General features: G+C 72.5%; 282 protein-coding genes, 1 tRNA gene, 1 other RNA gene, 6 pseudogenes and 1 riboswitch (1 of these 291 running past the window's edge). Of the genes and pseudogenes, 154 read left to right on the forward strand and 136 right to left on the reverse strand.

The window, feature by feature from the left end:
- From ACIG0D_RS03670 to ACIG0D_RS03680, 3 genes are all read right to left on the reverse strand, one after another.
- Window positions 1-716: the 5' portion of a pyroglutamyl peptidase gene (locus ACIG0D_RS03670; protein WP_399796028.1), read on the reverse strand. 544 nt of this gene lie to the left of the window's left edge; only the first 716 of its 1,260 coding nucleotides appear in the window; it begins with the start codon at window positions 714-716; the stop codon falls past the left edge of the window.
- Window positions 717-991: 275 nt separating this feature from the next.
- Window positions 992-1,969, reverse strand: a complete 978-nt coding sequence (locus tag ACIG0D_RS03675) for an aldose epimerase family protein (RefSeq protein ID WP_399796029.1) — start codon at window positions 1,967-1,969, stop codon at window positions 992-994.
- Between the two features lie 34 nt (window positions 1,970-2,003).
- Complete coding sequence (locus ACIG0D_RS03680; protein WP_399796030.1) at window positions 2,004-2,915, reverse strand: SGNH/GDSL hydrolase family protein; 912 nt, start codon at window positions 2,913-2,915, stop codon at window positions 2,004-2,006.
- A 266-nt stretch (window positions 2,916-3,181) separates the two neighbouring features.
- On the opposite strand from ACIG0D_RS03680, the gene ACIG0D_RS03685 reads away from it, so the two are divergent.
- Complete coding sequence (locus ACIG0D_RS03685; protein WP_086168131.1) at window positions 3,182-3,676, forward strand: DUF3145 domain-containing protein; 495 nt, start codon at window positions 3,182-3,184, stop codon at window positions 3,674-3,676.
- A gap of 76 nt (window positions 3,677-3,752) precedes the next feature.
- On the opposite strand, the gene fabF is transcribed toward ACIG0D_RS03685, so the two are convergent.
- The 5 genes from fabF to fasR form a co-directional block, all read right to left on the reverse strand.
- Entirely contained in the window at window positions 3,753-5,024 is a 1,272-nt protein-coding gene (fabF, locus tag ACIG0D_RS03690) for a beta-ketoacyl-ACP synthase II (RefSeq protein WP_399796031.1), read from the reverse strand.
- Between the two features lie 73 nt (window positions 5,025-5,097).
- The gene (locus tag ACIG0D_RS03695) at window positions 5,098-5,346 is read right to left on the reverse strand and encodes an acyl carrier protein (protein ID WP_043500565.1); all 249 of its coding nucleotides are present in this window, start codon (window positions 5,344-5,346) and stop codon (window positions 5,098-5,100) included.
- Between the two features lie 78 nt (window positions 5,347-5,424).
- Window positions 5,425-6,426 carry a ketoacyl-ACP synthase III gene (locus ACIG0D_RS03700; RefSeq protein ID WP_399796032.1) on the reverse strand — a complete coding sequence of 334 codons (1,002 nt, stop codon included), beginning with the start codon at window positions 6,424-6,426 and terminating at the stop codon, window positions 5,425-5,427.
- Window positions 6,427-6,448: 22 nt separating this feature from the next.
- Window positions 6,449-7,387, reverse strand: a complete 939-nt coding sequence (locus ACIG0D_RS03705) for an ACP S-malonyltransferase (protein ID WP_399796033.1) — start codon at window positions 7,385-7,387, stop codon at window positions 6,449-6,451.
- Window positions 7,388-7,476: 89 nt separating this feature from the next.
- Window positions 7,477-8,679 carry a fatty acid biosynthesis transcriptional regulator FasR gene (fasR, locus tag ACIG0D_RS03710; RefSeq protein WP_399796034.1) on the reverse strand — a complete coding sequence of 401 codons (1,203 nt, stop codon included), beginning with the start codon at window positions 8,677-8,679 and terminating at the stop codon, window positions 7,477-7,479.
- 73 nt (window positions 8,680-8,752) lie between these two features.
- On the opposite strand from fasR, the gene ACIG0D_RS03715 reads away from it, so the two are divergent.
- Window positions 8,753-9,397, forward strand: a complete 645-nt coding sequence (locus ACIG0D_RS03715) for a pirin family protein (protein ID WP_399796352.1) — start codon at window positions 8,753-8,755, stop codon at window positions 9,395-9,397.
- A gap of 11 nt (window positions 9,398-9,408) precedes the next feature.
- On the opposite strand, the gene ACIG0D_RS03720 is transcribed toward ACIG0D_RS03715, so the two are convergent.
- Window positions 9,409-10,242, reverse strand: coding sequence for a serine hydrolase domain-containing protein (locus ACIG0D_RS03720; protein ID WP_399796035.1), 834 nt, complete (start codon window positions 10,240-10,242; stop codon window positions 9,409-9,411).
- Window positions 10,243-10,338: 96 nt separating this feature from the next.
- Here ACIG0D_RS03720 and ACIG0D_RS03725 point away from each other — a divergent pair, with 96 nt between their 5' ends.
- Window positions 10,339-10,800, forward strand: coding sequence for a MerR family transcriptional regulator (locus ACIG0D_RS03725; protein WP_399796036.1), 462 nt, complete (start codon window positions 10,339-10,341; stop codon window positions 10,798-10,800).
- Window positions 10,797-11,810 carry an aldo/keto reductase gene (locus ACIG0D_RS03730; protein WP_399796037.1) on the forward strand — a complete coding sequence of 338 codons (1,014 nt, stop codon included), beginning with the start codon at window positions 10,797-10,799 and terminating at the stop codon, window positions 11,808-11,810. Before ACIG0D_RS03725 ends, ACIG0D_RS03730 begins: the two co-directional genes overlap by 4 nt.
- An 80-nt stretch (window positions 11,811-11,890) precedes the next feature.
- On the opposite strand, the gene ACIG0D_RS03735 is transcribed toward ACIG0D_RS03730, so the two are convergent.
- The 3 genes from ACIG0D_RS03735 to ACIG0D_RS03745 form a co-directional block, all read right to left on the reverse strand.
- Window positions 11,891-12,754, reverse strand: coding sequence for a DUF4429 domain-containing protein (locus tag ACIG0D_RS03735; RefSeq protein WP_399796039.1), 864 nt, complete (start codon window positions 12,752-12,754; stop codon window positions 11,891-11,893).
- Window positions 12,755-12,812: 58 nt separating this feature from the next.
- Window positions 12,813-14,030: an alpha/beta hydrolase gene (locus tag ACIG0D_RS03740; protein WP_399796040.1), complete on the reverse strand. Its 1,218-nt coding sequence runs from the start codon at window positions 14,028-14,030 to the stop codon at window positions 12,813-12,815.
- Window positions 14,031-14,168: 138 nt separating this feature from the next.
- Window positions 14,169-14,831 (reverse strand): TetR family transcriptional regulator, encoded by a 663-nt coding sequence (locus ACIG0D_RS03745; RefSeq protein WP_399796041.1) that lies wholly within the window; start codon window positions 14,829-14,831, stop codon window positions 14,169-14,171.
- Between the two features lie 114 nt (window positions 14,832-14,945).
- On the opposite strand from ACIG0D_RS03745, the gene ACIG0D_RS03750 reads away from it, so the two are divergent.
- Window positions 14,946-16,568, forward strand: a complete 1,623-nt coding sequence (locus tag ACIG0D_RS03750; protein ID WP_399796042.1) for an MFS transporter — start codon at window positions 14,946-14,948, stop codon at window positions 16,566-16,568.
- 476 nt (window positions 16,569-17,044) lie between these two features.
- Here ACIG0D_RS03750 and ACIG0D_RS03755 read toward each other — a convergent pair whose 3' ends face one another.
- Both ACIG0D_RS03755 and aceE (ACIG0D_RS03760) read right to left on the reverse strand, forming a co-directional pair.
- Window positions 17,045-17,773, reverse strand: a complete 729-nt coding sequence (locus ACIG0D_RS03755; RefSeq protein WP_399796043.1) for a potassium channel family protein — start codon at window positions 17,771-17,773, stop codon at window positions 17,045-17,047.
- A gap of 71 nt (window positions 17,774-17,844) precedes the next feature.
- The gene (gene aceE, locus ACIG0D_RS03760; RefSeq protein ID WP_399796044.1) at window positions 17,845-20,592 is read right to left on the reverse strand and encodes a pyruvate dehydrogenase (acetyl-transferring), homodimeric type; all 2,748 of its coding nucleotides are present in this window, start codon (window positions 20,590-20,592) and stop codon (window positions 17,845-17,847) included.
- A gap of 370 nt (window positions 20,593-20,962) precedes the next feature.
- Here aceE (ACIG0D_RS03760) and ACIG0D_RS03765 point away from each other — a divergent pair, with 370 nt between their 5' ends.
- The 6 genes from ACIG0D_RS03765 (at window position 20,963) to ACIG0D_RS03790 (ending at window position 25,408) form a co-directional block, all read left to right on the forward strand.
- Complete coding sequence (locus ACIG0D_RS03765) at window positions 20,963-21,400, forward strand: DUF3052 domain-containing protein (protein ID WP_206313039.1); 438 nt, start codon at window positions 20,963-20,965, stop codon at window positions 21,398-21,400.
- Between the two features lie 129 nt (window positions 21,401-21,529).
- A complete protein-coding gene (locus ACIG0D_RS03770; protein WP_399796045.1) occupies window positions 21,530-21,988 on the forward strand; it encodes a peroxiredoxin in 459 nt (152 codons plus the stop codon).
- 114 nt (window positions 21,989-22,102) lie between these two features.
- Window positions 22,103-22,678 (forward strand): TerD family protein, encoded by a 576-nt coding sequence (locus ACIG0D_RS03775; protein WP_365760270.1) that lies wholly within the window; start codon window positions 22,103-22,105, stop codon window positions 22,676-22,678.
- Between the two features lie 110 nt (window positions 22,679-22,788).
- Window positions 22,789-23,364 carry a TerD family protein gene (locus ACIG0D_RS03780; protein WP_399796046.1) on the forward strand — a complete coding sequence of 192 codons (576 nt, stop codon included), beginning with the start codon at window positions 22,789-22,791 and terminating at the stop codon, window positions 23,362-23,364.
- A gap of 49 nt (window positions 23,365-23,413) precedes the next feature.
- Window positions 23,414-24,556 carry a DUF475 domain-containing protein gene (locus tag ACIG0D_RS03785; RefSeq protein ID WP_399796047.1) on the forward strand — a complete coding sequence of 381 codons (1,143 nt, stop codon included), beginning with the start codon at window positions 23,414-23,416 and terminating at the stop codon, window positions 24,554-24,556.
- A 114-nt stretch (window positions 24,557-24,670) separates the two neighbouring features.
- Entirely contained in the window at window positions 24,671-25,408 is a 738-nt protein-coding gene (locus tag ACIG0D_RS03790) for a Tellurium resistance (RefSeq protein ID WP_399796048.1), read from the forward strand.
- 37 nt (window positions 25,409-25,445) lie between these two features.
- Here ACIG0D_RS03790 and ACIG0D_RS03795 read toward each other — a convergent pair whose 3' ends face one another.
- Window positions 25,446-26,228 (reverse strand): TerD family protein, encoded by a 783-nt coding sequence (locus tag ACIG0D_RS03795; protein ID WP_365760278.1) that lies wholly within the window; start codon window positions 26,226-26,228, stop codon window positions 25,446-25,448.
- Between the two features lie 199 nt (window positions 26,229-26,427).
- Between ACIG0D_RS03795 and ACIG0D_RS03800 the strand changes: the two genes are divergently transcribed.
- The 3 genes from ACIG0D_RS03800 to ACIG0D_RS03810 are packed head-to-tail and all read left to right on the forward strand — an operon-like array spanning window position 26,428 to window position 30,937.
- Entirely contained in the window at window positions 26,428-27,597 is a 1,170-nt protein-coding gene (locus ACIG0D_RS03800; protein ID WP_399796049.1) for an HpcH/HpaI aldolase/citrate lyase family protein, read from the forward strand.
- A 35-nt stretch (window positions 27,598-27,632) separates the two neighbouring features.
- Window positions 27,633-30,122 carry a phosphoribosyltransferase gene (locus ACIG0D_RS03805; protein WP_399796050.1) on the forward strand — a complete coding sequence of 830 codons (2,490 nt, stop codon included), beginning with the start codon at window positions 27,633-27,635 and terminating at the stop codon, window positions 30,120-30,122.
- Window positions 30,122-30,937, forward strand: coding sequence for an HAD family hydrolase (locus tag ACIG0D_RS03810; RefSeq protein WP_399796051.1), 816 nt, complete (start codon window positions 30,122-30,124; stop codon window positions 30,935-30,937). The genes ACIG0D_RS03805 and ACIG0D_RS03810 overlap by 1 nt, the downstream gene beginning before the upstream one ends.
- A gap of 67 nt (window positions 30,938-31,004) precedes the next feature.
- Here the strand turns inward: ACIG0D_RS03810 and ACIG0D_RS03815 are convergent, their stop codons facing one another.
- The 4 genes from ACIG0D_RS03815 to ACIG0D_RS03830 all read right to left on the reverse strand — a co-directional run bounded on the left by ACIG0D_RS03815 (window position 31,005) and on the right by ACIG0D_RS03830 (window position 34,326).
- On the reverse strand, window positions 31,005-31,226 hold the full coding sequence (locus ACIG0D_RS03815) for a zinc ribbon domain-containing protein (protein ID WP_365760285.1): 222 nt from the start codon (window positions 31,224-31,226) through the stop codon (window positions 31,005-31,007).
- 9 nt (window positions 31,227-31,235) lie between these two features.
- Window positions 31,236-31,817 carry a DUF4383 domain-containing protein gene (locus ACIG0D_RS03820; protein ID WP_399796052.1) on the reverse strand — a complete coding sequence of 194 codons (582 nt, stop codon included), beginning with the start codon at window positions 31,815-31,817 and terminating at the stop codon, window positions 31,236-31,238.
- Window positions 31,818-31,972: 155 nt separating this feature from the next.
- A complete protein-coding gene (locus ACIG0D_RS03825; RefSeq protein WP_399796053.1) occupies window positions 31,973-33,427 on the reverse strand; it encodes a hypothetical protein in 1,455 nt (484 codons plus the stop codon).
- 74 nt (window positions 33,428-33,501) lie between these two features.
- The gene (locus ACIG0D_RS03830) at window positions 33,502-34,326 is read right to left on the reverse strand and encodes a DUF4097 family beta strand repeat-containing protein (RefSeq protein ID WP_399796054.1); all 825 of its coding nucleotides are present in this window, start codon (window positions 34,324-34,326) and stop codon (window positions 33,502-33,504) included.
- A gap of 225 nt (window positions 34,327-34,551) precedes the next feature.
- Here ACIG0D_RS03830 and ACIG0D_RS03835 point away from each other — a divergent pair.
- Window positions 34,552-34,623, forward strand: a tRNA-Val gene (locus tag ACIG0D_RS03835).
- Window positions 34,624-34,711: 88 nt separating this feature from the next.
- Here the strand turns inward: ACIG0D_RS03835 and ACIG0D_RS03840 are convergent.
- Window positions 34,712-35,413 (reverse strand): DUF4352 domain-containing protein, encoded by a 702-nt coding sequence (locus ACIG0D_RS03840; RefSeq protein WP_399796055.1) that lies wholly within the window; start codon window positions 35,411-35,413, stop codon window positions 34,712-34,714.
- 140 nt (window positions 35,414-35,553) lie between these two features.
- Window positions 35,554-35,901: a hypothetical protein gene (locus ACIG0D_RS03845; RefSeq protein ID WP_399796056.1), complete on the reverse strand. Its 348-nt coding sequence runs from the start codon at window positions 35,899-35,901 to the stop codon at window positions 35,554-35,556.
- A gap of 6 nt (window positions 35,902-35,907) precedes the next feature.
- On the opposite strand from ACIG0D_RS03845, the gene ACIG0D_RS03850 reads away from it, so the two are divergent.
- Window positions 35,908-36,402, forward strand: coding sequence for a chaplin (locus tag ACIG0D_RS03850; RefSeq protein ID WP_399796057.1), 495 nt, complete (start codon window positions 35,908-35,910; stop codon window positions 36,400-36,402).
- Window positions 36,392-36,901, forward strand: a complete 510-nt coding sequence (locus ACIG0D_RS03855; protein ID WP_399796058.1) for a GNAT family N-acetyltransferase — start codon at window positions 36,392-36,394, stop codon at window positions 36,899-36,901. The genes ACIG0D_RS03850 and ACIG0D_RS03855 overlap by 11 nt, the downstream gene beginning before the upstream one ends.
- A gap of 30 nt (window positions 36,902-36,931) precedes the next feature.
- Here ACIG0D_RS03855 and ACIG0D_RS03860 read toward each other — a convergent pair whose 3' ends face one another.
- Window positions 36,932-37,831 carry a ketopantoate reductase family protein gene (locus ACIG0D_RS03860; RefSeq protein ID WP_399796059.1) on the reverse strand — a complete coding sequence of 300 codons (900 nt, stop codon included), beginning with the start codon at window positions 37,829-37,831 and terminating at the stop codon, window positions 36,932-36,934.
- Between the two features lie 136 nt (window positions 37,832-37,967).
- On the opposite strand from ACIG0D_RS03860, the gene ACIG0D_RS03865 reads away from it, so the two are divergent.
- Window positions 37,968-38,198 (forward strand): DUF2277 domain-containing protein, encoded by a 231-nt coding sequence (locus ACIG0D_RS03865; RefSeq protein WP_399796060.1) that lies wholly within the window; start codon window positions 37,968-37,970, stop codon window positions 38,196-38,198.
- A 12-nt stretch (window positions 38,199-38,210) separates the two neighbouring features.
- Here the strand turns inward: ACIG0D_RS03865 and ACIG0D_RS03870 are convergent, their stop codons facing one another.
- The 5 genes from ACIG0D_RS03870 to ACIG0D_RS03890 all read right to left on the reverse strand — a co-directional run bounded on the left by ACIG0D_RS03870 (window position 38,211) and on the right by ACIG0D_RS03890 (window position 44,356).
- Window positions 38,211-38,816, reverse strand: coding sequence for a DedA family protein (locus ACIG0D_RS03870; RefSeq protein ID WP_399796062.1), 606 nt, complete (start codon window positions 38,814-38,816; stop codon window positions 38,211-38,213).
- 159 nt (window positions 38,817-38,975) lie between these two features.
- Window positions 38,976-39,440, reverse strand: a complete 465-nt coding sequence (locus tag ACIG0D_RS03875) for a DoxX family protein (protein ID WP_399796063.1) — start codon at window positions 39,438-39,440, stop codon at window positions 38,976-38,978.
- 80 nt (window positions 39,441-39,520) lie between these two features.
- Entirely contained in the window at window positions 39,521-41,551 is a 2,031-nt protein-coding gene (locus tag ACIG0D_RS03880; protein WP_399796064.1) for an FAD/NAD(P)-binding protein, read from the reverse strand.
- Between the two features lie 294 nt (window positions 41,552-41,845).
- Entirely contained in the window at window positions 41,846-43,504 is a 1,659-nt protein-coding gene (locus ACIG0D_RS03885) for an alkaline phosphatase D family protein (RefSeq protein WP_399796065.1), read from the reverse strand.
- A 207-nt stretch (window positions 43,505-43,711) separates the two neighbouring features.
- Window positions 43,712-44,356, reverse strand: a complete 645-nt coding sequence (locus ACIG0D_RS03890; RefSeq protein WP_399796066.1) for an HNH endonuclease family protein — start codon at window positions 44,354-44,356, stop codon at window positions 43,712-43,714.
- A 431-nt stretch (window positions 44,357-44,787) separates the two neighbouring features.
- On the opposite strand from ACIG0D_RS03890, the gene ACIG0D_RS03895 reads away from it, so the two are divergent.
- Window positions 44,788-45,369, forward strand: coding sequence for a TMEM165/GDT1 family protein (locus ACIG0D_RS03895; RefSeq protein ID WP_399796067.1), 582 nt, complete (start codon window positions 44,788-44,790; stop codon window positions 45,367-45,369).
- A 159-nt stretch (window positions 45,370-45,528) separates the two neighbouring features.
- Window positions 45,529-46,200: an HAD-IA family hydrolase gene (locus ACIG0D_RS03900; protein ID WP_399796068.1), complete on the forward strand. Its 672-nt coding sequence runs from the start codon at window positions 45,529-45,531 to the stop codon at window positions 46,198-46,200.
- Window positions 46,201-46,460: 260 nt separating this feature from the next.
- Here the strand turns inward: ACIG0D_RS03900 and ACIG0D_RS03905 are convergent, their stop codons facing one another.
- The gene (locus ACIG0D_RS03905) at window positions 46,461-47,552 is read right to left on the reverse strand and encodes a peptidoglycan-binding protein (protein ID WP_399796069.1); all 1,092 of its coding nucleotides are present in this window, start codon (window positions 47,550-47,552) and stop codon (window positions 46,461-46,463) included.
- A gap of 278 nt (window positions 47,553-47,830) precedes the next feature.
- Here ACIG0D_RS03905 and ACIG0D_RS03910 point away from each other — a divergent pair, with 278 nt between their 5' ends.
- Window positions 47,831-49,897: an MDR family MFS transporter gene (locus ACIG0D_RS03910; RefSeq protein WP_399796070.1), complete on the forward strand. Its 2,067-nt coding sequence runs from the start codon at window positions 47,831-47,833 to the stop codon at window positions 49,895-49,897.
- Window positions 49,898-49,916: 19 nt separating this feature from the next.
- Here the strand turns inward: ACIG0D_RS03910 and ACIG0D_RS03915 are convergent, their stop codons facing one another.
- Window positions 49,917-50,423, reverse strand: a complete 507-nt coding sequence (locus ACIG0D_RS03915) for a GNAT family N-acetyltransferase (RefSeq protein WP_399796071.1) — start codon at window positions 50,421-50,423, stop codon at window positions 49,917-49,919.
- Between the two features lie 241 nt (window positions 50,424-50,664).
- On the opposite strand from ACIG0D_RS03915, the gene ACIG0D_RS03920 reads away from it, so the two are divergent.
- Both ACIG0D_RS03920 and ACIG0D_RS03925 read left to right on the forward strand, forming a co-directional pair.
- Window positions 50,665-51,339 (forward strand): hypothetical protein, encoded by a 675-nt coding sequence (locus tag ACIG0D_RS03920; RefSeq protein ID WP_399796072.1) that lies wholly within the window; start codon window positions 50,665-50,667, stop codon window positions 51,337-51,339.
- Between the two features lie 5 nt (window positions 51,340-51,344).
- Window positions 51,345-52,085, forward strand: coding sequence for a hypothetical protein (locus ACIG0D_RS03925; RefSeq protein ID WP_399796073.1), 741 nt, complete (start codon window positions 51,345-51,347; stop codon window positions 52,083-52,085).
- Window positions 52,086-52,233: 148 nt separating this feature from the next.
- Here the strand turns inward: ACIG0D_RS03925 and ACIG0D_RS03930 are convergent, their stop codons facing one another.
- Window positions 52,234-52,650 carry a DUF1992 domain-containing protein gene (locus ACIG0D_RS03930; protein ID WP_399796074.1) on the reverse strand — a complete coding sequence of 139 codons (417 nt, stop codon included), beginning with the start codon at window positions 52,648-52,650 and terminating at the stop codon, window positions 52,234-52,236.
- 92 nt (window positions 52,651-52,742) lie between these two features.
- Here ACIG0D_RS03930 and ACIG0D_RS03935 point away from each other — a divergent pair, with 92 nt between their 5' ends.
- Window positions 52,743-53,135, forward strand: coding sequence for a hypothetical protein (locus ACIG0D_RS03935; protein ID WP_365764966.1), 393 nt, complete (start codon window positions 52,743-52,745; stop codon window positions 53,133-53,135).
- 286 nt (window positions 53,136-53,421) lie between these two features.
- On the opposite strand, the gene ACIG0D_RS03940 is transcribed toward ACIG0D_RS03935, so the two are convergent.
- On the reverse strand, window positions 53,422-54,093 hold the full coding sequence (locus ACIG0D_RS03940; protein WP_399796075.1) for an O-methyltransferase: 672 nt from the start codon (window positions 54,091-54,093) through the stop codon (window positions 53,422-53,424).
- Window positions 54,094-54,348: 255 nt separating this feature from the next.
- On the opposite strand from ACIG0D_RS03940, the pseudogene ACIG0D_RS03945 reads away from it, so the two are divergent.
- Window positions 54,349-56,411, forward strand: a pseudogene (locus ACIG0D_RS03945) (bifunctional glycosyltransferase 87/phosphatase PAP2 family protein).
- Between the two features lie 106 nt (window positions 56,412-56,517).
- On the opposite strand, the gene ACIG0D_RS03950 reads toward ACIG0D_RS03945, so the two are convergent.
- From ACIG0D_RS03950 to ACIG0D_RS04000, 11 genes are all read right to left on the reverse strand, one after another.
- Window positions 56,518-56,937: a transglycosylase SLT domain-containing protein gene (locus ACIG0D_RS03950; protein WP_399796076.1), complete on the reverse strand. Its 420-nt coding sequence runs from the start codon at window positions 56,935-56,937 to the stop codon at window positions 56,518-56,520.
- A 263-nt stretch (window positions 56,938-57,200) separates the two neighbouring features.
- Window positions 57,201-58,151 (reverse strand): ECF transporter S component, encoded by a 951-nt coding sequence (locus ACIG0D_RS03955; RefSeq protein ID WP_399796077.1) that lies wholly within the window; start codon window positions 58,149-58,151, stop codon window positions 57,201-57,203.
- The gene (locus ACIG0D_RS03960; protein WP_399796078.1) at window positions 58,148-59,839 is read right to left on the reverse strand and encodes an ABC transporter ATP-binding protein; all 1,692 of its coding nucleotides are present in this window, start codon (window positions 59,837-59,839) and stop codon (window positions 58,148-58,150) included. The genes ACIG0D_RS03955 and ACIG0D_RS03960 overlap by 4 nt, the downstream gene beginning before the upstream one ends.
- Window positions 59,836-60,915 (reverse strand): energy-coupling factor transporter transmembrane component T, encoded by a 1,080-nt coding sequence (locus ACIG0D_RS03965; protein WP_399796080.1) that lies wholly within the window; start codon window positions 60,913-60,915, stop codon window positions 59,836-59,838. Before ACIG0D_RS03965 ends, ACIG0D_RS03960 begins: the two co-directional genes overlap by 4 nt.
- The gene (locus tag ACIG0D_RS03970) at window positions 60,908-61,591 is read right to left on the reverse strand and encodes an SCO2322 family protein (protein ID WP_399796081.1); all 684 of its coding nucleotides are present in this window, start codon (window positions 61,589-61,591) and stop codon (window positions 60,908-60,910) included. Before ACIG0D_RS03970 ends, ACIG0D_RS03965 begins: the two co-directional genes overlap by 8 nt.
- On the reverse strand, window positions 61,591-62,811 hold the full coding sequence (locus ACIG0D_RS03975; RefSeq protein ID WP_399796082.1) for a prenyltransferase/squalene oxidase repeat-containing protein: 1,221 nt from the start codon (window positions 62,809-62,811) through the stop codon (window positions 61,591-61,593). Before ACIG0D_RS03975 ends, ACIG0D_RS03970 begins: the two co-directional genes overlap by 1 nt.
- A gap of 110 nt (window positions 62,812-62,921) precedes the next feature.
- Window positions 62,922-62,989, reverse strand: a riboswitch (cobalamin riboswitch).
- 72 nt (window positions 62,990-63,061) lie between these two features.
- A complete protein-coding gene (locus ACIG0D_RS03980; RefSeq protein ID WP_399796083.1) occupies window positions 63,062-63,595 on the reverse strand; it encodes a hypothetical protein in 534 nt (177 codons plus the stop codon).
- A 7-nt stretch (window positions 63,596-63,602) separates the two neighbouring features.
- Entirely contained in the window at window positions 63,603-64,121 is a 519-nt protein-coding gene (locus ACIG0D_RS03985) for a hypothetical protein (RefSeq protein ID WP_399796084.1), read from the reverse strand.
- Window positions 64,122-64,131: 10 nt separating this feature from the next.
- Window positions 64,132-64,440, reverse strand: coding sequence for a hypothetical protein (locus ACIG0D_RS03990; protein ID WP_399796085.1), 309 nt, complete (start codon window positions 64,438-64,440; stop codon window positions 64,132-64,134).
- Entirely contained in the window at window positions 64,400-65,242 is an 843-nt protein-coding gene (locus ACIG0D_RS03995; RefSeq protein WP_399796086.1) for a hypothetical protein, read from the reverse strand. The genes ACIG0D_RS03990 and ACIG0D_RS03995 overlap by 41 nt, the downstream gene beginning before the upstream one ends.
- Before the next feature lie 484 nt (window positions 65,243-65,726).
- On the reverse strand, window positions 65,727-66,371 hold the full coding sequence (locus ACIG0D_RS04000; protein WP_399796087.1) for a TetR family transcriptional regulator: 645 nt from the start codon (window positions 66,369-66,371) through the stop codon (window positions 65,727-65,729).
- Between the two features lie 219 nt (window positions 66,372-66,590).
- Between ACIG0D_RS04000 and ACIG0D_RS04005 the strand changes: the two genes are divergently transcribed.
- From ACIG0D_RS04005 to ACIG0D_RS04015, 3 genes are read left to right on the forward strand one after another with little or no spacing between them, the layout of a single operon-like run.
- Window positions 66,591-68,093, forward strand: a complete 1,503-nt coding sequence (locus tag ACIG0D_RS04005; RefSeq protein WP_399796088.1) for a glycosyltransferase — start codon at window positions 66,591-66,593, stop codon at window positions 68,091-68,093.
- Window positions 68,087-68,896: a class I SAM-dependent methyltransferase gene (locus tag ACIG0D_RS04010; RefSeq protein ID WP_399796089.1), complete on the forward strand. Its 810-nt coding sequence runs from the start codon at window positions 68,087-68,089 to the stop codon at window positions 68,894-68,896. The genes ACIG0D_RS04005 and ACIG0D_RS04010 overlap by 7 nt, the downstream gene beginning before the upstream one ends.
- The gene (locus tag ACIG0D_RS04015) at window positions 68,893-69,969 is read left to right on the forward strand and encodes a prenyltransferase/squalene oxidase repeat-containing protein (protein ID WP_399796090.1); all 1,077 of its coding nucleotides are present in this window, start codon (window positions 68,893-68,895) and stop codon (window positions 69,967-69,969) included. Before ACIG0D_RS04010 ends, ACIG0D_RS04015 begins: the two co-directional genes overlap by 4 nt.
- 17 nt (window positions 69,970-69,986) lie before the next feature.
- Here ACIG0D_RS04015 and ACIG0D_RS04020 read toward each other — a convergent pair whose 3' ends face one another.
- On the reverse strand, window positions 69,987-70,274 hold the full coding sequence (locus tag ACIG0D_RS04020) for a hypothetical protein (protein ID WP_365764998.1): 288 nt from the start codon (window positions 70,272-70,274) through the stop codon (window positions 69,987-69,989).
- Between the two features lie 139 nt (window positions 70,275-70,413).
- On the opposite strand from ACIG0D_RS04020, the gene ACIG0D_RS04025 reads away from it, so the two are divergent.
- Genes ACIG0D_RS04025 through ACIG0D_RS04035 form a run of 3 tightly spaced genes read left to right on the forward strand, consistent with a single transcriptional unit; the run spans window position 70,414 to window position 74,169 of the window.
- Window positions 70,414-71,748: a hypothetical protein gene (locus tag ACIG0D_RS04025; RefSeq protein ID WP_399796091.1), complete on the forward strand. Its 1,335-nt coding sequence runs from the start codon at window positions 70,414-70,416 to the stop codon at window positions 71,746-71,748.
- Window positions 71,745-73,409, forward strand: coding sequence for a substrate-binding domain-containing protein (locus ACIG0D_RS04030; RefSeq protein ID WP_399796092.1), 1,665 nt, complete (start codon window positions 71,745-71,747; stop codon window positions 73,407-73,409). Before ACIG0D_RS04025 ends, ACIG0D_RS04030 begins: the two co-directional genes overlap by 4 nt.
- A complete protein-coding gene (locus tag ACIG0D_RS04035; RefSeq protein ID WP_399796093.1) occupies window positions 73,390-74,169 on the forward strand; it encodes a hypothetical protein in 780 nt (259 codons plus the stop codon). Before ACIG0D_RS04030 ends, ACIG0D_RS04035 begins: the two co-directional genes overlap by 20 nt.
- 18 nt (window positions 74,170-74,187) lie before the next feature.
- Here the strand turns inward: ACIG0D_RS04035 and ACIG0D_RS04040 are convergent, their stop codons facing one another.
- The 5 genes from ACIG0D_RS04040 to ACIG0D_RS04060 all read right to left on the reverse strand — a co-directional run bounded on the left by ACIG0D_RS04040 (window position 74,188) and on the right by ACIG0D_RS04060 (window position 80,260).
- Entirely contained in the window at window positions 74,188-75,198 is a 1,011-nt protein-coding gene (locus tag ACIG0D_RS04040; RefSeq protein WP_399796094.1) for an LLM class F420-dependent oxidoreductase, read from the reverse strand.
- A 107-nt stretch (window positions 75,199-75,305) separates the two neighbouring features.
- On the reverse strand, window positions 75,306-76,124 hold the full coding sequence (locus ACIG0D_RS04045) for a hypothetical protein (RefSeq protein WP_399796095.1): 819 nt from the start codon (window positions 76,122-76,124) through the stop codon (window positions 75,306-75,308).
- Window positions 76,125-76,280: 156 nt separating this feature from the next.
- Window positions 76,281-77,246, reverse strand: a complete 966-nt coding sequence (locus tag ACIG0D_RS04050; protein ID WP_399796096.1) for an N-acetylmuramoyl-L-alanine amidase — start codon at window positions 77,244-77,246, stop codon at window positions 76,281-76,283.
- A 30-nt stretch (window positions 77,247-77,276) separates the two neighbouring features.
- Window positions 77,277-78,782, reverse strand: a complete 1,506-nt coding sequence (locus tag ACIG0D_RS04055; protein ID WP_399796097.1) for an MFS transporter — start codon at window positions 78,780-78,782, stop codon at window positions 77,277-77,279.
- Window positions 78,783-78,901: 119 nt separating this feature from the next.
- Window positions 78,902-80,260, reverse strand: coding sequence for an endo-1,4-beta-xylanase (locus ACIG0D_RS04060; RefSeq protein WP_399796098.1), 1,359 nt, complete (start codon window positions 80,258-80,260; stop codon window positions 78,902-78,904).
- A 243-nt stretch (window positions 80,261-80,503) separates the two neighbouring features.
- On the opposite strand from ACIG0D_RS04060, the gene ACIG0D_RS04065 reads away from it, so the two are divergent.
- From ACIG0D_RS04065 to ACIG0D_RS04085, 5 genes are all read left to right on the forward strand, one after another.
- On the forward strand, window positions 80,504-82,351 hold the full coding sequence (locus tag ACIG0D_RS04065; RefSeq protein ID WP_399796099.1) for an MFS transporter: 1,848 nt from the start codon (window positions 80,504-80,506) through the stop codon (window positions 82,349-82,351).
- Window positions 82,352-82,487: 136 nt separating this feature from the next.
- Window positions 82,488-83,138: a class I SAM-dependent methyltransferase gene (locus ACIG0D_RS04070; RefSeq protein ID WP_399796100.1), complete on the forward strand. Its 651-nt coding sequence runs from the start codon at window positions 82,488-82,490 to the stop codon at window positions 83,136-83,138.
- A gap of 250 nt (window positions 83,139-83,388) precedes the next feature.
- Window positions 83,389-83,667 carry a Scr1 family TA system antitoxin-like transcriptional regulator gene (locus ACIG0D_RS04075; RefSeq protein WP_399796101.1) on the forward strand — a complete coding sequence of 93 codons (279 nt, stop codon included), beginning with the start codon at window positions 83,389-83,391 and terminating at the stop codon, window positions 83,665-83,667.
- Window positions 83,668-83,759: 92 nt separating this feature from the next.
- Window positions 83,760-84,299, forward strand: a complete 540-nt coding sequence (locus ACIG0D_RS04080) for a SigE family RNA polymerase sigma factor (protein ID WP_165997881.1) — start codon at window positions 83,760-83,762, stop codon at window positions 84,297-84,299.
- Window positions 84,300-84,328: 29 nt separating this feature from the next.
- Window positions 84,329-85,126 carry a hypothetical protein gene (locus ACIG0D_RS04085; RefSeq protein WP_399796102.1) on the forward strand — a complete coding sequence of 266 codons (798 nt, stop codon included), beginning with the start codon at window positions 84,329-84,331 and terminating at the stop codon, window positions 85,124-85,126.
- A gap of 43 nt (window positions 85,127-85,169) precedes the next feature.
- Here ACIG0D_RS04085 and ACIG0D_RS04090 read toward each other — a convergent pair whose 3' ends face one another.
- Window positions 85,170-85,787: a GNAT family N-acetyltransferase gene (locus ACIG0D_RS04090; protein WP_399796103.1), complete on the reverse strand. Its 618-nt coding sequence runs from the start codon at window positions 85,785-85,787 to the stop codon at window positions 85,170-85,172.
- 81 nt (window positions 85,788-85,868) lie between these two features.
- Here ACIG0D_RS04090 and ACIG0D_RS04095 point away from each other — a divergent pair, with 81 nt between their 5' ends.
- Window positions 85,869-86,726 carry a MaoC/PaaZ C-terminal domain-containing protein gene (locus tag ACIG0D_RS04095; protein WP_399796104.1) on the forward strand — a complete coding sequence of 286 codons (858 nt, stop codon included), beginning with the start codon at window positions 85,869-85,871 and terminating at the stop codon, window positions 86,724-86,726.
- Between the two features lie 99 nt (window positions 86,727-86,825).
- Here the strand turns inward: ACIG0D_RS04095 and ACIG0D_RS04100 are convergent, their stop codons facing one another.
- Together ACIG0D_RS04100 and ACIG0D_RS04105 are read right to left on the reverse strand one after the other, a co-directional pair.
- Complete coding sequence (locus ACIG0D_RS04100) at window positions 86,826-86,984, reverse strand: hypothetical protein (RefSeq protein ID WP_399796105.1); 159 nt, start codon at window positions 86,982-86,984, stop codon at window positions 86,826-86,828.
- A gap of 129 nt (window positions 86,985-87,113) precedes the next feature.
- Entirely contained in the window at window positions 87,114-88,808 is a 1,695-nt protein-coding gene (locus tag ACIG0D_RS04105) for a hypothetical protein (RefSeq protein ID WP_399796106.1), read from the reverse strand.
- 197 nt (window positions 88,809-89,005) lie between these two features.
- On the opposite strand from ACIG0D_RS04105, the gene ACIG0D_RS04110 reads away from it, so the two are divergent.
- From ACIG0D_RS04110 to ACIG0D_RS04120, 3 genes are read left to right on the forward strand one after another with little or no spacing between them, the layout of a single operon-like run.
- Complete coding sequence (locus tag ACIG0D_RS04110; RefSeq protein WP_399796107.1) at window positions 89,006-89,857, forward strand: Nif3-like dinuclear metal center hexameric protein; 852 nt, start codon at window positions 89,006-89,008, stop codon at window positions 89,855-89,857.
- Entirely contained in the window at window positions 89,854-90,597 is a 744-nt protein-coding gene (locus ACIG0D_RS04115) for a C4-type zinc ribbon domain-containing protein (RefSeq protein ID WP_365759137.1), read from the forward strand. The genes ACIG0D_RS04110 and ACIG0D_RS04115 overlap by 4 nt, the downstream gene beginning before the upstream one ends.
- Before the next feature lie 11 nt (window positions 90,598-90,608).
- Window positions 90,609-91,772, forward strand: coding sequence for a bifunctional RNase H/acid phosphatase (locus ACIG0D_RS04120; protein WP_399796108.1), 1,164 nt, complete (start codon window positions 90,609-90,611; stop codon window positions 91,770-91,772).
- 139 nt (window positions 91,773-91,911) lie between these two features.
- Here ACIG0D_RS04120 and eda read toward each other — a convergent pair whose 3' ends face one another.
- On the reverse strand, window positions 91,912-92,562 hold the full coding sequence (eda, locus tag ACIG0D_RS04125; RefSeq protein ID WP_399796109.1) for a bifunctional 4-hydroxy-2-oxoglutarate aldolase/2-dehydro-3-deoxy-phosphogluconate aldolase: 651 nt from the start codon (window positions 92,560-92,562) through the stop codon (window positions 91,912-91,914).
- A gap of 86 nt (window positions 92,563-92,648) precedes the next feature.
- Window positions 92,649-93,431, reverse strand: coding sequence for a peroxide stress protein YaaA (gene yaaA, locus ACIG0D_RS04130; protein WP_399796110.1), 783 nt, complete (start codon window positions 93,429-93,431; stop codon window positions 92,649-92,651).
- A 73-nt stretch (window positions 93,432-93,504) separates the two neighbouring features.
- On the opposite strand from yaaA, the gene ACIG0D_RS04135 reads away from it, so the two are divergent.
- The 6 genes and pseudogenes from ACIG0D_RS04135 to ACIG0D_RS04160 form a co-directional block, all read left to right on the forward strand.
- Window positions 93,505-94,941 carry an RNB domain-containing ribonuclease gene (locus tag ACIG0D_RS04135; protein ID WP_399796112.1) on the forward strand — a complete coding sequence of 479 codons (1,437 nt, stop codon included), beginning with the start codon at window positions 93,505-93,507 and terminating at the stop codon, window positions 94,939-94,941.
- 26 nt (window positions 94,942-94,967) lie between these two features.
- Window positions 94,968-95,346 (forward strand): annotated as a pseudogene (locus tag ACIG0D_RS04140) (Uma2 family endonuclease); the annotation flags it as partial.
- Window positions 95,347-95,381: 35 nt separating this feature from the next.
- Window positions 95,382-96,206 carry an AraC family ligand binding domain-containing protein gene (locus ACIG0D_RS04145; protein ID WP_399796353.1) on the forward strand — a complete coding sequence of 275 codons (825 nt, stop codon included), beginning with the start codon at window positions 95,382-95,384 and terminating at the stop codon, window positions 96,204-96,206.
- A gap of 86 nt (window positions 96,207-96,292) precedes the next feature.
- Window positions 96,293-97,009: pseudogene (locus ACIG0D_RS04150) on the forward strand (DMT family transporter); the annotation flags it as partial.
- Window positions 97,010-97,124: 115 nt separating this feature from the next.
- Window positions 97,125-97,529: RNase P RNA component class A (gene rnpB, locus ACIG0D_RS04155), an RNA gene on the forward strand.
- Window positions 97,530-97,737: 208 nt separating this feature from the next.
- Window positions 97,738-98,123 (forward strand): annotated as a pseudogene (locus tag ACIG0D_RS04160) (DNA/RNA helicase domain-containing protein); the annotation flags it as partial.
- Here the strand turns inward: ACIG0D_RS04160 and ACIG0D_RS04165 are convergent.
- Both ACIG0D_RS04165 and ACIG0D_RS04170 read right to left on the reverse strand, forming a co-directional pair.
- On the reverse strand, window positions 98,015-98,380 hold the full coding sequence (locus ACIG0D_RS04165) for a hypothetical protein (protein ID WP_399796354.1): 366 nt from the start codon (window positions 98,378-98,380) through the stop codon (window positions 98,015-98,017). The pseudogene ACIG0D_RS04160 and the gene ACIG0D_RS04165 overlap by 109 nt on opposite strands.
- Before the next feature lie 112 nt (window positions 98,381-98,492).
- Complete coding sequence (locus ACIG0D_RS04170) at window positions 98,493-99,938, reverse strand: hypothetical protein (protein ID WP_399796114.1); 1,446 nt, start codon at window positions 99,936-99,938, stop codon at window positions 98,493-98,495.
- Between the two features lie 368 nt (window positions 99,939-100,306).
- On the opposite strand from ACIG0D_RS04170, the gene pglW reads away from it, so the two are divergent.
- Entirely contained in the window at window positions 100,307-105,004 is a 4,698-nt protein-coding gene (pglW, locus tag ACIG0D_RS04175) for a BREX system serine/threonine kinase PglW (RefSeq protein ID WP_399796115.1), read from the forward strand.
- The gene (gene pglX / locus ACIG0D_RS04180) at window positions 105,001-108,615 is read left to right on the forward strand and encodes a BREX-2 system adenine-specific DNA-methyltransferase PglX (RefSeq protein ID WP_399796116.1); all 3,615 of its coding nucleotides are present in this window, start codon (window positions 105,001-105,003) and stop codon (window positions 108,613-108,615) included. The genes pglW and pglX overlap by 4 nt, the downstream gene beginning before the upstream one ends.
- On the opposite strand, the gene ACIG0D_RS04185 is transcribed toward pglX, so the two are convergent.
- Window positions 108,542-109,075 carry an ATP-binding protein gene (locus ACIG0D_RS04185; protein WP_399796355.1) on the reverse strand — a complete coding sequence of 178 codons (534 nt, stop codon included), beginning with the start codon at window positions 109,073-109,075 and terminating at the stop codon, window positions 108,542-108,544. The two genes, pglX and ACIG0D_RS04185, sit on opposite strands and share 74 nt — an antisense overlap.
- Window positions 109,076-109,279: 204 nt before the next feature.
- Between ACIG0D_RS04185 and ACIG0D_RS04190 the strand changes: the two are divergent.
- Both ACIG0D_RS04190 and ACIG0D_RS04195 read left to right on the forward strand, forming a co-directional pair.
- Window positions 109,280-110,109 (forward strand): annotated as a pseudogene (locus ACIG0D_RS04190) (helix-turn-helix domain-containing protein).
- Window positions 110,106-110,309 carry a DUF397 domain-containing protein gene (locus ACIG0D_RS04195; protein WP_399796118.1) on the forward strand — a complete coding sequence of 68 codons (204 nt, stop codon included), beginning with the start codon at window positions 110,106-110,108 and terminating at the stop codon, window positions 110,307-110,309. Before ACIG0D_RS04190 ends, ACIG0D_RS04195 begins: the two are co-directional and overlap by 4 nt.
- A 210-nt stretch (window positions 110,310-110,519) precedes the next feature.
- On the opposite strand, the gene ACIG0D_RS04200 is transcribed toward ACIG0D_RS04195, so the two are convergent.
- The 3 genes from ACIG0D_RS04200 to ACIG0D_RS04210 all read right to left on the reverse strand — a co-directional run bounded on the left by ACIG0D_RS04200 (window position 110,520) and on the right by ACIG0D_RS04210 (window position 111,984).
- The gene (locus tag ACIG0D_RS04200) at window positions 110,520-111,248 is read right to left on the reverse strand and encodes a hypothetical protein (RefSeq protein WP_399796120.1); all 729 of its coding nucleotides are present in this window, start codon (window positions 111,246-111,248) and stop codon (window positions 110,520-110,522) included.
- A gap of 209 nt (window positions 111,249-111,457) precedes the next feature.
- Entirely contained in the window at window positions 111,458-111,715 is a 258-nt protein-coding gene (locus tag ACIG0D_RS04205; protein ID WP_055511941.1) for a Txe/YoeB family addiction module toxin, read from the reverse strand.
- The gene (locus tag ACIG0D_RS04210) at window positions 111,712-111,984 is read right to left on the reverse strand and encodes a type II toxin-antitoxin system Phd/YefM family antitoxin (RefSeq protein WP_399796122.1); all 273 of its coding nucleotides are present in this window, start codon (window positions 111,982-111,984) and stop codon (window positions 111,712-111,714) included. The genes ACIG0D_RS04205 and ACIG0D_RS04210 overlap by 4 nt, the downstream gene beginning before the upstream one ends.
- A gap of 343 nt (window positions 111,985-112,327) precedes the next feature.
- On the opposite strand from ACIG0D_RS04210, the gene ACIG0D_RS04215 reads away from it, so the two are divergent.
- Together ACIG0D_RS04215 and pglZ are read left to right on the forward strand one after the other, a co-directional pair.
- Window positions 112,328-116,218 carry a phage resistance protein gene (locus ACIG0D_RS04215; protein ID WP_399796124.1) on the forward strand — a complete coding sequence of 1,297 codons (3,891 nt, stop codon included), beginning with the start codon at window positions 112,328-112,330 and terminating at the stop codon, window positions 116,216-116,218.
- Window positions 116,215-119,133 (forward strand): BREX-2 system phosphatase PglZ, encoded by a 2,919-nt coding sequence (pglZ, locus tag ACIG0D_RS04220; RefSeq protein WP_399796126.1) that lies wholly within the window; start codon window positions 116,215-116,217, stop codon window positions 119,131-119,133. The genes ACIG0D_RS04215 and pglZ overlap by 4 nt, the downstream gene beginning before the upstream one ends.
- Window positions 119,134-119,177: 44 nt before the next feature.
- Here the strand turns inward: pglZ and ACIG0D_RS04225 are convergent, their stop codons facing one another.
- The 3 genes from ACIG0D_RS04225 to ACIG0D_RS04235 all read right to left on the reverse strand — a co-directional run bounded on the left by ACIG0D_RS04225 (window position 119,178) and on the right by ACIG0D_RS04235 (window position 122,543).
- The gene (locus ACIG0D_RS04225; protein ID WP_399796128.1) at window positions 119,178-119,393 is read right to left on the reverse strand and encodes a hypothetical protein; all 216 of its coding nucleotides are present in this window, start codon (window positions 119,391-119,393) and stop codon (window positions 119,178-119,180) included.
- 283 nt (window positions 119,394-119,676) lie between these two features.
- The gene (locus tag ACIG0D_RS04230) at window positions 119,677-120,729 is read right to left on the reverse strand and encodes a CBS domain-containing protein (RefSeq protein WP_399796130.1); all 1,053 of its coding nucleotides are present in this window, start codon (window positions 120,727-120,729) and stop codon (window positions 119,677-119,679) included.
- The gene (locus ACIG0D_RS04235; RefSeq protein ID WP_399796132.1) at window positions 120,726-122,543 is read right to left on the reverse strand and encodes a DUF262 domain-containing protein; all 1,818 of its coding nucleotides are present in this window, start codon (window positions 122,541-122,543) and stop codon (window positions 120,726-120,728) included. The genes ACIG0D_RS04230 and ACIG0D_RS04235 overlap by 4 nt, the downstream gene beginning before the upstream one ends.
- 179 nt (window positions 122,544-122,722) lie before the next feature.
- On the opposite strand from ACIG0D_RS04235, the gene brxD reads away from it, so the two are divergent.
- A complete protein-coding gene (gene brxD, locus ACIG0D_RS04240; protein ID WP_399796133.1) occupies window positions 122,723-124,072 on the forward strand; it encodes a BREX system ATP-binding protein BrxD in 1,350 nt (449 codons plus the stop codon).
- Complete coding sequence (locus ACIG0D_RS04245; protein WP_399796135.1) at window positions 124,072-126,276, forward strand: DEAD/DEAH box helicase; 2,205 nt, start codon at window positions 124,072-124,074, stop codon at window positions 126,274-126,276. The genes brxD and ACIG0D_RS04245 overlap by 1 nt, the downstream gene beginning before the upstream one ends.
- Window positions 126,277-126,559: 283 nt before the next feature.
- Here ACIG0D_RS04245 and ACIG0D_RS04250 read toward each other — a convergent pair whose 3' ends face one another.
- Together ACIG0D_RS04250 and ACIG0D_RS04255 are read right to left on the reverse strand one after the other, a co-directional pair.
- The gene (locus tag ACIG0D_RS04250; RefSeq protein ID WP_399796137.1) at window positions 126,560-128,155 is read right to left on the reverse strand and encodes an acyl-CoA carboxylase subunit beta; all 1,596 of its coding nucleotides are present in this window, start codon (window positions 128,153-128,155) and stop codon (window positions 126,560-126,562) included.
- A 135-nt stretch (window positions 128,156-128,290) separates the two neighbouring features.
- Entirely contained in the window at window positions 128,291-129,085 is a 795-nt protein-coding gene (locus tag ACIG0D_RS04255; RefSeq protein WP_399796138.1) for a BTAD domain-containing putative transcriptional regulator, read from the reverse strand.
- A 359-nt stretch (window positions 129,086-129,444) separates the two neighbouring features.
- Here ACIG0D_RS04255 and ACIG0D_RS04260 point away from each other — a divergent pair, with 359 nt between their 5' ends.
- The 4 genes from ACIG0D_RS04260 (at window position 129,445) to ACIG0D_RS04275 (ending at window position 133,984) form a co-directional block, all read left to right on the forward strand.
- Complete coding sequence (locus tag ACIG0D_RS04260) at window positions 129,445-129,669, forward strand: hypothetical protein (protein ID WP_399796140.1); 225 nt, start codon at window positions 129,445-129,447, stop codon at window positions 129,667-129,669.
- Window positions 129,666-131,909: a TOMM precursor leader peptide-binding protein gene (locus ACIG0D_RS04265; RefSeq protein ID WP_399796142.1), complete on the forward strand. Its 2,244-nt coding sequence runs from the start codon at window positions 129,666-129,668 to the stop codon at window positions 131,907-131,909. The genes ACIG0D_RS04260 and ACIG0D_RS04265 overlap by 4 nt, the downstream gene beginning before the upstream one ends.
- 95 nt (window positions 131,910-132,004) lie before the next feature.
- Entirely contained in the window at window positions 132,005-133,342 is a 1,338-nt protein-coding gene (locus ACIG0D_RS04270) for a histidine kinase (protein ID WP_399796143.1), read from the forward strand.
- A 33-nt stretch (window positions 133,343-133,375) separates the two neighbouring features.
- Window positions 133,376-133,984: a DNA-binding response regulator gene (locus ACIG0D_RS04275; protein WP_399796356.1), complete on the forward strand. Its 609-nt coding sequence runs from the start codon at window positions 133,376-133,378 to the stop codon at window positions 133,982-133,984.
- Between the two features lie 32 nt (window positions 133,985-134,016).
- Here ACIG0D_RS04275 and ACIG0D_RS04280 read toward each other — a convergent pair whose 3' ends face one another.
- The 4 genes from ACIG0D_RS04280 to ACIG0D_RS04295 form a co-directional block, all read right to left on the reverse strand.
- Window positions 134,017-135,252 (reverse strand): acyltransferase domain-containing protein, encoded by a 1,236-nt coding sequence (locus ACIG0D_RS04280; protein ID WP_399796145.1) that lies wholly within the window; start codon window positions 135,250-135,252, stop codon window positions 134,017-134,019.
- A gap of 67 nt (window positions 135,253-135,319) precedes the next feature.
- Window positions 135,320-137,068 carry a fatty acyl-AMP ligase gene (locus ACIG0D_RS04285; RefSeq protein ID WP_399796146.1) on the reverse strand — a complete coding sequence of 583 codons (1,749 nt, stop codon included), beginning with the start codon at window positions 137,066-137,068 and terminating at the stop codon, window positions 135,320-135,322.
- Between the two features lie 133 nt (window positions 137,069-137,201).
- The gene (locus ACIG0D_RS04290) at window positions 137,202-137,408 is read right to left on the reverse strand and encodes an acyl-CoA carboxylase subunit epsilon (RefSeq protein WP_399796147.1); all 207 of its coding nucleotides are present in this window, start codon (window positions 137,406-137,408) and stop codon (window positions 137,202-137,204) included.
- A 700-nt stretch (window positions 137,409-138,108) separates the two neighbouring features.
- Window positions 138,109-138,729 (reverse strand): hypothetical protein, encoded by a 621-nt coding sequence (locus ACIG0D_RS04295; protein WP_399796148.1) that lies wholly within the window; start codon window positions 138,727-138,729, stop codon window positions 138,109-138,111.
- Window positions 138,730-138,901: 172 nt separating this feature from the next.
- Between ACIG0D_RS04295 and ACIG0D_RS04300 the strand changes: the two genes are divergently transcribed.
- From ACIG0D_RS04300 to ACIG0D_RS04340, 9 genes are all read left to right on the forward strand, one after another.
- The gene (locus tag ACIG0D_RS04300; RefSeq protein WP_399796149.1) at window positions 138,902-139,141 is read left to right on the forward strand and encodes a hypothetical protein; all 240 of its coding nucleotides are present in this window, start codon (window positions 138,902-138,904) and stop codon (window positions 139,139-139,141) included.
- Window positions 139,142-139,196: 55 nt separating this feature from the next.
- Window positions 139,197-140,927, forward strand: coding sequence for an acyl-CoA dehydrogenase family protein (locus ACIG0D_RS04305; RefSeq protein WP_399796150.1), 1,731 nt, complete (start codon window positions 139,197-139,199; stop codon window positions 140,925-140,927).
- A gap of 99 nt (window positions 140,928-141,026) precedes the next feature.
- Window positions 141,027-141,839 carry a 4'-phosphopantetheinyl transferase family protein gene (locus tag ACIG0D_RS04310; protein ID WP_399796151.1) on the forward strand — a complete coding sequence of 271 codons (813 nt, stop codon included), beginning with the start codon at window positions 141,027-141,029 and terminating at the stop codon, window positions 141,837-141,839.
- A gap of 65 nt (window positions 141,840-141,904) precedes the next feature.
- Window positions 141,905-142,720 carry a thioesterase II family protein gene (locus ACIG0D_RS04315; protein WP_399796152.1) on the forward strand — a complete coding sequence of 272 codons (816 nt, stop codon included), beginning with the start codon at window positions 141,905-141,907 and terminating at the stop codon, window positions 142,718-142,720.
- Window positions 142,721-142,738: 18 nt separating this feature from the next.
- The gene (locus ACIG0D_RS04320) at window positions 142,739-143,581 is read left to right on the forward strand and encodes a BTAD domain-containing putative transcriptional regulator (protein ID WP_399796153.1); all 843 of its coding nucleotides are present in this window, start codon (window positions 142,739-142,741) and stop codon (window positions 143,579-143,581) included.
- A 37-nt stretch (window positions 143,582-143,618) separates the two neighbouring features.
- Window positions 143,619-143,879 (forward strand): acyl carrier protein, encoded by a 261-nt coding sequence (locus ACIG0D_RS04325; protein ID WP_399796357.1) that lies wholly within the window; start codon window positions 143,619-143,621, stop codon window positions 143,877-143,879.
- Entirely contained in the window at window positions 143,876-144,655 is a 780-nt protein-coding gene (locus ACIG0D_RS04330; RefSeq protein WP_399796155.1) for an SDR family NAD(P)-dependent oxidoreductase, read from the forward strand. The genes ACIG0D_RS04325 and ACIG0D_RS04330 overlap by 4 nt, the downstream gene beginning before the upstream one ends.
- Window positions 144,655-145,044: a SchA/CurD-like domain-containing protein gene (locus ACIG0D_RS04335; RefSeq protein WP_399796156.1), complete on the forward strand. Its 390-nt coding sequence runs from the start codon at window positions 144,655-144,657 to the stop codon at window positions 145,042-145,044. Before ACIG0D_RS04330 ends, ACIG0D_RS04335 begins: the two co-directional genes overlap by 1 nt.
- Complete coding sequence (locus ACIG0D_RS04340; protein ID WP_399796157.1) at window positions 145,041-145,493, forward strand: DUF1772 domain-containing protein; 453 nt, start codon at window positions 145,041-145,043, stop codon at window positions 145,491-145,493. Before ACIG0D_RS04335 ends, ACIG0D_RS04340 begins: the two co-directional genes overlap by 4 nt.
- Before the next feature lie 175 nt (window positions 145,494-145,668).
- Here the strand turns inward: ACIG0D_RS04340 and ACIG0D_RS04345 are convergent, their stop codons facing one another.
- The gene (locus ACIG0D_RS04345; RefSeq protein WP_399796159.1) at window positions 145,669-146,049 is read right to left on the reverse strand and encodes a SchA/CurD-like domain-containing protein; all 381 of its coding nucleotides are present in this window, start codon (window positions 146,047-146,049) and stop codon (window positions 145,669-145,671) included.
- 165 nt (window positions 146,050-146,214) lie between these two features.
- Between ACIG0D_RS04345 and ACIG0D_RS04350 the strand changes: the two genes are divergently transcribed.
- From ACIG0D_RS04350 to ACIG0D_RS04405, 12 genes are all read left to right on the forward strand, one after another.
- Window positions 146,215-146,550 carry a TcmI family type II polyketide cyclase gene (locus tag ACIG0D_RS04350; protein ID WP_399796160.1) on the forward strand — a complete coding sequence of 112 codons (336 nt, stop codon included), beginning with the start codon at window positions 146,215-146,217 and terminating at the stop codon, window positions 146,548-146,550.
- A complete protein-coding gene (locus ACIG0D_RS04355; RefSeq protein ID WP_399796161.1) occupies window positions 146,547-146,984 on the forward strand; it encodes a cupin domain-containing protein in 438 nt (145 codons plus the stop codon). Before ACIG0D_RS04350 ends, ACIG0D_RS04355 begins: the two co-directional genes overlap by 4 nt.
- Entirely contained in the window at window positions 146,981-148,267 is a 1,287-nt protein-coding gene (locus ACIG0D_RS04360) for a beta-ketoacyl-[acyl-carrier-protein] synthase family protein (RefSeq protein ID WP_399796162.1), read from the forward strand. The genes ACIG0D_RS04355 and ACIG0D_RS04360 overlap by 4 nt, the downstream gene beginning before the upstream one ends.
- 1 nt (window position 148,268) lies before the next feature.
- Entirely contained in the window at window positions 148,269-149,489 is a 1,221-nt protein-coding gene (locus ACIG0D_RS04365) for a ketosynthase chain-length factor (protein ID WP_399796163.1), read from the forward strand.
- Between the two features lie 93 nt (window positions 149,490-149,582).
- Window positions 149,583-150,047, forward strand: a complete 465-nt coding sequence (locus ACIG0D_RS04370) for an SRPBCC family protein (RefSeq protein WP_399796164.1) — start codon at window positions 149,583-149,585, stop codon at window positions 150,045-150,047.
- An 11-nt stretch (window positions 150,048-150,058) separates the two neighbouring features.
- Window positions 150,059-150,514, forward strand: coding sequence for a DUF1772 domain-containing protein (locus tag ACIG0D_RS04375; RefSeq protein ID WP_399796165.1), 456 nt, complete (start codon window positions 150,059-150,061; stop codon window positions 150,512-150,514).
- A gap of 28 nt (window positions 150,515-150,542) precedes the next feature.
- Window positions 150,543-151,298: an SDR family NAD(P)-dependent oxidoreductase gene (locus ACIG0D_RS04380; protein WP_399796166.1), complete on the forward strand. Its 756-nt coding sequence runs from the start codon at window positions 150,543-150,545 to the stop codon at window positions 151,296-151,298.
- On the forward strand, window positions 151,298-151,621 hold the full coding sequence (locus ACIG0D_RS04385; RefSeq protein WP_399796167.1) for an antibiotic biosynthesis monooxygenase family protein: 324 nt from the start codon (window positions 151,298-151,300) through the stop codon (window positions 151,619-151,621). Before ACIG0D_RS04380 ends, ACIG0D_RS04385 begins: the two co-directional genes overlap by 1 nt.
- The gene (locus ACIG0D_RS04390) at window positions 151,611-151,967 is read left to right on the forward strand and encodes an antibiotic biosynthesis monooxygenase family protein (protein ID WP_399796168.1); all 357 of its coding nucleotides are present in this window, start codon (window positions 151,611-151,613) and stop codon (window positions 151,965-151,967) included. The genes ACIG0D_RS04385 and ACIG0D_RS04390 overlap by 11 nt, the downstream gene beginning before the upstream one ends.
- A 183-nt stretch (window positions 151,968-152,150) precedes the next feature.
- Entirely contained in the window at window positions 152,151-153,026 is an 876-nt protein-coding gene (locus ACIG0D_RS04395) for an NAD(P)-dependent oxidoreductase (protein ID WP_399796169.1), read from the forward strand.
- A gap of 4 nt (window positions 153,027-153,030) precedes the next feature.
- Window positions 153,031-154,725 (forward strand): FAD-dependent oxidoreductase, encoded by a 1,695-nt coding sequence (locus tag ACIG0D_RS04400; RefSeq protein ID WP_399796170.1) that lies wholly within the window; start codon window positions 153,031-153,033, stop codon window positions 154,723-154,725.
- Window positions 154,722-155,024: an antibiotic biosynthesis monooxygenase family protein gene (locus ACIG0D_RS04405; RefSeq protein ID WP_399796171.1), complete on the forward strand. Its 303-nt coding sequence runs from the start codon at window positions 154,722-154,724 to the stop codon at window positions 155,022-155,024. Before ACIG0D_RS04400 ends, ACIG0D_RS04405 begins: the two co-directional genes overlap by 4 nt.
- Window positions 155,025-155,336: 312 nt before the next feature.
- On the opposite strand, the gene ACIG0D_RS04410 is transcribed toward ACIG0D_RS04405, so the two are convergent.
- Window positions 155,337-156,830, reverse strand: a complete 1,494-nt coding sequence (locus ACIG0D_RS04410) for an MFS transporter (protein WP_399796172.1) — start codon at window positions 156,828-156,830, stop codon at window positions 155,337-155,339.
- A 171-nt stretch (window positions 156,831-157,001) separates the two neighbouring features.
- Here ACIG0D_RS04410 and ACIG0D_RS04415 point away from each other — a divergent pair, with 171 nt between their 5' ends.
- From ACIG0D_RS04415 to ACIG0D_RS04425, 3 genes are read left to right on the forward strand one after another with little or no spacing between them, the layout of a single operon-like run.
- A complete protein-coding gene (locus ACIG0D_RS04415) occupies window positions 157,002-158,837 on the forward strand; it encodes an asparagine synthetase B family protein (RefSeq protein ID WP_399796173.1) in 1,836 nt (611 codons plus the stop codon).
- Window positions 158,834-160,039: a M24 family metallopeptidase gene (locus ACIG0D_RS04420; protein WP_399796174.1), complete on the forward strand. Its 1,206-nt coding sequence runs from the start codon at window positions 158,834-158,836 to the stop codon at window positions 160,037-160,039. The genes ACIG0D_RS04415 and ACIG0D_RS04420 overlap by 4 nt, the downstream gene beginning before the upstream one ends.
- 8 nt (window positions 160,040-160,047) lie before the next feature.
- Complete coding sequence (locus ACIG0D_RS04425; RefSeq protein WP_399796175.1) at window positions 160,048-161,613, forward strand: multicopper oxidase family protein; 1,566 nt, start codon at window positions 160,048-160,050, stop codon at window positions 161,611-161,613.
- A gap of 66 nt (window positions 161,614-161,679) precedes the next feature.
- Here the strand turns inward: ACIG0D_RS04425 and ACIG0D_RS04430 are convergent, their stop codons facing one another.
- On the reverse strand, window positions 161,680-163,320 hold the full coding sequence (locus ACIG0D_RS04430; RefSeq protein ID WP_399796176.1) for an FAD-dependent oxidoreductase: 1,641 nt from the start codon (window positions 163,318-163,320) through the stop codon (window positions 161,680-161,682).
- Between the two features lie 152 nt (window positions 163,321-163,472).
- On the opposite strand from ACIG0D_RS04430, the gene asnB reads away from it, so the two are divergent.
- The 8 genes from asnB to ACIG0D_RS04470 all read left to right on the forward strand — a co-directional run bounded on the left by asnB (window position 163,473) and on the right by ACIG0D_RS04470 (window position 175,385).
- Complete coding sequence (gene asnB / locus ACIG0D_RS04435; RefSeq protein WP_399796178.1) at window positions 163,473-165,326, forward strand: asparagine synthase (glutamine-hydrolyzing); 1,854 nt, start codon at window positions 163,473-163,475, stop codon at window positions 165,324-165,326.
- A 488-nt stretch (window positions 165,327-165,814) separates the two neighbouring features.
- Window positions 165,815-166,654: a DUF6410 domain-containing protein gene (locus ACIG0D_RS04440; protein ID WP_399796179.1), complete on the forward strand. Its 840-nt coding sequence runs from the start codon at window positions 165,815-165,817 to the stop codon at window positions 166,652-166,654.
- A gap of 23 nt (window positions 166,655-166,677) precedes the next feature.
- On the forward strand, window positions 166,678-167,439 hold the full coding sequence (locus tag ACIG0D_RS04445) for a GNAT family N-acetyltransferase (RefSeq protein ID WP_399796180.1): 762 nt from the start codon (window positions 166,678-166,680) through the stop codon (window positions 167,437-167,439).
- Window positions 167,436-168,404 carry a 2,3-diaminopropionate biosynthesis protein SbnA gene (gene sbnA / locus ACIG0D_RS04450; RefSeq protein WP_399796182.1) on the forward strand — a complete coding sequence of 323 codons (969 nt, stop codon included), beginning with the start codon at window positions 167,436-167,438 and terminating at the stop codon, window positions 168,402-168,404. Before ACIG0D_RS04445 ends, sbnA begins: the two co-directional genes overlap by 4 nt.
- A 230-nt stretch (window positions 168,405-168,634) precedes the next feature.
- Window positions 168,635-169,966, forward strand: coding sequence for a cytochrome ubiquinol oxidase subunit I (locus ACIG0D_RS04455; protein ID WP_399796183.1), 1,332 nt, complete (start codon window positions 168,635-168,637; stop codon window positions 169,964-169,966).
- 35 nt (window positions 169,967-170,001) lie between these two features.
- Complete coding sequence (locus tag ACIG0D_RS04460) at window positions 170,002-171,012, forward strand: cytochrome d ubiquinol oxidase subunit II (RefSeq protein WP_399796184.1); 1,011 nt, start codon at window positions 170,002-170,004, stop codon at window positions 171,010-171,012.
- Window positions 171,013-171,696: 684 nt separating this feature from the next.
- Entirely contained in the window at window positions 171,697-173,319 is a 1,623-nt protein-coding gene (gene cydD, locus ACIG0D_RS04465) for a thiol reductant ABC exporter subunit CydD (RefSeq protein WP_399796185.1), read from the forward strand.
- Window positions 173,316-175,385, forward strand: coding sequence for an amino acid ABC transporter ATP-binding/permease protein (locus tag ACIG0D_RS04470; RefSeq protein WP_399796186.1), 2,070 nt, complete (start codon window positions 173,316-173,318; stop codon window positions 175,383-175,385). The genes cydD and ACIG0D_RS04470 overlap by 4 nt, the downstream gene beginning before the upstream one ends.
- A 121-nt stretch (window positions 175,386-175,506) precedes the next feature.
- Here ACIG0D_RS04470 and ACIG0D_RS04475 read toward each other — a convergent pair whose 3' ends face one another.
- Window positions 175,507-177,426 (reverse strand): ABC1 kinase family protein, encoded by a 1,920-nt coding sequence (locus ACIG0D_RS04475; protein ID WP_399796187.1) that lies wholly within the window; start codon window positions 177,424-177,426, stop codon window positions 175,507-175,509.
- A 199-nt stretch (window positions 177,427-177,625) separates the two neighbouring features.
- Here ACIG0D_RS04475 and ACIG0D_RS04480 point away from each other — a divergent pair, with 199 nt between their 5' ends.
- The 7 genes from ACIG0D_RS04480 to ACIG0D_RS04510 all read left to right on the forward strand — a co-directional run bounded on the left by ACIG0D_RS04480 (window position 177,626) and on the right by ACIG0D_RS04510 (window position 190,456).
- Window positions 177,626-179,797 carry an MMPL family transporter gene (locus ACIG0D_RS04480; RefSeq protein WP_399796358.1) on the forward strand — a complete coding sequence of 724 codons (2,172 nt, stop codon included), beginning with the start codon at window positions 177,626-177,628 and terminating at the stop codon, window positions 179,795-179,797.
- 884 nt (window positions 179,798-180,681) lie between these two features.
- On the forward strand, window positions 180,682-182,205 hold the full coding sequence (locus ACIG0D_RS04485) for a peptide MFS transporter (RefSeq protein WP_399796188.1): 1,524 nt from the start codon (window positions 180,682-180,684) through the stop codon (window positions 182,203-182,205).
- A 326-nt stretch (window positions 182,206-182,531) separates the two neighbouring features.
- Window positions 182,532-184,226 (forward strand): trypsin-like serine peptidase, encoded by a 1,695-nt coding sequence (locus ACIG0D_RS04490; RefSeq protein ID WP_399796189.1) that lies wholly within the window; start codon window positions 182,532-182,534, stop codon window positions 184,224-184,226.
- Window positions 184,223-186,733, forward strand: a complete 2,511-nt coding sequence (locus ACIG0D_RS04495; protein ID WP_399796190.1) for a tetratricopeptide repeat protein — start codon at window positions 184,223-184,225, stop codon at window positions 186,731-186,733. The genes ACIG0D_RS04490 and ACIG0D_RS04495 overlap by 4 nt, the downstream gene beginning before the upstream one ends.
- Before the next feature lie 95 nt (window positions 186,734-186,828).
- Complete coding sequence (locus ACIG0D_RS04500; protein WP_399796191.1) at window positions 186,829-188,307, forward strand: VWA domain-containing protein; 1,479 nt, start codon at window positions 186,829-186,831, stop codon at window positions 188,305-188,307.
- Window positions 188,304-189,245, forward strand: a complete 942-nt coding sequence (locus tag ACIG0D_RS04505; protein ID WP_399796192.1) for a hypothetical protein — start codon at window positions 188,304-188,306, stop codon at window positions 189,243-189,245. Before ACIG0D_RS04500 ends, ACIG0D_RS04505 begins: the two co-directional genes overlap by 4 nt.
- Window positions 189,242-190,456: an extracellular solute-binding protein gene (locus tag ACIG0D_RS04510; protein ID WP_399796193.1), complete on the forward strand. Its 1,215-nt coding sequence runs from the start codon at window positions 189,242-189,244 to the stop codon at window positions 190,454-190,456. Before ACIG0D_RS04505 ends, ACIG0D_RS04510 begins: the two co-directional genes overlap by 4 nt.
- Before the next feature lie 28 nt (window positions 190,457-190,484).
- Here the strand turns inward: ACIG0D_RS04510 and ACIG0D_RS04515 are convergent, their stop codons facing one another.
- Entirely contained in the window at window positions 190,485-191,051 is a 567-nt protein-coding gene (locus ACIG0D_RS04515; protein WP_399796194.1) for a DoxX family protein, read from the reverse strand.
- A 178-nt stretch (window positions 191,052-191,229) separates the two neighbouring features.
- Between ACIG0D_RS04515 and ACIG0D_RS04520 the strand changes: the two genes are divergently transcribed.
- The gene (locus ACIG0D_RS04520) at window positions 191,230-191,556 is read left to right on the forward strand and encodes a nuclear transport factor 2 family protein (protein WP_399796195.1); all 327 of its coding nucleotides are present in this window, start codon (window positions 191,230-191,232) and stop codon (window positions 191,554-191,556) included.
- A 98-nt stretch (window positions 191,557-191,654) separates the two neighbouring features.
- Window positions 191,655-192,656 (forward strand): aldo/keto reductase, encoded by a 1,002-nt coding sequence (locus tag ACIG0D_RS04525; RefSeq protein ID WP_399796196.1) that lies wholly within the window; start codon window positions 191,655-191,657, stop codon window positions 192,654-192,656.
- Between the two features lie 225 nt (window positions 192,657-192,881).
- Here ACIG0D_RS04525 and ACIG0D_RS04530 read toward each other — a convergent pair whose 3' ends face one another.
- Window positions 192,882-193,676: an SDR family oxidoreductase gene (locus ACIG0D_RS04530; RefSeq protein ID WP_399796197.1), complete on the reverse strand. Its 795-nt coding sequence runs from the start codon at window positions 193,674-193,676 to the stop codon at window positions 192,882-192,884.
- Between the two features lie 134 nt (window positions 193,677-193,810).
- On the opposite strand from ACIG0D_RS04530, the gene ACIG0D_RS04535 reads away from it, so the two are divergent.
- Entirely contained in the window at window positions 193,811-195,451 is a 1,641-nt protein-coding gene (locus ACIG0D_RS04535) for an alkaline phosphatase D family protein (protein ID WP_399796198.1), read from the forward strand.
- On the opposite strand, the gene ACIG0D_RS04540 is transcribed toward ACIG0D_RS04535, so the two are convergent.
- Window positions 195,438-196,535, reverse strand: coding sequence for a Gfo/Idh/MocA family protein (locus tag ACIG0D_RS04540; protein ID WP_399796199.1), 1,098 nt, complete (start codon window positions 196,533-196,535; stop codon window positions 195,438-195,440). The genes ACIG0D_RS04535 and ACIG0D_RS04540 overlap by 14 nt on opposite strands.
- 88 nt (window positions 196,536-196,623) lie before the next feature.
- Between ACIG0D_RS04540 and ACIG0D_RS04545 the strand changes: the two genes are divergently transcribed.
- Both ACIG0D_RS04545 and ACIG0D_RS04550 read left to right on the forward strand, forming a co-directional pair.
- Window positions 196,624-197,964 (forward strand): multidrug effflux MFS transporter, encoded by a 1,341-nt coding sequence (locus ACIG0D_RS04545; protein ID WP_399796200.1) that lies wholly within the window; start codon window positions 196,624-196,626, stop codon window positions 197,962-197,964.
- An 11-nt stretch (window positions 197,965-197,975) separates the two neighbouring features.
- Window positions 197,976-199,091 carry a serine hydrolase domain-containing protein gene (locus ACIG0D_RS04550; RefSeq protein WP_399796359.1) on the forward strand — a complete coding sequence of 372 codons (1,116 nt, stop codon included), beginning with the start codon at window positions 197,976-197,978 and terminating at the stop codon, window positions 199,089-199,091.
- Window positions 199,092-199,281: 190 nt separating this feature from the next.
- On the opposite strand, the gene ACIG0D_RS04555 is transcribed toward ACIG0D_RS04550, so the two are convergent.
- Complete coding sequence (locus ACIG0D_RS04555) at window positions 199,282-199,473, reverse strand: hypothetical protein (protein WP_399796202.1); 192 nt, start codon at window positions 199,471-199,473, stop codon at window positions 199,282-199,284.
- Window positions 199,474-199,656: 183 nt separating this feature from the next.
- On the opposite strand from ACIG0D_RS04555, the gene ACIG0D_RS04560 reads away from it, so the two are divergent.
- The 3 genes from ACIG0D_RS04560 (at window position 199,657) to ACIG0D_RS04570 (ending at window position 201,912) form a co-directional block, all read left to right on the forward strand.
- On the forward strand, window positions 199,657-200,262 hold the full coding sequence (locus ACIG0D_RS04560) for a hypothetical protein (RefSeq protein ID WP_399796203.1): 606 nt from the start codon (window positions 199,657-199,659) through the stop codon (window positions 200,260-200,262).
- Window positions 200,263-200,265: 3 nt separating this feature from the next.
- Window positions 200,266-200,808 carry an N-acetyltransferase gene (locus ACIG0D_RS04565; RefSeq protein WP_399796204.1) on the forward strand — a complete coding sequence of 181 codons (543 nt, stop codon included), beginning with the start codon at window positions 200,266-200,268 and terminating at the stop codon, window positions 200,806-200,808.
- Window positions 200,809-200,892: 84 nt separating this feature from the next.
- Complete coding sequence (locus ACIG0D_RS04570) at window positions 200,893-201,912, forward strand: small ribosomal subunit Rsm22 family protein (RefSeq protein ID WP_399796206.1); 1,020 nt, start codon at window positions 200,893-200,895, stop codon at window positions 201,910-201,912.
- 3 nt (window positions 201,913-201,915) lie between these two features.
- On the opposite strand, the gene ACIG0D_RS04575 is transcribed toward ACIG0D_RS04570, so the two are convergent.
- Window positions 201,916-202,083 (reverse strand): DUF6243 family protein, encoded by a 168-nt coding sequence (locus ACIG0D_RS04575; protein WP_399796207.1) that lies wholly within the window; start codon window positions 202,081-202,083, stop codon window positions 201,916-201,918.
- Between the two features lie 122 nt (window positions 202,084-202,205).
- Here ACIG0D_RS04575 and ACIG0D_RS04580 point away from each other — a divergent pair, with 122 nt between their 5' ends.
- Both ACIG0D_RS04580 and ACIG0D_RS04585 read left to right on the forward strand, forming a co-directional pair.
- On the forward strand, window positions 202,206-202,835 hold the full coding sequence (locus ACIG0D_RS04580; RefSeq protein WP_365760034.1) for a TetR/AcrR family transcriptional regulator: 630 nt from the start codon (window positions 202,206-202,208) through the stop codon (window positions 202,833-202,835).
- Between the two features lie 457 nt (window positions 202,836-203,292).
- Window positions 203,293-204,027, forward strand: a complete 735-nt coding sequence (locus tag ACIG0D_RS04585) for a bifunctional DNA primase/polymerase (protein ID WP_399796209.1) — start codon at window positions 203,293-203,295, stop codon at window positions 204,025-204,027.
- Window positions 204,028-204,079: 52 nt separating this feature from the next.
- On the opposite strand, the gene ACIG0D_RS04590 is transcribed toward ACIG0D_RS04585, so the two are convergent.
- A complete protein-coding gene (locus ACIG0D_RS04590) occupies window positions 204,080-205,003 on the reverse strand; it encodes a hypothetical protein (protein ID WP_399796211.1) in 924 nt (307 codons plus the stop codon).
- A gap of 517 nt (window positions 205,004-205,520) precedes the next feature.
- On the opposite strand from ACIG0D_RS04590, the gene ACIG0D_RS04595 reads away from it, so the two are divergent.
- From ACIG0D_RS04595 to ACIG0D_RS04605, 3 genes are read left to right on the forward strand one after another with little or no spacing between them, the layout of a single operon-like run.
- On the forward strand, window positions 205,521-207,026 hold the full coding sequence (locus ACIG0D_RS04595; RefSeq protein ID WP_399796213.1) for an HtaA domain-containing protein: 1,506 nt from the start codon (window positions 205,521-205,523) through the stop codon (window positions 207,024-207,026).
- Between the two features lie 41 nt (window positions 207,027-207,067).
- The gene (locus tag ACIG0D_RS04600; RefSeq protein WP_399796214.1) at window positions 207,068-207,895 is read left to right on the forward strand and encodes a hypothetical protein; all 828 of its coding nucleotides are present in this window, start codon (window positions 207,068-207,070) and stop codon (window positions 207,893-207,895) included.
- Window positions 207,892-208,536 carry a PhzF family phenazine biosynthesis protein gene (locus ACIG0D_RS04605; RefSeq protein WP_399796216.1) on the forward strand — a complete coding sequence of 215 codons (645 nt, stop codon included), beginning with the start codon at window positions 207,892-207,894 and terminating at the stop codon, window positions 208,534-208,536. Before ACIG0D_RS04600 ends, ACIG0D_RS04605 begins: the two co-directional genes overlap by 4 nt.
- 58 nt (window positions 208,537-208,594) lie before the next feature.
- Here the strand turns inward: ACIG0D_RS04605 and ACIG0D_RS04610 are convergent, their stop codons facing one another.
- Together ACIG0D_RS04610 and map are read right to left on the reverse strand one after the other, a co-directional pair.
- Complete coding sequence (locus ACIG0D_RS04610) at window positions 208,595-209,242, reverse strand: heme oxygenase (biliverdin-producing) (RefSeq protein ID WP_399796217.1); 648 nt, start codon at window positions 209,240-209,242, stop codon at window positions 208,595-208,597.
- Window positions 209,243-209,400: 158 nt separating this feature from the next.
- On the reverse strand, window positions 209,401-210,258 hold the full coding sequence (map, locus tag ACIG0D_RS04615) for a type I methionyl aminopeptidase (RefSeq protein WP_365760020.1): 858 nt from the start codon (window positions 210,256-210,258) through the stop codon (window positions 209,401-209,403).
- A 59-nt stretch (window positions 210,259-210,317) separates the two neighbouring features.
- On the opposite strand from map, the gene ACIG0D_RS04620 reads away from it, so the two are divergent.
- Complete coding sequence (locus ACIG0D_RS04620; protein WP_399796218.1) at window positions 210,318-210,551, forward strand: hypothetical protein; 234 nt, start codon at window positions 210,318-210,320, stop codon at window positions 210,549-210,551.
- A 110-nt stretch (window positions 210,552-210,661) separates the two neighbouring features.
- Here the strand turns inward: ACIG0D_RS04620 and ACIG0D_RS04625 are convergent, their stop codons facing one another.
- A complete protein-coding gene (locus ACIG0D_RS04625) occupies window positions 210,662-211,267 on the reverse strand; it encodes a hypothetical protein (RefSeq protein ID WP_399796219.1) in 606 nt (201 codons plus the stop codon).
- A gap of 150 nt (window positions 211,268-211,417) precedes the next feature.
- On the opposite strand from ACIG0D_RS04625, the gene npdG reads away from it, so the two are divergent.
- Together npdG and ACIG0D_RS04635 are read left to right on the forward strand one after the other, a co-directional pair.
- Window positions 211,418-212,131, forward strand: a complete 714-nt coding sequence (gene npdG, locus ACIG0D_RS04630; RefSeq protein ID WP_399796220.1) for an NADPH-dependent F420 reductase — start codon at window positions 211,418-211,420, stop codon at window positions 212,129-212,131.
- Window positions 212,132-212,192: 61 nt separating this feature from the next.
- Complete coding sequence (locus ACIG0D_RS04635; RefSeq protein WP_399796221.1) at window positions 212,193-212,387, forward strand: hypothetical protein; 195 nt, start codon at window positions 212,193-212,195, stop codon at window positions 212,385-212,387.
- Window positions 212,388-212,403: 16 nt separating this feature from the next.
- Here ACIG0D_RS04635 and ACIG0D_RS04640 read toward each other — a convergent pair whose 3' ends face one another.
- Window positions 212,404-213,204: a site-2 protease family protein gene (locus tag ACIG0D_RS04640; protein WP_399796222.1), complete on the reverse strand. Its 801-nt coding sequence runs from the start codon at window positions 213,202-213,204 to the stop codon at window positions 212,404-212,406.
- Between the two features lie 96 nt (window positions 213,205-213,300).
- Here ACIG0D_RS04640 and ACIG0D_RS04645 point away from each other — a divergent pair, with 96 nt between their 5' ends.
- Window positions 213,301-213,822: a DUF6578 domain-containing protein gene (locus ACIG0D_RS04645; RefSeq protein ID WP_399796223.1), complete on the forward strand. Its 522-nt coding sequence runs from the start codon at window positions 213,301-213,303 to the stop codon at window positions 213,820-213,822.
- 42 nt (window positions 213,823-213,864) lie between these two features.
- Entirely contained in the window at window positions 213,865-217,131 is a 3,267-nt protein-coding gene (locus tag ACIG0D_RS04650) for a BTAD domain-containing putative transcriptional regulator (protein ID WP_399796224.1), read from the forward strand.
- A 17-nt stretch (window positions 217,132-217,148) separates the two neighbouring features.
- Here ACIG0D_RS04650 and ACIG0D_RS04655 read toward each other — a convergent pair whose 3' ends face one another.
- The 3 genes from ACIG0D_RS04655 to panB form a co-directional block, all read right to left on the reverse strand.
- Window positions 217,149-217,973: an ABC transporter permease gene (locus ACIG0D_RS04655; RefSeq protein ID WP_399796225.1), complete on the reverse strand. Its 825-nt coding sequence runs from the start codon at window positions 217,971-217,973 to the stop codon at window positions 217,149-217,151.
- Window positions 217,970-218,989, reverse strand: a complete 1,020-nt coding sequence (locus ACIG0D_RS04660; protein WP_399796226.1) for an ATP-binding cassette domain-containing protein — start codon at window positions 218,987-218,989, stop codon at window positions 217,970-217,972. The genes ACIG0D_RS04655 and ACIG0D_RS04660 overlap by 4 nt, the downstream gene beginning before the upstream one ends.
- A gap of 143 nt (window positions 218,990-219,132) precedes the next feature.
- Complete coding sequence (panB, locus tag ACIG0D_RS04665) at window positions 219,133-220,017, reverse strand: 3-methyl-2-oxobutanoate hydroxymethyltransferase (RefSeq protein ID WP_399796227.1); 885 nt, start codon at window positions 220,015-220,017, stop codon at window positions 219,133-219,135.
- A gap of 222 nt (window positions 220,018-220,239) precedes the next feature.
- On the opposite strand from panB, the gene ACIG0D_RS04670 reads away from it, so the two are divergent.
- The 4 genes from ACIG0D_RS04670 to ACIG0D_RS04685 all read left to right on the forward strand — a co-directional run bounded on the left by ACIG0D_RS04670 (window position 220,240) and on the right by ACIG0D_RS04685 (window position 225,210).
- Window positions 220,240-221,832, forward strand: coding sequence for an MFS transporter (locus ACIG0D_RS04670; protein ID WP_399796228.1), 1,593 nt, complete (start codon window positions 220,240-220,242; stop codon window positions 221,830-221,832).
- Between the two features lie 38 nt (window positions 221,833-221,870).
- A complete protein-coding gene (locus ACIG0D_RS04675; RefSeq protein WP_399796229.1) occupies window positions 221,871-222,659 on the forward strand; it encodes a TetR/AcrR family transcriptional regulator in 789 nt (262 codons plus the stop codon).
- A gap of 185 nt (window positions 222,660-222,844) precedes the next feature.
- Complete coding sequence (locus tag ACIG0D_RS04680) at window positions 222,845-223,894, forward strand: endonuclease/exonuclease/phosphatase family protein (RefSeq protein WP_399796231.1); 1,050 nt, start codon at window positions 222,845-222,847, stop codon at window positions 223,892-223,894.
- Between the two features lie 98 nt (window positions 223,895-223,992).
- Window positions 223,993-225,210 (forward strand): MFS transporter, encoded by a 1,218-nt coding sequence (locus ACIG0D_RS04685; RefSeq protein ID WP_399796232.1) that lies wholly within the window; start codon window positions 223,993-223,995, stop codon window positions 225,208-225,210.
- A gap of 34 nt (window positions 225,211-225,244) precedes the next feature.
- Here the strand turns inward: ACIG0D_RS04685 and ACIG0D_RS04690 are convergent, their stop codons facing one another.
- Window positions 225,245-225,709: a MarR family winged helix-turn-helix transcriptional regulator gene (locus tag ACIG0D_RS04690; protein WP_399796233.1), complete on the reverse strand. Its 465-nt coding sequence runs from the start codon at window positions 225,707-225,709 to the stop codon at window positions 225,245-225,247.
- 61 nt (window positions 225,710-225,770) lie between these two features.
- On the opposite strand from ACIG0D_RS04690, the gene ACIG0D_RS04695 reads away from it, so the two are divergent.
- Window positions 225,771-226,280 carry an SgcJ/EcaC family oxidoreductase gene (locus tag ACIG0D_RS04695; protein ID WP_399796235.1) on the forward strand — a complete coding sequence of 170 codons (510 nt, stop codon included), beginning with the start codon at window positions 225,771-225,773 and terminating at the stop codon, window positions 226,278-226,280.
- Window positions 226,281-226,353: 73 nt separating this feature from the next.
- On the opposite strand, the gene ACIG0D_RS04700 is transcribed toward ACIG0D_RS04695, so the two are convergent.
- The 3 genes from ACIG0D_RS04700 to ACIG0D_RS04710 all read right to left on the reverse strand — a co-directional run bounded on the left by ACIG0D_RS04700 (window position 226,354) and on the right by ACIG0D_RS04710 (window position 229,488).
- Complete coding sequence (locus ACIG0D_RS04700) at window positions 226,354-228,108, reverse strand: NAD+ synthase (RefSeq protein ID WP_399796237.1); 1,755 nt, start codon at window positions 228,106-228,108, stop codon at window positions 226,354-226,356.
- Window positions 228,109-228,202: 94 nt separating this feature from the next.
- On the reverse strand, window positions 228,203-228,826 hold the full coding sequence (locus ACIG0D_RS04705; protein WP_399796238.1) for a DUF305 domain-containing protein: 624 nt from the start codon (window positions 228,824-228,826) through the stop codon (window positions 228,203-228,205).
- Entirely contained in the window at window positions 228,823-229,488 is a 666-nt protein-coding gene (locus tag ACIG0D_RS04710) for a DUF3105 domain-containing protein (RefSeq protein ID WP_399796239.1), read from the reverse strand. The genes ACIG0D_RS04705 and ACIG0D_RS04710 overlap by 4 nt, the downstream gene beginning before the upstream one ends.
- Before the next feature lie 356 nt (window positions 229,489-229,844).
- On the opposite strand from ACIG0D_RS04710, the gene glnA (ACIG0D_RS04715) reads away from it, so the two are divergent.
- Together glnA (ACIG0D_RS04715) and ACIG0D_RS04720 are read left to right on the forward strand one after the other, a co-directional pair.
- On the forward strand, window positions 229,845-231,206 hold the full coding sequence (glnA, locus tag ACIG0D_RS04715) for a type I glutamate--ammonia ligase (RefSeq protein ID WP_165997807.1): 1,362 nt from the start codon (window positions 229,845-229,847) through the stop codon (window positions 231,204-231,206).
- A 95-nt stretch (window positions 231,207-231,301) separates the two neighbouring features.
- A pseudogene (locus tag ACIG0D_RS04720) lies at window positions 231,302-231,490 on the forward strand (N-acetyltransferase); the annotation flags it as partial.
- Between the two features lie 48 nt (window positions 231,491-231,538).
- Here the strand turns inward: ACIG0D_RS04720 and ACIG0D_RS04725 are convergent.
- Window positions 231,539-231,988 carry a VOC family protein gene (locus ACIG0D_RS04725; protein ID WP_399796360.1) on the reverse strand — a complete coding sequence of 150 codons (450 nt, stop codon included), beginning with the start codon at window positions 231,986-231,988 and terminating at the stop codon, window positions 231,539-231,541.
- A gap of 43 nt (window positions 231,989-232,031) precedes the next feature.
- On the reverse strand, window positions 232,032-232,550 hold the full coding sequence (locus tag ACIG0D_RS04730) for a pyridoxamine 5'-phosphate oxidase family protein (RefSeq protein ID WP_399796240.1): 519 nt from the start codon (window positions 232,548-232,550) through the stop codon (window positions 232,032-232,034).
- Window positions 232,551-232,741: 191 nt separating this feature from the next.
- Here ACIG0D_RS04730 and ACIG0D_RS04735 point away from each other — a divergent pair, with 191 nt between their 5' ends.
- On the forward strand, window positions 232,742-235,741 hold the full coding sequence (locus ACIG0D_RS04735) for a bifunctional [glutamine synthetase] adenylyltransferase/[glutamine synthetase]-adenylyl-L-tyrosine phosphorylase (RefSeq protein ID WP_399796241.1): 3,000 nt from the start codon (window positions 232,742-232,744) through the stop codon (window positions 235,739-235,741).
- Window positions 235,742-235,859: 118 nt separating this feature from the next.
- Here ACIG0D_RS04735 and ACIG0D_RS04740 read toward each other — a convergent pair whose 3' ends face one another.
- Window positions 235,860-236,936, reverse strand: a complete 1,077-nt coding sequence (locus ACIG0D_RS04740) for a DMT family transporter (protein ID WP_399796242.1) — start codon at window positions 236,934-236,936, stop codon at window positions 235,860-235,862.
- A 92-nt stretch (window positions 236,937-237,028) separates the two neighbouring features.
- Between ACIG0D_RS04740 and ACIG0D_RS04745 the strand changes: the two genes are divergently transcribed.
- A complete protein-coding gene (locus ACIG0D_RS04745; protein WP_399796361.1) occupies window positions 237,029-237,913 on the forward strand; it encodes a LysR family transcriptional regulator in 885 nt (294 codons plus the stop codon).
- 56 nt (window positions 237,914-237,969) lie between these two features.
- Here the strand turns inward: ACIG0D_RS04745 and ACIG0D_RS04750 are convergent, their stop codons facing one another.
- Window positions 237,970-238,860: a phosphatase PAP2 family protein gene (locus ACIG0D_RS04750; protein WP_399796243.1), complete on the reverse strand. Its 891-nt coding sequence runs from the start codon at window positions 238,858-238,860 to the stop codon at window positions 237,970-237,972.
- A gap of 164 nt (window positions 238,861-239,024) precedes the next feature.
- The gene (locus ACIG0D_RS04755) at window positions 239,025-240,059 is read right to left on the reverse strand and encodes a LacI family DNA-binding transcriptional regulator (protein WP_365759978.1); all 1,035 of its coding nucleotides are present in this window, start codon (window positions 240,057-240,059) and stop codon (window positions 239,025-239,027) included.
- A 400-nt stretch (window positions 240,060-240,459) separates the two neighbouring features.
- Between ACIG0D_RS04755 and ACIG0D_RS04760 the strand changes: the two genes are divergently transcribed.
- The 7 genes from ACIG0D_RS04760 to ACIG0D_RS04790 all read left to right on the forward strand — a co-directional run bounded on the left by ACIG0D_RS04760 (window position 240,460) and on the right by ACIG0D_RS04790 (window position 253,051).
- A complete protein-coding gene (locus tag ACIG0D_RS04760) occupies window positions 240,460-241,728 on the forward strand; it encodes an extracellular solute-binding protein (protein ID WP_399796244.1) in 1,269 nt (422 codons plus the stop codon).
- A gap of 96 nt (window positions 241,729-241,824) precedes the next feature.
- Window positions 241,825-242,826, forward strand: coding sequence for a carbohydrate ABC transporter permease (locus tag ACIG0D_RS04765; RefSeq protein WP_399796245.1), 1,002 nt, complete (start codon window positions 241,825-241,827; stop codon window positions 242,824-242,826).
- 13 nt (window positions 242,827-242,839) lie between these two features.
- Window positions 242,840-243,751, forward strand: coding sequence for a sugar ABC transporter permease (locus ACIG0D_RS04770; RefSeq protein ID WP_399796246.1), 912 nt, complete (start codon window positions 242,840-242,842; stop codon window positions 243,749-243,751).
- Between the two features lie 164 nt (window positions 243,752-243,915).
- The gene (locus ACIG0D_RS04775; RefSeq protein ID WP_399796247.1) at window positions 243,916-245,598 is read left to right on the forward strand and encodes a glycoside hydrolase family 13 protein; all 1,683 of its coding nucleotides are present in this window, start codon (window positions 243,916-243,918) and stop codon (window positions 245,596-245,598) included.
- A 118-nt stretch (window positions 245,599-245,716) separates the two neighbouring features.
- A complete protein-coding gene (locus tag ACIG0D_RS04780) occupies window positions 245,717-247,096 on the forward strand; it encodes an alpha-amylase family protein (RefSeq protein ID WP_399796248.1) in 1,380 nt (459 codons plus the stop codon).
- Between the two features lie 130 nt (window positions 247,097-247,226).
- On the forward strand, window positions 247,227-252,635 hold the full coding sequence (gene pulA, locus ACIG0D_RS04785) for a pullulanase-type alpha-1,6-glucosidase (RefSeq protein WP_399796249.1): 5,409 nt from the start codon (window positions 247,227-247,229) through the stop codon (window positions 252,633-252,635).
- A gap of 50 nt (window positions 252,636-252,685) precedes the next feature.
- Entirely contained in the window at window positions 252,686-253,051 is a 366-nt protein-coding gene (locus tag ACIG0D_RS04790) for a 5-carboxymethyl-2-hydroxymuconate Delta-isomerase (RefSeq protein ID WP_399796251.1), read from the forward strand.
- Here the strand turns inward: ACIG0D_RS04790 and ACIG0D_RS04795 are convergent.
- From ACIG0D_RS04795 to ACIG0D_RS04815, 5 genes are all read right to left on the reverse strand, one after another.
- Window positions 253,048-253,737 carry a TetR/AcrR family transcriptional regulator gene (locus ACIG0D_RS04795; protein WP_399796252.1) on the reverse strand — a complete coding sequence of 230 codons (690 nt, stop codon included), beginning with the start codon at window positions 253,735-253,737 and terminating at the stop codon, window positions 253,048-253,050. The genes ACIG0D_RS04790 and ACIG0D_RS04795 overlap by 4 nt on opposite strands.
- Window positions 253,738-253,793: 56 nt before the next feature.
- The gene (locus ACIG0D_RS04800) at window positions 253,794-254,846 is read right to left on the reverse strand and encodes a PDR/VanB family oxidoreductase (protein WP_399796253.1); all 1,053 of its coding nucleotides are present in this window, start codon (window positions 254,844-254,846) and stop codon (window positions 253,794-253,796) included.
- Window positions 254,846-255,769, reverse strand: a complete 924-nt coding sequence (locus ACIG0D_RS04805; RefSeq protein WP_399796255.1) for a metal-dependent hydrolase — start codon at window positions 255,767-255,769, stop codon at window positions 254,846-254,848. Before ACIG0D_RS04805 ends, ACIG0D_RS04800 begins: the two co-directional genes overlap by 1 nt.
- An 80-nt stretch (window positions 255,770-255,849) precedes the next feature.
- On the reverse strand, window positions 255,850-257,772 hold the full coding sequence (locus ACIG0D_RS04810) for a hypothetical protein (protein ID WP_399796256.1): 1,923 nt from the start codon (window positions 257,770-257,772) through the stop codon (window positions 255,850-255,852).
- Between the two features lie 49 nt (window positions 257,773-257,821).
- Window positions 257,822-258,322 (reverse strand): tetratricopeptide repeat protein, encoded by a 501-nt coding sequence (locus ACIG0D_RS04815; RefSeq protein ID WP_399796257.1) that lies wholly within the window; start codon window positions 258,320-258,322, stop codon window positions 257,822-257,824.
- 112 nt (window positions 258,323-258,434) lie between these two features.
- On the opposite strand from ACIG0D_RS04815, the gene ACIG0D_RS04820 reads away from it, so the two are divergent.
- Entirely contained in the window at window positions 258,435-258,857 is a 423-nt protein-coding gene (locus ACIG0D_RS04820) for a hypothetical protein (RefSeq protein ID WP_399796258.1), read from the forward strand.
- An 80-nt stretch (window positions 258,858-258,937) separates the two neighbouring features.
- On the opposite strand, the gene ACIG0D_RS04825 is transcribed toward ACIG0D_RS04820, so the two are convergent.
- The 8 genes from ACIG0D_RS04825 to ACIG0D_RS04860 all read right to left on the reverse strand — a co-directional run bounded on the left by ACIG0D_RS04825 (window position 258,938) and on the right by ACIG0D_RS04860 (window position 266,944).
- Window positions 258,938-260,524 (reverse strand): DUF1996 domain-containing protein, encoded by a 1,587-nt coding sequence (locus ACIG0D_RS04825; protein WP_399796259.1) that lies wholly within the window; start codon window positions 260,522-260,524, stop codon window positions 258,938-258,940.
- A 118-nt stretch (window positions 260,525-260,642) separates the two neighbouring features.
- On the reverse strand, window positions 260,643-261,656 hold the full coding sequence (locus tag ACIG0D_RS04830; RefSeq protein WP_399796261.1) for an SDR family oxidoreductase: 1,014 nt from the start codon (window positions 261,654-261,656) through the stop codon (window positions 260,643-260,645).
- A gap of 90 nt (window positions 261,657-261,746) precedes the next feature.
- Complete coding sequence (locus ACIG0D_RS04835; protein WP_399796263.1) at window positions 261,747-262,319, reverse strand: winged helix-turn-helix domain-containing protein; 573 nt, start codon at window positions 262,317-262,319, stop codon at window positions 261,747-261,749.
- 366 nt (window positions 262,320-262,685) lie between these two features.
- The gene (locus tag ACIG0D_RS04840) at window positions 262,686-262,991 is read right to left on the reverse strand and encodes a hypothetical protein (protein WP_399796265.1); all 306 of its coding nucleotides are present in this window, start codon (window positions 262,989-262,991) and stop codon (window positions 262,686-262,688) included.
- A gap of 352 nt (window positions 262,992-263,343) precedes the next feature.
- Entirely contained in the window at window positions 263,344-264,375 is a 1,032-nt protein-coding gene (gene glnII / locus ACIG0D_RS04845) for a glutamine synthetase (RefSeq protein ID WP_399796267.1), read from the reverse strand.
- A 473-nt stretch (window positions 264,376-264,848) separates the two neighbouring features.
- Entirely contained in the window at window positions 264,849-265,580 is a 732-nt protein-coding gene (locus tag ACIG0D_RS04850; protein WP_399796269.1) for a hypothetical protein, read from the reverse strand.
- Window positions 265,581-265,720: 140 nt separating this feature from the next.
- The gene (locus ACIG0D_RS04855; protein ID WP_399796271.1) at window positions 265,721-266,518 is read right to left on the reverse strand and encodes a hypothetical protein; all 798 of its coding nucleotides are present in this window, start codon (window positions 266,516-266,518) and stop codon (window positions 265,721-265,723) included.
- A gap of 66 nt (window positions 266,519-266,584) precedes the next feature.
- Window positions 266,585-266,944, reverse strand: coding sequence for an arsenate reductase family protein (locus ACIG0D_RS04860; protein ID WP_365763144.1), 360 nt, complete (start codon window positions 266,942-266,944; stop codon window positions 266,585-266,587).
- Window positions 266,945-267,190: 246 nt separating this feature from the next.
- On the opposite strand from ACIG0D_RS04860, the gene ACIG0D_RS04865 reads away from it, so the two are divergent.
- The gene (locus ACIG0D_RS04865; RefSeq protein ID WP_365763146.1) at window positions 267,191-267,505 is read left to right on the forward strand and encodes a hypothetical protein; all 315 of its coding nucleotides are present in this window, start codon (window positions 267,191-267,193) and stop codon (window positions 267,503-267,505) included.
- Between the two features lie 69 nt (window positions 267,506-267,574).
- Here the strand turns inward: ACIG0D_RS04865 and ACIG0D_RS04870 are convergent, their stop codons facing one another.
- Complete coding sequence (locus ACIG0D_RS04870) at window positions 267,575-268,774, reverse strand: winged helix DNA-binding domain-containing protein (RefSeq protein ID WP_399796272.1); 1,200 nt, start codon at window positions 268,772-268,774, stop codon at window positions 267,575-267,577.
- A 428-nt stretch (window positions 268,775-269,202) separates the two neighbouring features.
- Here ACIG0D_RS04870 and ACIG0D_RS04875 point away from each other — a divergent pair, with 428 nt between their 5' ends.
- Both ACIG0D_RS04875 and ACIG0D_RS04880 read left to right on the forward strand, forming a co-directional pair.
- The gene (locus ACIG0D_RS04875) at window positions 269,203-270,588 is read left to right on the forward strand and encodes a DUF2252 domain-containing protein (RefSeq protein ID WP_399796273.1); all 1,386 of its coding nucleotides are present in this window, start codon (window positions 269,203-269,205) and stop codon (window positions 270,586-270,588) included.
- Between the two features lie 132 nt (window positions 270,589-270,720).
- The gene (locus tag ACIG0D_RS04880) at window positions 270,721-270,990 is read left to right on the forward strand and encodes a hypothetical protein (protein WP_399796274.1); all 270 of its coding nucleotides are present in this window, start codon (window positions 270,721-270,723) and stop codon (window positions 270,988-270,990) included.
- Between the two features lie 54 nt (window positions 270,991-271,044).
- Here ACIG0D_RS04880 and ACIG0D_RS04885 read toward each other — a convergent pair whose 3' ends face one another.
- Both ACIG0D_RS04885 and glnA (ACIG0D_RS04890) read right to left on the reverse strand, forming a co-directional pair.
- Entirely contained in the window at window positions 271,045-271,305 is a 261-nt protein-coding gene (locus ACIG0D_RS04885) for a hypothetical protein (protein ID WP_365763154.1), read from the reverse strand.
- A gap of 163 nt (window positions 271,306-271,468) precedes the next feature.
- On the reverse strand, window positions 271,469-272,878 hold the full coding sequence (gene glnA / locus ACIG0D_RS04890; RefSeq protein ID WP_165997722.1) for a type I glutamate--ammonia ligase: 1,410 nt from the start codon (window positions 272,876-272,878) through the stop codon (window positions 271,469-271,471).
- Between the two features lie 220 nt (window positions 272,879-273,098).
- Here glnA (ACIG0D_RS04890) and ACIG0D_RS04895 point away from each other — a divergent pair, with 220 nt between their 5' ends.
- A complete protein-coding gene (locus tag ACIG0D_RS04895; RefSeq protein ID WP_365920319.1) occupies window positions 273,099-273,566 on the forward strand; it encodes an RDD family protein in 468 nt (155 codons plus the stop codon).
- A gap of 65 nt (window positions 273,567-273,631) precedes the next feature.
- On the opposite strand, the gene ACIG0D_RS04900 is transcribed toward ACIG0D_RS04895, so the two are convergent.
- From ACIG0D_RS04900 to lipB, 4 genes are all read right to left on the reverse strand, one after another.
- Window positions 273,632-274,333: a DUF4191 domain-containing protein gene (locus ACIG0D_RS04900; RefSeq protein ID WP_165997718.1), complete on the reverse strand. Its 702-nt coding sequence runs from the start codon at window positions 274,331-274,333 to the stop codon at window positions 273,632-273,634.
- 69 nt (window positions 274,334-274,402) lie between these two features.
- The gene (locus ACIG0D_RS04905) at window positions 274,403-274,630 is read right to left on the reverse strand and encodes a hypothetical protein (RefSeq protein WP_365763158.1); all 228 of its coding nucleotides are present in this window, start codon (window positions 274,628-274,630) and stop codon (window positions 274,403-274,405) included.
- Window positions 274,631-274,870: 240 nt separating this feature from the next.
- Window positions 274,871-275,836 (reverse strand): lipoyl synthase, encoded by a 966-nt coding sequence (gene lipA, locus ACIG0D_RS04910; protein WP_399796275.1) that lies wholly within the window; start codon window positions 275,834-275,836, stop codon window positions 274,871-274,873.
- Window positions 275,837-275,937: 101 nt separating this feature from the next.
- Complete coding sequence (gene lipB / locus ACIG0D_RS04915) at window positions 275,938-276,744, reverse strand: lipoyl(octanoyl) transferase LipB (protein ID WP_399796276.1); 807 nt, start codon at window positions 276,742-276,744, stop codon at window positions 275,938-275,940.
- A 232-nt stretch (window positions 276,745-276,976) separates the two neighbouring features.
- Between lipB and ACIG0D_RS04920 the strand changes: the two genes are divergently transcribed.
- Window positions 276,977-278,410, forward strand: a complete 1,434-nt coding sequence (locus ACIG0D_RS04920) for a regulator (RefSeq protein ID WP_399796277.1) — start codon at window positions 276,977-276,979, stop codon at window positions 278,408-278,410.
- 134 nt (window positions 278,411-278,544) lie between these two features.
- Here ACIG0D_RS04920 and ACIG0D_RS04925 read toward each other — a convergent pair whose 3' ends face one another.
- Together ACIG0D_RS04925 and ACIG0D_RS04930 are read right to left on the reverse strand one after the other, a co-directional pair.
- Entirely contained in the window at window positions 278,545-279,924 is a 1,380-nt protein-coding gene (locus ACIG0D_RS04925) for an NAD(P)/FAD-dependent oxidoreductase (RefSeq protein WP_399796279.1), read from the reverse strand.
- 294 nt (window positions 279,925-280,218) lie between these two features.
- Window positions 280,219-281,115 carry a TIGR01777 family oxidoreductase gene (locus tag ACIG0D_RS04930; RefSeq protein ID WP_399796280.1) on the reverse strand — a complete coding sequence of 299 codons (897 nt, stop codon included), beginning with the start codon at window positions 281,113-281,115 and terminating at the stop codon, window positions 280,219-280,221.
- A 70-nt stretch (window positions 281,116-281,185) separates the two neighbouring features.
- Here ACIG0D_RS04930 and ACIG0D_RS04935 point away from each other — a divergent pair, with 70 nt between their 5' ends.
- Window positions 281,186-281,674, forward strand: coding sequence for a GNAT family N-acetyltransferase (locus ACIG0D_RS04935; protein ID WP_399796281.1), 489 nt, complete (start codon window positions 281,186-281,188; stop codon window positions 281,672-281,674).
- 92 nt (window positions 281,675-281,766) lie between these two features.
- On the opposite strand, the gene ACIG0D_RS04940 is transcribed toward ACIG0D_RS04935, so the two are convergent.
- Entirely contained in the window at window positions 281,767-282,951 is a 1,185-nt protein-coding gene (locus ACIG0D_RS04940) for a MarP family serine protease (RefSeq protein ID WP_399796282.1), read from the reverse strand.
- 262 nt (window positions 282,952-283,213) lie between these two features.
- Between ACIG0D_RS04940 and ACIG0D_RS04945 the strand changes: the two genes are divergently transcribed.
- Window positions 283,214-284,080 (forward strand): peptidoglycan recognition protein, encoded by an 867-nt coding sequence (locus tag ACIG0D_RS04945; protein ID WP_399796362.1) that lies wholly within the window; start codon window positions 283,214-283,216, stop codon window positions 284,078-284,080.
- Here the strand turns inward: ACIG0D_RS04945 and ACIG0D_RS04950 are convergent.
- The 8 genes from ACIG0D_RS04950 to ACIG0D_RS04985 form a co-directional block, all read right to left on the reverse strand.
- Window positions 284,070-284,588 carry a DUF4240 domain-containing protein gene (locus ACIG0D_RS04950; RefSeq protein ID WP_399796283.1) on the reverse strand — a complete coding sequence of 173 codons (519 nt, stop codon included), beginning with the start codon at window positions 284,586-284,588 and terminating at the stop codon, window positions 284,070-284,072. The two genes, ACIG0D_RS04945 and ACIG0D_RS04950, sit on opposite strands and share 11 nt — an antisense overlap.
- A 55-nt stretch (window positions 284,589-284,643) precedes the next feature.
- On the reverse strand, window positions 284,644-285,627 hold the full coding sequence (locus ACIG0D_RS04955) for a helix-turn-helix transcriptional regulator (protein WP_399796285.1): 984 nt from the start codon (window positions 285,625-285,627) through the stop codon (window positions 284,644-284,646).
- A 75-nt stretch (window positions 285,628-285,702) separates the two neighbouring features.
- Complete coding sequence (gene aceE / locus ACIG0D_RS04960; RefSeq protein WP_399796286.1) at window positions 285,703-288,414, reverse strand: pyruvate dehydrogenase (acetyl-transferring), homodimeric type; 2,712 nt, start codon at window positions 288,412-288,414, stop codon at window positions 285,703-285,705.
- A gap of 268 nt (window positions 288,415-288,682) precedes the next feature.
- Window positions 288,683-289,723, reverse strand: a complete 1,041-nt coding sequence (locus ACIG0D_RS04965) for an ABC transporter permease (protein WP_399796288.1) — start codon at window positions 289,721-289,723, stop codon at window positions 288,683-288,685.
- A 68-nt stretch (window positions 289,724-289,791) separates the two neighbouring features.
- Window positions 289,792-290,415 carry a GntR family transcriptional regulator gene (locus ACIG0D_RS04970; RefSeq protein ID WP_399796290.1) on the reverse strand — a complete coding sequence of 208 codons (624 nt, stop codon included), beginning with the start codon at window positions 290,413-290,415 and terminating at the stop codon, window positions 289,792-289,794.
- 255 nt (window positions 290,416-290,670) lie between these two features.
- A complete protein-coding gene (gene sucB, locus ACIG0D_RS04975) occupies window positions 290,671-292,497 on the reverse strand; it encodes a 2-oxoglutarate dehydrogenase, E2 component, dihydrolipoamide succinyltransferase (protein ID WP_399796292.1) in 1,827 nt (608 codons plus the stop codon).
- A 63-nt stretch (window positions 292,498-292,560) separates the two neighbouring features.
- Entirely contained in the window at window positions 292,561-293,949 is a 1,389-nt protein-coding gene (lpdA, locus tag ACIG0D_RS04980) for a dihydrolipoyl dehydrogenase (RefSeq protein WP_399796294.1), read from the reverse strand.
- A gap of 287 nt (window positions 293,950-294,236) precedes the next feature.
- Window positions 294,237-295,784: a leucyl aminopeptidase gene (locus ACIG0D_RS04985; protein ID WP_399796296.1), complete on the reverse strand. Its 1,548-nt coding sequence runs from the start codon at window positions 295,782-295,784 to the stop codon at window positions 294,237-294,239.
- A gap of 376 nt (window positions 295,785-296,160) precedes the next feature.
- On the opposite strand from ACIG0D_RS04985, the gene ACIG0D_RS04990 reads away from it, so the two are divergent.
- The 5 genes from ACIG0D_RS04990 (at window position 296,161) to ACIG0D_RS05010 (ending at window position 302,831) form a co-directional block, all read left to right on the forward strand.
- Window positions 296,161-298,194 carry a hypothetical protein gene (locus ACIG0D_RS04990; RefSeq protein WP_399796297.1) on the forward strand — a complete coding sequence of 678 codons (2,034 nt, stop codon included), beginning with the start codon at window positions 296,161-296,163 and terminating at the stop codon, window positions 298,192-298,194.
- Between the two features lie 143 nt (window positions 298,195-298,337).
- Entirely contained in the window at window positions 298,338-299,858 is a 1,521-nt protein-coding gene (gene pelF, locus ACIG0D_RS04995; protein WP_399796299.1) for a GT4 family glycosyltransferase PelF, read from the forward strand.
- A complete protein-coding gene (locus ACIG0D_RS05000; RefSeq protein WP_399796301.1) occupies window positions 299,855-301,402 on the forward strand; it encodes a hypothetical protein in 1,548 nt (515 codons plus the stop codon). The genes pelF and ACIG0D_RS05000 overlap by 4 nt, the downstream gene beginning before the upstream one ends.
- Complete coding sequence (locus tag ACIG0D_RS05005; RefSeq protein ID WP_399796303.1) at window positions 301,399-302,046, forward strand: spherulation-specific family 4 protein; 648 nt, start codon at window positions 301,399-301,401, stop codon at window positions 302,044-302,046. Before ACIG0D_RS05000 ends, ACIG0D_RS05005 begins: the two co-directional genes overlap by 4 nt.
- Entirely contained in the window at window positions 302,043-302,831 is a 789-nt protein-coding gene (locus tag ACIG0D_RS05010) for an endo alpha-1,4 polygalactosaminidase (protein ID WP_399796305.1), read from the forward strand. The genes ACIG0D_RS05005 and ACIG0D_RS05010 overlap by 4 nt, the downstream gene beginning before the upstream one ends.
- 9 nt (window positions 302,832-302,840) lie before the next feature.
- On the opposite strand, the gene ACIG0D_RS05015 is transcribed toward ACIG0D_RS05010, so the two are convergent.
- Window positions 302,841-303,641 carry an adenosylcobinamide-GDP ribazoletransferase gene (locus ACIG0D_RS05015; RefSeq protein WP_399796307.1) on the reverse strand — a complete coding sequence of 267 codons (801 nt, stop codon included), beginning with the start codon at window positions 303,639-303,641 and terminating at the stop codon, window positions 302,841-302,843.
- Window positions 303,642-303,775: 134 nt separating this feature from the next.
- On the opposite strand from ACIG0D_RS05015, the gene ACIG0D_RS05020 reads away from it, so the two are divergent.
- Window positions 303,776-304,540, forward strand: coding sequence for a hypothetical protein (locus tag ACIG0D_RS05020; protein ID WP_399796308.1), 765 nt, complete (start codon window positions 303,776-303,778; stop codon window positions 304,538-304,540).
- A 365-nt stretch (window positions 304,541-304,905) separates the two neighbouring features.
- Here ACIG0D_RS05020 and ACIG0D_RS05025 read toward each other — a convergent pair whose 3' ends face one another.
- Both ACIG0D_RS05025 and cobT read right to left on the reverse strand, forming a co-directional pair.
- Window positions 304,906-305,715: a hypothetical protein gene (locus ACIG0D_RS05025; protein WP_399796309.1), complete on the reverse strand. Its 810-nt coding sequence runs from the start codon at window positions 305,713-305,715 to the stop codon at window positions 304,906-304,908.
- A 61-nt stretch (window positions 305,716-305,776) separates the two neighbouring features.
- The gene (cobT, locus tag ACIG0D_RS05030; RefSeq protein WP_399796310.1) at window positions 305,777-306,928 is read right to left on the reverse strand and encodes a nicotinate-nucleotide--dimethylbenzimidazole phosphoribosyltransferase; all 1,152 of its coding nucleotides are present in this window, start codon (window positions 306,926-306,928) and stop codon (window positions 305,777-305,779) included.
- 160 nt (window positions 306,929-307,088) lie between these two features.
- Here cobT and ACIG0D_RS05035 point away from each other — a divergent pair, with 160 nt between their 5' ends.
- Window positions 307,089-308,174 (forward strand): class I SAM-dependent methyltransferase, encoded by a 1,086-nt coding sequence (locus tag ACIG0D_RS05035; protein ID WP_399796311.1) that lies wholly within the window; start codon window positions 307,089-307,091, stop codon window positions 308,172-308,174.
- A gap of 182 nt (window positions 308,175-308,356) precedes the next feature.
- On the opposite strand, the gene ACIG0D_RS05040 is transcribed toward ACIG0D_RS05035, so the two are convergent.
- Window positions 308,357-309,565: a bifunctional adenosylcobinamide kinase/adenosylcobinamide-phosphate guanylyltransferase gene (locus ACIG0D_RS05040; protein WP_399796312.1), complete on the reverse strand. Its 1,209-nt coding sequence runs from the start codon at window positions 309,563-309,565 to the stop codon at window positions 308,357-308,359.
- A gap of 116 nt (window positions 309,566-309,681) precedes the next feature.
- On the opposite strand from ACIG0D_RS05040, the gene ACIG0D_RS05045 reads away from it, so the two are divergent.
- The gene (locus ACIG0D_RS05045; RefSeq protein WP_399796313.1) at window positions 309,682-309,906 is read left to right on the forward strand and encodes a hypothetical protein; all 225 of its coding nucleotides are present in this window, start codon (window positions 309,682-309,684) and stop codon (window positions 309,904-309,906) included.
- 61 nt (window positions 309,907-309,967) lie between these two features.
- Here ACIG0D_RS05045 and ACIG0D_RS05050 read toward each other — a convergent pair whose 3' ends face one another.
- The 3 genes from ACIG0D_RS05050 to ACIG0D_RS05060 form a co-directional block, all read right to left on the reverse strand.
- Window positions 309,968-311,062 carry a S1C family serine protease gene (locus ACIG0D_RS05050; RefSeq protein ID WP_399796314.1) on the reverse strand — a complete coding sequence of 365 codons (1,095 nt, stop codon included), beginning with the start codon at window positions 311,060-311,062 and terminating at the stop codon, window positions 309,968-309,970.
- A 58-nt stretch (window positions 311,063-311,120) separates the two neighbouring features.
- Entirely contained in the window at window positions 311,121-311,822 is a 702-nt protein-coding gene (locus tag ACIG0D_RS05055; protein WP_399796363.1) for a class I SAM-dependent methyltransferase, read from the reverse strand.
- Between the two features lie 83 nt (window positions 311,823-311,905).
- Complete coding sequence (locus ACIG0D_RS05060) at window positions 311,906-312,550, reverse strand: DUF3043 domain-containing protein (RefSeq protein ID WP_399796315.1); 645 nt, start codon at window positions 312,548-312,550, stop codon at window positions 311,906-311,908.
- Window positions 312,551-312,805: 255 nt separating this feature from the next.
- On the opposite strand from ACIG0D_RS05060, the gene ACIG0D_RS05065 reads away from it, so the two are divergent.
- The 5 genes from ACIG0D_RS05065 (at window position 312,806) to ACIG0D_RS05085 (ending at window position 319,369) form a co-directional block, all read left to right on the forward strand.
- Entirely contained in the window at window positions 312,806-313,603 is a 798-nt protein-coding gene (locus tag ACIG0D_RS05065; protein WP_365760822.1) for a PspA/IM30 family protein, read from the forward strand.
- 23 nt (window positions 313,604-313,626) lie between these two features.
- Window positions 313,627-313,905, forward strand: a complete 279-nt coding sequence (locus ACIG0D_RS05070) for a hypothetical protein (RefSeq protein ID WP_365760824.1) — start codon at window positions 313,627-313,629, stop codon at window positions 313,903-313,905.
- A gap of 253 nt (window positions 313,906-314,158) precedes the next feature.
- Window positions 314,159-315,376, forward strand: a complete 1,218-nt coding sequence (locus ACIG0D_RS05075) for a sensor histidine kinase (protein ID WP_399796316.1) — start codon at window positions 314,159-314,161, stop codon at window positions 315,374-315,376.
- A gap of 43 nt (window positions 315,377-315,419) precedes the next feature.
- Complete coding sequence (locus ACIG0D_RS05080) at window positions 315,420-316,106, forward strand: response regulator (protein WP_399796317.1); 687 nt, start codon at window positions 315,420-315,422, stop codon at window positions 316,104-316,106.
- Window positions 316,107-316,261: 155 nt separating this feature from the next.
- Window positions 316,262-319,369: an efflux RND transporter permease subunit gene (locus tag ACIG0D_RS05085; RefSeq protein ID WP_399796318.1), complete on the forward strand. Its 3,108-nt coding sequence runs from the start codon at window positions 316,262-316,264 to the stop codon at window positions 319,367-319,369.
- Between the two features lie 71 nt (window positions 319,370-319,440).
- Here the strand turns inward: ACIG0D_RS05085 and ACIG0D_RS05090 are convergent, their stop codons facing one another.
- Both ACIG0D_RS05090 and ACIG0D_RS05095 read right to left on the reverse strand, forming a co-directional pair.
- The gene (locus tag ACIG0D_RS05090) at window positions 319,441-324,522 is read right to left on the reverse strand and encodes a tetratricopeptide repeat protein (protein WP_399796319.1); all 5,082 of its coding nucleotides are present in this window, start codon (window positions 324,520-324,522) and stop codon (window positions 319,441-319,443) included.
- Window positions 324,522-325,967, reverse strand: a complete 1,446-nt coding sequence (locus ACIG0D_RS05095) for a hypothetical protein (RefSeq protein ID WP_399796320.1) — start codon at window positions 325,965-325,967, stop codon at window positions 324,522-324,524. Before ACIG0D_RS05095 ends, ACIG0D_RS05090 begins: the two co-directional genes overlap by 1 nt.
- Before the next feature lie 104 nt (window positions 325,968-326,071).
- Here ACIG0D_RS05095 and ACIG0D_RS05100 point away from each other — a divergent pair, with 104 nt between their 5' ends.
- Entirely contained in the window at window positions 326,072-328,279 is a 2,208-nt protein-coding gene (locus ACIG0D_RS05100) for a PQQ-binding-like beta-propeller repeat protein (RefSeq protein WP_399796321.1), read from the forward strand.
- Window positions 328,280-328,297: 18 nt separating this feature from the next.
- Here the strand turns inward: ACIG0D_RS05100 and nadA are convergent, their stop codons facing one another.
- A complete protein-coding gene (gene nadA / locus ACIG0D_RS05105; RefSeq protein ID WP_399796322.1) occupies window positions 328,298-329,482 on the reverse strand; it encodes a quinolinate synthase NadA in 1,185 nt (394 codons plus the stop codon).
- 352 nt (window positions 329,483-329,834) lie between these two features.
- On the opposite strand from nadA, the gene ACIG0D_RS05110 reads away from it, so the two are divergent.
- Window positions 329,835-330,191: an iron-sulfur cluster assembly accessory protein gene (locus ACIG0D_RS05110; RefSeq protein WP_006135694.1), complete on the forward strand. Its 357-nt coding sequence runs from the start codon at window positions 329,835-329,837 to the stop codon at window positions 330,189-330,191.
- A gap of 268 nt (window positions 330,192-330,459) precedes the next feature.
- Here ACIG0D_RS05110 and ACIG0D_RS05115 read toward each other — a convergent pair.
- Window positions 330,460-330,816, reverse strand: a 357-nt coding sequence (locus ACIG0D_RS05115) for an integrase core domain-containing protein (protein WP_399796323.1), incomplete at its 5' end; no start/stop codon positions are given.

The raw sequence follows: 330,816 nt of genomic DNA on the forward strand, positions 1-330,816 counted from the left end.
ACCCCGGCCAGATACGGCCGCAGCGCCCGCTCCACCGTCCCCTCCGTGAAGTCCCGCCAGCGCACCGGGAACACCATGGTCTCCACCCGCGCCGGCCCGTCCGCCGTCTCGATCACCGTGCCGTCGAGCGCCAGCGCGCTCGCCCCGGACGGGTTGGAGATACGGATGTCCCGGTCCAGGGTGAACGGATCGAACCCGGTGACCAGGACGCGCTTGGACCCCTTGACGCCGCGGACGTCGCCCTGCCCGCGCGAGGCGCGCTCCAACGCGTCCAGCAGCGCCGCCCGCTGCCGCTCGGACAGCCCGAACCCCGGCTGCCAGGACCGCACTTCCCGGGTCATCCCCAGCCGCGCCCAGTACAGCGGCCGGTCGTCGTCCCGGCTCAGATCCCCGCCCGCCGGACCCCGCCCCTGCGCCCGGTCGACCGCCCGCCGCCACAGCGCCGACCCCTCGCGCACGACGATGGCGCGCGCCTGGGCGTAGGAGCGCGCCCCACCCAGCGCGTCGGCGAACTCCGGGGTCACGTCGGCGAATCCGGAGCGCCGCAGGATCTCCTGAGGCACGGCGCGGTCGAGGCGCTGCTCCTCGACGGTGGCGGCCGGTGCGGTGGTGGCGGCCGGTGCGGTGGTGGCGGTGCCGGCGGTGGCCGGGGCGGTGAGGCCGGTCACGAGCGCCAGGCAGAGCAGTGCGCCGATCCGAACACGTAGGGATATCAAGGCGGTTCAGGTCCTTCCGTCGCCGTGTACCGGGTGGTGCGGGACGGCGGAAGTCTCCCCGCGTCACACGAGGTCTACGCGGCCCCTCCCCACCCGGCGGTCACGGGCAACGGAGACCAACTCGTGGTCGTTTGTGAAGGGTTCGTACGAAATCCAGGCGAGGGACCCGATCGCCGGTCGCGGGATCACCGTGCCCGGTTAACGTCGGAACCGGGACGACTCGTCCTGCCGAGCAGCCCCGGTCCGGCACCTGACACCGGGCCGGGGCTCGTCCCTCAGCCGCGCACCGAGAAGCCGTACACGGTTTCGGAGCGGAACACCTCACCCGGCCGCAGCACCGTGCTCGGGAACTCCGGCCGGTTCGGCGAGTCCGGGAAGTGCTGGGTCTCCAGCGCGATCCCGGCGCCGGGGGAGAAGGGCCCGCCGAGATGGTCCGCCGTGTAGAGCTGGAGACCGGGCTCGGTGGTCGCCACCGTCAGCAACCGCCCGGACCCGGGGTCGTACAGCTCGGCGGCCTCCTCCGCCGCCCGCGTGACCCCCTTGTCCAGCACGAAGTTGTGGTCGTACCCGGTCCCCGTCTCCCGCGCCTTGCGGAAGTCGAACCGCGTCCCGGCGACCTCCGCGACCCCCGTCGGGATCAGGTCCTCGTCCACCGGCGTGTACCGCGAGGCGGCGATCCGCAGCTCGTGCCCGCTCGCGGGACCGGACCCGCCGCCCGACAGGTCGAAGTAGCTGTGGTTCGTCAGGTTCACCACGGTCGGCGCGTCCGTGACCGCCTCGTACGCGATCCGCAGCGCCCCGTCGGCGTCCAGCGTGTACGTCGCCGACACCGCCAGCCGCCCGGGGAACCCCTCCTCGCCGTGCGGGCTGACCCGGTGCAGCCGCAGCCCGTGCTCGACCGGCGTCACCTCCCACACCCGCCGGTCGAAACCGCCGTCGCCGCCGTGCAGCGTGTTCGGCCCGTCGTTCGGGGCGAGGGCGTAGGTGAACCCGTCCAGCGTGAACCGGGCGCCGGCGATCCGGTTGGCGTACCGGCCGACGAGGGCGCCGAGATACCCGCCCCGGTGCTCCAGATAGCCGTCCAGTCCGTCGAACCCCAGGACGACGTTCGCCGTCCGCCCGTCCCGGCCGGGCACCTCCAGCGACTGCACGATCCCGCCGTACGAGAGCACCCGCACCCGCACGCCGGCCCGCTCCAGGGTCCAGCGGTGCACCGGGGTGCCGTCGGGAAGTGTGCCGAAGTGATCGTTCATGAGCGGAACCCTAGGTCACACTCCGGTGATGTCCCTAGGAGGACGCTGTGCGGGCCGTCACCGTGCGATACGCGATCTCCGCGAGCCGCGCCTGGCCGTCCACGCTCGGATGGAACCAGTCCCACTGGCTCAACTGCGCCACCCCGAACCGGTACTCGAACACCGCGCCGCCGTCGAAGCGGCAGTACCGGTCCTTCGCGCAGACCTCGCGCAGCACCCGGTTGTACGCCTCCACCCGCTGGTGCACCGTCGACCGCCGCAGCCGCGCCGCCGCGTCCAGGGCCTCGGCGTCACCCAGCATCGACGGGCAGATCCCCAGCTTCCACACCTGCCTGCCGAGCGGGCTGGTCCGCCCCTGCGACCACAGCCGCATCAGGTTCGGCACGCTCGCCACGTACACCTGCGCCTTGGGCGCGCTCCGGCGCAGGGTGCGCAGGGCGTCCGTGAAGTCCGCGCGGAAGTCGGCCACCGGCGTCATCGCGTCCGCCGAGGCCCGGCAGGCGTCGTTCGCGCCCGCCATCACCGTCACCAGCTCCGGCCGGCGCGCCGCCGCCCGCGCCATCTGCCCGGGCAGATCCGCCATCCGCGCCCCGGTCACCGCGTAGTTCCAGCTGTGCGAGGCCGCGCGGGACCGCCCCAGCAGCCGTACGGCCAGACTGTCGACCTCCGGGCTGCTGCCGGTCGCCCACGACACCTCGGGGCAGTCCGACAGGACCGTACAGGCGTCGAAGCCGCGGGTGATGGAGTCGCCGACCGCGGCGATCGACCGCGGGGTGGTGTCCCAGTCCGGCGTCGGCGTGGGCGACGCGCGGCGCTCGCCGCTGCCCGACGGGCTCGGCGCGTCGCCGCCCACGGCGTCACAGCCGGTGACCCCCAGCACGGCGGCGGCGGTCAGGCCCGCGAGGACGGCCCGCGAACGGCGGCGACGGTTGCGCGGCTTCCGCATGCCCTGGTCCATCCCTTGTCACCCGTGATGTCGTGTCATGTTCCCCAACCCATGACAGCGTTCCAGGGTTCCCGGCGCACCCCATGCAACGGGTCACACCCGCACAGGCGTCCTGCCGGGTGAATGGCGGGAGTTTCCCGGTGCCGGGACCGACGGTACGTCACACTCCTTGCGCCGCCGCACGGTAGCCTCGCCATCAACGTGGCCTGCCAGGGCCACCGCCGCCCGCCCGTCCGCACCCAGTCCCGCTCAGCCCGGAGGTCCCGGTGACGACACGTGGAGTTCTGTACGTGCACTCCGCTCCGCGCGCGCTGTGCCCGCACGTCGAGTGGGCCGTCGCCGGGGTGCTCGGCACGCGCGTCAACCTCGACTGGATCCGCCAGCCCGCCGCCCCCGGTACCTGGCGCTCGGAGTTCTCCTGGCAGGGCGAGGCGGGCACCGCGTCCAAGCTGGCCTCCGCCCTGCGCGGCTGGCACCTGCTCCGCTTCGAGGTCACCGCCGAACCCTGCCCCACCGCCGAGGGCGAGCGCTACAGCTGCACCCCCGACCTCGGCATCTTCCACGCCGTCACCGGCATCCACGGCGACATCCTCATCCCCGAGGACCGCCTCCGCGCCGCCCTCCTGCGCTCCCAGCGCGGCGAAACCGACCTCGAAGCGGAGATCGCCAAGCTCCTCGGCAAGCCCTGGGACGACGAACTTGAGCCCTTCAGATACGCGGGCGAGGGCGCCCCGGTCCGCTGGCTCCACCAGGTGGTGTGAGTTTCCCGTACACGCCGAAGGGCCCCCACCGCGTGGTGGGGGCCCTTCAGCTTCGTACCGACGTGTCCTGCGGCGCTCAGACCGTACGGAACGCCAGCACCACGTTGTGCCCGCCGAACCCGAACGAGTCGTTCAGAGCCGCGATCCGCCCGTCCACGGGCAGCTTCCGCGCCTCCCCGCGGACGATGTCCGCGTGCGCCTCCGCCTCCGGGTCGAGGTTCTCGATGTTGATGGTGGGCGGTGCCACCCGGTGGTACAGCGCGAGAATCGTGGCGACGGACTCGACACCACCCGCACCACCCAGCAGATGCCCGGTCATCGACTTCGTCGCGGACACCGCGAAGTGGTCGGCCTCGTCACCGAACACCTTCCGCAGCGCCTTCAGCTCGGCCACGTCACCGGCCGGCGTCGACGTCGCGTGCGCGTTCACGTGCACGATCTCCGCCGGGTCCAGGTCGGTCCGCTCCAGCAGGTTCTGCAGCGCGTGGGCGATACCGCGGCCCTCCGGCTCCGGCTGCACGATGTCGTGGCTGTCGGCGGAGACACCCTGCCCGACCGCCTCGGCGTACACCCGGGCCCCGCGCTTGGCGGCGTGCTCGGCGGACTCCAGGACGATCACACCGGCGCCCTCGCCGAGGACGAAGCCGTCACGGGCCACGTCGTACGGCCGGGACGCGCCCTGCGGGTCGTCGTTGTTCTTGGACATCGCCATCATGTTGCCGAACGCGGCGATCGGCAGCGGGTGGATGGCCGCCTCCGTACCGCCGGCGACGACCACGTCCGCGCGGCCGGTGCGGATCATCTCGATGGCGTAGCCGATGGCCTCGGCGCCGGACGCGCACGCGGAGACCGGCGTGTGCACACCCGCGCGGGCGTTCACGGCCAGACCCACGTTCGCCGACGGGCTGTTCGGCATGAGCATGGGAACGGTGTGCGGGGAGACGCGGCGGACGCCCTTCTCCTTCAGCACGTCGTACTGGTCCAGCAGGGTCGTCACACCACCGATGCCGGAGGCGATGACGGCGCCCAGCCGGTCCGGGTCGACCGAGCCGTCCTCACCGGCCTTGCCGGTGAAACCCGCGTCGGCCCACGCCTCCTGGGCGGCGACCAGCGCGAACTGCGCGGACCGGTCCAGCCGGCGGGCCTGCGGCCGCGGGATGACCTCGGTGGGCTCCACGGCCACGGGCGCGGCGATACGGACCGCCTGCTCGGCGGCCCAGTCCTGTTCGAGGGGCTTGACGCCGGAGCGCCCGGCGACCAGGCCCTCCCAGGTGGAGGCTGCGTCGCCACCCAGCGGTGTGGTTGCGCCGATACCGGTGACGACCACGGTGCGATTGGTCGGGCTCACGGGAATTCTTTCTCCAGATCGGTGGATTCAGCGGCGCCACCGCCGGGTGGCGGGGCAGGCAGCAGCCTGAGGATCAGGCCTGGTGCTTGAGGATGTACTCGGTCGCGTCGCCGACGGTCTTGAGGTTCTTGACGTCCTCGTCGGGGATCTTGACGTCGAAGCGCTCCTCGGCGGCGACGACGACCTCGACCATGGACAGCGAGTCGACGTCCAGGTCGTCGGTGAAGGACTTGTCCAGCTGGACGTCCTCAACCGGGATGCCGGCGATCTCGTTCACGATGTCGGCGAGACCGGCGACGATCTCTTCCTGAGTGGCGGCCATGTTGGCGCTCCTTCGTTGTTTTCCAGAGGGTGTGGCGGTGGCATCCGCAGCGGACCGGAACGATCCGGCACGGAGTGCCTAGGGGAGGGTAACGACCGACGCGGCGTAGACGAGACCCGCCCCGAATCCGATGACGAGCGCGGTGTCGCCGCTCTTCGCCTCGCCGGTCGCCAGAAGCCGCTCCATCGCGAGCGGGATCGAGGCGGCCGAGGTGTTGCCGGTGGTGCGCACGTCACGGGCGACCGTGACGGACTCCGGCAGCTTCAGGGTCTTCACCATCGAGTCGATGATCCGCTCGTTGGCCTGGTGCGGAATGAAGACGTCCAGGTCGTCGGCGGATACCCCGGCCGCGTCCAGCGCCTGCTGGGCGACCTTCGCCATCTCGAAGACGGCCCAGCGGAACACCGCCTGGCCCTCCTGCGTGATCGCGGGGAACCGCTCGACATCGCCCGTGCGGTAGTCCGTCCACGGCACGGTCTGCTTGATGGTCTCGGACTTGTCGCCCTCGGAGCCCCAGATGGTGGGGCCGATCGCGGGCTCGTCCGAGGGGCCGACGACGACCGCGCCGGCGCCGTCACCGAACAGGAAGGCCGTCGCCCGGTCCTCCAGGTCGGTGAGGTCGCTCAGCCGCTCCACGCCGATGACCAGCACGTACTCGGCGGAACCCTCGACGATCATGCCCTTGGCGAGGGTGAGGCCGTAGCCGAAGCCGGCGCAGCCCGCCGAGATGTCGAAGGCGGCGGCCTTGTTCGTGCCGAGCTTGTCGGCGATCTCGGTGGCGACGGCCGGAGTCTGCTTGAAGTGCGTGACGGTGGAGACGATCACCGCGCCGATCTGCTCGGCGGTGATCCCGGCGTCCGCGATGGCCTTGCCGGACGCCTCCAGCGACATCGCGGCGACGGTCTCCTCGTCGTTCGCCCAGTGCCGCGTCTGGATGCCGGACCGCGAACGGATCCACTCGTCCGAGGAGTCGATCGTCTCGAGGATCACCTCGTTGGGCACCACACGGGTGGGCCGGTAGCCGCCCACGCCCAGGATGCGGGCGTACGGGGCGCCCTTCGCGGGCTTGATCTTCGACATGTGTCGGTCGGCTCCTTCAGGATCAGGCGCCCGCCGCGTCAGCGGCAGATTCCGTTGCGGCCGCGATGAGTTCGCGGGCCGCGTCGAGGTCGTCGGGGGTCTTCAGGGCCAGCGTCTTCACACCGGGCAGCGCGCGCTTGGCGAGACCGGTGAGGGTGCCGCCGGGGCAGACCTCCAGCAGGGCGGTGACGCCCATGGCCTTGAAGGTCTCCATGCACAGGTCCCAGCGGACCGGGTTGGCGACCTGGCCGACCAGCCGGGAGACGACCTCGTCGCCGGTGGCGACGGTCTGTCCGTCCTTGTTGGACACGTAGGGCACCGCCGGGTCGGCGGGCGTGAGCTCGCGGGCGGCCTCGGCCAGCTTGTCGACCGCGGGCGCCATGTGGTGCGTGTGGAACGCGCCGGCCACCTTCAGCGGAACGATCTTCCGGACGCCCTCGGGCTTGTCCTCGTTCAGCGCGGCCAGCTGCTCCAGCGTGCCGGCGGCGACGATCTGACCGGCGCCGTTGACGTTCGCCGGGGTCAGGCCCAGCTTCTCCAGGTGCGCGACGCTCACCTCGGGGTCGCCGCCGAGCAGCGCCGACATGCCGGTCGCGGTGATCGCGGCGGCCTCCGCCATGGCGAGCCCGCGCTTGCGGACGAGGGTCAGCGCGGCGGTGTCGTCGAGGACACCGGAGAGGGCGGCGGCGGTGATCTCACCGACGCTGTGGCCCGCGACCGCACCCGGCCGGATGTCACCGAGTGCCGTGGCCGACAGGATGCCGGCGGCGACCAGCAGCGGCTGGGCGACGGCGGTGTCGCGGATCTCCTCCGCGTCGGCCTTCGTGCCGTAGTGGGCGAGGTCCAGTCCGATGGCGTCCGACCAGGCGGCGACGCGTTCGGCGGCGCCGGGCAGGTCGAGCCAGGGGGTCAGGAAGCCGGGCGTCTGAGCGCCCTGGCCGGGAGCGACGAGTACGAGCACTCTCACACTCTCTCTTGGGGACGGGCACGGCCGCCCGTGGGGACAAGGACGAAGAACAGCAGGGGGTTTTGTGGACCCCGCACAAAAGCCTAGAGCTGGAGATCCCCGTCGACCAGACGCCCCAGGATCAGCGCGATCCGCAGTGTGAAGGCGGAGCGTACATCGGAAGGGGACCAACCGGTGACGTCAGTCACACGTCGGAGCCGGTAGCGGACGGTGTTCGGGTGAACGAAGAGCATCCGGGCGGCCCCCTCCAGGCTGCTCGCCTGCTCCAGATACACGCTCAGCGTCTCCAGGAGCGCCGACCCGGCCTCCTCCAGCGGTCTGTAGATCTCCTCCACCAACTGCTCGCGGGCGCTCGGGTCTCCGGCGATCGCGCGCTCCGGCAGCAGATCGTCCGCCAGCACCGGCCGCGGGGCGTCCTGCCAGGCGGAACACGCCTTCAGCCCGGCCGCGGCTGCCTGCGCGGACCGGGTCGCGGCCAGCAGGTCCGGCACGATCGGCCCGGCCACGACGGGCCCGGCGGCGAACGGCCCGATCAGCGACTTCGCCACGGCCAGCGGGTTGTCGCTGCCGCCGGCGATGACGACCAGCCGGTCCCCGAGCACCCCGGTCAGCACCTGGAGCTTGGCGTGCCGGGCCGCCCGCCGGATCGCCTCCACGGTCAGCTCGGAGTCGCCGTCGGGTGCCGTGCCCAGCACCACGCACACATGCTCCGGCGAGTTCCAGCCGAGCGCCGCGGCCCGCGACACGGCGCCCTCGTCGGCCTCCCCGCTGAGCACCGCGTTGACGACCAGCGACTCCAGGCGGGCGTCCCAGGCACCGCGTGCCTCGGCGGCCTGGGCGTAGACCTGGGCGGTGGCGAAGGCGATCTCCCGCGCGTACACCAGCAGCGCCTCGCGCAGCACGGACTCGTCCCCGGGCGCCGCGACCTCGTCGATCGCGCTCTCCATGACCTCGATGGTGGTGCGCACCATCTCCACGGTCTGCCGCAGCGTGATCGCCCGGGTCAGCTCGCGCGGCGCGGTCCCGAAGACATCGGTGGAGATCGCCTGCGGGGCGTCCGGGTGCCGGAACCACTCCGTGAACGCCGCGATACCGGCCTGGGCGACCAGCCCGATCCAGGAACGGTTCTCCGGTGGCATGGCCCGGTACCACGGCAGGGTCTCGTCCATGCGCGCGATGGCCTGCGCGGCGAGGGATCCGGAGGACTTCTCCAGCCGCTTCAGGGTCGCGGTGTGCGGATGGGCGCGGTGTGCGGCTTCGGGACTGCTGGCTTCGGGTTCGGGCACGGGACAAGACTGCCTTATCGGGACGGGAGCATGCGCCGCCGGGTCGTCACTGACGTCTACGGTGGGATGCGTGATGGACATACGGCGCGCCGGCGAGCGCTATCCCGGAGGGGACCCGGAGGCGGGGATCGTATCCCGGCACGCCTTCTCCTTCGGCTCGCACTACGACCCCGACAACCTGCGCTTCGGCGCGCTGATCGCCTGCAACGAGGAGCACCTCGCCCCGGGCGCCGGGTTCGGCGAGCACCCGCACAGCCACACCGAGATCGTCACCTGGGTCGTCGAGGGCGAGCTGACCCACCGCGACTCCACGGGCCACGAGAGCGTCGTACGCCCCGGCGACGTCCAGCACCTCAGCGCCGCGGCCGGAGTCCGCCACGTCGAGCGCAACGACGCCGACACCCCGCTCACCTTCATCCAGATGTGGCTGGCCCCCCGGACCCCCGGCGGCACCCCCTCCTACGGGATCACCCGAGCCCTCACCACCCCGTACGAACTCCCCGCCGCGGGCGCCACCCTCCATGTGCGCAGACTCACACCGGGCGAACGCACCACTCTCCCGCCCGCGCCCCACCTCTACCTCCACGTCGTCCGAGGCGACCTCCACCTGAACACGGAGACGTTGCACCCCGGCGACGCGGCGAGGATCACGGAGGCAGAGCCCCTGGAGGCAGAGGCACTGACGGCGACGGAAGTCCTGCTCTGGGCAATGACCTGACGAGACACCCCCTAGCCCTGGCGGTGGCCCCGCGACTCCGCCAGCACCGCGTCCGTAAAGCTCGGCCACGCCTCGACCGCCCACGGCCCGAACGCGCGATCGGTCAGCGCCACGCACGCCACCCCCGCCTCCGGATCGATCCACAGAAACGTCCCGGACTGCCCGAAGTGCCCGAACGTCCGAGGCGACGACGAAGCCCCCGTCCAGTGCGGCGACTTCCCGTCCCGGATCTCGAACCCGAGGCCCCAGTCGTTCGGGTTCTGATGCCCGTACCCCGGCAGCACACCCTTCGTCCCCGGATACTGCACACTCATCGCCTCGGCCACCGTCCGCGGATCCAGCAGCCGCGGCGCCTGCACCTCCGCCGCGAACCGCAGCAGATCCGCCACGCTCGACACGCCGTCCTTCGCCGGGGAGCCCTCGAGGCTCGTCGACGTCATCCCCAGCGGCTCCAGCACCCCCTGCCGCAGATACTCCGCGAAGGGAATGTCCGTGGCCTTCGCCACATGATCACCCAGCACCTCGAACCCGGCGTTCGAGTAGAGCCGCCGCTCCCCGGGCGCCCCCATCGAGCGGTGCTCGTCGAAGGCCAGCCCCGAGGTGTGCGCCAGCAGATGACGCACCGTCGAGCCCTCCGGCCCCGCCGGTTCGTCCAGCTCGATCGCGCCCTCCTCATAGGCGACCAGCACGGCGTACGCGGCCAATGGCTTGGTGACCGAGGCCAGCGGGAAGCGCCGGTCCACCGGCCCATGGGTCCCGAGGACCGTCCCGTCGGCCCGTACGACACCCGCTGCGGCGGCGGGAACCGGCCAGTTCTCGATCAACGCGAGGCTGTTCAGCGACATGCGTCGAGCCTAAGCGCTCACCGCGACGGGTCCGTCGACGGGTCCGGCCGGATTTCCCTTGCTTCGAGTGCACTCCAAGGTCATAGCGTGGAGGTCATGACGGTGATGCAGACCATGCCCGCGGCCACCGAGGACAAGCCCAGCAGGACCGACATCTGCTCCGCCGCGCCACGCCGGCACCCACGCCCGGACGGCCAGGACCGCTACACGATCAGCGAGGTCGCCGCCTTCACCGGCCTCAGCGCGCACACCCTGCGCTGGTACGAGCGGATCGGCCTGATGTCCCACATCGACCGCTCGCACACCGGCCAGCGCCGCTACACCAACCGCGACCTGGACTGGCTCGACCTGGTCGGCAAGCTGCGGCTGACCGGCATGCCGGTCGCCGACATGGTCCGGTACGCCGAGCTGGTGCGCCAGGGCGACCACACCTACGGCGAACGGCGCGAGCTGCTGGAGGCGACCCGCCGGGACGTCCTCGCGAGGATCACCGAGCTCCAGGACACGCTCGCCGTACTCGACCGCAAGATCGGCTTCTATTCGGAGAGGACCCGATGACCGACAGCACCATCCCCACCGTCCAGCTCGGCGCGCACGGCCCGGAGGTGGGAGTGCAGGGCCTCGGCTGCATGGGCATGAGCTTCGCCTACGGCCCGGCCGACGCCGAGGAGTCCCGGGCCACTCTGGAACGGGCGCTGGAACGCGGCGTCACCCTGTTCGACACGGCGGACGCCTACGGCGACGGCGACAACGAGCGCTTCCTCGCGCCCTTCGTGCGGGCCCACCGCGACGAGCTGGTCATCGCCACCAAGTTCGCCCTGTCGATCCCGCCGGAGGACCCCACCCGCCGGATCATCCGCAACGACCCGCCGTACATCCGCCAGGCCGTCGAGGCCAGCCTCAAGCGCCTCGACGTCGACGTCATCGACCTCTACTACATGCACCGCCGCGACCCGCGGGTCCCCATCGAGGAGACCGTCGGCGTCATGGCCGAGCTGGTCCGCGAGGGCAAGGTCAAGCACCTGGGCCTCAGCGAGGTCACGGCCGACGAACTGCGCGCCGCGCACGCGGTCCACCCGATCGCCGCCCTGCAGTCCGAGTGGTCGCTGTTCAGCCGGGACATCGAGCGCAACGTCGTCCCGGCGGCGGCCGAACTCGGCGTCGCCCTGGTCGCCTATTCCCCGCTCGGGCGTGGCTTCCTCACCGGCTCCTTCGCCCGCGCCGAGGACCTCACCCCCGACGACTTCCGCCGCCAGCAGCCCCGCTTCACCGGCGACAACGCGGCGGCCAACGCGGCCCTCCTGGACCGTATCCGCGAGGTCGCCGCCCGCCACGACGCCACCCTCGGCCAGATCGCCCTGGCCTGGGTCCACCACCGGCAGCCGGCCCACGACCTCCCGGTCATCCCCATCCCCGGCACCCGCAAGCCGGCCCGGGTGGACGAGAACACGGCGGCGGCCCACATCACCCTGACGGAAGAGGACCTGACCGTCCTGGAACCGATCGCCTCCCAGGTGGCGGGAGACCGCTACGCGGACATGACGTTCACATCTGCGGGACGCGAGTAGGGAAAGGCAGGGGCGCGGGGACCTGCGCGACCAGCCCCATACGGTCCGCACCCGGAAGAAGGCACCGACCCGGCAGACGCTCAAAGCTCTGCCAGCAACTCCGCCTTCTTCACGGAGAACTCCTCATCGGTGACCAGCCCGGCCTGATGCAGTTCCCCGAGATGCCGGATCCGTTCGGCGATGTCCGCGGGGTCGCGGCGCCGGTGCGCCGCGGCCACCGCGGCCATCGGCCCCTGCGCCCGCACCGCGGCCAGCACCGCCGCCGCGAACGGCAACGACTCGTGCACGGGCCCGTATCCCAGCCCGAACACCACGGCCGCCGGGTCCTGGTCGGCCTGCACGGGCTGGTCCTGACCGGACCCGTCGCGCCGCAGCAGCCGCAGATACCCCTCGAACAGCTCGGGCGAGCGCCACTCGACGCCCCCCAGTTCCGTGACGGGGAAACTCTGGTCCCCGGCCTTCCACTTCGCCGACGACGCCCCGGTCCAGAACCACCGGAACCGCACGGTCGTCCCGTCGAAGGACGCCTTCCCGTCGTACGCCTTGAAGGACAGCGGAGCACCGGGCGCGGTCACGAGGAACCGGTCCGCCGGTCCCGACTCGGTCAGCCGCGCCCGCAGTTCGTCGGCGTAGTACTCGGCGAGCACTTCCTTCTCGGCGGGCAGCACCAGCCGATACGGATCGCCGTTCTCCTTGAGCTGTCCGTCCGCCGCCTCCAGCAGCGGATCGGCCCCCGGCCGCACCTCCGCGCGCAGTACGACGGTCCCGCGCTTCCCGGGGGTCAGCGTGACCCCCTGCAACGCCGCCAGCGGCACCCGGCGCTCACCGAGCGCCTGGAACAGCTTGGGTGTCCGAATCCCCCGTTCGTAACGGATGAGCACGGAGTCGGACTCGAACTCCCAGGCGGCATGAAATCCGGCCAGTACGTCACCCATGCGGCTCATCGTATGCGGCACACGCTCTTTCGTCCCCTCCCTGCGCATACCGCAGTTCTTCCGTCCTCTACGCGCGTCCGGCCGGGAAGGCACCGGACAAACCCGCCCGGCACATGCCCCGATCGTCGGCGCAGTCCACCGCGCGGTACGCGCCAACCCCGATCTCGGCGAGGTTCGCCAGGCTCTCCGTGCCGGGTTCGAAGTACCCGGCGTGCCCCTTGGCGCCGCGCGCCGACAGCAGCCGGGCGCCGAAGGCCGCGGACATCGGGTCCGCGCCGTGCCCGAGGCCGCCGAGGTCCAGATATGGCACGTCCTGGATCCAGTCGTCGGCGTCCCGCATCGCCCACACATGCGCGGAGGTGCCGAGGTGCGCCGCCTTCGCGACCCGCATACCGGGGCTGCCGGCCACCGCTATGTCGGTGACCCGCCGCGGCAGCGCGGGCGCGGCGACCCCGCAGACCACGGAGCCGTAGCTGTGGCAGAACAGGGAGACCGGCGCGTCACCGGGCAGCGCGCGCACCAGCGCGTTCAGCCGGACGGCGCCGTCCGCGGCGCGGCGCGCGGTGGCCGCGTCCACGCCGATGCCGCTGGGGGCGGTGTAGTCGGCCCAGGCGATCACCGCGGTCCGGGTGCCGGGGCCGGCCGCGCGTTCGGCGGCGTACAGCGACTTCGCCATGCCGACCGGGGCGGAGTACGCGCGGTGGGTGCGCTGGAAGGTGAGCAGGTCGGTGTCGACGCCGGGGACGACGACGGAGACCCGCTCGGCCCGGGTGAGGTCGCCGAAGACCTCGGCGATCCGGCCCGATCCCTCGGGGTCGAAGGCGAGGATGTGCCGCCCCTCGCGCATCAGCGCCTCGAAGCGGTGCATCCGGCGCCCGGCCTCGTGCTGTCCGGCCGGGGTGAGCCGGCTGTCGTGCATGCGCCGGCGCTCGACCGCGCGGGCCTGGGCGAGCGCGACGCGGTTGGCGCGGTAGCGCAGCTCCACGGGGGCGCCGTTCATGTTGCCGACCGCGAGCGGATAGCGGTGGGCGAGCCGGACGCGCTGGGTCTCGGTGAGGGAGGTGAAGAAGCGGGCCAGCCGGGCGGGGCCGGAGTCCGGGTCAGGCAGCCGGTGCCCGTCGATCCGCCCCCGCTCCCAGGCGTCGAGCGAGGCCTGCATCGGGGTGGTCTCCCGCTGGCCCTTCATCGCGGTCCAGCCGGTGGTCGCCAGCATGACGAAGACCACCGCCAGCGCGAGCAGAGCGCGCCAGAGGTTGAGTTGCCGGGAGGTATCGAAGGAAGTCACTGGGAGGACACACTAGGAGAACGAGAGGGTCTCGCGTGACGCGTGTGACAGGCATCACGTTTTGAGCGATCAGCTGTGGATCGGACGTGACGAAACCCGGATCCACGGTGGTGGGAGGGCGTGGATCCGCCGTGGTGATCAGGCGTCGGCGCCGGTCGGGGGCGTGCTCCGCCAGTCCGCCGCGAGCGCCGGTCCCACCTGATCGAGGTAGGCCGTCGTCAACGCGCGCAGCGCCTCCACGCTGAAGTCGTCCCCCGCGCTCCACAGCCGTTCGGTGACCCTTATCACCCCGCCGAAGACGGCCACCGCCACCCGGGGACGCGGATCGGCGTCCACGTCCAGCCCCTCCCGCTCCGCGATCAGCCGCGCGATCCGCTCCTCGGCCTCCGCGGAGCCGCGCAGATAGGCGGCGAGCAGCACCGGCGTCGACTCGATCACCCGGTACATCCGCAGATACAGCCCGATCGGTACGACGGCCTCGACGACCTCGTGCAGGGTGTCCCAGCCCTCCGCCAGTGCCCGGCGCAGCGCCTCCAGCGGCGGCTCCTGGGCGGGGCGGGCGCGCAGGGCCTCGACGAAGTGCTCCATGGCCAGCTGCTGGGCGGCGAGGGCGGCGTCCTCCTTGCCCGCGAAGTAGCGGAAGAAGGTGCGCTGGGAGACGTCGACGGCGGCGGCGATCTCGTCGACGGTGGTCTGCTCGTAGCCCCGGGTGGTGAACAGTTCGAGGGCGGCCCGGATCAGCGCGTCCCGGGTGCGCTGTTTCTTGCGCTCGCGCAGGCCGGGCCGTGTCGCCGAATTCATGGCACCTCTTCTCTGAACTGTTCTGCCAGTTCAGACCGTACATAGGTGACGTGTCAGTTACCGAAACCTGAAAAGGTTTGTCACTTGTCAGCGGCTGTCACTAGCCTCGAACACATGACTAGTCAGACCACCATCGACAAGACGGGGCCGGGGGACGGCGCATCAGCCCCGTCCGATCCGGCTCCGGCCAAGGGGCTGCGCGGGCACCCGTGGTTCACCCTCATAACCGTCGCCGTGGGGGTCATGATGGTGGCCCTCGACGGCACCATCGTGGCCATCGCCAACCCCGCGATCAAGGACGACCTGAAGGCGAGCTTCGCCGACGTCCAGTGGATCACCAACGGCTACTTCCTCGCCCTCGCCGTCTCCCTGATCACCGCGGGCAAGCTCGGTGACCGCTTCGGCCACCGGCAGACCTTCCTCATCGGCGTCGTCGGCTTCGCCGTCGCCTCCGGACTCATCGGCATGTCCGGCAGCATCGCGCTGGTGGTCGCCTTCCGGGTGCTCCAGGGCCTGTTCGGCGCGCTGCTCATGCCGGCCGCGCTCGGTCTGCTGCGGGCCACCTTCCCGGCCGAGAAGCTGAACATGGCCATCGGCATCTGGGGCATGGTCATCGGTGCCTCCACCGCGGGCGGCCCGATCCTCGGCGGTGTGCTCGTCGAGCACGTCAGCTGGCAGTCGGTGTTCTTCATCAACGTGCCGGTCGGCGTCCTCGCCGTCGTCCTCGGCGCGGTGATCCTGCTCGACCACCGCGCCGAGAACGCGCCGCGCTCCTTCGACCTGCCGGGCATCGCGCTGCTGTCCGGCGCGATGTTCTGCCTGGTCTGGGGCATCATCAAGGCCCCGCCGTCCGAGTGGGGCTGGGGCGACGGCAGGACGTGGGCCTTCCTCGGCGCCTCCGTGGTCGGCTTCGCGCTGTTCACCTTCTGGGAGACGAAGGTGAAGGAGCCGCTGATCCCCCTCGGGCTGTTCCGCTCGGTCTCGCTGTCCGCGGGTGTCGTGCTGATGGTCCTGATGGCCATCGCCTTCATGGGCGGCCTGTTCTTCGTGACGTTCTACCTCCAGAACGTGCACGGCATGGGCCCGGTCGACGCCGGCCTGCACCTGCTGCCCCTCACCGGCATGATGATCGTCGGCTCCCCGCTCGCCGGCGCGATGATCACCAAGCTGGGCCCGCGGATCCCGCTGGCCGGCGGTATGGCCGTCACCGCGCTCGCCATGTGGGGCATGTCCACGCTGAAGGAGGACACCGGCAGCGGTGTGATGTCCCTGTGGTTCGCCCTGCTCGGCCTCGGTCTCGCCCCGGTCATGGTCGGCGCCACCGAGGTCATCGTCGGCAACGCGCCCATGGAGCTGTCGGGCGTCGCGGGCGGCCTCCAGCAGGCCGCGATGCAGATCGGCGGCAGCCTCGGCACGGCCGTCCTGGGCGCCGTGATGGTCTCCAAGGTCGACAGCGACCTCCCCGGCAACTGGGCCGACGCGGGCCTTCCGCCGCTGAACCCCGAGCAGCAGGCGCAGGCCTCCGAGGCCATCCAGGCCGGTGTGGCCCCGGTCCCGCCCGGCACCCCGCCGGAGGTCGCCGCGAAGATCACCGACGTCGCGCACGACACCTTCATCTCCGGCATGTCCCTGGCGTCGCTGGTCGCCGCGGGCGTCGCCGTCGTGGCGGTGCTCGTCGCGTTCCTCACCAAGCGGGGCGAGAACGCCCAGGCGGGAGCGGGTGCGGCGCACATCTGAGGCCTCATCCGCCCCAGGCGTCGTTTCCCCTATCAGGGTGACAACGCTAAAGATTCCTCCCACCGCGGGCGCGCCGCAGGCCACAGTGGGTCCAGCCCTCCGTACGGCATGTTCCCTTGGCAAGTTCGTACGGCCGACAGGGCGACCTGGGCTGCGGCGCGCCGCTGGAGGGGGGTGGCGCGCCGGCAGGCAGGATTGGGAAACGTGAGGGAGGTTACCCGCCTCTCATCGGCCCGAACGAACCGAGCGGTTCAGGGACTTGACGATGGCGGGCTCCGGCCACGGAACGCACGGGCACCCCCGCTCACGCGACCGAAAGAGGCCACGGACCGGGCAGGACCGCGCGAAGGCCCGCCATCGCCGAAGCATCTACTGACGTAGCTGCGGGCAGGGCCGGGTGCGCAGCCCGGCGCGATGCCCTTGAGGCACTGGGGGAGGCACGACTGCCCGCAGCTACGCCGAATGCAGGCGACCGTTCACTTGGCCTCCCGCAACGCCGCCACCTCCGCCCGCAACGCCCGCACCTCCTCCGTCAGCGCAGCGATCGCCTCCGTCTGCCGCCGCTCTTCCGCGTCATCACTCTCGAACCGCGAGATGAACCACGCGGCGATGTTCGCGGTCACCAGACCCAGCAGCGCGATCCCCGACAGCATCAGCCCGACCGCCAGCAGCCGCCCCACCCCGGTCGTCGGCGCGTGATCCCCGTACCCCACGGTCGTCATCGTGGTGAACGACCACCACACCGCGTCACCCAGCGTCCGGATGTTCCCGTCCGGCGCCTCGCGCTCCACGGACAGCACGGCCAGCGACCCGAACATCAGCAGCCCCACCACCGCCCCGGCGACATACGTCGTCAGCCGGATCTGCGAGGCCATCCGCGCCCGCTGCCCCACCAGCAGCAGCGTCGACACCAGCCGCAGCAGCCGCAGCGGCTGGATCATCGGCAGCACCACCGCGCACAGGTCGAGCCAGTGCCGGCGTATGAACTCCACGCGCCGCTCGGCGAGTCCCAGCCGCACCAGGTAGTCGGCGGCGAACGCGCCCCACACCGTCCACTCGACGACCGCGCACGCGAACGTCACCGACGCGCTCGCCGAGCCGTGCACGATCGGCACGGCGTAGGCGACGGCGAAGGCCACGGCCAGTGCCATCAGCGGTTTCTGTGTGCGCTGTTCCCACCGGATCCGCGCGGAGACTTCCTTCATGCCGGGCATCGTAGGAAACGCGAAGGGGGCGGCGGACCCGCAGGTCCACCGCCCCCGCCGCCACCTCCGTGCTACGCGTCGCCGCCCGCGACCCCCGGGTCCGCCGCCGCCACGTCGAGCAGCCGGTACCGGTCCACGGCCTGCTTCAGCACCGACCGGTCCACCTTCCCCTCCTTCGCCAGCTCGGCGAGGACGGCCACCACGATCGACTGGGCGTCGATGTGGAAGAACCGCCGTGCCGCGCCCCGGGTGTCGGCGAAGCCGAACCCGTCCGCGCCGAGCGACTGGTAGGTGCCCGGCACCCAGCGAGCGATCTGGTCCGGAACCGACCGCATCCAGTCGGAGACGGCCACGAACGGTCCCTCCGCGCCGGACAGCTTCCGCGTCACATACGGCACCCGCTGCTCCTCCTCCGGGTGCAGCAGGTTGTGCTCCTCGCACGCGACCGCGTCCCGCCGCAGCTCGTTCCAGGAGGTCGCGGACCACACGTCGGCCCGTACGTTCCACTCCTCGGCGAGGATCTTCTGCGCCTCGACCGCCCACGGGACGGCCACGCCGGACGCCATGATCTGCGCCGGGATCTGGCCGGCCGTGCCCTCGCTGAACCGGTAGACGCCCCTGAGGATGCCCTCGACGTCCACGTTCTCCGGTTCGGCCGGGTGCTGGATCGGCTCGTTGTAGACGGTCAGGTAGTAGAAGACGTCCTCGCCGTGCGGGTGCTCCTCGCTGCCGCCGTACATCCGGCGCAGCCCGTCCTTCACGATGTGCGCGATCTCGTACCCGAAGGCGGGGTCGTACGCCACACAGCCCGGGTTGGTCGAGGCCAGCAACTGGGAGTGGCCGTCCGCGTGCTGCAACCCCTCACCCGTCAGGGTCGTACGCCCGGCGGTCGCACCCAGGACGAAACCGCGCGCAAGCTGGTCGGCCATCTGCCAGAACTGGTCGCCGGTGCGCTGGAAACCGAACATCGAGTAGAAGACGTACACCGGGATCAGCGGCTCGCCGTGGGTGGCGTACGACGACCCCGCCGCGATCAGCGACGCCGTGCAGCCGGCCTCCGAGATGCCGTCGTGCAGCATCTGGCCGGTCGGCGACTCCTTGTACGCGAGCAGCAGATCGCGGTCGACCGCCTCGTACTGCTGGCCGAGCGGGTTGTAGATCTTCGCGCTCGGGAAGAACGAGTCCATGCCGAAGGTGCGGTACTCGTCCGGCGCGATCAGCACGAACCGCTTGCCGATCTCCTTGTCCCGCATGAGGTCCTTCAGCAGCCGGACGAACGCCATGGTCGTCGCGATGGACTGCTGACCGGAGCCCTTCTTCACGGTCGCGTACGCCTGGTCGCCCGGCAGGGGGAGCGGCTTCGACCGGACGACCCGGGTCGGGACGTACCCGCCGAGCGACTTGCGCCGGTCGTGCATGTACTGGATCTCCTCGGAGTCCCGCCCGGGGTGGTAGTACGGCGGGAGCCCGCTCTCCAGCTCCTTGTCGGGGATCGGCAGGTGCAGCCGGTCCCGGAAGCGCTTGAGGTCGTCGACCGTCAGCTTCTTCATCTGGTGGGTGGCGTTGCGGCCCTCGAAGTTCGGGCCCAGCGTCCAGCCCTTGATCGTCTTGGCCAGGATCACCGTCGGCTGGCCCTTGTGGGCGCGGGCCGCCGCGTACGCCGCGAAGATCTTCCGGTGGTCGTGACCGCCGCGCCCCAGATGCAGTATCTGGTCGTCGGTCATGTTCGCGACCATCGCGCGCAGCCGGTGGTCGCCGCCGAAGAAGTGCTCGCGGATGTAGGCGCCGGACTCCGTGGCGTACGTCTGGAACTGGCCGTCCGGAGTCGTGTTCATCTTGTTGACCAGCACGCCGTCGCGGTCCTGGGCGAGCAGCGGATCCCAGCTGCGGTCCCAGACCAGCTTGATCACGTTCCAGCCGGCGCCCCGGAAGACCGACTCCAGCTCCTGGATGATCTTGCCGTTGCCGCGCACCGGCCCGTCGAGGCGCTGGAGGTTGCAGTTGACCACGAACGTCAGGTTGTCCAGGCCCTCGCGGGCGGCGATGGTGAGCTGGCCCAGCGACTCCGGCTCGTCCATCTCGCCGTCGCCGAGGAACGCCCACACATGGGACTTCGAGGTGTCCGCGATGCCCCGCGCGTGCAGGTACCGGTTCATCCGGGCCTGGTAGATCGCGCCGATCGGGCCGAGGCCCATGGAGACGGTCGGGAACTCCCAGAAGTCCGGCATCAGCCGCGGGTGCGGGTACGAGGACAGCCCGTACGGCGCCTTCGACTTCTCCTGGCGGAAGCCGTCGAGGTGCTGCTCGGTCAGCCGGTCCAGCAGGTACGCGCGCGCGTAGATGCCCGGCGAGGCGTGGCCCTGGAAGAAGACCTGGTCGCCGCCGTCGCCCTCGTCCTTGCCCCGGAAGAAGTGGTTGAAGCCCACGTCGTACAGCGACGCGGAGGAGGCGAAGGTGGCGATGTGGCCGCCGACGCCGATGCCGGGGCGCTGGGCGCGCGAGACCATCACGGCGGCGTTCCAGCGGGTGGCGTTGAGGATCTTGCGCTCGATCTCCTCGTTGCCCGGGAAGAACGGCTCGTCCTTGGTGGCGATGGTGTTGACGTAGTCCGTGCTGCGCATCTCGGGCACGGCCACGCGCTTCTCGCGGGCCCGCTCGATCAGCCGCAGCATCAGATAGCGGGCACGCTCACGGCCCCGCTCGTCGATGGCGGCGTCGAGGGAGTCGAGCCACTCCCGCGTCTCCTCGGGGTCGAAGTCAGGAACCTGACTCGGAAGGCCGCCAATGATGATCGGATTGCGATCGGATCCGGAAGCCACGCTGGTCCTTACCTGTCGGAGGGCTGGGTGAGGGCTGGTTGAAGCCTTTTTCCGCATGCTTGCGCCGCTCCCCATCGTGTACCGCACGGCGGCAAACGTCACCTCTACCGAGAGGTAACCGCCATACGTTCGAATGTCGTACCCGTGGATGGTTCCCAAACGCACAAACAGGGCAGATAGGTGTGGTGTGTGTCACCTTGGTCTTGGCGCGCGTGCCTGGAGTTGCGGCGACACGGCCTGGATCGTCACCGTTTCGGCGGTCTGAACCGCCGGGTACTTGCGCGATCCGCCCCGCCCGTGTGGACTACGGCCAATGCTTCGCGCACGCGCGTGGCTGAGATATTCCCAAGACATGATCAGGAGGCAACCCGTGAGCGCGACCGCGGACCACGCGGAGGAGCGGACGAACCCTGCCGCCAGGCTGGGGTTCCAGCCCGGGCAGGTGGTCCAGGAGATCGGCTACGACGACGACGTCGACCAGGACCTTCGCGAGGCCATCGAGGAAGCCATCGAGGGCGACCTGATGGACGAGGAATACGACGACGTGGCCGACGCCGTTGTGCTCTGGTTCCGTGACGACGACGGCGACCTGACGGATGCGCTGGTGGATGCCACCACGTACATCGAGGAAGGCGGCGCGATCCTGCTCCTCACGCCGAAGACCGGCCGTGCGGGGTACGTGGAGCCGAGCGACATCTCGGAAGCCGCGACGACCGCCGGTCTGACGGCGTCCAAGAGCGTCAGCGTGGGCAAGGACTGGAGCGGAAGCCGCCTGGCCACGCCGAAGGCCGCCAAGTCGAAGCGGTGACCTTTCCGGTCGTCCGCTGAAACAGCCGAGCACGGACGGGCTGAGTTCGCTCAGCCCGTCCGTCGGCTTGTGCGGGCCGCTGCGTAAGGTGTCATCGTCCGAACGGCCCACCGAAGGGATGACACGACGATGGCGATCCAGGTCGGCGACAAGGCGCCCGACTTCGAGCTGAAGGACAACCACGGCCGCACCGTGAAGCTGTCGGACTTCCGCGGCGAGAAGAACGTGGTGCTGCTCTTCTACCCGTTCGCCTTCACCGGCGTGTGCACCGGCGAGCTGTGCGAGGTGCGCGACAACCTGCCGAAGTTCTCCGACCGCGACACCCAGGTGCTCGCCGTCTCCAACGACTCCATCCACACCCTGCGCGTCTTCGCCGAGCAGGAGTCCCTGGAGTACCCGCTGCTGAGCGACTTCTGGCCGCACGGCGAGGTCTCCCGCGCCTACGGCGTCTTCGACGAGGACAAGGGCTGCGCGGTGCGCGGCACCTTCGTCATCGACAAGGAGGGCGTGGTCCGCTGGACGGTCGTCAACGGCCTGCCGGACGCCCGTGACCTGAACGAGTACGTCAAGGCCCTCGACACCCTCTGATTCTTCGTCCACAGGGCCTGCGGGGCACGGGAACCCGTCACTAGGATCGACTCGTTTGATCCGTTACCAACGCACGACGGGGCTCCCCGCCCCAGGACACCAATGGAGGGACTCGTGGGAGTCAGCCTCAGCAAGGGCGGCAACGTATCGCTGACCAAGGAGGCCCCGGGCCTGACCGCGGTCATCGTCGGTCTGGGGTGGGACGTGCGCACCACGACCGGCACGGACTTCGACCTCGACGCCAGCGCGCTGCTGCTGAACAACGCCGGCAAGGTCATCAGCGACGGCCACTTCGTCTTCTTCAACAACCTCAAGAGCCCCGACGGCTCGGTGGAGCACACCGGTGACAACCTCACCGGTGAGGGCGAGGGCGACGACGAGCAGATCAAGGTCAACCTCGCCGGTGTCCCCGCCGAGGTCGACAAGATCGTCTTCCCGGTGTCGATCTACGACGCCGAGAACCGCCAGCAGTCATTCGGCCAGGTCCGCAACGCCTTCATCCGCGTGGTGAACCAGGCCGGCGGCGCCGAGATCGCCCGGTACGACCTCAGCGAGGACGCCTCCACCGAGACCGCCATGGTCTTCGGCGAGCTGTACCGGCACGGCGCCGAGTGGAAGTTCCGCGCCATCGGCCAGGGCTACGCCTCGGGCCTGCGCGGCATCGCGCAGGACTTCGGCGTGAACGTCTGAGCCACGGCCGAGCCGTTTCGAAGGTCACCGTCCGGCGTCGCACGGTTTACGTGCGGCGCCGGACGCGCAGGACAGCCAGAGAAGCATCGCCTCGGGGAGGGACCAGCATCATGGGCGTCACGCTCGCCAAGGGAGGCAACGTCTCCCTGTCCAAGGCCGCGCCGAACCTCACGCAGGTGATGATCGGACTCGGCTGGGACGCGCGCTCCACCACCGGAGCCCCCTTCGACCTCGACGCCAGCGCCCTGGTGTGCAGCGGCGGCCGGGTCATGGGCGACGAGTGGTTCGTCTTCTACAACCAGCTCAAGAGCCCCGACGGCTCGGTGGAGCACACCGGCGACAACCTCACCGGCGAGGGTGACGGCGACGACGAGTCGATCCTGGTCGACCTGTCGAAGGTGCCCGCCCAGTGCGACAAGATCGTCTTCCCTGTCTCCATCCACCTGGCCGACGAGCGCGGCCAGACCTTCGGCCAGGTCAGCAACGCCTTCATCCGCGTGGTCAACCAGGCCGACGGCGTCGAGCTGGCCCGCTACGACCTCAGCGAGGACGCCTCCACCGAGACCGCCATGATCTTTGGCGAGGTCTACCGCCACCAGGGAGAATGGAAGTTCCGGGCGGTGGGTCAGGGGTACGCGTCCGGCCTGCGGGGCATCGCCCTAGACTTCGGAGTCAACGTTTCGTAAAGCCGAGTGCGGCGCGGGGGAGACCCGTAATACAGGAGTTGGGTAGCCAGTGGTTCTGAAAACGTTCGGCTGGTCGTTCGCGGTCACCGCGCTCGGCCTCGTCGCGGCGGTCTTCTACGGGGGGTGGACCGCCTTCGGTGTCGTGGCGATCCTCTCCGTCCTCGAGATCTCCCTGTCCTTCGACAACGCGGTGGTCAACGCCGGAATCCTCAAGAAGATGAGCCCGTTCTGGCAGAAGATCTTCTTGACGATCGGCATTCTGATCGCCGTCTTCGGCATGCGGCTGGTCTTCCCGGTGGTCATCGTGGCCGTCAGTGCCCAGCTGGGACCGATCGAGGCCGTCGACCTCGCGCTCACCGACAAGGAGCGCTACCAGGAGCTGGTCACCGACGCCCACCCGGCGATCGCGGCCTTCGGCGGCATGTTCCTGCTGATGATCTTCCTGGACTTCATCTTCGAGGACCGGGACATCAAGTGGCTCGGCTGGCTGGAGCGCCCGCTGGCCAAGCTCGGCAAGGTCGACATGCTGTCGGTCTGCATCGCCCTGATCATCCTGATGATCACGTCGATGACCTTCGCCACCCACGCGCACCTGCACGCGGGCCCCGCGGACAAGTCGGCGACGGTGCTGCTGTCCGGCGTCGCCGGCCTCATCACCTACATGATCGTCGGCGGTCTCTCCGGCTACTTCGAGGACAAGCTCGAGGAAGAGGAGGAGCGCGAGCACGAGGCGGAGGAGGAGGCCGTGCGGGCCGGCAAGCCCCGCTCGGCGGTGGTCCTGGTCGGCAAGGCCGCCTTCTTCATGTTCCTCTACCTCGAGGTCCTGGACGCGTCGTTCTCCTTCGACGGTGTCATCGGCGCCTTCGCCATCACCAACGACATCGTGATGATGGCCCTCGGCCTCGGCATCGGCGCGATGTACGTCCGGTCCCTCACCGTGTACCTGGTCCGCCAGGGCACCCTCGACGAGTACGTCTACCTGGAGCACGGCGCGCACTACGCGATCGGCGCCCTGGCGATCATCCTGCTGGTCACCATCCAGTACGAGATCCACGAGCTCATCACCGGTTCCATCGGTGTCCTCCTGATCGCCGCCTCCTTCTGGTCCTCCGTCCGCCGCAACAGGGCGCTGGCGGCGGCCGAGGGAAAAGCTGACTCCTCGGGCAAGAACGAGGTGTCGTCCGGGGTGTGACGCCCGCGCGGCTGAGGAACGCTCTGAGCGGGGCGGCCGTCGAGGACTGACGTCCTCACGGCCGCCCCGCCGTCGTGTACGACCGGTGATTTCCAGGGTTTTCAGGGGGCGGGAATGGGCTTGCTGGACGGGTTCCGGCGCGGGCGGACGGCCGAGTTCGACTCGGGCAACGCCGCCACCAACGCGATCGAGCTGACCAAGCGCAACGGCCAGGTGTCACTGACCAAGCAGGGCGCGGCCACCGGGCACCTGCGGATCAACCTGGCCTGGCGGATGCGCAGCTCCGACTTCGGCGGACCGCAGCGGGAGAGCCTGCTGCGGCATCCGCTCAAGGCACTGAGGCCGCCGGAGGTGATGGGGCACACCCAGAGCATGGTCAACGTCGACCTCGACCTGGGGTGCCTGTACGAGCTGCAGGACGGGACGAAGGGCGTGGTGCAGCCGCTGGGCGGCTACTTCGGCGACGTCAACGCGCCGCCGTACGTCAAGCTCACCGGCGACGACCGGTTCGGATCCGGGTCCGGGGAGACGCTGTACGTCAACCTCGACCACCGCGAGGCGATCAAGCGGCTGCTGGTGTTCGTCTACATCTACGACCAGACGCCCGCGTTCGACCGGACCCAGGCCGTGGTGACGCTCTACCCGACCAGCGGTCCGCGGGTGGAGATCCAGCTGGACGAGCGGCATCCGCAGGCGCGGTCCTGCGCGGTGGTGATGATCGAGAACGTGAAGGGCGAGATGATCGTCCGGCGCGAAGTGAAGTTCGTGTACGGGTTCCAGGCCGAGCTGGACCGGCTGTACGGGTGGGGGCTGCAGTGGGGGCGGGGGCACAAGACCAAGGCCCAGCGGTGAGCGCCCGGAGGCTCGGGGGGCCCTGAGGTGGGTCCCCCTACCGCCCGATGAACTGCGGGCCCTGCGGCGGCATGCGGAATTCCGCCGTGGGCTGGGGAGTGCCGTAGGACGGCGGGCTCGTCGGCTGGGGATAGCCGTAGGCCGGGGGAGTGGCCGGGGGCTGCTGGGGATAGCCGTAGGCGGGCTGCGGGGGGATCGCCTGGGTGGGCTGCTCCGGCGGGAGGGGCTGGGAGACCTCCGCCGGCGGCTGCGTCGGGGCCGGCTCCTCCGCGGCCTCCGACTCGTCCACCGAGATGCCGAAGTCCGTGGCCAGGCCCTTCAGGCCGTTGGAGTAGCCCTCGCCGAGCGCGCGGAACTTCCAGGTGTCGCCGCGCCGGTACAGCTCGCCGCAGATCAGCGCGGTCTCCTCGCCGGTCTCCGGCTTGACGTCGAAGTACGCCAGCGGCTCCCCGTCCGGGGCGGCGGCGTCGTACAGCAGAATGCGCAGATCCCGTACGCGGTCGAAGGCGACGCCGTCCGCCGAAGCGACGAGGAGAATCTGTCCGACGGCGGGCTCGACACCGGCCAGATCCGTCTGGATCGTATCGGTCAGGCCTTCGGCGATCCGCTTCTTGCCGAGCCGCCAGACCTTGCCGGAGGGGTGCCGGGGCTGGTTGTAGAAGACGAAGTCCTCGTCGGAGCGCACACGACCGTCGGGGCCGAGGAGCAGCGCGGAGGCGTCGACATCCGGGACCCCCTGCCCGGGCGTCCAGCGCAGCACGGCGCGCACCGTCGTGGCTTCGAGCGGGACGTTCGACCCCTTCAGCATGGCGTGCGTCATGCGGTCATCCTGCCTTCTCCGTCCTGGTCACGACAACGCGGGGTGGGGTGTCGCCGGGCGCGCGATGTGGAGACCCCGTTACGTGAAATTCATGCCCGGTGGGAACCCGGGACATGGAGATCTACGTACTATTACCGGCCACCTAACGGCACTTTTTCTCGACACACCACCGGCCGATCCGTCGCCACGGGGGAGCTTTATGCGTCATTTCGGGCACCTCGCCCCTGAGGTGCGGCAGCGCCTCTTCCACCGGGAGCCGTGCGAGTTCACCGCCGACTCCCCGGCCCGGCTGCTCGCCGCCGCCCTCGGCGCCACGCTCTACAGCCCGGCCACCCGGCCCCGGCTCGCCGACGACATCCTGAAGCAGGCCGGACGAGGCGTGGTCTCGATGGTGCTGTGCCTGGAGGACTCGATCGACGACGCGGACGTCGGCGCGGGCGAGGAGAACCTGGTCCGCCAGTTCACCGACCTCGCCGGCCGCCCCGGCGGCGCCGAGCCGCCGCTGCTGTTCATCCGCGTCCGCACCCCCGAGCAGATCCCCGACCTGGTGCGCCGGCTCGGCCCCGCCGTGCGGCTGCTGTCCGGCTTCGTGCTGCCCAAGTTCACCGAGGAGCGCGGCATCCCGTTCCTGGAGGCCCTGTCGACCGCCGAGGCGGCCGGCGGGCGGCGGCTGTTCGCCATGCCGGTGCTGGAGTCGCCGGAGCTGCTGTACCGCGAGTCCCGCGTGGAGACCCTGGAGGGCATCTCCCGGGCCGTCGACAAGTACCGCGATCGGGTGCTGGCGCTGCGCCTCGGAGTGACCGACTTCTGCTCGTCGTACGGCCTGCGCCGGGCCCCCGACATGACGGCGTACGACGTCCAGATCGTCGCCTCCGTGATCGCCGACGTGGTGAACATGCTCGCCCGCGCCGACGGCACCGGGTTCACCGTGACCGGACCCGTGTGGGAGTACTTCCGCGTCCAGGAGCGCATGTTCAAGCCACAGCTGCGCCGCAGCCCCTTCCTGGAGGGGCAGGCGGAGGAATTGCGCGAGAGACTGATCGAGCACGCCATGGACGGGCTGCTGCGGGAGATCTCGCTCGACCAGGCCAACGGGCTGCTCGGCAAGACCTGCATCCATCCCTCCCATGTGCTGCCCGTGCACGCACTGTCCGTGGTCAGTCACGAGGAGTTCAGCGACGCCCAGGACATCCTGCGGCCGGAGCGCTGCGGCGGGGGTGTACTGAGGTCGGCGTACACGAACAAGATGAACGAGGTGAAGCCGCACCGCGCCTGGGCCGAGCGGACCCTGCTGCGCGCCGAGGTCTTCGGCGTGGCGCACGAGGACGTCGGCTTCGTGGAACTGCTGGCCGCGGGCATACCGACCTGAACGGCCACTCCTGGCCGCCTCTACTCAAGGGACGCATGAACAAGGCAGTGAACAACGGGGTCTGGTCCGGCAGCTGGGTCGCCCAGCGGCTGGGCGTCGAACTCATGGGCGACGACCGGCTGACCGACCTCCTGGGGCTGGCGCTGCGCCGCAACCCCAAGCGGGCCCATCTGCTGGTGTCGAACGTGCTCGGCAAGCACGTACCGCAGTCACCGTCCGTGGTCTACGGCCATGGCCTCGCCCTCGGCCGCCGGGTGCGCGCGCTGCTCGGCGACGACGCGGCCCGCGAGGCGGTCGTCCTCGGCTACGCGGAGACCGCGACCGGCCTCGGCCACTCCGTCGCCGACGGCCTGGCCCTCGCCCCCTACCTGCACTCCACCCGCCGCCCCGTGCCCGGGGTCGCCCCGGCGGGCGGCTTCGAGGAGTCCCACTCGCACGCCACCTCCCACCTCCTGCTCCCCGAGGACCCGGCCCTGCTCGCGGGCTCCGGCCCGCTCGTCCTGGTCGACGACGAGTTCTCCACCGGCAACACGGTCCTCAACACCATCAGGGACCTGCACGCCCGCTACCCGCGCGAGCGGTACGTCGTGGTGGCCCTGGTCGACATGCGCTCGGCGGCGGACGCGGGGCGTCTGGACGATTTCGCTGCCGGGATCGGCGCCCGGATAGACCTGGTGACGGCGGCCTCGGGCACCGTGAAGCTCCCGGACGGGGTGCTGGAGAAGGGGCAAGCTCTGGTCGCCGAGTACGACACCCAGTCAGGGGCGCGGGGAACGGCGCGACCAACCCCAACCCCCACCGGCCCGCAGACGCCGGACGGCCATGTCACCCGAGTCGATCTGCGCTGGCCCCCGGGCCTCCCCGACGGTGGCCGCCACGGCTTCACCCCCCAGCACCACATGCGCCTGGAGCGCGCCCTCCCCCCGATGGCGGCGCGACTCGCCGACGCGCTGCCCGCAGGGGCCCGCCGGGTGCTGGTGCTCGGCTTCGAGGAGCTGATGTACACCCCGCTACGGCTCGCCCACGAGCTGGAGCGGCTGCGCCCCGACGTGGAGATACGCTTCTCCACCACCACCCGCTCACCCGTCCTCGCCGTCGACGACCCCGGATACGCGATCCGCACCCGCCTGGTCTTCCCCGCCCACGACGACCCGGCCGACGGCCCCGGCGACCGCTACGCCTACAACGTCGCGGGCGCCGGCTTCGACGCCGTCGTCGCCGTCGTCGACTCCGCCGCCGACACCCCCGCGTTGCACGCCCCCGACGGCCTGCTCGCCCGGCTCGCCGAGCACACCCCGCACGTCCTGCTGACGGTCGTCCCGTCGTACGTCCCCGGGGCCGCGAAGGCCCCCGAAAGGCCCGCCACCATGCTGTCCGAGCCCCTCCGCGGCCCCGCCTTCTCCTCGTACGCGCCCGACGAGGTCGGCTGGCTGCTCCAGGACCTGTCGGACGTCACGCTGGAGGCGCCGACCGAGGAGCGCGAGGAGGCCATCCAGCGCGGCGGCGCCCACTACGCCGAGTCGCTGCCCGTGGAGTACCAGCCCAGCGAGCAGTACCAGCGGCTCTTCCACGCCGCGCTGGACACCTCCGCGGCACGCCTGGCCACCGCCGTCGGCGCGGTCACCGAGACGGTGCTCGCCGAACGGTCCCCGCGCCCGGTCCTCGTCTCGCTGGCCCGCGCGGGCACCCCCGTCGGCATCCTCATGCGCCGCTGGGCACAGCACCGCCACGGCCTCGACCTGCCGCACTACGCGGTCTCCATCGTGCGCGGCCGAGGCATCGACGCCAACGCGCTGCGCTGGCTGGCCGCCCACCACGACCCGGCCGACGTCGTGTTCGTCGACGGCTGGACCGGCAAGGGCGCCATCACCCGGGAGCTCGCGGCGGCCCTCGAGGAGTTCGAGAAGGCCGAGGGCGTCACCGGCTTCGACCCGGAGGTCGCGGTGCTCGCCGACCCGGGCTCGTGCGTGCGGACGTACGGCACCCGCGAGGACTTCCTGATCCCCTCCGCCTGCCTCAACTCCACGGTCTCCGGGCTGATATCCCGCACCGTGCTCCGCGCCGACCTGGTCGGCCCGGACGACTACCACGGCGCCAAGTTCTACCGCGAACTCGCCGGCGCCGACGTCTCGGTCGCCTTCCTCGACGCGGTCTCCGCCCGCTTCACCGAGGTCGGCGACGCGGTGGACGCGCAGGTCAAGGAGTTGCTGGCCGCCGACCGCACCCCCACCTGGGAGGGCTGGGCCGCGGTGGAGCGGATCAGCGAGGAGTACGGCATCCACGACGTCAACCTGGTCAAGCCGGGCGTCGGCGAGACCACGCGCGTGCTGCTGCGCCGCGTACCGTGGAAGATCCTCGCGCGAGCGGGAGCCGGCGCGGACCTGGACCACGTGCGGCTCCTGGCCGAGCAGCGCGGGGTGCCGGTCGAGGAGGTCGCCGAGCTGCCCTACACCTGCGTGGGGCTGATCCATCCCCAGTACACACGCGGCGCGACGGGCGCCGACGGAAAGGCGGTGGCCGTCTGATGCCGGTGCTCGTGGCGAGCGACCTGGACCGAACGTTGATCTACTCGGCGGCGGCGCTGTCGCTGACCATGCCCGACGCGCGGGCTCCGCGGCTGCTGTGCGTCGAGGTGCACGAGAGCAAGCCGCTGTCGTACATGACCGAGACCGCGGCGGCGCTGCTCGCCGACCTCGGGGACGCGGCGGTGTTCGTCCCGACCACGACCCGGACCCGCAAGCAGTACCAGCGCATCAACCTGCCGGGCCCGCCGCCCACCTACGCCATCTGCGCCAACGGCGGGCATCTGCTGGTGGACGGCGTCTCCGACCCCGCCTGGCACGCCCGGGTGACCGCGCGGCTCGCGGACGAGTGCGCCTCGCTGGACGAGGTGCGGGCGCATCTGCTGGCCTCGGCCGATCCGGCGTGGGTGCGCAAGCACCGGGTCGCCGAGGACCTGTTCGCCTACCTGGTCGTCGAGCGGGAGCTGCTGCCCGAGGAGTGGGTGAAGGAGCTGGCGGTCTGGGCGGAGAACCGCGGCTGGACCGTCTCTCTCCAGGGCCGCAAGCTCTACGCCGTGCCGAAGCCGCTCACCAAGAGCGCGGCCATGCACGAGGTAGCCCGCCGCGCCGGCGCCGAGCTGACGCTGGCCGCGGGCGACTCGCTCCTCGACGCCGACCTCCTCCTCGCAGCGGACCGCGGCTGGCGCCCCGGCCACGGCGAACTGGCGGACACCGACTGGACGGCCCCCACGGTCACGGCACTGCCGGAGCGGGGCGTACTGGCGGGCGAGCGCACACTGAGGGAACTGCTGAAGGCGACGCGCACCGACACCCTCTAGGGGCGCGGGGAACCGCGCGACCAGCCGCAAGGCACCCGCAGACGGCGACGCACCCGCGGACGCCGTCCTATCCGCAGCAGCCGCCCCCGCAGCAACCGCCGCCGCCCCCGCCCCCGCGGGGCGCGGCGGCCGGGGCGGAGGCCGTCCCGCCCACCGCCACCGTGGACAACAGCTTCACCGTGTCGTCATGCCCCGCAGGGCACGCCGCGGGGTCGGCGGACTCGGCCATCGGACGGCTCAGTTCGAAGGTGTCACCGCAGGTCCGGCACCGGTACTCGTAGCGTGGCATGCGCCCAGGTTAACGGTCGGCCTCCGGCGGACGCAGCGCCTTCGGGCGCAGCTCGGCGCGCTGGACCCGGTCCTCGTCGACGTCCTGGGCCAGCTCCGGATGGCGGGCGCGGAAGTACGGGTTGTCCTCGGGCAGCGCCGAGCCGACCCGTCCGTACATCCCGAACGTCATGAGCACCACGCCGTAGACGAAGCTGAACAGCACGTTCTGGATGCGGAACGCGAGGAAGTTGTACTCGGTGTCCAGCAGGCCCAGGTTCAGGAAGCCGCTGAGGATGAAGGCCGCTCCGACGACCATGTTGAGCGTCGAGGCGAAGTTGCCGCCGATCACCATGCCGACGAAGAGCAGCAGCCCCACGCAGATCGACAGCACGCTCAGCGCGCCGTTGGTGTTCAGTCCGACGACCTGGTCCCCGCGGGTGTCGAAGAAGCCCACCTTGTCGATCAGGCCGAGGATGCCGAACGCGATCAGCACCAGGCCCATCAGACCCGCGCCGATCCGGTAGACCCTGTTCAGGCGGTGGTCGACGGGCAGGTGGTCGTTGAAGCTGATGCGGCCCCGCGATCCCCTGTGCACTGCGTGTGTGGCCATATCCGCCTCCCTCGGGTGTCAGCGGGCGGCTCTTTCGTCCCTTTCGTTCACCAATATCCGCCTGCCCGCGACGCCGCGCCACCAAAACAGGTCGGCACCGGTACGCGACGGGCCGGGGCCGACGTGTCAGCGGCGACGTGTCAGTGGCCGACGTGTCAGTGGCCGGTGCCCGCCGCGCGTTCCTCGCGGATCAGGGCGACCACCCGCGCCACCGTCCGCCGTACCGCCTCCGTCTCCGTGAGGAAGTGCCAGTAGTCGGGGTGGCGCCCGTCGAGGGTGGCGACGGCGCGCTCCAGGCGGGCCACGGAGTCGTCCAGCGGGCGGGCGTGCCGCGGGTCGGGGGTGTGGCGGCCGGCCATGGCGAGCCGCTGGGCGTCCCGGATGGCGAACCGGGTCCGCTCGATCTCCTGCTGCGGGTCCTTCTGCACGGCGTTCAGCCGGCGCAGCCGGTCCCCGGCGGCGGAGACGGCCTCGTCGGTGGAGTTCAGCAGCGCCCGTGCCGTCGAGAGCAGCGCGGTGGCGTCCGGCCAGCGCTGGGCGTCGCGCGCGGCCTGGGCCTCGCGGAGCTTGGCCTCGGCCTGCCGGACGGTCTCCGCGGCCTGCTCGGGCACCCGCTGGAGGTCCTGCCAGCAGGCCAGCGTGAAGCGCCGGCGCAACTCGCTGAGGACCGGTTCCACCTGCTCGGCGCGGGTGGTCAGGGCCTCGGCGCGGGTCCGCAGGGACACCAGCCGGTGGTCGATCTCGGCGGCCCGCTCCGGCAGCCGCTCGGCTTCCGCGCGGATCGTCTCCGCCTCGCGGGCGACCCGCTCGGCGCGCTCCAGGGTCTGCGGGACGCCGTGCTGCCCGGCGCCCTGGTTGAGCTTGGTCAGCTCGGGTGCGAGGGCGGCGAGCCGGGCGGCGAGGTCGTCGGCCCTGAGGCCCGCGCCCCGGACGGTGTCCAGCGCGTTGGAGGCGGCGAGCAGCGCCTGGCGGGCGCGCTCGACGGCCGGGGCGAGCCGGGCCAGCTGGGTCTCGGCCTTGCCGAGCAGCGGGCCGAGGCCCTCCGTGAAGCGGTCCAGGTCCTTCTTGACCCGGCCCAGCTCGTCCTCGGCGGCGGTCAGCTCGGTGCGGGCCCGGGCGGCGGCCGAGGCCTCCAGGTCGTCGCGGTCCAGGTCGTGGGCGTCGACCGCCTGGATGTACCGGTGGCTGGCCTCGTCGATGCGCCGGCCCAGTTCCGCGAAGTCGGCGGCGGCCCGGCGGGCGGCGGGGGAGTCGTCGACGGCGGCGATGGTCTCGATGGAGATCCGCAGATCCCGCTGGGCGGTGTCCAGCTCGTAGAACGCCGCCGCGGCGGCGTCCTTCGCGGCCTGCGCCTCCGCCCGCTGGCTCTCCGCCCGTCCGCCGAACCAGCGCCGGGTGCCGCCGCCGGCGAAGGCGCCGGGCAGCGCGAGCGCGGCGACGAGCGGCAGGCCGATCAGGGTGAGGACGTCGCGGAGGGCGGCGCCCGTGACCGCGGGCCGGGACTTTCGGGCGTCCGTGGCCTCGGTGGCGCCGGGGGCTCTCCGGGGGCCGGCACGGTGGCGCCCGCGCGGCATCGACGGCGAGTACGGCTGCTGCGGTGTCGCCGTCACATCCCTCTCCCGTGCTGTCATCCGCCCTGCCCGGTGTCATTCTCCCACCGGTTAAGGACGAACACACGGGCCCGTCAGTTCGCCGTACGGACCGTGACTTTGCCGTCGCCGGTGCGGGCGGAGACCACATGGTCGCTGGACTCGTCGCGCGGGACGGACACGTCCACCGCGCCGTCGCCGGTCTCGGTGGCCACCCGGTAGGCCGCCCGGGGCAGGTCGATGGTGACGGAACCGTCGCCGCTGCGGGACTCCACCAGGTCCGGTACGGAGCCCAGTTCCAGCCGCACCGAGCCGTCGCCGGTGCGGGCGCGGACCTCGCGGGAGTCGACGTCCGCGTGGATGGAGCCGTCCTCGGTGTGCAGGCGCAGCGGCCCGGTGGCGTCCTCGACGCGGACCGAGCCGTCGCCGGTGCGCAGGTCGAGCGGGCCGGTGGTGCCGGTGACGTTCACCGACCCGTCGGCCGTACGGATGCTCAGCGCGTCCCGGAACCCGTCTGCGCGGACGCTGCCGTCGCCGTTCACCACCTTCACGTCGACGCCGCGCGGCACCTCGACGCGGTGCTTGGAGGAGCAGTCGGCGATGAACCCGGAGCAGTCCTCCCGCAGCACCAGCCGGTCGCCGTCCGCCATCTCCCAGGTCACCTTCGGGTCGCCGCCCGCCACGACCGAGCCGTCGAACCAGCGGGTCACCTCGACGCTGCCCTCGGTGTGCTCGTCGGAGGCGACGATCTCCAGCGCCGAGTCCTCCGCGTCCACGGTCAGCGTGGTGCCCTTCAGCGCGAAGGACCGCGTCTCGGGCTCCTCGTCGTCGCCGGCCGAACTACAGGCGCCGAGCCCCGCGACGAGCAGGGCGACGGCACCGGCGACGAGAGCCGCGCGAGCGGGAACGGAACGGGCCATGACGGTCTCCCCCTGGGTCGGGCCGCGGCGGGTCGCCACCGCGGCTGCGATGTGCTTCGACCGTACGGATCCGCCGCCCGCCCGGGCATCCGGGACGCTCCCGGATCCGGGGTGGGGATAACCCCCGCAGATCCCGGACCCCCACCCCCGAGACCACGACCGGTCTCCCCGGCACCGGGTTTGCAGGACACTGCCCCGGGCAAGGTAGGCTGTCGACTCGTTCTCGGGTGCGTAGCTCAGGGGTAGAGCGCCTGCCTTACAAGCAGGATGTCGGCGGTTCGAAACCGTCCGCGCCCACTGACCATCGGTCCAGGTCGAACGACATACGGCGGCCCCTCGGAAGACTCTCCGGGGGGCCGTTGTCGCATCTGAGGGCCGTGGCCGGTCAGGACACGTCGCCGCGGACCGGGTCGCCGAGAAGTCCGTCCGTGTAGGTCACGTACTCGGGCGTGAACGTGCCCTTGCCGGTGATCGTGCCGGAGATGTTCTCGCCGGGAGCGAGGTCCACCGTGTCGATCTGGTTCTCGTCGACGGCGAGTTCGGCGGTGTGCTTCGAGCCCTTGGTGTCGGTGACGGTGAAGTACAGCGGGTTCACGTCGATCGGCTCGTCACCGTCGTTGGAGATCGTGACGAGGACGCTCGTGTAGTCGCTTCCCTCGGCGAGGACGCTCTTGGCGAAGGCCGTTTTTTTCGCTGTGACCTTGACGGGACCGTCCGAGGCCGCCTGATCCTCGGCCGGGGCTTCCTGCTCGGGTTCCTCTTCGGCCGGTTCCTCGGCTGCCGGGGCGTTGCCGGCCTCCTTCCGGTCATCGGCCGCGCTCACCGAGTCGGCCTTCCTGTCGCCGCCCGAGCCGCTGTCGGCTGCCGCGCCGATGAAGCCGATGAGCAGGATGAGGCCGACCAGACCGAGGGCGGTGAAGCCGATGACCTTGCCGACGGACGACTTCCTCGGCGGCTGGGGCGGGGGAGCGCCCTGCCACCCCGGAGGCGGTGCACCCCAACCCTGCTGCTGGGGCTGCTGCGGTGTGCCCTGCCATTGCGGTTGCTGCTGTCCCCAGTCGGGCTGCTGTGGGTACTGCTGGCTCATGTCGCCCCCCTTGGCGTGTGCGGGAGGGTGAATCTAGCCGGTGTGAACGCAATGTGAAGGTAGAGCGTTGAATTTGTGACGGTCTCCGGTATGCCAAGACCCCGGTCCTGGCGGCCGGGGTCTTCGTCGTTTGTGCCGGTTCAGCTCTGTTCCGGCTCCTCCGTGGTCTCGTGGGCGTGCTTCAGCTGGGAGCGGGCGGCGACGCGGTCGGGGCCGGAGAGTTCCGACCAGTAGCGGTGGGTGCTGACGAAGACCGCGAGTTCGTGCTCGCGGCGGCGCAGCTTCTCCACCTCGGCCTGTTCGTCGGCCGTCCAGCCGGGGGAGGCGGGGCGCTCCACCTTGCGCCAGCCGCCGTCGTCGCTGAAGCCGTCCAGGGGCACGACCGACCAGGGGAGCCGCTTCAGCAGGGCCGACAGTTCGGCCCGGACCTGATGCAGCTCCTCCTGACCGGCGCGGAGGTCGCTGGGGAAGTCATAGGTCGTAGCCACGGGCCAATGCTACGCCTGTTCGATTTTGGGTCGCGAGAGAGTTCGCCCGTTCGGGGTAGTGGCGACGGCGGTGCGCGTCTGCGGCTGCACAGAATCAGGGCACATCTCTCGTTTCCGACAGAGGAGAGAGATTGTGCGCGTTGTTCCCGGGATCGCCGTGACCGTTGTCGCCGGCGCCGCCCTGGCCCTGGCCGGGGTCACCCGCCGCCGACACCACGGGCGACGGCAGGGGCGACACGGGCGTCTGCGGCACCAGCGGTGCCTGCGCCTACGGCGTCGCCGTCGGCTCCCGGCGCTCTGTCCGGCAACGTCGTCCGGATTCCGGTGGACCTGGACCTGAACGTCTGCGGCAACTCCATCAGCGTCATCGGGCCGGCCAACCCCGCCACGGGCAACTACTGCTCCAACGGCTGGGCCCGCCTGTCAAGGTTCCCGGCTCGGAGCGGGACGAGCCGGGTCCTTGTCAGTGCCGGCCTCTACCGTGGTCGGCATGGACGGTGAGGTGCGGCTGGTGCCGTGGGGGGAAGACGACTTCTGGCTGTTGCGCAGGGCCAACAGCCCCGAGATGACCGAGCACCTGGGCGGGCCGGAGAGCGAGGAGAAGCTCGCCGACCGGCACCGGCGGTATGTCGAGCTCAGAGTCGGGCGGATGTACCGGGTGGTGCTCGCGGAGGGGGAGGAGACCGCCGGCTCGATCGGCTTCTGGGAGCGCGAGTGGCGGGGCGGGACGGTGTGGGAGACCGGCTGGGCGGTGCTCCCCGAGTTCCAGGGGCGAGGACTGGCCGCGCGTGCGGCCCGCGCCATCGTCGAGGAGGCACGGGCCGCCGGGCGGCACAGATGGCTGCACGCCTTTCCGAAGATGACGCACTCCGCGTCCGGCAAGGTGTGCGAGCGGGCCGGGTTCACCCTGCTCGGACCGGTCGACTTCGAATACCCGAAGGGGCACTGGATCACGTGCCACGACTGGCGGATCGAGCTGAGCGGTGACGTGAAGGGCTGAACGGCCGGGGGCCGCGAGGCGCCGGGCGCGTCAGTGGCCGGCGTCGCGCAGGTCCCGGATCACCTTCTCCGCGACCGGTACGGGGACGCCGTGCCGCTGCGCCGCGCGCAGCAACGCCCCGCCGATCGCGTCCAGTTCGAGCGGGCGGCCCGCTTCCGCGTCGCGCTGCATGGACGACTTGGTGGCGGGCGGGAAGGCGTCGTAGCGGGCCAGCGCCTCGGCCGGGTCGCCCGGGCCGCCGCAGGCGCGGCTCACCGCGGCGGCCTCCTCCACCAGCGCGGTCAGCTCCTCGCGGTGCCGGGTGCGGACCTCGCCGAGCGGCACCGCGTACCGGGTGGTGAGTAGGGCGAAGGGCGCCAGGAACGACATCTTCGCCCAGAGCGTCGCCGCCTCGTCGTCCAGGACCCGCGTGGTCGGGCCGGCCGCCGCGAGCACCGCCGCGAGGGCGTCGAGGCGGGCGCGCGGGACCGGATCGCCGGTCAGGTCGATCTCGGCGAACGGGCTGCCGTGCTCGATCTCGCCGGGCGCGACCCGGGTCGCCTCCACGCGGATCGCGGCCGGGGCGACCCGGTCGGGGCGGTGGCGGTCACGGAGCAGGGAGGGGTGTTCGACACCGTTGAGGAACGGGACCAGCAGGGTGTCGCCGAGGGCGTCCGGGTCTGCCGGGAGGCGGGTCAGGGCGGCGTCCAGGGCCGTGTGCTTCACGGTGATCAGGCAGGCGTCGACCGGCTCGCGCAGCGCGGTGTCGGCCTCGACGGGGGCGGTGAAGTCGCCGAAGCGGGCGCTGCGCACACGGATGCCGCCGGTGCGCAGGGCGCGGGCGGTGTCCTCGCCGGACAGACAGATCACGCGGTGGCCGGCGCGGGACAGCAGGGCGGCGAGCAGGCCGCCCACACCGCCCGGGCCGAGCACGGCGAAGGCGTGTGCCACGAATGGCTCCTCTCATCGGTCGGCCCCGGGAATCGGTGGCCGCCTCGGCGTTGATCATGACAGGGGGACGGGGGTGCGGGCCAGCCCGGTTTTGAAAGGCGGGACGGGTGCGCCGGGAGAGGAGGACACTGGAGCCATGTGCCGGAGTATCAAGACGCTTCGTCCGCCCGCGTTGCCCGAGGAGGCGACGGAGGAGGACATTCGGGCCGCCGCTCTGCAGTACGTGCGGAAGGTGTCCGGCTTCCGGGCGCCGGCCGCCCACAACCGCGAGGTCTTCGACCACGCCGTCGAGGCCATCGCCGAGGCCACGGCCGAGTTGCTGTCCGGACTGGAGGTGAGGGGGCGGCCCGTCCGCAGCGCGGGCTAGCCCCGGTCGGCGCTACGCCCGCCGCATCAGATACGTCGCCGCCGCTCCCGCCCCGAACAGCGCCAGGACGGACACCCCCGTCGCCAGCCAGGTGGTGCCCAGCCAGTGGGCGCCGAAGTAGCCGAGGGCGACGCTGTAGGTGGCCCAGGACAGGCCCGCGAGGGCGGACCAGGGCACGAAGTCGCGGGCGCGGCGGTGGGCGGCGCCGGCGCCGAGGGAGACCACGGAGCGGCCGGCGGGCGCGAAGCGGGCGAGGACGACGAGGGCGCCGCCCCCGCGGGCCAGCGCCGCGCCGAGACGTTCCTGCGCGAGGCTGAGGCGGGGCGAGCGGGCGATCGCGCGGTCCAGCCGGTGGCCGCCGCGCCAGGCGAGGCGGTAGGCGACTAGGTCGCCGAGCACCGACGCGGTCGTGGCGCACAGGGTCAGCACGAGGATGTCGGGGACGTCGGGCGGGACCTTGCCGGTCGCCGCGCCGGTGCCCGCGGCGGCGGCCGTCGCCGCCATGATGACCAGCACCCCGCTCGGCAGTACCGGCAGGAACACATCAAAAAGAATCGACACGGCCACCACCGCGTAGATCCATGGGCTGCCGGTCAGCGACCCCACAGTCTCCAGCACCGTTACTCCCCGTTGTCCCCCGTAAGCCCTACGAGGGTACGGGAGTGGCCCCGGAGCATGGTCTCCGGGGCCGACGAGGTACGGGGCGCTCGGCTGCAAGTCCGGGCAGCGGCAGTCCGGCAGTCCGGCAGCCCGGCAGTCCGGCAGCCCGTCAGTCCGTCACGCCGTCACCGGCGTCTTGCGTGCCTCCGCCTCCGCCTCCGGCTCCGCGTCCGCGGACCGCCTGGCGAACAGCCGGTCCAGGCCGAACGCGCCGGAGCCGGTGAAGACCAGCAGGAAGAAGGCCCAGCAGAACATCGCGGAGGCCTCGCCGCCGTTCTCCAGCGGCCACAGGGCCATGGGCTGGTGGACGTCGAAGTAGGCGTACGCCATCGAGCCGGAGGCGAGGAACGCCGCCGCGCGGGTGCCGAGGCCGAGCATCACCAGCCCGCCGGCGACGAGCTGGATGACGGCCGCGTACCAGCCGGGCCAGGTGCCGGCGGGGACGGTGCCGCCGTCGCCGCCCGCGGCACCGCCGAGGACGCCGAACAGGGAGGCGGCGCCGTGGCAGGCGAAGAGCAGGCCGACGACGATCCGGAACAGGCCGATGACGTACGGCTGCGCGCTGTCGAGACGTGCGGTCATGTGGGGGGCTCCTTCGGTCGGGCGGGTCCGGCGGACCCGTCGGGGACAGAACCGAGTGGGAGCCCTCACGTTAGGTGGCCCTAATCAATGCTTGCAAGTTCAACATTTAGCCATTGCTTACCTTCCGCTTGCGGTTCCGCATACGCACCGCCCGCGGCCCCGGTCGCGGCTCCCGCCGCGCTCGCCTCCTCCGCCGCCCTCCGCAGCACCGCCCGCGCCACCGCGTCCGCGTCCGCCAGCGTCACGGAGTCCACCCCTGGCCGGGCGCCCGCCGCGGTCACCCAGTGCACCCCTTCCGTGGGCACGCCGAACGCCAGCCGCCGCCCAAGCGCGCGACCCTGACCATCGATCAGGAAGTACGGCCGCGGCGTCACGTCCAGGCCTCCGGTTTCGTATCCGTCGACCGTGTGCGGGCGGGCCTGCCCGGCGTCCAGCAGGCCGGCGAGCAGGGGGTCGGCCGTGCGTCGCAGATCCGGTTCCGGCAGCCGGGCCTCGACGAGCGTCGTCACCCGCACCTCCGACCCGGGCACCAGCGGCGACCGCGCCAGCCACGCCCCGTCCGCGCACCGCACCTCCAGCCGCGGACCCAGCACCTCGACCACGCCCGCGGCGATCAGCGCGGCCAGTTCCTCGATCCGCCGACGGGGCGGGCCGATGGAGAGGAAGGCGTTGAGCGGGGTGTACCAGCGGTCGAGGTGGTCGCGGCGGGACGCGCCGGTCAGTCCCGCGTGGTCGACGATCAGGCGTATCTCGTTGCGCAGATCGCGCAGCACGTCGAGCGCCGCCTTCAGCGGACCGCGGACGTTCCCCAGCGCGGCCTGCGCGGCGTCCGCCCGCAGATACCCCAGCAACCACGCCCGCCACTGCCCCGGGCCGGCGAACTCCTGTTCCCCGTACGGACGGGACAGACGCTCCCAGGACCAGCGTTCGCCTTCCGGCACCCCGAACTCGTCGAGCAGCCGCGCCTCCTCCGGATCCCCGTGCGGCACGGCCAGAAAGCGGTCGGTGAACTCCGGATCGCCGAGGTTCGGATCGCCGAGGTTCGGCTCGCTGAAGTCGGTATCGCCGAAGTCCGGGTCGCCGAAGTCCCGGCGCCGCAGCAGCGCCGCGTAATAGACGGTCTCCACCTCCTTCGCCACCAGCGGCCATATCTCCGCGAGGAAGTCCGGCGCGTCGCCCGAGTCCGCGCGTTTGCGGAAGCCGGAGACGACCTCCGGGGTGAGCACCAGCGGGGTGTGCCGGCCGTACGGCCCCTTGGCGTTGTCGCCGCGCGCCTGGTACGGGACACCGCGCCGCGACCCGGCGTACAGCCGCGGCTCGCGGCCTGACGGGACGTAGCGCACCTCGCGCCCGTCCCGCCCCTCCCGCACGAAGCGACCGCCGCGACCGGTCGTCAACAGGGCCATGTGGTCGAAGAAGTTGAGGCCGAGACCGCGCAGCAGAACCGGTTCGCCGGGGGATACGGCGGTCAGGTCCACGTCCGCCGGGTTGGCGGGCGGCACATGGCGCAGGCCGTGTGCGGCGGCGTACGATGCCAGGCGGCGCTGCTCCGGGTCGGCGGCGGCCGGGAGATGGCCCTGGGCGAGGACGACGGCGGTGAGGCCGGTCAGGACGCGGCCGTCGTCCAGGGTGAGGGTCTGGCGGCCGTCGGGGGCGTCGGTGAGCCGTACCGCGCGGGCGGTGTGGGTCTCGACGCGCACCCCAGGCGGGGCCTCGCGCACCACCTCGGCGAACACCCACTCCAGATAGCGGCCGTAGTGGGCGCGGGTGGGGTAGTCGTCGGGGCCGAGGTCGCCGCCGGCCCACTCGTACAGGCTCGGCCCCGGGCGGATGGGGCCGGAGCAGTCCACGCTGTCGTCGGTGAACAGGGTCACCTGCGAGGCGACCGTGTTCATCAGCAGCTCCGGGGACTGGTCGGTGCGCCAGACCCGGCCGGGGCCGGGCGGTGCCGGGTCGACGACGTGCACCGTGAGCCGGGCACCGGGCGGCAGGAGGGAGGGGGCGGAGGCGCAGAGGCGTTCGAGGACGCTGGTGCCGCGCGGGCCGGCACCGACCAGGGCGACGGAGAGCCGAGCGGTGGGGGCGCCGTTCTCCGTGTTCGCTGTAGACAAAGGGGGGACTCCCGGGCGAGTGGGGGGCGCGTTGGAGCGAAAGGACCGCCCAACTGGGCAGACCGGTGACCGGCGGCCCGCCCGGGTGGGCAGACCGCCGAAGCGGACGGTCCGCCTCATCATGCCTTCGGCCGCCACTCAAGCCAACGCGCGCCCCGACAGATCCCAGAGATCCCAGAGATCCCAGAGATCCCAGAGATCCCAGAGATCCCATAGATCCCAGAGATTCCGGATGTTCCGGGTGCCCCGAACGCCCCGGCTGCCCCGGATATCCCGATGTCCCGCGAACAGGCCTCATGGGCCGGTCAGCACCGACTCCTCCACCGTCGTCAGCCGGGCCCCGCCGCGCCGCTTCCCGCCGCGCCGCTTCGCCACCGCCCGTTCCAGCCGCAGCCGCGCCGAACGCCCGTGCAGGGTCAGCGTCATGAGCTGGTTGCCGAACCACGGCCCGCCCGTGCGGCGCCAGTCGACCGGCGGACGCGGGATGCGCCCGTGGCCGGCGAGCCGGCGCCCGAGGAACCGCGCGGGACCGCTCCAGCCGAGCAGGAACGCCAGACGCAGCGGGAGCGGGATGCGGTTGTGGACGGGGGAGCAGGTCAGTTGCAGCACCCGGGAGTCCGGGCCGTGACCGGCGGGCCAGGAGGGCTCGGCCAGGTACGCGTGGTGCACGTCACCGGAGAGCACGCACACCGTCGCGGGCGCGCCCGCCCCCGAGCCCGCCTCGGCGATCAGACCGGCCAGCGCGGCGAAGGACTCCGGGAACGCGGCCCAGTGCTCCAGGTCGGCGGCCCGGCGCACCTTCTCCCCGAGCCTGGCCCAGCGCGGGCCCTTGTCGCCCCGGCACAGCGCCGCGCTCCACGCCTCCGCGTCGTGCATCAGCTGCGGCAGCAGCCACGGCAGCGAGGTCCCGATGAGCAGGTGGTCGCAGGAACCGGGGTCGGCCAGGGCCTGCTCGCGCAGCCAGGCGGCCTCGCCGGGGTCGAGCATCGCGCGGGCGCCCTCCTCCAGGACGCGGGCCGCGCGGGTGTCCACCATCAGCAGCCGGACCCGGCCGAAGTCGCGCCGGTGGCTCCAGCGCACGGAGGCGGGTTCGGCGTCGGCCTTGGCGGCGAAGGCGCGCAGTACGTCCGTGGCGTCGGGGGCGGCGCGCACGGCGGCGTACAGCGGGTCCTCGGCCAGCTCCTTCGGGGACAGGTTTCCCAGGTGCTGGTGCACCCAGTACGACATCAGCCCGCTCAGGATGCGCTCGCGCCACCAGGGGGTGGCCCGCATGTCGGCGACCCAGGCGGCGGAGGTGTTCCAGTCGTCGGCGATGTCGTGGTCGTCGAAGATCATGCAGCTGGGGACCGTGGAGAGCAGCCAGCGCACCTCGGGGTCGAGCCACGATTCGTAGTAGAGCCGGGTGTACTCCTCGTAGTCCGCGACCTGGTCGCCCGGGGGTTCGCTCAGATCGCGGCGGGCGGCCAGCAGGCGTCGGGTGGCCGGGGAGGTCTCGTCGGCGTAGATCTGGTCGCCGAGCAGCACCAGTACGTCGGGCCGCTCGCGGTCCGGCGCGGCGGCGAGGCGCGCGGCGAGGGTGTCGAGGGCGTCGGGTCCGACCGGGTCCCGCTTGCCCGTGGGCGGCGCGGCCCAGCGGCAGGAGCCGAAGGAGAGGCGCACCGGGTCGTCCGGAAGGCCGCTGCGGATCACCGAGGGCGGGAACGGGGAGTCCGGCAGCGGCCACACGCGCGTGCCGTCCAGGAGCACCTCGTACGGCGTCGAGGTGCCCGGGGTGAGTCCGGTGACCGGCACCAGCGCGTAGTGGTGGCCCGCCACCTGGAAGGTGCGGGCGGTGCCGCCGGACCCGTCGGCGCAGCGCACCTCGGCGGTGCAGGGGCGGCTCGCCTCGACCCAGACGGTCGCGGACGTGCCGTCGGCGTATCTCAGCAGCGGCCCGAGGTGCAGTGCGGCCATGGCGATCCCCTCTCCGTCGCCCCGTACGGTACGGAACGACGGAGGCGGGCGGGAACGTTCCGCGCGAGCGGGTCGGCGGGTCGGCGGGTCGGCGGGTTGGCGGGTCGCCGGGCGCCGGAGCCGGTCAGGCGGGCGCCGGAGCCGGTCCGGCGGTGCCGACGCCGGTCAGCGGGTGTCGGAGCGGAGCCGGCGGGTGTCCGTGCGGAGTCAGCAGGCCGCGAGGTGGTTCTGCAGCGCGCTCTTCTCCGCGGAGTCCACGGACAGGCCGTAGTAGTACTTCACCTGCACCCACGCGCGGACGTAGGTGCAGCGGTAGGTGGTGCGGGAGGGCATCCACTCGGCCGGGTCCTTGTCGCCCTTCGCCTGGTTGACGTCGTCGGTGACGGCGAGCAGCTGCGGGCGGGTCAGATCGTTGGCGAAGGCCTGGCGGCGGGAGGTGGTCCAGCTGTCGGCGCCGGAGTCCCAGGCCTCGGCGAGCGGCACGAGGTGGTCGATGTCGACGTCGGAGGCGGCGGTCCAGGTGGCGCCGTCGTAGGGGGAGTACCAGCTGCCGCTGGTGGCGTAGCAGGAGGAGTCGGTGACGACGTTGGAGCCGTCGCGCTTGAGGACGGTCTCGCGGGTGTTGCAGGTGCCGCTGATTGTGATCCAGTGCGGGAAGAGGTCGCGGTTGTAGCCGGTGCGGTCCTCGGCGGCGACGGGGAGGGAGGCGAGGTAGGTGCGGGCGGTGGTCGCGCTGACGGGGGTGGGGAGGGCGGCGGAGGCGGAGGGTGCCTGGAACAGCGCGGCGGAGGCGATCAGGGCGCTGAAGGCCGCGACTATGCCGAGCCGTCGACGCGCGTAGAATCTGGCCATGCGAACTCCCTTGCGGTGTGGGGGTGTTGGCGTGCGAGCGAGGGAATGCTCGCGGTGGGGCGTTGCGTACGGGTGTGCGTTCGGTAAGAAGCTAGTGACGTGCGCATGACACGACAAGGTTGTGGTGCGAAAAGGTTCGCTCCGAAACGATCACGTACGATGGAGGGCGCAGAAGGGGAGTAGCTCTTCGCCGGACCGTCGACATACTGCTCAGCCCAGCTGGGCCGGCGCCCGGAGCCGGTTCTCACGTGGATCCCCGCGGATCCCCGGAATCCCCGTGGATTCCTCGTGGACCGGCCAGCGAGACCTTCGGCAAGCAGTGCACGCCCGTGCCGCACGGCATGGGCGCCGAGTGCGCTGCCCTTGCCGAGGTGTCCTGACGAAGGGGCTCAGCACTCTCGGTGGGGGCAGTCCCGACCGATTGAGGAACCTTGATCAGCTTCACCGTCACGGCGCTCGTCTTCGGCGTCGTCTTCCTCGCCGAGCTGCCCGACAAGACCGCGCTGGCCGGTCTGGTGCTGGGCACCCGCTACCGGGCGTCCTACGTCTTCGCCGGGGTCGCCGCCGCGTTCGCCCTGCACGTCGCGCTCGCCGTCGCGGCCGGCAGCGTGCTGACCCTGCTGCCGCAGCAGATCACCCACGCGCTGACCGGTGTGCTCTTCCTGGGCGGCGCGGCGGTGCTGCTGATGAAGAAGGACGAGGGCGAGGAGGAGATCCGCAAGCCGGAGAACCAGTCCTTCTGGAAGGTCGCCGGCTCGGGGTTCATGCTCATCCTCGTCGCCGAGTTCGGCGATCTCACCCAGATCATGACCGCGAACCTGGCGGCCCGCTACGACGACCCGCTGTCCGTCGGTCTGGGCGCGGTGCTGGCGCTGTGGGCGGTGGCCGGACTGGGGATCGTGGGCGGTAAGGCGCTGATGAAGCGGGTACCGCTGCGGCTCATCACCAAGATCGCGGCGATGGTCATGCTCGTGCTGGGTGTGTGGAGCCTGTGGGAGGCGGTGGCGGGCTGAGCCGGGGCGCCGAGTTGAACGGCAGGTGAAGGTTTCGCCGGGGCGCTGGCGGGATGCCGGAATTGTTTTGTACCGTAGAGGAACAAAGTGGCTCCCGCCCGTTTTCCCTGACCGGCGGGCGGGGCCGCTCTGTTCCCCCAAGTTCTGGAGCTGCTGCCGATGACGGCCACCACCGTGCTCACCGCCCGCGCCCTCCTGCTCGACATGGACGGCACCCTCGTCAACTCCGACGCCGTGGTCGAGCGCGTCTGGCGGCGCTGGGCCGAGCGGCACGGGCTCGACGGCGACGAGGTGATGAAGGTGGTGCACGGCCGCCAGGGGTACGCCTCGATGGCCGTGCTGCTGCCGCACCGGCCCATGGAGCAGAACCACGCGGACAACGCGCGCATGCTCGCCGAGGAGACCGCCGACATGGACGGCGTCGTCCCGGTCCCCGGCGCCCCCGCCTTCCTCGCCGCCCTGCGCGGCCTCCCGCACGCCCTCGTGACCTCCGCCGACGTACCCCTCTCCACAGCCCGGATGGCCGCCGCGGGCCTCCCGCTGCCCGACATCCGGATCACCGCCGAGTCCGTCGGCGCCAGCAAGCCCGACCCCGAGGGCTTCCTCAAGGGCGCCGCCGAGCTGGGCGTCGCCCCCGCCGACTGCGTCGTCTTCGAGGACTCCGGCGCGGGCATCGCCGCCGGCCGCGCGGCGGGTATGCGCGTGGTCGGTGTCGGCCCGCGCGCCGCCGTACACCGGCCGGACGTGCTGGTGCGGGATCTGACCGAGGTGCGGGTGGAGGACGCGGGGGACGGCAGGATCCGGCTCCGGATCGGCGGGGCCGGGCGGTAGGGCCGGGCGGGCGCGGGTCGGTTCGGCTGGAAGCGGCGCGGACCGGACCGGGCAGGCGCGGGTCGGTTGGGCTGGAGGGGCGCGGACCGGGTCGGGCGGGAAGGCCTCGGCCGGTTGGGCCGGAAGAGGCGCGGGCCGGGTAGCGCAGGAACGGGCGCGGGCCGGTAGCTTCGGGCAGGCGCGGGCCAGGTAGGGGCGGGGAGCCGCCGGCCGGTAGCTTCGGAGCAGGCGCGGGCCGGATAGGCCGGAGCGGTGCCGGCTCAGGGCTCCCGCGTTTCCGCTTCCAGCATGCGGCGGGTCTTCGGGCCGTACACGCTCAGTTCGTCCTGGAGACCCCGGGACCACTGGTAGTTGCGGAGGGCCTGTTCGACGGGCTCGTCGAAGTGGCCGTCGGGCTCGTCGTTGTAGAGGTACAGCTGGCGCAGGCGGAGCTGGAGTTCCGTCACCTCGGGGCCCCGGTCGCCGCGCCGCAGCACGGGGGCGGACTCCGCCGGGACTTCGGGCGAGGCGGTCGCGCGGGCCGATGTGGCGGACGGGGTCGGCGTGGACGTCGGGGTCGGCGTCGGCGAGGCGCTGGACGGGGACGGGCTCGGCGAGGGGGACGCGCTCGCACTCACCGACGCGGACGGGGAGGCGGATGTCGGCGACGCCGACGCGGTGCTCGGGCTCGGGGTGCGGGACGGCTCGGTCGTCCGGGCGTCCGGGACGGCCTCCCGCACGTCCGTGGGCAGCGCCGTGTTCCGCGACGGGGTGTCGTACGAGAAGAGACCACTGGCCACGGCCACCACCACGAGGACCGCGACCCCCGCACCCGCCACCAGGAGGGCGACCGTACGGCGGACGTTGCCCGGGGGCTCCTCCCCGGCGGGCGGCTCCTCCCCGGCGGGCGGCTCCTCCCCGGCGGGCGGCTCCTCCCCGGCGGGCGGCTCCTCCCGCGTCGGCTCCTCGAACAGGTCAAGGTCGCTCGCGCTGGGCGCGTCGGGCGACGGGGCCAGCGGCGTGGGCAGCACGGTCGCGGGGAGCTCGATCGTGGCCGGCTCGGGCTCCGCGGGGCGCAGCGGCATGGTCGGCTCCGCGTCCCCGGGGGGCGGGGCCACCGCCGGATCACCGGCAGCCGGGACGCCGGCCGCCGAGTCGCCGGCCGCCGGAGTGCCCGCGCCGTCCAGTTCGACGTACGGCCGTATCCGCAGCGGATCGAAGTCCTCCGCCGCCGCCTGCTCCGCCGTACGGGCATCCCGCAGCGCCTCGGACGCCCGCGGGCCGCAGCCGCACGACGGCGTGTTGTCGGCTCCCCGGGCCGCACCGCACTCCGGGCAGGCATGCCCATGCGTCTGCCCATTCGGCTCCGCCACGCGTCCGTCCCCTCCCGTGCGAATGTCCCTGCGCATTTGAATCTGCGCCATTCGAACCTGCCCATTCGAACCTGTGCGTTCGAACCTGCGCATACGAACTGGCGTCCGCCTCCCCTGCGGACTCCAGTGATTATGCAGATTCCGTGCAGGCCGCGGTCGCGAGCCTTGTCAATTCACAGGACTCAACAGGCCATAACTGGACACACCGATCACGATGGAAGGTGCCGCCTCAGGACGGCGCTCACGACGCAGCGGTCGATCGAGCCTCGGGAGGTCCCATGGCCGAGGATGCGCGCAGCACAGCGGCACAGCCGCGCGGCCCGCAGCGCGGGGTGAGTACCCGGGAACATGTCCCCGGCGACGTTCTCGTCTCGATCGGCGCGCTGCTCCTCGGCATGCTGCTGGCCGCGCTCGACCAGACGATCGTCTCCACCGCGCTGCCCACGATCGTCAGCGAGCTGGGCGGCATGGACCACCTGTCGTGGGTGGTCACCGCCTATCTGCTGGCGTCGACCGCCGCCACCCCGCTGTGGGGGAAGCTGGGCGACCAGTACGGGCGCAAACGGCTCTACCAGACCGCCATCGTGATCTTCCTCATCGGTTCCGCGCTGTGCGGCATGGCGCAGAACATGGCCGAGCTGATCGCGTTCCGCGCGCTCCAGGGCCTGGGCGGCGGCGGGCTGATGGTGCTGTCGATGGCGATCGTCGGCGATCTCGTGCCGCCCCGCGACCGGGGCCGCTACCAGGGCCTCTTCGGCGCCGTCTTCGGCGCGACCAGCGTGCTCGGCCCGCTGCTCGGCGGCGTGTTCACCGAGCACCTGAGCTGGCGGTGGGTCTTCTACGTCAACCTCCCGGTCGGCGTGGTCGCGCTCGCCGTGATCGCCGCCGTACTGCACATCCCGCGCAAGGGCACGCGGCACGTCATCGACTACCTCGGCACCTTCCTCATCGCCTCCGTGGCCACCTGCCTGGTCCTCGTCGCCTCCCTCGGCGGCACCACCTGGAGCTGGGGATCGCCGCAGATCGTCGGCCTGGCGGTGCTCGGCGTACTGCTCGCGGTCGCGTTCGTCGCGGTGGAGCGGCGGGCGGCGGAACCGGTGCTCCCGCTGAAGCTGTTCCGGATCCGCACCTTCACCCTGTCCGCCGTGATCAGCCTGGTGGTCGGCTTCGCCATGTTCGGCGCGATGACCTACCTGCCGACGTTCCTCCAGGTCGTCCAGGGCGTCTCGCCGACCATGTCCGGCGTCCACATGCTGCCCATGGTGCTCGGCCTGCTGCTGGCCTCCACCGTGTCCGGCCAGATCGTCAGCCGCACCGGCCGCTGGAAGGTGTTCCCGATCGCCGGCACCGGCATCACCACACTCGGCCTGCTGCTCCTCCAGGAACTCGACGAACACAGCTCGGACGCGCAGATCAGCACCTTCTTCTTCGTCTTCGGCCTCGGTCTCGGCCTCGTCATGCAGGTGCTCGTGCTGATCGTGCAGAACGCCGTCTCGTACGAGGACCTGGGCGTCGCCACCTCCGGCGCGACCTTCTTCCGGTCGATCGGGGCCGCGTTCGGCGTGGCCGTCTTCGGCTCGATCTTCGCCGGGCGCCTCGGCGACAAGCTCACCGCCGCCTTCCGCGGCGCCGAACTCCCGCCCGGCGTCTCGGTCGACGCCCTGGAGGCGGACCCGCGCGGCCTGGCCCAGCTGCCGCCGGAGCTGCGCCCCGCCGCCCTGCACGCGTACGCGACGGCCATCACGGACGTCTTCCTCTACGCCGCGCCGGTCGCCCTCGTCGGCTTCGTACTGGCCTGGTTCCTGAAAGAGGACCGGCTGCGCGGCTCGGTCACCGCGCCCGACGTGACCGAGACCCTGGCCAGCAACCCGGTCGAACGGTCCTCGCACGACGAGGTGTGCCGCGCGCTGTCCGTGCTGGGCAGTCGGGAGGGCCGCCGCGAGGTCTACCGGAAGATCACCGCGCGGGCGGGCTACGACCTGGTGCCCGCCGCGAGCTGGCTGCTGCTGCGGATGAAACGGTACGGCTGGGCGGAGCCCGGCGTCCTCGCCGAGCGCAGCACCGTGCCCCTCGGCGTCATCCTCGAGGGCGCCCGCCAGGTCGAGGAACGGCGGCTGGCCGTCCGCGACGGAATCGATCTCATCCTCACCGAGCAGGGCCGCGAGGTCGCCGAGCGGCTGGCCCGCGCCCGCGAGGAGTCCCTGGCGGAGCTGCTGGGCGACTGGTGGGGGCCGGACCGGCCGACCGACCTGTCGGAGCTGGTGCGGGAGCTGAACGACGAGCTGTGCGGCTCGGAACGGGAGGAACCGCACGACGGGCGCCCGGCGGCTTCGAGGTTCGGCTGAGGGTCACGAGACCTGGGATTCAGAGATCCTTGGCGAACCAGTGCTCGGCGTACGGCTCGTCGTTGTGCGGGGCGGTCTCCGCGTAGCCGAGCCGCGCGTACAGCGCCCGCGCCTCACGCAGGTCGCCGCGCGTGTCCAGGACCAGCCGGGTCGCGCCCAGCGCCCGGGCGGCGTCCTCGGCGGCGGCCACCAGCAGCGGGGCGCCGCCCCGGCCGCGCAGCTCCGGCAGCACGAAGACCCGCTTCAGCTCGGCGACGGCCGGGTCCGCGGCGAGCCGTACGCCCGCGGTGCCGGCGGGCGCGCCGCCGTACCGCGCGACCAGGAGCCGCCCGCCGGGCGGGGTGAGCCCGTCCTCGGCCCCGGCGGCGATCTCCCGCTCCAGCTCGTCCGGGTCGGTGCGGCGGCCCTCGTGCAGCAGGTACCAGCGGTCGCTGACCTCCGTGTAGTACGCCCGCCACAGGGCGACGGAGTCGGGGGAGCCGACGGGTTCGGGGGCGACGGTCCAGGCCGTCGTCTGCGTGGTCATGGCGGTCATTCTCGGGAGGGCGCACGGGGTGGCCGCAACCGGATTCCCGGCGGGGACGGCGCTCGGGCGCGCCGTTCGCTCGGGCCAGCCGTTCGCTCGGTTCCGCCGTTCGCTCGCGCCCGCCGTTCGCCCGGGCCCGTCATCGCCGTTGTCGCGGTCGTCGCGGGCGCTTCCGTTTGGGCGGGGGCCCTGGGGCAACCCGGTCAGCGTTCCGAGGTCCGAAAGCCCGGAGGCAACCTATATGTCCACTGGTTTGATCGTTGCGTTGATCGTGATCGGGGCGGTCGTCGTCATCGGCGCGGCCGTCCTGCTGACCCTGCGGCGGCGCCGCGGCGTCGGCGGACGGGACCTGAAGCGGCGCTTCGGGCCCGAGTACGAGCGGACCGTCGCCCGGTACGACGGCGACACCAGGGCCGCGGAGCGGGAACTCGCCGGGCGGCTGGAACGCCACGGCGACCTGCGCGAACGGCCGCTCGAGGCGGAGCGGCGCCGGGAGTACGAGGCGCGCTGGCAGGCCGCGCAGGAGCGGTTCGTCGACTCGCCGCGCGACGCGGTGACCGAGGCGGACCGGCTGCTCGCCGAAGTGGCCGGAGCCCGCGGCTTCCCCGACGGCGGCCACTACGAGGAGCAGCTCGCCGCGCTGTCCGTGCACCACGCCGACCACGTCCACGGCTACCGGCGCGTCCACCGCATAGCCCGCGCGGGCGGCGGCGCCGACGGGCAGCCCGGACAGGCCGCCACGGAGGAGATGCGCGAGGCGATGGTCGAGGCCCGCGCCCTCTTCGAGGACCTGGTCGCCCCCGCCCGCCACGACGGCGGCGGCCCCGGCGACCGACGGCCCCCGGCCCACGCCCGCCGCGACCGCACCCATCACCTGCCGTGGGGCTTCACCAGGCATCACGCGAAGGGGAGTTGAGCCCGATGACCGAGACGCCACGGCCCGACGGGGACGACCTCAGGAGCAGCCCGAGCCCGGAGCAGGCCGCCGCGATGCGCGCCGCGCGGGGCGAGGAAGCGATGCGCTCCGCGCGGGGCGACGCGAGCACGGGCTCCGCGCGAGGCGGCGAGGGCATGCCCTCCGCGCCGGGTGACGAGGCGATGCGGCCCGCGCCGGGAGGCCGGGTGCCGGGGGCGGCCGGTGAGATGCCGCCGGGCACGCGCGAGGTGCCGGGGATGGCCGGCGAGGTGCCGGGCAGGACCGGTGACGCACCGGCAGCCACCGGCGGGCCGGCCTGGTCGGGTACGGCCGCCGACGGGGCCCCGTCCGCGGTAGGCGCCCCCGGCGGAACGGGAGCCCCCGGCGGAACCGGAGCCCCCGGCGCCCCCGGCCACTCCGGAGTCGAGGCGGGCGCGCCCCGCGCGCAGCAGGCCTCCCACCTCGCGCCGCTGCTGCCGCACGACGAGGCCGACAAGCTCGCGCAGCGGCTCCAGCACGCGGTGGCCGGGTTCGTCGACGGGCCCCGCGCGGCCGTGGAGGAGGCCGACCACGTCCTGGAGGACATCGCGAACCGCTTCACGGAAGCGGTGACCCAGCGGCGCCGCACCCTGCGCCGCTCCTGGGAGTCGACCGACGAGTCCACCGCGCCGGCGACCGACACCGAACAACTGCGGCTGGCGCTGCGCGACTACCGCGAACTCGCCGACCGCCTCCTGCACCACTGACCCCGCCGGGGGGACCGGCCCGGGTGCCGACGCGGCGAGCCGTCCGCGCCGGCACCCGGGCCGCCGCATGCCGCGCCCCGGCAGCGGGGAGCCCGGCAGCGGGTAGCCCGGCGGTGAGTGCCCAGTGGTGAGTGCCCGCGCCCCGCGCTCAGTTCCCCGCGTGCCCCTCCCGCCCCTCCCGCCAGCGCCGTACGACATCCTCGACGTCGTACGGCTTCAGGCCCAGCGGCGGGCCGGGCGGGGGCTTGTACATCATGTCGCGGATCTTGACGTTGACCGACTCGATGATCTTGCGGACCATTCGCTCCGACGGTGCGGCGAGTGCCGCGACCAGCGCGTCCTCCGCCTCCTTGCGCAGGGCCAGCGTCGGCGGCAGTACCGAGACGCCCTCGCGGGCGAGTTTCCGCCGGATCCACCAGCGCTCGTCGTAGTCGGCCTCGACATCGCTCGGCAGCGGTTTCCCCGCTCCGGGCAGCTTCTCGAACTCGCCGCGGGCCAGCGCGTCACGGATCTGTTTGTCGGTCCAGGACTCGAAGCTCACGCCGGGTGGCTTTCGCTCGGTCATGCGGCCATTGTGCCGGACGCCGCGGCACCGGGCGATCTATCATTCAGCGGCGCCGACGGACGCCGGCGCGACTGGACACGAAGGAGCGGCACGTGCTCGAACTGACCATGGCCTCCGTCTCCGGCGCGGACGCGGGCGCCACGGCCGGCATGCTCATGGCCGACGCGCCCAGCGAGCCGGGAGCCGTGCTGCGGGTGGGCCGGGACACGTCGATGTGCCGGCTGGCCACGCCGGAGGACTGGCTGTTCGTCTCCCGCGTGCACCTGGAGTTCCTGTGCGGCCAGGACGGCGCCTGGCACGTCACCTGGCTGCGCGGCTCCCAGGCCGAGCCGTCCTCCGAGGTCCGCCTGACGGTCGGCGACCACGCGCAGCCCCTCGCCTACGGCGGCACGATGCCCCTCCCGCGCGGCGGCAACGGCGAGGTCGTCATCCAGGACCGCACCGCCCCGCGCAGCGTCAACGTGGGCTTCTACCACGACATCTGACGGTCATACGGCGGGAGCCGGCGCGGCCGGGTCCACGAACCGCCGGACGAACGCGGGCGCCGTCTCGGCGACCTCCCGCCGGCCGTGGTCGACGGTGAGGGCGTGGCCGCGGCCGGGCATCTCGGCGGGATCACCCCGCGCGAGTGGCGACGGCACCGTATTGCACGGCCCGGCGAGCGACCGCCGCGGCATGGCGGGAGGAGGCGGCACCGCAGACGCACGAGACCCGCGCGTCCCACCGGACCGGCCGTGGGCGAATGAGGGGGCCGCGCAACCCGCCGGACCCTCAGCCCACGACCCTGGCCAGCGCGAACCCGTCGTACCCCTTCGCCCCCACCGTCTGGATCGCCGTCCCGCTCAGCCTCGGGTGGGAGGCGATCAGGTCGATGGCCGCGCGGGTGCCGCGGACGTCCGGCGCGTCGGTGTCCGCGTCGGTCACCCGCCCGCCCCGCACCACGTTGTCGACGACGATCACGCTGCCCGCGCGGGTGAGCCGCAGCGCCCATTCCACGTAGTTCGCGTTGTTGGCCTTGTCCGCGTCGATGAAGACCAGGTCGAAGGGCGGCGGGTTCTCGTCGGCCAGCTGCGGCAGCGACTCCAGCGCGGGCCCCACCCGCACCTCGACGACCTTCTCCAGGCCCGCGCGGGCGAGGTTGCGGGTGGCGACCTCGGCGTGCTTGGGGTCGTACTCCAGCGAGATCAGCCTGCCGTCGGCGGGCAGCGCGCGGGCCAGCCAGATGGTGCTGTAGCCGCCGAGCGTGCCGATCTCCAGGATGTGCCGCGCGCCCTGGATCTCGGCGAGGAGCTGGAGCAGCTTGCCCTGGGGCGCGGTGACGCCGATCTCCGGCAGGCCGGCGGCCCGGCTGTCGCGGAGCGCCGCCCGCAGCACCTCGTCGTCGGGGGAGAGACGGGCGGAGACGTACTCGTCGACGGTGTCCCAGATCTGCGACTCGCTCATGCGCTCAGCCTCTCCCATCCGGCGCGCGCCGACACCTGAACGGCGCGCCGGAACCGTCGTACGACGTACGCCCACCGTCCCCTGCACTCCTCGGCGCTTATATCGCTTTTCGGACAAATGGAGAACGGACGCCAGGTGAAGCGGCGGCGGCCCACGTCTTCCCGCGGGGGCGCCGAGAGCCTCATAAGGTTCACAACGCACACCCAACCCACGTAAGGGACACGCGGGACGGACGGGGCGGGAGGCCGACGAAGCGTGGCGAATGCGGAGCAGACGGGGCGATCGGCGGGGACCCCGGGAGCGACGGCGGGCGGCGCGCCACCGCGGCGCGGCTGCGCGCCGCCCGCCTGGGCCTGTGGCTGATCGCCGCGCTCCTCGCCGCACGGCAGCTCGCCGTGGTCCTCGGCACCCCCCAGGGGGAACGGCTGACCGACCTGGAGACCTGGGTCGGCCCGGACGGCGTGCTGCACGTCGAGGGCTCGCTCTACGACTCGACGCGCTTCACCGGCACCCCTTTCGGGGGACTCGTCCTCAAACCCCTCACCCGTTCGGCGGAACAGGCCCTCGGCTGGGGCTGGACCTTCGGCACGCTCCTGCTCGTCGTCGCCCTCGGCCTGGTCGCCGCCCGCGCCCTCCCGCAACCCGTCAGCCGCCGTACGGCCCTGTTCGCGGCCCCCGTCGCGATCAGCCTGCTGATGCTGTCCCTTCCGGTCCGCAACGCGTTCTGGCTCGGCCAGACCGGCATCCTCCCGGTCCTGCTCGTCCTGCTCGGCTGCTTCGCCGTGCGCGGCGAACGGGCCGGCGGCGCACTCGTCGGCCTCGCCGCCGCCCTCCAGCCCACCGTGCTGCTCTTCGCGCCGCTGCTGTGGTTCATCGGCCGCCGCCACGCCGCCGTCTCGCTCGGCACCGCCTTCGCCGCCTGTACGGCGCTGGCCTGGGCGGCGATGCCGCACGACACGTACACCTACTGGGTCCACCACCTGGCCGGGACCGGCCTCGGCGGGCCCGCCGACGACCTCGCCAACCAGTCCCTGCACGGCGCCCTGCTCCGCCTCGGCTTCTCCGGCCCCCCGGAGATCGGCCTCTTCCTCACCCTCGGCGCGGGGGTCGCCGTCCTCGGCGTGCGCCGCGCGGTGCGCTACGCGCGCGACGGCCAGCTGCTGCTCGCCGTCGCCGTCACCGGCTGCGCGGCCATCGTGATCTCGCCGACGACCTGGCAGCACCAGCTGCTGTGGGTGCTCCTCGCGGTCGTCGGCCGGGTCGGCGAGCGGGCGTCCGACCGCCCGGTCTGGCCGGTCGCCGTCATCCTCGTCATGACGCTCCCGGCGAAGTGGCTGCTGCCGGACATGGGCTTCCTGCACCCGCTGCGGGACAACACGGTGGTACTCGCGGCCCTGCTCGCCGCCGTGGCCGTCCCCTTCCTCCCCCGGACCTCGCCGTACTACCGCTCGCCCGTGCCCGCGCAGTACGCCGACCCTGCCCGGGCCCGCTTACGGTACGTCCCCCTGCTGCCGTTCCTGCGCCGGGTGACGGCCCGCCCCAACCTGCTCCTGGAGCTGCTGCTCCTCCGCGTCACCTACGCCGCGTACTCCCAGGTCCGGCTCGCCGCGACCGGGGGCACCATCTCCGGCGGGCGGGAGCGGGCCGAGCGGCACGGCGAGCAGATCCTGTCGGTCGAACGCGTGCTCCGCATCGACGTCGAACACGCGGTCAACCACGCCGTCGTCGAGGTCGACTGGCTGCGCGGGTTCTTCGACTTCTACTACACGTCGTTCCACTTCGCCGTCCCGCTGACGGTCCTCGGCGTCCTGTACCGGCGCCGCCCCGCGGACTACCGCTGGGCCCGCTCGACGCTGGGTCTGACGACATTGCTGGCGCTCGTCGGCTTCTGGGCCTATCCGCTCGCGCCCCCACGCCTGATGCCGGACCTCGGCATCATCGACACCGTCCACGGTGTCCAGGACTTCTCCCGGCCCGACTACGGCACGCTGACCTCCCTGGCCAACCAGTACGCGGCGATGCCCTCGCTGCACTTCGGCTGGTCCCTGTGGTGCGGGCTGGTGATCGCGGTCGTGGCGCGCCTGTGGTGGGTGAGGGTCCTCGGTCTGCTGCATCCGCTGTTCACCGCCATGGCCATCGTCGCCACCGGCAACCACTGGGTGCTCGACGCGGTCGGCGGCGCGGCGGCCGTCCTCGCCGGCTTCGGCCTCGCCTACGCCCTCCAGGGCCCGAGGGCCACGGCCGCGCCGCACCCGGACGGGGCCGCCGCGCACCACCGGGCCGGGACCGCCGCGCGGCCTTACCTGAAGGAGCCGTAAGAGTCCGGGGCATGGGAAACGCCCGAAGGCGACGGCCCAGGGGATCGGGGGCCGCCGCCTTCGGGCGCGCTTTTGGGGGTGCGGGTTCGGCGGTGAGCCTGCCGGCTCAGTACCAGCCGTTCGCCTGCCAGAAGTTCCAGGCGCCGACCGGGCTGCCGTAGCGGGACTTCATGTAGTCCAGACCCCACTCGATCTGGGTCTTGGCGTTGGTCTTCCAGTCCGAGCCCGCGGCGGCCATCTTGGAGCCCGGCAGGGCCTGGACCAGGCCGTAGGCGCCGGAGGACGGGTTGGTGGCGTCGACGTCCCAGCCGCTCTCGTGCTCGACGATCTTGCTGAAGGCGTTGAACTGGGTGGCGTTCGGGATCATCTGCTTCGCGATCGCCTTCGCCTCGGCGGGCGAAGCGGCCGTCGCGGCGTGCGCCGGAGCGGTGGTCAGCGCCATGCCGGTGGCGGCGGCGGCCACGGCGGCGGTGGTGAGGGCCTTCTTCGGGGACGCGATGCGGCGGGCGATGCGGGAGACAGACACGGAGAACCTTTTTCTTCGGGGACTGGGGTGTCGCGGCCGTCCGGAACCACGCGGTGCGGGGCGGGGACATGCCGCGGCGCCGAGGCCCGTGGGGCTCGTCGGCGCCGTGCGACGTCAACCAGAGAAGCAGCCCGGAAGGGGGTCCGCAATGACCCCCTTTACTAGTGGTGGTCGCATTCGAGGCGAAGGTCGTTTGTGTGACGTGGCTCTCAATGCCCAGGTCAGACGCGCAATTGGCGTGTGCATGGCGTCCGATTTGTCTACTATTTCCCGTCGTATGTGATCTGCGCCCTGTGGGCCGGTTCACGCCCCGGGCCCCCTTCCGGGGCCTCGAATGTGACCGCGGTCTCGAAGGCCGCCCGCCGAGTCGCCCGCCGCAGCGCCTTCAGCACCGCCGGACCGACGGTGAACGTGAGGACGACCGTCACGAGCGCCCGGCCCAGGTCCCAGCCGAGGGAAGTGGCGAGACAGTAGGCGACGAAGCGGGCGAGGTTCGCCGCCGTACCCGCGGCAGGGTCCGGGGCGATGCTCGAACCGTCCCGCGGCAGGAAGGGCCAGCCCTGCGCGTTCATCACCAGGCCGTACGCGAACGCGGCCGCGAAGCCGTAGCCGGCGAGCAGCAGCAGCTCCCCGCGCCCGCGCAGCCGGTGCGGGCCCGGCAGCAGCCCGGCGCCCATCGCGAACCAGCCCATCGACAGCATCTGGAACGGCATCCACGGCCCGACACCCCCGGTGAGCAGCGCGGACGCGAACATGCTCAGCGAGCCGAGAGCGAAGCCGAAACCCGGACCGAGGACCCGGCCGCTCAGCACCATCAGGAAGAACATCGGCTCGATACCCGCCGTGCCCGCGCCGATCGGCCGCAGCGCCGCCCCCGCCGCCGCGAGCACCCCGAGCATCGCGACCGCCTTCGCGCCCAGCCCGGACTCCGCGATCGCGGCGCCCACCACGGCGACCAGCAGCACCAGCAGGCCCGCGAAGAGCCACGGCGCGTCCTGGCTGTGCCCCGCCACCGCCGCGGCGGGCGGCGAGAAGAACGGCCACAGCAGCGCCGCCGCACCGACCGCGCTGGTCAGCGCGAGCGCGGCGACCGAGCGGGGGCCGAGACGGATCGGGCGGGATTGGCGGGGTTCGGGGCGTTCGGTGGACTGGCGGGGCTCGGGGCGTTGGCGGGACTGGCGGGGCCCAGGGTGTCGGCGGGACTGGCGGGTCATGCCAGCGCCTCCTTGACCTGCGCGACCGTGAGCCACCGCTGCGGCGCGAGAATCTTCGTCACCTGGGGCGCGAACGACGGGGACGACACCACGACCTCCGCCGTCGGACCGTCCGCGATCACCTCGCCCTCCGCGAGCAGCACCACCCGGTGGGCGATCTCGGCGGCCAGCTCCACGTCATGCGTGGCCAGGACGATCGCGTGCCCCTCCGCCGCCAGCTCCCTCAGCTGCGTGACCAGGCGCGCCTTCGCCGCGTAGTCCAGACCCCGGGTCGGCTCGTCCAGCAGGAGCAGCGGCGGACGGGCGGCCAGGACCACCGCCAGGGCGAGGGTCAGACGCTGGCCCTCGGACAGATCGCGCGGGTGCGTGTCGTCGGCGATGCCGGGCAGCAGCTCGGAGACCAGGGCCCGGCAGGTGCCCGGCGCGGCGCCCGCGTCCTCGTCCGCCGCCGCGCACTCGGCGGCGACCGTGTCGGCGTACAGCAGGTCCCGGGGTTCCTGCGGGACGAGCCCCACCCGGCGGACCAGGTCACGGGGCGGGGTGCGGTGCGGGACGGCACCGCCGACGAGGGCGGATCCGGAGGCCGGTTCCACCAGCCCGACCAGGGAGGAGAGCAGGGTGGACTTCCCGGCGCCGTTGCGGCCCATGAGCGCGACGGTCTCTCCCGGGGAGACGGTGAGGTCGACGTGGCGCAGCGCCCGGACCCGGCCGCGGCGGACGGCGAGGGCGCGGACCTCGGCGGCGTACGGGGAGGAGGGCGCGGCGGGGGCGGGCTTCCGCGTGCGGAACCAGCGGCGGGGGTGGGGGACGGGCGGGGCGGCGGGGACGGCCTCCGTCTCCCCGGCCGACCCGGGAGCGGTGGGTGTGTCCTTCCCCTGGAGGCGTTCGCGCAGGTCCGTCGCCCGGCGGCGGGCGTCGCGCACCGTCAGCGGGAGCGGGGACCAGCCCGCCAGGCGGCCCAGGTCGACCACGGGCGGGTACACCGGCGACACGGCCATGGTCTCGGCGGGGCCGCCGAGGACGGGCGGGGTGCCGGGGGAGGGCAGGAGGAGCACCTGGTCGGCGTACTGGACGACCCGTTCCAGCCGGTGCTCGGCCATCAGCACCGTCATACCCAGGTCGTGGACGAGCCGCTGGAGGACGGCCAGGACCTCCTCGGCGGCGGCCGGGTCGAGGGCCGAGGTCGGCTCGTCGAGGACCAGCACGCTCGGGTGCGGGGTGAGCACCGAGCCGATGGCGACCCGCTGCTGCTGCCCGCCGGACAGGGTGGCGATCGGGCGGTCCCGCAGGGGCGCCAGCCCCAGCAGGTCCAGCGTCTCCTCCACCCGGCGGCGCATCACCTCCGGGGGCAGGCCCAGCGACTCCATGCCGTACGCCAGCTCGTCCTCCACCGTGTCGGTGACGAAATGGGACAGCGGGTCCTGGCCGACCGTGCCGACCACGTCCGCCAGCTCGCGTGGCTTGTGCGTACGGGTGTCGCGGCCGGCGACCGTGACCCGGCCGCGCAGGGTGCCCCCGGTGAAGTGGGGGACGAGCCCGCTCACGGCGTTCAGGATCGTCGACTTGCCGACCCCGGACGGGCCGACGAGCAGCACCAGTTCGCCCTCGGGGACCTCGAAGTCCACGCCGCGGACGGTCGGTTCGGCGGCACCGTCGTACGTCACGGAGACGTCCTCGAAGCGGATCACGACGGCTCCTTCGGGTTCTCGGGAGACGGGGTCACGAAGGCCGGGAGCAGGCCCAGCAGTACGGCCGCCGCCGGCCACAGGGGAAGGCCCGGGGCGGTCAGCGGGACGACCCCCGGATGCAGGGCCGCCGGGTCGGCGGACGCGGCCAGGAAGAGGGACGCGGCGACCACGGCACCGGAGCCCGCGACCAGCCAGGCCCGCGCACCCCACGGGTCGGGGCGGTACCGGGTGCGCGGCGAGCGACGGCCGCCCAGCCACAGCCCGGCGAGCGCGGCACCCACCCCCGCGAGCAGCATCGGCAGCCCGTACGTGCCGCCCTCCGCGGTGAGCAGCCCGTACGTCCCCGCGCACACCCCGAGCAGCCCGCCGAGGGTGAGCGCGGCCGTCGTACGGCGCACGGCGGACGGGACCTCGGCCGTACGGCCGTAACCGCGCGAGTCCATCGCGGCGGCGAGCGCCACCGAACGCTCCAGCGCGCCCTCCAGGACCGGCAGGCCCACCTGGAGCAGGCCCCGGAACCCCTTGTCCGGCCGCCCGCGCAGCCGACGGGCGGCGCGCAGCCGCCGCACGTCCGCGATCAGACTCGGCGCGAAGGTGAGGGCGACGACGACGGCGACACCCATCTCGTACAGCGCCCCCGGCAGTGACTTCAGCAGCCGGGACGGGCTCGCCAGGGCGTTCGCCGCACCCACGCAGATCAGCAGCGCGGCCAGCTTCAGACCGTCGTACGACGCCCTGACCAGTACCTCCGCGGTCACCTCGCCGCCCAGGCGGATGCCCTGCGCCCAGTCGGGCAGCGGGACCTCGGGGAGGGTGACGAGGGTGTGCGTGCCGGGGATCGGGGCGCCGAACACCACCGCGAACACCAGCCGGATCAGCAGCACCGCGAGACCCAGCTTGAGGAAGGCGCCGTAGGACCGGGCCCACGGGGCGTCCGGGCGGCGCACCGCGACGACGTACGCCGAGACCGCGATGAGGAGTCCGAGGAGGAGCGGATTGGTGGTGCGGGTGGCCGCGATCCCCAGCGAGAGGGACCACAGCCACCAGGCGCCCGGGTGGAGAGATGTGTCAGCCATGCCTGCGACGTCGGGTCTGCCAGATCGCCGCCGCGCCGAGGACGGCCACGGCCGCGCCGCCCGCGAGAAGGCCGAGGGAGGGGCCGCCGTCGTCCTGGCCGCCGGCCGTTTCCCCGGAGGCGTCCTTCTTGTCCCCGGAGACGTCCTTCTTGTCCTTGGAGGCGTTCTTCTCGCCGTCCCCGCTCACCTGCTCACCGCAGCCCTTCTCCGGGTAGCCGGAGATGGCGCACAGCAGGGCGTTGGTGTCGTAGCGGAGGGGTTCGGCGACGGCGGCCAGCGCCTCCGCGGTGGTCGCGTCGGGGTCCACACTCGCGCAGACGGCCCGGCGGGCGGGCGGCGTCTCACCGGACGGGGCGTCGGCCGCCGTACCGAAGTCGATGACGAGCGCGACGCGCTTCCTGCCGTCCTGCGCGGGCGTCCGGGCGCAGATCACGTCGAAGTCCGCCGCGCCGCGCGGCTGGGCGGCGTCCTTCGAGTTCGCGCTGACCGCGAACCGGAAGCCCTGCACGTCGCCGTCGGAGGGCCGGGCGGTGGCCGGGCCCTCGGTGGCGTACGTCCAGCGGTCGCCGTCGCGGTCCCAGAACGACCAGTAGCGGTAGCCGGCGGCCTGCGCCGGGCCGGTGCTCAGCGACAGGAACAGCACGGCCGGCAGCAGGGCCGCGGCACGGCGGAGCATCACGCCTGCGGACCCTTCTTCTTCCGGCCGCTGAGCAGGAAGCCGATGCCGATACCGCCGACGAAGAGGGCGCCGACGACCCACCACATGCTGTTGTCGTCGCTCTCTTCGGCCGTGTCGTCCTGCTTGCTCTCGTCCTTGCCGGCGGCCTGCGGAGCCGGGCCGGAAGCGTTCAGCCGCTCGACGAGGTCATTGCCGCCGAAGTCGCGGGGGTCGCTGCCGGTGGCGAGCGCGGCGAAGATCAGCTGGGCGTAGGCGGCGGGGCCGCTCTGCTTCGCCCAGTCCGCGGAGTTCTCCTGAAGCCACTTCAGGGGCTTCTCGGCCCGCTCGGCACCGCCCTGCGCGGCGAGCGCGACGACCGCGTCGGCGGTGTTGCCGTAGTCGGGCTGGTCCTCGGCGCCGGGGAGGGCGGAGACGAGGTGGCCGTCCTTGGCGACGGCGTCCGCGAGGTAGGCGGCACCGTTGGCGGCGGTCTGCTCGGCGGACTCGGCGTCGGCGCACCGGGGAGCGCCGGCCTGCTTGCCCGCGTTCGCGTGAAGTCCCTTGCCGAGGGCGCCCAGCACACCGGCGGCCGTGGCGTCCGCGTTGGCGGCGAGCTTGCCCTTCTTGTCGGGCTGATAGGCGAAGGCGCCGCCGCCGTCCTCGTCACAGGGGAGGGAGAGAGCGAGGAGGGCGTCGTAAGGCGAGTTGCCCTTCTTTGCCACCTCGGCGGGCTTCTCCCCGACGGCGGCGAGGGCGCCGATGACGACGGAGGTGGAGTTGGCGTCGGTCGGCGACCCGGCGCCGAAGCCCCAGCCGCCGTCCTCGTTCTGCACCGACTTCAGCCAGCCGACGGCCTTGCCGGTCTCCGCGTCATGCCCGCCGAGCGCGGCGAGCGCCTGCACGGCGGCGGCGGTGGCGTTGGTGTCCAGCATGGTCTTGGCGTCACAGGCCTTGCCGGTGTCCGCGCGGAAGGAGGCGAACGCGCCGTTCCCGCACTGCTGCCCGGTCAGCCAGTCCACGGCCTTCTCCGCGGGCCGTACCCCCACCGCGTCCTGGGCGAGCAGCGCGAGCGACTGCCGCCACACGCCGTCGTACGTCGGGTCGCCGGAACCGTACAGCCCCGAGGGCACGGCGACGGACGGCGACGCGGACGGATCGGCGGCCTGGGCGACCGGAGCCGCGACGGCGCCGATCACTGCGGCGGCGGCCAGGGCCGCGGCGCTGCGGCGTACGTTCATGATCGGCGGATGCCCTCTCCTGCGGGGAGCCGGGCAGCACCGGAGGACCCGGGCGGCTCGGCTCCGTAAACCTCGACGGTGCTGAGCCGTTCCACGTCCGCACAGGGCGATCCGGCTCGCCGCTCCCTGGCTCCGGGACCGGCTCACGGTTGCGGGTCAGCGTCGGATTTGCACCGGCTTTCCCCCGTACGGGTGTGATACGACGCGGCCACTTTACCGGGCGGTCAGGAGGGTCGATCCGAGTGGTTCGTCACGTGGGGCCGGGACGAGGAGCGGCAGTTCCGCGACCAGTTCCAGAAGCTGCCGCACCCCGTCCCCCTCCCCCCTCGACAGCACGACGGGTTGATCCCTTGAGATGGACCCGCACACCGTCATCCGAGAACTCGGCGAAATCCTCAACCGTGAGCACCACGGCATCCCCGCTGACGTCGGCGCCACAGAAATACCGCGGGCCAGGTGATGCCGCGTACAGGAGATCGATGTCGGCCAGAACCTCATCCGTCCTTCCGATGAGCGCTTCCTGGGCGGGGGCGTAAGCAACCATGAGGAAGCCGTGACGCTTCAAGGGAGTGCTTGAGAAGTGCTCAACCCAGCTGAGCTGAGGGTCGCCGTCGCCGAATGCGACAGACGTGTTCGGGACGTTTTCCCATTCAAGTCGGCTGGTTCCCCAGGGAAAAGTGTCGAGATAGCTGAACAGCTCCTGCGCCAGTTGCGGGTCCGCGACTTTGTGCTGATGGCTGTCTCGCCATGCCCGTACAAAAGGTTGATCGATACTCGACAGCAAGATGGGTTCACCCCTTGAGGAGGCAGACGATATCCGCTCGCGAGAGTTCGAGAAGTGCTTCCTCGGAACAGGCGTCGATGTCATCGACGTAGGGCGGAAGGTCAGGGCGGCTGGTGCAGAAGGTGACGTTCGCCGTCAGGGTGTTGCCGGACAGGCCGCCTTCCGAAAGGGAAACGTAGCCCAGGATGGGATGAGGGCTGTCATTCGGAGCGCTGTGCAGGGCCAGGCAGGCGTAAGCGAGAGAGCGCCGCAGCAGGAGACGCTGCCGGTCAGGACCTGAGGCGGGGAGGTCGTAGTCCATCATGCCGCGTCCGTTGACTGTGGCTTCGAAATGGACCACGTCCTCGAAAGCGTCGGAGTCCTCCCCGGTATGACCCGCTTTCAACGCTGAAAGCAAGCACGCGCCACCCTCATCGACGAACCAGCCCTGTTCCGCGATCGCCCGGTACACCGTGGGCACGTCGTCGACCCGAGGAACGGGAAGATGCCCTCCCGTGAGACGGGACATTCTGTCGTTCATCCTCATCGCCAAGCCCTCATTCCGCGACGCAGCCTTCGAGCAGATCGGTGAGGTAGGCGATGAGGTGTGGCGGGAGCTTCCCCATGTCGATCCGCCGTAGCTGTGCGACGTGGTCGACTGTGACGTGGCCGGTCGATGCCAGTTGGAGGATGGCGTGGAGCTCGGCTTCCAGGGCCGAGTGATCCGTCTCGACGGCCGCTGTGGTGGCCAGCAGGGTCGCCAGCGCGGAAGCCTGAGCGGCTGAATACGCGCTCAACCGGTCGGCGACTTCATCGGCGGCACGTTCACGCGTTGCCGCTTCGGCGTGCAGCAGGTTGCGTGTCATGTCGAGGAATTGCGTCGGTGTGACGGTACGCATGCCAGGTCTCACTCACCACAGTCAGAAGTTCCGCGTCGGAGAGGTCGCCGGGTTCGCTGAGGTCGGGATCGACGGAGTAGTCCTCCAGGATCGCGAAAATCCGGTCGAAGAGGTCTGCGAGCGGCCCTTGGATCCGTTCGCCGTTCGCCTGGGACGCGCGTCGCGCGGCCCACCAGGCGTGCGCGAAGTCGGGCGCGCTTCGGGTGCCGCCCGTCAACTCGTCCAGCAGCGCTAGCCGGCGTGCTGCCGCGCTGCCCGATTCCACATCGTCGGGGTGGGACCAGGCACGGTGTGCGGGCGGGTACGCGGCGGCGACCTCCGCAAGTGTCCGGTGTCGTGCCGAGAGTGTGCGTGCGTAACGCGCGAAGCGCGCGCGTGCCGTGTCTACGCCCTCGCCGACGGCTGAGCCCATGAAGGGCGCGGTGCCCGCGACAAGTGCGTAACCCGCTTCCGGGAACAGGACCGCGCCCTGCCGGTCTGGCGTCCAGAGCAGCGCGGGCGGGTTGATTCCTGTGGTTCCCGTGTCGGACGGAATGCGCGACGCACTGGTGGGCCCGTCGATGCCCCCGGTGAGATCCGCGCACAGCAGGTCCGCCACCCCGACGGCGCGGCAACCGGCCGCGATGCGACGCGTCAGCGGTGCATCGATGTGTGAACCCGCGGGAACGGGAGCCACCGTCTTGCCGTGCAGCCAGGAGGGGGCGAAGCCCGTCCCGTCCGCGTCGACAATGAGAGTGAGGTCTGCCTCCTCGTGTCCTGACCGCGTCATCACAGAAACCCTTTACAGACGATCCCCTGAAACTGTTTGTCGCCCGGTTTCCAGGCCGACCAAAACGTACCGTCGGCGTGCAGCGTCCCCAATCCTCTGGGATGCCGGATCGACGAACCCGACAGTTCGCCCCCTGGTTTCTGTAATCGAGGCGGTTGCTGCGTTGGTTCGATCACAGAAGGTCGGCCAACGTGGTGCGAAAGCTGTCCACTCGCTCTGGATGTACGGCGACAAGTCGGTCAGTATCCCGATGGTCTCATTCAAGTGGCGAACCCAAGTGGGCGAGTTCCTCCATACCGGTTCCTTTCTGGTGACAACAGCCGACAGAAGGTCGTCGTCGAACCAGCCAGTGACGGCTTCATCCGGAGCTGTCTCCCTCAAGTGGTCCACTCTCACGCTTCCGCACCAGACATCACAGCGCGGCGTGAGTCGCCACAGCAGGCGGCGAGTTGCCCCGCCCTCCCCATCGCGCGCCGCCCGTCGCTCAGCCGCTGAGCCCTCCCGGCCTGTCCCGCTCCGGCTCCCCGCCCGTCAGGTCGATCAACCTGCACACCGTCTCGATGTCCACCTTCACCTGCGCGATCGACGCCCGCCCCGACAGCCAGGTGATGAGCGCCGAGTGCCAGGTGTGTTCGATGACGCGGACGGCGGAGAGCTGGGCGGGGGTGGGGTCGTCCTGGCCCATCGCGTCGAGGATGATCGCCGTCGTCTGGCGGGAGACCTGGTCGACCTCGGGGCTGACGCTGCGGTCGGCGAAGGTGAGGGCGCGGACCATGGCGTCGGCGAGGTGGGGCTCGCGCTGGAGGGCGCGGAAGGCGCGCATCAGGGTTTCCGCGACGCGCTCGGCGGGTGTGTCGCCCGTCGGGGGCTTCTTGCGGAGCGTGGCGTGCAGGTGTTCGAGCTGGTCCTGCATCGTCGCGACCAGCAGGTGGATCTTGGAGGGGAAGTAGCGGTAGAGGGTGCCCAGGGCCACCTGGGAGGACTCGGCCACCTCCCGCATCTGCACCGCGTCGAACCCGCCCCGGCCGGCGAGCTGCGCGCTCGCGCGCAGGATGCGGCGCCGGCGCGCCTCCTGCCGCGCGGTGAGGGGTGAGGCGGGGCGTGCGGTGGCGGCTTCCACCTTCTCCATGGGTCCCGTTCCGTGACAGTCCGTGAGGGTGTGGGATCACACAGCATGGCAGGGTTCCCGACCGCTGCGGGCCGTGGCGTGAATCACCTGATCCACTTCTCACAGCGGCGCTACCTGCCGGTAGATTCAGAGCCTCTTGAACGATCAAGTCTGAAACTTGTTCTAGGTTAGCGTCCCGGCATAATCTCGCGGGACAGTGCAGGGAGAAGGGGGCCCAGAGTGACCGCTGAGGCCAGGGAGGCCAGGTCCCCGGAGGACCCGGCCGCCGACGGCTTGCGACCGCTCCGTATCGCACTCCTCACCTACAAGGGGAACCCGTTCTGCGGCGGCCAGGGCGTCTACGTCCGCCACCTGTCCCGCGAACTGGCCCGCCTCGGTCACCACGTCGAGGTCATCGGCGCCCAGCCGTACCCGATCCTCGACGAGGGATACGACCGCCTGCGCCTCACCGAGCTGCCCAGCCTCGACCTCTACCGGCAGCCCGACCCCTTCCGCACCCCGAAGCGCGACGAGTACCGGGACTGGATCGACGCCCTCGAAGTGGCGACGATGTGGACCGGCGGCTTCCCCGAGCCGCTCACCTTCTCCCTCCGCGCCCGCCGCCATCTGCGCGCCCGCCGTGGCGACTTCGACGTCGTGCACGACAACCAGACCCTCGGATACGGGCTGTTGGGAGATCTCGGCGCGCCCCTCGTCACCACCATCCACCACCCCATCACCGTCGACCGGCAACTGGAGCTGGACGCCGCCGACACCTGGCAGCGCCGCTACTCCGTGCGCCGCTGGTACGCGTTCACCCGCATGCAGAAGCGCGTCGCGCGCCGGCTGCCGTCCGTGCTGACCGTCTCCGGCACCTCCCGCCAGGAGATCGTCGACCACCTCGGCGTACGCCAGGACCGTATCCACGTCGTCCACATCGGCGCCGACACCGACCTGTTCTCGCCCGACCCTTCGGTGCCCCGCGTGCCCGGCCGGATCGTCACCACCTCCAGCGCCGACGTACCGCTCAAAGGCCTCGTCTTCCTCGTCGAGGCGCTGGCCAAGGTGCGCACCGAGCAGCCCGACGCCCATCTCGTCGTCGTCGGCAAGCGGCCCGCCGAGGGCCCGGTCGCCCAGGCGATCGAACGGTACGGCCTCGAAGGCGCCGTCGACTTCGTCAAGGGCATCTCCGACGCCGAACTCGTCGACCTGGTCCGCTCGGCGCAGGTCGCGTGCGTGCCGTCGCTGTACGAGGGCTTCTCCCTGCCGGCCGCCGAGGCCATGGCCACCGGAACGCCGCTCGTCGCCACCACCGGCGGCGCGATCCCCGAGGTCGCCGGGCGCGACGGCGAGACCTGCCTCGCCGTACCCCCGGGCGACGCGGGCGCGCTGGCCGCCGCGCTGAAGCGGCTGCTCGGGGACGAGGAGCTACGCCGGCGGCTCGGCGCGGCCGGACGCGACCGCGTCCTGAACCACTTCACCTGGGCCCGCGCCGCCGAGGGCACGGTCGCCCGCTACCGCGAGGCCATCGCCGCCACCACGGGCGCACCCGGCGACACCGGCACATCGGGTAACGCCGGGGCAGCCGGCAACACCGGCACATCTAGTAACGCCGGGGCAACCGGCAACACCAGTGCTCCCGGCAACACCAGCGCTCCCGGCAACACCGGCGCCCCCGCCGACACCGGCCCCGGCAACACCAGTGTCACCAGCGTCTACCCCGAAAGCAGGGCCACGTGCTGACCGTCGACTTCTCCCGGTTCCCGCTCGCCCCGGGCGACCGCGTCCTGGACCTCGGCTGCGGTGCCGGCCGGCACGCCTTCGAGTGCTACCGGCGCGGCGCGCAGGTCGTGGCGCTGGACCGCAACGGCGAGGAGATCCGCGAGGTCGCCAAGTGGTTCGCGGCGATGAAGGAGGCCGGCGAGGCACCCGAGGGCGCGACCGCCACCGCCATGGAGGGCGACGCCCTCGCGCTGCCCTTCCCCGACGAGTCCTTCGACGTCGTGATCATCTCCGAGGTGATGGAGCACATCCCCGACGACAAGGGCGTCCTCGCCGAGATGGTCCGCGTGCTCAAGCCGGGCGGGCGCATCGCGGTCACCGTCCCGCGCTACGGCCCCGAGAAGATCTGCTGGGCCCTGTCCGACGCCTACCACGAGGTCGAGGGCGGTCACATCCGCATCTACAAGGCGGACGAGCTGATCGGCAAGATCAAGGAGGCCGGGCTCAAGCCGTACGGCAGTCACCACGCCCACGCCCTGCACTCCCCGTACTGGTGGCTGAAGTGCGCGTTCGGCGTCGACAACGACAAGGCGCTGCCCGTGCGGGCGTACCACAAGCTGCTGGTCTGGGACATCATGAAGAAGCCGCTGGCCACCCGGGTCGCCGAGCAGGCGCTGAACCCGCTCATCGGCAAGAGCTTCGTGGTCTACGCGACCAAGCCGCACCTGCCCCGGGTCCCGGACACCGCGACCGCAGGGACCCCCGGGACCGCCGCGGCCTCCGCCACCGCCGCCGAGTCCGACACGCGGGCGGCCGCCAAGTGACCACCCCCCGCACGGAACACCTGGTCCTGCCCGGGGTGCTCACCGCCGAGCAGGCCGCCGCGACCGTCCGCGGCATCCTCGCGGTGCAGCGGGAGGACGGGGCGATCCCCTGGTTCCGCGGCCACCACCTCGACCCGTGGGACCACGTCGAGGCCGCGATGGCGCTGGACGCGGCGGGCGAACACGAGGCCGCCGAGCGGGCGTACCTGTGGCTGGCCCGGCATCAGAACCCGGACGGCTCCTGGTACGCGGCGTACGCCGACGGCGACCCGGACGACGTCACCGACCGCAGCCGCGAGACCAACTTCGTCGCCTACATCGCCGTAGGCGTCTGGCACCACTACCTCTCCACCGGCGACGACACCTTCCTCGACCGCATGTGGCCGGTGGTGTACGCGGCCGTCGAGTTCGTGCTGCGGCTCCAGCAGCCCGGCGGGCAGATCGGCTGGAAGCGCGAGGACGACGGCACGCCCGTCACGGACGCGCTGCTCACCGGCAGCTCCTCCATCCACCACGCGCTGCGCTGCGCGCTCGCCGTCGCCGAGCAGCGCGAGGAGCCCCAGCCGGACTGGGAGCTGGCCGTCGGCATGCTGCGGCACGCGATACGCCGACACCCGGAGCGGTTCCTCGACAAGGACCGCTACTCCATGGACTGGTACTACCCGGTGCTGGGCGGCGCGCTCACCGGCGCCGAGGCCAAGTCCCGCCTGGAGGAGAGCTGGGACCGGTTCGTCGTGCCCGGGCTCGGTGTGCGCTGCGTGGTGCCGAACCCGTGGGTCACCGGCGGCGAGTCCGCCGAACTCGCCCTCACCCTGTGGGCGACCGGCGAGTCCGACCGGGCGCTGGACATCCTCCAGTCCATCCAGCACCTGCGGGACCCGGAGACCGGCCTGTACTGGACCGGCTACGTCTTCGACGACGACGCCGTCTGGCCCCGCGAGCTGACCACCTGGACCGCCGGCTCCCTCCTCCTCGCCGTCGCCGCCCTCGGCGGCCACGAGGCGACCTGCGCGGTCTTCGGCGGCGACCTGCTGCCGCGCGGCCTGGAGGACCCGGAGTGCTGCGCGGACTGAGCGCCGCGGCACCCGGGTCAGTGGCGGTAGATGCGGTTCGCTATGCCGTGGCCCACGAACAGGTAGACGACGGCGGCGAGACCGTAGCCGCAGACCACCCGCGCCCAGGCCTCGTCGAAGGTGAACAGGTCGTGTGACCAGCCCGCCAGCCAGCGGGCCGCGTCGTGGATGAACTGTACGAAGTCGTTGCCGCGGTTGGCTTCGAACAGGTACATCAGGATCCACAGTCCCAGGATGAGGGCCATGATGTCGGCCACGATCGCGATGGCCCGGCCCGCCTGGGTGGAGCGATATCGAGGGGACATGCCCGTCGGGTTGCCGCTCCTCCGGGTTCGAAACCGTGTGCGGCCATCTGGCGGGAGTTTTCCGGGAGTTGGTGCTTCCGCTGGCGCCCGTTCACCGACGCCCTCGATAATCCTGCCCCCTTGAGCGGCAGGAGGGCCGTTGTCCGACGACAGAACACCCGAGGACAGAGCACCCGACGACAGCAGGCGCGACGACGGCACACCCATCGAGGAACCGCGCCTCACCACCCGGCGCACCGACCGCCGCCGCCTGCCCCGGCACGTCCTGGCCGTCCTGCCGCTCGCCGTCGCGGGACTGATCTCCCTGCTGGTGTCGGGCAACACCCTGCGGCCCCTGGAGCGGATCACCACCATCGAGGCCAGAATGGCCTCCAAGTCCGACTACTTCAAAGACCCCGAAGTCCAGCGGCTGTTACTCCGGCACGGCATACGCGTCGACATCCACCGCCTCGGCTCCCGCGGCATCGCCACCCAGTCCCTCGAGGGCATGGACGTCGTCTTCCCGTCCGGCCAGCCCGCCGCCAAACTCGTCCTGGACCGCCAGGACCGCTCCGTGCGCTCGGTCCGCCCCTTCGTCAGCCCGCTGGTCCTCGGCACCTTCCGCGACTACGCCGAAACCCTGGTCGCGGCCGGGGTGGCCACCCCCCAGCAGCCCGCCGACGGCACCGGCCCCACCCTCTACTACCACCTCGACATGGCCCGCTTCACCGGCCTCCTCGACGGCGTCGACGACCCGAAGGACCCCAGGGACGGCACCGGCCGCACCGCCGACACCTGGAACGGCATCGGCTACGACGACACCAGCCGCGACGGCAGCAGCAACAGCGGCCGCGTCCTCGTCCGCACCTCCAACGTCTGCGAGTCCAACGCCGCCGGCACCTACCTCAGCCTCCTCGCCTTCGTCGCCAACGGAAACCGCACCCCCGGCACCCGCAACGGCGACGACAGCCGGATCGCCGCCAACGCCGTGCAGCGACTCGCCGCCGAGATCAAACCCCTCATCGACCTCCAGGGCATGTGGGCCGACGAACAGGCCGAGAGCTACTTCTCCGACCTCGGCGAGTCCATCGCGCCGATCTCCCTGCTCTACGAGCACCAGTACCTGGCCCACCAGATCGCCCACCACGACCGCAACGGCGAACAGGACACCAGCCGCGTCCTGCTCTACCCCACGCCCTACGCCCTCACCGAACCCCAGCTGATCTCCCTCACCGACCGGGGCGACCGGCTCGTCGAGATCATCGCGAACGACGAGGACCTGCGCCGCCGCGCCCTCGAACTCGGCTTCCGCGTCCGCTTCTCCGGCGCCGACGGAACCAGCGAACAGCTCAACGCCTACCTCGCCGCACACGGCATCCAGGTGCCCCGGGAGAACACCGACCGGACCAAGGTCTACGAACCCGACCTGGAGATCCTGGAGGACATCATCGACTACGTCGGCGACTGCCCGCCGCCGGTCCGGGACACCCCATGAGGGCCACCGCAGCCACCGCAGCCGCCGCAGCCACCGCGGTCACCAAGGCCGCCAGGGCCACGAAGCCGACCAGGGCCACCACAACCGCCGTACGAGCCCTCCTCGGCCTCGTCCTCCTCGCCGCCGCCCTCACCGCCTGCACCACCGACGACGACCCCGTCACCCTCCGCGTCCTCGCCAGCCCCGAACTCGCCGACGTGGCACCCCTGTTGCGCGACCTGGAGGACGACACGGGCGTACGGCTGGAGCTGGACTACCGGGCCAACGCCGACCTGGCCGGTCAGTACCCGCCCGACGACAGTACCCCCGCCCACGACCTCGCCTGGCTCGCCTCCGACCGCTCCTTCCTGCTGCGCGTGCGGGACTCCGACGGCCGCCTCACCCGTCCCGAGTCCACCCCGGTCATGCGCTCCCCGGTCGTCGTCGGCCTCGCCCCCGCCACCGCCCGGAAACTGCGCGTCGACGCCCCCGGCGGCCGGATCTCCTGGGCGGACGTCGCCGACGCCGCCGCCGACGGCACCGTACGCTTCGGCATGGCCGACCCGCGCCGCAGCGACACCGGCCGCGCCGCCCTGGTCGGCGTCGCCACCGCCGCCGCCGGAACCGGCAGCGCCCTGCGCGAACAGGACGTCTCCTGCGACCGGCTGCGCGGCTTCCGCTCCGGCCAGACCCTCACCGCCGCCAGCTCCCGCGACCTCGTCGACCGCTACCCCGGCCGCCAGGACGACACCAACGCGCTCATCGCCCACGAGTCAGAACTGCTCACGCTCAACGCCTCCGGCCGCCTGCGCACCCCCCTGGAGATCGTCCACCCCGACGACGGCATGGTCCTCTCCGACTTCCCGCTGCTGCTCCTCGACCCCGGCAAACGGCAGGCGTACCGCGAGACCGTCGACTGGCTGCTCACCGCGGACACCCAGCGCGCCCTCATGGAACGCACCCACCGCCGCCCGGTCAACCAGGACGTGACCCCGTCCGGACCGCTGCGTACCCCCGTCGGCAACGCGCTCTCCTTCCCCGACCGCCTGTCCGTCGTCGAACGGCTGGTCACCGACTACGGCGACCCCGGCCGGCCCGTCGCCGACCAGGTCGTCTTCGTCCTCGACTTCTCCACCTCCATGCGCGGCGCCCGCATGGCCGGGCTGCGCGCCGCCTTCGAGGGCCTCAGCGGCGCCGACGACTCGGCGACCGGCAAGTTCGCCCGCTTCTTCCGCGGCGAACGCCTCACCGTGGTCCGCTTCGGCGGCCGGGTGCTGGAGGAACGTACGGTGACCGTCCGCGGCGACGCCGACCTGCGCGACCTCAACTCCGTCGTCGCGGACGGCGGTTACGACGACGCCACCGCCCTGTGGTCCGCCCTCGACCGCGGCTACCGCATCGCCACCGACGCCGTACGCGAGGACCCCGACCGCCCCGTCGCCATCGTGCTGATGACCGACGGCGAGAACAACGCGGGCATCGGCTACGAGGAGTTCCTGCGCCGCCACCGCGCCCTGGCGCCCGAATCCGAGGCCGTGCCCACCTTCCCCGTCCACCTGGGAGAAGCCGACGCGGACGCCCTGCGGCGGGCCGCCGACGCCACCGGCGGCCGCATGGTCGACGCCGGTCCGACCTCCCTCCCCGACGCGTTCAAGGAGATCCGTGGCTGTCATCGACAGTGAGTGGTGGGCCCTGTGGTGGCCCTGGATGGTCGTCTGGGCGGCAACGGCGGCCTGCTGGACCGTCCTGCTGCGCCACGCCCTGGTCCGCGTCGGCTGGCTGCGCAGACGCCGCCGGCACAGCGGTCGCACGGTCCACGGCATGTGCTTCTTCCTGCACGAGAAACGCGTCATGGACCTCTACCAGCAGGGAGGCTTCTCCGCCGCGCTGGAACAGGAGGTCGCCGACCGCATCAACGTCACCACCGGCCTCGGCCTGCGCGCCCGCTTCGGCCTCGGCGGCGGCAAAACCAACCGGGACGTCACCAAGGAACGCGTCACCGCCTACATCCGGCAGAGCACGCCGATCACGGTGATACGGCTGCTCATGGACACCATGCGCAAGGAGGACGTGGTCGTCCACGCCGACCTCACCACCGGCCTCGTCGTCCCCAGCCGGGCCCTCGCCGACACCCTCCGCGACCGCGGCGACCGCGTCCCGCTGACCTCCGTGGCGGTGGTGTCGGCGTTCGTCTCCGTCACCGGCCGCTTCACCGCCGACCGCTCCGCCGAGACCGGTGACATCGTGCTGCGCGCCCCCTACGGCGACGGACCGCGCCCCGCCCACGTCCGCGTCATCTGCGAGGCGGCGGGCGTCCGGGAGGGCTTCCAGAACGCGGAGTACTTCACCGGCGAGTTCCAGGCCCGCTGCCTCGGCAAGGTGCAGACCTGGAACAGCGAGACGGGCGAGCTGTCCCTGAACCCGGTGGCGATCTTCCTCTGAGGAGCCTTCCGCCCGGCGTCAGGAGTTCAGCTCGGCGAGCGTGCGCAGGGTCACCGGGTCCGGTGCCGACACCAGCAGGTCGGTCACCGGGCCCGCCCGCCAGGCGGCCAGCCGCCGGGCGATCCGGCGCCGCGGCCCGACCAGCGAGATCTCGTCCGCGAACGCGTCCGGCACCGCCGCCACGGCCTCCTCCCGCCGCCCGGCCAGGAACAGCTCCTGCACCCGGCGCGCCTCCTGCTCGTACCCCATACGCGCCATCAGCCGGGCGTGGAAGTTGCGGCCCGCGTGCCCCATGCCGCCGATGTACAGACCGAGCATGGTCTTGACGGGCCGCAGCCCCTCGGTGACGTCGTCGCAGACCCGGGCCTGCGCCATGGGCGCGACGATGAACCCGTCCGGGGCGTCGGCGAGCGTGTCCGCGTACAGCCCGGTGCGCTCCGGAGACCAGTACAACGGCAGCCAGCCGTCGGCGATCCGCACGGTCTGCGCGATGTTCCGCGGCCCCTCGGCGCCGAGCAGCACGGGCAGATCCGCGCGCAGCGGATGCGTGATGGGCTTCAGCGCCTTGCCCGTCCCGGTCCCGTCGGCCCCCTGATAGGGCAGGGCATGGAACCGCCCGTCGAGCCGCACGGGCCCCTCGCGGCGCAGCACTTGCCGTACGACGTCGACGTATTCCCGGGTCGCGGTCAGCGGCGAGGACGGGAACGGCCGCCCGTACCACCCCTCCACCACCTGCGGCCCCGACAGCCCCAGCCCCAACAGCAACCGTCCGCCGGAGAGATGGTCGAGGGTGAGGGCGTGCATGGCGGTGGCGGCGGGGGAGCGGGCCGCCATCTGCGCGACGGCGGTGCCGAGCCGGATGGTGGAGGTGTGCGCGGCGATCCAGGTGAGCGGTGTGAACGCGTCGGACCCCCAGGACTCGGAGGTCCACACGGAGTGATAGCCGAGCCGCTCGGCCTCCCGCACCAGCTCCAGATGACCGGGGGAGGGGCCACGGCCCCAGTAGCCGAGGGCGAGACCGAGTCGCACGGCACCTCCTGATGGTGTGTCAGCCACCGGGTGGCGACTGTACGACAACGGCCCCCCGCCCGGAAGGGCGAGGGGCCGTCGGAGTCCGTGCCGTGTCGGCCGGCTGCTCAGCCGCGCTGGATGCCGCTGGTGTCCTGGAGGACACCCCGGCGGCCGTCCTGCGTCTGCGCGACGAGCGCCGCGCCGCGCTGCTCGACGGCCAGGTACCAGGTGCCCGGCGCGAGTTCGGCGATCGGGGTCGGCGAGCCGTCCTCCGCGAACAGCGGCCGGGGCACCGGCACCGCGAACCAGAACGGCGAGAAGTCGCTCGCCGGCTGCTGCGGGGCCTGCGCCTGCTGCGGCTGTCCGCCGTACGGCTGCTGCGGCTGCCCGCCGAACGACGGCTGCTGGCCACCCTGGGCACCCGGGTAGCCGTAACCGCCCTGCGGCGGCTGGGCGCCGTAGGGCTGCGGGGCGGCGGGGCGCGGGGCACCGACGAGGGGCGCCTTGAGGGCCGGGACGAGCGGGGTGGCGACGGCGACGGCGGCCAGGATCAGCGTGGCGATGAGCGCGAGGATGAGGCCGGTACCGGCGTCCGGACCGTCGCTCGGGTCACCGACGTTGTTCGCGCCACCCGCCGGGTCGAAGACGTTGCCGAGCGCGCCCAGGGCGGCGAACACCGTGAAGGCGACACCGAACTGGCCCAGCTCCAGGCCCGCGACCTTGCGCGGCTGCGGCATCCCCCGGGAGACGACGACGAGTGCGGCACCGATCAGGCCGGCGAGTACGACACCGAGGAGGGCCGGCCCGCTCGACCAGAAGTTCGGCATGTCGTACTCGTCGGGGATCCCGTCGAGCGAGTAGAGGTCGAGGAACGACGCGATGAACAGCAATACCGCTGCTCCGATCACCACGCCGTCGCCTCTAGTGAGGGAGCGGATATTCACTTCAGGTCCTTCGTCAGTCGTCTCGTCGTCGGTAGAGGCGTCGCTGTCACCATCTCGCCGTCAGGCCGGTGGGAAGCGCGGGGGTGGCCCCTCATCGTACGGACGACCCTATCGTCCGCCTGTCGAGGCTGTCCGCCCGGATCAGCGCGCTGATCACTACCCGCGCAGGAAACTCACGATTCCGTCAGAGATCCCTCGCGCCGCTTTCTGCCGCCACGCGCCGCTGGTCAGCAACGCCGCGTCCTTGGTATCGCGCATGTTGCCGCACTCGATGAACACCTTCGGAACCGTTGACAGATTGAGACCACCCAGGTCCTCACGCGTGACGAGTCCGGTGCCGTCACCGACGTAGTTGGAGGGCGCGCTGCCGGTCGCCCGCACGAAGTTGCCCGCGATGCTCGCACCCAGCTCGCGCGAAGGGCCCACGATGGCCCGGGTGTCGGCGGCGCCCGCCCGCACCTCGCCCGGCAGGATCACATGGAACCCGCGGTTCCCGGCCCCCGACCCGTCGGCGTGGATCGACACCACCGCGTCGGCCTTCGCCTCGTTCCCGATCCGCGCCCGCTCGTCGATGCACGGCCCGAACGGCCGGTCGGCGTCCTGCGTCAGCTTCACCTCGGCGCCCTGCCGTTCAAGCAGGGTGCGCAGCCGGTGCGCGACGTCGAGGGTGAACTCCGCCTCGGCGTACCCGTCGTCGGTCGACGTCCCCGTGGTGTCGCATTCCTTCCAGCCCGTCCCGATGTCGACCTTCTTGTTGATCTCGGCGGTGTGCTGGAAATTCTCCGGATTGTGCCCGGGGTCGATGACGACGACCTTCCCCTTGAGCGGGCCGGAGGACGCCGCGGTCGTCGGGGCGGGGGCGGGTTTCCCGTCGTCGGATCCCGAGGACGAGGAGGACGGCGCGGACGGCGCGGACGGCGTGGACGAGGCCGAGGCGGTTCCGGATGACGTGGCCGTCCCCGAGGCCGCCGAACCCCCTCCGTCCGATCCCGGGCCGGACCCCTGCACCACCAGCCACCCGGCCAGCGCCCCCACCACCAACGCGCCCCCCACCACGGCGATCAGCCTGCGGCGCGGGCGACGGGCGGGGGGAGGCTCGAATTCCGGACCTGCGTACGACACGGGGGCCACCCTAGCGGGCGGGCCGGGGGGTCACCGGGTGGCCGGTGACCCAGGGCCCGTGTCGGTCGGAGACTCGGGGCTCACGTCGGACGAGGACGCGGGGCCCCTGCCGCGGGCTCCGGGCAGCCACACCGCCATCACCCCGGCCCCCACCAGCAACACCCCCGCCGACACCCGGAACGCCAGCGCGTACCCCTCCGTCAGCGGGACGGCCTCCGTGCTCTCCCCGGTCCGTGCCGCCGCGATCGTGGACATCACGGCGAGGCCGAGGGAGCCGCCCATCACGCGGGAGGTGTTGATCATGCCGGAGACCAGTCCGGCGTCGCCGGGCTCCGCGCCCGAGGTGGCGAGAGCGGCGAGCGGGGTCGCGGCGAGGCCCGCGCCCAGCATCATCAGGATGCCGGGGAACATGATGCCGGTCAGGTATCCCCCGTCCGCGCTCATCGTGGACTGCCAGCCGAAGCCGGTGGCGGCGGTCAGTGTGCCGAGGACGGCGACCCGGCGCGCGCCGAGCCGGCGCATGCAGCGCGGGGCCACCTTGGAGCCGACGACCACCGCGAGCGAGCTGGGCACCAGGGCGAGGCCGGCCTCCAGGGGCGTATAGCCGAGGACGTTCTGCGCGTACAGCGTCATGAAGAACCACATGCAGAACATGGCGGAGCCGCTGACGAACATCGCCGCGTTCGCCGACGACACCGGCCGCAGTGCCAGCAGCCGCAGCGGCATCAGCGGTGCCGCCGTACGCGCCTCGACCAGCAGGAAGAGGCCGATGAGCAGCAGACCGGAGAGCAGCGGGAGCAGGGTGGCCGTGGCCGTCCAGCCCGTCACCTCGGTCTGGGAGATGCCGTACGCCAGCGTGCCCAGCCCGGCGGTGACCAGGACCGCGCCCGGCAGGTCCAGGCGGCGGCGCTCCCCGGAGCGGCTCTCGGTGAGCCACCGCAGGGCGGCGGCGAGGACGACGGCGCCGATCGGAACGTTGATCAGCAGCACCCAGCGCCAGGACAGCCCGTCGACCAGCAGCCCGCCGACGAGCCCGCCCGCCGCGCCGCCGCCCGCGCCGACGGCCGTCCAGGTGGCGATGGCGCGCGCCCGCGCGGCTCCCTCCGGGACGGCGGCGGTGAGGATGGTGAGCGTGGAGGGCGCGAGGACGGCCGCGCCGAGGCCCTGTCCGGCCCGCGCGGCCAGCAGCTGCCAGCCCTCCCGGGCGAGCCCGCCGCCCAGCGAGGCCAGGGTGAACAGCGCGAGCCCGACGAGGAACATCCGCTTGCGGCCGTACAGGTCACCGGCCCGCCCGCCGAGCAGCATGAACCCGGCGAAGGCGATCGCGTACGCGTTCACCACCCATTGCAGTCCCGGACCGCTCAAGCCCAGGTCGGCGCGCATCGACGGCAGTGCCACGTTGACGACGGAGACGTCGAGCACGACGAGGAACTGTCCGGCACAGGCGAGCGCCACCACGAGCCAGGTGGCGGGAGGGGTGCGGCGGGAGGTGCCGGTGGGGCTGGTGGTGTCTGTGGCTCGGAGCATGAGTGTCATGGTCTCAGCGGCTCACGGTCCTGGCATCGGTATTTCGTCCCAGGAATGACTCGGTCGTACGGCCCGGGGGGTGGGTCGTACGACCGAGCGTGTGCGACGCAGTGCGGCCTCCTCGCAGGTCAGGAGGCCGTGCAGGCGCCGATCACCGGGGGCGCCGAGTTGCCGTTCTTCATGACGGTGAAGCCGAAGCTGGTCGAGGCCCCGGCGGCCAGGCTGCCGTTGCCGTTCGGCCGCATCGTCATGACGTTGCCGCTGCTGTCCCAGGTGGGCGAGCCGTTCCAGGTCGCGGAGATCTTCTGCGGCGAGGTGACGGTGACGGTCGTCGTCCAGCTGCTGATCGGCGCGCTGCCCGCGGTGATGGTCACCCGGCCGTTGAAGCGGTCGCTCCACTCCTCCTGCTTGCTGTAGGTGGCGGTGCAGGTGGCGCCGCCCGGGTTGCCGGGGTCGCCGCCGGAGGTGCCGCCGAGCGCGTTGAGCACGGCGGTGTACGCGGGCTTCTTGTTGTAGTTGGAGTCGAAGAGCAGCGGGGTGCCGCTCGCCCGCCACGAGTACTTGTCGGTGATGCCCCAGACGGTGATGCCGGTGCAGCGGGTGACGGCGAGGCAGGCCTTGACGACGTTGGAGTAGCTGTTGGCCTGGGAGGTGCCGGAGCCCTCGATGTCCAGCTCGGTGATCTGGACGTCGACGCCGAGGTCGGCGAATCGCTGGAGGTTGGCCTGGTAGTCGGAGGGGACCGGGGAGGCGCTGTTGAAGTGGGACTGGAAGCCCACGCAGTCGATGGGCACGCCGCGCGCCTTGAAGTCCTTGACCATGTTGTAGACGGCATTGCTCTTCGCGTTGATGCCGTCGGTGTTGTAGTCGTTGTAACAGAGCTTGGCGGCGGGGTCGGCGGCGCGGGCGGTGCGGAACGCCTCCTCGATGAAGCCGTTGCCGAGCTTGTCCTGGAAGGGCGAGCTGCGGCGGGCGCCGCTGGTGCCGTCCTGGAAGGCCTCGTTCACCACGTCCCAGGAGTGGATCTTGCCCTTCCAGTGGCCCATGACCTGGTTGATGTGGTTGTTCATCGCGTTTCTGAGGTCGCCGGCGCTCAGGCCCGCGACCCAGCTCGGCAGCTGGGAGTGCCAGACCAGGGTGTGGCCGCGGACCTTCATGCCCCGGCTCTGGGCGTGGCTGACGATCCGGTCGGCGCTGGCGAAGTTGAACGAGCCGCGGCTGGGCTCCACCGCGTCCCACTTCATCTCGTTCTCCGGCGTGACCGAGTCGAACTCGGTGTTGAGCGCCGAGACGTACTGCGCTTCTCCCAGGTGGTTCGCGGCGACGGCGGTGCCGAAGTAGCGGCCCTTCTCGGCGGCGGCGCCCGCCAGTGTGCTCGCGGCCTCGGCGGTGCCGGCCGAGACGGTGACGCCGGCGGCGGCGGCGAGCAGGCCCGCCAGTCCCAGGCCGAGTGCCCTGCGGGCACGGGAGGACGTGCTGGAGTACATGACTGTCTCCCGAAAGTTTCGTGCGGGTTTCCGATTGGATGCGCAGACCGTACGGGCTCGCGGTGGGGGCGTCAACGGGGTACGCAGAGGCGGAAGTTGAATGACTGAAGATGTGCCTCCGCCTGCTGTGGAGATCGACCTGAGCGAAACTTTCGCTAGGGGGGCCGACATGGTTCGCAAAAATATCGTTAGGTCGTCGAAGCAACGGAATAGTTGCCTGGGCGCACCGAGTTCGCGCTACACATGACACACACGACGACTGACCAGCCCGCCCGGAGGGCCGGCGGGGCCGTGGTCCCGGTCCTCGCCTTCGCGGGCATCGTGGTCGCGGTGATGCAGACCCTGCTCGTACCGGTGATCAAGGACCTGCCGCAGCTGCTGGACACCGAGCCCGCCGACGCCACCTGGGTCCTGACCTCCACGCTGCTCTCCGGAGCCGTGGCGACGCCCATCATGGGCCGTCTCGGCGACCTCTACGGCAAGCGGCGCATGCTGATCACCAGTCTCGCCGTGATGGTCGTCGGAGCGCTGATCAGCGCGTTCACCAGCGCCCTGCTGCCGATGATCGTCGGCCGCACCCTCCAGGGCTTCGCCATGGGCGCCATCCCGCTCGGCATCGGCCTGATGCGCGACATGCTGCCGCGCGAACGGCTCGGCTCCGCGATGGCGCTGATGAGCTCGTCGATCGGCGTCGGCGGCGGCCTCGCCCTGCCCGCCGCCGCCCTGGTCGCCCAGCACACCGACTGGCACGCCCTCTTCTACGGCGCCGCGGGCCTCGGCGTCCTCGCCATCGCGCTCACCCTGCTCGTCGTACCCGAGTCCCCGGCGCGCGCCCCCGGCTCCTTCGACCTGCCGGGCGCCCTCGGCCTGTCCGCCGGGCTGGTCCTGCTGCTCCTGCCGGTCACCAAGGGCAGCGACTGGGGCTGGTCGTCGGCCACCACTCTGGGTCTGTTCGCCGCGTCGGCCGTCGTGCTCGCGCTGTGGGGCCTGATGGAGCTGCGGGCCGCCGCGCCCCTGGTCGACCTGCGCACCACCGCACGCCGCGAGGTGCTGCTCACCAACCTCGCGTCGATCATGGTCGGTGTCTCCTTCTACGTCGTCTCGCTCGTTCTGCCCCAGCTCCTCCAGCTGCCCTCCGAGACCGGCTACGGCCTCGGCCGGTCGATGGTCGTCGCGGGGCTGTGCGTGGCCCCGCTCGGCCTGACGATGATGTTCACCGCACCGGTCTACGCCCGCCTGTCCGCCCGGTACGGCCCCAAGGTGACCCTGATCATCGGCCTGCTCGTCATCGCCGTCGGCTACGGCGGCGGCCTCGGCCTGATGGACGCCGCCTGGCAGACCGTCGTCACGTCGGTCGTCCTCGGCGCGGGCATCGGCCTCGCCTACTCCTCCCTGCCCGCGCTGATCGTCGGCGCGGTCCCGGCCTCCGAGACGGGCGCGGCGAACGGCTTCAACACCCTCATGCGGTCCATCGGTACGTCCGTGTCCAGCGCCGTCATCGGCATGGTGCTGGCGAACACGGCGAACGAGGTCGGCGGTGTCGAGATACCGACCATGCACGGCTTCCGGGTCTCCTTCCTCATCGCCACCGCCGCCGTCGCCCTCGGCCTGGTGCTGGCCCTGTTCCTGCCGGGGCAGCGCCCCTCCGGCAAGCCGCAGCTGCGGGCGAGCAGCGAGGAGGACGCGAACCTGGAGCGCGCGGCGGAGGCGTTGTCCGCCACCAGGGAGCTGTCCGCCACCGGGGCGCTGTCCGCCACCGGGGCGCCGTCCGGCATCGGGGCGCCGTCCGGCATCGAGGCGCCGACCACCGACGAACCGGTCGGTGGCTTCCGCGGCCGGGTCCTGGCCGCCGACGGCACCCCGGTCGCCCGCGCCCGGGTCACCCTGATCGACCGCCGGGGCCGCCGCGCGGGGGCGACGCTCTCCGCGGAGGACGGCAGCTACGCGCTGACCGTCCCCGCCTCGGGCCCGTACGTCCTCGCCGCCCAGGCCCCGGGCCACGCCCCGCACGCCTCCGCCGCGACCCACGCGGGCGACGACCGCCCGGTCGAACTGGACCTGTCGCTGCCGGGCGAGACGGTCACGGCGTAGGACCGGCGTCCTGCCGTACCCCCTGTGCGGACGCCGGCAGGGGGTACGGCAGCATGGAGCGCCAGCCGTCCCGCTACCGTCCCGCTGCCCCCTTGCTCAGACACGCCCTCGCTCACGTACGACCGGAAGGACCCCCATGACCGCGGCACCCGAGCCCGAGATCCTGGCCGCGTTCGAGGCGGCGAAGGGCTTCATGCCCGTCGACGAGGGCCTGGCCCTCTACGCGGCGGCGGTGGACGCGGCCCGGCTCGGCCTCCCGCTCCTGGAGGTCGGCACGTACTGCGGTCGCTCCACGATCCTCCTCGCCGACGCGGCCCGCGCCGCCGGCGTCACGGCGATCACGGTCGACCACCACCGGGGCAGCGAGGAGCAGCAGCCCGGCTGGGAGTACCACGACCCGGAGACCGTCGACCCCGAGCTGGGCCTGATGGACACCCTGCCGACCTTCCGCCGCACCCTGCACAAGGCGGGCCTGGAGGACCACGTGGTCGCCCTCGTCGGCCGCTCCCCGCAGATCGCCGCGCTGTGGAACACCCCGGTCGCCCTCGTCTTCATCGACGGCGGCCACACCGACGAACACGCCACCGCCGACTACGAGGGCTGGGCCCCGCACGTCGCCGAGGGCGGCCTCCTGGTCATCCACGACGTCTTCCCCGACCCCCAGGACGAGTTCACCGGCCAGGCGCCGTACCGCGTCTATCTGCGGGCGCTGGAGTCGGGGGAGTTCGAGGAGGTCTCGGTGGCCGGGTCGATGCGGGTGCTGCGGAAGGTGGCGACGGGAGTCTGAGGCGGGGGCGGCGCCGGCCCAGGTCTTCCAGGGGCCGCCCGCGTCGCGCCATGCCCGGTCCAGACCGTCGAACACCGCGCAGCGGCCTTCGGACACCGTGCGGCCTTCGGACACCGTGCGGCCTTCGGACGCCGTGCGGCCTTCGGACGCCGTGCGCCCTTCGGCCGAACGGCAGTCGGCGCATGTCACGCCGTGGTCGAGGAGCGCGCTGTACGCGTGAAACGCCTCACCGGCCCCCTCGGGGGTGTCGGTGCCCGGCAGCCCGGGGTGCTTGCGCAGTTCCACGTTGTCCCTGGGAGTGATCCCGTTCACCGCCCAGCGCGCTGTCTGGCCCATGGCCACGTTCACCATCTTCGACGAGGACCGCGTCCACGCCGATTCGCTGGACGCGGCCACCACCCTCACCGAACCGAGCCGGATCGCGCTCTGCGCCGAGGCATTCGACCACCTCGCCGGAGACGCCGTCCACGGAGCCGAAGCCCGCACCCTGATCAGGGACGCGCCGGCCGCGCTGGACTCCGCCCCGTGAGCCGGATGCCGGCGCGGCTGGGCAGAAAGTCTGTGCGACGAGGCAACGGTTCCGGCGGGCCGTGGACTCCTTTGTGTGTCTAGGAGGTGCCCATGGGGGATCGGAAGCAGGCCCGGGACGAGGAGTTCCAGGCCTTCGTCATCGGCCGCTGGCCGCGGCTGATGCGCACGGCATTTCTCCTCACGGGGGAGCAGCACGCCGCGGAGGACCTGGTGCAGTCGACGTTCGAGCAGGTCTACGTGGCCTGGCGCAAGGTCGGCTCGGCCGATGAACCGGAGGCGTATGTACGGCGCGTGATGATCAACGCGCACGCGCGCAAACACCGCAGACGCCTACGGGAGTTCCTCGCGCCGAAGGACGACTCGGGCCTCGCCCACGAGCAGCCGGACACCGGTGACCGCATCTCCCAGGCGGACGACCGCAACGCGCTGCTGAAGGCGCTCGCCCAGCTGCCCCCGCGGCAGCGGCAGGCGGTGGTGCTGCGGTACTGGGAGGACCTGACGGAAACGCAGGCGGCCGAGGCGATGGGCTGTTCGGTGGGCGCGGTGAAGAGCAACGCGGCGAAGGGGATCGCCAAACTCCGCGCCATACCGGAGCTGGCCGAGATGGTGACGTACGGAGGGCGGAAGTGATGGGCGCGAACCGGGAGACGGAGCACGACATGGCGCACACGTCGCACGCGGACATCGCCTTCCTGCTGGCCGAGGCGGCGGACGAGGTCGAGATCGGTATAGCCCCCTACCAGTCGGTCATCCGGGGCGGACGCCGCCGCAGAGCCCGCCGCTGGGCGGTGGCGGCGGTCACGGCCCTGGTGATCAGCGGTTCGTCGGCGACGCTGGCGGTCGCGGGACTGCCCGGCGGGGGCGGCGACCGGGTGGCACCGCCGGCCGGCCGGTCGCAGTCCGCGACGCCGAACCCGTACGCGGCGCAGCGGACCACGCTCGCCACCGGAAACGACCAGGGCACGCAGTGGTCGGTCGTCCTCGACGTCTGGCCCGCGCCGCGCGACGAGGCGGAGGCGCAGGCACAGCTGGACGCGATGGCCGAGTACGGGGCGATCCCCGACCGGACCCGCCACGCCTACCAACTGGTCGGCAGCAGCCTGTACTTCGTGCACCGCGTCGTCGGCGACGACGAGTCCCTGGTCATGTGGGCGGCCTTCCCGGAGGGCGGCGGCCCGCCCCAGGACCTCCAGACGGCCGCGGTCCCCCTGGAGCCCGGCTCGGACGGCCCGCACCGCCTGGTCGTCGGCCAGGTCACCAGATCCGCCGGACAGGTCACCTGCACCTGGACCGACGGCACCCGCACCGTGATCGACCGGGCCCCCGGGGACACCGAGGCGTCCACCGGCCAGACGTTCATCCGGCTCGGTGAGGGCTCCCCGGTCGACTGGTTCGTGTGCCTCGCGCCGAAGGGCGCGGAGTACGAGTCGGCGGAGGTGACCGGACTCGCGGACTAGGCCCTGGCGGACTGGGGCCTGGCGGACCAGGGCCTGGGGGCCGTCATCCGCCGGCCGGGCGCTGCGGCTCCCTGCGCATCGCCCACAGCACCGGGCCGCCACCCGGCAGCCGCAGCTCGGCCAGCACCGCGAAACCGAAGTGCTCGTAGAGGGCGAGGTTGGACGGCTTGGAGGACTCCAGGTAGACGGGCAGGCCGGCCGCGTCCGCCCGGGCCAGGCCCGCGCGCAGCAGGGCCGCCCCGTGCCCCTGGCCCCGGGCGGCCGGGTCGGCGCCGATCACCGCGAGGTACCAGTGCGGCTCCTGCGGGCCGTGCTCGACGGCGGCCTTGACGGCGTCCCGGAACAGCGGGGCGCGGTCGCCGAGGATCTCCTCGAGCTGACGCACGGTCTCCGCGTCGGGGACGGCCTTGTCCTGGCCCTCCGGCGGGACCCAGAACGCGGCCGCGGCGTCGGTGTGCTCGCAGACGCCGTGCCGGCCGTACTGCCGGAGGAGAAGGGTGGTGAAGTACCGGGTCAGGCCCGAGTCACGGGTGGCGTCGTCGGGGAAGAACCAGCGCATCATCGGGTCGTCGTCGAAAGCGCGGGCCAGGGTGCGGCTGACGAAGGACGCGTCGTCGGCGGTCGTCGGCCGCGGTGTGTGCTTTATCGGCATACGGGTCATTGTGCGCCAGGCGATCTCGGGCGGGGTGAGGCACCCCCAACTTCCCTCCGACGTCGCAAAGCTGACGTACCGTTGGGCGCCATGCCCATCGACGCTGCCAAGGCGCTCGCCGCCGAACCGCGGACCGGCGAGATCTCCTGGACCCCGAAGGATGTCCTGCTCTACCACCTCGGCATCGGCGCGGGCCGCCCCGCGACCGACCCGGCCGAGCTGCGGTACACCCTGGAGTCCCGGTTGCACGTCCTGCCGAGCTTCGCCACCGTCGCGGGCGGCGGCTCCCCCGGGGTGATCGGCGGACTGTCCATGCCGGGAGTCGACGTCGACCTCGCCCGCGTCCTGCACGGCGGACAGTCGCTGACCCTGCACCGGCCCCTCCCGGTCGAGGGCACCGCGACCGCCACCAGCCGGATCACCGCCGTGTACGACAAGGGCAAGGCGGCCGTCCTCGTCATGCGCACCGACGTCGCCGACACCGAGGGCCCGCTGTGGACCGGCGACGCGCGGATCTACGTACGGGGCGAGGGCGGCTGGGGCGGCGACCGGGGCCCGGACACCCGGCGCGAGCCGCCCGCCGGGCCGCCCGACCGGACCGTCGAGCGGGCCGTCCGCGAGGACCAGGCGCTGCTCTACCGCCTCTCGGGCGACTGGAACCCGCTGCACGCCGACCCGGAGTTCGCCCGGCGGGCGGGTTTCGACCGGCCCATCCTGCACGGGCTGTGCACCTACGGCATCACACTCAAGGCGGTCGTGGACACGGTGCTCGGCGGGGACGTCACCCGGGTGCGCGGCTACACGACGCGCTTCGCCGGGGTCGTCTACCCGGGGGAGACCCTGCGGGTGCGGATGTGGCGGGGGGAGCGGGAGATCCGGGTGAGCGCCGGCGCCGTCGAGCGGGACGAGGCGCCGGTCCTCACCGACACCTGCGTCCGGTACGCGTGAGGCGGCGGGAGTGAGTGCTGTGCCTCCGCCTCCGCGTACGACGAGGCCCCGCCCACCCTGGGGTGAGCGGGGCCCGGTGCCGCGCCGACTGACGTACCGTCAGGCCGCCGTCTCGGTCTGCTGCTCCACCGGCTTGCGGTGCCGCCCGCGAGGGGCCGTCTCGGTGTCGTGCGCCGAGACCGGACCGCGGTGCTTACCGTGGCCGGGTGCCGTGGTGGCGTCGGCGGGCAGCGGCTGGGACGTGCTGGCGTCGCTCATCGGAAGAATTCACCCCGTCAACATGATCTTTTTTACAGCCGGGGGAGTCTAACCGGCACACCTCGGGCCGAATCCAGACGGTCACGCCGACCGCCACTACTTCGTTACAAGACGCCCCAACACGCCTCCTCACAGCGGTGCTTGCTGCAACGGCACCGGCCGTGGCGCGGCGGGTGCCGGAGGGTCCGGTTCCGACGGCTTCCCCGAGGACGAAGCCGCGCCGTCCCGGACCGGACCCTCCGGGCTCGCGTCCCCCGCGGTCATCGGAGCGACTGTGGGTGCCATGGCCCCAGGGTCCGGCGGATCTCCCGTGACCCTCATGGCCGTCAGGCCGCCGGTGGCCCCCGTGGCCGGCAGCTCTCCGGTGGCCCTCGGGTCTTTCAGATCCCCGGTGGCCTCCATGGGCTCCGAGACACCAGGGCTCCTTGCGGCCCCCAAGTCCCCCCGGGCCCCCAAGTCCCCCCGGGCCCCCAAGTCCCCCCGGGCCCCCAAGTCCCCCGCGACCCCCAAGCGCCCCGCGACCCCCGCGGCCCCCAGGCCCTCCGCCACCCCCGCGGCCCCCAGGTCCCCCGCGGCCCCCAGGCCTTCCGCGACCCCCAAATCTCCTCCGCCCACCGGGACTTGCCTCTGCGGATCGCCATCCGCACCCCCCGCCCCACCGGCGGCGACCCCGCTCTCCTCTTCCGGTTCGCCCCGCCCCGGCAGAGCCAGCTCCGCGACCCCGCACGGAGTGCCCGGGGTGGAGTACGGGAGGCGGAGTACGCCGTCCCGGGTCCACAGTCCGGTGCCGGTCAGCCAGCCCTGGGGGGCCGGGAGGTGGACGACCTGACGCTGCGTCGGGTGCCAGACGCCGATCCAGCTCCCCGCCGGACCGTCGAACCGCAGCGCCACCCCGCAGCTCTCCGGCGTCAGTACCTGCCCGGGCTGGATGGCGAACGGCGTCACCGCGCAGTCCACCGCCACCCGCAGGCAGTCCGGGAACCGCACCGGCAGGGTGCTGCCGAGCACCCCCCAGCCCAGCCGGGCGTGCCCGGGCGAGGGCGCGTCGGAGCGGATCAGCAGCAGCCCGCTGTCGGGATCGGCGAGCAGCAGCCGGTCGTCGCTGCCCGCGGCGATCTGCAGCAGCGGCGACACCTGCCCGCCCCGCTCCAGATCGACCACGACGGTCTTCGTACGGCCGTTCAGTGTGCGGTCGAGGGCGAGCATCCGCCCGGCCCGGTCCAGCCACACCCCGCCCGAGCAGCGCCCCTGGACCTCGGCGACCCGCTCAGGTCCGAAGGCGCCCCCGGCGACCAGCCACACGGTGCTGGAGCGCGGGCCCGCGGCGAGGGCGTACGCGCGGTCGCCGCCCGGCGCGGGCGCCAGCAGCCGCAGCTCGGTGTCCCCGCGGTCGACTGCGCCCAGCGGCAGCTCGCCGGTGCCCGGGCCGGTCGGGTAGAGCAGCGAGAAGAGGTGCCGCCCGTCGACGTGGCGGCTGATGAGGACCCGCCCGTCGGCCATCGGCTGCACCTCGGTGCCGGGCTCCTCCGGCTGGTTGCCGGGCAGCGGCACGGCGTAGGGCTCGGGGCCGTCGAGGGTCCAGCGCTCCGGGAACCAGGAGTCGCCGTCGCGGGCGAGACGTGCGGCGTAGCCGCCGTCCGCGGTGATCACGCAGCCCGGCCGCGGGGAGAAGCCGTACCGGTCGCCGTACAGGTCGCCATGCCGGACGCCGTACCGGTCGCCGTTGCGGACGCCGTACCGGTCGCCGCTCCGGGCGCCGTCCGGGTCGCCGTTCCGGTCCCCGTCCCGGTCTCCCGCTGTGGGCTCGGTTGCACAGACCGTCATCGTTCGGTCACCTCCGGCGACGAAGCTAGTTTCGTACGCACAGACGGGGGACGGTCCGAGCGCCGCTTCACACATACGGGTGGCCGCCGGGCGATTCACCGGTGGGAACGGGGACGCGTGTGCTCCATGGGGCGACGGCCCGGATGTGGCGGCGGCACCGGTACAGGCGTACGGAACAGGCAGGTAGCCTGTCTCCCGTGCCCCGTCTGTCTGAAGTCATCACCGCGCTGGAGAACCTGTGGCCCGCCGAGCGGGCGGAGTCCTGGGACGCGGTCGGCACGGTCGTGGGCGACCCCGGCCAGGAGGTCACCCGGGTCCTGTTCGCCGTCGACCCCGTCCGGGAGATCGTCGACGAGGCGGTGAAGCTCGGCGCCGACCTGCTGGTCACCCACCATCCGCTCTATCTGCGCGGGACGACGACGGTCGCGGCCTCCACCTTCAAGGGCCGGGTCGTGCACACGCTGATCAAGAACGACATCGCGCTGCACGTCGCCCACACCAACGCCGACACCGCCGACCCCGGCGTCTCGGACGCCCTGGCGGGCGCGCTGGACCTGCGCGTCGTACGGCCCCTGGTGCCGGATCCCACCGACCCGGACGGCCGTCGCGGCCTCGGCCGGGTGTGCGAACTGGACCACCCGCTGACCGTCCGGGAGCTGGCCGCCCGCGCCGCCGAGCGGCTGCCCGCCACCGCGCAGGGCATCCGCGTGGCCGGCGACCCCGAGGCGACCGTCCGCACGGTCGCCGTCAGCGGCGGCTCCGGCGACAGCCTCTTCGACCACGTCCGGGCGGCCGGCGTGGACGCCTTCCTCACCGCGGACCTGCGCCACCACCCGGCGTCGGAAGCCGTGGCCCACAGCCCCCTCGCGCTGCTCGACGCGGCGCACTGGGCCACCGAGTGGCCCTGGTGCGAGCTGGCCGCGAGCCAGCTCGACGAGATCTCCGACCGCAAGGGATGGGGCCTGAGGGTCCACGTCTCCAAGACGGTCACCGACCCCTGGACCGCCCACGCGGCGTCCACCACATCAACTGCAGGAGCCCCCAACTGAACGCCGCGCCCGCCGACCAGATCCGACTCCTCGACGTCCAGGCCCTCGACGTCCGCCTCCAGCAGCTCGCGCACAAGCGGAGGTCGCTGCCCGAGCACGCCGAGATCGAGTCGCTGACCAAGGACCTCACGCAGCTGCGCGACCTGCTGGTGGCCGCGCAGACCGAGGAGAGCGACTGCGCCCGCGAGCAGACCAAGGCCGAGCAGGACGTCGACCAGGTGCGCCAGCGGGCCGCCCGCGACCAGCAGCGCCTCGACTCCGGCGCGATCACCTCGCCGAAGGACCTCGAGAACCTCCAGCGCGAGATCGCCTCCCTGGCCCGCCGCCAGGGCGACCTGGAGGACATCGTCCTGGAGGTCATGGAGCGCCGCGAGTCCGCGCAGGCGCGGGTCGCCGAGCTGACCGAGCGCGTGGCGTCGGTGCAGTCGAAGATCGACGACGCGACCGCGCGCCGCGACGCCGCGTTCGAGGAGATCGACGGCGAGACGGCGTCGGTCACCAAGGAGCGCGAGGTCGTCGCCGGGGCCGTCCCCGCCGACCTGCTGAAGCTCTACGACAAGCTGCGCGAGCAGCAGGGCGGCATCGGCGCGGCGAAGCTGTACGCGCGCACCTGCCAGGGCTGCCGCCAGGAGCTGGCCATCACCGAGCTGAGCGAGATCCGCAAGGCCGCCCCCGACACGGTGGTGCGCTGCGAGAACTGCCGCCGCATCCTCGTGCGTACGGCCGAGTCGGGGCTGTAGGGGGCTTCGCGGTGCGGGAGTTCATCGTCGAGGCCGACGGCGGGTCGCGGGGCAACCCGGGGCCCGCGGGCTACGGGACCGTGGTGATCGACGCGGCGACGGGGGAGACGCTGGCGGAGCGGGCGGAGTTCCTGGGCACGGTGACGAACAACGTCGCCGAGTACCGGGGCCTGCTCGCCGGGCTGCGCGCCGCGTACGAACTGGACCCGGCCGCCCGTGTCCACGTCCGCATGGACTCCAAGCTGGTCGTCGAGCAGATGTCCGGCCGCTGGAAGATCAAGCACCCGGACATGAAGCCGCTCGCGATGGAAGCGTCCCGGATCTTCCCGGCCGGGCAGGTGACGTACGAGTGGATCCCGCGGGAGCGGAACAAGCACGCGGACCGCTTGGCGAACGAGGCGATGGACGCGGGGGCGTCCGGACAGTCCCGGTCCCCCGGGACCTCGGCCGAGGCTTCCCCCGCGGGCGGTACCGCGAAGACGGACGCCGACCCGCGCGCCGCCCGTACGGTCGCCACCCCCTCCGTCGGCTGGGGCTCCGCCCCGGACCTGGGTGCCCCGGCGACCTTCGTGCTGCTGCGGCACGGCGAGACGCCGCTCACCCCGGAGAAGCGTTTTTCCGGAAGCGGCGGCAGCGACCCGTCCCTCTCCGACGTCGGCCGTGAGCAGGCCGAGCGGGTCGCGGCGGCGCTGGCGCGGCGGGGCACGATCCAGGCGATCGTGTCGTCCCCGCTGGCCCGTACCCGGGAGACCGCCGGGATCGTCGCCGCCCGCCTCGGCCTGGAGGTCGGCATCGACGACGGGCTGCGCGAGACGGACTTCGGCGCCTGGGAGGGGCTGACCTTCGCCGAGGTGCACGAACGCCACCCCGACGACCTGGCCGCCTGGCTGGCCTCCCCGGACGCGGAGCCGACCGGCGGCGGTGAGAGCTTCGCGGCGACCGCGACCCGGATCGCCGCCACCCGCGACAAGCTGATCGCGGCGTACGCGGGCCGCACGGTCCTCCTGGTCACCCACGTGACCCCGATCAAGACCCTGGTCCGCCTCGCCCTGGGCGCCCCCGCGGAATCCATGTTCCGCATGGAGCTGTCGGCTGCCTCCGTGTCGGTCGTGGCGTACTACGCCGACGGCAACGCCAGCGTCCGCCTCCTGAACGACACGTCCCACCTGCGCTGAGCGCGGCGGCTCCGGCACGCGTGCGTACGGGGCGCACCCGCGGGCTGTGCCCGTCCGTACGGTGCGTATCCGCGGGCCGTGTCCGTCCGAGCCGGCCGCGTCTGAGCTGGGCTGTTTCCCGCCGCGCACCTGCGCCGGTCTACCCCCGCCGCGCCCGCTCGCCGTCGAGCTCTGCCGCCTCCCTGGCCAGATGTTCGATCCGGGGCCAGTCCCGCGCCGCCAGCGCGTCCGCGGGCAGCATCCAACTGCCGCCTACACAGCCGACGTTGGGCAGGGCCAGGTAGGCGGGCGCGGAGTCGGGGCCGATGCCGCCGGTCGGGCAGAACCGGGCCTGCGGCAGCGGGCCGGACAGCGAGCGCAGATAGGCCGTACCACCGGCCGCCTCCGCCGGGAAGAACTTCATCTCGCGTACGCCGCGCTCCAGCAGCGCGACCACCTCCGAGGTGGTCGACACCCCCGGCAGGAACGGCACCCCGGACGCCCGCATCGCGGCCAGCAGGGCGTCGGTCCAGCCGGGGCTGACCAGGAACCGGGCCCCGGCCGCGACGGACTCCTCGACCTGCGCGGGCGTGAGCACGGTCCCCGCGCCGACCACGGCCTGAGGCACCTCGGCGGCGATCGCCCGGATCGCCTCCAGCGCCCCCGGCGTCCGCAGCGTCACCTCGATCGCCGGCAGCCCCCCGGCGACGAGCGCGCGGGCCAGCGGGACCGCGTCGGCGGGGTCGGCGACGACCACCACCGGGACGACGGGCGCGAGATCCAGCACAGACGGAGGGGAGGGCATGACCATGCCCTCATCCTGCCCACCGGGAAGCGCCCTGTGCAAAGGTCATTGCATATGTTGCAACGACCTGAACGTGTCCCCTCCGCGACGGCTCAGTGAATCTCCTCCACCAGCACATCCAGCGCCCACGCCTGCCCCGCCTTCGCCGGAGCCTGCGCCTCCACCTCGTAGCCGAGGTCCCGCAGCGCCTCGACCAGCTCCGCCGGCCCCGACGGCTCCGCCCCCGCCGTCAGCAGGCTCCGCACGATCCGGCCCTTCGTCGCCTTGTTGAAGTGGCTGACGACCTTGCGGGTCGGCGCGTGCAGCACCCGCACGGTCGCCGTCCGCCCCGCCGGCTCGCCCTTCGGCTTCCACGCCGTCGCGTACGCCGCCGACCGCAGATCCAGCACCAGCCCGTCCCCGGCCACCTCGGGCAGGGCCGCGGCCATCGGCGTACGCCAGTACGCGCCCAGCGCGCCGAGCCCCGGCAGCTTCACGCCCATCGAGCAGCGGTACGACGGGATCCGGTCCGTCACCCGGACCGCGCCCCACAGCCCCGAGAACACCAGCAGCGAGCGCGCGGCCCGCTCCCGCGCGGCCGTCTCCAGCGAGGCCAGGTCCAGGGCGTCGTACAGCACACCCGTGTAGATCTCCCCGGCGGGCCGCGCCCCGGCCGTGCGCAGCTCCGCGTTCTTCGCGACCTCCCCGCGCAGGCCCTCGCTCAGCCCCAGCACCTCGCGCGCCTTGTCCTCGTCGCCCGCGCACAGCTCGACCAGCTCGCCGAGGACGGCCTCACGGGCCTCGGTCAGCGCGGGCAGCGACAGCGACTCCAGCTTCAGCGGGGCGCCCGGACCGGAGGAGGCCTTTCCCTCCGAGGGCGGCAGCAGGACCAGCACACGTACTCCTTATGTCTCAGCTCCCCGCCAGCGTACGGCGTGCCGCCCCGCGCCCCCGGCCTACGCTCGCTGTATGCCCCGCCGCCCCCTGCGCGTGACCGGCGCCGCCCCCGACGACCCGCTGCGGGCCGCCCTCGCCGCGCTGCGCACCGAACTCGGGATCCCCGCCGGCTTCCCGCCCGAGGCCCTGGCCGAGGCCGAACGAGCGGCACGGGCGCCGCGGCTGCCGTCGTACGACGCCACCGACATCCCCTTCTTCACCATCGACCCGCCCGCCTCCACCGACCTCGACCAGGCGATGCACCTCTCGCGCCGGGGCACCGGCTACCGCGTCCGCTACGCCATCGCCGACGTCGCCGCCTTCGTCGCCCCCGGCGGCCCCCTGGACACGGAGACCCACCGCCGGGTGATGACCCTCTACTTCCCCGACGACCGCGTCCCCCTCCACCCGCCCGCCCTCGGCGAGGCCGCCGCCAGCCTGCTCCCCGACGGCCCCCGCCCCGCCGCGCTCTGGACGATCGACCTCGACGCGGACGGCCGCACCCTCGCCGTCGACGTCCGCCGCGCCCTCGTCCGCAGCCGGACCCGGCTGGACTACGCCCGGGTCCAGCGGCAGATCGACGACGGGCGCGCGGAGGAGCCGGTCGCCCTGCTCAAGACGATCGGTGTGCTCCGCCAACGCCTGGAGGTGGAGCGCGGCGGGATCTCCCTCAGCGTCCCCGAACAGGAGATCGTCCCGCGGGACGGCACCTACGCCCTCGCCTACCGCGCCCCGCTCCCCGCCGATGCCTGGAACGCCCAGATCTCCCTGCTCACCGGCATGGCCGCGGCCGACCTCATGCTCGACTCCGGCACCGGCATCCTGCGCACCCTGCCCGCCGCCCCCGACGGCGCCGTGGGCCGCCTGCGCCGCACCGCCCACGCCCTGCGGATCGACTGGCCGCACCACGTCTCGTACGCCGACCTGATCCGCACCCTCGACCCGCACCGGCCCCACCACGCCGCCTTCCTCCTGGAGTGCACCACCCTCCTGCGCGGCGCCGGATACACCGTCTTCCGCGACCGCGCCCTCCCGCCCATCACCACCCACTCCGCCGTCGCCGCCCCCTACACCCACTGCACCGCCCCGCTGCGCCGCCTCGCCGACCGCTACACCACCGAGCTGTGCCTGGCCGCCGCGGCCGGACAGGACCCACCGGACTGGGTGCTCGCCGCCCTCGACGAGCTGCCCGCCGAGATGACGGCGGGCGCGCGGCGGGCGGGCACGGTGGAGCGGGAGTGCGTGAACGCCGTCGAGGCGGCGGTCCTGGCCGACCGCGTCGGCGAGACCTTCGACGCCTGCGTCGTCGACATCGACGAACGCCGCCCCACCACCGGCACGGTCCAGCTCACCGACCCCGCCGTCATCGGCCGCGTCGACGGCGAACGGCTGCCGCTGGGGGAACGCCTCCGAGTACGGCTGACGGAGGCGGAGCCGGCGCGGGCGACGGTGCGCTTCGTGCCCGCGTAGCGGCGCGGGCTGAGCCACGATCGAGGGATTTCTCGGGCAACAAAGGGCTGAAACTGCGTTTCGCTGCGGACTGCCTCCGTGACCACGTGATCCCGGACGCGACGTTCGCCCCTGCGGAGCTGGACCTCTACAAGAGCGCCGAACCCTGGATGCCCTGCGACAGCGTCGCCAGGTGCTGGGGGTCACCTCCACGAAACCGCAAGCCGACCGCGAGACCAAGCGCCCCGCTACGCCCGGGCCGGCATCCCCCTCTACCTGCTCGTCGACCGGGACGTCGCCTCTGTCACGCTGTTCAGCGACCCGGGAAAGCGCGACTACCGTGAGCTGCGCACCGTTCCCTTCGGCAAGCCGCTCACCCTCCCCGACCCCTTCGGCTTCGACCTGGACACGAGCGACTTCCTCTGATCCCCTGTCCCCGGGGGTGCGAGGTGAGCGTACGGATACGGGAAGACGCCCGGTGGACACGGGCCCGGCTCGGGCGGTGCGGGCCGGCACTCGACCTGCTCACCGCCCGCTTCGACCGGCACGTCTACGCCCCGCACGCGCACGAGGAGTTCACGATCGGGGTGACCGTCGGCGGGCTGGAGTTCATCGACTACCGGGGCGGACGCATCCACTCCGGACCGGGCTCGATCGTCATCCTCGAACCCGGTGAGATGCACACCGGCGGCCCTGCCGGCCCCGACGGCGGCTACTCCTACCGCGCCCTGTACGCCACCCCCGACCTGCTCGCCGACGGCACCCTCGGCACCGGCCCGCGCCACTTCCGCGAACCCGTACTGGACGACCCGGAGCTGGCCACCGCCCTGCTGCGCACCCACACCGAGCTGAGCGCCTGCCCCGACCCGCTGGAGGCCGAGTCGCGGCTGCCGTGGCTGCTCACGGCGCTCGCCCGCCGCCACTCCACGGCCCGCGCGGCGAGCGACACCGTGCCGGGCGCCGACGCCATCGCGCACGCCGTACGCGACCGCCTCGCCGACGAACTCACCGACCCGCCCTCCCTCGCCGCCCTCGCCACCGACCTCGGCCTGTCCCGCTACCAGCTGCTGCGCGCCTTCCGTACGGCGATGGGGGTGCCGCCGTACGCCTGGCTCGCCCAGTACCGGGTGCACCGGGCGCGCGGTCTGCTGGAGTGCGGGCTGCGCCCGGCGGAGGTGGCCGCGCTGGTCGGGTTCGCCGACCAGGCGCATCTGACGCGCTGGTTCCGGCGGGTGCTCGGGGTGACCCCGGCGGCGTACCGCAACAGCGTTCAAGACGGCGGGTGAGGACGGCGCGCAGACTTGCCGCCATGACTGCACGCGGCTGGGCCCTGTTCTCCCTGATGGGAGTGGTGTGGGGCATCCCCTATCTGATGATCAAGGTGGCGGTGGACGAGCTGTCCCCGTCCGTGGTGGTGTTCGTCCGGTGCGCGCTCGGCGCCGCGCTCCTGCTCCCCTTCGCGCTCCGCCAGGGCGGCCTCGGCCGCACCGTGCGGACACACTGGAAGCCCATGCTGGCCTTCGCGGTCATCGAGATCGTCGGCCCCTGGTGGACCCTCACCGACGCCGAACGCCACCTGTCCAGCTCCACGGCCGGGCTCCTCATCGCGGGCGTCCCCATCGTCGCCGTCCTCCTGGCCCGCTTCTTCGGCGCGCAGGAGCGGGTCGGCGCCCGCCGGATCACGGGACTGGCCCTCGGCCTCGCGGGCGTCGCCGTCCTCACCGTGCCGCACCTGACCGGCGGCGACGCCCGCTCGCTGGCCGAGGTACTGGTCACGGTCGTCGGCTACGCCACCGCGCCGCTGATAGCCGCCCGGTATCTGAAGGACGTCCCGACCCTCCAGCTGATCACCCCCTGCCTCATCCTGGCAGCCGTCGTCTACGCCCCCGCCGCCTTCCTGACCCGGCCCCCCACCCTGCCCTCGGGCGAGGTCCTGGCCGCCCTCGCCGGTCTCGGCGTCGTCTGCACCGCGATCGCGTTCGTGGCCTTCCTGGAGCTGATCAAGGAGATCGGCCCGACCCGGGCCGGCGTCATCACGTACGTCAACCCGGCGGTCGCCGTCGCCGCGGGCGCCCTCTTCCTCGGCGAGGACCTGACCCTCGGCATCGGCGTCGCCTTCACCCTGATCCTCGCCGGCTCGGTGCTGGCCACGGCCACGGCGCCGAAGCGGGACGTGCGCCGGGTACCATGGTCGACACGGCAGACGAGCCGGGCGGACGGCCGCGTGGAGTCCCCCTAGGGGGCTTCCCGAGGAACGTCCGGGCTCCACAGGGCAGGGTGGTGGCTAACGGCCACCCGGGGTGACCCGCGGGACAGTGCCACAGAAAGCAAACCGCCCGGCGCTCAGGCGCCGGGTAAGGGTGAAACGGTGGTGTAAGAGACCACCAGTGCCCAGGGTGACCTGGGCAGCTAGGTAAACCCCACCCGGAGCAAGGTCAAAAGGAGCGCGGTAAAACGCGCTCTGCGCGGACGTTCGAGGGCTGCCCGCCCGAGTCCGCGGGTAGACCGCACGAGGCCGGCGGCAACGCCGGTCCTAGATGGATGGCCGTCGCCCCGGGCTCCGCGAGGAACCCGGGGAACAGAACCCGGCGTACAGCCCGACTCGTCTGCCTCCCCCACATTTCCACAGGCCATTGCCCATCGGCCATGCTTTCCGGATCACGCCCGGAACGGCGAGCCAGCGCAGGGTCGGCACAGGTGCGCCGCTGAGAGTTGGCGACGGGCGTCTTGGCGTTGGCAGGGGAGGGGAGCCCGGACACGGCGTCTGCCTCCCCCACTGCGACCACGGGTACCAGTCTCAGTGCCGTCAGGTACCCGCAAGACTGGTCGGGGGTCATCATCGGCCCCGACCTGGTCTGGCGCGGCGACCGCTGGAAACGGACCGGACGGCGTCCAGGAACCCGGTCTTCAAGAAGTCCATCCCGGACACCGATGTGGACCGCCTGATCCGCAACACCTACAAGGTCGTGGTGACCCGGGGCATGGTCGGCACAATCGTGTACTCGACGGACGCGGAGACGCGGGGGAAGCTGCGGAAGCTGGTGGGGGAGTGGCTCGGGAAACCATGCCGGTCTGAACGTCCGATCGCGTGGGTTCAGACGCTCTCACAAGCCCAGCCGGGTGGATTCCGCTGGGCTTCCCGCAGAAAGCGTTCGACGTCGAATCCGTGCTCGCTCAGCCGGTACCGAGCCGTGTCCAAGTGATGGTCCTCGAAGAGGCCCCGATACCACGGAAGGAGAACGAACGCCTCGACGCTCAACTCGAGGCGACCGGCTTCCCACAGCGTGGTGAAACCGTCCGAGGCGTTGCCACCGCGCAGGAGCTGCTTGGCTGCCCCGACACCGCCCAGCTCACCCAGCATCTGTACGAACCGCGTGGGGTTGTATCCGATTTCACGCTTGAGACGTTCAGCGCCCCTGCGCATGTCGCCGTGGAACCTGTTCTCTGCTTCGCTCGGCATCCGTCCGCCCCCCTGACCTGGCACCTGTGTCGGGATGAAGGGTCTCACCACTGTCCCCTTCGTGGGGCGAGGAACAGAACGACGAGTCCCTGGCGGCAGGGGCCCTCGTAGATCAAGAGTCCGGGATGTCGAACAGGGACTCCTGCGCGGTGGGCGGGGAGTATGAAGTCACCCTGGGCCTCTTCTTCGAGCTGCGGTTACGGACACGTGTGGCACGAGCGCGAGGCGTCTCCTCGCTTGTCTCGAGCCCCATGACGACGCTGTAACCCTCACGGGCTCGTTGCAGCCCCAGGTCCCGAAGCTGCTCGACGCTGGTTCCGATGGTTCCGACCAGGCCAAGCTTCACCAAGTCCGTGAACTCCGAGCTGACGAGATAGCGGCCCACACGCTCATAGCTGATGATCCGCCCACCTCGCTTCCCGAGCGTGCAGTCGTCGTCCAGCAGCAGACGGGTGTAGGAGAGGGGAAGGTACATGCCGGGTGCCAGGTCGGAGGAAGAGGTCGCAGTGTCCCGCCAGTAGGCGAACTTGAGGAAACACGAATCCTGGGCAAGGCGCCATTCGTGAGGGCGCGCTGGCTCGCGGCTGAGCTGCGACACCTTCTCCAGTCGGTCCATCTGCTGATGCAGCCGCTCGTCCACCCGGTACTCCTTGCGTCGTGGGTCCAGCCGCTTGTACTGGACGAGGACGAAACTGTGGGTGGGATGGTGGTAGTAAATCATGTCCGTACCCAGTCGGTTCTCGACCGGCGTGGCATTGACGTTGACGATCTCGATTCGGCGCCCGGTCGAGTCCTCCAGGACGTGGATGTCACACCGCACATCGCTGCGCCGCCGCCAGTCGTCGAAAAACGGTGACATGTCTCCGAGGCCGGCTCGAACGTCGTGGTCGATCAAGCTGTGCTCGACAGGTTCCGGGATGAGACCAGCGAGATACGTGTCATCCCGATTGACGGGGCGGTCCCAGGCGGACAAGGCGGAGCGGGGGAAACCAGTCACGCGAATGAGGGAGTCGGCTGCGTCTTTCTGTTCCTGCCATGCGCGGTCCGCGGCATCGTCGGGCCTGAAGACGACCGGGTTCTGCTGGGCCAGCAACCAGTCGATGTACGGCGTCAGCTCTGGGTGACTCTGCTGGAGCGCTTCCCGGAGAGCTTGCCAAGTTTCTTTTCCGCAGTATCCCGCGCTCCCCGACAAGGCCTGTTCCAGAGCCGCTCGGTGGGCAGGGGAAAGGGCGGTGAGGATGCCTTCGGGGCCGTCGAGCGGAACTGCCCTCGGGCAACTCCGCATGGGCTCGATGGTGATGCTTCTGTCCACAGGTCCCACGGTGTTGATGTGGAGAACCGACCCCACCCAGGTGATGAAGCGGCCGCGTTCGGGGAACTCCTTGCGACTGTTGCTCGCCGAGCCTGCCCTGTTGTCGCAGACAAGGAACGCTAACCGCGTCCCCTCGGGGGACGTGTCGAGCTCCGTTGGCAATCCCTTCGTGAAACGTTGCGTGACGAGCCAGTCGGGTTCGTTCTTCGCGATCTGGCTCGGTGTGAGGGTCACTATGTAGGTCACGAGCCGACCCTACCGACGGCAGAACGGCTGGTTCGGATATCGCACAATGCCCGGAACTCCCACGGGCCAACGTCAATTGATGTCCACAGGAGGAAGGACGGCTCCTGGTCTTTGAGAGAAGGGCGGGGCAGCGTTTCGCGGCCTCCTCCCGTGCGGGGTGATTTAATCCGATACAGAGCTGTTTGGCGGTTGTGTGCGTCCTGGTGTGCTGCGTACAGAGCGCCCGATTCCTGTCATGTGGGTGGTATGTCCCATAGCCTCCTTCTCCATCACCCCTTCTCATGTCACAGGCAGGGACTAGGATCTGCACCCTGGGCTGACCATGGGGAACGGCGATCCTGGCGGGACACGAGGAGCGGGGAACAGGCATGCGGGAAGGCCGGTGGGTCACGGTCACCGAGTCCGAGTTCGATCACGAACGCCGCGGCCTGGAGGCGATCCGGGAAAAGCTGCCGGACTCCGACCCATGGCGCGCTTGGTCCAACTTCACCTTCACCGCGAACACCGGCCACGTCCGCGAGGTCGACCTGCTCGTCGTCGCCCCCGGCGGCCTCTGCATGATCGAGCTGAAGGACTGGCACGGCTCGGTCACCTCCGAGAACGGCACCTGGGTGCAGACCACGCCCGGTGGCCACCGCCGTACGCACGGCAACCCGCTGCACCTGGTCAACCGCAAGGCCAAGGAACTGGCCGGCCTGCTCGCGCAGACCGGCGCCAAGCGGGTCTGGGTCGCCGAGGCCGTCTGCTTCACCGACAACAGCCTCCGCGTACGGCTGCCCGCCCACGACCAGAACGGCGTGTACACCGTCACGGAGCTGGTCGAGATGCTCAAGCAGCCCCCGCGCGACGAGCGGCGCCGCATCACCGCCATCGGCTCGCGCGAGATCGCGGCGGCGCTGAAGAGCATCGGCATCCGCAAGAGCGACGCGCAGTACAAGGTCGGCCCGTACGAGCTGGAGCGGAAGTCCTTCGACTCCGGGCCCACCTGGGCGGACTACCTGGCCCGCCACAGCGACCTGCCCGAGGCCGCCCGCGTCCGCATCTACCTCAGCGAGCGCGGCTCGGACGCTTCGCTGAGGCAGTCCGTCGAGAACGCCGCCCGGCGCGAGGCCGCGGTGCTGGGCCGGTTCAAGCACCCGGGCGTCGTCCAGCTCAAGCAGTACTTTCCCTCGGGCCACGCAGCCGGCCCCGCGCTGATCTTCGACTACCACCCGGACACGCTGAAGCTGGACGAGTACCTGGTCCAGTACGGCGAGAAGCTGGACATCCTCGGCCGGATGGCGCTGGTCCGCCAGCTCGCCGAGACGATGCGCTCCGCGCACGCCAGCCGCATCCACCACCGCGCGCTCGCAGCCCGCTCCGTGCATGTCGTCCCCAGGCCGCGCGGCCGCAAGGGCCGGGCCGTCGGGGAGGAGGCCGCCTGGCTCACCCCGCAGCTTCAGATCTCCGACTGGCAGATCGCCACCCAGCGCAGCGGCGACTCCTCCCAGGGCCAGGGCATGACCCGGTTCGCGCCGACCGCGCTGTCCGCCATGCACCTGGCCGACGACGCCGACGCCTACCTCGCCCCCGAACTCACCGCCCTCAACCCCGACCCGGTCTACCTCGACGTGTACGGGCTCGGCGTCCTCACCTACCTGCTGGTCACCGGCAAGGCCCCGGCCGCCAGCCAGGCCGAGCTGCTGGCCCGCCTGGAGGCGGGCGAGGGCCTGCGCCCCAGCTCCCTGGTGGACGGGCTGTCGGAGGACGTGGACGACCTGGTGCAGGCCGCCACCGCCTACCGGCCCGGCCAGCGCCTGTCCAGCGTGGACGAGTTCCTGGAGCTGCTGGAGGTGGTCGAGGACTCCCTGACCGCCCCGGCCGCGGCGGCCACCGCTACGGAGGGGACCGGCGAGGAGGACGGAACTTCCGCCGACAAGGACCCGCTGGAGGCCGTCGCTGGTGACGTGCTGGCCGGACGGTGGGAGATCCGCCGCCGCCTCGGCACCGGCTCCACCAGCCGCGCCTTCCTCGTCCGCGACCTGGAGCACGAGGCCCGCAAGACCCGGCCCCTGGCCGTGCTGAAGGTCGCCCTCTCCGACAGCCGAGGCGAGATCCTGGCCCGCGAGGCCGAGGCCATGGGCCGCCTGCGCCCCCACTCCGGCATCATCCGCCTCGTCGAGCCCGAGCCGTTGCACATCGGCGGCCGTACGGTCCTGGTGTTGGAGTACGTCGGTGACGAGCGCGACGACAGCGGCCAGAACGGCCAGGGCGCCGAGGGGGGGAGCCGCCCGCGTCGCCGAGAGGAGACTGTCGCCCGCCAGCTCCGTGAGAACGGCCGCCTCCAGGTCGACCAGCTCGAGGCGTACGGCGACTACCTCTTCGGCGCCGTCGACTTCCTCGAGGGCGAGGGCGTCTGGCACCGCGACATCAAGCCGGACAACATCGCCATCCGCATCCGCCCCAACCGCACCCGCGAGCTCGTCCTCATCGACTTCTCGCTCGCCGGCTACCCGGCGAAGAACACGGACGCCGGAACCGAGGGCTACCTCGACCCCTTCATCGACGTCATCACGCGCGGCTCGTACGACTCGCACGCCGAGCGGTACGCCGTCGCCGTCACCCTGCACCAGATGGCCTCCGGCGAGCTGCCCAAGTGGGGTGACGGCAGCGTCCTGCCCCGCATGACCGACCCGAAGGAGTGGCCGTACCCGACCATCGCGGCCGAGGCCTTCGACCCGGCCGTACGGGACGGCCTTGTCGCCTTCTTCCAGAAGGCCCTGCACCGGGATGCCAGCAAGCGGTTCCCCGAGCTCAAGCCGATGCGGGACGCGTGGCGCAAGGTCTTCCTCGACGCGTCGCAGACCGTCCCGTCGAGCCACCGCAGCCGCCACCCGGCCCCCGCGACCACGGCAGAGGGGACGCCCGCACAGGGCGCCGCCGCGGGGATCGCGGACGCCGAGCCGGAGACCGCCGAGCAGCAGCGCGACCGGCTCGCCGCCGAGGTCACCCGGGACACCCCGCTGACCGTGTCCGGCCTTACGCCGGCCGCCCAGTCGTTCCTGTACGGCCTGGGCATCGCGACGGTCGGCGAACTCCTCGACTACAGCCGCCGCAAGCTGGTCAACGCTCCCGGGCTCGGTGCCAAGACACGCAACGAGGTCCAGCAGCGGCAGCGCGAGTGGGGCGAGCGGCTGCGTGAGATCCCCGTCTCGCCGCTGACGCCGAAGGGGCGTGCGGAGGCCAAGGAGGAGCTGGAGCAGCTCACGGCCGCTGAGTCGGCTCTGGTCGGCAAGCTTGCGGCGGGCGAGTCGGCGGGCGCGCTGCCGCCCCGTACGCTGCGCTCGGTCAGCCTCGACACCCTCGCCACCGTCTTCGTTCCCGCCGTCAACAACAACGGCTCCAACCGCAACAAGGCCGAGATGGTACGGCTGTTGCTGCGCCTGCCGGACGAGCACGGCGTGCTCCCCGACATCGGGGTCTGGCCGAAGCAGAAGGACGTCGCGGACGCGCTCGGCCTGAGCCACGGCCGTATCCCGCAGATGCTCAAGGAGGAGCGCAAGCGCTGGAAGGCGGAGCCCGCCGTCCAGGCGCTGCGCGAGGAGATCATCGACCTGCTGGTGAGCATGGGGCGCGTCGCTTCGGCGGTGGAGATAGCCGACGCGCTCGCTGTGCGGAGAGGAACGCATCTCGCCGGGCGTGAGCAGCGGCGTGCGATGGCGCTGGCGGCTGTACGGGCTGTGGTCGAGGTCGAGCAACTGGTGCCGCAGGAGGCCGAGTTCCAGCACCAGGCGAACCGCAAGGCGACGGACGAGTCGTTGGGCGCGGGCCTGCTCGCCCTCGACGTGCGCGAGAACGACGCCCCGGACACCCCGACCGCGCCCGGCCTGCTGGACTACGCGACCCGCCTGGGCCGTACGGCCGACCGGCTCGCCAAGCTGGACACCCTGCCGACGGCCGCGACTGTGCTGGCGGAGCTGGGCGCCCTGACGGTGCCGCCGGGCGCGGTCGACTGGGACGAGCGGCGCATGGTGGAGCTGGCTGCTGCGGCGTCGGTGAACGCCGCCGCCACCCCGCGCCTGGAGATCTATCCACGTGACCTGTCGCTGGTACGGGCGTTGCGCCTCACGCAGGCCGGCTTGGTGCGCTGGATCCCGGGGGTACCGGAGGGCCGGCAGCCCGGCCTGACCGGCGAGGACGTGCACGAGCGGGTGCGTGCTCGCTTCCCCGAGCTGGTCGTCCCGGACGGGCGGGGTGGCGCCACCCACGAACTGCCGACGGGCGGCCCGCTGACCAAGGCACTGCGCGACGCCGGCTTCGAGCTGTCGCTCAGCACCCGCGAGGACACGGGCACGCTGCGCTACCTGCCGACGCGGGTCGACGACGCGTCCAGCTACCTCACGACGGGCGCGTGGCGGCAGTCCACGCGTGCGGGTGCGGTGACACGGTACGCGGACGATCCGCAGCTCGCGGGCGCGGTGCGCGCGGAGGAACGGCTGCTCGCGTCGGCCCGCCGGGACGGATACCGGGTGCTGACCGTACGGCAGCAGCTGGTGCGGGACGCGGTGCGGGAACTGGGCGCCGAGCGGCTGGGCGCGGAAGCGGTGTCGGTAACCGAGCTGTTCCTGGAGGCCCTGCACGCGCAGGTGACGCCGGGCACCAAGCCCACGTGGGAGACGTTGCTCAAGGCCGACGCTGCCGAGCCGGGGTCGAAGGGTGCGGTGCGGTTCGCGGAGTACGCGCGGACGGCGTGGGGCGCGGTGGAGCCCCGGATCGTGGAGCTGCTGGGTGACGGTGGCGGCGCCGGGCCTGTGCTGCTGACGGAGGCCGGGGTGTTCGCGCGGTACGACGCGATGGGCGTCCTGGACCGGCTGGCGTCGGCGGCCCGGCGGGGCGGGCGGGGGCTGTGGCTCCTGGTTCCGCAGGCCGACCCCTCGCGCGAGCCCCGGCTCGGGCAGGTGGCCGTGCCGTACCAGGCCGGCCTGGGGGAGTGGATCCAGCTTCCGGACACGTGGGTGGGCAACGCCCATCGTGGGTCCGGCGAGGTTGTGGCTAGTGCCAGTGGTGTCGAGGGAGACGCGAAGTGATCGACCGCAAGGCTCTGTTGAACGACCTGAAGCAGCAGGTCAAGGCGGTCGAGGCCGACCTCGGGCGACAGGTTAAGGCGCTCGGGGAGGTCGGTGCGCGGCTCAGGTCCGAGTACGACCAGGCGCGCAAGCTCGGCCGTACGGCGGCGACGTGGAACTCGTGGCTGGACGAGCGAGTCACGCAGGTCGCGGTGGCGTGGGTGCTGGGCACCGTGTTCGTGCGGTTCTGCGAGGACAACCGCCTGATCCCGGAGCCGTACCTGACGGGGCCGGACGGTGACCGGCGGGAGCTGGCGGAGGCTCGGTACGACGCGTATGTGGAGTCGGACGAGGATCCGACGTACCGGGGGTGGCTGGAGAAGGCGTTCGACGAGCTGGGGCAGGGGCAGGCGGGACGGCTCCTTTTTGACAAGCGCCACAACCCGCTGTACCAGATTCCGCTTTCGCACGACGGTGCGCGGGAGCTGGTCGAGTTCTGGCGGGGGAGGGACGAGGCGGGCGTCCTCGTCCACGACTTCACGGACCCGCTGAACGAGGACGGCACGGAGGGGTGGGACACGCGGTTCCTGGGGGACCTGTACCAGGACCTGAGCGAGGCCGCGCGGAAGACGTATGCGCTGCTTCAGACGCCGGAGTTTGTTGAGGAGTTCATCCTCGACCGGACGATGAACCCGGCGGTGCGAGAGTTCGGGTACGAGGAACTGAAGATGATCGACCCTACGTGTGGGTCGGGGCACTTTGTGTTGGGGGCATTTCGGAGGCTGGTGCGGCTGTGGGCTGAGGGCCAGCCGGGGAAGGACGTCCACGAGCGGGTGCGGGCTGCGCTGGACTCGGTGCACGGGGTGGACATCAACCCGTTCGCGGTGGCTATTGCGCGGTTCCGGTTGCTGGTTGCGGCGATGGCGGCGAGTGGTGTGCGGACGCTGACAGAGGCTGTGCTGTTTGAGTGGCCTATCCACTTGGCGGTGGGGGACTCACTCATTAAAGCCCGGCAGCTAGGACTTTTCGACGACCTTCATGGCGAGGACGAACTAGCGGAGTTTGTGTACTCGACGGAGGACCTCCATGAGCACCCTGGGATCTTGCAGCAAGGGCGCTACCACGTAGTGGTCGGCAATCCGCCGTACATCACGGTCAAAGACAAAAACCTGAATGCCCTTTATAGGGAGCTTTACAAGACTTGCGCTGGCAAGTACGCGTTGTCGGTTCCCTTTGCCCAGCGGTTCTTCGAGCTTGCCAGGCTGGGAGATCCCCAAGGGCGCGGCTATGGAATGGTTGCGCAGATTACTGCCAATTCTTTCATGAAGCGGGAGTTCGGCGCCAAACTGATCGAAACTTACTTCCGGCATGAAGTAGAGCTTACAGAAGTGATCGATACCTCGGGAGCGTTCATTCCGGGGCACGGCACACCCACAGTGATCCTGATTGGCAACAGGCGCGGCGGCGTGATGAGGTCGGGCGCCATCCGCACTGTGCGTAGTGTGCAGGGGGAGCCAGCTGTGCCGGATGAGCCAGAGCAAGGCCACGTCTGGCGGGCCATCGTTCGGCAGATTGACCAGCCGGGAACGGTGAGTAAGTGGGTATCGGTGGACGACCTTGACCGTGAGCGTTACTTTGGTAGGCAGCCGTGGATCCTTACCGATGGTGGCCTCGAGCTAGTCGAGCAGATCGACATGTCCAAAGCGCGCCGTTTGCGTCAGGATTTGGCGCTGGATGTCGGGTTCGGTGGTATTACCGCCGAGGATGACGCATTCTTCTTCCCCAGTGCGTCATCCGCCCGACGTCGTAGCGTTGAGCAGGTCATTCCCATGGTGACCGGGGATGCGATTCGTGACTTCGTCGTCGAACCGCAAATTGCCACTATTTGGCCGTATGATGTCCAGCTTCGTGCGCTCGACCCGGCTGATATTCCTGGCACAATGCGAGCCTTGTGGCCTAGTCGCCGAGTATTGCAGCGCCGTAAGCGTTTCGGTAAATACATTGAAAGCTTGCCCGGCGTTACATGGTACGAATACGGTGAGCTATATCGAGATAAGCTGCGGACGACACTCTCGATCTGTTTTGGCTTTGTTTCGACGGTAAATCATTTTGCGCTCGATCGAGGAGGGAAGATTTTTAAGCAGTCTGCTCCTCTCGTGAAGCTTGCGCCTGATGCTGGGGAGGAGGAATATTGCCGCCTTCTCGGGCTATTGAATAGCTCTACTGCTGCTTTCTGGCTTAAGATGATGAGCCATAGTAAGGGGACTGAAGGACATCAATCCGGCATTAAAATTGAGTTGTGGGAGCAGTTCTACGAATTCACGGGAAGTAAACTGCATAATTTTCCTCTCCCTGCTAGCTATCCTGCTGCGCTCGCTACGGCGCTCGACAGTCTGGCCCAGCAGCTCAGTGCGAGTAGACCCTTCGGTGTAGCCGATGCTGATGCCACGCCTACGAGCGCCGAGCTCCGTGAGGCACGCAAGAAGTGGGAGTTCACTCGCGTCCGAATGATCGCCCTTCAAGAGGAGCTCGACTGGCAGGTCTACTCCCTTTACAACCTCCACTCCGAAGACCTCCGTGTCTCCGAGGACCCCGACGATCCCAACATCCCCGAACTTGCCCTCGGCGAGCGCGCTTTTGAAATCGTCCTGGCCCGCCGCGTCGCCGCAGGCGAGGCCAGCGACGAGTGGTTCAAGCGGCACGGCTCCACCCCCATCACGGAGATCCCCGCCCACTGGCCCGCCCCTTACCGCGAAATCGTTCAGAAGCGGATCGACGCCATCGAGTCGAACCGTGCCATCGGTATGCTTGAGCGACCCGAGTACAAGCGCCGTTGGGCCACTGAGGGTTGGGACGCCCTTCAGGAGAAGGCCCTGCGCTCCTGGCTGCTCGACCGGATGGAGAACCGGGACCACTGGTTCGACGAGAACGGTCAGCCCACGATCCTCACCCTGGCCCGCCTCACCGATGCCCTCTCACGCGACGAGGACTTCGTCTCCGTCGCCAAGCTCTACGCGCCCCGCAAGGAACTGGCGAAGGTCGTCGCAGAGTTGATCACTGACGAGCACGTGCCGTTCCTCTCCTCCCTGCGCTACAAGCCCTCCGGCCTCAAGAAGCGCGCGGACTGGGAAGAGGTGTGGGACCTCCAGCGCAAGGAGGACGCCGCGCCCGACGAGCAGGCCAAGCGGAAGATCCGGGACTCCATCCCCGTACCGCCGAAGTACACCTCGGCCGATTTCCTCCGCCCCTCCTACTGGAGGGCGCGCGGCAAGCTCGACGTGCCCAAGGAGCGGTTCATCTCCTACGGGCAGACCAACGCCGCCACCCCCGAGCTGTACGGGTGGGCCGGCTGGGACCACCGGGAACAGGCGCAGGCCCTCGCCACCTACTTCACCAACACCGCGCTGTCCACCGAGGAGATCACGCCGTTCCTCGCCGGCCTGCTGGAACTGCAGCCGTGGCTGTACCAGTGGCACAACGAGTTCGACATTCTCTACAGCGGCTCGCCGGCGGACTTCTTCGCCGGTTACCGCCAGCAGATGCAGGGCGAGCACGGACTCACCGACGACGACCTCCGCAACTGGCGTCCCCCGGCCGCAACCCGAGGCCGTCGGGCCGCAGTGAAGAAGTAGCCGGAAACGACTCGGTGTCGCGCCCATACGCCGATGCTGGTGCGCGCAGCTCGGCCCAGACGGTCTTGCCGGGGGCGGCCGGGCGTGGGGTGACGCCCCAGTCGTCCGCGAGGGCGGCGACGAGGAGCAGCCCCCGGCCGGACTCGGATGCGGAGTCGGGGGCCGGGAGAGTAGAGGGGGGCCACTTCTCGGTGCGGGTGTCGGTCACCTCGATGCGGAAGGTGCTCTCGGTCAGGGTGAGTTGGAGATGAAAGTCCCGGCCTGGCACGTGGCCGTGGCGGACGGCGTTGGCGGTGAGTTCGGCCGTGATGAGGGTCAGCGTCTCGTTGGTCGGGGTCGTGTAGGGGTGGCCCCAGTCGTTCAGGCGGTGCGAGACGAGTCGGCGGGCGAGGCGGGCACCGCGTGGCGTTGAGGTGAAGCGCATGGTGAACTCGCGTTCGGGTGCGCGGTGCTGTGGCATATGCCCGTTCGGGGGAGTTGCTGACTTCATGCGGTCAACGGTCGCGGACTCTGCGTAGCGTTGAACAGGAGTGATGCGCTGACGGGTGCGGGCTGTACACGTCGGCGGTGCGCTTGTACGAGGTGTCGGGCGTGACCGGCTTCCGGGCCGTGCGTTGGGCGGCGGGGCGGGTGACCGTGATGGTCGTACGGGAGGAGCTGCGGCGTGGACGACGAGGTTCAGCAGCCGGAGTACGAGGTCGGGACGGGCATGCTGTGCGTCTTCGGGCGACAGTTGAAGTTGTTCCGGGAGCGAGCGGGGATGGACCGGGCGAAGCTCGGTTCGCTGACCGGGTACTCGGCCTCGACGATCGCGTCGTTCGAGCAGGGGAGACGCATCCCGCCGCCGAAGTTCATCGATCGCGCCGATGAAGTGCTGGGCGCGGGTGGGGTGTTGAGCGCGAGCAAGGAGGAGGTGGCTCGGGCTCAGTATCCGGCGTTCTTCCGGGACGCGGCGCGGTTGGAGGCGGAGGCCGTCGAACTGCATGTGTACGCGAACCAGGCGGTGCCCGGACTCCTGCAGACGGAGGAGTATGCGCGGGCCATCTTCATGATGATGCGGCCACCCATGGATGACGAACTGATCGAACAGCGAGTGGGCGCACGCCTGGCCCGGCAGGGGATCTTGCCCAGCCGTGATGCCCCGCTCGCCAGCTTTGTCATCGATGAGGCCGTGCTGAGGCGTCCCATTGGAGGCCGAGGCGTCCTGCGTGGCCAGCTTGAGCACCTCCTCCTGATGGGAGAGCGGCGGAACATCGAGATCCAGGTGATGCCGCTCGACCGTGAGGAGAACGCTGGCATGGCTGGTCCCTTCACCTTGATCGAGACGAAGGAAGGACGGAGGATCGCGTACGCCGAGGTACAGAACGTGAGCCGCCTGCAGACGGAGCGGGAACCGTCCGTGCGCTGGAGGCCAAGTACGGAATCATCCGGGCCCAGGCCCTGACCCCTCGTGAATCATTGGCGTATGTAGAGAAGCTACTGGGAGAGCCATGAACGCGCACGTACATCAGCCGCCCATAGATCAGTTGGAATGGCGCAGGAGCAGCTACAGCAGCGAGGAAGGCGGCGAATGCGTCGAGGTCGCCGCCCGCCCCGACAGGGTCCACGTCCGTGACTCGAAGGACACAACCCGTCCCGCACTGGCCGTAGAACCCCCGGCCTGGACGGCGTTCATCGAGTTCGCGGCACTCTGACAGCGGCTGAGCCCTCGGTGGGCAAGACGGACCCGCCTCTGCACCGCGCCCGGACGGATAGGCCGGCTTCATCCGTGCCCTGATCGGCGGGCGGCTCCGCGCGCGGTCCCGTCACCCGTCGGCGCCCCGCTCCAACCCCGGAGCGGGGCGCCGAACGCGGCCGTAGAACCCTCGGGGCGAGTCGGAGCCCGCCCGTCAGCGCACCGACGATCAGTACTGCTCGCCCTCGGGCAGCGGCATGTCGTGCGCCGGCCCCTGCCATGACGTCGGGGCCGGGCCGAACGCGCGGCGAGCGGCCCTCACCGCCAGAGTGGCGAGGGCGGCGTTGGCGCCACCACCGATCACGGCGCCGATACCGAACGGTGCCACTCGGCCGAGCACGATGATTCCCTGCTTGGTCCCGTACTTCGTGATGAAGTTCTTCCCCAGGATCTTGTTGATCTGGCGCAGTGTCTCGACCGGCACCTTGGCGACGACCTGGCGTCCCCAGTGTTGACCCGTGCGCTCGGCGACCTTGGTGATGGTGGCGGAGCCGCTCCCGCCGAGCATGACTCCCATCACGATCGTCCGACGGCGCTCGACCTCGTCGATGGGGACTGCGTGGACCTCGGCGACCGAAAGCGCGAAGAGGGCACTCAGCTCAAGCGACGAGAGAGTCTCGCCCGCCGACAGCGCCAGTGCGAGGCCCGTGCCGACGCCGGGCGCCGCTGCGGTTCCTCCCACCGCGGCACCCGTCCCGGTCAGGGCGCTGACGTACATCCGCTCCAGATTGCGGATCACCTGTGCCGGTGTCGCTTCGGGGTTCCGCTGGCGGGCTCGGGCGATGTTCTTGCGTACCAGTGGGGTCTGGAGGTCGATCGCCTTGTCCAGGAGGTCGAGGACTCGCTGCCCACGTACTGCTGCTTCCTGATCCGGTGTGTCGTGGGCATCTGTGGTCATGCCTCGGACTCCCCCCGAGTCGTCACGTATCGGCTGAAGGTGTCACTCAACCAGCCCGGCGGCTCTCGCGCCTGCCGAACCAGGCAAGTCGAGGGGGCGGCCGACACCGCGGAAGCCGCTGCCTCCGCGACGCACCGAGCGCGTCGCGCGCGCCGCAGTCGCCCAGCGCAATGCGGGGCGGGGATTCGGCGCGGGGGCGAGCGGTGGCCTCAGTAGTGGTAGCGGGCCTTGAGGATCTTGACTTCCTTCTCGTCCACCCGGTAGACGAGCCGGTGCTCGTCGTCGATCCGGCGTGACCAGTAGCCGGACAGGTCGCCCTTCAGGGGCTCCGGCTTGCCGATGCCGGTGAAGGGGGTGCGCTGAATCTCGGCGATCAGGCGTGTGATCCTGCGGGCCATGGCACGGTCCGAGCCGAGCCAGAACAGGAAGTCCTCCCAGCCGGCCGGGTCGAAGTGGACGCTTCTCACCCGTCACCCGCCAGCTCTTCCAGCTCTGCCATGCTCTTGGTGACCACGGCCTCGCCGGCCCTGTCGCGCGCGACGGCTTCCATGAGGGTGCGCGCGTTGGCGGGGGAGCGCAGCAGGTAAACGGTCTCCTGCCAGGAGTCGTAGTCCTCAGCGGACATCAGAACAGCGTCGCCGCTCTTGGAACTGATACGCACGGGGGTGTGGTCGTCATTGACGCGCTTGATGAGCGGGAAGAGATCCCTGCGGGCCTCGCTGGCACTTATGGTCATCTGCGGCACCCCTCTCTTGGTGGTACTGGAAAATGGTACGGCATTGGTACGACTTTGTCGTACCAGTCGCGGAGCGGGATGTCGCTGACGGTCCTGATCTGTTTCCGGTGGGCTGTGGGGACAACGTCGCCGGTTGATCGATCGGTATGAAGGCGGGTATACAGCGCAAGGGGGAGCAAGCGCCTGCCCGGCGGCCGGACGCTCCCGCGCGGGTGGGCAGCGGCCCGCCGTCGCTGTGGTCGGTCGGCTTCGCTGTCGTCGGCCGGCCGAACCGGCAGCGGACATCCCGCACGACCAAGGACGAGCGGTGGCGGAGGCCACCAGATGGAGAGCGTGACCTGTAATGGCCCAGCAGCCGCCCCTGCTCCGCGATGTCATCGACATCAAGGAGTCCATCTCCACCTCGGACTTCGTGCTGTCCCTTGCCGAGGCGACGACCCCCGAGGGCGCCGAGCACGCGCTCAAGGACTACGTCGTCACCGAGCGGCTGCTGGACAACTTCGACGAGGCCCTGGCCCTGATCAAGTCCGCGCTGGACGGGCACCGCTCCAAGGCGGCCTACCTCCACGGCTCGTTCGGTTCCGGTAAGTCGCACTTCATGGCCGTGCTGTACGCGCTCCTCAGCGGCCACCCGACAGCACGCGCCCGTACCGAGTTCGATCCGGTACTGACCAAGCACGAGTGGCTCACCACGGACGGCAAGAAGTTCCTGCTCGTGCCGTACCACATGCTCGGTGCGAAGGCCCTCGAACAGCGCGTGCTCGGCGGGTACGTGCACCACGTCAAGAAGCTGCACCCGGACGCCCCGACCCCGCAGGTCTACCGGACCGACTCCCTCTTCGCCGACATCCGCGCCATGCGCGCCAACATGGGCGACGAGGCCGTCATCCGGGGGCTCGGCACCGGCGTGGACGACGATGACGAGGACGAGTGGGGCGAGGGCTTCACCTGGACCCCGCAACTCCTCGACACCGCGCTGGCAGCCGAGGAGAACCACGAGGCGGGCACCCCGCTCAACCTCCGCAACCCCTCCACCCCGGCCGAGCTGCGCGCCAAGCTGGTCAACGACGCCAGCACCAATCTCCTCCCCGGCTTCGCCAAGAACGCCGCCGAGGACGAGCACGGCTTCATCTCCCTGGACGCCGGTCTGTCCGTCATCGCCGAGCACGCCAAGTCGCTCGGCTACGACGGGCTCATCCTGTTCATGGACGAGCTGATCCTCTGGCTCGCCACCCTCATCCACGACCAGAAGTTCGTGGCCCGCGAGGCCAGCAAGATCACGAACTTCGTGGAGGGCGGTGACGCCCGCCGTGCCATCCCCGTCGTGTCGTTCATCGCCCGCCAGCGCGACCTGCGCGAGCTGGTCGGCGAGGAGGTGTCCGGCGCGGCCGAGTCGTCCATCCAGGACACGCTGAACCTGGCCTCCGGGCGGTTCGACAAGATCACCCTGGAGGACCGCAACCTCCCGCAGATCGCCCACGCCCGCCTCCTCAAGCCCAAGGACGCCGAGGCGGAACGGCTCGTCGACGCGGCCTTCGAGCAGACCAAGCGGGTCGGCTCCCAGGTCTGGGACACCCTCCTCGGCTCCGAGAAGGGCACCACCGGCGCCGACGCCGAGTCGTTCCGGCTGACGTACCCCTTCTCGCCGGCGTTCATGGACACCCTCGTCCACATCTCGTCCGCGCTGCAGCGCTCCCGTACCGGTCTGAAGCTGATGGGCCAGCTCCTCGCCGACCACCGCAACGAGATCCGCCTCGGGCAGCTCATCCCCGTCGGCGACCTCTACCCGGTGATCGCGGAGGGCGGCGACAAGCCGTTCACCGACAGCCTGAAGGTCGTCTTCGAGGCCGCAGACAAGCTGTACAAGACCAAGCTGCGGCCGTACCTGCTCAGCTCGTACGACATCACCGAGGACGATGTCGAGCAGTACCTCAACCGGCCGGACGCCATCACCGACCCCCAGCGCGCCAACCGCTGCCGCATGTTCGTCGGCGACAACCGGCTCGTCTGCACGCTGCTGCTGTCCGCGCTCGCACCCAGCGTGCCCGCCCTGTCCGAGCTGACCATCCGGCGGCTCGGCGCGCTCAACCACGGGTCGGTTCTCGCGCCCATCCCGGGGGCCGAGGTCGGCATCATCAAGAACAAGGTCGCCGAGTGGGCGGCCCGGTTCCCCGAGATCAAGGAGACCGGCACCGACGCCAACCCCGGCGTACGGCTGGAGCTGTCCGGCGTCGACGTGGACTCCGTCATCGCCAACGCCCAGGTCAACGACAACCCCGGAAACCGCGTCGCGCTCGCCCGCCGTTTGCTCTCCGAGGAACTGGGCGTGGAGCACGGCCAGTTGAGCGACCAGCTCAGCTTCACCTGGCGTGGTACCGCCCGCACCGCCGAGATCGTCTTCGGGAACGTCGCCGACGAGGACGAGCTGCCCGACCACGACCTGATGCCGCAGGAGGAGGGGCGTTGGCGGATCGCCATAGACCTTCCGTTCGACGAGGGTGAGTGGGGGCCCGTCGAGGACGTCAACCGCATCCGGCGGTTGCGTGAGCGGCAGCAGGGTGAGCGGTCCCGCACCGTCGCATGGCTGCCCGCCCATCTGTCCGCGCAGCGCTTCGCCGACTTCCGGCGCCTCGTCGTCATCGACAAGGCCCTCGCCGACGAGCACCGTTTCGACACCCAGTACGCCGGCCACCTCAACGCCGACAACCGCAGCCGCGCCAAGGGGCTGCTGGAAACCCAGCGCGAGGCGCTGCTCAAGCAGGTCAAGGGTGCCTTCAAGCAGGCGTACGGGCTCGCCCAGAAGCAGGCCGCCGACGTCGTGCCCGACTTCGACGACCACCTCGTCGCGCTGCCCGACGTGGACGGCCTCACCCTGTCCTTCGGGCAGAGCCTGCACGACGGCATCCGGCACATCGCGGGCAAGCTGCTCGCCCACCAGTACCCGGCGCATCCCGACCTGGATCCCGACGGCACCGGATCCGCGGTCAAGCCAGCCGACACCAAGAAGGTGTTCACCCACGTCCGGGCCGCCGCCGAGGCGCGCGACGGGCGGGTGGAAGTCCCGGCCGCCGACCGCAAGCTCATGCAGCGGATCGCCGGGCCGCTGCGTCTCGGGCAGCAGAAGGAGGCGTACTTCGAGCTGTCCCGCTACTGGGCCGACCACTTCCGCCAGCTCGCCAGTGCCCAGGGTGTCACCGGGGATCTGTCCCTGATCACCCTGACCGACTGGACCGACAAGCCCGAGCCGCGCGGCCTGCCCGACTTCCTCGCCCGGCTGGTCGTCGCCGCCTTCGCCGAGACGGACGACCGGGTGTGGGTGCGCGGCGGCACCGTACTCGACCCCGCGCCCGAACTGTCCGCGATCAAGGACCACGACGCCCTGCGCAGCCAGCCGCTGCCCGCCGAGTCCGACTGGGACACCGCACGGCAGCGCTTCGAGACGATCTTCGGGCAGAAGGCGCCCGCCCTGCGGCGCGGACGCATGGTCAACCAGTTCGCCCGCCAGATCATCGACGCGGCCCGCGCCCAGCGGGACCACGCGGCCGACCTGGTGCACCAGCTGGAGGCCCACGCCTCCTTCCTCGGCCTCGACCAGACCGCCGACACCGGACGGCTCGCCCTCGCCCGCCGCTCCCTGCAACTGCTGGACGCGCTCACGGCGGAGGCCGGCAAGGGCGCGGCCGGGGCGAAGAAGACCGTGGAGGCCCTCGCCTCCTTCGACCTGGGCGAAACCAGCGCCGACCGGTACGGCACCTCCATCAAGCAGGCCCGCAGCGTCGCGGAGGCCGTCGCCTCCGCGCCCTGGAGCACCCTCGAACTCGCCGCCGGACTCGGCCCCGAGGGTGAGGCGCTGCTCGACTCGCTGCGCAACGTGGCCCGCGACGACCAGCGCACCGCGGATCTGCGGGACGCCCTGACCCGCACCCAGCGCGAGGTCGTCGCCCTGGTGAAGCGCAGCCAGGCCGCCGCGACTCCGCCGCCCGCTCCCGTCGCACCTCAGCCCACGGCGGGCGACCTGTCCCTGGACACGCCGACCAGCGACCCGCGCATCCCCTACACCCCGCAGGAGACACCCACTCCGGCCTCCTCCGCGGGCAGCGGCACCGCGCGGACGTCCGGTGGCCGCCGTACGACCGCGGCACGGGCCGCCGCCGACCTGCAGGCGGAGCTGGCCGAACTGGCCACCCGCCACCCCGAGGCGACCATCGAGATCACCTGGAAGGTCGTCGAATGACGGACACCGTCGCTGTCACCCCGGGCGCCGTCCGGCTGAACACCGCGACCGTCACCCAGTACCTGTCCTCGCAGTTCTCCCTCGCCCCTTCCCTGACCAGGGACGGCGGGGGCAGGCGCCGGGTCGTGCTGCTGCGGTCAGCGCCCCAGTGGGACGGCCCCGCGGAACCCGTCTGGGCGGAGGGGCGGACGGCCGGTGTCGCGGTGGCGCCCTCACCGCTCGCCGTCCACGAACTCGTCCTCGACCACCTGGCGGGCCGCCGCCCCGGCCCCGCCGTGCTGGTCGTCCTCACCGACCGCGAGCAGCACGAACTCGACCCGGCGATCCTCGCCCGCGTCCACAAACTGCGCATCGATACGGTCGACAGCTGGGACGTCGTACGGGAGGCGTTCGGCGCCCGGCAGATCGACCCGCGCCTCAAGGACGTCAACTGGGCCGCCGAAGCCCTCCTCGACGCCACCCCGCCCGGCGGCTGGCCGCCCGTGCCCGGCGGTTGGCTGTCCCGCCAGTACGCCCTCACCGCGCTCGCCCAGCGCCGTTTGCGCCTTGGCCGCTACGACACCGAGGGCGGTACGCGACGCCCCGGCGACGACCGGCTCGACGCCCAGACCCTGCTGCACTGGTCGACCCGCCCTGGCGCTCCGGAGCGTCTCCTCGGGCTGCGCGGCCCGGAGCGCGCCGGGCTGACCGCCTTCCTCGGCGAGGAGGACCAGGCCGGCCTCGCAGGTCGGGCCCTGCTCGCCCTCGTCGACGCCGAACGCGGCGCGGACGCCGCCGCCTTCGGACTTGTGTGTGCGGCACTGTGGCAGCACGCCGAGCCCGCCCCCGAGACGTACCAGGCTCGGGGGCGCGCCGAACGCTACTTCGGCGAGCAGCCCCCGGCGGTCGGTGAACAGCTCGACGCCCTGGTGGCCGTCTTCGGACGGGCCGCCGAGGAGTACGTGACGACGCTGCTCGCGGCCGGACACCGCAGCGGCGGCGACGCGGATCAGGCCCGCGAGGCACGCCGGACCTCCGGCACCGTGCTCGACCGGGCGGCCGCGCTGGCACGCCAGTTCGGCGCGGAGCAGGCCGTCGCGGCGAGCCCCGTCCTGCGTGGCGGACTCGAGGCCCGGTTCACGGCTGTCGGACGGGCGCTCGCGGCGGGCGACAGCGCCATGGTGGCGGAAGCCGTCCGGCGCCTGGAGGACCACCGTCTCGCCGCCGAGCCGGAGGAGTCCGCCCGTATCGAACGCGCCCGCATGGGGCAGCGCCTCGCTCGCTGGCTGCTGACCGAGCCGCCTGCCGAGAGCCCTACGGTGGCCGACGCCATACAACGGCACGTCACCGAGACCGGCTGGGTCGACCTCGCCCTGGAACACATCGAGGCCGGCGGCGACCCGGACCCCGTCCTCAAGGCCGCCTACGACACCCTCGGCACACGCGTCCGGGACCGGCGGCGGCAGATCGACGCCTTCTTCGCGCGCTCTCTGGCCGCCTGGACACAGGCCGGCACCCAGCCCGGCAGCATGCTCACCGTCGAGACCTTCCTCGACCGCGTCGTCGGCCCGGTCGTGCGACGCGGCGAGGAACGGCGGGTGCTGCTGCTCGTGCTCGACGGCATGAGCGCGGCCATAGCGAACGAACTCGGCGAGGAACTGCGCGCCTCCTGGGCGGAGTTCGACCCGCTGCCCGAGGACGCTCCGCAGCGTCGGGCGATGGCCGCCGCACTGCCCACCCTGACGGCCGTGTCCCGGACCTCATTGTTCGCGGGCACGCTGATGAAAGGCACCCAGGCCGACGAGAAGCGGCTCTTCCCCATGCTGAAGCTGTGGGGTGGCGCCCCGGCGGCCGTCTTCCACAAGGACGACCTGCGCACCGAGACCGCGGGCGACACCTTCGGCCCGGCCCTCACGGAAGCGCTCACCGACGGCCGGACGCATGTCGCCGTCGTCCTCAACGCCATCGACGACCGCCTCGCCAAGGAACAGAAGCTCGGCGACGGGGCCTGGCGGGTCGACGACATCCCCGGCCTGCGTGACCTGCTGCGCGTGGCGGCGGCCCAGGGCATGGCCGTCATCCTCACCAGCGACCACGGCCACGTCGTCGACCGGCACGGTACGAAGGTCGACACCGCCACCGAGCCCGCGTCCGCCCGGCACCGCCTGCCCGGCGACGGGCCGCTCGCCGACCGGGAGATCGCCCTCTCCGGGCCGCGCGTGGTGTGGCCCGAGCCCGGCGCGTCCATCGTGGCACTGTGGGACGCCGACTCCCGCTACACCGCCCTCAAGGCCGGCTACCACGGCGGGGCCTCCCTTGCCGAGTTCACCATCCCGGTGCTCGCCTTCCTGCCGTTCGGGGCGGAACCGCCGAAGGGGTGGCGGGAGTTGGGGGACCAGCGGCCGGTCTGGTGGGCTCCGGAGGAGGTCGGGAGGGCGCCGCTGCCGAGTGAGCGCACCGCTCAGCTGGTGGTTGGGGCGACCCCTTCTGTGCCGAAGAAACCGACGGGGAAGTCCCAGAAGAAGCAGGCGGAACTCGCGCGCACGCACGAGGCGCTCTTCGACGTGGGGCTGACCACCGGGGGAGACGACGCCCTTCTCACCCCGACCCTCGTCTCCCGGACCGAGGCGCTCGTGACAGCGCTGCTCGACTCGGAGACGTACCAGGGACAGCTCGGCGGTCTGGCCCGCAAGCCTCAGCAGGAGCAGGTCCACAAGGCCCTCGCCGCCTTGTTGGAAGCGGGAGGCACCTTGCCCGTGACCGCGCTCGCCCAACGCGCCGGCATGCCCGTCACCCGAGGCGACGGCTTCGCCGCCGTCCTGCGGCAACTGCTCAACTACGACGGTGTACAGGTCTTGGAAACTCTGCCGGACGGCCGCACCCTACGGCTCCACGAGGCGCTGCTGCGCGAGCAGTTCGGCCTCGCAGCGGGCTGACAGACAGGGGGCGGTCTGCCGGAAGCAGACCGCCCCTGAAAGCGCTACACGTCGCGCTTCACGTGGTTGAGCACGTTCATCCCCGCGCTGAGGACGGCGATGAACGCGCCACCACTACTCGTGAGAGTCGCCAACGGGCTGACATCGAACGCCATCGTCGTGACGGCAGTGCCGAGAGAGACCACACCGGAGACGAGAGCGACGATGGTGATGTCGCGCGCCGGGTGGTGGCACGCCTGATGGGTCGAGTTGGTCGACACCGTTCCTCCATTGACTTGTCGGCTCGCTTGCGGGAAGAGGGCGCGACTCACCGAGATGAGCAGCCCTTCCCAGCGATGCGCATACGAGCTCTACGGAGCCCGCAACCAGCCGGTTGCTGATTGGTATGCGCGTGAAGAGCGAGTCAATGAGCCCTCCGGAGAAAGGTAGGCATCGGACCTACGATGCCTATCACTTCATCAACTGCCCTGACAACCGAAAAAGTTGGGTTGGCTGGCTGGATGTCGTCGCTGCAGTGACCGCCGGTCCGCGCTGGCGTCAGTCTCACGACGCGAACGCCCGCAGCACCTTCGCGAAGGTGGTCAGCTCGTCGATCATCTCCTGCGGAAGCGGCTTCTCGTCGAAGTGGGCGATCCGGTTGCGGATGTCCTTCACCCGCTTCAGCAGACCGACGAACTGCTCCCGCGGCATGTTGGGCCACTTCAGCGCTTCCCAGTTGCGGTCGGCCCGTTCGGCGAGGGACGGCTTCGTCTGGTTGCCGTCCAGGAGTCTCAGGTAGTCGCCGAACATCAGGTCCGACACCTGACCGGTGCGGTGCTCCGGCTTCCTGTTCGTCTGGACCGCCTTGATGGCCTCAGTGTCCAGTGCCGCGCCCAGGCAGCGACGCAGCAGCGACTCGATCTCGCCCACGATGAAGAAGGGACGCGCTGCCCCCTCGAAGCGTTCCGTGACGTCCGCGGCGGTGACGATGCCCGACAGGCAGCCGTCGTCGCCGCGAACGAGCAGGTAGCCGTGCTCGCGGATGACCGGGAGGGCGGTGAAGAACTCCTGGCGAGCGTCGGCGACGGGCAGCGAGTCCTTCTCCATCGCGTTGTCCAGCGTGGCCGGCTTCCCCGCCTCGTACATCTTGGCCACGGACCCCCAGGTGACGACCCCGTGGACCTGCGCCATACCGGTGGTCACCGGCACCTGGGAGAGCCCCTTCGTACGCATGAGGAAAGTGGTCTGGGACAGGGGCGTGCCGGGACCCACGGACACCACGCCGCGCCGCGCCGACGGAATGTCGCCGAGCAGCAGCCGCTGCGGCAGGGCGTGCGAAGGCAGCGCCTCCTCCGCCGCGTCGGCCTCGTCGTCCACGTCGGCGGGCGTGCCCTGCGCGGAAACGGACGTCAGCGACACGACGTCGACGTTGCTGCGCAGACCGCAGACGGCGAAGTCCGGCAGCGTGGTCAGCCCGGCGTCCGTCAGCGCCTGCGAGATGAGGTGCACCGTCCGGTGGTCACGGACCCTGACCTGGAACAGGTCGAGGATCTCCTGCACTGACACGGTCCTGCCCTTGAGCGAGGCGACGTCCCGCTCGTCCGGCCTGGTCGTCATCGGGCGTCGTCCTCCGGCAGGTCACGGAGCATCGTCTTCTTGCCCATGGCGGAGTGCACAAGGTCCTGCAACTGCTTGGAGCGGTCGCGGTAGAAGCGCTCGTAGTCGTTCTCGCGCAACGCGTCCGGATCGATCAGGTGGGTGGACAGGACGTCGTCGAACCACTCGGGACGCATGTCGGACGCGGCGATCATCGTGGACAGGTACGACGACGGCGCCCCCGTCATGTCCATCGCGGCACGGTAGGACAAGGGAGTCTTGTTCACGATCGAACTCGTGGGCAGACCGTTGCTGTTGCCCCGCCGGAACCACGTCTTGGGGAAGATCTGCCGGACGTCGACCCCGTACTCGTCCAGCCGGCCGGGACTGAGTGGGGCGCCCGTGTAGTGCCAGTCGACCGCCCCCTGCTTGATCAGCAGGGCGTAGATGCCCTTGTAGGCGGCGCTGTTGCGGGTGGTGAGGGTGTCGAGACGGTCGGCGAAGAAGAAGGCCTCCGTGACCGTTTCGGGCGCCTTCTCATCCTGCACGATCCAGGGGACGAGCTGCTCGACGTCCCGGGTGAAGCGCGTCTCCGTGGAACCGCCGTACATCTCACCGAGCACCCCGCACCAGTACCACTGCTCGATCTTCTCCTCCGCCCCCAGACCGTCCATCGCCGTCTCGAGGATGGCGCGGACGGCCGCGAGCGGGACCAGCTGCGTCTTGTACGGCAGGTCCGCCGGGCGGACGATGCACTGCCGCTCCAGGAAGTCGCCCACCCACGCGAAGGCGTCGGCGAGCTTGGGCGCCAGGCGGACGAAGTCGGCCAGGGGGAGGTCCAGCAGGTCGCGGCGCTTGCAGGACACCGTGGCCCCGAGGCCCGCCTGCTTGCGCTCCCAGGTGCGCACCAGCGCGATGGCCTGCAGGAAGTCGATGCTGCTCAGCCCGTTCTCAAGACCGCTCTCCAGACGGCCGAAGACCGGGTACTTGCTCGCCAGTCCCTGCTTGATCTCCCGCCAGACCTCGGGAAGCTGGTAGTAGTCCCCGGTCCGCTCGACGTGGTCGCGGTCCCCGGCGTAGGTCGCGGTGAGCAGTTCGAAGACGTTCAGGGGTACGCCGCCCGTGTTGACCCGCTCGAACACCGCGCAGACGGCGTCCATGGAGGTGGAGGCGGCCAGCCGGATCATCGGGACCTGGAAGGCGCGGACCTGCTGGAGGACCGCCTCGTCGAACTGGCCCCACAGGTCCCAGTTCCGGTCCTCGTCCGCCTTGATGTACGCCTTCTTCCACTCGTTCACGCGCTGGGCGTCGAAGACGAAGTGCAGAGGGAAGAGGCCGGCCGTGCACTCGGCCTCGGTGGTGCTCAGGTCCAGCACCACGGTGCGGTTGAAGTCCGTCCGGAGCACCTTGTCGGCAGGGACGGACACGATGGCCTCGTCGCGGTCGGCGGACGGGCCTACGGCCTTGGCGATGTCGACGTAGTACCACCGCTGGATGGGCTTGCCCCGGGCGTCCGCGGTCTCCACCGGGGCGTCCAGCCACAGGGCCTGGAAGAGGGACGTGAGGCGCTGCTGCCCGTCGAGCAGCAGGAGATCGGGCTCCGGATCGCCGTCCGGCCGCGCGCCGGTGAGGGTCCGGGAGCGGAACCGGGTGGCGCCGCCGGTCTGCAACGTCATCACCACACCGAGCGGGTAGTCCAGTGTCACCGTCGCGATGATCGCCCGGATCCGGTCGTCGTCCCACTTCCAGTTCCGCTGGAAGTCGGGCAGTTGTAAGGAGCCCGAGGCGACATCCGCCAGAACATCCTTGAGCTTCACGTTGTCGAGGGCCGCCATGTGACTCCAAACTCACCCTGTTTGCTATACGCAGAGTGATTCCAGCAGCGCTTTGCTGTAACCGTCAACCGATTCGCAGAAGTAGGGCGACGCGGCCGGGACAGCACGTGGTCGATGAAGCAGCCCGGAACGCACCGGTCCCGTACAGCGGTGCTCCGGGAAATGGAAGACTGGTTTCTGTGAGCACCACCGGATCCCAGCGCCCCGCCCAGGTCAGCGCCGCCCGCCGCCGTACAGTCATCGACGCGCTGCGGCGCGGCGCCGTGCCCGAGAGCGGACTCGATCTGCTGGCCACCGGACTCGGCCGGTTCGAAGCGGCCCTCGACGCGGAGCTGGACGCCGTCGCGTCCGGTGGGTCCGTGTTCAAGGCCGTGCGGGGTGAGTACGGGTCCGGCAAGACGTTCTTCACCCGCTGGCTGGGGGAGCGGGCCAAGCGCCGCAACTTCGCCGTGGCCGAGATCCAGATCTCGGAGAACGAGACACCGCTGCACAAGCTGGAGACGGTCTACCGGCGGCTCACCGAACGTCTCACCACCTCCAGTTTCCCGCCCAGCGCCCTGCGGCCCGTGGTCGACGCCTGGTTCTACGCCCTGGAAGAGGACGCCCTCGCGGCCGGCGCGACCGAGGACGAGCTGCCGGGTGAGGTGGAGAAGCTGCTCGTCGCGCGGCTCGCCGAGGTATCCCGGCACGCCCCGTCCTTCGCCTCCGCCCTGCGCGGCTACCGGGCCGCCCTGGCGGACGGCGACGAGGCGACCGCCTCGGCCGTCCTGGCGTGGCTCGGCGGCCAGCCGCACGTCGCGGCCTCCGCCCGCAGGGCCGCCGGGGTGCGCGGCGACCTCGACCACTTCGGAGCCCTCGGCTTCCTGCAGGGCCTCCTCACCGTGCTGCGCGACTCCGGGCACACCGGGCTCTTCGTCGTGCTCGACGAGGTGGAGACGCTGCAGCGGGTCCGGTCGGACGCCCGTGACAAGGCGCTCAACGCACTGCGGCAGCTCATCGACGAGGTGCACTCCGGCCGCTTCCCCGGCCTGTACCTGGTCATTACCGGCACGCCCGCCTTCTACGACGGTCAGCAGGGTGTGCAGCGTCTCGCACCGCTCGCCCAGCGGCTCGCCACCGACTTCACCACCGACCCGCGCTTCGACAACCCCCGCGCCGTGCAGATCAGGTTGCCCGGCTTCGATCAGGAGTCTCTCGTCGGGCTCGGCGTCACCATCCGGGACCTGTACGCGGGGGCCGCCGCGTCGCCCGAGCGCGTGCGGACGGTCGTCGACGATGCCTACGTCGCGGACCTCGCTCGGGCCGTCGGCGGGGCGTTGGGCGGGAAGGTCGGGGTGGCTCCCCGCCTGTTCCTGAAGAAGCTCGTGGGGGATGTGCTCGACCGCGTCGACCAGTTCGACGACTTCGACCCCCGGCAGCACTACCGGCTGACCGTCGCGAGCAGCGAACTCACCGACGTGGAGCGGAACCTGGCCGCCACGGTCTCCGGCGGCTCTGCCTCGGCCGACGACATCGACCTGGAGCTGTGATGGCGGCGGAGGCGGGGAGCCCGGCCGGTACGGGCCCGGGTGAGGACGGGGCCGACGTACTCGACCGGCTCGACCCTGTCGTCCTGCACCACATCGTCAACACCCTTGGCTGGCCCGACCTGCGCCCCCTCCAGCGGGCGGCGATCACGCCGCTCATGGACGGGCAGGACGCCGTGCTGCTGGCGCCGACAGCGGGCGGCAAGACCGAGGCGGCCTGCTTCCCGCTGCTGTCGGCCATGGCCGAGCAGGGGTGGACCGGTACCTCGGTGCTGTACCTGTGCCCGCTCAAGGCACTTCTCAACAACCTGGTCGGCCGCGTCGACGCTTACGCCCAGTGGCTGGGGCGGCGCGCGGCGCTCTGGCACGGCGACACCAAGGAGTCGCAGCGGCAGCGCATCCGTACCGAGGCGCCGGACATTCTGCTCACGACCCCCGAGTCCCTCGAAGCGATGCTCATCGGCGTCAAGACCGACCACGCTCGCCTGCTCGGCGGTGTGCGGGCCGTCGTCGTCGACGAGGTGCACGCCTTCGCGGGTGACGACCGGGGATGGCACCTGCTCGCCGTGCTCGAACGGCTGGAGAGGGTCACCGGGCGGCCCATCCAGCGCATCGGGCTCTCGGCGACCGTCGGTAACCCGGCTCAGCTGCTGCACTGGCTGCAAGGCGCGGGTGCCGAAAGCCGTGCCGGACAGGTCGTCGCCCCGGGAGTGCAGTTGCCGCCCGCTTCAGACGGAGCCGGACACCCCGACAGGGCCCCTGCCGCCCGACTCCGCAGGCCCGCGGGAGAGGTGGAACTCGACTACGTCGGCTCCCTCGACAATGCCGCCAAACTCATCGGCGCCCTGCACCGGGGAGAGAAACGGCTCGTCTTCTGCGACTCCCGCCGCCAGGTCGAGGAGCTGGGCGCCGCACTGCGGGCACGCGAGGTGACCGTCTTCCTGTCCCACGCCTCCCTCTCCGTCGACGAACGCACCCGCTCCGAGCAGGCCTTCGCCGAGGCACGTGACTGCGTCATCGTCTCCACCTCCACGCTCGAACTCGGCATCGACGTCGGCGACCTTGACCGCGTGATCCAGATCGACTCACCGGCTTCCGTCGCCTCGTTCCTGCAGCGCATCGGCCGCACCGGCCGACGTCCCGGCAGCGTACGCAACTGCCTGTTCCTCACCACCCGCAAGGAGACGCTGCTGCAGGCGGCGGGCCTGCTGCTGCTGTGGTCGCGGGGCTGGGTGGAGCCGGTCGTGCCCCCGCCCGAGCCGCGCCACCTCGTGGCCCAGCAACTGCTCGCCGTCACCCTGCAACAGCACAAGCTCGGGGACCAGTTGTGGGACCGGCAGTGGAACGGACTCGCCCCCTTCGACCGGTCCGCCGCGCCGATCCTGCGCTTCCTCACCGACGAGGGGTTCCTCGACACCGACGGCGGCATGCTGTTCGTCGGCCCCGAGGCGGAACGCCGTTTCGGCAAGCGGCACTTCATCGAACTTACCGCGTCCTTCACCGCGCCACCGCAGTTCACCGTGCTGTCCGGGCGCACGGAGATCGGCCGCACCGACCCGAGCGTGCTCACCGAAGAACGGCCCGGCCCCCGGCGGTTGCTGCTCGGCGGACGCAGCTGGCAGGTCACCTACATCGACTGGCTGCGCAAACGTGTCTTCGTCGAGCCCGCCGACGGCGGCGGCATCGCCAAGTGGATGAACGGCGGCGTCGCCGGACTGTCGTACGCCCTGACACGTGCCATGCGCGAGGTGCTGCTGGGTACCGACCCGCCTGTCTCCCTCACCCGGCGTGCGGAGGCGTGCCTGGCCGAGCAGCGCGAGACCGATGCACCCGGCACCGTGCACCCCGGCGGCACGCTGATCACGCGCGTCGGCTCCGACGCCCGCTGGTGGACCTGGGCCGGTTACCGCGCCAACGCCACCCTGGCGGCCACCCTCCAGTCGGTGACCGACCCCCTGCAACGGCCCACCGACGGCTGGTTGCGCCTGCGCGAGAACCTCACTCCGGCGGACTGGCGTGCGGCCCGTGAGAACGTCGGTGAAAATCTCGTCCTGCCTGACGTGGACCGTCGGGCCGTACGCGGCCTCAAGTTCTCCGCCGCCCTGCCGGAACGCCTCGCCGTGGCGACGGTGGCGGCCCGCTTGGCCGACTTCGAGAGCGCCCGCTCGGTGCTCCGTGAGTCGGTGCGCTTTCAGCACGACGGCTGAATCGGAAAAGCCGCCAAGGCCGCGGCAGACGGACGCCAGGCGTTACGCCCGCCCCAACTGCTCCGTCACTTCGCGGAGACATCTTCGAGCGCATCGAGCGGACCGTCTGACCCCAACAGTGACGACGCCCCCGTCCCGGACCGCTGCGGGGCGGGGTGTCTCCTTACGTAGCCATCAAGGTAGCCACACAAGCGCCCTCGCTACACGTTTGCACAGGTCATAGCGCTGCAGATCTTCCCCGGCGTACAGCCCGACTCGTCTGCCGCTTCCTGGCGCCGGTCCGTCACATCGGCGGATTCCCGTGCTTGCGCTCCGGCAACGGGGCGTGCTTCGCGCGCAGGATCGCCAGGGAGCGGATGAGGACCGTGCGGGTTTCGCCCGGGTCGATGACGTCGTCGACGAGGCCGCGTTCGGCGGCGTAGTAGGGGTGCATCAGCTCGGACTTGTACTCCTTGATGAGGCGGGCCCGGGTGGCGTCCGGGTCGTCGGAGGCGGCGATCTCGCGGCGGAAGACCACGTTCGCCGCGCCCTCCGCGCCCATCACCGCGATCTCGTTGGTCGGCCAGGCGAAGGAGAGGTCGGCGCCGATGGAGCGGGAGTCCATGACGATGTAGGCGCCGCCGTACGCCTTGCGGACGACCAGGGAGATGCGGGGGACGGTGGCGTTGCAGTAGGCGTAGAGGAGTTTCGCGCCGTGGCGGATGATGCCGCCGTGTTCCTGGTCCACGCCGGGCAGGAAGCCGGGGACGTCGACCAGGGTGATCAGCGGGATGTTGAAGGCGTCGCAGGTCTGCACGAAGCGGGCGGCCTTCTCCGAGGCGTGGATGTCGAGGACGCCGGCCAGGGCGGCGGGCTGGTTGGCGATCAGGCCCACGACCTGGCCGTCCAGGCGGGCCAGCGCGCACACCACGTTGCGCGCCCAGGCCTCGTGGACCTCGAAGTAGTCGCCGTCGTCGACGATCTCCTCGATCACCGCGCGCATGTCGTACGCCTGCTGCGGGTCCGCCGGGACCAGGGAGGTCAGTGCGTCGGTGCGGCGGTCGGCGGGGTCGGTGGAGGGTACGGCGGGGGGCAGTTCGCGGTTGTTCTGCGGGAGGAGGGAGAGGAGGTGGCGGACGTCCTCCAGGCACTCCTCCTCGTCGTCGTAGGCGAAGGCGGAGACGCCGGAGAGCGTGGCGTGCACGTCCGCGCCGCCGAGGCCGTCGTGGGTGATCTGCTCGCCGGTGACGGCCTGGACGACGTCCGGGCCCGTGATGAACATCTGGGAGGTGCCGCGGACCATGAAGACGAAGTCGGTCAGGGCGGGGGAGTAGGCCGCGCCGCCCGCGCACGGGCCCAGGATGACGCTGATCTGCGGGATCACCCCGGAGGCGCGGGTGTTGCGGCGGAAGATGCCGCCGTAGCCGGCGAGCGCGGTGACGCCCTCCTGGATCCGGGCGCCGGCGCCGTCGCTCAGCCCGACGATGGGCGCCCCGGCCGCCTCGGCCAGGTCCATCACCTTGTGGATCTTCTGGGCGTGGGCCTCGCCGAGGGCGCCGCCGAAGACCCGGAAGTCGTGGGCGTAGGCGAAGACCGTGCGGCCGTGGACCAGGCCCCAGCCGATCACCACGCCGTCCCCGTGCGGCTTGCGGTCCTCCAGGCCGAAACCGGTGGCACGGTGCCGGCGCAGCGGCTCGATCTCGGTGAACGTGCCCTCGTCGAAGAGGAGTCGAAGCCGTTCGGGGGCGGTGAGCTTGCCCTTGGCGTGCTGGCGCCGGGTCGCCTCCGGGTCGGGGCCGCGGCTCAGCTCCTCCTTCAGCCGTGTCAGCTCGTCGGTGGAGCGGCGCAGATCGGGTGCGGGCGGCGCGGCGGTGGCGAGGAGTTCGTCGAAGGTCGTCATTGCGGCACCGTAGAAGCCTGTCCTCAAAGGCCTGGGCATGTCTCCTGGAGGACGGCTCGACCGTCGCCGGAACCGGCGTGGCGGGCCGGGGAGGGGGTGGTGCGGTGGGGGGTGGGGAGGTGCGCGGGTGCGGGCTCAGTCCGCCGCGGCGGGGTGCAGGGTGCGCTCCGGGTCGCCGGCCAGGACCGCCTGGTGGAGTTCCTGGAGGGCGTTGGAGGGTTCCAGGCCCAGCTCGCGGACCAGGGAACCACGCAGACGCTGGTACGCCTCCAGGGCGCGCCAGCTTCCGCCGGTGCGGTGCAGGGCGCGCATCAGCTGCCCGCAGAACCCCTCGTGGAGGGGGTGGCGGGCGGCCAGCACCCGCAGTTCGGGTACGACTTCGGCGTGGCGGCCGAGCCGCAGGTCCGCCTCGATGCGCCGCTCCAGCGCCGCGGTGCGCTCCTCGTTCAGGCGCAGTACCTCCAGTTCCAGCACCGGGCCCGCCGGTACGTCGACCAGGGCCGGGCCCTGCCACAGGGCGAGGGCGCGGCGGAGCAGGTCGGAGGCCATGCGGTAGTCGCCGAGCTCGAAGGCGGTGCCGCCGTTGGTGGCGAGCCGTTCGAACTCGTGGGCGTCGACCCGGCCGGGCTGCACCTGGAGCAGGTAGCCGCCGAACCGGGTGACCAGGACGTCCTTAGCGTCGCGCCGCGGGTCTCCGTCGAGTGCGGCGGTGATCCGGCGGCGCAGCTGGAGGACGTAGGTCTGGAGTGTGGTCGAGGCGCTGCGGGGGATGCTCTCGCCCCAGATCTCCTCCATGAGTGTGGGCACCGACACGACACGGTCGGCGTGCAGGGCGAGCAGGGCCAGCAGCTGGCGGGGCTTGGCCGCGCTCGGCACCACTGAGACGCCGCGCTCCTGCGCGGCGAGCGACCCCAGGACCTGGATCTCCATTGGTGTCCTCTCCCCGTCGGGTCACGGCCGCCGGCGTCCCCCGGGCGGCCTTCCGGACTCAGGTTCAGAGGTTCCCATCGCGGACGGGCCGCGGCCCAGTGAGCGACGCACGAGCGTAATCATGAAAATGTCATGGGTCGCCTGTGAGCGTCGCACTGACGGACGCCGGAGTTCCGGCCGCAGACTCTCGACCCAGACGCCGACCGGGTCGGTCCGGCGGCGGTCCCGTGCTCCCTGTGTTTATCGCAGATTCGCCTCACTGCTCGTCCACCGCTCGTCCATCGGGCGTCCATCGGGCGTCCGTCGAGCGTCCGTCGAGCGTCAATCGTCAGCGGCTTGTTCATCTCTTGGGGGTAGGTATGAACGTCACGGAAGCAGACCTTCGCTTCGCGGAACTGGTGGCGCGGACGGGGCTGGAGTCCCCGGCCGGCGGACGGACCGACATTCAACTGGAGGCGGCGCTCGCGCAGTTCGCGCCGGGCGGCGGTCAGGGCATCCGGGTGGAGAGCCTGACCCGGGACGTGACGGACGCCGAGTGGTGCACGTGCATGTCGGTTCTCGCCGCCGCCCGGGTGGGTGCGTGACCGGGGCCCAGTACCCGGCGCACGGCCCGTATGTGGCGCTGAAGCGTCATGTGCGGGCCGTGTCGGTCCCGGGAGAGGCCGTCTTCATGTGGTCCGACAAGGATGTGACTGCCCTGCGGGGCGCGGGCGCCGAGACGCTGGTGTCGCTGCTGGACGGCAGCCGCACCCTTCCCGAGCTGCTCCGCGAGGCCGCGACGGCCATGCCCGCCGCGGAGGCGGGCATGGTGGTGCGGCGCCTGGCCGAGGCGAACCTGGTGGGCTACCGCCACGGGGTGCGGCGTCCCGGAACCGAGTGCCGGCCGGCCGAGGCCTACTGGGACCGGGCCGGACTGGACGGCACCGTCGCCGAGGACACGGTGCGGGGCACGCCGGTGGCGCTGATCGGGGTGGGGGACGTGGACGGCGACGCGCTCCGCGCGGCCTGCCGCGCCTCGGGGATCACCGCGGTCGCGGCGGACGCCGACGCGCCGTTCGCGCTCGTGCTGTGCGACGACTACCTGGCGCCCGAACTGGCCGCCGTGGCGGCCCGGTTGCGCGCGCTGGGACGGCCGTGGCTGCTGGCCCGGCCGTTCGCGACCGAGCCGTGGACCGGGCCGGTCTTCGAGCCGGGCGCGGACGCCGCCTGCTGGACCTGCCTGGCGCACCGGCTGCGCGAACACCGCCGCGGGGAGCTGTCGTTGCGGCGGGCCGCCGGCCTGGACCGGGGCGCGGCCGGCCCGGCGCCCTCGCTGGCCGCGGTACGGGCGCTGGGAGTGCACAGCGCGGTGCTCGAGACCGCCAAGTGGCTGGCCGGGCTGCGGTGTCCGGAGCAGCGCGCGGTCCGGGTGCTGGACGGACTGACCCTGCAGTTCGGCCATCACCCGGTGCGAAGACGCCCGCAGTGCCCGGCGTGCGGAGACCCCTCGCTGGTCGCCGAGCGCACGCGGCGGCCGGTGCGGCTGGTCTCCCGGCCGAAATCCGGGGGAGCGGGCAGCAACGACCGGGCGCTGCCGGCCGGGCAGATGCTGGACCGGTACGGCCACCTGATCGGACCGGTGACCGGCATCGTGACGGACATACGCCCCATGCCGGGGCTGCCGGAGGGGCTGTACGCCTTCGACTCCGGGCACAATCTCGCCCTGCGCGGGCACGCGGCGGCCGGGGTGCGCAGAGTGCTGAGGGCGCGCAGCTCGGGGAAGGGCACGACGGCGACCGAGGCCCGGGTCAGTGCCCTCTGTGAGGCGGTGGAACGTTACTGCGCAGCGCGCCAGGGCGATGAACTCACGATCACCGAGTCGCTGCGCGGCCTCGGCGAGACCGCCGTCCACCCGAACGCCTACCAGCTGTTCCACGAGCGCCAGTACGCCGAGCGTGACCGCTGGAACGCCTCCCACACGGTCTTCCACCACGTGAGCGCGCCCTTCGACCCGGACCTGCCGACCGAGTGGACGCCGGTGTGGTCCCTGACCGCCGGCACCCACCGGCTGCTGCCCACCTCGACCCTGTACTTCGACTCCGCACCGGGCGGCGCCCCGGACGGGCTGTGGGCCGACTCCAACGGCAACGCGGCGGGCAGCAGCCTGGAGGACGCCGTGGTGCAGGGCTTCCTGGAACTCGTCGAGCGGGACGCGGTGGCCCTGTGGTGGTACAACCGGCTCCGGCGGCCGGGCATCGACCTCGACGCCTTCGACGAGCCCTGGCTGGCCGGCCTGCGCGACGCGCTGGACCGGGCGGGCCGCCGGGTCTGGGCGCTCGATCTCACCTCCGACCTCGGCATTCCCGTCGTGGTGGCGGGCTCGCGCGGCGCGGACGGCACCGCCGCGGGGACCGTGTACGGCTTCGGCGCGCACTTCGACCCGCGGCGGGCGCTGCGCCGCGCGCTGACGGAGATGGTGCAGATGCTGCCCGCCGTCGCGGCCGGATCCGCTCCGTGCGTACCCGAACAGCCCTGGATGCGGCCCGATCCCGGCCAACGGGGCCGGACACCCGGCTCCTGGTCCCGGCCCCGCCGCAACGACGACCTCCTCGCCGACGTCGAGGACATCCGCTCCCTGGTGGCGGCGCACGGCATGGAACTGCTGGTGCTGGACCAGACCCGGCCGGACGTCGGGGTTCCGGCCGTGAAGGTGCTGGTGCCCGGCCTGCGCCCGTTCTACGCGCGGTTCGCCCCGGGACGGCTGTACGACGTGCCGGTCGCTCTCGGGCTGCTCGACCGCCCCACCTGCTACGGAGAACTGAACCCCCTACCGTTGATGTTGTAGGCCCGGTGAAGGTGCTGTACAGGTCCCGAACCCGGCATGTGTCGGCTTATAGTTCGGTCACGCAAACTCCCCAATTACGTGCGAGGAGTCGACACATGGCGGGCCGTTTCCGGATTTCGGACAACGTCCTCAAACGCGGCAACGGCTCAGCGGAGGATGGGCGTCCGGGCACCGGGAGAGGCGCGCCCTCCGCTGCGGCGACGGCGCAGGGGAGGTTCCGGGGCGGGGCCCGCGACACGCTCGCCCCGCGTCTCGCCCAGGGCATCAGCGCGGTGGTCTTCTCTGGCTACGGCGTGATCACCCTGCTCAACGTGCACAACGCGGTGTCGGGGACGAGCGCCCTGGCCGTCTGCACGGCCGCGGTGGTGGTGCTCTACGCGGTGCAGGTGATGCTCACCTCGCCCGGGGCGCGCAGATGGTCCACGCGCCGCAAGGCGCTCACCCTCGGTGTCCAGGCGGCCCTCACCATCGGCCCCCTGGTGTGGCTGGGGGTCGCGTGGGGGAGCATGGCGGGACCGCTCGGCGGATCGTTCCTGCTCATCCTGCCCAGCCGTATCGCCTGGCCCTGCTACGCCCTCATGCCGCTGCTGATCATGGGCTGGTCGGTCAGCGAGGGCGTACCCGCCCTGGAGACCGGCTACTTCACCATCTCCACGGCACTGACCGGCCTGGTCATCTACGGCATGACCCGGCTCACCGACCTGGTCCGCGAAGTCCACGACACCCGCGCCGAGATGGCCAGGATGGCCGTCACCCAGGAACGGCTGCGGTTCGCCCGCGACCTGCACGACCTCCTCGGCTACAGCCTCTCCGCGATCACGCTCAAGAGCGAGCTGATCCACCGCCTGGTCCCGGTCAACCCCGAGCGCGCCCGCGACGAGGTCGCCTCGGTGCTCGGGGTCGCCCGGCAGGCGCTCGCCGACGTGCGGCTCGTGGCCAGCGGCTACCGGGACATGTCGCTGGAGGCGGAGGCCGAGTCGGTGGCCGAGGTGATGGCCGCGGCCGACGTCGACGTCCGCGTGGACATCCGGTGCGGCCGGCTCCACCCGCTGGTGGACACCGTGCTCGCCACCGCCCTGCGCGAGGGCGTCACGAATATCCTCAGGCACAGCAAGGTGCAGTCCTGCACGATCGACGTGGCGACGGTGGGGGAGACCGTACGTCTCGACCTCGTCAACGACGGTGTCACCACGGAGAACCAGGCCGGTTCTCCCGACCGGGGCAGCGGCCTGGGCAACCTCGGGGCCCGGCTCGCCGCGATCGGAGGCGAGCTGACCGCGGGCGTCGTCCCGGGCGGCCGGTTCCGGCTGACGGCGGTGGCCCCGGTCGTCCCGGCCAAGAAGGAGGGCGCGGAGATCGTCCCGGCGCGCGGGTATCCGGCCGCCGGCACCGCGGCGAACTGGACCGGGCAGGCGGACAGACCCGCGGTCTGAGCGGTGACGTAGAAATCGGGGGAACGAATGCTCTTGGTGAAGATCCTGCTTGCCGAGGACGTGCACATGGTCCGTGGCGCCCTGGTCGCCCTGCTGGAGCTGGAGCCGGATCTCCAGGTCGTCGCCTCGGTGGACCGCGGTGACCTCATCGTGTCGTCGGCCCTCGAGACGCGTCCCGACGTCGCGGTCATCGACATCGACCTGCCCGGCACCGACGGCCTCACCGCCGCCGCCGAACTGCACGAGCGGGTGCCCGACTGCCGCACCCTCATCCTGACCAGCCTGGGCCGCCCCGGCACCCTGCGCCGGGCGATGGCCGCCCGGGTCTCCGGCTTCCTGCTCAAGGACTCGCCGCCGTCCCGGCTGGCCCAGGCGGTGCGGTCCGTCGCGGCGGGACAGCGGGTCATCGACCCCGAACTCGCCCTCTCCGCCTGGGAGGCACCGGACAACCCGCTCTCCCCGCGGGAGACCCAGGTCCTGCGGCTGGCGGCGCGCGGCGCCGACGCGGCGGAGATCGCGGACCATCTCTTCCTCACCCAGGGCACGGTGCGGAACTACCTCACGGCCATCGTGGACAAGCTCAACGCCCGCAACCGCATCGACGCGATTCGCATCGCCGAGGAAGCCGGCTGGATTCCCTGAGACCCGGTCCCCGGACAGCGGGCCCCCCAGGCTCAGATCTCCGCCAGCGGGCCCGCGTCCAGTTTGGACAGGACGCCCGCCAGGTCCACCGCGTTGGTCTCCGGGCTGCGGCACGCGGCCAGGCACAGCGGGCCGCGGGCGCCGGACATGCGGCGGAGGAACGGGGTGAGGACGGCCTTGGGGCCGATCTCCACCACATGGCTGGGCGCCTGCTGCGCCAGCATGTGGCGGGCCGCGTCCGCGAACCGCACGGGGGCGGTGATCTGCGCGGTCCAGTACGCGGCGGTCAGCGGTTCGGCGTAGCGCCGGCCGTACACCGTCGAGTAGTACGGCAGATCCGGTACGCGGCCGGTCAGATGGCGGGCCGCGGCCTCGAAGCGGGGGGTCACCGGATCCATCAGCGGCGAGTGGAAGGCGTGCGTCACCTGGAGATAGGTGCTGGCGATGCCGACCGCAGCGAGCCGCTCACGGACCCGCTCCAGACCGTCGACGGCGCCGGAGAGCACCGTGGCGCGGGCCGCGTTGAACGCGCCGATTGACACTTGCGGCTCGGTCGCCGCGGCGTCGGCCGCCTCGTACGGGCTGGCGCAGGTCGCCATCATCCCGCCGCCGGACGGCAGATACTGCATATAGGCGCCGCGGTAGCACACCAGCCGGGCCGCGTCGTCCAGGGACAGCGCGCCGGCCACCACGGCCGCCGCGACCTCGCCGGTGCCGTGACCCAGGACGGCCACCGGGCGCACGCCCTCCTCCTCCAGCAGCGTCGTCGCCAGCGCGTACTGCACGGCGAACAGCGTCGGCTGGGTCAGCGCCGTCTGGTGCACCCGGGGATCCCCGTCGAGGATCAGCTCCCGGACCGACCGGCCGAGGTAGGGGCCGATCGCCTCGTCGGCCTCGGCGAGACGGCGCCGGTAGCCGGACAGGGCCTCGTACAGGCCCGCCGTCATCCGGGGGTGCTGACAGCCCTGCCCGGTGAACACGAACACCGCCCGCACCCGCCCGGGGTTGCGTCCCATGCCGTGCCGCATCGCCAGATAGCGAGCGAGGTCGCGGACGGTCGGATGGGCCCAGATGTCCGCCGGGTCGAGCAGCGGACCGAACTCCGCCTCGATGTCGCCGAACAGTCCGAGCAGGGCGACCGAGTCGAGCCCCCACTCGGACAGTTCCTCGTCCTGGTGGACCTCCCGCCGTGCGTACCCGCCGATCCGCTCGGCGAGCCAGGCGGCGAACACCCCCTCGTCGGGGTCGCCCGGTGCCGCTGCGCTCACGTCCTGCCCCTTCCGTTCCCGTTGCCCATCCCGTCACTGTCCCTACTGCTCGCCGGCCACGCGCCGGTCAGCCCCGCGTCCGGCGCGAGGGGCCCGCCGGGCCCGCGAGGTCGTCGGCCAGGTACTGGTACACGGGCCGCAGCCCGCCGCTCAGAAACAGCCGGCGCATCGCGGACCGCTCCACCTTCCCGCTGGTGGTGCGGCGGACGGTGCCCGGCCGCACCAGCAGCACGCCCGCCACAGCCACCTCGAACTCCTCGGCCAGGCACTGCCGTACGTCCTTCGCCAGCTCCGCCAGATCGAGGGTGTAGCGCTGGTGGGTGCGCAACTCCTGGACCACCACGACGCGTTCGCGCTCGCCGGGTACCGAGAAGGCGCTGCCCGTGCCGAACAGGGTGCTGACGCGCTGCACCGTGCGTTCCATGTCCTGCGGGTAGAGATTGCGCCCCGCGACCATGATCACGTCCTTCAGCCGGCCGGTGACGTACAGCCGCCCGTCGTCCAGGGCGCCCAGGTCGCCGGTGCGCAGCAGACCCGTCGTACCGTCGGCCGTGCGGGCACCGAAGCGTTCCGCGGTCGCCGAGCGGTCGCGCCAGTAGCCGTCGGCGACGCTCGGGCCGCCGACCCAGATCTCACCGATCCGTCCGTCCGGCAGCACCTCGCGGGTCTCCGGGTCGACGATCAGCACCCGGCCGGCCGCCCCGGCGGTCGTTCCGCAGGGCACCAGCGTGTGCGTGGCCCGCCCGGGGCGGGGCTCGGTCAGCCGGCCCCGCTCGAGGGCATCGGCGTCGACCGCGCGCTCACCGTCCCCGGCCGGGCCGCCGGACACCAGCAGCGTCGCCTCGGCCAGACCGTACGCGGCGTGCATCGCCTCGGGGCGCAGCCCGGCGCCCGCGAACCGTTCGGTGAAGGCCCGCCGGGTCTCGGCGCGCACCGGCTCCCCGCCGGAGACCGCGACCCGCCAGCCGGACAGGTCGAGGCCCGCCAGCTGCTCGTCGGTGATCTGCCGCACGCACAGGTCGTACGCGAAGTCGGGGGCGCCGCTCACCTCGATCCCGTACCGCCCGATGGCCTCCAGCCAGCGCGCCGGCCGCCGTACGAACGCCTCCGGCGACAGCACCACCGACGTCGCGCCGAGCCACAGCGGATGCAGCAACTGGCCGACCAGCCCCATGTCGTGGTGGAAGGGCAGCCAGCCGCCGATCCGGGACCCGGGGCCCGCCCCGAGCAGCCCCGCCAGCGCTTCCTGGTTGGCGAGCAGGTTGCCGTGCGTGACCACCACGCCGTGCGGGCTGCCGGTGGAGCCGGAGGTGAACTGAAGGTACGCCGGCGTGTCCGGGCCGATCCCGGGCATCCGCCACTCGGCCTGCCCGTGTGCCGCGTCCGCGGCCAGGCACGGGACGGAGCCGTGGCCGTGCCGGGCCAGCAGCCGGGAGATGTCCGGGGCCAGCGCGGCGTCGGTGAGGGCGACACGCGGGGACGCCTGCCGGACGATGCCGGCTACCCGCTCCTCGTGGTGGCTGCGGCCGCCGTACGGGGGAACGGGTACGGCGACGGCGCCCGCGTACAGACACGCCAGGAACGAGACCGCGAACTGGCGCCGGGAGGCGTGCAGCAGCAGCACCGGCTCGCCGGTGGCGCCGTCGGCCCGGAGCCGGCCGGCCAGGCGGCGGGCGGAGGCGTCGAGCGTCCGGTAGGAGACCGTCGCGGTCCGGCCGCGCTCGTCGCTGTCCGGCAGCAGGAGCAGCGCGGCGCGCTCCGGCGTCCGCTCGGCTCTTTCGATCATCAGTTCGGTGAAAGTGCGGTAGTCGCTCACTCGGGACCCCCTGCGTGTCATACGGGCGCGGACGCCGCCCCGTCGCCGGCGTCGGATTCCACCCGGTCTCAGACGGTATGTGCGCCTTCTTGAAGGGCACTCGACCGCTGCTGGGCCGCCCGGCGCCGGGAGGTCAGTGCGACGCCGTCCACCCGACCCGCGGCCGTGGCCGTCGCGACCGCCCCCAGGGAGCCCGCTGCCCCGCGTCCGCACTCCCGTCCGCCTCGTCCTTCGCCCGCAGCCTGGTCAGGAGTACGGCGGTCAGGGCGGCGAGTTCGACATGGTCCGGCCGCCCGCGAACGACGACGAAGGCCGGCTCTGCTTCGGTGGTCTCCTCCATGCGGCGATGCTGCGCCCGCGTACTCGAGAAGCACTCGCGGACGGACGGTGCGGAGGCGCCGACGGGGTCGGCGGGGCCGGCGGGTGGGTGGGGTGGCTCGGTGGCGGGCCGGCACCCGCGCGACCGGCGAGGCGGTGGCCATGCCGCGCTGGGACGCGGCTCGGCGGGTGGGGGAGGCCGGCGGCAGGCCCGGGCTGGGATTCGCCGGGTGAGGTCAGGGGAGAGGTGTCCGGCGCGGCGTGGGGCGGTCTGCGGTGAGGGCGAGTGCGTACGTCGCCGCCGACTGGAAGGACCGGGCGCCGCGCGGGGCGGGCCGGTGCGCCGCCGCGGGTGGCCGGGTGTCGGCCGTGGCGGCGCCATGACGCGGCTCGGAGGGCTGGGGGAACTGCGGCGGCAGCGCGGGCTGGGCTTCGGTGGAAGATGAGGGACGGGGTGGTCCGCCGCAGGGCGGGGCGGTCTGCGGTGAAGGCGGGCGGGCATGTCACCGCCGCCGGCTGGATGGAGGCCATGCCGGTGCCCCGGCACGGGCTCGGGGCAGGGGAGTGCGGGTGTGGTTGGCCCGCAGTGGCCGTGGGCCGGGGTCAGGGGGTGTTGGGCGGGTCCGCAGTGGCCGTGGGCCGGGGTCAGGGGGTGTCGGGCGGGTCCGCAGTGGCCGTGGGCCGGTGCCGTGGGCTGTCAGGGGTGCCGGGCGACCGCGGGGTCAGGGAGTGGTGAGTGGGCGGGCCGGGTCCTCGGTGAGGTGGGCTGTGGCGGCCAGTTTGGCGCGGCGGTCCTGGTAGGCGGCGCCCGCGCGGGTGCGGTCGCAGGCGGTGGCGTCGCGCCACCACAGCAGGCCCGTGTAGACGTACGGGTCGGCCACCGAGCGCAGCAGGTCGCTGCCGCCGAACCCCTCGTCGGCCACGCACTGGCCGACCAGAGAGCCGAAGTCCAGCTCGAACCGCTCGGGTTCGCTCGTCACCACGGCCCGGATCAGCACCAGCCGCGCGGCGTCGGCGGGAGTGCCGTCGACGGTGATACGGCCCACGCTCACCAGGAGTTCGGCCTCCGCGCGCGACTCGCCGGCCAAGCCCCGCGGGCCGGCCGGCGCCCCCGGGTCCTGGTGCACCACCCGCAGCAGACGGTCCAGGCCGGTCCACCGGTCGAGGTGCACATAGCCGCCGGGCCGCTCGGTCAGAGCGGCGGTCACCCGCCACACCACCCCCTTGCGGGTTTCCCGGTACCGGGCGTATTCGAGGAGTTCGCGCTCGAACACCGGAGGAGCCGACGTGGTCGTGAACCGCTCGACCACGGTCAGTTGTGAGTTGCCATCGCGCTGGGACACCGACCGGCCCCCTCCTCGTCCCGGCATGCATGCCTGAAGTCCATCCGACCACAACCCGCTCGAGCCCCGCTCGAGAGCGGCCGCGGGCCGGCCCGCGCGAGAGTTCCTCGAGGATCCGCCGAGTCGGCGCGCCGATCGTGGCCTTTCCCGATCTCAGAAGGGATGGCACGACATGCCCACCACCGCACACAGCGGCAGCTCCTTCGCCCGAGTCGCACTCGAGCGGGTGCTGCGGCCCGTATGGAACTCACTGGTGGCCTACGGGTCCCTGTGGCTGCCCGGCGACCAGACCCCGTTCTGGCAGCAGTACCACTACGACACCATGCCGGATCCGAGGCTGCTGAACCCGGCGTTCACGCCCGGCACAACCGATGTGACGGAGTCTCGCCGGACGACCTTGAGCGCGTCTTGAGCCGTGCCGGTCGAGCAGTGGCCCATGAGGTTCCGGACGAGGACGGAGGCATGCCATGACAGCGGCGGTGAACACGGTGGACTCCTCGGAAGCCGCCGTACAGGAACGCATCGCCCGGCTCGAGCACGACTTCGGAGACCTCGACGACCCGGGCAACCCGCTCGGCGCCGAGCAGTTCCTCGCTGCCGACGCACGCGGGCAGCAACTGCCGGCAGCCGAGCGGCTGCTCGGCTCGTTCGGGCTCAACGCCGAGTTCGTGCCCCGCGAACTCGGCGGCAGACTCGACCGGCTGGACGCGCTGGCCCGGGTGCTGCGCGCGGTGTTCCGCCGCGACGCGGCACTCGGCCTGGGCCACGGCCTCACCTCGTACCTGGCCGCGGTCGTCGTGTGGGCGGCCGGCACCCCGCGCCAGCGCCGGGAGACCGCCGACCTGCTGCTCTCCGACGGCCGTATGGCCTGCGCCTACCCCGAGCCGCCCCAGGGCAACGACTTCCTGCGCAACCGGCTCACCGCCCGGCCGGACGGCGACGGCTACCGCCTCAGCGGCCGCAAGGAAGCCCTCAACAACGCCGCCCACGCCGACGCGCTGGTGATGTTCGCGCACACCCCGGAGGGACTGAGCGCCTTCCTCGCGCCCGGACCGGCGCACCCGGACGGCCGGGACATCACGCTGCTGCCCCGCCGCCCGACCGTCGGCGTACGCGGCTGCGCCATCCAGGGGATCGCCCTGGACGGCCACCGGCTCGACGCCGGACGGCTGGTCGGCGCGGCCGGCGGCGGGGCGCGGCTGGCGGAGCTGGTCTTCCCGCTCACCCGCAGCGCGGGCCTGTCGATGGCGCTGGGCTGCGCCGACACCGCGCTGCGCACCACGACCGCCTTCGCCCGCTCGCACCGCTCCCGCAGCCGCGCCTCCCTGCACTCCGCGCGCACCCGCACCGCGCTGGCCAACGCGTTCACCGACCTGCTGGTGTGCGACTGCCTGTCCCTCGTGGCGACCCGGGCGCCGCATCTGCTGCCCCGGGAGAGCCGCACCCTGGGCGCCGTCGCCAAGTACCTGCTGCCGACGATCCTCAACGAGACGATGGACGACCTGTCGATCGTGCTCGGCGCCGAGGCCTACGCGGCCGGCGGCAGTTACGGCATCTTCCACAAGACCGCCCGCGACCTGCCGATGATCGGCCTCGGCAGCGCGGGCACCTCGGCCAGCCGGGCCGTGATCATCGCCCAGCTGCTGCGGCTGCCGAGGCCGGCAGCGCCGGCCTCGACCACGGACCTGGGGGCGCTGTTCCGGCCGTTCGACGCGGCGCTGCCGCCGTGCCGGCCGGAGGAGAACGCGCTTCTTCCCGACCGGGACTCGCTCCTCGGGTACCTGGAGGAGTCGGCGGGCAGCGCCGACGACGGGGCGGCGGGCGAGTTCGCCGGCCCGCTCCGGGAGGCCGCGGCCGTCCTCGTGGCGCACGCGCGGGAGCTGCGGGAGCGCTGCGCGGAACTCGCCGCACGGCCCCGCGGGCGGCCCGTCAGCCCGCGCGCCTACGCGCTGGCCGAGCGGTACGCGCTGCTCGTCGCCGGTGCGGCCTGCCTCGGGGTCTGGCGGCAGCGGCCGGCCGGCGGGTTCCTCGCCGATCCCGCGTGGGCGGCGATGGCGCTCACCCGGATCGCGTCCCGGCTGGACAAGTCGGCGGTGCGGGCGCCCGCGGCGGGCCTGGACCGGATGCTGGCGGAGCTGCTGCACCGGTTCGACGACGCGCGCAGTTACGACCTTTATGCGACGGCGATCGGTCGATAGGGGCGCCTGCCGGGGGCCGCGCCGTGCCCTCGGCAGGCTGCGGGTCCGCCGCGGTTGCCCGCGCGGTCCCCTGCGCCCCTTCTCAAGCGGAGGTGGGACATGAAGCGGCCGGTGCGGCAGCCCGGGCCCGCGCACCCCTGGCAGGCGGTGCGCCGTGCGGTGGCGGACGACGGCTCCTGTGTGGTGTACGCGCACGTCGACGACTGGCTGCCGGAGAACCTGGGCTCGCCGTCGCTGGCCGCCGACCTCGGGCCGGACCACGCACGGCTGGCGCGGATGCCCGCCTCACGCAACCGGGACCGGTTCGTCGCCTCGCGGCTGCTGCTGAAGTCGGCGGCGAGCGCGGTGCTCGGTGCGCTGCCGCGGGAGCTGGAGCTGGCGTACAAGCCGGGCGGGCGGCCGTATCTGCGCGGCATCGACCAGCTCGATGTCGGACTCAGCCACACCGAGGGGCTGCTCGTCGTGGGACTGACCCGGTTCGGCCGGATCGGCGTGGACACCGAGCCTGCCGACCGCCGGATGCTGGAGCTGGGCACCGAGCTGAAGGCCTGCACGCCGTACGAGCTGGAGGCGCTGCACCACGTGCCCGAGGAACGGCGCAACCGTGAGCTGGTGCGGCTGTGGACGCTGAAGGAGGCCTACAGCAAGGCCATCGGCCAGGGGTTGCGGTTCCGTTTCACCGAGTTCGGGTTCGCCACCGACGACGCCGGGGTGCGGATGCTGCGCCCCGACGGCACGCCCGGCACCGGGCAGGAGTGGTCTTTCCACAGCTGGCTGGTGGAGGACGCGTACACCGTCAGCGCCGCCGTCTACGACCCCGGTTTCGGCGAGCGGCGGGACTCCGGCGGCGGCTTCGGTGACGTGCTCCCGCTGCTGCCGGTGCTCTCCGATCCCCGCTCCAGCGCAAGTTGAGCGGCGACCGAGGCCCTGCGGTGACGCTCGGATCGCGCATCTGACCGAAAAGGTGCGGCGAAACGATGCTGCAACGAAGGGGGGCCCGGGTGCAGCGCTATCTCGCGATCCGGCCGACACCCGGCGGCGACCGGATCCGGCTGTTCTGCTTCCACCACGCCGGCGGGGGCGCGTTGACCTTCGCGGGGTGGCAGCGGCGCGTCGGAGCGGACGTGTCCGTACTGCCGGTGCGGCTTCCCGGCCGGGAGACCCGGCGCACGGAGGAGCACATCACGGACGGCGCCCGGCTGCTGGACGAGCTGCAACACGACCTCGGCGATCTGCTGGACGAGCCGCACGCGTTCTACGGACACAGCCTCGGGGCGCTGGTCGCCTACCGGTTCGCGCAGGCCCGGGTGCGCGCCGGACAGCGGCCGCCACAGCTGCTGACGGTCGGCGCGTGCGCCGCGCCGCAGCTGCCCTCGCCGCTGGTGAAGACCTTGCTCAACCCCGGACTCCCCGACGAGGAACTGGTCCTGGCCCTGGGCGGCCGGGACGGCATCCCCGCACCGCTGCGCAGCCGGGTCGGCCGGCTCGGCGCGGTCCTGCGGGCCGATCTGCGCCTCGCGCACAGCCTGCGCGCCACGCCCGTGACCCCGCTGCCGTGCCCTCTCGACGCCTACGCGGGCGCCGACGACCCGCTGGTCTCCGCCTCCGAGGTGCACGCCTGGAAGCACTGCACCACCGCCCGATTCCGGTTCCGGACCGTCCACGGCACGCACTTCTTCGTACGGGGCCGGGACGTGCCCGGCGCGGTGGGGGAGGCCCTGCGGTCCCTGGCGACCGGACCCGGTGCGGCACGGCCCGGCGCGGCACCGCACCCGGCCGGCCGACCCACGTAACCCGAAGGAGATCCGCGCATGGAAATCAGTGTGCTCGGCCCGTTCCGGGCCACCCTGTCCGGAGTACCGGTGCACCTCACCGCCGTCAAACCGCGCAAGGTCTTCGCGCTGCTCGCGCTGCAGGCGGGCGAGGTGGTGTCGGTGACGTCGCTGGTGGAGGAGGTCTGGGGGGAGAGCCCCCCGCGCAGCGTCCAGACCACCCTGCAGACGTACATCCTGCAGATCCGCAACGCGATCGCGGCGGCCCTCGGCGACGACGGCACCGCGGACGGCGCCGGCCTGCCGCACGGCGCCAAGAGCGTCCTGGTCACCGAGCCCGGCGGCTACCGGCTCGACATCCACGGCGGCCTGCTCGACGCCCACGAGTTCGACGCGCTGTCCTCCGCGGGCCACCGGGCCCTGGACCACGGCGACTGGGCCGGCGCCTCCTCGTTCTTCGGCCGGGCGCTGTCCCTGTGGCACGGCCGGGCCCTCGCCGACGTGCAGTGCGGGCCGCTCCTCGAAGTGGAGGCCACCCGGCTCGACGAGTCGCGGATGAGCGTGCTTCAGCGCCGGATCGAGGCAGACCTGAGGCTGGGCCGCCACCATGAGCTCATCGGCGAGCTCTCCGGGCTCGCCGCCCGGCACCCGCTGCACGAGGCGGTGCACGAGCAGCTGATGCTCGCGCTGTACCGGGTGGGGCGCCGCAGCGACGCCCTGGCCGTCTACCGGCAGCTGCGCCGCTGCCTGAACCAGAGCCTCGGGCTCGATCCCTCCCCCAGCGTCGAGCATCTGCACCGGGCGGTGCTCGACTCCTCGCCGCAGCTCGACCTGGACACCGCGGCCGCGGCCACGGGCCCGCAACTGGCGAGGGCCAACTGACCCGTCAAGGAATGCGAGAGGAAGCATCGTGAGCGACATGACCCTGTCCGAACTCGGCGAGCTGCTGCTCGAATGCGTCGGTGCCCCGGAGGAGGGCATGGCACTCGAGGGAGAGGAGGCCCTCGACACCCCGTTCCTGGAGTTCGGCTACGACTCCCTCGCCCTGCTCCAGGTCACCAGCGTGATCAACCGCAAGTACGGCATCGTGCTGGACGACGACGCCGTCGGCGAGGCGGAGACCCCGCGGATGCTGCTGCAGCTGATCAGCGTGGCACCGCGGGCCGGGGCGGTCCGGTGACCGCAACCGCCTCGACCGCCGCGTCCGCCGCGCCCGGCGCCTTTGCCGGGGCGCGGCGGGTGGTCGTCACCGGCGGCACCAAGGGCATCGGCCGGGCGACGGCACTCGCCTTCGCCCGGGCCGGCGCCCGGCTCGTCGTGTCGTACGGCCATGACGACGAGGCGGCGAAGTCGCTGGCCGCCGAGCTGGAGGCGCTGGGCGCCGACGCCGAGACCGTACGCGCCGACCTGACCACCCGGGAGGGCGCCGAGACGCTGGCCCGGGCGGTCGCCGGCCGGTTCGGCGAGGGCGGCCTGGACGTCCTGGTCAACAACCTCGGCGTCGACGGGCACCGCGGTTTCGCGGAGCTGGACGACGACGAGTGGCGCCGCGTGATCGACCACAACACCACGTCCGTCTACCTGGTCACCCACGCGCTGCTCAAGGCACTCGCCGAGGGCGCGTCGGTGGTCAACGTCGGCGCGTCCGTGGCGCTGCGGGGCCGCCCGTTCGGCGTCCACTACAGCGCCTCCAAGGCCGCGCTGATCGGGTTCACCCGGGCCCTCGCCAAGGAGCTGGGACCGCGCGGCATCCGGGTCAACCTGGTCGCGCCCGGCGTGACCCGCACCGAGCCGGACGGCGGACCACCGCCCCCGGTGGCCCAGAAGCTCGCCGCGCTCACCGCGCTGGGCCGGCTGGGCAGTCCCGAGGACGTGACGGGCGCGGTGCTGTTCCTCGCCGGGGAGTCCGCCGCGTACGTCACCGGCACCACCATCGAAGTCGACGGAGGAATCTGATGCCCTACGCAGCCATCACCTACCGCGTGAAGCCGGGCCACGAGGACGAGATCGCGAAGATCTTCGAGGAGTTCCAGCGGGTCGACACCCCCGACTTCGCGGGGGAAGGCGGGACGCCGGCCGGCCGGCTCCTCGGCACCGCGGTGTTCGTCAAGGACGACATCGTGGTCCGGGTCATCCACTACGAGGGCGACTTCGCGGCCATCGGCCGGCACATGGCCGCCCAGCAGGGCGTGCACTCCGCGGAGGCCCGGCTGGCGCCGTTCCTCGCGGAGCCGCGGGACACAGGAACGCCGGAGGCGTTCGCCGCGTACTTCCGCAACGCCACCATGCGGCGGGTCGCCCAGCTGACCGTGGACACCCACCCCGCGGGGGCCGCGGCGTCATGACCGAGGTGCTGGGCGTCGCCGCGCTGGTCGGCAGCGGCGTCACCGCCGGGGTGCTGTTCGCCGTCGCGCTGAGCGTGCTGCCCGCGCTGTTCGCGATGGAGACCGGTACGTACGTGTACGCGCACCAGCTGCTCGGGCGGAACTGGGATCCCACCATGCCGGTGATCGTGCTGAGCAGCACGCTGGCCGACGCGGTGCTCGCCGTGCTGGCCGAGGGGTCCGCGCGGGTGCTCTTCGTGGTCGGGGCGGTGCTGCTGCTCGGTGTCTCCGGGGTGTCCCATCTGTGCAACGTGCCGATCAACCGGCGGGTGAAGGCGATCTCCGATCCGGGGGTCATTCCGGCGGACTGGGAGGATCCGCGTCCGCTGTGGCGTCGCTATCACTATCTGCGGACCGTCCTGGCGGTGGTGGCCCTGGCGGTGAACGCCGCGGCTCTGACGGCGATGTGAGAACGGTTGCGCACCGAGGCCGCACTTCCCTCCAACGGGGGTGCGGCCTCGGTGCGTTTGCGTTGCTTTGCGTTGTCAGGCGCGGGTCGTTCGTGGCTGGTCGCGCAGTTCCCCGCGCCCCTGAGATGGGGACGGGTGCCCTCGTTGCGGGGCACCCTCGTGCGTCATCGGATGTTCACGCCGGGGACGGTACGTCCCGTGCCGAGATCTGGGCCACCGTGGTCAGGAGGCTGCGCTTGAACGTGGCGACGAAGCCCTCGACGGTGTCGGTGTCGCGGGGCTTGCTGAGGTAGGGCTTGAGCTTGCGCTCGACCTCGCGTACGCCCGGCTGGGACGCCATGTGCCGGGCGACCGCCTCGAGGTCGCCGGTGTACTCGATGACCCGGACGAGCGTGTCGTCGCGGAGGAACACCGCCGTGGCCACGATCGTGCCGGCCTGTTCACCCGAGGCGTCCTCGACCCGGCTGCCGCGCACCCGCTTGAAATTGCCGAAGATCTCGGTGAGTTCCTTCTCGTAGCCCGGCTTGATGTCGTACGTGATGGCTGCGAACGGCATGCCTGTGCCCTCTCTTCCTGCGTGACGGGGAACGGTCCCCGCCCAGCACAGGCCCGCCGGCTCGGGTCCCGCTCGAGGTCCCCTCACTGAAGGGGAGTTCGAGCCACCCTCCAGACCCGGGTGCGACGTTCCCTTCCGAACACCGACCCGAATGGGAGGGACGACGTGCACCGCACCCTGATCGTCGCCAAGCTGCGGCCGGACAAGACGGACGACATCGCGAAGATCTTCGAGGACTCCGACTCGACGGACCTGCCGCACATGATCGGCGTCAGCCGTCGCACGCTCTTCAGGTTCCACGGCCTGTACTTCCACCTGGTCGAGGCCGACCAGGACATCAACGACAACCTCTACCGGGCCCGCAGCCACCCGCTCTACGACGACATCAACACCCGGCTCGCCCAGTGCGTGGAGCCCTACGACCCGGACTGGAAAGAGCCCAAGGACGCGATGGCCGAGCCCTTCTACATCTGGACCAAGGACGGAGGGCGGATCCAGTGACCACCGCCATCACCCGCACCGTGAAGGTGGCCGCCGACGAGGTCGAGGCCAACACCAAGCGCGGCGGCGACATCCGCGTCACCCTCAGCCCCAAGACGGTCGGCTGCGGCTCCGGCTTCGGCGGCGTCATGACCCTGGAGCCCGGCGACTGGGTGACCGAGCACTACCACCCGTACTCCGAGGAGTTCATCCACGTCATCGACGGCAGCCTGGAGATGACGCTGGACGGCCGGGACGTCCTCGCCCTGGGCGCCGGCGACTCGCTGCTGGTCCCGATCGGGGTCCGCCACCGCCTGGTCAACACCGGCGACACCACCGCCCGCTGCGCCTTCCACCTGTCGCCGCTCGCGCCCCGCCCCGAGCTGGGCCACGTCGACACCGAGCCGGCCCAGCGCCCCGAGCAGTCCAACCCCGATGTCGGCGGTGCGCGGTGATCCGACGTGCCGTCATCACCGGCATCGGCGCGGTCGTGCCGGGCGGGGTGGGCCGGGAGGCCTTCTGGCGGACGCTGTCCGAGGGCCGTACGGCCACCCGGCGGATCACCCTGTTCGACCCGGCGGCGTTCCGCTCGCAGGTCGCCGCCGAGGTGGACTTCGACCCGGCCGCCGCCGGACTGACCCCGCGTCAGATCCGGCGGATGGACCGCGCGGCGCAGTTCGCGGTGGTCTCCGCCCGGGAGGCGGTGGAGGACAGCGGGCTCGAGCTGTCCGCCGTCGCCCCCGAGCGGGTCGGCGTCTCCCTCGGCAGCGCCGTCGGCTGCACCATGGGCCTGGAGGAGGAGTACGTCACGCTCTCCGACAGCGGCAAGAAGTGGCTCGTCGACCACGAGTACGGCGTCCCGCACCTGTACGGCTACATGGTGCCCTCCACCCTGGCGGTCGAGGTCGCCTGGGAGACCGGCGCCGAGGGCCCGGTCGCCCTGGTCTCCACCGGCTGCACCTCGGGCCTGGACTCCATCGGGCACGCGGTGCAGCTCATCGAGGAGGGCTCGGCGGACATCGTGATCGCCGGCGCCACCGACGCGCCCATCTCGCCCATCACGTCCGCCTGCTTCGACGCGATCAAGGCGACCACCCCGAACAACTCCGACCCGGAGCACGCCTCCCGCCCCTTCGACGGCAACCGCGACGGCTTCGTGCTCGGCGAGGGCGCCGCCGTCATGGTCGTCGAGGAGCGCGAGGCCGCCCTCGCCCGGGGGGCCCGGATCTACGCCGAGATCGCCGGGTTCGCCGGCCGCAGCAACGCGTACCACATGACCGGGCTGAAGCCCGACGGACGGGAGATGGCGGAGGCCATCACCGTCGCGCTGGACCAGGCGAGGCTGGACCCGACCGCGGTCGGCTACATCAACGCGCACGGCTCCGGCACCAAGCAGAACGACCGTCACGAGACCGCCGCCTTCAAGCGCAGCCTCGGACAGCACGCGTACGACATCCCGGTCAGCTCCATCAAGTCGATGGTCGGGCACTCGCTCGGCGCGATCGGGTCCATCGAGGTGGCCGCCTGCGCCCTGGCGCTGGACCGCCAGGTGGTCCCGCCCACCGCCAACCTGACCACCAAGGACCCGCTCTGCGACCTGGACTACGTGCCGATCACGGCCCGGGAGCACGCCATGGACGTGGTGCTCTCCGTCGGCAGCGGCTTCGGCGGCTTCCAGAGCGCGATGGTGCTGGCCCGGCCCGGGAGCGCGGCCGCCGCCGCGGGAAGAGGGGAGTGAAATGAGCGTGTCCGCCGCTCCCGTCGTCACGGGACTCGGGATCTGCGCGCCCACCGGCATCGGCGTCGAGGCCCACTGGTCGTCGGTGCTGGCCGGGAAGTCGGCGATCGGCCGCATCGAACGCTTCGACCCGACGCCGTACCCGGTGCGGTACGCCGGTCAGGTGCCGGGCTTCGACGCCACCGAGAGCGTGCCCAGCCGGCTGATCGCCCAGACCGACCACTGGACGCATCTCGCGCTGGCCGCCGGCGAGGCCGCGCTGGCCGACTCCGGGGCCGACGTCGGGGCCATCCCCGAGTACGAGATGGCCGTCGTGACCTCCTCGTCCTCCGGCGGCACGGAGTTCGGCCAGAAGGAGATGACCGCCCTCTACCAGCACGACCCCAGCTGGGTGGGCGCCTACCAGTCCATCGCCTGGTTCTACGCGGCCACCACCGGCCAGCTGTCCATCCGGCACAAGATGCGCGGCCCGTGCGGGGTCCTCGCCTGCGAGCAGGCCGGCGGACTCGACGCCATCGGCCAGGCCCGGCGGCTGATCCGCCGCGGCTCCCGGCTGGTCGTCACCGGCGGCACCGACGCCTCGCTGTGCCCCTACGGCCTCACCGCGCAGCTGAGCACCGGCCGGCTGTCCACCGTCCAGGACCCGGAGCGCGCCTACCTGCCCTTCGACGCCGAGGCCTGCGGGCACCTGCCCGGCGAGGGCGGGGCGATCCTCGTCGTGGAGAGCGCCGAACAGGCCGCCGAGCGCGGCGCGGGCACCGGCTACGGCCGGGTGCTCGGCTACGCCGCCGGCTTCGACCCGGCCCCCGGCTCAGGCCGCCCGCGCGCCCTGCGCCGCACCGCCGAACAGGCCCTCGCCGACGCCGGACTGGCCCCGTCCGACATCGACGTCGTCTTCGCCGACGCCTCCGGCGTCCCGGCCGACGACCGCGACGAGGCGGAGGCCATCGCCGCCGTCTTCGGGCCGTACGGCGTCCCGGTCACCGCGCCGAAGACGCTCACCGGCCGGATGTACGGCGGCGGGGCACCGCTCGACGTGGCCACCGCGCTGCTCGCGCTGCGCGAGGGCGTGATCCCGCACACCGCGCACATCCGCGAGGTCGCCCCCGGGCTCGCCGTCGACCTGGTCACCGGGGCGCCGCGGGAGCTGCCGCTGCGGCACGCGCTGGTGCTGGCCCGCGGCCACGGCGGGTTCGCGTCGGCGCTGGTGCTGGGCCGCTGACCCGTCCGCTTCCGCTCACCGACCGATCCGCGTACCGACCGACCCGCGTACCGAACGACCGCGTACCGAACCACCGCGTACCGAGGAGTTGTCATGGCCGGACACACCGACAACCACATCGTCATCGACGCCCCCATGGACGTCGTCTGGGAGATGACCAACGACGTCCCCAACTGGCCCGACCTGTTCAGCGAGTACGCCTCCGCCGAGGTGCTGGAGCGGGACGGCGACACGATCGTCTTCCGGCTCACCATGCACCCCGACGAGGACGGCAACGTCTGGAGCTGGGTCTCCCGGCGCACCAGCGACGCCGCCACCCGCACCGTGCGCGCCGAGCGGGTGGAGACAGGCCCGTTCGAGTTCATGAAGATCTACTGGGAGTACACCGAGGAGCCCGGCGGCGGGGTGCGCATGCGGTGGGTCCAGGACTTCCACATGAAGCCCGAGGCGCCCGCGACCGACGACGCGATGACCGAGCACCTCAACATCAACACCAAGGTGCAGATGGCGCTCATCAAGGAGCGGGTCGAGGCCGCGGCACGCGTGCTCACCCGCTGAAGGAGCCCCCGGTGCTGAATCTCGTCACCCCCCTGCTCCTGCTCTGCAACGGCCTGGCCGCCGGGGTCCTCTTCGGCACCCAGCTCGGCGGCTTCCCCTACCTCGCGTCGCTGCCCACCGACCGCTATGTGCACGCCCACGCGTTCTTCGGGCAGCGCTACGACCCGGCGATGCCGATCTGCCTGGTCGCCACCGTCGTCCTGGACGCGGTGCTGGCGGTGGGCACCGCCGACGCCGCGGCCCGCACCCTCTTCGCGGTCGCGGGAGTCCTCGCCGCGGCCACCGCGCTGATCTCGGTCACCAAGAACGCGCCGGTCAACCGGTGGATGCGGACCATCGACCCGGACAACCTGCCCCGGGACTTCCGGGACCCGCGCCGCGAGTGGGGCGCGTGGAACCAGCGGCGCAGTGTGCTCACCATCGTCGCGCTCGTCGCCAACTGCGCCGCCCTCGGCTTCCTGCTCTGACCCATCGACGTACTACGGAGGTACCCCCATGGATCTCGGCCTCAAGGGCAAGAAAGCCCTGGTCACCGGTGGCACGCGCGGTGTCGGCCGAGGCGTCGTGCTGGCGCTCGCCCGCGCCGGCGTCGACGTCGTCACCTGCTACCAGCGCGACAGCGAGTACGTCGCCTCCCTGGAGCGGGAACTGAAGGAGACCGGCGGCGACCACCACGTGCTGCGCGCCGACCTGTCGCAGCCCGAGGAGATCGCCGCCCTGCTCGCCAAGGTGCGCGAACTGCACGGCGACCGCCTCGACCTGCTCGTCAACAACGCCGGCGCGATCAGCCACGTCCCGTACGCCGAGCTGCCGCTGGAGGAGTGGCAGCGCATCCTCAACACCAACGTCACCGGCGCCCACCTCGTCATCCAGCACGCCCTGCCGCTGCTCGGCGAGGGCTCCTCGGTGGTGTCCATCGGCTCCCGCGCCGTCGACGCCGGCATCCCGCTGCGCGCCCACTACACCACCACCAAGGCCGCCCTGGTCGGCCTCAACCGGTCGCTGGCCAAGGAGTTCGGCCCGCAGGGCATCCGCTTCAACGTCGTCGCGCTCGGCGTCATCGAGACCGAGAACTTCCACGCCATGCCCGAGGAGCAGCGCCGGCTCATGGCCGAACGCTACGGCGCCAAGACCGCCCTGGGCCGCCTCGGCACCCCCGACGAGGTCGCCGGCGCGATCCTGTGGCTGGCCAGCGACCTGTCCCGGTACGTCACCGGCAACACCATCGGCGTCGACGGGGGGATCTCCTGATGGCCTTCCGGGTGATGCTGCGCATGGAGATCGAGCCGGGCAAGGAGGCCGACTTCGAGAAGGCCTGGCTGGAGGGGACCGAGGCGGTCACCGGCCACCCGGCCAGCCTCGGGCAGTCGCTGTCCCGCGAGGAGGGGCCCGAGGGCAGCACCTACGTCATCGTCAGCGACTGGGTGGACGAGCCGCGGTTCCGCGCGTTCGAGGAGAGCCCGGCCCACCTGGAGCACCGGGCGACCCTCCACCCGTTCCGCAGGAGCGGCACCTTCCACGTCATGGAGGTGCTGCACCGCATCGAGGGCAGGGCGGCCGCCGATGCCCGGTGAGGACCGCGCGGGCGGTGCGGGCGGGGCCGGCGGCGCGGGCGGCGAGGTGCGGGTCGTGGTGTACCAGGCCGCGTACGACGAGCAGCAGCTCGCCGCCGTCCGCGCCGCGTACCACCAGGTGAGCGAACGGCTCGCGGGGGCGCCCGGCATGCTCGGCAACGAACTGCTGCGCAGCCCCCACGACCCGACCTCGCTCGCCGTGCTGAGCCGCTGGGAGTCGCTGGAGGCCTTCCGCGCCTGGGAGGCCGGACCCGACCACCGGCACGACACCGCCCCGCTGCGGCCCTTCCGCGACGACCGCACCGGCGCGCCGTTCGCCGTGTACGAGGTCGACGCCGCGTACTGAGCGGCCCCGGCGGGCCCGCCCGGCAAGCGGCGCGTGCCACCCACTCGACAGTGGGTGGTCCGCGGAACACCGCTTCCCGAGATCACCGTGTCCCGAGATCACCGTGTCCCGAGATCACCGTGTCCCGAGATCACCGCTTCCCGAGATCACCGTGTCCTGAGATCACAGAGAAGAGAACCCACCATGACAGACCGCCAGTTGGCGTTCATCGGCCTCGGCAACATGGGCGGCGGCATGGCCCGGCGGCTGCTGGACACCGGGCACACCCTGACCGTCTTCAACCGGACCCCCGCCAAGGCCGCCCCGCTCGTCGAGGGCGGCGCACGGCTCGCCGACGCCCCGGAGCGCGCGGCGGCCGGACACCGGATCGTCATGCTCAGCCTCAGCGACGAGGCGGCCGTCGAGGAGATCCTCTTCGGCCGGATCGTCCCCGTCCTCGCCCCCGGCACCGTCGTCGTGGACACCTCCACCGTGTCCCCCGGTTACGCCCGCGAGGCCGCCGCGCGGCTCGCCGCCGAGGGACTGCGCCGGGTCGAGGCCTGTGTCGTCGGCAACCCGCTCCAGGCCCGCAAGGGCGAGCTGCGGGTGTTCGTCTCGGGAGCGTCGGAGGACCTCTACGAGGCCCGCCCCGTCCTCGAGGCCATCGGCAGCGAGGTCGTCCACGTGGGCGCCCCCGGCAACGCCGCGAGCATGAAGCTGATCCTCAACCTGCTGCTCGGCGCCCAGGTCGCCGCGCTCGCCGAGGCCGTCGACTACGGCACCGCGGCCGGACTGGACCGCGACCAGCTGATCGGCGTCGTCTCGGCCAGCGGCTTCAGCTCCCTGGTGATGCGGTTCCGCGCCGAACTGATGCTCAAGCGCACCTACGAGCCGGCCTTCTTCCGCTCCGAGCTGATGGAGAAGGACATCCGGATCGCGCTGGAGGCGGCCGCCGGACTCGGCACCGAGATGCCCGTCCTGGGCACGGTGCGGGAGCGGTTCGCCCAGGTCCTGGCCGCCGGAGACGGGGACAAGGACGCGTCCGTGCTCGTCGAACACCAACCCCGGCAAGGAAGGTGACACTGTGCTGAGTACCACCCGGAGCACGCTCCGGAACACCGATGTCCTGGTGGTCGGCGGGGGACTCGCAGGACTCTCGACCGCCGTCTTCCTCGCCGGGCAGGGCGTGGACTGCCTGCTGATCGAGCGGCAGCCCGAACTCTCCGGCCACCCGCGCGCCCGCGGCGTCCATCCGCGGGCCATGGAGCTGATGCGCGCCGCCGGCGTCGAGGAGGAGATCCGGGCCATGCCCTCCGCCCGCCTGCTCGCGGGCAACTCCGGCGTGATCGCGGCCCGTTCGCTGGCCGGGCCCGAACTCGGCGCCCTCGACGAGAAGTACGTCATGGACGTGGGCGCCGACGTGGGCTCGCTGTCCCCGACCGGCTGGTGCCTGTGCCACCAGGGCGAACTGGAGGACGTGCTGCGGGGCCGCGCCGAACGGCTCGGCGTCGCCCTGCGCTTCCACACCGAGCTGCTCTCCTTCACCCAGGACGGCCCCCCGGGCGAGGAGATCACCGCCCGCGTCCGGGACCGCGTCACCGGCGCCGAGCGCACCGTCAAGGCCCGCTACCTGGTCGCCGCCGACGGCGCGCACAGCGGGGTCCGGCAGACGCTCGGCATCCCCTTCCAGGGAGAAGCGCTCGGCCACTACGTCAACGTGCACTTCCGGGCCGACCTCACCGAGCAGCTCGCCGGCCGCCGGTTCCTGATGTGCTACACGTTCAACGAGCGGGTGCGCGGCGCCCTGATGCCGCTGGACAACGCCACCGAGTGGCTGCTGCACATCGCCTACGACCCCGCCACGAGCGACCTGGAGTCGTTCACCGAGGAGCGGTGCGCCGAACTGGTCCGGGCCGCCACCGGGGTTCCCGGCCTCACCCCGCAGATCCTGTCCGTGTCCCCCTGGGAGGGCGCGGCCCGCACCGCGGACCGGTTCCGCGACGGACGGGTGTTCCTGGTCGGGGACGCCGCCCATGTGATGCCGCCCAGCGGGGGCTTCGGCTCCAGCACCGGCATCCAGGACGCGCACAACCTGGCCTGGAAACTCGCCGCCGTCCTCGACGGCTGGGCCGGGCCCGCGCTCCTCGACAGCTACGACGAGGAACGCCGGCCGATCAGCGAGGCCACCGTCGAGCAGGCCGTGCTGCGCTCCCAGGACCGGCCGCGCCTCGTCGACGAGCCCGGCGAGCGGCCCCCCGTGCACCCGGGCATCGTCGAGGACGCCCTCGTCTGGCTGTCCTGGCGGTACCGCTCCTCCGCCGTCACCCCCTGGGACGAGGGGATCCTGCCCGGATACGGCGTCTGGTCCGCCGAGAACGACGGCCGGCCCGGCAGCCGTGCCCCGCATCTGCGGCTGCGCCGCGGCGGCGCCGAACTGTCCGTGCTGGACCTGTTCGGCTCCCGCCCGGTCCTGCTGACCGGCCCCGACAACCGGGCCTGGCGGGAGGCGGCCACGGCGGTCTCCCACGAACTCGGGGTGCCGCTGGAGGTCCACGGCATCGGTGCGGAGCTGACCGATGTCGAGGACAGGTGGCCGGAGCGGTACGGGGTGACGGCGCAGGGCGCGGTGCTGGTGCGGCCCGACGGCGTGGTCGCCTGGCGCTGCGCGGACGCGCCGGTCTTCGCCCGCAACACGCTGCGCGCGGTCGTGGCACGGCTGCTCGGCCGGGACGGGACGACCGCCGCGACGACCGACGAGGGAAAGGAAGCGGAACGGTGACGCACAGGGTGATCCTGCGGATGGAGATCTTCCCGGAGATGGCCGCGGACTTCGAACGGACCTGGCGGGAAGTGGGGGAGTCCATCTCCCGGGAACCGGACAACCTCGGCCAGGCGCTGGTCCGTGACACCGAGGAGGAGGGCGTCTACTGGGTGTTGAGCGACTGGACGTCCGAGGCGAGCTTCCGTTCGTTCGAGGTGACCGAGCGCCACCTGGCGCATCGGCTGAAGCTGAAGCCGTACCGCAAGGGCGGTGCGATGCATGTCACCGAGGTGGTCCGGGAGATCGCCCCGGCCTGACCCCGGTCCACGCTCTCAAGGCGCCGTCGCGGAGGGTTCACCTCCGTGGCGGCGCCCTTCGGTGTGCGGGGAGCGAGGTAAGGCGGGGCGGGAGCGCCGTAGGGGTGCCGGTGTGTTGCGGAGCGCGGGCCGTCCGTGGCCGGTCGCGCAGTTCCCCGCGCCCCTTTTCGGGTGGGACCAGTGGACCCAGCCCTCAAGGGGCGCGGGGAACTGCGCGAACAACCCCCACCGGCCCGCACCCCGCGAACGACCCCGGCCCAGCACTGCGCCCCCGGCCGGAGTACGACGACCGGGGGCGAGCTCCGGGACGAGTCACTGCGGTTGATGCTCCCGCACCGGCGCGCGCGGCCCGGGCGCCGCGGCCCGGGCCGGCCGGGGAAGCCCCACCCGCAGCAGGACCAGCGCCAGCACGTACATCACGAGCTGGCAGCCCAGCGCCCAGGACACCGCGCGGACGGAGTCCGACGCTCCCGCGGCGAGGCCGTAGAAGACCGAGCCCACGAGGGCCACGCCGAACGCGTTGCCGATCTGGCCGAAGGTGGAGAACACGCCGCTGGCCGAGCCGATGCCGCCGTGGGGCATCGCGGAGAGCGTGATGTTGTAGAGCGGGGGGCTCAGCAGGCCCATCCCCGCGCCGCACAGGACCAGGCCGGGGAGGACGTGCAGGGGGCGCAGGGCGGAACCCTGGTCCACGGTCTGCCAGAGCAGGACCGCGGTGCCGGCCGCCATCAGCAGCGCGCCGCACTCCAGCATGGGGCGCCCGAGGCGTCCGGTCAGCGGGACCGACGCACCCGACGCGAGCGCGGCCGACACCGCGAAGGGCAGCAGGGTGAAGCCCGCCTTCTGCGCGCTGTAGCCCAGTCCGTCCTGGAGGTGGACGACGTACACCAGGAAGAAGGACGCCACCGCGCCCAGCACCAGGAAGTTGACCGCGGCGCCGGCCGGGAAGGCACGGCCGCGGAAGAGGCCGGGGGCGAGCAGCGGGGTGCGGCCGGCGCGTTCGGCCCGGCGCTGGAGCGGGGACAGCAGGGCGAGCACGGCGACGCCCAGCACGGCCAGGGGCATCAGCAGCAGCGGGTGGCCCGTCTCCCGGCCCTGCACCAGCGGGACCAGCAGCAGGAGCAGGCCCGCGGTGGCCACCGCCACGCCGACCAGGTCCAGGCGGGGCGCACGCTCGGCCCGTTCGGCGGGCAGCCAGCGCGCGGCGAGCACGAAGGCGAGCGCGCCCACCGGCAGGTTGACGAGGAACACGGCCCGCCAGCCGAGGCCGAACAGGTCGGCGTGCGCGAGCAGTCCGCCGAGCACCGGACCGGCGCAGGTGGCGGCGGCGATCACCGCGGCCTGCACCCCGAACGCCGGACCGCGCCGCTCCTTGGGGAACAGCAGGATGATCACCGGGGCGATCTGCGGGGCCAGCAGGGCCGCGGACAGGCCCTGGAGCACCCGGGCCGCGATCAGCACCGCGGCGTTCGGCGCCGCCGCGCACAGCGCCGAGGCCAGGGTGAACGCGACGATCCCCCACAGCACCAGCGGCCGTCGCCCGTACGCGTCGCCCAGCCGGCCCGCGGTGACCAGCAGCAGCGCGAAGGCGAGGCTGTAGCCGGCCAGCAGCCACTGCACGGCCGCGTCGGACGCGCCGAGTCCGTCCTGGACCGACGGCGCGGCGATGCTCACCACGGTCACGTCGAAGGTGTGCAGGAATCCTGCGAGCAGGACCGCGCCGAGCGCGAGCCAGGAGCTGCGCGGCACGGTCGGGTGGGTGGTCACGTACGCCTCCTCGAAGTACACGACTCTGGTCGCCGCCACTGTCCGCAGGAACCACGGAGGACGGCTCGAGGATCGTTCGACGAGCGGGTGGCGCGGCCTGCGGTGTCGACCGCGGCTCTAGCGGGGTGCGTCCGCGGCGCGACCGTGCGCGCGGATGCTGCCGGTGACCTTCACAGACGTAACCGACAGACGTGGACGAGAGGTGACGCCGTGTCCGGGCTCGTTGGCTGGATCGACTTCGAAAGGGACTTGCGCAGGCATCGGCCGGTCGTCACGGCGATGGCGTCGACGCTGGCGCAGCGCGGGCCGGACGGCGAGGCGGTGTGGACCGGGGAGCACGCCGCGCTCGGGGCCCGGCTGCTGCATCTGGACGGGCTGACGGACGAACAGCCGTTCGTGCTGCCGGCGGCCGGGCACGACATCGTCGCCTGTGTCACCGGCTGGCCGACCGGCACCGAGGCCGTGCGCGCCGACCTGGCCGCGGCCGGGGTGCGGGTGCCGGCGTCGGCCGGGCCGACGGCGCTGGTCGCGCACGCCTACCGGGAGTGGGGCGCCGACTTCCTGCCGCGGCTCACCGGCGCCTGGGCGGTGGCGATCTGGGACGGCCGTACCGAGGAGATGATCCTCGCCCGCGACCACCTGGGCGGCCAGCCGCTGTACTGGACGCGCACCGCGACCGGCATGGTGTTCGGCTCCGAGCGCAAGGTGCTGCTCGCGCACCCGGAGGTGGACCCGGTCGTCGACGCGGCCGGTCTGCGCGAGGCGGTGTCGCAGGCCCTGCCGCACGGCGGGATCTTCTCCGGCTTCGACCGGATCGGCGCCGCCGAGATCGCCCGCTGGGGCCGCGACGGTCTCAAGCGCACCAAGTACTGGGGCATCAGCACCCAGCCCCACACCGACGACTACGACACGACCGTCGCGACGGTCCGGGAGATCCTGGCGCGCAGCGTCGAGGACAACCTGACCGACGACCCCTCCCAGATGCTGGTGATGCTCTCGGGCGGCGCCGACTCCTCCGCCGTGGCGGGCCTGGCCGCGGACTCGCTGGCCCGCTCGCAGAGCGGCAGCCTGCGCGCCTTCACCATCGAGTTCCGCAGCAGCGAGTTCCGCGCCGACGTCATGCGCAGCACGCACGACACCCCGTTCGCCACCGAGGTCGCCCAGCACATCGGTGCCGACCACACCCTGGTGGAGCTGGAGACGGGGGACATCCTCGACCCGATCGTGCGGGTCGGGATGCTGAAGTCGAAGGACTTCCCCACCCGCCAGTACGACATGGACACCGCCCAGTACCTGACGGTGCAGCGCGCCGCGCAGGAGGGCTGCAAGGTGGTCTTCGCCGGGTACGGCGGCGACAAGTACTTCCAGGGCGCGACCTGGTTCACACACAAGGACCTGGTGCTGTCCGGGACCTTCCCGTGGGTGGCGCTCGCCCAGAAGTTCGGGGCCGCGAACGGGTTCGGCACCGGCCTGTTCAACGCCGACGCGCTGCGGGCACTCGACTTCGGGACCTACTACCGCGACGTGTACGCCACCGCGGTCGCCGAGGTCGAGTACCTGCCCGAGGAGGACGAGTGGCAGCGCCACATGCGGCGCGTCGCCTACCTGATGAACACCCGCTTCGGCATCGACGCGGGCTCCTACTCGGCGGCCGGCCTCCAGCTGCGTACCCCGATCAACCACCCCGAGCTGGTCCAGTACGCGTACAACATCCCCAACGAGATGCACAACCGGCGCGGCATCGAGAAGGGCATCCTGCGCGCGGCCGTCGCCGACCTGCTGCCCGAGTCGGTGCTGAACCGGCACCGCAGCGCCTCCCCGGTCTCGAACCACCCCGACTACCCGGCCGGACTCCAGCGGGCGATGAAGGCGGTGCTCGCCGACCCGGACGCCCCGGTGCGGCAGATCATGGACGTGGAGGCCGCCGCGGCGGTCGCGGCGAGCCTGGAACGGCTCACCAAGGACCGGATGGCCCGCGCCGACGTCGAGCTGATGCTCCAGCTGAACCTGTGGCTGGACCACTACCGGGTGAGGCTCGCGCTGTGACCGCCGACGCGTCGCGCTCCCGGCGGCTCGCCCGCCACCTGGACGAGGCGGGCCTGGACGCCCTGGTCGCCACCTCGGCGGAGAACGTCCTCTACCTGACGGGCATCTCCAGCGTCGGCGGCCAGAACCACCCGTACAGCAGCCGCGCCCTGGCCGTCGTGACCCGGGACCGCCCGGACGCCCCGTACTTCGCCAGCTCGCGCGGCGACGTCGACCAGTTCCTGGACGCCACCACCGCGCTCAGCGGCGTCGTCGCCTACGGGACCTTCCACCGGGTGCTGCCCGACGGGCTGGAACTCACCCCGCGCGAGGAGCGGTTCAAGGAGGTCGGGGTGGACGCCGCGCCCGCGCCGGACGCCCTGGCCGCCCTGGTGCGCATCCTCACCGAGGCCGGACTGGCCGGGGCCCGGATCGGCGTGGACGAGAACGCCGCCCCGCTCGGCTTCCTCGACCGGCTCGCCGAGGCCCTGCCGGCCGCCGCGGTGCGCCCCGCCGCGGCCGTCCTCCAGCAGGTCCGCAAGGTCAAGACCGAGGCGGAGGTGCGGCGGATCGCCGAGTCCGCCGCGATCGCCGAGTCCGGGATCCGGGCCGCGCTGGGCATCGCCGCCGAGGGCGTCACCGAGCGGGACATGGTGCGGGAGTTCGAGACCGCCGTCGCGCGGGCGGGCGGACGCCCGCGGTTCACCCTGATCAAGTTCGGCCGGGACGGCGTGCTGGGCCAGACCCGGCCGACGGACATCCCGCTGCGCCGCGGCGACTCCATCTGGTTCGACGTGGGCTGCACCTGGCGCGGCTACTGGTCCGACATCGCGCGGACCGCCAGCTTCGGCACACCCTCGCCCCGGCTGGCGGCGACCTACGCGGCGATGCTCGCCGGTGAGCAGGCCGCGCTGGACGGCGCCAAGCCCGGCATGACGGGCGGCGAGCTGTTCGACCGCACCGTGGAGGCGGTCCGCGCCGCCGGGGTGCCGCACTACCGCCGGCACCACGTCGGTCACGGCATCGGCGCGGAGATCTACGAGCCGGTCCTGCTCACCCCCGGCAACGGGGACGTGATCGAGGAGGGAACCGTCGTCAATTCCGAGACGCCGTACTACGAATTCGGGCTCGGCGGCGTCCATGTAGAGGACCCCTTTGTCGTCGAGCCCGGCGGCAACCGGCTCCTGACCACGCTGGACCGCTCGCTCATCGTCATCGACTAGGAAGGCACATGTCTCTTTCCCGACGCCATTTCCTGGGCGCCTTAGGCGCCACCTCCACCGGACTGATCCTCCCGTTCGCCGCCGGCTGCAACAACGGCGGCGACGGCGAGGGCGTCATAGAGTCCGGGGACGTGCCGCTGCCGGCCCGCTTCAGCCTCGCCTTCAAGCGGCCGCCGGTCATCACGCCGACGTCGTCCGAGGGCACCACCGACTACTTCGACGTCCGGGCCTACGCCACCAAGGTGCAGATCCTGCCCGGCGTGCAGACCGAGATCTTCGGCTACAACGGCACGTTCCCCGGCCCCACCTTCAAGGTCCGCAAGGGCCGTACGGCGGTCGTCCGCACCCGCAACGACCTGCCCGTGCCGATCGTCACCCATCTGCACGGCGGCAAGACGCCGGCCGAGAGCGACGGCTACCCGACCGACCTGCTGCTGCCCACGTCCGGGTGGACGGCGTCGGCCCACCGGCACCACTCCGGTGTGGCCATGGAGGGCACCACCGCCGAGGGCACCCGGAACTACACGTACCCGAACGCCCAGCGGGCGGCCACGCTCTGGTACCACGACCACCGGATGGACTTCACCGGACCCCAGGTCTGGCGCGGACTGGCCGGCCTGTACCTCGTCCACGACGACGAGGAGGACGCGCTGCCGCTGCCCAAGGGCGACCGCGACATCCCCGTGATGATCATGGACCGGGCGTTCGACTCCAACGGCGCGCTGGCCTACCCGTCCGTCGACCCGTCCCTGAAGACCACCCCCGGCGTCACCGGCGACGCGCACAACGGCATGACCGGCGACGTCATCCTGGTCAACGGGGTGCCCTGGCCGCGCCTGGAGGTCCCCGGCGCCCGCCACCGGCTGCGGCTGGTCAACGCCTCCAACGCCCGCCGCTACCGCGTCAAGCTGGACCCGGAGCCCCCGACCGGCGAGCCCTTCACGCTGATCGGCAGCGACGGCGGTCTGCTCGCCCGGCCACAGGAGATGGACTCGATCTACATGGTGCCGGGCGAACGCTTCGACGTGATCGTCAACTTCGGCGCCTACGCGCCGGGGACGAAGGTCACCGTCAAGAACAGCCTCGGGGACGGCTCCACCGCGGAGATCATGCAGTTCGTGGTCGGCGACAAGATCACCGACAACACGTCCGTGCCGTCGACGCTCTCCACCGTCGAACGCCTCGACCCGGCCAAGGCGGTCCGCACCCGGTCCTTCACCCTGGCCCGCAACCAGGAGAACGGGCACTACGTCTACAAGATCAACGGTTATCCGTTCTCCACCGACCGCAGCTGGGCCGACGTCAAGCGCGGGGAGATCGAGATCTGGGAGTTCAGCTCCACCACCCACCACCCCATCCACCTGCACCTGTCGCCCTTCCAGGTGTACAAGCGCGGCGGCTCCACCACGGTCAACCCCGAGGACGTCGGGTGGAAGGACACCGCGCGCATGATGCCCAACGAGAAGCTCAGCCTGCTCGTCCGCTTCGACGACTACACCGGCAAGTTCGTCTTCCACTGCCACAACCTCGAGCACGAGGACATGGCGATGATGGCCAACTTCCGCGTGTCGTAAGGCCGTTCCGCCCGGCACGAACGAAGGGGCCGCCGTCCTCCCGGACGGCGGCCCCTTCCCGCGCGCTCAGTCCCGCGCCAGCGTGCGGCGCAGCGCCGCCTCCAGCGCGGCGGCACCGTCCGCCGGGGCACCCGCCGACCGCCAGGCCACGAACCCGTCGGGACGCACCAGCACCGTGCCGTCGGCCGTCACCCCGTACCGCGCGTGCCAGCCGTCCTCCGACACGTCCCGCACCGCCGCGCCGAACGCCACCGTGCGCAGCCGCACCCCGGCCCGCCGCGCCGCGTCCTCGCCGGCCCGCCGCCACGGCGAACCGTCGGCGCCGCACAGCAGCACCAGGGACGAGCCGTACAGATCCAGCAGGGAGCCCGGACGCTCCTCGCCGCCGTCCCGCAGCAGCACCGGGACGTGCGGGGCGCGCGTGCCCGGCTCGCCGGACAGCTTCGCCGGCTCCCGGAACATCGCGAGCGGCACTCCCGGCTCGGCGGCGGCCGGATAGGCGTGCCCGAGCATCACGGCCAGCACGTCCACGGTGGCCCGGCGCTGCTCCTCCCCGGCCCGCCCGGAACGCACCAGCAGCCGCAGCTGGGCCTGCTCGATGGTGGCCTCCGCGACCGGTCTGCGCTCCGCGTCGTAGGTGTCGAGCAGCCCCTCGCCGGCCTCGCCGCGCAGCACCGCGGCCAGCTTCCAGGCCAGGTTGTGCGCGTCGTGCACGCCGGTGTTGGCGCCGTAGCCGCCGATCGGCGGGATCACATGCGCCGAGTCCCCGACCAGGAACACCGAGCCGTCCCGGAACCGCTCCGCCGACAGCGCGGCCAGCTCCCACGGCAGTACGCCGATGATCTCGACGTCGGCGTCCGGGGCGCCGATCGCCGAACGCACCAGCCGCACACTGCGCTCGGTGTCGAAGTCCTCCGGGCTCTCGCCCCGTTCGGGGCGGTACTGGAGGATGAGGGTGCCCCGCCGCAGCGTGTCGTCGTGGCCCAGCACCGCGCCGCTCATGTCCGCGTTCTCGATCTGGCAGATCGAGAACCGGCGCCCGGCCAGCGGCCCGGCGAGATCCGCGCGGAACAGGATGCTCACCTGGTGCTGGAGGGTGCCGCGGCCGACCCGGCGGATCCCCAGCGTCTCCCGCACCGGGCTGCGCCCGCCGTCCGCGGCGACCAGCCAGCGGGCGCGCACGCGCCGCTCCTCCCCGGTGCCGCGGTCCTTCGTCGTGGCGACGACCGGGCCGTCCGGGCCCTGCGGCCGCTCGAACGAGGTGAGTTCGGTGCCGTAGCGCAGCACCGCGCCCGCCCGGTCCGCGGCCTCGCGGACGATCGGCTCCATCACGTCCTGGCCCAGCGCGATCTGCCGGGACGGCGTCACCGCGCTCAGATCGCCCGGCTCCGGCAGCATCACCGCCTTCAGCTCCCGCCCCGCCAGCGACTCCACGGTCGCCTGACGGCGGTGCTCCGCGTAACCGGCGGCGGCCCGCAGCACCGGCTCCTCCACCCCGGCGGACCGGAAGAGCTCCAGCGTCCGCGGGTACCACCCCCACGCCCGGGGGTGGACGGAGGTCGACGCGTGCCGCTCCACCAGCACGCAGCGCACCCCGTGGTGGCGCAGGAACAGCGCACAGCTCAGTCCGGTGATCCCGCCGCCCACGATCAGAACGTCCGTCGACTCCTCGGACCGCTCCTGAAGTTCCTCGGGCTCCTTGCCCACAGCCACACTCCCTTCCGGTACGAACGGCCGGACCCGAATCGCCCGGATCCCGTCCGGGAGCATCGTCCGCACGACTGCTGGAGAGGCCGTCCAGTCAAACTCGAGGTGGCGCGGCCAGCCTGTGGCTCCCTTACCGAGAGGAGCCCCACGCCGTGTCCGGAATCACTGGATGGATCGACCACGAGCGGGACCTGCGGCGCGAGCGCCCCGCCCTGCTCGCCATGACCGCCTCCCTCGCCCAGCGCGGCCCCGACGGCGAACGGCTGTGGTGCGCCGAGCACGCCGCCCTCGGCACCCGCTGGTCCGACGCGGACGGTACCGGAGCCCCGCGCCAGCCGTGGGTTCTGGAGGAAGGCGGGCGCACGGTGCTCGCCGCCGCCGTCACCGGCACCCTGTACGACGCCGAGGCGCTGCGCTCCGACCTCGGCGTGACCGGCCGGCCCGTCACCCAGGCCGAACTCGTCGGCCGCGCCTACCTGCGCTGGGGCGAGCGGTTCGCCGAGCACCTCGACGGCGCGTTCGCCGTCGCGATCTGGTCCGAGCGCGACCAGGAGCTGGTGCTGGCCCGCGACCGGCTCGGCAATCAGCCGCTCTTCTACTACCCGCTGTCCACGGGCGTGCTGTTCGGCTCCGAGCGCAAGGCGATCCTCGCCCACCCGGCGGTCGAGCCGGTCATCGACGCCGACGGCCTGCGCGAGCTGTTCTCCTACGCCGGCACCGCCGGACACGGCATCCTCAAGGGCTTCGCCCAAGTGCCGCCCGGCCATGTGCTGCGCTTCTCCCGGGGCCGCCGGACCGCGTACCGCTACTGGCAGCTCACCGCCCAGGAGCACACCGACGACCAGGCGGAGACCATCGCCCGGGTCCGCGAGCTGCTCGGCGCCTCCGTCCGCCGCAGCCTGGGCACCGGGGCCGTCCCCGGCATCCTGCTGTCCGGCGGCATCGACTCCAGCGCCGTCACCGCGCTGGCCCACCAGGCGCTCGCCGAGCGCGGCGGCGGCACGGTGCGCACCTTCACCGTCTCCTTCGGCTCCGCCGAGGAGTTCAAGCAGGACGAAATCTGGGGCAGCCCCGACGCGCCCTTCGTGCAGTCCGTGGTCCGCCACCTGGGCACCGAGCACACCGACCTGGTGCTGGACACCGCCGACATCATCGACCCGGCGGTGCGCGCGGCGGTGCTGCGCGCCAAGGACGTGCCCAGCCCGCTCGGCAACATGAACACCTCCCTGCACCTGCTGTGCCGGGCGGTGCGCGAACACGTCGGCTCGGTCCTGCTCGGCGAGATCGCCGACGCGGTCTTCGGCGGCTTCGCCTGGGTGCACAACAAGGAACTCGTCGAGGCCCCCACCCTGCCCTGGGTGGCCATGGCCCGCTTCGGCGGCGGCAAGCACGGCCTGGGCGGCGACCTGCTCGCCCCCGACCTGCTCGGCAAGCTCGACCTCAACGGCTACTGCGCCGACGCGTACGCCACCACCATGGCCGAGGTGCCCCGGCTGGACGGCGAGAGCGGCCAGACCCTGCGCATGCGGGAGATCACCTACTTCCACCTCACCCGCTGGCTGGAGACCCTGCTCAGCCACGACGAGTCGCTCGGCTCGGCGGCCGGCCTCGGCACCCGCATGCCGTTCTGCGACTGGCGCCTGGTCACCTACGCCTACAACGTGCCGTGGTCGCTGAAGAGCTTCGACGGCCGCGAGAAGTCCCTGCTGCGCGCCGCCGTCGCCGACCTGCTCCCCGACGACGTCGTCAACCGCGCCAAGAGCCCCTACCCGGTCACCCAGGACCCGGCCTACGGCCACGCGCTGTGCGAGGGCATGACGGCCCTGCTCGCCGATCCCTCCGCACCGGCCGCCCCGCTCGCCGACACCGCCGGCGTCCGCGCCCTCATCGACGACCCGTCCGTCCTGGACAGCGGCATGCGCGCCTGGGTCGCCCGCGCCAACGTCGAGATGCTCCTCGGCCTCAACGACTGGCTCCGCCGCTACGGCGTCCGGGTGGAACTGTGAGCGCCCCGACCACGCCCGGCCCCGACCGGGCGAGCACGCGCGCGGCGGCCGGACCGACACAGGGAGCCGGGAGCCCGGCAGGCACACCGACGGGCGAGGCCGGGACCACAGCGGGTACGCCCCGGCCGGCTTCACCGGCTCCCCGGGCGGCGGCCGGACGGACCGGCAAGGCCGGGAGCGCGGTGGGCGGGTCCGGGCCCGCTTCGCCGGCTCCCCGGGCGGCGGCCGGACGGACCGGCGAGGCCGGGAGCGCGGTGGGCGGGTCCGGGTTCGCTTCGCCGGCTCCCCGGGCGGCGGCCGGACGGACCGGCGAAGCCGGGAGCGCGGTGGGCGGATCCGGGGCCGGGCCGGCGGGTTCCGCGACGGCCGGGCGGTCCGGGCGGGCGGGTCGCGCCGGGCGGGCCCAGGGAACCGGGGGACCGGCGGGTGCGGCCCGTCGTGGCCGGGGGCTCGTCCTCGGGCGGGACGCCGGGCCGGTCGGGCGGAGCGTGCGGGTCGCCGCGGGAGGTGCCGCGCTCACGCACATCCTGAGCACCAAGGCTCCCGACCACACCGGAGGTGAACTCCTCGCCGCGACGGGCACCGCCCTCGCGCTGGCCGTGGCCTACACCGGAGTCCTCGTGCTGCTGCGGCCGTTGCTGGAGCGCGGCGCGCGCACGGGCCTGTCCGGCTGGCCGGGCGGCGCGCTGCTCCTGCTGCCGATGCTGCTCTACCCGATCGGAGTCCTGCCCGACGGCCCGGCCCTGGGCGTCGCGCTCTACGTCGAGTTCTCCGTGCTCGTCGCCGGCGCCACCGGCTACGGCGGCATCGAACTGGCCGCCCTGCCCGCGCTGTTCCTCGGCCGCCGGCCCGTGCTGTACGGCCCGTTCAACGCCGTCGACCTCGCCGAGCGAAGCCTGCGCGGACGCCGCGCCGGCACGCCCGAACGGCTGGCCGGCGCGCTCGCCGCCACCGGACTCGCCTGGTTCTGGATCGTGCCGCCGCTGGCCGCCGTACGCGGCGGTCTCGGCGACGCCTTCGACGCGCTGGGCACCCTCGACCCGGCGGCCGGCGGTGCCGTGCTCGTCGCCGGCGTCCTGCTCGCCGTACCGGCACCCGGACCGGCGCGGCTGCGCCGGCTGCGCGCCGCGGCGTTCGTCCTGCTCGGCCTCGGCGGAGCGGTCGGCGCCCTGCCCGACGTGCTGTGGCCGCTGATCATCCTGACCGGCCTGGCGATCGGCGCCGTACGGCTGACGTCCGGCGGCCGGCGGGGCGCGCCCGAGCGGACCGCCGCCACGGGTCGCGTCCCGGCCCGTCCGCACGTCGAGACGTCTTCCACCACCCGTTGAGACCGTCTGCGGAGCATTCCCCCATGGCTGAGAACACCGCTGAAAGCACCCGGACCACACCGGGCGCACCGCACGACGGACCGGCGGCCGCACCCGGCGGCCACCGCGCCGCCCTCGCCGTCTGGGCGCCCCAGTTCCGGCTCCGGCTCACCACCCCCCGGCTGGAGCTGCGCGTCCCCGACGAGCGCGATCTGTGCGCCCTCGCCGAACTCGTCGCCGACCAGGGCATCCACGCCCCCGACGCATCCCCCTTCCAGGGCGGCTGGAGCAACGCGCTGCCGCAGGTGGTGGCAGGCAGAGTCCTGCAGTACCTGTGGAAGGGCCTCGCACTGAGCCGCCCCGACTACTGGAACCTCGGCCTCGCCGTGTTCCTGGACGGCCGCCCGATCGGCGTCCAGGGACTGCAGGCCAGAAACTTCCCCGTCCTGCGGGAAGTCGCCTCCGAGAGCTGGCTGGCCCGCGGCCACCAGGGCCGCGGCCTCGGCACCGAGATGCGCGCCGCCGCCCTCCACCTCGCCTTCACCGGACTCGGCGCCCGGCACGCCACCTCCGCCGTGTTCGAGGACAACTCCGCCGCCCTCGGCGTCAACAAGAAGCTCGGTTACCAGGCGGACGGCATCGAGGTGCACAGCCGGCGCGGCGAACCGGTGGCGCTCACCCGCTGGCGCATGACCCGCGCCCAGTGGGAGCTGAGCCCCGCCGCCGAGGTGACGACCGAGATCCACGGACTCGACGGGTGCCGCGCCCTGCTCGGCGCCCCCTCCGCCCACCGGGAGACCGCGTGATCCACGACTCCATCACCGACTGCGTCGGCGGCACCCCGCTGGTCCGGCTGCGCCGGCTCTTCCCCCAGGAAGGCGTCGAAGTCCTCGCCAAGCTCGAGATGCTCAACCCGGGCGGCAGCGTCAAGGACCGCTCCGCGCGCTACATCGTGGAGCGCGGCATCGCCGACGGCATGATCCGCCCCGGCACCCACATCGTCGAGAGCACCTCGGGCAACTTCGGCGTGGCGCTCGCCATGGTCGCCGTCCGCTACGGGCTGCGGTTCACCGCCGTCGTCGACCCCAACGCCTCCCGCACCAACCTGCGCATCCTGCGCCAGTACGGCGCCGAGATCGAGATGGTCCGCGAGGTCGACTCCGCGGGCGGCTACCTGCACACCCGGCTCGCCCGCGTGCAGGACCTGCTGACCGAGGACCCCGACGCGGTCTGGATCAACCAGTACGCCAACCACCTCAACTGGGAGACCCACGCGGTCACCACCGCCCGCGAGGTCATCGACGACTGCCCGGAACCCGTCGACGTCCTGGTCGCCGCCGTCAGCACCACCGGCACCCTGCACGGACTCGCCCGCGGCCTGCGCCGCGTGTGGCCCCGGCTGCAGGTCGTGGCGGTCGACGCCGTGGGCTCGGTCATCTTCGGCACACCGCCGGGGCCGCGGATGCTGCCCGGTGTCGGATCCAGCCGGGTGCCGGAGCTGCTCACCCCCGCCGAGATCGACCGGGTGGTGCACATCGACGACGCCGCCGCCATCCGAGGCTGCCATCGGCTGCTGCGCCAGGAGGCCATCTTCGCCGGGGGCTCCTCCGGCTCGGTGGTGGCCGCCGTCGAGGAACTGCTGCCCGACCTGCCGCGCCCCAGCCGCGTCCTGACGCTGCTCGCCGACCGGGGGGAGCGCTACCTGGACCTCGTCTACACCGACGAGCTGGCGATCGAACACGACGAACTCGCCTACTCCAGCCACTCCTGAGACGGCCGTCCGGCACCGGCCGCGGCCGTCCCCGACCCCGGGGACGGCCGCGGCCCCCGGTTCGAGCGGGCCCGGTCCGGTCCCGCTCAAGCGGGACTCCACCACGGCTCGAGCGGCCCTCCGGCCGGTTCGGCTGAAGTGGACAGGCCGTCCATCCACCCGCTGAACGACGCAAGCCACCACACGACACACGGCTGCTCAGCCGACCGAGGGGAACCATCGTGGACGACGTGCTCGTACTCGCACGGCTCCAGTTCGCCATCACCGCCATCGCCCACTTCCTGTTCGTCGCACTGACGCTCGGGCTGGTCACCTACCTCGTGGTGATGCAGACCCGCTGGGCGATCACCGGCAAGGAAGCCCACCGCCGGCAGACCCGCTTCTGGGGCCAGCTCTACGTCATCAACTACGCCCTCGGCATCGGCACCGGCATCGTGATGGAGTTCCAGTTCGGCCTCACCTGGAGCGGACTGACGCACTTCGTCGGCAACGTCTTCGGCGCGCCGCTCGCCATCGAGACCCTCGTCGCGTTCTTCGCCGAGTCCACCCTGCTCGGACTGTGGATCTTCGGCTGGAACCGGATGGGCCGCGTCCTGCACACCACGCTGCTGTGGCTGGTGGCGCTCACGGCGTACTCCTCGGTCTTCTTCGTGCTCACCGCCAACGGCTTCCTCAACCACCCGGTGGGCTACGAGATGAAGGACGGCGAGGCCCGCCTCACCGACTTCACGGCACTGCTCACCAACCCCAACGCGCTGTCCGCGGCGCTGCACATCCTCGCCGCCGCCGTCGTCACCGGGTCCTTCTTCATCATCGCCGTCAGCGCCTGGCACCTGCGCCGGCGCACCGGGCACGAGGAGTTCTTCTGGTCGTCGATGAAGCTGGCCCTGCCGCTGACCCCGCTGTTCATCCTGCTGACGGCCTCGCTGGGCGGCTGGCAGATCGGCCACTCCGTGAAGCAGACGCCGACCAAGTACGGCGAGCGCTCCGAGCGGGCCCAGGACCTCGTCAAGACGTTCACCGAGAGGTTCGGGCCCGACAACTACTTCCCGCCCGGCTTCAGCCAGACCGCAGAGTTCGTCATGATCATCCCGGCGCTGTTCATGATGCTGATCGCCGTCATCGGCGGCCTGTTCATGATCAAGCGCAATCTGATCCGCCGCAAGGTCCTGCTGTGGCTGCTCACCGCCGCGCTGATCCTGCCGTACGTCTCGAACATCTCCGGCTGGATCTTCCGCGAGGTGGGACGCCAGCCCTGGGCCGTCTACGGCCTGCTGAAGACCGAGGACGCGATCACTCCGGGACTCGGCCACGGCACCGTCCTCACCTCGCTGATCGTCTTCGGCACCCTCGTCGTCGTCCTGATCGTCGTGGACTGGACGCTGCTCTTCCGGTTCGCCCGGCGCGGCCCCGACGGCTCGCACCTCGGCCGTACGCCCGGTGAGACCGCGGCGGACGCCCCCGGTGACCCCGGCGCACCCGGCACCGCGGACCTCCCGCGGCAGGCCTCCGCCTCGTCGTCGTCCTCGTCGTCCTCCGCGTCCTCCGCCCCGACCTTCTGACAGCCCGACGGCGCCGAACACACTGGGAGTTCATCGTGTGGCACAACATCTGGTACGCGCTGCTGGGGCTCTTCCTGGCGGGCTACCTCGCCCTGGACGGCATCACCCTCGGCACCGGCATCATCGGCCGGTGGCTGGCCCGTGACGACGCCGAACGGCACACCGTCGCCGCGGCCACCGGGCCCTTCTTCCTCGGCAACGAGGTCTGGCTGGTCGCCGCGGCGGGCATCACCCTCGGCGGCTTCCCCGGCCTGGAGTCCAGCGTCATCAGCGGGATGTACCCGGTGATCGTGTTCGCCGTCGCCGCCCTGCTGGTGCGCGAGGCCGCGACCCAGTTCCGCCGCCGGGTCTCCGGCGAGCGCGCCCGTCGCGGCTGGGACGCCCTCGTCCGCCTCACCTGCCTGGTCCTCGCCCTGATGTGGGGCACCCTCGGCGGCGCACTGCTCGGCGCGGTACCGGTCCACGACGGCCACCTCGCCGTCGAGGCGGGGGTGCTGCTGCGGCCGGTGACGGTGCTGTCCGCGCTGACCGCGGTCGCCGTCTTCGCCGTCCACGCGGCCGTCTTCCTCGCCGTACGCACGGAAGGCCCCGTCTCCGGACGGGCCGCCGGCCTCGCCCGCCGGCTGGCCCCCGGCGCGGCCGGCCTCGCCGTCGTCACGGCGGTCACCGCCCTCGCCGACGGCACGGCCCGCGACGGCCTCCTCAACCCCTGGCCCGCGGCCCTCCTCTTCCTCGCCGCCGTCGCGGCCCTGCTGCTGGCGCCCCGCATGGCCCCCTCGGCCGGCTGGAAGGCACCCGTGGTCAGCGCCTTCGCGGCGCTCGCCCCGGTCCTGGTCCTGGGCGCGGCCCACTTCCCCGAGGCGGTGGTCAGCCGCGCGGGCGGCGCGGAGCACGTCTCGGTCTCCGAGGCCGCGGCCGACCCCTCCACCCTCAGCGTCGTCGGCCCCGTGGTGCTCCTGGTCCTGCCGGTACTGCTCGCCTTCCAGGCGATGCAGTGGTGGGCCCACCGGGCGAAGGCGGACGAGCGGTCACCGGCGTACTTCTGACGAGTCGTCGGATCGGGGTGACGGGCGCGGGCGGGACGCGTGGCGGGTCACGGCGGACGCGCCGGACGCGCAGGGCGCGCAGGGCGCGCAGGGCGGTGACAGGCCGGGTGCCCGCACGCGCGGCGGACCTGGCGGGTCACCGCGGACGTCCGGGAGGCGCCGGGCGGCGATCGGCCGGGTGCCCGCGCGCGACGGACGGAACCGGTGACGGGTGAACGGCGCGGCGCGGCGGGACGGCCGGCTCGCGCGGGACGTGCGCGGCGTGGTGTGGGTCTCGGTGGCGGGCGCTGGTGCTCGCCTGCGGGCGCCGGGCGGAACTGGTGACGGGATGGTGCGAGGAGGCGGAACGGGACGGCCGGCTCGCGCGGGACGTGCGCGGCGTGGTGTTGGTCTCGGTGGGCGGGCGCCGGTGCTCGTCCGCGGGCGCCGGGCGGACCGGTGACGGGAAGGTGTGACGGGGGAGACGTGGTGGCCGGAATCGGTGACGGGACGGTAAGAGGCCGGCGGAACGCGACGGCCGGCTCGCGCGGAGCGCGTGGCGAGCCGGCGTCGGCCGGGGTGAACGGTTCGCCCGGCGAGCCGGACCCGGGCGGGACGGCGCGGCGGGGATCGAGTCGGGCGGGCGGGGACCGAGCCCTGCGCGGGCGGCTGTTGCGGCTGAGCCCGCGAACGCGGGGCGCGGGCGTGTGGGTCACGGTCGGGGTCGCGCTCGGTGCGGTGGGAACCGTGGGGCAGGCGCTGGCCCTGGCCCATCTGCTCGGTGACGTGTTCACCGGTGCGGGGCCCACGGGCGCCGCCGTCGCCTGGGTCGCCGCGGCCGTCGCCGTGCGGGGACTCGGCGGCTGGGTACGGGCCGCCGCCGCGCAGCGGTGCGCGGCCGAGATCAAGCTCGAGCTGCGGACCCGCCTGCTCCGGGCGGCCGCCCACAGCAGCGGCTACGACGGCCGGGACCGCCGGTCGGGCGAGATCAGCACCCTGCTCACCCGCGGCCTGGACGCCCTCGACCCCTACCTCGTCGGCTACCTGCCGCAGGTGCTGGTGGCCGCGCTCGTACCGCCTGCCGTCGTGGCGGCGATGTTGCCGCACGACCTGCTCGGCGCGACCATCCTGCTGGTCACCCTGCCGCTCATCCCGGTCTTCGGCGCCCTCGTGGGACTGCACACCCGGGACGCCACGGCCCGTCAGTGGGCGGCCCTCGCCCACCTCGGCGGGCACTTCCTCGACGCCCTGCGCGGCCTGCCCACGCTGCGCACGTTCGGCCGCGCCGAGGCCCAGGAGGGGATCGTCGCCGGCGTCGCGGACGCCCACCGCCGGGCCACCCTGCGCACCCTGCGGATCACGTTCCTGTCCACGCTGGTCCTGGACACCGTGGCGACCCTCTCCCTCGCCCTCATCGCCGTCCCGGTCGGCCTGCGCCTGCTGCACGGCTCCCTCGACCTGACGACCGCCCTGACGGTGCTGCTGCTCGCCCCGGAGGCCTACCTCCCGCTGCGCGCGCTCGGCAGCCGGTTCCACGCCGGGACCGAGGGCATGGCGACGGCCCGCGAGGCGTTCGCCCTGCTGGACGCGCAGGACACCCCGGACCCGGCTCCGCACCCCCGCCGCCCTTTGTCCGGCGGCGACCGGGGACACGCCCCGCGCATCCGCTTCGAGAACGTCACCGTCCGGCTCCCCGGCCGGACCGAACCCGTCCTGAAGGACGTCTCGTTCACCGTCGAGCCGGGGGAGCGGGTCGCCCTGACCGGCCCCAGCGGCGCGGGCAAGTCCACCCTGCTCGCCGTCCTGCTCGGTCTGGTGCGGCCCGACGAGGGGCGGGTCCTCGTCGGCGGGCGCGACCTCGCCTCGCTGGACCCGGAGGCGTGGCGGCACTGCATCGCGTGGGTGCCGCAACGGCCGTACCTCTTCGACCGCACCGTCGCCGACAACATCCGCCTGGGCGACCCGGACGCCGGCGACGAGGACGTCGTACGCGCCGCCCGGGCCGCCGCCGCCCACGACTTCGTCACCGCGCTGCCCGACGGCTACGCCACCCGGCTCGGCGCCCGCGGCATGGGACTGTCCGCCGGGCAGCGGCAACGCGTCGCGCTGGCCCGCGCGTTCCTGCGCGACGCGCCCCTCGTCCTGCTCGACGAACCCACGGCCGGTCTCGACGCCGACAGCGAGTCGGCGGTCCTGGCGGCCGGCGAACGGCTGATGACCGGCCGGACCGTCCTGGTGGTGGCGCACCGCGCGAGGCTCCTCGAGGGCGCCGACCGCCGCCTCGACGTCCGGGACGGACTGGTGCGTGAACGGGAGGTGGCCCGGTGAGGGCGTTGTTCTCGGTGCTGCGTACGGCGGGTCCGCTGCGGCGGCTGCTGCCCGCGGCCGCTCTGGCGCTCGCCGCCGACCTGGCCGGGGTGGCGCTGATGGCGCTGGCCGCGTGGCTCATCGCGCGCGCCGCGCAGCAGCCCCCGATGGGCGCGCTGTCCGTGACGATCGTCGCCGTGCGGGCGCTGGCCGTGACGCGCGGGCTGTTCCGGTACGGGGAGCGGCTGGCCGGCCACGACGCGGCGCTGCGCGCGGTGGCGCGGCTGCGCGCCCGGGTGTTCGGCGCGCTGGCCCGCCGACCCGCCCACGAGGACGCCCGTACGGTACGGGACGCGGACGCCGCCTCGCGGCTGGTCGCCGATGTCGACCTGGTGCAGGACGCGCTGCTGCGGGTGGCGCTGCCGGTGCTGTCCGCGTCGGCCGTGTCCGTCGCGGCGGTCGCCTGCACGGCGCTGGTCTCCCCGCCGGCCGCGCTCGTCCTGGCGCTCGGCCTGGTCTGCGGCGGCCTGCTGCTGCCCGCGCTCACGGCCGCCGCCTCGGCCCGGGCGGCACGACGGGGCGCCGCGCTGCGCGCGGAACTCGCCGTGCGCACCGTCGACCTGCTGGACGGCGCGGCCGACCTGCGGGTCTACGGCGCGGCGGAGCGGGAGACCGCGCGGGCCGTCGACACCGCCCGCCGTCTGCGCGCCCACGACCGGGGTCCCGCGCTGCTGTCCGTGCTGGCCGGGGCCGCCCTGACCGTCCTTCAGGGCGCCACGACCGTCGCGGTCGCCGTGGTCTGCGCCGGGTCCACGCCCGCCGTCTGGACGGTGACCCTCCCGCTCCTCACCCTGGCCGTCTTCGAGGCCCTGGCCCCCCTCCCCGCCGCCGCCCAGCACCTCACCACCCTGCCGACCGGTGCCCGCCGCGTACACGCCCTCCTGAACCCGCCGGCCACGGACACACAGCAGGCGACGGTCCGTCACCCGGGCCCGCGCACAACGGAGTCGCCGGCAGTCGCCGCGGCAGCCGGGACCGTGCCCGGCGCGGCAGCAGGGGCCGCGCCCGGCGTGGGTGCCGGGACTGTGCCCGGCGCGGCAGCAGGGGCCGCGCCCGCCGTGGGTGCCGGGACTGTGCCCGGCGCGGCAGCCGGAGCCGTGTCCTCCACGGCAGCCGGGGTCGGGCCCGGCGTGGGTGCCGGGACTGTGCCCGGCGCGGCAGCCGGAGCCGTGTCCTCCACGGCAGCCGGGGCCGGGCTCGCCGTGGGTGCCGGGACCGTGTCCGCCGTTGCAATCGGGACCGTGTCCGCCGCGGCAACCGGGGCCGGGCCCGGCGCGGACGCCGTGCACCTCTCCGTCCGTGATCTCCACGTACGCCACCGCCCGGGCGGACCGTTCGCCGTGCGCGGGGTCGATCTGGAGCTGCCGCCCGGGCGGCGGGTGGCGGTGATCGGAGCGAGCGGGGCGGGCAAGTCGACGCTGCTCGCGGCGATCGCGCGGTTCGTGGTCCCGGAGCGGGGCGGGATCCTGCTCGGCGGCGCGGACCTGGGGCGCGTGCCGGAGGCGGAGCTGCGGCGCACGGTCAGCGGTGCCCTCCAGGACGCGCACGTGTTCCACACCTCCGTACGGAACAACCTGCTGCCCGCCCGCCCCGGCGCCACCGACGAGCAGCTGCACGACGCGTTGCGCCGTGCGGGCCTGCTGGACTGGGTGCTGTCGCTGCCCGAGCGGCTGGAGACCGTCGTCGGCTCCGACGGGGACCGGCTCTCCGGCGGGCAGCGCCGGCGGCTGGTGCTCGCCCGCGCGCTGCTGGCCGCGCCCCCGGTGCTGCTGCTCGACGAACCCACCGAGGGCCTCGACCCGGCGACCGCCGACGCGGTCCTGGCGGACGTGCTCGCCGCCGGCCGGGGGAGTTCCCTCCTCCTCGTCACCCACCGCACCGCGGGCCTGGAGGCCATGGACGAGGTGCTGGTGATGGACGGCGGCCGGATCGTGCGGCGCGGCGCTCCCCGTGCCGTCCTCGGTCTCCCCGCCACGGACCCCGGGGAGCCGGAACCGGAACCGGAACCGCTGACCGTCCCCGTCTGAGCGATTCGACTCGGGCGTCCCGTTCGGGCGTTCGGTCTGAGCGATTCCGCCTGAGTGCTTCAGGGGGGGGCGGCGACAAGTCCGTACACCGCCCCCCTTCCCCGCCACCGGCAGGCCACCCTCAGGACAGCGGGCGGCTCAGGACGTGCAACGTGCGGAGCACCATCGCCGCCGACACCACCAGCAGGTGATAGCCGATCACCGCGTACAGGCTGAGGCCGGCGCTCACCTCCGGGCCGCCCTCCAGACCGAGCAGCTGGACGCCGAGCACCCCGAAGAAGACGCCCAGCCCGGCCAGCAGGACCCGGCCGAGCAGTTCGCCGATCACCCGCCGGTCGCGCTGGTCGGCGAGGAGCCGGACGTTCACCCCGAGCCGGCCCTCCTCCAGCGCGCCGGTGATGCGGTCGAGGCGCCGGGGCAGCCGGCGCAGCACCGGCAGCAGGGTGAGCAGTTCGTCGCGGGCCGCTTCCCGCACGGTCTCGGGCTCCAGCTGCCGGGTGAACCGGGCCGCGGCGTACGACCGGGACGCGGCGAGGATGTCGAAGCCGGCCGAGACCCGGCTCAGCGTGCCCTCCAGCGTGGCGAGGGCCCGGAACACGGCCGCGATCTCGGGCGGCACGGCCAGCCGGAAGTCGGCCACGAGCCGGAACAGATCGGTGAACATCCGCACGTCGGGGGCCGCGCCGCGGGCCAGATGCCGCCCGCTGAACTGGCCGAGCGCCCGCTGCAGCCGCTGCTCGTCCACCTCCTCGGGCCGCTCGGTCACTTCGAGCAGCGCGTCGCGCAGGGCGGCCGGGTCGCCGCGGTCCACGGCGAGGAAGAGCCCGGTCATCGCCGAGCGCAGCCCGCCGTCGAGCCGCCCCACCGAACCGAAGTCGAGCAGCGCCGGGCTCCCGTCGGGCAGCAGCAGGATGTTCCCGGGGTGCGGGTCGGCGTGGAAGACGCCGTCGTACATGATCTGGTCGAGGAGCGCGGTGAGCAGGGTCTGCGCCAGTTTCGCCCCGTGCTCGGGGCTGTCGGGGCGCGCCGTGCCGAGCGGTACGCCGTCGATACGGCTCATCACCAGGGTCTGTTCGGTGCTCAGCTCCTCGTACACCTCGGGCAGGGTGACACTGCCGTCGCGGCGCTCCTCGGCGGCCCGGCGCACCATGGTCAGGTTGCGCGCCTCCACCCGGAAGTCCAGCTCCTCGCGCAGCGCCACGGCGAATCCGCGGGCGAGTTCGCTCACGCCGAGGGAACGGCCCCACTCGGTGCGGTTCTCCAGGGTGCGGGCGAGGCGTCCGACGATGTCCAGGTCGCGTTCGACGGCCTCACGGATGCCGGGGCGCCGCACCTTGACGATGACGCGGGTGCCGTCGCGCAGCACGGCGGCGTGCACCTGGGCGACGGACGCGGCGGCGAGCGGTTCGCGGTCGAACTCGGCGAACACCTCCTGCGGCGGCGCGCCGAGGCTCTCCAGGAGCACGGCCTCGACCCGCGGCCAGGGCGCGGGCGGCACCCGGTCCTGGAGCCGGCTCAGTTCGCTGACGTACGTCTCGGGCAGCAGGTCGCGGCGGGTGGACATCAGCTGGCCCAGTTTCACGAAGGTGGTGCCGCCGGCCTGCAACGCCTCGCGCAGTTCGTGGGCGAGCTGCTGGTGCCGGGTGCCGCCGTTCCTGGACCGGCCGGTGACGTACGGTCCGAGGCCGTGCCGGCCGATGATGCCGACGATCTCGGAGTAGCGCCGGGTGCGGGCCAGGCGTCCCCGTACGGACCGGATCCAGCCGAGCGGGCGGACCTTGCGGTCGGCGACGACCAGGTCCAGGACGACGAGGCAGACCATCGCGGTCAGCGCTCCGATGCCGAGCATCAGCGGCAGCAGCGCCCAGCCGCCGCCGGCGTTCTGAAGTTGCGGGCCGACGAGTGTCCCGGACACCGAGACGCCGGCCAGCGCGGCGACCACGACCCGCAGGACGCCGGCCCGGATGCCGAGCAGCCACCGCGCGAGCAACGCGGGAAGAACGATGACGGCGAATGCCCCCAGTAACCCGATAAGCCACATATGGGACAGGGTAGTGAATTCACCTACGATAAAAGGGAGTTGTGGTCGAGTGCAGCTCGAGTCCCGCTTGAGCCCGCGCGGACTCCCAGACACCTGACACGCCGTCACATCGCCGTCGCTCGACAGCGGCTCGAGTCGCCCTCGACACGTCCGTGGCATCACTGAACATCCTGTTCTCGACAAGGAGTTCACGGTGACCATGACACCCGTCCGGGGCGACACCCCCACACCGCCGCCACCCCCACGCCACCGTTCCCTGCTGGAGCGCACCGCCGGTTTCGCCCAGCGGCACCGGTGGACGGCTCTGCTGCTGTGGGTCGTGGTCCTGTTCGCCGTCTGGGGCGGCGCCTCCGCCGCGGGCGACGCCTACCGCGACGACTTCTCCCTGCCCGGCACGGAGACCCAGCAGGCGCTCGAGACCATGCGCGAGCACGGCTCCGCACAGGCCGGCGACACCCTCGACATCGTGCTGCACGACCAGGCCGGCCTGAACGGCGAGGACACCCGCCGCCGCGTCACCGCCATGCTGGACAAGGTGGCCGGCCTGCCCAAGGTCGCCCAGGTGCGCAGCCCCTACGAGGACCGGCAGGCCATTTCGCGGGACGGGACCGTCGGCTACGCCACCGTCGTCCTCGAGGGCAGGTCCGAGGAGATGACCACGGACGACACCCGCCGCATCCACGACACCGCGCAGACCGCCCGGTCCGGCGGACTCACCGTCGAACTCGGCGGCGAGGCCGCCCGCGCGCTCGCCGAACCCGAGGGCGGCGCGGCCGAGGGCGCCGGAATGCTCGCCGCCCTCGTCATCCTCGGCCTGATGTTCGGCACCGTCATCGCGGCCGGACTGCCCGTCATCACCGCGGTGTTCGCCGTCGGCAGCACCCTGGGCGCGATCATCCTGCTCTCGCACGTCTTCACGATCGCCAGCTACACGCCGTACATCATGATGCTCGTCGGCCTCGGCGTCGGCATCGACTACGCGCTGCTGATCTTCGCCCGCTACCGCAGCGAGCTGGTGCGCGGCGCCACCCCCGAGGAGGCGGGCCGGCGCGCCCTGGACCTCGCGGGCCGCACGGTGTTCTTCGCCGGGTGCACCGTCATCGTCGCGCTGCTCGGCCTGGTCGCGCTCGGCATCGGATCGCTCCAGGGCACCGCGGTCGCCGTCGCGCTCACCGTCCTCGTGACCATGCTCGCCTCGCTCACCCTGCTGCCCGCGCTGCTCTCCGTGTTCGGCAACCGCTTCGCCCGGCAGTTCCGCGCCCGGGCGGCCAAGCGGGAGGCCAAGGGCAGGGCGACCGGCGGCGAGGTGCGCTGGCGCCGCTGGGCGAGCCTGGTGCAGCGCCGCCCGCTGGCCGCGCTGCTGCTGGCCGTGGTCGCGCTGGGCGCCCTGGCCGTCCCCGCGCTCGACCTGCGGCTGGGCTTCGGGGACGCGGGCAACGACCCGGCGGGCAGCACCAGCCGCAAGGCGTACGACCTGCTCGCCGACGGCTTCGGCCCCGGCTTCAACGGGCCGCTCGTCGTGGTCGCCGAGGGCGACTTGGCGGCCGGCGCGGCGCTCACCCGCACCCTGAACGACACCGCGGGCGTCGCCGCCGCCACCGAACCGATCCCGGCCGAGGACGGCAAGGCGTTCACCGTGATCGCCTTCCCGGAGACCTCGCCGCAGGACGGCAGGACGACCGAACTCGTGCACACCCTGCGCGACGACGTGCTGGTGGACCTGCGCGAGGAGACCGGCGCCCGCTACCTCGTCGGCGGCGCCACCACGGCCGTCATCGACTACGCCGACACGGTCGCGAAGCGCATGCCCGTGTTCGTCGCCATCGTGGTCGGCCTGTCGCTGCTGATCCTCGTCGCGGTGTTCCGCTCGGTGCTCGTCCCGCTCAAGGCGGCGCTGCTGAACCTGCTGAGCATCGCGGCCTCGCTGGGCGCGATGGTCCTGGTCTTCCAGAAGGGCCTGTTCGGCGTCGAGCCCGGACCGATCGAGGCGTACCTGCCGATCATGATCTTCGCGATCGTCTTCGGCCTCTCCATGGACTACGAGATCTTCATCATCTCCCGCATCCGGGAGGAGTGGCTGCGCACCCAGGACGCCACCGTCGCGATCCGCGAGGGACTCGCGCACACCGGCTCGGTCGTCACCGCCGCCGGCGCCATCATGATCGCCGTCTTCGGCGCCTTCATGCTCGGCGGCGACCGGATGCTCCAGCAGTTCGGCTTCGGCATGGCCGTCGCGGTCTTCGTCGACGCCGTGATCATCCGCTGCCTCATCGTCCCCGCCGCCCTCCAGCTCATGGGCCGCCACGCCTGGCGGCTCCCGGAGGCACTGGACCGCCGGCTGCCGAAGGTGGACTTCGAGAAGCACGGCTGACCCCACGGCCCAGCCGTCCCCGAACCGGAGCCCGGGCGTCCTGACGCGCCCGGGCTCCTTCCGCCCGTCCCAGGGGAACCGCCTGCTCCGGCGGGACCGCCTGCTTCGGCGGGACCGCCTGCCCCGGCGGGACCGCCTGCTTCGGCGGGGCCGCCTGCCCAGCCGAACTGCCTGCCTCGGCGGGGCCGCCTGCCCAGCCGAACCACCTGCCCAGCCGAACCGCCTACCTCGGCGGGGCCGCCTGCCCAGCCGACCCCCCGCCCCGGGCGGACCGCCCGCCCCGGCCGGACCGCCTGCCCAGCCGAACCGCCTGCCTCGGCCGGACCGCCTGCCCCGGCGGAACCGTCGGCCCCAGCGGAACCCCCTGCCCCGCGGGACCGTCGGCCCCAGCCGAACCGCGTGCCTCGGCGGGACCGCCCGCCCAGCCGAACCACCCGCCCCGTTCGGGACCGTCGGCCCCGCTCGGAACCGTCGGCCCCGTTCGGAACCGTCCGCCCGGCCGAAGCGCCCGTCCCCGCGCGGGCGAGCGTGCCGCGAGCGGCTCCCTAGCGGCAGACGGTTCCCTGAAGCCGTGAGGGGAACGGCGACCGGCAGCGCAGCCGGGGCCGGGCCGGCCCGCGGGCCCACGTGGTGGCAGTCCCCCGTCGCCACCGCCGCCCGCGGGCAGGCCCGCCCCTCCGCGTCGCGGCGCCCGGGCACTTCCCCCGACCGGGCGCCGCACGCGCGCGCCACGACGCACCATCCGTGCCTCGTCACGGCGGTCCCGTCGGACGAGTGGCCCGTCGTAGGACGGGCTGGGGCCCCGAGCAGTCCTCGAGCGGTCGTCGAACGCGCCCGGTGACCCTCGGCGTGCGCCCGTCTCGACGTGTTCTTCCGGAGGAGCCATGGCCGCCCCGACCCAACCACCCGCAGCGGACCGGCGGTCCGCCACCCCCACAGCCGCCGTCCCCGATGCCACCCGCCGCCGCCCCGGCCTCCTCGGCCGCCCCCGCTGGTTCACCACCCTCTTCGGCACCGACGTCTGGGAACGCTTCAGCTTCTACGGGATGACCGCGATCCTCGTGCTGTACGCCACCGAGGACACCGACCGCGGCGGCCTCGGCATGTCCGCCGGTGACGCCGGGCTGCTGTACGGCCTGTACATGGCCTCCGTCTTCCTCGCCTCCGTGCCCGGCGGCTGGATCGGCGACCGCGTCCTCGGCGCCTACCGCGCCGTCCTCTACGGCGGCGTCCTGATCGCCCTCGGCCATGTGTCGATGGCGGTCCCGGTCACCGGATCCCTCTATCCCGGACTGCTGCTGATCGCCCTCGGCACCGGTCTGCTCAAGCCGAACATGGCCAACCTGCTCAGCGCGTTCTACGACCGCGACGACCGGGCCGGCCGCGACGCGGGCTTCTCCGTCTTCTACATGAGCGTCCAGGTCAGCGCCCTGGTCGCGCCGATCGTCGTGGGCGCCCTCGGCGAGGGCGTCAACTGGCACCTCGGCTTCGGCGCCGCCGCCCTCGGCATGGGCATCGGCCTCCTCCAGTACGTCCGCGGCTCCCGCCACTTCGGCGACGTCTGCCAGGCCCCCGAGCGGTCCGCCACGCCCGCGGAACGCACCCGAGTCCTGCGGGTCACCCTCGCCGCCACCGCCGTGGTCGTCCTCGTCTACGGCGTCGACGCCGCGCTCGGCACCTTCCGGCTCGCCCACCTCATGGGCCTGGTCGGTCTGCTGTGCGTGGCCCTGCCCGTGCTGTGCTTCTGGCGGCTGCTGCGCAACCCGGTGCTGACCGGCGTCGAACGCGTCAAGGTCCGCACCTACGTCTGGCTGTTCGCCGCCTCCGCCGTCTTCTGGGCCCTGTTCCTCCAGGCCGGTTCCGCGTTCGCGCTGTTCGCCAAGCACGCCACCGACCGCGAGATCCTCGGCCGGACCGTGCCCGCCAGCTGGTTCCAGTCGGCGATCCCGCTGTTCGTGCTGGTGCTGGCGCCGCTGTTCGCCTGGCTGTGGACCCGGGCCGGCGACCGGGTGCCGACGGCCGGCAAGTACGCGGTCGGCATGGGCGCCACGGCCGTCGCCTACCTCGTGATGGCGGTGGCCGCGACCCTGGCGGCCGACGGGGCGCGCGTCTCCCCGCTGTGGCTGCTGCTGGCCTTCCTGCTGCTGGCCGCGGGAGAGGTCTCCTTCGGGCCGATCGGGATGAGCGCCACCACGGCGATCGCCCCGGCCACCTTCGTCAGCCAGATGGTGGCGCTGTTCTGGCTGGCCGGCGCACTCGGCGGCGGCCTCGGCGGCAACGCCCTCAAGGTCTCCGGCGACCAGGTGCCCGGCGCCGGCTGGTTCCTCGCCCTGGGCGGTGCGGCGCTCGTCGCCGGGGCGCTCCTCCTGCTGTTGCGCCGCCCGCTCACCCGCGGGCTCGGCGTCTGACCGCCACCGGCCCGGCGACCGGCGCGCTCCTCCCGGCTCACGCTCACCCGGCCACCGCCGGACAGCACCGGCGCCAGGCCGGACAGCACCGGCGCCAGGCCGGCCCGCACCCGACGCGTGGTCCGACGGCCCACGCCACCGCCCGGTCCGGCCGTCACCACGCCGCCCCGGACACCCCGCGTTGGGTCGCGACGGTCCCGCCCGGACGGTGAACGGCCGGCAGGGTTCGTGGAACCCTTGCCCCTCAACCCCCACAACCAGTCACGCTTGTTGAATTATCGTCACATCTGTATGCGCCACCACCAACCGCCCGTATAGTGCCGAACATGGCTGCTGGCGGGGGAGTCCCAGCCGCCTCGTCGACGGCGACGCCGAGCTGGGCTGTGCGCATCCGGGGGGCGGACGGGAAGATTGTGGGGGCCGGCGTTCTGCTGAGCCCCGACCGGGTGCTGACCTGCGCCCATGTCGTCGACCAGGCGGCGGCCCGGATCACCGCGGAGTTCGTCGCCGCCGCCGCCCCCGGCAACCGCGCCGTGCCCGCAGTGGAAGCCCACGTGGAGGCGTTGGTGCCGAACACCGTGGACGCCGACGGCGATTACAGCGGAGACCTCGCCCTGCTGCGGCTGGAACAGCCCAGGCCGAAGGAAGCCACGACCCGGCTGCACAGGCTGTCCGCACCCGACCGCAAGGTGCGCATGTACGGCTTCCCGAAGGGCCACGACGGCGGCGTCTGGTTCCGCGCCACCGTCGTCGGCGGCACGGGCCGCGACGGACAGGTGCAGCTCGCGCCCAGCACCCCCGGCGAAGCGGCCAGCCACGGCTGCAGCGGCGCCGGGGTGATCGACAGCGAAACCGGCGAGGTCCTCGGCATCATCCTGAACCGCAAGTGGGACCGGCAGGGCAATCGGTTCTCGTACATGAGCCCCGCCGAGACCATCGTCCGGTACCTGCCCGACGTCGAGCAGTGGACCGAAGGCCCCACGGCCGTCGACGCCGCACTGCGCTCCACCGCGGACGACATCTCCGAGGAACTGCTCGACGAAGGGTTCGCGCAGCGCCTCACCGCCTGGCTGCACGGCGAGGACGCCCGGCAGGTGAAGATCAGTGTCATCCGCCACGACGACACCGCCCGCGACGCCACCCTGCGCCGCACCATCACCCTCGCCGACCGCGAGTTACGCACCCCCGTGTCCGTCGACCGCGCCTCGCTGGACCCGCCGGACACGGTCCCCTCGGCCGGCGGCCACGACCTGGCCGTGATCGCCGCCCGCAAGACCGCCGCCGAGATCGCCGAGCGCATCGCCGACCGCATGGGCCTGCGGAACCACCCCGAGCGGCCCGCCCTCGACCGGATCAAGGACGCCGAGGTCACCATCTCGCTCGTCGTCTTCGGCGTCGACGAGGCACGGGACCCGCCCGCCCTGCTGGACCTGCTCGAGGTGCTGCGCGCCGGGGGCAGCCGGCTGCTGCTGGTCTTCCGCACCACCGGCGCCTGCTACGACGACGCCCGCCACCGGCTGGTGATCCAGCCCGCGCTGGAGCGCCGCGCACGGCTCGTCGAACGGCTCAGGGAGATCACCGGACCGCTCGCCCGGGCCCTGTACGAGCACAGGGCGACCGTGGTGCCGTACGGCATCCGCCCCCTCGACGCCGACCTGGTGGCCGCGCACGCCGCCCTCGCCGATCTCACCCACAGCCGGAGCGACCCCGGCCACGGCCCGGACCTCGGCCGCTACGAACGGCTGGCCGACCGGGCCGCCGACCGGATCGCCGGGGCAGTCGCCCGGCTCGACCGGCTGCGCGAGCGGCGCGAGGAACTCCGCGGCCGGCTGCGCAGCTACCACGTCCTGCACCAGCACGCCACCCAGGGGGAGGAGGACCCGGCGGTGGACGCTCTCTATCTCCGGGCACACGAACTGCTCCAGCGCAGACCCTGCGACGTCCCGGCGGCCGAGGAGGCGGTACGCGCCTACACCCGCCGCGTCGAACAGCCGCACCCCGGCGAGGAGTTCTCCTCATGACCGGCCCGGCCTGCGTCAGACCCGACTGCCGGGGCGGCCACATCATGGTCACCGGGTTCTGCGACACCTGCCTGCGCCGGCCGCTCACGCCCAAGACCCCACCGGGCGGGGCCGGGCCCGCGCGGCCACCCGAAACCGCCCTCCCGGGCCCGGGCGAGGGGGAGAGCGGCGGACGGCGGCCCCCGCCGGGACCGGGCTCCGGCGAACTCGACCGCGACGGCCTGCCGGTGCTGCCGTACCTGCCGTCCCCCGAGCCGTCCGAGGCCGCCGAGACCACTGCCCGGCCGCCCACCGGAGGCCGCCGCTGCGGCGTCGACAACTGCACCGGCGTCATCGGGGTCTCCTACGACGGAGGCCCGGCGCCCGACGAAGGCTTCTGCCCGCAGTGCGGCACCGAGTACTCGTTCCGGCCCAAACTGCACCCCGGCGACGTCGTCGGCGGCCACTACAAGGTGCTGGGCTATCTCGCGGTCGGCGGCCACGGTTGGATCTACCTCGCCGAGGACACCCGCGTCCCCGATCTCCACGTCGTCCTCAAAGGGCTGATCAACACAGGGGACGCCGTGGCCCGCCGGGCGGCCGTCGAGGAGCGCCGCTCGCTCACCACGCTTCACCACCCGGACATCGTCCGCATCATCACCTACGTCGAGCACCAGGCGCCCGGAGACGCTCAGCCCACCGGCTACATCGTCATGGAGTACGTCGGCGGGCGCTCCCTCGCCTGGCTGCGGTACGCCCCCGACGAGGAGCTGACCCGGCTGCTCGGCGGCCCCCTGGAGTTCGGGCATGTGATCACCTACGGCTGCATGATCCTCGGCGCCCTGGAGTACCTGCACGGCCGGGGCCTGCTCTACTGCGACATGAAGCCGGACAACGTCATCCACTACGGGCGCCGCATCAAGGTCCTCGACCTCGGCGCCATCCGCTCGATCGGCGACCGCAGCTCCGCTCTGACCTACACGGACGGGTTCGCGCCGTCGCCCAAGGAGCTGAAGGAGCGCGGCTTCCACATCGACAGCGACCTGTACACCGTCGGCCGGACCCTGAAGTCCCTCGCCGACCGCGCCACCGCACCGGTCGGACTCGCCGCCCGCTCCTTCGAGAAGCTGATCCACCGCGCCACCGAACCCGACGTGACCGCCCGGTTCACCTCGGCGGCCGAGATGTCCCGCCAGCTCTGGGAGGTGCTGCGCGAACACCAGGCGCTCGCCGGCCACGAGCCGTACCCGGAGCGCTCCACCCGCTTCCAGCCGACCGCCGAGGTCTTCGGCGGCGGACTCGGCGCCGTCCCCGGACTGGAGCACTGGACACGCCGGCCCGGCGGCGAGCATCCGCGTCTGCCCGTGGGCGCCCCCCACCCCCGGGCGACGGCCGCGGCCCTGCCCGTGCCGATCCCCGACCCCGCCGACGGCGCCACCCTGCTGCTCGACGGCCTCGCCGCCGACACCCCCGACCGCATCGCCGACCGGGCCCGCCAGGACACCCGGCTGCACACCGTCGAGGCCGCGCTGTGGCTGTGCCGCGCCTACCTGGACGCGGGGGAGACGGACCGCGCCGAGGAGTGGCTGCGCACGGCCGAGGACCGCAACGGCCGCCGCGACTGGCGGATCCACTGGCATCACGGCCTGCTCCATCTGGTGTGCGGCGACGTCGAGAGCGCCGAGGACGAGTTCGCCGCGACCTACGACGCGCTCCCCGGTGAGAGCGCCCCCAAACTGGCCCTCGGCTACTGCGCGGAGTATCTGTCCGGGCGGCTGCGGGAGACGGCGGCGCGGGAGAGCGCGGTGGCCGTGGACGCCGGGACGGCCGCGGAGCGGCCGCGGCACCCCGACGAGACACAGTCCCGGCGGGCCCAGGCCCGTGAACGGCGGGCCAAGGAGTTCTACGAGGCCGTGTGGCGCCGTGACCCCACCCAGGGCAGCGCCGCCTTCGGCCTGGCCAGGATCCGGCTGCGCGGCGGTGACCGGCGCGGGGCCGTCGCCGTACTCGACGACGTGCCGACCACGGCACGCCACCACGACGCCGCACGCGTCGCCGCGATCCGGGTGCTGGCCGGGCGGCTGCCCGACGGGACCGGGCCCGGCACCGGGGAACTCGCCGAGGCCGCCTCGCGGCTGGCCGGGCGGCTGCCCGATGAAACCGGGCCCGGCACCGCGAAGGCCGCCGAGGCCGCCGAGCGGCCGGCCGGGCCGAGCCTGGACGGCACCGACTCCCGCGAGCAGCCGGCGCTCGACCGGCTGATCACCGAACTGCTGGAGTACGCGCTGGTGTGCCGCCCGCCCGGCGGCTGGGGCGACGGCTTTCCCACCGGAGCGCTGTTGGGCCCCGAGGACACCCCCGAGGCACTGCGAGCCCGTCTGTCCCGGTCGCTGAAACGGCTCGCGGACCAGGCCGGCAGCGCGGAGGAGCGAGGCGACCTGCTCGACCGGGCGTACGCGGTGCTCCCCCAACCGGCCGGCCTGCGGGAGCTGCTGCGACCGCGGCGGCTGCGGCGGCGCACGGCCTAGCGGGCGGCGGCACGGCGGGAGACAGGGCGCGGCGGGAGACACGGCACGGCAGGCGGCGGCGTACGGCGGCGACGACGAGGGCGAGGTGCACGGACGTGGAGACGGGAGCGCCCCGGGCGGGCGGAACGGCCGGCCAGGTCACGGTCGGGCTGGAGATCAGCCAGTGGAAGTACCTGCCGGTCGAGGGGGACGACCCGCAGATGCACGCCATCCTCAGCGTGCGCGTGGACGGCACGGGGGGCGGCGCGTCCGCCGGGCCGCTGCTCGCGCAGGTGCTGGCGGTTGACTGCTCCAGCTCCATGACCTGGCCCCCGGACAAGCTGCACGCCGCCCAGCAGGCGGCCGTCGCGGCGATCCGGATGCTGCCCGACGGCACACCGTTCGCGGTGGTCCGCGGCGACGACCGGGCGACCATGGTCTACCCGGACACGCCCGGCATGGCCCGCGCCGACGCGAGGCGGCGCGCCGAGGCCGAACGGGCCGTGCTCCGGCTCGTCGCGAGCGGAGGCACCTGCATCGGCGCCTGGCTGGACCTGTCCCGCCGGCTGCTCGCCGAGCAGGACGCACCCATCGGGCACGTGCTGCTGCTCACCGACGGCAAGAACCAGCACGACGAACGGATGCCGCTCACCCAGGTGCTGGAGACCTGCGCGGGCGGGTTCGTCTGCGACGCCTGGGGCATCGGCGACGGCTGGGACGCCCACGAGCTGCTGCGGATCACCAGCAGTCTGCACGGCAGCGCCTCCTCCGTGCACGACGAGGCCGACCTCCCGGCGGAGTACGAGAGACTGATGGCTCGTCTGCTCACCAAGACCATGCCCGAGCTGGCGGTCTCCGTGACCCCCATGGGCGGGGCCGCCGTGCGCTACCTCAAACAGGTCTTCCCGACCGAGGTGGAACTCGTTGCCGAGCCGGCCGAGGACGGCACGGACGCCACCAGCTTCCTCACCCGCGCCTGGGGCGACGAGACCCGCCGCTACCAACTGTGCCTGTCCGCCGACCCCACCGGCCACCCGCGCGGGGTGGACCTCCAGCTCGCCGTCGTCTCCGTCGGCGTCCCCGGCGGCGAGGTGACGCTGCCGCCCCCGCAGGCCTGCGTCGTCCACTGGACCGACAATCCCGCCCTGTCCCGGCACACCGACGCCCAGGTCGAGCACTTCGCACAGCACCAGCGGCTCGGCGAGGCCGTCGCCGCCGCGGCCGACGCCCACCGCCGCGGCGAGCGCGACCTCGCCGAACACCAGCTCGGCCGGGCCGCCCAGCTCGCGCAGGCCATGGGCGCCGACGAGCAACTGGCGCGGCTGGCCCGTCTCGTGGAGATCACCGACGCCCGGGCCGGACAGGTCAGGCTGCGTCCCGAGGTGACGGCGGTCGACTTCCAGCACCTGATCACCGCGAGCAGCCACAGCACCTACGGCCCCGTCTCCGGCGCCGATGCCTCGGGCAGCGCGGGCGCCGGCGCGACGGGCGGGACCGCGGGAGCGACCGTCTCCTGCCCGGCCTGCCAGAGAAAGGTGCTGGTGACGTCCCGGTTCTGCACCTTCTGCCGCCACCCTTTCGAGGAGCGGCCATGAGCACCACCCACCGCGAACTCGTCCGCAGACTCCGGCTGCTGATCGCCCTCGCCCTCGCCACCACCCTCGCCCTGTTCATCGCCTACCGGGGCGTCCACGACGACACCGTGCCGCTGGCCTCCTCCACCACCCCCGGCATCCTCGCCGTCGACACCGCGCGGCACGCCATGCGCCAGGCCCACGAGGAGATCCGCGACAGCGGCCCGCGGGCCGACGTCAGCGGCGAGTTCCACACCTGGACCTCGGTCGCCCACCAGAGCCTCGCCCTGGCCGCCTCCGAGAACGTCACCGGCGTGGAGGGCCGGCACGACCTGCAGACCCTCACCGGGCTGATCGCCGTCTACTCGGGCTGGGTGGAGCGCTGGGGCCGGGAGTCCGACGCCGACTCGCCGCTGCGCGCCGCCTACCTGCACTACGCGGAACAAGTGCTCGGCCTGGAGAGCGCCCCCGGCACCGACGGCGACATCATGAGCCGCCTCGACGCCCTGCGGGCCGAGCAACTGGCCGAGGCCCGGCGGCAGGCGGCGTTCAGCTGGCAGCAGTGGCTGTGGTGGAGCGTCGTCGCGGCGCTGTACGCGGCGCTGTGCCTGGCCCTGCTGGAGACCCAGCGGTTCCTGCGCCGCCGCTTCCGCAAACCCGTGCAGGTGCGGCTGCTCGCCGCGACCGCGGTGTGCGCGCTCGGGGTGCCGCTGCTGGCGTGGCTCACGCTCCGGGCGCACGGCGCGATGGCCGACACCGTCGGCTGGATCCGCGTACGCCGCCAGGACCCGGACCTCGTCCCGGAGGTCGCCGACAACGTGGAGGACGCCCTGGCGGACGCCGGCTGGTGGGCGTCGCTGTCCGAATGGGTGCTCTGGGGAGGGGCCGTGGTGATGGCACTGACACTGTGGGGGCTACGGCCCCGGATCGCCGAGTACCGCTTCCGGGGGACGCGATGAACCGGCCCCGGCCGCGCACCCTCGTCGCACTCGCCGTATGCCTGGCGCTGCTCGCCGCCGGCGTGTACACGGGGGTGCGCTGGGCCCAGGGCCGCAAGGGCACGGTGACCCTGCTCGCGAGCTGGACCGGCCGCGAGGCGGCGGAGTTCGAGGAGCGGGTCGTCGAGGACTTCGAGGACACCTACGGCATCGACGTCGTCTACCAGGGCAGCTCCGCGCTCAGCCAGGTGCTGGCCGCCGACATAGCGGCCGGCAACCCGCCGGACGTCGTGGTCGTGCCCGGCCCCGGCGAACTCCTCACCTACGCCGGCGACGGCCGCCTCCGCCCCCTCGACGGGCTGTTCGCCCCCGAGCAGTACGACGAGATGTGGGCGCCCAGGGTCCCGGGCGGGAACGGCACCCTGCACACCTACTGGCTGCCGATCAAGACCAGCCTGAAGAGCATGGTCTGGTACACGGGCGACAAGCCCACCGCGCCGTCGGCGGCCAACCCCGGGAAGTGGTGCCTGGGCATGGAGGACGGCGCCGCCTCCGGCTGGCCCGGCACCGACTGGATCGAGGACATCCTGCTCCAGCAGGCCGGCCCCGAGCAGTACGAGAAGTGGGTGAACGGCACCCTGCCCTGGACCCACGACGACGTGCGCGAGGCCTGGCGGACGTTCGGCGAGATGGCCGGCGCGGGCGACCGGGAGCGCGCCGCGCGGCTGCTGACGACCGGGTTCGAGGCGGACTGCGCCACGACCGGGCGCCTGGAACACCAGGGCTCCTTCCGCGCCGGCCACTGGCGGGAGGCGGGCGGCGACTACGTCCCCTCCGCCGAGGTGATCCCCGGTGCCGGGTCCGACGCCGGGGCCTGGGAGGTCTCCGGCGACCTCGCGGCCCTCCTCACCGACAACCCGGACGCCCGGCGGCTGATCCGCCATCTCGCCGACCCCGCCACCGACCTGCCCGACCACACCGTCAACCGGGCGGCGACCCCGGACCCCGGCCAGGACACCATCGAGGCCCGCATCGACCGGACCCTGCGCGAGGACGGCGCCACCCGCTGCTGGGACGCCTCCGACGCCATGCCCCGCACCCTGCGCGACGCCTTCCACCAGGCGGTGCTGCGCCACCTCGTCGAACCGGACACCCTGGACGACCGCCTGACGCAGCTGCAACGGCTGACCACGGAGCAGCGGTTGCGGGTGTGCGGCGGCGGCGCTCCTTGAGGCGGGCCGGCTCGGAGGGGCTTTCCCGCTAGCTCTCCGTCGTCTCCTCGAACAGCGCCTCCTGCTCGCCGCCCGCGCTCTCCGCCTCCCGCTGGAGCCGCTTGACCCGGGCGCCCACCACGACCGCGGTCCCGGCGGCCACCGCGGCGAGCGCCACCGGGACCATCCAGCCGCGGTCCAGCACATGGCCGAGGGCGTGGTCGAGGGAGAGGCGGCCGGGGCCGGTGACGGCGAGACCGGTGGCGGCCAGGCCGAGGGTGGCGGCGTACTCGTAGCCGCCGCTCTGGTTGAAGAAGCCGTTGGGGGTGTGCACGGCCGCGGCGCCCGCCATCGCGCCGGCCGCCGCCGCGCCCGCCGCCGGGGTGGCCAGGCCCAGCGCGAGCAGGGTGCCGCCGCCGGTCTCCGCGATGCCCGCGGCGGTGGCGCTGGCCTTGCCCGGCCGGTAACCGACGGACTCCATGAACTGGCCGGTGCCCTCGATCCCGTGGCCGCCGAACCAGCCGAACAGCTTCTGCGTACCGTGCGCCACGAGCACCCCGCCCGTGCCCAGCCGGAGCAGCAGCAGGCCCAGATCACGTCGGTCGTAGAACGTCACGTTGACTCCCGGAGCAGACGAACGGAACAAGCGTGTGAGGCGACCCCGCCCCGGTTTCCCCCGACCCACGGTCCCACCCCCGCCGCCACGGGTCCCCTCCGCGACGGCCGTTCGGGTGGCGGCCCGCGCGGTGGGTCTTCCGGTGGCGGGGGAGCGGGGGCGGTGTGACGCTGACGGCATGACGATTCAGACCGCCAAGCTGCGCGACCCGGCCGTCCGCGCCTTCGTCACCGCCGTCAACGCCCACGACCGCGAGGGGTTCATGGCGGTGCTCGCACCCGGCGCGACGATGGCGGACGACGGCGCGGACCGGGACCTCGCCGAGTGGATCGACCAGGAGATCTTCACCACCCACGGCCACCTGGAGGTCGACAACGAGTCGGACGGCGGCCGTGCCCTCATCGCCCGCTACCGCAACGACACCTGGGGCGAGATGCGCACCCGCTGGCGCTTCACCGTCGACGACACCGGCCGGATCGCCCGCTTCGAGACCGGGCAGGCATAACCGGGCGGGCGGGGACCGGCCGGGCGTGAGAATGCCTGCGGCGGCTGCGGCGGCGCCCCTTGCCTTCGCGCGCGCTCCAACTCCTAGCGTCCGGCGGCATGGAGAGCACACGCACACTCGGACGCAGCGGCATCCAGGTCAGCGCCCTCGGCTTCGGCTGCTGGGCCATCGGCGGTGAGCACCACACCCCGGACGGGCAGCCCCTGGGCTGGGGCCGGGTCGACGACGAGGAGTCGGTACGGGCCATTCGCCGTGCCCTCGACCTGGGAGTGACCTTCTTCGACACCGCCGACTGCTACGGCACCGGGCACAGCGAACGCGTCCTCGGCCGCGCCCTCGGCAAGCGCCGGGGCGATGTCGTGGTCGCCACCAAGTGGGGCAACGTCTTCGACGAGACCAGCCGCACCCTCACCGGCAACGACGACTCCCCGGCGTACGCGCGCCGCGCGCTGACCGCCTCCCTGCGCCGCCTGGACACCGACTACGTCGACCTCTACCAGCTCCACATCGCCGACGCCGACCCGGAGCGGGCCCTGCGGCTGCGCGAGACCTGTGAGGACTTCGTCCGCGAGGGCCTGATCCGGGCGTACGCCTGGAGCACCGACGACCCGTCCCGCGCCGCCCTGTTCGCCGAGGGGAAGCACTGCGCGGCCGTCCAGCACGCCGCGAACGTGCTCCGGGACGCGCCGGAGCTGTTCGCGCTGGCCGAGCGGCGGGGGCTGACGAGCATCGTCCGCAGTCCCCTCGCCATGGGCCTGCTCACCGGACGGCACGCCGGCCGCCCGCGCCCGGAGCCGGGCGACATCCGCAGCAGGCCGCCCGCCTGGCTGCCGGGTTTCGGGGACGGTTCCGGCGCCGACCCCGAGTGGCTGGCCCGGGTGGAGGCGCTGCGGGACGTCCTCACCGCCGACGGCCGTACCCTCGCCCAGGGCGCCCTCGGCTGGCTGTGGGCGCGCAGCCCGCGCGCCGTGCCGATCCCCGGCTTCCGCTCGGTCGCGCAGGCCGAGGAGAACGCGGGCGCTCTGGCCCGGGGGCCCCTGACCGCCGCTCAGCTCGCGGAGACGGACCGGATCCTGGGGCGGCGTACCGCGACGGTGTGACACGGCAGCCGTTCCACGGCCCGGTGCCCGCCCCGCGGTCTCCCACGAGGACCCCCCGGCCCGGTGCCTGGAACGGCTGCCGTCTCTCCCCCCGGCTGATGGCCCGCGGAAGCTCCACACTCCAAGTGTGAAGTTCCTGTGGAGGAAAGTTGAGCACAGGTCAGCCACCGGGGGCAATGGGGCGGATGGTGAAACTCCGCTTGCCCGGGCGGGCCCGGCCGTACGTCAGCCGCGGCCCACGTACGGCATCGCCGTCGCCAGCACCGTCGCGAACTGCACGTTCGCCTCCAGCGGCAGCTCCGCCATGTGCCGCACCGTGCGCGCCACATCGGCCACGTCCATCACCGGCTCCGGCGCGATCTCGCCATTCGCCTGAAGCGCCCCGGTCTGCATCCGCGCCGTCATATCGGTCGCCGCGTTGCCGATGTCGATCTGCCCGACGGCGATGCGGTACGGCCGCCCGTCCAGCGACAGCGACTTGGTCAGACCGGTCAGCGCGTGCTTGGTGGCCGTGTAGGCGACCGAGTGCGGACGCGGCGTGTGCGCCGAGATCGAGCCGTTGTTGATGATCCGGCCGCCCTGCGGGTCCTGCTCCTTCATCTGCCGGTACGCCGCCTGCGCGCACAGGAACGCCCCGTTGAGGTTGGTGTCCACCACATGCCGCCACGCCTCGTACGGCAGCTCCTCGACCGGCACGCCGCCCGGCCCGAACGTCCCCGCGTTGTTGAACAGCAGGTCCACCCGCCCGAACCGCCCGACCGTCGCCGAGAACAGCGCGGCCACGTCCTCGGGGCGCGACACGTCCGTCCGTACGGCGAGCGAGGCGCCCTCCGGCACCAGCGCCGCCGTCTGCTCCAGGGTCTCCGTCCGGCGCCCCGCCAGCGCCACCGACCAGCCCGCGCGCAGCAGCTCCACGGCGACCGCGCGCCCGATGCCGGAACCCGCACCGGTCACCACGGCGATCCTCGACCGGCTCTCCGGACGGCCCTCCGGCCCGCTCTCCGTTCGCTTCTCGTTCATGGGCCCGCAGCGTACGGGAGGGTCCGCCATCCGGAACTCACCCATCCGACATGTGGTTGTCGTGAACGCGCCTATCGCGAGTCGTCCCCGGCCACTCCAATGCGTGAGGCATCCATCTGTCAGGGGAGGACCGGATGACTCACCCCACCCGTCGGCCACAGCACGCCCCCGAACTGCGCGCCGCCGCCCGCCACATCGGCCGGCGCCGCTTCCTCACCGCCACCGGCGCCGCCGCCGCCCTCGCCTTCGCCGTCGGCCTCCCGGCCGCCGGCACCGCGAGCGCCGCCGAACTCGACGCCGCCCGCCTCACCGAGAACCCCTTCACCCTCGGCGTCGCCTCCGGCGACCCCCAGCCCGGCTCGGTCCTGCTGTGGACCCGCCTCGCCCCCGCCCCCTACCAGCCCGACGGCGGACTGCCCGCCCAGCGCGTCACCGTGCACTGGGAACTCGCCCACGACGAGCACTTCCGCCGCCCCGTCAGACGCGGCACCGCCCCCGCCCACCCCGAGTTCCACCACACCGTGCACGTCGAGGTCACCCACCTCGCCCCCGGCCGGGTCTACTACTACCGCTTCCGCGCCGGCGACTGGATCAGCGAGACCGGCCGCACCCGCACCGCCCCCGCCCCCGGCGACCCCACCACCGCACTCCGCCTCGCCGCCGTCTCCTGCCAGGCCTACCACGACGGCTACTTCACCGCCTACGGCCACCTCGCCCAGGACGACGTCGACCTCGTCCTCCACCTCGGCGACTACCTCTACGAGTACGCCGTCAACGCCACCGGCGGCCAGCGCCGCTACACCGACCGCGTCCTCCCCGCCCACTTCAACCGCGAGACCGTCACCCTCGAGGACTACCGCCTGCGCTACGCCCTCTACAAGACCGACCCCGACCTGCGCGCCGCCCACGCCGCGCACCCCTTCGTCGTCACCTGGGACGACCACGAGACCGAGAACAACTACGCCGGCGACACCCCCGAGAACGACGTCCCGCCGGAGGAGTTCCTGCTGCGCCGCGCCGCCGCCTACCGCGCCTACTGGGAGAACCAGCCCCTGCGCCGCCCCCAGCTCCCCGACGGCCCCGACATGCGGCTCTACCGCCGCCTGCACTGGGGACGGCTCGCCCAGTTCGACATCCTCGACACCCGCCAGTACCGCACCAACCAGGCCTACGGCGACGGCGCCCGCGTCCCCGGCCCCGAGGTCGACGACCCGGCGCGCACCATGACCGGCGAGACCCAGGAACGCTGGCTGCTCGACGGCTGGCAGCGCTCCAAGGCGCTGTGGAACGTCATGCCGCAGCAGGTCGTCTTCTCCCAGCGCAAGTTCGACCTGACCGAGCCGTCCCGGGTGTCGATGGACGCCTGGGACGGCTACCGCGCCTCACGCCGCCGGGTGCTGGACGGCGCGCGGGCGGCCGGCGTGGAGAACCTGATGGTGCTCACCGGAGACGTCCACGTCGGCTACGGCTTCGACATCAAGGAGGACTTCGACGACCCGGGCTCCCGCACCGTCGGTACCGAGATCGTCGCCACCTCGATCGCCAGCGGCCGCGACGGCGCCGACAAGCCCGCCAACTGGGACACCTACATGCGCGCCAACCCGCACCTGAAGTTCTACAACGGGCGCCGCGGCTACGTCGCGGTCACCCTCGGCCGCGAGCAGGCACGCGCCGACTACCGGACCGTGCCGTACGTGACCACGCCCGGGGCGCCGGTCACGACGGCCGCGTCCTTCGTCACCCGCGTGGGGGAGCCGGGGCTCACACCGGCATGAGGTCCCCGGTGGGGTCCTCGCCGGACACCGCGCCGGCGTCCTCACCGGCGCCGTCACCCGCGCGGTCACCTGCGCCGTCACCGGCGGTGGCCTCACCGGGGTAGCGGACGCCGACGCGGTCCCGGATCGCGTCGAGCGTCCGCATCACCGCGAGCGTGCCGTCGAGCGGCACCAGCGGGGACTCGGTCTCACCGGCCCGCAGCGCCCGCATCACCTCGCGGGCCTCGTGCTTGAAGCTGTTGTGCGCGCCGTTCGCCTGGTCGTGCACGAACTCCTCCGGCTCACGCCCCGCGCGGTGCAGCACGAACCGCTCCGGGTGGAAGAAGCCGTGCGGGATGTCGATCCGGCCCAGCGAACCGGTGACGGACGCCGCCGTCGGCGTACCCCCCACGATGGAGCAGTGCACCGACGCGAGAGCGCCGCTCTCATAGGAGAGCACCGCACCCGTCTGGAGATCGACGCCCTCCTCCGAGAGCACCGCACTCGCCGCGATCCCCGCCGGCTCACCCAGCAGCAGCTGCGCGAACGACACCGGATACACCCCCAGATCCAGCAGCGCGCCCCCGCCCTGCAACGGATCCCGCAGCCGGTGCGACGGCGGGAACGGCCCCGCCAGCCCGAAGTCCGCCTGCACACTGCGCACCTCGCCGACCGCCCCGTCCTCCACCAGCGCCTTCAGCCGCCGCATCAGCGGAGAGCAGTACATCCACATGGCCTCCATCAGGAAGCGCCCGTGCTCCCGCGCCAGCGCCACCAGCTCCCCGGCCTCGCGCGCGTTCAGCGTGAACGGCTTCTCCAGCAGCACGTTCCGCCCCGCCGCCAGACACAGCCCGGCCGCCGCCCGGTGCGCCGCGTGCGGCGTCGCCACGTACACCACGTCGACGCCCTCGTCCCGCGCCAGCCCCTCCCAGCCGCCGTACGCCCGCTCGATCCCGAAGCGCTCCGCGAACGCCTCCGCAGACGCCTCGCTCCGCGACGCCACCGCCACCACCTCCGCGTCCGGCAGATCCACCAGATCCGCCGTGAACGCGGCGGCGATCCCGCCGGTCGCCAGGATTCCCCACCGCACGCTGTCCGCCGTCATTCCCCGCCCCACGCTCCACTCGGTGACACCAGGCACTCTGTTCGAGCTGAGAGCATAGGGACCGGACTGCGGAAAAAGGGAGGGCCACATGCCCGAAGGCGGGGCATCCATACCGGAACTGTCACAGGCGGCCGCCCCCGAGGCACGGCCGCCCCTCCGTGCGCACCGCGCCGCCGGCCTGCTGCTGACGCTGGTTCTCGGCGGCCTCACCGCCACGCCCCCGCTGGCGATGGACATGTACCTCCCCGCACTCCCCGAGGTCACCCGCGCCCTGCACGCCCCCGCCGCCACCGTCCAGCTCACCCTCACCGCCTGCCTGGCCGGCATGGCGCTCGGCCAGCTCGTGGTCGGCCCGATGAGCGACCGCTGGGGCCGCCGCCGCCCGCTGCTCACCGGGCTCGCCGTCTACGTCGTCGCCACCGCCCTGTGCGCGCTCGCGCCCACCGTCGAGACCCTCGTCGCCTTCCGCCTGGCCCAGGGCCTCGCGGGCGCCGCCGGGATCGTCATCGCCCGCGCGATCGTCCGCGACCTCTACGACGGCGTCGAGATGGCCCGCTTCTTCTCCACCCTCATGCTGATCTCCGGAGTCGCCCCGATCGTCGCCCCGCTGATCGGTGGACAGATCCTGCGCGTCACGGACTGGCGGGGCGTGTTCGTCGTCCTCACCGCCGTCGGCGCGCTGCTCGCCGCAGTGGTGTGGGCGAAGCTCCCCGAGACGCTGCCGCCCGCCGACCGGCACGCCGGCGGCGTCGGCGAGGCCCTGCGCTCGATGCGCGGCCTGCTGTCCGACGCGCCGTTCACCGGCTACCTCCTCGCCGGCGGCTTCGCCTTCGCCGCGCTCTTCGCCTACATCGCCGCCTCCCCCTTCGTCGTCCAGGAGATCCACGGCGCCTCCCCGCAGACCTTCAGCCTGCTGTTCGGCCTCAACTCCGTCGGCCTCGTCGTCGCCGGGCAGATCAACGGCAAGGTGCTGATCGGACGCGTCCGCCTCGACCGGGTCCTCGCCGTCGGCCTGGCCGTCGTCGTCCTCGCCGCCACCGCGCTGCTGCTCATGTCGCTCGGCGTCTTCGGCGAGACCGGGCTGGTGCCGGTGGCCGCCGCGCTGTTCGTGCTGATGTCCGCGATGGGCATCACCCTGCCCAACACCCAGTCCCTCGCCCTGATGCGCACCCGGCACGCGGCCGGCTCCGCCTCCGCCCTGCTCGGCACGTCCTCCTTCCTCATCGGCGCCATCGCCTCCCCGCTCGTCGGCATCGCCGGGGAGGACACCGCCGTGCCGATGGCGGTCGTCCAGCTCGTGGCCGCGCTGGTGGCGACGTTGTGTTTCGTGGCACTGTGCCGCCCCTGGAGGCAGGGCGGCCCGAGCACGGAGGCGGCGGGTCCGCGCCTGGACGCGCCGAAGGCGAGCACGGAGGGGGCGGGGAACTGAGCGCACCGAAACTGCGCAGCGGCACACCGGAACGGGCCGGGCTCGACCCGGTCGAACTCGACCACCTGGTCCGCGAGATCCACGACCTCACCACCGGCGACCGCCCCTGGGCGGCCGGCGCGGTCGTGGTCGCCGGACGCGGACCCGTGATCGCGGTCGAGGAGGCGGCGGGCTGGGCCGTGCGCTACGCCGCCTACGACCCGCAGCGCGACGCCGGAGTGGAACTGCCCGAGACCGCCCGGGTGCCGATGACCGTCGACACCCCGTTCGACCTGGCCTCCCTGACCAAGCTCTTCACCTCGGTCGCGGCGGTCCAGCAGATCGAGCGGGGCACCCTCGGCATCGACGCGGCGGTCGGCGCGTACCTCCCCGAGTTCCACGCGGCGGCCCGGCACGGCGTCACCGTACGGCAGCTGCTCACCCACACCTCCGGACTGCGCCCCGACCTGCCGCTGTACGACTGCGCCGACGACGCCGAACGGCTCGCCCTGCTGCGCGCCGAGCCGCCCACCGGCGAACCCGGCGTCCACCGCTACTCCGACCTCAACATGCTGCTGCTCCAGCACGTCCTGGAACGCATCACCGGACGCCCCCTGGACGTCCTGATCCGGGACGGCATCACCCGCCCGCTCGCCATGACGGCCACCCGCTTCGGACCCTGCCCCGGCGCGGCGGCCACCGAGGACCAGCGGCGACCGTGGGCCAAGGCGGACCGGGGCATGCTGCGGGGCGTCGTGCACGACGAGAACGCCTGGGCGCTCGGCGGCGTGGCCGGGCACGCCGGGCTCTTCTCCACCGGGCGCGACCTCGCCGTGTTCTGCCGCGCGCTGCTCGCGGGCGGCGCGTACGGTCCCGCGCGCATCCTCGGCCCGGACTTCGTGGAGCTGCTGCTGACCCCGCCCGGACTCGGGTTCGCCCTGGACCAGCCGTGGTTCATGGGTGCCCTGGCGGGCCGGGGCGCGGCCGGACACACCGGCTTCACGGGCACGTCCCTCGTCCTGGACCCGGCCACGGACACCTTCCTGATCCTCCTGGCCAACACGGTCCACCCCCGCCGACGCCCCCCGGACAGCAGACCGAGAGCGGCGGCGGGGACGCGGGTGGCGCGGGCGGTGTGGGGGAGCTGAGCCGCGAGCATCACAACCTCACCCCAGAGGCCGTGATCCCGGCAGTGCCAATGAACCGCCGTTACTACCGACAGATCGAGGCCGGCCGGGGAGACGTGCGGCGGCGGGCCCGCGGCGGCCACCCTCGGGGGTGGGCGGCCTCATCCGCTACCGGCGCGGTCGGCATCGCCACCGGGAGCGGTGGCCTGCGTCAGCGTCGTCTCCATCGCGGATCGTGATGGCGGCGGATCTCGACGTTGCAGTCGGTGGCCCGCGAGTGATCGCCGCGCGTTGTCGCCTCGTCGCGCTGCCTGACCAGGGCCTGACAGATGTCGCAGTCCGGCAAGGGCTCAGGAGGCTCGGGCGGGGCACCGAGGACGATCGGCTGCTCCTGAACGCTCACGGCCGCCCCCCTTCCACCGGCGCCACAGACCGTCCCGCCCGCTGGTAGGCCTGGTACAGCTGCTGGGCGGCCTCGCAGTGCAGGTTGGCGTTCCGGCCGGCGTCGTCGGTGGTCGAGCAGGTCTAGGACGCCACCGCTCTGTACAACGAGGCCCTACAGGCGGGCGTGCTGGCGGGTGACGGCATGCTGCAGGCCCGCGTCTGGTCGAACCTGGCGATGCAGGCCCGACTGCTCGATCGCGATCAGGAAGCGGTCCGGATCGGGCGTGCGGCCGTCGAGACCCGGCAGGCCAAAGGAGACCCATGGCTGATGGCGCTGCTGCACTGCCGACAGGCCGTCGGGCACGCCCGCATGGGTGACCGTGTGCGCGCGGAGCGGTCCCTGGCGCGCGCCGAGACGGCCTATGAGAGGGCCAAGGGCGAGCCCGCCGCATGGCTGTCGTTCCTCACCCCAGCCGAGCTGACAGGTCTCGCGGGCGCTGCACACCAGGCCCTCGGCAGGCACAAGCGCGCACGGGAACTCACTGCGACCGCGCTCAGCATGCTGGAGCCACGCTTCGAGCGGAACCGCGTGTACTACACACTGCAGTGGGCACAGGCCCTGCTGGACGGCGGGGACGTCGAGCATGCCGCGGACGAGGCAGGGAAGGCCGCCGACATGGCGGCGCGGGTGCACAGTGATCGCCTGCGGGGCCGGCTGAACGGCCTGCGGCAGCAGATGCTCCGCTACGCGGGCAGCGTGCCCGAGGCCGCAGACTTCGTGGAGCGAACGCGGCAGACGGGAGTGTGAGGCGTGGACGGTCTACGGCTGGAGCGCAGGGACGCGGCAGGGCTTGGGGACATCCGCCCCCAGCTGCTCGACGTGTACGCCGAGATCTACGCCGATCGGCTCGGCGAGGAGTTCCACTCGGTAGCACGGTTCGACGAACGCCTCGGCTGGAACACGGAAGTCCCCGGGTTCGCCGCGGTCGTCGGCTACCTCGACGACTCGCCGGTCGGCTACGCCTACGGCTGCACGCTGCAGCCGGGCACGCGATGGTGGAACGGCCTGCGCACCCCGGTGGCGGAGGATGCGACCCAGGAAACAGGGACGCGCACGTTCGCCCTCTCGGAGCTGATGGTCGTGGAGAAGGTCCGAGGCACGGGGGCGGCGAAGCTCATTCATGACGACTTGCTGCGCGGCAGGCCGGAGGAGCGGGCGACGCTGCTGGTCGAGCGGGGCCATCCGAAGGTGCGTGCCCTGTACGAGGCATGGGGATACGAGTGGTTCGGCGAGGTGCTGCCGTTCGCCGACGCTCCCCTTTACGACGCGATGATGCTGCGCCTCTCCGCCTGATCCTCTGCGGTGACCTCGGGCACGACGGGCGCCGCGCACCGCCCAGCCCACCACCCACCCCCACCCCCGCCCTAGAATCGCAAGGTGAACGCCCCCGCCCCCACCCCCCTCTCCGCCCCCGCCGACACCCTGCGTGCCGCGCTCGCCGGGCTGCTCGACGGGCTGCCGCCGAAGCGGGCCGCGCAGGCCGTGGAGCGGCTGATCGCGAACTACCGGGGGGCGACCCCGACGCACGCGCCGATCCTGCGGGACCGGGCGGACGTGGCGGCGTACGCGGCGTACCGCATGCCGGCCACGTTCGAGGCGGTGCGCTCGGCGCTCGCGGCGTTCGCCGACGCGGTGCCCGGGTGGGTGCCCGGCAGCCACATCGATGTCGGCGGTGGGACGGGCGCCGCCACCTGGGCGGTCAGCGCGACCTGGCCGGGCCTGCGCCCGGTGACCGTGCTGGACTGGGCCGAGCCCGCGCTCGCCCTCGGCCGGGAGATCGCCGCCGCGAACCCGGCCCTGCGCGACGCCCGCTGGCAGCGCTCTCGCATCGGAGCGGCGCTCACACTCGAGAGCACTGATCTCGTCACCGTCTCCTACGTCCTCAACGAGCTGTCCGAGCCCGACCGCGCCGCCCTAGTCGACGCCGCCGCCGAGGCCGCGCAGGCCGTCGTGATCGTCGAGGCCGGCACCCCCGACGGCTACGCCCGGATGCTCGCCGCCCGCGACCGCCTGATCGCCGCCGGCTTCCACATCGCCGCCCCCTGCCCGCACAGCGCCGCCTGCCCCATCGCCCCCGGCACGGACTGGTGCCACTTCTCCGCCCGGGTCAGCCGCTCCTCCCTCCACCGCCAGGTCAAGGGTGGCTCCCTCGCCTACGAGGACGAGAAGTTCAGCTACGTCGCCGCAGCCCGCTTCCCGGTCGCCCCCGCCCCCTCCCGCGTCGTCCGCAAGCCGCAGATCCGCAAGGGCCAGGTCCTCCTCGACCTGTGCGAGACCGACGAGCGCCTGCGCCGCGCCACCGTCACCAAGCGCCACGGCGACGACTACCGCGCCGCCCGCGACACCGACTGGGGCGACGCGTGGCCGCCGGCGCGGGACGCCGACGGCCACGACTAGGGGTCATTTCCTGTCCTCCTGAAGCCTGCGCAGCAGCTCCCGCTTCTGCGCCTGCGGGTCCTGGCCGCCGCCGATTCGGCCGCCCCTGCCGCCGCCCCGCAGGGCCCTGCGGCCGAGCTTCTGCCGCGTGCCGCCGACGCCCAGCAGGTTTCCGGCTCCGCCTCGGGTCATGGGTGTGCCCTCCTCGTTCCTCGGGGTGCGGTCCATCAATGAAACGAGACGTCTCGTCTCGCGATCGCCTCTTCAGCATCCGGCGAGACGCACCGTCTTGTCAACCTGATAGATTTCGAGCCATGTCCCCAGCCACCAGGAAGCCCACCCCCGACGCCACCCGCCGCAGCGAGAAGTCCCGCCGCGCCATCTACGACGCCGCCCTCGCGCTCGTCGGCGAGGTCGGCTACCCGAAGACCACCATCGAGGGCATCGCCGCCCGCGCCGGCGTCGGCAAGCAGACGATCTACCGCTGGTGGTCCTCGAAGGCCGACGTCCTGATGGAGGCCTTCCTCGACCTCGCCGAGCAGGCCAACGAACAGGCCGGCGGCGAGCCCGGCGACCACGCCCTGCCCGACACCGGAGACCTCGCCGCCGACCTGAAGCTGGTCCTGCGCGCCACCGTCGACGAACTGCTCGACCCGCGCTTCGAGGTCCCCTCCCGCGCCCTCGCCGCCGAGGGCGTCGTCAACGAGGAGATGGGCCGTGCCGTCGTAGCCCGGCTGCTCGAACCCTCCCTCCAGCTCTACGTCGACCGGCTGCGCGCCGCCCAGGACGCCGGGCACGTCCGCCCGGACGTCGACCCGCGGATCGCCCTCGAACTGTTCGTCTCCCCGCTCGCCCAGCGCTGGCTCCAGCGCACGGGCCCGATCTCCCACGAGTACACCGACACCCTCGTCGACTACGCCCTGTACGGCCTCGTACCGCGCTGAGCCCACCCGCTACCTGACTGCGCCACCCGGCGCCGGCCACCTGACCGCGCCCACCGGCGCCGGCCACCCGACCGCGCCCACCGGCGCCGGCCACCTGACCGCGCCCACCGGCGCCGGCCACCTGACCGCGCCCACCGGCGCCGGCCACCTGACCGCGCCCACCGGCGCCGGCCACCTGACCGCGCCCACCCGGCGCCGGCCACCTGACCGCGCCCACCCGGCACCGGCCACCTGACCGCGCCCACCGACCCCGGCCACCCGACACCGGCACCGAGCCCACGGCGGCCCGCCCCCGCCCGCGCCCATAAATCCCGGCAAAGCCCCTGATGGGCCCTGATCCCGGTGTGGGGTATGTCTCGTCCCCCCTACCCCGGTTGGGGACTTAGGCCCCCCGGAGCGCACGATGGTGGGACCATAGGGCATGCTGTTCGGCACGACAGGCGAGGCGAGGGGATAGATGAGCGCGGAGTTCGGCGGCCGGACCGGCCTGCGGGGCAAACTCTCCCAGTGGCTGCGCGGAGGCGGCCGCAAGGACGCCGCCGACGGCGGCGGCCGTGAGGCCCTGCTGCTCGCCGCCGCCGCCGCGGGCCTGCCGCTCGCGCCCGCCGCCCACCCGGCGCCCGGCTACCGGTGCTCCTGCGACCGGGTCGGCTGTCCCACCCCCGCCCGCCACCCGGTGTCGTTCGCCTGGCAGACGCAGTCCACCACCGACCGCGCCCAGATCGAACGCTGGGCCCGCCACCAGCCCCAGGCCAACTTCATCACCGCGACCGGCATGGTCCACGACGTCCTCGACGTGCCGCTGGAGGCCGGCCGCGAAGCCCTCGCCGGGCTGCTCGCCGCGGGGATCGACGTCGGCCCGGTCGCCGAGAGCGACGACGGCCGGATGCTGTTCTTCACCCTCACCCGCGGCACCCCCGAGGACGAGGACGAGTGGTGGCCGTGCGAGCTGGACTGCCACCCCGAGACCATGGACGAGCACCCGGGCCTGCGCTGGCACTGCCGCGGCTCCTACGTCCTCGTCCCGCCCGCGCGGCTGCCCGGAGACGACCAGACCGTGCACTGGGTACGCGGCCCGGAGCACGCGCTGCCCGAGCCGCTGACCCTGCTCGAACACCTCACCGACGCCTGCGCCCGGTACGCCGGCGAGGAGCCCGACCACGCGAGCGCGGCCTGGCCCCTGCGCCACTGACGCAACCGGACGGCGACGGACGGCACCGGGCCGGCACCCGTCTCGGCCGGTCCTACTCGCCCTTCGCCGACGTCAGCCCCTGGATCCGCCCCAGCACGGACACCTGCGCCCCGGCGCCCTTCCCCGGGTCGAGGGCCACCTCGTTGGAGACGTACTCCATCGTCAGCGACTGCTTGATCTCACCGGTCGTCAGCGCCAGCACGTCCTTGTCGGGCGTGGGCACGCTGGAACCGGTGTGGGCGGTCTGCTTCACGTAGTGGCGGGTGCTGAAGAACACCAGCGCCCCGCCGTCCTTCGTGCGCAGCGCCACCGGCGCGAACGCGCCCTCGGACAGCGGCGTGTCGATGTACTGGGTGACCAGGCCCGGCTTGCGCGCGTTCTTCTGGCGCTTGGTGCGCCACTGGCTGGTGTGCAGACCGGGCGCGAAGCCGGGGCCGTTCTCCTTGAGGTAGGTCGTGTACGCCTTGCTCAACTCGCCCGGGGGGAAGGTCAGTCCGGGCGCGTTCGCGGGCACGGCCTCGGCCCAGCCGTCCTTGTCCTTCTTGAAGTCCGGTACGGCGCCGGGCGCGACCAGCGTCAGATACGACACCTCCCACGGCGCGTCGAGCGCGTTGCGGGTGAAGACCATCAGCCAGCGGGCCTGGCCGCCCTTGTTCGCCTTGGCGTCGGCGAGGAACCAGCGCGGCCAGCCGGCCTTCTTGGGGATGGTGTACTCGGCGTCGGAGAACTCCAGCGGGCTGTGATCCGGGTTGCCGGCCGGGTGGTTGGCCCGGCCCGCCTTCAGCCGGGCGCTGTCGATGGCGGCGAGCGGGCCGGTGACGTAGTCGGCGTCGAGGGTGCTGTCGTAGTCCTTGTCGGCCCTGTTGTACGCGGTCGTGAACTTCTCCAGTGCCTTCGCGGCCTCGGCGCGGGTGGTCGCGGGCAGCACCTCCCGCTCGCCGTGCACCACCACACACCCGCTCGCCGTCAGTGACATAGCGGTCAACGAGGCCGCTATCAGAGCGATTCGGGCACGCCTGCGATCCCTGGTCATCGGGCTCCTTCACCTTCCCCTTCCCGGGGGCGAACCATACCGGGGCCGGATGGCCGGTTCGGCACGGGCTTCGGTTCCGGGACCCGGCACCCTCACGCGTCCCGCCGGCCGACGGGAGGTCTCCGCGCGCCCCGCCGGCCGGCGGGCTGTCCCCGCGCGCCCCGCCCGGTGGTCGGGGAGTCCGCGCGCACCCTGCCCGGTGGACGGGAAGTCCCAGCGCGCCTCGCCCGGTGGTCGGGGAGTCCACGCGCGCCCCGCCCGGTCGACGGGAAGCTCGCGCACCCGTCCGGCCGGACGGTCCGGCCGGATCTCACCCTCGGCCCGACGGCGGGACCGCCGTTGACGTGATGCGCGGTCATTTCGTATGCCCGCCGACGGTGCCGCCCGGATACGATCACGGCCTCCGCCGAAGCGAACTGACCGCGCATCACCCCGCATCATCCCGAGGAGACCACCCGCCATGCCCACCAGACCCCGCCGCCGTGCCACCGCCCTCGCCGCCGCCGTCGCCACGGCCGCCGCGCTGGGCGCCACGGCGCTCGCCACCGTCGGCGCCCCGGCCGCCACGGCCGCCGAAGAGCCGCTGACCGGTTACGAGCTGACCTGGGGCATCGAGGAGTCGTACCGCACCTACGTCACCGGAAGCGCGGCCGGGACCTTCACCCCCGCCGACGGTGCCACGCAGGCCGAGGACAACGGCGCGTTCACCTTCGTCGGCGGCACCGGCACCCACGACCCGGCCGCGCACGCCCTCCGGCTCGGCTTCCGCGGCAGTCTGGCCGTCGAGTCCAAGACGCACGGCTTCGCCCTCACCCTCTCCGACGTGCGCTTCGACAGCGCCGACGCCGAGATCACCGCCGACGTCACCAGGAACGGCACCACCACACAGGACGTGCCGCTCGCCGAGGTCACCGTCACCCGGGAGCTGACGGACATGGCGACCACCCTGACCAAGGAGGCCGCGGACGTCCTCGGCAGCGCGCGCTACGAGGGCGCCGAGGGCGACCCGCTGACCGTCGTGCACAGGACGGCCCAGTCCCCGTCGCCGACCGGCTCCGCGTCGGCCACCGCCACCCCGACGGCCTCCGCGTCCCCGACCGCGACGCCCACCGGCTCCGCCTCCGCCACCCCCGGCCCGACCGCCACCGGCAGCCCGTCCCCGACGGCCACCGAGCCCGCCGACCCCACCCCCTCGGTCACCGACCCCGACGCGCCGATCGGCGCCGAACTGGCCGACGGCAGGCTGACCTGGGGCGTGATGAAAGCCTTCCGCGCCTACGTCGTGGACGGCGTCGCCGAGGGCCGTATCACCGTCGCGGACGGCGCCTCCCAGGCCCCCGGCAACGGGGTGTTCACCTTCACCGACGCCAAGGGCACGTACGACACGGACGCGGACACCCTCACCGCCGCCTTCGAGGGCGCCGTGACCTTCCAGGGCCACCGGCGCGACGGCGCGTACGGCCTCGACCTCACCCTCACCGACCTCACCGCCACGCTCGACGGCGGCACCGGCGAACTCACCGCCGACGTCACCAGCCTCGGCGAGACGACGCAGGACGTGGTCCTCGCCGAGCTCACGGCCGACTCCGCCGACCTGGTCGCGAAGAAGGACGTCCTCACCCTGAACAACGTCACCGCCGAGCTGACCGAGGACGGCGCCGACGCCTTCGGCCGCTTCCACCCGGCCGGCACCCGACTGGACCCGCTCGACCTGGCCCTCGCCCTCACCCCGGGCGCCGGCCTCCCCGGCGGCGGCCAGACCGCCACCCCGACCGCCACCGCCACCCCGGGCGGCACCGGCACCACCGGCGGAGTCAGCGGCTCCACCGGCGGCGGACTGACCGGGAACCTCGCCTCCACCGGCTCCGACGTGCCCGTCGGCGCCCTGGCAGCCGCCGCCGCGCTGACCGTGGCCGCGGGCGCGGGTGTCGTACTGGCCGTGCGCCGGCGCCGTACGGAGGCATAATCCGCTGTCGGGAAAGGGAGCGGCTCCCTGAGACTGGTCCCATGCACAGGGCACCCAGAGAGCCGCTCGGACCGGGCCGGCTGGTCCTCACCGTCCACGACAGGCCCGGTCCACCCCCGCTGCGCTTCGAGACGGACGACCACGGCCGGATCCTGCTCCGGCAGGGCGGCCGGCCCGTGCTGACCGGCCGTCACGAGGGCGAGGGCTGCTGCCGCGACCTCGTCCTGCACCGCCGCGACGGCTACCGCTCCCCGCTGCCGCCCCTGACCGCCGCACACCAGCGCTCGCCGGCCGACTGGGCGCACCGGTACGCGCGATGGCTGGAGGACGCCCCCGACACCCCGCTGCACGACGGGCGTTGGCAGCTCGCCCGGCGCGGGGTCTTCGAACCCGGCGTCTGGGGCGAGGACTTCGTCCGCGACTGGCCCGGCGCCCGCCTGGAACTGCTCTGCGGCGGCGGCTGGCACGGCGTCCTGCCGCTGCGCCCGCTGTCGTCGCCGGACGCGGCGCGCGTCAAGGCGTACCGCAAGCACGCCCGCGAGGGCACCCTCGCGCCCGTCCTGCTGTGGTGGGTGTCGTTCCTCGACGGCTGGGTGATCCTCGACGGCCACGACCGGGCGGTCGCCGCGCTCGCCGAAGGGCGGCAACCGCCGGGCGTGGAGCTGACCCCGCTGCCCGACGAGGCCGCCTGGCGCCGCACCGCCGACGAACTGACCCAGGTCCACGAGCGCGACCGGGAGCGCCGGGCGGCCCTGCCCGAGCGGCAGCGGGCGGCCATGGAACGCAACCACGGCTTCCTCCTCGCCGACCTGCCCTACGAGGCCGGCCACACACCACTGTGGCCCGCTGATGTTTCAATGCCCCGGTGACTGACTACGACGTGCTGCGGGTGTTCTGCGCGGCGAACGGCGGATACGGCAACGAACTCGGCGTCGTCCGCGACGGATCGGTGCTGCCCGAGGAGAGCGAACGGCAGGCGTTCGCGGCGAAGCTCGGCTTCAGCGAGACGGTCTTCGTCGACGACCCGGAACGCGGCGTCGTCGACATCTACACCCCCACTCTGCGGTTGCCCTTCGCCGGCCATCCCTGCGTCGGCAGCGCCTGGCTGCTGGACGTGCCCGAACTCGTCACACCGGCCGGGGTCGTGGGCGCCCGGCAGGACGGGGAGTTCAGCTGGATCGAGGCGCGCGCGGAGTGGGTGCCGCCGCGCACCCTGCGCCAGTACGCGACCGCCGCCGAGGTCGACGACCTCGCCGTACCGCCGAAGGGGGAGTGGATCTACGCCTGGGCGTGGGAGGACGAGGCCGCCGGCCGGGTCCGCGCCCGCGCCTTCCCCGGCCGCGACGACGGCATCGACGAGGACGAGGCGACGGGCGCGGCGGCCCTGCTGCTGACCGAGCGACTGGGCCGGGCCCTGAACATCACCCAGGGCGCGGGCTCCCAGATCCTCACGGCACCGCAGCCCGGCGGCTGGGTGGAGATCGGCGGGCGCGTCCTCCTGGAGCGCTAGTACTGCAACGGTGCTTGCCATGACTGCTGGGCCCGTCATGGCAAGCACCGTTGCAGTACTAGGCGCTCAGCGGGAATTCCTCGCCCAGGGCCCGGAAGACCGCCGTGTTCAGGGCGAACGCCCGCTTGCACTCGGCGACGATCCGCTGCCGCTCCAGCTCGTCCGCGTTCACCGCGTCCAGCAGCTCCCGGTAGGCCCGCTTGAACGCGGCGGGGTTGGGGATCTCCTCGAAGACGTAGAAGCGGACGCCGTCGCCCTTCTTCTCGAACCCCCACGTCCTCTCCGCCCTGTCGCGGATGATCTGCCCGCCGGAGAGGTCGCCCAGGTAGCGGGTGTAGTGGTGGGCGATGTACCCCGCGGGCCACCGCTCGGCGCACTCCCGCACCCGGTCCGCGTACGCCCGGGTCGCGGGCAGCGCGCTCAGCGAGCCCCGCCAGCCGGGGCCGCGCAGATGCTCCAGGTCCCGCTCCAGCGCGGGCAGCCGGAACAGCTCCGGCCGGATGAACGGCCCCGCCACCGGATCCGACGCCAGCCGCCCGGCCCCGGCCTCCAGCGCCTCGTAGACGAACCACAGCTGCTCGGTGTAGCGCGCGTACGCCGCGACGCCGAGCCGGCCGCCCAGCAGGTCGCTCATGAAGGTCGAGGTCTCCGCCTCCACGTGCTGCTCGTGGGACGCGGTGCGGATGAGTGTGGAGAACGAGTCCATGGCCCCGGATTCTCTGAGTCAGGTATACCTAAGTCAATGTCTTGCCGACGCGCTGTCGGTAAGTCCCTACCCCCCATCCTCACCCGTCGCACGCGACGGCGCACACGAAAAGGCCCGCCCTCCGAAGAGAGCGGGCCCGGGAACGACGGCGCGCGAGGCTACGGCAGGGTCAGGATCTCCGCCCCGGTCTCCGTCACCACCAGCGTGTGCTCGAACTGCGCCGTCCGCTTGCGGTCCTTGGTGACGACCGTCCAGCCGTCGTCCCACATGTCGTACTCGTGCGTGCCCAGCGTCAGCATCGGCTCGATCGTGAACGTCATCCCCGGCTGCATCACCGTCGTCGCGTGCGGGCTGTCGTAGTGCGGGATGATCAGGCCCGAGTGGAACGACGAGTTGATGCCGTGCCCGGTGAAGTCGCGCACCACGCCGTACCCGAACCGCTTGGCGTACGACTCGATGACCCGGCCGATGACGTTGATCTGCCGGCCCGGCTTGACCGCCTTGATCGCCCGGTTCAGCGCCTCGCGCGTCCGCTCGACCAGCAGCCGGCTCTCCTCGTCCACGTCACCCACCAGGTACGTGGCGTTGTTGTCGCCGTGCACCCCGCCGATGTACGCGGTCACGTCCAGGTTGACGATGTCGCCGTCGCGCAGCACCGTCGAGTCGGGGATGCCGTGGCAGATCACCTCGTTGACCGAGGTGCACAGCGACTTCGGGAAGCCTCGGTAGCCGAGCGTGGACGGGTAGGCGCCGTGGTCGCACATGTACTCGTGCGCCACCTTGTCCAGCTCGTCCGTGGTGACGCCCGGCGCGATGATCTTCGCGGCCTCCTCCATCGCCCGCGCGGCGATCCGCCCGGCGACCCGCATCGCCTCGATGGTCTCCGGGGTCTGCACCTCCGGCCCGGTGTACGGGGTCGGCGCGGGCTTGCCGACGTACTCGGGGCGGCGGATGTTTCCGGGTACGGAACGGGTGGGAGACAGCTCCCCTGGTACGAGCAGCGACTGGCCAGACATGCCAGCGAGTCTAACCAGCGGGCATGGGGGCACCATGTCCCTGGCGAAAGGAGCCGGTCATGGCCCTGTTCAAGAAGCGCACCGCGGGCAAGCCGGGCGAGTGGTACTACTGCCTGGAGCACAAGAAGGTCGAGGAGGGCCCGGACTGCCCGGGCAAGGACCGCTTCGGTCCGTACACCAGCCGTACCGAGGCCGAGCACGCCATGGAAACGGCCCGCGAACGCAACCTCCAGTGGGAGAACGACCCCCGCTGGCACGACGCCGCGAGCCCGGGCCGCCCGGACGAGGACTGACCCGGCCCGGCGAGGACTGACCGGCCCGGCGAGAACCGACGGGTCCGACGAGGACCGACGGGCCCGCCCGACGCCCCGACGCCCCGGCGTCCCCGGGGCCCGCAGTGGCGCTACCAGCGCGGTGGCGGCGGTTCCGTCAGCTGGTCGGCGAGGCGGGCCAGACGGTCGCGGAAGCGGCGGCGGCCCCGCGGCTGGGGCAGGGAGTTCTCGCCCGCCGCCGCGCTGACCAGGTGCTGCACGGTGTCGAGGTCCAGCTCGCCGCCCTCGGGCACGGCCAGCGCCTCGTGGGCCATCGTGGCCAGATCGTCGCCCTCGCCGGGGGTGAGGGCCAGCACCGTCACCCCGGCCCGCCGCGCGTCGTGCACCCGCTCCAGCAGCCGCGCCTCCGCCGGCGCGGTGGCCACCACGAGCAGCGTCTCGCCCCGCCGGGCCGCCTCGATCCGGCCCGGTCCGACGGCCAGATGCGCCGGGTCCGCCGGCCGCGCGCCGTACCGTACGAGCGTCGGCGCCAGCTCCGGCGTACCCGACCACGCGGCCTCGTCCACCAGGTGCGCGGCGAGATGCCACGGCTCGTACTCACGGGTTCCCACCAGCAGCAGCCCGCCCCCGTGCGACACCACCGACCCGCGCAGCGCCCCCGCGAACCGTCGCGTGGCCGTCAGCCACTCGGTCCCGGCGAGCACCTCGCGCAACAGCGCCACCCGTACGGCGTCCATGCGCCGCATCCTGCCGCAACCGGCCACCCGTGGCCCGCACTTCACCGCGAATTCCCTCAACCCGGGCATGGCGTACCGGCGGCCGTGACCCGGCTCACCATGATCCGGTCCGGCGGCGGGGCGGACGGGGAGCGGACGTAGAGTCGGCGCATGACCTCTACCGACAGTGCACAGACCCCCGCGAAGGCCCCCGCCAAGGACCCCTGGGACCTGCCCGACGTCTCCGGGCTCGTCGTCGGCGTGCTCGGCGGGACCGGTCCGCAGGGCAAGGGCCTCGCCTACCGGCTCGCCCTGGCCGGCCAGAAGGTGATCATCGGTTCGCGGGCCGCCGACCGCGCCGTGGCCGCCGCCGAGGAGCTGGGCCACGGCATCGAGGGCGCCGACAACGCCGAGTGTGCCCGGCGCAGCGACATCGTGATCGTCGCCGTGCCGTGGGAGGGCCACGCCAAGACCCTGGAATCCCTGCGCGCGGAGCTGGCCGGGAAGCTGGTCGTGGACTGCGTCAACCCGCTCGGCTTCGACAAGAAGGGCGCCTACGCGCTCAAGCCCGAGGAGGGCAGCGCCGCCGAGCAGGCCGCCGCCCTGCTGCCGGACTCCCGGGTCACCGCCGCCTTCCACCACCTGTCCGCCGTCCTCCTCCAGGACCCGGAGATCGACCGGATCGACACCGACGTGATGGTGCTCGGCGAGGTGCGGGCCGACGTGGAGATCGTGCAGGCGCTGGCCGGTCGCATCCCCGGCATGCGCGGCGTCTACGCCGGGCGGCTGCGCAACGCCCACCAGGTGGAGTCCCTCGTCGCCAACCTGATCTCCGTGAACCGCCGCTACAAGGCGCACGCGGGGCTCCGCGTCACGGACGTATGAGCCCATGGGGGACACTGGTGGGGCACCACCCCGCAGTGTCCCCCGCAAGGAGCCGACCGACATGCCCCTCTTGCCCCCACCCAGCCCGGCCCGGCGTCTCGCCCTCTACGCCCTCGTCGTCTGCGTGCTCGCCGTCGTCGCGGCCGTGATCTCCTTCGCGCGGGGCAGCTGGATCGGGATCGTGTGGGTCCTGATGGCCGGGGTGTCGTCCAACATGTGCTGGTACTACCTCCGGCGCCGCAAGGTCACCCAGTGAAGCTCACCGGTGAAGCTCACCCGGTGACCGAGCAGACCCCGCTGCCCTCACGCCAGAAGCGGTAGAGGTCGTAGCCGCAGTAGGTGTCCAGGTCGCTGATCCCCAGCCCGCGCAGTATCGCGTCGATCACGTCGAAGAACACGCCGTTCACCGCCGGGATCCACAGCAGCGCGAACACGATCAGCAGGCCGAACGGGGCCAGCGGCTCCACCTGCCGCCGCACGTTGTACGACAGCCACGGCTCGATCACGCCGTACCCGTCCAGGCCCGGCACCGGCAGGAAGTTCAGCAGCGCCGCCGTCACCTGGAGCAGCGCCAGGAACGCCAGCGCGTAGCGGAAGTCGCGCGGCACGCCGTCCAGCGCGTCCAGCCAGAACGGGGCCGTGCACACCGCCGCGAACAGCACGTTCGTCAGCGGGCCCGCCGCCGAGATCAGGCTGTGCCGCCAGCGGCCCCGGATCCGGCCGCGCTCGATGAACACCGCGCCGCCCGGCAGACCGATGCCGCCCATGATCACGAACAGCACGGGCAGCACGATGCTCAGCAGCGCGTGCGTGTACTTCAGCGGGTTCAGCGTGAGATAGCCCTTCGCGCCGACCGTGATGTCGCCGCTGTGCAGCGCCGTGCGCGCGTGCGCGTACTCGTGCAGACACAGCGAGACGATCCACGCCGCCGTCACGAACAGGAACACGGCCACCCCGGGCTGCTCCGCGAACCCCGTCCAGGTCGCCCAGCCCGTGACCGCCGTCACGGCGAGGATCCCGACGAAGACGGCACTGGGCCGCCGGTCGCTCGGGCGGATGGTGGCGGTGGTCATACGGCTCCCCCTCGGGCACGCGGGTCCGCCCGACCGTACCGGGCGCACCGGGAAAACGTCTCGCGATCGGGTATCGGTTCCTAGGAAGGTGGGTCCATGGGACTGTGGCGGGTGTTCTACGCGGGATGGCAGATGGAGTGCTGCGGCACACCGTTCTCGGTGGGCGACGACGTGAGCTGGCAGCTCCTGCTCGTCCCCGGCGAGGAACCGGCCTCCCGGCTCACCGGCCCCGCCGGGCACGTGGCCGGCGCCACCGACGGCATCCGGGTCGTCCAGGAGGCGGGCCTGACCGTGGCCCTGTCCGAGGACCCCGAACCGCGGTCCGCCGGCGCCGGGCCCGCCGATCCGGGGCCCGTACGGCGCTCGGGGCTGCTCAGCGTCGAGACCCACGGCGGCGCGTGGCCGGAGGTCACCGGCCGGGTCCGCTCCCTGCACATCGTCGTCCAGGACCTCGCCCGGGGCGCCGACGGCACCTGGGAGCCGGTGCCGGGCACGCGCACCCTGCGGGAGACCGACCGGTGCCCGAAGTGGTTCCGGGGCCGCGAGTTCGGCACGGACACGGGCCGGCGCCGCCGCGACGAACAGGGCGTGCTGGTCGGGCTGGAGGTGCCGTCCTGAGCGAACCGGCCCGCTGACTGCGCCACCCCGCCCCCGGAGAGAATGGACCCCGTGCGCTACCGAATCCTCGGCACCACCCAGGCGATCCGCCCCGACGGCACGGCCGTCCCCGTGGGCGGGGCGCGGCTGCGCGCGCTGCTCACCGTGCTGGCGCTGCGCGCCGGACGGGCCGTGCCCGCGGGGCTGCTCGTCGACGAGGTGTGGGACGGCGACCCGCCCGCCGACGCGCCGGGCGCCCTCCAGGCACTGGTGGGCCGGCTGCGGCGGGCGCTCGGCGCGGACGCCGTGGAGTCCGTGGACGGCGGCTACCGGCTCGGCGCGAGCCCCGACGACGTCGACCTGCACCGCTTCACCCGCCTCGCCGACGAGGGCGCCCGCGCCCTCGCCGACGGCGACCCCGCCAAGGCCGCCGCCCTCCTCGACGACGCCCTCGCCCTGTGGCGCGACCCCGCCCTCGCCGACCTGCCCGACCGCACCGCCGAGGCGGCCCGCTGGGAGACCCGCCGCCTCGACGCCCGCCGCGCCCGCCTCACCGCCGCCCTCGCCCTCGGCCACGCCGAGCAGGCACTGCCCGAACTCACCGCGCTGTGCGACGCCCACCCGCTGGACGAACCGCTCCAGGCGCTGCGGCTGCGCGCCCTGCGCGACGCCGGCCGCACCGCCGAGGCACTGGCCGCCTTCGAGGACGTACGACGGCTCCTCGCGGACCGGCTCGGCTCCGGCCCCGGGGCCGAACTGCGCGCGCTGCACGCCGAGTTGCTGCGCGTGCAGGACGCCCCGCCGCCGGCCCGGGCCGCCCGCAGGCCGGGCAATCTGCGGGCCCGGCTGACCTCCTTCGTCGGCCGGGACACCGACATCGAGACGATCCGCGACGACCTCGCCGGCGCCCGCCTCGTCACCCTGCTGGGCCCCGGCGGCGCCGGCAAGACCCGGCTGTCGCAGGAGGCCGCCGAGAACGCCGGGGACGCCGCCCGGGACGGGGTGTGGCTGGCGGAGCTGGCCCCGGTCGACGACCCGGCCGCCGTCCCCGAGGCCGTGCTCACCGCGATCGGCGCCCGCGAGACCGTGCTGCACGGCGCGGGCGCCGAGGAGCTGCGGGCCGTCACCGACCGCCACGACGACCCCGTCGAACGCCTCGTCGAGCACTGTGCCCGGCGGCGCATGCTGATCGTCCTCGACAACTGCGAGCACGTCGTCGAGGCCGCCGCCCGGCTCGTCGCCGAACTGCTGGAGCGCTGCCCGCACCTGACCGTGCTGGCCACCAGCCGCGAACCCCTCGGCGTCCCCGGCGAGGTGCTGCGGCCCGTGGAACCCTTGCCCGAGCCGTACGCGCTGCGGCTGCTCGCCGACCGCGCCGCCGCCGCCCGGCCCGGCTTCCGGGTGGAGGACGATCCCGAGGCCTGCGCGGAGATCTGCCGCCGCCTCGACGGACTGCCCCTCGCCATCGAACTGGCCGCCGCCCGGCTGCGGATCCTCACCCCCCGGCAGATCGCCGACCGCCTCGACGACCGCTTCCGCCTGCTCACCTCCGGCAGCCGCACCGTCCTGCCCCGCCAGCAGACCCTGCGCGCCGTCGTCGACTGGTCCTGGGACCTGCTCGACGAGGAGGAACGCGACGTCCTGCGCAAGCTGTCCGTCTTCGCCGGCGGCTGCGACCTCGCCGCCGCCGAGGCCGTCTGCGGCCCCGCCGCCCTCGACGCGCTCGGCTCCCTCGTCGACAAGTCCCTGGTGGTCGCCGCCCCCTCCGGCGACGGCGGCGGGATGCGCTACCGGCTCCTGGAGACCGTCGCCGAGTACGCCCGCGAACGCCTCGACGAGTCCGGCCTGCGCGCCGAGACCGAGCGCGCCCACCTCACGTACTACCGCGAACTCGCCCGCACCACCGACCCGTTGCTGCGCGGCCCCGACCAGCTCGCCGCCATCGAACGGCTGCAGCGCGAGTACGAGAACCTGCGCACCGCGCTGCGCCACGCCGTCGCCGCGCGCGACGAGCAGGAGGCGCTGTGCCTGGCGCTGTCCCTCGCCTGGTACTGGCAGATGCGCGACCTGCGCATCGAGGCCCGCAACTGGTGCCGCGCGGTCATGGACCTCGGCCCCGACCCGTTCGCCGAGCCCGTCCGCAAGGCCGAGCCGGTGTGGGAGCGCTGCACCGCCGAGCCGCCGCCCATGACCGGGGAGGTCCTCCAGGAGGCCCGGCGCGGCGTCCACCTGGGACACCTGGCCTGCATGGACACCGAACTGGACGCCTGGCAGACCCCCGAGGCCCAGCGCAAGCTGCGGGCCATCGCCGAGGTCTACGAACCCGGCCTCCCGCAGACCTGCCGCAGCCCCGGCATGCTGTCCTTCTACGCGGTGATGCTGACCGGTGACATGGACCGGCTGGCCGCCGCCCTGGACGCCTCCGTCGACACCTGCCGCAGCACCCCGGGCTATGACTGGGAGCTGGCGTCCAGCCTCCAGCTGCGCGCCAACATCCTCGCCAACCGCCCGGAACGGGCGGGCGAAGCCGCCCGGGACGCCGACGAGTCCCTGAAGATCTACGAGCGTCTCGGCGACGCCTGGGGCAGCGCCGAGGCGCTCTCCGCGCGCGCCGAGAGCCACGAGCGCCAGGGCCGCTACCTCGAGGCCGCCACCGACTACGAGGCCGCCATGGAGCACGCCCGGCGGCTCGGCGCCCGCGCCCAGCTCGCGGTCCTCTCCGCCCGGCTGGGAAACGCGCTGCTGGAGGCGGGCGAGGCCGAGCGGGGCGAGCGGCTGCTGCGGGAGGTGGTCGACGCCGCGGAGGGCCCGCACAGCGAGGCCATGCCGTTCGGCCGGGTCATCCTCGCCGGATGGCTCAGCATCACCGGCCGGACCGCCGAGGCGCGCGAGCAACTGCGGATCCTGCGCGAGGACTTCACCATCGCCCACTTCGTGGTCTTCGACGCGTTCATCCTCAGCCAGGAGGCGTGGGTGGACGCCGTCGAGGGTCACTACGAGCAGGCCAGGGAGAAGGTCCGGCGCGGCCTTGGACACGCCGCCGACCCGCTGTCGAAGGTCATGGCGCCGCAGCTGTTCTCGGCGTATCTCGTCATCGCCGCCATGGCCCTGGCCGGATGCGACGGCGGACGGGACGCCCGGGACGGCGCCCGCTGCCTGGGCGCGGCCGACGCGCTGCTGCCTCCCGGCCATCGGTCGTCCCGCCTGGAGCGCGAGGCACGCGACCACGCCGTGGCCGCCGTACGGGCCGCGCTGCCCGCCGAGGAGTTCGCCGCGGCGTACGCCGAGGGCGGCGGCCTCTCCCCGCAGGAGGCCGCCGCCCTGGTGTGACCCACCGGGTGACCCGGTCAGCTCTTGGTCTTGAACTTGTGGATGGCGATCGGCGCCATCACCGCGGTGATCGCCACCGACCAGCCCACGGTCATCCACAGATCGTGGGCGACCGGGCCGCCCACCATCAGTCCGCGCGCGGCGTCGGCGAGCGTGGACAGCGGGTTGTAGTCGGTGAAGGCCTGGAGCCAGCCCGGCATCGACTGCGGCGGCGCGAACACCGACGAGCCGAACTGGAGCGGCATCAGCACCAGGAACCCCATACCCTGCACGGCCTGCGCGTTCTTCAGCACGACACCGAGGGTCAGGAACACCCACATCAGCGAGGAGCCGAACACCACCGCGAGGCCCACGGCCGCGAGCAGCCCGCCCCAGTTGGTGACGTCGAACCCGACCAGCATGCCCACGACGAGCAGGATCGCGACGGCGACCAGCATCCGCATCAGCTCCACCGCGATCTTCGCGAAGAGCACCGAGCCCCGGCCGATCGGCAGCGACCGGAAGCGGTCCATGACACCGGAGTTGAAGTCCTGGTTGAACCCGGTGCCCACCCCCATCGCCATGTTCATCCCCATCATGGCGAGCAGTCCGGGCACCACGTACTGCACGTACTCGTCCTGCCCGCCGCCCAGCGCCTGGCCGATCGACCCGCCGAAGACGAAGACGAACAGCAGGGTGAACACGATCGGCATCAGCACCGCGTCGAACATCGACTCCGGGTCCTGCCGGATCCACAGCAGATTGCGCCGGACCAGCGCGCCGGTGTGGCGCAGATGCCCGCGCAGCGGGATCGGGGTGTCGGAGGCCGGGGCGGTGGTGGCGTTGACGGTGGTGGCGCTCATACGGCGACCTCCTCGCGGGCGTCGGCGGGCGTGGCGTCCTGCGGGGCACTGGCGCGGTGGCCGGTGAGGGACAGGAACACCTCGTCCAGGCTGGGCAGTTCGGTGGTGACGGAGGACAGCGTGATGCCGAGTCCGACGGCCGCGGAGATCACCGCGGTCAGCTGCTCGTCGCTGAGGATCGGCACCAGGACGACGCCGCGCTCGGTGTCGACGGTGGTGGTGGCGAGGCCGGTGATGCCGAGGTCGTCCAGCGCGCGGGCCAGCGGGCGCAGCCGCAGCGGATCGGCCGGCTTCACCCGCAGGGTGCGCCCGCCCACCTTGGCCTTCAGCTCCTCGATGCCGCCGGTCGCGATGACCTTGCCGCGGTCGACGACGGTCAGCTCGGAGGCCAGCTGCTCGGCCTCCTCCATGTACTGCGTGGTCAGCAGGACGGTCACGCCGTCCCCGACCATGCGCTTGACCTCGTCCCACACCTCGTTGCGGGTGCGCGGGTCGAGGCCGGTGGTCGGCTCGTCCAGGTACAGCACGGCCGGCCGGCCGATCATCGAGGCGGCCAGGTCCAGCCGGCGCCGCATACCGCCGGAGTAGGTCGCCGCGGGCCGCTTGGCCGCCTCCGTCAGCGAGAACCGCTCCAGCAGCTCGTCGGCCCGGGCCCGCGCCTCCTTGCGGGGCAGGTCCAGCAGCCGCCCGATCAGATACAGGTTTTCCCAGCCGGGCAGCTTCTCGTCCACCGACGCGTACTGCCCCGTCAGCCCGATCACCCGGCGCAGCTGCCGGGGCTGCCGTACGACGTCGTAGCCGGCGACGGTCGCCTGTCCGGTGTCGGGGGAGAGGAGGGTGGACAGGATCCGCACCAGGGTGGTCTTCCCGGCGCCGTTCGGGCCGAGCACCCCCATCACGGTGCCCTCCCGCACCTCCAGATCGACGCCGTCCAGCGCCTTCGTCTCCCCGAAGTGCTTCACCAGCCCTCGTACGGTCACGGCCGTGGTGCCGCTGCTCTTCTCCATGCGTGTCATGCCGTCGACGGTGTCAGGTCCCACCGACAAACGACCGACAGACCGCCGACAGCCGGCCGACAGGGCTTCTACGGCCGCCTCTCCTCACGGGACAGCCCCGCCGACGGGGGAAGATCGACGGGGCTGCCTGGTACCGCGATGGCTCAGTGGACGGAGTGCTCCTCCTGCGGGAACGTTCCGCCGACCACGTCCTCGGCGAACGCCTTCACCGCGTCGCCCATGACCTCACGCAGGTTCGCGTACTGCTTGACGAACTTCGGCACCCGGCCGCCGGTCAGCCCCAGCATGTCGGTCCACACCAGCACCTGCGCGTCCGTCTGCGCACCCGCGCCGATGCCGACCGTCGGGATGTGCAGCGTCCGGGTCACCTCGGCCGCCAGCTCGGCCGGCACCAGCTCCAGGACCACCGCGAAGGCGCCCGCGTCCTGTACGGCCTTCGCGTCCCGCAGCAGCTGCTGGGCCGCCTCCTCGCCGCGCCCCTGCACCCGGTACCCCATGGCGTTCACGGACTGCGGGGTCAGCCCGATGTGGGCCATCACCGGGATGCCGGACTCCACCAGCAGCCGGATCTGCTCGTGCGAGCGCTCGCCGCCCTCCAGCTTCACGGCCTGCACGCCGGCCTCCTTGACCAGCCGGGTCGCCGAGCGCAGTGCCTGCACCGGGCCCTCCTGGTAGGAGCCGAAGGGGAGGTCGCCGACGATCAGGGCGCGCCTGGTGCCCCGTACGACCGCGGCGGAGAGCATGGTCATCTCGTCGAGGGTGACGGGCACGGTGGTCTCGTACCCGAGGTGACAGTTGCCCGCCGAGTCGCCGACGAGGATCACCGGGATCCCGGCCTCGTCGAAGACGGACGCGGTCATCGCGTCGTAGGCGGTGAGCATGGGCCACTTCTCGCCCCGGTCCTTGGCGAGGGCGATGTCGCGGACGGTGATGCGGCGGGTGCCCTTGCCCCCGTACAGCGCCTTGCTGCCGTCGGAGGCGGCGGTCGCGCCCGTGGGCGCGTTCTGGGCAGCCGAAAGCTGCGTCATTGCAACGGCTCCTTACGTCATCTCGAGGCGCCCTGTCGGCGTCCCCGGACCACTCCCATGGTGGCACCTCGTGCCACGGTCGGCTAGGGGACCCCCGTCAGGCGGCCGGGGAGCCCGTCACGCGGCCAGGGGAGCGCCGGTTGGTGCGTGGCGGCGTAAGAGCTCGGTAAAAGTATTCGATACGGAACGGTCTCGTATCGTTAATCTCCTACGCTCGGCCGTATGACTGATCCCGCCGCCCCCGCCTCCGCTCCCCGCATACCCGAAGCGGTGCACCGGCGCCGCTGGGCCATCCTCGGGGTGCTGATGCTGAGCCTGCTGATCGTGGTGCTCGACAACTCGATCCTGAACGTCGCCATCAAGACGATCTCCACCCCGGCCCCCACCGGCATCGGCGCCACCCAGAGCGAGCTGGAGTGGGCGATCAACTCCTACACCCTCGTCTTCGCGGGCCTGCTGTTCACCGCCGGGCTCCTCGGGGACCGGCTGGGCCGCAAGAAGGTGCTGCTCGGCGGGCTCGCGGTGTTCGGCGCCGGCTCCGCGCTGGCCGCGTTCTCCGTCTCCCCGGGCGAGCTGATCGCCTACCGCGCGGTGATGGGGCTCGGGGCGGCCTTCGTGATGCCCGCCACCCTGGCGGTGCTGATGCACGTCTTCGAGCGCGACGAGCAGCCCAAGGCCATCGGCATCTGGGCGGGCGGCGTCGGCCTCGCCATCGCCATCGGCCCGATCACCGGCGGGATGCTCCTCGACCACTTCTGGTGGGGCTCGGTCTTCCTCGTCAACGTGCCGATCGTGCTGCTCGCGCTGGCGCTGATGGTGTGGCTGGTGCCCGACTCCCGCGATCCGCACCCCGGCCGGATCGACCCGGTCGGCGTGGTCCTCTCCGTGGTCGGCCTGGTCCTGCTGGTCTTCGGCATCATCAAGGGCGGCGAACTCGCCGACTTCACCGACCCGGCCGTGCTCTCGACGGTGGGCGCGGGGCTCGCGGTGCTCGTCGCCTTCGTCGTCTTCGAGAAGCGCAGCGACCACCCGTCCATCGACGTCACCCACTTCCGCGACAAGGTGTTCTCGGCCGCGATCGCCGCCATCGCGCTGGTCTTCTTCGCGCTGATGGGCGTCACCTTCTTCTCGGTCTTCTACACCCAGAGCGTGCGCGGCTACTCCCCGCTGGCGACCGGCCTGCTGATGCTGCCGCTGGCCGCCGCACAGTTGATCTTCGCGCCGCGCGCCCGGCTCATGGTCGACCGCTTCGGCAACAAGGCCACCACCACCGGCGGCATGCTGATCATCGCCGCGACGCTCGCGGCGTTCGCCACCTTCGACGCCGACACCCCGATCTGGCTCCTGGAGACCGTCTTCTTCCTCATGGGCACCGGCATGGCGCACATCATGACCCCCACCAGCGTGGTCATCATGCAGGCCATGCCCCGCGAGAAGGCCGGCTCCGCCTCCGCGCTCAGCAACACCTTCCGCCAGGTCGGCGGCGCCCTCGGCATCGCCGTGCTCGGCTCGGTGCTGTCCGCCGCCTACCGCCGCGGCATCGAGGACGAGCTGACCGCGCTGCCCGCCGCCCTCCACCACACCGCCGGCGAGTCCGTCGAGGCCACCCTCGCCGTCGCCGCCCGCCTCGGCCCCCGCGGTGACGCCCTGATCACCCCCGCCCACGACGCCTTCCTGCACGCCATGCACCTGACCGCCCTGTGCGGGGCCGGCGTGGCCCTGGCCGGCGCGGTGGTCGTGGCCCTCTTCCTCCCAGGCCGCGGGCCCGACCGGCGGCCCGACGCGGTGGAACGGAAGCTGGTGACGGCGGAGTAGCGGAGCACCGCTCCGCCTCATACGGAAAGGACACCGATGTGAAACTCGCCAACGGCCGCCCCCTCGACCACGACACCCCCGGATCCGGTGGTCCCGGATCCGGTGGTCCCGGATCCGGTGGTCCCGGATCCGGTGGTCCCGGCCCCGGTGGTCCCGGCCCCGGTGGTCCCGGCCCCGGTGGTCCCGGCCCCGGTGGTCCCGGCCCCGGTGGCCCCGGCGCCCCCGCCCGGGGCCGTCCGCGCAGTGAAGCGGTGGACCGGGCGATCATCGAGGGGGTGGTGAGGCTGCTGGAGGACGGCGTGCCGCTCGCCGAGCTGTCCATCGAGCGGATCGCCCGGACCGCGGGGGTCGGGAAGGCGGCCATCTACCGCCGCTGGCCCGGCAAGGAGGAGCTGTTCGTCGACGTGGTCCGCGCGGCCGAGCCCCCCGACCCGGAACTGCCGGGCACGTCCCTGCGGGACGACCTGGTGGCCCTGCTGGAACACCTGCGCCGGCGCGGCCTGATGGCCCAGTCCTCGGCGATCCTGCTCAACGTCTACGCCCAGATGAAGAGCAGCCCCAAGATCTGGGCCGCCTACCACGCGAGCGTCGTCGAGCCGCGCCGCCGGATCCAGCTCGAGGTGCTGCGCCGCGGGCAGCGCAGCGGCGAACTGCGCGCCGACGTGGACGTCGAGCTGCTGAACGACCTGTTCGTCGGCCCGATGCTGCTGCGCACGGTGCTGCGCCCGGGCGCGGACCTCCCCGAGGGTCTGTCCGAGGACATCGTCGACCACCTGCTGGCGGGCCTGCGCCCGGACGACACGGCCCCCGGTCCGCCACGCCGGTGAGCCGGAATGTGCGCGTTTCGTCACAGTGGCCGTCCCGGGCGCCACAATCGGAACTCCCGGCGCGTCCCCGGTCGTCCTCGTGCCCGTACGGCCGTCAATGGGACGGCGGGAACGAAGCCGATCATCCCCTAGGGTCATAGCCGCGGGGGAGACGGTGTGTGCACGGCAGGTAGCGAGGCGACGGTATGGCGCAGCAGGCGTACGTGACGGAGACGGACGGCGGCGGCTCGGGGTCCGAGCGTCGGGGACCCGGCTTCCGGCGCCTGGCGAACCGTCTCACCACCGGCTGGCGCGGCGACCCCCGGATCTGGCGCCGCGGCCTGGTCACCGCCGCCGTCGCCGTCGTACTGGCCCTGGTGATGGCGGCGCACGCCCACATCCCGAACCGGTTCGGCAACCTGGGCAGCCTCACCGAGACGTTCCTCCCCTGGCTGGGCCTGTGCGTCCCGGTGCTGCTCCTGCTCGCGGTGGTCCGCAGGTCGGCGACCGCGCTGATCGCGGTGCTGCTCCCGGCGGTCGTCTGGCTCAACCTCTTCGGCGGGCTGCTCACCGACAAGGCGGCCGGCGGCGGCGACCTCACGGTGGCCACGCACAACGTCAACGCCGACAACGCCGACCCGGCCGGCACCGCCCGCTCCGTCGCCGCCTCCGGCGCGGACGTGGTGGCCCTGGAGGAGCTGCGGGCCTCGGCGGTGCCGACCTACGAGGACGCGCTGGCACCGACGTACAAGTACCACTCGGTGCAGGGCACGGTCGGCGTGTGGAGCAAGTACCCGCTCAGCGCCGTCGCGCCCGTCGACATCAAGCTGGGCTGGACCCGCGCCATGCGCGCCACGGTGACGACCCCGCAGGGGCCGGTCGCGGTCTACGTCGCCCACCTGCCGTCGGTGCGGGTGAAGCTGGAGGCCGGGTTCACCGCCCGCCAGCGGGACACCAGCGCGGACGCGCTCGGTGAGGCCATCGCCGACGAGCGGCTGGAGAAGGTGATCCTGCTCGGCGACCTCAACGGCACCATGAACGACCGCGCGCTCAACGCCGTGACCTCGCAGATGCGCTCCACGCAGGGCGCGGCGGGCAGCGGCTTCGGGTTCAGCTGGCCGGCGTCGTTCCCGATGGCGCGGATCGACCAGATCATGGTCAAGGGCGTCGAGCCGATGAGCTCCTGGACGCTGCCGGAGACGGGCAGCGACCATCTGCCGGTGGCGGCGCGGGTGCGGATGGACACGCAGTCTTAACCGGCCGGAATAGCGGGCGAGGGAGAATTTGTTCCGTTCCTGAACATACGATGGAACGGAACCCGTCCCCCCGCTAGCCCTCGAAAGGCAAGGCCTCCATGCCCCTGGCCCTGCTCGCCCTGGCCGTAGGTGCCTTCGGTATCGGCACGACCGAGTTCGTGATGATGGGCCTGCTGCCCGACGTCGCGGCCGACCTGCACATATCCATCCCCAGCGCCGGCCACCTGGTCTCCGCGTACGCCCTCGGCGTCGTCATCGGCGCCCCGCTGCTCGCGGCGCTCACCGCGCGCATGTCCCGCCGCACGGTCCTCATCGGGCTCATGGTCCTCTTCGTCGCGGGCAACGCCCTCTCGGCGTTCGCCCCCGACGAGCACTACCTGCTGGCCGCCCGCTTCCTCAGCGGCCTCCCGCACGGCGCCTTCTTCGGCGTCGGGGCCGTCGTGGCCACCACCCTGGTCAGCCCGGAACGCAAGGCCCGCTCGGTCTCCCTGATGTTCCTCGGCCTGACCGTCGCCAACATCGCCGGCGTCCCCGCCGCCACCCTCGTCGGCCAGCACCTCGGCTGGCGCGCCACCTTCCTCGGCGTCAGCGTGATCGGCCTGGCGGCGATCGCCTCCCTCGCCCTGCTGATCCCGCGCGACAGCACGCAGACCCCCGCGACCGGCCTGCGCGGCGAACTGGCCGCACTGCGCTCCCTCCCGGTCTGGCTCGCCCTCGGCACCACGGTCGCGGGCTTCGGCGCGCTCTTCGCCGCCTACAGCTACATCACCCCGATGCTCACGGACTCCGCGGGCTACGCCGAGACCAGCGTGACCGTCCTGCTGGCCCTCTTCGGCGTCGGCGCGACGATCGGCAACCTCCTCGGCGGCCGGCTCGCCGACCACGCCATGCGCGCCACCCTGTTCGGCGGCCTGCTCTCCCTCGCCGCGGTCCTCGCGGCCTTCCCCCTGCTGATGCGCACGCCGTGGACGGCGGCCCTGGCGGTGGCCCTCCTCGGCACCGCCGCCTTCGTCACCGGCTCCCCGCTCCAGCTGATGGTCATGGAGAAGGCCGCCGCGGCCCCGTCCCTGGCCTCCTCCGCCAACCAGGCCGCCTTCAACCTCGCCAACGCCGGCGGCGCCTGGATCGGCGGCCTCGCCCTCGCCGCGGGCTTCGGCACCACCTCCCCGGCCCTCGCCGGCGCCCTCCTCGCCGTCCTCGGCCTCGCGGTCGCGGCGACGGCCTACACGGTGGACCGCCGCACGGCCCCGCACACCGGCCGGGAACGCCTGGTGGCGGGCCATGTGCCGGCGGAGACGGAGTCGGTGCGCGGCTGAGCGGCCGGACGGCCGGGCGGGCCACCCGGAGCTCTCACCGCCCTTCCGTGAGAGCCTGGGTGGCCTCCTGCTGGACCCGGGCCGAGCGGTGGAGGAAGTCGAGGATGACGGAGAGTTCCGTGTCCGAGTAATCCGCGTACAACTCGCTCAGACGGTCCGCGAAGGGGGCGAAGAGGGGCTCGAACCGGGCCTCGACGCCGGGCACCACCTCGACGTTCACCCGCCTGCCGTCCTGCGCGTCCTTCACTCTGCGGGCGAAGCCCTTGCGCTCCAGCCGGTCGACCAGCCCGGTCACGGACGCCGGTGCCAGCCCGGTCAGCTCGCCCAGCTCGCCCGCGCTGAGCGCGCCCGAGCGCTGGAGCAGATCGAGCGTCTTCTCCTCGACCGCGCTGAGACCCACCCGCTCGCTGACCGCCGCGTGATACATGACGGCGGCGTTGCTGTGCGTCCGTCCCGCCTCACGGAGCGCGGCGAGAAGTTCCTCCCTTGACGGTGCCATCGTCCCTCCATATATTTAGTTCGGCCGAACGAAATAATAACACGGAGGGGGAGGACCGAGCATGGACGACACCCGTGAGACGGAGATCCGCGCACTTTTCGCGGAGTACTGCAGGACCTGGACGGAAGGCGACTCCGCAGGTTTCGGCCGACTGTTCACGAAGGACGCCGACTACGTCTCCTACGACGGCAGTTGGGCGGCCGGAGTCACCCGCCTCCAGGACAACCACGACAAGCTGTTCCGCGGCGTCATCGCCGGCTCGGCGATGGTCGGCGAGATCGAGTCGCTGCGCTTCGTCACCGACTCCGTGGCCGTGCTGGTGGGAAACGGCTCGGTCCTCATGCCCTGGCGCAGCAAGCTGCCGAAGCGGCGCCTGTCCCGGCAGGTCATCGTGTGCGTCCGCACGCCGGAGGGCTGGCGGATAGCGGCCATCCAGAACGGCCGTCAGCGCCCGGTGACCATCCCCGAACCGGACTCGATGCCCTCCAGGATGTCCCAGGCCCTGACCCGGCTCGCCCGGCGCCTCGGCGTGGGCCGGGCACGCGAGGTCACGCTGCCGGGTCTGTCCTAGTACGGACGCGCCCGGGCCGCGAGCCCACGGCCCGGACCGCGCCCCGGCGTCACCCCGCAGGGGCGCGCCGCCGCTACGCCGTCTCCCGCCACCCGTTCGTGATCGGCAGCCGCCGGTCCTTGCCGAAGCCCTTGGGGGAGATCTTGGTCCCCGGCGGGTACTGGCGGCGCTTGTACTCGGCGGTGTCCACGAGGCGGAGGGTGCGGGTCACCAGGTCCGGGTCGAAGCCGGCCGCGGCGATGGTGTCGGCGCCGTCGTCGCGGTCGACGTAGCGCTCCAGGATGGCGTCGAGGACGGGGTAGTCCGGCAGGGAGTCGCTGTCGACCTGACCGGGGCGGAGCTCGGCACTCGGCGGCTTGGTGATGGAGTTCTCCGGGATGGGCGGTGTCTCGCCGCGTTCCTCGGCGGCGCGGTTTCGCCACTTCGCGAGGCGGAAGACCGAGGTCTTGTAGACGTCCTTGATGGGGCCGTACGCGCCGACCGAGTCGCCGTAGAGCGTCGAGTAGCCCACCGCCAGCTCGGACTTGTTGCCGGGCGCCAGCACGATGTGGCCCTCCTGGTTGGAGATGGCCATCAGGAGGGTGCCGCGCAGGCGGGACTGGAGGTTCTCCTCGGCGAGGCCGGTGAGGGCGAGCGCGTCCATGTACGCGTCGAACATGGGGGCGATCGGGACGGTGCGGAAGTTGAGGCCGGTGCGCCGGGCGAGTTCCGCCGCGTCGCCCTTCGAGTGCTCGGAGGAGTACTTCGAGGGCATCGAGACGCCGTACACGTTCTGCGCGCCCACCGCGTCGCAGGCGATCGCCGCGACCAGCGCGGAGTCGATGCCGCCGGACAGGCCGATCAGGACGGACCGGAAGCCGTTCTTGACGACGTACGCGCGCAGGCCCGTGACCAGGGCCTGGTACACCTCCTCGTCGTCGTCGAGACGGTCCGCGTAGCCGCCGGTGTACTGCGGTTCGTACGCCGGGAGGGGGTCCTCGGAGAGGACCAGGCGGTCGACGCGCAGGCCGTCGTCGACCAGGCCGTCCGGGGCGTCGGGGGCCGCGGCGGGCAGGTCCAGGTCGACGACCAGGCACTCCTCGGCGAACTGGGCGGCCCGGGCCACGACCTCGCCGCCCGCGTCGACCACGATCGAGTCGCCGTCGAAGACCAGATCGTCCTGCCCGCCCATCATGGCGAGGTAGGCGGTGGTGCAGCCGGCCTCCTGAGCCCGCTTGCGGACCAGCTCCAGGCGGGTGTCGTCCTTGTCGCGCTCGTAGGGCGAGGCGTTGACCGAGATCAGCAGGCCCGCCTTCGCGGAGCGGGCCGCCGGGACCCGGCCGCCCTCCTGCCACAGGTCCTCGCAGATGGCGAGGGCGATGTCGACGCCGTGCAGCCGCACCACCGGCATGGTGTCGCCGGGCACGAAGTAGCGGAACTCGTCGAAGACGCCGTAGTTCGGCAGGTGGTGCTTGGCGAAGGTGAGCACCACCTCGCCGCGGTGCAGCAGCGCCGCCGCGTTCTGCGGGGCGCCGGCCGGCTGGCCGTACTTCGGCTGGGCGGTCTCGCAGCGGTCCAGGTAGCCGACGAGGACCGGCAGCTCGCCGAAGCCCTCCTCGGCGAGGCGCGCGGCGAGCGTGCGCAGGGCCGCGCGGGACGCCTCGACGAAGGAGGGGCGCAGGGCCAGGTCCTCGACGGGATACCCGGTCAGCGCCATCTCCGGGAACACCACGAGGTGCGCTCCCCGGTCGGCGGAGTGCCGGGTCCAGCGGAGGATCGCCTCCGCGTTCCCGGCGAGGTCGCCGACGCGCGAGTCGATCTGGTTCAGGGCGAGGCGAAGTTGAGGCACGCGCCCAGTGTAATCGTCAAAACGACGCGATGGGGGTGCGGCGGGTGGCCCGGCCCACGCGCGCGGCGGTCCACCCGGCGGGCGGCCGGGCGGCTCAGCGCGCCTTCGCGCCGCGCTCGGCCAGCATGTCGGCCATCAGGTCGATCTCCGACTGCTGAGCGTCGACCATGCCCTGGGCCAGGTCCTTCTCCACCTTCACCGTGCACCGCTCGACACAGCCCTCGGCCATGTGGATGCCGCCCTTGTGGTGGTCGGTCATCAGCCGGAGGAAGTAGACCTCGGCGGCCTTGCCGTTGAGCTCGCCCAGCTTCGCCATCTCGGCGTCGGTCGCCATGCCCGGCATCAGCGAGCCGTCGCCCTCGGACGGCGCGTCGCCCATGCCCATCCAGCTCATCGGCGGCTTCGCGGACACCTTCGGCAGGCCCCACAGGTCGAGCCAGCCCAGCAGCATGCCGCGCTGGTTGGCCTGGGTCTGCGCGATGTCGTACGCGAGGCGGCGCACCTCCTCGTCGTCGGTGCGGTCGCGCACGATGTACGACATCTCCACGGCCTGCTGGTGGTGGACGGCCATGTCGCGGGCGAAGCCGGCGTCCGCGGACTCGGCGGCGGGCACCTCGGCCGCCTCGCCGTCCGAGGCGACCGCGTAGGTGATCGCGCCGGCCGCGACGAGCACCGCCGCCGCGGCGCCCGCGATCCAGCCGGCCTGCGCCTGCGTCACTGCGCCAGTCCGCCCGTGCAGGCGGCGCCCTTCTCGGGGGTCTGCGCGCCCTGCACGAAGGTCTGGAAGAACTTGTCCACGTTCGGGTCGTCCGCGCCGGTCACCGCCCGCTGGTGGCCCCAGGCCGTCAGCATGATCGGGTCCTTCTGCTCCTCGTTCGGGCTCATCAGCGTGTACGGCGTCTTCTTGACCTTCTCGGCCAGCTTCTCGACGTCGGCCTTGTCGGCCTTGCTGGTGTACGTCACCCAGACCGCGCCGTGCTCCAGCGAGTGCACGGCGTTCACGTTGTTCAGTTCCTCGGTGTAGACGTCGCCGTTGCAGTTCATCCACGCCTGGTGGTGGTCGCCGCCCACCGGGGGCTCCACGTCGTACTTCACGTCCGTCTTGACGTGGTTGCGGGACAGCGTCCCCTCCCACTTCCTCACCCCGTCCGCGGCGGTGACGAACTTGCCCGTGGTCTTGTCGTCGCTCGCCCGCTCGTCCGAGCCGTCGGACTGCGACCGTACGAGCACGACACCGCCGACGACCAGAGCGGCGACGATCACCACGCTGGCGCCGATGGTGAGGAGCCGGTTGCGACGCTCGCGGGCCTGCTCGGCGCGCCGCATCTCGGCTATGCGCGCCTGGCGCGCGGCACTGCTCTTGTTCTTGGCGGAACCCATGGGGCCGGCCCTTCTGGGAGGCGGGAGACGGACGGGTGCGCTGATCGTAATGGGGTACACCGGTGATCTTGTAGGGAGGTCATAGGAATGCCTGCGGAATGGCCCGATCCGCACGCGCCCCGCCGGACCCCGCTCCGGGTGCCCGGGCGGCCATTACGGATGTCGGTGCGAGCAGGCAAGATGGGCATGAGCGCCGTACACCTGCCGTACCCGAGCCGTTCAGAGCGGGGTCGGCCGGCCGATCAAGGTCCGCAACGCGCATGAAATGGTGTTGTGGTGGGATGCTCAGGTGCCCGACCGCCTCCCGGTGGTGCGCGGGGCAGGCGGCCTGACCAGCAAGGATGGGGAAGCGGAAGATGGACAAGCAGCAGGAGTTCGTGCTCCGGACGTTGGAGGAGCGCGACATCCGGTTCGTACGCCTGTGGTTCACGGACGTGCTGGGCTTCCTCAAGTCCGTTGCCGTGGCCCCGGCCGAGCTCGAGCAGGCCTTCGACGAGGGCATCGGCTTCGACGGCTCCGCGATCGAGGGCTTCGCCCGGGTCTACGAGTCCGACATGATCGCCAAGCCGGACCCGTCCACCTTCCAGGTGCTGCCCTGGCGCGCGGAGGCCCCCGGCACCGCCCGGATGTTCTGCGACATCCTCATGCCGGACGGCTCCCCGTCCTTCGCGGACCCGCGCTACGTCCTCAAGCGCGCCCTGGCCCGCACCTCCGACCTGGGCTTCACCTTCTACACGCACCCCGAGATCGAGTTCTTCCTGCTGAAGGACCGTCCGCTGGACGGCTCCCGCCCCACCCCGGCCGACAACTCGGGCTACTTCGACCACACCCCGCAGAACATCGGCATGGACTTCCGCCGCCAGGCGATCACCATGCTGGAGTCCATGGGCATCTCGGTCGAGTTCTCCCACCACGAGGGCGCGCCCGGCCAGCAGGAGATCGACCTGCGCTACGCCGACGCGCTGTCCACGGCGGACAACATCATGACGTTCCGCCTGGTCATGAAGCAGGTGGCGCTCGAGCAGGGCGTGCAGGCGACGTTCATGCCGAAGCCTTTCTCCGAGCACCCCGGCAGCGGCATGCACACCCACCTGTCCCTCTTCGAGGGCGACCGCAACGCCTTCTACGAGTCGGGCGCCGAGTACCAGCTCTCCAAGGTCGGCCGCTCCTTCATCGCGGGCCTGCTGCGCCACGCGGCGGAGATCTCCGCCGTCACCAACCAGTGGGTGAACTCCTACAAGCGCATCTGGGGCGGCTCCGAGCGCACCGCCGGCGCGGGCGGCGAGGCCCCCTCCTACATCTGCTGGGGCCACAACAACCGCTCGGCCCTGGTCCGCGTCCCGATGTACAAGCCGGGCAAGACCGGCTCCGCCCGGGTCGAGGTCCGCTCCCTCGACTCCGGCGCCAACCCCTACCTCGCCTACGCCGTCCTGCTGGCCGCCGGCCTCAAGGGCATCGAGGAGGGCTACGAACTCCCGCCGGGCGCCGAGGACGACGTCTGGGCCCTGTCCAACGCCGAGCGCCGCGCGATGGGCATCGAACCCCTCCCGCAGAACCTCGGCGAGGCCCTGACCCTCATGGAGAGCAGCGACCTGGTCGCCGAGACCCTCGGCGAGCACGTCTTCGACTTCTTCCTGCGCAACAAGCGGCAGGAGTGGGAGGAGTACCGCAGCGAGGTCACGGCGTTCGAGCTGCGGAAGAACCTGCCGGTGCTGTAGGCGCGGACCGGCGCGGTTCCGCTCCGGTGCGGTTCCCCTGAGGCGGGCGGTGGCAGACCGTCCGCACCAGGGGGCCGGCTCCGGATTCGTGGCGTCTGCGTATCCGGCAACCGGACGACGACGCCCTCCGCGACTGGCAGCACGTCCGCAACACGGTCATCCCCACCCACCTGCTGTCCCCTGACGAGATACGCGAGCGCGCCCGGCGCCATCACCCGGAGGTCGCGTATCTCGGGGACGAACCGGTGGGGTGCAGCACGGTGCGTCCGCCGGAGGGCGACACGATCCCGTGGATCGACCTGCGTCTAGTCCGAACCGCCGGCGGCGGCCGGCTACTGCTGCTGCTTGCGCGCCAGTTCCGCCAGGACCTGGTACAGCGGTTCCTTGGCGCGGCGGCGGTACTCCTGAATCGTCCAGCCGTTGCCGTCGGGGTCTTTGAAGTACATGAAGGTGGCGCCGTCGTCGGGGGCGTAGCGGACCGGCTCGGAGACCTCCAGGCCGCGGCCGACCAGCTCGGCCCGGGCCGCCTCGATGTCGGCCACGCACAGCTGGAGGCCCTGGTAGGAGCCGGGGGCCGGCTTGGGTCCCTTGGTCAGTTCCCAGACGCTGTCGCCGAGGGCGATGGAGCAGCCGGAGCCGGGCGGGGTCAGCTGGACGATGCGCATGCCCGGCATGACCTCCTGGTCGACGTCGACGTGGAAGCCGACCTTGTCGCGGTAGAAGTCCCGGGCGCGGTCGATGTCGCTCACGGGCAGTGGGATGACTTCGAGGGTCAGGGCCATGTCCATCACGTGACTCCTTCGTCGACGCGGGTCTCGTACGGGCCTACGCACCGAACCGCCATCTCGTCTGGCTGAACGGCTGTCCCTTACCGAAGCCGAAAACCGTGCGCGGCGCCACCGAGTAGACGACGGCGTGTCCGGGGCCGTGGTGGAAGAACCCGTCCCGGACCTCGAAGTGCCAGAACGCGCCGTACTTCTCCTCCCACGCCGCCGCCAGCTCGCGCAGCCGCCCGTCGTCCGTGACGCGGACCGCCTCGCCCTCGACCACCAGGTCGTAGCCCCGGTCCCAGGTGTTCGTGCCGGTCGTCAGCACGACCTGCGGGTTCGCCGCCAGGTTGCGGGCCTTGCGTTCCTCCGGCCCGGTGCAGAAGTGCAGCGCACCCGCCGACCAGACCGCCGGGAGCGGGGTCACGTGCGGGCGGCCGTCCGGCCGTACCGTCGAGATCCAGAACAGCTCGGCCCCGGCGAGCAGCTTCTCGGCCTCCGGCCACGGGGTCGCGGAGGCCGTCTCGTCGCTGTAGCGCGGATCCAGGTGCGTCCGCGGGTGTCCCTCGGTCGTCATGGGCGTCCTCCCGGCACTTGCTCCGACCCGTCCCCCCAGCGCGTCCTCCCGCGCTCACCGGTACAGACCCCGTCCACCCCCCGAACTCATCGGAGCCCGCGCACACGGCTGCGGTTAGGCTCGGCTCGTACGACAGTGATCTCGTACGCGACGCGTCGCCGTACGAGGGTGACCGGGAACGGGAGGCTGGGATGACGGCGCCGGGGCGCAGGAGCAGTACCTTCACGCGGCTGCTGCGGCACGGCTTCACCGACGCCACCTCCGCCGAGCGGCTGCTGGACAGCCCCGAGCTGGCACCCGTGCGCGACGACCCGGTCCTGCTGGAGGCACTGGGCGCCACCGCCGACCCCGATCTCGCCCTGCGGGGGCTCGTCCGGCTGCTGGAGGCCCAGCCGGACCCGGCCGCCCGCCGGAAACTGCTCGACACGGTCATAGCGGCCAAGCCGCTGCGCGACCGGCTGCTCGGCGTGCTCGGCGCGTCCGCCGCGCTCGGCGAGCACCTGGCCCGGCACGCGGGGGACTGGCAGGCGCTGGCCATGTACGAGCCGCGGGATCTGCACCCGGGCGTGGAGGAGTTCGAGCGGGGGCTGGCCGAGGCCGGGGACCCCGTCGCGCTGCGGGTCGCCTACCGCCGCTGTCTGCTGTCCATCGCCGCCCGCGACGTGTGCGGCACGACCGACGTCGCCGAGACCGCCGCCGAGCTGGCCGACCTGGCCACCGCCACCCTGCGCGCCGCGCTCCGGCTGGCGCAGGCCGCCGCGCCCGAGGACGCCGCGCTGTGCCGGCTCGCGGTGATCGCGATGGGCAAGTGCGGCGGGCACGAGCTGAACTACGTCTCCGACGTGGACGTCATCTTCGTCGGCGAGGCCGTGGACGGCGCCGACGAGAGCAAGGCCCTCAAGGCCGCCACCAAGCTCGCCTCGCATCTGATGCGGATCTGCTCCGAGACCACCGTCGAGGGCTCGATCTGGCCGGTCGACGCGAATCTGCGGCCCGAGGGACGCAACGGGCCGCTCGTGCGCACGCTCTCCAGCCACCTCGCCTACTACCAGCGCTGGGCCAAGACCTGGGAGTTCCAGGCCCTGCTCAAGGCCCGGCCCGTCGCCGGCGACCGGGAGCTGGGGGAGCAGTACGTCGCCGCCCTCGAACCCCTCGTGTGGCAGGCCGCCGAGCGGGAGAACTTCGTCGCCGACGTACAGAAGATGCGGCGGCGGGTCGTCGAGAACATTCCGGCCGCCGAGGTCGAGCGCGAGCTGAAGCTGGGGCCGGGCGGACTGCGGGACGTCGAGTTCGCCGTCCAGCTGCTCCAGCTCGTGCACGGGCGGGCCGACGCCTCCCTGCGCAGCGGCACCACCCTCGACGCGCTGCGGGCGCTGGCCGCCGGCGGGTACGTGGGGCGCGCGGACGCCGCCCAGCTGGAGGACGCGTACCGCTTCCTGCGGTCCATGGAGCACCGCATCCAGCTCTACCGGCTGCGCCGCACCCACCTCGTCCCCGAGGACGAGGCCGACCAGCGGCGGTTCGGCCGGTCGCTCGGCCTGCGCACCGACCCGGTCGGCGAGCTGAACCGCGAGTGGAAGCGGCACGCGGCCGTCGTACGGCGGCTGCACGAGAAGCTGTTCTACCGGCCGCTGCTCGACGCGGTCGCCCAGCTCGCCCCCGGCGAGGCCCGGCTGAGCCCCGAGGCCGCGCGGGAACGGCTCGTCGCGCTCGGGTACGCCGACCCCGCCTCCGCCCTGCGCCACCTGGAGGCGCTGGCCTCCGGCGTGTCCCGCAAGGCCGCCATCCAGCGCACCCTGCTGCCGGTGCTGCTCGGCTGGTTCGCGGACTCCGCCGACCCGGACGCGGGCCTGCTGAACTTCCGCAAGGTGTCCGACGCGCTCGGCAAGACGCCCTGGTACCTGCGGCTGCTGCGCGACGAGGGCGCCGCCGCGCAGAACCTCGCCCGGGTGCTGTCCGCCGGCCGGCTCGCGCCCGACCTGCTGATGCGCGCGCCCGAGGCGGTCGCGCTGCTCGGCGACGGCGACGGCGGCGGTGGCCTGGAGCCGCGCGGGCGCGCCCACCTGGAGCAGGAGATCCTGGCCGCCGTGGGCCGCGCCGTCAGCGGCGAGCAGGCGGTCACCGCGGCGCGCGGCGTCCGCCGCCGCGAGCTGTTCCGTACGGCCGCCGCCGACATCGTCGGCTCCTACGGCACCGAGGACCGCCCCGTCGAGGCCGACCAGGGCGCCCTGGTGGACCGGGTCGGCGCGGCCGTGTCCGACCTGACCGCCGCGACCCTCGCCGGGACCCTGCGCGCGGTGGTCCGCGACAACTGGGGCGACGAGCTGCCGACCCGGTTCGCCGTCATCGGCATGGGCCGCTTCGGCGGCCACGAACTCGGCTACGGCTCCGACGCGGACGTGCTGTTCGTGCACGAGCCGCGTGAGGGCGTCGACGAGCGGGAGGCCGGACAGGCCGCGAACCGGGTCGTCTCCGAGATGCGCCGCCTGCTCCAGATCCCCAGCGCCGACCCGCCCCTGCTGATCGACGCCGACCTGCGCCCGGAGGGCAAGTCCGGGCCGCTGGTCCGCTCCCTGAAGTCGTACGAGGCCTACTACCGCCGCTGGTCCCTGGTCTGGGAGTCCCAGGCGCTGCTGCGGGCCGAGCCGGTCGCCGGGGACGCGGACCTGGGGCGCCGGTTCGTCGAGCTGATCGACCCGCTGCGCTATCCGGCGCGCGGCCTCGACGACGACGCCGTACGCGAGATCCGGCGCCTGAAGGCCCGCATGGAGTCCGAGCGGCTGCCACGGGGCGTCGACCCCAAGCTGCACGCCAAGCTGGGGCCGGGCGGACTGTCCGACGTCGAGTGGACCGTCCAGCTCCTCCAGATGCGGCATGGCGCCGCCCACGAGGCGCTGCGCACCACCCGGACCCGCGAGGCGCTGGCGGCGGCCCGCGAGGCCGGTCTGATCTCCGCCGAGAACGCGGCGATCCTCGACGAGGCATGGGTGCTGGCCACCCGCGTCCGCAACGCGGTCATGCTGGTCCGGGGCCGTGCCGGGGACACCTTCCCGTCGGACCCGCGCGAACTGGCCGCGGTGGGGCGGTACCTGGGCTACGGCCCCGGACACGTGGGCGACATGCTCGACGCCTACCGGCGTACGACGCGCAGGGCGCGGGGCGTGGTGGAGGAGCTGTTCTACGGGGCGTGAGCGACCCTGCGGGAGCGGCGCGCCGGGGTTTCCGCACAGGGGTGGCGGGCGGCGGGGTTCTTGGGCGGCGCGGTGGCGGGCGCCGCGCTTCCGGGCTCTGGGGGGCGGGCGTCGGTGTTCAGGGCGCCGAGGTGGTGGGTGTGGTGGCGGCGGGCGCCGCGGTTCTCCGGCGCCCGGTGTCGGGGGCCGGGGTCGTGGGCGCGGAGGCGGCAGGCGCCTGGGTCCCGGGCCCCGCGGATTCGGGCGCCGCAGTGACGGGCGTGGAGGCGGCAGGCACCGTGGTCGCGGACGCCGCGGTTGCGGGCGCCGGAGCCTCGGGCGTCGTTCCCCGCGCGGCGGGGATGCGCCGGGTCAGCGCCACCCCCAGCAGGACGACCACCATCCCCGCCACCACCCGAGCGCCGACCTCCTCGCCCAGCACCAGCGCTCCCAGCGCCACCGACACCACCGGCAGCAGATAGCCGACCGTGGCCGCGCTCGTGGGGCCCTCGTCGGCGATGAGGCGGTAGTTGAGGTAGAAGGTGACGCCGGTGCCGAGCACGCCGAGGGCGGTGACCGCGAGCAGCGCGGTGGCATCGGCGTCCAGCGGGCCGGCCACCGGCAGGGCGAACGCGCTCCACCCGGTGGCGGTGAGGAGCTGGGCCGCCGACAGCGCCAGCGGGGCCCGGCGGTCGGTGAGATGCCGGGCCATGTACGCGAACGCCACGGCGTAGCTCGCGGCGGCGGCCAGCAGCGCCGCCGCGCCCCAGCCGAGCAGTCCCGAACGCTGCCACGGCGCGAAGATCAGCACCGCACCGGCGAAGCCGAGCAGCAGCCCGGCCAGGCGAACGCGGCCCAGGCCGCGGTCGGTGCCGAGCAGGACGCCGATCAGCAGGGACCACAGCGGGGTCGTCGCGTTCAGGACACCCGCGACCCCCGAGTCGACGGTCTGCTCACCCACGCTGAACAGGGCGAACGGCAGGGCGTTGCAGAACAGCGCGGCGATCACGAGTCGCCTCCAGGTGGCCCGGTCGCGGGGCAGCCGCTGACCGGCCCAGCGGGCCAGGACCAGCAGGACGGCGGTGCCGAGCACACAGCGGGCGATGGTGATCTGGGCGGGGGAGAGACCGTGGTCGAGGGCGAGCTTGATCCACAGGAAGCCGGAGCCCCAGAGGAGGGCGAGGGCGGCCATGCGGAGGCTGGAGGCGAGGGGCATGGCATCTACGCTCGACCTTGGCCCACTTCAGGACAAGTGAAAAGTTCTGGAGACTGGTTAAGCTGAGCTACATGCAGCTTGATGTGCGACGGATGCAGGTCCTGCGGGCCGTGGTCGGCACCGGCTCGGTGACCGCGGCGGCGGTGCGGCTTGGGTACACCCCCTCCGCGATCAGCCAGCAGATCGCCGCGCTGGAGAAGGAGGCCGGCGCGGCCCTGCTGGAGCGAGTGGGACGCGGGGTACGGCCCACGGCGGCGGGCCTGCTGCTGACCGAGCACGCCGACGCCATCGCCCGGCAGGTCGCCGAGGCCGAGACCGCGCTCGCCGACCTGCTGGCGGGGCGCACCGGGCGCCTGTCGGTGCGGTACTTCGCCACGGCGGGCGCGGCGCTGGTCGCCCCGGCGGTGGCGCGGCTGCGGGAGCTGCACCCCGGAGTGCAGGTGGAACTGCGGCTCGCGGACCCCCAGGACCCCCTCGCGGACGTCCGGGAGGGCCGGGCGGACCTGGCGCTGGTGGTGGGCGGGGAGGGCGCCCCGGACGGCGTACGCCTGCTGCGCCTCCTGGACGACCCCTACCTCGCCGTACTGCCCAAGGGGCACCCGCTGGCCGCCCGCCGGAGCGTGGACCTCGCGGAGCTGGCCGAGGAACCGTGGGTGGGCAGCGAGTGGCCCGGCCCGTGCCTCGACGCCCAGCTCGCGGCCTGCGCCGCCGCGGGCTTCCGGCCCCGCTTCGTCGTCGACAGCGAGGACTACCTCACCGCTCAGGGCTTCGTCGCCGCGGGCCTCGGCGTCACGCTGATCCCCCGCCTGGGCCTCGGCGCCCCCCACCCGGACGTCACCGTGCGCCGCCTGAAGGCCCCCACCCCGTCCCGCACCATCCTGGCCGCCGTCCGTCCCTCAGCGCCCCCGCAACCGGCCCTGGCGGCCTTCACCGACGCTCTGAGGGAGGCGGCGCGGGCGGGCACGACGCCGGAGTAGCCGGGCCGGGCCCCGGAGGTCACGAGACTCCGGGCAGCGAAAGGCCGCGGTGCGGGTTACGCCTTCGTGGGGAGGACGGCCCGCCGCCTCGACGCGGAGGCCGGGCTCGGGACCAGGCGGGGCAGGGCGTGCGGCAGGGCGCCGTACCAGCTGCGGGCCACGGTGTAGCCGAAGCCGAGACAGAGGACGCCGCCGACCGCGTCGAGCCAGAAGTGGTTGGCGGTGGCGACGATGACGACCAGCGTGGCCGCCGGGTACACCACCCCCAGCACCCGCACCCACGGCACCCGCGCGAGCGCGAAGATCGTCACGCCGCACCACAGGGACCAGCCGATGTGCATGGAGGGCATCGCGGCGTACTGGTTGGACATGTTCTTCAGATCGCCGGACGCCATCGAGCCCCAGGTCTGGTGGACCAGGACGGTGTCGATGAAGCCGCCGCCGTTCATCAGGCGGGGCGGGGCCAGCGGATACAGGTAGTAGCCGACCAAGGCGACGCCCGTGGTCGCGAACAGCACCAGGCGGGTCGCCGCGTAGCGGCCGGGATGGCTGCGGTAGAGCCACACCAGCACACCCAGCGTCACCACGAAGTGCAGTGTCGCGTAGTAGTAGTTCATGCCCACGATCAGCCAAGTCACGGCGTTGACCGTGTGGTTGACGGACTGCTCCACGGCGATGCCGAGTTGCTGCTCGGCCTTCCAGATCCAGTCCGCGTTGCGCAGCGCCTCCGCCTTCTGCTCCGGTACGGCGTTGCGGATCAGCGAGTACGTCCAGTAGCTCACCGCGATCAGCAGGATCTCGAACCACAGCCGGGGGCGGCGCGGGCTGCGCAGCCGGCGCAGTACGCTACGCGCGGTCTGACCCGATTCGTCCGTGACGTCGTCCGCGACGTGTTGCGGAACGGCCTCGGCGCGGCCTTCCGGTGTCGTCACGGTCGTCTCACTCATGAGCACAGAGTCTGCCAGACAATCGTTCCCCTCCCGATCATCCCCCGGTCGGGTTCGGGCCGCACGTTCTCCACCCGGCGGACACCGCGCCGTACTACGCGCGCACGGCGCCCGCGTCCGCGCGCTCCGCCCCGCGGAGGACGTATCGCCGGCTTACGGCCGACTTACGGACGATTCCGGTTCACCGGTGCCGAAGCGGTCGAACCGCGCACCACCAGCTCCGGCATGAACACGAACTCGCTGTGCGGCGCCGGCGTCCCGCCGATCTCCTCCAGCAGCGTGCGCACCGCGGCCTGCCCCATGGCCGGCACCGGCTTGCGGATGGTGGTCAGCGGCGGATCGGTGAAGGCGATCAGCGGGGAGTCGTCGAAGCCGACGACGGAGATGTCCTTCGGTACGTCCAGCCCGCGCTGCCGGGCCGCGCGTATCGCGCCCAGCGCCATCATGTCGCTGGCGCACACCACCGCGGTGCAGTCCCGGTCCATCAGTGCCGACGCGGCGGCCTGCCCGCCCTCCAGGGTGTACAGCGAGTGCTGGATCAGCTCCGTCTCGACCGTCTCGGCGGACAGCCCCAGCTGGTCCTGCACGGCCCGCACGAACCCCTCGATCTTGCGCTGCACCGGCACGAACCGCTTGGGGCCGAGCGCCAGGCCGATCCGGGTGTGGCCGAGCGAGACCAGGTGCGTGACCGCGAGCGTCATCGCCGCGCGGTCGTCGGGGGAGATGAACGGCGCCTGCACCTTCGGCGAGAAGCCGTCGACGAGGACGAAGGGCACGCCCTGCGCCCGCAGCTGCTCGTAGCGCTGCATGTCGGCGGTGGTGTCGGCGTGCAGTCCGGAGACGTAGATGATGCCCGCGACGCCGCGGTCCACCAGCATCTCGGTCAGCTCGTCCTCGGTCGAGCCGCCGGGGGTCTGGGTGGCGAGCACCGGGGTGTAGCCCTGCCGGGTCAGCGCCTGGCCGATGACCTGGGCGAGGGCCGGGAATATCGGGTTCTCCAGCTCCGGCGTGATCAGCCCGACCAGGCCGGCGCTGCGCTGCCGCAGCCGCACCGGGCGCTCGTAGCCCAGCACGTCGAGCGCGGCCAGCACCGACTGGCGGGTGGTGGCGGCGACGCCCGGCTTCCCGTTGAGGACGCGGCTGACGGTCGCCTCGCTCACCCCCGCCTGCGCAGCGATGTCCGCAAGCCGTGTGGTCACAGGGTGCGACTGTACCGGCCAGGTCTCCCCTTGCCCACCAAACGGACGCCGGGTGCGAGCGGTTGACCGGCGCGCTGCGGGTTGCTGCGACATGGCGTCCCCTCATTGAAACGAACGGCAAGAGCTTGCAAGTCTTGCACAACACGGTCCGTGCCCGCTCAACCCCGTAGAACAACGGTCTCGCAGCGGTCTACGACATGTCACGTCCGGATAACTTCGGTGATGCCTTGCACTTTTTTTCTGCAAGGTCTTTCGCAACTATTGCATCGCTGTTACGTTCACGTCGCCCGGCGGCGGCAACGGCGCGGTCGGCAAGTCGACAGGGAGTGGCAGACGGGGCCGCGCCCTGTCAGGGCCCCAGGTGGCCCACCACACGGGCTTTCACCCTCAAGGAGAACTCATGCGGCGTGGCATAGCGGCCACCGCGCTGGTGGCGTCCCTCGCTCTCGCGGCGACGGCCTGCGGCGGCGACGACAGCAGCGACAGCTCGAACGGGCCGGTCACCATCACCTGGTGGGACACCTCCAACGCGACCAACGAGGCGCCGACGTACAAGGCCCTGCTCAAGGAGTTCGAGGCCGCCAACAAGGACATCAAGGTCAAGTACGTCAACGTGCCCTTCGACCAGGCGCAGAACAAGTTCGACACGGCCGCCGGCTCCAAGGGCGCCCCGGACGTGCTGCGCTCCGAGGTCGGCTGGACCCCGGCGTTCGCGAAGAAGGGCTTCTTCCTGCCGCTGGACGGCACCGAGGCCCTCGCCGAGCAGGACAAGTTCAAGCCCAACCTGATCGAGCAGGCCAAGTACGAGGGCAAGACCTACGGCGTCCCCTTCACCACGGACACCCTCGCCCTCGTCTACAACAAGGAACTGTTCGAGAAGGCCGGCGTCGAGGCCCCCAAGACCTGGGACGACCTGAAGAAGGCCGCCGCCACGATCAAGGCCAAGACCGGCGTCGACGGCTACTGGGGCTCCACCCAGGCCTACTACGCCCAGTCCTTCCTCTACGGCGAGGGCGCCGACACCGTCGACGTCGACGCCAAGAAGATCACGGTCACCTCGCCCGCCGCCAAGAAGGGCTACGCCACCTGGCAGTCCCTGTTCGACGGCAAGGGCCTGCACAAGGCCGACACCACCGCCGACGCCTACGCCCACATCCAGGAGGCGTTCGTCAACGGCAAGGTCGCCTCGATCATCCAGGGCCCGTGGGAGATCACGAACTTCTACAAGGGTTCCGCCTTCAAGGACAAGGGCAACCTGGGCATCGCCACCGTCCCGGCCGGCTCCACCGGCAAGGCGGGCGCCCCGACCGGCGGCCACAACCTGTCCGTCTACGCGGGCTCGGACGAGGCGCACCAGAAGGCCGCGCTGAAGTTCGTGAACTTCATGACCTCGGCGAAGGCCCAGGAGACCATCGCCCTGAAGAACAACACGCTGCCGACGCGCGACGACGCCTACACCGCCAAGGTCAAGGCCGACCCGGGCATCGCCGGCTACCAGACGGTGCTCGCCGCCGCCCAGCCGCGCCCCGCGCTGCCCGAGTACAGCTCGCTGTGGACCCCGCTCGACGACGAGCTGCTGAAGATCGCCGGCGGCAAGGTGTCCCTGGACGAGGGTCTGGGCAACGCTGAGACCGCGATCGCCAAGCTGGTCCCGGACTTCAGCAAGTAAGCCCGCGTGGCCGCCGGATCCTCCAGTACAGAGGGGGAAGGACCCGGCGGCCATCGGCCTGTGAGCCGTATCGGAACTTCCAGAAGGTGTCGAACCATGACAGTCGCCATCGACCGTGCGACCGGCAAGCGGAGCGGTGACCGCGGTCCCCGGCCCGGCCTGGGCCGCCGTCTCAAGAACAGCTACCAGAAACACTGGTACGCCTACGCGATGATCGCCCCGGTGGTCGTCGTGCTCGGCGCCCTGGTGCTGTACCCCCTGGGCTACGGCCTCTACCTGACGCTCACCGACGCCGACAGCCTGAACTCGGCCCGCACCATCGGCGTCAACGAGATCGAGGCCACCTACAAGTTCATCGGGTTCGACAACTACGCCGACATCCTCTGGGGCGAGACGGCCTACGACCGCTTCTGGTCCCACTTCATCTGGACCGTCTTCTGGACGGCCGCCTGCGTCGCCCTGCACTACTCCATCGGTCTCGGCCTCGCCCTGCTGCTCAACCAGAAGCTGCGCGGGCGCACCTTCTACCGGCTGATCCTGGTCCTGCCGTGGGCCGTGCCGACCTTCGTCACCGTCTTCGGCTGGCGCTTCATGCTCGCCGACACCGGCATCATCAACTCCGCCCTCGACTTCCTGCACCTGCCGAGCCCGGCCTGGCTGGAGGACACCTTCTGGCAGCGGTTCGCCGCGATCATGGTGAACACCTGGTGCGGTGTGCCGTTCATGATGGTCTCGCTGCTCGGCGGCCTCCAGTCGATCGACAGCACCCTGTACGAGGCCGCCGAGATGGACGGCGCGAGCCGCTGGCAGCAGTTCCGCTACGTCACCCTGCCCGGCCTGCGCTCGGTCAGCTCCACCGTGGTCCTGCTCGGCGTCATCTGGACGTTCAACCAGTTCGCCATCATCTTCCTGCTGTTCGGCAACACCGCCCCCGACGCGCAGATCCTCGTCACCTGGGCCTACCAGCTCGGCTTCGGACAGCAGCCGCGCGAGTTCGCCGAATCGGCCGCCTACGGCATCCTGCTGCTGGGCATCCTGATCGTCTTCACCTCCTTCTACCGCCGCTGGCTGAACCGCGATGAGCAAGCCGCGATCTGAGGCAGGAGCCCCCATGAGCACCACGACCATCACCAAGTCCGCCGCCGCGGACCAGGCCGGCCCCGCCCCCGCAGCACCGGGCAAGGTGCGCCTGCGCAGCGAGCGCAGCCTCGGCAGGACCCTCGTCTCCCACGGCCTGCTCACCGTCGCGAGCCTGATCGCCCTCTTCCCGATCGTCTGGCTGGTCTTCCTGTCCCTCGGCCCGGACAAGGACGACTATCTGCACCCCGGGCGCATCTGGTCGACGATGACCCTGGACAACTACAGCTTCGTGCTCCAGGAGACGAACTTCTTCGACTGGCTGAAGAGCACGCTGATCGTCTCGCTCGGCACCACCGTCATCGGCGTGATGATCGCGGCCACCACCGGCTACGCGGTCTCCCGGATGCGCTTCCCCGGCTACAAGAAGTTCATGTGGGTGCTGCTGTGCACCCAGATGTTCCCGATCGCCGTGCTGATCGTGCCGATGTACCAGATCCTGTCGGAGCTCCAGCTCATCGACACCTACCTCGGCCTGATCCTCGTCTACTGCTCCACCGCGGTCCCGTACTGCGCGTGGCTGCTCAAGGGGTACTTCGACACCATCCCCTTCGAGATCGACGAGGCCGGCCGGGTCGACGGGCTCTCCCCGTTCGGCACCTTCTTCCGGCTGATCCTGCCGCTCGCCCGGCCGGGCCTGGCCGTCGCCGCGTTCTACAGCTTCATCACCGCCTTCGGCGAGGTCGCCTTCGCCACCACGTTCCTGCTGGACGACGAGAAGTACACCTTCGCCGTCGGCCTGCAGAGCTTCGTCAGCGAGCACGACGCCCAGCGCAACCTGATGGCCGCGACCGCGGTGCTCATCGCCATCCCGGTGTCCGCGTTCTTCTACCTCGTGCAGAAGAACCTGGTGACCGGACTCACCGCGGGCGGCACCAAGGGCTGACGCCCGTCACCGAGACTCCCGCGCCCTGTCCGCGCGGGTGGCGGCCCGGCCGCGGTGTCCATCCGACCCCGCTGTCACCGAGGCCGGGCCGCCTCGTCACCCCACGCCCCCGCCGCCGTACCCACGCCTCCATGACCTCGAATCGGTTACAGATCAAGGACGCCATGAGCCAGCACACTGCCGACCCGGCACCGAACTCCGCCGTCGCCACCGTCGCCAAGCGCCGCGACTGGTGGCGGGACGCGGTGATCTACCAGGTCTATCCGCGCAGCTTCGCCGACAGCGACGGCGACGGCATGGGCGACCTGGAGGGCGTACGCTCCCGCCTGCCGTATCTGCGTGATCTCGGCGTGGACGCGGTGTGGCTCAGCCCCTTCTACGCCTCCCCGCAGGCCGACGCCGGATACGACGTCGCCGACTACCGGGCCGTCGACCCCATGTTCGGCAACCTCCTGGACGCCGACGCGCTGATCCGCGACGCGCACCGGCTGGGCCTGCGCATCATCGTCGACCTGGTGCCCAACCACTCCTCCGACCAGCACGAGTGGTTCAAGCGCGCCGTCGCGGAGGGCCCCGGCTCCCCGCTGCGGGACCGCTACCACTTCCGCCCCGGCAAGGGGGAGAACGGCGAACTGCCGCCCAACGACTGGGAGTCCATCTTCGGCGGCCCCGCCTGGACCCGGGTCACCGAGCCCGACGGCACCCCCGGCGAGTGGTACCTGCACCTGTTCGCCCCCGAGCAGCCCGACTTCAACTGGGACCACCCGGCGGTCGGCGACGAGTTCCGCTCGATCCTGCGCTTCTGGCTGGACATGGGCGTCGACGGCTTCCGCATCGACGTCGCCCATGGCCTGGTGAAGGCCGAGGGCCTGCCCGACCTGGGCTCCCACGACCAGCTGAAGCTGCTGGGCAACGATGTCATGCCGTTCTTCGACCAGGACGGCGTGCACGAGATCTACCGCCAGTGGCGGCTGATCCTCGACGAGTACGCCGGTGAGCGCATTTTCGTCGCCGAGGCGTGGACGCCGACCGTCGAGCGCACCGCCAACTACGTGCGCCCCGACGAGCTGCACCAGGCCTTCAACTTCCAGTACCTGGGCACCGAGTGGGACGCTAAGGAGCTGCGCACCGTCATCGACCGCACCCTGGAGGCCATGCGCCCGGTCGGCGCCCCCGCCACCTGGGTGCTGTCCAACCACGACGTCACCCGGCACGCCACCCGGTTCGCCAACCCGCCCGGCCTCGGCACCCAGATCCGCACCGCCGGCGACCGCGAACTCGGCCTGAAGCGCGCCCGCGCGGCGACCCTGCTGATGCTGGCGCTGCCCGGCTCGGCCTACATCTACCAGGGTGAGGAGCTGGGCCTGCCGGACGTCGTCGACCTGCCCGACGAGGTGCGCCAGGACCCGGCGTACTTCCGCGGCGCGGGCCAGGACGGCTTCCGCGACGGCTGCCGGGTGCCGATCCCGTGGACCCGCACCGGACCGTCGTACGGCTTCGGCAGCGGCGGAAGCTGGCTGCCGCAGCCCGCCGAGTGGGCCGAGCTGAGCGTGGAGGCGCAGACCGGGGTGCCCGGTTCCACCCTGGAGCTGTACCGCAGCGCGCTCGCCGTCCGCCGCGAGCAGCCGGACCTCGGCGCCGGCGACTCCGTGGAGTGGCTGAAGGCGCCCGAGGGCGTCCTGGCCTTCCGCCGCGGGGAGTTCGTCTGCGTCGCCAACACCGGCGGCGAGTCGGTGACGACCCCGGCGTACGGGCGGCTGCTGCTCGCCAGCGGTGAGGTGCTGGAGGGCGACGGCGACGTGAAGGTGCCCGCCGACACCACCGTGTGGTTCAGCACGGCTGTGTAACTTCTTGCAGCAACTTCCGACGGCCCGCTGCCCTTTTGGGCAGCGGGCCTTTAACATCTGGCCACCGCAAGGTTTCTGCAAGATTTCAACGACCCCTTCGATGGTGAAGGAACCCCACATGGCCATCAGCAGAACCGTTTCGGGCGCTCTCGCGCTCGCCGCGGCGGCCGCCTTCCTGGCACCCGCCACCGCCGCCCACGCCGCCCCTCCCGGCACCAAGGACGTCACCGCCGTCCTCTTCGAGTGGAACTTCGCCTCCGTGGCGAAGGAGTGCACCAACCGCCTCGGCCCCGCCGGCTACGGCTACGTGCAGGTCTCCCCGCCCGCCGAGCACATACAGGGGTCCCAGTGGTGGACCTCCTACCAGCCGGTCAGCTACAAGATCGCCGGACGGCTCGGCGACCGCACCGCCTTCAAGAACATGGTCGACACCTGTCACGCGGCCGGCGTGAAGGTCGTCGTCGACACCGTCATCAACCACATGGCGGCCGGCAATGGCACCGGCACCGGCGGCTCGTCGTACACGAAGTACAACTACCCCGGCCTGTACTCGTCGTACGACTTCGACAACTGCACCGCGCAGATCTCCAACTACGCCGACCGCTGGCACGTCCAGAACTGCGAACTCGTCGGCCTGGCCGACCTCGACACCGGCGAGAACTACGTGCGCGGCGCGATCGCCGGGTACATGAACGACCTGCTCTCGCTCGGCGTGGACGGCTTCCGCATCGACGCCGCCAAGCACATGGACGCCGCCGACCTTGCGAACATCAAGTCGCGGCTGAGCAACCCGTCCGTGTACTGGAAGCAGGAGGTCATCTACGGCGCCGGCGAGGCCGTCCAGCCCACCGAGTACACCGGCAACGGCGACGTCCAGGAATTCCGCTACGCCTACGACCTCAAGCGCGTCTTCAACAACGAGAACCTCGCCTACCTCAAGAACTACGGCGAGGGCTGGGGCTACCTGAACAACGGGGTCGCGGGCGTCTTCGTCGACAACCACGACACCGAGCGCAACGGCTCCACCCTCAGCTACAAGGACGGCGCCAACTACACCCTGGCCAACGTCTTCATGCTGGCCTGGCCCTACGGCGCCCCCGACATCAACTCCGGCTACGAGTTCACCGACCACGACGCCGGCCCGCCCAACAACGGCCGGGTCGACGCCTGCTGGCAGGCCGGCTGGAAGTGCCAGCACGCCTGGCCCGAGATCGAGCGCATGGTCGCCTTCCGCAACGCCACCCGCGGCACCGCGGTCACCAACTGGTGGGACAACGGCGGCGACGCGATCGCCTTCGGCCGTGGGAGCAAGGGATACGTGGCCATCAACCACGAGGCGTCCTCCCTGACCCGCACCTACCAGACCTCGCTGCCCGCCGGCACGTACTGCGACGTGCAGAGCAACAAGACGGTGACGGTGAACTCCAGCGGCCAGTTCACCGCCACCCTGGGCTCGAACACCGCGCTGGCGATATACGCCGGCAAGTCGAGCTGCTAGCGGAGCGACCGGACAAGGGTTGTGAAACTTCTTTCCGTTGGTTTCACGACCCTTGCTGCAACACTTGCGCGGCGCTACCGTCGCGCCCGGGGTCGGACCCAATGAGCCGTCATCGCAAGGAGTGCACACCTTGATATCCAGAAGGCCGGCGCCTGCCACGCGCCGCACCACACGAGGCAGACGGGTCGCGGCCGTCACCGTCGCCGCGCTCGCCGCCGCCCTCGTGCAGCCCCTCGCCGCCCAGGCCGCCGCCCCGCCGTCCCCGCCCTCGGACACGGCCCTGGCCAAGGTACCCGCCCGGCACGACCTGACCCGCGAGCAGTTCTACTTCGTCCTGCCGGACCGTTTCGCCAACGGCGACCGGGCCAACGACAAGGGCGGCCTGACCGGATCCCGGCTGGCCACCGGCTACGACCCGGCCGACAAGGGCTTCTACCAGGGCGGCGACCTCAAGGGGCTGACGCAGAAGCTCGACTACATCAAGGGCCTCGGCACCACCGCCATCTGGCTCGCCCCCATCTTCAAGAACCGGCCCGTACAGGGCGAGGGCGCCAACGCCTCCGCCGGGTACCACGGCTACTGGATCACCGACTTCACCCAGGTCGACCCGCACTTCGGGACCAACCAGGACCTGGAGACCCTGATCGACAAGGCCCACGCCAACGGCATGAAGGTCTTCTTCGACGTCATCACCAACCACACCGCCGACGTCGTCGACTACGAGGAGAAGTCCTACGGCTACCTCTCCAAGGGCGCCTTCCCGTATCTGACGAAGGACGGCGAGCCCTTCGACGACGCCGACTACGCCGACGGCAAGCGGGAGTTCCCGGCCGTGGACTCCGGCTCCTTCCCGTACACGCCGGTCGTCGCCCGGGACCAGCGGAACGTGAAGGTCCCGTCCTGGCTCAACGACCCGGCTATGTACCACAACCGCGGCGACTCGACCTGGGCCGGCGAGTCCGCCACCTACGGCGACTTCGTCGGCCTCGACGACCTGTGGACCGAGCGTCCCGAGGTCGTCAAGGGCATGGAGCGCATCTACCAGCGCTGGGTGCGCGACTTCGACATCGACGGCTTCCGGATCGACACCGTGAAGCACGTCAACATGGAGTTCTGGACCCAGTGGGCCACCGCCCTCGACGCCTACGCGGCGAAGAAGGGCCGCGACGACTTCTTCATGTTCGGCGAGGTCTACTCCGCCGACACGAACGTCACCGCCCCGTACGTCACCCAGGGCCGCCTCGACTCCACCCTCGACTTCCCCTTCCAGGACGCGGCGCGCGCCTACGCCTCCCAGGGCGGCAGCGCGAAGAAGCTGGCGTCGGTCTTCGGTGACGACTACAAGTACACGACCGGCCGGGCCAACGCCTACGAGCAGGTCACCTTCCTCGGCAACCACGACATGGGCCGCATCGGGACCTTCCTCAAGCAGGACGACCCGGACGCGAGCGACGCCGAACTGCTGAGGAAGGCACGGCTCGCCAACGAGCTGATGTTCCTCAACCGGGGCAACCCGGTGATCTACTACGGCGACGAGCAGGGCTTCACCGGCGCGGGCGGCGACAAGGACGCCCGCCAGACGATGTTCGCCTCGAAGGTCGCCGACTACCTGGACGACGACCAGCTCGGCACCGACCGCACCCACGCCGAGGACGCCTACGACACGAGAGCACCGCTCTACCGGCAGATCAGTGCTCTCGCCAAGCTCCGCAAGGCCCACCCGGCACTCGCCGACGGCGTCCAGACCGAGCGTTACGCCGCCGACGGCCCCGGCATCTACGCGGTCTCCCGCACCGACGCGAAGTCCGGCACCGAGTACGTCGTCGCCTTCAACAACGCGGACGAGGCGAAGACGGCGACCTTCGCCACGGGCTCGGCGAACATGACGTTCCGCGGCCTCCACGGCACGGACAAGACCGTGAAGTCCGACGCCGACCGCAAGCTCACCGTCACCGTCCCCGCCGGATCCGCCGCCGTCTACCGGGCGGCCGGCAAGCTCCCCGCCCCCGCCACCGAACCCACCCTCACCCTGAAGGCCCCGGCCCCCGGCGCCACCGGCACGGTCGAGGTCACGGCCGACGTCGACGGCGGACAGCTCAACCGGGTGGTCTTCGCCGCCCAGACCGGCAACGGCAAGTGGCAGACCCTCGGCTCCGCCGACCACGCCCCGTACAAGGTCACCCACACCGTCGGCAAGGACGTGCCCGCCGGCACCGCCCTGCGCTACAAGGCCGTGGTGATCGACCGCGCGGGCCGCACCGCGAGCGCCACCGCAGCCTCCACCACCGGCACCCCGCCCGCCGAGGAGATCCCCACCGCCTCCTCCCGCGACTACGCGATCGTCCACTACAAGCGCGAGGACGGGAACTACGCCGACTGGGGCCTGTACGCCTGGGGCGACCTCGCCGACGGCGAGGCCACCGAATGGCCGAAGAGCCACCCCTTCACCGGCCGCGACGCCTACGGCGCCTTCGCCTACGTCAAGCTGAAGCCGGGCGCCTCCAGCGTGGGCTTCCTGGTCATCGACCAGCAGGGCAACAAGGACGTCTCCGCCGACCGCACGATCGACGTCACCAAGACCGGCGAGGTCTGGATCGAGCAGGGCAAGGAGACCGTCCGCACCGAGCGGCCCACGGCCGACTACCCGGCCCCCGACAAGACCAAGGCCGTCCTGCACTACCACCGCGCCGACGGGAACTACGACGGCTGGGGCCTGCACGTCTGGACCGGCGCCGCGAACCCCACCGAGTGGTCGAACCCCCTGAAGCCGGTGAAGACTGATGCCTATGGCGCGGTCTTCGAGGTGCCGCTCACCGAGGGTGCCACCAGCCTCAGCTACATCATCCACAAGGGCGACGAGAAGGACCTGCCCACCGACCAGTCGCTCGACCTCAAGGCGAGCGGCCACGAGGTGTGGCTGTTGAGCGGCCAGGAGAAACCCCTGCTGCCGCAGCCCGCGGGCTCCGCCGCCGCCGTCGACCTGACCACCTCCAAGGCGGTCTGGATCGACCGGGACACCGTCGTCTGGAACGGCTCCGACGCCGCCGCCTCCACCCAGCTGCGCTACTCCCGCACCGGCTCCATCAAGGCCGAGAACGGCGTGCTCACCAGCACCGACGAGCGATGGCTGCGGCTGAACAAGACGTCACTCACCGACGCCCAGAAGGCGAGGTTCCCGCACCTGAAGGACCACACCGCCTGGTCCGTCGACCCCCGCGACCGCGACCGGGTCCGCGAGGCCCTGCGCGGCCAGCTCGTCGCCTCCCAGCAGGCCGCCAACGGAGCGGTGCTCACGGCGACCGGCGTGCAGATCGCCGGCGTACTCGACGATCTCTACGACGCGACCAAGGCGGACCTCGGTCCCACCTTCACCAAGGGCCGTCCCACCCTCGCGGTCTGGGCCCCCACTGCCCAGAGCGTGTCCCTGGAGCTGGACGGTTCGGTCAAGCCGATGCGGCGCGACGCCGCCACCGGCGTCTGGTCCGTCACCGGCCCGAAGTCCTGGAAGGGCAAGCCGTACCGGTACGTGGTGAAGGTCTGGGCGCCCAGCGTCCGCGAGGTCGTCACCAACAAGGTCACCGACCCGTACTCGGTCGCCCTCACCACCGACTCGAAGCGGAGCCTCGTCGTCGACCTCGGCGACAAGTCCCTCGCGCCGAGCGGCTGGCACAGCTACGACAAGCCGAAGGCCGTGCCGCTCAAGGACGCCCAGATCCAGGAGCTGCACATCCGCGACTTCTCCGTCGAGGACAGGACGGCGAAGCACCGGGGCACCTACCTGGCCTTCACCGACAAGGACAGCGACGGCAGCCGGCACCTGAAGAAGCTCGCCGAGGCGGGCACCTCGTACGTCCACCTCCTCCCGGCGTTCGACATCGCCACCATCCCGGAGAACAAGGCCGACCAGGCCACCGTCGACTGCGACCTGGCCTCCCACCCGGCCGACTCCGACAAGCAGCAGGAGTGCGTGGCGAAGGCGGCGGCCAAGGACGCCTACAACTGGGGCTACGACCCGTACCACTACACGGTCCCCGAGGGCTCCTACTCCACCGACCCGGACGGCACCGCCCGCACGGTCGAGTTCCGGAAGATGGTGAAGGCGCTCAACGAGGACGGCCTGCGCGTCGTCATGGACGTCGTCTACAACCACACCGCCGCGAGCGGCCAGGCGAACACCAGCGTCCTGGACCGGATCGTCCCCGGCTACTACCAGCGCCTCCTCGCCGACGGCTCGGTCGCCAACAGCACCTGCTGCGCCAACACGGCCACCGAGAACGCCATGATGGGCAAGCTGGTCGTGGACTCGGTGGTCACCTGGGCCAAGGAGTACAAGGTCGACGGCTTCCGCTTCGACCTCATGGGCCACCACCCGAAGGCCAACATCCTGGCCGTCCGCAAGGCCCTCGACGCGCTCACCCTCGAGAAGGACGGCGTCGACGGCAAGAAGATCATCCTGTACGGCGAGGGCTGGAACTTCGGCGAGATCGCCGACGACGCCCGCTTCGAGCAGGCCACCCAGAAGAACATGGCCGGCACCGGAATCGCCACCTTCTCCGACCGGGCCCGCGACGCGGTGCGCGGCGGCGGCCCCTTCGACGCCGACCCCGGCGTCCAGGGCTTCGCCTCCGGCCTCTACACCGAGCCCAACCCGAACGCAGAGAACGGCACCCCGGCCGAGCAGAAGGCACGCCTCCTGCACTACCAGGACCTGATCAAGGTCGGGCTCTCCGGCAACCTCGCCGACTACACCTTCACCGACACCAGCGGCAGGCGCGTCAAGGGCTCCCAGGTCGACTACAACGGCGCCCCCGCCGGCTACGCGGCGGCTCCCGGCGACGCCCTCGCCTACGCCGACGCGCACGACAACGAGACCCTCTTCGACGCCCTCGCCTTCAAGCTGCCCGCGTCGACGAGCGCCGCCGACCGCGCGCGCATGCAGGTCCTCGCCATGGCGACGGCCACCCTCTCGCAGGGCCCGGCCCTCTCCCAGGCGGGCACCGACCTGCTGCGCTCCAAGTCGCTGGACCGCAACTCCTACGACAGCGGCGACTGGTTCAACGCCATCCACTGGAACTGCGCCGACGGCAACGGCTTCGGCCGCGGCCTGCCGCCGGCCGCCGACAACCAGGCCAAGTGGCCGTACGCCAAACCGCTGCTGGGCAAGGTGAAGGTGGGCTGCGAGCAGATCCAGGACACCTCGGCCGCCTACCGGGACCTGCTGAGGATCCGTACGACGGAGAAGGCGTTCTCCCTCGACACGGCCGGGCAGGTGCAGTCCGCGCTCTCCTTCCCGCTCTCCGGGCAGGACGAGACACCCGGCGTGATCACCATGCGCCTCGGTGACCTGGTCGTCGTCTTCAACGCGACCCCGGAGCGCCAGGAGCAGCGGATCGCCGCGGCGGCCGGTGAGCCGTACCGGTTGCACCCGGTGCAGGCCGCCGGGTCGGACACCGTGGTGAAGACGTCGGCCTTCGCGCGGGAGTCGGGCACGTTCACCGTCCCGGCCCGCACGGTGGCGGTCTTCACCCGCGCCGGCTGATCCTTACCGCGGGTTAGGGTGCTCCTGTCCGCCGTAGAACAGGAGCACCCATGCCGCAGATCACCGTCGACTACTCCGAGCAGCTGGCGGACGACTTCGACCGGCCGGGGTTCGCCAAGGCGCTGCACGCCACCGTGGTGGAGATCGCGGCGGCCAGGCCCCCGGCCTGCAAGACGCAGTTCCGCCGCACCGAGGACACCACGGTCGGCCCCGACACCGAGGGGCACGCCGTCGTGCACATCACGATCGGTCTGCTGGCGGGCCGCAGCGAGGAGACCAAGGCCAGGCTCACCGAGGCGGTCCTGGAACAGCTGCGGCAGTACCTCAAGCCGCCCGCGGGCCTCGCCCTGCACGCCTCTGCGGAGATCCGGGAACTGGACCCGTCCTACCGGAAGTTCGAGACCCAGGTCTCCTAGGACGCCAGCGAGATCAGCCGGGCGACCAGGTCGCCGAACGGGCCGTCGGCCGGTTCGTCCTTCAGGACGCGGCGCACCAGGGCGGCCATCTCCTCGTCGTAGGCGGCGCTCACCGCCAGCAGCGCGGCCAGGTCGTGCACGAGCTGCGCCTGCAGCTCCTCGCGGGGGATGCGCCGCCCGTCCAGCCAGATCAGCGCCGTCGACTCGGCGAGCGAGATCCAGGAGCGCACCACCAGCTCCAGCCGGGCGGGCGGCTCCGCGATGGGCAGATGCCGGATGATCTGCTCGTAGGCGGCCTGGCGCACCGAGTCGATCAGCGCGTTGGTGGTCGAGGAGCCGACCGCCGGGCCGCCGCGCATCAGCGCCGAGAAGCCGGGCCCGTGCTCGTCCACGAAGTCGAAGAACCGCGCCATCACCCGCAGCAGCCGCGCACCCAGCGGACCCTCGGCGGGCTCCACGAACCGCCCCGCCAGATCCTCCGCCGCACGCTTCAACGCGGCCTCGTACAGGCTGAGTTTGCCGGGGAAGTAGTGGTAGACCAGCGGACGGGAGATGCCCGCCGCCGACGCTATCTCGTCGATGGACACCTCGTCCGGGGAACGGCGGCTGAACAGTTCGAGGGCGACGCCGATCAACTGCTGCCGCCGCTCCTCGACTCCCATCCTGCGGCGAACCCCGGTAGTCATACGAACACCTTACCGATCGAATCCGGCCTCGAACGGTCCCGATCGGCGGGCGGTGCTCACATGTCCAGCACGATGCGCTCACCTCGCGCCCGCGACACACAGATCAGCATCGAGTCGTCGCGCTCCCCGTCCGTCAGCAGCTCGTCCCGGTGGTCCACCTCGCCCTCCAGCACCCGCTGCTGGCAGGTCCCGCAGAAGCCCTGCTCGCAGGAGTAGGCGGTGGCGGGCAGCTCCTCCCGGATCGCCGCCAGCGCGCTGCGGTCCGCCGGGACCGTCAACGTCACCCCGCTGCGCCGCAGTTCCACCTCGAAGGAGCCGTCGCCGTCCGCCGCCGTCCGCGGCGCGAACCGCTCCAGCCGCACCTCGGGGAATCGTTCCTCCACGGCCGCCATCAGCCCCTCCGGCCCGCAGCAGTAGACCGCGGTCCCCTCGGGCACGTCCGCGAGCAGCCCGTCCAGGTCCGGCAGCCCCTCCTCGTCCTCCGCGACGACCGTCACCCGGTCACCGCCCACCTTCACGACCTCCTCCAGGAACGGCATCGACGCCCGCGTCCGCCCGCCGTACAGCAGCCGCCACTCGGTGCCCTCCGGCAACGCCCGCAGCATCGGCAGGATCGGCGTGATCCCGATGCCGCCCGCCACGAAGACGTAACGCTCCGCCTCGATGAGCGGGAAGCGGTTGCGCGGCCCGCGCACCTCCAGCTCCATGCCCTCCCGCACCTGCTCGTGGACCTCGCGCGAGCCGCCCCGCCCGTCCTCCACCAGCCGCGTCGCCACCGTGTACGACGAGGTGTCCTCCGGGTCCCCGCACAGCGAGTACTGCCGCACCAGCCCCGACGGCAGCACCAGGTCCAGATGCGCGCCCGGCTCCCAGCGCGGCAGGTCGTGCCCCTCCAGCCGCACCTGCACGACCCCCTCGGCGATCTCCTCGCGCGCGGTGACCAGCAGCCGCAGCGCCCGCGACCGGGGCCGCCCCGAGACCGGCTCCTCCAGGGCCGGCATCGGCCACAGCGGGGACGCCTGGATCCGGCGCCGCAGCGCCCGCCGGGCGAGCAGCCCGGCCCCCGCGACGAGCACGACGGTCCTCAGCTTCGGCACGGTCATCGGCATCAGGCGGCGCTCCTCTTCTTCTCGGTGGCGACGGCGGCGGCGACGGCGGCGGGGGAGGAGGCCAGATACGCGACGGCCTGCTCGGTGGAACCCTCCTGCGAGGGGTGGTAGTCACGGCTGAGATAGCGCGGGATGGACCTCAGCATGGCCCCGGTCGACGGCAGCAGGCCCCGCTGTCCGCGCAGATGAAAGTCCTTGAAGGTGGCCTTGCCGGCCGGCAGCGTCGGGTCGTTCTCCATGAAGAAGCGGGCCCCGCGCTGCCACAGGAACACCAGGGCGGTGAAGGCCACGGCCCAGGTGCGGGCACGGCGCCGGTAGCAGCCGTCGACGTGCAGGAACAGCTCGAAGGCGACCGAGCGGTGCTCGACCTCCTCCGCGCCGTGCCAGCGCAGCAGATCCAGCATCGTCGGGTCGGCGCCCCGCCGGTCCAGCTCCTTCGCGTTGAGGACCCAGTCGCCGAGGAACGCGGTGTAGTGCTCGATCGCCGCGATCAGCGCCACCCGCTCCAGCAGCCACCAGCGGCGGGCCCGGCCCGGCGGCAGGGTGCGGTCGCCGAGCAGCTTCTCGAACAGCCAGTCGACCTGCGCGGTGTACGGCGTCGGATCGAGCCCCTGCTCCCTCAGATGCGGCAGCACCTCGTCGTGTGCCTGGGAGTGCATCGCCTCCTGCCCGATGAACCCGATGACGTCCTCGCGCAGCCGCTCGTCGCGTATGTACGGCAGCACCTGCTTGTAGACGTGCACGAACCAGCGCTCGCCGGCCGGCAGCAGCAGATGCAGCACGTTGATGGTGTGCGTGGTGAACGGGTCCCCCGGGACCCAGTGCAGCGGGGTGCCCTCCCACGAGAAGGACACCTTGCGCGCCCGGAGCGGGACGCGCTCGGATTCGACGGGCTGGGGCACCCGGGCCTGCTTGTTAGACATGGCGTCAATGTACTGACGGGTAGGCCTGTGGTGAACCCCTGTGCGCGACTTGTTGACGCCGATGTCAACAAGGGGCGCGGCTAGCGCAGCCCGCCGATCGACCGCCCGCTCTCCAGCGTGGCCTTCAGCTCCGCGTGCGCGCCCTGCTTTGTCCGTACGGCCAGCAGGTTGCCCTGGGCGGACCCGGTCACCCCGCCCGTCGCGGCGACCGAGACGGTGTCCCGGCTGCTCGCGGCCAGCAGATACCAGGCGCCGCCCGACGACTTCCACAGCACCCCGGCCAGCACATGCGGGTCCTTCGCCCCGCACGCCGGACCGCCCTCCGCCTTCGCGGCGACCGCGCCGTACTTCCCGCCCGGGGTCTGGAACTGCGCCAGAACCCGCTCGCCGCCGCCCCGCCAGGTCTCCGCGCGGGTGCACACCCACGCCGCCGCACCACTGCCGTCCGGCAGCGGCTGGCGCGCGTACGCCCAGACGTTCACCGACCGCACACCCTGCCCGCGCGTGTGCGCCAGCGAGCAGGCGAACGGCGCCCACGTCCGCAGCGCCTCCGCACCGGTCGCCTCCCGCACGGAGCCCGGCCGGCCGCTGGTCAGCCGCGCCGGCATCAGCTCGCCCAGGTCGGACATCAGCCGGGTGCCGGAGCCGTCGGACACCTGGAGCACGTTCCAGGAGGAGCAGGCACCGGCCCGGGTCACCGGGCTGGCCATCGGCGACGCCACCCCGTCGGTCAGGGTGAGGTCCATCGCACCGGCGCCGGGCTTCACCAGATCCCGCTCGGCGACCTTCTTCACCCACGGCGCCATCAGATAGCGGACGTTGCCGTTGGTGCGGTGCAGCACCACCGCCGCCGCCTCGGCCCGGCCCGCGCCGTCCGCGCGGGCGAAGTCCAGGGCGGCGCCCGCGGTGCCGTCCTTCGGCTCGGCGTAACGGGCGATGCGCAGACCGTCGTAGAGGATCACCACCCGCGCCTGGTCCACCGTCCCCGCGTACAGCAGCTGCGGCGGTCCGGGCGGGCCGCCGAACGCGGTGCCCGGGGTCACCGACACCCGGACGTTCTCGCCGGGGCGGGCCCACACGGCGAGGGCGCGGCGCAGCAGCGCGGTGTCGCCGGTGAGGTCGCCGCGCGCGGGCCACACGGAGAAGTCGGCGCGGGTCGCCGACTGCCAGGCCGCGGGCGGCACCTTGGTCAGCTTCGCCGGGTCGAGCGCCGCCCGCGCCGACGCGTTGTGCGCATACACCGGGGCGGCGGCGCCGTCCGGGCCCCAGCCGTCACCGGGCAGCCCGAGCAGCGCCCCGCACACGGCGACCGCCGCGGTCGCGGCGAGCGCGGCCTTCAGATGCTGGCGGCGGCGCATCAGGTCGGTGGGGCGGGCCTGGAGCGAACACGGGTCGAACTCGGGGGAGTCCAGCAGCGCGTACTGCGCGGCGACGGTGTCGGCCTCGGCGAGCGCGGCCTGCGGGTCGCCGACCCCGGCGGCGTCGAGCACCGTACGGACGTCGGCGTCGGCCAGCCGCTCCAGGCCGCGCAGCGCGTAGGCGGCGCGGGCGGGGGCCGACAGCGCCGACAGCTTCTGGTCCAGGGCGAGTTCGTCGGCGCCGCCCGAGCGCGGGAACAGCCGCAGCCCCCACACCTGCGGCAGCAGCGGCGGCAGCTGGGACCGCTTCGGCCACGCCCTGCGCCGCAGCGGCAGCCCGGCCTCCAGCGCCGTACGCAGCACCTGGAGGCGGACGAAGGCGTACCCGGGGTCGCTCTCGCGGCCCGTGGACTGGGCCGGGATGACGCAGGCGCGGGCGCGGCCCCGCGGCAGCGCCCGCTGGGTGAGCGCGTGCGCGGTCAGGACCCGCCGGTTGCGGCCCAGACCCGGCGGCAGCACCAGGTAGGCGAGACGGACCAGCCGAGGGTAGTGCTCGACGAGCGCGGCCTCGGCACGCTCGACGTCGACCACCGGGTCGGCGGCGGCTGCGGAGCTCTGACGCTGGGCGACATCCTGTGACTGCACGTCCGGGAGAACGAGCGCGACGGCGGATGGTCACAGCCGTTCGGGGGACTCAGCCGCCCGGCTCGGTCAGCGCACGGGCGTAGTTCGCCATGGAGCGCTGGTAGCGGGGGAGGTGGCCGGCGAGGGCGCCCAGGACGAGGGACAGGCCCTCGCGGTCGCGGCCGAGGCTCGACAGACACAGGGCGAGGGTGGCGCGTACGGCGTCGTCCAGCTCGTCGGACGGGGCGTCCAGTTCCGGCGTCAGCAGCTCGACACCCTCCTCCGGGTGTCCGGTGTTCCGCAGTGAGCTGGCCAGCTGGATCTTCGCGCGGCGCGCCTTGTAGCCGGTGAGTCCGCGTGCCAGGGCCTCGCGGTAGAGCGGCACCGCCCGGTCGGAGCGGCCCGTGGAGTCCCAGGCGCACGCCTGCTCGAACGGCGCGTCCGGGCTGCCCTCGGGGAGTTCGGCGACGAGGGCGTCGATCAGCGCGCGGAAGTCGGCGGCCCGGTCCTGCGCGTAGTCGTCGAAGGTGGCCCACGTGGCGGCCACGCGGTCTTCCCAGTCCTGATTCACCCGGTCAGCCTCGCACGGACGGATGTGCGGCGCAGCTGATTTGAGCGCCGGGGGGCCGGCGGCCGTATCGACTTCGGAGACAGTGCCGTACGACGCCCGACCGGAGGAACCCATGAGGCTGACCCGACCGTTGCTCGCCGTGGCCGCGCTGGCGCTGGCGCTCGCGGGGTGTGGTTCCGGCGGTGAGGAGGCGGCGGCCCGGGTGCCGGAGACCGCCGAGGGCAGTCTGGAGCAGCTGGCCGCCGAGGTGCGCTGCGAGCCGGACATCCAGACGGACGCCGACGAGATCCGCCAGGCGATCTGCCGCAACGGGGACGGCCGGTTCGTCCTCGCCACCTTCGCCACCGACCGCGGCCAGCGCGAGTGGATCAACGGGGCGAAGGACTACGGCGGTCACTACCTGGTCGGCCGCAAGTGGGTGGCCGTGGGGGAGCCGAAGGTGGTGACGGCGCTGCGCGGCAGGCTGGGCGGGACGCTGGAGGAGGGCCAGGACCACGGGGCGGGGCATGGCGCGGGGGCGGGCGGTCACCACTGAGCCGCCGCGCCGCCGTACAGCCCGAAGGCCGGCGGGGAGGGGACGACCCTCACCGCCGGCCTTCGCCGTCCTGGTCGCGCCTACTGGCACTTACGGCCGGTGTTGATGCAGTTGACCATCTTGTTCATCAGCTCCGGGGAGAAGAAGTTGATGAAGTCGTTGTGGTCGGTGATCGGCTTGTGCAGCTGCTCCGGGAAGGTGTCCACCGCGAACGGGTTCTGGACGACGCCGTTCTCGATGACCGGCCGCGGAACCTCGTAGACGAGCCGGACCTGGAGCTGCGGGATCGCCTTGAAGCCGTTCGGGCAGGAGCCGTCGGCCCGGACGAACGCCACGTGGGTGCGGTGGTTGGCGCTGTCGATGTTCTGGCCGTCCCAGCAGCTCTGGAAGTTGGACGTGCGCACCACGTCGCTGCCGTCGGGGCACAGCGGGTACTTGTCCGTGAGCTGCCGGTCCTCGAAGCCCGTGCAGCTCCAGGACGTGTTGGCGTTGGCCAGGCCGTTGACGAAGGCCTTGGCGTCACCGGTGATGATGCGCAGCGCGGTCGGCATCGCGACGACCGGGCCCCGCTTGTTGCCGACGAACTTCAGCTGGGCCACCTTGGGCTCCAGGATCCGGCCGACGTTGCCCTCCGTGCCGCCGCCCGCGTTGTTCTGGTCGAAGTCCTGCGAGCCGTCCTGGAGGCGCAGCACCGGCCAGAAGTACGACGACCGGTCGCCCTGGTTCTGGCAGCTGGTGTCGGCGCGGGCCAGCTCGTCGTCGCTGGCGAAGGCGTCGTTGTTCTGGTTGCCGACGTAGTCGTGCAGATGGTGCGCGCCGTTGGTGACACCGGGCGCGACGATCACGTTGTCCGTGTTGTGGTTGTCGTTGCCGTTGGTGCCGCACTGGGTGATGAAGACGCCCCGCGAGCCGGTCCGGCCGTTCGCGGCGAGCCCGTTCGGCAGGTTGCGGGAGCCCGGCTGGACGGTGGTGATGTCCTGGAAGTCCGCCGCGACGGGGCCGTTGCCGGCCTGACCGCCGTTGCCGCCCTGCTGGCCGCCGTCCTGACCGTCACCCTGGCCGCCGTCCTGCTGGCCGTCGCCGTCCTGGTCCTGGTTCTGGTCCCCGCCGTCCTGCTGGCCGCCGTCGCCGTCCTGGCCGTCGTTCTGACCGTCGTTCTGGCCGTCGCCCTGCTCGCCGTCCGTGGTCTGCGGCTGCTCGGCGGGGGTGCCGGTGCAGCCCGCGAGGTCGTCCAGCTCCTCGGCGGCGTCGCCGCCGGCCCGGTTGATCTCCAGCTGGATGCGGTCGATGATCGCCTTGCGGCGGTCCTTGAGCGGCTGGAGGATCGTGTTCCGCACGAAGCTCGCGTCGCGGGCCTGCGCGTCCCGGGTGGTCGCCAGTCGCTGGTAGGCGTCGGTGATCTGCTGGTCGAGCGTGGCCAGTTCGCCGTCCACCTCGCCCCGCGCCCGGTCCGGCACCTCGGTGAGCCGCTGGCCGACGTCCGGGCAGTCGATGGTGGCGATCTGCGCCGACGCCGCCTTGGTCCGGTCCGGCCAGCGGTTCTCCTCGTGTGCCGAGGCGTAGAAGTTCGCCCAGATCAGCCCGCCCCCACCGAGCGCTAGGGCCGCCGATGCGGCAATGGCCTTGGTGGCCAGCGGCGTACGGCGTTTTCGTGTGTTGCGTCCCATGGAACTCCTCTGACTTCCTTGCGGGGCAGCATCGAGGCGCCCGACAGGAGTGAAGCGGCTCCCCTCCATACGGAACCAGTCCCACGGGTGTTCAATCGTCGCGGAAATTCCCTGCGGACTACGGGAGTTGACGTGCGTCCGCAGCGGCGAGCACTTTCTCTTCCGTCTCCGGGTCGACGCCCTTCAGCGGCCGGTCGGGCCGCTGCGGGGCCACACCGCCGAGGGAGCGCAGCCAGTCCCAGGTGTCGGTCACGGTCCGCTCCACCGGGCGGCAGCGCAGGCCCGCCGCGACCGCGCGGGAGACGTCCGCGCCGTGCAGCGCGTCGTGCAGATCGCTGCCCGGCGGCACCCACACCGGAAGCTGGGTCCACGGCTCGACCCCGGCCTCGAGGATCACCTCGGGGTCGGTCCAGCGCAGCTCGGCACCCCCGCCGGTGACCGCCGCGCAGGCCTCCAGCAACGCACCCATGGTGGCGTGACCCTGCGGCGAGATCAGGTTGTACGGCCCGCTCAGCCCCCGCTCGACGCCGTCCAGGGTCCACTCGGCGAGGTCGCGGACGTCGATGTACTGGACGGGCAGATCCCGCGGGCCGGGCGCCAGGACCCGGCCGCCGCGCGCCGTCCGGGTCAGCCACCAGGGCAGCCGCCCCACGTTCTCGTACGGCCCGAGGATCAGCCCCGCCCGCACCAGCAGCGTCCGGTCCGCGCCGAAGGCGTCGAGCGCGGCCAGCTCGCCGCCCCGCTTGTCGCGCGCGTAGTCGGTCTGCTCCGCGTCCGGCGAGGCGCCCTCGACCAGCGGCGCGTCCTCGGTGAACCCGGCGGGCGGCGCCCAGTCGTACACCGAGCAGCTGGAGACGTACACGTACCGCCCCACGCGGTCCCGCAGCAGCCGCGCCGCGTCCCGCACCGCGCGGGGCGCCGCCGACCAGGTGTCGACGACGGCGTCCCACGCGCTGTCGGAGAGCGCGGCGAGCCCGCCGGGCGCGGTGCGGTCACCGTGCAGCGCCCGCACCCCGGCGGGCGGCGCGTGGCGTCCCCGGTGGAAGACGGTCACGTCCCAGCCGCGCTCCCGGGCCGCCTCCACGACCGCCCGCCCCACGAATTCCGTACCGCCCAGCACAAGAAGTCTCATGCCGTTGACTCTGCCCGCCCGGGGAGCGGGACGGAAGGCGGATCTGCCCAGGGCAGAGGCGGGGACGGGCTTTCCGGGCGGGCTCGGGGATCAACGTCCGGCGGGCGGGGCGTACTTGTAGCCGACCCGGCGCACGGTGCGGATGGTGTCGCGGTGCTCGGCGCCCAGCTTGCGGCGCAGCCGGGCGATGTGCACGTCGACCGTGCGGCCGTCGCCGACGTGCCCGTATCCCCACACCGTGGTGACCAGCTGGTCGCGGGTGTGCACCCGGTGCGGGTGGGCCACCAGGTGCGCGAGGAGTTCGAACTCCAGGTATGTCAGGTCGAGTTCGCGCCCGTCCACCTCGGCGGTGCGGCGGACGGAGTCGATGCGGATGAGGGGTTCGGCGCCGCTCCCGGGAGTCGCCTCGTCCGGCTGGTCCGGCTGGTCCGGCACGGCGAACGGCGGGAACGGCGGCTGCTGGTCCGCCGGGACCAGCACCAGATACCCGACCATCGGCGGCCGGCCCGGCAGAGTGGGCAGGGCGTGCTGCGGGGCGGGCAGCCAGGTGGCGCCCGGCGGCAGGAATTCGGTCACGTCGACCACGTCGTCGCGGTCGACGGCTCGCAGCCGGTGGCGGGCGGTGTGCGAGGGGGCGGTGGACAGGGAACGGGTGGTCGCCATGAGAGGTCAGCTCTTTCGCGCGAGGAGTCCGTCGGGAAGGGGACGTACGTCGTCGCGCCGGCCGAAGGCCAGGGTGTACGGCTCGGAAGGGCCTGTACGGCTTTAGAGGGCCGGCGCGTTCACCGCGCGGCGACACACCCGGTCGAAGTCGTGGTGCTGACGGGAAGGCCAGAAGGGCTCGAGGTCATCGCGACCCGTCGCGGAGTGCTGCTGGAAGCCGGCCATGCCCCCATTCAAGCACGAGAGGACCGCGGACCGGACCCCTCTCTCACCGCTTGGACGCCGCCGAGCGCGCACGATGGCGCGAAGTCGCCGCCCCGGGGCGCCTCGTCGCACCGTCCTCGCCCGGTGTCTTCGCCCGGCGCCTCAGCCGACGACCTCCGCCGTCGCCAACAGCCGCCGCACGGCGTCCCGTACGACGGAGTCCGGGTGCAGGGAGTCGCCGTGCATGAGGTCCTGGACGAGCCGTCGCGGCGACCCCGGCCCGCACCTCCGGGGCGGTCTCCTCCGCCGGCCGGGCCCGCAGCAGGGGCAGCAGCGGCAGGGCGTACCGCGTACCGCACGCCGCGTCAGGAACACCATCGCCTCGCGTACGCCCGGGCCGGCGTCGTGCGCGAGGGGCAGCAGGGACGGCGGCGCGACCGCCACGGCGCGCCGGGCCGGGTCGAGCACCCCCGGGCTCTCCGAACCCGTCCGCGATGTCGCCGAGCAGCCGCAGCAGCTCCTCCCGGTGGCCGGGTCCGGTCAGGGCGAGCCGGGCCAGGTGCGGTACGGCGGGGGCGGTCGCCGGGTACACGTCCCCGTGCCGGCACAGCAGGGGGTCCAGCTCACGCACGGCCGGCCGGCGTACGTCCGCGTCCCGCGACTCCATCGACCCCAGCAGCGCGGGTATGTCCCGCGCCGGTCCGTCCGCGTGCGTGAGCGCGGCCCAGTCCACCCCGTCGGCCCCCATGCCGGCGCACGATACGCGGAAGGGGCGCCCGCCAAGACGGCGGGCGCCCCTTCACGGAGCCGCTTGTGCGGATCAGACCTGGCCGGCCTTCTCCAGGGCGGAGCAGCAGGTGTCCACCAGCAGGCGAGTCACCACGTACGGGTCGACGTTGGCGTTCGGACGGCGGTCCTCGATGTAGCCCTTGCCGTCCTTCTCGACCTGCCACGGGATACGGACCGAGGCACCGCGGTTGGAGACGCCGTAGGAGTACTGGTCCCACGGGGCGGTCTCGTGCAGGCCGGTCAGGCGGTCGTCGATGCCGGCGCCGTAGTTCTTGACGTGGTCGAGCGGCTTCGAGCCCTCGCCCAGCGCCTCACAGGCGGTGATGATCGCGTCGTAGCCCTCGCGCATCGCCTTGGTGGAGAAGTTGGTGTGCGCGCCGGCGCCGTTCCAGTCGCCCTTGACCGGCTTCGGGTCGAGGGTGGCGGAGATGCCGAAGTCCTCGGCGGTGCGGTAGAGCAGCCAGCGGGCCACCCACAGCTGGTCCGAGACCTCGAGCGGGGCGAGCGGGCCGACCTGGAACTCCCACTGGCCCGGCATGACCTCGGCGTTGATGCCGGAGATGCCGAGGCCGGCGGCCAGGCAGTTGTCGAGGTGCTTCTCGACGATCTCACGGCCGAAGATCTCGTCGGCGCCGACACCGCAGTAGTAGCCGCCCTGCGGGGCCGGGAAGCCGCCCTCCGGGAAGCCGAGCGGACGGGAGCCGTCGAAGAAGGTGTACTCCTGCTCGATGCCGAAGATCGGCTCCTGCGCGGCGAACTTCTCGGCGACCTCGGCGAGCGCGGCACGGGTGTTGGACTCGTGCGGCGTCATGTCGATGTTCAGCACCTCGCAGAGCACGAGGACGTCGTTGCCGCCGCGGATCGGGTCCGGGCAGGTGAAGACCGGCTTGAGGACGCGGTCCGAGGAGTGGCCCTCGGCCTGGTTGGTGGAGGACCCGTCGAAGCCCCAGATCGGCAGCGCGTCCAGACCGGCGGGCTCACCCGCGATGATCTTGGTCTTGGAGCGGAGCTTGGCGGTCGGCTGGGTGCCGTCGATCCAGATGTACTCAGCCTTGAAGGTCACGGGCCACATCCTTCGGGGGTGGGTCTGGGCGCGCTTGCGGGTGCTGCGGCGCTGCGGCACTGGGGCGCCGCGCTGTTGCCCGCGAGCCTGTCAACAGGCGATTTCCCGGTCATTGCTCGAATGTGAACCCCGTGTTACCTGGTGGTGCTGTGGTGCGACTCACAGCGTGAGTGGGCCGCGGGTGCGGGAACTCACCGCGCGCGAGCGCGGGCCGAGAGGACGCGGGGAGGGCGGGGGAGAGGACGCGGGGAGGGCGGCGGGAGCGTGGGGAGGGCGGCGGGAGCGCGGGGAGGGCGGCGGGAGCGCGGGGACGCCGGGTCCGGCCGCCGTGGCCGCGGCGGCTCGTATGCGATCGTGCGGGCGGGCCGGCGCATGCCGCAGGTCCCGCTGTCCCCGGCGCCGGGCCGGGAACAGCGGGACCGATGACCCCCCTCCGCGAGGGCCGCCTCAGCGGTTTCCTGTGTGCGTGCGCCTCACCCCACCTTCTCGATCAGCGCCCGGCGGATCAGGAACTTGCCGGGCTCCCGGACCTGCTCGAAGGCCGCGTTGTTGAGCAGGACACAGCTGCCGGAGACGGAGGTGACCTCCACCGTCGTGGACTTGTCGTTGTCCAGGTTGGTGACCTTCAGCTTCGTTCCCGCGGGGAACTGGTTGCTGGACGCGGCCGGGGCGCCGCCCTCACCGGAGAGGGTGACGGTGGACCCGTTGCAGACCTGCTCACCGGCCGCCTCGACGGGCTCGGAGGGCTGCGCCTCACCGGCGGGCTCGGACGGATCGGCCGGCTGGGCGGGCTCGGCCTGGTCGGCGGGCTGGGACGGATCGGCCGGCTGGGCCGGATCCGCGGGCTCCGCGGCCTCCGCGGGGTCGGAGGGCTGCGCGGTCTGGGAGTCCTGAGCCGACCCCCCGATCGCCTCGCCCACCTCGCACCCGGAGGCCTCCTGTTTGCGCTGGATCTCGGCGATGACCGCCTCGCGGTTGGCGATCCGCGCCTCCGACTGCGCGTCGGGAGCGGCCCGCTGCGCCTCGATGAACCGCTGGTTGTTGCCGAGGGCGGTGGCGAGGCCCTGGCACACGGACGAGTCCTTCGCCGACTGGGCGGCGTTCGACGTGCTCGCCATGACGAAGGCACCTCCTCCCGCCACCGTCGCGGCGCTCACCAGCAGCGCGATCTTCTTCTTCGTACCGAGTGTTCTCCTACGCGACATGCGCGCCTCCTGAAGAGGTCGGTGGAGCGTACGCCGCTATGTACGAGATCCCGAACGAGGTTGCTCAGTGATGGCGGGGGTGTGTGAAGTGGCTTGTGTCACAAGGGAGTTACGGGATCCGTGAGATGGCGCCGACGGGCTCACCCCTCCTCGTACGCCACCACGTTCTCGCCGACGTGCCGCAGCAGCTCCTCGGTCTGCCGGGTGATCTCGGCCTCCTCGGTCTCCGCGCCGTCGCCCCACTGGCCGTTGGCGAACACCACCGAGCGGACCGTCATCAGCCGGCGGAACACCCCCGCCGAGCCGGGCGGGACCGTCGGCATCCCCGCCTCGGGCGGCGGGTCGAGGGAGACGGTCTGATAGGTCACCGGGTCCATGGAGGCCATCGCGAACACCGACGAGGCGTCCTCGACACGGCGGAAGCTCAGCACGGAGACCGTCACCTGCGAGCGCCGCTCCGCGTCCGTGAACAGCGCGGCGGTCAGCCGCAGGCACCCCTCGCCCTGCTCGATCAGCGCGGCCAGCTCGGGGGACGTGCCCCGCGCGCAGTCGGGGGTGGTGGCCACGTCGACGCGTTCGTAGCGGGAGCCGTTGCGCAGCCGCACGCTCGTCACCGGGAACGCCTGCTCGGGACGTATGACGGGGCGTGCGAGGAGGGAGGGGAGGGCGGAGGGGGCGCCGGGCGGGAGCGAGGCGGTGACGGAGGGGGCGGGCGGCGCGGTGGAGGCGCCGGCGCTCGTCTCCGTGGGCGGCGGGGCGGCGGCCGAGCCCTCGTCGCCGCCGGTGTACATCACGGCACCGGCGGCGACGGCCGCGAGCACCACGGCACCGGTGACGCCGGCCACCGCCAGACGGGTGCGGCGGTGGCGTCTTCGCAGGCGCTCCTGCTCGGCCGCCCACTGGGCGTACGGGTCGATTCCTTGATCACCGAAGGTCATGGCGGCGGAGGGTAACAGCGGGAACCGCCCGCACGCGCGCCACCCGACAAACGGTGAAGAAGGGGCTTAGCGGGACAGGGCGTCCCGTACGGCCTCGTCGGTGCGGGCGACCACGGCGGTGCCGTCGTCCGCGGTGATGATGGGCCGCTGGATCAGCTTCGGATGCCCGGCCAGCGCCGTGATCCACCGGTCGCGCGAGGCGGCGTCCCGCGGCCAGTCCTTCAGGCCCAGCTCCTTGGCGTCCGCCTCCTGGGTGCGCGTGATGTCCCAGGGTTCGAGGCCGAGGCGGTCGAGTACGTCACGGATCTCGTCCTCGGTCGGGACGTCCTCCAGATAGCGGCGGACGGTGTAGTCGGCGCCCTCGGCGTCGAGCAGTTTCACGGCGCTGCGGCACTTGGAGCAGGCGGGGTTGATCCAGATTTCCATGCCGGACACGGTACGCCGAGGGCGGTCGCGCACCGGGGCGGCACCCGGCCGTGTTCGATTTTGACGGAGTGTCTCAAGGGCCTCTCCCGCACGACCTGACACATCGGCAATTCCCTTGCCCACCTGGGTTTTTCGAGGGCTCCACGCACCTTCGATTGTCAGTGGCGGGCAGTAGAATTGAGGCAGTGTTCGAGGGAATCGCCCGGGGCTTCCGGGGGGCTCCCTGACCGCGACAGGAGGATGCCTGTGCCCGCTGCCGCCCTGAAGCCCAAGCCGTTGCCCACCCAGTCCACCGCCCGCCGTCCCGTCCAGCTCGACCTGCCGTACGCGCCCGTTCCGAAGCGGCCGCTGCCGCCGGGGCGGCCCCGCGAGTGGTACATCTCGCACAACCGCCGGCTCAAGGCGATGCGCCTGGCGATAGCGCTGCTCGACTCCGGCGTCTACCTGCCGGGCCAGGCCCGCAACGAGACGATCCGGGACACCGCGGAGCTGATCGGCGTCCACCCGCCGTCGGACACGACGTGCCACATGGTGCGCGCGCTGATGAAGTACTGCCGCTGACGCGGAGATCGGCGGGTCGCCGGGTGCCGTGTGGTCGTGCACGGCACCCGGCGTTACTTCGTCACTTCGTCAGCTCGCCAACTCCCGCTCCAGCGGCGTGCGGAAGCGCGGTGTCACCCGGGTCCGCCCCACCCACTCCCGCAGCCGCTCCGCCTCCGCGGCGATCGCCGCCTCTGCGTCCCGGCCGACCCCGGTGCCGTCCAGGATCCGCCAGACGATCTCGCCGTCCGGCCGCTGGGCCCAGCCGCCCACCACCCGCCCGTCCCACCACACCGTGGGCCCGACGTTGCCGCTGCGGTCGAACAGCGCCGGGCGCAACTCCGGCGCGAGATACCAGTCCCGCTGCTGCCAGCCCATGGCGGTCGGGTCGAGCGCGGGCAGCAGGGCCGCCCAGGGCTCGGCGGACCCGGCGGCCCCGGCCGGCACGTCCTCGTCGCCCGCCACGACGTACCCCGTGCCCTCGTCCAGAGTGACCTCCCGCGCCCCGATCGCCCCCAGCGCCCGGCGCACCTCCGTCACCCGCCACCCCGTCCACCACTTCAGGTCGGCCTCGGTGGCCGGGCCGCAGACGGCGAGCCGGCGGCGCAGCAGGTCCGCCTGGGCCGCGGCGACGTCCAGTTCGGGATGCGGCGGCGCCGGCGCCCAGCGGAACTGCGACGACGTCCAGGAGCCCAGCGGCCGGCCCCGGACCACCTTGCCCTCCACGCCCAGCACCTTCAGCAGCCGGGTGGAGACGGTGTGCATCCCCTCGTAGCTCTTCCCGGCCGCGTACACGAACTGCGTCCGCAGCCGCGGCTCGTCCTCCGCCAGCTCCGCCGCCGTGGCCTCCCCGCGGCGCGCCAGCGCGGCCAGCGCCGACGCCTCCACCTCGGCCAGCCAGGCCGCGTCCGGCGCGCCCGCCTTCGCCATGTCCTTCAGCAGCGCGGCCCGTTCCCGCGCGGCGACCGCGATGCCCGTCGAGGCGTGCACGACGGCGGTCAGCCCGGTCGGGAACACGAACACGGTGTGCCGCATCCCGTGCATCCGGACCAGCGTCCGGTCCCCGTACAGCGCGCGCTCGGTCTCCGCGACCGTCTTGCCCGGCTCCGCCAGCCGGGCGCCCACCGCCAGGAACACCGTCGCCGGATCGGTGCCGTGCAGCGCCACCAGCGCCTCGGCGACCTGCTCCGGACTCGCGGCCCGCGCCTCGGGCGCCAGCCGGTGCCGCAGCCCCAGACGGGCCCGCCGCTCCGCCCCGCCGATGTGCCGCCGTGCCGTCCCGCCGCTCATGCCGACCTCCCTGACCGTCCAGTCTCCGCCGCTGGGCCCTGCGTATCCGCGCGTCTGCGTCTCGGTGCATCTGCGCATCTGCGTCTCGGTGCATCGGTGCATCTGCGCCTCCGCCGATGGCCCTGTCGATCCTGCCCGACGCCACTGACAACGGGCCCCGGCCCGCGCCGCCCACCGGCCCGCCCCGCCGCCGACCCCGCTCCACCGCCCACCGGGTCCCGCCCCGCCCGCCCGGCACCCGCCGTCGGGACCCGCGGACCCGGGACCCCGGGGGACCCCGAAGACCCACCCCTCACCCGTTCGCCGTACTGAGCATGCGCCACCCCCGCCCCGGGCCTTTCACTGCGAACAGGAGGCGGCGACCCAAGGAGGTGCGGCATGCAGCGCAACGGCAACGACCACCGCATTCGGCCATCGGCCGCCGCCCCGTGACACCCCTCGTCGGCGTCGGCGGCCCCGCCGGACCCGCGGGCCCCGCCACTCCCGCCGAACGCGCCGAACGCGGCAAGGCGGCCCGCAAACACGTCGCGCGCACCGCGCACGCCGGCTGGCTCCCGCCCGTGGACCGGCAGGACCCCGTCGCCGTACTGGAGAAGCAGGACCGCGACCGGCTGCCGGAGCTGCTGCCCGTCCGCTACGGGCGCATGGCAGCCTCCCCGCTGGCCTTCCTGCGCGGCGCCGCCGCCGTGATGGCCGCCGACCTGGCCGCCCAGCCGCACACCGGACTGACCGTGCAGCTGTGCGGCGACGCCCATCTGCTCAACTTCGGCCTGTACGCCTCCCCGGACCGCACCCTGCTGTTCGACCTCGACGACTTCGACGAGACCTTTCCCGGCCCCTTCGAGTGGGACGTCAAACGGCTCGCCGCCAGCGTGGCCGTCGCCGCGCGGGAGAACGGACACCCCGACGCCAAGGCGCACCGGGCCGCCCTGGAGTCGGCCGCCGCCTACCGCACCGCGATGCGGCGGCTGGCGCGGATGGGGGAGCTGGCCGTCTGGTACGAGCGGATCGAGGCCGACCGCCTGCTGCCCCTGGTCCGCTCCGAGCGGCGTCGCCGACGGGTCGAGGCCGGCCTGAACCGGGCCCGCCGCCACAGCAGCCTCCAGGCCCTCGACAAGCTGACCGAGGTCGTCGACGGCCGCCGCCGGATCGTCCACGACCCGCCCCTGCTGGAACCCGCCGGCGCGCCGGACACTGCCGCCCTGCGCAAGAACTTCAGCGACTACCGCTCCACCCTCCCCGAGGAGCGCCGCGTCCTCCTCGACCGCCACCGCTTCGTCGACGCCGCCCGCAAGGTCGTCGGCATCGCCGGTGTCGGCACCCCCTGCTTCGTCGTCCTGCTGGAGGGCCGCGACACCGACGACCCGCTGCTCCTCCAGCTCAAGGAGGCCGGCACGTCCGTCCTGGAGGACCACCTGCCGAGCGGGCCGTACGACCATCCCGGCCACCGGGTGGTCTCCGGCCAGCGGCTGCTCCAGGCCGAGGCGGACGTCTTCCTCGGCTGGATGACCGGCCCCCAGGGCCGCGCCTACTACTGGCGGCGGCTGCGCGACACCAAGGGCTCCGCGGACGTCGCCGGCATGGGCCCCGCCGACCTGCGCGCCTACGCCGCGCTGTGCGGCACCGCCCTGGCGCGTGCCCACGCCCGCTCCGGCGACCGCATCGCCATCGCCGCCTACCTCGGCGGCGCCGACACCTTCGACCGCGCGGTCGCCGACTTCGCCCTGCGCTACGCCGACCAGACCGCCGAGGACCACGCCGCCCTCGGCGCGGCCGTCGCGGCGGGCGTGCTCGCGGCGGCACCGGAACAGTGAGGACCGTCCTCCTCGGACCCCACCCCAACTCCCCCCGAACACAGGGAAAAAAGGAGATGCGCCCCCCTGTGCGCCCAGGGCACCCTCGAAACACAGACCCCACCCCCACGGTCCAGGGAAGGAGGCCCTCTCATGGGCACCATCGTGCTGTCCGGGGCGGTCGTCCTGGTCGTCCTGGGTTTCGGAAACCACCTCTACTGGCTCGCCGCCGTCGCCCTGCTCTACCTCTACGTCCGCCACGGAGGCGGTACGTCCTCGGCCCCCACCGCGGGCACCGGGACCGCACCCACCACCTACCAGGCCTACCGCGACCGCCGCGACCAGCAGGCCAAGTGGGAACGCCGCTACCGCCGCGAGCGCCCCCTGGAGGCCCGCCGCCAGGAGCGCGAGCGGAGCAGGTGAGCCGCAGACGCAGCCGCGCCGCCGCCGCACACCCGACGGCGGCGCGGCCACCTGTCAGTACTGCGCCCGGAAGTTGATGTACCCGATCAGCACGATCAGGGCGGCCACACTGCCCAGGACGATGGTGGTCGACACCCACGACCGGCGCCCGGACGACCCACGGCGCTCGGGAGCGGCCCGGAACGGCACGGGGCCCGGCGGGTTGTCCTTCCACCGCGCGGCCAGCATCCGGGCCCGCGCCGAGGGCTCCTTGTGCTCGGCGCTCTCCGCCCAGCGCAGATCGAACTCCCGCTCCTCGTCGTCGCGTCCGGACATCCCCGTCTCCCCGTCACGGTCTCTCGCCGAGCTTCACCCGGTCCTGGGATCCGCTCGAACAGCTGTACAGAAACCATACGGCGGCGCCCCCGCCCCCCGGAACGGAAATTCGGGGGACGGGGGCGCCGAGGCGACCGGGGACCGTGCGAGACGGTCCGGTCCATCACACGTCGAAGTACAGCTCGAACTCGTGCGGGTGCGGACGCAGCTGCAGCGGGGCGATCTCGTTCGTGCGCTTGTAGTCGATCCAGGTCTCGATCAGGTCCGAGGTGAACACGTCGCCCTGGAGCAGGAACTCGTGGTCGGCCTCGAGGGAGTCGAGGACCGCGCCGAGGGAGGTCGGGACCTGCGGGACGCCCGCGTGCTCCTCGGGAGCCAGCTCGTACAGGTCCTTGTCGATCGGCTCGGCCGGCTCGATCTTGTTCTTGATGCCGTCGAGGCCCGCGAGCAGCAGGGCCGAGAAGGCGAGGTACGGGTTGCCGGAGGAGTCGGGCGCGCGGAACTCGACGCGCTTGGCCTTCGGGTTCGAACCCGTGATCGGGATACGCATCGCGGCGGAGCGGTTGCGCTGCGAGTACACCAGGTTCACCGGGGCCTCGAAGCCCGGGACCAGACGGTGGTAGGAGTTCACCGTCGGGTTGGTGAACGCCAGCAGCGACGGCGCGTGCTTGAGGATGCCGCCGATGTAGTAGCGGGCGGTGTCGGACAGGCCCGCGTAGCCCTGCTCGTCGTAGAACAGCGGCTCGCCGTTGCTCCACAGCGACTGGTGGACGTGCATGCCCGAACCGTTGTCACCGAAGATCGGCTTCGGCATGAAGGTCGCGGTCTTGCCGTTGCGCCACGCCACGTTCTTCACGATGTACTTGAAGAGCTGGAGGTCGTCGGCGGCGGCCAGCAGCGTGTTGAACTTGTAGTTGATCTCCGCCTGGCCGGCGGTGCCCACCTCGTGGTGCTGGCGCTCGACCTGCAGGCCGGCCTTCTCCAGCTCCAGGGAGATCTCGGCGCGCAGGTCGGCGAAGTGGTCGACCGGCGGGGCCGGGAAGTAGCCGCCCTTGTAGCGGACCTTGTAACCGCGGTTGTCCTCGAGCGCGCCGGTGTTCCAGGCGCCCGCCTCGGAGTCGATGTGGTAGTACGACTCGTTCTCGGCGGTCTTGAAGCGCACGCTGTCGAAGACGTAGAACTCGGCCTCGGGGCCGAAGAACGCGGTGTCGGCGATGCCCGTGGACGCGAGGTAGGCCTCGGCCTTCTTCGCCACGTTCCGCGGGTCACGGGAGTACTGCTCGCCCGTGATCGGGTCGTGGATGAAGAAGTTGATGTTGACCGTCTTGTCGCGGCGGAACGGGTCCACCCGCGCGGTGGACAGGTCGGCGCGCAGCGCCATGTCGGACTCGTGAATGGCCTGGAAGCCGCGGATGGAGGAGCCGTCGAAGGCCAGCTCCTCGTCCGGGTCGAACGCCGCAGCCGGAATCGTGAAGTGCTGCATGACGCCCGGGAGGTCGCAGAACCGGACGTCGATGAACTTGACGTCCTCGTCCGCGATGAACTTCTTGGCCTCGTCGGCGTTCTGGAACATCCAGCTCCTCCTACTCCCGACCGTCCCGCCGGGGTGGTAGATCGTTCGTGCGGCCAGTGCGGTGGCACACGCTGTCTTCGACCCTAGGGAGGCGTGATTTCTCCGGCGTGACCCATTTGTTTCGCACAAGTTAACCGGCTCGGGTTCCACAGTAGTCCGCGGACGGCCCGGAAACACCCCGCCGTCCATCGGTCACAAACGGGCGCAGTACCGTGTACGGGTGGACAAGAGGCAAGCAATCGGATCATGGCTCTCGGGGCCGCGCGCGGCCATGGAGGACGCCGGTGCCGACTTCGGATACCGGGGGGAACAGCTCGGCCTGCCGGAGGACGGTCCGGGTTCGCTGGCCCGCCCCGGCCGCCGTATCGGAGCACTGGCCGTCGACTGGGGCCTGTGCCTCTTGATCGCATACGGTCTCATCACGGACGGCTACGGCCAGGCGACCAGCAACTGGGCCCTGCTCATCTTCTTCGTGATGAGCCTGCTCACCGTCGGCACGGTCGGCTTCACCCCCGGCAAGCGCCTGCTCGGCCTGCGCGTCGTCGCCCTGGACACCGGCACCGTCCACCCCGGCCGCGCCCTGGTCCGCACGGCCCTGCTCTGCCTCGCCATCCCCGCCCTGATCTGGGACCGCGACGGCCGCGGCCTGCACGACCGGCTGGCCCGCACGGTCGAGGTACGGATCTGAGAGCACCTCGTACGACGAAGGGCGCCCGGATCACTCCGGGCGCCCTTCGTCGTACGAGGTCTGGGTCAGCGGGGCCGCGGCCCGCCCTTCGGCAGGCGCATGCCCTTCGGCATCGGACCCTTCGGCAGCGGCATGTTGCTCATCAGGTCGCCGAGCGCGCGCAGCCGGTCGTTGGTGGCCGTCACCTGCGGGCCGGTCAGCACGCGGGGCAGCTTCAGCATGGTGGTGCGCAGCTTCTTCAGCTCCACCTGGCCCTCGCCGGTGCCGACGATCAGGTCGTGCACGGGGACGTCCGCGACGATGCGGTTCATCTTCTTCTTCTCGGCGGCCAGCAGGCTCTTGACCCGGTTCGGGTTGCCCTCGGCGACCAGCACGATGCCGGCCTTGCCGACCGCCCGGTGCACCACGTCCTGGCTGCGGTTCATCGCCACCGCCGGAGTCGTCGTCCAGCCCCGGCCGATGTTGTCCAGCACCGCCGCCGCCGCGCCCGGCTGGCCCTCCATCTGCCCGAAGGCGGCCCGCTCGGCCCGGCGCCCGAACACGATCGCCGTCGCGAGGAAGGCGAGCAGGAGGCCCAGGATGCCGAGATAGATGGGGTGACCGATCAAGAAACCGATCGCGAGGAAGACACCGAAGGTGACGATTCCGACAGCCGCGAGTACAAGACCGATCTTCTTGTCGGCCTTGCGGGTCATCTTGTAGGTCAGGGCGATCTGCTTCAGTCGCCCGGGGTTCGCAGCCTCCGCTGCCGTGTCCTTCCTCGCCATGCCACGAAGTCTACGTGGCTCCCGGAGCGCCCACGACGGCGGTGCCCGCGCGGTTACCGGCGGCGCGGCTCAGGAGTGGGCGGCGGAGGAGAACCGCTCGAGGACCCGCTCGGCCTCGACCCGGTCCTTGGCGCGGCGGCGGTCCTCCAGCACGGAGGTCCAGGCGTTGCGCCGGGCGGTGCGCTGGCCGCCGCTCATGAGCAGGGACTCGACGGCACGCAGGGCGTCGGTGAGGGACGGAAGCGCGGTGGCGCGGGTGCCTGTCGGCATTGCTTCGTTGACGGGCGCGGCCGGCATGGTGGATCCCCCTAGGGCTCAGTGCGCGGGTTCACGGGGTGTGAAACCAGGGTCACTGATTGGTGTTACCAGGGCATGACCCACTGGTCAAACGCGCGTGAAGCCCTGATGCCGCCGGATGGCCGAGGAGTTGCCGGGTGCCGGAACGCCGCCGCGGCCCCGGCGGGGTCCTCAACTGGGAGGACGGCCGGGGCCGCGGCGTCTCGTCGGCTACTTGCCGGTAACAGCTTGTGCGCGAATTCACACAGCCTGGGCGGCGACGTACGTCCCGCGCTTCTCGATGGCCATCTGGTACAGACGGCCGGCGCGGTAGGAGGAGCGGACCAGCGGGCCCGACATCACACCGGAGAAGCCGATCTGCTCGGCCTCCTCCTTCAGCTCCACGAACTCCTGCGGCTTCACCCAGCGCTCCACCGGGTGGTGGCGCACCGACGGGCGCAGGTACTGGGTGATGGTGATCAGCTCGCAGCCCGCCTCGTGCAGCTGCTTCAGCGCCTCGCTGACCTCCTCGCGGGTCTCGCCCATGCCGAGGATCAGGTTCGACTTGGTGACCAGGCCGAAGTCGCGAGCCTCGGTGATCACCTTCAGGGAGCGCTCGTAGCGGAAGCCTGGGCGGATCCGCTTGAAGATCCGCGGGACCGTCTCGACGTTGTGCGCGAAGACCTCGGGGCGGGACTCGAAGACCTCCCGCAGCAGCTCCGGGACGGCGTTGAAGTCGGGGGCCAGCAGCTCGACCTTGGTCCGGCCGCCCTCGCGGTCCGCCGTCTGCCGGTGGATCTGGCGCACGGTCTCGGCGTACAGCCAGGCGCCGCCGTCCTCCAGGTCGTCGCGGGCGACGCCGGTGATGGTGGCGTAGTTCAGGTCCATGGTGACCACGGACTCGCCGACGCGGCGCGGCTCGTCGCGGTCCAGCGCCTCGGGCTTGCCGGTGTCGATCTGGCAGAAGTCACAGCGCCGGGTGCACTGGTCGCCGCCGATGAGGAAGGTGGCCTCGCGGTCCTCCCAGCACTCGTAGATGTTGGGACAGCCGGCTTCCTGGCAGACCGTGTGCAGGCCCTCGCTCTTGACGAGGTTCTGCATCTTCGAGTACTCGGGGCCCATTTTCGCCCGGGTCTTGATCCACTCGGGCTTGCGCTCGATGGGGGTCTGGCTGTTGCGGACCTCCAGGCGCAGCATCTTGCGTCCGTCGGGTGCGACTGCGGACACGACCGGCTCCCTAGCGTTGATTCTTCGGCGCCCTCAAGGGTACGCCCGTGGATTTGATGGCCCTCCGACCGGGCCAACCCGCCCAGGGCGGGGCCCATTCCCTACGCCGGCGTCTTCTCGATCACCCGCGGCTTCAGCTCCGCGTTCTCCAGTACGTCCCGCAGATGGCGCTCGACCACCGGCAGCACCTCGTCGATCGTGACGTCCCGGCCCAGCTCGTTGGCGAGCGAGGTGACGCCCGCGTCACGGATGCCGCACGGGATGATCTTGTCGAACCAGGCGTTGTCCGGGTTCACGTTGAGCGCGAAGCCGTGCATGGTGACGCCCTTGGCGACCCGGATGCCGATCGCCGCGATCTTGCGGTCCTCCCGGCGCTGGCCCGCGTTGGACGGTGCGTACTCCGGACCGTTGAGCCGCGGGTCGAACTCCTCGTCCTGCAGCCGCGGGTCGAAGTCCAGGGCCAGCCCGCCGAGCGCCGGACGCTGCTCTGCCTCCTGCCGGGGTTCACCCAGCACCCACACCCCGCTGCGGCCCTCGACCCGGGTGGTCTCCAGGCCGAACTCGGCGCAGGTGCGGATCAGCGCCTCCTCCAGGCGGCGGACGTGTGCGACCACGTCCACCGGGCGGGGCAGCTTCTGGATCGGGTAGCCCACGAGCTGGCCCGGGCCGTGCCAGGTGATCTTGCCGCCCCGGTCCACGTCCACGACCGGGGTGCCGTCGAGGGGGCGCTCGCTGGGGTCGGTGCGCCGGCCGGCCGTGTAGACCGGGGGGTGCTCCAGCAGCAGCACGGTGTCCGGGACCCGGTCCTCGAAGCGCGCGGCGTGCACCCGGCGCTGCTCGTCCCAGGCCTCCTGGTAGTCGACGGCCTCGGCACCGAATCCCATACGGACGAACCGCAACTCACTCACGGCGAGCCCTCCCTCGAAGGTCGTAAGGCGTGAAACGCGCCTACGTCACTGTACGACCGTCGGCCGCACGTCAGCCTCGGGGGCAATCCTCACACGATCGGATGAATGAGCGTCGAAGCGTGCGATCGGGTGCTTACTCTCCGCTACATTCGCGCCGTTCACAAGGCCATCAGGGCTGCTCACAGGCAGTCCGGGCACTTCGGCAGCCCGGAGGCAGGAGATCGCACCGCAGATGACGGAACGACCCGCGCAGCGCACCCCCAACCGACAGCTCGCCGCGCTCATCGCAGAAGCGGGGTTCTCCAACGCAGGTCTGGCCCGTCGAGTGGACCAGCTCGGCCTCGAGCACGGCCTCGATCTCAGATACGACAAGACATCCGTCACCCGCTGGCTGCGCGGACAGCAGCCCCGCGGGACCACGCCCGCGCTCATCGCCGAGGTGTTCACCCGCCGCCTCGGCCGCCGGCTCACCGCCCAGGACCTCGGCCTCGACGCCTGCGCCCCGGTCTACGCGGGGCTGGAGTTCGCGGCCGGACCCGAGGAGGCCATCGACATCGTCAGCGGCCTGTGGCGCAAGGACTCCGGCAGTCACGCCGAACTGCGCAAGATCGCGTTCACCCCGGCGGGACTCGTGGTGCCCAGCCGGGACTGGCTGATCGGGCGCGCCGACGAGAGGGTCGCCCGCGGCGCCGAGCCCACCCGGGTGCCCGCCCAGGGCCGCGCCGGGGTGCCCCGGCAGCGCGGCGTCGAGCGCGGCCCGGGCCACAGGGTCACCGCCGGTGACATCGCCGCGCTGCGCTCGGTCGGCGAGCTGTTCCGCACCCTCGACGACGCCTACGGCGGCGGCCACGCCCGCCAGGCCCTCGTCCGCTACCTGGAGCACGAGTGCGAGCCGATGCTCCGCGGCACCTACGGCGAGCAGATCGGCCGCCGCCTCTTCGCCGCGGCCGCCGATCTGACCCGCCTCGCGGGCTGGACGTCGTACGACATCGCCGCGCACGGCCTCGCCCAGCGGTACTTCGTGCAGGCCCTGCGCCTGTCCCAGGCGGCCGGGGACCGGGCGTACGGCTCGTTTGTGCTGGTCACCATGAGCCGGCAGGCCGTCTACCTCGGGCACGGGCGGGAGGCCGTCCAGCTGGCCCGGGTGGCCCAGCAGGGCGTCGGCGGCTCGGCACCGCCGGTCGTCCAGGCGCTGCTGCACGCGGCGGAGGCGCGCGGGCACGGCGTCCTCGGCGAGGTGCGGGCCTGCACGGCCTCCCTCGTCCGGGCCGAGCGCGCGCTGGAGGCCGCGCGGCCCGGTGACGAGGTGCCGCACTGGGCGCGGTTCTTCGACGAGGCGCAGCTCGCCGACGAGTTCGGGCACTGCCACCGGGATCTTCAGCAGTTCCGGGCGGCGGCGCAGCACGCGGAGCGGTCACTGCAGCTGCGCGCGCCCGCGTACGCCCGGAGCCGGTTGTTCTGCCGTGTCGTCCTCGCCACCGCCCGCCTCGGGCTCGGGGAGCTGGACCAGGCGTGTGCGCTCGCCGCGGAGGCGGCGGCGCAGGCGGCCGAGATGCGGTCCGTGCGGGCGGTGGAGTACGTCAGGGACTTCGAGCGGCGGCTGGAGCCGTACAAGGACGCGGCTCCTGTGCGGTCGTATCGGGACAAGGTGGCTGCGTTGGGGTAGCGCCGTGACTCCGGTCGTTGTGTGCAGGGTGCGGGTACCTGGGGGTTGACCGCGCCCACGCGGCGGAGCCGCATATCGACACAGCCCCGCGCCCCTTCGGGCGCCCCTTTCGGGGCGTCCCTTCGGGGCCTTCGTCAGGCCGCGCGGGCCGTCGGGGCCGGGTCCGACCTGTGCATCGAGCCTGTCGCGCCCAGGTCCGTCAGGATCGCGGCCGAGGCGCGGTGGGCGGAGTGGAGGGCGCCCTGGACGGTGCTGGAGTCGCGGTGGTCGCCGCAGACGTACAGGCCGGCCAGGAGGCGTACCGGACGCCGCAGGTCGTGGGGCGGGCGCATCGCCGGGACCGCCTCTGGGGTGTGGTGGACGGCGAGCGTCTCCCAGCGGGCCGTCGAGGTGCCGTAGAGCCGGGAGAGGTGGGTGCGCACGGCCGCGTCGACGTCCTGCGGCGGGGTGCCCAGGACCGTCGACGAGATCAGCGCGCGGCCCGCGGGGGCCCGGCTCGGGTCGACCGCGCTGAGCACCGCCGTGTGCGCCACCGGACCACCCCGGTCGGCGTCCAGCAGCAGCGCCGCGCCGGTCGCCGGGGGCTCGTCCGTGGTGTGGTGGACGACGGTCACCGGATGGAAGTCCGGGACGCGGAGCCCCGGCAGCAGCTCGGCCGCGGCGCGGGCGTCGGTGGCCAGCAGCACCGCCCGGCAGCGGAACTCGCCGTGCTCGGCGGTGGTCACCGTGGTGGTGGACACCGAGGTGACCCGCACCCCGGTCCGCACGGTCCCCGGCGGCAGCGCCCGCGCCAGCAGCTCCGGCAGCACCTCGGCCCCGCCCTCCGGTACGGCCATCCGCCCGGCGGCGAACGCCCGCAGCGCGAGGTCGGCGCACCGGCTGGACGTGGTCAGCTCCGGATCGCACAGCAGCGCGGCCAGCAGGGGGCGCAGGAAGCCGTCCACCGTGCGCGGCGGCAGGCCGCGGGCCGCCAGCGCCTGACCGGCGGGCAGCTCCGGGCGGGACAGCAGCCGCTCCAGCGGCGTCCCCGCGATCCTCGCGAGCGCGCTGCCCAGGCGGGCCTGGTCGACGGCGCCGCCCACCGGGGCCGTGGCGCGGTTGCGGGGCGGGGGCAGCGTGGTCCCGCGGCCCCGGGCCGGCGTCGCCCTGGGGGCGCTCGCGAGGGCGCGCACCGCGTTGAGTGCGCCCCTCGTGCTCCGGCCGGTCGCCGGGGCGCCCGCCCGGTGCCGGCGGCCGTCGCTGTGCAGCAGGACGCCCGGGGCGAACAGGCGCAGCGCGAGCGCGTCGAGCCCCGGGGTCAGGCGTAGCTCCGGATAGGACGTGAACAGCAGCTGCCCGACGCGGTCGAGCCGGAAGCCGTCGACCTTCTCCGTCGACATCCGCCCGCCCACACCGGGGCCGGCCTCCAGAACCGTGGTCGTCACTCCTGCATGGGCCAGCCGTAGCGCCGCGGAGAGACCGGCCACCCCGGCTCCCACCACGACGACGTCCGCCTGAAACGCGGGCTCAAGCACGTGCCCCTCCTCGAGGTTGCGCGGCCGGTGGAGACGTGATGCCCCCAACCGGCTCCGGGGATACCCGAGTTCGGATCGAGCGTAGAGCCGTGATCGGTCAGGGGGAGTCGCGCATGGACAGGGCACGGTCGCACAACGGTCGCAAACGGTCGGGCCGCCCTGTTTCCAGGACCCGCCCCCCAGGGCTGAGGCGGACGCCCGTCACCCCGGCGCGCCTCACAGCGCCGCCCCGCCGCCCGGCCTTACAGCACCGCCCCGCCGCCCGGCCTCACAGTTCCGCCCCGCCACCCCGCCTCACAGCGCCGCCCGGATCGTCTCCTCGATGCTCGGGAACGCGAACCGGAACCCGGACTCCAACAGCCGCTTCGGCACCACCCGCTGACTGCCCAGCACCTCACTGGCCAGCTCGCCCAGCACCGCACGCAGCACGGGAGCGGGCACCGCGAACACCGCCGGGCGGCGCAGGACCCGGCTCATCGCGGCGTTGATCTCACGGTTCGTCAGCGGCTCCGGCGCGGTGAGGTTGACCGGGCCGGACAGCTCCTCGTGGTCCAGCAGATGGCGCAGCGCGGCCACCTCGTCGTGGAGGGCGATGAACGACCAGTACTGCCGCCCGCCGCCGAGCGGACCGCCGAGCCCGGCCCGGTACAGCGGAAAGAGCCGACCCCAGGCCCCGCCCTCGCGCGCCACCACGAGACCCGTCCGGGCGAACACCGTCCGGACCCCCGCCTCCCGGGCGGGTGCCGCCGCCCCCTCCCACTCCACGCACAGCTCCGCCAGGAAACCCCGCCCGGGCGGGGAGTCCTCGTCGACCACGCGGTCCCCGGTGTCGCCGTAGAAGCCGATCGCGCTGCCGTTGACGAAGACCCGCGGCGGCCGGTCCAGCGCGGCGACGGCCCGGGCCAGCGCCGCCGTGCCCTCCACCCGGCCGGCGCGGATGCGCGCCTTGTAGGAGTCGGTCCAGCGGCGGTTGCCCACCCCCGCGCCCGCCAGGTTCACCACCGCGTCGCACCCGGCCAGCACCGCCGGGTCCACCTGCCCTCGCTCCGGATCCCAGCGCGCCTCGTCGGCGGACCGGGGCATCCGGCGGACCAGCCGCACCACCCGGTGCCCGTCCGCGGTCAGCGACCGCACCAGAGCGCCCCCGATGAGACCGGACGCGCCGGCCACCGCGATCGTCGTACGCTGCATGCCGCCATCCTCCCCGAGCGCGCGTAAAACCCCGATGAGCCACGTGCTTTTCCGCCGTAGGGTGACCGGCATGCCTGAACCGTCCATACGCACCGCCCGCCCCGAGGACGAGGAGCAGCTGCAGCGGCTGGACCGCGCGTCCTGGTCGTATCTGCACGCGGTCACCGGACCGCCCGCCCCGGGCGATCCCTTCTTCCGCGACACCGCCGGCCCCGCCGACCACCTGGTCGCCGAACTCGACGGCCGGGTCGTCGGCTACATCCGCCTCGGCTTCCCCACCCCGCTGCCCTCCAACGCGCACGTCCGGCAGATCCGCGGCCTCGCCGTCGCCGAGGAGGCCCGCGGCAAGGGCGTGGGGCGCGCGCTGCTGCGCGCCGCCGTCGAGGACGCGCGCGCCCGCGGCTTCCGCCGGATCACCCTGCGCGTGCTCGGGCACAACGCCCCCGCCCGCGCGCTGTACGCGTCGGAGGGCTTCGTCGTCGAGGGCGTGCAGCCGGAGGAGTTCTTCCTGGACGGCACCTATGTGGACGACGTCCTCATGGGGCGCAAGCTGGTCTAGCCGCTCCAGCCGCTCCAGCCGCTCCAGCCGCTCCAGCCGGTCGATCCCGTCCAGCCGGTCGGTCCCGCCGGGCCCCAACGGTCCCGCCCGCGCTACGAGGAGACCGGCTCGCCCGTGTCCACCGGTGCCGTGGCCCGCGCCGCCCGCTCCGCGTCACCGGAGACCTCCGCCGCCGTCAGGACGTAGCCCGTCTCGGCGTCGGAGGTGGACCGGGCGAACACCACCCCGAACACCCGGCCCTCGGTGGTCAGCAGCGGGCCGCCGGAGTTGCCGGGGCGGACCGTGGAGCGGATCGAGTAGACCTCGCGGGTGACCGTGCCGTCGTTGTAGATGTTCTGGCCCGTCGCCCGCACCCGGTTCGCCACCGTCGCCGCCTGCAGATCCAGGCCGCCGTCCTGCGGATACCCGGCGACCACCGCCGCGTCGCCGCGCGCCGCGTCGTCGTCGAACCGCAGCACGGGAGCGCGCAGACCGGGCACCCTCAGCACGGCCACGTCCTTCTCCGGGTCGAAGAGCACCACCGTCGCCTCGTACGCCCGGCCGACCCCGCCGACCCGCACGGTCGGCTCGTCGATGCCCGCCACCACGTGCGCGTTGGTCATCACCCGCTCCCGCGCGTACACGAACCCGCTGCCCTCGCGGCCCTGGGTGCCCGCCACGCCCTCCACCTTCACCGTGGAGCGCTGCGCGGCGCGCGTCGCGGCCGGTGTCACGCTGTCCCCGGAGGGCCGCGCCACCTCGGCCGTCGACTCGCTCTCGAACGGGTTGAAGACCTGCGGGAAACCGGCCTCGGTGAGCGCCGAGGTGGCCCGCGAGAACCAGGCGGGCGTGGTGTCCGGCATCGCCTCCTGCACCGCCCCCAGCAGCCGCGAGTCCCGTATCGCCGACGACAGCAGCGCGGACGAGGACGCCGCCAGCACGCTCGCCGCCACCCACGCCACGATCAGCACCGCCGCCGCGGTCGCCACCGCCCCGCCGGCCCCGTCGGCCACCCTCAGCGGCCCCCGGCCCAGCTCCCGCCGCAGTCTGAGCGCCGGCCGGCCCGCCAGCTCGTGGCCCACCGCCGCCGGGAGCAGCACCGTCAGCACCGCGGTGACCGTCGCCGCCGTACCGCCCGGTGTCACCAGGTCCATCACCCACGGCAGCACCCAGACGCCGAGCGCCGCGCCGCCCACGAACCCGGCCAGCGAGACACAGCCGGCGACCAGGCCCCGCCGGTAGCCGGAACCGGCGTAGAGCAGGATCGCGAGCAGCAGAACGATGTCGAGGAGGTCCACCAAGCCGCCTTTCTCTCGGCCCCCTATACGCGGGGGACGGGCCCGGTGATCAGCCGAGCCCGGGACCGCGGGGCGCGAACCGGCCACGCGGGCTCGTGCCGGGAAAACGTCGCGGACCGGGACGATGGTTCCACCAGGTGGCACAGCACGTATCGCGGGCGCCGGGGATCGCGCGGACAGTGGGACCATGTGTGTTTTGCGAGGAGCCCGGCGGACGGGGCGGGCGGGCCGGCGCGGTGTGCGCCTGCCGGGCCCGGCCCGGGTGGCGCTGGGCGCGGTGCCCGGGATCGCCGCCGTGGTCGCGCTCGCGCTGTGCGCGAACGGCGTCGAACGGGCCGCCCAGGCCCGCGCCGACCGCCGCACGCAGGCCACCCGCCCGGCGACCGCGTACACCGCGTCCAGGCCGCCGATCGTGCCTCGCTCGGCCTGGCTGGACGGCAGCCGCGCGGCCCAGCCGCCCGCCCGCTACGACGACAAGGTCGTCGCGGTCTTCGTGCACCACACCGACTCGCCCAACGCCTACGACTGCGCCGAGGCGCCCCGCATCATCCGCTATCTGCACGCCGGTCAGACCGGCACCCGCCACTGGGACGACATCGGCTACAACTTCCTCGTCGACCGCTGCGGCGTCATCTACGAGGGCCGCGCGGGCGGCGTCGCCCGCGCCGTCACCGGCGCCCACACCCAGGGCTTCAACCACCGCACCGCCGGTATCGCCGCGATCGGCACCTTCACGGCCGGGGCGGAGGTGCCGCGCGCGATGACCGACGCGATCGCCGCGCTGGCCGCCTGGAAGCTCGGGTTGTCGGGCGTCGACCCGCGCTCCCGGGTCCGCCTCGTGTCCAGCAACAGCGGCAGCCGCTACGCCGCCGGTACCTCCGCCACCCTGCCCGCCCTCGCCGGCCACAACGACGGCTACATGACCAGCTGCCCCGGCGCCGCCCTCACCGCCCTCCTGCCGGAGATCCGCGACCTGGCCGCCCGGCTCCAGGGCCGCTTCCGCGAGGCGCGGGCCGAGGACGGCGCGTCCGCGGGCCACGCCCAGGCCGCCGCCCTGCCGTCGGGCGCGCGTCCGGCGGCGTCCGGCGCGCGTCCGGCGGACGGCAGCCGGCGCCGGGTCACTCCCTGAACCGGTACCAGAGGCGGGGATAGCGCTCCGCGAGCGCGCTCTCGTCCTCGAAGTCGACCGGGGTGCCCTCCGGTTCCGCCGGGGCGGGCGGGACGCCCAGGTCCGGGGCGACGGTGCCGGTCAGCTGCTCGTACGCCTCGTCGGCCGCGTACCCCAGGTCCTCGCCGTCGCCGTCGATCTCCTCGTCGAACTCGTCGAGGAGGTCGGCCAGGGAGTCCGGGTCGTGCACGGCGCCCTCGAACACCTCGCGGCCCTGCCCGATCAGCCAGCAGCGGAAGAAGTCGAAGGCGTCGTCGCTGGCCCCGTCCAGCAGCACCCAGGCGGCGCCCCACAGGTCCCAGTGGTAGGCGCGGTTGTAGCGGGCCTCGAAGTGACGGGCGAAGTCCAGCACGGCCTCCGGGTCGAGCTGGAGCAGCCGGTCCACGAGCAGCTCGGCCTGTTCCTCCGGGTCGCCCTCCGCGGCCTCCCGGGTGGTGTCGATCAGCTCCCAGAACTCCGTCTCGTCCATCACCGCTCCAGCATCGTCCCTGCGGCAGACGGACGCACCTTCAGCGCCCCGCGCCTCACCCGCCGTACAGCTCCGCCAGCCGCCGCGCGTCGGCGGCCAGCCGCTCCCGCAGCGACGGCGGCGACAGCACCTCCACCTCCGGGCCGAGCGCGGTGAGCTGGGCGTGGGCGACCTCCTCCGACTCCACGCGCAGGGCGACGGTGACCCGGCCGTGCCCGTCCGGCTCGCCCGCCGTGGCCAGCGCGTCCCGGGCGGAGAGCGGATCGACGGCGTACGGCAGCCTGCGCACGCCGTCCGGGGAGAGCCGTACGACGACCTCCGCGCGCAGCAGCGACCGCGCGAACCGCTCGGCCTGCTCCTGCCAGAACGCCGGCAGGTCGAACTCCTCGTCGCGGGTGAAACGGTCCTCCTCGGGCTCGACGGCCGTGAACCGGTCGATGCGGTACGTGCGGTACGTCCGGGAGGTGCCCGCGTCGACGACCCGCGCGCACAGGTACCAGACGCCCGCCTTCAGCACGAGCCCGTACGGCTCCAGCCGCCGCTCCACCTCGCGCTCCCCGCGCCGGTACCGGGCGGTGACCCGCCGGTCGTCCCACACCGAGTCGGCCACCGCCGGCAGCAGCTCCGGTGTCTTCAGCTCCCTGAACCAGCCCGGCGCGTCCAGATGGAACCGCTGGGCCGCCGTGCGCGGGGCGTCCCGCAGGGACGGCAGCAGCGCCGCCGACACCTTCAGCCGGGCCGCCGACGCCGCGTCCTCCAGCCCCATCTCGCGCAGCGCCCCCGGCACCCCGGACAGGAACAGCGCCTCGGCCTCGCTGCGGTGCAGCCCGGTCAGCCGGGTGCGGTACCCGCCGATCAGCCGGTACCCGCCGGCCCGGCCCCGGTCGGCGTAGACGGGCACGCCCGCCTCCGACAGCGCCTGGGCGTCCCGCGTGACGGTCCGCTCGGACACCTCCAGCTCCCGCGCCAGCTCGGCGGCGGTCATGGACGGCCGGGACTGGAGCAGCAGCACCATCTTGATCAGCCGGGCAGCGCGCATGCCGCCCATGATGCAGGAAGGCCCCCGCCGGAGAGCGGGGGCCTTCACCAGGAGCAAGCAGCCGGAGCGGGAGCCTTACAGGCCGTAGCGCTCGCGCGCCTCCTTCACGGCGGTCGCCTTCACCTCGCCGCGCTTGGCCAGCTGGGCCAGGGCGGCGACGACGATCGACGGCGCGTCGACGCCGAAGTGGCGGCGGGCGGCCTCACGGGTGTCGGAGAGGCCGAAGCCGTCCGCGCCCAGCGAGGACCAGTCCTGCTCGACCCACTGCGCGATCTGGTCCGGGACCTGGCGCATGTAGTCGGAGACCGCCAGCACCGGGCCCTCGGCGCCCTGGAGCGCCTGACGGACGTACGGCACCCGCTCCTCGCCGCGCAGCAGCGCCGCGTCGGCCTCCAGCGCGTCCCGGCGCAGCTCGCTCCAGGAGGTCGCGGACCACACGTCGGCGGCCACGCCCCACTCCTCGGCGAGCAGCTTCTGGGCTTCGAGGGCCCAGTGGATCGCGGTGCCGGAGCCCAGCAGCTGGATGCGCGGGGCGTTCGCGGGCACCTCCACGCCCGCCGACTCCGCCGTGTTGAAGCGGTACAGGCCCTTGACGATGCCCTCGTCGATGCCGAGGCCCTGCGGCTTGGCGGGCTGCGGCAGCGGCTCGTTGTAGACCGTCAGGTAGTAGAAGACGTTCGGGTCCTCGCCCGGGGCAGCCTCGCCGTACATCCGGCGCAGACCGTCCTTGACGATCACGGCGATCTCGTACGCGAACGCCGGGTCGTAGGTGAGGGCGGCCGGGTTGGTGGCCGCGATCACCGGGGAGTGGCCGTCGGCGTGCTGGAGGCCCTCACCGGTCAGGGTGGTGCGGCCGGCGGTGGCGCCGATGAGGAAGCCGCGGCCGAGCTGGTCGCCGAGCTGCCACATCTGGTCGGCGGTCCGCTGCCAGCCGAACATCGAGTAGAAGATGTAGAACGGGATCATCGGCTCGCCGTGCGTCGCGTACGACGTGGAGGCGGCGATGAAGTCGGCCATCGAGCCGGCCTCGGTGATCCCCTCGTTGAGGATCTGGCCGTTCGTGGCCTCCTTGTAGTACATCAGCTGGTCGCGGTCGACCGGCTCGTACGTCTGGCCCTTCGGCGAGTAGATGCCGAGCGACGGGAACAGCGACTCCATGCCGAAGGTGCGCGCCTCGTCGGGGACGATCGGCACCCAGCGCTTGCCGGTCTCCTTGTCGCGGACCAGGTCCTTGATCAGGCGGACGAAGGCCATGGTGGTGGCCACGTTCTGGGAGCCGGAGCCCTTGTCGAAGGAGGCGAAGGCCTTCTCGGCGGGGGCGGGCAGCGGCGCGACCGGGTGGACGCGGCGGGCCGGGGCCGGACCGCCGAGGGCGGCGCGGCGCTCCTGGAGGTAGCGGACCTCGGGGGAGTCGGGGCCCGGGTGGCCGTAGGGGACCACGCCGTCGACGAAGTCGCTGTCCTTGATCGGCAGGTCGAGCAGGTCGCGCATCGCCTTGAACTCGTCCACCGAGAGCTTCTTCATCTGGTGGTTGGCGTTCTTGGAGGCGAAGCCCTCGCCGAGCGTGTGGCCCTTGACCGTCTGGGCCAGGATCACGGTCGGGGCGCCCTTGTGCGCGAGGGCGGCCCGGTAGGCGGCGTAGACCTTGCGCGGTTCGTGGCCACCGCGCGAGACGTGGAAGCACTCGAGGATCTTGTCGTCGCTCAGCAGCTTCGCCATCTCGACGAGCGCCGGGTCCTTGCCGAAGAAGTCCTGGCGGATGTAGGCGGCGTCGCGGGTCTGGTACGTCTGGATCTGCGCGTCCGGTACCTCACGCAGGCGGCGTACGAGCGCTCCGGTGGTGTCGAGCTGGAACAGCTCGTCCCAGGCGGAGCCCCACAGCGTCTTGACGACGTTCCAGCCGGCGCCGCGGAACTGGGCCTCCAGCTCCTGCACGATCTTGAAGTTGGCGCGGACCGGGCCGTCCAGGCGCTGCAGGTTGCAGTTGATGACGAAGGTGAGGTTGTCCAGCTCCTCACGCGCGGCCAGCGCGAGCGCCGCCGTCGACTCCGGCTCGTCCATCTCGCCGTCGCCGAGGAAGGCCCACACGTGCGAGGAGGAGACGTCCTTGATGCCGCGGTTGGTCAGGTAGCGGTTGAACCGCGCCTGGTAGATCGCGGACAGCGGGCCGAGGCCCATGGAGACGGTGGGGAACTCCCACAGCCAGGGCAGGCGGCGCGGGTGCGGGTACGACGGCAGGCCGTTGCCGCCCGACTCGCGGCGGAAGTTGTCGAGGTGGTCCGCGTTCAGCCGGCCGTCGAGGAAGGCGCGGGCGTAGATGCCGGGGGAGGCGTGGCCCTGGATGTAGAGCTGGTCGCCCGAGCCGGCGGCGTCGCCGGAGTCCTTGCCCTTGAAGAAGTGGTTGAAGCCGGTCTCGTACAGCCACGCCGCGGAGGCGAAGGTGGCGATGTGGCCGCCGACGCCGTACTTCGAGCCGCGGGTCACCATGGCCGCCGCGTTCCAGCGGTTCCAGGCGGTGATCCGGGCCTCCATCTCCTCGTCACCGTCGATGGCGGGCTCGGCGGCGGTGGGGATGGTGTTGACGTAGTCGGTCTCGAGGAGCTTCGGCAGCGCGATGCCGGCGCCCTCGGCGCGCTCCAGCGTGCGCCGCATCAGGTAAGCGGCGCGGTGCGGGCCGGCCGCCTTGGCGACCGCGTCCAGCGAGGCCTGCCATTCGGCGGTCTCCTCGGGGTCGCGGTCAGGGAGCTGGTCGAGCGCGCTCGGCTGGATGGCGTTGGGGTCGGTCATGTCGCCGCCTTCCTCAGTCGAAGGGGGTTCCCTCATCGGTAAGGGTTCGGGGGTGCCCTTGGTCTTTGGCAGGACAGGGCTGGGACTTCGGTGGAAGTCCGTCGGCGACTGTAACTCCCTGATCGATGATCGATCAAAGGGTTGACGGCGAAAACCTCTCGATCACGAGAAAGTAGGCACGCGGTGCCTTCGACGATGGCACCGGGTGACGCGATTCCGCCTTGTTTTCGCAGGTGGGGGCGCGTCTGAGCGGAGGTTTGCTCGGGTGTCACTCGACTGCGGGGGCGGGTTCGCCGGCGGATTCCTTCTGCCGCCCGCCGGGATGCCGGTGTGACCAGTTCAGGAACACCCCGCAGGACAGCAGCGCCCAGCCCGTCAGCACCAGGAAGGGCAGGGCGTGCTGGTGGCCGGGGAAGTACACCGCCGTGTGCTGGGCGTTCACCGAGGCGCCCGGCGGCAGCCAGCGGCCGATCGCGCCCAGCACCGACGGCAGCAGCGGCCAGGACACCGCCCCGCCCGAGGAGGGGTTGCCCACGAGCACCATCACGCCCCAGGTCGGCAGCATCGCCCAGCGGCCGATGAGCGTGTTGAACATCGTGAAGACCATGCCGCTGGTGAACATCGTCAGCGCCAGGATCAGCCACGACTGGGGGAACGGCAGATCCACCGCCCCCAGCAGCCAGTCGACCGCCGCCGCGATCGCCAGCCCGCCCAGCAGCGCGTACGCCGCCGTGAACGCGATCCGCTCCGGCGGGTTCAGCGCCCGCGCGTGCACGCTGAGCTGGATCGCTCCCACGAAACCGATGATCACCGCGGCCAGCGAGACGTAGAAGATCGCGAGCCCGCGCGGATCGCCCGGCTGGAGCGGGTTGACGTCCCGGACGGTGACCGACACCCCGGTCCGCTCGCCGACCTCCAGCGCCGCCTCGGACAGCACGTCGGCCACGGACGCGCCGGAGGCGCCCGAGACGTCGAGCGTCACCGCCCGGCCGTCGTCGCGCACCTCGAAGACCCCGAAGACCTCCTGCTCGTCCACGGCCGCGCGGGCGGCGGCCGGACGGTCGTAGGGGCGCACCCTCACGGACGCGTTCAGGGCCTTCTCCATGCCCTCCAGGAAGGCCCGGCCCCGCGCGTGCTCGTACGACCCCACCACCGCCGCCGGGATGGAGTGGGGTGTCGGATTCGCCATCGCATACGTGTAGGACCAGGCGAACAGGCCCGCCGCCGCGCTCAGAATCAGCGTCAGCACCGTCGCCGGCAGGAACGGCGACTCCTTGAAACGCTCCCACGCCGGCTGCGAATCGGACATGCCGGTCAGACTAGGGCAGCCGCCGGGTGCCCGCCCGCGGACTCACGCGGGTGGCCGCGCCCATCGGCTCACGCGCGCGGCGCGCACCCCAGGACGTGCGCCTTCACGATCTCCGCGATCCGCGGATCGCGGCGCCGGAACGCGGCCACCAGCTCGTCGTGCTCCTCCGCGTACGACTGCTGCACGGTGCCCAGCCAGCGGATGGACAGCGCGGTGAAGACCTCGATCCCGAGCCCTTCCCAGGTGTGCAGCAGCACCGAGTTGCCGGCCGCCCGCACCAGTTCCCGGTGGAAGCCCACCGTGTGCCGCACCTGGGCCGTGCCGTCCGACGCGCGGTCCGCGTCGTACAGCGCGGCGACGTGCGGCTCCAGCGCCGAGCAGTCCTCCGCGAGGCGGTCGGCCGCGAGTTCCGCGGCGATGGCCTCCAGACCGGCCCGGACCGGGTAGCTCTCCTCCAGGTCCGCGGCGGTCAGGTTCCGCACCCGTACGCCCTTGTTCGGCGCGGACTCGATCAGCCGCAGGGACTCCAGTTCGCGCAGGGCCTCGCGCACCGGGGTCTGGCTGACCTCCAGCTCGGTCGCGATCCGCCGCTCCACGATGCGCTCGCCCGGCTGCCAGCGCCCGCTGATGATCCCCTCGAGGATGTGCTCGCGGATCTGTTCGCGCAGCGAGTGGATGACGGGCGCGGTCATGAGGGCTCCTTAGGGCGCGTTGACGTTTAGACAATACGGCCCTGACGCTTCGCCGGAAGGGCGCGTGGGGGTGCTTTGGTGCAGGTGAGACGCGTGTAACAGCCCGGGTTCCGCTGTCGTCGGGCGGGTGCGGGCTGGTGGGGGTGCTCGCGCCCGCGCGGCGGAGCCGCATGTCGATACAGCCCCGCGCCCCTGAAAACGTGGGTGCCCCCGCCCGGAGAATCCAGGCGGGGGCACCCACGCGAGCCGAAGGGCTTACAGGCCCAGCTCGACCTCGAACTCGCCGGCCTCGAGGATGGCCTTGACCGCGGTCAGGTAACGCGCGGCGTCGGCGCCGTCCACCAGGCGGTGGTCGTAGGAGAGGGTCAGGTAGGTCATGTCGCGGACGGCGATGACCGTGCCCTCCTCCGTCTCCAGGACGGCCGGGCGCTTGACCGTGGCGCCGATGCCGAGGATCGCGACCTGGCCCGGCGGCACGATGATCGTGTCGAAGAGCGCACCGCGCGAACCGGTGTTGGAGATGGTGAAGGTCGCGCCGGACAGCTCGTCCGGGGTGATCTTGCTGGCGCGGACCTTGCCGGCCAGCTCCGCCGTGGCCTTGGCGATACCGGCGATGTTGAGGTCACCGGCGTTCTTGATGACCGGGGTCATCAGGCCCTTCTCGGAGTCCACCGCGATACCGATGTTCTCGGTGTCGAAGTAGGTGATGGTCCCCTCGGCCTCGTTGATCTTGGCGTTGATGACCGGGTGGGCCTTCAGCGCCTGCGCGGCGGCCTTGACGAAGAACGGCATCGGGGAGAGCTTGACGCCCTCGCGGGCCGCGAAGGAGTCCTTCGCCCGGGCGCGCAGCTTCATCAGGCGGGTGACGTCGACCTCCACGACCGACGACAGCTGGGCCTGCTCGTGCAGCGCCTTGACCATGTTGTCGCCGATGACCTTGCGGATGCGGGGCATCTTGACGGTCTGGCCGCGCAGCGGGGAGACCTCCAGGACCGGCGCCTTCTTGGCCGGGGCGGCGGCCGGAGCGGCGGCGGCCGGGGCCGGAGCGGCGGCGGCCTTCGCGGCCTCGGCGGCGGCGACGACGTCCTGCTTGCGGATGCGACCGCCGACGCCGGTGCCCTTGACGGTGGCCAGGTCGACGCCGTTCTCGGCGGCGAGCTTGCGCACCAGCGGGGTGACGTAGGCGCCCTCGTCGGTCGGCTGCGCGGCGGCGGGCGCCGGAGCGGCCGGGGCCACGGGAGCGGCCGGGGCGGCGGGAGCCGGAGCCGGAGCCGCGGGCTGGGCCGGAGCCGGGACGGCAGCGGCGGGCGCCGGAGCGGCGGGGGCGGCCGGAGCGGCGGGGGCCGGGGCCGCGGGCTGCGCCGGGGCGGGGGCCGGAGCGGCCGGGGCCTCGGCGGCGGGCGCCGGAGCCGGGGCCGGAGCGGCGGCCGGGGCCGCACCCGGGGCGCCGATGACGGCCAGCTTGGCGCCGACCTCGGCGGTCTCGTCCTCGCCGACCACGATCTCCAGCAGCACGCCGGAGGCCGGGGCCGGGATCTCGGTGTCGACCTTGTCGGTGGAGACCTCGAGCAGCGGCTCGTCCGCCTCGACGGTGTCGCCGACCGACTTCAGCCAGCGGGTGACGGTGCCCTCGGTGACGGACTCGCCGAGCGCGGGCAGGACCACGTCCGTGCCCTCGGCGCTGCCGCCGCCGGCCGTGGCCTCGGCGGTCGGGGCCGGGGCGGGGGCGGCCTGCTCGGTGGACGGCTGAGCGGCCGGGGCCGGCTCGGGGGCCGGCGGGGCGACCTGCTCGGCGGCGGGGGCCTGTTCGGCGGCGGGGGCCTGCTCGGCGGCCGGGGCGCCGGTGCCGTCGTCGATGATCGCCAGCTCGGCGCCCACCTCGACGGTCTCGTCCTCGGCGACCTTGATGGAGGCCAGGACACCGGAGGCCGGAGCCGGGATCTCGGTGTCGACCTTGTCGGTGGAGACCTCGAGCAGCGGCTCGTCGGCCTCGACGCGCTCACCCTCGGCCTTCAGCCAGCGGGTGACAGTGCCCTCGGTGACGCTCTCGCCGAGCGCCGGAAGGGTTACGGAAACCGCCATGGTTTCGGTTGCTCCTAACGAATTGCGGAAGTCTGTGTCGTCGCGCCCAGTGACCGAGGGAGGTCAGTCGTGGGAGTGCAGCGGCTTGCCGGCCAGGGCCAGGTGGGCCTCGCCGAGGGCCTCGTTCTGCGTCGGGTGGGCGTGGACGAGCTGGGCCACCTCGGCCGGCAGCGCCTCCCAGTTGTAGATCAGCTGGGCCTCGCCGACCTGCTCGCCCATCCGGTCGCCGACCATGTGGACGCCGACCACGGCACCGTCCTTGACCTGGACGAGCTTGATCTCGCCCGCGGTCTTCAGGATCTTGCTCTTGCCGTTGCCCGCCAGGTTGTACTTCAGAGCGACGACCTTGTCCGCGCCGTAGATCTCCTTCGCCTTGGCCTCGGTGAGACCGACGGAGGCGACCTCCGGGTGGCAGTACGTCACCCGCGGGACACCGTCGTAGTCGATCGGGACGACCTTCAGACCGGCCAGCCGCTCCGCCACCAGGATGCCCTCGGCGAAGCCGACGTGCGCGAGCTGGAGGGTCGGGACCAGGTCGCCGACCGCGGAGATGGTCGGGACGTTGGTCCGCATGTACTCGTCGACGAGGACGTAACCGCGGTCCATGGCGACCCCGGCCTCCTCGTAGCCCAGGCCCTGCGAGACCGGGCCGCGGCCGACGGCCACCAGCAGGACCTCGGCCTCGAACTCCTTGCCGTCGGCCAGGGTGACCTTCACACCGTCCTGGGTGTACTCCGCCTTCTGGAAGAAGGTGCCCAGGTTGAACTTGATGCCGCGCTTGCGGAAGGCGCGCTCCAGCAGCTTGGAGCTGTTCTCGTCCTCGACCGGGACGAGGTGCTTCATGCCCTCGATGATCGTGACGTCCGAGCCGAAGGACTTCCACGCGGAGGCGAACTCGACGCCGATGACGCCGCCGCCCAGGATGATCGCGGACTTCGGCACGCGGTCCAGGACGAGGGCGTGGTCGGAGGAGATGATCCGGTTGCCGTCGATCTCCAGGCCCGGCAGCGACTTCGGCACGGAGCCGGTCGCCAGCAGCACGTGGCGGCCCTGGATGCGCTGCCCGCCCACGTCCACGGAGGTGGGGGAGGAGAGCCGGCCCTCACCCTCGATGTAGGTCACCTTGCGGGAGGCGACCAGACCCTGCAAGCCCTTGTACAGGCCCGAGATGACCTCGTCCTTGTACTTGTGCACGCCCGCGATGTCGATGCCCTCGAAGGAGGCCTTGACACCGAACTGCTCGCTCTCGCGGGCCTGGTCGGCGATCTCGCCCGCGTGGAGCAGGGCCTTGGTGGGAATGCAACCCCGGTGCAGGCAGGTGCCGCCGACCTTGTCCTTCTCGATCAGGGCGACGTCCAGGCCCAGCTGCGCCCCGCGCAGGGCCGCGGCGTAACCACCGCTACCACCGCCGAGGATCACTAGGTCGAAAACGGTGCTGGCGTCGTTCGCCACGTCACGTCCTCCATGCATGTGCGCCACGCCGGTCTGCGGTGACCGGTCGGCGGCTGGTGTCCGGCCGCTCGTTCTTCGGCCCTTAGGTGGGGGCCCTGTCCTGCCGTGCCCCATCTTCGCACTAGTCCGCGCTTGACGAGACGCGGGGCCGGGGTGTGAGACGTAGCACGTTCACTTGCAGACGGCGGTGACTGGGGTGACATAAGGGGCGCGAGGAACTGTGCGACCAGCCCCCCACGCCCCTGCAGTCGCCCTACGACGGACGAACCCCACTCAGTGGGCGCACGTCACCCGAGATCACCCGCGGCCGTCAGCTCCGCGAGCCGCACCAGCGTCCGCACACCCGACCCGGTACCACCCTTGGGCGTGTATCCGAAGGGCCCGCCCTCGTTGAACGCGGGCCCGGCGATGTCCAGGTGCGCCCAGGTGATCCCCTCGCCGACGAACTCGCGGAGGAACAGACCGGCGACCAGCCCGCCGCCCATCCGCTCACCCATGTTGGCGATGTCCGCGACCGGCGAGTCCATGCCCTTGCGCAGGTGCTCGGGCAGCGGCATCGGCCAGGACTCCTCGCCGACCTCCTCCGCGGCCTCCACGATCGCCGAGCGGAACGCGTCGTCGTTGGCCATCACACCGAAGGTGCGGTTGCCCAGCGCCAGCACCATCGCACCGGTCAGCGTCGCCACGTCGACGATCGCGTCCGGCTTCTCCTCGGACGCGGCCCACAGCGCGTCGCCCAGCACCAGCCGGCCCTCGGCGTCGGTGTTCAGCACCTCCACCGTCTTGCCGCTGTACATGCGCAGCACGTCACCGGGGCGCACGGCGGAACCCGACGGCATGTTCTCGGCGAGCGCCAGCCAGCCGGTGACGTTGACCTCCAGGCCGAGCCGGGCGGCGGCGACGACCGCGGCGAAGACCGCCGCCGCGCCGCTCATGTCGCACTTCATCGTCTCGTTGTGCCCGGCCGGCTTCAGCGAGATGCCGCCCGAGTCGTAGGTGATGCCCTTGCCGACGAAGGCCAGGTGCTTCTTCGCCTTGGAGTGCTTGTACGTCAGCTTCACCAGGCGCGGCGCGGACGCGGAGCCGCCGCCGACGCCGAGGATGCCGCCGTAGCCGCCCTTGGCGAGCGCCTTCTCGTCGAGCACCTGCACCTTGATGCCGTGCTCCTTGGCCGCGGCCTGGGCGACGGCGGCGAACGCCTCGGGGTTGAGGTCGTTGGGCGGGGTGTTGACCAGGTCGCGGGCGCGGTTCAGCTCCTCGGCGACGGCGGTGGCGCGCTCCAGGGCCGCCTTGTGCGCCTTGTCGCGGGGCTTGCCGCCCAGGATCGCGGCCTCGGCGAGCGGCGCCTTGCCGTTCTTGTCCTTGGCGGCGCCACCTGCCTGGGGGCCACTGTCCTTGTAGGCGTCGAAGGTGTACGCGCCGAGCAGCACGCCCTCGGCGACGGCCCCGATCGCCGCGGAGTCCGCGACCGGCAGGGCGAAGGCGGCCTTCTTCGTGCCGGTCAGGGCACGGGCGGCGACACCGGCGGCGCGGCGCAGCGCCTCGGCGTCGAACTCGCCGTCCTTGTCCGGCTGCGCGCCCAGGCCCACCGCCACCACGAGCGGCGCCTTGAAGCCGGCGGGCGCGGGCAGCTTGGTCACCTCGCCCTCGGCACCCGAGGCGCCGAGGGTCTCCAGGAGGTCGGCGAGCCTGCCGTCGTAGGCCTGGTCCACGGCCTCGGCGCCCGGCGCGACGGCGAGCCCCTTTCCGCCCTTCGGGCTCTTGGCGACACCGATCACGAGGGCGTCGGCCCGCAGGCCGGCCGCCCCGGCGGTGCTGAGAGTGAGAGCAGTCACGGTGGTGATTTCTCGCTTCCGATGTGAAGTTGCTTGGCCGAACAGGGTGGGTCGGCCGGGCCCGACAGCCGACCCTAGATCCGGCCCTGTGTGGTGGTCTCAACGGGGTCCGCGTCACTGCGGCGCGCACCTGGGACGAGACTACGCGCGCGGGTTCGTTCGCTCACGCCTGCGGGCGTTCACCTCTGAGTGGCGTCGTGGCCATTTCCCGATCCTCGCACTCCATGAACTGAGTCACACTCGTCGGGTTCCGGTGAGCCCCGCGCTCGCCGCTTTGCATGATTTCCACATGATCCTCCGTGGATGGCTCACCGGAGAGCCGGACCCTTCACGCGGAACCGAGGGCATGGAGGATCTTCTGGGGGGAGGAACCATCATGGCGCCACGCGCGCGCACAAGGAGAGAAACGGTCGCCGTCACGGCCGCCGCCGCACTGATGACGCTGGGGCTGGGGGCACCCGGGGCGTCGGCGGCCGGCGAGCCGCGGATCGACCTGAGGGTGCTGGTGGTGGACAACGGGGACAGCTCCGTCCAGGCCATCACCGCGCAACTGCGCGGCACCGGCATCCCGTACACCACGATCGACCTGAACGACCCCGGCCGCCCCACCGTCACCCCGGCGTTCCTCAGCGACACGGTGAACGGCACGCCCCGCGCCAAGTACCAGGGCGTCGTCCTGCCGAACGAGGCCCCCTTCGGCACTGGCTCCGCCGAGCAGACCGCGCTGGAGAACTACGAGCGGACGTACGGCATCCCGCAGGTCGACGCCTACACCTGGGCCCACCCCGGGGTCGGCCTCGACTACACCGGCGAGGGCGGCTGGGCCGGCGCCCTCGACGGGCGCGAGGCGTCCGTCACCGCCGCCGGCAAGGCGGGCTGGTTCGGCTACCTCGACGGCGCCCTCGCCTTCGAGGACAACGACCCGGCCGTCCAGGAGAGCTACGGCTACGTGGCCCGGCCCCGGACGGGCTTCACCAGCTACGTCGACATCCCCGTGCCCGGCTCCACCGGCCGCGGCAGCCTCGTCGGGGAGTACGCCCACGACGGGCGCCGCGAACTGGTGGTGACGTTCGCCTACAACGCGCACCAGCGGCAGTTCCGGGTGCTGGCCCGCGGCATCGTCGAATGGCTGACCCAGGGCGTCCACCTGGGCCGCGACCGCAACCACTTCGCGGTCCACGTCGACGACGTCCTCGCCCCCGACGCCCGCTGGGACACCGAGCGCAACTGCACCCCGGGCGACATCGACTGCGCGGACGGCGGCGAGGACACCACCACCCCGATCCGCATGACCGCCGCCGACGCGGCCTACGCCGCCCGGTGGCAGCGCGAGCGCGGCTTCACCCTCGACATGGTCTACAACGCCGGCTCCGGCGAGCAGTGGAAGGCCGAGCACGGCGGCACCGACCCGCTCACCGACCGGCTCCTCGCCGACAAGGCGCAGTACCGCTGGATCAACCACACCTACACCCACCCCTTCCTGGGCTGTGTGCAGGACACCTCCACCGTGCCGTGGAGCTGCGCGAAGAACGCCGACGGCTCCACCCGGTACATGAGCCGCGCCGAGATCGCCGCGCAGATCCGCGACAACCACCAGTGGGCCGTCGCCAAGGGCCTCCCGGTCGACCGCACCGAGCTGGTCACCGGCGAGCACTCCGGCCTGAAGACCCTGCCGCAGCAGCCCGACGACAACCCGAACCTGGCCGGCGCCCTCGCCGACACCGGCGTGAAGTGGATCGCCTCGGACAACTCACGCGAGCCGGAGCAGCGCCCGGTGGGCGCCGCGGTGACCGTCCCGCGGCACCCGATGAACGTGTACTACAACGTCGGCACCGAGGCCGAGATGACCGACGAGTACAACTGGGTCTACACCTCGAAGGCGGACGGCGGCAGCGGCGTCTGCGAGAACAACCCGACCTCCACCTGCCTCGACGAACCGCTGGACGTCACCACCGGCTACGACACCCACATCGTCCCGCAGGAGGCCCGCATCGCCCTGGGTCACGCCCTCGGCAACGACCCGCGCCCGCACTACGTGCACCAGTCCAACCTCGCCGAGGACCGCATCCTCTACCCCGTCCTCGACAAGGTCCTCGCCGACTACCGGGCCCTGTTCGCCGACAACACCCCGCTGGAGAACCCGCGGCACAGCGCCATCGGCACCGAGCTGAAGCGCCGCGCCGCCTGGCGGACGGCGATCGCGAACAACCAGGTCACCGCCTACCGCATCGGCAACACCGTGACCGTCAGGGCACCGTCCGGCACCCAGATCCCGGTGACCGCCCCGGAGGGCACGCGAAAGCAGCTCCTCCTCGGCACCACGCCGTTCGGCACCCCGTACGCAGGGGCACGCTCCGCCTGGACGGCACCCGAGGCACTGCAATCCGCGGTCACCTTGAAACTCCCGTGAGCGCAACGCGCTCCAGGGGCGCGGGGCTGCATTGACATGCGGCTCCGCCGCGGGGCGCGACCAGCCCGTGACGGCGCGCGGCCGGACGACGGGCGGCAGTTCCCCGCACAGCATCCGCACAACAGGGGGGAAGCCGCGCAGCGATGCGTACCGGACGTCACGTCACCATGCTCACCGAAGGCACCTACCCGCATGTCCACGGCGGCGTCAGCACCTGGTGCGACCAGCTCGTCAAGGGCATGCCCGAGGTCGACTTCCACATCGTCTCGCTCACCGGCAGCGGCCGGGAACCCGTGACCTGGGAACTGCCGCCCAACGTCTACCGGCACACCACCGTGCCGACCTGGGGCCCGCGCCCCGGCCACCGGCGCCCGCCGCACGGCAGGGCCCGCCGCCGCTTCGTCGACGCCTACGAACAGCTGCTGCTGTCCTTCCTCGACCCGGAGTCCCCCTGCGACTTCGGCGCGGCCCTGACCGAGCTGGCCCGCCTCGCCCGCGACGGCCGCCTCTCCGCCGCGCTGCGCACCGAGACCGCGCTGCGCTCGCTGATGTGGATATGGACGATGCCGCATCTGCCGACCGCCGCCGCCCGCCCCACCGTCCACGACGCGCTCACCGCCACCGACCTGCTGGAACACGCCCTGCGCCCGCTCGGGACACGCATCCCGGAGGACTCGGTCGCGCACGCCGTGAGCAGCGGCCTCGCCACCCTCCCCGCGCTCGCCGCCCGCCACCTCGACGGGGTGCCGTTCCTCCTCACCGAGCACGGCATCTACCTGCGCGAGCGCTACCTCGGCCACCGCCACGAGAGCCGACGCTGGCCGGTGAAGGCGTTCATACTCGGCTTCTGGCGCGCCCTGAACTCGCACGGTTACCGCTCCGCCGACCTGATCACCCCGTGCAACCGGTACAACCGCCGCTGGGAGGAGCGCGGCGGCGCCGACGCCGCCAAGATCCGCACCGTCTACAACGGCGTCGACCCGGCCGCCTTCCCGCACGCCGGACCCGAACCCGACGTCCCCACCCTCACCTGGTGCGGCCGGGTCGACCCGATCAAGGACCTGGAGACCCTGATCCGCGCCTACGCCCTGGTCCGCGCCGAGATCCCGGAGACCAGGCTGCGCCTGTTCGGCCCGGTCCCGCCCGGCGGCGAGGCCTACCGCACGAAGCTGGAGAAGCTCGCCGCCGAACTCGGCGTCAGCGACGGCCTCACCTTCGAGGGCCGCGTCACCGAGGTCTGGCGCGCCTACGCCGCCGGCCACATCGTCATGCTGTCCTCCATCTCGGAGGGCTTCCCGTTCTCCATCATCGAGGCCATGTCCTGCGGTCGTACGACCGTCTCCACGGACGTCGGCGGCGTGCGCGAGGCGGTCGGCGACACCGGTCTGGTGGTGCCGCCGCGCGAGCCGGAGAAGATGGCCGCCGCCGCGCTCACCCTGCTCCACGACCACGAACGCCGCCGCGGCCTCGGCGAACTGGGCCGCCAGCGGGTCATCGACCGGTTCACCCTGCGCCGCTCCGTGGACAACTTCCGCACGATCTACCGGGAACTGGCCGGCGCGCCCGAGGTGTACGAGCCGACGGTCGAGACGGTCGCCGACTGGACCCTGGAGCTGCGCGACCCCTGGTACGCGTCCGTGGCGACGGACGGGAGCGGCTGGTGAGCGGCAACGTCTGGCTGCCGCCGGGCGCCCGCCCCGACAGCCTGCCCGCGATCCCCCGGCAGCGCGCCACCCCCAGCTGGGCGGAGCCCGACCCGCTCGACGAACTCGCCGAGCGCCTGGAGGACTTCATAGCGGCGGCCGTCCACCCCGACGAGATCGCCGCGCTGCTGGAGTCCGACGGCCTCTCCGACGACCGGATACGCGAGCGGTACGGCGTGAAGGACTCCTTCGCGCTCGCCGAGGAGCTGTACGCGCGCGTGGAGCGCCGCCACCCCGAACCCGACGGCCCCGTCCACGACCCCTGGCAGGCAGGCCTGCTGGGCTGTCTGCTGCGCGGCGTGGTGTTCGCCCTGCCGGGCCTCGCCTACGTCCTCGGCGGGCCTTTCCTCGCCGGCCCGGACGGCGACTTCGGGCTCCCGGCCGGCACGGTCCCGCTCCTCGCGGGCGCCCTCACCGGCTGGACGTGGAACCAGGGCCTCGCCCACCGCGCCTACTCCTGGCTCGGCCTCGGCGACCGCTCGGCCGCCCGCCGCTGCCTCCTGGCGGGCGCACCCCTCGGCGCGCTGCTCGGCTCCCTGACCGCGCTCGCCGTCGCGGGCACCGCGGACCCGGCCGCGCTCGCCTTCGCCGCCGGACAGTCCTGGTATCTGGGCGCGGCCACCACCCTGCTGGTCATGGGCCGCGAACGGGCCCTGCTCGTCGCGCTGCTGCCGATGGCGGCGGGCGCCGTGGCGGCCCTGGTCACCGAGGTGCCCGAACCGACCCGGATCACCCTGCTGCTCGGCTCGCTCGCCGTGGTCTCGGCGCTCGCCCTGCGCGAGGTGGCGCCCGCGCTGCGCGAGCTGGGCGAGGGAAGCTGGACGGCGGGCCTGACGGCGCTGCTGCCGTTCGGGCCGCTCGGCCCGCTCGAGCACCGCACCGGCGGACCCCGGCTCACCGCGTCCGTGCCGTACGCCCTGTTCGGCCTCGGCAGCGGCGTCCTCGTGCTGTACACGGCGCTCGGCGACGTGCCGGCCGGCGAGGCGCACAGCGCGGTCGCCGCGCCCGCCGCGGTGGCCCTCACCCTCTCCATGGGCCCCGCCGAATGGCTGCTGTACCGCTTCCGCAGCGGCAGCCTCGCCGGACTGCGCTCCGCCGGCACCCCCAGCGCCTTCCGCCGTACGACCGCGCTGATCGTCGTCCGCTGCCTGGCCGGCTATCTCGCCGCCCTGTCCGCCCTCGCCCTCGCCGCGTCCGCCCTGTGGCCGCATTCCCCGGGGCCCGGCGGGCTCCCGCTCGGGCAGGGAGGTGCCCCCGCCGGCGTCCGCCTCGCCGGGCTCCTGCTGCTCGGGGTGGTGCTGTGGACCGGGCTGCTGCTCCAGTCGTTCGGCGCGATCCACGGCGCGGCGGCGGTCTGCTGCACGGCCGCCCTCGTCCAGACCCTCGCCCTGGTCACCCACACGGGCACGCCGCACTGGGTCGCCGTGACCGTCCACGGCGTCTGTGCCGCCGTACAGGCCGTGCTGGTCTGCGTCCTGCTGGGGAGGGCGACCGCCCACCGATGAGCACCCTGCTGGTCCCGTACTACGAGCACCCGTCCGTCCGCCCCGCCGAGTGGGACGCGATCGTCGCCGCCGCGCCCCGCCTGTACGGCGTGGTCCTCAACCCGGCCAGCGGCCCCGGCGAGGCGCCCGACCCGGCGTTCGCCGAGGTCGCCGCCCGGCTGCGGGCCGCGGACGTGCGGGTGCTCGGGTACGCCGACACCGACTACGGCCGCCGCCCCCACGCCGACGTGGCCCGCGACCTCGACCGCCACCGCGCCTGGTACGGCACGGACGGCGCCTTCCTCGACCAGGTGGCCGCCGGACCCGAGGAGTTCGCCCACTACCGCCGCCTCGCGAGCGCAGCCTGGGCGGCGGGCTGCGCCACCCTCGTGCTGAACCACGGCACGCCGCCCCACCCCTGCTACGCCCGCATCGCCGACGTGGTCGTCACCTTCGAGGGGGACTGGACGACGTACCGCACCCGGCCGCCGCGCCCCTGGCCGGGCACCGGGGCGCGGGAGTGCCACCTGGTCTACGGCGTCCCGGCGGGCGCCGACCTGGCCGGACCGGCCCGCGAGCGCGGCGCCGCCGTGCACTGCGCGGTGCCCGGCACCGGCGATCATCCGTGGGGTACGTTGCCGCACACCCTGGAGCCCGACCCGTGAGACGCCCGATCCTGCTGCTCGCCCTGCTGCTGCTCGTCGCGGGCTGCACCTCCGCCCCCGACGACAAGCCGGACCGGCCGTCCGGGCAGCGCTGGCAGCCGCGCCCCGGCACCCCCTGGCAGTGGCAGCTCAGCGGCCGTCTCGACCCCACGGTCGACGTGCCGGTGTACGACATCGACGGCTTCGACCACGACGCGGACACCGTCGCCGACCTGCACCGCCGGGGCCGCAAGGTGATCTGCTACCTGTCCACCGGCGCCTGGGAGGAGTTCCGCCCGGACGCCGGGAAGTTCCCGGAGTCCGTGCTGGGGAAGGGCAACGGCTGGCCGGGCGAGCGCTGGCTCGACATCCGCCGCACCGACGTCCTGGAGCCGCTGATGGCGGCCCGCCTCGACATGTGCCGCGACAAGGGCTTCGACGCGGTGGAGCCGGACAACATGGACGGCTACCGCAACCGCACCGGCTTCCCGCTCACCGCCGCCGACCAGCTCCGCTACAACCGGCTCATCGCCCGCCTCGCCCACGAGCGGGGCCTCGCGGTGGGCCTGAAGAACGACCTCGACCAGATCCCCGAACTGGTCGGCGACTTCGACTTCGCGGTGAACGAGCAGTGCGCCCAGTACCGCGAGTGCGCCGCCCTCACCCCGTTCGTCGAGGCGGGCAAGGCCGTCTTCCACGTCGAGTACGAGATGTCCACGCGCGCCTTCTGCCCCGAGGCGCGGCGGCTGGGACTCAGCTCGATGCTGAAGCGGTACGAGCTGGGGGTGTGGCGCCGGGCCTGCTGAGCCCTCGCGTCATCCGAGGGCGAGGACGACCAGCGCGGTCGTCGCCGCCGTCTCGGCGAGCCCGCCGAACACATCGCCGGTGACCCCGCCGAACCGGCGCGTGCAGTGCCGCAGCAGCAGTTCCGCCGCGGCCACCGCCAGCACCACCGCGAGCACCGCACGGCCGAGGTCGTACGTCCCGAGCAGCGCGCCGCCGCCCGCAGCCGCCGCGAGCACCAGCAGCGTGACGAGTGCGGCCCCGGTGCGGGGCACGACCCCCGCGACCGCCGCCCCCAGCCCTTCCGGGCGCGCGGCCGGCACCCCGGTGCGGGCGGCCAGGGTCAGCGCCAGCCGGGCGGCGCCCGCCGACACGACCGCGGCGAGCGCGCCCCGCGCCCAGGAGCCGTCGTAGGCCTCGGCGAGGGCGGCCACCTGGGCCAGCAGCACGAAGACGAGGGTGATCACCCCGAACGGGCCGATGTCCGACTGCTTCATGATCCGCAGCGCGTCCTCGGCGGGCTTGCCGCTGCCCAGCCCGTCGGCGGTGTCGGCCAGCCCGTCCAGGTGCAGTCCCCGGGTGAGCACGGCCGGTACGGCGGCGGAGGCCACGGCGGCGAGCAGCGGACCGGCACCGAGCAGCAGGAGCACCACCCCGGCCGCCGCGGCGAGGGCGCCGACGGCCAGCCCCGCGACCGGCGCGCACAGCATCCCGCCCCGGGCGGCCTCCCGGTCCCAGCGGGTCACCTTCACCGGCAGGACGGTGAGCGTGCCGAAGGCGAAGCGGAGGCCGTGCAGTGGCGGGACCGGTGCGGGCGGCGAGATCGGGGACACGGCGGAAGGGTACGCGACGGCCCGGACGGCGCCCCGGGGCCCGGGCTTCCCCGGACGAGGCCCGGGCTTCTCCGGACGGGGCCTGGGGGCTTCCCGGACGGCGCCCGAAGGCGAATCGGGCCAGACTGGAACGCATGGGGCAGTGGCTGCAACGGAACATCATCGAGCCCGGCAAGCTCCCCCTCCTGCTCGCCCTCGCGGCCTTCGTGCTGACCTTCCTCGTCACGCGGCTGATCACCCGCCTGATCCGGGCGGGCAAGGGGCCGTTCGGCAACGTCCAGGGGGCGGGGGGAGTGCACATCCACCATGTCGTCCCCGGTGTCGTGCTCACGATCATCGGCGGCTTCGGCGCGGTGGCCAGCGGACGCCATGGGCTCGCTCCGGTCGTGTGGGCGGTGATCTTCGGGATCGGCGCGGGGCTCGTCCTCGACGAGTTCGCGCTGATCCTCCACCTCGACGACGTGTACTGGAGCGAGGCGGGCCGCAAGAGCGTCGAGGTCGTGGTGGTGACGGTGGCCCTGGTCGGCCTGGTCCTGTCCGGCTTCTCCCCGTTCGGGGTCGACGGCGTCGACGAGGAGGAGCGCCAGGGGCGCGGCACCGTCATCTCCACCATCGTCGGGAACTTCGTCTTCTCCCTCGTCGCCCTCCTCAAGGGCAAGCTGCGCATGGCGCTGTTCGGCGCGATCGTGCCGCTCGTCGCCCTGATCGGCGCGATCCGGCTGGCCCGCCCCGGCTCCCTGTGGGCCCGCCGCTTCTACGCCCGCCGCCCGCGCGCCCGCGCCCGCTCGGCCCTGCGCGCCTACCGTCACGACCGCCGCTGGACGGGCCCCTCCCGCAAGCTGCAGGACTGGATCGGCGGCGCACCCGACGAGCCGGTCCGCGCCCTGGACCGCCACTGACGTGCCGCGCCCGACTGTGCCCTGGACCGTCCCTGACGTGCCGCGCCCGACCGTGCCCTGGACCGCCTCTGACGTGCCGCGCCCGACTGTGCCCTGGACCGTCCCTGACGTGCCGCGCCGACTGTGCCCTGGACCGTCCCTGACGTGCCGCGCCCGAGCGTGCCCTGGACCGCCTCTGACGTGCCGCGCCCGACTGTGCCCTGGACCGTCCCTGACGTGCCGCGCCCGACTGTGCCCTGGACCGTCCCTGACGTGCCGCGCCCGAGCGTGCCCTGGACCGCCTCTGACGTGCCGCGCCCGACCGTGCCCTGGACCGTCCCTGACGTGCCGCGCCCGAGCGTGCCCTGGACCGCCCCGGACGCGGCCTACCCGTCCGGGCCCTCGGCCGTCCGTGACGCGACGTGTCCGTCCGTGCCCCGCAGCACCGCTGACGCGCCGCCCCCGAGGGCTCTGGAGCACCACCGGCGTGCCACCCCCGTCCGGGCCCCGGAGCACCACCGGCGCGCCGAGCCCGTCCGCGTTCCCGCCCGTCGCTGACGCGCCGACTCCACGGCGCACAGCGCCAGTACCGCCGCGATCGCCGCGAGGTGCTCCTTGCCGGCCAGGTTCTCCTTCACCAGCACCTCGGCCACCATCGCCACGCCCACCGCGCCCGCCGTCACATACGCGCGGTAGCGCCGGCCGACGTACACCGCGAGCCCCACCACGGCCGCCGACGGCCCGGTGTCCACGACCCGCGCGTCCGACGCGGCCAGCCCCAGCGGGGTGTGCGGGCCGAGCGCGATGCCGAGCCGGGCGTACAGGGTCCCGGCGAGCGTGGCGGCGTAGGCGAGCGCGAGGGTGCGGCGGCGGCCGAGACAGATCTCCGCGATGCCGAAGACGACCAGGATCTGCGCCAGCGCGCCCCACACCGGCAGGTCGAGGGCCGGGACGAAGAGGGAGAGGGGCGTGCGCAGCAGGGCGAGCCACAGCGGATCCGCCGCGCGCACGGTGCCGGCGCCCTGCACGAGGCCGTACCCCCACGACGTGCCGTGCACGGCGTGCAGCGCGGCGGTCAGGCAGACCGCCCCGACGGTCAGCGGGACGGCCGCGAGCCGTCGTCGGAGAAGGGGACCGCGCAGGGCCGCGCAGAGGGGTCCCCATTCGGCGCGGGCGAAGCGGACGAGCGTGTTCATCGCTCGGTAAGACCGCGCCGAACGGGGCGGAGTTCAGCGGAACCGGCGTGAGCCGGGTCGCTCACTCCGCGGCGGCCTCGGCCTCTTCCCGCTCGGTGACCTGCTCGGTGCCCTTCTCGGTGACCGTGTCGGCGGCCTTTTCGGAGGTCTTCTCGGCGGCCTTCTCGACGGCCTTCTCGGGAAGCTCCGCCGCCAGTGCCGCCGCGGCCTGCACCAGCGGCAGCGCGAGCACACCGCCCGCGCCCTCGCCGACCGACACCCCGTGGCCGAGCAGCGGCTCCAGCGCCATCCGGTCCAGCGCCTTGGCCTGCCCCGGCTCACCGCTGTCGTGCCCGGCCAGCCACCAGTCCGGCGCCCGGAACGCGATCCGCTGGCCCACCAGGGCGCACGCGGCGGCCACCACGCCGTCCAGGATCACCGGCATCTTCCGTACGGCGCTCTGCAACAGGAACCCGGTCATCGCGGCCAGATCCGCGCCGCCGACCGTCGCCAGCAGCTCGAGCTGATCCCCGAGCACCGGCCGGGCACGGCGCAGCGCGTCCCGGATCGCCGCGCACTTGCGCATCCACGCCAGGTCGTCGATGGCGAGTCCCCCGCGCCCGGTGACCACCGAGGCGTCGGTGCCGCACAGCGCGGCGACGAGCACCGCCGCGGCCGTGGTGCCGCCCACGCTGATGTCGCCGAGGACCACCAGGTCCGTCCCCGAGTCGGCCTCCTCGTCGGCCACCGCGACTCCGGCCCGGAACGCGGCCTCGGCCTCCTCGGGGGTGAGCGCGTCCTCGATGTCGATCCGCCCGCTGCCGCGCCGCACCCGGTGCCGTACGACGTCCTCGGGGAACATGCCCGGATCGCAGTCCAGCGCCATGTCCACCACCCGCACCGGCACCCCGAGCCGCCGGGCCAGCACCGCCACCGGGCGGGCGCCCTCCAGCACCTCGCGGACCAGCTCGTGCGCGCTGCCCGCGGGCCGCGCCGAGACGCCCAGCGCGGCGATCCCGTGGTCACCGGCGAACAGCAGCACCCGCGGCCGTTCGACCGGCCGTACCACCGCGGTGCCCTGCGCCGCGGCCAGCCACTCACCCAGGTCGTCGAGGCGCCCCAGCGATCCGGGCGGCACGATCTGGCGCTCCCGGCGCGCCTCGGCGTCCCGGCGCACCCCACCGTCGGGGCGCTCGATCAGATCGGTGAAGTCGTCGAGATTAAGCGAGCTCATTCGCCGAACAGTACCGGCACCGGCCGAACAGGGCGGTGCCGCAGGGGCACCACGCGGTCACTACGTCGTTGCACCCAAGATCGCCATCCCATACGTTCCCTTTGCCTGTGTACACGCATGTGTCCGGGTATGCATGCGTGCGTACGTGTATGTACCTGTGATGCCCGAGTCCATCCGGGAGCCGCCGATGCCGTCCACGCCCTCCGCCCCGCAGGTGGGCGCCCGCCGCCGGGCCGCCTGTCTCGCCGAACTCGCCCATGGCACCGAACGGTTCCACGGCCCGCGCCGCGAGGACTGCCCCTGGTGCGGGTCCCGGGACCTGCGGACCCGGTTCACCGCCTCCGACCCCCTCCAGGGCAGACCCGGCACCTTCACCGTCGACCGGTGCCAGGAGTGCGCGCACGTCTTCCAGAACCCCCGCCTCACCCCCGAGGGCATGGCGTTCCACTTCCGCTATCCGCAGCCCGACCCGGGCCGCGCGCGCCGGACCCGGCGCCGGCTGCGGGCCACCGCCCGCGTGATGCTGCCGTACGGGGAACCGGAGGGCTGGCTGGACGTCGGCACGGGGGACGCCGACTTCCCGGCCGCCGCGCGGGAGTTCTTCCCGTACACCGCGTTCGACGGACTCGACCCCAGCCCGCGCGTCCTGAAGGCCGCCGAGGCGGAACGCCTGGACGAGGCGTACGTGGGCCGGCTGACGACCCGCGCCGTGACCGGCCGGCTGCGCGCCCGCTACGACGTCGTCAGCCTGCTGCACCAGCTGCACCACAGCCCCGACCCGCGAGCCGACCTCCACGCGGCGCTCGGCCTGCTCCGCCCCGGGGGCCGGATCCTCATCGAACTCCCCGACCCGACGAGCCTCTTCGCCCCCTTCCTCGGCCGCTGGTGGCTGCCGCACACCCAGCCCCGCCACCTCCACCTCATCCCCCCGGCCAACCTCCGCGCGGAGCTGGAGCACCACGGCTGCAGGATCCTGCGCACCGACCGCCTCCACGCCCCCTACGACCTGTCCGTGGCGACGACCCTGCTCCTCGCCCATCTGCTGCCGTCCCCCGACGCCCCCTGGCGCCCCATCCCGCCGACGGAGGCCCAGCGCGCGCTGCGCACCGCCCTGGCCGCGGCGACGGCCCCACTGACCGTGGCGGCCCTGGCGGCCGACCACACCCTGGCCCCGCTGCTGCGCCACACCGGCTTCTCGAACACCTACCGGGTGATCGCCCAGGCCCCGTACCGGCGGCGGACCTGAGCCCGCGCCCCGCACCGGCCGCAGAGCCGAGCCCGGGGCCCGCACCGGCCGCGGAGCCGAGCCCGGGGCCCGTACCGAACGCGGCCCCGGACCCGCACCCCGCGCCGGCCCCGGACCTGAGCCCGCGCCCTGCACCGGCTGCCCCGCACCGGCTGCCGTGGACCCGGACCGTGGCCGGCATCTCAGCCCCGCAGCACCAGCGCCTGCCCGGCCACCACCAGCAGCACCTGCTCGCACTCCGCGGCCACCGCCGCGTTCAGCCGCCCCAGCTCGTCCCGGTAGCGCCGCCCGGACGCCGTCGCCGGCACGATCCCGGACCCCACCTCGTTCGACACCGCGACCACCACCCGCCGCGTCTCCCGCACCGCCCCGGCCAGCTCCCGCACCCGCTCCCGCAGCGCCCGCTCACCCCCGTCGGCCCACTCCGCGTCGTCCCACGCCCCGACCGCGTCCATCGCGTCGGTCAGCCACAGCGACAGACAGTCGATCAGCAGCGGCGGTCCGTCGTCCTTCAGCAGCGGCACCAGGTCGCACGTCTCCACCGTCCGCCACGACCCCGGCCGCCGCTCCCGGTGCGCCGCCACCCGCGCCGCCCACTCCCCGTCGCCGCCGCGCGTCCCGCCCGTGGCGACGTACACGACGTCCGGGAACGCCTCCAGGCGCCGCTCCGCCTCCACCGACTTCCCGGACCGCGCCCCGCCCAGCACCAGCGTCCGCCGCGGCACATCCGGCACGTCCTCGTACGCCCCCACGGTCAGCGTCGTCCCGTCCGGCACCGCCCGCGCCCCCGCCGCCGCCAGCCGGCGCGTCAGCTCGGCCCCCGGCGGCACATCGTGGTCCAGGTGGACGGCGACCACGTCCGTCGTCGGCCCCAGCGCCCCGACCGCCCGCAGCCGCGCCAGCGCGTCCGGCCGCCCCACCACATCGGCCAGCACCATGTTGTACGGCTCCGCGTGCGCGGTGCCCTCCTCCAGACCGGCCGGCGCGCCCCCGGGCGGCAGATACAGCAGCCGGTGCCCTTCCGGCCCGGTCACCGCGTACCCGGTGCCCGGCGCGTCCATCGCCACCGCCCGCACCCGATGCCCCGTCAGCAGCGCCAACTCGCGCCCGTCGGGCACCCGCCCGGGCTGCGGCACCCCCGCCGGCACCTCCACGGCGGGCCCGTGGTGCGGATGGGAGAGCAGCACCTGCCGCACCCCGCCCAGCGACCGGCCCGCCCGCGCCGCCGCGAACGCCGCCCCCGGCGTCAGGTCCAGCAGCACCGCCCCGTCCACGAGCAGCGCGGTCGCCGCCCGCGCGTCGGGCCCCAGCGCGGTAGCGCAGGCCGCGCAGGGACAGTCGGGGCGGGGGAGTCCCGCGGGGGCACCGGTGCCGAGCAGAGTCAGTTCCACGGACCCGATTTTCCCGGGTCCCCGCAGGTCTTGCGCGTCCGGCTAGGCTTCAGGGCAGGAGCCGGACCAAGATCCGGGCCCACTGCTCTGCTGGTGCCGACACCTGGGAGGCGTACATGGCGGCATGGACGTGGCGGTTCGAGAAGGCCGACGGGACGGAGGTCCAGCCCGCGGTGCAGCCCGAGGAGTTCACCACGCAGGGCGACGCCGAGTCGTGGATCGGGGAGCACTGGAAGGACCTGCTCGCCGGGGGAGCGGACCAGGTGCGGCTGTTCGAGGACGGCACCGAGGTCTACGGCCCGATGAGCCTGCACGCGGAAGAGGCCGCGCAGGAGTCGTAGCCGCAGATCCCTTCGGGAGGTCACGAGGAGGAGGGGGCGGCCCGCGCCGGGGCGCCCCCCGTCACTGCTCGCCCAGCGTCACGTCCACCGTCTTCTCGGCGCCGTCACGGGTGTACGTCACCGTCGTCCGCCGGCCCGGCCGCAGCTCGGCCAGGGCCTCCTGGAGCGAGGTGATGGTGGTGATGTCCGTGTCGCCGAGGCGGACGATGACGTCCGCGGGCTCCAGGCCCGCCCGGTCGGCCGCCCCGCCGTCGCGCACCTCCACGACGGCCACCCCGATTGGCTGATAGGCGCGGTCGACGACCGTGCGCCCGGTGATGCCGAGCGCCGCCCGCCCCGAGTCGGTGACCCGGCCGTCCCTGACGATCTGGTCGGCGACCGTCCGCACCATCGACGCCGGGATCGCGAACCCGATGCCGGGCGCCGCGCCCTCGCCGAGCCCGGGATCGGTCGCGGCCAGCGTCGGGATGCCGATGACCTGACCGTCGAGGTTCACCAGCGCGCCCCCGCTGTTGCCCGGGTTGATCGCCGCCGACGTCTGCACCATGTTCGCGATCGTCGCCCCCGTACCGCCCCCGCCGCTGGGCTCGGTGACGGTCCGTCCGGTCGCCGACACGATCCCCTGCGTCACGCTCGACGACAGCCCGAGCGGGGACCCCATCGCCAGCACGATCTGCCCCACCTCGACCTTGGCGGAGTCCCCGAAGACGGCCGGGCGCAGCCCCTGCGGCGGCTGGTCCAGCCTCACCACGGCCAGGTCCTGCTGGGGGTAGGAGAAGACCAGCCGGGCGGTGAGCCGCTCCTCGCTGTTGGCGGTGGTCACCCGGAAGTCGCGCTGGTCGCCGACGACGTGCGCGTTCGTGACGATGTGGCCCTTGTCGTCGTAGACCACCCCGGAGCCCAGCTCCTCGCGGCCCTGGATCTGCACCACCGACGGCAGGACGTCGCGGATCACCTTCTGGTAGTCGCTCTGGAGATCGCCCGCCGCGACCGGCGCCGCGGCCCGCGCGGTCGTCCGCTCGCCGGTCCGCTCGGCCCGGCCCCCCGCCGCACCGCCGTCCGAGGTGCATCCGGCGAGAAGGACGCCGAGGACGCCGAGCAGGCCGCACAGCAGGACCGCGGCACGGCGCGGCGCCCGGAGAGGATGAGCTTCCATGCCCCCGAGTCTGGCCTCCGGGCCCCGGCACGGGCCCGCGCTGTACGCCCGAACGGGCTCAGCCGCGCACCCCGCACAGGTGCAGCAGCGCCGCGACCCCGCGGTACGGATCCGTCCGCCCCGCCCGTTCCTCCACCGCCAGCAGCGTCTCCAGGTCGGCCGGCGCCTCGGCCCCGTCCGCCGCCGTGTCCGTGAACACCCGCACGCCGTACCAGGCGTGCAGCGGAGCCCCGATCCCGGCGAGGGTGTCGGTCAGCGCGGCGAGCCGGTCGGCCCGTACGTCCAGACCGAGACGGTTGCGGTAGGCGGTGGTGTCGAACGCGGCCAGCGCGCCCTGCCAGTCGCCGGACAGCCCCGGCCGCATCGCCAGCGCGTCCCCGTTGCGCACCAGCAGCGACAGCAGCCCGCCCGGCGCCAGCACCCGGGCCAGCCCCGCCAGCAGCGGATCCGGCTCCTCGACGTACATCAGCACCCCGTGGCAGAGCACCACGTCGAAGCTGCCCGGCAGGAAATGGACGCCCGTGTCCCGGCCGTCGCCCTCGATGATCCGCATCCGCTCCCGGATGCCCTCCGGCTCGCCGGACAGCGCCTCACGCGCCGCGGCGATCATCGTCGGGTCCTGCTCCAGACCGGTGATCTGGTGCCCGGCCCGGGCAAGCCGCAGCGCCTGCGTGCCCTGGCCCATCCCCACGTCGAGCACCCGCAGCCGCTGCCCGACCGGGAACCGCCCGGCTATCTGCTCCTCGAGCTGCCGGGCCACCAGCTCCTGTCGTACGACATCACGCAGGCCGCCCACCTTGCTGAGCCAGGCGTCGGCCGCACCCCCGGTGAACGGCGCAGCGCTCAGGGTCGCTCCCCGCGCTTGACCTGCGGCTTCGGCAGCCGAAGCCGGCGCATCTGGAGGGAGCGCATCAGGGCGTAGGCGACGGCGCCGCGCTTGTTCTCGTCCGGGAAGCGCTCGGCGAGCCGCTTCTTCAGCCGGAAGCCGGTGACGAACGAGTCCAGCACGATCAGGACGATCACCACGAGCCACAGCAGCAGCGCGATGTTCTGCAGCGCGGCCACCCGCACCATGCTCAGCACGAGGATGACCACGGCCATCGGCAGGAAGAACTCCGCGATGTTGAACCGCGCGTCGATGAAGTCGCGCGCGAAGCGGCGGACCGGACCCTTGTCACGGGCCGGCAGGTACCGCTCGTCACCGCCGGCGAGCGCCTGACGCTGCCGTTCCAGCGCGGCACGGCGCTCCTCGCGGGCGCGCTTGGCGGCCTCCTTGCGCGTCATCGACGTGTTGGCCACGCTGCGGCGCTGCGACTGGGCCTCGCTGCGCTTGGGCGTGGGGCGGCCCTTGGGGGCCTGCGGGTCACGGGGCTGCTTGGAGACGGTCACCTGCGCCTTGTCGGCGACGGGGGCCTTCTCTTCCTTGGCACGGCTACGGAACACAAAACCCAAGGGTACGGGGTGCCCGGGGTTGGACCCCAGCGCCACGGGGAACGATCCGGCAACACCGGACGTCTGTAAGGGGACAGAGGGGACGATGCGTACGCCTCGGAACCCTGAGGGACCCCTGGGGTTCACCCGGGGAATCACCTCCTCCCTACGCCGGAGCGGGTGGCTCCTCAGTCGTCCTCGGGGATGAGCGCATCCGCGCCCGAACAGTGCGGTAATGGAAGCAGGGCCCGTACTGTGGGTTCTGTCGCAGAGCTGGAGCCGGAGTCGGTCAGAAGGGGGCGCGCGAAGCCCATGAGCGGTGTCATGAAGCGTATGGGGATGATCTTCCGCGCGAAGGCGAACAAGGCCCTGGACCGGGCCGAGGACCCGCGCGAGACCCTCGATTACTCGTACCAGAAGCAGCTGGAGCTGCTCCAGAAGGTCCGCCGCGGCGTCGCGGACGTGGCCACCTCCCGCAAGCGGCTGGAACTCCAGCTCAACCAGTTGCAGCAGCAGTCCGCCAAGCTGGAGGACCAGGGCCGCAAGGCGCTCGCGCTGGGCCGGGAGGACCTGGCCCGCGAGGCGCTCTCCCGCCGCGCCGCGCTCCAGCAGCAGGTGACCGATCTGGAGACCCAGCACGCCACCCTCCAGGGCGAGGAGGAGAAGCTCACCCTGGCGGCCCAGCGGCTCCAGGCCAAGGTCGACGCCTTCCGCACCAAGAAGGAGACGATCAAGGCGACGTACACCGCGGCCCAGGCGCAGACCCGGATCGGCGAGGCGTTCACCGGCATCTCCGAGGAGATGGGCGACGTCGGGCTGGCCATCCAGCGCGCCGAGGACAAGACGGCCCAGCTCCAGGCACGCGCCGGCGCCATCGACGAACTGCTCGCCTCCGGCGCCCTCGACGACCCCACCGGCATGGCCAAGGACGACATCCAGGCCGAGCTGGACCGGCTCTCCGGTGGTACGGATGTAGAGCTGGAGCTTCAGCGCATGAAGGCCGAGCTGGCCGGAGGCACGTCCGGTGACCGGCAGGCCATCGAGGGCGGCAACGGACAGCAGCAGCCCCAGCAGCAGCCGCAGGACACCCCGCGGTTCGACAAGCAGTAGGGGCCCACGCCGAGGAGGGCGACATGATCGTACGGATCATGGGGGAGGGGCAGGTCAGGCTGGCCGACAGCCACTTCCCGGAGCTCAACAAGCTCGACGACGAGCTGATGTCCGAGATCGAGAAGGGCGACGGACCCGGCTTCCGCCGCACCCTCCAGGCCCTCCTGGCCACCGTCCGCCAACTGGGCACCCCCCTGCCCGACGACTCCCTCGAACCCTCACAGCTGATCCTCCCCTCCCCGGACGCGTCCCTGGAGGAGGTCCGCGAGATGCTGACCGAGGACGGCTTGATCCCGGACTGACCCGCCGCCACGGTCGCCGGCTGGTGCCGATGCCCGGCCGATCCGCCCGGCGGGCGCACCACCGATCCGCCCGGCCGACGCCCGACTGACGCCCGGCTGATCCGCAGCCGCTCTGCGGCTGGTCACCGCTGGTGCCGATGCCCGGCCTATAGGGGCCCGGTCCCGGCTGATCTCCGGCCGATGCCCGGCCCATCCGTTGCGCTCGGCCGTACCCCGGCCCCCGGTGGTGTCCGCCCGGATACGGTGGAGCATCGTGAGCACCCTGGAGCGTGTCCGGCAGCGACTGAAGGCCCACCCCATGGCGCTGGACGCCATGCTGGCGGCGGGGGTGCTGGTCTGCATGGTGGCCGGGTCCTTCGTGGACCCGCATGGCAAGGACGGTGTCACCTGGGGCCTGCGCAGTCCCGACGGACTCAGCCTGGTGCTGATCGCCCTCGGTGCCGCCGCCCTGGTGCTGCGCCGGCGGGCGCCGCGCACGGTGCTCGCCTTCACCGGCACGGTCTCCCTCGTCGAGTCCGTGACCGGAGACCCCCGCGCCCCCGTCGCGATGTCCGCCGTGATCGCCCTCTACACCGTCGCCTCCACCACCGACCGCCCCACCACCTGGCGGATCGGCCTGCTCACGATGACCGTGCTGACCGGTGCCGCCATGCTCGCCGGGCCCCTGCCCTGGTACGCCCAGGAGAACCTGGCGATCTTCGCCTGGACCGGCATCGGCGCCACCGCGGGCGACGCCGTCCGCAGCCGCCGCGCCTTCGTCCAGGCCATCCGGGAACGCGCCGAGCGCGCCGAACGCACCCGCGAGGAGGAGGCCCGCCGCCGGGTCGCCGAGGAACGCCTGCGGATCGCCCGCGACCTGCACGACGTCGTCGCCCACCACATCGCCCTGGTCAACGTGCAGGCCGGAGTCGCCGCCCACGTCATGGACAAGCGCCCCGACCAGGCCAAGGAGGCCCTGGCCCACGTCCGGGAGGCCAGCCGCTCCGCGCTGAACGAGCTGCGGGCCACCGTCGGGCTGCTGCGCCAGTCCGGCGACCCGGAGGCCCCCACCGAGCCCGCCCCCGGCCTCGACCGGCTCGACGAACTCGTCGGCACCTTCCGCAACGCCGGCCTGCGCGTCGAGGTCGCCCGCGCCGACCACGGCACCACCCTGCCCGCCGCCGTCGACCTCGCCGCCTACCGGGTCATCCAGGAAGCCCTCACCAACGTCCAGAAGCACGCCGGTACGGAGGCCAAGGCCGAGGTCAGCGTGGTGCGGGTGGGACCGCGCATCGAGATCACCGTCCTCGACGACGGCGCCGGCGAGCATCCCGTCCCGGAGGGCGGCGGCCACGGCCTGCTCGGCATGCGCGAACGCGTCACCGCGCTGCGCGGCACCCTCACCACCGGTCCCCGCTACGGCGGCGGCTTCCGCGTCCATGCGATCCTGCCGGTCGACAACCGCTCCGGCGCCGAGGGAGAGCCCGGATGACCGACGCCGGCCGGCGCGTGCCCAACGCCCAGGGGGAGCCCGTATGACCATCCGCGTCCTGCTCGCCGACGACCAGGCCCTGCTGCGCAGCGCCTTCCGCGTGCTGGTCGACTCCGAGCCGGACATGGAGGTGGTCGGCGAGGCCTCGGACGGCACGGAGGCGGTGCGGCTGGCCCGGGAGCACCGCCCGGACGTCGTCCTGATGGACATCCGCATGCCCGGCACCGACGGGCTCGCCGCCACCCGCCTGATCACCGCGGACCCGGCGCTCGCCCACGTCCGCATCGTCATCCTGACGACGTTCGAGGTCGACGACTACGTCGTGCGGTCCCTGCGGGCCGGCGCCTCCGGCTTCCTCGGCAAGGGCAGCGAGCCGGAGGAACTGCTGAACGCGATCCGCGTCGCGGCCGGCGGCGAGGCCCTGCTCTCCCCGGCCGCCACCAAGGGCCTGATCGCCCGCTTCCTCGCCCAGGGCGGCGACGCCGCGGACGGCGACCCGGACCCGGCCCGCTCCGACCGGCTCGACGCGCTCACCGTCCGCGAGCGCGAGGTACTGGTCCAGGTCGCCGGCGGCCACTCCAACGACGAGATCGCCGAACGCCTCCAGGTCAGCCCGCTCACCGTGAAGACCCACGTCAACCGGGCCATGGCCAAGCTGGGCGCCCGCGACCGGGCCCAGCTGGTGGTGATCGCGTACGAGTCCGGGCTGGTCCGTCCAAGGGTGGACTGACCGCCGTACGGCGCTACTCCAGCCGCAGTATGCGCCGTATAAGGAAATGGACCTGGGGGCGACGGCCGGGGTGTCGGCCATGGACCAGGGTGGTGGCGTGGGCGCTCGCATGCGCCCACTGCTCCGCTCAGGCCACGGAAGAGAGACGCTGACCCATGTCCTGGCTGTCCAGATTCAGCCTCGCGCAACGGGCCCTGACAGGGCTGATGTCGATCATCGCGCTCGCCTTCGGGGCGATAGCGATCCCGCAGCTCAAGCAGCAGCTGCTGCCCACCATCGAACTGCCCATGGTGTCGGTGATCGCGCCGTACCAGGGCGCGTCCCCGGACGTGGTCGAGAAGCAGGTCGTCGAACCGATCGAGAACAACCTGGAGGCGGTCGACGGCATCACCGGCGTCACCTCCACCGCCGGCGAGGGCAACGCCGTGATCATGGCGTCCTTCGACTACGGCAACGACACCGACCAGCTCGTCGCGGGCGTCCAGCAGGCCGTCAACCGGGCCCGCGCCCAGCTCCCCGACGACGTCGACCCGCAGGTCGTCGCCGGGTCCACGGACGACATCCCGACCGTCGTGCTCGCCGTCACCTCCGACCGCGACCAGCAGGCCCTCGCCGACCGGCTCGACAAGACCGTCGTCCCCGACCTCAAAGACATCGACGGCGTCGGCCAGGTCACCGTGGACGGCGTCCGCGACCTCCAGGTCACCGTCACCCCGGACGACCGCAAGCTCGCCGAGGCGGGCCTGACCACGCAGTCCCTCGCCCAGGCGCTCCAGGCGGGCGGCGCGACCGTCCCGGCCGGCTCCTTCGACGAGGACGGCGCCAACCGCACCGTGCAGGTCGGCGGCGGCTTCACCTCCCTCAAGCAGATCGAGGACCTGATGGTCACCGGGGAGGGCGTCAAGCGTCCGGTCCGCCTCGGCGACGTCGCCGAGGTCGCGCAGCAGCCCGCCCGCGCCGACTCCCTCACCCGCACCAACGGCAAGCCCAGCCTCGCCGTGATGGTCACCATGGACCGCGACGGCAGCGCGGTAGCCATCTCCGACGCGGTCCGCGACAAGCTGCCCGAGATGCGCGCCGACCTCGGCTCCGGCGCCACCGTCACGGTCGTCAGCGACCAGGGCCCGGCCGTCTCCAAGTCCATCGAGGGCCTGACGACGGAGGGCGCCCTCGGCCTCCTCTTCGCCGTCCTCGTCATCCTCGTCTTCCTGGCGTCGCTGCGCTCCACGCTGGTCACGGCGGTCTCCATCCCCCTGTCGGTGGTCCTCGCCCTGATCGTCCTGTGGACCCGCGACCTCTCCCTGAACGTCCTCACGCTCGGCGCGCTCACCATCGCGATCGGCCGGGTCGTCGACGACTCGATCGTCGTCCTGGAGAACATCAAGCGGCACCTCGGCTACGGCGAGGAGCGCCGGGAGGCGATCCTCAAGGCGGTCCGCGAGGTGGCGGGCGCGGTGACGTCCTCCACCCTGACCACGGTCGCCGTGTTCCTGCCGATCGGCTTGGTCGGCGGCATGGTGGGCGAACTGTTCGGCTCGTTCAGCCTGACCGTCACCGCCGCCCTGCTGGCGTCGCTGCTGGTCTCCCTCACAGTCGTCCCGGTCCTGTCGTACTGGTTCCTGCGCCCCCCGAAGGGCACCCCCGAGGACGCCGACGAGGCCCGCCGCCTCGCCGAGGAGAAGGAGGCCAAGAGCCGCCTCCAGCGCTTCTACGTCCCCGTCCTGCGCTTCGCCACGCGCCGCCGTCTGACCAGCGTGGCCATCGCGGTCGTCGTGCTGATCGGCACCTTCGGCATGGCCCCGCTGCTGAAGACCAACTTCTTCGACCAGGGCGAGCAGGAAGTCCTCACCGTCAGGCAGGAGCTGAAGCCCGGCACCAGCCTCGCGGCGACCGACGCCCAGGCGAAGAAGATCGAGAAGATGCTCGACGGCGTCGAGGGCGTCAAGGACTACCAGGTCACCGTCGGCTCCTCCGGCTTCATGGCCGCCTTCGGCGGCGGCACGGACACCAACCAGGCGTCGTACTCGGTGATGCTGGAGGAGTCCGCGTCGTACGAGGACGTCGAACGCCGTATCGAGCAGGGCCTGGGCAAGCTCGACGGCATCGGCACGACGACGATCGCCGCGGGTGACGGCTTCGGCAGCCAGGACCTCTCCGTGGTCGTGAAGGCGGCCGACGCGAAGGTGCTGCGCGACGCCGCGGAGCAGGTCCGCAAGGCGGTGGCCGGCCTGGACGACGTCACCGACGTCACCAGCGACCTCGCCCAGAGCGTCCCGCGGATCTCGGTCAAGGCCAACGAGAAGGCCGCCGCGGCCGGCTTCACCGACCAGACACTCGGCGCGGCCGTCGCCCAGGCGGTCCGCGGCACCACCGCCGCGCAGGCCACCCTCGACGACACCGAGCGCGACGTCGTCATCCGCTCGGCGCGCCCCGCCGACACGCTGGCCGAACTGAAGAAGCTCCCCCTGGGCCCGGTGAAGCTGGGCGACATCGCGGAGGTGAAGCTGGTCGACGGCCCGGTCTCCATGACCCGCATCGACGGCCGGCGCGCCGCCACCATCACCGCCAAGCCGACCGGCGACAACACCGGCGCGGTCAGCGCCGACCTCCAGTCGAAGATCAACTCCCTGGACCTCCCGGCCGGCGCCACCGCCGAGATCGGCGGCGTCTCCGAGGACCAGGACGAGGCGTTCGCCAACCTCGGCCTCGCCATGCTGGCGGCCATCGCGATCGTCTTCATGCTCCTGGTCGCGACCTTCCGCTCGCTGGCCCAGCCGCTGATCCTGCTGGTCTCCATCCCCTTCGCGGCCACCGGCGCGATCGGCCTCCTGGTCGCCACCGGCACCCCCATGGGCGTCCCCGCGATGATCGGCATGCTGATGCTGATCGGCATCGTGGTGACGAACGCGATCGTCCTGATCGACCTGATCAACCAGTACCGGGCGCAGGGCTACGGCGTCGTGGAGGCCGTCATCGAGGGCGGTCGCCACCGCCTCCGCCCCATCCTGATGACCGCCCTGGCGACCATCTTCGCCCTCCTCCCGATGGCCCTCGGCATCACCGGCGAGGGCGGCTTCATCGCCCAGCCGCTGGCGGTGGTCGTCATCGGCGGCCTGGTCACCTCGACCATGCTGACCCTCCTCCTGGTCCCGACCCTCTACGCCATGCTCGAACTCCGCAAGGAGCGCCGCGCGAAGAAGCGCGCGGCCAAGCGGGCGGCGAAGGCGGGGGCGGAGAAGGCGCCGGAGCCGGCGGGTGTGTGACGCCTGACGGATCTGTGACACCTGACGGTGCGACAACGGCCGGGTCCCGCGCTGCGGGCCCGGCCGTTTCCCTACGCCGACCGGTTCAGCGCCTCGATCAGACTCATCCAGTGGGCCATGTGCTCTCCGCCGTGGCGGGTGCTGAGGGTGGCCAGTTCGGCGGTGAGGCGGGTGCGGGTGGCGGGGTCGGCTTCGGCCGCCGCGGCAGAGAGCAGTTCCAAGTCGAGGGCGTCCGGCTGGTTGCTGAGGAGGAGGACCGCCTGCGTGTGTGTGACGGACGACAACTCGTCCTGGAAGACGGCGGACTCGACGGCCGCGGTGTACTCGAGGGCGGTGGCATCACCGTCTTCGATGGCTCGCGAAACGTTGTGCTGCAAGGCCGCGCGGTCCCGGACACAGCGGTAGGCGGTGTCGATGCCGTGGGTTCGCGCCAGAAACAGGATTGCCGCGTGGGCGACGGCGTGCGGAGTGAACCCGGCGGTCGCCAGGAGGATGCTTTCCGCGGACGCGTCGAGCAGCAGCTCGCTGTTCTCCCGCAAGAACTGCTCCGAGTCCTCCCACGATGCGCAGTCCAGCCACTTCACGAGCCGATGGCCGAGGATGTGCGCGAAGAAGACGGGGGCTGCCCCCTTGGTGAGGATCAGCTGCCGGAGATGTTGATGCTGCTGGGCGACAGGGGTGATGAGCTCCAGTTCCTGCAGCGCGGTCGAGGCGGCGTCCGAGCTGAGGGCGTCGGTATGGGCCGCCCAGAACTTCTGGCTTTCCTCCCAAGTGGCGGTGAAGATCCATGCCTTGGCCACATCGAGGATGTCCTCCGACAGGGACAGCCATGCGGGGACGGGTGCACCGGCTTCCTGGCGCCAGATCCGTTCGACCAGTTGACGGTTGTGCGGGGTGAGACCGGCCCAGCGGCGGACCTCCCGGCGGGCCGTGACGCTGACGAGATCGGGGGGTGGGGTGCCGTCGCCGAGCAGATGGAGCAACCCACGCAGGCCGGCCTCGGAGGTCGGAGCAGGGCGCCAGAGTTGGAAGACGGCCAAATTGCACCTGATGAAGCGTGCGGCGGCAGGGTTGTGAGCGAGGCGGTCGGCGGCCTCTCTGTAGGCACGGACAGCTGCTGATTCCAGGCCCGCGTCGACCAGAAGGCCGGCGAGGTTGTCGAGTGCGGTGGACAGGTTCGCGACAAAGCCTTCGGGGTGTTCCGCGGCCAGGTCGGTGTAGATGCGGACGGCTTCGTGGGCGTGTTCTCGAGCGGCCTGTGTGTCTCCCATGGCGCTCAGCTGAAGCCCGAGGTTGTTGTGGGAGCCGGCCAGGTCGGGCAGGTAGGCGGCGGGGTGCGCTTCGGCGAGCGTGCGGCGGATGCGGAGGGCTTCCCGGGCGAGTGGTTCAGCGGCTCGTGGATCCCCGTTCTTGCTCAGGCGGCTGGCGAGGTTGTTGAGCGCCATGGCGAGGTCGGGGAGGTAGGCGGCGGGGTTGCTATCGGCGAGCTCGCGGTAGATGCCGACGGCTTCGCGGGCGGGGTCAAGCGCGGCTTGCCGGTTTCCGGTTCCGGCCATATGGATGGCCAGGTTGTTGAGGGTGCCGGCGAGGTCGGGGAGGTAGGCGGCGGGGTTGGTGTCGGCGAGGCCGGTATAGATGTCGGCAGCTTCTCGGGCGTGTTCCAGGGCAGTGTCCCGGTCCCCGACTTCGGCGATGCGATTGGCCAGGTTGCCGAGGGCGCCGGCGAGGGCGGCGAGGTGCGCGGCGGGATCGGTGTCGGCGAGCGTCCGTTGGAGGCGAACGGCCTCCCGGGCCGGCTGGAGGGCGCCTCGTCGGTCGCCGTTGGCTGCCAGGTGGTTGGCGAGGTTGCTGAGTGTCAGCGCGAGGTCGGGGGAGTAGGCGGCAGGGTTGTCTTCGGCGAGTGTGCGGCGGATGCGGACGGCTTCTCGCGTGCGCTCCACGGCCCCTCGCGCGTCTCCGTTCTCCGCCAGGCGGCTGGCGAGGTTGTTGAGTGCCATGGCGAGGTCGGGGAGGTAGGCGGCGGGGTTGCTATCGGCGAGCTCGCGGTAGATGCCGACGGCTCGCCGGGCCGGGTCGAGGGCGGCTCGCCGGTCTCCGTTCTCCGCCAGGCGGCTGGCGAGGTTGTCGAGTGCCATGGCGAGGTCGGGGAGGTAGGCGGCGGGGTGGGTCTCGGCGAGGTCGGTGTAGATGCGGACGGCTTCGCGGACGGGGTCCAGCGCCGCCTGCTGGTCCCCGGTGACGGCCAGGTGGATGGCGAGGTTGTTCAGGGAGCCGGCCAGGTCGGGCAGGTAGGCGGTGGGCTGGATGTCGACGAGCAGGCGGCGGATGCGTACGGCCTCGTGGGCCGGTTCCAGGGCGTCCTGCCGCTCTCCTGTCTCCACCAGATGGCCGGCGAGGTTGTTCAGGGCACGACCGAGAGCGGAGAGGTAGGCGGCAGGGTTGCTCTCGACGAGATCGGTGTAGATGCGCACGGCTTCGCGGGCGGGTTCGAGGGCGGCTCGCCGGTTTCCGATCTCGGCCAGGCGGATGGCGAGGTTGTTGAGTGCCATGGCGAGGTCGGGCAGGTGAGCCGCGGAGTTCGCTTCGGCGAGCGTCCGTTGGATGCGGACGGCTTTCTGCGCGGGGTCGAGGGCGCCTTGTCGGTCTCCGCTGTCGGCCAAGCGGTTGGCGAGGTTGTCGAAGGAGCCGGCGAGGGCGGGGAGGTGGGCGGAGGGGTTGGCTTCCGCCAGGTCCGTGTAGATGCCGACGCCTCGCTGGGCAGAGTCCAGGGCGGCTTGCCGGTCTCCGTTCTCCGCCAGGTGGATGGCGTGGTTGTTGAGCGCCATGGCGAGACTGGGCAGGTAGGTGACGGCATCGCGGTCCGCGAGCCCCGAGTAGATCTCGACGGCTTCGCGTGAGAACCCGGAAGCAGCCGCGGGGTTGCCCCTTCTCGACCAGGCGACCGCGCTGTCATGGAGCGCACTCGCCAGATGGGGCAAGGCACTGTCCGGGTCCCATGCGACGAGCTCACGCAGGATGTCGATGCCCGCGCCGTGCTCTCCGGCCCACACCGCATGCGTGGCCAGCCATTCCCGGACGTAGGGATCCACCGAGCCCCAGTCCCCGCCGTCCACCTGGCGCCTGAGGTAATCCGCCATCGCCCTCATGACGACCTCGCCGGCCGCCGTTCCTGTGGGCACTTGTCGCGTCCTCAGATGGGACACGAACTCCCGGAGATACAACCGGTACACCGCCTGGGACCCCTCACTGTCCTCCACGATGTACCGCCCGTACTCCGCCAGCACCCAGTCGACGTCCCCCTCGTCGTAACCGGCGTCCCCGGTGCGACCCCCCAGCGCCGAGGCCGCCGCCTCCCACACCCCACCGGCCGGCATGCCGCGTCCCGCCGCCCAGGCGAGGGCGGTGAGCAGGTCGCGGGCCGCCGAGGGGAGGACGGCGCCGTCGTCTCGTACCCGAGCCGGTCCGGACCGCAGGTCCTCCTCGAAGGCGGCCTCGACCGAGTCCGGCAGCCGGGCCAGCAGAGCACCGCTGTCGATGCCCTCCTCGTCGCCCCGGCGCCGGATCTCCGAGATGAGGAAGCCGGTCACCAGCCGGGCGAAGAGGAACCCCCCGTCCTTCTCCGTCGCCCGGCTCGCCAGGGCCCAGGCGACCTCGGCCCCGTCGACCCCCTCCGCCTCACACCGCTTGCGCACATACCCGGCGATGTCCTCCCGGGTGTCCGGCTCCTGCTCGAGATCGACCGTGATGACACCGGCCCCCACATGCCGTACCAGGGCGTCCGGCAGGGACTCGCCCTCCGCGAGCTTGCTGCGGAAGGGCCGCTTGCGGGAGCCGGCCAGGACCGGCGTCATCCGGCTCAGCGGGAACACGAGGTCCTCGATCACGGCCTGGGTGTGCTCCGACGGCACCTCGTCGAGACCGTCCAGCACGATCACCGGCAGCCCGGGCAGCTCCCGCAGCTCCGCCCGGAAATCGTCCACGCTCCTCGGCTGCCGCAGCCCCAGCCGCTCCGCCAGCTCCGCCGCCGCCTGCAACGCGTTCAGCCCCCGCAGATGGACCGCCGCGAAGGACTGGCGGTCCCGGACGCCGGGATCGGGGTCGCCCTCCCGCAGCGCGCCCTGCTCCTCGGCCTCCGCCCGCCGGACGGGATCGGCGAGCGTCGCGATCCGCCCCAGCACTGCCGACTTGCCGCTCCCGGCGGGCCCCGTCACGAGGAACAACCCGGGCGTGCCCTCCTCCATCCACGCGACGATCCGGCCGAGCACCCGCCGCCGCCCGGTGAAGAACCACCCCTCCTCCCGGTGCCCGACCCCGCGCGCCGCCAGCACCAGATGCTCGACGAGCGCGGGCGGGGCGCCCGGCTCGGCGAGCGGGTTGGGGAAGGCGCGGCTCTCGTCGCCCACCGCCGCGCGGACCGGCCGCTGCCCGTCCCCCTCCCAGCGGGTGGGCAGCGCGGCCAGCAGATCGGCGCCGGTGACGAGTTCGTTGTGCGCGCTCCACGCGGACAGGTACGCGTCCGTCCTCGGCCCGTCCCGCAGCACCCGCGCCAGCGCCTGGAAGAGCGGTCCGTCACCCGCGGACGTCTCGTTGCGCTGGCAGCTCGCCATGAAACCCAGCCACTTCGTACGACCGGGCGGCAGGCTCACCTCCGACCAGTGCTTCAGCGCGGTCTGCACGCTCTGCCCGGCCCCGTCCCCGGAGTAGCAGGCGTCGACGAGCACGAGGATCTGGTCCGCCTCCGAGGACACCGCGTAGTCGACCAGCTCCTCGACGGAGACCCCCTGGCGCCGGATCCGTGCCGTCCGCGTACCGGGGTGATCGCCCGGGACCAGATCACTGAGGGCGAGGCGCAGCTCCTCGCCCACCAGCACCCCGTGCCCGGACCACAGGATCAGCGCCGGTCTGCGCCCGCCCTCCCGCCGCCACCCCTCGCTCCACTCCTCGACCGCCCGGTCGAAGTCGGCCCGCCCCGGATCCCCGCCGCCCACCACCCGCACCTCGAACCCCAGCTCCTCGAGGCGCCCGGCGATCTCCTCCATCTGCGCCCGCGCCCCCGCCAGCCGGGGGAAGGTGCCCTCGTCGGCGTACGACTCGCAGACCACGCACAGCGCGGTCGCCCTCGGCGCGGGCCGCTCGGGGGTCTCCCTCGTCATCAGGCCTCCGCTCCCGCGCGCACCACCAGCACCAGCGCCGTCACCACCTGCTCGGGCGCGTGCCGCGCCCACACCCGCACCCGGTGCGCCCCGGCGGGCAGTCCCCTCAGTACGGCCGTGTAGCGCCCGCCGCCCAGGTTCCGCAGCGTCCGCCCCGGTCCGCGCTCGCCCACCGCCACCGCGACGGCCAGCTCCTCCTGCCCGGGCGCCGTGACGGAGACCTCGCAGGCCTCGCCCTCGGCCAGCAGCTCCGGCACGGCGACTCCCAGGGCCGTCCCGCCGGTCTCCCGCGGAGCCCGGTGAAACGGCGGCTCACCCGCCAGCCACCCCCACACCGCCCACCGCACCGCCGGGTTGTTCTGGAGCGAGCCGTGCTGCTCCCACGGCGTGTACGCGGGCCGCCCCCACCCCACGTGCGCGCTGGACAGCCGGGGCACGCGCCCGTCACCGCCCTCGTCGACGCCGTCGATGGTGAGCAGTTCCGCCAGCCGGCCCCGATCCTCACCCGAACCGGTCAACTCGGCCGTGGTCGGTGTCGGCTGGAGCACGCCGCTGACGGGCACGTACTCCACGCCGTACGCCGCCCCCGTACCGGACTCCCGCAGCGCCTCGTGGAACCGGCCCGCGTCCGCCAGCAGTTCCTCGTCGACGCCCGGCAGACCGGGCACCTCACGCGCGTACCGCAGACCCGGCTGGCCGGGCACGCCCTCCAGGCACGCGTAGTCCGGTGTCAGCTGGTGCAGCGAGGGCAGGCTGCGCGCGAAGCGGGTCAGGTCCAGCCGGACCAGCCGCCCGGCGCCCCGCCGCAGCTCGTTCAGGCGTAAGCCGTTGACCAGGTACAGCAGGGCGTCCAGCGAACCCCGGTAGGGCGTGCCCAGGGTGATCACCCGCCGGGTGGCCTCCGCTCCGCCGCCCAGCTCGACGTACTGCCGCGCCACCAGGCCGCCCATCGAGTGGCAGAGGAACACCACCTTCGCCTCCGGGTGCCCCGCCGCCCGCCACCGCTCCAGCTCCCGCGCCACCCGCTCGCCCAGCAGCGCCGCGTTGTACCGGCAGGACAGCCGCCAGTCGTACGCGAAGGGCACGAGGTTCGCCGGAGCGTCGTCCCCGGGTGGGCGGCGCCGCAGAGTGAAGTGCTCCTCCAGCCACTTCAGCAGGTCCGTGTACCCCTCGACGAGCGGCGACAGCCCCGGCAGCCCGTGGACGTCGCGCATCACGCCCGACGGCCGTACGCCGTCCCCCGGATGACCGTCCAGCACCCCGCGCGGCAGGGCCAGCCCCTTCACGGAGCCGCCGAAGGTCCTGATCCCCTCCAGCAGCGCCGCCCCCGACGGGCCCCACACCTCCGTGCCGTCCGCGTCCGCCAGCCGGCTCCCCATGATCCCCGGGACCACGACCACGAGGTCGTCCACCTGAGCGGGATCCGCCTTGCGCCGCGTCGCCATCGCGCCCCCGTGCCTGCCGTGCGGGTGAGGAGTCAAGGGTAGTGGCGACCCGCGGTTACGTATCCTGTGCCGCGAACTGCTCTACGGGGGAGGGGACTGGGGCGGTGCCACTGCACAGGGACGATCCGCGGTCGCTCGGCGGATACAAGCTTCTCGACCGGCTCGGGGCGGGCGGCATGGGGGTCGTCTACCGGGGCAGATCACGGTCCGGGCGGGAGGTCGCCGTCAAGGTGGTGCACGCGCAGTACGCGCAGGACCCCGTCTTCCGCACCCGGTTCCGGCAGGAGATTGAGGCCGTCCGCAAGGTCAGCGGCGCGTTCACCGCGCCTGTCGTGGACGCCGCCCCGGAGGCGGACCGGCCCTGGATGGCCACCCAGTACGTCCCCGGCCGCTCCCTCGCCGAGCGGATACGGGCCCACGGACCGCTCCGCGACGCCGAGTTGCGGCGTCTCGCGCTCGGCCTGGTGGAGGCGCTGCGGGACATCCACCGGGCCGGGGTGGTGCACCGGGACCTGAAACCGGCCAATGTGCTGATGGCCGAGGACGGGCCCCGCGTCATCGACTTCGGCATCTCCCGCGCCACCGAGAACCTGACCCTGACCGAGACCGGGCAGATGATCGGCACCCCGCCGTTCATGTCCCCGGAGCAGTTCACCGACGCCCGCTCGGTGGGCCCGGCCTCCGACGTGTTCTCCCTCGGCGCGCTCCTGGCGTACGCCACCACGGGGCGCGGCCCGTTCGACGCGGAGAGTCCGTATCTGACGGCGTACCGGGTCATCAACGACCCACCGGTGCTCGACGGGGTGCCGCGGCAGTTGCGGGCGATCCTGGAGCACTGCCTGACCAAGGAGCGCGAGAACCGGCCGGGCCTCGACGAACTGGCCCGCGAGTTCGCCGAGGCCCTGCCCGAACCGGACCCGGGCGATCCGCCCACGGTCACACTCCGCCTCGGCCCCCCGGAGGAGGCCACCACCCACCCCGGCACGGTCGCCGACCGGGAGACCGAGCAGCCCGCCCGTCACCGCGGCCGGATCCGCCCCCTACTGGCCGTCACGGGCACGGTCGGCGCGCTCGTCCTCGGCCTGACCGCGTACCTGCTGGGCCCCGGCGCGGACGGCAACGCGTCCTCCGGCGGCCGGGACACCCGGTGGGGGGCGCTGCCGCCGGGGTGGCGGCCCTGGCAGACGAACGTGGTGGACACCGATTCCCTGACCGCCGTCGGCGGTAGCGGCTCCATGGTCGACATGGCGCGGTGCACGCGGTACGAGGCCGCCGTCTACTGCGCCGACCAGACGACGCTGCCGGTGCGGGTGGACGCGGTCACCGGGAAGGTCGTCTGGCGGGCCGGTCTGCTGCCGAAGGACAGCCCCCGGGACTCGACCGTCTTCGCCGAGATCATCGGAGTGCGCGAGGACACGGTGCTGGTGCGCCGGACCGTCTCCGACGACTCGCTCGAGAACGAGACGATCAGCGTCGTCGCTCTCGACGCCGGTTCGGGGCGGCAGGTGTGGACCCGTACGGTCGACGAGGGAAGCACCTTCGCGTTCTTCGCCGGCGGCCTGGTGCTGGCCCCGGAGGGCGAGGGTGGCCGTACGCTGACCGCCCGCTCCCCGCGCACCGGGGCGAAGGAGTGGGCCGCGCAGCTGCCCGCGCAGTACTACTGCACGTTCGCGACCGAGTCCGGTCCGGACCTCTACGCGGAGTGCCTCCACGAGAACTTCGAGAAGTCGTTCCTGCTGGCCGTGGACCCGTCCGACGGCTCGACCCGCAGGCTCGCCGCGCCCGCCGAGAGCGGGTTCGCCGGCACCCTGGACGGCCGGCTTGTCTTCCTCGAGTGGGCGGCGGAGCCCTCCGACGAGGACGACCTGTACGACGCGGTGGTCCTGATGGACCCCGGAACCGGCCGACGCGAGCGGGTGCCCCTGGCAAAGACGCTGCGCGGAAAGACCGCGCTGGCGGACGGCACGCTGTGGTCGGCCGGCTCCAACGGTGTCGTCCAGGCGGTCTCGCCGAAGACGGGCAAGGAGCTGTGGCGCACCCAGACCACCCTGGAACAGCCGGGCGCGCCCGTGCTGCGGAAGGCGGGCGGCACCGTGTTCGCGGCGAGCCTCAGCGGCCGGGTGGCGGCCCTGGACGCGGACGACGGGACGACGCTGTGGGAGACCAGCCCGCGTGCCCGGCACGTGCCGGGCGACGGCTGGTCCCGATCCGAGCTGTTCCTCCACGAGGGCGCCCTGGTCGTGGCCACCCCGGACGGCACCCTCTTCGGCCTCGACCCCGCCCACCCCGACAGGAAACCGGCGTCGGAGTAGGCGGGACCGCGGTCACCGTTACGGCAGCGCCAGCATCCGCTCCAGCGCCAGCTTCGCGAACGCCTCGGTCTCCTTGTCGACCTGGATGCGGTTGACGAGCTTGCCCTCGGCCAGGGACTCCAGGGCCCAGACGAGGTGGGGCAGGTCGATGCGGTTCATGGTGGAGCAGAAGCAGACCGTCTTGTCGAGGAAGACGACCTCCTTGCCCTCGGGAGCGAAACGGTTCGCCAGACGGCGGACCAGGTTCAGCTCGGTGCCGATGGCCCACTTGGAGCCGGCCGGGGCCGCCTCCAGCGTCTTGATGATGTACTCGGTCGAGCCGACGTAGTCCGCCGCGGCCACGACCTCGTGCCGGCACTCGGGGTGGACGAGGACGTTCACACCCGGGATGCGCTCACGGACGTCGTTCACCGAGTCGAGGTTGAAGCGGCCGTGCACCGAGCAGTGGCCGCGCCACAGGATCATCTTCGCCGCCCGCAGCTCCTCGGCGGTCAGGCCGCCGTTCGGCTTGTGCGGGTTGTAGACCACGCAGTCGTCCAGCGACATGCCCATGTCGCGGACGGCGGTGTTGCGCCCCAGGTGCTGGTCCGGCAGGAAGAGCACCTTCTCGCCCTGCTCGAACGCCCAGTCCAGCGCCCGCTTGGCGTTGGACGAGGTGCAGATCGTGCCGCCGTGCTTGCCCGTGAACGCCTTGATGTCGGCGGACGAGTTCATGTACGAGACGGGCACGACCTGCTCGGCGATGCCGGCCCCGGTCAGCACGTCCCAGCACTCGGCGACCTGCTCGGCCGTCGCCATGTCGGCCATCGAGCAGCCGGCGGCGAGGTCGGGGAGGACGACCTTCTGGTCGTCGGAGGTCAGGATGTCGGCGGACTCCGCCATGAAGTGGACGCCGCAGAAGACGATGTACTCGGCCTCGGGGCGGGCGGCCGCGTCGCGGGCCAGCTTGAAGGAGTCGCCCGTGACGTCGGCGAACTGGATCACCTCGTCGCGCTGGTAGTGGTGGCCCAGCACGAAGACCTTGTCGCCCAGCTTCTCCTTGGCCGCGCGGGCGCGCTCGACCAGGTCCGGGTCGGACGGCGAGGGCAGGTCGCCGGGGCACTCCACGCCGCGCTCGCTCCTCGGGTCGGCCTCGCGGCCGAGGAGCAGCAGGGCGAGGGGCGTCGGCTGTACGTCGAGCTCCTGGGTCTGGGCGGTGGTCACGACACGCACCCTTTCTTTTCTGCGGCTCGCCGACCCGGGGAGTCCGGGTCGGCGGGATTGCGGGACGGCGTTTCGACCTTTTCGTCGAAATGACGCTATCTATCATAACCGCTTCACGTCAGTTTGACGATGGCCATCGTGTCGATGTGACGTGAATCCCGATGTCCGGTACGTCACCTTGCCGGGGGCCGGTGCCCGCTCGTCCACAGGGCGCTGTCCGCCCGCCCGCGCATGTGCGAGCATGAAAAACGAGCCAAGGAGAAAACAGTCGGGCGCGTCCCGGAATGAATCCGCGGCCCCGCCGGTTGCAACCGTCGGCAAGCAGTCTCCGTACAACCCGGGAGAGATGTAGATGTCCGTATCGGACGAGACCACCACCGTCACCGACGGCATCATCCTGACCGACGCCGCCGCGTCCAAGGTCAAGGCGCTGCTCGACCAGGAAGGCCGCGACGACCTCGCGCTGCGCGTCGCCGTCCAGCCCGGCGGCTGCTCCGGCCTGCGCTACCAGCTGTTCTTCGACGAGCGTTCCCTCGACGGCGACGTGGAGAAGGACTTCGGCGGGGTCAAGGTCGTCACCGACCGCATGAGCGCTCCGTACCTGGGCGGCGCGACCATCGACTTCGTGGACACGATCGAGAAGCAGGGCTTCACGATCGACAACCCGAACGCGACGGGTTCCTGCGCCTGCGGCGACTCCTTCAGCTGAGCCGAGTGGTGAAAGGCGGCGGCCCCTCCTGACGGGGGCCGCCGCCTTTCACGTACGCACACGGCTCGCTCTGGGGGGTGTCTCGCCGATCATGCCGGGCTCCCGGCGCCTGGCACCGCGCCTCGCCGCGTTGTCGTCGGTCGCCGATTCCCCCACGCTCGGCTGCGCTCGCGCGGGGGCACCCCCATCGCGTTGACTCCCTCCTCCGCCTTGCGATGCACGGCACCAGACGCCGCTCGCTGATCCAGCCTGATCGACGAGACACCCCCTAGGTGTGCTGTCCGGACAGGTTGGTGACGCGGCTGGCTGGTGGGTGGCCGCCGATGCCGGTGTGGGGTCGGTGGTAGTTGTACCAGTGAAGCCAGTCGGGAAATGCTGCCTGCCGTTCGCTGTCTGAGGTGTAGGGCCGGTGGTAGGCCCATTCCTCGAGCAGGGTGCGGTGGAAGCGTTCGACCTTGCCGTTGGTCTGCGGCCGCCAGGGCCTGGTCCAGCGAGGGCTGATGCCCAGCTCATGGCAGGTCTGGCGCCAGGTGTTCTTGGTGTAGGCCCAGGCGTTGTCGGTCAGGACGCGTTCGACGGTGATGCCGTGGGAGGCGAACCAGGCGGCGGCTCGTCGCAGGAAGCC

The sequence above is a fragment of the Streptomyces sp. NPDC052773 genome (assembly GCF_044547145.1).
Lineage (GTDB): Bacteria > Actinomycetota > Actinomycetes > Streptomycetales > Streptomycetaceae > Streptomyces.

Bases quoted from the DNA above. Each gene is read 5' to 3' on its own strand.
- ACIG0D_RS03675 (WP_399796029.1), bottom strand. From the start codon at position 1,969: ATGAACGATCACTTCGGCACACTTCCCGACGGCACCCCGGTGCACCGC.
- ACIG0D_RS03680 (WP_399796030.1), bottom strand. From the start codon at position 2,915: ATGCGGAAGCCGCGCAACCGTCGCCGCCGTTCGCGGGCCGTCCTCGCG.
- ACIG0D_RS03695 (WP_043500565.1), bottom strand. From the start codon at position 5,346: ATGGCCGCCACTCAGGAAGAGATCGTCGCCGGTCTCGCCGACATCGTG.
- ACIG0D_RS03700 (WP_399796032.1), bottom strand. From the start codon at position 6,426: ATGTCGAAGATCAAGCCCGCGAAGGGCGCCCCGTACGCCCGCATCCTG.
- ACIG0D_RS03715 (WP_399796352.1), top strand. From the start codon at position 8,753: ATGGACATACGGCGCGCCGGCGAGCGCTATCCCGGAGGGGACCCGGAG.
- ACIG0D_RS03720 (WP_399796035.1), bottom strand. From the start codon at position 10,242: ATGTCGCTGAACAGCCTCGCGTTGATCGAGAACTGGCCGGTTCCCGCC.
- ACIG0D_RS03725 (WP_399796036.1), top strand. From the start codon at position 10,339: ATGACGGTGATGCAGACCATGCCCGCGGCCACCGAGGACAAGCCCAGC.
- ACIG0D_RS03730 (WP_399796037.1), top strand. From the start codon at position 10,797: ATGACCGACAGCACCATCCCCACCGTCCAGCTCGGCGCGCACGGCCCG.
- ACIG0D_RS03735 (WP_399796039.1), bottom strand. From the start codon at position 12,754: ATGAGCCGCATGGGTGACGTACTGGCCGGATTTCATGCCGCCTGGGAG.
- ACIG0D_RS03745 (WP_399796041.1), bottom strand. From the start codon at position 14,831: ATGAATTCGGCGACACGGCCCGGCCTGCGCGAGCGCAAGAAACAGCGC.
- ACIG0D_RS03750 (WP_399796042.1), top strand. From the start codon at position 14,946: ATGACTAGTCAGACCACCATCGACAAGACGGGGCCGGGGGACGGCGCA.
- ACIG0D_RS03755 (WP_399796043.1), bottom strand. From the start codon at position 17,773: ATGAAGGAAGTCTCCGCGCGGATCCGGTGGGAACAGCGCACACAGAAA.
- ACIG0D_RS03770 (WP_399796045.1), top strand. From the start codon at position 21,530: ATGGCGATCCAGGTCGGCGACAAGGCGCCCGACTTCGAGCTGAAGGAC.
- ACIG0D_RS03780 (WP_399796046.1), top strand. From the start codon at position 22,789: ATGGGCGTCACGCTCGCCAAGGGAGGCAACGTCTCCCTGTCCAAGGCC.
- ACIG0D_RS03790 (WP_399796048.1), top strand. From the start codon at position 24,671: ATGGGCTTGCTGGACGGGTTCCGGCGCGGGCGGACGGCCGAGTTCGAC.
- ACIG0D_RS03795 (WP_365760278.1), bottom strand. From the start codon at position 26,228: ATGACGCACGCCATGCTGAAGGGGTCGAACGTCCCGCTCGAAGCCACG.
- ACIG0D_RS03800 (WP_399796049.1), top strand. From the start codon at position 26,428: ATGCGTCATTTCGGGCACCTCGCCCCTGAGGTGCGGCAGCGCCTCTTC.
- ACIG0D_RS03805 (WP_399796050.1), top strand. From the start codon at position 27,633: ATGAACAAGGCAGTGAACAACGGGGTCTGGTCCGGCAGCTGGGTCGCC.
- ACIG0D_RS03810 (WP_399796051.1), top strand. From the start codon at position 30,122: ATGCCGGTGCTCGTGGCGAGCGACCTGGACCGAACGTTGATCTACTCG.
- ACIG0D_RS03815 (WP_365760285.1), bottom strand. From the start codon at position 31,226: ATGCCACGCTACGAGTACCGGTGCCGGACCTGCGGTGACACCTTCGAA.
- ACIG0D_RS03820 (WP_399796052.1), bottom strand. From the start codon at position 31,817: ATGGCCACACACGCAGTGCACAGGGGATCGCGGGGCCGCATCAGCTTC.
- ACIG0D_RS03830 (WP_399796054.1), bottom strand. From the start codon at position 34,326: ATGGCCCGTTCCGTTCCCGCTCGCGCGGCTCTCGTCGCCGGTGCCGTC.
- ACIG0D_RS03840 (WP_399796055.1), bottom strand. From the start codon at position 35,413: ATGAGCCAGCAGTACCCACAGCAGCCCGACTGGGGACAGCAGCAACCG.
- ACIG0D_RS03850 (WP_399796057.1), top strand. From the start codon at position 35,908: ATGCTACGCCTGTTCGATTTTGGGTCGCGAGAGAGTTCGCCCGTTCGG.
- ACIG0D_RS03855 (WP_399796058.1), top strand. From the start codon at position 36,392: ATGGACGGTGAGGTGCGGCTGGTGCCGTGGGGGGAAGACGACTTCTGG.
- ACIG0D_RS03865 (WP_399796060.1), top strand. From the start codon at position 37,968: ATGTGCCGGAGTATCAAGACGCTTCGTCCGCCCGCGTTGCCCGAGGAG.
- ACIG0D_RS03875 (WP_399796063.1), bottom strand. From the start codon at position 39,440: ATGACCGCACGTCTCGACAGCGCGCAGCCGTACGTCATCGGCCTGTTC.
- ACIG0D_RS03885 (WP_399796065.1), bottom strand. From the start codon at position 43,504: ATGGCCGCACTGCACCTCGGGCCGCTGCTGAGATACGCCGACGGCACG.
- ACIG0D_RS03890 (WP_399796066.1), bottom strand. From the start codon at position 44,356: ATGGCCAGATTCTACGCGCGTCGACGGCTCGGCATAGTCGCGGCCTTC.
- ACIG0D_RS03900 (WP_399796068.1), top strand. From the start codon at position 45,529: ATGACGGCCACCACCGTGCTCACCGCCCGCGCCCTCCTGCTCGACATG.
- ACIG0D_RS03910 (WP_399796070.1), top strand. From the start codon at position 47,831: ATGGCCGAGGATGCGCGCAGCACAGCGGCACAGCCGCGCGGCCCGCAG.
- ACIG0D_RS03915 (WP_399796071.1), bottom strand. From the start codon at position 50,423: ATGACCACGCAGACGACGGCCTGGACCGTCGCCCCCGAACCCGTCGGC.
- ACIG0D_RS03920 (WP_399796072.1), top strand. From the start codon at position 50,665: ATGTCCACTGGTTTGATCGTTGCGTTGATCGTGATCGGGGCGGTCGTC.
- ACIG0D_RS03925 (WP_399796073.1), top strand. From the start codon at position 51,345: ATGACCGAGACGCCACGGCCCGACGGGGACGACCTCAGGAGCAGCCCG.
- ACIG0D_RS03930 (WP_399796074.1), bottom strand. From the start codon at position 52,650: ATGACCGAGCGAAAGCCACCCGGCGTGAGCTTCGAGTCCTGGACCGAC.
- ACIG0D_RS03940 (WP_399796075.1), bottom strand. From the start codon at position 54,093: ATGAGCGAGTCGCAGATCTGGGACACCGTCGACGAGTACGTCTCCGCC.
- ACIG0D_RS03955 (WP_399796077.1), bottom strand. From the start codon at position 58,151: ATGACCCGCCAGTCCCGCCGACACCCTGGGCCCCGCCAGTCCCGCCAA.
- ACIG0D_RS03965 (WP_399796080.1), bottom strand. From the start codon at position 60,915: ATGGCTGACACATCTCTCCACCCGGGCGCCTGGTGGCTGTGGTCCCTC.
- ACIG0D_RS03970 (WP_399796081.1), bottom strand. From the start codon at position 61,591: ATGCTCCGCCGTGCCGCGGCCCTGCTGCCGGCCGTGCTGTTCCTGTCG.
- ACIG0D_RS03975 (WP_399796082.1), bottom strand. From the start codon at position 62,811: ATGAACGTACGCCGCAGCGCCGCGGCCCTGGCCGCCGCCGCAGTGATC.
- ACIG0D_RS03985 (WP_399796084.1), bottom strand. From the start codon at position 64,121: ATGAGGATGAACGACAGAATGTCCCGTCTCACGGGAGGGCATCTTCCC.
- ACIG0D_RS03990 (WP_399796085.1), bottom strand. From the start codon at position 64,440: ATGACACGCAACCTGCTGCACGCCGAAGCGGCAACGCGTGAACGTGCC.
- ACIG0D_RS03995 (WP_399796086.1), bottom strand. From the start codon at position 65,242: ATGACGCGGTCAGGACACGAGGAGGCAGACCTCACTCTCATTGTCGAC.
- ACIG0D_RS04000 (WP_399796087.1), bottom strand. From the start codon at position 66,371: ATGGAGAAGGTGGAAGCCGCCACCGCACGCCCCGCCTCACCCCTCACC.
- ACIG0D_RS04020 (WP_365764998.1), bottom strand. From the start codon at position 70,274: ATGTCCCCTCGATATCGCTCCACCCAGGCGGGCCGGGCCATCGCGATC.
- ACIG0D_RS04030 (WP_399796092.1), top strand. From the start codon at position 71,745: ATGAGGGCCACCGCAGCCACCGCAGCCGCCGCAGCCACCGCGGTCACC.
- ACIG0D_RS04055 (WP_399796097.1), bottom strand. From the start codon at position 78,782: ATGACACTCATGCTCCGAGCCACAGACACCACCAGCCCCACCGGCACC.
- ACIG0D_RS04060 (WP_399796098.1), bottom strand. From the start codon at position 80,260: ATGTACTCCAGCACGTCCTCCCGTGCCCGCAGGGCACTCGGCCTGGGA.
- ACIG0D_RS04065 (WP_399796099.1), top strand. From the start codon at position 80,504: ATGACACACACGACGACTGACCAGCCCGCCCGGAGGGCCGGCGGGGCC.
- ACIG0D_RS04070 (WP_399796100.1), top strand. From the start codon at position 82,488: ATGACCGCGGCACCCGAGCCCGAGATCCTGGCCGCGTTCGAGGCGGCG.
- ACIG0D_RS04080 (WP_165997881.1), top strand. From the start codon at position 83,760: ATGGGGGATCGGAAGCAGGCCCGGGACGAGGAGTTCCAGGCCTTCGTC.
- ACIG0D_RS04085 (WP_399796102.1), top strand. From the start codon at position 84,329: ATGGCGCACACGTCGCACGCGGACATCGCCTTCCTGCTGGCCGAGGCG.
- ACIG0D_RS04090 (WP_399796103.1), bottom strand. From the start codon at position 85,787: ATGACCCGTATGCCGATAAAGCACACACCGCGGCCGACGACCGCCGAC.
- ACIG0D_RS04095 (WP_399796104.1), top strand. From the start codon at position 85,869: ATGCCCATCGACGCTGCCAAGGCGCTCGCCGCCGAACCGCGGACCGGC.
- ACIG0D_RS04100 (WP_399796105.1), bottom strand. From the start codon at position 86,984: ATGAGCGACGCCAGCACGTCCCAGCCGCTGCCCGCCGACGCCACCACG.
- ACIG0D_RS04105 (WP_399796106.1), bottom strand. From the start codon at position 88,808: ATGACGGTCTGTGCAACCGAGCCCACAGCGGGAGACCGGGACGGGGAC.
- eda (WP_399796109.1), bottom strand. From the start codon at position 92,562: ATGGTCATGCCCTCCCCTCCGTCTGTGCTGGATCTCGCGCCCGTCGTC.
- ACIG0D_RS04135 (WP_399796112.1), top strand. From the start codon at position 93,505: ATGCCCCGCCGCCCCCTGCGCGTGACCGGCGCCGCCCCCGACGACCCG.
- ACIG0D_RS04165 (WP_399796354.1), bottom strand. From the start codon at position 98,380: ATGCCGAGCGAAGCAGAGAACAGGTTCCACGGCGACATGCGCAGGGGC.
- pglW (WP_399796115.1), top strand. From the start codon at position 100,307: ATGCGGGAAGGCCGGTGGGTCACGGTCACCGAGTCCGAGTTCGATCAC.
- ACIG0D_RS04185 (WP_399796355.1), bottom strand. From the start codon at position 109,075: ATGCCACAGCACCGCGCACCCGAACGCGAGTTCACCATGCGCTTCACC.
- ACIG0D_RS04195 (WP_399796118.1), top strand. From the start codon at position 110,106: ATGAACGCGCACGTACATCAGCCGCCCATAGATCAGTTGGAATGGCGC.
- ACIG0D_RS04200 (WP_399796120.1), bottom strand. From the start codon at position 111,248: ATGACCACAGATGCCCACGACACACCGGATCAGGAAGCAGCAGTACGT.
- ACIG0D_RS04210 (WP_399796122.1), bottom strand. From the start codon at position 111,984: ATGACCATAAGTGCCAGCGAGGCCCGCAGGGATCTCTTCCCGCTCATC.
- ACIG0D_RS04215 (WP_399796124.1), top strand. From the start codon at position 112,328: ATGGCCCAGCAGCCGCCCCTGCTCCGCGATGTCATCGACATCAAGGAG.
- pglZ (WP_399796126.1), top strand. From the start codon at position 116,215: ATGACGGACACCGTCGCTGTCACCCCGGGCGCCGTCCGGCTGAACACC.
- ACIG0D_RS04230 (WP_399796130.1), bottom strand. From the start codon at position 120,729: ATGACGACCAGGCCGGACGAGCGGGACGTCGCCTCGCTCAAGGGCAGG.
- ACIG0D_RS04235 (WP_399796132.1), bottom strand. From the start codon at position 122,543: ATGGCGGCCCTCGACAACGTGAAGCTCAAGGATGTTCTGGCGGATGTC.
- ACIG0D_RS04245 (WP_399796135.1), top strand. From the start codon at position 124,072: ATGGCGGCGGAGGCGGGGAGCCCGGCCGGTACGGGCCCGGGTGAGGAC.
- ACIG0D_RS04250 (WP_399796137.1), bottom strand. From the start codon at position 128,155: ATGACGACCTTCGACGAACTCCTCGCCACCGCCGCGCCGCCCGCACCC.
- ACIG0D_RS04255 (WP_399796138.1), bottom strand. From the start codon at position 129,085: ATGGAGATCCAGGTCCTGGGGTCGCTCGCCGCGCAGGAGCGCGGCGTC.
- ACIG0D_RS04260 (WP_399796140.1), top strand. From the start codon at position 129,445: ATGAACGTCACGGAAGCAGACCTTCGCTTCGCGGAACTGGTGGCGCGG.
- ACIG0D_RS04270 (WP_399796143.1), top strand. From the start codon at position 132,005: ATGGCGGGCCGTTTCCGGATTTCGGACAACGTCCTCAAACGCGGCAAC.
- ACIG0D_RS04290 (WP_399796147.1), bottom strand. From the start codon at position 137,408: ATGGAGGAGACCACCGAAGCAGAGCCGGCCTTCGTCGTCGTTCGCGGG.
- ACIG0D_RS04300 (WP_399796149.1), top strand. From the start codon at position 138,902: ATGCCCACCACCGCACACAGCGGCAGCTCCTTCGCCCGAGTCGCACTC.
- ACIG0D_RS04305 (WP_399796150.1), top strand. From the start codon at position 139,197: ATGACAGCGGCGGTGAACACGGTGGACTCCTCGGAAGCCGCCGTACAG.
- ACIG0D_RS04310 (WP_399796151.1), top strand. From the start codon at position 141,027: ATGAAGCGGCCGGTGCGGCAGCCCGGGCCCGCGCACCCCTGGCAGGCG.
- ACIG0D_RS04315 (WP_399796152.1), top strand. From the start codon at position 141,905: ATGCTGCAACGAAGGGGGGCCCGGGTGCAGCGCTATCTCGCGATCCGG.
- ACIG0D_RS04320 (WP_399796153.1), top strand. From the start codon at position 142,739: ATGGAAATCAGTGTGCTCGGCCCGTTCCGGGCCACCCTGTCCGGAGTA.
- ACIG0D_RS04325 (WP_399796357.1), top strand. From the start codon at position 143,619: ATGACCCTGTCCGAACTCGGCGAGCTGCTGCTCGAATGCGTCGGTGCC.
- ACIG0D_RS04335 (WP_399796156.1), top strand. From the start codon at position 144,655: ATGCCCTACGCAGCCATCACCTACCGCGTGAAGCCGGGCCACGAGGAC.
- ACIG0D_RS04340 (WP_399796157.1), top strand. From the start codon at position 145,041: ATGACCGAGGTGCTGGGCGTCGCCGCGCTGGTCGGCAGCGGCGTCACC.
- ACIG0D_RS04345 (WP_399796159.1), bottom strand. From the start codon at position 146,049: ATGCCGTTCGCAGCCATCACGTACGACATCAAGCCGGGCTACGAGAAG.
- ACIG0D_RS04365 (WP_399796163.1), top strand. From the start codon at position 148,269: ATGAGCGTGTCCGCCGCTCCCGTCGTCACGGGACTCGGGATCTGCGCG.
- ACIG0D_RS04370 (WP_399796164.1), top strand. From the start codon at position 149,583: ATGGCCGGACACACCGACAACCACATCGTCATCGACGCCCCCATGGAC.
- ACIG0D_RS04380 (WP_399796166.1), top strand. From the start codon at position 150,543: ATGGATCTCGGCCTCAAGGGCAAGAAAGCCCTGGTCACCGGTGGCACG.
- ACIG0D_RS04385 (WP_399796167.1), top strand. From the start codon at position 151,298: ATGGCCTTCCGGGTGATGCTGCGCATGGAGATCGAGCCGGGCAAGGAG.
- ACIG0D_RS04390 (WP_399796168.1), top strand. From the start codon at position 151,611: ATGCCCGGTGAGGACCGCGCGGGCGGTGCGGGCGGGGCCGGCGGCGCG.
- ACIG0D_RS04395 (WP_399796169.1), top strand. From the start codon at position 152,151: ATGACAGACCGCCAGTTGGCGTTCATCGGCCTCGGCAACATGGGCGGC.
- ACIG0D_RS04425 (WP_399796175.1), top strand. From the start codon at position 160,048: ATGTCTCTTTCCCGACGCCATTTCCTGGGCGCCTTAGGCGCCACCTCC.
- ACIG0D_RS04445 (WP_399796180.1), top strand. From the start codon at position 166,678: ATGGCTGAGAACACCGCTGAAAGCACCCGGACCACACCGGGCGCACCG.
- ACIG0D_RS04475 (WP_399796187.1), bottom strand. From the start codon at position 177,426: ATGTGGCTTATCGGGTTACTGGGGGCATTCGCCGTCATCGTTCTTCCC.
- ACIG0D_RS04480 (WP_399796358.1), top strand. From the start codon at position 177,626: ATGACACCCGTCCGGGGCGACACCCCCACACCGCCGCCACCCCCACGC.
- ACIG0D_RS04485 (WP_399796188.1), top strand. From the start codon at position 180,682: ATGGCCGCCCCGACCCAACCACCCGCAGCGGACCGGCGGTCCGCCACC.
- ACIG0D_RS04490 (WP_399796189.1), top strand. From the start codon at position 182,532: ATGGCTGCTGGCGGGGGAGTCCCAGCCGCCTCGTCGACGGCGACGCCG.
- ACIG0D_RS04495 (WP_399796190.1), top strand. From the start codon at position 184,223: ATGACCGGCCCGGCCTGCGTCAGACCCGACTGCCGGGGCGGCCACATC.
- ACIG0D_RS04505 (WP_399796192.1), top strand. From the start codon at position 188,304: ATGAGCACCACCCACCGCGAACTCGTCCGCAGACTCCGGCTGCTGATC.
- ACIG0D_RS04510 (WP_399796193.1), top strand. From the start codon at position 189,242: ATGAACCGGCCCCGGCCGCGCACCCTCGTCGCACTCGCCGTATGCCTG.
- ACIG0D_RS04520 (WP_399796195.1), top strand. From the start codon at position 191,230: ATGACGATTCAGACCGCCAAGCTGCGCGACCCGGCCGTCCGCGCCTTC.
- ACIG0D_RS04525 (WP_399796196.1), top strand. From the start codon at position 191,655: ATGGAGAGCACACGCACACTCGGACGCAGCGGCATCCAGGTCAGCGCC.
- ACIG0D_RS04530 (WP_399796197.1), bottom strand. From the start codon at position 193,676: ATGAACGAGAAGCGAACGGAGAGCGGGCCGGAGGGCCGTCCGGAGAGC.
- ACIG0D_RS04535 (WP_399796198.1), top strand. From the start codon at position 193,811: ATGACTCACCCCACCCGTCGGCCACAGCACGCCCCCGAACTGCGCGCC.
- ACIG0D_RS04540 (WP_399796199.1), bottom strand. From the start codon at position 196,535: ATGACGGCGGACAGCGTGCGGTGGGGAATCCTGGCGACCGGCGGGATC.
- ACIG0D_RS04545 (WP_399796200.1), top strand. From the start codon at position 196,624: ATGCCCGAAGGCGGGGCATCCATACCGGAACTGTCACAGGCGGCCGCC.
- ACIG0D_RS04560 (WP_399796203.1), top strand. From the start codon at position 199,657: ATGCTGCAGGCCCGCGTCTGGTCGAACCTGGCGATGCAGGCCCGACTG.
- ACIG0D_RS04575 (WP_399796207.1), bottom strand. From the start codon at position 202,083: ATGACCCGAGGCGGAGCCGGAAACCTGCTGGGCGTCGGCGGCACGCGG.
- ACIG0D_RS04580 (WP_365760034.1), top strand. From the start codon at position 202,206: ATGTCCCCAGCCACCAGGAAGCCCACCCCCGACGCCACCCGCCGCAGC.
- ACIG0D_RS04585 (WP_399796209.1), top strand. From the start codon at position 203,293: ATGAGCGCGGAGTTCGGCGGCCGGACCGGCCTGCGGGGCAAACTCTCC.
- ACIG0D_RS04590 (WP_399796211.1), bottom strand. From the start codon at position 205,003: ATGTCACTGACGGCGAGCGGGTGTGTGGTGGTGCACGGCGAGCGGGAG.
- ACIG0D_RS04595 (WP_399796213.1), top strand. From the start codon at position 205,521: ATGCCCACCAGACCCCGCCGCCGTGCCACCGCCCTCGCCGCCGCCGTC.
- ACIG0D_RS04600 (WP_399796214.1), top strand. From the start codon at position 207,068: ATGCACAGGGCACCCAGAGAGCCGCTCGGACCGGGCCGGCTGGTCCTC.
- ACIG0D_RS04610 (WP_399796217.1), bottom strand. From the start codon at position 209,242: ATGGACTCGTTCTCCACACTCATCCGCACCGCGTCCCACGAGCAGCAC.
- map (WP_365760020.1), bottom strand. From the start codon at position 210,258: ATGTCTGGCCAGTCGCTGCTCGTACCAGGGGAGCTGTCTCCCACCCGT.
- ACIG0D_RS04620 (WP_399796218.1), top strand. From the start codon at position 210,318: ATGGCCCTGTTCAAGAAGCGCACCGCGGGCAAGCCGGGCGAGTGGTAC.
- ACIG0D_RS04625 (WP_399796219.1), bottom strand. From the start codon at position 211,267: ATGGACGCCGTACGGGTGGCGCTGTTGCGCGAGGTGCTCGCCGGGACC.
- npdG (WP_399796220.1), top strand. From the start codon at position 211,418: ATGACCTCTACCGACAGTGCACAGACCCCCGCGAAGGCCCCCGCCAAG.
- ACIG0D_RS04635 (WP_399796221.1), top strand. From the start codon at position 212,193: ATGCCCCTCTTGCCCCCACCCAGCCCGGCCCGGCGTCTCGCCCTCTAC.
- ACIG0D_RS04640 (WP_399796222.1), bottom strand. From the start codon at position 213,204: ATGACCACCGCCACCATCCGCCCGAGCGACCGGCGGCCCAGTGCCGTC.
- ACIG0D_RS04645 (WP_399796223.1), top strand. From the start codon at position 213,301: ATGGGACTGTGGCGGGTGTTCTACGCGGGATGGCAGATGGAGTGCTGC.
- ACIG0D_RS04650 (WP_399796224.1), top strand. From the start codon at position 213,865: ATGGACCCCGTGCGCTACCGAATCCTCGGCACCACCCAGGCGATCCGC.
- ACIG0D_RS04655 (WP_399796225.1), bottom strand. From the start codon at position 217,973: ATGAGCGCCACCACCGTCAACGCCACCACCGCCCCGGCCTCCGACACC.
- ACIG0D_RS04660 (WP_399796226.1), bottom strand. From the start codon at position 218,989: ATGACACGCATGGAGAAGAGCAGCGGCACCACGGCCGTGACCGTACGA.
- panB (WP_399796227.1), bottom strand. From the start codon at position 220,017: ATGACGCAGCTTTCGGCTGCCCAGAACGCGCCCACGGGCGCGACCGCC.
- ACIG0D_RS04670 (WP_399796228.1), top strand. From the start codon at position 220,240: ATGACTGATCCCGCCGCCCCCGCCTCCGCTCCCCGCATACCCGAAGCG.
- ACIG0D_RS04680 (WP_399796231.1), top strand. From the start codon at position 222,845: ATGGCGCAGCAGGCGTACGTGACGGAGACGGACGGCGGCGGCTCGGGG.
- ACIG0D_RS04685 (WP_399796232.1), top strand. From the start codon at position 223,993: ATGCCCCTGGCCCTGCTCGCCCTGGCCGTAGGTGCCTTCGGTATCGGC.
- ACIG0D_RS04690 (WP_399796233.1), bottom strand. From the start codon at position 225,709: ATGGCACCGTCAAGGGAGGAACTTCTCGCCGCGCTCCGTGAGGCGGGA.
- ACIG0D_RS04695 (WP_399796235.1), top strand. From the start codon at position 225,771: ATGGACGACACCCGTGAGACGGAGATCCGCGCACTTTTCGCGGAGTAC.
- ACIG0D_RS04710 (WP_399796239.1), bottom strand. From the start codon at position 229,488: ATGGGTTCCGCCAAGAACAAGAGCAGTGCCGCGCGCCAGGCGCGCATA.
- glnA (WP_165997807.1), top strand. From the start codon at position 229,845: ATGGACAAGCAGCAGGAGTTCGTGCTCCGGACGTTGGAGGAGCGCGAC.
- ACIG0D_RS04725 (WP_399796360.1), bottom strand. From the start codon at position 231,988: ATGGCCCTGACCCTCGAAGTCATCCCACTGCCCGTGAGCGACATCGAC.
- ACIG0D_RS04730 (WP_399796240.1), bottom strand. From the start codon at position 232,550: ATGACGACCGAGGGACACCCGCGGACGCACCTGGATCCGCGCTACAGC.
- ACIG0D_RS04735 (WP_399796241.1), top strand. From the start codon at position 232,742: ATGACGGCGCCGGGGCGCAGGAGCAGTACCTTCACGCGGCTGCTGCGG.
- ACIG0D_RS04740 (WP_399796242.1), bottom strand. From the start codon at position 236,936: ATGCCCCTCGCCTCCAGCCTCCGCATGGCCGCCCTCGCCCTCCTCTGG.
- ACIG0D_RS04745 (WP_399796361.1), top strand. From the start codon at position 237,029: ATGCAGGTCCTGCGGGCCGTGGTCGGCACCGGCTCGGTGACCGCGGCG.
- ACIG0D_RS04750 (WP_399796243.1), bottom strand. From the start codon at position 238,860: ATGAGTGAGACGACCGTGACGACACCGGAAGGCCGCGCCGAGGCCGTT.
- ACIG0D_RS04760 (WP_399796244.1), top strand. From the start codon at position 240,460: ATGCGGCGTGGCATAGCGGCCACCGCGCTGGTGGCGTCCCTCGCTCTC.
- ACIG0D_RS04765 (WP_399796245.1), top strand. From the start codon at position 241,825: ATGACAGTCGCCATCGACCGTGCGACCGGCAAGCGGAGCGGTGACCGC.
- ACIG0D_RS04770 (WP_399796246.1), top strand. From the start codon at position 242,840: ATGAGCACCACGACCATCACCAAGTCCGCCGCCGCGGACCAGGCCGGC.
- ACIG0D_RS04775 (WP_399796247.1), top strand. From the start codon at position 243,916: ATGAGCCAGCACACTGCCGACCCGGCACCGAACTCCGCCGTCGCCACC.
- ACIG0D_RS04780 (WP_399796248.1), top strand. From the start codon at position 245,717: ATGGCCATCAGCAGAACCGTTTCGGGCGCTCTCGCGCTCGCCGCGGCG.
- ACIG0D_RS04790 (WP_399796251.1), top strand. From the start codon at position 252,686: ATGCCGCAGATCACCGTCGACTACTCCGAGCAGCTGGCGGACGACTTC.
- ACIG0D_RS04795 (WP_399796252.1), bottom strand. From the start codon at position 253,737: ATGACTACCGGGGTTCGCCGCAGGATGGGAGTCGAGGAGCGGCGGCAG.
- ACIG0D_RS04800 (WP_399796253.1), bottom strand. From the start codon at position 254,846: ATGCCGATGACCGTGCCGAAGCTGAGGACCGTCGTGCTCGTCGCGGGG.
- ACIG0D_RS04805 (WP_399796255.1), bottom strand. From the start codon at position 255,769: ATGTCTAACAAGCAGGCCCGGGTGCCCCAGCCCGTCGAATCCGAGCGC.
- ACIG0D_RS04820 (WP_399796258.1), top strand. From the start codon at position 258,435: ATGAGGCTGACCCGACCGTTGCTCGCCGTGGCCGCGCTGGCGCTGGCG.
- ACIG0D_RS04825 (WP_399796259.1), bottom strand. From the start codon at position 260,524: ATGGGACGCAACACACGAAAACGCCGTACGCCGCTGGCCACCAAGGCC.
- ACIG0D_RS04830 (WP_399796261.1), bottom strand. From the start codon at position 261,656: ATGAGACTTCTTGTGCTGGGCGGTACGGAATTCGTGGGGCGGGCGGTC.
- ACIG0D_RS04835 (WP_399796263.1), bottom strand. From the start codon at position 262,319: ATGGCGACCACCCGTTCCCTGTCCACCGCCCCCTCGCACACCGCCCGC.
- ACIG0D_RS04850 (WP_399796269.1), bottom strand. From the start codon at position 265,580: ATGTCGCGTAGGAGAACACTCGGTACGAAGAAGAAGATCGCGCTGCTG.
- ACIG0D_RS04855 (WP_399796271.1), bottom strand. From the start codon at position 266,518: ATGACCTTCGGTGATCAAGGAATCGACCCGTACGCCCAGTGGGCGGCC.
- ACIG0D_RS04860 (WP_365763144.1), bottom strand. From the start codon at position 266,944: ATGGAAATCTGGATCAACCCCGCCTGCTCCAAGTGCCGCAGCGCCGTG.
- ACIG0D_RS04870 (WP_399796272.1), bottom strand. From the start codon at position 268,774: ATGAGCGGCGGGACGGCACGGCGGCACATCGGCGGGGCGGAGCGGCGG.
- ACIG0D_RS04880 (WP_399796274.1), top strand. From the start codon at position 270,721: ATGGGCACCATCGTGCTGTCCGGGGCGGTCGTCCTGGTCGTCCTGGGT.
- ACIG0D_RS04885 (WP_365763154.1), bottom strand. From the start codon at position 271,305: ATGTCCGGACGCGACGACGAGGAGCGGGAGTTCGATCTGCGCTGGGCG.
- glnA (WP_165997722.1), bottom strand. From the start codon at position 272,878: ATGTTCCAGAACGCCGACGAGGCCAAGAAGTTCATCGCGGACGAGGAC.
- ACIG0D_RS04900 (WP_165997718.1), bottom strand. From the start codon at position 274,333: ATGGCGAGGAAGGACACGGCAGCGGAGGCTGCGAACCCCGGGCGACTG.
- ACIG0D_RS04905 (WP_365763158.1), bottom strand. From the start codon at position 274,630: ATGCCGGCCGCGCCCGTCAACGAAGCAATGCCGACAGGCACCCGCGCC.
- ACIG0D_RS04920 (WP_399796277.1), top strand. From the start codon at position 276,977: ATGACGGAACGACCCGCGCAGCGCACCCCCAACCGACAGCTCGCCGCG.
- ACIG0D_RS04930 (WP_399796280.1), bottom strand. From the start codon at position 281,115: ATGCAGCGTACGACGATCGCGGTGGCCGGCGCGTCCGGTCTCATCGGG.
- ACIG0D_RS04935 (WP_399796281.1), top strand. From the start codon at position 281,186: ATGCCTGAACCGTCCATACGCACCGCCCGCCCCGAGGACGAGGAGCAG.
- ACIG0D_RS04950 (WP_399796283.1), bottom strand. From the start codon at position 284,588: ATGGACGAGACGGAGTTCTGGGAGCTGATCGACACCACCCGGGAGGCC.
- ACIG0D_RS04955 (WP_399796285.1), bottom strand. From the start codon at position 285,627: ATGCGCGCTGCCCGGCTGATCAAGATGGTGCTGCTGCTCCAGTCCCGG.
- aceE (WP_399796286.1), bottom strand. From the start codon at position 288,414: ATGACCGACCCCAACGCCATCCAGCCGAGCGCGCTCGACCAGCTCCCT.
- ACIG0D_RS04965 (WP_399796288.1), bottom strand. From the start codon at position 289,723: ATGTCCGATTCGCAGCCGGCGTGGGAGCGTTTCAAGGAGTCGCCGTTC.
- ACIG0D_RS04970 (WP_399796290.1), bottom strand. From the start codon at position 290,415: ATGACCGCGCCCGTCATCCACTCGCTGCGCGAACAGATCCGCGAGCAC.
- sucB (WP_399796292.1), bottom strand. From the start codon at position 292,497: ATGGCGGTTTCCGTAACCCTTCCGGCGCTCGGCGAGAGCGTCACCGAG.
- ACIG0D_RS04990 (WP_399796297.1), top strand. From the start codon at position 296,161: ATGGCGCCACGCGCGCGCACAAGGAGAGAAACGGTCGCCGTCACGGCC.
- pelF (WP_399796299.1), top strand. From the start codon at position 298,338: ATGCGTACCGGACGTCACGTCACCATGCTCACCGAAGGCACCTACCCG.
- ACIG0D_RS05005 (WP_399796303.1), top strand. From the start codon at position 301,399: ATGAGCACCCTGCTGGTCCCGTACTACGAGCACCCGTCCGTCCGCCCC.
- ACIG0D_RS05020 (WP_399796308.1), top strand. From the start codon at position 303,776: ATGGGGCAGTGGCTGCAACGGAACATCATCGAGCCCGGCAAGCTCCCC.
- ACIG0D_RS05025 (WP_399796309.1), bottom strand. From the start codon at position 305,715: ATGAACACGCTCGTCCGCTTCGCCCGCGCCGAATGGGGACCCCTCTGC.
- cobT (WP_399796310.1), bottom strand. From the start codon at position 306,928: ATGAGCTCGCTTAATCTCGACGACTTCACCGATCTGATCGAGCGCCCC.
- ACIG0D_RS05035 (WP_399796311.1), top strand. From the start codon at position 307,089: ATGCCCGAGTCCATCCGGGAGCCGCCGATGCCGTCCACGCCCTCCGCC.
- ACIG0D_RS05045 (WP_399796313.1), top strand. From the start codon at position 309,682: ATGGCGGCATGGACGTGGCGGTTCGAGAAGGCCGACGGGACGGAGGTC.
- ACIG0D_RS05050 (WP_399796314.1), bottom strand. From the start codon at position 311,062: ATGGAAGCTCATCCTCTCCGGGCGCCGCGCCGTGCCGCGGTCCTGCTG.
- ACIG0D_RS05065 (WP_365760822.1), top strand. From the start codon at position 312,806: ATGAGCGGTGTCATGAAGCGTATGGGGATGATCTTCCGCGCGAAGGCG.
- ACIG0D_RS05070 (WP_365760824.1), top strand. From the start codon at position 313,627: ATGATCGTACGGATCATGGGGGAGGGGCAGGTCAGGCTGGCCGACAGC.
- ACIG0D_RS05080 (WP_399796317.1), top strand. From the start codon at position 315,420: ATGACCATCCGCGTCCTGCTCGCCGACGACCAGGCCCTGCTGCGCAGC.
- ACIG0D_RS05085 (WP_399796318.1), top strand. From the start codon at position 316,262: ATGTCCTGGCTGTCCAGATTCAGCCTCGCGCAACGGGCCCTGACAGGG.
- ACIG0D_RS05090 (WP_399796319.1), bottom strand. From the start codon at position 324,522: ATGACGAGGGAGACCCCCGAGCGGCCCGCGCCGAGGGCGACCGCGCTG.
- ACIG0D_RS05095 (WP_399796320.1), bottom strand. From the start codon at position 325,967: ATGGCGACGCGGCGCAAGGCGGATCCCGCTCAGGTGGACGACCTCGTG.
- ACIG0D_RS05110 (WP_006135694.1), top strand. From the start codon at position 329,835: ATGTCCGTATCGGACGAGACCACCACCGTCACCGACGGCATCATCCTG.